Here is a 460,329-nt window from a genome sequence, read left to right as displayed (position 1 = left end):
GATGCGATGCCCGACGTCTTGGCCGCCATCGGCGCCACGGGCGGACTGGAATACAGCCGCGAGCGGGCGAACCAGTATGCGGCAGCGGCCGAACAGGCGCTCGATGACCTGCCCGAATCCGATGCGCTGGCGGCCCTGCGCGGCCTGGCGCGTTACGCCGTGGAGCGCGGACACTGACCCGCGCGGCGCGTCACTTCGCGAATACCTCGGCGAAGAAGTCCGCCATCATCCGGTAGGCCCGCCTGGCCGAGCGCTCATGGTAGACACAGCCCGGCGGATTCCGGGCATCGGCTTCGGCGAAGCAGTGCACCGCGCCGCTGAAGTTCACGAACTGCCAATCGGCGCCGGCCTTGCGCATCTCGTCCTGGAACGCGGTGATCTCCGCGGCCGACACGTAGGTATCGTCGCCGCCGTTGAGCACCAGCACCGGCGACTTCACCGGCCCGGCCGCCGGCAGGTCGGTCGCCAGCCCACCATGCAAGCTGACGACACCTGCCAGTGCATCGCCGGCACGTACCAGCTCCAGCACCGTGCTGCCACCGAAGCAGTAGCCGAACGCACCGATGCGTGCGCGGTCCACCAGCGTGGCCGGCTGCTGCCGCAGCACCTCGACCGCCTCCTGTATGCGGGCGCGAAGTTTCGGACGATCGGCGCGCATCGCGTTGGCGACGGGACCAGCCTCGGCATCCGTATCCGGGCGGATGCCCTTGCCGTAGACATCGGCAACCAGCACCACATAGTCATCGCCGGCGACCACGTGTGCCTTCTCGATCGCGGACGCGTTGACGCCCTTCCAGTTCGGCACCATCACCAGGCCCGGGCGTGGCTGCTTCACGCTGTCGTCGTAGACGAGGTAGCCCGAAAAAGTATCGCCACCGAGGGTCCAGTCGACCGGCGTGGCGACAGGGGCAGCCAGCAGTGAGGGCGACCACAGGAGGAACAGCAGGCACGGCAACAGCGGGATGCGGCGCATCGTCGACTCCTCGTCGGGGTTCAGACGCAGTGTACGCCGCCGCTGCGCACCGGGCTTGACGGCGCGTGCGCGGTGGCGCTCAGGCAATGCCGAGACCGGGAATGGCCGTGATGTCGTCGGGATCGAAGCCCGCCAGTTCCGCGAAATGGCGTCCGCGTGCCACGTAATCCCGATACTGGCCGAAGCTCGGCGCGCCGGGCGACAGCAGGACGACGCCGTCGCCGTCCAGCGCCGCGCGTGCGGCGGCGACGGCCTCCGGCAAGGTCTCCACACCTGCCAGGCTGAAACCACCCTCAGCCGCGACCGCCGCCAGCAGCGCATGGATACGCGGGCCATTCGCGCCCATCGTGATGATCGCGTGCGGCGCCTGCACACGCATGTGCGCTGCGAAATCCGACCAGTCCACGCCACGGTCGTGACCACCGACCAGCAACGCGATGCGCCGGCCGGCAAAGCACTCCAGCGCCGCCAGCGTGGCATGCGGCGTGGTGCTGATGGAATCGTTGACCCAGGTGACGCCTGCGCGGGTGCCCATCGTCTGGAGGCGATTGGGTAGAGGGCGGAATGAACTTGCATGCGCCGCCAGCGGCAGCGCCTCGATACCCGCCGCCTCAAGCGCTGTCAGCACAGCGCAGAGGTTGCTGCGGTTGTGGCGCCCGGGCAACGGCAGCGGCCGGGTGTCCATCACGAATGCGTCGCCCCGGTACAGCGCATCTTCGCGCAGGTGCCAGCCGTCGGCATGGTTGAACCAGCGCACGTCGCTTCGCGGCAGCGACAGGGCCGCCAGGCGGGGATCGGCGGCGTTCAGCACTGCGACGCGGGGATGCGCGTCGGTGACGAGCTTCAGCTTGTCCTCGATGTAGCGCGCCTCGCTGCCATGCCAATCCAAGTGCTCAGGGAACAGGTTCAGCACGATGGCGATGTCGGGGCGGGCATCGCTGGCGAGGACATCACCTGTCTGGTAACTGGACAACTCGATCGCCCAGTAGTCCGGCGCGGGCTGTGGTTCCAGGACTTCCAGCAACGGCAGGCCGATATTGCCCGCGAGCGCGGTCCGATGCCCGGCTGCACGCAGCAGGTGCGCGAGCAGCGACGTCGTGGTGCTCTTGCCCTTGGTGCCGGTGACGCACATCGAGTGCGTGACGATGCCGTCGGCTTGCGCATGCTCGGCGAACCAGAGGCTGGTGCCGCCCACGAAGCGCGTTCCCGCTTCCATCGCCGAACACGCGACGGGTGTATACGGGCTGATGCCCGGCGACTTGATGACGATGTCGAACGTCGAAAGCCGCTCGCCCGTCGCGTGCGTTTCCACGGATAACTGGTGATCGCCCAGCGCGGCCGCTTCGGCCGCTTCCGCGTCGCTGCAGAACAGCGTCAACGGCAGCGACGGCAACCGCGATCGCACGGCATGATGGGCAGCGCGACCCTCGCGCCCCCATCCCCACAGAGCGACACGTCGACCCTCAAACTGCGAAATTCGCACGCAGGCACTCCCACAGCGCGGCCGGAATGCGGTGCTCGCCGCCGATCTCCAGCAACGGGGCCACCGCCAGCGCTGCGACATCCAGCTGCGGACGGATCTCATGATTGAAGCGCGCCACGATCACGTCCTCGCGCCACTCCGGCCGATCGCCCAGCACGGCCATCGCCGCGCGCGATTCCTGGCCTTCGCCGACACATTCGAACGGCTTGTGGTCCTGGTACTCCAGCAAGGCATCGAAGCCACCCGTCTGGTTCGCGTCATCGAGCAGGTTGCGTCCGAAGATGCCGACAAGCCGCGGCTTGGGCATGAAGGGCGCCAGCGCGAGGAACACGAAATGGCATTTCGGGCAGACACCGCACCAGCGATTGGTCGGGCGCTCGCCCAGCAGGTGGAAGTTGCGGTTGCAGCTGGAAAAATGGGCGTCATAGTGATCGGTACGCGCGAACTGCCGCGCCACAGCCAGCTCCGACAGCGGGCGCAACAACGAGTAGTAATGCAGGTCGGCGGCGACATGCGATTGCAAGAAATCGCCGAACGCCTGCTCGAACGCCCACCCCTTCGACCATTGGTGGTTCACTTCGCCCGTGCCGGGGATCATGCTGCCGTAGCTGGCCGAGCGCTCGTTGGAGAACACCACCTGGTCCACGCCCTGCAGCAGCGCGGCCAGCACCATGATGGCCGAGTTGATCGCCGTGACCGGGATATGCCCGTTCCACGCCCCTTGGCGGTTGTAATCGAACAACTCCGGCGCCAGCGCACGGCCGATGTTGAGCGTCGGCAGGCCGGTACGCGACGCGCAGGCTGCGATCAGCTGCGAGCCACCGATCCAGGTCACCGTCTGATCGATGCCGGCACCCCGCAGCGCCTCGATGCTGACCAGCGAATCCTTGCCGCCGCCGATGGCGACCAGCGCATGCTCGCGCAGGCCCGTGGCGGCAGCGGGAGCCGGCGTCTGTGCGCCGACGGGGAAGCGCACGCGGCCGTGCAGGCTCAGCCCGTTGCGGTACGCGAATTCGCCCAGCCCGTGTACGTACACCTGCTCCAGCAGCACCGCCGTGGCTGCGTCGATGGCATAGCCGTCGATCCGGATTTCATTGGGCACCGCTGCCTTGTAGTAGCTGACGCCGGTGATCAGGTGCAGCAGGCGGACAGCCTGCTCGACGGCGCGCGAGCGGGTCGCGTCCAGGGTGAAGGGTGCGCCGGGAACGGTAACGGTCTCGGTCAGCTCAGGACCTTCGTCGAAGGCATAGACCAGGCGCGCGACGCCCGTCTCCGCATCGAAGGAACAGCGGACAAAGCGGAAGACGCGGATGCTGGATTTGTCGAAAGTCGTCATGCGTGACCCGTGGAAAGCACCGCCTGCCGGCGCAGGAAGCGGCGACAGGCAAAATATTCAAGGATGAAAGCGGGCACGGCACCGAACAGCAGCGCGGCCAGCGAACCGTAAAACACGATGACCGGCAACCAGCCCATGGCATCGCCCATGGCGCCAGGCGCATCGGCCATGATCTGGTCGACGCCCAGGGCGACCATGGCCCAGGCCGCCAGCGAGACCGGGAACAGCAGGAACACCACCAGCAACGTGCGCAGCGTCATGCCACCGGGCTTCCAGTCGCGTCCCACCGACCTGGCGCGCGCGTGCCAGCGGGTGACGAACCATGTCCCCGCACCCGTCGCCAGCAAAGCGGCGGGCGCGAACCGCAGCGCGGACAGCACGTCGCGCACGCCGGGGGCGCGACGATCAGCGTTCATGAGCAGCAGCACGCCGACCAGCACCGCCGCCGCCATCAGCATGCTGAGCAGGGTGAACTCAGTGCGCGGCGTCATCGCCTGCCATTCCTTCGATCACGTCTTCAGCCGGCAACCCACGCAGGTTGTAATGGCTCGCCATCACGTAGCCGTATGCACCTGCGTCCGAGAACAGGAGTACGTCGCCTTCCGCCGTCGCCGAGGGCAGCCGGCGACGCTTGCCGAACACGTCGCTCGACTCGCAGATCGGGCCCACCACATCGAAGGGTTCCTGCGCTTCGTCGTCCAGCCGCGACAGGTTGCCTACATCGTGCCAGGCGTCGTACAGCGCCGGCCGGATCAGGGTGTGCATGCCGGCATCACTGCCCACGCGCCGGATGCCCAGCTTCTCCACCACCTGCGTCACATGCGCCAGCAGCACGCCGGATTCCGCCACCAGGTAGCGGCCCGGCTCGATCACCAACTGGTATGCCGGGTACGCCGCCTTGATCGCGGCAAGACCTTCACCCCATGCGGCGAGATCGAAAGGTTCGTCCGTCTCCGCGTACGGGATGGGCAGTCCGCCACCGATGTCGATGGTCTCGATGGTGCCGATCTGATCGGCCAGCCCGCCAAGCTCATCGGCGATCTGGTTCCAGTGCTGCGCGCTCTCCACGCCACTGCCCAGGTGCGCGTGCAGGCCAGTCACGCGCACATCGAGCGCACGGGCGGCGGCCAGGAACTCCTCGAGCTTCACCAGGGGCAGGCCGAACTTCGATGTCTTGCCGCCGGTCTTCACCTTGTCGTGATGGCCGTCGCCACGCCCCAGGTCCACGCGCAACCACACGCGACGCCCCCGGAAGACCTCCGGCCACTGTTGCAGCGCCTCGACATTGTCGAGGGTGACGTTGATGCCCTTGTCGAGCGCAAAGGCGTACTCCTCGCGTGGCGCGAAGCTCGGCGTGAACAGCACATCCTGCATGGCGAGCGTCGGTGCCACCTCGAACACATGCTCCAGTTCGCCGCGCGACACGCACTCCAGCCCGAACCCTTCCTCCACCAGCGCGCGCAGGATGGCCGGATGCGAGTTGGCCTTGATCGCGAAGAATCGCCGATCCACCGCACCGATGCCGGCCAGTGCGCGCGCACGGGCACGCACGACATCCAGGTTGTACGCATAGCGCGGCGTGCCCGCCTGCGCGAGCGACAGCAGTCGTTCACGCGCTGCGGCGGCGCTCCACCAGCGCACGCCACGATGACGCACGGCGCCGTTGATCTCGCGCCAGCTGGGGCCGAACACGCTGGCTTCGTCGGTCGGCATCGCGCCACTGTCGATCAGCGCCTCGTGCAGCACGGGCAACAGGCCCTCCGCGTCCGCTTCATCGATCACGAACGTCAGGTTCAGATCGTTCGACGACTGCGAGATCAGATGCACGCGTTCACGGCCGAACATTGCCCACACGTCCGACAGTTTGTGCAGCAGCGAGCGCATGCCACGACCGACCAGGGTGATCGCCGTGCACGGCGCGATCACCTTCACCCGGCAGATCTCGGCCAGGTCGGCGGAAAGCGCGGCCAGCACGTCGGTGTTGACCAGGTTCTCGCTGGGGTCCAGCGACACGGTGACGTTGGTCTCCGACGAACCGATCAGGTCCACCGACAGGCCGTGCTTCTTGAAGCGGGCGAACACGTCGGCCAGGAAGCCCACCTGCTGCCACATGCCGATGCCTTCCATCGACACCAGCACGATGCCGTTGCGACGACTGACGGCTTTCACGCCGGGCACTGTGATGGCGCTGCCGTCGATGGTGGTGCCGGGAAGATCGGGGCGCTCCGTATCCAGGATCGCCATCGCCACGCCAGCATCGCGGCACGGCTTGATCGAGCGCGGATGCAGCACCTTGGCACCGGTAGTCGCGATTTCCTGGGCCTCGTAATAGTCCAGCCGCGTCAGCAGGCGCGCATCGGGTACTTCGCGCGGATTGGCGCTGAACATGCCGGGCACGTCGGTCCAGATCTCCACGCGCTGCGCGCCGAGCAGCGCACCGAAGTACGCCGCCGACGTGTCAGAGCCTCCGCGACCGAGGATGGCGGTGCCGCCATCGGCATGCCGCGAGATGAAGCCCTGCGTCAGCAGCATGCGGCTGGACTGTCCCGCGAACGCGCGACGCCAGTCCTGATCGGGCGCGGTATTGCACGACACCGACAGTCGCTGCGCCCACGGGCTCTGGTTGGGCAGGAAGTTGGCCTGCAGCCAGTGCCGCGCATCGACCCAGCCGAAGTCCAGCCCCTGCGCGCGCAGGTACGCCACGCCCAGCGTGGAGGACAGCAGCTCACCCTGGCCCAGTACCTCGGCTTGCCAGTCCAGCGTGCGACTGGCCGCGCGCGGATCGGTCAGCAGGTTGCGCAACGCCGCAAGGCGCTCGCCCAGCACGGCGTCCACATCGAGTTCCAGTTCGGCGACGAATTCGCGATGGCGCTGTTCCAGCTTCGCCACGCGCTCCGCGCTGTCCGTCGCACCATCGGCAATCGCGGTCAATTCGTTGGTGACGCCGGACAGGGCCGACACCACCACCAGGATGCGGGCATCACCTTCTTCCGCGCGTTTTTTCGCCAGCGCGCCAATCGTGTTCCAACGGTGGCGACGCGACACCGAGGTGCCGCCAAACTTGAGAACAATCCAACGATCAGGCGCGGGGGAGGCAGAGGGCATGGGTAGAATGGCGAGGGATGCCCGAACCCTTCGGGCGTGAACCGTCGATTCTAGCCGAAGCCCCCGCGCAGGACCGGACCGTACCGCATGCAACAAACCTCCCACCGCTACCTGCAGGTCGACGTGTTCGCCGACCGTCCTGGTGGCGGCAACCCGCTGGGTGTGGTCCTGGATGCGGCCGAGTGGGCTACCTCCCGCATGCAGGCGTTCGCGGCCTGGACGAACCTGTCCGAGACCATTTTCTTCCTGCCGCCGACGACACCCGACGCCAGTTACCGCATCCGCATCTTCACGCCCCGGCAGGAACTCCCGTTCGCTGGTCACCCCAGTGTGGGCGCGGCATGGGTCGCGCTGCAGGCTGGCCTGGTCACCGCATCCGACCGCCCGGTGCAGGAATGCGCCGCGGGGTTGTTGCCCATCCGGATCGACGACAGCGGCCCTCAACCCACGATTCAACTGAGGACGCCGCAGGCGCATCTGGTCGAGACGCCGCCGCTCCCTGCCCTGGATGCCGTCCTTTCATCACTCCCGATTGCGGGCCTCCGCCCCGGGCTGTGGAACAACGGACCTTCCTGGTGGCTCGTGGAGCTGGAGGACGCTGCAGCCGTGCGACACCTGGTGCCCGATCTCGCCGCCATCGCTGCATTGACCACGGCCACGGGCGCGGTGGGCCTGTCCGTGTTCGGGCGGACGCCACCCGGCAGCGACCACCACCTCGCCGTGCGCGCCTTCTGCCCTGCCGACAACATTCCGGAAGACCCGGTGACCGGCAGTGTCAACGCCTGCATCGCCGCCGCGCTGCACGCCGCAGGCGCGTTGCCCGGCGACTCGGGGCGCTATCTGGCCAGCCAGGGCCGCGAACTGGGGCGAGACGGCCGCGTCCACGTACAAATGGATGACGAGAGCCAGGTCTGGATCGGCGGTCAGGTGCAGTTGGTCATCGATGGCCGGGTGACTTGGTAAGCTGCGCGGCCCCCACGCGAAACCCCGACATGACTTCTCGCCGTTACGTCCAGCTGGACGTGTTCGCCGACCGCCCTGGCGCCGGCAATCCCCTGGCCGTCGTGCTCGATGCCGCCGGACTGGACGATGCGGCCATGCAGGCCATTGCCCGCTGGACACGCTTGCCGGAAACAACCTTCGTGTTCGCGCCCACGCAACCGGGTGCGAGCTACGCCGTACGCATGTTCAGCCCGCGCCGCGAGGTGCCATTCGCCGGCCATCCGAGCGTGGGCACGGCGCATGTCGTGCTTGATGCCGGCCTGGCGACGCCCATCGATGGCCTGCTGGTGCAGGAGGGCGTGGCCGGCCTGCTGCCGTTGCGTGTCGAAGACGATGCTGCCGGCCGCACCATCGCAGTGCGCACGCCCCGTGCCCACGTGGTGAAAACAGGGGACACGCACAGCGACGAAATACTGCGCGCGGCCATTGCGAACCTGCCTGCGGGCCGGTTGCCTCCCGCCCTGATGAATGGTGGACGCCGCTGGTGGCTGGTCGAAGTCCGTGACGAGGCGGCTCTGCGTGCCGCCGCGCCGGACTGGGCCGCGATCAGCGCGCTGGCAACCGCCACCGACAGCATGGGTGTGTGCGCCTACGCGCGCGCGCATGACCAAGGCTATGACCTCGCCGTGCGCGCCTTCGTGGGCGCGCCCGCCGCGTTCGAGGATGCAGCCTCGGGCGCCGCCAACGCGACCCTGGCCGCCTGGCTGACATCACGCGACGCATTGCCAGGTCGCAACGGACGATACATCGTCAGTCAGGGCCGCGAAGTCGGCTACGACGCCCGCCTGCAATTGCGCGTGGACGAGGCCGGTGACGTCTGGTCCGGCGGCCACGTGCGCACCATCGTGACGGGTCGCATCGACTGGTAGCGATCACGGCCTCCTGCAGGAGCGACGTCCGTCGCGACCGCATGGCCTGAGGCATGCAGGAAATCGCGGGAATGGAACAACGCGCCCGACCCGCGCATCTGTAACCACGATGGCCGTGCGGTCGCGACGGACGTCGCTCCTACAGGAAAGCCGGTCTACTCCCCTTCGTAGACCGGTTTGCCATCGACCCACGTCGAACGCACATGCAGGTCATCCAGCTGCTCACCCGGCACCGCGAGCGGATCCTCGTCCAGCACCACGAAGTCCGCGCGGAACCCCGGCGCGAGCCGCCCGACGTCGCGCTCGTCATGCGCGGCCCAGGCGGCATCGGCGGTGAAACCCCGCAACGCCTCCGCAGCACTCAGGCGTTCGGCCGCCCTCCAGCCGCCCGCGGGATGACCGTGCGCATCCTGCCGTGTCACCGCCGCGTGCAGACCCCGCCGCGGGTCAACCGATTCCACCGGAAAATCCGAACCCAGCGCCAGCTTCACGCCGTTGGCCTGCATGCGCTGCCACGCATAGGCGCCCCCGATGCGTACCGGACCCAGCCGGTCCTGCGCCCATGGCATGTCGGAGGTGGCGTGCGTGGGCTGCATCGAAGCGATCACGCCAAGCTCGGCGAAGCGCGGGAACTCCTCCGGCGCAACGACCTGCGCATGCTCGATGCGCCAGCGATGGTCCGTCTTCGCCGTGCCACCCAACACGCGCTGGTAGGCATCCAGCACCAGGCGATTGCCACGATCACCGATCGCATGCGTGGCCACCTGCACGCCACAGCCGTGCGCCTTGCGCATCGCGGCTTCCAGCGCGCCGGGTTCGGTCACCAGCAGGCCCCGATTGCCGGGATCGTCACTGTAGTCCTCCAGCAACGCAGCGCCGCGGCTGCCCAGCGCGCCATCGGCATACAGTTTCACGCCGCGCATCTGCAGTCGGCCACCCGCATGGCCGTACAGGCCGCGCGCGCACAGGTCCGCAAGTGCGGCGCCATCCCCATCCGCATACGCGTCGATGCGCAGCGGCAGGTGCTGTTCATCGGCGAACTGCACCATCAGCGCCAGGTCCTCGCGCGACACGCCCATGTCGTGCACACCGGTCAGGCCATTGCGCACTGCGGCCTGCAACGCCTTCTCCAATGCCTGGCGGCGGTAGGCGGTATCGGGCGCGGGAACGACGGCGTTGACCAGCGACATCGCGGCATCCACGAACACCCCGCTCGGCTTGCCCTCGATGCGCTCGATGCGCCCACCGTCCGGCTGCCAGTCGCCTTCCAGCGGACGCACCGCCTTGGCCGCCGCCGCGCGCAGCGCCGCGCCGTTCGCCCAGCCGGCATGGCCATCCACGCGCTCGAGCCAGACAGGACGCTCGGGGAAGGCCGCATCCAGGTCGGCGGCTGTCGGGAATGCCTTCTCCGGCCAGTCGTTCTGGTCCCAGCCGCTGCCAAGCAGCCATGCGTTGGGTGGAAGCTGCTTCTCGTACGCGCGCAGGCGCGCGATCACCTCGGCCTTGTCGCGCGCATCGACAAGATCGACACGCATCAGCGCATAGCCCAGCCCCATCACATGGCCGTGCGCGTCGATCAGGCCGGGAATGACGGTCTTGCCGGTCGCATCGATGCGCTTCGCATCGGGATACCGCGCGAGCAACGCCTTGGCATCGCCCACCGCCAGGACGCGGCCCGAGGCGTCCCATGCCAGCGCCTCAACAACAGGGCGGTCCGGATCGGAGGTATGCACGCGCGTCGCCGTCAGTACCTGCACCTGCGCCTGCGCGGCACCTGCCAGCCCCAGGGCACATCCGATTCCCAATGCCAGACGCCGCATGCCCCGCTCCCCGTTTGGTGACCGGCCGGACTATGCGGTCTCGCGCGCACTGCGGCAACCCGGATACGGAAGAGGGGCCTTGCGGCCCCTCCGGTTTTCGACTGATTTGCGTTGCCGGGCGAGGCATCCGCTGAGCGGACACGCCTGCACGCTCATTCGGGGCGGACATCCACGCGGATGCGGATGCGGTCGCCGGGATGATGGTCCGTGCGCGTCCGGTAGGTGCGGTTGGCGTACTCGTAGGTCACGTCGTAACCGTTGACGCGTCCGTCGCCGTAGTAATCGTCACCGTAGCGCCCGTCGCTCACCGGTACGGGATCGCAGACCCGTACCCGGCCGCGCTGCACCTGGCGATCGCGCTGGGCGCTGTCGTAGATGGAACGGCCCGCCATGCCACCGACCATCGAACCGACGGCGGTACCGACGTAGCGGCCACTGCCGTCCCCCACCTTGCTGCCGAGCACCGCGCCGGCAATGCCGCCGATCACCGTGGCCACGGTGCGGCCCGAGCCGTTGCCGCCGGCAGGGTAGCGACGGTCGTCGCCATAGCGGTCCTGTCCATAGACGTCACGGTAGTCACCGTTGTCGTATACATCGTCGCGACGGACATCGCGCGCATACACGTCGTCGGCGTCGCGGTAATAGCATCGCTCACCACCGCCGGTGCTTCGGTACCCGCTATCGATGACGGGATCCACCCGGACTACGCGGGCATAGTCGTAATAGGGCTGGTCGCCGTCACGGTCTTCGGTGCCGTAGTAGCGCGAGGATTGCGCGGACGCCATGCCCGTGGTCAGCAGGCCGATGGCCAGCACGGTGGCGGATAGACGCTTCATGTCGGGTACTCCCCACGCCGGGGTGGCGTGCCGGCATGCTCGGGCGCGACGGGTGAAACATGGCTGAACTCAGGCGGCGGGCGATGCCCGGTTTAGCCATTCGACAGCTTGCGCGGCGATGCCGGCGGCCTCACGCCCGAGCAGCGGCCCGACGTGCGAATCCGAAAGCGTTTGCAATGTTTCCATGCCCCAGGCATCAGCCATGGCGTGGGCTATCTCCGGCGATACGTCTTCGTCGTATCGCGACACCACGCACAACGTCGGGCACGCGGGACGCGCCCGTGCGACACCGCCCTGCGCCGCGCGCAGGACCGCGCCGGATTCGTCGCGCCAATGCCGGAAGGCGAACAACGCGGTGGCCTCATCCGTCCCGGGCAACGCCCTGCGCGTGCCGGCGAGCCGGGCATCGCGCCGCCACGGCACCACGTGGGGCCAGTCGCGCGCGGGCAATCCGGCGTGCCACGGCGCAGGCGGCAACGGATTGACCAGCACCACGGCATCCGCGTCCGCTGCAGCGCCCAGGGCCAGCAGGCCGCCGAGGCTCGCCCCGACCAGCGCGCGTGGCCGAGGCAGGCCTGCGAGCGCGGCGCAGACCTGGGCCTGGTAGTCCTCCAGGCGCGTCGCGGCCAGTCCGCCGTGCACCGGCTCAAGGTCGCGCGCCTCCACGCGGAGGCGCGCCGCCTCGAACACGCCACGCCATACGTTCCATTCCCAGCCACCGCCGCCGGCGCCATGCACCAGCAGCGCAGCCCGCACGGCCGTCAAAGCAGCGTGGCCTCCAGCGACACCGGCACCGACAGTGCGCGCGAGATCACGCAGCCCGCCTTCGCCTGCTGGGCGATCTCCTCGAACTGCGCCGCGCTGATCCCCGGCACGCTGGCCGATACGGTCAGCTTGATGCCGGTGACGGTCGGGCCCGGATCCATGCCCGGCTCCATCGTCGCCTCGGCACGGGTCTGGATCTTGTCCGGCGTGAAGCCCGCCTTCCCCAGCACCGCCGACAGCGCCATGCTGAAGCAGCCCGCATGCGCCACCGCCAGCAGCTCCTCCGGGTTGGTGCCCTTCTCGTCGCCGAAGCGCGTCTTGAAGGAGTAGTTCTGCGCCTCGAACAAGCCGCTCTGCGGCGTGCTCAGGCTGCCTTTGCCGGACTGCAGGTCACCGTTCCACACCGCATCCGCATAACGCTTCAAAGCCATGGTCGTGCTCCTCGGGTAAGGGACGCGCAGCGTACACCCGCTGATGTTCACGCCGCGTTCCGCAGTGCGACTTGACCCCTCCGGCAGCCGCACCGATGCTGACCGCCCGCCATGACCGCCCGCCGAGCGACACCGCTCACGGGATGCGCTCAGCCCGGACAGCCATGACGGCCCTTCGACCCCAACCCTCGGGAGGAACGGCCTCATGTCGTACAGCACACAACAGATCCGCAACGTGGCCCTGGCGGGCCACCCCGGCGCCGGCAAAACAACCTTGTTCGAAGCCCTGCTGCATGCCGGCGGCGCCCTCCAGGTGGCAGGCACCATCGAGCGCGGCACCACCGTGTCCGACCATGATCCGATCGAAAAGGCGCGCGGGCATTCCATCGACACCGCCATCGCCAGCACCGATCACGGCGGCATGCACGTCAACCTGATCGACACGCCTGGCTACCCGGAGTTCCGTGGGCCCGCCCTGTCGGCATTCTCCGCCGTGGAAACCGTGCTGGTCGTGGTGGATGCCGATACCGGCATCGCGCACGGCACGCGCCGGTTGATGGAGCGCGCACGCGAACGCAACCTCTGCCGCGCCATCGTCATCAACAAGATCGACCACGAAGGCGCCGACTGTGCCGGCGTGCTGACGGCGTTGCGCGAGGAATTCGGCCCCGAACTGCTGCCGCTCAACCTGCCGGCGGATGGCGGCAAAGCGGTGATCGACTGCTACGGCCAGGCCCAGGGCGACTCCGATCTCGGTCCCGTCGCCGACTGGCACCAGAAGATCATCGACCAGGTCGTGGAGATCAACGAGACGGTGATGGAGCACTACCTGGACCTGGGCGAAGGCGGACTGTCGGGCGAGGAACTGCACGATGCCTTCGAGCAGTGCCTGCGCGAAGGACATCTGGTGCCGGTGTGCTTCGCCTCCGCGCGCACCGGCGTGGGCGTGAAGGAACTGCTGGACGTGGCCGAGCGCCTGTTTCCGAATCCCGCCGAAGCCAATCCGCCCCCGTTCGTGAAGCTCAACGGCAGCGGCCCGCAACCCATCGAGGCCGTGCCCGATGCGCGCGCGCATGTCATCGCCGATGTCTTCAAGATCGTCAACGACCCCTTCGTCGGCAAGCTGGGCGTCTTCCGCGTCTACCAGGGCACGCTGAAGAAGGACACCCAGTTGTTCGTCGACGATGGCAAGAAGCCGTTCAAGGTCGGGCACCTGTTCAAGCTCAAGGGCAAGGACCACGTGGAAGTCGACCAGGCCATTCCCGGCGACATCGCGGCCGTGGCGAAGGTGGACGACCTGCATTTCGATGCCGTGCTGCACGACAGCCACGACGAGGACCACATCCACCTGGCGCCGATCGACTTCCCCAGGCCGATGTTCGGCCTGGCCATCGAGGCCGCCAGCAAGGGCCAGGAGCAGAAGCTGTCGGTGGCGCTGCAGAAACTGGCCGAGGAAGATCCTGCCTTCGTGGTCGAACACCAGCCGGAGTTGAACGAGACCGTCATCCGCGGCCTGTCCGACCTGCACCTGCGGGTGATGCTGGAACGCCTGAAGGAACGCCACGGCGTGGAAGTGAAGACGCGCCCACCCCGCATCGCCTACCGCGAGACGGTGAGCGCGAAAGCGGAAGGCCACCATCGCCACAAGAAGCAGACCGGCGGCGCCGGGCAGTTCGGCGAAGTCTTCCTGCGCATCGAACCCTTGCCGCGCGGCGGCGGCTTCGAGTTCGTCGACGAGGTCAAGGGCGGCACCATTCCCGGACAGTTCCTGCCGGCCGTGGAGAAAGGCGTGCGCCAGGTGCTGGGCAGCGGCGCGCTGGCCGGCTATCCGCTGCAGGACATCCGGGTGATCGTCCACGACGGCAAGCACCACGCGGTGGACAGCAAGGAAGTCGCCTTCGTGGCCGCCGGCAAGAAAGCCTTCCTCGACGCCATCGCCAAGGCGCGGCCACAGGTGCTCGAACCGGTCGTCGATCTGGAGGTCGCCGTGCCGGAAGCACAGGTGGGCGACATCACCGGCGGCCTGGCGGGCAAGCGGGCACGCATCAATGGAACGGATGCGCTGCGCGGCGAGATCGTGGTCAAGGCACAGGTGCCGCTGGCGGAGCTGGAGGGGTACGCGGCCGAACTCAAGTCGATGACCGCAGGCCAGGGCCGATACAGCCTGGATTTCAGCCACTACGAGCCCGTGCCGCCCAACGTGCAGCAGAAGCTGGTGGAGGCGTACCGGCCGAGGCACGAGGAAGAGTGAGTGTGCATTGTGGTGCGGCATCCGGTCGCGGCGGGACGCGATGGATGCCGCTTCCGGTGCGCGCAGGCGGTCCGGTTTGCTCGTCATATCCGGCCATTTCCGACGCGCGGCGAGCGCCAGACCAAAGAAAATCGAAAAAAACCGAAGAAAAAGGCGTTTTGGGGCCTTCCTGCCCTTGGCGGCGCGATTCCTTTGCCCTACATTTCGCTTGCCGATGCGATCGGCCCGATTACCCAACCACTCGACAGTAGAGACAGGACACATGGCAAAGAGCACCAAGAAGGCCGCGCCGAAGAAGGCCGCCAAGAAAGCTGCACCGAAGGCCACCGCCAAGCCGGCCGCGCCGAAGCCGATCAAGGAAGCGCTGAGCAAGTCGGGCCTCGTCGCCCACATCGCCGAAGCGACCGCGATCGCCGCCAAGGACGTCCGCGCCGTGCTGGCCTCGCTGGAAAGCGCCGTGCACGCTTCCGTCAACAAGAAGGGCGCCGGCTCCTTCACCCTGCCGGGCCTGCTGAAGATCAGCGCCGTCAACGTGCCGGCCAAGCCGAAGCGCAAGGGCATCAACCCGTTCACCAAGGAAGAGCAGTGGTTTGCTGCCAAGCCCGCCTCGGTGAAGGTCAAGGTCCGTCCGCTGAAGAAGCTGAAGGACGCCGCAGCCTGATCGCTGCGCACCTCGCGTCACCCGAACGGGACGGCATGGCCGTCCCGTTTTATTTTGCGGCACATCATCCAGCGCGCGACCACGGCGCGGCGTGCCATCGGTCACCCTTGTGATCGTCCGGCGCCGCCCGCAACTCTGTTGTTGTCCTTCCTCCAACCGGGTACGCAACGCATGAAGATCCAGGGCTTCCTCGACCATCTGCTGAAATCCTCCCACGGCGGCAGCCTGCTCAACGCCGACTTCGGCAAGGGTGCGGTCACCGGCGGCGCGCTGGGCCTGTTGCTGGGCAAGAACAAGACCACGCGCAAGCTGGCCACCTATGGCGGCCTGGCGGCGATCGGCATGATGGCGTATCGCGCCTACGGCGACTACAAGCAACAACAGGGTGGATTCGCCGCCGGTGCCGGTCCGCAGACCGTGGATCGCCTGCCGCCGCCGCAGGCCGAACTGCACAGCCAGGCCATCCTGAAGGCGCTGGTTGCCGCAGCAAAGGCGGATGGCCACATCGATGCGCGCGAACGCCAGGTGATCGAGGGCGAGTTCGCCCGCATCAACAGCGATGGCGAACTGCAGCAGTGGCTGCATGCGGAACTGGAGAAGCCACTGGACCCGGTCGAGGTGGCGCGTTCCGCCAGCACGCCGGAAATCGCCTCCGAAATGTATCTCGCCAGCCTGATGGTCGCGGACGAGCAGAGTTTCATGGAACGCGCCTACCTGGATGAGCTGGCGAAACAGCTGAAGCTCGACCCGTCACTGAAGGCACAGCTCGAACGCCAGCTCTCGCAGCCGCAGCCGCCCCCGCTGCCCTGACCGGCGCCGTGCGCCCCGCCGCGCGCCGTTTGCGACGCCTCGCATGGTCGCTGTTGTGGCTGGTGGCGCTCGCCGCGTTGCTCGCCTGGGCGTGGGGCCGGCCGTTCATGGCATCGGCACGCATGCTGTGGGACATCTCGCGTGCAGCATCGCCGAGCGAACTCCCGGTGCCCGTGCAGGGCGTGCGTGCACGGCAGATCGCGGACACGTTCGGCGCTGCGCGCGGCAGCGACCGTACCCACCAGGGCGTGGACATCTTCGCTAAGCGTGGCACGCCCGTCGTCAGCGCCACGCGCGGCGTGGTGGTGTCGGTGCGCGACGGCGGACTCGGCGGAAAGCAGGTGTGGGTGCTCGGCCCCGGCCGCGAACGCCACTACTACGCCCACCTTGACGGCTGGGCCGACGATCTGTCCACCGGGCAAGTCGTCCAGCCCGGCGATGTGCTGGGCTACGTCGGCACCACCGGCAACGCGCAGGGCACGCCGCCGCACTTGCACTATGGCATCTATGGCGAACAGGGGGCCTACGATCCGCTGCCGCTGTTCAAGGCCGTCGCGGACACGCACCCGCGCTGACTGAACGACGCCGTCCGGCAGAACAGTCCATCGCGACAGCAGCCCTCGTTCCACTGCGTACACGGGCCTATCTTGGCTTTGGTCCCCACTGCGCCCCCGCGCCTGCCGCCATGCCCAACAACACCCACCGCTACCGCATCACCGTCACGCCCATCGAAGACGATGGCCTGCAATGCAACGGCCGTTGCACCATCGAGTTCGAACACGCCTGTCATGACGACTGGATGCGTATCCTCGAGAAACTCCAGCGTCAGCGCGGCCTCAGCGGCGACGAGCGCGCCGCGCTGGTGGTCGGCACCAAGCTGCTGAGCGGCCTGATGCTGGACCACCGCAAGGACACGGACGACCTGTTCGCGCCACTGCGTCCGCACATGGGCGAGTTCATCGCATCGCTCAAGGAACGCGGCCGGGATGCGGGCTGACATGCCACCCATCCCGCGCTAGCCTGCGGCGATGAAAGCACGCCACGCCGATGACGCCCTGGTACTCGAGGATATCCCCAACATCGGGCCATCCATTGCCGGGGACCTGCGCGGCATCGGCATCACCCTGCCACAAGAGCTTGCCCACCAGGACCCGTACGCGCTCTACCGGCGCGTGAACGAAACCACCGGGCAGCGCCACGATCCGTGCCTGTGCGACTGCTTCATCGCTGCCGTGCACTTCATGCAGGGAAGCGCGCCGCTCCCGTGGTGGCACTACACCCCGGAACGCAAGCGCCAGTTCCAGCGGAACCCTGCGCTGGCCGGTTAGGCGTCGGACAGGCGGCCCCGGCTAAGGTGCGCCGACACGTCACGGAGCTTTCCATGCGTACACGCCGACGCTTCCTGGTCATGGCCCTCGCCGCGACCGCCACGCTCGCCCTCGCCGGCTGCGAGACCCTCAACACGGTCACCGGCCTGCTGGGCAACCAGATCAACTTCACCCAGCCGCAGTTGCAGCGCTACCTCAACCACAGCTTCCCGCGCGAGTTCGACAAGCTGGGCGGGCTGGTATCGGCCACGCTCACCAATCCGCGCCTCAGCATTCCGTCGGGCGACGATCGCCTGCGCCTGGACTTCGACATCGGGGTGAGCGCGCTGGGCGCACGCGATGTCAGCCGCGGCCATTTCGCACTGGCCAGTCGCCTGCGCTACGACCCCGCCACCCAGGGCCTGCATCTGGACAACCCCGAAATCCTGTCGGTCGACGTGCCCGGTTCCGGTTCACTGATGTCCGGCGGCACGCGCCAGCTGGTCAACACGGTGCTGGCCGAGTACGCCCGCTCCGAACCGGTCTACCGGATCGACAGCGACACCTTGCGGCGCCTGCCGGCCAGCAAGCGGATCGGCAGCACGTTGATCGAAGACGGCCGCGTGGTCATCCACCTGCAATAAGGGACTCCGATGAAGAACCTGCTCTCGCGCATCGCGCTGCTCGCCCTGCTCTCCCTGTCCGTGATCGCCATTGCCGATACCGGCAACGTGCTGCGCTTCAACGCCGCCCAGTTGCAAACGGCGGCGCGCGCCGGTTTCCCGATGGAACAGTCGTTGCTGGAGGGCTTCGCATCGCTCACCCTCAGCGATCCCGATGTCAGTATTCCCTCGCCCGGTGAGCGGTTGACGCTGCAGATGGACTACGACATCGCGCTGGCCACGGGCGAACGCCTGGAGAACGGCAACGTGGTGGTCAGCAGCGGACTGCGCTACGACCCCGGCACCCGCGGCCTGCACCTGGTGGATCCGCGGATCGAACACCTGGGCACCGGCGCCGCCGGTCGCGGCCTGCCCGGCGGATCGCGCGAGGTCCTGCAGGAGCTGATCGGCGAGTACGCCCGCACCCGGCCGCTCTACACGCTCACCGAAGAGGATCTGGCCCAGGCGCCTGGGCCGTTGGGCGCGGACTCGCTGCGAATCAATGACGGCCACGTGGAACTGCAGCTGGCACCGGCCGCGACGCCGTGACGCCCACCTGACGGAGGTCCGTGCGCAAGGTCCGGAGACGCGCCTGCAAGCCCTCGAGGCTTGCGCGCGACCTTCTGAGTCCCGTCCGCAAGCTGCGGACACTTGCGTGCAAGGCGCCGATACCGAGCCACGGGTCGCGCAGGCGCGCGCGCAAGACCCGGAAACTCGCGAGCGAGACTCGCGATACCGGTGCGCCAGACGCAGCATCTTGCGCGCAAGTTGCGGAAACCCAGCCGCGACGTTCCCGCCAGTGGCGTACGAGCCGTAGCGCCTCGCGCGCGAGCCCTGGAACCTTGCGCGCAAGGTTCCCGATACTCACGGGCCGGAATCCAGGCCTTGCGCGCCACCTGAAGAGGGCGACGCTCTCAGATCTCGAAGCGGTAACTCAGCTTCACCACCAACTGCTCGTCGTCGCGCAGGCTGAAGCTGTCCTGCAGCAGGTCCTCCACCCCTTCGGTGCCGGTGCGCTGCTCGTAGCCACCGCGGGCATAGACCACGTACAGGTACGACAGCGGCGCCAGCTCGTAGCGGTAGCGCACCTGGAACCCCAGGTTGCGCACGCTGAAATCCTCCACCGTGTCGGTCGCCGCCAGCGCGTAGCCCTGCGGATCGAAACGCCAGGCATCCTGCACGCGCGCGTCCAGCGCAATGGCCTGCATCTTCACCCGCAGTTCGTGGCGGTCATCGACCACCCAGTCCAGGCCGGCACTGAGGTCGAACTGCCGTCGCTTGAAGCCGCCCACCAGATCCTCGCGTTGCCATACCAGCCAGTCGGGGGTGTACAGCGCATAGCCGCCGGCGTAGATGCTGAAGGCATCACTGATGAAGTAGGTGGCGGTGTATCCGGCGCCCGCGCCCAGCTTGCGGTTGCCCGCCAGCCCCCCGGTGAAGGTTTCCAGCTCCGTCTCGTGCGCCCAGTCGCCCTTTCGCGGCCGCTCGAACTCGAAGTACGTATTGAAGTTCGCCGGCAGCCGCACCACCCCGTTGCCACGCAGCAGCAGGTCGCTCAGGCCCGCGCTGTTGACGTTGATCTGGGCATATTCGTAACTGCCGTTGCGCAGCTGGCCCTCGCGGCTCATCCGGAACTGGTCGTTGAGCTTGTCGCCGTGGTTGTTGTGGCTGCTGCTCACCCGCCAGCGCCAGTCCTTGGAGGAATAGCGCGAGGCATCGGGCAACCCGGTGAACCGCTTGCGGACTTCCCAATGCAGGTAGTTGGTGCTGTTGCGCGAGAGATAGCCGAAGTCGTTGATCTGCAGGTCGTTGCCGAAGTGCATGGCGATCCACTGCTGGCGCCAGCCGTCCTCCATTTCGTAGTCGGCCCACACCGTCGCACCCAGGTCCTGCGCGCGATCCCCGGCCTGGTCGATGCGGCTGCCCAGCAGGCGGCTGCGGATGTTCCAGCGCGCCGTCGGCCGCCAGTTGTGGTCCACGCCCAGCACGGTGGCCTCGCGGTCGGTGGCGTCCTGCTCCACACGGGTCAGCATCGCGCCGAGGTTCTGCTTTTCGAAATCGCGCACCACGCGCAGCGCATGGAAGCTCCTTCCGTACTCGCCATCCTCGTCGGCCGAGAACAGGCCGTAGTTCGCCTTGCCCAGGCTGCCGTTCAACTTCAGCGCCGCCGTGATGTCGCCCGTACTGCCCACGCGACGCGTATACAGCTGCTGGCTGTCGTCCGACGGCGTGGTCAGCTCGAAGATGCCCTGGTTCTCGGTGAAGAACGGCCGCTTGTCGCTGATGAAGGTCTCGGTGGCGCTGAAGTTCACCACCAGGTCGTCCGCCTCCACCTGGCCGAAGTCCGGGTTCACCGTGGCGGTGAGCTGGAAGCGACCATTGGGCTTCCAGAACACGTCCGCACCACCGTTGAAGTCGCTGCGCCGGCCCACGTTGTCGTACAGGCCCGACACATAGGGCGTCAACGCCAGCAGCGACTGGTCATAACGCGGCACGGTGACGGACGCGAAATCGGACATGAAGCGCGGGCGCTCGAAGCTGGCGCTCGGCCAGGCCATGCGCTCGCCGGTCACGCCGATTACGCGCGCCAGGAACACTTTCAGCGTGCGCTGTCCGTCGGTGCCATCGCGCATCGGCGCGGTATGCCACGGGATCAGCAGTTCGACGCTCCAGCCCTGCTCGTCTTCGCCCACGGCATGCCGCCACTGGCCGTCCCAGTCGCTGTTGAACTGGTTTTCGTTGGTGATGACCTCGTCGGCGATGCCACCGGTGGAGCTGACGGTGAACGCATAACCGGTGCGCCCATCCCCATCGAAATCGATGAACGCGTTGACGCGGTCGACCTGTTCGTCGAAATCGCGCTGCACCCTCTGCCGCGTGCGCGGCACGGCGGCAGGGTGCGTGTTGCGGAAGGCGATGGCCAGGCCGTCCGGCGTGGCCAGTATCCAGGCCTCGGTGGGCAACGAACCCGGCTCGCCGGTCAGCGGCTGGGTCTTGCGGAAGTCGGTGACGTGGTGCGCGCCCTGCCATTCGGCAGGATCGACGCGGCCGTCGATCTCGACGGCATGGACGGAGGCACAGGGCAGGGCCAGGGCAAGCAGGCCGATCAGTCGTGGCAGGGTCATGGAGGCTGGGTGGTGGTCCGGTGCGCGCACGTTAGCGGCGGGACGCGCGCGCGACACCTGCCTTCGGTCATTTCAACCGTTCGGCCTTCCGCGGCATCCGTGCCTGATGGGGATCAGCGACCCTTCTTGGGTTGCAGCATCGTGCCCGTGCACTTCTTGCTGCCGCAACGGCAGGCCCAGATCTTCTTCAGGCGCGCGGTGTGCGGTTCGGACAGGGTGATGCCGTAGTTGTAGGTCAGCTCCTCGCCGGGCTTGATCGCGCGGATCGCCTCGATGAAGACCTTGTCCTTCTTGCGGTTCTTGCCGTCGTGCTCTTCGATCACGGCTTCGCAGTTGGGGTCGCAACTGTGGTTGATCCAGCGCGCCTTGTTGCCCTTGTGGTTCGCGTCGATGACGTAATCGTCGTTGAGCGTGAACAGGAACGTATGGCCCGAATCCGCGTCGCCGGTGTCGTCGGCGTCCACTTCGTCATGCGTGCGGCGCTTGCCCTTGTATTCCACCACTCGCTCGCCCTTCTCGATCGGGGCGATGGCGAACACGCCGTTGCCATGGATGTCGGATTGGCGGGCTTCGATCTTGCGGGGCATGCGGTGTCCAGGGATGCAGTGGAGTGCGGAGGGGGGATTCTCGCCCAATGCCGCCGCGTTTCCCACCTTCCATGCCGCTGAACGGCATCGCACGGCACATGGCCGGTCCCCACGGGGCGGTGCGTTCCTTGCCCGGTTCCCTTCAATTTGTCCTCGCCATGCGCCCTGTCCGTGCCCTGCTGATGCCCGCCTCGCTGTTGTTCCTGGCCGCGTGCCAGCCCGCCGGGCCACGCGCCGTCGCGAGCCTGCCGCCGGCGTCAACGTCAGCGACGGGAGGCGATCTGCTCGCGCGCGGCGAATACCTGGTCCGCATCGCCGGCTGCAACGATTGCCACACCCCGGGCTACGCCGAATCGGGCGGCAAGGTCGACAAGGCGGGATGGCTGGTGGGTTCGCCGATGGGTTTCCACGGCCCCTGGGGCACGACCTACGCCAGCAACCTGCGCCTGCGCATGCAGCAGCTGACCGAGGCGCAATGGCTGGAATACAGCGCCAACCTGCGTACCCGCCCGATCATGCCGGACTTCGCCGTGCGCGACATGAGTGAAGAGGACCGCCGCGCGATCTACCGTTTCGTGCACGCGCTCGGCGCCGCAGGACAGCCGGCGCCGGAGGCGTTGCCGCCGGGCAGGACGCCGCCGCCGCCCTACTTCGGCATGGTGCTGCCGGCACCGCCCTCGCCGCCCGCCGCCGCCCAGTGAGCGGTGCTGGCGGGCTCCACTATGAAAACCTCCACCATGGACACATTCACCAGGGAAACACGCGGCCACTGACCATCCAGAACAGACCGAAGGCCAATCCGAACAGCGTCCAGAACAACTGGCCCAGCCCGCGGAACAGCTTCACCGCCAGATAGACGCCGCCGATGGCCAGCAGCACGCGCCACAGGAAGCCCTGATCCAGGCCGTGACGGGAGGAAGCGGATTCGGGGTGACCGTGGATCGTGTTCATGGCGACTGTCCTTGAAGAGAGACTGTCCGGGAGTGGACGCCGCCCATCTTCCTGACCGGAGGCCCCCGGCATCAGTCGCAGCCGTCAGCCATCGCGGGTGACATTCGTCAGCCCGCGCAGGCGCGCCTGAACGGGGGAATTCCTCCAGGTTTGAGCCGCGGGGGACGAAAGCGTACAATTTCGGTACGTTTTAAGGATCCCCTTCCCCATGCTCCGCGTCACCAAGCTCACCGACTACGCCACCGTGGTCCTGACCGTGCTCGCCGCACGACCGGGCGAGGTGCTCAGCGCGTCCGACCTGGCCGAGCATTCCGGCCTGGAGACGCCCACGGTCAGCAAGGTGCTGAAGCCACTGGCGCAGGCCGGGCTGGTGGAAGGCCTGCGCGGCGTCCACGGCGGTTACCGCCTGAGCCGCGATGCGGCGGACATCACCCTGGTCGAGATCGTCGAGGCCATGGAAGGTCCGTTGGCCATGACCGAATGCAGCCAGAGCGAAAGCCAGTGCGGCATCGCCCACCAGTGCGGCGCGCGCGCCAACTGGCGCCTGATCAACGACGTGGTGGCCGACGCGCTGCGCGGCTTCACCCTGGCCCAGATGATCACCCCTCCCCCTTCTTCCGACGACGTGCGCAGGCGACCCATCGCCGTGCAAGTCGCGACCCGCTGAACCGTAGGCAGCCCGATGGCCACCGAGAACGCTGAAATCCTGGAACAGCTGGGACGTCGCTACGACGCCGGCTTCATCACCGACATCGAATCCGATTCGCTGCCGCCCGGCCTCGGCGAGGACGTGGTACGCGCCCTCTCCGCGAAGAAGGAAGAGCCCGAGTGGATGACCGAGTGGCGCCTGGCGGCCTACCGCCACTGGCTGACCATGCCGGTGCCGCACTGGGCCAAGCTGAAGATCGCGCCGATCGATTTCCAGGCCATCAGCTACTACTCCGCGCCGAAGGCCAAGTACGCCTCGCTGGATGAGGTGCCGCAGGAGCTGCTGGATACCTACGACAAGCTCGGCGTGCCGCTGCACGAGCGCGCCAAGCTGGCCGGCGTGGCGGTGGACGCGGTGTTCGACTCCGTGTCCGTCGGCACCACCTTCCGCAAGGAACTGGCCGAGAAGGGCGTGATCTTCTGCTCGATGAGCGAAGCCATCAAGGAACACCCGGCGCTGGTCAAACAGTACCTGGGCAGCGTGGTGCCGGTGGGCGACAACTACTTCGCCGCCCTGAACTCGGCGGTGTTCTCCGATGGCAGCTTCGTGTTCATCCCCAAGGGCGTGCGCTGCCCGATGGAACTGAGCACCTACTTCCGCATCAATGCAGGCCATACCGGCCAGTTCGAGCGCACGCTGATCATCTGCGAGGACAAGGCCTACGTCTCGTATCTGGAAGGCTGCACCGCGCCGATGCGCGACGAGAACCAGCTGCACGCCGCAGTGGTCGAGCTGGTCGCGCTGGAAGATGCCGAGATCAAGTACAGCACCGTGCAGAACTGGTACCCGGGCGACGAGGAAGGCCGTGGCGGCATCTACAACTTCGTCACCAAGCGCGCCGAATGCCGGGGCGACCGCAGCAAGGTGACCTGGACGCAGGTGGAAACCGGTTCGGCGATCACCTGGAAGTACCCGTCCTGCGTGCTGCTGGGCGACGACTCGACCGGCGAATTCCACTCGGTTGCGCTCACCCACCATCGCCAGCAGGCCGACACCGGCACCAAGATGATCCACGTGGGCAAGCGCACCAAGAGCAAGATCGTCAGCAAGGGCATCAGCGCCGGCCGCGGCCAGAACACCTACCGTGGCCTGGTGAAAGTGGACCGCAACGCCGATGGCGCGCGCAATCACACCCAGTGCGACAGCCTGCTGATCGGCAAGAAGTGCGGCGCCCACACCTTCCCCTACATCGAGGTGAAAAACCCGACGGCGACGCTGGAACACGAGGCCACCACCTCCAAGATCAGCGACGACCAGATGTTCTATTGCCGCGCGCGTGGCATCAGCCAGGAGGACGCGGTGTCGATGATCGTCGACGGCTTCTGCAAGCAGGTCTTCCGCGAGTTGCCGATGGAGTTCGCGGTGGAAGCGAAGAAACTGCTGGAAGTGTCGCTGGAAGGCAGCGTGGGCTGACGGCTTTTCCCTTCTCCCTGCGGGAGAAGGTGCCCGTAGGGCGGATGAGGGGCAACGAAGTCCGGTGGCATCAAACATATGGACTCCATCGCCCCTCACCCCAACCCTCTCCCGGTGGGAGAGGGGCTCGAAAGAATCAAACGGAAACGAACATGCTCAAGATCGACAACCTCCACGCCAGCGTCGCCGGCAAGGAAATCCTGAAAGGCCTCTCGCTCGACGTGAAGCCGGGCCAGGTGCACGCCATCATGGGCCCCAATGGCGCGGGCAAGTCCACGCTGGGCAACATTCTTGCCGGCCGCGAGGGGTATGAGGTCACCGCCGGCACGGTGGAATTCGAAGGCAAGCCGCTGCTGGAACTGGAACCGGAAGAGCGCGCCGCTGCCGGCGTGTTCCTCGCCTTCCAGTACCCGGTGGAAATCCCCGGCGTCAACAACACTTATTTCCTGCGCGCCGCACTCAACGCCCAGCGCAAGGCGCGTGGAGAAGCCGAACTGGATTCCATGCAGTTCCTCAAGCTGGTGCGCGAGAAACTGGCCGTGCTGCACCTGAAGGACGAACTGCTGCACCGGGGTGTCAACGAAGGCTTCAGCGGTGGCGAGAAGAAGCGCAACGAGATATTCCAGCTGGCCGTGCTCGAACCCAAGCTCGCGATCCTCGACGAGACCGACAGCGGCCTGGACATCGACGCGCTGAAGAGCGTCGCCGAGGGCGTCAATGCGTTGCGTTCGCCCGACCGCGCCTTCCTGGTGATCACCCACTACCAGCGCCTGCTCGATTACATCAAGCCCGATGTCGTGCATGTGCTCGCCAATGGGCGCATCGTCGAATCCGGCGGCCCGGAACTGGCACTGGAACTCGAAGAGCACGGTTACGCGTGGATCAAGGACCGCGTGGCACCGGAGAAGGTCGCCTGATGAGCGCGCTGCTGGATTCCCTGTCGGCCGGCTTCAATGGCGACGCATCGCGTCGCGCGGTACTGGACGAAGCCCTGCGCGACGGCCTGCCCGGCCCGCGCACGGAAGCGTGGAAGTACACCTCGTTGCGCCAGTTGGAGCGTCGCAGCTTCGCCAGCGTGGACGCCGTGCCCGCCGTGGACCCGATGGTGCTGGCCGACATCCCCGCACCGCGTGCGGTATTCGTCAACGGTCGCTACTCCGTCGCACTGTCGCTGACCACCGACCTGCCCGACGGCGTCAGCCTGCAGCTGCTGTCCGAAGCCCTCGCCGAGGGCGGTGACGCCGCGCGTTTCCTGCAGCGCCGCTTCGAGCGTGGCGACGAAGTGTTCGCCCGTCTCAACGCCGCGCTCGCCACCGAAGGCGTTCTGCTGCGCGCGGAAGAAGGTACGCGCAGCGAGCAGCCCTTGCACCTGGTCTTCATCGGCGCCGAGGATGGCGCTGAGCGAGCCTGGCATCTGCGCAACCTGATCGAGCTGCGTGCCGGCGCTGCCCTGACCGTGGTCGAGCACCATGTCGCCATCGGCACGCACGCGCACCTGATCAACGCCCTGAGCCACGTGCACCTGGCGCAGGGCGCACGCCTCACCCATGCACGCGTCGAAGCCGACAGCGCACGCGCCACCACGCTGCTGCGCACCGACGCGGTACTGGCCCGTGACGCCGAATACCGTCGCGTGGATCTGGAATTGGATGGCGGCCTGTCGCGCCATGAACTGAATGTCCGCCTCGAAGGCGACAGCGCACGCCTGATCGCCAACGGCGTGCTGCTGGCGCACGGTCGCCGCCACGTGGATACCCGCCTGGGCATCGACCACATTGCCCGCGACACCGCTTGCGAGCTGACGTGGCGCGGACTGGGTGCCGGCCGCGGCCGCGCGGTTTTCCACGGCGGCATCCTGATCCGCGAGGGCGCGGACGGTACCGATGCGGCGCTGTCGAACAAGAACCTGCTGCTCTCCGACAACGCGGAGATCGACACCCAGCCGGTGCTCGAGATCCATGCGGACGAAGTGAAGGCGGCACATGGCGCCACTGTCGGCCAACTGGAAGCCAATGCGCTGTTCTACCTTCGCTCCCGCGGCCTCTCCGCGCCGGAAGCGCAGCAGCTGCTGACGGCCGCGTTCTGCCGCGAACCGCTGTCGGTCATCGAGGATGCGGGCCTGCGTGACCTGTTGGTGGCGCGCGTCGATGCGGCACTGGCAACCTTGGGCGCGGCATGAACCGCGAGACCGTCCAGGCGCCTGCAGCGGAAACCGGCGTCGACTGGGATCAGGTCCGCGCCGATTTCCCCTTGCTGACGCGCCAGATCAACGGCAAGCCGCTGATTTACTTGGACAGCGCCAACACCGGCCAGAAGCCGTCATCTGTCATCGAGACCGTCGACGCGTTCTACCGCCAGCACAACGCCAACGTCAGCCGCGCCGTGCACACGCTCGGCACCGAGGCGACCGAGGCCTATGAAGGCGCGCGCAAGAAACTTGCGCGCTTCCTCAACGTGCGCCCGGACGAACTGGTGCTGTGCAGCGGCACCACGTTCGCGATCAATCTGGTCGCGTACTCGTGGGCATTGCCGCGCCTGAAGGCCGGCGACACGATCCTGGTCTCGCGCATGGAGCACCACGCCAACATCGTGCCATGGCAACTCGTCGCCGAGCGCACCGGGGCGACGGTGAAGGTCGCGGAAATCCGCGAGGACGGCACCCTGGACCTGGATGCGCTGCACGCCGCCATGACCGGCGACGTGAAGCTGCTGGCCATCGCCCACACCTCCAACGTGCTGGGTACGGTGAATCCCGTCCGCGAGATCTGCCGCGAGGCCCGCAAGCGCGGCATCGTCACCGTCGTCGACGGCTCGCAGGCCGTGCCACATCGTGCGGTGGATATCGCGGCCATTGGGTGCGACTTCTACGCCTTGACCGGCCACAAGATGTGCGGCCCCACCGGCACCGGTGCACTGTGGGCACGCAAGGAACACCTGCAGGCCATGCCGCCCTTCATCGGCGGCGGCGAGATGATCAAGGAAGTCAGCTTCGACGGCACCGTCTTCAACGACGCGCCGCACAAGTTCGAGGCGGGTACGCCCAACATCGCCGGCTTCATCGGCCTGGGTGCGGCCGTGGACTACCTCGATGCATTGGGCATGGCGAGCGTCGAAGCACGCGAAGCAGACTTGCTGGCGCACGCCAGCGAGGAACTGGACAGGATCGACGGCCTGCGCATCTTCGGCCGCGCGCCGGACAAGGCGGCAGTGATCTCGTTCCTGATCGAAGGCGCGCACGCACACGACCTGGCCACGCTGCTGGACCTGGAGGGCGTCGCCGTCCGTTCCGGTCAGCACTGCGCCCATCCGCTGCTGCAGTTCTACGGCGTGGCGGCCACGCTGCGGGCGTCGTTCGCGTTCTACAACACGCACGAGGAAGTGGAGCGCTTCATTGCCGCCCTGAAGAAGGCGCGTAGCCTGCTGGCGTAACGACTGCGTTCTTCAGGGGCGATGCCGGTCGCGACCGCGCATTCTCCTGCTACAGAACCTGTCGGGGCATGGCGGGATAGCGGTCGCGAATGACGTCGCTCCTACAGGTTGCCGGATTTCCGTAAAATCCGGCCATGGATACCCTGACATTCCGCACGGCCACCGAGGCCGACATCCCCGAACTCGTCGCCCTGGTGACGTCCGCCTACCGGGGCGACGTCAGCAGGCAGGGCTGGACCACCGAAGCCGACCTTCTGGACGGCCAGCGCATCGACGCCGACGCGCTTCGCCGCGACATCGAACGGCCGCGCAGCCGGATCATCATCGCCGAACGAGACGGGGACCCGCTCGCCTGCGCACACGTAGCGGACGACGACGGTGCCGGTTACTTCGGCATGTTCTCGGTGCGTCCCGACCTGCAGGGCGCAGGCGTGGGGAAGGCCATGCTGGCCGAGGCGGAGCGCGTTGCGTCCGTCGAGTGGCAACTGCGTGCGATGCGGATGACCGTGATCGACCTGCGCGATGAACTAATCGCTTTCTATGAGCGGCGCGGCTATGCGCGTACCGGGATCAAGAAACCGTTCCCCTATGGCGATGCGCGCTACGGCATTCCCAAGCGTGACGACCTGCGTTTCGAGGTCCTGGAGAAACCGCTGCCGGGGGACGCGGCATGAGCGGGACATGGACCTTCGTCTGTCCTACCGGCGAGTTGCTGCCGGGCGAGATGAAGATGGTCTTCGACGAGGTCACGGGCACGCCCATCGTCATCTTCAACCATGATGGCGATCTGTACGCGCTGGAAGACAAATGCAGCCACGAGGACTTCGAACTGTCCTCCGGCAGTTTCAATGCCGGGGAAGCCAGCATCGAATGCGTGCTGCACGGCGCACGTTTCGACATCCGCGATGGCCGCGCCCTGTGCGCGCCGGCCTACTCGCCCGTGGTGAAATTCCCGACGAAGACGGAGCACGGTGGCGTCTGGACACGCGACGACCGGGACTAAGTCGGGAATGTGAACATTCTGTTGTAATCGCAAATCATTCTCATTATCCTGTCGCACCCCTGCGGCGGATTGCCGCAGCCTGACCCGCCCGAGGCCCCGGTGCTGCGTGATGCCAGCTCAATCATGACCGCGTTCGCCCGCCTGGTGCTGGCGTGCCTGCTCGTGATCATGGGCGGCGCCGCGCTGGCTTCCACGGGAATCTTCCCGCCAGCAGGTTCTTCGGACACGTCGTTGCATCGCGATGCCGGGATCCACTCCCGGGATGAGCTCCGCTACGCCTCGGCGTCGCTGGCGGAGCAGGCGATTGAAGGTCTGTCCACGCCGGCCGAGTCGGAAGGCGATGACGCGGGCGCCCGTGCCCACTCCGTGCGGGCAGGGTCGCGGGCGCATGATGCAGCCGCCGGCCATTCCAACAGCGCCCCCTCGCGCCATATCCGCCATCCCGGTCGCGGGCCGCCGGCCGCCTGAGCCGCCTGCGTGCACCGCACCTACCGGTGATACCGCTGCTTGCCGGATCCAACTCCCGCAAAGGCGCAGATCCGCCGCCCCCAGTCTTCACTTCACTCCCGCCAGCCTTCCGCCACCGGGTGTTTCTTCTCCGCACCTGAGGATTCTCATGAACCTGCGTCCATCCCCGCTTGCCGCCGCCCTGTTGCTCGCCATCACTGCCCCCGCGCTCGCCGCACCGACCGGGGACGTGCCCGCCGATGCCGCAGGCCAGGCCAAGGAACTCGACGCCGTCGAAGTGCACGGCGAACGTGTGCAGAAGGCAAGCTCACCGAAGTACACGGAAGCGCTGGTCGACACGCCGCAGACCATCACCGTGGTGACCAGCGAAGTGATGGCACAACAGAACCTTCTCGGACTGAGGGACGTGCTCAGCACGCTGCCCGGCATCACCTTCGGCGCCGGTGAAGGCGGCGGCGGCTACGGCGACAGCATCAACCTGCGTGGCTTCAACGCCACCACCGACATTACCGTGGACGGCGTGCGCGACAGTGCCCAGTACACCCGCACGGACAACTTCAATCTCGAATCGATCGAATTGATCAACGGTGCCAATTCGGCCATGTCGGGCGCGGGCTCGGTGGGCGGCAACATCAACCTGGTCAGCAAGATGGCAAGGGAGGGCAGCTTCAATACCTTCACGCTGGGTGCCGGCACGGACAGCTTCGGTCGGGCAACCGTGGACAGCAATACCGACCTGGGCAAGGGCCAGGCGCTACGCGTGAATGCGATGGTCCATCGCAACGACGTGCCCGATCGCGATGTCGAGGAATACAAGCGCTGGGGCATAGCGCCTTCGTTCGCGATCGGTCTTGGTTCGGATACCCGCTTCACACTCAGCTACGTGCACCAGCATGACGAGAACGTTCCGGAGTACGGACTGCCCTACTTCGCGGCCTATGGCGGATTGCTGCCCGGCGTCAGCCGTGAAGCCTACTTCGGCTACCGCAACATGGACACGCAGGAGATCGATGTGGACGTGCTCACGGGCGTGTTCGAACATGATTTCAGCGAAACGACGTCCCTGCGCAGCTTGGCCCGTTACCAGAAAGTCGATCAATACGTGCTGGTGAACCCGACCCAGGGCACGTGGTGCCTCGACAGCGGCATCAATCCCGCCAACGGTCAGCCCTGTGGTGCACCGGGAACCTACCAGCCCAGTGGCCCGCGTGGAACCACCCGCGACACGACGAACGGCCTGGCACTCAGCCAGACCGATCTGACCACGCGATTCAGCACCGGCAGCGTTGAGCATGCACTGGTCGCCGGTGTCTCATTCATGCACGAAACCTACGAACTGGACAACGGCAATACCCAGCGCAACGCCGACGGCACGGCTCCTGTCTATCCTGTGATGGACATCCACAACCCGAACAACGTGTACACGGGGCCGGTCAATTACATCCGCGCAGGGCACACGGACGGCACGCTGGACAACCAGGCGTTCTATGCATTCGACACCCTGAAGTTCAGTCCAAGATGGGAACTCGCACTGGGCGCGCGATACGAACACAACGAGGGCGACACGCGCACACTGACCTATGCCACGCCCGCCGCAGGCGGCGCCATCACCGTTGGTCCCACCCTCGGGAATGAGGATGACCTGTTCTCCTATCGCGCAGGCTTGCTTTTCAAGCCGGCGGACAATGGCAGCATCTATCTGTCATACGCAAACTCGAAAACACCATCGAAGGCATCGGTGAACGGGGCCTGCACTGCGCAGACTTGCGAAGTCGATCCGGAGACCGCAGTCAATATCGAACTGGGTACCAAGTGGAATCTGCTGGAAGATAGACTGGCAGTGACGGCAGCCGTGTTCCGTAACGAGCGCCAGAACTACAAGGTGGCCGATCCCAACAACCCGGATAATCCGTCCGGCACGCAACAGTTGGATGGCAAGGCACGCGTGGATGGCATCGCGCTGGGCGTGGCCGGCAACATCACTCGTGCGTGGTCGATCTTCGCCAACTACACCTACCTGGACAGCGAAGTCCTGCAGAGCGTGTCTGACCATGTGCGCGAGACCACCGGCATCGATGCCCAGGCAGGCAATCCGCTGCCGAATACGCCGGAGCATTCGGCCAGCGCTTGGACCACCTATGCGCTCCAGGGCTGGACGTTCGGTTACGGCGTCACCTACCAGGGCGACTTCTATACCGCGAGCACGGCGAATGCCCCGCGCGTGAAGAGCTACACCATGCACCGGGCGATGGCGGGTTACCAGTTCAATGCGCGCTTCGGACTGCAGCTGAACATCGACAACCTGTTCGACAAGGCGTATTTCACCCGCGTGCGCAACAACGGCTGGGCGACGCCGGGTGCGGCCCGCTCCGCGGTGCTGACAGCCACCTTCAAGTTCTGATCCGCAGGATGCGCTAGGCCCCACTTGCCCCGCCCATGCAGAATGGGCGGGGTTTTCCGTTCAAAGGCGACTGACGATGCTGCTACCCATTGCCGACGTACTGACACCGACCCAGGTCGCGCAGGCCCGTGCGATGCTCGACGCCGCCGACTGGGCCGACGGCCGCATCACCGCCGGCTACCAGTCGGCCAAGGCCAAGGACAACGCGCAGCTGCCGGAGGATTCGCCGGCCGCACGCGAGGTCGGCGTGCTGATCCTTGACGCCCTTTCCCGCAACAGCACCTTCTTTTCCGCAGCGCTGCCGAAGCGCATTTATCCGCCCCTGTTCAACCGCTATGCCGGCGGCCAGTCGTTCGGCTACCACGTCGACAACGCGATCCGCTACGACCGCAGCCGCGGCGGCGTGGATCCCGTACGGACCGACGTATCGGCCACGCTCTTCCTCAGCGCGCCGGACGAATACGACGGCGGCGAACTGATCATCGAAGACACCTTCGGCACGCAGAGCGTGAAGCTGCCGGCCGGGCACATGGTGCTGTATCCCGGCACCAGCCTGCACAAGGTCACCCCGGTGACGCGGGGCGCGCGCGTGGCGTCGTTCTTCTGGATGCAGAGCATGGTGCGCGACGATGGCCACCGGCGACTGATGTTCGAACTGGACGTCTCGATCCGCCGCCTGACCGCCGACGTCCCCGACCATCCCGCACTGCTCCAGTTGACCGGCGTGTATCACAACCTGCTCAGGCAGTGGGCCGAGACCTGATCCCGCCGCCCGCGACACGGCCAAGATCCGTTCTTGTTTGCACTTGATAAGTATTCTCATTTAAAATGACCCCTGCTCGACGCGCCGCTGTTGGCACGTCGCCGGGGAACCGCTTGATCCGCATCCGTCTCACCGCTGCCAGCCCAGTCCGCGTGTCCTGTCGACACGCGTCGTCCTGGCATGCGGGCACGGTGGCCGCCGTGTTGTGGGGCGTTCTGATCCTGTTGGGCCTCGCCGCTGCCGATCTGCCGCACCCCGATGCCTTCAGCGTCCATGCCGTCTCCTACACCGGGCATGTGTCGGCCCATGTCCATGATGGCGACCCGCCGGACGAGGTTCGACACCGCGCGCATCACCTGAAGAAACCGCGCCTCAGCGCACTGCAGGTCTTCACTCTCGCGTCGCCGGTCACTACGCCGGCCGTGTTTGCTTCCCGCGATTCTGACGCCCCCGGAAGTTGCGATCTGCACTCGCAGCGCCGTGCGTCCCACGACGCGGTGCCCCCTGGCCGTGCCTGTCCGTCCCTCCGCCTGCATCCCGGCCAAGCGCCGCCGCACACGGCCTGACGGCTTTTTCGCCCGCACCGCGCGGGCCTGCATGACCGCACGCCACCCGACGCAACCGCGGTCAGGCGCGTGCCTCCCTACCCTGTCCCCACTTCGATGAACCTCATGAAGAACTCTTGCAGCTCCCTGCAGGCGCCGCTGCGCCGCACCCGTCTTGCCATCGCCCTTATCGCCGTCGTGTCCGCGCCTGCACTCGCCCAGCCGGTGCCCGATGGCGCCACCGATGCCACCGACCTCGACACCGTCGTGGTCACCGCCGCCGGCTTCGAGCAGAAGATCACCGATGCGCCGGCCAGCATTAGCGTGATCACGGCGGAAGAACTGCGCCAGCGCCCCTACATCACGCTGATCGACGCCGTGCGCGACCTGGAAGGCGTGGACGTCGGCGAGACGTCGGACAAGACCGGCCAGAAGACCATCAGCATCCGGGGCATGGGGCCGGACTACACGTTGATCCTCATCGACGGCAAGCGCCAGAACAACCACGGCGACATCTATCCGAACGCGTTCGGCGGCAACCAGTTCAACCACATTCCGCCGCTGGACATGATCCAGCGCATCGAAGTAATCCGCGGCCCGGCCTCCACGCTGTACGGTGCGGATGCGTTGGGCGGCGTCATCAACATCATCACCCGCAAGGTTTCGGACCGCTGGCAGGGCTCGGCCACGCTGGGCCACGGTATCCAGGAGAACAGCGACTTCGGCAGCGACAGCACCTTCGACTTCATGCTGATGGGGCCGCTGATGAAGGACCGCCTGGGCCTGGGCGTACGCGGCTCCTGGTACGAGCGCAATGCATCCACGCCGGAATATGAAGCCATCACGGCGCCTGACGGCAGCGTGTTCGAGCGGGCACTGGGCTTCGGAGGCGGCGGCAAGACGGTGGACAACACCAACAAGAGCGCAGGCGTCACGCTGAGCTGGACACCGACGGACAACCAGAGCGTCGTCTTCGACTACGACACGTCGAAGCAGGTGTACGACAACACGCCGTACATCAACAATCTCGGCTCCGAAACCTATCCGTTGGGCACGGTGGACGGGCTGGCCGGCATCTGGCGCGCGGCGCCGCAGGTGGGATACGCCGCCGACCAGGAATTCACCCGGGACCAGTGGTCGGTCACGCACAACGGCCAGTGGGCTTTCGGCAACAGTTTCATCTCGCTGGCCCACATCGATACCGGCAACCACGGCCGCACGCTTCCCTTCACGGTCGCCGAGCGACTGCTGCATCGGGACATCTATTGCAACAACGCGGCGACCTGCGCCACGGGCCCCTACGCCGGACAGACCCGCGCGCAGCGCCAGCAGCTGGCCGTCGACACCTTCCTGCCGCGCCCCAAGCGCACCATGGAGAGCAGCCAGTACACACTCGATGCGAAGCTCGACTTCGCGATCGGCCAGGCCCACCACGTCGTGGTCGGCGGACAGCTCATCGATGGCGAGCTGGAAGACGGCGTGTTCGGCATGGAAGGCGGCGGCGATGGCGGCGGCACCGTGCAGGAACACAAGATGTGGTCGCTGTTCGCGGAGGACAACTGGAATCCGGTCGAGGCGCTGACCATCACGTTGGGCCTGCGGCACGACGACCACAATGTTTTCGGCAGTCAGCTCAGTCCGCGTGCCTATGCGGTCTGGGATGTCAGCGAAGCCTGGACGCTGAAGGGCGGCGTCAGCACGGGCTTCAAGACACCCAAGACCACCGACCTGTACGACGGCGTCACCGGTTTCGGTGGCCAGGGCACCACGCCGTTCGTCGGCAACCCGGACCTGCAGCCCGAGACCAGCGTCAACAGCGAGATCGCGCTGTACTGGACGTCACCGGACGACGCGCACAACTTCAACCTTACGGTGTTCCGCAACGACTTCGACGACAAGATCGCGCGCGGCGAGACCAGCCTGAGCTGTGAGCAGACGGGTGGCGTACGCCCGTGCGCCAATCTGGGCGACTACGCGCTGCTGGGTTACACGACCTACGCGCAGAACATCAACATCGACGAAGTCCGCATCCAGGGTGCAGAGATCGCGGGCCGTTGGGGCATCACCGAAACCCTCTCACTGCGCGCCAACTACACCTTCACCGACAGCGAGCAGCTGAGTGGTGCGCAGAAGGGCCTTCCGCTGACCAATACAGCCCGGCACATGGCGAACACCAGCCTCAACTGGCAGGCCACCGAGAATTTCAGCCTGCAGCTGTTGGCGGAAGCCCGTTCCAAGCGCTATCGCGACACCATCAATGGCGTGCGCCGCGATTACCAGGACTACACCGTGCTGCATCTGGGCGCGCAGTACCGCTTCAACGAGCATGTCTCGGTATCGGGCCGCATCAACAACCTGCTGGACGAAGACTTCACCACCTTCCAGACGGTCTTCACCGACCTCAACAACGATGGCACCTACACCTCCAACGAGGTGGCGTACCTGGACGACTACAACAACAAGGACAAGTCGCGGAACCTGTGGCTGAGCCTCAACGTCAACTTCTGACGCGAACGCGCGCTCCCCTCTCCACGCGGGAGGGGAGCGCGCTCCTTAATTGAGAGCCATTCTCATCTGTGATGTAATGGCGTCCCGCTCCATCCTGCGTCGAGACTGCCGTTGTCCTCTTCCGCGTCCCCCGCCCTCCAGCAACAACGCCGCGGCTTCTGGCTGCGCACGTTGCACCAGTGGCACTGGATCAGTTCGGCGGTCTGCCTGATCGGCATGCTGCTGTTCTCCATCACGGGGATCACGCTGAACCACGCATCCAGGATCGAGGCCTCGCCCGAGGTCACCAACCTCACCGCCACGCTTCCCGCCCCCTTGCTCGCCACGCTGGGTGACCGGCAGGAAGGCAATGCACCGCTGCCTGCCAGCGTTTCCGATTGGCTGGACAAGGAACTGTCGGTATCCGTCGGCCAGCGGCCAGCGGAATGGTCCGACCTGGAGCTTTACCTCTCGATGCCGGGCCCCGGTACGGATGCATGGCTGAGCATCGACCGGGAAACCGGCGCGGTGGAATACGAACGCACGCACCGTGGCTGGATCTCCTACTTCAATGACCTGCACAAGGGTCGCAATGCCGGGCCGGCATGGGGCTGGTTCCTCGACATCTTCGCCGTGGCCTGCCTGGTGTTCTGCATCACCGGCCTGTTCCTGCTCTACCTGCACGGTCGGCAGCGCCGCATGACCTGGCCGATGGTCGGCCTGGGCCTGCTGGTGCCGCTGCTGATCGCCCTGCTCTTCATCCACTGATTCCCTTCCACGAACCCACGAGTGACCGCATGTCGAAGATCGCCGTCCACACCACGCTGACCATCGCGCTCAGCGGCCTGCTGGCCACGCCGGCGTATGCCGCCACGTTGGACATCAACGTCGAGATCCCCAAGCTCAACGTAGCCGAGTACCACCGCCCCTACGTGGCCATCTGGATCGAAGGCGCGGACCAGAAGGTCGCCGCCAATCTCTCGGTCTGGTACCAGCAGACGAGCAACGCCGAAGGCCATGGCACCAAATGGTTACCCGACATGCGCCAGTGGTGGCGCAAGTCCGGACGCAGCCTGAAGGTGCCCGTGGACGGCGTGACCGGCCCGACCAAGCCGGTGGGCAAGCATGCGCTGAGTTTCACCGACAAGCAGCCCCAACTGGCCAGGCTGGCGCCGGGCGAGTACACGCTGGTGGTCGAAGCTGCGCGCGAAGTCGGTGGTCGCGAACTGCTGAAGATCCCCTTCAGCTGGCCGGCGAAGAAGCCTGCGCAGACCGGCAAGGCGCAGGGCAGTACCGAACTCGGTGCCGTGACCCTGTCCGTGAAGCCCTGATCGCCCTTCCCTTTTACTTGCTGGAGACTTCCATGAAGCGTTCCCTTGCCGTCGCCATCGCCCTGGCCGCCACCATTCCCGCCACCGCCCTGGCGCACAAGGCCTGGATGATGCCGTCGCAGACGGTCATTGCCGGCACCAATCCGTGGATCACGGTCGACGCCGCCGTGTCGAACGACCTGTTCTACTTCAACCACGTACCGCTGCGCACCGAAGGTTTGGCCATCACTGCGCCGGATGGCAGCACGGTGGAAGCGCAGAATCTGGCTACCGGCAAGTACCGCACCGTGTTCGATGTCGAACTGAAACAGCAGGGCACGTACCGCATCGCGACCGTCAACAAGGGGTTGATGGTCCGCTGGGAAGGTGCTGACGGCAAGCCGGGCGGACTGCGTGGCGCCAAGCCGGAAGACCTCGCCACCAAGGTGCCGAAGGATGTGAAGAACCTGCAGGTATCGCAGTCCATCGGCCGCATCGAGACGTTCGTGACCAACGGCTCGCCCAACGACACGGCGTTGAAGAGCTCGGGCGAAGGCCTGGAACTGGTGCCGATGACGCACCCGAATGACCTGTTCGCAGGTGAAGTGGCGAAGTTCCGGATGCTGGTCGACGGCAAGCCCGCTGCCGGCCTGGAATTCGAGATCACGCGCGGCGGCACGCGCTATCGCAACGCGCAGGAAGAGATCAAGGTCACCACCGACGCGAGCGGCGAGTTCAGCGTGACCTGGCCGGAAGCCGGCATGTACTGGCTTGAAACCGGTACGCAGGATGACAAGACGTCGGTACCGCAGGCCAAGCAGCGTCGCCTGAGCTACGTGGCGACGCTCGAAGTGCTGCCGCAGTAATCCCGCATGGCGCCGTCGGACAGGCATCCGGCGGCGCGCAATCGAATGAACGTCTCCCTCTCCCCGCTCTCCGCTCCTCCATCGCCCGTACAGGCCGTGCACGGGCAGACCATGGGCACCACCTGGTCGGTGCAATGCTCGAGCACGACGCGCCTCGATCTCCACACGCTGCATGACGCGGTGCAGGCGCGCCTGGACCAGGTCGTGGCACAGATGAGCACCTGGCATGCGGACACGGACATCATGCGCTTCAACCGTGGCAGGTCGGGGGAATGGTTCGCGCTGCAGGACGACTTCCTGCACGTGCTGACGGCAGCACTCGAGATCGCGGCCGCCAGCGAAGGAACCTTCGACCCGACCGTGTCGCCCCTGGTGGCCGCGTGGGGTTTCGGCGCGCATGCCGGCGCCCGTGGACGTCCGACGCCAGCCGATCTCGTCGACGCGCGCGCGCGCGTGGGCTGGCAGCACCTGCGCTTCGAGGCCGACCAACGCCGCGTCAGGCAACCGGGCGGCCTCATGCTCGATCTCTCGGCCATCGCCAAGGGCTACGGCGTGGATGTCGTCGCGGCGCTGCTGCGCCGTCGCGGCATCGACAGTGCGCTGGTGGAAGTAGGGGGCGAACTGTACGGCTACGGCCGCAAGCCCGACGGCCAGCCTTGGCGCGTGCTGGTCGAATCGTCGCCGGACGAGGAAGTGGACGACGAGGGGCTGGAGCCGCGCGTGCTGACGCTCGATGGCGTGGCGGTCGCGACCTCCGGCGACCGTTGGCATGCCTACGCACACGAGGGCCGGCGCTATTCGCACACGATCGATCCGCGCAGCGGTGAGCCGGTGACCGATGCCGCAGCGGCCGTCACCGTGGTCGCGGCCGATGCCATGCAGGCCGATGCGTGGGCGACTGCGTTGACCGTGATGGGGGCAGCCGATGGCCAGGCATTCGCAGCGCGCCACGGATTGGCCGCGCGCTTCCTCCAACGCTCCGCACAGGGCCTGCAGGAAACCATGACGCCCGCCTTCGAGCGACACCTCGCGGCATGAGCACGTCCCCGACGCCCTCGCGCGGAATCGCCCCGCTGCTCGGCAACACGCTGGTGATCCTGCTGCTGGTCGCATGCGCGTGGCTGTTCGCTCGCCTGCACGAAGGCGCCTGGTGGATGGCCGCGCCCTCGGCGGCACGCGGCTACGCCGCTGCGGCAGCGGTGCTCGCGTACGCAGGCTTGACGGGTTGGTTCCTGCACCGTGCACGCGTGCGCGAACGCGCCGCCCAGCCCAGTGCGCATGCCTCACAGGATGCAGTGTGGGTCGTGCATGCCAGCCAGACAGGCTTCGCGCTGGAACTGGCTGACCTGACAGCCACCTCACTGCGCCACAGCGGCGTGGTCGTGCAGCGCGCGGGGCTGGAGCATCTGGATGCGGTCCGGCTCAAGGGCATGACCCGCGCGGTCTTCGTGGTCAGTACGACCGGCGAGGGTGATCCACCCGATCCCGCCCTGGGCTTCGTGCGTCAGGTGATGCCGCAATCGCTTTCGCTGGCAGGCTTGCAGTACGCGGTGCTTGCGCTGGGCGACCGTGAGTACGCGCACTTCTGCGCTTTCGGCCATCAACTGGACGACTGGCTGCGTCGCCACGGTGCGCAACCGCTGTTCGACCTGGTCGAGGTCGACAACGCCGACGACAGCGCGCTGCGCCACTGGCAGCACCACATCGGCCAACTCGGCAATGGCACGGACATGCCCGACTGGTCGGCGCCACGCTACGAATCCTGGCGATTGCGCGAGCGCATCGAACTGAATCCAGGAAGTCTCGGCGGACCCGCGTTTCACCTGGTGCTGGAACCCACCGCGGGAATACTGCCGGCATGGACGGCGGGCGACATCGCGGAGATTGGCCCACGACACGCCATTGCCGATGTCGAAGCCTTCCTGCGTGCCAGCGGCCTGCAGGGCGATGCGGTGGTGGACTGGCAGGGCGAACGGATGACATTGACTGACGCGCTCGCACGCAGCCAGTGGCCTTCCTCTGCCGGCGCGCCCCTGTTTTCGACTCCGCAGGCACTCGTTGACGCCTGCGCGCCACTGCCCCATCGGGAGTACTCCGTTGCGTCGATACCGGAAGATGGCGCGCTGCACCTGCTGGTCCGCTTGATGCAGCGCGCGGACGGTGCGCCCGGACTCGGTAGCGGATGGTTGTGCCGTCACGCCCGGCCTGGAGAAACGATTGCCTTGCGCATCCGGAGCAATCCGAACTTCCACCCGCCTGCTGCCCACGTACCGATGGTGCTGATTGGCAATGGCACCGGGTTGGCGGGATTGCGGGCCCACGTGAAGGCCCGGATGCATGCCGGAGTGACGCGGAACTGGCTGCTGTTCGGCGAACGCCAGCGTTCCCGCGACTTCTTCCATGCCGACGAATTGATGACATGGCACTCACAGGGTGTACTCGAGCACCTTGACCTGGCGTTCTCTCGCGATGACGGCGAGCACCGGTATGTCCAGCACGCCTTGCTGGCGCAGGCCGAGCGTCTTCGCAAGTGGGTAGACGAAGGGGCCGTCCTGTACGTCTGCGGCAGCCTGGCGGGCATGGCGCCGGACGTGGACGCCACGCTGCGCCAGATACTCGGAGATGACAGGGTCGAGCTACTGCGTGGCGACGGGCGCTACCGCCGCGACGTGTACTGACGTCATCTGCTCAGGCATTCCTGTCAGCGCCCTCATCCTCGATGCGGATGGCCAACAGTTCGCCACCACCCTGAAGCGCGTAGCGGTTACGCGCCGGCCCGGCGGCCAGGATGGCAGTGTCACCGCTCCAGAGATTCCCGAGCCCGCAATCGGCATCGAACGCCGCCTGCCCTGCGAGCAGGTGAACCACCCAATGCATACCAGACTCGGTGAAGAACAGCATCGGTCCAACCAAGGGGCGATGCAGCAGTTCGGTGCGGACGACGCCACGTCGCCACATCAGATTGAAGTCATGCGTGGGGCCATCGACCAGTTCGCCGGTCACCGCGTCTTCGCCCGCGAAACGATGGCGACCGTGCGGTGGGGCAAGCTCCACCACGCGCCCTCCGTTGAAACGGAGGCGCAGGCCGTTGCCGCGCAGCAGGACCAGTTCGCGATCAATGCCGGGAAATTCGGAGAAAGCGGCATCTTGTTCGATCTCGGCGATCGAGAGGCGCCAGTTCCATGCCCCGGCATCAGGCACCCGCACGATCTCGCGCGTCCAGCCCAGGCCATTCCTCCAACGCTCCCGTCGGTACTCATTGGCGGGAATGATGCGCGACACGTCCGGCATGGTGGTCCCCTGTCTGGATGCGGCGCGATTCTAGCCCCTCCACGTTATTGAGGCAGCTACGCGACAACCCCAAAACGACATCGCCCGGATGCGCTTCCTGCGCGTCCGGGCGATGTCCACCTCCGTGTCGGCATCCTGCCAGTGGCAGGCCAATGCCTGTTCCTGACCCATGCGCGTCCTGCGCGTTGTAGGTACGTCCTTGTCGGCCTCCTGCCTGTTTCCCCCTGGCATCCAGCCCCTGTGTCCGGCGTTCCACATCCTGTGGAACCGCCGGGCACGGGAATCGATCAGCGCCGTGCTACCGGCTTGGCGGGCGTCGCGGCGGCGGCCGGCTTGCGTACCGGGGCGGCACCGGCCCGCAGTTCGATACGGTCGCGGTTCTGCTCCACGGTGCTCAGGCCGATGCCCTTCACCATCGCCAGTTCCTCGGCGCTCTTGAATGGTCCGTTGGCCTTGCGGTACTCGACGATGGCGGCGGCCTTCGCCGGACCCACGCCAGTCAGCACACGGTCCAGTGCGGCCGCATCCGCCGTGTTGATGTTGACCTTCTCCGCCGCCATGGCCTGCACGGCGATCAACAGCGAAAGTGCAGTGGCGAATACGATGTGGATGAACGACTTCATGACGACTCTCCTTGTGACGTTGGACTCTCCATGGATGGCGAATGCGTCGACGCATCCGTCATGTCCGTCGGTCGCCTCAGGCCCGCGACGGTAGGGAGAGTGTCCAGCGCCCATGGGTGCCAAGGTATCGCCACTGCGCGTGCGAATCTGCCCGTAAACACCCCGGCCATGCGTAGGAAAAGTCCTACCCCAGGCAAGAGCGTAGAATGACGCACTACGTCTCAAGTACTCCGGAGTTGCCATGGATACCGCCAAAGTCGACCGCTACGTAGCCGAGAAGTGGGATGACGACATCGTCCCGCAGCTGGTCGAGTACATCCGCATCCCCAACAAGTCGCCGATGTTCGACAAGGACTGGGTAGCCAACGGGTACATGGAACAGGCGGTCCAGCTGATGGAGCGCTGGGCGAAGGCGCAGTCGGTTCCGGGCATGCAGGTCGAAGTCGTGCGTCTGGAAGGCCGCACCCCGCTGATCTTCATCGAGATTCCTGCGACCGGACCCGAGACAGCAGCGGATACGGTCCTGCTGTACGGCCACCTGGACAAGCAGCCGGAAATGACCGGCTGGGACGACGACCTGGGCCCGTGGGTGCCGGTGATCAAGGGCGACAAGCTGTACGGCCGCGGCGGGGCCGATGATGGCTACGCGATCTTCGGCTCGCTGGCGGCCATCCAGGCGCTGCAGCAGCAGGGCGTGCCGCACGCGCGCTGCGTCATCCTGATCGAAGCCTGCGAGGAGTCCGGCAGCTACGACCTGCCGGCCTACGTCGATCACCTCGCCGGCCGCATCGGCAAACCGTCGCTGGTCGTCTGCCTGGATTCGGGCTGCGGCAACTATGAGCAGCTGTGGTGCACTACGTCGCTGCGCGGCTTGGCCGGCGGCAACTTCACGGTCAAGGTGCTGGAGGAAGGCGTGCACTCGGGCGATGCATCGGGCGTGGTGCCCTCCAGCTTCCGCCTGCTGCGCCAGCTCCTGTCGCGACTGGAGGACGAGCAGACCGGTCGCATCCTGCCGGACGGCCTGCAGGTCGAGATCCCGGCAGACCGCCTTGCACAGGCGCAGGAAGCCGCGCGCGTGCTGGATACGGCGGTGTTCGACAAATTTCCGTTCCTTCCCGGCATGACCCCGATGGCGGACGATCTGGCCCAGCTCGTGCTCAACCGCACCTGGCGCCCGGCACTTTCGGTGACCGGCGTGGACGGCATGCCGCCGCTGTCGTCAGCCGGCAACGTGCTGCGACCACATACCTCGGTGAAGCTGTCGCTGCGCCTGCCGCCCACGCTGGATGGCAAGCAGGCCGGCCAGTTGCTGAAGGAACTACTGGAAAAGGATGCGCCCAACGGTGCGCAGGTCAGCCTGGATCTGGAGAAGGCCAGCACCGGATGGAACGCGCCCGCCATGTCACCGTGGCTGGAGAAGGCAATCGATGCATCCAGCCGCGAGTTCTTCGGCGCCCCGGCGATGTACATGGGCGAAGGCGGCACCATTCCCTTCATGGGCATGCTGGGTGAGAAGTTCCCCGGTGCGCAGTTCATGATCACCGGCGTACTGGGCCCGCATTCCAACGCGCACGGTCCGAACGAATTCCTGCACATCCCGATGGGCAAGAAGGTCACCGCCTGCGTGGCGCGCGTGATCGCCGAGCACCATGCGGCCAGCGTGCGTGGCGAAACCACGGGCGTGGGCGTGGCGGCCGGTGGCGAGCAGCACGGCGACCACGGCTGCTGCTGACCCGGATGGTTCGCGGGGGGAGTCCTGGGTTACGCTCCGGACACCCCCGCATTCCCAACTGGAGCGACTCGATGGAACAGATCTTTGGCGGCGGCATCCTCTGGACGTTGTTGATCGGCTTCCTTGCCGGCTTGCTGGCACGGGCCCTCAAGCCCGGCAACGACAAGCTCGGCTTCTTCATGACCATCGTGCTGGGCATCCTGGGCGCCCTGCTGGCGCGCTTCATCGGGGGTGCGCTGGGCTGGTACTCCCCCGGCGAACCGGCGGGCTTCATCGCCTCGGTGGTCGGCGCCATCGTGCTGCTCTTCATCTACGCCATGGTGAAGAAGAAGGCCTGAGCCGCCAGGGACAACCGGTCGGCCCAGTGCCACGAAAAGCCCCGCCACGCGGGGCTTTTTCTTGTCCCCGTGCGGCGCGCACGACCGCTTTCATAATTCTTCATTCGGCTGTCAGGTCCTTCATCGAGACCCGCGATGCAATGACGCTCCCTACCAAGGAGTCATGCCATGCGTCGTTTCCTGCTTGTGTTGTCCCTCGTCATGTCGACCGTCGCACACGCGGCGGAACCGGCCGCCCGCGCCCCTGCCCTGACCGACACCTATCGCCCACCCATGCCGATGCAGGATGGCTGGCAGACCGCCGACGCCCGTCGCGACGGCTGGCAGGTGGATCGCCTGCATGCGCTGGAGGCCGCCATCGCCCAGGGGGATTTCCCCGGCGTTACCAGCATCGTCATCGCCCATCAGGGCAAGCTGGTCTACGAGCGCTACTTCAATGGCGGCGGCCCTGACGTGCTCAACGACACGCGTTCGGCCACCAAGAGCGTCACCGCCCTACTGCTGGGAGCGGCGATTGATCGCGGGCACATTCCCGGCGCGCAGGCGCCCGTCTATGCCTACTTCGCCGACAGGCAACCGTGGCAGCACCCCAGTCCGCGCAAGCAGCGGATGACGCTGGAAGACCTGCTGACGATGAGCTCGGCCTGGGAATGCGACGACGAAAACCAGTTCTCTGCCGGCAACGAGGAGCGCATGTACCTGAGCGAGGACTGGACCCGGTTCGCGCTGGACCTGCCGATGCGCGGCTTCGCGCCGTGGATGACGCGCCCGGAGGACAGCCCGCACGGCCGGGCCTTTTCGTACTGCACGGCGGGCAGCTTCCTGCTGGGCGCGGTGATTGAACGGGCAACAGGCAAGCCGCTGGCGACGTTCGCTGCCGAAGCACTGGAACACCCACTCGGCATCCGGCAGGTGCAGTGGAACAGGTCGTCGGAGGGTGTGGGCATGGGCGGCGGGGGCACGCGCTACCGCAGTCGCGACCTGGCCAAGCTCGGGCAACTGGTGGCCGATGGCGGCCGCTGGCAGGGCCGGCAGATCATCTCCACGTCCTGGATCAACGCCGCACTGACGATGCATGCGCAGGCGCGCGAGGATGCGGACTACGGCTACCAGTTCTGGCGGTTCCGTTTCCCGCGCCCGGAAGGAGAGCAGGCAGCGTGGGCGATGTCGGGCAACGGCGGCAACTACGTCTTCATCGCGCCCGACCGGCAGCTGGTGGCGGTGATCACGCGGACCTCGTTCAACCAGCGTAACGTACACCCGCAGTCGCAACAGATGTTTGGCGACTACGTGCTCAAGGCGATGCCGTAAGGCTTTCCAGCAACGCGCCGGGCACCTTGCGGTGCTCGAGCGCGACGCGCCGGTTGAGCGCATCCTCGCTGCGGGCGAAGGCGGGCTCCGCCGCCATCGTCCTGAACAATGGCGACACCCGCAGGTACGCCGCATCGCTGTAACCCGCATCCACCGCGTGTTGCAGCGATGCGAGCGCACCCGCACGATCGCCGGCAGCCTCGCGCAGCACCACGACTTCAAGCCAGTCGGAGGGATAGCCCGCACCGCCCTCCAACTCGCGGGCAAGGCCGTCGGCACGCGCACTGGCCCACGCCGGGTCGACGGCGCCGGCATGGAGGCGGGCCAGCGTCGTCGGCAGGCTGGCACCGGGACGCAAGGCTTGAGCCTGCCGGTAAGCGGTCAGGGCAGCGGCGGGATCACCCCGCAGTTGCGCCAGTTCGGCCGCCAGTTGGAACAGGTCGGCATGCTCCGTGCCGCGCCGCATGGCCTGGTCCAGCGCGGCCTGCGCTTCCGTCGTGCGGCCGTGGCGGAACAGGAAACGCGGCCACGCGATGTTGGAGAACACGTTGTCGGGATACAGCGCGAAGCTCTGGCGATAACGCGCTTCCGCCGCCTGCGGATAGCCCAGCAGATCCAGGATGCCGGCGATCTGCACCTGCAGATAGCGCACGCGCGCGGGATCGCCGTGCAGGGATGTATTCGCGAGCAGCGCCTGCGCGAGCAACCCTTTGCGGTCATAGAGGTAGGCGGCGGACGCGCGGCTGTTGTCGGCGGCAGGGTCCAGTGCGACCGCACGTTCGTACCCCGCAAGCGCATCATCGATACGGCCGCGACAGTCATGCGAATAGCCCAGCGCGGCGTGGGCAGCCGCGCGCCTGGGCTCGGCGCGGATGGCCTGCTCGGCCAGCATCTGCGCGCGTTCCGCCCATTCCGGCGGGAAATTGAACAGGCAGACACGGGCACTGTAGGCGCGGCTCAATCCGACCAGCGCATCCACGTTGCCGGGCTTTTCTTCAAGGGCCTGGCCGAAGAGTTCGACCGCGCGTTCGTTGTCATCGCGCTGGCCGATGCTGGCGTAGTAGGCGGCACGCTGCAGCAACGAGGGCGGGGCGGTCGCCGTGGCCAGCGTACGGGCGTCCTCGCCATCGACATGCTGCTTCCACGCCCACAATCCCGCGCACGCTGCGAACACCACGACGCTTGCCATGGCCATGACCACCCGGCGTGATCGATGCGATCCGGGTTCCGGCATGTTTGCGGGCTCGATGGCAGGCACCGGTTCCGGGCGCGCGCACAACTGGTAGCCCTGCCCACGCACTGACCGCAGGTAGCGCGGACTGCGTCCGTCATCCCCCAGGGCCTGGCGCAGCAGTTTGACCCGTTGGGTGACGGTCTCCTCGTTGACTAGCGCCGGTGCCCACACGCGCTGGATGAGTTCGTCGAAACCCACGACGCGGTCGCCCTGTTCCAGCAGGTGGCGCAGCAGCTGGAAGCTGAGACCCGCCACGTTGAGGAGTTCGCCATTGCGTTCGACGCGCTGCCGCTCCAGATCGATCACCAGATCGTCCAGGCGGTAGCGCACGGAGCTCACGCCATTACTCACTGCGACCGTAGACATCCTCGAAGCGGACGATGTCGTCTTCACCCAGGTAGCTGCCGGACTGCACTTCGATCAACTCGAGTGGAACTTTGCCGGGATTCTCCAGGCGATGCTTCACGCCCAGGGGGATATAGGTGCTCTCGTTCTCCGACAGCAGCAGGGTCTCGTCGCCGCGCGTCACCTTGGCCGTGCCGCTGACCACGATCCAGTGCTCGGCGCGGTGGTGATGCATCTGCAGGCTGAGCGCGGCGCCCGGCTTGACCTTGATCCGCTTCACCTGGTGGCGGCCGCCGTTGTCCACGGAATCGTAGCTGCCCCACGGACGATGCACCTCGCGATGCAGGACGGCCTGGCTGCGCTGCTCTTCCTTCAGCCGCGCCACCACCAGCTTCACGTCCTGCACGCGGTCCTTGCGCGCCACCAGCACCGCGTCGTCGGTCTCGACCACGACGATGTCGTCCACGCCCACCAGGGCCACCAGTCGTTGCGCGTAGGCGTAGCTGTTGCGACTGTCGATGGCGATCACGTCGCCGTGGTGGGCGTTGCCATCGGCATCGCGCTCCGCCACATCCCACAGCGCAGACCAGCTGCCGACGTCATTCCAGCCGATGTCCACCGGAAGCACCATCGCGTGATCCGTCTTCTCGAAGACCGCGTAGTCGATCGAGTCCGACGGACACGCAGTGAAGGCCTCCTTGTCGAGGCGGACAAAGTCGCCGTCGTGGCGCGCGGCTGCATGCGCCGCGCGCACGGCTTCGACGATGTCGGGGCGGAAACGCGCGAGTTCTTCCAGATAGCGGCTGGCGCGGAACAGGAACATGCCGCTGTTCCAGTAGTAGCCGCCCGCATCGAGGTAAGACCGAGCCGTGGCGGCATCGGGCTTCTCGACGAAGCGCGACACCTTCCGCAGGCCGTCGCCGGCTTCGGCCTGGATGTAGCCGAATCCGGTTTCCGGCGCATCCGGCACGATCCCGAACGTCACCAACGCGCCGGCGTCGGCTGCAGGCAACGCTTCGCGCACGGCACGCTGGAAGCCGGCCTCGTCGCGCACCACATGATCCGACGGCAGCACCAGCAGCAGCGGATCGGCGCCGCCGGCCATCGCCTGCATCGCGGCCGCCGCGATCGCGGGAGCCGTGTTGCGACCAACCGGCTCAAGCAGGATCGCCGGTGTTGGCGCGCCGATCTGCCGGAGCTGTTCCGCGACCAGGAACCGGTGTTCCTCGTTCGCCACCACGATGGGGCCCAGATCCGCGATGGCTTCGACACGACGCCAGGTCGCCTGCACCATCGTGTCGTCGCCCGCCAGTGGCAGGAACTGCTTGGGATACGCCTCGCGCGAGAGCGGCCACAGGCGCGTGCCGGAGCCGCCGGAAAGCAGCACAGGTTGGAGTTTGGCCATGCAAGCCTCGCAAGTCGGTAGGGCGCCAGTTTACCCTGTAGGCCTTTATCGCCTGTGCCCGGTCGCGACCGCATGAACCCAACGATTCAGGACCCCTCGGGGCGGGAAGCCCAGCGACTGGAGTGGGCGCGTGGCGCGCTCGGCGACCCGTTCGCGCAGTTGGAACGCGCATCGATGGATGCCGGGTTCCGCAGCTACTGGCGCAGCCTGGGCGACGGGCCTGGGCGCATCGTGATGGATTCGCCTCCCGGCCTGGAGGACGTGCGTCCGTGGCTGGCCATGCGCGAACTGCTGGCGAGCGGCGACGTGCGCGTGCCCGACGTGCTGGCCATCGACACCGAGCACGGCTTCCTGCTGCTGGAAGACCTGGGTGGCCCGACCCTCGCGCACGTCATCAGCGACGACAATGCGGATACCTGGTTCGACGCCGCCATTGAACAGTTGCTGCGCCTGCAGGCAATCACGCCACCGGAGGGCATGGGCGAATTCGGCGAAGCCCTGCTGCAACGTGATGCGGGACTGTTCGACGAGTGGTTCCTGCAGCGCCACCTGGGCCTGACGCTGGACTGCGGTGAAGCCGAGGGGCTGGAACTGGCACAGCGGCGCCTGATGGACAACGCGCTGAAGCAGGCGCGCGTGCTGACCCATCGCGACTTCATGCCGCGCAACCTGATGCCGGTGACACCGGGGCCGGCGGTGATCGATTTCCAGGACTGCGTCCGCGGCCCCATCGCGTACGACGCGATGAGCCTGTTCAAGGATGCCTTCCTGAGTTGGCCGGTGGAGCGCGTGGACGGCTGGCTGGCGCGCTACCACGCCCGCGCCACCCGTGCCGGGCTGCCGGTGCCGGAGCTGAAGGTGTTCCTGCGCGATGCGGACTGGATGGGCATCCAGCGGCACCTGAAGATCCTCGGCATCTTCTCGCGCCTGCATTACCGCGACGGCAAGACACGCTACCTGCCCGACGTGCCACGCTTCGTCCGCTATCTGGACGAGGTGTTGCCACGCTATCCGGAACTGGCAGGCCTGCACACCCTGCTCGATGCACGCATCAAGCCCGTACTGCATGCGCGCGGTGAGATCGCATGAAGGCATTGGTCTTTGCGGCGGGACTCGGCGAGCGCATGCGCCCGCTGACCGACCACACGCCCAAGCCGCTGATAGAAGCCGGAGGCAAGCCGCTGATCGTCTGGCACCTGGAGAAACTGGCGGCAATGGGCGTGGACGAGGTGGTGGTCAACACCAGCTGGCTGGCTGGCCGCTTCCCGGCTGTGCTCGGCGATGGCGCTCGCTGGGGCCTGCGGCTGCACTACCTGCATGAAGGCGACACGCCGCTGGAAACCGGTGGCGGCATGCTCAACGCACGACCCTTGCTCGGCGAAGCGCCGTTCCTGCTGGTCAATGGCGACATCTGGACCGATTTCGATTTCGCGCGGCTGCCGCGTGAGCCGCAGGGCTTGGCGCACCTGGTGATGATTGATCCACCCGGCTACGCCACCCACGGCGATTTCGCGCTGGATCCTGCCGGACACGTGCGGCGTGACGGCGAACGGCGCCTCACCTACGCCGGCATCGGCGTCTACCGCGCCGCACTGCTGGACGACTGGCCGAGGCACGTAGACGACCAGGCAGGCGTGACTGTAGACGGCAAGCCCCGCTTCCGTTTGGCGCCGATCCTCCGCGCGCACATGGACGCCGACGGAATCCTTGGCGAATACCATCGCGGCCGCTGGACGGACGTAGGCACACCGCAACGGTTGGCCGAACTGGAAACCACTCTGCGCGCGTAGCCAGTCTCCTTCCTTGCACTACGCGGACAGCACCGCAGGCAGAGCGCGCTCCTACAGCACGCTGCGCAGGAACGGTACCGTGATACGCCGCTGCGCCGCGAGCGATGCGCGATCGAGGCGGTCCAGCAATGCCACCAGCGCGCCCAGGTCACGATCGGTCCGCGTGAGGAGCCACTCCAGCGCAGCGTCTTCCAGCACCAGGCCGCGCCGCTGCGCACGTTCGCGCAGCACATCCCGACGCCCCGCCTCGTCGAGCGGATCGAGCATCACGCGCAAGCACTGCTGCAAGCGTGAACGCAGGTCAGGGAGATCAAGGCCGATGTCGTCGGGGATACCGCGCGCGGTGTACAGCACGTTCAATCCGGAGGCGCGCGCGCGGTTGTGGAAATCGAACAGCGCCACTTCATCCTCGCGCGCACCTGCGATCACTTCGATGCCGTCCAGCGCGACCACATCGTTGCCCTCCAGTGCGTCGAGTGCATCGCGCAACCGGCCGGCGGCAGCGGCCATCGGCAGGTAGGCCGCGCGACGATGCTGCTGCTCGGTGGCGGCGCACAGCGCCAGCGCGAGATGGGTCTTGCCCGTCCTTGACGGGCCAGCCAGATAGACCCAGTCCGCGCCCGGCCTGGTTGCCAGTGCACCCAGCGCCGCCAACGCGCCCTGCGGCGCACCGATGAAGCTCTCGAAGCGCTGATCCGGTGGATAGCGCAGCGCCAACGGCAATTGCGGACCGAGGTCGGTACCCTGCATGCCCCTGCTCACGGCGTATCGGTGTCGCGCGCCGGCGCCTGCTCCACGCTGCCCTTGTCGATGTACGAGTCCAGCACGATGGAGGGGCGGTCACCGGCGTACAGCCGGCTCTGCGTGTAGCGTTCGTGGGCAAAGCGCAGCAGTACGTTGGCGATCGCCGCCACCGGCAACGCCAGCAGCATGCCAAGGAAGCCGAACAACTGGCCGCCGGCCATGATGGCGAAGATCACCGCGACCGGGTGCAGCCCGATGCGATCACCCACGATGCGCGGCGTCAGCACGTAGCCTTCCAGCATCTGGCCGACCACGAACACGCCCAGCACCATCGCCACCAGCGACCAGTCGCCGCCGGACTGCACCAGCGCGGCGATCACGCCCAGCACGATGCCGGTGGCGGTACCGAGGTAAGGCACGAAGCTGATCAGGCCGGCGATGATGCCGATCAGAAGGCCGACCTTCAGCCCCACCACCGACAGGCCGGCCGCGTAGATCGCGCCCAATGCCAGCATCACCAGGAACTGGCCGCGCAGGAAGGCGCCGAGCACTTCATTCGATTCCAGCGCCAGCCGCGTGACCGTGGCGATATGGTCGCGCGGCACCAGCGCCGCGACGCGTTCGACCAGGATGTCCCAGTCGCGCAGGAAGTAGAACGTCAGGATGGGCAGCAGCACCAGGTTGGCGACCCACGCCATCACCGCGAAACCGGAGCGCGAGAAATAGCCGAACATCGTGGCCGCCACGCCACCGGCCTGTTGCCAGTGGCCACGCACCCATTCGGTCAGCCGGTCCGGGTCCAGCCACGCGACCAGTTCCAGCCCGGTGCGGCGCTCCACCCACGGCAACGCGGTCTGCACGAACCAGTCCCGGTAAGCCGGCAGCGATTCGATCACCGTGACCACCTGACGTTCGATCATCGGCACCAGGATCACAAGCGCCAGCACCAGCAGCAGCAACATCAGCGTGAACACCAGCACCACCGCCACGGTGCGCGAGCGCCCCGAGCGTTCCAGCCGGTCGACCCAGGGGTCGCCAAGCCAGCCCAGCAGTGCCGCGCAGACAAACGGCGTCAGCACCGGCGCCAGCAGCCAGACCAGCCAGCCGACGATCACCGCGACCAGCAGCCATTGCCAACGGCGGGCCAGCGTTCCGACCGGCGTGGGAGAGAGATCCATGGGCATCCTTGTGGGTCAGCGCATCTGGTAGGCCGGCGGCTCGCCTTCGCCACCGGTGAAGGGGGCTTCGTCGCCCATCGTGCGACGGAACCCGGCCAGGCCCGACACGAGCTCCAGGTCGAACTCGACGACATCGCCGTTGGCACGCACCGGGGTGATGCGACGGACCACTGCCATCTTCTGCAGATGCCCGGTCAGGCGCAGGTAATCGTCCGTGCTGCGGATGCCCGTGAAGAGCACGCGATAGGTACCCGCGGGGCCCGCACTGCCACGCTTGCCGTAGCGCTTCACCAGCGCATCGGCGGTGCCGTCGGCACCGGAGGCCATCGCGCGGCGCGCATCGGCGTCGGTCACCGACCACTTCGCCAGCACCTTGCCGGCATCGACGAACACCCAGTCGGCGGTCCAGCCACCCTTGGCACTGCGGTAGAGCTTGCCGATCAGCTGCATCGGCGGGCTGTAGCGGGCCGACGCGCGCGCGACGGCGGCGGTGTCCTGGCGCCAGATGGCGCCGACCAGCGCCTGTTCCGCCGCACCGCCGGCCGGCAGGCCGAGGCCGTAGCCACGCTCGATGGCGCGGTTGAGCAGCGGGCGCGCGGCATTGGACTGAGGCAAGCCGACCAGGCGCGGACCGCTGCCGTCGTTGATCGCCAGCCAGACCACCGGCTTCGGGCGTGGCTGCGGCCACACCGGCAGGCCGAGCGCGCCCGCCAGTCCATTGACCTGGTCTTCATCGAACCGCACCACCAGCGTGGTTCGGAAGGTGGGCGCGCCGGTAGGCGACGTGCCCTGGTCCTGCCGGTAGTCGTAGCCGTCCACGTAGTCCTTGGCGTTGCGCAACTCGGCGCCGACGCCGGGGCGCGACATCGCCGACCGGTCGCCCGACAGTTTGCCCAGCACCGTTCCCAGCGCGCGCGCGAAACCGCCCTGCCGCTCTTCCTCGCCCTGCCCGTTGACCGGCACCTCGGCCTGATACAGCCCGCGCGCGGAGACCGCGTCGCCTTCAGTGCGCAAGCCCGATTGGGCGTATGCGACGGGCGTCGTGGTCATGGCCGCCAACAGCACGGCGGTGGCGAGGGCGAAACCTGGGATCCAGCGCATCGAGCGTCCTTGGGCTCTGCAGACCCTGTGAATTGTTGCCCGAATGGCATGCCATCGCCAACGGCACCCGTTCAGGACGGCCGCGAGGCCTGCCGATTCCATTAAAATCACGCCTCTTGCCCCATCGACGACCGCCCGTGACCCAGCCGACGCCTTCCGCCCCCACCCCGATGACCTATCGCGACGCGGGTGTCGACATCGACGCCGGCAACGAGCTGGTCGAGCGCATCAAGCCGCTGGTCAAGCGCAGCTTCCGGCCGGAAGTGATGGGCGGACTGGGCGGTTTCGGCGCGCTGTTCGACTTGTCCGGCAAATACCGTGAACCGGTGTTGGTCTCCGGCACCGACGGCGTGGGCACGAAGCTGAAGCTCGCGCAGCAACTGGGCCGCCACGACACCATCGGCATCGACCTGGTCGCCATGTGCGTGAACGACGTGCTGGTGCAGGGCGCCGAGCCGCTGTTCTTCCTGGATTACTTCGCGACCGGCAAGCTGGACGTGGACACCACGGTGTCGGTGGTCGGTGGCATCGCCCGGGGATGCGAGCTTTCCGGCTGTGCACTGATCGGCGGCGAGACCGCCGAGATGCCCGACATGTACGGCCCCGGCGAATACGACCTCGCCGGTTTCTGCGTGGCGGCGGTGGAGAAGTCGAAACTGCTCGACGGCGCCAAGGTACGCGCGGGCGACGTGTTGATAGGCGTCGCCTCCAGCGGCCCGCATTCCAACGGTTACTCGCTGGTGCGGCGCATCTACGACCGCGCCGGCCGTCCTGCCGACATCGATGTGGGCGGCGTGAAGCTGGCCGATGCCCTGATGGCACCGACCACGCTGTACGTGAAGCCCGTGCTGGAGCTGCTGCAGGCGCACGACCTGCATGCGATGGCGCACATCACCGGCGGCGGCCTGACCGAGAACATCATCCGCGTGATCCCGGACGGCCTGGGCTTGGACATCGACGCCAGTGCGTGGACGCTGCCGCCCGTGTTCGACTGGCTGCAACGGGAAGGCGCGGTGGAGAACGCCGAGATGTGGCGCACCTTCAACTGCGGCATCGGCTTCGTGCTGGTGGTTGCGCCGGACCAGCTTGCCGCCGTGCAGGCGGATCTCATCCGCCTGCAACTGGCGCACTGGCAGATCGGTGAAGTCGTCACCGCCCACGGCGGCGAACGCGTCCGCATCGGCTGAGCGCGGCATGCCGCGCAGCAAGGGGATTGTCTTCGGACTGACGCTGGCGGTGTTCGCCGCCAGCTGGATCGCGCCGCGGTGGCCGGTCGAACAGGCCATGCACAGCAGCCTGACCGTGCTCGGACTGGCCTGGCTGTGGTGGCATGACCGCCGCTGGCCGCTGCGGCCGGTGCATTTCGCCCTGATCTGCGTGTTCATCATCGCGCACTGCATCGGCGCCCGTTGGCTGTATTCGTACGTGCCGTATGACGCCTGGCTGCAATCCGCGACGGGATGGTCGCCGGCGGTGGCCTTCGGCTGGCAGCGCAACCACTTCGACCGCTTCATCCATCTGATGTACGGCATCTGCTTCACGCCCGCCGCATGGCACTGGCTGCGCCAGCGCTGGCCGACGTTGTCGGTCGGGCAGGCCTTCACGCTGGCGGTGATGCTGATCATGTGCACGAGCCTGGTGTACGAATGGCTGGAGTGGGGCATTGCGCTGACCATGTCGCCCGAGGCGGCCGAGTCCTACAACGGCCAGCAAGGTGATGGGTGGGACGCGCACGCCGACATGCTGCTGGCCACCGTGGGTGCCTTGCTGGCGTGGCCGCTGGCACGCGCCGAGCGTCGCGGAGCCGTGGCATGACCGCGCGCATCGCGGTGCTGGCGTCCGGTCGCGGCAGCAACCTGCAGGCCATCCTGCAGGCCATTGCCGACGGCACCCTCGATGCCGACGTGGTGGGCGTGTTCTCCGACAAGCCGACCGCCCCTGCCCTGCGTCTGGTCCCGGCAGCGCGGCGCTGGAGCGCGCGACCCGCGGCATTCCCGGATCGTGGCGCATACGAGGCCGCCCTGGCGGACGCCGTCGCCGCCACCGGTCCGGACTGGGTGGTCTGCGCAGGCTACATGCGCATCCTGGGCGATGCCTTCATCGCCCGCTTCCGCGGCCGGCTGCTGAACATCCATCCGTCGCTGCTGCCCAAATACCGCGGCTTGCACACGCACGCGCGCGCGCTTGAGGCCGGCGACACCGAGCATGGCGCGAGTGTCCACTTCGTCATTCCTGAACTGGATGCCGGCGCTGTGATCGCCCAGGCGCGGGTACCGGTCCTGCCCGGCGACACGCCGGAAGCACTGGCCGCACGCCTGCTCCCGCGCGAGCACGCCCTGTTGCTGGCCGTGCTGCGCCTGGCCGCCAGCGGCAGCTTGGCTGAACAGGGCGACATCACGTTCTGTCACGGTCAGCCGCTATTAAATGCGCTGTCCCTAGATTCAGCCGACCGTCTGCTCTCCTGACCTGCTTGCCCCGATGCTTTGCCCACTCCGCTCCCTGCTGCTCGGCCTGTCCCTGGCCGGCGCCACCGCGCCCGCGCTGGCGCTGGAGCCGTTCGTGGCCAGCTACCAGGCCTACAACGAGGGCAAGCTGGCCGGCAGCGCAAGCATGAAGGTCGCGCCCAGGACCGGCAGCCAGTGGCAGATCGATCTGGATGTGAAAGGTACGCGTGGTTTTGCGCGATTGGCCGGGTTGAACATCGAGCAGAGCACCGTATTCGATGCCAGCGACAACCAGTTTCGTCCGCTCAGCCAGGCCACGGCCCGCCGCGCCCTGCTGATGGGCAAGAGCATGGTCGGCACCTATGACTGGACCAACCGCACCGCCCAATGGCGGGGCGACATCAAGAAAGAACGCCGTGCACCGTTGTCGCTGCAGACAGGCGACATGAGCGCCCTGCTGATGAACCTGGCCGTGATCCGCGACGCCGCACCGGGGCGCGAGCTCAACTACCGCGTGGTGGACAACGGCCGCATCCGCGACTATCAGTACGTCGTGTCGTCCGAGCCCGAGATCGTGAGTGTCGAGGACCTGAGCTACAGTGCCCTGCGTGTCAGCCGGGCGAACGGCGGCAACGACGAAACCATTTTCTGGGTCGCCGACGGCGTGCCCACCCCCGTGCGCATCCTGCAGCGGGAGAACGGTCAGGACGGCGTCGATCTGCGCCTGGTCGAATACCAGGGAGTACCTTGAACATGATGAAGACCACGCTCCACTCTCCGCGCACGCTGCTGGCTGCCGCGATCCTCGCCAGCGCCAGCGCACCCGCGTTCGCCGTCGAGGCCTTCATCGCGCAGTACAACGCCAGCGCCCTGGGCATGGTCGGCGAAGGCCAGATGGCGGTCGCGCCGCAGCCCGGCAACCGCTGGCAGTACACGCTGACCGTGCGCAACCAGGCCGTGGACCTGAGCCAGAAGACCGTGTTCGACGTGCAGGATGGCCGCATGCGGCCGCTGAGCAGCAGCGACAGCTCTCGCCTGCTGATCAAGAAGAAGAACGTCAACACGGTGTATGACTGGTCCAAGGCGCAGGCCACCTGGAGTGGCGATGTGAAGCCCGACCGCGCCGGCCCGGTGAAGCTGGCCGCCGGCGACATGGACGCCCTGCTGGTCAACCTGGCCATCGTGCGTGACGTGGCGGCGGGCAAGCCATTGACCTATCGCATGGTGGAGAACGGCCGTGCGAAGCCGATGACCTACCAGGTTGCCGGCAAGGAGCGCATCACGATTGGCGGCAAGCCGCAGGACGCCACCAAGGTGGTTCGCACCGACGGCGACAAGCAGACCATCGTCTGGGTGGTGGCCGACGCGCCGGTGCCGGCGCGCATCCTGCAGCGTGAAAACGGACAGGACACCATCGACCTGACGCTCAAGTCCTGGCGCTGAGCCACACGCTTCCGCATTTCCGAGACCCCCATGACACGGATGTCCGTCCTCCTCTTCACGGCCGCGCTGGCCACGGTGGCCTTCCCCGCCCATGCGCTCAAGCCGTTTACGGCGCAATACGAGGCGTCCTTCAAGGGCATCTCGGCTGGCGGCGCGATGTCGCTCAGCCAGCAGGGCAACCGCTGGACCTACTCGATGGGCATCCGCAACACGATGGCGAACCTGAGCCAGGCTACGGTGTTCGAGGACGCGGCCGGCCGCTACCGGCCACTGGGTGGCAGCGATCGTGCCACGTACCTGATGAAGACCCGCTCGGTCATCACCGTCTACAACTGGAAAGGCATGCAGGCGCGCTGGACCGGCGACGTGAAACCGCAACGCGCGGGCCCCGTGGCCATGCAGCCGGGTGACATGGATGCATTGCTGGTCAATCTCGCGCTGGTGCGCGACGTCGGCTTCGGTCGCACGGTCATGACCTATCGCCTGCTGGAGAACGGCAAGGCCAAGCCGATGACCTACCGCGTGGCCGGACGCGAGAAGATCACCGTGGGTGGTCGCGCGTTGGACACGACCAAGGTGGTGCAGAGCGCGGGCGGCAAGCAGACCACCGCGTGGATCGCCACTGGCGTTCCCGCGCCGGTCCGCATCGTGCAGCGGGAAGGCGGCAGCGACGTGTTCCGCCTGCAACTTACATCCTGGCGTTGAATCCTCCAGGTACCCATGAAAAAGCCCGGCCAGGCCGGGCTTTTTCATTTGGCCGCTGCGTCCGCGGCCTGGAATACCGTCTTGCAGTCCATGCGGATCGTCCCACTGCCGTTGCGCCACGCGTAAGCGTTGCACTGCCGCTTTCCGTCCTGCGTCTGCTCGACCACCACCGAGAACACCGCTTGCGCGATTTCGCCCTGGGTCACGGTGCCGTCGCCATTCCAGTCCATGTCCCGGGTGGTGATGCCATGCGTGGCGGCCGAACCGGTGTAATGCAGCCACGCCACCAGCGCGAGCAGCCCCACCACGATGCCCAACAGGATCTTGCGGCGAAGGGGGAACCGCGAGCGGTTCCCAGACAGCTTGGGGTCGCGCCGGCTCACGATACGCGCCTGATCTGCGCGCCAAGGCCGCCAAGCTTCTCTTCGATGTTCTCGTAACCACGATCAAGGTGGTAGATGCGGTCGATGGTGGTTTCGCCCTCGGCCACCAGGCCCGCCAGGATCAGCGAAGCGGAAGCGCGCAGGTCGGTTGCCATCACGGGAGCCCCACCCAGCCTTTCGACGCCGCGCACGATGGCCGTATGTCCTTCGACGCGGATGTCCGCGCCCAGGCGCAGCAATTCGTTGACGTGCATGAAGCGGTTTTCGAAGATCGTCTCGTTGATCACGCCCACGCCGTCGGCCACGCAGTTCAACGCCATGAACTGCGCCTGCATGTCGGTCGGGAACGCCGGGTACGGTGCGGTGGTCAGACTGACGGCTTTCGGGCGCTTGCCCTGCATGTCCAGCGTAATGCTGTCGGCCGTGGTCTCGATCTTCGCACCGGCTTCGGTAAGCTTGTCCAGCACGGCTTCCAGCGTGTCGGGCCGTGCATTGCGAGCGGTGACCCTGCCGCCGGTCATTGCCGCCGCGACGAGGAAGGTGCCCGTTTCAATGCGGTCCGGCACCACCGAGTGGCGGCCGCCGCCCAGGCGCTCGACGCCATGGATGACGATGCGCGACGTGCCGGCGCCTTCGATCTTCGCGCCCAGCGCATTGAGGCATTCGGCCAGGTCGGTGACTTCCGGCTCCATCGCCGCGTTTTCCAGCACCGTGGTGCCTTCGGCCAGCGTCGCCGCCGCCATCACATTCTCGGTGCCGGTCACGGTGACCATGTCGAACACGAAGCGTGCGCCCTTCAATCGTGCGGCGCGCGCCTTGATGTAGCCGTTCTCGACGGTGATCTCCGCGCCCAGCGCCTGCAGGCCCTTGATGTGCTGATCGACCGGACGCGAACCGATCGCACAGCCACCCGGCAGCGATACCACCGCGGCGCCATGTCGCGCGACCAGCGGGCCGAGCACGAGGATCGACGCGCGCATGGTTTTCACCAGTTCATAGGGCGCGACGAAGCGGCTGACGGTGGTGGGATCGACGGTGATGCCGCGGCCCTTGGCCAGCGTGCCCTCGTCGATGGTGATGCCCGCGCCCAGCTCGCCCAGCAGCTTCACGGTGGTCACCACGTCGTGCAGATGCGGCACGTTGGTGATCTCCACCGGCGCATCCGCCAGCAGCGTCGCACACAGGATGGGGAGCACGGCGTTCTTGGCGCCCGAGATGGTGACTTCGCCGTTGAGCGTGTTGCCACCGGTGACGATGATCTTCTGCATGGAAATCCGGAAGGGAGAATTCGGGTGGAGGACGGAATCGACGCGGATCGCTGGCCGCCACGCTTCAGCGGGCGGCGCCAGCCTCGTCGGGAGTCACGGTCTTGAGCTGCAACGCATGGATCGCGCCGCCCATCAGGTCGCCCAGCGTGGCGTAGACCATGCGGTGGCGGGCCAGGGGCAGCTTGCCGCGGAACGCATCGGACACGACGGTCGCCTCGAAATGGACGCCATCGTCGCCCTGGACATCGGCGCGTGCGCCCGGCAGGCCGGTTTCGATCAGTTTACGGATGGTTTCGGCGTCCAACGGGCTTTCCTAATAAAATACCCGGCCATTCTACCCGCCGGCGCCCCGTCCGCATGTCCCAGCCGTCCCCCCTGACACCCCCCGTCTCGCCTGCCAGCCTGGCGGCCAGCGGCCGTCGGGTCATCGAGATCGAGGCGCGTGCACTGGATGCCCTGGCCGCCCGTATCGACGGCACGTTCTCGGCGGCCTGCCAGGCGATCCTCGCCGGCCAGGGCCGCGTGGTGTGCACCGGCATGGGCAAGTCCGGGCACGTGGCGCGCAAGATCGCGGCGACGCTGGCCTCCACCGGGACGCCGGCGTTCTACGTGCACCCGGGCGAAGCCGGGCATGGCGACCTGGGCATGATCACCGATGCCGACATCGTGCTGGCGCTGTCGTACTCGGGCGAGTCGGACGAGGTGCTGATGTTGCTGCCGGTGCTGAAGCGCCAGGGCAACCTCGTCATCGGCATGACCGGTCGGCCGCAGTCCACGCTGGCGCGCGAGAGCGACCTCCACCTGGACGTCAGCGTTCCCGCAGAAGCCTGCCCGCTGGACCTCGCTCCGACCAGCAGCACCACCGCCTCGCTGGCGATGGGCGATGCGCTGGCCGTGGCCTTGCTGGACGCGCGTGGCTTCACCGCCGACGACTTTGCCCGTTCGCACCCGGCCGGGAGCCTCGGCCGCCGTCTGCTGCTGCACATCACCGACGTGATGCACGCAGGCGATGACGTGCCGCGCGTAAGCGCGGATGCCACCCTCAGCGAGGCGCTGATGGAAATGAGCCGCAAGCGTCTCGGCATGACGGCGGTGGTCGATGCCGACGGCCGACTGGCCGGACTGTTCACCGACGGCGATCTGCGCCGCATGCTCGACGATCCGGCAATGGATGTACGTACCGCCAGGATCGCCGACGTGATGACACGCCACCCGAGGACCATCGGTGCGGACCAACTCGCGGTGGAAGCCGCGCGCCTGATGGAAACCCACAAGATCAGCGGCCTGATCGTGGTGGACGATGAACAGCGCCCGCTTGGCGCCCTGAACATTCACGACCTGTTGCGTGCCCGCGTGGTGTAAACCGCAGGGTCGTCCTTGCCCCAACCCTTGCGTTGCCCCCATCCCCACCCGATCCTGTCCCCATGCCCCTTCGCCATCTCCATGACCTGACCGATGACGTGCTGGCCCGCGCCGCGCGCATTCGCCTGGCGTGTTTCGACGTGGACGGGACGTTGACCGATGGCCGCCTGTACCTGGACGGCGAAGGTCGCGAACAGAAGGCTTTCCATGTGCAGGACGGCCAGGGGCTGGTGCTGCTGAAGCGCGCCGGCATCGAGGTGGCCTTCATCACGGCCCGCGGTGGCACGGTCGCCGTCGCCCGCGGCCGCGAACTGGGCGTGCAGGTCTTCACCGGCATCAAGGACAAACTGGCCAAGGTGCGCGAGTTGTGCCATTCGGCAGGGATCGGCCTGGAGCAGGTCGCCTTCATGGGGGACGACCTTCCCGACGTGCCGCCGTTCTCCGCCGTAGGTCTCGCCATCGCGCCTGCGGACGCGCACCCGTGGACGGCCCGGCACGCGCACTGGCGCACCCGCCGGGCGGGAGGCCAGGGTGCGGCGCGCGAGGCCTGCGATCTGCTGCTGGGCGTGCAGGGCCATGCACCCACCTTCGAAGGGGGCACCGCATGAGCTGGCGCACTACGCTGGGCCTGGTCCTGCTGCTGGCGGCCATCGTGAGTGGCTGGTCGGCCTGGAAGAACCGCGACATTCCTGCAGCCAACCGCGTGGTGGTCGATCGATCGGACTACGTGATGCGCGACTTCGAAATGATCGCACTGAACGGAGAGGGGCAAGAGGCCGTGGCGGTGCGTGCCCCCGAGATGGCGCGCAATCCGCACGACCAGACCTTCACCATCACCACCCCGCTGTTCCTGCTGCCGGAAGAAGAAGGCCGGTCGTGGGAGTTACGCTCGAAGACGGGCTGGCTCAGCGCGAAGGGCGAGGAATTGCGCCTGAAGGGCGATGTGCATGGCACGTCACCGAAGGGCGGCACCCGCCAGGCGGAATTCCGCACGGACACGTTGAACGTGTTCCCCGACCGGGACGTGGCGCAGACCGATGACGTGGTGACGGTTACCCAGCCCGGCTCTAGACTGAGCGGGCGCGGTTTTGAGACCAACCTCAAGACCAAGGACTACACATTCAAATCCGAGGTGAGATCCATCTATGAACCGCGCTCTGCTCGCTAGTGCCGCACTGTTGCTCCTGCTGCCCGTCGCAGGTGCCATGGCCAAGTCCACGGACCGCAACCAGGCCATGACGATCGATTCCGGCAGCCAGTCCGGCAACATGGAAGGCAATGGCAAGACCTTGCTGGGCGGTGGCGTGGTCGTCACCCAGGGGTCGCTGGAAATCCGCTCCACTGCCGCCGAGATCCACATGGCCGACGGCGAGATCTCGCGTTCCATCTTCACCGGCAAGCAGGTGAAGATGAAGCAGCAGATGGACGACGGCAGCTGGATGGATGCCCAGGCCGACCGCGTCGAATACGACATGAAGTCGGAGACCATCACCTTCATCGGCAACTACACCGTGAAATCCGACCGCGGCTCCAACAGCGGGCAGCGCATGGTCTACAACACCAAGTCGGGCAACATGGAAAGCGGCGGCGACGGCACCCGCGTGCGCACCGTGATCCAGCCCAAGGCGGCGGCACCCGCGCAGGGCAAGAACTGATGCTCACCGCGAAGGGACTGCGCAAGCGCTACAAGCAGCGCGAGGTCGTCGCCGATTTCGGGCTGACCCTGCAGCCGGGCGAAGTGGTGGGCCTGCTGGGCCCGAACGGCGCCGGCAAGACCACCTGCTTCTACATGATCGTCGGCCTGGTGGCCGCGGACGCAGGCACCATCGAACTGGACGGCAAGGACATCACCGCGCAGCCGATGTACCAGCGCGCCAAGCTGGGCGTGGGCTACCTGCCGCAGGAACCTTCGGTCTTCCGCAAGCTCAGCGTGGCCGACAACATCCGCCTGGTACTGGAACTGCGCGAGGATCTGGACAGCGCGGGCATCGAACGCGAACTGGCCTCGCTGCTGGACGAACTGCAGATCACCCATGTCTCCGACCAGCTGGGCGCCAGCCTGTCCGGTGGTGAGCGCCGGCGCGTGGAAATCGCCCGCGCGCTGGCTGCACGACCGCGCCTGATGCTCCTGGACGAACCGTTCGCCGGCGTGGACCCCATCTCGGTCGGCGAGATCCAGCGCATCGTGAAGCACCTCAAGGATCGCGGCATCGGCGTCCTCATCACCGACCACAACGTGCGCGAAACCTTGGGAATCTGCGACCGGGCGTATATCCTCAATGCCGGTAGCGTTCTGGCGCAGGGGGCCCCGGACGCACTGCTGGCCAATCCGGACGTACGCCGGGTCTATCTGGGCGAAACCTTCCGCCTGTGATCCCGTCGGCGGCTCTTGGCCGCCTTTCGGGTTCCAGGGTCGGACATGAAGCCACGCCTGCAGACATCGCTGGGACAACATCTGGTCATGACGCCACAGCTGCGTCAGGCCATCCGGCTGTTGCAGATGTCCACCGCCGAACTCGAGATCGAGTTGACCGAGGCGGTGGAGACCAATCCCCTGCTCGACTGGACCGAGGCCGACGAAGAGCCCGTACCCACGCACGGCGCGGAAGATGACCGTCCGCCGGAAGAAAGCCCCAGGGAAGCCGAGCGCGATGCGCCCGACGATCGCGACGACTGGTCGCCGGACGAGGGGCCATGGACGTCCTCGAGCGGCGGCTCGTTCGACGACGAAGACGGCGGCAGCCCGGCCGAGCGCGTGGCCGAAGCCGATACGCTGCACGGGCACCTGCTGTGGCAACTCCACCTGTCCCACCTCTCCCCGCGCGACCGCCGCATCGGCGCCACGCTGATCGATGCGCTGGAAGAAGACGGTTACCTGCGCGAGCCACTGTCCGGCATCGTGCAGGCGCTGCGTCCGGATATCGAGGCGGACGAAGAGGACGTCCTCGTCGTCCTGCACCAGGTGCAACGTTTCGACCCGGTGGGCGTGGCGGCGCGGACGCTCGGGGAATGCCTGCACCTGCAATTGGCGGTACTCAGCGACGACACGCCGGGCAAGGCGCTGGCCCTGCAGATCGCCGACACCGCCCTGGAGCGCCTGCCGCGCAGCGGCGTGGCCGGCATCGCCCAGGAGTTGAAACGGCCCGTCGCCGAGGTGGACGAGGCCGTGCATCTGCTGCGCACGCTCGATCCCAAGCCCGGGGCGCAGATCGGCGACCTCTCGCACGACACCTATGTGGTGCCCGACTGCGTGGTCTGGCGCCAGCGGGGCGTGTGGCGTGCCGCGCTCGCAGGCAGCACGCTGCCGCGGATCGCGATCCATCGCGGCTACGAACAGATGATCCGGCAATGCGGCGACAGCGATGCCGGTTACCTCAAGGCGCAACTGCAGGAGGCCCGCTGGCTGCTGAAAAGCGTCGAAGCGCGCGGCGAGACCCTGCTCAAGGTCATGCGCTGCCTGCTGCACCAGCAAGCCGGCTTCCTGGAATTCGGCGAGCAGGCGCTGCGCCCGCTGACGCTGCGCGACGTGGCCGAAGAAGTGGGCCTGCACGAATCCACCGTGTCGCGCGCCATCGCCCGCAAGTATGTCCGTACGCCGCGCGGCACCCTTCCCATGCGCGCCTTCTTCGCCTCCGGCATCGACACCGAGGGCGGCGGTGAAGCATCCAGCACCGCCATCCAGGCGATGATCCGCCGGCTGGTCGATGCCGAGAACCCCCGCAAGCCGCTGTCCGACGCGAAGCTCGCTGATCTTCTCAAGGCGTCCGGCATTCCGGTGGCACGACGCACCGTGGCCAAGTACCGCGAAGCACTGAACATCCTCTCTTCGCACGAACGCGTGCGCATCGCCTGAATCCTGCTAGGCGTGCATCGGTTCCGTGACCGCGTTCCGGGGCGGCGCAACGCATTTTTCACACCAGCTCACACTGCGCGAAAAAGAACGCGCCAGAGGTTGATAGTTGCCGCCGACGGGTCCATCTTTGAACCTGGAAGCACCGCTTCCCATCGCAACTGACAGAGGAGGATTGCCGGAACCCAGACCCTGTCCGCGTTGTCATTCCATGACACGCCATCCGCGCCCCGCGCGCGGTTCTACCGACCCGAAGGAGGCAACATGCGTATCGAGACTTACGGCCATGAAATCGAAGTCACTCCCGCCCTGCGCGAATACGTCGAAACCAAACTGAAGCGGCTCGAACGCCACTTCGAGCAACCCTTCGAGGTCCGTACGCAGCTGGGAACCCGCAAGCCCGATTACCTGGCCGAGGCCACGATCATCGTGGCGGGTCGCACCCTGCACGCCGACGCCGGCGCGCAGACCATGTACGCCGCCATCGACATCCTGGCCGACAAGCTCGACCGCCTGCTGGTCAAGCACAAGGAAAAGCGCAACGATGTCCATCGCACCGCTGCGCGCGGAGAGCTGATCGGCTGACGCCGGCCGCACGTGACACCACGCAAGGTCGCTCCGCCCTGCGGAGCGGCCTTCAGTGATCCCGGCGCGTACCACACGCACGCAGCGCGCCGCCAAGCGCCCACGCGGTCGCGAACCCGCGGATGGGCCATTACACTGGCAGACGCCGCTCCCGGCATGCGAACGCGACGACGATGTCGATGCGCGTCTTGCTGCCCCGGGCCCGGCACCCCCTCCTGCCGGCCGCCTCCGCATGATGAATACCAGCATCACCGCCCGTGAACTGTTCGATCAGCAGAAGGACAAGCTGGCCCTGCGCTGGCTGGCTGGCCAGAAGGGCGAGAAGCGGATACTCGAATCCGGCGACACCGTGTCGCGGCGCCCCTCACTCGCCGGTTATCTCAACGCGGTGTATCCCAACAAGGTGCAGATCCTGGGCACCGAGGAGCTGACCTGGCTGGATTCGCTGGATTCCCGCCAACGCTGGGAGACCATCGAGAAGATCGTGCAGGCCAAGCCGCTGGCGCTGGTGATCAGTAAAAACCAGTCCTGCCCCGAGGACCTGCGAGAGGCGGCGAACGAGAATGACACGCCGCTGTGGCTCTCCCCCAAGCGCGGACATGAGCTGCTCAATCATCTTTCCTACCACCTGGCACGCACGCTGGCGCCGCGAGTCACGCTGCATGGCGTGTTCATGGAAATCTATTCCATTGGCGTGCTGATCACCGGCGAAGCCGGGTCCGGCAAGAGCGAACTCGCCCTGGAACTGCTGAGCCGCGGCCACCGCCTGGTCGCCGACGACGCCCCCGAGTTCACCCAGATCGCGCCGGACGTGCTGGATGGCACCTGTCCCGAGCTGCTGCAGGACCTGCTGGAAGTGCGTGGCCTGGGGGTGCTCAACGTCCGCGAGATGTTCGGCGACACGGCGGTGAAGAAGAACAAGTACCTGCGCCTGATCGTGCACCTGACCCGGCCGATGACCGAGCCCAACCCGCACGGCTACGAGCGCCTGACCGGCGACTCCGGCACCCGCCACGTGCTGGACCTGGACGTGCCGCTGATCACCCTGCCCGTCATGCCCGGCCGCAACCTGGCTGTGCTGACCGAGGCCGCTACCCGCCTGCACATCCTGCGCACCAAGGGCATCGACCCTGCCGCGATGTTCATCGCGCGCCACAGCAACCTGCTGGAGCGCAGCACGCCATGACGCAGGCCGGTGACAACCCCGTGGACGCACACGAAGAGAACGGCACCACGCCTCCACTTCCACCGACCGTGGTGATCGTCAGCGGCCTGTCCGGCTCGGGCAAGTCGGTGGCGCTGAAGACCTTCGAGGACCTCGACTACTACTGCATCGACAATCTGCCGGTGGACCTGTTGCCATCCTTCGTCCGCAGCCTGATGCGCGAGGACGAACTGCCACCCAGGATCGCCATCGGCATCGATGTGCGCAGCCGCCAGAGCGACCTGTCCAAACTCGCCCAGTGGCGCGCCGCACTGGCCCAGTTGGGGCTGGAAGGCAGGCTGATCTTCTTCGATGCCGATGACGAGGTGCTCCTTCGCCGTTACTCGGACACCCGCCGCCGCCACCCGCTGGGCCACGGTGGACTGTCCCTGCAGGAAGCCATCCACCAGGAACGGGCGATCATCCAGCCCCTGCGGGACGAGGCCGATGTCGTCATCGACACCAGCCAGCTCAACGTCCACCAGCTGCGCCGCCGGATCATCGCCGAGTTCGCCTTCAACAAGGGCACGCAGCTCTCGCTGCTGTTCGAGTCCTTCGCCTACAAGCGGGGCGTGCCCGCCGATGCCGACTTCGTGTTCGACGCACGGGTGCTGCCCAATCCGCACTGGAACCCCGAACTGCGCCCGTACGCCGGCCGGGATCCCAAGGTGCGGGCATTCCTCGACGCCCAACCGGAGGTCGCCGAGTACGTCGGCCAGGTCAGCGGTTTCCTGGATACCTGGCTGCCCCGCCTGCGCGGCGAGACCCGCAGCTACGTGACCATCGCCTTCGGTTGCACCGGCGGCAAGCACCGTTCGGTCTACCTGGCCGAAACCATGGCGCGGCATGCGCGCGAGCAGGGCTGGGAAGAAGTCGCCACCTTCCACCGCGAACTGGATTGACCCAGTTGCAGGATTGCTTGGTGTAGGAGGGGCTTCAGCCCCGATGCTTTTCGGTCGGCATTCAGGGGGCTTTGGTTTCCGGTCGGGGCTGTAGCCCCTCCTGCTGAGCAATTGTCCGCAGTCGCGAACCGGACGGCACCGAACGCGAGCCGGCATCCGGCACCGGACAGCAAGGCGGCGCGGCCCGTCCCGTGTACGGATGGCATGCGACCCGTTCCCTCACCATTCCAGCCGCACCGCTTCCAGCCCGTCATGCCCGTCTGTTAACGTTCCTGCATGGCCTGTGGCATTCTTCTTGTAACTCATCCTGGCGTGGGCGCGGCGATCCTGGCGGTCGCCACCGCGCTGCTGCGGCAACTTCCCTTGAAGGCGGAGGCCTTCGAGGTGGCGTTCGACGCCGACCTGGACGCGCTGCTTCCGCAGGCATCCGCGGCGCTGCGGCGCGTGGACAGCGGCGATGGCGTGCTGGTGCTCACCGATCTGTACGGTGCCAGCCCCAGCAACCTGGCCGGCAAGCTCGCGCGCCTGGGCACGCCCGTGCGCCGCGTCTCGGCGCTCAGCCTGCCCATGTTGTTGCGCGTGATGAATTATTCGGAACAGGGACTGGACGAACTGCCGGCCACCGCTGCGGCCGGCGCACGCAATGGAGTCATTCACGACGATGCTTGAACGCGAACTCACAATATCCAACCGCCTCGGGCTGCACGCGCGCGCCACTGCGAAGCTGGTGCAGACGCTGGCCGGCTTCCGCTGCAACGCCACGTTGGCCGCCAAGGGACGCGAGGTGAATGCCAAGAGCATCATGGGCGTCATGCTGCTGGCTGCCGGCCAGGGCACGCCGGTCACCGTCCGCATCGAGGGCGAGGACGAGGCCGCCGCCATGCACGAAGTCGTGTCGCTGTTCGAACGACGATTCGACGAGGACGCCTGATGCGGGCGCTGCTGCCGGGCCACGGGGCATCGCGCGGCAGCGCGCTGGGACGCGCCCGGGTCCGGCTGCCGCATGTGCTGGATGTGGCCGAGCAGCACATCCGCCAGGACCAGCTCGACGACGAACTGGTCCGCCTGCATGACGCCGTCGACGCCACCCGCCGCGAGATGCACAGCCTGCGCACGCGTCTGCACGGCGCGCTGGCGAAGGAGGTCGGCGAATTCCTCGACCTGCATGCCCTGCTCCTGGACGACCCCGAACTGCTGCATGGCCTGGACGAACTGATCCGCACCGGCCGGTATTCGGCCGACTACGCGCTGCGCCTGCAACGCGACCGGCTGGCCGCCGTGTTCGATGGCATGGACGATGCCTACCTCAAGAGCCGCATGGACGACCTCGACCATGTGATCGGCCGCATCCACGCGCACCTGCACCAACGCGCCGATGACACGCCGGGCGCGGCAGGCGAGATCCTGGTCAGCAACAACGTGGCCCCTTCGGAACTGGCGGAACTGCAGACACAAGGGGTGGTGGGGGTGGTCACCGCCGCCGGCAGCACGCTGTCGCACAGCGCGATCCTGGCCCGCAGCCTGCACCTGCCGCTGGTCGTCGGCAATGCGCTGGCCCTGCAGAAGATCAACGACGGCGACGTACTGCTGGTGGACGGCAGCACGGGCGAGGTTGTGGTCAATCCCGACCCCGAAGACCTGCGCCGCTATCGTGAACGCCTGCGTGATGCGGCGCGTGAAGCGCGCGAACTGGGCCGGCTGCGCTCCAAGCCCAGCCGCACCCGCGACGGGGTCGACATCGCGCTGTGGGCCAATGCCGAATCGCTGGAGGACGTGGCGAATGCCCATGCCCTGGGTGCGTCCGGCGTGGGCCTGTACCGCACCGAATTCCTGTTCCTGCAGCGACGCGAGCTGCCGGGCGAAGACGAGCAGTTCCAGGTCTACCGCGATCTCGTGCTCGGCATGAGCGGACGCCCGGTGACCATCCGCACGCTCGACCTGGGGGCGGACAAGGCCGATCGCACCGGACTCGTCGTCAGCGACGAGGACAATCCCGCGCTCGGTCTGCGCGGCGTGCGTCTCTCGCTGGCGCACACCGGCGTCTTCGACACCCAGCTCCGCGCCATCCTGCGTGCCTCCGCCTACGGCCCGGTCCGCATCCTGGTGCCCATGGTCAGCAGCCGCGAGGAAATCCTCGAGGTACGCCGTCGCCTGCGGCGCGCGGCGCTGCAGCTGCGCAAGCAAGGGCTCGAGATCGCCGAACAGGTCGACGTGGGCGCGATGATCGAAGTGCCGGCCGCGGCGATCGCGTTGCACGCGTTCGTCGACGTGGTCGACTTCGTCTCCATCGGCACCAACGACCTTGTGCAGTACCTGCTGGCCGCCGACCGCAACAACGAAGCACTGGGCGAACTCTATTCGCCGCTTCACCCGGGTGTGGTGCGCCTGCTCCGCCACGTGATCAGCGTGGGCGCGGAGCACAAGGTTCCCGTGGCGATGTGCGGCGAGATCGCTGGCGACGCCACGCTAGCGCCCATGCTGCTGGCACTCGGCCTGCGGGAGTTCAGCCTGCATCCGGCCACGCTGCTGGAACTGCGCAAGGCCATCCGCGATGTCGACCTGGGTGCGTTGCAGGCGCGTGCGGCCAAACTGCTGCAGGCACGCGACCGCGCCGGCATCGAGCGCTGGCTGAAGGCAGCGGGCGAAGCCTGACCCTTGAAGGCGGTTGTGGGAGCGACGCCAGTCGCGATGGGCCACCATGCGAGCGTCATCGCGACTGACGTCGCTCCCACATCCCACACCCGCGACCTCGACCTCGACCTCGACCTCGACCTCAGTGCAGGGTGTCCATAAGTCGCAGCCCGGGCGATAATGGCGCAATGAACGCCTGATGCCCCGGTCGCATCCGCCTGACGGATCGGCCCCATTCCGGAGTACCGAATGGTCGAGACCATCCGCCACGACAAGACCGCACGCCAGTTGCGCCTGCTCTCCGACGCGCTCGACAGCGGTCGGCTGGGGCCCGTGCGCCGGCTGGTCAACACATTGTCGCCTGCGGAGATCGGCAACCTGCTGGAATCGCTGCCGCCCGGCAAGCGCGAAGTCGTCTGGGGCCTGGTCGATCCGGAGGACGACGGCGAGGTGCTGGTGCACGTCGGCGACGAAGTGCGCGAAAGCCTGCTGGCGGACATGGACACCGACGAAATCGTCGCCGCGGTCGAGGACCTCGACATCGACGATCTCGCGGACCTGGTCGAAGACCTGCCCGACACCGTCATCGACGAAGTCCTCAAGTCGATGGACCGCGAGAACCGCGAGCGCCTGGAACAGGTGCTGTCGTACGCGGAGGACACCGCCGGCCGCCTGATGAACCCGGACGTGGTCACCGTGCGCGCCGACGTCAACGTCGACGTGGTGCTGCGTTACCTGCGCCTGCGCGGCGAACTGCCCGACCACACCGATCACCTGTACGTGGTCAGCCGCCGCCACCAGTACCTGGGCCGCGTGCCGCTGGCCGCGCTGGTCACGCACGAGGACACCACCCCCATCAACCGGCTGATCGACGACGAGCAGCCGGCCATCGACGTGGGCGAGAGCGCGCAGGAAGTCGCGCGCCAGTTCTCCGACCATGACTGGGTGTCGGCACCGGTCGTGGACGACAACAACATCCTGCTTGGCCGCATCACCATCGACGACGTGGTCGACATCATCCGCGAGCAGGCCGAGCATCAGGCGCTGGGCGCCGCCGGCCTGGACGAGGACGAGGACCTGTTCTCGCCGGTCAAGCGCGCCGTGCGCGGCCGCGTGGTGTGGCTCGGCATCAACCTGTTCACTGCGTTCATGGCGGCGAGCGTGATCGGCCAGTTCGAGGCGACACTGGAGAAGATCGTCGCGCTGGCCGTTCTGATGCCGATTGTCGCGGGCATCGGTGGCAACGCCGCCGTACAGGTGCTGACGCTGATGGTACGCGGCCTGGCGCTGGGCCAGGTGGGTTCCAGCAATGCGCGGATCCTGTTGTGGAAGGAAATCCGAGTCGCCCTCATCAACGGGCTGCTGATCGGCAGCATCGTCGGTGTGATCGCCTTCGTGTGGTTCCGCAGTCCGCTGCTGTCGCTGGTCATCGCATTGGCACTGATCATCAATTTCTGCGCCGCCGCCACTGCGGGTGTGCTACTGCCGCTGTTGCTGAAGCGCATGAACATCGACCCGGCCGTCGCCGGCACGGTGGTGGTCACCGCCGTGACCGACGTGATGGGCTTCTTCTGCTTCCTGGGCCTGGCCACGCTGATTCTGCTGCACTGAGACCCCGCCCCCGATGGAACGGCTCGGCAAAGTCAGCGAATGGAACGACGACCGGGGCTTCGGCTTCATCGCGCCCCTCGATGGCGAACCGGCACGCGTGTTCTTCCACGTACGCGACTACCGGCTCGACGGCCGCCGTCCCGAGATCGGCGAACTCGTGAAGTTCACCGCGCAGCGACAACCCGATGGCAAGTGGCGCGCCCAAACGATCCGTCGGACGGTATCCGCCACGCGACCTGCAAAACCCCCGGCACCCGCACGCACGGCCTCGCCGCGACCCGAGCCGTGGCTAACCGGCGCAGTCGCCACCGCGGCCTATGCCTTGCTGGTGGCCTGGGCCATCGGCAACGACCGCCTTCCGTTCGAGGCAGTGTTCATACCGCTGGCGATGTCCGCCATCACCTTCGTCGCATACGCCCTCGACAAGCACGCGGCGCAGACCGGCCGCTGGCGCACACCCGAATCGACCCTGCATCTGCTGGAACTCGCCGGTGGCTGGCCGGGCGCGTGGATCGCGCAGCAGATGCTGCGACACAAGTCGCGCAAGCCGGGCTATCGCGTCGCCTTCTGGACGATGGTGGCCCTGCACGGCGGCGCGCTGGTCGCGTGGTGTTGGATGAGGCCGTGATCGCGAAGCGATGTACCGCCTCCGTCTACACAGCCTGGTCAGACTGAGTCTGTCGTCCTGGGCGCCCCCTGCGCGTGGGGCTTTCCTACACGCCGCCGCGATGTGCACCGATGCCCACCTTCGTGCGGGCAGGTGACACTGTCGCTCTCCGTCCTGTTGGCCGCACCATGCGCCTGATCCTTACCGCCTTGCTGTGTTTGCTGATCTGGCCGGTCCTGTCGGCACCACCCCCCGACCCGATGCTGGCGACGCCATACCGCGATGGCGTGCCGGTCGCCGCCTTCCTCGTCAGCGAGAAGCTGGACGGCGTGCGTGCGCGCTGGGACGGACGGGCACTGTGGACGCGTGGCGGCGCGCGGATTGCGGCACCGGCCACGTTCACTCGCGGCTGGTCTGCCGAACCCATGGACGGCGAGCTGTGGATCGCACGCGGCCGCTTTGACGACATCAGCGCCCTCGTCCGCCGCGTGGGAACCGATGCGCAGGCATGGCGCGATGTGCGCTTCATGGTCTTCGACCTACCCACCCATCCTGGGCCGTTCGCGGAACGCGTCGTTCGCATGCGCAGTGTGGTGTCGACGGCACGCAACGCGCATCTGGTGATGATCCCGCAGCAACGCGTCGACACCCGGGCCGAACTGGACGCGGAACTGGCCCGCGTGGTCGCCGCCGGCGGCGAGGGTCTGATGCTGCACCGACGCGACGCGCGCTATCGCGCCGGACGCAGTGAAGACCTGCTCAAGTACAAACCCCATGAGGACGCCGAGGCGCAAGTCGTCGCGCATCTGCCGGGCAAAGGCAAATACGCCGGGATGATGGGCGCGCTGCAGGTGCGCACGCCCGACGGGCGCCACTTCCGCATCGGCACCGGCTTCACCGATGCCCAGCGGGCCAAGCCACCGCCGGTGGGCGCGTGGCTGACCTATCGCTACAACGGCCTGACATCGACCGGACTGCCGCGCTTCGCCCGCTTCATGCGGATGCGCGACGACATGCCACCAGCCGATCCGAAACGGTGACGTAGTCCGGTCGATCGGACGCCCCGTTTCCCCATCGGGTTATGCTGCCGCCCGGTCCCCTTCGATTGTGACTGCCATGCGCTCTCTTGCCACCGCCTGCCTGGGCTTGCTGCTGATCCTCATGACGTCCTGTACCACGACACCCCCCATGAACCCGACCGGCGAATTCGTCTCGCGCGAGGTCGCACTCGAAGGAAAGACCTACCGCTACCAGGTGTTCGTACCTGCGGCGCGCTTCCGCCGCAGCAAGCCGCCCGTGGTGCTGTTCCTCAACGGCTCCGGCGAGCGCGGCAGCGATGGCGTGAAGCAGACGATGGCGGGGCTGGGCCCTTACCTGCGCCAGCATGCCGACACGTTCCCGGGCGTGGTGGTCTTCCCGCAGGCGCCGGATGACACGGAGTGGACCGAGGCAGCCGGCCCCCTTGCGTTCGCGACGCTGGACGCGGCCGTGCGCGAGTTCAATGGCGATCCTGATCGCGTGTACCTGACGGGCATGTCGATGGGGGGCTACGGTACGTGGGAACTGGCATTGCAGCAGCCGGCCCGGTTCGCCGCCCTGATCCCGATCTGCGGAGGAATCACCGTCGACTGGACCGATGCGCGGCCGGGCCTGCGCGCGCACAGCGTTGCCAACGCGGCAGACCCGTTCGCCGCCGCCGCACAGCGCCTGAAAGACATCCCTGTGTGGATTTTCCACGGCGGCAAGGACGACGTGGTGCCCCCGTCGCAATCGCGCCGCATGGACGCCGCGCTGAAGGCCGCCGGCGCACGCGACGCGCGCTACACCGAATTCCCGGACGCCAACCACAACAGCTGGGACGCCACCTACGCGTACACCCCGATGTGGGAATGGCTGTTTGAACAACGCCGCGGACGTTGAGCCGTGGCCGAGCTCGTTCCCGACTACTTCACCGCGGGTTGGCGTGAGCGTGAACTGCCGTGTCCGTGCGGCTGGCAAGGCGACAGCCGTGCGATGGCCATGGAGTTGCACGATGCGGTCACCGACTACGCCTGCGCGCAATGCGGCAACCTGCTGCTGATCGTCTCGCATCCCAGCCTGGAGCAGGTCCGCACCGCCGCCGAGGCCGGCCATGCCGAGGCCGTCGCCCAGTTGGCCATCATCGAAGAAGCCCTCACCCGCTTTCCCCCGGACGCCGGCTGACCGGCGCGCCTGCGCGCGCAGGTCACGGCTCCCGCCTCCACGTGCCCGTTCTGGTCGACCCGCCCTCAATCAACGCCCTCCGCGGCCGATAACCCGGCATCCCCTGATGCCTGACGGGTGCCTGCCCGTGGCCGTGCGAGTGACCTGCGATGACTGACATGGCCGACGACAACTCCGGTTTTCCTGGCGGCCTGCGCCGGCTCTGGTCGCGGCGGCGGGACGCGGCGCCGTCGTCGTCGCGGGAACTGGCCACGGCGACCAGCGCCGGGCCCCGCACCAGCATCAGCGCGGAACAATTGCAGGCCCTGTTCGCACATGCCGAAGAGCCGGCCGCCCTGTTGTCGGCCTTCGCCGACGGCGTCGCCGGCCTGCCGGGGGAACTGCATGGCATGGGTGAGCGCCTGCAGTCCGCGCACGCCGATGCCGACTGGCCCCGCTACGGCCGCGCACTGCGGCAACTGGTCGACAAGTACATCCGCACCATCCAGGACGAGCCGCTGGCCGGCGAAGCCGAGCAACTGCGCGACCTGCTGCAGCACCTGCTCGTCGCCGGCATGGAGCACCTGCTGCGCGACGACGCGTTGCTGCTGCCGCAAGCGCACGCGCTGGCCGACCGCGTCCGCCAGTGGCAACCCGCCCAGCCGCTGGATGGGCTGGGCAGTGACCTGCGGGAACTTTGCCGGCAGGTCGGCCTGCGCACGCACGAGGTCAACGACGCACAGGAATTGATGCGCAGCCTGTTCGACCTGCTGCTGGAGAACGTCGGCGAACTGATCGAAGACGGCAGTTGGCTGCAGGACCAGATCGGTGCGGTGCGCCAGTTGCTGTCCGGCCCGCTGGACCGCACCGCACTGGAGCAGACCCGCGCCGGGCTGCGCGAAGTGATCTACAAGCAGGGCCTGCTGAAGCAGGGGCTGGCCGAGTCCAAGGCGTCGATGAAGGAGATGATGGTGACCTTCGTCGAGCGGCTGGACGGCATGGCGTGCAGCACCGGCGAATACCACGACCGCATCAGTTTCCACGCGCAGGCCATCCGCGACAGCCGCAGCATCGCCGAACTGGGCAAGCGGATGGAGGACATCCTGGCGGACACCGCACAGGTGCAGGCACAGGCACTGCGCGCGCGCGACAGCCTGCTGGAGGCGCGGCGCGACGTGGAGGATGCCGAGCGTCGCGCGGCGGAACTCGAACAGGAACTGCAATCGGTCTCGGCGCTGGTGCGCGTGGACCAGCTGACCGAAGCACTGAACCGGCGCGGCTTCGACGAACTGTTCAAACGCGAATCCGTGCGCGCGCTGCGCAGCGGGCAGACGCTGAGCCTGGCACTGCTGGACCTGGACGATTTCCGCCACATCAATGCCGCGCACGGCCACCTGGGTGGCGATGCCGCCTTGTGCCACGTGGTCACCCTGGCGCGCGCCACCCTGCGTGCCAGCGATGCCGTCGCACGTTTCGGTGGCGAAGAGTTCGTGCTGCTGCTGCCCGACACCAGCTTCCTGGAAGCGATGGGCACGCTGGAGCGCCTGCGTGCCCGCCTCGCGCACAAGCCGCTGATCTACGAGGGCCGCGGCATCATGCCGACATTCAGTGCCGGCGTGGCGCGCTGGGTGCCGGGCGAATCGCAGGACGAACTGCTCGCACGCGCGGACCGCGCCATGTACCAGGCCAAGCAGGCGGGCAAGAACCAGGTGGTCGCGGCACCGGAGTAAGCCGCCCTGCGTAGGAGGCGCTTCAGGGCCGACCGGAACCCGTCGGCCCTGAAGGGCCTCCTGCGGGCGAGGGTGCCGCCCTCACCCCAGCAACATCTCCAGCACCGCCATGCGGATGGCGACACCGTTGCTGACCTGGCGCAGCACCAGCGACTGCGGGCCGTCGGCGACCTCGTCGGTGATTTCCACGCCGCGGTTGATCGGGCCCGGATGCAGCACCACGGCATCCTTCGCGGCACGCGCCAGGCGCGCGGTGGTCAGCCCGTACTCGCGGTGGTAATCCTCCAGCGATGCGACAAGACCTTCTTCCATGCGCTCGCGTTGCAGGCGCAGCATCATCACCACGTCCACGCCTTCGAGCATGGCGTCGAAATCCTGCCCCGTCCGGCACCCCGCCAGGGTGCCATCGTCGGGCAGCAGCGATTGCGGTCCGCAGACGCGGATCTCGCCCGCGCCGAGCGTATGCAGTGCATGCAGGTCGGAACGCGCCACGCGCGAATGCTTCACGTCGCCGACCATCAGCACCTTCAGGCGCGAGAAATCGGCACCCTTGGCCTGGCGGATCGTCAGCACGTCCAGCAACCCCTGGGTAGGGTGCGCGCTGCGGCCGTCGCCAGCGTTGATCAACGCAGTGCCCTCGCCCGCCTCGGCGGCCAGCGCCGCGACCGCGCCGTCGTCGGCGTGGCGGACGATGAATCCGCGCACGCCCATTGCCTCTAGGTTGCGCAAGGTATCGCGCGCGGTCTCGCCCTTGCGCGTGGACGAGGTGGAGGCATCGAAGTTCAGTACGTCCGCACCCAGCCGCTGCGCGGCGATGTGGAATGAACTGCGCGTGCGCGTGGACGGTTCGAAGAACAGCGTGCAGACCGTCGTGCCATCCAGGACCTTTCGCCGCGGCGTGCGACCGAGCGCAGCATCGCGGATCTGGCCGGCACGGTCGATCAGGCGGCAGAGGGTCTCGCGGGGCAGGCCCTCGAGGGTCAGCAGGTGACGCAGGCATCCATCCGGATCAAGTTGGGAAGTCATGAAGTTTCGTCAGGGAAGAATCAGGTCAACTGGGTCGCATCCTGGGGAGCGGCCAGCCAGCGTTCGATGATCACGGCCGCCGCGACGGCATCCAGCGCCACCGCGTCGCGGCGGCGCTTGCGGCCCTCGGCACGGTCCAGTGCAAAGCGTTGCGAGGCCTCGACGGAGCTGGTGCGCTCGTCCACCAGCACCACCGGCAGGTTGTAGCGCGCGCGCAGCTCGCGGGCGAAGGCGTGCGCGCGCTTGCGGATGGGCTGGTCGCCGCCGTCCAGCGTCATCGGGTCGCCGACCACCAGGCCGTCGGGCTTCCACTCCGCATGCAGCTTGTCGATCGCCGGCCAGTCCGGCCCGTGGCCATGCACGTCGATCACCGCCAGCGCACGCGCGCCGGTGCCGAACGCGCTGCCGACCGCCACGCCGATGCGGCGGGCGCCCACGTCGAATCCCAGTACGGTGCCATCCAGCTTCATGCGATCTGCCTCCGTTCGATCACGCGTGCGCCATCCTGCACCGGCGGTTGTGGAGACGACGTCTGCGGGCGCAGGCAGAGGCTCATGCGTGGCCGCTGTAGTCCGTCAGGCGCGTCATGTCCACGCCGATCCGCTGGCCTGCCGCCTGCCAACGCCGCTCCAGCGGCAGCGCGAACAGCAGTTCGGCATCGGCGGGCGCCGTCAGCCAGCTGTTCTCGCCCAGTTCGTATTCCAGCTGGCCTGCTCCCCAGCCCGCACAGCCCAGCGCCATGACGGCGTTTGCCGGACCCTCGCCCACCGCCATCGCTTCCAGGATGTCGCGCGAGGTGGTCAGGTACAGGCCGTCCGCGACTTCCAGCGTGGACTCCCACGCGCGCGCATCGTCATGCAGCACGAAGCCGCGCTCCGGATGCACCGGCCCGCCCGCCAGCACCACCTGGTCGTCCAGGCGCGGATTGTGGGAAGCGAGGTTCATCTGCCGCAGCACTTCGCCCAGCGTGTACTCCGACGGGCGATTGACGACCACGCCCATGGCGCCTTCGTCGTCGTGCTGGCAGATCAGCGTGACGCTGCGCGCGAAATTGGGATCGGCCAGCGCCGGCAAGGCGATCAGCAGCTGGTTGGCCAGGGGCGTGGCGGCATCGTGCATGGGCGTCATTCTAGCCCGGACCCGCGCGGGCGGTTCCTGTCCGCAACACGGCCTAGAATCGGGAATCCCCTTCCTGGCCGATCTTCCATGTCCGGTTACTGCGATATTGCCCCCGGCCACCCGCTGCACGGGCCCTACCACGACAGCGAGTACGGGTTCCCGCAGCGCGAGGAAGCGGTCCTGTTCGAGCGCCTGCTGCTGGAAATCAACCAGGCCGGCCTCAGTTGGGAAACCATGCTGCGCAAGCGCGAGGGTTTCCGCGCTGCCTACAGCGGCTTCAGCGTCGACCAGGTCGCCAAGTACGGCGAACGCGACCGCGCGCGGCTGATGGCCGACGCCGGCATCATCCGCAACCGCCTGAAAATCGAAGCGGCCATCCACAACGCCCAGGTCATCCAGGGCCTGCGCCGCAGCCACGGCGGGTTCGCCGAATGGCTGGATGCCCACCACCCGCTGGGCAAGGCCGAGTGGATCAAGCTGTTCAAGAAGACCTTCCGCTTCACCGGCGGCGAGATCACCAATGAATTCCTGATGAGCCTGGGTTACCTGCCCGGCGCGCACCGCGAGGATTGTCCGGCCTATCGGCGTGCCGCGAAGCAGCGGCCGCCGTGGATGGCCGCCGCCGGGCATTGATTCCGCGCAACACGTGCGTTCCACGAAGGTCGTATCCTGCGACGCACTGCCTCACGGCGATAATCAGCGTTTCGCTCCTTCGATGCCTAATCCGATGCAGGAAGACCGTATCCGCCACGCCGGCCTGCGCGACCGCGTGGTCAGTGCCGAACAAGCGGCCGCCCTGATAAAGCCCGGCGAGACGGTCGCCATGAGCGGCTTCACCGGCTCCGGCTACCCCAAGGCGGTGCCGCTCGCACTTGCAGCGCAGATCGAACAGGCCCATGCGGACGGACTGCCGTTCCAGATCAAGCTGATGACGGGCGCCTCGACCGCGCCCGAACTCGACGGGGCCCTCGCCAAGGCCGACGCTATCGCCCTGCGCATGCCGTTCCAGAGCGACCCGGACGCACGCAAGCGGATCAACGACGGCACGCTGGACTACATCGACATCCACCTGAGCCATGTCGCCCAGCATGTGTGGTTCGGCTTCTACGGTCCCATCGACACGGCGGTGATCGAGGTCTCGGCGATCCGCGAGGACGGCACGCTGGTGCCGTCGACCTCGGTGGGCAACAACAAGACCTGGCTGGACCTGGCCAAGAAGGTGATCATCGAGGTCAACGACTGGCAGCCTGCCGATGTCGACGGCATGCACGACATCTACTACGGCACGGCCCTGCCGCCGCACCGCAAGCCGATCCCGCTGGAACACGTGCAGGACCGCATCGGCGATACCGCCCTGCGCTGCGACCCGGACAGGATCGTTGCCGTCGTGCGTACGCACGGACCCGACCGCAACAGTCCGTTCACACCCATCGACGCCACCAGCGAGCGCATCGCCGGACACCTGATCGACTTCCTCAAGCACGAGGTCGCGCTCGGCCGCCTGCCGCCGAACCTGCTGCCGCTGCAGTCCGGCGTGGGCAACATTCCCAATGCCGTGCTGGCGGGACTGGCGAAGAGCGGCTTCCGCGGCCTGACCGCATTCACCGAGGTGATCCAGGACGGCATGCTCGACCTGTTGCGCGAAGGCGTGCTGGACGTCGCGTCATGCACCGGCTTCGCGCTGAGCCCGGAAGCCAACGAAGCGTTCAAGCGCGACATCGCGTTCTACCGCGAGCGCATCATCATGCGCACGCAGGAGATGTCCAACCATCCCGAGCTGGTACGGCGGCTGGGCTGCATCGGCATGAACGGCATGATCGAAGCCGACCTGTACGGCAACGTCAACTCCACCCACGTGATGGGCAGCCGCATCCAGAACGGCATCGGCGGCTCGGGCGACTTCGCCCGCAACGGCTTCATGTCGGTGTTCCTCAGCCCGAGCACCGCCAAGGGCGGCAGCATCTCCGCGCTGGTGCCGATGGTCAGCCACGTGGACCACACCGAGCACGACGTTTCGGTGATCGTCACCGAACAGGGCCTCGCCGACCTGCGCGGCCTTACGCCCAAGCAACGCGCCCGCCTGCTGATCGCCAACTGCGCACACCCCGACTACCGCGACGCGCTGCAGGACTACTTCGACCGCGCCCTGCACCACAGCTACGGCAAGCACACCCCGCACCTGCTGCCGGAAGCGCTGTCGTGGCACCAGCGGTGGTTGGATACGGGCAGCATGAAGGGCTGAAGTCCTCTGTAGGATGGGTATCGCCTTCGGCTCAACCCATCCTACGCATTGCCTTCACCATTGCGCGCTCCGGTACTTGGCCAGCCGCTCGACGACGGCCGAATCGATCCGCGAGGTCCAGACACCATTCAACAGCATTCGGAACGACGGACTGCGTCGCGCCAGAACATCGATCTCGTCGATCATGGCCTGGCCGTGATGCACCAGCAGGTCTTCCAGCGGGCCGGCGGCCAGGACTTGGAAATGCCTGTCCGCAGAATCAGAAGGGATGCGGGGCAGGACGAGCAGGATAGCGTCCAGGCAAAGTCTCGGATGTTGGAACGGGAGTTCAACGTCCAGATCGTAGCCGTCAGATTCCCCCGTGTGCTCACGCACATCGACGTTCCACTTCTCGATCCAGCGCGACGCAACGTCTTCGGGTGAAGGTACTTCCATCTGGACGACACCTGCATGGATCATGCGTGGCGCGAGCCTGGTGCTCGCATGAGGGGTGAGCGAAGGGCCGCCCACCCCATCCTACCCGTTCGCCGTCAGGTGTTCCGCTCCACCAGGCGCAGCTGCTTCATCACCCCCAACACACGCAGCGCTCGCGCCATGAACAGGCCACTGAAGAGTCCGTACGTACCGGCCACCACGATGACGGCCGTCGTCGCCTCCATGATGCCCGGCTTCATGGCATTGACCACGGCCACCGCGTACTTGAAGAAGAAGATGCCCATCATCAGCGCCAGCGGCACCCAGCTGCCGGGCACCGTGAACTGCTTCGTCGATGCGTCGTAGGACGCACGGCGCGACGGTGCCCGCACCAGGGCGATGGCCACCACGGCGCCCCAGCCGCAGGTCCATGCAGGCAGCGCCGTGACGTGGGCATCGAAGGTTGACCACACCGAGTACAGCGACCAGGCCAGCATGGCGATAGGCAGCAAGATCAGCCGGTTGCGGGAGACCTGGCGCGCCCTGCTCTGGACATAGCCCAAATAGACCAGACTGAAGAACAGGCCGAAAACCCAAAGGGGGGTGTGCGAGAGGATCTGCGTCATGGGGCAAGGGTCCTGGAGAGGCCGACATCGCGTCGGTTCCCGCACATCATCGGATCCAGCCGTCGTGCAATGAGGTGCCGGAAGTCAACATTTGCGGGTGCCGGAGGTCCTTGAAGGCAGGCAACCGCCCACGAAAAAGGGGCGGTCGCCCGCCCCTTCCGTTTGACGTGTATTGCGCGGAATCAGCGGACTTCCGCAATCTCCACGCCGTCCAGCCCCTGCGCCAGCGTGCGGGCATCGCCGCCCTGGGCCAGCTTGATGCGCAGGCGCACCTCGTTCTGCGAATCGGCGAAGCGAAGTGCGTCCTCGTAGCTGATCTCGCCGGCCTGGTACAGCTCGAACAGGGCCTGGTCGAAGGTCTTCATGCCGAGGTTGGTGGATTCCTTCATCACTTCCTTCAGCTTGTGCACCTCGCCTTCACGGATGTAGTCCTGCACCAGCGGCGTGCCGAGCAGGATCTCCATCGCCACGCGGCGCGCCTTGCCGTCGGGGGTGGGAATCAGCTGCTGCGCCACCACGCCCTTGAGGTTCAGCGACAGGTCCATCAGCAGCTGGGTGCGGCGGTCTTCCGGGAAGAAGTTGATGATGCGGTCCATCGCCTGGTTGGCGTTGTTGGCGTGCAGCGTGCACAGCACCAGGTGGCCGGTTTCGGCGAAGGCGATGGCGTGGTCCATGCCTTCGCGCGTGCGCACCTCGCCGATCATGATCACGTCGGGTGCCTGGCGCAGGGTGTTCTTCAGCGCCGCGTCCCAGCTGTCGGTGTCGATGCCCACTTCACGCTGCGTGATGATGCAGCCCTCGTGCTTGTGCACGAACTCGATGGGGTCTTCGATGGTGATGATGTGGCCGGTGGAATTCTGGTTGCGGTAGCCGATCATCGCCGCCAGCGAGGTGGACTTGCCGGTACCGGTGGCGCCGACGAAGATGATGATGCCGCGCTTGGTCATGGCCAGCGTCTTGATGACCGGCGGCAGGTTCAGCTCTTCGATGGTCGGGATGCGCGTCTCGATGCGGCGCAGCACCATGCCCACCTGGTTGCGCTGGTAGAAGCAGCTGACACGGAAGCGGCCCACGCCAGCCACGCCGATGGCGAAGTTGCACTCGTGGGTCTTTTCGAACTCCTCGCGCTGCGACGGCGTCATCACGTTCAGCACCAGGTCGCGCGACTGCTGCGATGTCAGCGGCGTCTGCGTGATCGGCGAGATCTTGCCGTTCACCTTGATGGATGGCGGCATGCCGGACGTGATGAACAGGTCCGACGCCTTCTGGTGCGCCATCAGCTTGAGGAACGAGGTGAAATCGATGGTGCTCATGGCGGAACTCCGGGATTCGGGGATCGGGATTGGGGATTCGTCAGAGCAAGGACCGCGAGCTTTTTGCGAATCCCCAATCCCGAATCCCTAATCTCGGCTACTCAAACAGACGCTTGTCCTTCGCGTATTCCTTGGCCTGCTGCCGGGTGATGAGGCTGCGCTTCACCAGATCCTGCAGATGCTGGTCCAGGGTCATCATTCCGTAGTTCTGGCCGGTCTGGATGGACGAGTACATCTGCGCCACCTTGTCCTCGCGGATCAGGTTGCGGATGGCCGGCGTGCCCACCATGATTTCCCAGGCTGCGGTACGGCCACCGCCGATCTTCTTCAGCAGCGCCTGCGAAATGACCGCACGCAACGATTCGGACAGCATCGAGCGCACCATCGGCTTCTCGCCGGCGGGGAACACGTCGATGATGCGGTCGATGGTCTTGGCCGCCGAACTGGTATGCAGGGTGGCGAACACCAGGTGACCCGTTTCCGCGGCGGTCAGCGCCAGGCGGATGGTTTCCAGATCGCGCAACTCGCCGACCAGGATGTAGTCGGGGTCTTCGCGCAACGCCGAACGCAGCGCCTCGTTGAAACCATGCGTGTCGCGATGCACTTCGCGCTGGTTGATCAGGCACTTCTGCGAGGTGTGCACGAACTCGATCGGATCCTCGACGCTGAGGATGTGGCCGTATTCGTTCTTGTTGATGTGGTCGATCATCGCCGCCAGCGTGGTCGACTTGCCCGAGCCGGTCGGGCCGGTGACCAGGATCAGGCCCTGCGGCTGCTGGATCAGCTCGCGGAACAGCGGCGGGCAACCCAGGTCTTCCAGGGTCAGCACTTCCGAGGGAATGGTACGGAATACCGCACCCGCACCGCGGTTCTGGTTGAACGCATTGACGCGGAAGCGCGCCAGCGACGGAATCTCGAACGAGAAGTCGACTTCCAGGAATTCCTCGAAGTCGCGCCGCTGCTTGTCCGACATGATGTCGTAGACCAGCGCGTGCACCTGCTTGTGGTCGAGTGCCGGGATGTTGATGCGGCGCACGTCGCCGTCCACGCGGATCATCGGCGGCAGGCCGGCTGACAGGTGGAGGTCCGATGCCTTGTTCTTTACCGAGAACGCCAAGAGTTCGGCGATATCCATGACGCTGCTTCCCCAAGTTGCTGCGAACTGGAACGTTACTTCCCCGAAGGGCAGTATAGCGCCCTTGCCGTTTCCGCCAATGGTTGGATGAACATGCTCGCCGACGCTCTCAGCGAGACCCTGCAACGTCTTGAAAACGCAGCGGATGCCGCCCATCGGCCAGTACCCGATCTGCTGGCCGTGTCCAAGCTGCACCCCGCCGCCGCCGTGGCCGCACTGGCCCGTGCCGGGCAGCGCGCCTTCGGCGAGAACTACGTGCAGGAGGCGCAGGCGAAGATCGGCGAACTGGCCGGCATGGGGCTGGAATGGCATCTCATCGGCCACCTGCAATCGAACAAGGCCGAGATCGCCGCTCGCATCTTCGACTGGGTGCAAACGGTAGACCGTCACACATTGATCGGCGCCCTGTCACGCTATCGGCCTGCGGATCGCCCGCCGCTGAACGTGCTCATCCAGGTGAACATCGACGATGAGGCGAGCAAGCACGGCTGCCATCCCGACGAGGTGATGACCCTGGCCGATGCCATCGCCGCCGCACCGGGCCTGCGACTGCGCGGACTGATGGCGATTCCGGCCCCGCATCCGGACCCGGCCTCACGCGCGGCGGCATTCAGCCGCATGAAGTCGCTGCAGGATGCGCTGGCGTCGCGGCACCCTGGCATCGACACCCTGTCGATGGGCATGAGCGATGACTTCGCACAGGCCATCGCGCATGGCGCCACGATGGTCCGTATCGGCACCGCACTGTTCGGCGCGCGGCCGGCGCGAACCGCTTGATGCCGCCTTCCACCCCGTCGCTTCCACGAGGCTCCACCTCATGACCCGCTCGAACACTTCCCCTCTGTTGACGCATCCGCTTGCCTTCATCGGCGGCGGCAACATGGCGCGCAGCCTGATCGGCGGCCTGGTCAAGCGCGGCGCGGATCCCTCACGCATCCGCGTGGCGGAACCCGCGGAACCCCTGCGTGCCGCGCTGGCGGCGGATTTCGGCGTGCAGGTCTTCGGCGAAGCAGGCGAAGCCGCTTACGGTGCCGATACCTGGTTGTTCGCTGTGAAGCCGCAGGTGATGCGCGCGGTATGCGAAGGCCTCGCACCGCTGGCGCAGTCGCAGCGCCCGCTCGCCGTGTCCATCGCGGCCGGCATCACGACCACGCAGATGCAGCGCTGGCTGGGTGGCGGCGTGCCCGTGGTCCGCAGCATGCCCAACACGCCCGCCCTGCTGGGTGCCGGCGTCACCGGGCTGCACGCCAGCAGCGAAGTCGATGCGGCGGGCCGGCAGCGCGCCGAGTTGCTGCTGTCCGCAGCAGGGCCGACGGTGTGGATCGAGGCGGAGGCCACGATGGATGCGGTCACCGGCGTATCGGGAAGCGGGCCGGCCTATGTCTTCCTGCTTGCCGAAGCGATGGAAACGGCGGCGAAGGCGGAAGGCCTGTGCGATGAGGCGGCACGTACGCTGGTACTGCAGACCGTACTGGGCGCGGCGCGCATGCTGACCGAGAGCGGTGAAACCCCGGCCGAGCTGCGCCGCCGCGTCACTTCGCCCAATGGCACCACGCAGGCGGCCATCGAGACCTTCCAGGCGGGCGGCTTCGAAGCGCTGGTGGCGCAGGCCGTGCACGCCGCCACCGTGCGTGGTGGCGAGTTGTCGGCGGCGAACGACTGAGCCTGCATCCGCCTCTTTCCCGACGTCGTACGCTACCCAGGCCCACATTCCCCATGCCCATGAAACGATTCGCCGCCCCGCTCGCCCTGGTCCTGCTGTCCGCCTGCTCCGGCGGCGAGGCCCCGCGCACCGCGGAGTTCGTGCAAGCCACGCCGGCCGAGGCCGATTTCGGCAACCTGCGCGTGCGTTACAACGCCCTGCCGACCCTGGCGTTGAGCGAACCCGTGGCGAAGCAGTACGGCGTCGCGCGCGACGCGGGCGCTGCACTGGTGCTGGTCGCCCTGCGCGAGGTCAAGGGCAATGAAGAGAGCGATGCCGATGGCGACGTGAGTGTCACTGCGCACGACCTGTCCGGCGCACGCCAGGCCATCACCCTGCGCAAAGTGGAGGCCGGCGGCTACACCGACTACATCGGCACCGCCCGCGTCTCGCCGCGCAATTCCTACCGTTTCGAGATCGTGGTGGCGACCGGCGGCCGCCGCGAGACGGTGAAGTTCCAGCGGAATTTCTGACGGCCAGCTCGTCCCATGCAGGAGCGACGTAAGTCGCGACCGCACGCCATCCGTGACATCGACCCATGGCGAACGTGAGGATCGCGAACGTCCCATTCCGTCTCGCGACGTCCAGTCCGCGGTCGCGACTTACGTCGCTCCTACAACGGACACCAGCCTCACGCCCGCCGCGCCGCCCACCCCTGCACGATCGCCGCGATCGCACGCACGCCATCCGTCAGCGCCGCCGGACCCGGCTGCAGGATCAACGGCGACTTGATCTCGTGGAGTTCGCCGTTGCGCACGGCGGGAATGGCATCCCAACCCGGCCGTTGCGCGACCTTGTCGGGGCGGAACTTCTTGCCGCACCACGAGCCGAGGATGATATCCGGCGCACGCCGCACGACCTCGCTGCCGTCGGCGAGGATGCGCTGCTTCGCCAGCGGCTCGCGCGCCATCTCGGGAAACACGTCATCGCCACCCGCGATGCCGATCAGTTCCGACACCCAGCGGATGCCGGTGATCTGCGGTTCGTCCCACTCCTCGAAGTAGACCGCCGGCCGGCGCGGCAGGCGCGCCGCCTGTGCACGCACGTCATCCAGTCCGCGCTGCAGCGCATCGGCGTACTCGTTGGCGCGAGCGGCGGCACCGACCAGTGCGCCGAGCCGCCTGACGTAGTCGACGATGCCGTCCACGCTGCGGTGATTGCTGATCCAGACCTCCACACCATGGCGCACGAGTTCGGCGGCGATATCGGCCTGGATGTCGGAGAAACCGATCGCGAGATCCGGCTGCAGCTTCAGGATCTCGCCGACCTTCGCGCTGGTGAACGCGCTGACCTTCGGCTTCTCCCCGCGCGCCTGCGGCGGCCGCACGGTGAACCCGCTGATGCCGACGATGCGGTCCTGCTCGCCCAGCGCATACAGTGTCTCGGTGGGCTCCTCGGTGAGGCAGACGATGCGTTGCGGGCCCATGGTTCAGTCGACCAGCCGCTTGCGGAAATACACCACGCGCTCGGTCTCCTCGAAGCCGCAGGCCGCATGCGCCGCATGGCTGGCGGTGTTGTCGAGCAACGCATCCGACGCCAACTCGACGCAGCCGCGTGCACGCGTCCAGGCTTCCACCTGCGCAATCAGCGCACGCCCCACGCCACGTCCGCGCCAGGCTGGGTCGACATACCAGCCCTCCAGGAAACCGACCGGTGAGCCGTCGGTACCGTTGACGTAGTCGTGCCGCAGACTGGCTTCGGCCAGACCGATGGCATGGCCTTCCCCGTCGAAGGCCAGCAATGCAATGCCGCGCGTGGCGTCCCAGACCCTGGCCTCTTCATGCAGTTCCGCAGCATCGGCATCCGGCCACAGTCCGGCGCGCAATGCGACCCAGGCCGTGACGTCCGACGGCGCGGCCTCTGCGATACGTACCTCGCTCAAGGAAACAGCATCCGCTTGCTCCATACGCCGGCAGCATCGCATTCGTAGCGCCAGCGCTCGTGCAGCCGGAACTGCGCGCCGTACCAGAACTCGATCGCCTCCGGTGCCACGCGGTAACCACTCCATCCGTCCGGGCGCGGCACGTCGGCACCGGCGAAGCGTGCCTCCATCTCCGCCATGCGCGTCTCGAAGGCTTCGCGCGAATCCAGCGTCTCGGACTGGATCGAAGCCCACGCGCCCAGCTGGCTCTGGCGCGGGCGGGAGGCGAAGTAGGCATCGGCTTCGGCATCGCTGACCGCCGTCACCGTGCCTTCCACGCGCACCTGGATGCCGGCCTCGCGCAGGCTGCGCCACAGGAACAGCAGCGCGGCCCACGGGTTGTCGTGCAGCTCGCGCCCCTTCTGGCTGTGGGTGTGGGTGTAGAAGACGAAGCCCAGTTCGTCGAACGCCTTCAGCAACACGGTGCGTGCGGAGGGACGGCCGTCCGGCGTGGCGGTGGCGAGCGTCATCGCGTTGGGTTCGACTTCGGTGCCCGACGACTTGGCCTCGCCGTAGAGTATGGCGAACGTGGACAGGGCTTCGGCGTACAGATCGGTCATGGCGTGGTCAGGGCAGCGCCCGCGTCCCGGGCATGCGCTATTGTCGCGCGATGAGGCAGGCGACGCATCCCGAGGGCTTTCCCGACGTTCTCGTCCGCGACGCGCTGGCCGCTGCGCGCGCATTGCCTGCGCGCACGCCGGTCTTCGCCATCACCGGCCTGCAGGGAAGTGGCAAATCGACGCTGGCCCGCCAGATCGCCACGCAGGCAGAAGCCGCCCACCTGCGCGTCGCCGTGCTGTCGCTGGACGACCTGTACCTGACCCGTGCGGATCGCGTGCGTCTTGCCGGAGATGTGCACCCCTTGCTCGCGACGCGCGGGCCACCGGGGACCCATGACGTGGCGCTCGGCTGCCGCGTACTGGATGCGTTGCGTGCCGGCGAGGACATCGCACTGCCCCGGTTCGACAAGCTGGCCGATGACCGTCTGCCAGAGACCGGATGGCCCCGCATCGCGGAACGGGTGGACCTGGTGCTGTTCGAAGGCTGGTGCCTGAACGCCGTGCCCGAGGACGACGCGGCCCTGCACGCGCCACTCAATGCGCTGGAACGCGACGAAGACCCTGGCGGCGTGTGGCGCCGGTACTGCAACGACGCCCTGCGCCGCGACTATCCCGCGCTGTGGTCGCGCATCGACGCGCTGTGGTTCCTGCAGCCGCCGGGCTTCGACATCGTGCGGACCTGGCGCTGGCAGCAGGAACGGGCGATGGTGGCGCAGGACCCTGCACGCACCGGCATGGATCGCGCGCAGCTGGACCGCTTCATCCAGCACTACGAGCGGACCAGCCGGCACCTGCTGGCGACGCTGCCGGGAGTGGCGGACAGGACGATAGCGCTGGATGAGGCGCGCACCCCGCGTCCGTAGGGGTAGGAGCGACGTAAGTCGCGACCGCACGCCCGCAGGTTCAGCGGCGCTTGAGGCCCGGAATTGTCATCCCGCCCAGACAGTTTCCGTTCGTGCCCGATCCGCGGTCGCGACTCACGTCGCTCCTACAGGAGGTACGCTGATGGCGTCACGCCACCACGAAACTGATCCGCAGGTTCACGCGCCACTCGGTGACGTTGCCGCCATCGTCGGTGACGACCTTGATCTCGTTGACCCAGGCCCCCTTGATGTTCTTCACGGTCTCGGACGTCTTTTTCAGGCCCACCTTCACGGCGTCTTCCATGCTGGTCTTGGATGACGCATTGACCTCGATGATCTTGGCGACGGACATGGTGCTTCCCTCTTCGGTTGCCCCGGCACGACGCCGGACGGCCACCGTAGACCCGCTGGTGTTAAGGCCACGCCACGCGTGGGCAGTGCTAGCATCTGGAGCATCATGAATCCGGCCCCCAACCTGATCCTGGTCGGCCCCACCGGGGCCGGCAAGACATCCATCGGCAAGCGCGTGGCCGAGCGCTTCGGGCTGGTGTTCGTGGACGCGGACCAGGCCATCGTCGATCGCACCGGCGCCAGCATCACCACCCTGTTCGAGCACCTCGGCGAAGCCGGCTTCCGCGAGCGCGAGAAGGCGACCCTGGGCGAACTGCTGGCCGGCCATGGCCAACTGGTCTCCACGGGCGGCGGCGCGGTCCTGGATGCGGACAACCGCGTCCTGATGAAACAGCGCGGCTATGTGGTCTACCTGCAGGTCAGCGTGGAGGCGCAGTTGCGCCGGCTCGGCCGCTGCACCAATCGCCCGTTGCTGCAACGCCCGGACCGCGAGCAGGTGTTGCAGGACATGGCCACCCTGCGCGAGCCGTTTTACCGTGACGTGGCGGACCTGACCCTGGACACCGACGGCCTGACGCCGCCCGAGGCGACCGCCCGCCTGACCCAGCTGCTGGCCCATCGCTGGCAGCCCATCGAAGAGAACGCATGAGCAACGCACGCACCGTCGACGTCGGCGGCGAGACGCCCTACACCATCGCCATCGGCCCCGGACTGCTGTCCGATGGCACCGCGCTCGCCGGACACGTGCGCGGCCGGCACGTGCTGCTGGTCAGCGACTCCATCGTCGCGCCGCTGTACGCGGGCATGGTGCGCGAAGCCCTGCATGCCGCGCGCCCCGACCTCGCCATCGGCACCTTCATCCTGCCTGCGGGCGAAGAGTCGAAGACGCTGGCGCATTTCGGCCATGCCATCGAGGCACTGGCCACACTCGGCGCCACCCGCGACGCCTGCGTGATCGCGCTGGGCGGCGGCGTGGTCGGCGACCTGGCCGGCTTCGCGGCGGCTTGCTGGATGCGCGGCGTGGACTGCGTGCAGGTGCCCACGACGCTGCTGTCGATGGTGGATTCGTCGGTGGGCGGCAAGACCGCCGTCGACATCCCGCAGGGCAAGAACCTGGTGGGCGCGTTCCATCCGCCGCGCGCGGTGTTCGCCGACACGGAGGTATTGGCGACACTGCCACCGCGCGAACTGCGCGCCGGCCTGGCCGAAGTGATCAAGTACGGCGCCATCCGCGATGCGCGCTTCTTCCAGTGGCTGGAACAGGAACGTGAAGCGCTGCTGGCGATGGACGGCGAGGCGCTGGCACTGGCCATCGCTGCCAGCTGCGAGCACAAGGCCGAGACCGTGGCGCGCGACCCGCTGGAAAAGGGCGAGCGAGCGCTGCTGAACTTCGGCCACACCTTCGGCCACGCGATCGAGACCGAGCAGGGCTACGGCGGCCTGGGCAACAACAACCTCAACCATGGCGAGGCCGTGGCGGTGGGCATGGTGCTGGCCGCACGGCTTTCCTCCGGGCTCGGCATGGCCCCGGCGACCGACACCGACCGCCTGGAAACCCTGCTGGCCGGCTACGGCCTGCCGACGCGCATTCCGGCCGGGCTGGCACCGCAGGCCCTGCTCGCCCGCATGCGCCTGGACAAGAAGAACCTGGCCGGCCGCCTGCGGCTGGTGCTGTGGCGGGGCCTGGGCCAGGCCGACGTGGTGCCGGACGTGGACGAAAGCCGCGTGCTGGCACTGCTGTCCGGCTAAAATGCCGGCATGCGCGTCTTCCTCCAGCAACGCCCCGACGCGGGCGAAGCGCCCCGCTACGTCCAGCTGACCCTGCAGCCCGATCTGTTCGGCGGCTGGGAGCTGTTGCGCGAAACCGGCCAGATCGGCGGTCGCGCCACGCTCAAACGCGAGCAGTACCTGCTGCAGGACGAGGCCAACGCGGCCTTCGAGAAAGCCCGCGACAGCCACCTCAAGCGTGGCTTCCAGCTGATGTTCGCCCGCGGCGCCGACGCGCCCAAGTAACCCTTTCCCCCGGATTCCCGATGACTGCCCTCAAGAACGATCGTTTCCTGCGCGCTCTGCGCCGCGAACCCGTGGACCGCACGCCCGTCTGGCTGATGCGCCAGGCCGGCCGCTACCTGCCGGAGTACCGAGCCACCCGCAAGGAGGCCGGCAGCTTCCTCGGCATGGCGAAGAACCCCGACATCGCCTGCGAAGTCACCCTGCAGCCGCTGCGCCGCTTCGACCTGGACGCGGCGATCCTGTTCTCCGACATCCTGACCATTCCGGATGCGATGGGCCTGGGCCTGTACTTCGTCGAAGGCGAAGGCCCGAAGTTCGAGCGCACCGTGCGCAGCGCCGCCGACGCGGCCAAGCTCGGCGTGCCGGACATGGAAACCGAGCTGCGCTACGTGATGGATGCGGTGCGCGTGATCCGGCGCGAACTGGACGGCAAGGTCCCGCTGATCGGGTTCTCCGGCAGCCCGTGGACGCTGGCCTGCTACATGGTGGAAGGCGGCGGCAGCAAGGACTTCGCGCGCATCAAGGCGATGGCCCTGAACGACCCCGACACGCTGCATCGGCTGCTCTCGGTCAACACCGACGCGGTGATTGCCTACCTCGCCGCGCAGCGCTCCGCTGGCGCGCAGGCACTGCAGGTGTTCGACACCTGGGGCGGCGTGCTGAGCCCGGCGATGTATCGTGAATTCTCCCTCCCCTACCTGCAACGCATCGCGCAGGAACTCGACCGTGGCGAGGGCGCCGAGCGTGCTCCGCTGATCCTGTTCGGCAAGGGCACCGCCGCCTACCTCGAAGACCTGGCCGACACCGGCGCCGATGGCGTCGGCGTGGACTGGCTGGTGGAGTTGTCCGAGGCCGCACGTCGCACGCAGGGCAAGGTCGCGCTGCAGGGCAACCTGGATCCGGCCACGCTGTACGGCTCGCCCGACGCCATCCGCCGCGAAGCGCGCCGCGCGCTGGACAGCTATCGCGACGGCAATGGCGGTTCGCGCGAGGGCCACGTCTTCAACCTTGGCCACGGCATGTCGCCGGACATGAACCCGGACCACGTCGCGGTGCTGGTGGACGAAGTGCACGCCTACAGCGCGCGCTGATCCACGCCCTTTTCCGCCGGAGTGACGCAATGGAATGCCGCCCCCTGCTCGCCCCCGCTGCCGCCAGCCTGTTGCTGATGGCAGGGGCACATGCCCGCGCCGAAGACAACCGCGCGCCGCACGTCCTGCATGTCGCCGGAGGTGACTTCCCGGCGCTGGTGATGGTGGTGCCGGATGACCACGCATCGCACGCACTGGATGCCGCGCCGGGCTGCGAGCGCATCCGCGCACGCCGCCTGGATGAACTCGCGCCCGGATGGCGGCAACACGTGGTCCGCGTAGAACTGGACTGCGATGACGCCATGGCCGATGACGAAAGCGAAGCGCTCACGGCCGTGAATGCCCGTGCGCAGCTGCATCCTGAGCGCGTGCGGTTGGCGGGCCAGCCGGTGACGGAAGTGCGCCTGATGGATTCCCAGCGCTGGGGCGATCATCAATACGTGCTGGCGACGCCTTACGTCACGGCCGCGCCCGCGCTGCGGCGGTTCGTCGAAGACACCTGCCGCGAACAGGCCATCGCGCGGGAAGCAGTGGACATGGCCTGCACGATGCTGAAAGCCGACGATGGCCTTTACCTCCCGGCCGGCGATACCGGCGGGATCTGGATCCACGCCGATCCGGACGACGCCACCCGTACGCTGTACGTCGAAGCCTGGGCGGACTGAGGCCATGCGCTGCCTTGCCCTGCTCCTCCTGGCCTGCATAGCGCCTTCATTCGCTGAAGCAGGCGGACAACCGGCCTTCGTCGGCACGTATAGCCACGGCGCGACCGCACTCCCCGATGACGTGATGTGGATCGTGCAGCAGGCAGGCGACCACTGGCGCGTCGTGCAGGTAGCCGATGGCGCGGCGTCCGACGCGCATCGATTGCAGCGGCGTGGCCGCGACGCATTCTGGGCCCGCATGGATTGGCCCGAGGGCACCAATGCCGAAGCGGACTGCCTCAGCTGGGGCGAAAAGCCCGGATCGCTCGAAGACCTGCTGTCGGATGTTCCGCGCGTGCCTTCCGCCCCCGGCGAAGACTACGGCCATGCCCTGCTCTGCCACGTGCCGCAGCCGTCACGCGCGCGGATCGCGTGGCTGGCGGACAACACCAGCGACTGGTTCTACTACGACCCTGTGTTCGGCGTGATCGAAGTGCGCGCGTTGCGCTGAGGACGCAGGGTCACCCCACGCCCGTGCGGCGTCCGCGCAGCCGTGGCGTGGTGCCGTCCGAGCGCTCCGGCGGCAGGCGGTACTCGAAGCGGATCTCGCGCATGCCGTCCGGCACGGCGATCTCCATCATCTCGGGCGACACGCACCGGCCCCGCAGCACGTCGCGGATCGACTGGGCCTCGCTGCGCAGCCGCGCCATGTCCTGCTCGCGTGCGATCACCGCCGGGCGAAGATAGACCGTATCGTCGGCGATCCACATTTCGTCTTCGCGCCCGTCGTTCGTACTGGCCATCACCGCCTCCGGCCTCACGCCGCCCACCGGCAGCGGACTGACCTGCAGGATCTGCCGGCAGCGTCCGGTGTTCAGCACGCGCACCTCCTTGGCGAAGCCGGCGAGCAAGGCCTCGGCCTGCCCCTGCACATCCTCGTCGGAAGCAGTATCGGCCTCCACGCTGTAGCGGATCTTGATGAAGTACAGGTCGCGCACGGTCATCGCGAGCACGGACCGGTACCGCTTCTCGCGCATCGGGATCTCCATCGCGAACGAACGCGCCTTGACGGCCAAATCGCCCAGCATGCCCTCGCCCGCCACCGGCTGCGTGGGGAGCGTCCGCGCGTCGCCCAGGCGCACGTCGCCGGCGCCGCGTTCGCGCGCGATCTGCACGATTTCGTCGACGCTCTGGTCGAACACGCGCTCGAATGCCGGATCGAACATCACGCCGGCCGGGTACAGGTACAGGTCCATCCAGCGATCCGGCTTGCGGGTGTCCTGGTAACGCACCGACACGCCCAGTTCCTGCTGTTCGTAGCGCTTTTCGCCGACGGCCTCCCAGTCGCCCACGCGCAGCGGGTACAGCGCGCGACTGTCGGTGATGTAGTCGCCCAGCAACGGAGGCTGCTGCGTTTCGGCAGCCGCAGTGCCGGCCAGCGCCAGCATCAGCACCAGGAGCACGCCGAGCCCGGGTTTCGCGACCTTCAAGAGGCTTCTCCCTTCTCCGGCCCGTCGCTGCGTTCGAGGAGCAATGCGATTGCCATGGCCAGCATGTCGCCGGTCACCGGCTTGCGGATGAAGTCGTCGAAGCCGGCCTGCCGTGCGAGCGGCTCTGCCTCCGCATCGGTGCGCGCGGTCAGCGCGATCAATGGCATGGTCACGCCCCGCAACCGCAACTGCTGCGCCAGCGCCATGCCATCCAGCCCGGGCAGGTCCAGGTCGAGGAACGCCAGGTCGAAGGCAGTGCCCGCGACCTCGGTCAACGCCGCCAGTCCGTGGGGAGCGTGCAGCACGCGATGGCCGCGCGCGCGCAGCAGCCCCGCCACCACGTCCGCCACCGTCGCATCGTCCTCGACCAGCAGGATGTCCAGCGGCCTCACCTGCGCCAGCGCACCCACGGGCGGCGCGGGCGCCTGCACCGGTTCGCCAGCACTCGCGTGCAAGGCCGGCAGGTCGACGGAGAAGCGCGTGCCCTTGCCCGGTGCGCTCTCCACCTCGATCCGCCCTCCCATCGCCACCGCCAGTTCCTGGCAGATCGCCAGGCCCAGCCCGCTGCCGCCATAGCGCGAAGTGGTCTGCGCACCCTCGGCCTGCTCGAAACGACGGAAGAGCCGCATCTGCTGCTCGGCGTTGATGCCCGGCCCGGTATCGCTCACCGTCAGGCGCACGCCCTGCGGCGCCAGCGGCAGCGCGTGCAGCGAGACATGGCCCGCCTCGGTGAACTTGATGGCGTTGCCCAGCAGGTTCAGCAGGATCTGCCGCAATCGCAGCGGGTCACCGCGCACCACGCGCGGCACGCCCGCCGCGATACCGTCATGGAAAGCGAGCCCGCGCTTGCCCGCGACCGGGCCCATCAGCGCGACCACGTCGCCGATCAGCGCATGCAGGTCGAACTCGATCTGCTGCAGTTCCAGCTTGCCTGCCTCGATCTTCGCCAGGTCCAGCGCATCGTTGACCAGCCGCAGGAGGTGCGTGCCCGCACGCTGGATCGCATTCGTGTAGCCCTGCTGGCGCTCGTCCAGCGGCGTGGCCTGCAGCAGTTCGGTCATGCCCAGCACGCCGGTCATGGGCGTGCGGATCTCGTGGCCCAGCGTGGCCAGGAAGCGCGTCTTCGCCAGCGAAGCCTGCTCCGCCACCTCGCGCTTGTGCTCGGCCAGCTGCCATGCGCTCCGGCGACGCACCCGCCTGCGATACGCCGCGCCGGCCGCCAGCAGCATCAGCAGGCCAAGGACGGCGAACAGCGCCAGGCCCCAGGTGCTGCGCCACCATGGCGGCAGCACATGGACCTGCAGTATCAGTTCCTTCGATGCGTTGCCGGCGGCATCGAAGGCCTGCACCCGAAGGCGGTAACGGCCCGGCGTCAGCGTGGAGAACACGCGCTCGCCGCTGGAACCCTGGTCCATCCAGCCGCTGTCGAATCCCTCCAGCAGGGAGCGATAACGATTGCCCAGCGGATTCTCGTAGCTCAGCAGGCGGGTGCCCACCAGCAGTTCGTGATCCTCCGGACGCAGTTCCAGCGCCGCCATCGGTGGCAGGTGCAGCACCGTGTCGCCTCGACTCACCTGCAGGCTGTCCAGCACCAGGTTGGGCGTGATCGGTCGGGGATCGGGCAGGTGCGTGTCGAGCAGCGCCACCGAACCGTCCGCGGCCGTCGTGGCGAGCAGCCCGTCGGCGGTCATCAATATGCCGCGATCATTCAGCTCCTGGCTCAGCAGGCCTTCGCGCACACCGAAGTTGCGCAGCAATGCGCGCGAGCCACGCAGGTTGGGATCGATGCGGAACAGGCCGCGACGCGTTCCCAGCCACACGCGCCGCTGCGGGTCCACGGCCAAGCCCGTGGACTCGACGGCCGGCAGCCCTTCCGCCGCGCCGATCCGGCGCTCGCGCACCCAGCCATCCGCCTCGCGGCGCCATGCCTCCACCCCCGACATGCGGTGCAGCCAAAGACGGTCGCCATGTTCGAAAGCGAAGGCATACACGCGCTCACTGCCCAGCGCGGGCACGGCGACGAAACGGCCGGCATCGGGGTCCCAGTGCAGCATGCCCTCCGCGCCTCCCAGCCACACGCGACCACTGGGCGAAACCGCGATGCCCTCGATATCGGGAAGACTGCCGCTTCCGCCCTCTTCCTTGCGGATCGTCCTGAGTACGCGCCCGCTGATGGCATCGCGCTGCTGCACGCTGCCCATCTGCGTGACCAGCCACAGCGTGTCGTCCCTGGCCTCGACCAGCCAGTCGATGGATGTGTTGTCGGGCGCTGCATCGTTCCCTTCATGCGCCCACTGCAGCATCGCGCCGGTTCGCGGATCCGTGCGGATCAAGCCATTGCGGTGGCCGATCCACACCTGTCCACGACGGTCCTCCAGCACGGAGGTGAGGCGCAGTTCCGACAGCAGGGCGGCATGGTGCGACAGCGGCGTGACGTGGCCGCGGCGCGTATCCAGGCGTTCCACCTTGCCGGTACTGCTGGCGATCCAGACGCCGTCGGCACCCGCCTGCGACAGGCCGCGATACAGCCCGCCACCGAGCCCTTGTGCCGGCGAGAACGCGGCGATGCGCCGCCAATCCGAGTGGAGATAGGCCAGGCCACGCGTCGGCACGGGCACCCACAGGCCACCGTCCGGCAGCGCGATCACCGCCTGCAGCACGCGACCGATGCCCACGCTCTGCGCGTCGTAGTTCACCGGTGCAGGCGCGCGGTCATCCTCGGTCCGCCACAGTCCACCCTGGCTGGCCAGCCAGTACTCGCCCTGGCCGTCGCTGGCCATCGCGATCAACGCATTGGGGCGCGCGAACATCGGCGACCAGGGCGGCGACACCCAGTGGCCCTCGGGGGACCAGCGATACACGCCATCGGACGCACCCACCCATACCGAGCCCCCGTCGGCGGTCACCGAGTAGATGATCAGCGCATCGCCGCCCGGCAACGCCAGCCGTTGCACACGCTGGCCGTCATAGCGCGCCAGGCCGCCCATGGTGCCGATCCACAGCGCGCCCTTGGCGTCGAACGCCAGCGACAGCACGCTGTCCGACGGCAGGCCTCCGGCATCCCCAGCATCCGCCGCGAACCGCGTGATGCCGCCCTCGGCCGACAACCGGTGCAATCCGCCGCCGAACGTGCCGAACCAGATGTCGTTGCCGCGACTGGTGATCGCGAACACATCGTCGCTGCCCATCTGCGGATGGGTGGCCTGGCGGTAGTGCCGGAAACCCTTGCGGTCGTTCCCCATCACGCTCAGGCCGCCGTTCTCGGTCGCCACCCAGACCCGGTCCGCGGCATCGACATGCAGCGCCTGCACCACGTTGCCGGGCAGCGATGCCGGATCGGCAGGATCGTGTCGCCACACCTTGAACCCGACGCCGTCGTAACGGGCCAGGCCATCCCAGGTGGCCACCCACAGATAGCCGGCGCGATCACGCGCAAGCGCGGGAATGGTGGTGGACGGCAGCCCGTCACCCGCGCCGAGCAGGCGGAAGCGCGGAATCTCGGGCACGGTCGCCGGCGCGGACGCGCACAGCAGACACAGCAGCAACAGCCACCACGCACGCATCACCATTCCTGCCCGCCTTCATTCCCTGGTTGCCCCTCGGGCATCGTCGCAACGGACCGTTGCACGCGCAAGCGGGGTATCTTCATGGGCCGGCCCCTAGAATCCGTCCCCATGCCCGGATCGTCCTCCCGCCGCCTGTTGTTGCGCGCCCTCTGCCTCGCGGCCTTGCTGCCGGCGGCCGCGTCCGCGCGCGAGGCACTGGCCGAGTACCGGCTGGACCCGGTGCATACACGGGTGATGTTCGCCATCAGCCACGCCGGCTTCTCGCACGCCATCGGCACTGTCTCCGGCAGCACCGGTACCCTCGTTTTCGATCCCGGCGACTGGACGCGAGCGCGCGTCGATGTGCGCGTGCCGCTGACGCGCGTGGACCTGGGCGACGCGGACTGGAACAAGGCCACGCTGGCGAAATCCCTGCTGGATGCCGAAGACCATCCCGAAGCGCATTTCGTGTCCACGCGCGTGGAGCCCATCGACGCGACACATGCGCGAGCGCACGGGGAACTGACCTTGCGCGGCGTCACGCGCGACATCGTCCTCGATGTCGTGCTGAACGCCGTCAAGCGTCATCCGATGCCACCGTTCCGCCGCACGGTGGGATTTTCCGCCACCACGACGATCAGCCGCGCCGATTTCGGCATCACGGCCTGGAAGTCGGTGATCGGCGACCAGGTGGAACTGCGCATCGAAGCCGAAGCCACGCACGACGGCAAGGCCGACGATCGCAACACCGACATCCTGCCTTCCCCGCCACCGCCGGAGCCGACGCCATGACCCTCAAGAACACCGACCAGCGCTGGGGTGCGATCAGCCAACTGTTCCACTGGCTCATCGTGGTGCTGATCCTGGTGATGGCCTACCTCGGCCTGACCATGGGCGACCTGCCCAACGGGCCGCGCAAGATCGACATCTACGCGCTGCACAAATCCATCGGACTGACCATCCTGGCCCTGGTCGCACTGCGTGTGCTGTGGCGGCTCTACGCGGGCGCCCCTGCGCCGGCACCCGGCACGCCCACATGGCAGCAGCGCATCGCCTCCATCACCCACGTCCTGCTGTATGCGCTGCTGTTCGCGATTCCCCTGTCGGGCTGGGTGCTGAACTCGTCCGCCGGCTATCCGCTGCAGTGGTTCAAGCTGTTCAACCTGCCGGCCATCACCGGCCGCGATGATGGCGTGCACGAGGCTGCCGAAGGCGCGCACGAGCTGCTGTTCTGGGTGCTGGTGGTGCTGGTGCTCGCCCATGCCGCCGCCGCGCTCTACCACCATCTGTTCCAGGGCGATGCCACACTGACGCGCATGCTGCCGGGACGCCGCAAGGCCATTGCTTCCGCTCCCCTTTCCCCCACACCGCAGGATTCTCCCGATGAAACCGTCTGACCGCGCGCGCCTGGCGCTCGCTTCCCTGTTGCTGGCCAGCGCGCCGGCCATGGCCGCCGACTACGTGCAGGCCCCCGGCTCCACGCTGGTCTTTGCCAGCAACTACCAGGGCGAAACCTTCACCGGCAAGTTCGGCGGCTTCACCACCACGATGAGTTTCGATCCCGCGCAGCTCGCGGCCAGCAAGCTCGATGTCGCCATCCAGCTTGCAGGCACGCAGACCGGCAACAAGGATCGCGACGACACGCTGGTGTCACCCGACTTCTTCAACGTGGGCAAGTTCGCGCAGGCGCGCTACACGGCGACCAGGTTCCGTTCGCTCGGCGGCAACCAGTACGCAGCCGACGGCACGCTGTCGCTGCGTGGCGCCAGCAAGCCCGTGACGCTGACGTTCACCTGGACGCCCGGCGCTCAGCCGGTACTGACGGGCAAGGCCACCGTGAAGCGCCTGGACTTCGGCATCGGCGGCGGTGACTGGGCCGATACCTCGACCATCCCGAATGACGTGGCCATCAGCACGAAGGTGGTGCTGAAACCCAGGCCCTGAGGCCCGGCATCTTCAGCCGGCCGGCACCGCAGGAATGCCGAAACACCCGCGCCTGCCCGCTTCGTCCGTGAGGCAGGCGCGATGTGCACCCTCCCCCGCCGCCGCAGCGTCGGGACGGATGACGAGACCGAACACGTCGCCTGCCCGCGTCAGCAGGACGGCTTCCCAGATCGTGTCGTTGCTGCCCAGTTGCAGAAACCCCTGCCCATCGTGATCCGCCGTCCGCAAGGGAGCGCCGGCGGCATCGCGCAGCATGCGGCGCAGGTTGCGCAAATCGAGATCGGCGGGCGCGCTGGTCACCGCTTTAAGCAGCACGATGCGTTCGATGGCGTCCACCGGCAGCACCTGCGAGAGCGTCCGGCCTTGCCACGCGAAAGCCTCGGCACGGCCCGGGCCCGTCTTCGCCAGGTCCACATCCGTTGCCGAGGCACTGCCGGACGCGATGCCCAGCAAGGCAAGCCAACGCGACCAGGCGCGCATGTTCATGGCAGCCACGCCTTCACACGGTCCGCACTGAACGGCCAATCCAGCTCCGCCCCCGTCGCGTCGTCGCGCAGCACCGGCACCCGCGCGCCGTAACGCGCCTCCAGCACGTCGTCATGGTCGATGAAGACGCTTTCGAACGCCGGTGCCCGTGAAGCGGCCAGCACGTCCAGCGCCAGATCGCACAGGTGGCAATCGTCACGCTGGTAAAGGATCAGGGGCATCGAGGTCCTCGTTCCGGCAATCTGCTGCGACGCGGGAAGGGTTGTCCGCGCCGGCGGCATAGAATACGCGGCATGGCAGTCAGCACGTTCGACCTCTTCAAGATCGGCATCGGTCCCAGTTCGTCCCACACGGTCGGCCCCATGCGGGCCGCCGCGCGTTTTGTCGCCCGCTGGCTGGAAGAACCCGGCCGCCTGCACGACGTGGTGCGGATACGTGCGGAAGTGTTCGGTTCACTGGCCCTGACCGGCCGCGGCCACGGCACCGACAAGGCCGTGCTGATGGGGCTGGAAGGCCATTACCCGAACGAGATCGACCCGGACATCATCCCGCCGGCGCTGGAGCGCATCCGCAAGGACAAGCGGCTGCTGCTGGGCGGCACCCACGCGGTCGCCTTCGACGAGAAACGCGACCTGCTGATGAACAAGCGGCAGAAGCTGCCCTACCACACCAACGGCATGCGCTTCACCGCCTACGACGCGCAGGACGAGGTGATCGCCACGCGCGACTACTACTCCGTCGGTGGCGGGTTCGTCGTCAATCAGGATGACGCCGCCGTGGATCGCATCGTCGCTGACGAGACCCCGCTGCCGTATCCGTTCAAGAGCGGCGACGAGTTGCTGGCCCAGTGCCAGCGCAGCGGACTGAGCATCGCCCAGCTGATGTTCGAGAACGAGAAGGCCTGGCGCAGCGAGGACGAGATCCGCGACGGACTCCGCGCGATCTGGAACGCCATGCAATCGTGCATGGCGCGCGGCATCCGCGAGGAAGGCACCCTGCCCGGTGGCCTGCACGTCTCGCGGCGCGCACCCGCGCTGCACCGCGAACTGTCCAGCAAGCCCGAAGCCGCCATGCGAGATCCACTGACCGTGCTGGACTGGGTGAACCTGTATGCGCTGGCGGTGAACGAGGAGAACGCCGCCGGTGGCCGCGTGGTCACCGCGCCCACCAACGGCGCGGCCGGCATCATCCCGGCGGTACTGCACTATTACGACCGTTTCTGTCCCGGCAACAGCGAGCAGCGCGTGTTCGATTTCATGCTCACTGCCGCGGCCATCGGCATCCTCTACAAGGAAAACGCCAGCATCAGCGGCGCCGAAGTGGGCTGCCAGGGCGAGGTGGGCGTGGCGTGCTCGATGGCCGCCGGCGGGCTGGTCGCCGCACTCGGCGGCACGCCGAGCCAGATCGAGAATGCGGCCGAGATCGGCATGGAGCACAACCTGGGCCTGACCTGCGATCCGATCGGCGGGCTGGTGCAGATTCCGTGCATCGAACGCAACGCGATGGGCGCAGTGAAAGCCATCAACGCCAGCCGCATGGCCATGCGCGGCGACGGCAAGCACAAGGTCAGCCTGGACAAGGTCATCAAGACCATGCGCGACACCGGCCGCGACATGCAGGACAAGTACAAGGAAACCAGCCGCGGTGGGTTGGCGGTCAACGTGATCGAGTGTTAGGCGGCATGACGTGAATCTTCACGACCTTGAAAAGCTGGCATTGCGTCTGAACGAGCTTTACGAGCAGCTTGAGATCAAACGTTATGGCCGCGTCTGGACCACTGAGGAACTGGCACTCGGGTTCGTCGGAGACGTTGGTGACCTGGCAAAGCTGATCCAGGCCAATGCCGGCGTCAGGCATATCGATGACTGCAAAGCCAAGCTTGGCCATGAACTGTCTGACTGCCTGTGGTCAATCATTGTTCTGGCGCACAAGTGCGGCATCGACTTGCAGGCCGAGTTCGTCAGGAACACCACCGGACTAATTGAGCATGTCTCCTGCGAGTTGGGCGCAAATGCAGGTGCCACCTGACAGGTTCGCCCAAACCTGATCTTCTTTTTCGGCAGGCTTGATGCTGTCCCCCGGATACGGCCTCCGGCCTCATGCAGGCCACGCGGCAACGACAGCCTGTTGAGCGGCACCCAGACATCCCGTTCGCGGTGAACCTGTCGAACCACGAACGGGTGTGGTCAGGGTAGCCCAGGTAGAGCGCAGCCAAACCAGCGCTCCGTGAGCCCAGCCTGGGGCACTACCGGGCTACGCGGCTAACGTAACAAGGACCGGTCCGATCACTCCGCTCCTCGAGACAGCGTCATCGAGCGCCAGCATCGCGGCGTGACGGCTCACACGCCGCGCTGTCCCGATCGCAGTCAGCTGTCGCCCGGTTGTCGCGCTCGGCCATGCCTTTGCCGATGGAATACCCAAACCAGACAAGCAAGCACACAAGCAGCACGGCGGGCATGAGCCATGAAGACGCGGCGCTCGCCGGCTTGGGCAGCGAAGGCCCCGTAGAGATGTCGGTTGGCAGCTGAGTCCCGGCGATCAGACGCACTGGTACGTCCAGAGCCGCAGCCAATGCCATGCACGTTTCTTGGGATGCTGCCGAGCCTGCCTCGATCCGCTGCAGCGTCCGCGTGCTCAGCCCGGCGACCGTCGCCAGATGCTCCTGCGACCATGCGCGCTGTTCCCTAAGAGTTCGGATCCGTTCCGCGTTCAGTTTCATGTCCATGATGGTTTCAGGGTCCATGCCAGTGTAGGTGAGCCGTAAGCGTCGGAGGAGGACCGTCCCGGTACCACGACAAGAACCCGACACCAGGCCGACACCGCCCGCGGCGATGCTGCGCTTTCCCTTTAGGCACGCGGGTCCGCGCCGATACCCTTTTTGGTAAACCTACTTACCGGAGACGCGCTCTGTCCGACCACACGGACACGACCCGCCGCGCCCGCCCGTCCTGGCGGCGCCGACTGGCGGTTTGGTGCCTGCCCCTGCTGGGCGGGATGGCGGGGCTTTGTCCGCCGGCACAGGCGCTCGACCCCTCCAAGTCGTTCCACCACTACGTGCGCAATCACTGGGCGCTGGAACAGGGCCTGCCCCAGCTGAGCGTCCTGGCCATCGCCCAGGACCGGCCGGGCTACCTCTGGTTAGGCACCCAGGCCGGACTCAGCCGCTTCGACGGGGTGCGTTTCACCAACTTCGACCTGGACAACACGCCCGGCCTGCCCAGCACGTGGATCGAGGCGTTGCACACCGACGACGAAGGACGCCTGTGGATCGGCACGCCACAGGGGTTGGCGGTGCGCGAAGGCAACCAGGTCACGCCGCTGGCCCTGGCCGACGGCGAAGCACCGGGCGTGGTGGACGTGAACGCGCTGGCGCGCGATGCCCGCGGAAGGCTGCTGGTGGCCTCCAACCGGGGCGTGATGGTGGTCGTTGGTCACCGCCTGCAGACCCTCCACCGGATCGAGGACGGCGGCGCGCTGGCCCTTCATGTCGACGCTGACGGGACGCTGTGGGTCGGTAGCCGCGGACGGGTGCACGTCTTCGATGGCTCAGGCGAACGCACGCTGACACTGCCCGGCAACGTCTCCGCGGACGCGATCACCTCGCTGGCACGCCACGATGGACGGCTCTGGGCCGGGTGCGGTACCGGATTGTTCGTGTTCGATGGCCGCCACTGGCAGCGGCATGGCGAAGTCGCGCCGGTGAGCGGCGGCGTGCAGGCACTGCACGAGGACCGCGACGGCATCCTGTGGGCGAGCACGCGCGACACGCTCTACCGCTTTCGCCAAGGCCGACTGCTGGAACGGATCCGCGCCGAAGGTCCGCTGGCGGAGATCCGCGCGCTCTACGAAGACCGCGAATCGAACCTGTGGCTGGGCAGCAACAACGAAGGCGTCAGCCGTGCCTGGAACGGCTGGACACGCCGATACAGCCGCGCTGAAGGGCTCGTCCAGCCACTGCTGTGGTCGGCCGCACGTGCACCTGATGGCCGAACATGGGTCGGCAGCGACGATGGCGTGAGCGTGCTGGAAAGCGGCCGTTTCCGCACGCTGATACCGGGACGTGCACTGCCGCACCCCGCCGCCTACAGCCTGTTGCCCGAGAACGGGCAGACGTGGATCGGAACGCGCAACGGCGCCGCGCTCTACCGCGACGGACGCGTGCAGCGCCCGCGCGTGCTGGCGGCGATGGACACCGCGCAGGTCAACGGCATCGTGCGGGACCGGAGCGGACGGCTCTGGTTCGCCACCAGCACCGGGCTGTACCGCTGGGATGGCGGAGACCGGCTGCACCGCTACGCCGAACAGGCGGGCCTGCGCGACATCCGCGTGCGCGTACTGCTGGAAACCCGTGACGGCCGCCTGCTGGTCGGCACGCAGAGCGGCCTGTACGAGTTCGTCGACGAGCAGTTGCTCGCAATCCCGTTTGGCGGCACCGGCCTGGACGCGCCGCACATCGTCGCATTGCATGAACTCGCCGGTGGGCAATGGGTGGCAGGCACGCTGTCGGAGGAAATGCTGCTCCTGTTCGACGGCCAGCGCTGGACGCGCCTGGACAAGCAGCGCGGCATTCCCGCGAACGCCGCGTTCTTCTTTGGCGAGGACGGTAGCGGATTCCTCTGGGTCGGTGGCCTGCGCGGGATCTACCGGGTCGCCGTCGCGGACCTGCTGGCCGCCACCGAAGATCCCGGCGTGCGCGTCAACGCCAGGACGCTGCTCAACGAACGTGGCGACCGCCACGGAGGCCAGAAGGGGGACTGCTGCAATGGCGCCGGCAACAGCCGCGGATTCCTGGTCGACAACGCACTATGGCTGCCCACGCGCGACGGCGTGGTGGTGATGGCGACGGACCAGGACCTGGCCAACGCCTACGTGCCCGAATCGGTGGTCGAACGCGTGCAGGTCCAGGGCAAGTGGCGCCCGGCGGATCCCGCCGCCGACTGGTCGCTGCCCAGTGCGGCGCGCGACCTGCGCTTCGAGTTCACCACCCTCAGTTTCCAGGCCTCGGACCACATCGACATCCGCTATCGCCTGAAGGGTTACGACGAAGACTGGCGGTTGCTGGAAGACCCCCACCAGCGCAGCGCGACCTATACCAACCTGCCCGCCGGACGTTACGTGTTCGAGGTCATCGGCACCAACAACAGTGGCGTATCCGGCCGTGCCGCCGCCACGCAGTCGTTCTCCATCGCTCCGTACTTCTACGAGAGCGCATGGTTCTACCTGCTGGTGGCGGTCAGCCTGGCAATCCTGGTGGTGCTTTCCAACCGCTGGGTGCTGCGACGCCACCACAACCGGCGCATCGCACTGGAACGGCTCGTGCAGCAGCGCACGCGGGACCTGCAGCAGGCCAACCGGCAACTGGAAGCCATCAGCCTCACCGACCCGCTGACCGGCCTGCACAACCGTCGCTATCTGACCCGGCAGCTCCCCGCCGATATCGCGTACTACCAGCGCATGCCCGGCTTCGCGGCCGGAGTCGACGTGCTGGCCTTCGCGCTGCTGGACATCGACCACTTCAAGTCGATCAATGATGGCCATGGCCACCAGGCGGGTGACCACGTGCTGCAGACCGTCGCGCATCGGCTGCGCACGCTGTCGCGCGACGGCGACTACGTGATCCGTTGGGGTGGGGAAGAATTCCTGATGGTGTTCAGGCCGATGCCGCGGCACGAGCTGCACGCGCTGGGCCGGCGCATCTGCACCGCCATCGCCGCACACCCGATCGAAGTGGCCGGCGCGCACCTGCAGGTGACCGCCTCCCTGGGCCTGATCGGCTATCCCCCCTTCGCGACCGCGCCCGACCTGCTGGGCTGGGAACAGCTGGTCTCGCTGGCGGATCGCGCGCTGTACGAGGTGAAGGCGAACGGTCGCAATGGCTGGGCGCTCTACGAAGCCACGACGTTGCCATTGCCTCCGCTCGATCCCGACCTGCTGCGCCGCGACCCCGGCGAGCTGGTCCGTCGCGGCAACCTCGCGTTGCGCGGCCCACATCATCCGCTCGCCACGCCACCCGCATCTCTGCCGCAGGATTGACGTCATCCGAAGGGCATCCGCGATACGCTGGCACGCCACGTTGCGGGACCGTTGCATGAAGACTGTTCGCTGGAAGCTGGCCACGTTGGCGATGACCCTCGCCACCCTCCCGCCCGCACATGCCGAGGCACTGCCCCGCCACGGCGCACGGCTCGAGGGATTCGACTACCCGCACCCGGTGCGGACCTTCGCATTCGCATCACAGGCCCAATCGCTGGAGATGGCCTATCTCGATGTCGCGCCTGCAGCGCCCAACGGCCGTACCGTCGTGCTGCTGCACGGCAAGAACTTCTGCGCCGCCACATGGGAGTCGGCGATCACCGCATTGACGGAAGCCGGCTACCGCGTGATAGCGCCGGACCAGATCGGCTTCTGCAAGTCGGCCAAGCCGCAGCGCTACCAGTATTCCTTCGACCAATTGGCCGCCAACACGCATGCCCTGCTGGCGGACCTCGGCATTCAGCGCGCGGTGGTCGTGGGTCATTCGATGGGCGGCATGCTGGCCACGCGCTATGCGCTGCAGTATCCGCAGGCCACGCAGCAGCTGGTGCTGGTCAATCCGATCGGGCTGGAGGACTGGAAGGCCGACGGCGTGCCGTGGCGGAGCATCGATGCCTGGTACGCGCGCGAGCTGAAAACCTCGTTCGACAGCATCCGCGATTACCAGCGCACGGTGTACTACGGCGGTGAGTGGAAGCCGGAGTACGAACGCTGGGTACGGATGCTGGGTGGCATGTACGCGGGTGAAGGCAAGGCGGCCGTCGCCTGGAGCCAGGCGCTGACGTCCGACATGGTGTTCAACCAGCCCGTCGCCCACGAGTTCCCGCGCATCGCGGTGCCGACGACCCTCTTCATCGGCCAGAAGGACCGCACCGCCATCGGAAAGGATCTGGCATCCCCCGAACTGGCGAAACGGCTGGGCGACTATCCTGCGCTGGGCAAGCGGGCAGCCGCTGCGATCCCCGGCGCGACGCTGGTCGAGTTCGACGATCTGGGGCATTCGCCGCAGGTGGAAGCCCCGGCGCGCTTCAACGCGGCGTTGCTGGACGCCCTGACGCCGTGACGCGCCCGGAATGGACTACGCCGCCTGCGAGATCGCCAGCACGTCGTCCAGCAACGCCGCTGCGGTGACGTCCGCACCGGCGCCCGGGCCCTGCACCACCAGCGGCTGTTCGGGATAACGATCGCTGTAGATCGCCACGCGATTGTCGGTGCCGCCACCGCCGCACAGAGGATGATCGACCGGCAGTGCCTGCAGCCCGACGCTGGCGCGTTCGGCATCGAAGCGACCGAGGAAACGCAGGCGTGCGCCATTCCGGTAGGCGTCCTTGAAACGCGTCGCCAGCGGCGCATCCAGTTGGACGAGCGCACCATCCAGTTCCGCCAGCGGCAACGCCGCGAGCTCTGCCGGCACCAGCGAATCCACGCGAACGTCTTCGGCCTGCAACGGGAAGCCCGCCGCACGCGCCAGGATCAGCAGCTTGCGGCGCACGTCTTCGCCGGACAGATCCAGGCGCGGGTCGGGCTCGGTGAAACCGGCCTGTCGCGCCTGGCGGACGAAGCCGGAGAACGCGCGCATGCCGTCGTACTGGTTGAACAGCCACGCCAGCGAACCGGACAGCACGCCTTCGACGCGATGGATGCGGTCGCCGCCAGCCACCAGCGCGCGCAGGCTGCGCAGCAGCGGCAGTCCCGCGCCGACGGTGGCGGCATCGCCGTACTGCGCGCCGGAATCCGCTCTTGCACGCGCGATGGCCTGTGCGCGCGGTAGCGAGCTGCCGCTTCCCAGCTTGTTGGCCGTCACCACATGCACGCCCCGCGACAGCCATTCCGCATGCCAGTCCGCCACGGTCTCGCTTGCCGTGGCATCCACCACGATGTCGCCGGCACGCAGAGCTTCGCCCTCCGCCCACGGTGGCAGGTCGTCAGCGCGGGCGACGGCCTGGTTGGCATCGTCCAGTGCCTGTCGCACGGACACGTCGCAAGGCTGCAGAGCGCGTGAATTGGCCAACCACGCCAGCGTCGGCACATGCAACGCGCGCTCCTGCAGGCGCTGGTAGCGCGCGACGAACGCACTGCCCACCACGCCCGTGCCCAGCAGCGCCAGTTTCGGTGCGGCACGCGGCGCGGTCGCCAGCCGGACGACGGTGCTCATGCGTCGGCGAGCCTGCGTTTGGAATCGGCCACCACGGCTTCCGCGCGTGCCAGGGCGCCACCGATGTCGGCCAGCAGGTCGTCGGTGGATTCGATGCCCACCGACAGGCGCAGCAGGCCGTCGGAGATGCCTGCCTTGGCGCGCGCTTCCGGCGTCATCGCCGCGTGCGTCATCGTTGCCGGGTGCGCGACCAGGCTTTCCACGCCGCCCAGCGATTCGGCCAGCGTGAAGTAGCGCAGGCCTTCGACGAACGCGCGCACGGCTTCTTCGCCGCCCTTGAGCTCGACACTCAGCATGGCGCCGAAACCCTTCTGCTGCCGCGCGGCGACCGCATGCCCCGGATGCGCCGCCAAGCCCGGGAAGTACACCTTCGACACCACCGGATGCCCATCCAGCAGGGCGGCGATGGCATCGGCATTCTCCTGGTGAACGCGCAGTCGGGCATCCAGCGTGCGCAGGCCACGCAGGGTCAGGAAGCTGTCGAACGGCGAGCCGGTCAGGCCCAGCGCATTCGCCCACCACACCAGTTGCTGGTGGGTCTCGGCATCGCGCGCCACCACCGCGCCACCGACCACGTCGCTGTGGCCGTTGATGTACTTGGTGGTGGAATGCAGCACGACATCGGCGCCGAACGCGATCGGTGTCTGCAGCGCCGGCGACAGGAAGGTGTTGTCCACCACCGTGCGCGCGCCGGCCTTGTGCGCGGCGTCGATGACGAAACGCAGGTCGGTGATGCGCAGCAGCGGGTTGGACGGGGTTTCGATCAGCACCAGCTTCGGCGACTGCGCCAGCGCATCGGCCAGCGAGCGCGGATCGGTCAGGTCGGCGGTGATCAGCTCGAAGTGGCCCTTCTTCGCCAGCGCGTTGAACAGGCGCCAGCTGCCGCCGTACGCGTCGTGCGGCACGACGAGGCGGTCGCCCGGCTCCAGCAGTGCATTCAGCACCAGCGTGATGGCGCCCATGCCGGTGGCGGTGATGACCGCGCCCGCACCGCCTTCCAGTTCGGCCAGCGCCTCGGCCAGCAAATCACGCGTGGGATTGCCGCTGCGGGTGTAGTCGTACTCGCGCTTCTGCGCGAAGCCGGCGAAGCTGAAGTTGGACGACAGCACGATGGGCGGCGTGACGGCGCCGTAGGCGGTATCGCGGTCGATGCCGGCGCGCACGGCGGCGGTGGCGGGACGACAGGCGGTGTCGGCGTCGGTGGGGATGAAGCTGCTCATGCGAGGTCTCCGGCGGCGCGCAGGGCCGAGGTGAGGATGGAATCGATGCGATCGGTTTCTTTCAGGAAGGCGTCGTGGCCGTAGGGCGAGCGCAGCACGCGCAGCTGGCCCAGCGTGCCGAGGCCTTCCACCAGCGCCACGGAATCGGACAGCGGCACCAGGCGGTCGCCTTCCACCGCGACCACCAGCGTGGGAACACGGACGTCGGCGGGATCGACGCGGTGCAGGTCGATGGATTCGGACAGGCGCACGTACGCGGTCACCGGCGTGCGCGCGACGTACTGCGCGCCGGCGGCATCCAGGTAGTCCTCGGCGGCCACGCGCACGCGGCCGTTGACGATCTCGGGCGCGCTGTCGAAGCGCTCGCCGAATTCCTCCGGCGTGCGGTAGCTGAGCATGGCGAACTGGCGAGCCAGCGACAGGCCCTGGGCGTCCGCGCATTGCAGCTGGCCCAGCGTCACCGCGCGGCGCTGCAAGGCGCGCCAGGCGGCCGCATACGGATGCGCGCGATGGGCACCGCTGACGGCGACCAGCTTCTTCAAACGGTCCGGATGGCGGGCGGCGAACTGCAGGCCGACCAGCGCGCCGTACGAATAACCGACGAAGGCCTCCAGACGCGCGATGCCCAGTGCGCCCAGCAGCTTGGCGATGGCATCGGCCTGGTCGGCGGAATCGATCGGGGCATCGAGGCGGCCGTCGGCGCCGACGAAGTCGAATGCGAGCAGTTGCCGCTGCGCCGGATCCAGCGCGCGGCCGGCGCCGACCAGGTCGTTCAACCAGCCGCTTTCGGGGAATACGTGGCTGGAGGTCAGGTGACGATGCGCGGAGATGCCGCCGGCGATGAAGACGACCGGTGCGCCCACCGGCCCCTGCAGCTCGTAGCGCAGCGTCACCGCACGCGTGCCGGCATGGCGCATGGCCAATTCCACCACCACTTCGCCGCGCAGGGCGCGGGGTGCGTCGTCCTGCGTGGAAGACAGCGGGAGGCCCTCAAGCGGCGAAGGCTCGGCAAGGCGATGGAGCGAAGGACTGACGAAACTCATGGCGGCATCCGGTGGGCGTGATCCCTTGCGGGACGGGACTGCACCACCGAGCTTCGCGGAGCTCGCGTTCGCCGTGCTGAGGACACGGTACGAACCATCTTCCGGCAGACGCTGAGGTCCCCGCAGGATTTGGCACCTACACGGCGCTTGCGCGTCGCTGGCTGCCCCGGCTTCTTCGGGCCTGTCCCTCTGCCGGTCTCGATGGTGAGGCTACTCTGCCGCCGGTTTCCGCCTGTGTCAATCGCTTTATTCGGATGAAGCGATGAAATTTGACGCCGGTCTCCCTGCCGGCCGCCACAGCGATAACGCATAATTCACAACATGACCCGGAATTGCCTCCTGGGCGGTCTCTGCGCGGCGCTGCTGGCCGCCTGCTCCACCGCCCCCCTGCACACCTCCACCCCGCCCGCGCCTCCGCCCAGGACCGCAGCCGACGCCACCATTGCGGAAGCCTGGGTCTCCGACCCGGTCGCCGGCGACGAACTCGATTCGCTGGTGGCATGGCCCGCGGAGGACGGCCAGGTCTGGCTGATCGCCACGGCCAAGGCCACCCACCACCTCGCCATCTACGACGCGGACACCGGCCAGCGCCTGCGCACGGTCGGTACGTCCGGCAGTGCAGTGGGCCAGTTCAACCGCCCCAACGGCATCGCGGTGTTCGGCGACCTGCTGTTCGTGGCCGAACGCGACAACCACCGGGTGCAGGCGTTCCGGCTGCCGGAGTTCGCGCCGCTGGGCGCGTTCGGGGCTGACGCGCTGCGCGCGCCGTACGGTCTGTGGGTGCACGAAACCGCGCCGGGCGAACTGGAATTGTTCGTCACCGACAGCTTCATGGCCGATTTCCGCACCATGAAGCTGCCCCCGATGGAAGCACTGTCCGGGCGCGTGAAGCGGTTCCAGGTACGCGTGGAAGACGGTGGCAAGCTGGAGGCCAGCCTGGTGGGCGAGTTCGGCGACACCGGTGCGGCGGGTGCACTGCGCATGGTGGAGTCGATCGCCGGCGATCCGGTGCACCAGCGCCTGCTGGTGGCCGAAGAGGACCGCCGCGTGGGCTCCACGCTGCGCGACTACACCCTGTCCGGGCACTACAACGGCCACAGTCTGCCGGTGTTCGACGCCGATGCCGAAGGCATCGCGCTGTGGGCATGCAGCGCCGAGGACGGGTACTGGGTGGCAGTGGACCAGCTGACCCCGACCCGCTTCCGCGTGTTCGACCGCACCACGCTGGCACCCCGCGGCGTGTTTTCCGGGCAGGTGACGGCCAACACCGACGGCGAGACGGTCTACGCGATGCCGACCAGGCGTTTCCCGGCCGGTGCGCTGTTCGCGCTCCACAACGACGTATCGCTGGCCGCCTTCGACCTGCGCGATATCGCCCGCGCACTCGACCTCCAGGGCGATTGCCCACGGTGAGCGCACGCGTACTGGCCCTGGCCTGCGGCATCGCCGTGCTGGTTGCCAGCATCGGCGACGTCCACGCGGCCCGTCTGTACCGCTGGAAGGACAAGCAGGGCTACACGCAGTACGGCGACCAGCCCCCGCCGCCCGACCAGTTGGCGGACAGCAGCCTGGACGTCATGCGGTTCCGGAATCCGCCCAGTGCGCTGGTGCGCCTGCGATTGGAGAAGCAGGGCCTGCGCTACCAGGCCTGGGCCGACAACCTGATGCATGGGCCGGTGGAAGTGCAGCTCGGCTTCCGTCGCCAGCGCGACGTACGCAGCGTGCCGGCCTTGCCCGCGCGCGCCGTGGTCCCGGCGCGCAGCAGCGTGCTGGTGGCCGACATCGGGGTGACGGACCCGCTGCGGGGCGGCGACTTCGAACTGACCCTCGACGGCATGCCCGGCGATCCGGACAGCCGCCCGCAGGACTACGAGTACCGCCTGCCGTTCGACTACGGACGCGTGCGCGTGGACCAGGGGCCCGGTGGCCGGTTCAGCCACAGCGACGCGCAGAACCTGCACGCGGTCGATTTTGCCGTTCCCGAGGGCACCCGGATCGTGGCGGCCCGCGAAGGGCTGGTGATGCAGGTGGAATCGGATTTCGACAAGGCAGGGCTGAACCGCGAGAAGTACGGCGGGCGCGCCAATTTCATCCGTATCCTGCATTCCGACGGCAGCATGGCGCTGTACGCACACCTCAAGGCGGAGGGCGCACAGGTGCGCGTGGGCCAGTACGTGCGCAAGGGCCAGTACATCGGACTGTCGGGCAATACGGGATTCTCCACCGCACCGCACCTGCATTTCGTGGTGCAGGCCAACCGCGGCATGCGGCTGGAATCGGTGCCGTTCCGCATGTTCGGCCCCCTGGGACGACTGCAGTTCCCGGCCAGCCGTTGAGCCGGCGCCGACGATCCATTCCCCGCGCCCCGCTATAATCGCGCCCCTCCCCGCTTCCTCTGCGCCCGTCCGGGCGCCCGCCCCATGTCCGATCCGAAAAGCGCAGTGGCCTCCGAAGCGGCGCGCCGCCGCACCTTCGCCATCATTTCCCACCCCGACGCCGGCAAGACCACGCTGACCGAAAAGCTGCTGCTGTTCGGCGGCGCGATCCAGATGGCCGGCTCGGTCAAGGGCCGCAAGGCCGCGCGCCACGCGACCTCGGACTGGATGGCGCTGGAAAAAGAGCGCGGCATCTCGGTCACCTCATCGGTGATGCAGTTCCCGTACGAGGGCAAGATCGTCAACCTGCTGGATACGCCGGGCCACGCCGACTTCGGCGAGGACACCTACCGCGTGCTCACCGCGGTCGACAGCGCGTTGATGGTGATCGACGTGGCCAAGGGCGTGGAGGAACGCACGATCAAGCTGATGGAAGTCTGCCGCCTGCGCGACACGCCCATCATGACCTTCATCAACAAGCTGGACCGCGAAGGCAAGGACCCCATCGACCTGCTGGACGAGGTGGAAAGCGTGCTCGGTATCCGGTGCGCGCCCGTCACCTGGCCGATCGGCATGGGACAGCGCCTGAAGGGGGTGGTGCACCTGATCACCGGCGAAGTGCACCTGTACGAGCCCGGCCGCAACTTCACCCGCCAGGATTCGACAATTTTCCCCTCGCTGGATGCGCCCGGTCTGGCGGAGAAGATCGGCGAAGAAATGCTGGCGCAACTGCGCGACGAACTGGAACTGGTGCAGGGCGCCAGCCACCCCTTCGACAAGCAGGCCTACCTGGACGGCAAGCAGACGCCGGTGTTCTTCGGCTCGGGCGTCAACAACTTCGGCGTGCAGCCGCTGCTGGACTTCTTCATCGAACACGCGCCGTCGCCGCAGCCGCGCGAGACCACCGGCCGCGAGGTGCAACCGGAGGAGAACAAGCTCACCGGCTTCGTCTTCAAGATCCAGGCCAACATGGACCCGCAGCACCGCGACCGCGTGGCGTTCATGCGTGTGTGCTCGGGCCGCTTCGAGGCCGGCATGAAGACCTTCCACGTGCGTACCGGCAAGGAAATGAAGCTGGCCAACGCATTGACCTTCATGGCCAGCGACCGCGAGATCGCCGCCGAGGCCTACCCCGGCGACGTGATCGGCATCCACAACCACGGCACCATCTCCATCGGCGATACGTTCAGCGAAGGCGAAGCGATCAGCTTCACCGGCATTCCCAACTTCGCACCGGAACTGTTCCGCCGCGCGCGCCTGCGCGACCCGCTCAAGCTCAAGCAGTTGCAGAAGGGCCTGGCGCAGTTGAGCGAAGAAGGCGCCACCCAGTTCTTCCGCCCACTGATGAGCAACGACCTCATCCTGGGCGCGGTGGGTGTGCTGCAGTTCGATGTGGTCGCGTACCGCCTGAAGGACGAATACGGCGTGGATGCGTCGTTCGAGAACGTCAGCGTGGCCACGGCGCGCTGGATCCGCTGCGACAACGCGAAGAAGCTCGAAGAGTTCCGCGACAAGAACGCCATGAATCTGGCCCTGGACGCGGCGGGCCAGCTGGTCTACCTGGCGCCGACGCGGGTCAACCTGCAACTGGCGCAGGAACGCGCGCCCGACGTGGCGTTCCTGGCGACGCGCGAGCACGCCCACAGCGTGGACCTGGGCTGACCAGCGGCGGGAAGCCGGTGCGGCATGCCGTTGAGGGCTCCAGGCCAAACTGGAGCCCCTTCATCCACCGACCATGAGCGCCCTACCCATGCATCAGGTGCTGCATTGCGGTAACGTTGCCGCATGTCGGATTCCTCCCCTCTCGAGACCCTGCGCGCCAGCAAGCGGGCGGATCACCTGATCGATATCCGCGACGAGATCGCGAGCGCCCTGACGCACGGACTGGGTGCCGTCGCCGCACTTGCGGGCGGCGCAGTGCTGATCACGCTGGCGGCCATCCACGGCGACGGCTGGCAGCTGGGTGCCTCCATCGTGTTCGGCGTGACGCTGCTCCTGCTCTACACGGCCTCCACGCTGTATCACGCCATCCAGCACCCGGTGGCGAAGGGACGGCTGAAGGTCTTCGACCACTGCGCAATCTACCTGCTCATCGCAGGCACCTACACCCCGTTCACCCTGATCGGGTTGCGCGGCCCATGGGGTTGGGGACTGTTCACGGCCATCTGGACGCTCGCCCTCGCCGGGGTGATCTTCAAGCTCTTCTATACCGGCCGCTTCAAGCTGCTCTCCACGATCATCTACATCGCGATGGGATGGCTGGTGGTCGTGGCGGTCAAGCCGCTGCTGACCTCCGTCGACCCATGGACGCTGGGATGGATGCTGGCTGGCGGCCTGTTCTATACCTTGGGCACCTTCTTCTATCACCGCGAATCGATCCGCTATTCGCATGCCATCTGGCATCTTTTCGTCATCGCGGGCAGCGTCTGCCACTTCGTGGCGGTCACCCAGCAGGTGCTGACGCCGCGCCTGGCGCCCTGAACCGGCCCTCGACGTTCGTGTCCCGCACATGAACCGGCGGGCACGCACTTCGCAATGCATGAACACGCGGCACGGGACGATGGGGCCATGGACGAAGCGCCCTCCCCACGCAGCCGTTTCGCTCTACGCACGTTGACGCGCACCCGCGCGCTGGTGCTGGGCGCGCTGGGCGCGTGCCTGGTGGTGCTGGTGCTGCTATTTCAATGGAACTGGCTTCGCGGCCCCATCGAACGCATCGTCACTTGGCAGACCGGACGCAGCTTCGAGATCGCAGGCGATCTGGACGTGGACCTCGGGCGCGTGACGACATTCCGTGCGGACACCCTGAGCGTCGGCAATGCGCCCTGGTCGAAGGTCCCTGTAATGGCCGCCGCAGACCGCGTCGAACTCAGCGTGGAAATCTGGCCGCTCCTGTTCAAACGGGAAACACGCATCACGGACATCAGGCTGACGAAGCCGCACCTCCGGCTTGAAACCGGGCCCGACCGCAAGGGCAACTGGGTGTTCGGCGACCGCGATGGCGAAAGCCGCATCGTCTACCGGGCGCTCTGGATCGACGACGGACGCCTGCTGTTTCTCGACCCGGCACGCAGGACGGACGTGGACGTCCGGCTGGCAAGCACGCCGGGCGCGACGCCTGCGGATTCGCCCCCGGTCGACATCGAAGGCAAGGGCCGGTGGTCCGGAAACCGGTTCACCCTCGCCGGCCAGGTGGCCTCGCCTCTGGCACTGCGGGAGACCGACAAGCCTTATCGTATCGATCTCCGCGCGACTGCAGGCGCTACCCGGGCGCACGCACGCGGGACACTGCTGGATCCGTTCCGCCTGCGCGACTTCGACCTCAAGCTCATGCTCGCGGGGCAGAACCTGGAAGACCTGTTCCCGCTGATCGGCGTGGCGACGCCACCCACACCGCCCTATCGCCTCGATGGCCGCTTCACCCGCGACGGCAACACCTGGAACTACGATGGATTCACCGGCGTCGTCGGCGACAGCGACCTGGGTGGCTCCGCCAGCGTGACGGTCGGCCGCGATCGCCCTCTCCTGAAGGCAAACCTCGCATCGAAACGGCTCGACTTCGACGATCTCGCGGGTTTCGTGGGTGCCCCGCCACAGACCGGTGGCAGCGAAGCCGCCAACGCCCAACAACGTGCCGAGGCCGCCGCACTGGCCGCCGACGCCCGGATGCTGCCCGACACGCCCTACAACCTGGCGAAGCTGCGCGCGATGGATGCCGACGTGCGATGGAAGGCCCACCGCATCAATGCCCCCGGCCTGCCCCTCGATGACATGGATGCCCACCTGCTGCTCGAAGGCGGCCTGTTGCGCCTGGAGCCGCTGAACTTCGGTGTCGCGCAGGGCGACATCCGTTCGCAGATCCGCATGGATGCGCGCAGCAGCCCGATCCGCACCCAGGCCCGCATCGCGGCGCGCGGACTCGACCTGGGAGAACTTTTCCCGCGGGCGGAACTGACGAAGTCCGCCATCGGGCGCATCGGCGGCGATATCTCGCTGACAGGCACCGGCAATTCGATCGCCGCCATCCTCGGCAGCTCCAGCGGCGACGTCGGCATCGGCATGGGACGTGGCCAGATCAGCAACCTGCTGATGGAACTGGCCGGCCTTGATATCGCCGAGGCGTTGAAGTTCCTGGTGACGAAAGACCGCACCGTGCCCGTCCGCTGCGCATTCGGCGACTTCACCGTCAAGGGCGGCGTGATGCAGGCACGCGCGCTCGCGTTCGACACCACCGATACGCTCATCGTCGGCAAGGGCCAGATCAGCCTGAAGGACGAGACGCTGGACCTGGAACTGCGTCCAAGGCCGAAGGACCGCAGCATCCTGGCGTTGCGCTCGCCGCTGGTGGTGGGTGGCACGTTCAAGGACCCGTCGTTCCGTCCCGACTTCAAGCGACTCGGCCTGCGCGGCGCCACCGCGCTCGCGCTGGGCAGCATTGCGCCGCCGGCCGCCCTGCTGGCGACGATCGAAGTGGGTCCCGGTGAAGACAGCGGCTGCGGCGGGCAGTACGCGAAGTAGCGGCGTCGGCCTCAGCTGGCGATGTAGCGCTGCAACTGGTCCAGTTCGACCTGCTGGTCCTCGATCACGGCCTTGACCAGGTCACCGATGGAAATCACGCCGACGATCGCCTCACCCTCCACCACCGGCAGATGACGGATGCGATGCTCGGTGACGATCTGCATGCAGTGGTCGACACTGTCGTCGGGACGCACCGTCACCACCCTGGCCGTCATGATGTCGCGCACCGGCGTGTTGGATGAAGACCGTCCCTGCAGCACCACCTTGCGCGCATAGTCGCGCTCGGACACGATGCCGCAGAGTCGCGCGCCCTGCATGGCGAGCACCGCGCCCACGCCCTTCTCCGCCATCAGCTTGATCGCATCGAGGACGGAGGCATCGGGAGAAACCGAAAAGACTTCAGGGGTCTTGGACCCCAGCAACTGACGAACCGTGCGCATGGCGATCTCCGGAATGGGGAGCGGGTCGATCTGGCACGGGCAAGGATACTCCTGCCGCCGCCGGTTGCCACGCGTCGACCAGGTACAGCGGACGCTGCTTGGATTCCTCGTACAGACGGCCCAGGTATTCGCCGATCAGTCCCAGCGCCACCAGCTGCGTGCCGCCGAGGAACAGGATGACCACCATCATGGTCGGCCAGCCCGCGACCGGATCCCCGAACAGGAACGCCTTGGTCACGATGTAGATGGCGAACGCGAACGCCATCAGTGCCGTGAGCACGCCGATGTACGTCGCAACCCTCAACGGCGCGGTGGTGAAACTGGTGATGCCCTCCAGCGCGAAGTTCCACAGCTTCCAGAAACCGAAGCTGCTGCTGCCGGCCACCCGAGCTTCGCGATGGTAGGGCACTGCCACCTGGTTGAATCCGACCCAGCCGAACAACCCCTTCATGAAACGGTGCCGCTCCCGCAGTTCGCGCAATGCGGCAAGCGCACGCGGCGAGAGCAGGCGGAAGTCGCCGGTGTCGGCGGGGATGGGTGTCTTCGACAAACGGCCGATCACGCGGTAGAACGCATGCGCCGTGGCGCGCTTCAGCCAACCCTCGCCGTCGCGCGCGATCCGCGTGCCGTGCACGTTGTCGTAACCGGCCTGCCACTGGCGCACGAATTCGCCAATCAGCTCCGGAGGGTCCTGACCATCGGCATCCAGGATCAGGGCCGCACCGATCTCTACCCGATCCAGTCCCGCCGTCAGCGCCGCCTCCTTGCCGAAGTTGCGTGAAAGCCGCAAAGCGGAAACGCGCGAATCCGATGCCGCCAACGCGCGCAGCACCGCCCAAGTGTCATCCCGGCTGCCATCATCCACGTACAGGACGCGACCTTGCACCTCCGGGATCGCATCCAGTGCCGCCATGATGCGCGGATGCAGCAGCGGCAGCGATAGCGCTTCGTTGTAGGCAGCCACCACCACGGTGACTTGCCACGTGCCCACAGCGCTCATCGCAACGTCTCCAGATAGGCCGTCCCGCCAATCTGGCCGACCTGCCTTTGGATGCGTCGTGCCTGGCGCTGCACGTAGGGGCCGGGTTTCTGCGCGCTGTAGCGGCGCGGCGCCGGGAGCACCGCGGCCAGGCGGGCGCTTTCGGCGGGTGTCAGGCGTGCCGCATCCTTGCCCCAGTAACTTCGTGCCGCAGCCTGGCCGCCGTACACGCCATCACCGAATTCCGCAACGTTCGCGTAGACCTCAAGGATGCGATGCTTCGGCCACAGGATTTCGATCAACACCGTGTACCAGGCCTCCAGCCCCTTCCGCGCCCAACGGGTGACGGCATGACGGCCTTGCCACAGGAACAGGTTCTTGGCGACCTGCTGGCTGATGGTGCTGGCGCCACGCAGTCGCGTCACCGGCCGGCCGCGCTTTTCGGCACGCTCGACCATCTTGCGGTTGTGTGCGCGGGCCTTCTCGATGGCGGCCAGGTCGAACCCCCGATGGACGGCGAAGTTCTGGTCTTCCGCCGCCACCATCGACACCGGCAGGCTGGGGGCGATGCGCTCCATGTCACGCCAGTCGTAGGCAATGCGGAAGCCCCATTCCCCCTGTCCCCAGGCTTCGAACATCCGGGCCGCCATGAACGCGGTGAACGGCGGATCGACGAACCTCAGCACCGCGACCTGCAGGATGCTGGCGGCCGCGAACAGGAACGGCAGCGCGAGCAGCCAGCGGAACCAGCGACGCGGTCGCCGCGCCTTGGCGGCCGTCGGCACATTCATCGGGCCATCCCGAGCTTGAGGATGGTCATGGTTGCCCCCATCGTGGCGTTTCCCTTGGCGGATTCGTACGGCGCATTATGCCGAGACGCTCCGCCCGACCGCACTTCCCCTGTATGGATCTCCCGTGACCGCCGACGCCACCGCCGATACCCTGACCCGATTCCTGCTTCCCGCTGCCGGCGTCCGTGGCGTGGCCGTGCGCCTGGACGATGCATGGCAGGCCGTGGCCGGACAGGATGCATATCCGCCGGCCGCCCGCGAACTGCTGGGTGAAGCCAGCGCTGCGGCAGTGCTGTTCACCGGCCACACCAAGGTGGATGGGCGTTTGTCCATCCAACTCCGCAGCAGCGGCGCCCTGCGTACCCTGTTCGCAGAGTGCACGGCGGCTGGCACCGTACGCGGCATCGTTCAGATGCCGGAAGAACAGGATGCCCCGCGCGATCTGCGCGACCTGGGCGACGACGCCCTGCTTGCCATCACCATCGAGAATCCCGGACTGGATCCCCGCGAACCCCAGCGCTACCAAAGCCTGGTCGGGCTTCAGGCCAGCCGCCTGGCAGAAGCCTTCGAGGACTACTTCCGCCAGTCCGAACAACTGCCTACGCGACTGTTGCTGTCCGCTGACGGCGAGCGCGCCTGCGGTCTGATGCTGCAGAAGCTGCCGGGTGACGAGGGCGACGTCGACGGCTGGAACCGGGCGGGCGCCCTCTTCGATACCCTCGGCGAAGCCGAACTGCTGGCGGTCCCCACCCGGGACCTGCTGCACCGCCTGTTCCACGAGGAAGCCCCGCAAATACTGACCGAACGCCCAGTTCGGTTCGGATGCTCTTGTTCACGCGAACGGGTTGAGAGCATGCTGCAGTCGTTGGGGGAGGAGGAGGCGACGGCCGCACTGGCCGACGGGGTGGCTGAAGTCCGTTGCGAGTTCTGTGGGCAACAGTATCGATTCACGCCCTCGGACATCGCGGAACTTTTCAGTCCGCACCCGGTCGAAGTCGAGGCGCCGCACCGCCTGCAGTAGTCCGGTCAACAACCGGACGCCCCGGGGACTTGTTAAAGAAACATAAACGGCATAGCATCGGTTCCCCTTCGGGAGGGGAACTCCAGGTCGTCCTAGGAGTCTGAAGCGAGCCATGAATCTGCGTAGCCTGTCACTGTCGCTTGCCCTGCTGCTCGCCTCCGGCGTGGCAGTGGACGCGCATGCGCAGAAGAACACGCGCAAGCCGGCCGCCGATGCCCAAGCCACTGCCCTGCCCATCTGGAACAACGATGGCAAGGTCGAGGCCGTCCTGTTGCTCGAACCCACGGGCCAGGCGGAGGCCGGTGCCCGCTGGCGCATGGGCCGCAATTCACTCACCACGGCATTCGGGCTTGAAAGCGGCGATGCGCTTGGGCTGGTCTGCAATCGCAAGGCCGGGGTGGTTGGCAACATCGGCAACCTGGCGAGCCACTGCATGCTGGCGACCCTGGACGACGAGGACGAAGCAACGTCCAGCCAGCGCATCAGCGCGTCTGCAGTCCTCAGCCGCCCGGGCGGCAAGCTCGGTCTTTCGGCCGGCACCGGCCGCGACACGCTGCCGGCATGGCTGTCGTCCGGCCGCGGCACGGGTCGGGTCGAACAGAACGATCTGGCCGTGTTCGGGCAGAAGAACATCGGCCGTGAGGGCTTCGTCTCCATCGGTGGAGCGGTCGCCAAAGCCACCTTGGTACCGGCTTCCGACCTGCCGGCATTCGCGGAACGGTGGAACAGCCGCAGCCTCACCGTTGGCGGCGGCTACGGCCCGTTCAGTGCAAACATCATTGGTCGCGTCATCGACGTGCCTGGCCAGCCTGGCAAGTTCGAGGGCCTGGGCCTGGGCCTGACCTGGCGTACCCCGTGGAGCGGACAGCTCACCGTGGGTGCCGAGAACGTCATCACCCGCGGCAAGAATCCGTTCTCGTTGACCAACGACAACGCCGACGAAGGCACCGTGCCTTACGTCCGGTACGAGCAGGACCTCTAGTCCGCCACTACCTCCTGCGGCTCGCCCCAGCCGGAGGCGCACGGCCCTGTGCCTGCGTATGGACAACCCCGATTCGCCCCCTCCAGCACCATACGGGCACGCGTGGCGGCTGAATTGTGTGCGCCATCTCACAAAAACGTAACAAAACTTACGTCTCTCCCCTCTCAATCTTCACGCGGGTTTAATTCCCGTTAAAAGCCGACTAGTATCCGGTCACCCCCTCGTTTCGTGGTCACCCTTTTGACCGCCTCGAGGGACACCTTGGGATACCCCTTACGGGAGAGAGAGAGAAATGAACTGCAAAACCACGAAGCTTCGTGACGCGATTTCGTTCGCGCTCGCGGTCGGTGCTGTATCGGCCACGGGCGTGGGCGCTGCCTTCGCTCAGGAAGCCAGCAGCGATCAAACCACGACCCTCAATCGCATCGAGGTGACGGGTTCGCGCATCAAGCGCACCGATATCGAAACAGCAGCGCCGATCACCACGATCACCCGTGCGGACATCGAAGCGGCAGGCGAACTGTCGGTCTCCGACTTCCTGCGCAACAACGTCTACAACTCGTTCGGCTCCACGCGCGAATCTTCGGGCTCGGCCACGGGTTCGCAGGCCACCATCAACCTGCGCGGCCTGGGCTCGGCATACACGCTGGTCCTGATCGACGGCCGTCGCATGACCAACTCCGGCGCCCTGTCCGGCGGCGCGGCCAACATCAACATGATCCCGACCTCCGCGGTCGAGCGCATCGAGATCCTGCGCGAAGGCGCCGGCGCCGTGTACGGTTCCGACGCAATCGGTGGCGTGGTCAACATCATCCTGCGCAAGGATTATGAGGGCATGAACGTTACCGCCAGCTACGAGACTTCGTCCGAAGCCGGCCCTGATGGCAACACCCTCAGCGTCTCGGGTGGCATCTCGTCCGACCGCGGCAACGTCACCTTCGTGCTGGACCACCAGCAGCGCGACATGATGTTCAACCGTGACATCCGCGACAAGATTCCCGCTGCGCTGTGGACCGCGGGCCTTAGCCCGTACAACTCCTCGGCCACCTTCCTGGGCAGCGCCGGCCTGCAGAGCGTTGCCAACTGCGACCAGTTCGAGAACAGCATCCGCATCAGCCCGACCCGCTGCGCATTCGACCACGGTGCCACCTCGGCCAACGAATCGTCGCTGCGTCGCAATGCCCTGTTCGTCAATGGCAACTACAACCTGACCGAGTCCACGCAGTTCTTCTTCCGCGCATTGAACTCGGAAACCCGCAGCCTCGGCGTCTATGCCTCGGCGCCGGTCGACAACGGCGGCCGCGGTCCCGGCCTGCTGCCGACCATCTCGGCCACCAATCCGTTCAACCCCTTCGGCCAATCGGGCACGATCTACTATCGTTTCACCCCACTGGGTACGCGCGACTCGATCCGCCAGGACAAGCAGCGCGAGTACATGGTCGGCCTGAATGGCAGCAATGAATGGTTCGGCGGCGCCGACTGGGAAGTCAGCCTGGGCCACGGCCTCAACTCGCAGAACAGCATCAACTACAACTACGGCATCGGCAGCACGCTGCAGCAGTTGATCGACTCGGGTTCGTTCAACCCCTTCGATCCGACCCATGCAAGCGTGGCCGCCAACGCCGGCCGTATCGGCCACACCGTGTTCGTGGAATCGCAGATGCGCTCGGTCACGGGCGATGGCCATATCAGCTTCGACCTGTTCGAGATGCCGGCCGGCGCTGTGGGCTTCGTGACGGGCTTCGAGTACCGCGATGACCGCTTCACCCAGACCTACGATGCTCAGAGTGCGGCACGCAATGTGTTCGGCTCCGCGGGTGCGGGCGGCGAAGGTGAGCGGGCCTACTATGCAGCGTATTTTGAAGCGTTGTTCCCGATCTTCGAGTCCCTGGACGTGACCCTGGCAGGCCGTTACGACAGTTACAACGATCTGGGCAGCAAGTTCTCCCCGCGCGTGTCGCTGGAATTCCGTCCGCTGGACGAACTGCTGTTCCGTGGCAGCTGGGGCAAGGGCTTCCGTGCACCGACCCTGGTCGACATGTACGGTGACAGCTCCAGCACCAACCTGAATAGTCCGCCTGTCAACACGCTCAGCCCGCCGCATGCCGGTGGTGACGAACTGGCGTGCGCAGCGCTGACGGCCGTCCGTACCGCGACCGGCAATGCTGCGTACCAGCCCTACCCGGTGAATCCCTGCACCTCGTCGGGTCAGTACACCTGGCTGGTTTCGTCCAACCCGAACCTCACCCCGGAAGAGTCCACCAACTGGGGTCTGGGCGTGGTGTGGAGCCCGACTGCCGACCTGTCGTTCGCGCTGGACTACTACGACGTTGAACTGGAGAACGTGATCGGCACCGTGCCGCGCGCACTGGCCTTCCGCAACGGCGATGCCGGTGTGCCGGGCTACGGCGTCACCCGTGGCGCTTCGATCATTGCACCCAATGGCACCGTACTGCCGGGCGCTCCGAACCTGATCCTGCTGCCGACCGACAACGGCGCACTGCAGACGGCACGGGGCCTGGACTTCGAGGGCAGCTGGCGCTTCCAGACTGACAGCTTCGGTACGTTCCACACCAAGTTGGCCTGGTCGCATCAGCTCGAGTATGACTTCACCCCGATCGCGGCAGGCACCATCGAACGCGCCGGCACGGCAACGTTCCCGGAAGATCGTGGACAACTGGCCCTCAACTGGACCGGCGGCATCTACAACTTCGGCGTGATCACCAACTACATCGGATCGAGCTCCAACGGCACCGCAGCAACCACGCTGCCGTCGTGGACCACGTTCGATGTGCAGGCCGGCGTGAGCCTGCCGTGGAAGGCGAAGATCTCGGTCGGCGCGCGTAACGTCACCAACAAGGACGCGCCCATCAACAACGCGCTGTTCGGCTTCCCGTTCTACAGCAACACCCTGTACAACATGTACGGCCGCATGATGTACATGAAGTACGAGCAGAACTTCTGATCTGATCAGAGGCTGTGAACCGGACCCAATCCATCGGGTCCACGCGATGCCCCCTAACGGGGGCATCGTGCTTTCAGGGCCATGCCTTCCGACATGATGGTGGCGTGGCATCATTCGCGGACCGCACGATGGGACGCCCGCATGGCAAGCAACGAGATTCAGGCGCAGGTCTTCCCGCTTTACGCGGTGCCGATGCTGCAATGCCAGATCGCCGACGCTTCACGGCTCAATGCTGAACTGGCGTCGTTGTTCCTTCGCCTGGAAAGCCAGGGCGACAAGCATCGAGACCCCATACGCCGGGACACCCAGTACGGCATCTTCGAGAGCCACTTTTTCCTGCACCAGCGCCCGGAGAGACCGATCCAGGAACTTTTCGGTTTCCTGCGCGCGTCGTTGCAGACCTTCATCCAGGGCATCAACCAGCTGTCCGACGAAGACATGGCCAACATCCACCTGGACATGCATTCCTGGTTCCATGTCACGAGGAAGGGCGGGTTCCAGAGCCTGCACAACCATCCCAACGCGAGTTGGTCCGCCATCTACTGCGTCGATCCTGGCGATGCGAGTGCACCGGAAAGCGGTGCCGTGCGATTCCACGATCCCCGGACCGGTTGCGACATGTACCGCGACCCATCCATCGAACGCATGCAGACCCCCTATCGTATTGGCCCGTGGCAGTTGAACCACAAGCCCGGCCAGATGATCGCCTTCCCTTCCTACCTGCTGCACGAAGTGTTTCCCTACACCGGTGAGCGCCCCCGGATCGTCGTTGCACTGAATTCCTGGTGCCGCTGGAAGAACGTGCCTGCGCCGTGAGCCACGAACACACCATGCCGACTGGACCCGCGCCCCTCGAAAGCGATGCCTGGAGCAGGCTCTGGCGCGCCGGCGTGCTGCACTCCTGTTCCACCGCCATCGAAGGGAACTACGACGGCGAGATCGCGGCATTCTGGAATGCCCGCTTCAACGGTCTCCAAGCACGGCAGCGGGTGGTGGACGTCGGCACCGGCAACGGCGCATTGGCCCTGCTCGCCAAGCGGCATGCCGCGCAGCGTGGCATCGACTTCGATATCCATGGTGTGGATGCGGCGGATATCGACCCTCCGCGCTGGGCATCCGGCGCGACGTCATTCGACGGGATCACCTTCCATGCCCGCACGCGTATGGAGGACCTGCCTTTCGAAGCGGGCAGTGTCGCGCTCGTCACGTCCCAATACGCCTTTGAATATTCACGCACGCGGGAACCTGCGCTGCAGGAGATTTTCCGGATCATCGGGCACGCGGGCACGGCGGCGTTCCTGCTGCACAGCTCGGATTCGCTGATTTCCATGACGCTGCGCCAGCAACATGAAGCGTGCGCCCTCTTGTTCGACGAAACCCGGATCCTCGACCTGGCGCACCAGTGGGTTTCGAGCCTGGCTGTGTCGCCGGCTTCGAGCCAAGGCACCGCGCAGATCCAGCAGGCCTTCCAGTCGGCGTCCACCCGGCTTGTCGCCGCCGCCTCGGCGCTTCCCGAGGCAGCGATCCTGCGCAAGGCATTCCACTACCTGCACGCCACGCTGGAACAGGCGCAAGGTTCGCCATGGCACGCGCTGCAATATCTTGCGAATGCACGCGATGACCTGGAAAACGAACGTACGCGACTGCAACACCTGGCCAGCGCCATCATGGACCTGCGGGAACTCGAGGGCCTGCATCAACAGTGCATTGAGGCAGGTTACGCATCATCCATCCTGCGCCCCCTCGACCAGGCCGCTGGCAGCCGCATGGGCTGGACCCTCGTCGTCTCGCCATGACGGACGCCGAGCAAGCGCGCCGTTCGCATGCGGCCGGGGATACCGTCACCGCAGGCATCCATTACGAACGCGCCCTCGCGGCGGATCCTGCGAATGCCGCACTCCTGTTCGACTACGCGCTCCTGCTCATGCAGACAGCGCGAGCCCAGGATGCGGCGAAGATACTGACGGAGGTCAGGCGCCTCGCGCCCGACGACCCCCAGGTGCTGCTCGCGCTGGCCGCGTGCCTGCGCGAGGGCGGCACCGTCGAAGACGCGATGCAGGCGGCGGACGAAGCCACCCGGCGTTTGCCGCATGACGCGATGGCCTGGATGCTGAAGGGAAGCATCGACGTCCGGGCGGGCGAGTATCCGCGCGCGGAGATCTCGCTGCGGCGCGCCCTTTCGCTAGCGCCAGGATTTGGCGAAGCCTGGCATTACCTTGGGGAGAGCCTTCATCAGCAGCAACGCTGGGAAGAGGCCATCCACGCCTACACGAGAGCCTCGGCCGAGCAGCCGGGAGAGATCTACAACATCGCGATGTGCGCCGAGCAGTCGGGGAACCTGGAACTCGCACGCAGTGGCTACCAGCAGGCGTGCCGCATCTATCCCGATCGTCCGGACATCCTTCTTCGCCTGGCGCAGACCGAAGCACGACTCTGCGAGTTCTCGAGCGAACATGAAACGCTTGAGCGGTTCCGGCGCCTGGTCGCCGATGGCATTCCACGCGAGCCCGTTCTCGAGGCGTTCCCGCTCACGTATCTCCCGTTGGAGAGCGCGTTGGTCCAGTCCGCCCTGAACCACTACATGGAGGCTGTTTCCGCGCGCACGGCTGCCCTTGTCCGACTCGCGCCTGCAGCCCCGGAACCCATTCCCGCCGGCGGCAGGATCCGGATCGGCTATCTCTCCGCGGACCTGGGCATGCACGCCGTGGGGCAACTGGTGGACGATGTGTTCCGCCTCCATGCGCGGGAACGATTCGAGGTCTTCGTCTATTCCCTCCGCCGGCACGATGATGCGGTGGCGTCGCGGATCCGCGAGAGCAGCGATGTGTACGTGGAGTGCGGGGATATGGGCGTCGCTGGCGTCGTCGAGCGTATCCGGCAGGACGGCATCCACGTCCTGATCGATCTGAACGGACCTACCACGGGCGCACGCCTGGAAATCCTGGCGTCCCGTCCCGCAGCCCTGCAACTCGGCTGGCTTGGCTTCCTTCATGCCCAGCAGGCGCGCTGGCTGGACGCCATCCTGCTCGATGAACACGTACAACCGTCAACGCACGCCTGGCCCTTCGACGACCGTGTCGTCCGCCTTCCGGTAAGCGTCTTCCCTCCTCCCCCGCGGGTTGGCGGTCGCAGACAGCGCGAACGTTTCGGCCTGCCGGCGGAGGGAAGCGCGGTCCTTGCCAGCTTCAACAACAGCTACAAGCTGGACGCAGCGCTGGTGGCGGCATGGCTCGAGATCATGAGGCTGGCGCCGCAGGCCACGCTGATGGTGTATCTGCCTCCTGTAGCCCGGCCGGGCTTTCTCAGGCATTGGAGCGCCATCGGCGGCGACCCTTCCAGGCTCATGGTGGTCGACGCCCTTGCACCGGAAGATCAGGCCGACCGGGCGGCGAGCTGCGACCTGATGCTCGACGCCTTCCGCTATCAAGGTGGCGCCACCACACTCGATGCGGTCGCCAGCGGACTGCCGGTACTCTGCCGCGCGGGGCAGACCCCACCCTCACGCCTGGGTGTCAGTGTCAACCGGGCCCTCGGGCTGGAAGAACTCGTGGTGGCGGATACCACCGAATATGTGGAGCGGGCCGCCTGGCTCGCGAACCATCCCGACGAACTGGAAGCGCTGCGCCATCGCGTCGCGACGGCCGTGCGGGAAGGCGTCCTGTTCGATGCAAGACGCTCGGCAGCGGGAATAGAAGCGACCTGCGAGCGGATGCTCCGGGAGAAAGGCATCCTTGCCTGACGGACCATTCCCTCCGTTCGGCAGGGTCCAACCGGTATCCACGAGATGACGAACGAACATTCCTCCATCGAAGAACTGATTTCCCGGGCGCGCGCGGCGTTGCAACAGGGCCAGATCGGTGAAGCGATCCGGCTTTACCGCCTGTGCCTGGAAGCGGGGGCTCCCGTCGCCAGCGAACTGGCCGGCGTGCACTACCAGGCGGGCAACCTTGCCGCCGCGCGGGAGGTGCTGGATCGCGCCATCGCGCAGGCACCGGGACTCGATGACTGGTACTTCCAGCGCGGCCTGGTCCTGATGGGATTGAGCGAGCCGGCACAGGCCTGCGCGGATTTCGACCACTTCATTTCGGTGTCGCCCAGCTTCGCACCGGCCTACTTCCAGCGTGCGCTGGCCCACCTCGGCCTGCACCGGCTCGGCGAGGCCCTGGACGATTTCCGGCACGCCACGCAGCTACAACCCGACATGGTGGATGCCTGGGTCAACATGGGCATCCTGCTGCTGCGGAAGGGCGATGCGGCCGACGCCATCCACGCACTGCGCGCCGCGGAACTGCGTTCGCCCGGACAACCAGCGATCCTGCACGCGCTGGCCAGCGCCTACGATGGCGCGGGAGATGTTCCGTCTGCGCTGCAGCTCTATTCGCGGCTCGAACCCGCAACGTCGTCCAATCCCGAGTTCCTGACCAACCACGCCCTGTGTCTTCTGCGGGGACATCAGCCCGACGCGGCCTACCGGCGATTCGAGCGCGCACTCGCGCTGGCACCGGGAGACCAGACCGCCCTGGCAGGCCTGTACATCGCAGCCAACGAGCTTGGCCGCCACGACGAGGTGGATGCGCTGATGGACTTCGCCGCATTGCTCGGCGTGACGACACTCGACACCCTTCCCAAGACCGCACGGGACGGATTGCGCGTGGCCGTCGAATCCCATCCCGAGCTCAACTGGGAGCCGGCCGGCCGTTCAACGGTGCGCGGCCAGCAGAGCATCATGCTCGACCTGACGGAAGGGTCCCCCTTCCATGCGCTTGGCGAGGCGGTGTCCGAAGGGGTTACCCGCCAGATGGCGGCACTGGCCGCCAATCCCGGGCTGGCAACGCATCCCTGGCGGCTTGCCATGCCCCGGCGCTGGCGCTTGCAGATGTGGGCCACCGTTCTGCACGAAGGAGGCCACCAGACGCCCCATATCCATCCGGCCGGCTGGATGAGTGGCGTCTTCTATCTGGATGCGGGCCAGCCCACGGCGACGGACAGTGGTGCCATCGTGTTCGGGCATCCGCAGCCCGAGTTTGCCCGGAGCGCGCCTCCCCGCAGCCTCCAGCACGTTCCCCGCACAGGTGAAGTGCTGCTTTTCCCTTCGTACTTCTTCCACCACACCGTCCCCTACAGCGGCCCCACCGCGCGCATCAGCCTGGCGTTCGACGTCATCCCCACCTGATCCCCGCCGAATCTGGGGCTTTCACCCGTTCATCACGCGCATGAATAGAGGGAAATGGAAATTTCTCCCGCCCGGGCCTGCCAAAGCGCCTTAACGACTCTTTAATTCTCCCGGCCGCGCGTCTATGATCGGGTCACCCCAGCATTTTGGTAGCCGTATTTGGCTTGCCAGCCGGGTATCCCTAGGGCGTAACAGACCTCATCTGGAGAGAGAATGAACTTCAAGACCACCAAGCTGCGCGAAGCCATCGGCTTCGTCCTCGCAGTGGGTGCGACCAGCGCTGCCGGCACCGGCCTCGCGTTCGCACAGGAATCCACCACCGAAGGCGCCAAGACCCTGGACGCCATCCAGGTCACCGGTTCGCGCGTTGCCCGCGTTGAAACCGAGACCGCCAGCCCGGTCGTGATCATCGACCGCGCCGCCATCGAACAGACCGGCAAGCTGACGCTGGGCGATCTGATCCAGGAACTGCCCGCCGTTTCCGGCGCCGCCACCAACCCGCAGGTCAACAATGGCGGTGGCGACGGCTCGTCCACCGTGGAACTGCGCGGCCTGGGTTCCGAGCGCACCCTGCTGCTGGTCAACGGCCGCCGCATCGTCAACAACGACCTCAACTCCATTCCGTCCTCGGCCGTCGAGCGCATCGAAGTGCTGATGAGCGGTGCCTCGGCCGTGTACGGCTCCGATGCCGTCGCAGGCGTGGTCAACTTCATCCTGCGCCGCGATTTCGAAGGCCTGACCGCATCGGTCGACTTCGGCATGACCCCCAGCCACCAGGACGGCCAGCGCAGCGGCGGTTCGGTGACCTTCGGCCAGGTGGGCGAGAAGGGCAACATCATTGCCGGCCTGAACTACAACAAGTTCGATGGCATCTCTTCGGCTGACCGTGATTTCTCGAAGGACGCGACCTACCTGTACAGCGGTGCGGTCTCTGTCGCTGGTTCGAGCCGCGCTCCGCGTGGTCGCATCTTCTTCCCGGAAGGCAGCCCGCTGATCGCACAGTACGGCTGCGACAACGTCACCCGCATCCCCGGTGCTGCCGGCGACACCACCGACGATTATCGCTGCTACACGGGTTCGACCGACTCGTACAACTACCAGGCCACCAACCTGATCATGACGCCGCAGGAGCGCACCAATGCGTTCTTCCTGGCGAACTACCAGATCACGGACAACCTGAACGCATTTGCCGAGGTCTACCACAACAAGACTTCGTCGAACTTCGCGATCGCCGCGCTGCCGTTCGACACCTCGTCCGACGGCGTCGTCATCTCCGCCGACAACTACTACAACCCGTTCGGTGTGAACTTCGGGCCGGTCAGCGCCACCGATGACAACCTGTTCCTGACGCGCTTCACTTCGCTGGGCCAGCGTCGCTCCTATTACGACACCACCACCTCGCAGGTCGTCGCAGGCCTGGAAGGCTTCGTCGGCGAAACCTGGAAGTGGGACGCTGCGTTCAACTATGGCCACTACCTGAGCGAGAACACGAGCTACGGCTACGTGTACTACGCGGGCCTGGCCGATGCACTGGGTCCGTCGTTCCTGGACACCGACGGCGTGGTCAAGTGCGGCGCCCCGGGTGCCATCATCGCCGGCTGCACGCCGCTGAACATCTTCAACATCGATGACCCGCAGACCATCGCGACGCTGAGCCAGTACGAAGCACGTCCGTACTACTCGACCATGCGCCAGAACCGCAGCTTCGAAGCCAACGCGAGTGGCGAGTTGTTCAACCTGCCGGCCGGCGCCGTGCAGCTGGCCTTCGGTGCTTCGTGGCGCGAGGAGTACCAGCGCAGCGAAGTCGACTACATCGCCATCGCCAACGAGGAAGGCCGCTGCTTCATCTCGCAGGAAGCCTGTAGCTCGGCGCTGTCCGGCAAGTTCGATGTTTCCGAGGTGTACGGCGAACTGTACGTCCCGATCCTTTCGGAGATGCCGTTCGCGCACCTGCTGTCGGTCAGCATCGGCAGCCGCTACTCCGACTACAGCACCTTCGGCGACACCACCAACAGCAAGCTGCAGGTGGAATGGCGTCCGATCGAGAACCTGCTGTTCCGCGGCACGGTGGCCGAAGTCTTCCGTGCGCCGCGCATCCAGGATCTGTACGCCGGTCCGCAGGGCGACTCTCCGCAGCTGGACGACCCCTGCCAGGGCTACGGCGCCACCGGCGCACCGCGCAACCACGAGAACGCGTGTGGTGCGGGTGCCGGTGCGACCAACATCCCCACCACCGGTATCGGTGCTGCCCCGACGTCCCAGACCAACGGCGTGTGGTCCGGCTCCGTGGCCGCCGGCTTCGACCTGCAGCCGGAAGAAGGCAAGTCGTTCTCCTGGGGCGCGGTCTACGATCCGGAGTTCCTGCCGGGCTTCTCGGTCAGCCTGGACTACTGGCGCCTCTACCTCAACGAGACCATCACCCGCGCTGACGCGCAGACTGTGGTGAACACCTGCTTCAGCAACGACAGCCACCCGTTCTGCGACTTCATCAATCGCCGTTCCAATGGCCAGGTCGACTTCATCCGCGAGCCGATCGTGAACCTTGGCCGCCTGGACACGAAGGGCTGGGACCTGGCGCTGCGCTACCGCCTGCCCGACACCGCGTGGGGCAGCTGGGTGCTCGGCATGGACGCGACGTACATCGCGCAGTACGACAATGACGTGAACCCGCTGGATGACACCGATACGGTCGTGAGCCTCGCCGGTACGTACAACAAGTCGTACGGCAACTACTCGCGCGTCCGCGCCCGTACCTTCGTCAACTGGCAGAAGGGTGACTTCGGCGTTTCCTGGCGCACGCGTTACGTCAGCGGCTTCGAGATCGCCAGTGCGGACGGCGGTTGCAGCGCCGACAGCCCCGAGTACTGCTACTCGGTGGACTTCGACGACTACCTGACCCACGCCATCAGCGCCAGCTACAACCTGCCGTGGTGGAACTCCAAGGTCGAGGTCGGCCTCGACAACGTGTTCGACAAGCAGCCGCAGATGATGTACCAGAACAACGTGCTCAATGCGAACACCGACGTCAACACGTTCGATACGGTCGGCCGCTACCTGTGGGCCCGCTATACGATGAACTTCTGAGTCTAGATTGCACTTTCGTGTACTTGAGCCGCGCGGTGTCCCCGCGCGGCTTTTTCTTTACCGGTTTGCGATACTTCCGGGATGAATCGCAGCTCCATCGCCAGCATCGTTGACGCCTACGAGTCCGGACGCTACGCGGCCGCGCTGACGCTGTGCCGGTCCGCCCTGGAGGAGCAGCCGGAGGATCCGTCGCTGTGGACGCTCATGGGCATGGTCCTGCAGGCACAGGGGGAGTTCTCCGGCGCGGTTGCGGCATACGAACGCATGGCGGCCAGGCATCCGGGGGTGCTCGCGCATTGGGCCAACCTCGGCGCTGCCGCACGCATGGCGGGTGACTACCAGAAGGCGGATCACGCGTACCGGCGTGCAGTGGCGATCGACCCGGGCCGCGTGTCCTTGCTCATCGATCACGGCCTGTTGCTGTTGGAGATGGGGCGACTGGGGGAGGCAAGGCATCGTTTCCTCGACGCGGTGGACTTGGCGCCCGAGTCGGCGGAAGCCCGCATCAACGCCGCACTTGCCTGCTTCGAATGCGGCGATGCGCAGCGTGCAGCGGCGTTGATCCCATGCGAAAGCGAATGGCTAGCCTTACCGCCGGATCTCAAACACGAACTTGCCACGGTCCTTATGCAGGTCGGACGGACCGACGATGCCGAACGGCTGCTGTTGTCCGCCGACTCCGACAGCGTCGGCACGATCGTGCGGCTCGCCCAGTTGCTCGAACGCACCAACCGCATCGCTCGCGCCAGGGAATTGGTCTCGCAGCTCGAACATCGTGTTGAATCGCTGAACCTGCATGAACGCATCGACCTGCTGCAACTGCAGGCGGCCATCGCCATGCGCGACAAGAACTACGCGCAGGCACTGGCTGCATCGAATGCAATCCTGGACCGCACGCCGCACGTGCAGGCCGAGACCACGGCCTTGTTCACGCTCGCCAGCATCGCGGACAAACAGGGGCGACCAGCCGATGCGATGTCCTGCCTCGAGAAGGTCCACGCCATCCAGTTCCGGCTTGCGGCTGACGTCGTGCCGGAGATCGCGCATTCCGGTGCTGAGCCGCTGAAGGTGTCCAGCAAATGGCTGACTGCGGACGAAGGCGCGTTCCGCCACGACCCGCGCGCGCCGTCAGCGGCTGACTCCCCCGTCTTCATCGTCGGCTTTCCGCGCTCCGGCACCACCATGCTGGAACAGATGCTGGACGCCCACCCGCATTACGCCTCGATGGACGAACGCGCCACGCTGCAGCGCTGCATCGAGCGGATGGAAGCGCGTGGCGTCGAGTATCCGCATGGCCTGGACATGCTCGATGGCGCGGCCACCGACGAGCTGCGCGCCGTGTACTGGTCCGAAGTCGCCAAGGTCATCACCCTGCAGCCCGGGCAGCAGCTGGTCGACAAGAACCCGCTCAACATGCTGCGCCTGCCGATGATCCTGCGCCTGTTCCCCAACGCAAAGATCATCCTGGCACTGCGCCACCCCTGCGACGTGCTGCTCAGCTGCTACATGCAGAATTTCCGCTCACCCGCCTTCATGGTCCTGTGCTCCAGCCTGGAGCGGCTGGCGAAAAGCTACGTCAATGCGATGAAGTTCTGGATCCATCACCAGGCATTGCTGGCGCCCGACACGCTGGTGCTGCGCTACGAGGACACCGTCGGCGATTTCCCCGCACAGGTGGAACGCATCGGCAGCTTCCTGGGCATCCAGGACCGCGACTTCCTCGCGCAGTTCAGCCAGCACGCCGCGCGCAAGGGTTACATCAGCACGCCCAGCTATTCGCAGGTGGTGGAGCCGGTCAATGCGCGCGCCGTCGGCCGCTGGCAACCCTATTCGCGCTGGCTGGTCCCCGCGCTGCCCATCCTGCAACCCGTGGCCGACCACTGGGGCTACGACCTCACCGTACGATGACCCCATGAAAGCGCTGGCCGACTACATCCGCATCTACGACGACGCACTGCCGGCAGCGTTCTGCCAGCAGCTGATCGACGGCTTCGAGTCTTCCACGCAATTCCAGGCGCCCAACGGGCGTGGCTACCGGCCGGCGCTGGACGACAGCCGCTGGACCGAGTTGAATCTCACCCGCCTGGCCGATCCCGCCTTCGTCGGGTTCTTCATGACCCGCATCGAGGAAGCCCTGGCACGCTACAACGCAGACCTGTCGCTGACCCTGCCCGTACCGTTGCGCCCGCGCATCGACCGGCTGACGATGAAGAAGTACCGCGCCAATGCTGGCGACGGCTTCCAGCCGCATTTCGATTCCGTCGACGAGGTCGCGGGGCGCTACATGGTGTTCCTGTGGTACCTCAACGACGTACAGGAAGGCGGCAGCACCCGCTTCATGGACCTGGAGGTCGACGTGCAGCCACGCGCGGGGCGGCTGCTGATGTTCCCGCCGTACTGGATGTTCCAGCACGTGGGCAACGCACCGGTTTCGAACGACAAGTACATCCTTTCGACTTACCTGCTGTTCGACAAGCCCGGCAGCCCCGAGCACACGCACGAGTAAGGCAGCGATCAGTCCAGGCCCGCCTGCCTGTTGAATCCGCCGATGGCCTCCACCAGCTGTTTCAGCGCCTGGGTTTCCTCGGGTCTGAGGCGCGGATGCCACGTATCCAGGATCATCACCACGCGCAACTGGCTGCTGTGGTTCCAGGCCTGGTGCAGGTAGGAGTCGTCGAAGGTCACGCAGCGTCCTTCCTGCCAGTCGTGCTGCACCCCGCCCACTTCCAGCGCGCAGTCCGCGGGCACGATCAGCGGCAGGTGGGTGACCACGCGGCTGTTGGTCACTCCATGGTGCGGCTTGATCAGGGTGCCCGGTGACAACAGCGAGAACAGCACCTCCGGCGCGTGCGCGTCGATGCGCGTCAGCGGCACCTGCGCCAGCGCCCGGGCGGTGGCCGGACACGCAGCCAGGTGTTCGGGATAGGCCTGCCCGTGGCGGTGGAAGAAGTACGCATCCCACGCGGCCGCGTCGATGTCCTGCCGGCTCGCCAGGAAATCGTCCTTGCGCGCAGGGCCACTGAAGTCGAGGAAGGGCTGCAATCCGTCGCGCACCTGCAGCACCTGCTGCAGTTCGGCACGGATCGCATCCGTTGCCTGCTCCAGCGCTTCGTACCACGGGAACAATGCACGCTCGAAATAGGGCTCGGGCTGCAGGTCGGGGATGTACAGGAACGTGGGGCGTTGGCGCGGGTCCGGGCTGCCGCCCGGCGCGATGCCCAGATAGGCTTCCAGCGCGCGCGTGACCCGCGACAGCGCCTGTGCGCCGTGCTGTTGCTCCAGTGGCGCGATGGCCGAGAAGAACAGGCGGTGCCGGCCTTCATCGATCAGCCGCATGGCGGTCTTCACCCGCTCCCGCAGCTCGGGCGCGGTGGTCGCATCATTGAGCCATCGCCCCTGCGCCTGCGCCGTGGTCACGGCCCGGAAGTACTCCACCAGCGCCGCATCCGGGTCTCCCGGCTGCAGGCATTCGGCCAGCTGCAGCCGCGCCGGCGCCGCCTCCGGCATGAGCGCCAGGCCCCGCCGCAGCGCTGCAGCGGCGGCCACCGGATCGTCCAGCCGTTTCAGGCAGGCTCCCAGCTTCAGCCAGGCATCGCCATGGTCGGGTTGGGCGTGCACCAGCGCTTCAAGTTGGCGGGCTGCGGCGGCAGGTTGCTGCAGTGCCACCAGGCTGAGCGCGGCCACCCATTGCAGGTCCGGGTCATGCGGATGTACTTCCAGCCCCTGCCCGGCCGCGGACAGCGCGTGTGCGGCATTGCCGGTTGCCAGGTGGCGTCGCGCCTGCTGGACGTGGAATGCCGCACTCGTCATGCCTGCCTCTGTATCACCGGAAACCCGTCCCGATGATACGGGAGATGCGGCGCCCGCCCGTGCGGCCGACTTACTCCACGCGCACTTCCGCGCTGCCCGAGAACGTCTCCACCGTGACGCGGGCACTGCCGCTGCCGTAGCGGGTGGAGAAACTGGCACCCGGGCCGCGGCGCTTCTCGATGTCCACGCCCGTGGCCTTGAGGCTGCCGCTGAAGCTCTCGCCACTGACCTGCGCGGACACATCCTTCGGCAGGCGCAGCAGCAGGTCGCCGCTGACCGATTCCATGCTGATCTCGCCACCGGGCGCCAGCGCCGTACTGACATGCGCCGTGCCGCTGACGGTGCTCGCGCTGAGATCGCGGATCTCTTCACCGGTAACGGCGACTTCGATGCGGCCGGACACCGTCTCGGTGCTGATGTCGCCATTCAGCCGTCCCCGCAGCACGATGTTGCCGCTGACGGTCTGCACGTCCACGTCCGCGCTGTTGAGGGTCAGGTGGGCGCTGCCGCTGACGGTTTCGATGTCCGCTTTCTGCGGTGCGGCGGCGGCGGCCACGCTGCCACTGACACTGCTGATGGAAAGTTCGCCCGAGGCAACGCCGGTCACGTGCACGTCGGCCGCGACCGACTCGATGTCCAGGTCGGCGCGCAACGGCACCATCAGCACCAGGTCGGTCGGTCCGGTCTGGTTGCCACCCCAGCCGCTGCTCTTCGGGTAGCGGACTTCCACGCTCAGGTGCGGGCCGCCGCCGTCCACCTCCAGGCGCTCCACGCCCTTGCCCAGGGTGCCGGTGATCTTCACCTCGTCGCGCTCCCAGCCGCGCACTTCGATGCGGCCCTTGAGGTTGCTGATGTCCACCCGGCCACGGGCGTCCAGCGGCCGGGTTTCATTGATGGCGGTCTGCGCCAGCGCCGCGGGCGCCAACAGTGCGCTGCCCAGCAGCAGCGAGAAAGCGATGGTGGTACGCATGGGTAACTCCTCAGGTCATGGCCGCGCGCTGGGTCAGCGCGAGGCGTCGTGCGTAGGTGCGGCGCAACTGGTTCAACAGGAAGTGCGCATTGGGTTCGGTGGCGATGGCGTGGCGGATCTGCGCGGCGCTCTCGTCCAGCGCATGCAGCGCGGGGGCGATCTCGGGTACGGTCTGCACCTGCGTGTCCAGTTGCGCCAGCGCACCGGTGTAATCACGGGTCAGCGCGGCGGCTTCGCGCTGGATCAGCGCGTCGCCTTCCGGCGCTTTCTGCAGTTGCCAGGTCACCGTGACCGCCAGCAGCACCGACGCGGCCAGGGCAAAGGGCGCCATGCGGCGGCGTGGCGGTACCACGGCCTGCTGCGGCGTGGCGGCCAGGCGCGCGGCCAGGTCCGGCCACAGATCGCGCGAGGGCGGCGTGTCCTGCCGCAGTGCGCGCAGCTGCCAGCGCAGCGCGTCGTCTGAAAGCGGGGTTGGATCGTGGGGGGTCATGCGTGTCCTCCTAAACGCTCGCGCAGCAGGTGCCGCGCCCGGTGCAACTGTGCTTTTGAACTTCCGACCGCCATGCCCAGCTCGTTGGCGATCTCCTCGTGCTTCCAGCCTTCCACGTCGTACAGCACCAGCACGGCGCGCGCCCGTGGCGGCAAGGTGGCGACGGCGCGCTCCAGGTCCAGCGACAACGCCGTGCCATGGCCCGCGCTGTCCGCCATGCCCAGGTCGTCCAGCGCGTCCTCGTCATCATCGAAGCGGGGACCGCTGCGGCGGCTGCGCAGTTCCATCAGCGCGGTGGTCACCGCCAGGCGATGCAGCCAGGTGGAGAAAGCACTCTCGAAGCGGAACGCCGGCAATGCCTGCCACGCCCGCACGAACGCTTCCTGCGTCAGGTCTTCCGCCCGCACGCCCTGCCCGCCCACCAGCCGCTGGATGACGCCATGCACCCGACCCGCATGGCGGCGGTAAAGCGCCTCGAACGCCCGCATGTCGCCACCCGCAGCAGAACGGGCCAGTGCGGTGTCCTGGGCGGCAGTGGCCTCCGGGGCGAGGCTGTCAGCGAAAGGTTCGATCACGGCATTCAGCATACTGACTGGGATGCAGCCAGGAACGCAGGGGTTTAGAGCTGGGCGGCATTTTTCACCGGCGATTGTTCAGCCGGGAACTCATGGCCCTCTCCCCGTGCGCAGATTCCCTCTCCCCGTGGAACGGGGCGAGGGTGACGAAGGCGAGTGAGGGGCGAGCGGAGTCCGGGGGCATGCGTGCTGAAGGATGTCCGCATCCGGAACACTCGATAGCCGTGAACGATACCCACGCTACCGGCGCCGTCAGCCCCTCATCCGCCCTCCGGGCACCTTCTCCCCGCAAGCGGGGAGAAGGCAATTCGACGCAAGAAAAAGCCCCGCGGCGTCCGGGGTGGACGCACACGGGGCGTGCGCAGGAAACAGGATGCGCGAGGCGGGGAATCAGTGCGCCAGGCGGGCCGCGATGCGCTGCTGCTCGTCCTTCAGCGCCTGCGGGGTGCGGTCGCCGAATTCCTGCAGGTACTCGCCGATGCTGGTGAACTCGGCCTGCCAGCCGGCGCGGTCGAAACCGAACAGCAGCTCGTGCGCTTCATCGCTCAGTGCCACACCGTCCAGATTCAGGTCCTCGGCGCGCGGCAGGTGGCCGATCGGCGTTTCCACCGCGTCCGCCTTGCCCTCGACACGCTGGATCATCCACTCCAGCACGCGCAGGTTTTCGCCGAAACCGGGCCACAGGAATTTGCCGGCGCCGCCCTTGCGGAACCAGTTGACGTGGAAGATCTTCGGAAGCTTCGCGCCGGCCTGGTCGAACGACAGCCAGTGCGCGAAGTAGTCGGCGAAGTTGTAGCCGCAGAACGGCTTCATCGCCATCGGGTCGCGGCGCATCACGCCCACCGCGCCGGTCGCGGCGGCGGTGGTCTCAGAACCCATCGCTGCGCCGACCAGCACGCCGTGCGTCCAGTCGCGCGCTTCGAACACCAGCGGCACCAGCGAGGCGCGGCGTCCGCCGAAGACGATGGCGCTGATCGGCACGCCCTGCGGATCCTCCGCCTTGGCCGAATAGCTCGGGCACTGGCGCGCGGAGACGGTGAAACGCGAGTTGGGGTGCGCGGCCGGACCGTTGGCCGGGTCGTACTTGCGCCCCTGCCAGTCCAATGCCGGCGTGCGCGTGTCCAGCCCTTCCCACCACGGCTCCTGCTCGTCGGTGACGGCGACGTTGGTGAAGATGGTGTGGTGGCTGATGGTGGCCAGCGCATTCGGGTTGGAACTGTCCGAGGTGCCCGGCGCCACGCCGAAGAAGCCGGCTTCCGGATTGATCGCGTACAGGCGGCCGTCGGCGCCGGGGCGCATCCAGCAGATGTCGTCGCCGACCGTCCACACCTTCCAGCCAGCCTGGCGATAGCCCTCCGGCGGAATCAGCATGGCCAGGTTGGTCTTGCCGCACGCGGACGGGAATGCGGCGGCGATGTAATGCGTCTCACCCTGCGGATTCTCGATGCCGACGATCAGCATGTGCTCGGCCAGCCAACCTTCACTGCGCGCCTGGTGAGAGGCGATGCGCAGCGCGTGGCACTTCTTGCCCAGCAGCGCGTTGCCGCCGTAACCGGAGCCGAAGCTCTTGATGGTCAGCTCGTCGGGGAAATGCATGATGAAGCGGCGGTCCGGGTCCAGCTCGCCGGTGGAATGCAGGCCCTTCACGAACGTGCCTTCGCGCTCGATGCGCGCCAGCGCGGCCGCGCCCATGCGGGTCATGATGCGCATGTTGGCCACCACGTACGGCGAATCGGTGATCTCCACGCCGCAGCGCGACAGCGGCGAATCGATCGGGCCCATGCAGTAGGGGATCACGTACAGCGTGCGCCCACGCATGCAGCCGGCGAACAGCGCATCCATCTTCGCGTGCGCCTCGGCCGGGGCCATCCAGTGATTGTTGGGGCCGGCGTCTTCCTGCTGCGGCGTGCAGACGAAGGTCAGGTGCTCCACGCGTGCCACGTCGCTCGGGCTGGAGCGGTGCAGCCAGCTGTGCGGATGGGTTTCGGGGTTCAGCGGCAGCAGGGTGCCGTCGGCCAGCATCTGCTTGGTCAGCAGCGCATTCTCGGCATCGCTGCCGTCGCACCAGTGGATGTGGTCGGGTTGGGTGAGCGCGGCAACCTCGGCAACCCAGGCATTCAACGCGGCAAGCGAACTGCCCGGAAAATCGTTGCGTTTGAAAACATCGACCGCTGCGTTCATGCCACGCCCTCGAAAAGTGAGACCAAAATGATACCAATGTCCTGTCCCCGTGACGAGGAGAACGCGTCCAGGGTCGGCAGGCGGTCAGCCCGAGGGTGGATGCGGGGCGCACCCTGTCGCAGGCACGAGGTTGCGTCTCACGGCCGTGCGAGAAATCGCGGAGTGCGAGGCTTGGAGCCCGGTCGATGCGGCTCCGAGGGCCGGGGATGGAGATTGGAAGGCCGTTGATGGGGCTCGGAAGCCGATCGATGAGGCTCCGGGAGCCATCGGTCGCGCCCGCAATGTTGTCGATGGGGCCATGCACTCCCATCGATGGCTTTCAGAAGGCCATCGATGGCACTCGCAGAGCCATCGACCGGGCACCGAGCCTCATCGATCAGGCTCGGACAACCAGCGATGGGGCTCGTAGACCCATCGACGGAGCTCCGAGAGCCATGTCGATGGAGCTCAACGGGTCATCGATGCAGCTCGAGGGGCGATCGATGGAGCTCTGAAGGCCATCGATGGGATTCCGGGCCCCATCGATGGCACTCCGTGCTCGATCTCCGCCACAGCGCTTACGCCTCGCGCGAGCGCCGGTAGGGATTGAACAGCTGCAGCAGCCAGGGCTTCTGCGCCAGCACCAGGCTGACGCCGACGCGGTCCTCCGCCGGCAGCGTGGCATCGCGGGCCAGCAGCGCATCGAACTCGCGCGCGACTTCCTCCAGCCGCTGCCTCACCTGCTTCACCCCGTCGATGCTCAGGCTGCCGCTGAGCAGCAGCAGCGCGTCCTGTTCGCCATCGAACGGATCGGCGAAGTAGTCGGTCAGCAGGGTCAGCCGGAAGTAGCGTTCCATCGGGCCGTCGGCACGCCAGCGGAAATTGCGTGCGGTCAGCGCGCGGCCACGGTTGCCGGGCATCAGTTCGATGATGCCCAGCCGGTCCAGCTTCACCAGCAGGCCAGTCCACTGCGCAGGCGTGAAGCCGAAGTGCCCCATCACGTCGTCCTCGCGCCAGCGGTTGAGGGTGAGGAACAGCGCCATCAGCAACGGCGGATCGTCCACCAGCGCCTGCTCCTGCGCTTCGCTCAACTGCGCCATCGCCTTGCGCCCGCGCGAGGCTTCGGCGCTGAGCTCGGCCAGGCCCACGTCCAGCACGTCGCAGACCTGCTCCAGCCGCTGCAGGCTCATCGCGCGGCGGGAGAACATGCGCTTCACCGCCGCCTCGCTCATGCGGATGCGCGCGGCCAGGTCGCGGTAGGTCATGTCCTGCGCGCGCAGGCAACGCTTCAGTGCATCAATCAGGTCCACCGAGACGGCCATGGGTAGCGGATTCCTATACCTGTCGTTCCGCCAGAGCTTACCTTGTCGATGATCCTTGAATCCCTGCGAAGCCTGCGCCCACCCTCCGGCGTCCCTGGAGGAACCCGCATGCGCCGCCTGATCGCCCGCTCACTGACCCTGGCCCTGGTTACCGCGCTCACCGGCGGCATCACGCTGCCCACCCGGGCCGCGCCGCAATCCGATGGCGCCAGCCGGATGTCGCAGGCCAGCCTGGAGGCGTCCATCGAGGTGCCGGTGGCGGTGATCCACGCACTGGGACATGGCGCGTCCGCGGTGGTCACCGGCGTGGCGGTGGTCGCCGGCAGCGTGGCGGTGACGGTCTCCGTCGCCGCGGCGGGCGTGGTGGCGGGCGCGTCGTTCGTGGTCTACCTGAGCGTGGAGGCGATCCGGCGGCTGGGCATCGCGGTGGGCACCGCGATCAGCGTCACCGTGGTGGCGACGGGATGGATCCTCAGCGCCGCCGGCGAAGGGTTGTGCTTCATCGCCAACGACGCCGCGCGCCCGCACATCCACAGCCATCGCTACGGTGGGTGATCACGTGATGCGCGCGCTCGCGACTCTGGGTTTCGTTTTCGCCCTCGCGCTGCCAGGGACGGCACGCGCGGGCGATGCCTGCAGGCACTTGGAGATGCCGCCGCACAAGGTGGCCGACGCCGCACGCACGGCCCTGCTGGCCGCGGAGCAACTCGACGAAGTGGATGCGCCGGTGGCGCTGCTGGCACGCGTCGGCACCGACCTGTCGAAGCAGGGCCTGGTCTACAGCCACGCGGGCTTTGCCGTGCGCGACCACGCGCACGGACGCTGGACGGTGGTGCACCTGCTCAACGAATGCGGCAGCGACCGCTCCGGCCTGTACGCGCAGGGACTGGTGAACTTCTTCGCCGACGACCTGGTGAACCAGGACCTGCGCATCGTCTGGTTCGCCCCGGACGTGGCGGACCGGCTCGCCGCGCGCCTGCAACAGATGCCGCGCCACAGCCTGCACCACCCGCGCTACAACCTGATCGCACGCCCCGGCAGCGAGGACTACCAGAACTCCACCGCGTGGATCGTGGAGGTGATGGCCGCCGCGCTGGCCGACCGTGGCATTTACGACCGCCGCAGCGCGTACGCGTTCGCGCGGGGCGACGGCTTCGTGCCGGACACGGTGCACGTCGCCTATTCCAAGCGCGTGCTGGGCGGGCTGTTCTCCGCCAATACCGACTTCACCGACCACCCCGTCGGCACGCGTCTGTCGGGCGACTACCCGGTCGTCACCGTGCGTTCGATCTTCCAGTGGCTGGAGCGCAGCGGGTATGTGCGCGAGCAGCGGGAATGGCGGGGTGGTGTGCGGCGGACGGCGATGGGGCCGGCGTGACCGCTACTTTCGAAGAATCGAACAGGGAGGACTATTCGTGGTGAGTCGATGCGTCGCCATGGCGGCAACGCTTTTTCTGGCGGGTTGCTACATGGTGAGCTATGAAGATGTCAGTCGCGAACCGAAGTATTCGAAGTATGTGGGAATCGATTACGTCACCACATCAGACATGCACATCTACCGTGTCAGCATAGATCAGAACTACGGCCCGTCTCCGAGCGTGTACATGATCGTCCAGCCCCCCGGATTCGATGGCCCGGAGGTCATCTCCAGCGCACGCTTCCCGGAGGGATCAACGATGAAGGTCTTGACGATCCGGCGATGCACGGATTGTTTCTTGGACTTCTCGCCGAGAGTTCACGCGACAGTACGTGTCACGTCGAGTGCCGAGTTCGATGATCTGGACGTGGAAGTCGATCTGGACCTGTTGTCTTCGCACATGCAGACCATCAGCAAACCCGTCTCGGACAGCTGACTCTGGGAGATACGCGACCCGCCATCCACATGGCGACCGACGCGGTGGGCCAAGGCCCACCCTCCAAGACTCAGTTCGGAATCAACGTCGAGATGACGTGTTCGAGGTAGGTCTCGAACTCTTCCGAGGTCATGCGCGGCTGCTGCAGCTGCAGCGACAGCTGCAGGAAGCCCACGTAGGCCGCATAGGTCAGGCGCGCGCGATGCGTGGCATCGGTACGCTGCAGGCCGGCCTGGCGGAACATGGCGACCAGATAATCCAGGCGACGCTGGGAGATGCGGTCGATCACGGGCTGCACGGACGGGTGGTCCAGCGCCTTCAGCAACTCGCTGTAGATGATGTGCGGCTTCACTTCGTGGCCGACGAGCTGGAACAGCGTCCGCAGGCGCTCGCGCGGATCGGCGACCTTTTCCAGACTGCCGAAGATGTTCTCCTGCTCGCCGGCCTCCCAACGTTCCAGCGCCGCCTGCAGCAGCGCGTCACGTGAAGGAAAGTGCCAGTAGAAGCTGCCCTTCGTCACGCCAAGACGCCGCGCCAAAGGCTCCACCGCGACCGCCGAGACACCCTGCTCCGCGATCAGGTCGAGGGCGGCCTGCGCCCAGTCATCTGCGCTGAGGCGCGCGGTGCGGGCGGGGGGAGAAGAGGGGCTTTCCGGACTGGGTGTGCTCATGTTCCGCATTTAACCATACGCCGGGGTGTGTAGCGGTACGTTTGCTGCGGCGCGTCATAAATAAAGGCAAATCAATCGGTTGCATTTGAAACGCTTGCGCGGGATCGATTGACTGCTCTAAATGCGAGAGCCCATACTAGCCCGTATGGTCACAGCCACCTCCCCTGCCTCTTTCCGCTTCGACGGTGACACCGCTGCCGCATCGGATCGCATGCTGCCGGGACAGGGGGATGTCGTCCTGGCGATCCGTCGCTTTGCATCGCCACGCGCGCTCCAGGGCCATCCTGCATTGATCTATGCACACGGTTTCGGGCAGACGCGCGGTGCGTGGAACCGCACCGGCGAAGCCATGGCGGCCCATGGCTATGCGGGACTCGCCTACGACGCGCGCGGCCACGGCGAATCGTCACGCAACGCGGCCGACGTGCCCTACACCGGTGACCAGTTCGCCGACGATCTGATCGTGGTGGCCGGGGAACAATCCGAACCGCCGGTGCTGGTGGGTGCCTCGATGGGCGGGCTGTTCGGCCTGATCGCCGAGTCGCGCTGGCCCGGCCTGTTCCGCGCGATGGTGCTGGTCGACATCACCCCGCGCTGGGAGCACGCCGGCCTGCAGCGCATCCTCGCCTTCATGACGGCGTTCCCCGACGGTTTCGCATCGCTCGAGCACGCGGCCGACATCATCGCCGCCTACCAGCCGCAGCGTCGTACGCGCAAATCGGCAGACGACCTGCGCGAGCTGCTGCGCGAAGGCGACGACGGCCGCTGGCGCTGGCACTGGGATCCGCGCCTGGTCGACGAACTGGCGCGCGACAGCGCCCGGCACCAGGACGCCATCGCCGAGGCTGCGCGCCAGGTACAGTGCCCCGTGCTGCTGATCAGCGGTGGCCGCAGCGACCTGGTCTCGGAGAAGACCGTCGACGAGTTCAAGGCCCTGGTGCCGCATGCGCGCCACGCCCACCTGCCGCAGGCCACGCACATGGTGGCCGGCGACGACAACGACGCATTTACCAGCACCGTGCTGGAATACCTGGCGAGCCTGTCGGCCGCGCCGGGTAATGCCGAATCCGATGTAACCGAATCCGTGTCCGGAGCAACCCCATGAGCATCGTCATTCCCTTCCTCGCCTTCCTGCTGGCGGGTGCGTTCGCCGCCTATCACCGGATCCGGCTCGCGTACTGGGCCGCCATCACCGCCAGCCTGCTGGTCGCGTGCTGGCTTCTGGGCGCCAATCCCACCGCCACCCTTGTCGCGGCGATTGTCGTGGTGGCAATCGCGGTGCCGCTGCTGATCCCGGCCATCCGCAAGCCGCTGATCACCGCGCCGGCGCTGGGCTTCCTGCGCCGCGCACTGCCCCCGCTGTCGCAGACCGAACGCATCGCGCTGGAAACCGGCTCGGTCGGCTTCGAGGGCGACCTGTTCACCGGCGACCCCGACTGGAACAAGCTGCTGGCCTATCCCAAGCCGCAGCTCACCGCCGAAGAGCAGGCCTTCCTCGACGGCCCGGTGGAAGAGCTGTGCCGGATGACCAACGACTGGGAAATCACCCACGTCCACGCCGACCTGCCGCCGGAGCTGTGGGACTACATCAAGAAGAACAAGTTCTTCGGCATGATCATTCCCAAGCAGTACGGCGGCCTGGGCTTCTCGGCGCTGGCGCACCACAAGGTGATCCAGAAGATCGCCTCGGTCAGCAGCGTGGTCAGCTCCACCGTCGGCGTGCCGAACTCGCTCGGCCCGGGTGAATTGCTCAACCACTACGGCACGCAGGACCAGAAGGACTACTACCTGCCCCGTCTGGCGATCGGCCAGGAAGTGCCCTGCTTCGGCCTGACCGGACCGTTCGCCGGCTCCGACGCGACCTCGATCCCCGACTACGGCATCGTCTGTAAGGGCGAGTGGAACGGCGCCAATGTGCTGGGCATCCGCCTGACGTTCGACAAGCGCTACATCACGCTGGCGCCGGTGGCGACGATCATCGGCCTGGCGTTCCGCATGTACGACCCGGACGGCCTGATCGGCGACACGCGCGACATCGGCATCACGCTGGCGCTGCTGCCGCGCGATACCGACGGTGTCGAAGTCGGTCCGCGCCACTTCCCGCTCAACTCCCCGTTCCAGAACGGCCCGGTGCGCGGCAAGGACGTGTTCATCCCGCTCAGCCAGCTGATCGGCGGCGTGGAGATGGCCGGCAAGGGCTGGAACATGCTCAACGAGTGCCTCGCCGTGGGCCGCTCGATCACCCTGCCCTCCACCGCCAGCGGCGGTGCCAAGGCCGGCGCGCGCGTGACCGGTGCGTATGCGCGCATCCGCAAGCAGTTCGGCCTGTCGGTCGGCCGCTTCGAGGGCGTGGAAGAGGCGCTGGCCCGCATCGGCGGCAAGGCCTATGCGATCAGTGCGCTGTCGCAGGCCACCGCCGCCGCCGTGGACCGCGGCGACGTGCCGTCGGTGCCGTCCGCCATCGCCAAGTACCACTGCACGAACATGGGCCGCGACGTGGCCAAGGACGTGATGGACATCGTGGGCGGCAAGGGCATCATCCTGGGCCCGCGCAACTTCGCCGGCCGCGCGTGGCAGGCCTCGCCCATCGCGATCACGGTGGAAGGCGCGAACATCATGACGCGCAGCCTGCTGATCTTCGGCCAGGGCTCGATCCTGTGCCATCCCTACATCATCAAGGAGATGCGCGCGGCGCAGGATCCGGACACCCGCGCCGGCATCCAACAGCTGGACGCCGTGCTGTACCCGCATATCGGCGGCGCGATCTCCAACGCGGTGCGCTCGTTCTGGTTCGGCATCACCGGCTCGAAGATCGGCGCCGTGCCGGGCGATGCCTACACGAAGAAGTTCTTCCGCAAGCTGGACCGCTACGCGGCCAACCTGGCGCTGCTTACCGACATCTCGCTCGGCGCGCTGGGCGGCAAGCTGAAGTTCAAGGAATCGCTGTCCGGCCGCCTGGGCGACGTGCTCAGCCACCTGTACATGATGGGCGCGGTGCTGAAACGCCATCATGACGAAGGCACGCCGGAAGCCGACAAGCCGCTGCTGGCCTGGGCCTTCCACAACAGCGCGTACGAGATCGAACTGGCGCTGTCGCAGGCGTTGCGCAACTTCCCGATCAAGCCGCTCGGCTGGCTGCTGTGGCCGGTGGTGTTCCCGTTCGGCCGGCGTGCCGTGTCGCCGGGCGACCGCCTGAGCCATCGCGTGGCGATGCTGCTGATGGCGCCGAACGAAGCACGCGACCGCCTGGGCCAGGGCGTGTTCCTGACCCCGTGCGAGAACAACCCCGGCGGCCGTATCGACAGCTACCTGGCTGCGGCCGTCGCTGCCGAGCCGGTGGAGCGCAAGTTCCTGAAGGCGCTGAAGACCAAGGACATCGAAGCGCTGGACTACAGCGCGCAGCTGGACGAGGGCGTGCGCGAGGGCTGGATCACCGTGGAAGAGCGCAAGCAGCTGGAAGAACTGCGTGCGATCACGCTGGACACGATCACCGTGGACGAATTCGAGACCCACGAGTTGCGTGCGGCCAGCTACTACGACCTGCCACAGAACAAGCGCCAGCCGCGCGAAGCGGCCTGACGCGCCACCACGTCAACGATCACGACGGCGGGCATGTCCCGCCGTCGTCGCGACAGGAGTTCCGATGAGCGCCGATGTCCTGAGCATCTACCGCAACCTGAGCCGCAGGCCGTTCGGCGCTTGGCTGTTCTCACGCCTGATCTGCTTCAAGGCGCCCTACTTCGGCAGCATCGGCCCGCGCATGGTGCGGCTCGAACCCGGTCGCGGCGAGGCGACGATCCGCCACCGGCGCTCGGTCACCAACCATCTGGGCACGGTGCATGCGATCGCGCTCTGCAACCTGGCGGAATTCGTCGGCGGGCTGACCACCGACGTCAGCATCCCGCGCTCGATGCGCTGGATTCCCAAGGGCATGACGGTGGAATACCTGAAGAAGGCGGTCGGCACGATGCACGCTGTCGCCACACCGGCGTTCGAGCCGCGCGAATCCACCGAGGGTTACGAGCTGCCGATGGAGGTGGTGGTCAGCAACCCGCAGGGCGAACCGGTGTTCCGCGCCCGCATCAGCATGTGGGTCTCGCCGAGGCCTGAGCGGTGAGGTGCTGACGTCGCAGGAGCGACGTCAGTCGCGACCGCCCGGCACCCGTTCGCGCGAACAAGCGGCGATGGCGATTCGAAACGTGCGGTCGCGGCTCACGTCGCTCCTGCAACCGCGTCTACGACAGCCAGACCGCGCCCAGCGCCGCGATCGCCGGCAGTCCCTGCACGAAGAAGATGCGCTTGTTGACGCTCCAGGCGCCGTAGAGTGCCGCCACAATGACGCACAGCAGGAAGAAGACGACCACGTTCCATTGCGAGGTCAGCAGGCCCCATAGCAGGCCGGCGGCCAGGAACCCGTTGTAGAGCCCCTGGTTGGCGGCCAGCACGCGCGTGGCCTCGGCCTTCTCGGGCGTGTTGCGGAAGGTCTTAAGGCCCAGTGGCTTGGTCCAGAGGAACATCTCCAGGACCAGGAAGTACCCATGCAGCAGTGCCACCAGCACCACCAGTATCGTCGCGATCACGTCCATTCGCACCTCCCGTCATGTGGCAGGCAGCATAGCGTCAACACACACGTGCATCAGGCGCTCGCCGTGGTCGATGTCTTCTCGGGGAGGGCGCGCTCGGATGGCAGCTTCGACTCCTCGCGCAACAGGCGCCACGCGCTGAAGGTCATCGCGCTGGCGACCAGCAGGCCGGCGCCGAACACCACGTTCGAGCCGAACGCGGACAGGAACTTGTGCAGCCAGACGAAGCTGAGATCGCCGCCGCGGTAGATCACGGTATCGATGGCCGCGCCCGCCTTGTAGCGCCATTCGCGGCCGACGCGGGTGTAGATGGTCTCGCGCGCCGGCTTGGCCAGCGAGAACTCGCTGGCGCGCGTCACCACCTGCACGATGGCCACCATCATCGGCAGCGGCGAGGCGGTCAGGAAGGAGTAACCGAGGATGATGGCGCAGCCGGGGATCAGCAGCGCCGGCCCGATGCCGAAGCTGCGCAGCAGCCAGCGCGTGACCAGCAACTGGATGAGCAGCGTCAGCACGTTGACCGCCATGTCGATGCCGGCGTAGTACGCCGTGCTGGCGGCGGGATCGGTGTAGTACTGGCGCACGATCGCGGCCTGTTCGTTGTAGAGCAGCGTGCCGACGCCCACGCCCATCACCACCAGCGATGCCAGCCAGCGCAGCAGCGGCTCGCGCGCGATGAGCTTCAGGCCGGCCAGGATCTCGCCGCCCATCGGCTGTTCGCCACTGACCGCCTTGCGCTCCTGCTCGCGCGCCACGGCCCACAGGCGCAGGCGAAGCTGGCATACCACGCAGACGGACAGGAACGCCGCCGACACCAGCATCAGGTTGGCGATGCCGATGCGCTCCACGAAAGTCCGCGTCAGTACGGGCCCCAGGATCGCGCCGACGGTGCCGGCTGCCCCGATGTAGCCGTAGAACTTACGTGCTTCGGCATTGCTGAACACGTCGGCCATGAAACTCCAGAACACGGCGACCGCGAACAGGTTGAACACCGCGATCCACAGGAAGAAGGCCATTCCGCGCCCGGGCATGCCGCTGTCGAACAGCAGGTAGAACAGCAACAGCGTGCCGATGAAGAAGCCGTAGACCGCCGGCAGGAAGACACGGCGCGGATACCGGCTTACCAGCCAGCCATACACCGGCTGCAGCAGCAGCATGATGATGAAGGTGCAGGTGAACAGGACCTGCAACGTGAAGTCCTTCAGCGCCATGCCGCGCGCGGCGAAGAACTCGATCATGGCAGGCGGGAACACGGCCTGTACGTCGTTGGACGCTCCCATCGCCTCGCGCACCGGGCGCAGCACGTAATAGCCGCTCAACAGGCAGAAGAAATAGACGAAGGCCCACAGCAGCGGAGGCGATTCGGCCATCGCGGCGCGGAACCGGCCGAACCGGGTGGTCGCTGGGGAAGACGGGTCCATGGTGTGCGGCCTGCCAATCGCATCATCGGGAGCGGACGAGGCCCGCCTGTGGCGCGCAAGGTATCCGATGCACTGCAACATCGCCAGCCTCTTGCGCCGCGTACCGCGCCGGAACACCGGCGATGCGGGCGCCGATGCGTTCCCCCGCGCCAGCCCGAGCATTTGCTCTACCCCTCGCCGCTAGGTTCGGCCGTACTTCGCAACAGGGCAGCATGTGTACGACTACATCATCGTGGGCGCCGGTTCGGCCGGCTGTGTCCTGGCCCACCGCCTGAGCGAAGACCCCGCCTGTCGCGTGCTGCTGCTGGAAGCCGGCCCGCGCGACTGGCATCCCTTCATCCACATGCCGGCCGGCCTGGCCAAGCTGGTCGGACAGAAGGGCGTGAACTGGAACTACGACACCGCGCCGGAGCCGCAGCTCGATGGGCGCCGCCTGTGGTGGCCGCGCGGCAAGGTGCTCGGCGGTTCCAGTTCGATCAACGCCATGTGCTACACCCGCGGCGTGCCGGAGGACTACGACGAGTGGGCCGAAGCGGGCGCGGAGGGTTGGGACTGGGCCGGTGTACTGCCCTACTTCCGCCGTTCCGAACGCAATGCGCGCGGTGCGGATGCGCTGCATGGCGACGAAGGTCCGCTGTACGTATCGGACCTGCGCCACACCAATCCACTGTCCGCGGTCTTCATCGAGGCCGGCACCCAGGCCGGCTTCGCGCGCAACGGGGACTTCAACGGGCCGGCCCAGGCCGGTTTCGGGCTGTACCAGGTGACCCAGAAGGAGGGCGCGCGCTGCTCGTCGGCGGTGGCGTACCTGGATCCCGCACGCGACCGCCAGAACCTCGACATCGTCACCGGCGCCCTGGTCCGTCGCGTGCTGCTGGAGAAGGGCCGCGCGATCGGTGTGGCGTACGCACGTGGCGGGCAGGAAATCGTTGTCCGCTGCGACCGGGAAGTGCTGCTGAGTGGCGGCGCGATCAACTCGCCGCAATTGCTGATGCTGTCCGGCATCGGACCGGCGGAGCATCTGCAGGAACAGGGCATCACCGTCCGCCATGCGCTGCCGGGCGTCGGCCGCAACCTGCAGGACCATCTGGACATCTGCACGCTGCAGCACTGCACCCAACGCGTCACCTACGACCGCACCAGCGAGCTCAGGACCGCCTTCGACTACTTCCTGCGCGGCCATCGTGGCCCGGGCAGCAGCAATATCGCCGAGGCCGGCGCCTTCGTGCGTTCAGCGCTCGCACCCGACGAGCGCCCCGATATCCAGTTCCATTTCGTCCCGGCCATGCTGGACGATCACGGCCGCAACCGCCTGCCCGGGGACGGCTACACCGCCCATGCGTGCTTCCTGCGCCCGCGCAGCCGCGGCCAGATCCTGCTGGCCAGCGCCGACCCACGCGTGGATGCGCGCATCGAGGCGAACTACCTGAGCGACCCGGAAGGCTTCGACCTCAGGATGATGGTCGAATGCGCCAGGATCTCGCGCGAGTTGTTCGCGCAGCCCGCCTTCGACGCCTACCGTGGCGCCCCCATCCACCCGGCGCGCAACGACCTGTCGGATGCCGAGCTGATCGCCTTCATCCGCGCCAAGGCCGAAACCGTCTACCACCCCGTCGGCACCTGCCGAATGGGCGAAGACGAAGACGCCGTGGTCGATTCCGGGTTGCGCGTGCATGGCATCGCGGGACTCCGCGTGATCGATGCCTCGGTGATGCCCACGCTGATCGGCGGCAACACCAACGCACCGACCATCATGATCGCCGAGCGCGCCTCGGACCTGATCCGCGGACTGCCGGTGCTGTCGGGCCACCCTGCGCGTGCGGCGGCCACGGCATCTCCCGCGTTTGCCGCCGCCGACTAGGACGGGCAACGCGCCACTCGCGCGTCACGCATCTCCGGGCTGCGACTTGCCACGGTTGCGGCCCGGCCCCGCATTCAGCTTGTCCGACTCCCGCCGCAGCGCATCGCGCGTGGCGCATGCTGAATGCGGCGCCGCGATGTTCCTCAATCATCGGCATTCGATCGCCCACGACGCTCCGCACCTACAGCGCTGCGGCGAATCAGGCCGAAGCGGCGCGGAAATTGCATGCGATGGATAGCAGGCATTCCTGAACGTGTCGCATGCGTTCAGCCGCCTGTTGGAAGCGTCCGCGCCTTACTGAACTGGGACGACCGCCACACCTGTAATCAGCAGCAGGATGAACAACATGGACATGGAATCTCTCCCTGTTTGTGCAATCGAAAAAAGCGGCGTTATGATCCGAACAGGCAAGGGTCTTACGCAGGCGTCACGCACGATGAAACACAAGACAAGCCGGCGCTCGCTGCACGTCTTCCGGATCGGCCTGGTCGGGCTGCTGCTTCCGCTGACGCTGTCGTCCACGGCACAGACACCATTGCGCTGGACGTCCGCCAGTCACGGCGCTGAAACCGCCCCGGTCTCCGCCAACGCGGCTGCGAGCGCGGCTGCCTACGTCTCGCCGACGCAGCCGCGCCCGTACCGCACGGCGCTGACGGGGCAGAACATCCAGCCGCTCGCGGCGGGGTTCGATGTGCGGGCCTTCGAGACCATGGCCGAACACCTGACGGTGGGCCAGCGGGTCCCCGGCCTCGCCATGGCCATCGTCCACAACGGCCGCGTGATGAGTGCGCGCGGCTACGGCGTTACCGACGTGGTCAATCCGCAGCAGGTCGACGCGCATACGGTGTTCCGGCTGGCGTCCTTGTCCAAGGCCTTCGCCAGCACGCTGACCGGCCTGATGGTGCAGGACGGTTCGCTGCGCTGGGACAGCAAGGTCAACCAGTACGTGCCGGGCTTCCAGTTGAGCGATGCGAACGCGACCTCCCACGTGACCGTCGCGGACGTGCTGAGCCACAGCGTCGGCCTGCAGGCTCACAACGCCTTCGACCGCGACATCGAAGCCAATGCGGAGTACTACGACGTGGCCCGCAAGCTGGCGTACGCGCCGCTGAAGTGCGCACCCGGCGAATGCTATGCCTACCAGAACGTCGCCTTCAGCCTGATCGGCGACGTGGTGTTCGCCGCCACCGGCACCTTCTATGACCAGGCGGTGGACCGTCGCATCTTCAAGCCGCTGGGCATGAACGATGCGAGCATGGGCCTGGCCGGCATCCAGGGCAGCACGCGCTGGGCGCGACCGCATGTGCGCAGCCGCAACGGCTGGGTCTCGTTGACGCCCAAGCCGACTTATTACCGGTTGCCGCCGGCCGCCGGCGTCAATGCCAGCGCCAGCGATCTGGCGCAATGGCTGATTGCCCAGACAGGCCACCGCCCCGACGTACTGCCGGCGCCGCTGCTGGCGACGCTGCATGCGCCCGTGGTCACCACGCCCGGCGAAATGCGCGGTGGCTGGCGACGCGAACGCATCCATTCGGCCAGCTATGCGCTCGGCTGGCGCGTATTCGACTACGCAGGCCAGCAGGTCGTCTTCCACGCGGGTGCCGTCCAGGGATATCGCGGCCTGGTCGCACTGGTTCCCGGACAGGATCTGGGCGTGGCGATGGTGTGGAACAGCGACAGCTCGCTTCCCTCGGGGCTGTTGCCGACCATCCTCGATCGCGCAATGGGCCTGCCCGGTGAACCCTGGGTCGAGACACCGGCGGACTACGACCTGCTGCTCGCCGAGTCGCCCGAGGCGACGCCTACTGATGGAAAGAAGGACAGCGGTACGTCTTCGCACCGCAGCACCGCGTCTCCGCGTTGAGATGCCTGGGCACGGCAGCGCTGCCGTGCCCCCCATCGGGTCAGGCCTGCGTGCCTTCCAGCAATGACTTGAGCTTGCGCAGTCCCTTCTCGTAGTCGGCACCGATCATCCGGTCGAACAACAGGCCCAGCCAGCGCTTGAACGGATTCATGCCGTGCTGGGTATCGAACGCCCACGTCAGGCGCGTGCCATTTCCTTCCGGGTCCAGCAGGTAGGCTGCCTGCGCCTGGCTGCCGTCGAAGTCGAGCGCCACCACGACGCGCCGGTGCGGCTCGCTGGTGGTGATCTCCTGGCTACCGCTGCCTACGGAACGATTGCCGGACCATCGCATGCGCGCACCGACGCCGCTGGCCGGACCCTCGAACGTGTACTTCGCCTGCGGGTCGTACTCTGCCCATGGCGACCAGGCGCTGAAGCGTTCGAACGAGTTGAGCGTCGCGAAGACCTGCTCCGGGCTGCGTTCGATCACCACGCTGCGCTCCACGTGCGTCGTTGCCGGCAGCAGCAGGCCGCCCAGCCCCAACAGCAACCCGATGGCCGCGATGGCCGCCAGCGCCCACTTGAAGAACCTCATGCCTACCCTCCTCGCATCTCCAGATGAGGCAGCCTAGCCGTTCGCCCATAAAAAAACTCTCCCCCCGCTGGGCACAGGGAGAGAGTCCATGGTGTTACGGCTAATCGGGGTTGGCTTAGATCAGCGGAGCCGGGGTTGCCGGCAGCGCGACCGGGGCCGCTTTCTTCTTGGACTTCTTGGCAGGCTTCTTGGCGGCCTTCTTCGCGGCCTTCTTGGCCGGCTTCTTGGCTACTTTCTTGGCAGCCTTCTTCGCGGTCTTCTTGGCAGCCTTCTTCGCCGTCTTCTTGGCGGGCTTCTTGGCTACTTTCTTGGCCGACTTCTTGGTGGCCTTCTTCGCGGTCTTCTTGGCAGCCTTCTTCGCCGGCTTCTTGGCTACCTTCTTCGCAGCCTTCTTGGCGACCTTCTTCACTGCCTTCTTGGCCTTGGCGACCTTCTTGGCGACCTTCTTGGCAGCCTTCTTCACTGCCTTCTTCACGGTCTTCTTAGCAGCCGCCTTCTTGGTGGCCTTCTTGGCAGCCTTCTTGGCGGCCGGTTTCTTTTTCGCAGCTTTCTTCGTTGCCATGTGATGGCTCCTCGTCAATGAACTATGGATTTTTACGTCTGGTTACAGCACATCTGCCCGGAGGCAGGCCCAGCTGCAAGAAACGCCGCGGGAGTCGGACCCGTCGGCAGCCGTCGTCGCGACACGCGCGGCGATGCGGATTCCCCAGGGGGCCAGGCGTGCGAAACCCGGCTCCCTACAAATACGAAAACACCCGTGTCGCCAGGCGACACGGGTGCGATGAAAGAGGTGTTTTGCGTTTTTCCGGGGGAAGCGAGTCCTGCGTCCACCGTGATCCCGGTGCGGACGATGGGCTGTGTTGTCTTTCGCGCTGTCGTGTTGATTCGACTCACTCGCTTCCGCAGGACGCTCTGCTTGGGGCGAAACCTAATCACGGTTTTTCAAGGTGTCAACACCTTCGCTCAACTTTTTTTCTCTGGTCGTCATGGCCGGACGGTGCCGACAAGCGTGGATGGCGGCGACGCCATGCCGCCGACGGGCGAACCCGATTCGACTGACGGACATGCGCCTGAAAAAAAACATCGGTAAAACGCGCTTTTTTTTCTCCGAGGTCCTGCGCGCCACCGGTTGAAGCGACGATGCAGTGCGTCCTCGACGGCTGCGCGCTGCCGCCCTGACGGGTTGAACAGCGGCTAAAAAAAACTTTCGCCGAGGGTGTCCGATTTCGCGTCGCACAAGTCGGATTGCGCCGATTTGCGCAAACATTTTTCCTTCCACCGGCGACTTCGTCGCCATCGCCGGCGCCGGAAAGTCGACGCGACGGGCATCGCATCGCGGACTCGGCACGCCATTGCGCGCGCTCGCATCAGGCAGGCGTACCTGGCATTCCGCTTCGCCGTTCGTCGGCTACGACCCTTCGCGCGTGTCGCCCTCCGCGCAACGCACGGCGGACGTGGCGCGCACGGCAGCCGGTGATCCGCCCTGGGTGGTGGCGGGGAATCCGTGGCGCCGTACAGCTGCAGGAAACGAAACGGGGAACCGGCAACGGGGAACACCAGGTTCCATCGTTGCCGGTTCCCCGCCGGGGGACAGCCTGTACGGATGCCTCAGTTGTCGTCGTCTTCGATCAGTTCGGCATAGTCGTCGGGCGACAGCAGTTCGTTGAGCTGCTCGGGTTCCTCGGCTTCGATCACGAAGATCCAGCCCTCGCCGTAGGCGTCCTCGTTGATGGTCTCGGGCTTGTCGGACAGCGCCGCGTTGACCTCCACGATCTTGCCGGTGACCGGGCTGTAGACATCGGACGCCGCCTTCACCGATTCGACCACCGCGCTGGCGTTGCCCGCTTCGATGCGGTCGCCGACGTTGGGCAGCTCGACGTAGACCAGGTCGCCGAGCAGGCCTTGCGCGTGGTCGGAGATGCCGACGGTGATGCGACCGTCACCTTCGAGGCGGGCCCATTCATGGGACTTGAGGAATTTCAGATCGCCAGGAATTTCACTCATTGGGGGCTCCGGATTGCTGCTGGGGTCGGGTAGGGAAAGATAGTTTAGCGGAGGAATGCGCGGGTGAAGAATGCCGGGGTGCGATCATTCAAGCACGCCGGGCTGGGCTTGGCCGTCGCGCACGAACGGGAACTTCACCACGCGCACTGGCACCTCCTTGCCACGGATGTCCACGCGCACGCCGCCCTCGGCACCGAGCGGGATATCGCCGGCCGGCACCCGCGCGAAGGCGATGGCCTTGCCCAGCGTCGGCGAGAACGTGCCGGACAGGATCTCGCCGTCGCCATGCGCGGTGAGCACTTTCTGGCCGTGGCGCAGCACACCCTTCTCATCCATGACCAGGCCGATCATCTGCCGCGGCGCGCCGCCGGCCTTCTGTGCTTCCAGCGTGGCGCGGCCGGTGAAGGCGCGACCTTCGTCCAGCGCGACCGTCCAGGCCAGCGCGGCTTCGTACGGCGAGACGGTGTCGTCCATGTCCTGCCCGTACAGATTCATGCCCGCCTCCAGCCGCAACGTGTCGCGCGCTCCCAGGCCGGCCGGCTTGACGCCGGCATCGAGCAGCGCGTTCCAGAACGCCACGGCCTGCGCCTGCGGCAGCACGATCTCGTAGCCGTCCTCGCCGGTGTAGCCGGTGCGGGCGACGAACAACGGCACGCCGTCGGTGCTGGTGGTGTCGGTGGCGGCGAACCGGGTCAGCTTGCCGACCTTCGCACGGTCCTCCTCGCGCAGCAGGCCGTGCACGCGCTCGCGCGCCGTCGGACCCTGCACGGCGACCATCGCGAAGTCGGGGCGCTCGGTGACCTGCACATCGAACACGACCGCCTGCGCGGTGATCCACGCCAGGTCCTTCTCGCGGGTGGCGGCATTGACCACCAGGCGGAAGAACGCCTCGTCCAGGAAATAGATGATCAGGTCGTCGATCACCCCGCCCTGTTCGTTGAGCATTGCCGTGTACAGCGCCTTGCCCGGCTTCTGCAGCTTGTCCACCGAATTGGCGACCAGCTGGCGCAGGAACTCCCGTGTGCGCGTGCCGCGCAGGTCGACCACGGTCATGTGGCTGACGTCGAACATGCCCGCGTCGCGGCGCACCTGGTGGTGCTCTTCGATCTGGGAACCATAGTGGATCGGCATGTCCCAGCCGCCGAAGTCGACCATCTTGGCGCCAAGCGCGCGATGGGTGTCGTTGAGGATGGTCTTCTGGGTCATGGCAGCGTCCGGGCGGGCAAAGAAGCGCATTATCCCAGAACGCACCAGCAGGGTGCGCCGTCGCTACAACCCGTAGTACGCCTCGTTGATGCAGTCGACGGTGCGCGCATCCAGCACCTCGAAACGGGCATCGGGCAGGCGCAGGCGGCCCGCCCAGGCGACATCCTTCAACCATTCCGTCGCCGTGTCGTGCTGGCGCACGATGGCCGCGACGCGGGCATCGTCCTGCCCCTTCACGCGACAGGTACCGAACTGCAGATAGTAGCCCGGCAGGTCGCCCACGTATGGCACGGCATCGGTGATGCGCCATTGCGCGCGAGGCCCGTCGCGTCCCGCCAACTCACCGGCCACCACGAAGCGCGGCACCGGCTCACCGCTCTCGTCGGCGGCGGGTGAGGCCAGCACGCCGACCGAGTACTCGCACACAGGGTCAGGATCCCGGGACAGGGAAACGCAACTCCCGCCCAGTTCGTCGAGCCCGTCGGGATACGGCGGCATCACCCGGCCGACGAGGTCCGCTGCCGTAACGGACAGCGTCGCCAGCACGGACATCGATCGCGCCAGCCCCGTCGCGCCCATCTAGGCCTCCTGCACCTTCAACGTCATGCCATTCACCGCGATCACCCTCACACGCGTGCCGACCGGCAGGTCGGGGCCTTCCACTGCCCAGAACGCGTCGTCGATCCTGATCCGGCCGCGTTCTCCCACGATGGCTTGGTCCAGCACGGTCACCGTGCCGACCAGTTGCTCCGCGCGGCGGTTGAGCAGTGGCTTGTCGCTCTGGCGACCCTTGCCACGGAACCACGTGCGGTAGATCTGGATGGACACGAAACTCAGCACGACGAAGGCTGCCACCTGGGCCAGCAGCGGGATGCCCGGCACCACCAACACGCCGATGAACACCACCACGGCGGCGAAGCCCATCCATAGCATGAAGGCGCCTGGCGCCATGGTCTCGGCGGCGAACAGCAGCAGTGCCACCGCCGCCCAACCCGCAACGTCCCAGCGCATGGCTCAGCCCCCCACCCGCGGCGGCACGCGCGGCGGCGCGGCCTGCTGCTTGCCCAGGGCCTCCTTGGCCAGTTCGGCGATGCCGGCGATGGAGCCGATGATGCCGCTGCTCTCCATCGGCATCAGCACGAACTTCTGGTTGGGCGCCGTGGCCAGCTCCTTGAAGGCTTCCACGTACTTCTGCGCGATGAAATAGTTGATCGCCTGCACGTCACCCTTCGCGATGGCGTCGCTGACCATCTGGGTGGCCTTGGCTTCCGCTTCGGCCAGGCGCTCGCGCGCCTCGGCGTCGCGGAACGCGGCTTCCTTGCGGCCCTCGGCCTCCAGCACGGCGGCCTGCTTCTCGCCCTCGGCACGCAGGATCTCGGACTGGCGCGAACCCTCCGCCTCGAGGATCTGCGCGCGCTTCTCGCGTTCGGCCTTCATCTGGCGCGCCATCGAGTCGATGAGGTCGCGCGGCGGCTGGATGTCGCGGATCTCGATGCGGTTGACCTTGATGCCCCACGGATTGGTGGCCTGGTCGACCACGCTGAGCAACTGCGCGTTGATGGTTTCACGCTGGCTCAGCGATTCGTCCAGGTCCATCGAACCGATCACGGTACGGATGTTGGTCTGCACCAGGGCGATGGTTGCGACCTCGAGGTTGGACACCTCATACGCCGCCTTGGCTGCGTCCAGCACCTGGAAGAACACCACGCCGTCCACCTTGACCACGGCATTGTCCTTGGTGATCACGTCCTGGCTGGGCACGTCCAGCACCTGCTCCATGACGTTCACCTTGCGGCCCACGCCATAGATGATCGGCACCAGGAAGTGCAGGCCCGGATCCAGCGTATGGGTGTACTTGCCGAAGCGTTCCACCGTCCACTCGTAACCCTGCGGCACCATCCGCACGGTCTTGAACAGGATGATGACGCCGGCCACCAGCAGGATGATGGCCACGAAACTGGTCTCGAACATCGATGTTCCCCTCTTGGTCCCTGATGCGACCCAGTATAGACCCGTGCGCACGGCCATCCGGAGCTGCGGCATGCCGGCGATCGATGAACTTTCCGCACGCTGCGACGGTATTGCCCTCTGCCGCATCCCTGTATGGGACGACCCGACGAATCCCCCCGCTTGAGCCGATCCCAGTTCGCCATCGACGTCCCCGACAGCCTGGTCGCCCGCGCGCGCGCAGGATGCAGGGAGGCGTTCGAACAGATCTATCGACGGTTCGAGCGCCCGGTGTTCACGCTGGCGCTGCGCATCTGCGGCGACCGGGAGCAGGCGGGCGATGTGTTGCAGGACACCATGCTGAAACTGTTCCACCACCTGCCCGACTATCGCGCCGACTGCCCATTCTGGGGTTGGCTGCGCCAGATCGCGGTGAACGAAGCGCTGCTCCGTCTGCGCCGGCAGAAGCGGCTGGTGGCCGAGATCGCGGTCGATGAAGACGACCTGCCCGAAGACCAGGGCCTGCCACCCACTGCGGCAGCCGATGCCTTCCTGTTGCAGCGCGCACTCGATGCCTTGCCGGCCGCCACCCGCAGCGTGCTGTGGCTGTACCACGCCGAGGGCTATACCCACGACGAGATCGCTGCACTGATGCAGCGCACGCCCAGCTTCTCCAAATCGCAACTTTCGCGCGGCACCCGACGCCTGCGCGCGTTGCTGCAGATCGAGGAACCCGTCCATGCCTGATGTCCGCACCCGCGATGCCGTGCCGCGTGACTGGGGAGACGCCTTTGCAGGCCTGCCGCTGGAAGCAGCACCCGCTGACAGCTGGGCGATGCTGGCTGCCCGCCTGCCTCCGCCCGTGGTGGTACAGCCTCATCGCTGGCCGCAGCGCGCGGCCTTGGCCGCCGCGCTTGTGCTCGCCGTGGTGCTGCCCCTGCGATGGACGAACCCAACCACGCCTTCACCCGCACCCCCGACCACCGCGACACATCAACAACCCGCCCCGCCGGCGGACACGGATTCGCCACCTTTATATGCGGAGGCCGCGAAAGGCCTGCCCACCCCGATCGGCACGCGCGCCACGGACGCCGCAACCACGTCGTCCAAGCTCAAGCGCGGCACCCTTCCGGTCGCCCGGCAACGCGCGGCACGTCCCACCGGTGACATCGAGCCTGCAAAAGTCGCCGCGCCCCCCGCCACTGATCCGCTGGATGCGCTGTATGCCGAATCGGCACAACTGGAAGCCGTGCTGGCACGGCTGCCCGAATCGCGCATGGCCAACGCCGCCACGGAAGCGCTGTCCGCCGGACTGCAGGAGCGGGTGGCCAGCATCGACATGGCGCTGTCGCAGACCGCCTTGTCCCACGACACGCAGGCGCAACTGTGGCAGGCGCGCGTGGACACGCTCCGGCAGTTGACCGGCGTGGAAACGACCCAGCGCTGGCAGGTGGCACGCGGCGAACCCTATCCGCACCCCGACACTGCGATTTACTGACCCGACACCGACCCATGCCGGAGGCACGCATGAAACCCGCCCTGCTCACCGCTTCGTTGCTGATCATCGCAGCGGCATCACCCCTCGACAGCCTCGCCCGCCAGGACGCGGGCTCCATGCAACAGAAGGAGCTGGAAGCGGCGCGTGCCGACCTGCAACGGGCGGCCCGCCGCGTGGCCGAACTGTCGCAGGGTTCCGTCGTACCTCCACACGCCATCCCCATGCACAGCCCGCTCCAGCGCAAGCCACGCCTGGGTGTCCTGCTGACCGGCGATGACGACACCGGCGTGCGTATCACCGGCATCACGCCCGACAGCGGCGCGGCGAAGGCTGGCCTGAGGGCCGGCGATCGGCTGGTCGGCATCGGCGGCAAGCCGATTGCCGGCACCAGTGCCGACGAGCGTCTGGCCAACGCACGCGCGGCCCTCGCGGACTTGAAGATCGACGTGCCCGTTTCGGTTTCCTATCAGCGTGATGGTCGGGACCACGAGACCGAAGCCACTCCCATCCCCATCCGTCCCCAGTTCGCCTTCTCCACCTATCGGATGGCCGGGGCGGACACACTCAATGGTCTGGATGAAGACATCACCATCACGCTCGACGATCTTCCGGTGGGCATTGCACCGGAGGTGCAGCGCGAGCTCCGGCAACTCGGCAGACTCGGGGATTGCAAGGAGCAGGAATGCAGACTGCCGGTCCTGGCCGAAGCGTTCCGCTGGAGCAACCTGAATCTCGCCCGCGTCGATCCATCGCTGGGGCGCTACTTCGGAACCGATATCGGCGTGCTGGTGCTCTCGGTGGGGGAAGAGCTGAAGGGCCTGCAGGCAGGCGATGTCATTCGCAGGATCGAAGGCAAGCCGGTGACCACGCCGCGCGAAGTGATGCAAGCACTGCGTGGCAGGCCCGAAGAAGCCAAGGTGTCGATCGACTACCTGCGCGACCGCCGGACGCAAACCACGACGCTGACGATCCCCGAAGCCACGTCGTTCCATTTCCCCGCCATGTCGCGGATGGAAGCAGGGCCGCGCGTTGGCGCGACGCCCGGCACGGCGCCGAAGGTCCTCGAAAGCCGGCGCGTGATGATCATCGACCAGGACGGCAACCTGCGTACGTTCGAAGACGGGAAAGCCGCCCCGTTGCCGCCGCCCGCACCCCCTGTTCCACCCGCCGGCAAAACCGGCACTCTGCTCTGACCCGCACTACAACAAGAGACACGTTGAATCCCCTGCCCCCGCATCTGCGGGGGTCTTTTTCCAGGAAGAACGGCACGTCCCTGTGCCGGAGAGAACGTCAGCGGACTGTGTCCGCGGTGCCGGCGTGTTCGGGCGGCGCGGACTCCACCCAATCGGTGAACACCTTGGCGATGTCCGCGTCCGGCACCGGCTTGCCGGCTTGCACATCGCCGGCCTGGGTGAACAGCGGGATGATCATGGCCATGCCATCGACCTTGGTTTTCAGGTGCAGGCCCGGCGCCTTCGACAGGAAACCGTTCCAGTGCGCCCGCACCTTGGCCCAATACCCTGCCGTGGCCTGCCAGTAGTCGCGCGCGGGCCTGAAGTCAACTTCGGTGGTCTTCACGTAGTCGTTGAAGCCGAACTCGCGCGCCAACTCCACCTGCGTGCCATCCGGCTTGCGCAGCACCTTGGTATTGAATTGTTCGTGCGTCCAGCCATTCGGTGTCAACGTGTGGCGGTTGACGACCGACAGCGCGTTGTAATCGCTGCGCTTGGTGTACTCGCGTCGCGGCAGCGGGCGCCAGCTGAGATCGCTCGTCCAGGTGACCACGCCGTGAGCGTAGTCCCAGCGGCCGGTGCCGCAGTACCGCGGCGCATCGCTGACTTCGTAGACGCACTGGGTCCAGGCACCGCGGGTCGCCTCGGCCGGGACCGGACGCACGCTCCAGGTCTGGTCGGCACTGAACTCGAAGCGTGTCGGCGCCTGGTAGACCCAGTCCTGGCGCCAGTGCTTGGTGACATGGCCGCTCTTGGCGTCGACCAGGATGTGCTGCAGGACGATCTTGGTCGGCGTGTCCTCGACGACGATCACCGTCTCGTCGCCGCCACTGCGCATGGCCGCCTGGCGTTCGTAGCCGGGTTGCAGCAGCACGGTTTCGTCGAAAGCGAAATCAACGATGTAGTCACCCTGCATCGCCAGGATGGACTGGCGGTCACGGGCGGGATCGGCCGCGGCAGAGGCGGCGTGGCACAGGGCGGCAATCGACAGGATGACGGCGACCGGCTTCTTCATGGTGGCTTCTCTCATTTAAACCTGACCAGCGGAACGACGTTGTCGTCCGCCTCCTTTTCATTCCGCGGATATGCGCTCACGGGGCGCACGGATGGCGCGTAGCAGCCATCGTGCAGTCCGCTTTCAAGCTCGGCGCCTTCGGCATGCGCGATGCGGCGCGCGGTGGCCACGCCGAGGGCGGACATCAGCGACAGGCTCGCCGCCAGCACCGGCAGCGAGGCAGGCTGCGGCACCGCGTGCAGCTGCAGGGCGCAGGCGCGCCACTGGCCTCCCAGAAGGCGGCCGGCCAGGCGCTGCCACAGGCGATCGGCCAGTCCGGCCGCGCCCTCGTCGCACCCCTTCGGCAACGAGGCCACCAGGCGGTCCCAGGCGACGAAATCGCTGTCCGGCAGCAGGCAAAGACGCCAGCAGCAACGTCCCTGCGCATCGAAGAACAGCAACCGCTCATCGAGGCCATCGCTGTCGAGTCCGGCATGCGCCTGCACATGCACCGCCTGCTGCCAACCCGCGAGTTCGCTGCCCTGCTGCGTGCGGTACAGACACAGCACCGGACCCAGCGCCGCCACCTGGGAGGCGGTGGGGAACGCATCCCGTGACCTGCCGGTGACAGAGCCCTGCAGCGCGCGCAGTGTCGCCATGGCGGCTACCAACTCACCGCCACGCTGACCGACAGCGAGCGGCCGGACGCGGTGTAGCGGTCCAGCGTGGTGCTGTCGGCTGCGACCAGTGCGATGTCGCCCGCCTCGATGTAGGTGCGATCAGCAAGATTGAAAACGCCGACATTGAACTTGGCACCGGGCGCGAAGTCCCAGTGCGCGTACAGGTCCAGCACGCCGTAGCCCGGCTGTCGGTAGTAGCGGTCATCGGACACGCGCTGCTTGCGTTCGACGAACCGGCCCGCCAGCTCCAGGCCCCAGGCATCGGCGTCGTACGCCAAGCCGAGCGTCGCCGTGAGGGGATCCACGCTGTCCAGATCACGGGTGACGACCTGTTCGACGGTGTTGCCGTTGCCCAGATCCACAGACTCCGGCCCCCTGCCCTTGCCCCGCGACCACGCCATCGCGCCACGCAGCGACCATCCCTGCCAGCGCTCGGACAGGGCGCCGAAATCCACGCCCGCCTTCATCTCGACGCCATGGATGCGCGCCTCGGCGATGTTCTGCGACTGGTACACGGACAATCCTGCCGGCCCCAATGTCGGGTCGAACCCGATATTGCGCATGGAGGCGATGAAATCTTCATACTCGTTGTAGTACCCGCTCAGTTCGGCATACATCGCATCACCCGAGTAACGCACGCCAAGCTCGAGCCCATCGCTGGTTTCCGGCTTCAGATCCGGGTTGGCGATGGCCGTGTAGCCGAACTGCACGTTGGTGAAGCCGATGTTGACGTCGTTGTAGGGCGGCGAACGGAAGCCGTGCGCGTATCCGCCGAACAGCGACCAGGCCGGCGCGAATTTCCACACCATGCCCAGCTTGGGCGAAACGCTGCTCTCGCGGATGTCGGCCAGCGCCACGCCGGGATTGTCGGCATCGAAGATCGCGTCATGCCTCGGATCCAGCCGGTAGTGGTCCACGCGCAGGCCCGGCACCAGGCGGAACGCGCCCCCGGCGAAGCCGATTTCGTCCTGCACGTACAGCGCTGCCGTGGTGGTCCTGCTGACCGGAAAATCGCGCACGGGAAACACGTCCGGCGACATCACCGGCGTGCTGGCACCTGTCAGCGGGAACGTCCTCAGGCCGTCGCGCTTCTGCCGTGTCTCGCCACGCGCCAGGTCCACGCCATAGACAAGGTCATGCCGCACCGCCTGACCGAACGCCTTGCGGAAGTTCGCCTGCAGGCCATACGTCCGCTGATCGAAATTGAACTCGCGCTCGCGGATGTCGCGCAGCGGCGGCGCCGCCAGCGTGCGCTCCTCGCGCGTGTACTGGGTGGTCTCACTGTCCTGGCGATACACCTGCCAGTCCAGGCTGTCGGCGAAGGCCGCCGACAGGTCGTCCCATTCGTGCGAGAACGCCACCCGTGCGCGGGTCTGGTGATCGCGCGCGATGACGCGATCGTTGATGGCGCGCGTCAGCGACTGGTATCCCTGCTGGTTCAGCAGGTCGGTGTCGGCGCTGTCTTCATTGCCTTCCACCGTCAGCTTGAAACGCTGGCCTTCACCAGATGCGAACACCAGTTTGGCCAGCAGGCTGCGGCCGTCACGCTCCTGCGGGTTCGGCAACGTGCGTGCCGCCCCCGTGCCACCGGCATTGGCCTGGTTCTCGGTCTCCTGGCCCTGGCGATGGCTGACGTTCACCAGACCGCTCCAGCGCTCTCCGCCGAACGCGGCAGTGGCATTGCCGAACAGGCCATTCCAGCTGCTGTCATGACCGAGGCGGAAGCCGAAGTAGGCGTCCTTGCCTTCATCCAGGTAGTCGGACGGATCCTTGGTGATGAAGGACACCACGCCGCCGAGTGCATCCGAGCCGTACAGCGAGCTGGACGGGCCGCGCACGATCTCGACCTGCTTCAGCGTATCGAGATCCACGAAATCGCGATTGGCATTCGAGAAGCTGCCGATGGAAAACGCATCGGACACGGCGATGCCATCGGTCTGGATACGCACACGATTGCCTTCCAGCCCGCGGATGCGGAAACCCCCCAGGCCGAAGCGGCCGAAGCTGGAAGTGACGGTCACGCCGGGTTCGTAGCGCACCAGATCCTTGATGTCGCGGACCAGGTGATCGTCCAGTTCCTCGCGATCGATCACACTGACGATGTTCGGCACGTCGACGACCGCGCGTTCGCTGCGCGTAGCGGTGACCTGGATGCGCTCCAGTTCGTGCGTGCCGGCATCGGCGGAAGCGGGCGAAGCCATCGTGGCTTCGGGTGCAGCGTAGGCGGGCCCGGCAAAGGCCAGCCACACGGCCGCGGTAAGCAGCGTGGGGCGCATCATGGCGTACAGCTTTCCTGTGGGTGATGGAGAACCCGGAAGGCTGGCGGCCGGAAAATCCTTGGCTGGCGCCCGGTGGAGAGAGGGAGTGACCGCAGGACGACGGCCTGCGACGGACACCGCCTTGAAGGGCGATGCCGGACTGCGTGGCTATTTGGTGAGGATCAGCTTGTCGTTGCTGGTGTGACGCAGGCGATAGACGCGATCGCCATGGCGGATCAGCACTTCGCGCTGCCCCTTGAGCAGTGCATCGCTGTCCAGCGCTTCCTCGGCGCGAGGTGCAGCCTGCGGCAGGGACAGGCGCTCGCGCAGCGCCGGCGTGTCGATGGTGGGCAAGGCAGTGACATTCGAGATCATCGGGAAGCTCCGTGGCGGAACGGAACTTGATGATAATGATTCTTATTACGGAGTCAACGGGTCCGTGCCGGCTTTCATGCGGTTCAATCGGCCGCCGCGGTCAGCCGGGCCCACACGGCATCGTCGTAGCGCGCTGCCAGCTCGAGCGCCGTGAGGTTTTCGCGCAGTTGCTCCGGGCGGCTGGCGCCCAGGATGACGCTGGAGACGTGAGGGTTGCGCAGGCACCAGGCGATGGCCAGCGGCGCGGGCTTTTCGCCCAGTTCGCCGGCGACCTGGGCGTACCGCCGGGCGCGCTCCCGCCTGCGTGCGCCCGCGGCGCCGAAGACCATGCGCTGAAGTTCCTCGTGTCCGGGCTGGCCGAGTCGCGTGTCCGCGGCCACGCCAGCGTCGTACTTGCCGGTCAGCAGACCGGACGCGAGGGGCGACCAGGTGGTGGTTCCCAGCCCGAGTTCCGCGTACAGCGGCGCATATTCCAGTTCCACCCGCTGCCGGTGCAGCAGGTTGTACTGGGGCTGTTCCATGGTCGGCCCGTGCAGATGATGCCGGCGCGCGATCGTGGCGGCCTCGCGGATGCGCGCGGCTGGCCATTCCGACGTACCCCAATACAACACCTTCCCCTGCCGCACCAGCGTATCCATCGCCCATACCGTTTCCTCGACCGGCGTGTCCGGGTCGGGACGGTGGCAGTAGTACAGGTCCAGGTAATCAACCTGCAGCCGCCGCAGCGCCGCATGACAGCCTTCGACCACATGCTTGCGCGACAGTCCGCGCTGGGTCGGGCGCGGATTCTCCACGGCACCGAAGCAGACCTTGCTCGATACGCAGTAACCGTCGCGTGGCAGGTCCAAGTCATGCAACACCTCGCCCATTACGCGCTCGGCTTCGCCATGACCGTACACCTCGGCGTTGTCGAAGAAGTTGATCCCCTGGTCCCAGGCCAGCGCGATCAGTTCGCGCGCCTCTGCGCGTCCGACCTGTTGCCCGAAGGTCAACCAGGCACCAAAGGACAGTGCGGAGATCTGCAGGCCAGAATTGCCCAGGCGTCGGTAGTGCATAGCGTGCTCCGGTGACAACGCCCCATCCTAGCGCCGTTCGACCGGGCGACCACGCGATGCCCGCACAAATGAGAATGACTCCGCCGCGGCGGGCGGTGCCTCCGTACAATGCGCGCACTTTCCTCCTCCGGGGAGTAGCCCACCCGTCCTGACGGGGTCCGCGCGTCAACACACTTGGTCGCCGACCATGGTGCGCGGGACGAAGCGATCCGCTTCGCCGGGCAAGACCGAAGGCAGGCGTCGCGCTTACCCGGGCCGGGCAGTGCGTCGTTTGCCTTCGCGTTCGACGCGAATGCCTGGCCCCGGAGTTGCTGATGCTGTCCCTGCATGCCCTGCTGGTTTCCACCGGCACCGTCACCCTGGCCGAAATCGGCGACAAGACGCAGTTGCTTGCTCTGTTGCTGGCGGCGCGTTACCGCAAGCCATGGCCGATAGCGCTGGGTATCCTCGTCGCCACGCTGGTCAACCATGCGATCTCGGCGTGGCTGGGCGCGGAGCTGACCGAATGGCTGTCGCCCGAGGTGCTGCGCTGGGTCGTGGCGGCGAGCTTCCTGGCCGTGGCCGTGTGGACGCTGAAGCCGGACACTTTGGAGGACGAGGCCGACAACCTGCCCGCGCATGGTGCGTTCCTGGCAACGACGGTGGCCTTCTTCCTGGCCGAGATCGGCGACAAGACCCAGGTGGCCACCGTCCTGCTGGCCACCCGGTACGACCCGCTGTGGCAGGTCATTGCCGGCACCACGATCGGCATGCTGCTGGCCAACCTGCCGGTGGTCTGGCTGGGCCACCGCTTTGCTGACAGGCTGCCGCTGAAGCTGGCCCGCAGCCTGGCGGCGGCGGTATTCCTCGCCCTGGCCGTGTGGGTCGCCGTGCGAGGTGTTGGCTGAACAACCGGGGCCGGGCCGGGCGCTGCTAGACTCCGCGGTCAGAACAATATGCAAGGTCTGGGGGAATACATGCTGGAAGTCTTGGGGCGGATCGGCTTTGGCCTGTTCGGCCTGGCGGTGCTGATCGGCATCGTCTGGCTGTTTTCCAACAATCGGAAGGCCATCGACTGGAAGCTGGTCGCCACCGGCATCACCCTGCAGATCGCCTTCGCCGCCCTGGTGCTGCTGGTGCCGGGCGGGCGCGAAGTGTTCGACGCGCTGGGCCACGGCTTCGTGAAGATCCTCAGTTTCGTCAATGCCGGTTCCAGCTTCATCTTCGGCAGCCTGATGAACACCGAAACCTACGGTTTCATCTTCGCCTTCCAGGTGCTGCCCACCATCATCTTCTTCGCGGCACTGATGGGCGTGCTGTACCACCTCGGCGTGATGCAGTTCATCGTGCGGATCATGGCACTGGCCATCACCAAGGTGATGAAGGTGTCGGGCGCGGAAACCACCAGCGTCTGCGCCAGCGTCTTCATCGGCCAGACCGAGGCGCCGCTGACGGTGCGCCCGTATATCCCGAAGATGACCGAGTCCGAGCTGATCACCATGATGATCGGCGGCATGGCGCACATCGCCGGCGGCGTGCTGGCGGCCTACGTGGGCATGCTGGGTGGGGGCGATGCCGAGCAGCAGGCTTTCTACGCCAAGCACCTGCTCGCCGCCAGCATCATGGCGGCCCCGGCCACGTTGGTGGTCGCCAAGTTGCTGATCCCGGAAACCGGCACGCCGCTGACGCGCGGCACGGTGAAGATGGAAGTGGAGAAGACCTCCAGCAACATCATCGATGCCGCCGCCGCCGGTGCAGGCGATGGCCTGAGGCTGGCGCTGAACATCGGCGCGATGCTGCTCGCCTTCATCGCCCTCATCGCCCTGCTCAACTGGCCGCTGACATGGTTCGGTGAAGCCACCGGCCTGGCGGCGGCGATCGGCAAGCCGACCGACCTGGCCACGATCTTCGGCTACCTGCTGGCCCCTATCGCGTGGGTGATCGGCGTGCCGTGGCAGGACGCGACCACGGTCGCCTCGCTGATCGGCCAGAAGGTCGTCATCAACGAGTTCGTCGCGTATCTGCAGCTTGCCGACATCGTCAACGGCAAGGTCCCGGGCGTGACGCTGTCGGAAGAAGGCAAGCTGATCGCCACCTATGCGCTGTGCGGCTTCGCCAACTTCAGCTCGATCGCCATCCAGATCGGCGGCATCGGCGGGCTTGCGCCCGAGCGGCGCTCGGACCTGGCGCGCTTCGGCCTGCGCGCCGTGCTGGGCGGCACCATCGCCACGCTGATGACGGCCACCATCGCCGGCGTGCTCTCGAACTTCGGCTGATCCGGGCCGGGCGGCCGACGGCCGCCCCGCTCCTTCCGTTTACGTTTCCCTCCCGTGACCGTGGCGCTGCTGCGGTCCGGACTGCAGGTACCGCACCATGAACACGCCATCATCCTCCGCCTTCCACGTCGTCGTCGTGGGCTCCTTCAATGTCGACCACGTATGGCGCTGCGATACCCTGCCGAATGCCGGCGCAACCATCGCCGGACGCTATGCCAGCGGTCCGGGCGGAAAAGGCTTCAATCAGGCCATGGCGGCAGCCCGCGCGGGCACCTCCACCACCTTCGTCTGTGCCCTGGGCAACGATGCCGGCGGCACGCTCGCGCGTGAACTGGCGGCACACAACGGTATGGACCTGCGCGCGCAGGCCACCGACGAGCCCACCGGTACGGCCGGCATCTATGTGGATGGGCACGGCCGCAACATGATCGTCATCGGTGCCGGCGCCAACGCGGCGCTCGATACCGCGTTCGTATGGCAACAGGACGCAGCGTTCGCGAACTCCGCCGTCGTGCTCGTGCAGCTGGAATCACCCACGGACGCCGTGCTGTCAGCCCTGCAGGCCGCACGTCAACATGGTGCGATGACGGTACTGAATCCCGCGCCCGCGAATGCCGCCACCACGACCGATCTGCTGTCCCACGCGGACATCATTACGCCCAACGAAACCGAATTCGCCGCCCTGTTGGCGCGCCATCTGGGCGAGCGCATCAGTGCCGACGATGTCGCCACGCTGGACGGCGTGACCCTGCACCAGCATTGCCGCCTGCTGTTGCCGCACGGCATCGTCGTTGTCACGCTGGGCGCCACCGGCGTCTACGTATCGCACCCCGACGAGCAGTTGCGCGGCGATACGCGCGCGCACTACCGGGTGGCCGCGGAGAGCGTCAATGCCATCGACACCACCGGTGCCGGTGATGCCTTCAACGGCGCACTGGCCGCCTCGCTGGCGGCGGGCGGCTCGCCGGTATTCGCTGATCACGTTCGCTTCGCAAACCGTTACGCGGCCCTTTCGACTGAAAGGAACGGAGCGGCGCTGGCCATGCCGTTGTTGAGCGAGATGCAGGCACGCTTCGACACGGTGTCCGGCTGAACAAGGGTTCCGGTCGGGAGTTGAGCCGGATGGCCGCCGCCGACACCCCTGGCTACTGATAACCATTCTCATTTAAAATGGACGGGTCCGATATCCCAGACCTGTCCCCCATGACCCTTCCGCTTCGTCTGAGCCTGCTTTCGCTCGCCCTCTCGTCTGTCCTGAGCCCCATCGCCGTTGCGCAGTCGAATGACGCTGTCAAACTCGACCGCGTGACGGTCTCGGCAAGCACCAGCCGCATTCCGGATTCGGCCGCGGCACTGCCGAATACCATCACCATCATCGATCGCCAGCAGTTGGATCAGCAGCTGGCGCTGACACAGGACCTGTCCCAAGTCCTCGCCAACCTGATTCCCGCATTCACGCCTTCACGCCAGAAGCTGACCAACGCCGGTGAGAACCTGCGCGGCCGCAAGCCGCTGTATCTGGTCGACGGCGTACCGCAGTCGACGCCATTGCGCGAAGGCGGGCGCGACGGCCACACCATCGACCCGGCGATGATCGAGCGCATCGAGGTGATCCATGGTGCCAATGCGCTGCAGGGGCTGGGCGCCTCCGGCGGCATCATCAACATCATCACCAAGCGCGCCCCCCGGAAAGACGGCGAGACGTTCCACGACGTCAGCGTCAGCGGAAGTGTCGCGGCCCCCAGGGGAGACGACAGCGCGGGCTACAAGGCGTCCTACGTCTTCGGCACGCGCCGCGGCGACGTCGACTTCGTCGGGGGCGCGTCCCTTGCCAGCGAGGGGCTCTACTACGACGGCGATGGCCGGGCCATCGCCGTCAACGATGTCCAGGGCGATCTGATGGACGCGCGCAGCCACAACCTGTTCGCCAAGGTCGGCTGGAATCTCGACGACCAGCGCCGGCTGCAGGTCAGCGCCAACCGCTACGAACTGCAGGGCAACAACGATTACCACACCGTGCTGGGCAACATCGCCACCGGCCAGCTGGCCACGTCCGCGCCCGGCGGCAGCGAAGGCGAAGGCACCCGCAATCGCTCGACCTCGGTGGTGCTGGATTACACCGATCACGATTTCGCCGGCGGCTTCCTGCAGACGCAGCTGTACTGGGTGGATTTCAAGGCCCTCTACGGCGGCAGCTACTGGGGCGATTTCTGGGGCGACGGACGCGACCCGGACTGGTACGACCAGTCGCAGAACGCATCCGAAAAACTGGGCGGCAAGTTCAGCTGGTCGCGCGGCGACCTGTTCGGACTGAACCTGCGCGGCACGTTCGGACTCGACCTTGCCCGCGACAGCACCTACCAGGAACTGGTCTACGCAGGGATCGACTGGGTGCCGGAAACGACCTACGAATCGGTGTCGCCTTTCGTGCAGGCGGAATGGCGGTTCGCCGACGCCTGGCTGCTGACGGGCGGCCTTCGCCACGAGCGCGGCGAACTGCAGGTGGACGACTACCTCACCATCCCCGACCAGCGCACCGTACCGGCCGGCGTGAAGGGAACGCGCTACCTGGTCACCGGCGGCACCACTAGGACCAGCGAGACGCTGCCGAACCTGGGCCTGGTGTGGGAAGCCACCGATGCACTGAAGCTGTACGCGTCCTATGCCGAAGGCTACACCGTGGCCGATATCGGTCGCGTGCTGCGCGGCATCACCGCGGCCGGCCAGCGGGTGGACAGCCTGGTCGACCTGCAGCCCGTGATCGCCGACAACCAGGAGATCGGCCTGGACTACGACGACGGCCGCTGGCTGCTGCACTTGGCCCTGTATCGCTCCGACTCCGACCTGGGCTCGCGCCTGGCCTTCGATACCGCGACGCAGACGTACGCGGTGGTCCGCGAACGGACCGAAATCAAGGGCTTCGATGGCAGCCTGTCGTTCCGCTTCAGCGACGGCATGCGCGCGGGCCTGGCCTACGCGCGCAGCGAAGGGCGCTACGACAGCAATGCCGATGGCCGCGTCGACAGCGATCTGCCGGGCATCAATATCAGCCCCGATCGGGTCACCGGGTTCTGGGAAGCGTCGTTCACGCCATCGGTGGACGTGCGCCTGCAGGCGAGCAAGGCACTGGACCGCGACTTCGACCTGCGCGGCAACCAGGTCGCCGGCTTCGACGGGTACACCACCGTGGATCTTCTGGCACGCGTCAGGCTGCCCGTCGGTACGCTGAGCGTGGGCGTCGAGAACGTCTTCTCCGAGCAGTACGTCACCTACTACTCGCAGAGCACGCCCCGCAACGACACCTACACCGCCGGACGTGGGCGAGTGCTGACGGTGGGCTGGTCGCACCGCTTCTGATCCACGCCGACAACGCCCCGCATGTTCCCTCGCCAGGCCATATCGACCCCCTCCGCATGGCGTGTCCGCGCCATGCTGAAGTGGTTGCACCTGTGGCTGGGACTGTCCGCCGGTCTGGTGTTCGCGGCAGTGTCGCTGACCGGCACGGTGTTGGCATTCCAATCCGAACTGCTGTTGGCTGCTCATCCCGAACTGGCACGCGAACGGCTGCCGCCGCTCGCGCTGCAGGGCCATGCGCTGGCGCGGGTCGTGGCAGGTGCGGAAGACAGGGGCATCCGTTCCATCGACCTGCCCTCTCCGCGCCTGCCCGCCTGGCAAGCGTTCGCCAGCGAGGGCGAACGCCATTACTTCGATGCCGCCAGTGGCGAGCCGTTGCTGGTGCGCAACACCGGCAACGACGCGGTGATGTGGCTGCGCGACCTGCACACGCACCTGCTGGCCGGTGAGGCCGGCGAGGATGTGCTGGGCGCATTCGGAATCGTGGCGCTGTTCATGCTGTTGTCCGGACTTTACCTGTGGTGGCCGCGCCTGGCGTCGTTGGCCTCAAGCCTGCGCTGGCATGCGCGCCCGCCACCCCGGCGCTGGCTCAGCTGGCACCGCAGCCTGGGGGTTTTCCTGCTGCCATTGCTGCTGGTGGTGACCTTCACCGGCGTGGCGATGGTGTACAGCCAGCCGTTGCGAAGTGCGCTTCGCTGGACGTTCGGCGACGGGCCCGAGGTCGTGCCGCCCTTGCCGATCGAACGGGAGACCACCTCCATCGATTGGCGGGCCGTGCTGCTCACCGCAGCGGATGCGGCCCCGCGTGGCAGCGAACTCCGCCGCATCAGCCTGCCCAAGGGCGATGACGCCATGGTGTCGATCCGTTTCCGCGCTCCCGGTGAGTGGCACCCCAACGGCCGCAGCGTTGTCTGGATGGATCCATACCGCGCAAGCGCGGTGCAGGTGCACGATGCGACAGCGCAGGATGCCGGCGCCCGCATCAGCGAGGCGATGTATCCGTTGCATGGCGGCTTCGTGGGTGGGCGTGCATGGCAATGGACCATCGCCGCCGCAGGTCTGTTGCCCGCTTTCCTTCTGGTGACCGGCTTCCTGTTCTGGCGCGCGCGACGCCGCCGGCACTGACCCTGGGGGGCCGGCGGTACAATGCCGCCATGCAGATCGGCCCCTACCGCATCGAACCGGCGGTGATGCTGGCCCCCATGGCCGGCGTCACCGACAAGCCATTCCGCCTGCTGTGCAAGCGGCTTGGCGCGGGCATGGCGGTGTCGGAAATGACCATCAGCGACCCGCGTTTCTGGAACACCTCCAAGTCGCTGCACCGCATGGACCACGAGGGCGAACCAAGCCCGGTCAGCGTGCAGATCGCCGGCACCGAACCGGAGCAGTTGGCGAATGCCGCGCGCTACAACGCCGACCACGGCGCACAGATCATCGACATCAACATGGGCTGTCCGGCGAAGAAGGTGTGCAACACCTGGGCGGGTTCCGCGCTGATGCGCGACGAGTCGCTGGTGGGCCGCATCCTGGAAGCGGTGGTGAAGGCCGTCGATGTGCCGGTGACGCTGAAGATCCGCACCGGCTGGGATTGCGACCACCGCAACGGCCCGGTGATCGCGCGCATCGCGCAGGAAAGCGGCATCGCATCGCTGGCGGTGCATGGTCGCACCCGCGACCAGCACTACACCGGCAGCGCCGAGTACGAAACCATCGCCGCGATCAAGGCCGCGCTGCGCATTCCCGTGGTGGCCAACGGCGACATCGATTCCCCGGACAAGGCGGCGCACGTACTGGCGCAGACCGGTGCCGACGCCGTGATGATCGGCCGCGCCGCGCAGGGGCGCCCGTGGATCTTCCGCGAGGTCGCCCACTTCCTCGCCACGGGCGAATCTCTACCGGCGCCATCCCTGCATGAAGTCCGCGACATCCTGATGGGCCACCTGCAGGCGTTGCACGACTTCTATGGCGAACCGCAGGGCGTGCGCATCGCGCGCAAGCACCTGGGCTGGTACGCCAGGGACCGCCCCGAGAACCTCGCATTCCGCGCGGTGGTCAATCGCGCCGAGAGCGCTGACGAGCAGGTGCGGCTGACACGCGACTACTTCGATGCCCTGATCGCCGGCGTCGCGCCGGTACTGCCCGCTGCCGCCTGAGGAGAGAGCCCATGTCCGAGAACGATGAACGCCCTGCCTACCTTCATGGATTCTCGTCGGTTGAACAGGCGCGCCTGATGAAGCAGGCGCGCCTGCTCGAAAGCACGCTGTTCAACCATGTCGACTACACCGGGGCACGCCGGTTGCTGGAGGTGGGCAGCGGCGTGGGGGCTCAGACCGAGATCCTCTTGCGTCGCTTCCCCGACGTGCACGTGACCTGCGTCGACCTCAACGACGTGCAACTGCAGGCCGCGCGGCAGAACCTGGCCACCATGCCCTGGTGCCGCGACCGCTACACCCTGCAGCAGGCGGATGCCAGCCGGCTGCCTTACGGCGCGCGCGAGTTCGACGCTGCCTTCCTGTGCTGGATCCTGGAGCATGTGCCGAACCCGGCACGCGTGCTGAGCGAAGTGCGCCGCGTGCTGGCACCCGGTTCGCCGATCTACATCACCGAAGTGATGAACTCTTCGTTCCTGCTGCATCCCTATTCGCCGAATACATGGCGCTACTGGATGGCATTCAACGACTTCCAGTACGACAGCGGCGGCGACCCGTTCATCGGCGCGAAGCTGGGCAACCTGCTGCTCGCCGGCGGCTACCGCGACGTCGCGACCGAGATCAAGACGGTGCACTTCGACAACCGCGAGCCGGCGCGGCGCAAGGACATGATCGCGTTCTGGGAAGAACTTCTGCTGTCGGCGGCCGACTCGCTGGTCGAAGCCGGCCGCGTGACGCAGGACGTCGTGGATGGCATGCGCCGGGAAATGCGCGATGTGCAGAACGACCCGGATGCGGTGTTCTTCTATGCGTTCGTGCAGGCGCGCGCAACGGTTTACTGATGAAGGTATACGCGCGCTAAACATGACCTGAGTCACCGTGCTTTCCGGCACTGGGGCGCACGGCCCTGCAGCATGAGGATGGGCAGGCCGGTTCCCCCGCCGGCCTGCGGAGTACCGCAGCCAACAAGCGGTAATCACCTCCCCTGGAGGCTGTCATGAATGCAAGAACCCCGCTCTTCGTCGCCTTGTTCGCCCTGCCCTTCTCCGTGCAGGCCGGCGACAGCATCAAACAACTTGCCGAGTACACTGGCATGAGCGAACGCAAGGTACAGATGGTGATCGGTCCGCGCACCGCTTTCCCGGAATATCGCGCTTCCTACCAACGCGCTGCCACCCAGTTCCGTGCCGCGGTGGGTGAAGACAATTTCCGGCGTGCGTTGAACGGCGAGTCGTTCGTCCTGGAACGCCGCACCGATTCCAGCCCGCAGCAACGTGTTGCGGTGGACGCGGTGCCGGCAGCGCAACCCGCGGACTCCGTCCGCAAGGAACGGCTCACTGGCTCCTGACGCCTCGCCTGTCCCACGGGGCTGACGCGCCGGCTTCCATGACGCGTCAGCCGATGGCGGACCGCAATGGCTCCGTTGATGGATGACGGATGCGATGCCACATGGCGGCAACCAATTGCAGCAGCCCTTCCGTGCCCGACACCGGTGCGGCCCAGGGCTGTTGCACCGGCGTCACCGGAGTCCACGCTCCGTCGCGTCGTTCGGCCACTTCGAAGCTGAAGCTGTAGTCCGGCTCCAACCCCATCCGCAGATCCGACAGCACCAGGCGATCCTGCTGCACTCGCGCGCGCATGAAGCCGCGGTTGAACCAGGTCAGCCGCTGGACCGCCGGAACAGCGTGTGCCTCCGCCAGTGCCTGCACGTTGGACGAATAGCCGCGGAACCGCAGCGGACCGTCATCGGCCAGGACGGATCGCTCCGCTTCCACGTATCCGGACGGCGTCATCGCCACCACGCGCCACAGCAGCGTATTGAACGGCATCGGCACGGAGAAGCGAGGCGCACCGTCCAGCCCCATCGAGGCAAGCGTCCGCTCCGCCTCGCGATCGACCATGGCCTTGGCCAGCAGCGACCACCCCAGGTATGCGCTGCTCAACACCAGGCCGACCGCGAGAGCGCGTTGCGCCGCGGCGCGTTCGCGCAGGAACCACGCCACGATGCAGGCCACCAGCAACCACACCGTGTACAGCGGGTCGATGATGAAGACGCTGGACCACATGACCGGCGGTGGCGTCAGCGGCCACCACAGCTGCGTGCCGTAGACAGTAAAGGCGTCCAGCAGCGGATGCGTGACCAGGGCCAACTGGATGGCCCAGAACCACCGCGTCGGCGATGCGGCGACCCGCCCATTGCCGAACCGCTTGAACAGGCACCAGACCAGCCAGCCGACCAGGGGCAACACGAATAGCGAATGGCTGAAACTGCGGTGCACGGTCATCAGCGTGACCGGGTTGTCCGAGAACAATGCGATGGGCAGGCTGTCGAGGTCCGGCAGCGTGCCGAGGGCCGCGCCGGCGAGCAGCGCGGCACGGCGATGCGCGGCGGGGGCGATGGCGGCGGTGATGGCACCGCCGAGGACGATCTGGCTGAGGGAATCCATGCGGCGATCCTAGCAGCCGCCGAAGGGATTCCTCACGCCGCGCGCGACACGTCCTGCGGGACCAGGCGCAGGCGCGGCGCAACCTCGGCCAGCACCTTGCCGCTATGCGAGAGCAGGCACAGCGTGCCGTCGGCCTCCTCGCTGAGCGCGGTGAGGCTTTCGACCCAGTCGCCGTCATTCGCGTACAGCAGACCATCGCGCTGGAGCAGCGACGCGCGATGGATGTGTCCGCAGACGATGCCGTCCAGCCCGCGGCACTTCGCATCGTCCAGGCCCGCCTGCACGAAGCGGGCGATGTAGCGCTCGGCCGCATCGCTCTGCCGCTTCAGGTATTCCGCCAGCGACCAGTAGCGCAGGCCGAGCCGGCGACGCAGCTGGTTGGTCAGCCGGTTGCCGGTGAGGATGCGGTAGTAGAGCCAGTCGCCGAACTTCTCCTGCAGCCCGCCGAAGTGGGTGATGCCATCGTAGTCGTCGCCATGCGTCACCAGCAGCCTGCGCCCGTCCAGTGTGGTGTGGATCGCGCGGCGCCTGACCTGCATGGCGGGCAGCATCAGGCCGCAGAACCGCCGGATGGGCCGGTCGTGATTGCCGGGGACATAGATGAGTTCGGTGCCGTTGCGTGCCAGCGCGTGCAGCGCCTCGACGACCCGATTGTGGGCCGCATCCCACGACGCGCGGCGCTGCGCCATCCACCACAGGTCGACGATATCGCCCACCAGATACAGGCGCCTGCAGCGCAGGCCGGCGAGGAAGTCGGCGAACTCTGCTGCATGGCAGTGCTTGGAACCGAGGTGGACGTCGGAGACGAAGACCGCGCGCCGCATCGGGGGTGGCGCGGCCAGCGGGCTCATGCCGCCGTCTCCATCGGACGCCACGTGTCGCCGAGGTAGCGTTCCCGCTTCCTCGGCCGGATCCGGTGCAGGTCCACTTCGATCAGGCCATCGATGGAGTCGCTGAAATCAGGATCGACGCCGAACGCCAGGAAGCGCGCACCACCGGGTTCGCACAGGTCGGTGTACTGCTTGTAGAGCATCGGCACGGTCGCCCCCACCGTGTCCAGGTTGGTCTTCAGCACGCGGAACGCGGTGTCGGCATCCAGCGCATCGAAGCGGGGGGGCGTGGCGGTGTAGCGGAACGGATGGCGCGAGCGTGCTTCGCCGTTCGGGTCGCCGTAGTAGTGGGCGTAGTACGCGACGATCTGCTCGCGCGCATCCAGCGGCAGCGCCGCACTCATCGACACTGCGCCGAACAGGTAGCGCACCCGCGGATGGCGGCGCAGGTACGCGCCGATGCCCTGCCACAGGTAGTCGATGCTGCGGCTGCCCCAGTAGTCGGGCACCACGAAACTGCGCCCCAGTTCCATGCCGGCGACCAGGCGAGGCAGCGCGTCGTCGGCGTAGTCGAACAGCGAGGCCGTGTAGAGGCCCTTCAGGCCCTGCGCCGCCAGCACCGGCGCGCCGCGCGCGATCCGATAGGCGCCGGCGATCTTCCGCTGCGCGGCATCCCACAGCACGATGTGCTCGTACCACGCATCGAAGGCATCCACGTCCATCCGCTTGCCGGTGCCCTCGCCCACGGCTCGGAATGTCAACTCGCGCAGACGCCCGATCTCGCGCAGCAGCGCCGAGCCTCCGGCCAGGCGCCCCACGCAGATGCGCTTTCCATCGCTGGTTTCGCCCAGCACGTCGAGCGAAGCGATGCAGGCTTCGAGCGCTTCCGGCGCCAGCGCATCGACCAGGGGCTCCAGTGGCTCGCCAGCGTCCGGCACGGGCAGTTCCACCCCGCCCCCCAACGCATACAGCGCCTTGCGCACGCGCAGGATCTGCGCAGCGGCATCCTCCTGCGCATCCATGCGCAGGCACTGCCCCACATGCAACCGCAAGCGCCGCTGATGGCGACGGAACATTTCGCGCGCAAGCAACGCCGTGCCGGCCGGCTTGAACAGCGCCGATGCACCGTAGAACAGCGCCGAATTGCGCGCTTCCACCCGGATGGGCAGTACCGGTGCGGCTGTCGTTTGGGCGAAGCGGAGGAAGCCCCGGCGCCAACGGGTATCGCGCACGCCCCGCGGGCCAAGCCGGGACACCTCGCCGGCGGGGAACACGATCACGCACTGCTCGGCTTCCAGCGCCTGTTCGACCGCGCGCACGCTGTCTGCGCCCGGCTTGCCACCAAGGATGCGGACGGGCAGCAACAGGCTGGCCAGCGGCGCGATCCCCGTCAGGAAGTCATTGGCGACGATCTTCACGTCACGCCGCACACGACCGACCAGTTGCAGCAGCGCCAGGGCGTCCAGCGCACCGGAAGGATGGTTGGCCACGATCAGCAACCGGCCCTGCGCCGGGATGCGCCGCTCCGCGGCGGGGTCGACCGTCGGCCGCAGGTTGAGGTGGTCGATGGCGGCATCGACGAAGTCGAGTCCGTGCAGGTGGCCGTGATCGGCCAGGAAGGCATAGGCCTGGTCCAAGCGGGACCAGCGGCCCAGGGTGCGCAGCAGTGGCCGGGTCAGCCCGGCGCGACGGCCGCGGAACCAGTGCGGATAGCGTTCGACGATCTGCTGTTCCAGGGGGCGCATGGTCGTGGCAAAGCCTGGCGGCGGGGTTTCGCCGCGCAGCCTGCGCCTGGCCGGCGACAGCCCGGTTTCCGTTTTCTGGCAGTCAGGTGACAGCGAAGCCGTGATCCCCGCTTAACCCGCGGCAACCCTGAACGACGCAGAATGCACGCACCGCCTCCGGCGTGTATCATGCGCGCCCATCTTTTCATCCGAATCAAAGGATATAAGCCTGATGTCCAGCTACCTGTTCACCTCCGAATCGGTCTCCGAAGGCCATCCGGACAAGATCGCCGACCAGATCTCCGACGCCGTGCTGGACGCCATCCTGGCCCAGGACAAGCGCGCACGCGTGGCCTGCGAGACCCTGGTGAAGACGGGCGCCGCCATCGTGGCCGGCGAAGTCACCACCACCGCCTGGGTGGACATCGAGTCGCTGGCCCGCAAGGTCATCAACGACATCGGCTACGACAATTCGGACGTCGGCTTCGACGGCCACACCTGCGCCATCATCAACATGCTGGGCAAGCAGTCCCCCGACATCAACCAGGGCGTGGATCGCAAGAAGCCGGAAGAACAGGGCGCGGGCGACCAGGGCCTGATGTTCGGCTACGCCTGCAACGAGGCGCCGGAATTCATGCCGGCCCCGCTGTACTACAGCCACCGCCTGGTGGAACAGCAGGCCAAGGTGCGCAAGAAGGGCAAGCTGAAGTGGCTGCGCCCCGATGCCAAGTCGCAGGTCACCCTGCGCTACGACGGCAATACCGTGCTGGGCCTGGATGCCGTGGTGCTGTCGACCCAGCATGATCCGGACATCAAGCAGAAGGACCTGATCGAAGCCGTGCGCGCCGAGATCCTGGTGCCGGTGCTGCCGAAGAAGTGGCTGGACGCGCTGCCGAAGAACAAGGTGCACATCAACCCGACCGGCAAGTTCGTCATCGGCGGCCCGGTGGGCGACTGCGGCCTGACCGGCCGCAAGATCATCGTCGACAGCTACGGCGGCATGGCCCGCCATGGCGGCGGCGCGTTCTCGGGCAAGGATCCGTCGAAGGTGGACCGTTCGGCCGCCTACGCCGCACGCTACGTGGCCAAGAACATCGTGGCCGCCGGCCTGGCCGACAAGTGCGAAGTGCAAGTCTCCTACGCGATCGGCGTGGCCGAGCCGACCTCGATCTCGGTGACCACCTTCGGCACCGGCAAGGTCGGTGACGACGTGATCGAGAAGCTGATCCGCAAGCACTTCGACCTGCGTCCGTACGGCATCACCAAGATGCTGGACCTGGAGCACCCGATCTACCAGCCGACCGCCAGCTACGGCCACTTCGGCCGCAAGCCGCGCGAGATCAGCTACGTGGACGGCGCCGGCAAGAAGCAGACCGCGACCGCCTTCTCCTGGGAGAAGACCGACCGCGCCGAGGCCCTGCGCAAGGACGCCAAGCTGAAATAACCGCCGCAGGCATCGCGACGACGGGAACGGGCCGCTCACGCGGCCCGTTTTCTTTTCCGGCGACGGGTCGCACGCCCCACGCCGGGATCGGTTAGCCTGCGCGCCTCACCTTGCGGAGGCGTGCCATGGAATCGCTGAAGAGCCACCAGCTCACCATGACGGTGCTCATGACGCCGGACATGGCCAACTTCTCCGGCAAGGTGCACGGCGGCGCGATCCTCAAGCTGCTCGACCAGGTCGCCTACGCCTGCGGCAGCCGCTACGCCGGCAAGTACGTGGTCACCCTGTCGGTCGACCAGGTGATGTTCCGCCAGGCCATCAACGTGGGCGAGCTGGTGACCTTCCTCGCTTCGGTCAACCACACCGGCACCTCGTCGATGGAAATCGGCATCAAGGTGGTCGCCGAAGACATCCGCAAGCAGAGCGTGCGCCACGCCAACAGCTGCTTCTTCACCATGGTGGCGGTGGACGACGAGGGCCGCACCACGCCGGTGCCGCCGCTGGAGCCGGCCACGCCGGACGAGATCCGACGCTTCGCTGCCGCGCGCCTGCGCCGCCAGCTGCGCGAGGAAATGGAACGGCGGCACGCCGAGCTGGGCAGCCGGGCGGCGGAAAACGCCTGAACCGCCGTTTCGGCCGGCGCGCGCCGGCTACAATACGCACATGTCCTTGATGCAATTCCAGCGGGTCGACTTCAGTGTCGGCGGGCCGCTTCTCCTCGAACACGTAGACCTTTCCATCGAACCCGGCGAGCGCGTCTGCATCGTCGGCCGCAACGGCATGGGCAAATCCACGCTGATGCGGCTGATGGCAGGCGAACTGAAGCCCGACGACGGCGAAATCCGCGTGCAGAACGGTGTTGTCGTCGCGCGTATGGCGCAGGAAGTCCCGCAGGACACGCAGGGCACGGTGTTCGATGTGGTGGCCGAAGGGCTGGGCGACCTGGGCCAGTTGCTGGCGCGCTACCACCATGCACTGCACGACGGCGACATGGACGCGATGGGCGAGGCGCAGGCACAGATCGAGGCGCAGCATGGCTGGGACCTGGATCTGCGCGTGCAGCAGGTGCTGACGCGCCTGGAACTGCCCGAGGAGACCGACTTCGCCGCCCTGTCCGGCGGCATGAAGCGGCGCGTACTGCTGGCGCAGGCCCTGGTCCGCAAGCCCGACATCCTGCTGCTGGACGAACCCACCAATCACCTCGACATCGAAGCGATCGCCTGGCTGGAGGGCTTCCTCAAGCAGTTCGACGGCAGCATCGTCTTCGTCACCCACGACCGCAGTTTCCTGCGTTCGCTGGCCACGCGCATCGTCGAGATCGATCGCGGCCAGCTGACCAGCTGGCCCGGCGACTACGACAACTACCTGCGCCGCCGTGAAGAAAGGCTGCATGCCGAGGCGCAGGAGAACGCGCGCTTCGACAAGCTGCTGGCGCAGGAAGAAGTGTGGATCCGCCAGGGCATCAAGGCGCGTCGCACCCGCAACGAAGGCCGCGTCACCGCACTGAAGGCGATGCGCCGCGAGCGCGCGCAACGGCGCGATTTGTCCGGCAACGTCAGGATGGAAGCCGCGGCGGCGCAGTCGTCGGGCAAGAAGGTCATCGAGGCGAAGGGCATCACCCAGGCCTACGACGGACGCGTGCTGCTGGACGACGTGTCGGCGACGATCATGCGCGGCGACCGTGTCGGCATCGTCGGTCCCAATGGCGCCGGCAAGTCGACGCTGTTGAAGATCCTGCTCGGCGAACTCGCCCCGCAGCACGGCGAAGTGAAGCTGGGCACCGGGCTGCAGATCGCCTACTTCGACCAGCACCGCAGCCAGTTGGATGAATCGCGCACCGCGCTGGAGAACGTGGCCGAAGGCAGCGACTTCGTTGAACTCAATGGCAGCCGCAAGCACATCATCGGCTACCTGCAGGACTTCCTGTTCTCGCCCGAGCGCGCCCGCGCGCCGATCACCCGCCTGTCCGGCGGCGAGCGCAACCGCCTGCTACTGGCCAAGCTGTTCGCGCAGCCCTCCAACCTGCTGGTGATGGACGAACCGACCAACGATCTGGACGTCGAGACGCTGGAGCTGCTGGAAGAACTGCTGCTCGACTACAAGGGCACGCTGCTGCTGGTCAGCCACGACCGCGACTTCCTCGACAACGTGGTCACCAGCACGCTGGTGCTGGAGGGCGAAGGCCGACTGGGCGACTATGTCGGCGGTTATTCGGACTGGCTGCGGCAGCGGCGCACTCCTGGCACGTCGTCACCTGCAACGTCCAAGCCCGCGCTGTCGAAGCAGCCGGAGCCAATGGCCGCCAAACGCAAGCTGGGTTTCAAGGAAGCGCGCGAACTGGAGCAGTTGCCGGCACTGATCGAAACGCTGGAAGCCGAGGTAGCCAAGCGCACCCGGGCCATGAACGACCCGGCCTACTATCAGCAGTCGCCCGCCGACTTGCAGCGCGCGAACGATGACCTCGCAGCGAAGCAGGCCGAACTGGACCACGCCTACCAGCGCTGGTCGGAGCTGGATGGCTGAGTAACGGGCTTTTCTGTAGGAGCGACGTGAGTCGCGACCGCAGGCGTTGACTGCCGGCGACCGTCGCTGCATCCGCCGACCCATCGATCACGTCTTCTCTCTGTTTCGATCCACCGCGACCGGATAGCGTGCGGTCGCGACTCACGTCGCTCCTACAACGGCAGGTTCGCTCACCCGGTGTTCTGCACGCCCTGTGACACGCCGTTGATGCTCGCCACCAGTGCGTGCAGCAATGCCTCGTCCTCGCGCCCGGTGGCGCGCCAGCGCTTCAGCAGGTCGGCCTGCATGACGCTGATGGGATCGATGTAGGGGTTGCGCAAGCGGATGGACAGCGCGAGGCGCTGGTCGTGCTGCAGCAGCCATTCGTTGCCGTTCAGCGCCAGCACCCAGCGCAGTACCGAAGCATGTTCGCGCTGCACCTGCGGGAAGAACACGTCGTGCAGGTCACCCGCCATGCGCGAATACATCTCGGCAATGCTCAGGTCGCCCTTGGCCAGCACCATCGATACGTCATCGAGGAAGGTCTTGAAGAACGGCCAGTCGCGCGCCATCTCGCGCAGCGCGTCTTCGCCGTAGGCGTCCGCAGCTGCCTGCAGGCCGGCGCCCACGCCGTACCAGCCGGGGATCACCGCGCGTGCCTGGCTCCAGGCGAACACCCACGGAATCGCGCGCAGGTTGCCGAGTGCCGCGTCCTGCCCCAGGCGTCGCGAGGGACGCGAGCCCAGCGTCATCCGCTCGATCACGTCGATCGGCGTGGCGCTGCGGAAATAGTCCATGAAGCGCGGCGACTGCACGAAGGCGCGGTAGGCCTGCGTGCTCTCGCTCGCAACCAGCGCCATGATCTCGCGCCAGCGTGCTTCGCGCGGCTCCGGTGGACGCGGGCGCACGCTGGACAGCAACACGGCGCCGACGGACTGTTCAAGCGAGCGCAATGCCAGCGCACGGATGCCGTACTTGCGATGGATCACTTCGCCCTGCTCGGTCACGCGCAGGCGGCCGTCGACGCTGCCGCGCGGTGCCGCTTCCAGCGCGCGCGAGGTCTTGCCGCCCCCGCGGATGATCGACCCGCCACGGCCATGGAAGAACGTCAGCTTGATGCCGAGTTCCTGCGCGGCATCGACGAGATCCACCTGTGCCCGCTGCAGGCCCCAGCGCGAAGCGGCGATGCCGCCGTCCTTGCCGCTGTCGGAGTAGCCCAGCATCACCATCTGCACATTGTCGCGCGCGGCCAGGTGGGCCCGGTAGACGGGGTCGGCCAGCAGGTCGCGCAGCACCTCGGTGCCATGCCCGAGGTCGTCGATGGTTTCGAACAGCGGCGCGATGTCGAGCGGCACCTGCCCTGCATCGTCGACCAGCCCGCCCCGCCGCGCCAGCGCCAGCACGGTCAGCACGTCGGCGCGACTGTGCGCCATGCTGATGATGTAGGTGCCCAGCGCGTCGGTGCCATGGCGCGTGCGCGCATCGGCCAATGCACGGAACACGGCGTCGAGGCGTTCGTTGCCTTCCTGGTCCGACGGGGGCAACGCCTTGTCGCCGTGCGCGTAAGGGCCCAGCAGCACCGCACGTTCCACGGCGTCACGGTTTTCCCACCCGCCGTCGCCGAGTGCGGCCGCCACGGCGCGCGCGTGCACGCTGGATTCCTGACGCACATCCAGCCGCGCAAGATGGAAGCCGAAGGTCCGCACGCGCCACGCCAGCCGGCGCACGGCGAACCAGCCGGCATGGATGCCGCGGTTGGCTTCCAGGCTGTGCAGGATCAGATCGATGTCGTGCGCCAGTTCCTCCGGCGAGGCATAGCCTTCGGCGCGGTCTTCAAGCGTGGCCTGCAGGCGCGCACGCATCAGGTCGTTGAGCAGGCGGTACGGCATGTCGCCATGGCGTGGGCGCGACTTCTTCACGGCCTCCGGCATCAGCGCGCGATAGGCCTCCACACGCGCGGTCACGTCGGACGACACCCCGATGATGGAACTGGACTGGCTGAGCAGCGTGGTGAGCTGGCGCAGTTCCTTCAGGTAGCGCGTCAGGATGGCGCGCCGTTGCGCATCCAGCGTGGCGGTGACGGTGCCGGCGTCGACGTTGGGATTACCGTCCATGTCGCCGCCGACCCAGGTGCCGAAACGCAGCACGCGCGGCAGGTGCGCGGTGACCTGCGGCGCAGCGCCGTAGACCTCGGTAATCGCGTTCTCCAGCGTTTCATACAGCACCGGAATGACCCGGTAGAGCACTTCGATCAGATAGAAGCCGACATGCTCGCGCTCGTCTTCAACGCCCGGGCGTACGGGTGACGAGTCGGCCGTCTGCCAGGCCGAAGTCAGCGCCATGCGGAAGCGTGCCGTGTCGGTCGCCAGCTCGCCCGGCGTGCGCGTGCCATCCAGCCCGTTGATCAGGCTGGCCACCATCAGTTGCTCCTTCTCCAGCAGCGCCCGGCGCACGGCTTCGGTCGGATGGGCGGTGAACACCGGCTCCACATCGATGCGCGGCAGCCACTGCGCCAGCTCGTCCAGCGTCACGCCCTGCGCCTTGAGCTTGGACAGGGTGTCGTGCAGGCCGTCGGGCTGCGGCCGGGCGCTGCCGGCCCGCTGGTAGTCGCGGCGGCGGCGGATGCGGTGGACGCGCTCGGCGATGTTCACCACCTGGAAGTACGTGCTGAAGGCGCGGATCAACGATTCCGCCTGTTCGGGCGGTTGGCCATCCAGCAGCCCGGCCAATGATTGCGGCGGATCGCCGGTCTGCCGGCGCGCGATGGCCGTGGTGCGTACGCGCTCCACGCCCGCCAGGAAGTCCGGCGACACCTGTTCGGCCAGCATGTCGCCGACCAGGGCGCCCAGCCGGCGCACGTCTTCACGCAGAGGGACGTCGGGCGGAGCGAATTCGAGACTGCGGGGGCTGTTCATGCGCGGCGCGTGGATCCCGTCGTTCGTTTGGCTTGTATTGGTATTGCCCGGAAGGACAATTGGTCTGCTGCAGGGCAACAATCCAAGCCTACCCGATCAGGCAAACCCGTGCGCCATCGTTTCATCCGGAACAAGCGATATAATGGCCGCCCTTCGCCGAGGGGCGCTGCGACCGTGACCATGGAGTCCGGCCAGGCTCGGTGGAATGAACCTGCAACGGCGCCCGGATAACCTGCGACCCTGATCGCACAGACCGGAGCAAGAGCCATGAACGCAGTACGCACGTTTTCGACCGAGGGCGACTACAAGGTCGCCGACATTTCCCTGGCCGACTGGGGCCGCAAGGAACTCGACATCGCCGAGCACGAGATGCCCGGCCTGATGTCGATCCGCCGCAAGCACGCCGCCACCAAACCGCTGAAGGGCGTTCGCGTGACGGGCTCGCTGCACATGACGATCCAGACCGCTGTGCTGATCGAGACGCTGAAGGACATCGGCGCGGACGTGCGCTGGGCGTCCTGCAACATCTTCTCCACCCAGGACCACGCCGCCGCCGCGATCGCTGCCACCGGCACGCCGGTGTTCGCCTGGAAGGGCGAGACGCTGGAGGAATACTGGGACTGCACGCTCGACGCGCTGACCTTCACCCTGCCCGACGGCACCCAGACCGGTCCGGAACTGGTGGTGGACGACGGTGGCGACGTCACCCTGCTGATCCACAAGGGCTATGAGCTCGAGAACGGCAGCGACTGGGTCAACACCGCCTCGGGCAACCACGAGGAGCAGGTGATCAAGGACCTGCTGAAGCGCGTCGCCAAGGAGCGTCCGGGCTACTGGACCCGGGTGGTCAAGGACTGGAAGGGCGTGTCCGAAGAGACCACCACCGGCGTGCACCGCCTCTACCAGATCGCCGAACAGGGCAAGCTGCTGGTGCCGGCGATCAACGTCAATGACTCGGTCACCAAGTCCAAGTTCGACAACCTGTACGGCTGCCGCGAGTCGCTGGCAGACGGCCTGAAGCGCGCGATGGACGTGATGCTGGCCGGCAAGCTCGCCGTGGTCTGCGGCTATGGCGACGTGGGCAAGGGCTCGGCGCACTCGCTGCGCGCGTACGGCGCCCGCGTCATCGTCACCGAGATCGACCCGATCTGCGCGCTGCAGGCGGCGATGGAAGGCTTCGAGGTCAATACCGTCGAAGACAGCCTGGGTCTGGCCGACATCTATGTCACCACGACCGGCAACAAGGACATCATCACCCTCGAGCACATGAAGGCGATGAAGGACCAGGCCATCGTCTGCAACATCGGCCACTTCGACAACGAGATCCAGGTGGACGCGCTGTACGCCTCGGAAGCCAAGCGCATCAACATCAAGCCGCAGGTCGACAAGTTCGTGTTCCCGAACGGCAACGCGATCTTCCTGCTGGCCGAAGGCCGCCTGGTGAACCTGGGCTGCGCCACCGGCCACCCGAGCTTCGTCATGTCGAACTCCTTCGCCAACCAGACGCTGGCGCAGATCGACCTGTGGGCGAACAAGGACGTGTACGAGAAGACCGTGTACCGCCTGCCGAAGCAGCTCGACGAGGAAGTCGCGCGCCTGCACCTGGAGAAGATCGGCGTGAAGCTGACCACGCTCACCAAGGACCAGGCCGACTACCTCGGCGTGGCGGTCGAAGGCCCGTACAAGCCGGACCACTACCGCTACTGATCGCGGCGGCGGTTTCGCTGCACTACCGGAACGGGCGCCCCAGGGCGCCCGTTCTGCATTGCGTGACGGAATGCGCTTTACCGTTACCGTCGGCACACCCCGGCGCTTGCCTCCCCGGCGCGATCATCGCAAGCTTGGCCGCCGTTTCGGTTTGCGCCGGGCACTGTCCTTCGTGATCCGCCGCGCAACGACGTCAATCCGGGAGTGGACATGCAACGCGACCAGGGGAGCGGCGGCACCGCGCACCCCGCAAGCAAGGCAACACCAGCAACGGAACCCCGCCTGGGCGAAAAACTCGGCTACGGCGTCGGCGATTTCGGCTTCAATCTGTATTGGGCCAACATCTCGGCGTTCCTGCTCATCTTCTATACCGACGTGATGGGGCTGGCGGCTGCTGCGGTCGGCACGATGATGCTCGTCACCAAGGTAGTGGACGCCATCACCGATCCGCTGATGGGCGCCCTGGCCGATCGCACGCGCAGCCGGTTCGGCCGCTTCCGGCCCTACCTGCTCTATGGCGCATTGCCGATGGCATGCGCGGGCGTGCTGACCTGGACCGTGCCCGACCTGGGCGACGGGGGAAGACTGGTGTGGGCGTACGCGACCTTCACCCTGATGATGCTCGCCTATACGGTGCTGAGCATTCCGTACTCCGCGCTCTCCGGCGTGATCACCGCCGACAGCCAGCAGCGCACGCAACTGATCAGTTTCCGCTTCATCGCCGCCTTCGCCGGCACGATGGCGGTGAACTGGCTCACCCTGGACCTGGTGCGGTGGCTCGGACGCGGCGATGAGGCGCTGGGCTGGCAGTTGACGCTGTCGCTGTACGGCGTGATCGCCACGGCGGCATTCGTCACCGTGTTCCTGACCACGCGCGAGCGCGTCGCGCCTCCACCGCAGCAGCGCAGCGCGATCCGGCAGGACATCGCGGACCTGCTGCACAACCGGCCGTGGATGGTGCTGTTCGCGCTGGCACTGATCATCATGGTGACCATCGTGATGCGTGGCGGCTCGCTGGCGTATTACCTCAAGTACTACCTCGAGCGGCCGGAGCTGACCGGTCTTTTCCTTGGCACCTATGCGCTGGCCCTGGCCGTGGGCGCCGGACTGACGCCACTGATGACCCGCTACGTGGACAAGCGGCGATTGATGGCATGGCTGATGGCGGGCGTCGGCGTGGTGAGCTGTGCGATGTTCTTCATCCCCCCTGACGCGGTCTGGCTCATGTTCGCGCTGAACCTTCTGGTCGGACTGATGCTGGGGCCCAAGTCACCCCTGGCCTTTTCGATGTACGCCGACTGCGCCGACTACACCGAATGGAAGACCGGTCGGCGCGCCACCGCGATGACCTTCGCCGCGGCGACGTTCTCGCAGAAGCTCGGCGGCGCGCTGGCATCGGCGACGATCGCATGGATCCTGGCCGGGATGGGCTACGTGGCCAACGCAGCGCAGTCGGACGCCTCGCGGCTCGGCATCGTGCTGCTGCTGACCGTGATTCCCGGCGCCGTCGCCCTGCTGGCGGCGTGGGTCATGCGGTTCTACCCGCTGGATGGCGCCACGTTGTCGCGGGTCCAGGCCGAGCTGCAGTCCCGTCGGGAGGCATCGGCATGACGGACGTGCCTTGCGGCTTCGAGGAGCAGGGCCGCCGCTTCGTCCTGACCAGCCCCACGGCGATGTCCGCCGCCTCCACGTTCCTGTGGAACCGGAGGATGCTGCTGCAGCTCAACTGCCGCGGGTTCGCCACGGCGCAGTTCATGCAGCCGGAGCCCGCCAAATACGCGCATGCGCCGACGCTGGAGGCCAAGACCTTCATGCAGCCGGAGCAGCCGTACTACGCGCATCACCCTGGGCGCTTCTGCTACGTCAAGGACGAAGAAGACAACGGGCTCTTCTCGGTACCGCACGAGCCAGTGCGACGGAACCCCGATGGGTTCGCGTTTTCGGTCGGCCTGACCGATGTCGCGTGGCGGGTCCGCTGCGACGGCATCGAGGTGGAGATGGCCGTGGTGCTGCCGGTCGACGAGGTAGCGGAGTTGTGGACGGTGCGCGTGCGCAACCGGTCGGGCCGTCGACGACGCCTCAGCCTGTATCCCTACTTTCCGGTCGGCTACATGTCGTGGATGAACCAGTCGGGCAGCCATCGCGCCGATCTCGGCGGCATCGTCTGCGCCAGCGTCACGCCTTACCAGAAGGTCGAGGATTACTTCCGCAACCGCGACTTCAAGGATCGCACCGTCCTGCTCTACGAGCGGACGCCGGATGCATGGGAAGCCCACCAGGCGAACTTCGAGGGCGAAGGCGGATTGCATGCGCCGCAGGCCATCGTCGGCCAGGATCTGCTGGGCGGCGGCGATGCGGCCTATGAAATGCCCACCGCCGTGCTGCAGTACCGGGTGGACCTCGCGGAGGATGAGGTACAGGAGTACCGCTTCCTGTTCGCGCCGGCGCGCGATGACGACGAGATCCTGCGCCTTCGGGTGCGGCACCTGTCACCCGAGGGCTTCGCCGAAGCCGGCGCCGCCAGCGCGGCCCATGTCGACGACGGCGCGGGCTGTCTGCGCATTGAAACGCCCGATCCGTGGCTGGACGCGTTCGCCAACCACTGGCTGCCTCGACAGGTCTTCTACCACGGCGACGTCAACCGCCTCACCACCGATCCGCAGACACGCAACTACCTGCAGGACCACATGGGGATGGGCTTCCTCCGCCCCGAGGTCGCGCGCGCGGCCTTCCTGCACGCGCTGTCGCAGCAGGAGCCCTCCGGCGCGATGCCGGACGGCATCCTGCTGGTGGAAGGTGCCGAGCTGAAGTACATCAACCAGATCCCGCACACCGACCACTGCGTGTGGCTGCCGATCTGCCTGCGCGCGTACCTGGACGAGACCGGCGACGACGCCATCCTCGACGCCATGGTGACCGACCGTCATGGAGAAACGGCCAGCGTGGCCGAGCGCATCACGCGCGCCATGCGCTGGCTGCTGCAGGCACGCGATGCGCGCGGCCTGAGCTACATCGCGCAGGGCGACTGGTGCGATCCGATGAACATGGTCGGCTGGCGCGGACGCGGTGTGTCCGGCTGGCTGACGCTGGCCAGCGCCTATGCATTGAAGCAGTGGGCGGAGATCTGCGCGCGCCGCGGCGACGACATGCTCGCCGACGAGTTCCGCGTGGGCACGCAGGCGTGCAACGCCGCCATGAACGCACACCTGTGGGACGGCGACTGGTACGGGCGTGGCATCACCGACGATGGTGTCGCGTTCGGCGTCAGCGGGGATGGCGAAGGCCGCATCTTCCTCAACCCGCAGAGCTGGGCCATCCTCAGTGGCGCGGCCGACGCCGACAAGCGCGCGCGCATGCTGGCCGCCGTCGACACGCACCTGGTGTCGCCCTACGGCGTGACCATGTATGACCCGCCGTACACCGGCATGCGCGAGGATGTCGGACGGGTGACGCAGAAATTCCCCGGCACGGCCGAGAATGGCGCGGTCTACAACCATGCGGCGGCGTTCTATCTGTACAGCCTGTACCAGGCCGGCGACGCCGACCGTGCATGGCAGGTACTGCGCGCGATGCTGCCGACGCCGGACGCCGCCGATTGCCTGCAGCGTGGCCAGTTGCCGGTGTTCGTGCCCAACTACTACCGCGGCGCATGGCGCCTGCACCCGCGCACCGCCGGCCGCTCCAGCCAGCTCTTCAATACCGGCACGGCCGCCTGGCTGTACCGCTGCCTGGTGGAGGAACTGTTCGGTCTGCGGGGCGATGGCGATGTGCTGCGGATCGCGCCGCAGCTGCCTTCCCATTGGCCATCGGCACGCGCAACGCGCCGCTTCCGGGGCGCCGTGTTCGAGACGCACATCGAACGGGTTCCAGGGCTCGCGCGGATGCGCATCGCACTGGACGGGCAATGGCAGGACGACCATGCGATCCGTGGTATCGAAGCCGGACACACGTACCAGGTGCGGGTGGAACTGCCGGCATGAGCGGCATTCAGGTCGCGGTGGTGATGGGTGTATCCGGCAGTGGCAAGACCACGCTGGCGCACGCACTGGCCGGTGCCTGGCCCGCGACGTTCCTGGATGCCGACGATTTCCACAGCATCGCCGCGAAGGCACGCATGGCCGGCGGGCTTCCCCTCACCGACCGCATGCGGGCACCCTGGGTGCGCCGCATCGCCTTGGAGCTGCAGCGCCGCACGGCGGCAGGCGAACGCGTGGTGCTGGCGTTCTCCGGCCTGCGCCGGCGCCACCGCGACAGGCTGCGTGCGACCGGGTTGCCGTTGCGCTTCCTGTTCCTGCACGGCGACAAGCGGCTCATCGCCGCACGGATGCACGCGCGCAGCGGCCACTACATGCCCGCGTCGCTGCTGGACAGCCAGTTTGCCGCGCTGGAAGAACCCACTGCGGAGACCGATGTAGTCCGGCTCGGCATTGAACAGTCACCGGCAGTGCAGCTGGACCAGGCGTTGGCAGAGCTGGAATGACGTTCTGCGTGCAGTAGATGGCCACCGCGTGAATGCACGGCTTCCCGCATCGCGCATCAGGGGCGCCAGTTGGCGTTGCGATCCCAGAACGCCACGCTCCGCCGGTAGGCCTCGGCATCCAGCGGCACGCCCGAGCCACCCTCCTCCACGCCCAGCGCATTGCGCATCATCGTGATGGGCGCCATGGGGATCTCGTGCGGCGTGGCGGTGTAGAGGCAACCCACCACGCCCCAGCCCCCGTCGATCGGCGCTTTCTCCTTCGCCAGCTGCGCGGCGCTGTACAGGATGACGATCAGGTAGTCGGCCACCGGCGGTTCGACCCCTTCGAACCAGCGCACCAGCACGGGCAGTTCCGACGACGAACGCGCCTCGTAGGCCGACCGCAGCAGATGCCGGTTGTCTTCGGTGATGGGCACGGTCAGGCAGCGGGTCGCCGTCCAGTTCCGGTGCACATGCAGGCGACAGAACGGCGCATAGCCGGCGAGTACTTCGAACGGCTTCTCATCGTTCAGGCGTTGCTCGAATGCCTCTGGGGTGCAGTCCTGGATGGCATTGCGGCGCCTGTCGGCCGGGAACAGGCGGGTACGGGCGAAAGGGGTCAGGACGATGGTCATGCGGCAGGCGAAGGTGGGAGGGCGACAGGGTAGCTGCGCCGGCCCACTGCGGGATACGGCCCGGCGCCACAAAGATGCATCATTCATCCGGATGAAGAGATATAATGCCCCCACGATCCGACGGGCGCCCTCCATGCCATCCATCAGCTTCGAGTTCTATCCCCCCAAGACCGACGAGCAGCGCACGCAGCTCGATCGCACCGCGGACAAGCTGAAGACGCATGCGCCCGACTACGTGTCCTGCACGTTCGGCGCCGGCGGCTCCACGCTCAGCTACACATCGGAAACAGTCCGGCACCTCAACCAGCACCACGGCTTCGACGCCGCGCCGCACCTGTCGTGCGTGGGCGGCAGCCGCGAAGAGATCCGCGAACTGCTGCGCCTGTACCGCGCGCTCGGCTGCAAGCGCATCGTCGCCCTGCGCGGCGACCTGCCTTCCGGCATGGGGCATCCGGGTGACCTGCGCTACGCGTCCGAGCTGATCGAATTCATCCGCACCGAACACGGCGATGCCTTCCATATCGAAGTCGGCGCATATCCCGAGACGCACCCACAGGCGGAGGACGCGCTGACGGACCTGCACCACTTCAAGGCCAAGGTCGATGCCGGTGCCGACGGCGCGATCACGCAGTACTTCTACAACCCGGATGCGTACTTCCACTTCGTGGATGCGGTGCGCAAGCTCGGGGTGGAGATCCCGATCATTCCGGGCATCATGCCGATCTCCAACTTCACCCAGCTGCGTCGCTTCTCCGAAGCATGCGGCGCGGAGATCCCGCGCTGGATCGGCAAGCGCATGCAGGCACTGGGCGACGATGCGGACGCCATCCGCGACTTCGGTGCCGACGTGGTCGCCAGCCTGTGCGAACGCCTCGTCGCCGGCGGCGCACCCTCGCTGCACTTCTACACGCTCAACCTGGCCAAGCCCACCCAGACCGTGCTGGCGCGATTGGGCTGGGCCCGTTGAGCGTAGGCCACCGGGTCCGTCCTTCCGGCAGGTGAACGACCTCCCATTCCGTGCGCTTGCGCCATGACCTGGACGCAGCCGCGGATTAGGCTGGCCTCATGCGTTCCCTGCCCTGTCTTGCCCTGCTTTGCCTGGCCCCGTGGACCTGCCTGAAGGTGCATGACGCGCGTGCGCAGCAGCAGGGCGTGCAGCGCTGCAGCACGATGTCCGGCCAGACCGTCTACACCGACAAGCGTTGCGAGGACATCGGCGCGATGGACCGGTTGCCGTCGGGCGACACGCCCACCGCCGCGACGGGCGCCCTCTACCGTGGAGGTTGCTCCCGCACGCTCAGCGACCTGGTGATGCAGGTCTCGTCCGCCATCCAGGCGAAGGACGTGAACCGCCTGGCCGGCGTTTACCACTGGACCGGCACATCAGACGCCACCGCACTGCGCATCCTCGACCGGCTCGATGCGGTCACCCAGCGTCCGCTGGTCGACATCGTCCCGGTCCGGCCTGCACCCGCACCGGTGCTGGATGCCGCCGGACAGGTGGTCGACCCCAACCAGGATGGCTATTACCCGCACACCGCGCAGCGGCAACGTCCCATCGGCTTGCGCGTGGTGCAGACGCTGAAGAACAGCGCCACACCCGCCGACACCACGTTCGGCCTGCGCAGGGCCTACAACTGTTTCTGGATAACGCTGTAAGGAAACCCGGGGCCTCACGCGCCCTGCGGCGCAGCGCCCGGCGACTCCGGCGACGTGTCCCGCCCTGGCGAGAAACGCAACGAGGCCACGACGCCTTTCGAGTCCCCCGGACGGACGCCGACCTGCCAGCCATAGAGCGTGCACAGGCGACTGACGATGGACAGGCCGATGCCGCCGCCTTGTGAATGGCCGGCATGCGTGCCGCGATAGCCGCGCTCGAACAGCCGCGCGGCGTCTTCCTTGCTCAGGCCGGGCCCGGAATCGACGACTTCGACGGCATCCGGCAACAGGCGGACGACCACTTCGCCATCCTTGGTGTACTTGACCGCGTTGCCGATCAGGTTGCCCAACGCCACCGACAGTGCGGCCTCGGGCGAGTCCACGGTGATACCACCTTCGCCTTCGACCCTGAGGATCAGCGGCTTTCCTCCCAGCGTGGCGCGATGGGCATCGAGCAACTGGTCGACCACGCGTGCGACGTCGGTGTTGCCATGGCCACGCTCGTTGCGCGACAACAGCAGCAACGCACTGATCAGGTCCGTGCATTGCTGCTCGGCGCGCTGGATGCGCTGGATGCGGGTGCGCGTCTTCTCGTCCATGTCAGGGCGCGACAACATCAGCTCGACCGAGCCGCGGATGATGGCGAGTGGCGTGCGCAGTTCGTGGCTGACGTCGGCGTTGAACTCGCGGTCGCGCTGGACCACTTCGGTCAGGCGACCGGAATAGTCGTCCAGCGCCTTGGCGAGTTCACCGACCTCATCCTCGGGAAAGTGGGATGCCAGCGCGCGAGGGTTGCTGCTGCCGCGATAGGAACGGAGACGTGCGGCGAGTTCGGATACGGGGCTCATCACGCGCGAAGCGGACCACCAGCCGATCAACAACGATATGCCAGTGAACACCACCACCACGCCGATCAATGCACGATTGAACTTGTCCTTGCCCTTGGCGGACTCTGTCATGTCGTAAGCAAGGAAAAACCACGCGTCCGGCGTCTTCTGCACGGCGAGCCAATAGGAAAACGGGGACCCGTCCTCGTCCGTGCCGGACAACGCATGTATGCCGTTCGCCAGTTCGTACCAGTCGGGTTGCTCGTTCTTGAGCTGATCGAACTTGTCCGGCGCAAACGCGTAGGCACGCATCGTCTGGACACGCAGATCGCGCTGGCGTCCTCCGCTCTCGACATAGCGCCGCTGGTACTCGCTGATGTTCTGGCTCATCGCATCGACCACGAGGTCTTCCTCGACGCGATTCCGCACCCAGTTCGCCGAGAACGCGAGGAGCAGCGTCAGGCAGAAACCCAACAGCACGAACGACAGGATGATGCGGGTGCGCAGCCGCCGCCGGAAGCGGCGGTGGCGACGGGGTTTCGGCGACTCAGCTGCTGGCATCGGGCGCGGCGATGCGGTATCCGATGCCGTGGCGGGTCTGGATGTACGGGCTGTCGAACGGCTTGTCCACTACCGCACGCAAGCCATGGATGTGCACGCGCAGGGAATCGGAGTCGGGCAGCTCCTCGCCCCAGACGCGCGTTTCCAGCTCTTGGCGCGTCACAACGGCGGGAGACGCCTCCATCAAGGCCTGCAGGATCTTCAACGCAGTGGGATTCAACTGTAGCAGCTTGCCCTGGCGGCGCACTTCCAGCGTATCCAGGTTGTACTCCAGCTCGCCGACCTCCAGCACCCGCGTCTGCACGCCCTTGCCACGCCGGGACAGCGCATTCAGGCGCACCTCGACTTCCTGCAGCGCGAACGGCTTGATCAGGTAGTCGTCGGCACCGGAATCGAAGCCGGCCAGCTTGTTGTCCAGCGAATCCCGCGCCGTCAGCATCAGCACCGGCGTCTGCTTGCGGGCTTCGTTGCGCAGCTTGCGGCAGACCTCCAGCCCGTCCATGCCGGGCAGGTTGAGGTCGAGCACGATCGCATCGAACTCATGCACGACCGCCAGGTGCAGTCCGGTCACACCGTCGGCCGCGAAGTCCACCGTATGACCCCGCTCCTCAAGGTAATCACCAAGGTTGGCGGCGATGTCGCTGTTGTCTTCGATAACCAGGATTCGCATGTCAGGCTTCAGTCAATAATGGGGGAGCGGAAATTCTTGTCCATCTCGTTCCGCGCTTCTTCACGATGACGTCGACGCTCCGCGACCGTGATGCAATGGGTGGTGGCGCGCCTGGTTCCGACAGGCTTCTCCCTCGTGCACACGAGGCGACTCTCTTCGCCTGCATGAGTAAGGATGGCGTTGATCAACTCCTGGTCATTCAATACTGCCACCCGTTGCTCGGCGGACAGTCCGTCTACTGAGCCATTGGCTCTGTCCAGTTGACTGGACATGCGGCTCAACGCTTCCTTCACCTTGGCCGAATCCTGGGGGCTGATCTCGCCATATTTCTCGCCTCCGGCCAGATCATTCAGGATCCGCTGCTGCTGGGCTTCAAAGGGCGACTGGATATCCAGTGCATTGCGGGAGCCCTCGCGTGTAGACAGGGAATCAATCTTGGCATGCGCTACCGAGGATGTGACCAGCAATACGCCCAGAACAATCGCCTTGTGCATGCTTTGAATCTCCTGATGGGTGGCTTGGAAGCACGGTCGAACGCGTCGCAAAAACTATCTTGGGATGGCCCGGCTGCAGGGTCGCTTGAACGACCGGCACTGGACCTTCGCCCCTCAACTGCCCTTGTTGTAGGTACCCGAGGGGTTGCGGCGCATCACTTCCTGCGCGTCCTGGGCATCGCGACGACGTTCCGCAACAGTCTTGCACTGGGTCGTCGTCCGCAGCGACCCGATCTGCGCCTCGCGGCGGCAGACAAGACGGCTGTCGGCGGCGGCCTGGGACAGGATCTGGTTGATTTCGTTCTGCTCGTTGACCAGCTGGGTTTTCTGCTCGGGGTTCAAGGACCCGCCACTCTCGTTGATGATCGCGGCAAACCGGGCAAGGGATTCCTTGACCTTGGCACGGTCGGCGGTCGCGATCTCGACATAGGTTTCGCCGTCGTCCAATTGCTTCTGGATCAGCTCGACCTGTTCGGGCAGCGGCTTGTCGAGATCCAGCGCTTGCGGTTTGGTGGACTTGTCGCGGGGGGCGCCGTGGGCGGTCGCTGCCAACAGCAGCAGCATCAATGCCATGAAGGGAGGGCGACGCATGCTGCTTCCTTACGTGATGGGGATTACCGAATTTAGCCAACGGGACCCATGCCAGCAAGTATCGGAAGGGCTGGCTGAGAAAAACAAAGGCCCAAGCGGGCTTCCACCCGCTTGGGCCAAACTAATGCCCCGATTACCGTAAACCTGTGCTTTCCAGATGCAAACACCGGGAGGAACGCAGAGCTGCGGTCCGGACAAGGCTACGCGGGTTTCGATTAAACCACCGTTAAAGAGCGCGTTAATTTCGCGTGAAAATGGGACGTTGGGGCTGCAAAACGCCACGTCAGCCTATTCAGCGCGTGCGGCGAGGTGTTCCACGATCCGCCCCGCGACGTCCACACCACACACCGCCTCGATGCCTTCCAGTCCCGGGGTCGAGTTGACCTCCAGGACCAAGGGGCCACGCTTCGCGCGGATCAGGTCCACGCCCGCCACGCCCAGACCCAGAACCCGTGCCGCCCGTATGGCGACGGCGCATTCCTCTTCCGTGGCCACCGCGTGCTGGGCCGTGCCGCCCCGATGCAGGTTGGATCGGAAGTCGCCCTCCGGGGCCTGACGGCGCATCGACGCCACCACCTCGTCACCGACCACGAAGCAGCGCAGGTCGGCACCCTCGGCCTCCGCGATGAACTCCTGCACCACGAAGCTGGCATACAGGCCACGCAGGGCCTCGACGACGCTGCGGGACGCGGATGGCTTCTCCGTCAGCATCACGCCGGCCCCCTGGGCGCCTTCGTTCAACTTGATGACGTGCGGAGGGGGACCCAGCATCGAGAGCAGGTCGTGGGTATCGTCCGGGTTGTCGCCGAAGACGGTCACCGGCAGATCGATCCCCTGCGCCGCCAGCAACTGGTGCGTGCGCAGCTTGTCGCGTGCACGCAGGATGGCATCCGACGGGTTGGGACTGTACGTCCCCATGAGCTCGAACTGCCGCAGCACGGCCGTGCCATAGCGCGTGATGGAGGCGCCGATGCGCGGGATGACCGCATCGTAGTCCGCCAGCGACCTGCCCTTGTAGTGCAGTTGGAAGCCGGTGGACGCGATACGCATGTAGCAGCGCAGCGGGTCCAGCACACGCGCTGTGTGGCCACGCTGGCGCGCAGCCTCGACGAGACGTCGCGTGGAATACAGCTTGCCGTTGCGTGACAGGATGGCGAGCTTCATGGGTGGGCAATCACGGGGGCCGGGCACAGCATGCCACGCACGGGATACCGGGCGATGACAGGACGCGGGAAAGGGGATGCGGAGATGGAGCGGGTGATGGGAATCGAACCCACGCTAGCAGCTTGGGAAGCTGCAGTTCTACCATTGAACTACACCCGCACGATGCGGCGAGTCTATGCCGCAGGACGCGGCAAGGCAATGCGGCGCCGTCATCCGGCGCCGCATCGCGGGTCGTGCATCAGAAGTTGCCGCTCAAGGTCATGAACGCCGTGGTGTTGGTCCCGCCGCCCTGGTTGACCGTCGTGTTCACGCCCAGGTTGGCGTCGAAGCCGAACAGCCGCGTGCGCGCACCCAGCAGCAACGTCCCGTAGCTGTCATCGGTGTCCAGGCCAGGTACCGCATAGGGCGCGGTGCCCGGCAACGACAGGGCCTGCGCGAAGACTTCTTCCGCCGGGTCCTCGAATTCCCTGTCCACCGTCAGCCGGGCATAGGGCGCCAGGTGATCGTTGATCGCATAGCTGACCTGCCAGCCCGCGCTGCCGATCAATGAATCGAAATCCTGGTCCGGATACGCCAACGCCGTCGAATTGACGTTGCTTTCGGTGTAGCCATCCATCTCGATGGTCTGGGACACGACACTCACCACGGGACCATGGCGGAACGCACCCTCGCCGAATTCGTAGCCGGCGCTTGCACCCACCGTCAGGTTGGTGCCGTCCGGCGAGCCGCTGTGCCGGCGGGTCACGCCACCCAGCTGCACTTCGCGGTCCACGTCGTACGAGATCCAGCTGTAGCTGACCTGCGCGTTGGCCCACAGGTGGTCGCCGTACCAGCCGGCAAAACCGCCCAGCGTGGCATCGGATTCGTCGAAGCTGCCGCGGCGCAGGCCGAAGTCGTACTTCGCGCGACCGTAGCCGGCGAAGGCGCCATAGACCCACGAGCCCTTCGACCAGTCGACACCGAAGGTTCCCATCGGGCCCGCGCCGTCGTACAGGTCGCCATCACCGTAGCGCAGGAAGTCGCCCCGCACGTCACCCCACCAACGCATGCCATCGGCGTCCGGCTTGCCGGCCACGTGTGACGCCACGCGGTCTGCACGCGCGCGCCCATGCACGGAGGCGGTGTACGGCAGCAGCGCGATCTGGCGCGGGCCTTCCAGCATCGCCACCGCGTATTGCGACAGGATGGCGTGGGCCTTCGACGACGGATGCACGCCATCGGCGAAGGCATACACGTCCGGTGCGTTCGGGGTGGCGTAGTTGAGCGGACTGCAGGTGACCGAGGATGCGGTGATCTGCGGATTGCAGGCGGTCCCGGTGACATTGCCGAAGCCGTATTCCGCCGGACTGGCGACGATCTCGCGCAGCAGCGTGAAGGTGTCCAGCGGGATCACCCGCAGGCCGGCCGTGTTGATGGCCCCGAAGAGCGCATTGTTGTAGGTCGTGGCCAGCTGCGTGCCGGCGGCCGCGTTCGCAGGTCCCTGTGCGCGGAACGACGGCGTGACGCCCAGGTCGGGTACGGTCGGCACCAGGATGTAGCGCGCACCCGCATTCTGCAGCGTACCGATGATGCCGACCTGCGCCGTGACCGCGCCTCCGATGGTGGTGGTCGGGTTGGCGCCGGCGACCACGGCGAACAGGTCGTTCGCCCCGCCCCAGACGGTGTACAGCGCGTTCGGATCGGCGCGGCCGCCGTTGGCGGACAGGTAGCTGGTCAGCTGCGCCGTCATCGACGGAATGGGACCGAGCGCACCTGCGGTGTTGGTGCCGACCCGCGCACCACCGACGGCGTAGTTGGTACCGCCCTGGTTGGCGCTGCCAGCGCCCGTGCCGTAGTACTCGGCCAGGTACTCGGACCACACCAGGCCCGGGTTGGTGGTGAAGCGGCCGAGCAAGGCACCGTTCGGCCCCACCGCCTGGACCAGCGCCGGGCGGAAGTGGCCGGAATCGGTGAGGCTGTCACCAAAGAAGACGGTCTGGGAGTACGGGCTGTCGCCTGCCAGGGCAGGGGCGGCCGCCACCGCCAGCGCAACGGCCAGCAGCGAGCGGACGGGCGAAAAGGAACGCTTCATGGAATCTCCGGGGCAAGGGATGGTCGACTGCGCGCCGGCTCTGCCGTACGGCTGCGCATGGCGCGCATCGTTCCACCAAGCCCGCCGGCGCACACGCTGCAATGCGGCAAGCGCCCGGGCCATCGGCGACAATGGCGGCATGGACATCCAGTTGAACGGGCAGCCGCTGGCGCTGCCGGACCACAGTACCGTCGCCACCCTCCTCCACCTGCAAGGCCTGGCCGAGCGCCGCGTGGCGATCGAGGTCAATGGCGAGATCATCCCGCGCGGACAGCACGCACAGTGCGTGCTGCAGGCGGATGACCGTGTCGAAATCGTGCACGCACTGGGCGGCGGCTGAAACCGCGGATCGATCCGGATCGGCGGGACGCACCGGCATGACATGGGCGATAATCGCCGCATGTCCAACACCGCCCCCCATGACCCGCTGGTGATCGCGGGCAAGACCTATCGCTCCCGCCTGCTCACCGGCACCGGCAAGTTCAAGGATTTCGAGGAAACCCGCCTGGCCACCGAGGCCGCGGGCGCCGAAATCGTCACCGTCGCCATCCGCCGCACCAACCTGGGCCAGTCGCCCAACGAGCCCAACCTGCTCGACGTGCTGCCGCCGGACCGCTACACCATCCTGCCCAATACCGCCGGCTGCTATACGGCCGACGATGCCGTACGCACCTGCCGGCTGGCGCGCGAACTGCTCGACGGCCACACGCTGGTGAAACTGGAAGTGCTGGGCGACCAGAAGACTCTCTACCCGGATGTCGTGCAGACCCTGGCCGCGGCTGAAAAGCTGGTGGCCGACGGCTTCGACGTGATGGTCTACACCAGCGACGACCCGATCCTGGCCCGTCGCCTGGAGGAGATCGGCTGCGTCGCGGTGATGCCCCTGGCCGCCCCCATCGGCTCCGGCCTGGGCGTGCAGAACAAGTACAACCTGCTGGAAATCATCGAGAACGCCAAGGTGCCCGTGCTGGTCGATGCCGGGGTCGGCACCGCCTCCGACGCCGCCATCGCGATGGAACTCGGCTGCGACGGCGTGCTGATGAACACCGCCATCGCCGGCGCGAAGTACCCGGTGCTGATGGCCAGCGCCATGAAGAAGGCCGTGGAAGCAGGACGCGAAGCCTTCCTGGCCGGACGCATCCCGCGCAAGCGCAACGCTTCGGCCTCCAGCCCGATCGACGGCCTGATCGGCTGAACCGATGACGGACCCGTTCTCCAGTTCCGGCGCCAAGGCCCCGCCCAAGCCCTTCACGATCAGCGAAGGCCGACGCGAAATCCGCAGTTTCGTGCTGCGGCAGGGCCGCTTCACCGACGCCCAGCAGCGCGCATTCGACACGCAGTGGCCGCGCTTCGGGTTGGACTACACGGGCGCGCCACGCGACTACGACGCCGTGTTCGGCCGCACCGCACCGCGCGTGCTCGAGATCGGCTTCGGCAACGGCGAAGCGCTGCGCTTCGCGGCGGCCCGCGACAAGGACCGCGACTACCTCGGCCTGGAAGTGCACGCGCCCGGCGTGGGCCGCCTGTTGAACGCACTGGCCGAAGACGGCAGCGACCACGTCCGTGTCTACCACCACGATGCCGTCGAAGTGCTGCAGCACGAGGTCGCCGACGGCTCTCTCGACGAAGTACGCATCTACTTCCCCGACCCGTGGCACAAGAAGCGCCACAACAAGCGCCGCCTGGTGCAGTCCGACTTCGCAGCGCTCATCGCGCGCAAGCTGTGCCCGGGCGGCCGCCTGCATTGCGCCACCGACTGGGAAGCCTATGCCGAGCACATGTGGGACGTGCTGGACGCCACCCCGGGCCTGACCAACCGCGCCGGCCCGCGCGGCAGCGTGCCGCGCCCCGACTGGCGCCCGCAGACCCATTTCGAGACCCGCGGCCAGAAGCTCGGCCACGGGGTGTGGGACCTTCTGTACGACCGCGAGTAATACCGCAGCACGCACCAGGAAACCGACCGCGACATGGAAAACGCGCTGACGCTGACCAACGACATGAAGCTCGTCCTCGGGCTGGTCGGCTTCACGATGGCGATGTTCCTGTTCGAACGCATCCGCGCGGATCTGGTCGCCCTGGTCGTGCTGGTGGTCCTGGGCATCACCGGGCTGATCGCGCCGGAGGAGATCTTCGGCGGCTTCTCGGGCAACGCGGTGATGAGCATCATCGCCACCATGATCCTCGGCGCGGGACTGGACCGCACGGGCGCGCTCAACCGCCTTGCCTCCTGGCTGCTGCGGCGTGGGCATGGCATCGAGCAGCGGCTGCTGCTGATGACCACCGCCATCGCCAGCCTCAACTCCTCCTTCATGCAGAACCCATCGGTGATGGCGCTGTTCATGCCGGTCGCCTCGCGGCTGTCGTCGCGCACCGGACTGTCACTGCAGCGCCTGTTGCTGCCCATTGCCGCCGCCATCGTCATGGGCGGCGCGTTCACCATGGTCGGCAATTCGCCGCTGATCCTGCTCAACGACCTGCTGGTCTCCGCCAACAACAACCTGCCCTCGGGCATGGCCACGCTGGAGCCGCTGCGCATGTTCGCGCCGTTGCCGATCGGACTGGCGCTGGTCGCGGCGTCGCTGCTGTACTTCCGCTTCCATGGCGACCGGAAGTTGAAGGAGGAAACCCCTGACGCTGACGGTGCCGTCACCCCCGCACGCACCGAGAGCTACTTCGCCAACACCTACGGCATCGAAGGCGACGTGTTCGAACTGGTGGTCACCGCGGAGAGCCCGCTGGTGGGCATGTCGCTGGGCGAGGCCGAAGCGCTGCACGATGCGCCGTTGATGCTGGCCCTGCAGACGGGCAACGATACGCGGCTCGCACCGCCGGCCGACATGCGGATCTGGGTAGGCAGCGTGCTGGGCGTGATGGGCACGCGGCAGGACGTGGGCGATTTCGCCCAGAACCAGTTCCTGCGCATGTCCTCGCGCCTGCGCCACTTCGGCGACCTGTTCAACCCGAGCCGCGCCGGCATCTCCGAGGCCGTGGTGCCGCCGACATCCAGGTTCATCGGCAAGACCGCGCGCGAGCTGCGCCTGCGCAAGCAGAACGGTATCAGCCTGCTGGCGATCAACCGCGACAAGAAGGTCATCCGCGACAACGTGCGCGAGGAGAAGCTGCGCGCCGGCGACATGCTGGTGTTCCACAGCATCTGGCAGGACCTGGGACTGGCCGCCGAGAGCCGCGATTTCGTGGTGGTGACGGACTATCCGAAGGGCGAACAGCGTCCGCACAAGTTCAAGATCGCGATGACCATCTTCGCCATCACCATCATCATCGCGTTGACGTCCAAGCTGCCGGTCGCGCTGACCCTGATGACCGGCGTGGCCGGCATGCTGCTGACCGGCGTCCTGCGCATGGACGAAGCCTACGGCGCGATCAACTGGAAGACCGTGTTCCTGATGGCCGGCCTGATCCCGCTGGGCTGGGCGATGGACAGCAGCGGCGCTGCCGCCTGGGTGGCCGGGCACACGGTCGAACGACTGCCCGAGGGCATCCCCGTGTGGGCGCTGGAGATCGCCATCGCGCTGCTGACCACCGCCTTCTCGCTGGTCATCAGCCATGTCGGGGCCACCATCGTGATGGTGCCGATGGCGATCAACCTGGCGTTGGCGGCGGGTGGAAATCCCACCGCGTTCGCGTTGATCGTGGCGCTGTCGGCGTCCAACAATCTGATGACGGCCTCGAATCCGGTGATCTCGATGATCGTCGGTCCGGCCAACTACACCTCGCGCCAGCTGTGGCGCGTCGGCGGCCCCCTGTCGCTGATCTACACCATGGTCGTCGTACTCGCGGTCAACGCCCTGTTCTGGTGGAACGGACGCGCAGGATGACATCGCTGGCGCTGTCCCTGCTGCCGGGTCGCTACGCAGTCGCGCAACTGCCTGCGGGTTCCGCACTGCCCGAGTGGTGGCCCAACACCGGCATGCGACACGCCGGCTGGACCGACGACGAACTGTCGTTGGTCTGCGAGGAAGCGCATGTTCCCCAGGACGTGCGCTGCCAGCGTGACTGGCGCATGTTCAAGCTGCAGGGGCCCTTCGATTTCGCTCTGACCGGCATCCTGAAGGCGGTGCTGGACCCGCTGGCGGCAGCGGGCGTCGGGATCTTCGCACTGTCGACCTACGACACGGATTACGTGCTGGTGCAGGCACCTCGGCTGGACGACGCGCTGTCGGCATTGCGCGACGCGGGTCACCGCATCGGCGCTTGAAAGATTGCGGCTACGTTACCGACGCCGCAGCAGGATGCGCGCGGCCACGGCGCCGAAGTGCAGCCAGATCGCACCAAACACGCCCGTGCGGGTGACCACCCCGCATCGTGCGGCTTCGAACTTGCGGAAGTAGCGCCACAGGCCACGGTGCTTGTGCCACTCCACGAACATCGGCCGCGCGCGGCTCGATACGCCACGGATATGCAGCACCCGGATGTCGTTGGCGACGGCGACCTTTGCCCCTGCCGCGCGTGCACGACGGCAGAGGTCCATGTCCTCGGCATGCAGGCGATAGCCTTCGTCGAACCCGTCGATTCTGTCGAACAGCGCGCGCGGCATCTGCATCAACGCGCCCGACACGATGTCCACCGGCTGCAGCACTTGCCCGTCATCGACCGGCACCGCCAGCCTGGACGCCGCGCCCGGCGAACGCAGCATCGCGGCGAACAGAGGATCGCGACGACGCGCTGCCGCATCGCGCACGCCGCCCTCGTCCACCAGGTCCACGCCCAGCAACACCTCGCCCGTCGCATGGCGGGCGTGCGCGCGCAACCGCGATAGCGTGTCGGCCTCCACCATCAGATCGGGATTCACGAACGCCAACCAAGGCGCATGCGTATCGCGTGCACCCTGGTTGCAGCCGACCGCGAAGCCGGGATTGTCGGGATTGGCGATGAAGCGCAAGCGCGCATCCTGCAGCGCGTGGCGCTGCACGATCTCCATCGTGTCGTCGGTGGAGGCATTGTCCACCACGCGGATCTCGTCCACGCCATGCGCCGTGCGCAGCCGCATCAGGCAGTCGTCGATGCTGGTGGCGCTCTCATGCGTGACCACCACCACGGCGATGCCGGCTGCCTCAACCGAAGAGGTCACGCTGGCGCTCCGGTGATCCCGCTTCGGCGTACAGCGCACCCAACCGTTCGCGCGGTTCGTGCAGCGGATCCTCCATCAGGAACGTTGCCAGCCGCGGCGTGAAGGCGGGCCAGCGTGCGTTCAATGCGTCCATGTCGCCATCGGCAGGACCGCCCTCGCCTCCGCGCGCCACGAAGGCGGTCTCGCACAGGGCGTTGCGCCACCCCAGCCCGGCCAGGCGCAGCGACAGGTCGACCAGCGCGGCGTACCACGAGCCGTAGCTCGCGGCATCCAGGCCACCGACGCGCTTGCGGGCGCTGCCACGCAACGCCACCGCGTGCGCGACAGCCGCCGGAAGCTCCGGATGCAGCGGCGCCATCGCCGCGCAGGCATGCGCCGTGCGTTCGAAATCCGTGGGGGGCGGGCTCACTTCGCCGAGCCGTGGCCAGGCGGCGGCTTCGCCCGCATTGCACCAGGGCGTGGCGGTGGCGATGGCGGCATCGCGGGCGAAACAGGCGGCCAGTTGCTGCAGCCAACCCGGCAAGGGCTGCGCATCCGGTGCCAGCACCACCACGTCGACATCGCCGCAGGCCGCGAGCATCTGGTCCACATGCGCGACTTCGCCCAGCATGCGCGGCCGTCGCGTGTAGTCGGCCTGCAGGCGCGTACGCGTCAGCCAGCGCTCGATGATGGCCAGGCCGCGAGGACCGGCCTGCGCGTCATCGGCCAGCCACAGGCGCGTCCCGGCCGGTGTCCCGGCCTCCAGTGCACCCAGGCAGGCGTCGAGTGCATCGTCATCGGTGCCGATGGGCAGCAGGACGATGGGCAGGGACGATGCGGCGGATGGTGTCACTTGTCGCGCGGCGTGTTCAGGGGTTCCAGCGCGCGGAAGCGCTTGCCGTACTCGTCGGTCAGGTCGTTCGCTTCCTGCGGGTTGCTGACGATGGTCGGCGTCAGCAGCACGATCACTTCGCTGCGCTCGGTGCCGGTGGTCTTCCTGCCGAACAACCCGCCGATGATGGGCAGGCGGCTCAGGCCCGGAATGCCGGACGATCCCTGGGTCGCTGTGTCGCTGATCAGGCCCGCCAGCATCACCGTGTTGCCGGCCTGCACGGCGCCCTCGGTCTTGAAGCGACGCGTGTTGATCCGCACGTTGCCGTTGGCATCCGGCTCGCTGCCGGGCGAGCTGACTTCCTGCACGATATCGAGGAACACCATGCCGTCCCGGGTCACGCGCGGGCGCACCTTGAGGATCACACCCGTATCCAGGTACTGCACCTGACTGTAGGTGTTGTCGGTGCCCAATCCCGGATTGACGGTGACGGACGATATCGGAATGCGGCTGCCGACATTGAGCGTGGCTTCGGCGTTGTTGCGCACGAAGATGGAGGGCGTCTGCAGCAGGCGCACGTCGGACACTTCGTCCAGCGCGGTGATGACGGCCGCCGCGTCGTTCTTGACCAGCGTCCACACGGCCCCCGCGCCACCTACGCCCCCGATGCTGCCGGCGAGCGTGCTCCACTTGCTGGGCCCACCCGCGCCGGGCGCAGCGAAGGGACCGAGGCCGTTGTCGGTCATCGCGCGTTCCAGGTACCAGTTCACGCCGTAGCTCAGGTCGCCGGTCAGCGACACTTCCGCGATCTGCGCTTCGATGTGGACCTGCAACGGCATCACGTCGAGCTTCTCGACCACCTCGCGGATCGATTGCCAGGCGCTGGCGCTGGCACGCACCAGCAGGGTGTTGGTCTCCTCCACGGCGGCCACGCCCACGCGACTGCCGTCGACATCCAGCGTCACCGCGCCGTTGCCGCTGTCACGCTGATTGAGCGAGAGCGACCCGCCACCCAGTCCGCCACCGCCGGAACCGCTGCTGCCCGAGCCGCCGAAATCGACCGAGCCGCCCGTACCGCCCATGCCGCCGTCGTTGATCTGCACGGGATCGGTGCCCGGCATCAGCGACACATTGCCTGGCCCGCCGGTGGAACGGTCATCGCCGCCGGAACCGCTGCCCGACGCGCCGAACACTTCCGCCAGCCGCTGCGCGAGTTCGCGCGCCTTGACGTACTTCAGCTCGTACGAAAACAACCGGCTGCCTTCGCCCGCACCGTCGATGCGCTCCAGCCACTGCTGGATCTGGTCGAGATAGGCCGGCTGCGGGGTGATCACCAGCACCGCATTCGCGCCTTCCAGCGGCATGAAGCGGAACATGCCGGCGCTGGGCGTCTTGCTGTCGTTACCGAACACCTTCTCCAGGTCGGCGACCACGCGCGTGGCGCGGCCGGACTGGAGCGGGAACACGCCCACCGACATGCCCGACAGCCAGTCCACGTCGAAGATCTCGACGGTGCGGAGATAGTTCTCCAGTTCCGAGCGGGTGCCGGCGAGCGTGATGACGTTGCGGGTGGCATCGGTGTTGACGATGGCGTTGGGCCGCGCGTAGGGTTCCAGCACCTTCTTCATCTCGCTGGCGGAGATGAAACGCAGCGGCACCACGCGCACCTCGAAACCACGCGCATTGGCGGGGCTGCCGGTACCGGGCGCCACGCTGCCGGCCAGGGCCTGGTCGGCGGGCACGATGTTGTAGCGGCCACCGCTGTAGACCAGCCGGGCGTTGTTCCAGCCCAGCACCATTTCCAGCAGGTTCAACGCCTCGGCGGGCGACACCGGCTTGGGTGTGCCCAGCGTGACCGTGCCCTGCACGCCCGGGGCGATCACGTAGTTCTGCCCCAGCATGTCGCCAAGGATCGCCTTGACCACGGCGTGCACGGATTCGCCTTCGAAATTGAAGGTGGCCGATCCGCTGCTTGCGCTGCCCAGCGACGGCATCGGGGCGGCCGCTGCGCTGCGGTTGATCATCTGGCCGCTGCCACGACGGATCTGCGCCTGCGGACCACCGACCGGCGCCTCGGCTTCCGCCAAGGGTGCGGTCTGCGCGCTGCCGGGCACGACCTCGCCCGGCGGGGTGGTCGCAGAGCGGCGCACATCCGGCACCGGCGCGCTGGCACAGCCGGCCAGCAGGCCGAGGCAAAGGGAAAACAGGATCACACGTGGCGTCATGCCGGCACTCTACTGTGTCTTGCCGGGCGTTGCCGGCGGCGTGGTGGGTTGCGCCTGCTGCTGGCGCAGCTGCGCACGGCGCTGCTCGATGCGCTGGCGGATGGCTTCCATCTGCTGGTCGGTGGTCGTGGCCGGTGCGGCCGTCGCGTCGTTGGCGCGTGGCGGCGAGGGTGCAGGCACTGGCACCGGCCCCTGTGCAGCCGGCGACGGCACGGTCGGCATGACGGCGGGGGCATTGTTGCCGCCGGTCGTGCGGCTGCCCGGCATGGGCGCGGGCATGGGCACACCGGCCGGCGGGACGGCCGTCAGTGGGGGTCCGCCTGGCGCCCCGCCCACGAAGGGGGTGGGCGGCTGGCCGCCGGCGCCGTCGAAGACACGCAGTTCCAGCTCGCGCCGACCTTCGGGGCCATCGAACACGGCCCGACGCGGTGCCAGTTCGCTCAATCGCCAGCCCGGGAAGCCTGCAGGGGATTCGCCCACCTTCACCCGCAAGCCCTCGCCGCCCTGCGCAGGCTGGACGATGGCCAACTCCAGCGATGGCGTGATCAGCACGCTGCTCAGCACCAGGTCGAAGGCCGGTGCAGCGGCTTCCTCGCCGGACAGGAAGAACGGCTTGGGCCGGCGGTCCTCCGAGAACAGCGGCCGTTCGCCGACCTCCGCGTAGCGGGTCAACGCACCCAGGCGTTCCGGCGGACCGGGAGGCAGGCGTGGCAACGCCTGGACGAGCGCGGGATCGGCGGGCAACGGTGTGATGTGGCCACCCAGCCCGAACAGCGCCAGCAGCGCGACCAACACCGCCCATCCCGCCGTGACGGCGAGGATCCAGGTGCGCGCGGTCCAGGCCTCAAGGCGCACGGGGCGGCTCCTGCACGGCGGCGGGCGCGGGCTTGAGATAACCGTACAGGTCGAAGTTCACGTCCAGCCCGCCTGCACCGCTTTCGCTGGCCTGGAACGCATACCGCTGCGCGAGGATGTTGAGATTCTCGACGAACAACCGCGGGCTGCCGGACTCGATCTGGTGCAGCACCGACGCCAGTTCGGGCGCACCGCAGCGCAGGCGCACCTGCACCACCACGCGCGGATAGACCTCGCGGCCGGCGATCGCCAGCGGCGACTGGTTGGCGATGGCGCAACTGCGGTTGCCGGGACTGGCCTGCCTGACGACGGTTTCCAGTCGCTGCACCAGTCCGGCGGTGGCGAGTTCCACCGTCGCCTCGGGCAGGAACCCCGGACGCTGCGCCTGCTGCGCGAGCGCCGCAGCCAGTTCGCGCTGCACCTGCGGCGCCTGCTGGAGCTGGGTGCGGATGCGCAGTTCACGGTCGCGCAGTTCCGCCACGCGCACGTTCACTTCCTGCATCGGCACCGTCCACCACGGATGCACCAGCACCAGATAGCCGAGCAGCATCGCCACCAGCAGCAACGCCAGGGCCAGCCAGCGATCACGTTCAGTCACGGCCAGCGGCATCGGCGCCTCCCTGCGTACCCGCGGTGGCGGGTTCCTGCTTGCCCAGCAACTCGGCGGTGAGGGTGAAGCGGTCCATGCGCGTGCGCGGGTCGGGCTGCAGCGCCCCGCTCAAGGCGGGATTGCGCCACAGCGGCGATTCCTGCAGCCGTGCGACCAGCCCCGATGCCTCCGGACTGAAGCCGATCAGTGTCAGTCGATCTCCCTCGATGGCCAGTTTCTCGAGATAGGTGTTGTCCGGCAGTCGCCGGGTCACGTCGTCCATCACTTCCAGCGCGGTGGGACGTCGTGCGCTGGTCTGGTTCAACGTGGCCGTACCGGCGACGAGATCGACCAGCTGCTGGCGGCGCGATGCCACCTGGCGCGCCTCGTCGGCGCGGCTGTCCACCTGCGCGGCAAAGGCCTCCGCCGCCGCACGCCGGTTGTCGAGTACCGCCCAGGCACCGAACACCAGGGCGATCAGCGCGACCGCCGCCAGCGCCAGGTGCACACCGCGCTGCGGGGCCTGGCGGGCCACGCGGGCCTCCTCGGGCAACAGGTTCACGCCCAGCGGCCCGCCATCGGCATCTTCAACATCGGCGCCCGCCAGCTCGCCCGCCAACGCACCCAGCCGGGCCAGGCCGCCGGTGAATGCGGATTTCGGCACCGCCGCCAGTTCGACATCGAGTTGACCGTCGTCGCGGACGCTCAGCACGCGCGCATCGAAACAGGCCTCGTTCGCGGTGAAAGGCGTCTGCCGGTCGAGTTCGAACCGCAGCACGTCGCGCAGGCGATCCGCCGCCGCCGCCGGCAACAGCACGCGGCGACGCAGCACCATGCCCGCCGGCACCAACCACCAGCGCGGAAGATTCGCAAGGCGGCTGCCGAGCAGCATGCGCAGTTCGTCGGGCGTGGTCGTGGCAGGCAGGCGCGCCAGCACGTGGCGCTGCGTACCCTCCACCCAGGCCATCTCGAGTTCGTCGTCCTGCTGCCGGAAGAACAGCCGGTCGCGGGTCAGGCCAAGCAGCACGCGCCAGCGCGCCGGCAACCAGGTCGCCAGCGCCTGTCCCCACCACGCCAGGAAACTGCGTGGTCCGGGCCCCAGACGTGCCCGGAACTGCTGCAAGGTGTCGCGTACGCCGCTCATTGTGGTGCCGCTCCCTCCTCCCAGCGCAACAAGGTATAGGCCGAACCCGGTACCGGGCTGGCTCCCGCGCGCACCACTGTCCATAACGACGCCTCGCGGCCATCGGCCAGCCGCGCACGGCTCTCGATACTATACGTGCCGCTGCCGGTACCGACGAGTTCGTTGCTGCCCGTGACACCGGTCGCGTTGCGCTGCGCCAGCCATGCCGTCGCGTCCATCCCCATCGCCGCCAGTACCGGCCCCTGCGCATAGGTGGCATCGGGTTGCCCACGTCCCGAATACAGGGTGAGGAAGGGCGCCAGCTGCGCGTACAGCGTCGGTGTCATGCCCAGGACCTGTTCGACTTCCGCGATGGTTTCGAACGGCGCGTCCTTGGCACCGTAGTCGCGCCCCGCCGCTGCATAGTCGCCATCCTCCGCGCCCCCGACGGGCTGGCTCAGGTTGTCGGCATCCCGCCAGTCCACGATCGCGGCGGCGATCAGGTCGCTCGCGTCGGACGGTTGCCCGAGCACCTGCATCAGGCGCGACAGCAGGGACACATCCGCCTGGTTGAGGTCCACCTTGCCGGTCTCGTCGATGATGCGTACCTGCACGTCATGGCCATCGAACTTCCAGGCATACGCACGGCCATTGGGTTGCCAGTGCGTTTCCGGATTGCGGTCCGCCACGCGCACCAGCGCATATTCCATGCCGGAGCGCGCGATCTCCTGCGCCACCGCGCCGCGGCTCCCCACCCGTCCCTGCAATGCTTCCATCCTTGCGGTCAACGCGAACGCCCCCACCAGCGCGGTGAGCAGTGCCACCAACCACAGCACGATCAACAGGGCCGCTCCATGTTGCCGTTTCATGGCAGCACCGGATTCACGCCACCGGGAAGCAGTCCGCCACCCGCACCACCTTCGCTGCGCGCCAGCGTGACCACCAGGTCGGGCCAGCGCCCTCCACGCACCGCGTCCATTTCGATCTTCACCTGCAGCGGCAGCATCTCCGATGTTTCCCAGCGGTCCTGCCATGGGCCAAGCCGGTTGTCCGCATCCAGCCCGCGGTAGCGGAAACGCACCGCACGCAGGCCGTCGGCCAGGCGCTCGGCGCGCAGTCCACGCGCCCACAGGTCCACATCTTCCAGTGAGGCATCCGGTTGCGCGACGGCGAACGCGACCTGCAGGCGCCCTTCTCCGTCGAATGCCACGTCGTGCAGATACGGCCCACCGTATCCCAGGTAGTCCGGCAGGTCGGCCACGAAACGCATGCGCTGCGGCGTGCCGATGAAACGCGCCTCGCGGAGGCTGCCACGATCGGTCGCGAACACGATGGGTTGCGCCGATGCCAGCCGTGCGCGCAGGTAACCATGCACGGCACGCATGCGTTCGCTGGCCTGCGCCATGTCCTCGCCGCGCGTGACGACCGCAGTGGACGAACGCAGGGTGGCGAACGCCAGTGCCAGGCCGGCGGCCAGCAATACCAGCGCCACCAGCACTTCGATCAGGGTGAAGCCGCGCTGCGGTGATCTCATGGCAGCGTCGCCTGGTTGATGTCGCGCGGCGCCAGCCGCAACGTCCGCCACTGCAGGGACTGGTCGCGCGCATCGCCCCAGCTCACCACCAGGCGCACATCCAGCAATTGCGGTGCGCCTGCGTCGCGTTGCGCCCGCGCGGCCAATGGGTCGGCGAACGGCGACACGTCCAGGTGCCAGCGGTAGCGGTCGCCATCGAAGCTGCCTTCCTGCCGACCGGGCTGCAGGACTTCGCCGGTACCCAGCTGGGCGAGCAGCGACTGCGCATGCAGCGTGGCGCGACTGCTGTCGGCCGATGTCCGCACCTGCCGGCTCGCGCCCGAGAGCGCGCCGAGCAGCAACGTCAACGCCAGCGCCAGCAGCGCGAACGCGACGATGACTTCGAGCAGGGTGAAGCCGCGTTGCTGCCGTCGCGCGCCAATGCTCATCGCGCAGCGACCACATCGCGCACCAGGCGCACTTCACCGGTCAGCCATGCCACGTCGGCACTCCACGCCGCCTGTCCGGCCGCGAGGGTCACGCGTCCGCCGGTCGAGCCACCGTCGGGAAAGAAGAGGATCGCGCCTTCGCCCGCGCGTTCCTGCGCCTGCCGTGCACCCGTGAAGCGCACCGACAACGAAGCATCGATGTCGCCATGGCGATCACCGGCGGCCTCCCATCGGTGCGCGCGCGGATCCACGAGAAAACGCTGCGGCTGTCCCGTGGCGATGGCACGCGCACGCGTGTAGCGCAGCTGCGCCGCGATCTCCTTGGATTCCGAGCGCAGGCGCATGCCCTCCATCCCGCCGGTGAACATCATCGCCGCCAGCAAGGTAGCGGCCGCCATCAAGGTCATGACGAGCAATGTTTCCAGCAGGGTGAAGCCGCCCATGCGCGCCCTGGGGCCCACGGGCCTGGTGGCGGTCACCGGTGAAGTGGCGCGGCGGAATGCCACGGTCGCGGGCGCAGGCGCTTATTCGTTCTTGATGTCCGCATTGACGCTGTCGCCGCCAGCCTTGCCATCGGCACCGAGGCTGATCAGGTCGAAGCGCTGCGCTTCGCCGGGGATGCGGTATTCGATGGGATTCTTCCACGGATCCTGCAGTTCGCTTTCCTTCGCGTACGGTCCCAGCCAGCCGGCCGCGTTGCCCGGCTGCGTCACCAGGTCCGAGAGCTGCGTGGGGTAATGGCCGGTATCCAGCTGGTAGGTCTCGACCTTGCCGGACAGCGTCTGCAGCTGCGATTGCGCAAGCTTCACCTTGCCGCTGTCGGCACCGCCCATCACGCGGCTGCCCACCAGCACCAGGATGCCGCCGATCAGCACCAGCACGATGATGATTTCCAGCAGGCTGAAGCCCTGCTGCGACCTGGGGGAATGGAACGCGTTCATGGGGCGCATGCGGGACATGGTGGCGGACTCTCCAGTGTTCTCAATTGATGGCGCCGGTCAGATCGTACAGCGGGACCAGCACGGCGACGATGACGATGCCCACGACGCCCGCCAGGACCAGCGTGATGGCAGGCACCAGGGCGGCCAGCATACGGTCCAGCACCTGAGCGGTTTCCTGCTCGAAGGTTTCGGCCGTCTTCAGCAGCATGCTGTCCAGGGCACCGGACTCCTCGCCCACCTGGATCATCTGCAGGGCCAGCCGCGGAAAGCGCTTGCCCTTGGCCAGCGACGCGGACAGGCCATGCCCGTTCTTCACGTCCTCGGCGGCGGCATCGACGTCGGACGCCAGCGCCCGGTTGCCCAGCACGTTGCGGGCGATGCCCAACGCGGTCAGCAGCGGCACCCCGTTCTTCAGCAGCGTGCCCAGCGTGCGCGCCAGGCGCGCGGTTTCCAGCCGGGCCAGCAACGGCCCAGCCAGCGGCCTGTCCAGCAACCACGCATCCAGCCGGCCACGGAACACGGGATCGCGGCGACGACGATCGAACCAGAGCACCGCCAGCAGCGGCAGCGCGACCAGCACGAACCAGAAATCGCGCACGAAGCTGCCCACCCACAGCACGCCGCGCGTGAACCACGGCAGCGCGACATCCAGGCTTTCGTACATCACCGCGAACTGCGGGACCACGTAGCCCAGCAGGAACAACAGCGCCAGGCCGACCACTACCAGCAGGATGGCCGGATACACCAGCGCATTGACCACGCGCCCCTTCAGCGCGCGGCTGCGCTCCAGGTAATCGCCCAGCCGCTGCAGCGTGTCGTGCAGGCTGCCACCCGCTTCGCCCGCGCGCACCATGTTGATGTACAGGCGGGAGAAGAGACCGTGCTGACGGTCCAGCGCGGTGGAGAGCGGCGCACCGCCACGCACGGCATCGCGGATGTCGCTGATGACCCGTCGCGCCTTCTCGTCCTCGGGCAGGTCCAGCAGGATGCCCAGCGCACGGTCCAGCGGCTGGCCTGCGCCCAGCAGCGTCGCCAGTTGCTGGGTGAACTGCACCAGCCGGCCACCCGCGAATGCATTCGGTCGCCACAACTGGCCCCAGCTGCGCCCACCTCCTGCAACGGCCAGCGCGGCCTCGACCGGCAGGTGGCCCTGCTCCTGCAGGCGAGCCACCACTTCGGCGTCGCTGGCGGCCTCCATCTGGCCTTCCAGCATCTCGCCGTGTGCATCAAGTGCCTTGTAGCGGAAAAGCGGCATGCGGGACGTTGGCCGGGGAATGCGCAAAGTTACCGCATTCCGCCGGGCAACGTCATGCAGGGATACGCGACTGCGACATGAAACGGCCCCGGCATGCCGGGGCCGTCGCATCGCGCCCGCACTTGCCTCACGGCGCGGTGAAGCTCCCCCTCAGGCTGACGTTGGCGAACTTCGTCTTGCCCACCAGCGACACGTAGTACGTGCCCGCCTGCGGCGCGGCGATGTTGACCACTTCGTTGTTGCCGGGACGCGCCGACCGCAGGTCGTAGTTCGTCGCCGTGGCCGCACTGCCGAACTTCACGTAGACATCGGCATTACCGCTGCCGCCAAAGCTGATGAACGACAGACTGGTGGCGCCGGCCGGCACGACGAGGGCGTACTGGATGACGGCGTCCTTCGCGCCCGTATTGCCGCCGACGGCCACGTTGTTGGTCAGCAAGGTCGCTGTCGGGGGTTGCCCACCGTCGATGACGGCCTGTACCGCCGCGGCCGCATTGACAATGCCCGCACCGATCGGCCGGTTGGCGGGCGGTGCGACCGGGAAAGGACGCGCCGTCGACTTCAAGGTAGCCAGGATCTGCGCAGGCGTCAGCGGTGTTTCGGCGACGCTCTGCATCAACGCGACGACCGCCGCCACGTGCGGCGCCGACATCGACGTGCCGCCCATGCCGAAATACGTCTCGGTGGTGGGCACGGTGGTACCCGCGTTGCCCGTGGACCAGACGTAGCCGCCCGGATTGCCGTCCACGCTGCCACCGCCACCCGGCGCGGAGATGTCGATGCGCGTGCCGTAGTTCGAATACGACGCGATGCCGCCGGTGATGCGCGTCGCGGCCACGGTGATCACGCCGGCGCAGTTGCCGGGCGAATATCCGCTCACGTTGCCGGCATCGTTGCCGGCTGCCACGACGACCGTGCTGCCGTTCGCGATGGCCTGGTTGAAGGCATTCTGTTCGACGGCGCTGCAGGCACCGGATCCACCCAGGCTCAGGTTGATCACTTCCGCGGGATTCGCGTTGGCGGGCACGCCGGCGACGGTGCCGCCGGAGGCCCAGATCACCGCATCGGAAATGTCGGAGGTGTAACCACCGCAGCGACCCAGCACGCGTGCGGGCACCACCTTCGCATTGAATGCACCGCCCGCCATGCCCTTGGCGTTGTTGGTCACTTCGGCGACCGTGCCCGCCACGTGGGTGCCGTGCCAGCTGCTGTCCTGCACCGGCGACCCGGCATAGCATTCGCCTGCCACCGGATTCCAGTCGCCCTCGTCGAGCGGATTCGCGTCGCGCGCATCGCCATCGCGGGACACGAAGGTGTCGCTGATGAAATCGTAGCCGGGCAGAATGTTCGCATCAAGATCGCTGTGGGGCGTGATGCCCGTGTCCAGCACGGCCACCACGACGCCTGCGCCCGTCGCGTTGTCCCATGCAGCCGGCAGGTTGATGCCGCCGACGGGATCCTTGAAGTGCCACTGATACTGGTTGTAGTAGGTATCGTTCGGCACGAGGCGCGCGTAGCGGCGCGCATCGACTTCGACGAAGTCCACCTCCGGATCCATTGCCAGCTGTCGCAGCAGGCTCTCCGCCTCCACGCGATCCAGCTTGCGCGACGTCTTCACCAGTTCCGCGCCGATCCCCAGGCGACGGAGTTTCGAAGCGCTCACCGCCTTCCCGTTCGCGGATCCCAGGGCCGCCCGGGATACCGCACCGAGCAACGAACGTTGCAGCGTGGTGGCGTTGGTACGCGCGACGCTGCCGTCCCGGTACTTCACGATGAACCGATCATAGGTTTCGCCGTCGCGCAGCCCGGCAGTGCTGACATCGCCCGCCGATGCCGATGTAGCGAACGCCCCGAACGCGATGATTGCGGTGAGCGACGCCGCCAAGGGGCGGCGACGCGAATTGCGGAAAGAGGAATGTGGATTCACTTGACCTGCTCCATGTCTGCAAGGAAGAACGAACTGGGTAACGCGTTTACAACGTGCCTACTCAACGACTTGCGATTTCCATTTCAAGCGGATCGTCCAGGTACCCCTGTTTACCTGCCACGACACTCTTCACGCAGGGAACACGCCGCGTACACATGGCATTAACACCTTGTTTTCAGCTGTTTTCCCGCGTTGCGTCGAACGTAGCAAATCTCTCGCAAATTGCACAACGCGCATGTAGTGTTCTGACACACGGAGCTGTTTTGCATCATCTCGGATCAGGGGATGGGGAATGCGGGAAGCCTTTATCGATGCGATGTTCTTCTTCGCATCTTCACGTCACCACGTCTCGGCCCACGCGTCATTCGCGATGCACGGCGCACGCGAAACTTGGCATGGCGACGCCCGGCCACTGCATCCGGATCTCCTTCTCCCGCTTCCGCAGAACATCTCGTGCAATCCGGCGTCGCGCCTCCCCTGTCGCGCGCCGCGCTGTCTGTTCCCCTGACGTAGTCCACCGTAGAACGCCCGTCGCCGTGGCGTCGGGTGCTGTCGCATTCCCCCGAAAACACAGAATGAAGGACGTGATCCATGAACAGGATTTACAGCAAGGTGTGGAACCCTTCCCTCGGCATGCTGGTGGTGGCATCGGAGTTCGCCCGACGCGCGCATGGCGTCATGTCGTCCGGCGCCCGCGTGCGTGCGCGTCTTGGCGTGACGCTGCTCGCTTCGGCACTGCTCGCGGGTGCGCCGTTCGGCGCGGCATTGGCCCATGACAAGCAGAAGGGCCAACCGCGGAACGACAAGCCGCAGATCGGAACGGGACCTGCCTACTGTGTGGATGCACGTGGCAATCCGATCAAGGACGGGCGCCCCGGCGAGAATGCGGTGTCGTGCGGCGACGGCGTCGATGCGTCCGGGCGCCACGCGGTTGCGGTCGGCTACAAGAGCATTGCCAACAAGGCAGGAGCGACCGCCGTAGGCGGTTACGCCGAAGCCACGGGCGTGAATGCCACCGCCGTCGGGTACGACAGCAGCGCGACCGCGCAAGGCGCGACGGCGCTGGGCAGCCAGAGCAACGCCGCCGGCGGGAATGCGACCGCCGTCGGCACGCAGGCGAACGCGACGGGCGCCGGCGCCAGCGCGGTGGGCACGGGAAGCCAGGCCACCGGTGCCTATGCCGGCGCCTTCGGCAGTTCCTCCACCGCATCGGGCACGCAGGCCCTGGCGGCCGGCCACACCAGCACCGCCACCGGCATTGCGACCGTTGCGCTCGGCGGCTTCTCCAGTGCCTCGGGCGATTTCGACACGGCTGTCGGTTACGGCGCCGATGCCAGCGGCGGCGACAGCACGGCACTGGGCTCGGGCTCCATCGCAACGGGCTACAACAGCGTCGCAGTCGGCGGTTCGCTGCTGGGCTTCCTGCCGACCGAAGCGTCGGGCGATTTCTCCACGGCGGTCGGTGGCGGCGCGTGGGCTCCGGGCACCAATGCGACCGCCATCGGCAACCTCGCCTCTGCAACCGCAGACAACAGCGTGGCGCTGGGTGGCGACTCGGTTGCCGATCGCGAAGACACGGTCTCGGTCGGAAGCGCTGGTAGCGAACGGCAAATCACCAACGTCGCCGCCGGTACCGAGGGCACCGATGCGGTCAATCTGGATCAATTGAACGCGGTCGCCGAGGCATCGGAAAACGCCACGCGCTACTTCAAGGCGAACGGCGCCAACGATGGCACGGACGACGCCACCGCCAACGGCGACCATGCGACAGCGTCCGGCTCGGCGGCACTGGCCGACGGCGTCGGTGCGACCGCGACGGGCTCAGGCGCGTTCGCACTGGCCAACGGAGCGACGGCCACCGGCTTCAACGCGACCGCGACCGGCGAGAACAGCATCGCCAGCGGTGCGGGCGCGCAGGCATCGGGATCCGGCGCGGTCGCGCTCGGCGGACAGCGTCAGTTGTTCGACGAGAACGGCGATCCGCTGCTCGATGAAGAGGGCAATCCGGTCTACGCCAGCACGGAGGCGACGGCGGACGATGCGACGGCCCTGGGTGCCGGCGCGGTCGCCAGCGACATCGGGGCGACGGCGACGGGCGCAGGCGCGAATGCGTCCGGTGCGTATTCCTCCGCGCTCGGTACCGAGGCTACTGCATCGGGCATCCAGGCGACGGCCGTCGGCTTCCGCAGCGATGCTTCGGACGATGCCGCCTCTGCCATCGGCAGCTACAGCAGTGCCTCCAACTTCGGCGCCTCCGCGTTCGGCTACGGTGCCGAGGCCAGCGGCGACAGCGCTACCGCGCTCGGTTTCGGTGCCGTGGCGAGCAACTGGGATGCGACGGCGCTCGGATCGAATTCCATCGCCAGTGGCGACAACAGCGTGGCAGTCGGTGGTGCATTCTTCGGCCTCATTCCGACCGAAGCCTCGGGCGACTACTCCGTCGCGGTCGGCGGCGGCGCGTATACCCCGGGCTTCAATGCCGTCGCGCTGGGCAACCTGGCCACCGCCGAAGCCGACAACAGCGTGGCCATCGGTGGCGACTCCGTGGCCGACCGCGAGGACACGGTCTCCGTCGGCAGTGCCGGCAGCGAACGGCAGATCACCAACGTCGCCGCCGGTACCGAAGGCACCGATGCGGTCAATCTGGATCAGTTGAACGCCGTCGCCGAGGCATCGGAGGACGCCACCCGCTACTTCAAGGCCAATGGCGAAGGCGATGGCAGCGACGATGCGACCGCCAATGGCGACTACGCGACGGCATCGGGCTCGGCGGCCTTCGCCGACGGTGCCGGTGCGACGGCGACGGGTTCCGGCGCGTTCGCCCTGGCCGACGGTGCGACGGCGACCGGCTTCAACGCCACCGCCACCGGCAGCAACAGCCTCGCCAACGGCAGCGGCGCCGAAGCCAGTGGCGAATCCAGCATTGCCGTCGGCGGACAGGTGGATGCGTTCGATGCCGACGGCAACCCGATCACCGTCAACACCGTGGCGTCCGGCCTCGGCGCAACGGCGGTGGGCTCCGGCAGCCTGGCGTCCGCCCTCGGCAGTTCGTCGTTCGGCGTACTCAGCGAAGCGAGTGGCGAAGCCAGTTCCGCGTTCGGCTACGGCAGCACGGCCACGGGTTCATACGCTTCCAGCTTCGGCCATGCGAGCGGTGCGACCGGGGACTACAGCGTGGCCGTCGGTGGGCCGGCCGACCTGATTCCCGGGTTCGGTTTCCTCGTCTATACGCAGGCGAGCGGCTTCAGCGCAGCGGCGTTCGGTTCCGGTGCGATCGCGGCAGGCGACTACAGCCTGGCCGCCGGCAGCCTGTCGGAAGCCTCCGGCCTGGAGAGCACCGCAGCCGGCTTCTTCTCGTACGCGCCCGGCGATTACGCCACGGCGCTGGGCGCGGAATCGTGGGCCAGCGGCGACAACAGCACGGCGGTCGGCTTCTACAGCACCGCGCTGGGCGACAACAGCGTGGCGCTCGGCGCCAACTCGGTGGCGGATCGCGACAACACGGTGTCGGTGGGTGACGCGGGCAGCGAACGCCAGATCACCAACGTGGCGGCCGGTACCGAAGGCACCGACGCTGTCAATGTCGATCAGTTGACCGCAGTTGCCGAGGCCTCCGAAGAGGCCACACGCTATTTCAAGGCAAACGGCGCCAATGACGGCACCGACGATGCCACCGCCAACGGCGACTACGCGACCGCCTCCGGTTCTGCCGCGCTGGCGGACGGCGTGGGTGCAACCGCTACCGGCTCCGGTGCGTTCGCGCTCGCCGATGGCGCCACTGCCACTGGCTTCAACGCCACCGCCGCCGGCGCGAACAGCGTTGCCAACGGTGCCGGCGCACAGGCGGCAGGTGCTGGGTCGGTTGCGATCGGCGGACAACGCCAGCTGTTCGACGAGAACGGCGACCCGCTGCTCGATGAAGAGGGCAATCCTGTCTACGCCAGCACGGAAGCGACGGCGGACGACGCCACCGCGCTCGGCGCCGGCGCCATCGCCAGCGAAGCCGGCGCAACGGCTACCGGTGCAGGTGCGAACGCATCCGGGGCCTATTCCACCGCCTCGGGCACGGAAGCCAGCGCATCCAACACGCAGGCCACCGCGGTGGGCTTCCGCAGCGATGCGTCCGGTCTCGCTTCCACCACCATGGGCGGCTACAGCAGCGCAGGCGGCGATTTCGCCTCGGCATTCGGCTACGGCGCCGACGCGGCGGGCAGCGGCGCGACGGCGGTGGGCGAAGGCGCGAGTGCCGGCGGCGAGGAAAGCACGGCCGTCGGCGGCACCACGTTCTTCGGGTTGATCAACACGCGCGCGAGCGGCACCGGCGGTTCCGCCTTCGGCAACGGGGCGTGGGCCACGGGCGAGTACAGCACCGCGATCGGCCACAACAGTTACGCCGATGGTGACGACAGTGTGGCGCTGGGCGTGAACTCGGTGGCGGGCGCGACCAACAGCGTGGCGATCGGCGCCAATTCGTGGAACGACCGCGACGACACGGTGTCGGTGGGCGATGTCGGGGCGGAACGCCAGATCACCAACGTGGCGGCCGGCACCGAAGGCACCGATGCGGTGAACCTGGACCAGCTCAACGCCCTCGCCGATGCATCGGAAAATGCCACGCGCTACTTCAAGGCCAATGGCGCAGGCGACGGCAGCGATGACGCCACCGCCACCGGCGACTACGCAACGGCCTCCGGTTCGGCCGCGCTGGCTGACGGTGTCGGTGCGACTGCCACGGGTTCGGGCGCCTTCGCGCTCGCGAACGGCGCAACGGCCAGCGGCTTCAATGCCACCGCCACCGGCGAGAACAGCGTCGCCAACGGCGCGGGTGCGCAGGCGACGGGCGCCGGTGCGGTCGCATTGGGCGGACAGCGCCAGCTGTTCGACGACAACGGCGATCCACTGCTCGATGAAGACGGCAATCCTGTCTACGCGAGCACCGAGGCGACGGCGGATGACGCCACGGCGGTGGGTGTAGGCGCGGCGGCCGGCGACACCGGCGCGACCGCGACCGGCGCGGGCGCCACGGCGTCGGGCGCCTACGCCACCGCAACCGGCACGGAAAGCGCCGCGTCGGGCCTGCAGGCCACCGCGACCGGTTTCCGCAGCGATGCGTCGGGTGACGCCGCCACCGCCGTCGGTGGATACAGCAGCGCGTCCGATTTCGGTGCATCCGCGTTCGGGTATGGCGCCGAGGCCGGCAGCGACAGCGCCACCGCGCTGGGCTTCGCCGCCACCGCCAGCAACTTCGACGCGACAGCAGTAGGCTCTCGCGCCATCGCCAGCGGCGACAACAGCGTGGCGGTGGGTGGCGCGTTCTTCGGCGCGCTGGCGACGGAAGCCTCGGGTGATTACTCCGTTGCCGTCGGCGGCGGTGCGTACACGCCGGGATTCAACGCCGTCGCGCTGGGCAACCTGGCAACGGCGGAAGCCGACAACAGCGTCGCCATCGGCGGCGATTCGGTGGCCGACCGCGAGGATACGGTCTCCGTCGGCAGCGCCGGCAGCGAGCGGCAGATTGCCAACGTCGCGGCCGGCACCCAGGCCACCGATGCCGTGAACCTGTCGCAGCTGAGTTTCGTCGCCAGTGCATTGGGCGGCGGCGCCGGCTTCTCCGGCGGCGTGTTCATCGCGCCGAGCTACACGATCCAGGGCACGTCGTACAACAACGTGGGCGCGGCATTCACGGCCGTCGACGCTAAGCTCAACGAGTTGTACGGGATGTACAGCGGATCGAGCAGCGGCACAACGGCATCCACCGGTGCGGCGCCGCCGACGCAGGCCAGCCAGGGCCAGGTCGCCGGCGAAACGGCGTCCGCGCCGAGCACCGGCGGGACCGCGTCGACGCCGACACGCGGCACGGCGACGACCACGGATGCCGCCGGCAGCGGCGCCGTGGCCAGTGGCCAACCGGCGGTCGCGGCACCGACCGACGCCACCGCGGCAGCGGACGTGCCGGCAGCGGCCGCGTCCTACGCCGATGCGGGCGACGCCAACACGCTCAGCAGCGCACAGTCCTATACGGATCAATCCTCGGCGAGCACGTTGGCCAGCGCGAAGGCCTATGCTGACTTCCAGGTCAAGGCGCTGGAGGACGACTTCAATGCCTTCCGTGGTGACGTGGACCGCCGCTTCTCCGAGCAGGATCGCAGGCTCGACAGGATGGGTGCGATGAGCTCGGCGATGTTGAACATGGCGATCAACGCAGCGGGCAGTCGCAGCCCGCGCGGCCGCGTGGCCGTGGGTGCGGGCTGGCAGAACGGCGAGAACGCGTTGTCGGTGGGCTATTCCAAACCCATCGGCGAGCGTGCGTCCTTCAGCATCGGCGGTGCGTTCAGTGGTGACGAGAAGTCGGCCGGCGTGGGTTTCGGTATCGACCTGTAAGTTCCGTTTGCGCAACAGACAAGGGCCCGGCATTGCCGGGCCCTTGTTCCCTGCCGGAAGCCCGGACTCAGTCGCAGGCCATGCGGCCGGCCGGCAGGACGCGGGGATTGCCCAGCGCGAAATGCTTCACCGGCTGTTCCCACATCTCGAAGGAAGAAATGCCCGGGGTGACGCCGCAGCTGCTGGCGTAGGTGAACTGCTCTCCGTCCATCGAGACGTAAAGATCGAACTTGATCGCCACCGGCAACGTGCTGCTGACCATCAGGGTGGTCTGTGCAGCGTCGCCACTGCGCGCGGCGCGCAGGTTGCCCGGTTCACCGCCGGCCGGCGCGGACGCCGTGACCTTGCCGTCGACGATCTCGACCTGCAGCGCCAGCGACGGCGATGCCGTGCCGACCGCGAAGCCGGCCGGGAGCTCGCCACGCGCCAGCGTCTTCGACGCGGCCTTGCCGGCCGACGCGACGGCCGGTATCGCGCACATCGCCACGACCAGGCAGCCCGCACGCATCCTGTTCATCGCCTCAGCCCTCCTCGGTCACGCGCAGCACTTCCTCGATGGTCGTCTCGCCGGCAAGCGCCTTGACGATGCCGTCCTCGTACATGGTACGCATGCCCGAGTCGCGCGCGAGCTGTTCCAGTTCGCCCATCCCGGCGTGGCGCATGATGGCGCGGCGGATTTCGTCGTTCATCACCAGGAACTCGACGATGGTGGTGCGTCCCAGGTAACCGGTCGGCGCGATGGCCGAACCACGCGGGCGATACAGGTAGATCTCGCCATGCGGCTGGAAGCGGCGCAGGGCGAATTTCTCGATTTCCTCGGGCGATGCGGGGTACCGCTCCGCATGCGTGGGCTCCAGCCGCCGCACCAGCCGCTGGGCCAGGATGCCGTTGACCGTGGAGGTCATCAGATAATCCTCCACGCCCATGTCCAGCATGCGGGTGATGCCGCCGGCCGCATTGTTGGTGTGCAGCGTACTGAGCACCAGGTGGCCGGTCAGCGCCGACTGGATGGCGATGCGCGCGGTTTCAAGATCGCGCATTTCGCCGATCATGATGATGTCCGGGTCCTGGCGCACGATGCTGCGCAGCGCGTGCGCGAAGTCCAGCCCGATCTGCGGCTTGGCCTGGATCTGGTTGATGCCTTCGATCTGGTACTCGACCGGGTCCTCGACCGTGATGATCTTGACGTCCGGCGTGTTGAGCCTGCTCAGCGCGGTGTACAGCGTGGTGGTCTTGCCCGAGCCGGTCGGGCCGGTGACCAGCAGGATGCCGTGGGGTTGTTCCAGCACCTTCTGGAACTGCGGCAGGAACGCATCGGTGAAGCCCAGCTTCTTGAAGTCGAACACCACCGTCTCGCGGTCCAGCAGGCGCATCACCACGCTTTCGCCGTGCGCGGTGGGCATGGTGCTGACGCGGAGGTCCAGTTCCTTGCCCTGCACGCGCAGCATGATGCGCCCGTCCTGCGGCAGGCGGCGCTCGGCGATGTTGAGCTTGGCCATGATCTTGACGCGGCTGATGACCGCCGCAGTCAGGTTGGCGGGCGGGCTTTCGCCTTCCTCCAGCACGCCGTCGATGCGGTAGCGCACCTTCAGGCGGTTCTCGAACGGTTCGATGTGGATGTCCGACGCGCGCAGCTCGACCGCACGCTGGATGACCAGGTTGACCAGGCGGATGACCGGCGCCTCCGAGGCAAGGTCACGCAGGTGTTCGACATCATCCAGGTCTGCGGTGGCCTCGCCGTCCGCATTTTCGACGATGGCACCCATCGCGCTGCGGCCCTGCCCGTAGTAGCGCTCGATCAGGTCGCTGATCTCCGAGCGCAGCGCCACGCGGGGCCGCACTGCGCGGCCGGTCGCCAGGCGTACCGCTTCCAGCGCGTAGCGGTCCTGCGGATCGGCCATCAGCAGATCGACGTGGGCCTCGTCCTCGCCCACCGGGCAGACATGGAACTGCTTGAGGAAACGCTGCGAGAGCACCACCGATTCCGGCGGCGCGTCCGGCGCATCCTTCGCCGCGACCAGGGGAAGCTCCAGCACCTCGGCGGCGGTCTCGGCATGGTCGCGCTCGGAGACCAGTCCCAGCCGCGACAGCAGCGCCAGCAGATCGCCACCGGTCTCGTCCTGCAGCCGGCGGGCACGCGCCAGGTCGGCCTCCTTCAGGCGTCCGCGCGCCAGCAGGGCCGCGACGATGCGCTCGTCGTCGGAAAGCGGATTGTCGAGCGCGGCAGCGTTCACGGAAGCCTCCTTGAAGGCCCGGACTTTATCAGGTGCCGCGTTGCCCGGGCGTGGCCCGCCGTCGCCGGCGGGCACGCACGATCATCCCACCCACACCCGCGCATTGCGGAACATGCGCAGCCACGGCGAATCTTCCGGCCAGTCGGCCGGATGCCAGCTGTGGTTGGCGCTGCGCGGAGTGCGTTCCGGGTGCGGCATCAGGATGGTGGCGCGACCGTCGTCGCTGGTCAGGCCGGTGATGCCATCGGGCGAACCGTTCGGATTCTGCGGATACGACGCCGCCACCTGGCCATCGCCGTCGATGAAACGCAATGCGACGCGGACCGCGCCCTGGTCGGCCGGACTGGCGAAGTCCGCGCGCCCTTCGCCATGCGCGACCGCGACGGGGATGCGCGAGCCGGCCATGCCACGGAAGAACACCGACGGCGACTCCACTACTTCGAGCAACGACACCCGCGCCTCGAACTGTTCGCTGCGGTTGCGCAGGAAGCGGGGCCAGTGCGTCGCACCGGGGATGATGTCCTTCAACTGGCTCATCATCTGGCAACCATTGCAGACGCCCAGCGAGAACGTGTTGTCGCGCGCGAAGAACGCCGCGAACGCATCACGCAGCGCGCTGCGCTCGAGGATCGAGGTCGCCCAGCCGCGTCCGGCGCCCAGTACGTCGCCATAGCTGAAACCGCCGCACGCCGCGATGCCGCTGAAATCATCCAGCGCCACGCGGCCGCTGATCAGGTCGCTCATGTGCACGTCGAACGCATCGAAACCGGCGCGGGTGAAGGCCGACGCCATTTCGATCTGGCCATTGACGCCCTGCTCGCGCAGGATCGCGACCTTCGGGCGTTTGCCCGTGGCGATGAACGGCGCAGCGACATCGTCACCCGCATCGAACGACAGCTTCGGTTTCAGCCCGGTGCGGCCGAACTGGCGCGTGGTCTCGCGCTCCTCATCGGCCGTCTCCGGGTTATCGCGCAGCTTCTGCATCGCATGCGTCACCGACCACCAGGCATCGAACAGCTCTTCCCAGCGCCACTCGGCCAGCACGTCACCCTCCTGCTGCACGCGCACCACGGCGGCGGTCGTCGGGCGCGCGATGCGCTGCGCGCACTCCGTCAGCGCATGGTGTTCGATCAGGTCGGCGAAGGCGGCACGATCCTCGTCGGCCACCTGCACCACCGCGCCCAGTTCCTCGGCGAACAGCGTGCGGAAGGCATCGTCGCCCCAGCCGTCCAGGTTGATGTCCAGGCCCCGATGCGAGGCGAACGCCATCTCGCACAACGCGGCGAACGCGCCGCCGTCGCTGCGGTCGTGGTAGGCCAGCAGCAGGCCGGCCTCGCGCGCATCCGCGATCAGGTGGAAGAAATCGCGAAGGCGCTGCGAATCGTCGAGATCCGGCACGCTTTCGTCACGACCGTCACCGGCGAACGCCGGCCACGCGCCCTCGCCGCCCGACTGCGGATACACCTGCGCCAGCACGGAACCGCCGAGACGCTTCTTGCCCGCACCCAGGCCGATCAGCCACAGCTCGCTGTCGTCTTCGCGCGACAGCAGCGGCGTCAGTTGCTGGCGCACGTCGGTCACCGGCGCGAAGGCGCTGATGATCAGGGAGACGGGCGAAACGGATTTCTGCGCTTGGCCATCGCTGTGCCACTGCGCCTGCATCGACAGCGAGTCCTTGCCTACCGGGATGCTGATGTCCAGGTCCGGGCACAGCTCCATGCCCACGGCCTTCACCGCATCGAACAGCAGCGCGTCCTCGCCGGGATGGCCGGCGGCGGCCATCCAGTTGGCGGACAGCTTCACGCGATGCAGCGATTCCACCGGCGCGGCGCACAGGTTGGTGATGGCCTCGCCCACCGCCATGCGGGCGGCGGCAGCGGCATCGAGCAGGGCCAGCGGCGTGCGTTCGCCGATGGCCATCGCTTCGCCGACGAAGCCTTCATAGCCGCTCAGCGTGATGGCGCAATCGGCCACCGGCATCTGCCACGGGCCGACCAGCTGGTCGCGTGCGGTCAGGCCGCCGACGCTGCGGTCGCCGATGGTGATCAGGAACTGCTTGGAGGCGACCGTGGGATGCGCGAGTACGCGCAGGCCGGCGTCACGCAGATCCAGGCTTGCCGTCTGCAGGGCGGGCCACTTCGGCGCATCGGGATATCCGGTATCGCGGTGCATCTTCGGCGCCTTGCCGAACAGCACGTCCATCGGCAGGTCGATGGGGGCATCGGCAGGAATGTTGCCCGGGGTCGCTCCGTAGGCCACGACGAGATGTTCTTCCTTCGTCGCCACGCCCACGGCGGCAAACGGACAACGCTCGCGTTCGCAGATCGCCGCGAATTCGGCCAGCCGCGCCTGCGGCACGCCGAGCACGTAACGCTCCTGCGATTCGTTGCACCACAACTGCATCGGCGACAGCGAGGGATCGTCGCTGGGCACCTTGCCCAGGTCGATCACGCCGCCCACGCCGGAATCGTGCAGCAGTTCGGGGATCGCGTTGGACAGGCCGCCCGCGCCCACGTCGTGGAACCACAGGATCGGATTGTCTCCGCCCATCGCCACACAGCGGTCGATGACTTCCTGGCAGCGGCGCTCCATCTCCGGGTTGTCGCGTTGCACGCTGGCGAAATCGAGTTCCTCTGCGCTCTCGCCCGAGGCCACCGAACTCGCGGCGCCGCCGCCCAGGCCGATCAGCATGGCCGGTCCGCCGAGCACGATGACGGCGTCACCGGCCGACAGCGTCTTCTTCTCCACCTGGATGCGGTCGATCGCGCCGAGGCCGCCGGCCAGCATGATCGGCTTGTCGTATGCCCGGGTCAGGCCGGCGCCTTCGGGCAGCTCGAAACTGCGGAAGTAACCCAGCAGGTTCGGCCGGCCGAATTCGTTGTTGAACGCGGCACCGCCCAACGGGCCGTCGAGCATGATGTCCAGCGCTGGCGCCATGCGTGGATTCAGCGCGCGCGTCGCTTCCCACGGCTGAGGCAGCGTGGGGATGCGCAGGTGCGACACCGAGAAGCCGGTCAGGCCGGCCTTGGGCTTGCCACCGCGGCCGGTCGCGCCTTCGTCACGGATCTCACCGCCGGCACCGGTGCTGGCACCGGGGAACGGCGCGATCGCGGTCGGGTGGTTGTGCGTTTCCACCTTGATGCAGAAGGCCGAATCCAGCGTCGCCTCGAGGCGGTACTGGCCGCTTCCGTCCGGACGGAAGCGCGCCGCCGGGTAGCCTTCGACCACCGCGGCGTTGTCGCTGTAGGCGCTGAGCGTGTGCTCCGGCGTCTGCGCATGGGTGTGCTTGATCATCCGGAACAGCGAGCGGTCCTGCTCCTTGCCGTCGATGGTCCAGCTGGCGTTGAAGATCTTGTGCCGGCAGTGCTCGGAGTTCGCCTGCGCGAACATCATCAGTTCGACGTCCGAGGGGTCGCGGCCGAGTTCGGTGTAGCGCGTGCGCAGGTAGTCGATCTCGTCGTCCGCCAGCGCCAGGCCCAAGCGGGTGTTGGCCGCTTCCAGCTGCGCCAGCGGGATGCGCTCCAGTTCGCCGCGCGCGGGCGCGGTGAACAACGCCTGCGCCTGGTCGCGGGTGGTCAGCAGGGACTGCGTCATCGGGTCGTGCAGCGCCTTGGCCAGCGCCGGCTGGCCGTCGTCCCAGCCCTCGAGGTCGATGCGCAGGCCGCGCTCGACGCGCTTCACCGGCTGGCCGGCGCCGCGCAGCAGTTCGGTGGCCTTGCTGGCCCACGGCGACAGCGTGCCCAGGCGCGGGGTGACGAAGCGCGATACCGCGCCATCGGCCAGCGCCGCCGCCTCGTCACCCGCCTGCAGGATGCGGCGCAACGTGGCCAGGTCCGGCGTAGCGCCGGCCTCTGGTTCGATGAAGTAGACATGCCAGGCACCGCAGATGCGGACACCGGAGGCCATCGACTGGAGCTTGGATTCGAGCCGCGCGCGGCGGAAGTGCGACAAGGCCGGTTGGCCTTCGAGGACGATCATGTCCGGAACCGTGGGGGCGTAGCCGTCAGGACGGGGCCCGCTATTGTAGCGAAGCCGGCGCAAGGCCGGCTTCGGGATGTCACAGGGCGCCGGCAGCGGCGGCTGGCGCCGCCTTGGCGGCCAACTCGTCCAGCCTGGCCTTCAAGGCGGCCGGCGGCAGGTAGCCGCCCAGTTGGACGCCTTCGGCCGAATAGATCGCCGGGGTGCCACTGACGCCGATGCGCTGGCCGACGTCGAATTCCATCGTCACAGGATTCTTGCAGTCGCGCGAGGGGATCGACTTGCCGGCCTTGGCGTCGGTGAGCGCGCGCTTGCGATCGGGCGCGCACCAGACCGAGATCATGTCCTTGTGGTCCTGGCTGCCCAGGCCCATGCGCGGGAACGCCAGGTATTCCACCGCGATGCCGAGACGGTTGAGCTCGCCCACTTCGCCGTGCAGCTTGCGGCAATAGCCGCATTCGATGTCGGTGAACACGGTGACCGTGTACTTGGCGTTCGGCGGTGCGAACACGATGCGTTCGGCGTGCGGGATGGTCGCGATCAGCTTGCTGCGGTAGCCGGCGAGCGCCGGGCTGGTCTGCATCAGGTCCTGCTGCTGGTCCAGGTCCAGAACGGTGCCCTGCATCAGGTAGCGTCCGTCGTCACTGATGTAGAGCAACTGGCCGCCCGCGATCACCTCGCGGAAACCCGGCAACGGTGCGGCGCCGACGTATTCCACTTTCGCCTGCGGGTTGAGCTGGGCGATCGCGGAACGGGCACGTGCGTCGGGGGTGGCGCCCACGCCTGCCTTGATCTGGCGCACGGCCGCCTGCGGGGCGGCGGGCGCGGCCGCGGCACCGTCCTGCACGGGCGGCTGGGGGGCCTGCGCACAGGCGGTCAGGCTCAGGGCACCCAGAAGGGCGGCGGTCATCAGGCGAGGCATCAAGGGCATCCGGGTATGCCGCAGTGCGGCTGGGTGGCAGGAACAGACGGGGATTCTGGCACACGGCGCCGCGCAGGCGGCTTAACCGCCCGCCAGCGTGACCCGCGTCATGCCCGCGGATGATGCCGGCCGTGCAGTTGCTTGAGGTGTTCGCGAGCGACCAGGGTGTAGATCTGCGTGGTCGACAGCGAACTGTGGCCCAGCAGCATCTGCAGCGCGCGCAGGTCGGCGCCCCGGTTGAGCAGGTGGGTCGCGAAGCTGTGCCGCAGCCCGTGAGGACTGATCCGGACCGGATCGATGCCGGCCAGCGCCGCGTAACGCTTCACCAGCCCCCAGAACTGCTGCCGGGTCGGCGGTTCAGCGCCCGCGCCCACGAACAGGAAGGGCGTGCTGCGCTTGCCGGCCAAGACGGCGCGCGCCTGTGCCAGGTAGGTTTCCAGCCAGTGCTGCGACTCCTCGCCCAAGGGCACCAGCCGGTCCTTGCTGCCCTTGCCGGTGACCCTCAATACGCCCTGCCGCAGGTTCACCGCCGTCGCAGGCAGCGTGACGAGTTCGCTGACCCGCAGGCCTGCGGCGTACATCAGTTCGAGCATCGCGCGGTCGCGCAGGCCCAGCGGCGTGGCGGTGTCGGGCGCGGCCAGCAGCGCGTCGATCTCGGTTTCGGCCAGGGCCTTGGGCAACGAGCGCGGCAGGCGCGGCGGATCGAGCAGCGCAGTGGGGTCGTCCGCACGTTCGCCCCGGCGCAACCGCTGCGCGTAGAACGCGCGCAGGGCCGACAGCAGCCGCGCGTTGCTGTGTGGCGAATAGCCTTCGCGCGTACGCCACGCCAGGTAATCAAACAGCGCCGCGCGATCCGCGGCGGCCAGTCCGCCTGCACGTCCGTTCCGCCAGCGCGCGAAGCCTTCCAGGTCGCGCCGATAGCTGTCCAGCGAAGGCTTCGCCAAGCCGTTCTCGGCCCAGATCACGTCGAGGAATGCCGCGATGGCGTCGGCGTCGGCGTCGGGGACGGGCGGCAGGGCGTTCGCCTGCTGGCGGCGTTCGGCGGGCGTGCGGGCAGTCATGCGGCAAGCTTAGGCGATGCATATCCCTCTTGTGGGAGCGACGTCAGTCGCCAGAGGCCCGCGATTACAGGAATGAACGCAGACAGCCTTTCCCGGCGTAGCCATGGAGGTCTGGATCACTCCGTTAACAGGTGCCCCCGGATATCGTTCGTGGCGAGCCTGTCGAACCGCGCTTTCCACGGGAGAGCAGGCTGTCGTGACCTGTCGATGCGGCGCAAAGTGCATGGTTCGACAGGCTCACCACGAGCGGGATCATTTGTCCGGAGTTGTCTGAGGGAACGTCGCTCCCCCAATGGGCGGCTGGGCCTTAGCCGGTATCCTGTCGCGATGACGCATCCCGCCCCCCTCCCCGGAAAACCCCGCGCCCTGATCGGCTGGCGCCTGCTCGCGCTGCTCTACGACTTCTGGCCCGTGCTGGCGCTGTGGATCGCCGTCGCGGTCCCGTTCGTACTGATCGACGTGGTGGCCAGCGGCAATGTCCGCCACAACATCCCGCCCTTCAGCCCGTTGTGGTGGCTGCTCTGGATCTGCTGCTGGGTTGTTACCGGCGTGTACGCCACGTGGAGCTGGCAACGCGGCGGGCAGACGCTCGGCATGCGGCCCTGGCGGCTGAAAGTGGTCACCCCCGCAGGGGATGCGCCGACACGCGCGGCATTGTGGCGTCGTTACACGCTGGCGACGGTCTCGACGCTGGCGGCGGGATTGGGGTTCTGGTGGGCGTGGCTGGATCGCGAACGCCTGACCTTCCACGACCGCTACAGCGGCACGCGGATGGTGCGATTGCCGAAGCGCGCCTGACGGCGCGTCAGCGGCTTCTCTGCCGGAACATCAGCCAGGAGATGCCGAGCAGGGCGAAGGGTGGAACCGCGTAGGCGATGCGGTAGTCCAGCCGGAACGCACCGGCCAGGCGCACGAACATGGTCTGCAGCACCCAGAAGCCGACCGCGAACACGATGCCGAGGAACAGCCGCTTGCCCATGCCGCCGCTGCGCAGGCTGCCGAAGGCGAACGGGATGGCGGCAAGGCACAGCGCCAGCACGTTGAGCGGATAGAACCAGCGGGCCCAGTACTGGTCTTCGTAATCGCGCGCGTCCAGCCCGTTGCGCTTGCGGTAGTCGATGTTCTGGCTCAGCTCATGGCTGGGCATGTTGCGTGCACGCACCAGGCTGGACGACAGCACCGAGGCGTCCAGTTCCGACTCCCAGCGCTCGCCCAGCACGGTGACCTGGGTGGCGGAGCGTTCGTTGAAGGTGGTGCGGCGCACGTTCTTCAGCAGCCAGTAGCCGTCCAGGTGTTCGGCGATGGCGGCATGTGCGATGGAGGCGAGTCGGCCGTCGTCCGCCAGTTCGTACATGCGCACGTCGCGCAGCTGCAGCGACACCTTGCCGCCGCCCTGGTCCTTCTCTTCGCCGCTCTGCGCGTACAGGAAGGTGTTGCCTTCGCGCGCCCACAGGCCGGAGTAGCGGTCCATCGCAACGTTGCCTGTACGCGCGCTCATCTTCAGCACGTCGGCCTGGCGCTGGCCCCACGGGCCCAGCGTCTCGCCGCTGAACACCATCAGGGCGGTCAGGATGGCCAGCGCCGCTGCCACCGAAATGCTCAGGCGGCGCCGCGACAGGCCCAGCGCACGCAGCGCGGTCAGTTCGGAGCTGGCCGCCAGCTGGCCCAGGCCCATCAGCGAACCGATCACGGCCGCCGTGGGAAACATCGTGTAGGCCCGGCGTGGCACGGTGTACAGCACCCAGGCCACGGCATGGCCGAAGGTGTAGTTGCCCGTCCCCAGGTCGCCGATTTCGCCGGACAGCGCCATCACCACGTCCAGTCCCACCAGCACCGCCCAGGTCAGCAGTACGGTGACCAGCACGACCTGGCCCACGTAGGTGTCATGCAGACGGGGGATCAGCCTCATGCCACCCTCCGCTTGCGCGACAGTTGGCCGTCACGCAGGTAGAACCAGATGGCCGCCGCGAGCAGCGGCAGCGTCAACCACCACAGGCCGGCCATGCCCGGCAACTTGCCGTCGGCCAGCAACTGGGTGCCATTGAACATCAGGCTGATGCCCACGAGGTAGGCAAGGAACCCCAGCATCACGCGCCCATATCTCGCCTGTCGCGGCGAACTCCTGGACAGCGGCAGGGTCAGCAGGGCGAACGCCAGCGCCAGCAGCGGCGGGGTGAGACGGGCATGGACCTGCGCATTCGCATCCGGGCGCGGATCGGACAGCAGCTGCGGCGTCGGCAGGAGTTCCGGATCGTCCTTGTCCATCGTGTCGGCCCGGTCCGGCAGCGCGACCTCGTTCGCCTTGTAGCGGATCAGGCGGTAATCCAGCCCCGGGCCATCCGGCCCTTCGACGCGGAAACCGTCGTCCAGGCGCAGGTAACGGTTGCGCTCGCCTTCGAAGAACATCTGCCCGGATTTCGCCGTCACCACGTCGATACGGCCCTCGTCCGAGCGGTGCATGAACACCTTGCTCAGGCCCGTGCCGTCCGGGGACAACGCGCTCACGTAAACCACGGCGCCACTGGACATGACAGTGAACTTGCCCGCATCCAGCCCCGAGACGACCAGGCTGCGGTTGGCGTGGTCCAGCATGTCCTGCGCGGTGCGCAGCGCCCATGGCCCCAGCCACAGCGAACACAGGCCCACCACCGCCACCACCGGTATCACCAGCATCAGCAGCGGGCGCAACAGGCGGCGCGGGCCGATGCCGGCCGCGGTCAGGACCGCCATTTCCGAGTCCCGGTACAGGCGCGAGAACGCCAGCAGCAGGCCCAGCATCAACGCCAGCGGGATGATGTAGGGCATGTAGTTGAGGAATTGCAGCCCCAGCTGGGACAGCAGCAACCGCGCCGGCACCTTGCCGTCCGCCACATCGCCCAGCAGATCGGCCATCACGCCGCCCACGCTGACCATCAGCAGGATGATGAGGGTGGCCAGGAAGCTCTGGGTGAATTCCCGGAAGAGGTAGCGGTCCAGCTTCGGCATCAGGGGGGCTTGATTTACAATCTCGGGCTTGTGCGCCGCATCGATGGCGGCAGTCTCTGCGGTCCGGGATGGCGTCAGCCACCTTCATCCGGCCTGCGATTGTACGTAACTGAACCGGGAATCTGATCAATGACGCTGGAATTCACCCTGAACCACGAAGCCCCCGCCCAGGCCGGCGTCGATTGCATCGTGGTAGGCGCCTACGCCGACAAGAGCCTGACCGCCGCCGCGCAGGCCGTGGACGCGGCCAGCGGCGGCAAGCTGTCGGCGCTGGTGCAGCGGGGGGACATCGGCGGCAAGACCGGCAAGACCACGCTGCTGCACGACCTGCCCGGCGTGACCGCACCGCGCGTGCTGGTCGTCGGCCTGGGCGAGGCCGCCAAGTTCGGCGTACCGCAGTACCTCAAGGCCGCCGGCGATGCCGCCCGCGCCCTGAAGGTCGGACCGGTGCGCAGCGCGCTGTTCACCCTGTCCGACGTGGACGTGAAGGACCGCGACGCCGCGTGGAAGATCCGCCAGGCCGTCATCGCCCTCGACCACGCCTGCTACCGCTATACCGCCACGCTCGGCAAGAAGAAGGCCGACGACGCCGGCCTGGCCCAGCTCGCCATCCGTGGCGACGACGCCCAGGCGCTCGCGCAGGGCGTGGCGATCGCCGCCGGCGTGCAGTTCACCCGCGAGCTGGGCAACCTGCCGCCGAACATCTGCACTCCCGCGTATCTGGCCGAGCAGTCGCAGACGTTCGCCGCCGACAACGGCGCCGAATGCGAAGTGCTGGAGGAGGCGCAGATGGACGCGCTGGGCATGGGCTCGCTGCTGGCCGTCGCCCGCGGCTCGGTCAACCGCCCCCGCCTGATCGTGCTCAAGTGGAATGGCGCGGCCGCCGACGCCAAGCCCTACGTGCTGGTCGGCAAGGGCATCACCTTCGACACCGGCGGCGTCAACCTGAAGACCCAGGGCGGCATCGAGGAAATGAAGTACGACATGCTGGGCGCGGGCAGCGTGCTGGGCACCTTCGTCGCCACGGTGAAGATGAAGCTGCCGGTGAACCTGGTGGTGGTGGTGCCGGCGGTGGAGAACGCCATCGACGGCAATGCGTACCGTCCCTCCGACGTCATCACCAGCATGTCCGGCAAGACGATCGAAGTGGGCAACACCGACGCCGAAGGCCGCCTGATCCTGTGCGACGCGCTGACCTACGCCGAACGCTTCAAGCCCGAAGCCCTGGTCGACGTGGCCACGCTGACCGGCGCCTGCATCGTGGCGCTGGGCCGCTACGCCAGCGGCCTGATGAGCAAGCACGACGACCTCAGCAACGAACTGCTGGGCGCCGGCGAGACCGTGTTCGACCGTGCCTGGCGCCTGCCGTTGTGGGACGAGTACCAGACGCAGCTGGAATCCAGCTTCGCAGACGTCTACAACATCGGCGGCCGCTGGGCCGGCGCGATCACCGCCGGCTGCTTCCTGGCCCGCTTCACCGAAGGCCAGCGCTGGGCGCACCTGGACATCGCCGGCGTGGCCAACGACGAAGGCAAGCGCGGCATGGCTACCGGTCGCCCGGTCGGCCTGCTGAGCCAGTGGCTGCTGGACCGCGTCGCCTGACCGGCGACGCTGCCCCTACGCCATGGCCCGTGCCGACTTCTATCTGATCGCCAAGCCGCGCTTTCTCGAGGAACCCCTCAAGCTGGTGTGCGAGCTGGTGCGCAAGGCCTACGACAGCAACCAGTGGACCCTGATCCTCGCGCGCGACGCCGCGCAGGCGGAGGAGCTGGACGAGCTGTTGTGGGAGTTCGATCCCGATGCGTACATCCCGCACCAGATCGCCGGGGACGAAGAGGACGAGCTGACGCCCGTGCTGATCGCCACGCCCGACATCGACGTGCCGGCGCGCGCGCTGGTCATCAACCTGCGCGACGACGCGTTCGCCGGCGCCTGCGAACGCGTACTGGAAGTCGTACCGGCCGACCCGTCCGCGCGCGAGCCGTTGCGCGAGCGCTGGAAGCAGTACAAGGCGCGCGGCTTTGAAGTGAACAAGCACGACATGTAACCACGCTCCCTTCCCCCGCCTGCGGGGGAAGGTGCCCGAAGGGCGGATGGGGGCGACGCCGCGCGCTCCCCCACCCCAACCCTCCCCCGCATGCGGGGGAGGGGGCTCATCTCCGACACCGACACCATGACCGACCTCGCCTCCAGCTACGACCCGAAATCCTTCGAATCCCGCCTGTACGCGCAGTGGGAAGCCGCCGGCTACTTCAAGCCCAGCGGCGAAGGCAAGCCGTACACGGTGCTGCTGCCACCACCGAACGTCACCGGCACGCTGCACATGGGCCACGCGTTCCAGCACACGCTGATGGACGCGCTGGTGCGCTACCACCGCATGCGCGGCTACGACACGTTGTGGCAGATGGGTACCGACCATGCCGGCATCGCGACGGAAATGGTGGTCAGCCGCAACCTGGCACTGGAAGGCAAGGGCGAAACGCGCGATTCGCTGGGCCGCGACGGTTTCATCGCCAAGGTGTGGGAGTGGAAGGCGCAGTCCGGCGACACCATCGAGCGGCAGATGCGCCGCATGGGCGCGTCGGGCGACTGGTCGCGCAGCACGTTCACCATGGACGAGGATGCATCGAAGGCGGTCATCGAGGCCTTCGTGCGCTGGCACGAGCAGGGCCTTATCTACCGCGGCCAGCGCCTGGTCAACTGGGATCCGGTGCTGAAGACCGCGATCTCCGACTTGGAAGTGGAGAACGTCGAGGAAGACGGTTTCCTGTGGTCGATCGAATACCCGCTTGCCGACGGCAGCGGTTCGCTGACCGTGGCCACGACACGCCCGGAAACCATGCTCGGCGACACCGCAGTGATGGTGCATCCGGAAGACGAGCGCTACGCGCACCTGATCGGCAAGACGGTGAAGCTGCCGCTGACCGACCGCGAGATTCCCGTCATCGCCGACGACTACGTCGACCGCGAGTTCGGCACGGGCGTGGTGAAGGTCACGCCGGCGCACGACTTCAACGATTATCAGGTCTGGCAACGGCATGTCGAAAGCGGCGTTTTTGACGAGCTTCCGAGTCGCGGATTGATCAACATTCTTACTCCGACTGCGCGCATTGTCGGCACCGCTGCGGATGATGTGGATAGCGCATCGGCGCTCGCGAAAACAGCAGTCGATGCAGTCGAGAAATCGCTGGCTAACCTGCCTATCGCCGACACGATTCCAGCCAAGTATCGCGGCCTGGACCGCTACGAAGCACGCAAGGTCGTGCTCGCAGACCTCGAAGACCTGGGACTGCTGGTCGAGACCAAGCCGCACAAGCTGCAGGTGCCGCGCGGCGACCGCACCAACCAGGTGATCGAGCCCTACCTGACCGACCAGTGGTTCGTGAAGATGGACGGGCTGGCGAAGCGCGGTCTCGAACTCGTGGAGTCGGGCGAAGTGAAGTTCGTCCCGCCGAACTGGATCAACACCTACCGCCACTGGATGGAAAACATCCAGGACTGGTGCATCAGCCGCCAGCTCTGGTGGGGCCACCGCATCCCGGCGTGGTTCGATGGCGCCGGCAACTGCTATGTCGGCCGTGATGAAGCCGAGGCGCGCGCGAAGGCCGGCCTGTCCGCCGACATCGCACTCACGCAGGACAGCGACGTGCTGGAGACCTGGTTCTCCTCGCAGCTGTGGCCGTTCAGCACGATGGGCTGGCCGGATGCGGACGCGATGAAGGCGCGCGGTTTCGACCGCTACCTGCCGTCGTCGGTGCTGATCACCGGTTTCGACATCATCTTCTTCTGGGTGGCGCGCATGATCATGGCCACCGACAGCTTCGTCGGCCAGGTGCCGTTCCGCGATGTCTACATGACCGGCCTGATCCGCGACAAGGACGGCCAGAAGATGTCCAAGTCGAAGGGCAACGTGCTCGATCCGCTCGACATCATCGACGGCATCTCCATCGAGGACCTGGTCCTGAAGCGCACAACGGGCCTGATGAAGCCCAAGGATGCACCGAAGATCGAGAAGGCCACGCGCAAGGAGTTCCCCGACGGCATCGTGCCGCACGGCGCCGATGCACTGCGCTTCACCATTGCCGCGCTGGCAACGCATGGCCGCGACATCAAGTTCGACATGGGACGCGCCGAGGGCTACAAGAATTTCTGCAACAAGCTGTGGAACGCCACGCGCTTCGTGCTGATGAATACCGAGGGCTTTGTTGTAGGAGGAGCTTCAGCTCCGACCGCATCGGCCTCGGACACAGTCGGGGCTGAAGCCCCTCCTACACTCGCGCCAGTCACTGATGCCGAGAAGTGGATCCTGTCGCGCCTGGCCAGGGTCACCGCCGAGGTCGAAACCCAGTTCGCCGCCTACCGCTTCGACCTGCTGGCGCAAGCGCTGTACGAGTTCGCATGGAACGAGTTCTGCGACTGGTTCGTCGAACTGGCCAAGCCAGCCCTCAATGGCAATGACAAGGAAGCGGCCGACAGCACGCGCCACACGCTGCTGTACGTGCTGGAATCGCTGCTGCGCCTGTTGCACCCGCTGACCCCGTTCGTCACCGAGGAGCTGTGGCAGCAGGTCGCGCCGAAGCTGGGCATCGACGGTGGCACGGTCTCGCTGCGGCCCTACCCGGCCGCCGCCGACTTCGCCGGCCAGGACTATGCGCAGGCCGATGCGGACGTGGAATGGCTGAAGACGATGGTGTCCACGCTGCGCCGCGTGCGCAGCGAACTCAACGTCTCGCCCGCGAAGACCATCCGCCTGCTCTTGCAGGATGGTGGCGACAACGACCGCACGCGCATCACGCGCTTCGCCTCGTCGCTGTCGTTCCTGCTGAAGCTGGACGACATCGCCTGGCTCGACGTCGGCGCCGATGCGCCCGCCTCCGCTGCCGCGATGGTGGGTGAACTGAAACTGCTGGTGCCGCTGGATGGCCTGGTCGACCTTGACGCCGAGCGTACCCGCCTGGACAAGGAAATCGCCCGCGTCGCGGGCGAGAAGGACAAGAGCGAAGCCAAGCTGGCCAAGTTCACCGACAAGGTGCCACCAGCGGTGGTCGAGCAGGAGCGTCAGCGCCTGGTCGACTGGAGCAACCAGCTCGCTGCCCTGCACGGCCAGCGCGCGAAGCTCTGAGCCGGCTGGAGACCCGCGTTCCGCCCCCGGTGGTGATGGTGCTGAGTGGCGCCATCGCCTGGGGGATCGCGTACGCGGTGCCTGCGGGGATCATTGCCCTGCCGTCATCGCTGCGCCTGATGCTGGTCGCGTCGCTCGCAGGACTCGGTCTGCTGTTCAACCTGTGGCCGAAGCTCGCTTTCGGCCGGGCCGGCACGACGGTGAACCCACTTCGCCCGGCATCGTCACGGGTACTGGTAATCACCGGACTGCATCGCCTCTCGCGCAATCCGATGTACCTGGGACACGCGCTGCTGCTGATCGCCTGGGCCTGCTGGCTGCGACAACCCGCCGCGTCGGTGGGTGCACCGTTGTACATGGCGTATGTCACCCGATACCAGATCCTGCCGGAGGAGCGTGCGCTTTCAGCGACGTTCGGGACCGCGTACGAGGCGTATCGGGCCCGTGTGCGGCGCTGGCTTTAGCGCCCAACTTTAGCGCCCAGGGAACTGCGCACTGGGTCCGATCGTCGCCGTCATCCCAGCGAACGCCGGGATCCACGTTGACGTTGCCGTTGTCTCTTCAGCACAGCCAGAAGCGAGATGGATTCCCGTGTTCGCGGGAATGACGGACACAGACTGCGTCCACTGCATTTCATCATCCCGCCGACTTTCGCCGGGATGACGGTTGGGTTGTCTTGCGGTGGCGGCACGGCGGCGGGCCGGGGCCCGCCCTACAACGGCGGCATCGTGGTGATGTCGTCCGCCACCAGCTCGATCGCCATCACCAGCGCATCCTCGCGGCCGTCGCGGGCCGGGTAGTAGCGCGGGCGGCGGCCGATCTCGTTGAAGCCTTCGCTGTGGTAGAGCGTGATGGCACCGGGGTTGGATGGACGGACTTCCAGGAACACGCGCTGCACGCGCAGGTCGCGGGCGATTTTCACCAGCGCGCGCAGCAGATGGCGGCCCAGTCCGCGGCCCTGGCGCTCGGGGGCGATGCAGATGTTCAGCACGTGCGCCTCATCGGCGGCGATGCTGAGCAATCCGTAGCCGATCACCATGCCGTGCTCCGTCATCACCCAGGAGGGGTAGCCCGCCTTCAGGCAGTCGCGGAAGATGCCGCGTGTCCACGGGAAGGGATAGGCGCGCTGTTCGATCGCCATCACGGCGTCAAGGTCGCCCTCGCGCATCGGGCGCAGGCTGGAGGCGGACGCCGGTGACGCTTCGGCGCCCCGCGCGCTCACGCGGAGGCTCCGCGCCGCAGCCGCCTCAGGGCGGGCCACAACGCGCGCTTGGCGGCCGGATTGCCACGCAGCTCCGCAGAACTGGGCCACTGGGCGAACAGTTCCGCAGCACCGGGCGCATTGGGATTGCAGCCCGAGGCGCGGATCAGCGCGAAGTGCAGGCGGTCCGGCAGCCGCGATCCGGGCGCTCGCGGCGCTGGTGCCTGGCGCACGGGCGGGGGGGCGTCGACGGCCTCACGCGCAGGCGGACGCGCACGCACGGCAGCGGGCGGAGGAGCATCGGGCGCGATACGGGCAGGCGGCGTTTCCACGGCCTGCGCGACAGCAGCACCGGCTTCCGTCGGCCAATCCGCTGGCAGGTACACCGTATGGCCCAACGCGCGCAGCCAACCCTGCTGCTCGGCCGACCACAACCGGTCCGCCGCGAGCGTCATGCAGCGGCATCCTTCTGCCGGCGCACGCGCTGCCACAGCCAGTAGCCCGGACCGGACAAGGCATACACCACGCCCACCGCCAACAGTGTGCGCGGCAGGTCGATGAACAGGATCGCCAACGCCAGCGGCACCAGCGCCAGCACGACGAACGGGATGCGGTCGGCCTTCGCCCCGCCTTCGCCCGTTCCCTTGAAACTCCAGAACCGGATGCGGCTGACCATCAACAGCGCCGCCACCAGGGTCACGCCGAGGGCCACATAGCGCAGCTCCTCGCCCGTCCAGCCCAGTTCGCCATCGGCGAAGGCCCAGACGAAGGACATCATCAGTCCCGCCGCCGCCGGACTGGCCAGGCCGACGAACCAGCGCTTGTCGACCGTGCCGACCTGCGTGTTGAAACGGGCCAGCCGCAGCGCCGCGCAAGCCGCATAGAGGAACGCGACCACCCAGCCCACGCGCCCCATCACGCCGCCGTCGAACTTCAGCGCCGCCAACGACCAGTGGTACATCACCAGCGACGGCGCCAGGCCGAAGCTGACCAGGTCGGCCAGCGAGTCGTACTGCACGCCGAATTCGCTGCTGGTGCCGGTCAACCGCGCCACGCGGCCGTCGATGCCGTCCATCAGGCCCGCCACGAATACCGCGATGGCGGCGTTCACGAACTGACCGTTGGCCGCGGCGATGATCGCGAAGAAGCCGGCAAACAGGCCCGCCGTGGTGAACAGGTTGGGCAACAGGTAAATCCCGCGGGAGCGCGGGGGCGGCTTGATTTCGTTCATGGGTCGCAGTTTAGCCCAGCGGTCCGCCACCCGGCTTGCCTGCGCGGCCCCGGGGTGCTGCAATCGCGGTTCCCGTGATCCCGGAGCCTCCCATGCGCCTCCTGCCCTGCCTGTCCGTGCTGGCGCTCTGCCTAGCGACCGCCTCCACTGCGCAGGCCCAGCAGGTCTACCAGTGGAAGGACAAGAACGGCGTGACCCACTATTCGGACAGCCCGCCGCCGAACCAGACCGTGCAGAACCGGCGCATCAACCAATACGGTGCTCCGGCGCCCGATGCGCAGCCCGCCGGCAAGCCGGTCGAGAATCCGCAGTGCACCACCGCGCGCATGAACCTGCAGGTCCTGGCGACCAGCAAGGGCCCCGTGCAGCAGGACACCGATGGCGACGGCAAGGCGGATACCACGCTTGACGACACCGGGCGCGCCAACCAGCAGAGCCTGGCCGAAGCCGCCGTGAAGGCCTACTGCAAGCCTGCCGCCGGAGCCTGATTCGTTCCATGCGCGCCTGGCTGGCCATCGTGGCGGGCGTAGGGCTGGGCGTGGGCGTCGCCTGGTGGCTGGCCCGCGAATCACCGGATGCCGGATCACGCAAGCAGGCCCGCGCGGACCAGGCGGCCGCTGCCCAGGCCCGCGACGCCCGCCCCTCGCTGTATCGCTGGCGCGACGACGCCGGCGTGCTGCAGATCACCGAGCAGCCGCCGAAGGACCGCCGCTTCGAGCGCATCGATCGCGAAGTCCCGACCGGCATCCACGTAAGCGGGGACGCGGCGACCGACGCGGATTGACCCGCCGCCGCCCCGGGTGCGGCCAACGCTGGCAAAATAGGCGGTTCGTCCCTCCCGGATCCCCATGCCGATGCGCCTGTCGCAGTTCCACCTCCGCACCACCAAGGAAACCCCGGCCGACGCCGAACTGGTCAGCCACCAGCTTATGCTGCGCGCGGGCATGATCCGCAAGCTTGCCGCCGGCCTGTACACATGGTCGCCGTTGGGCCTGCGCGTGCTGCGCAAGGTGGAAACCGTGGTGCGCGAGGAAATGAACCACGCCGGCGCGATCGAGATGATCATGCCGACCATCCAGCCGCGCGAACTGTGGGAAGAGACGGGCCGGTGGGAGAAGTTCGGCGGCCAGCTACTGAAGATCACCGACCGCAAGGAACAGGCGTTCTGCTACAGCCCCACGGCGGAAGAAGCCGTCACCGACTTCGCGCGCCAGGAGCTGTCCAGCTACAAGCAGCTGCCGGTCAACTTCTACCAGATCCAGACCAAGTTCCGCGACGAGATCCGCCCGCGCTTCGGCGTGATGCGTGCGCGCGAGTTCGTGATGAAGGATGCCTACTCCTTCCACATCACCGATGAAGACCTGGTCCGCGAGTACCGCAACATGCATGCGGCCTACACGCGCATCTTCACCCGCCTGGGGCTGGACTTCCGCGCGGTGCAGGCGGACAGCGGCGCCATCGGCGGCGATGCCTCGCAGGAATTCCACGTGCTGGCCGATTCGGGCGAGGACTCCATCGCGTTCTCCACCGGTTCGGACTACGCCGCCAATGTGGAAAAGGCGCAGGCCGCGGCGCCGGGCCCGCGCCCCACTGCGTCGGAGACGATGAACAAGGTGACCACGCCTACGCAGAAAACCTGCGAGGACGTCGCCGCGCTGCTGGGCATCCCGCTGCAGCGGACGGTGAAGTCGGTGGCCGTCATGACCGACGCCGGTTTTGTGCTGGCGCTGGTGCGCGGCGACCACACCGTCAACGAGATCAAGCTGGGCAAGGTCGCCGGGCTGGCCGATTACCGGCTGGCGACGGAGGCCGAGATCCTCGCCCACCTGGGCAGCGAGCCGGGCTTCCTCGGCCCGATCGGCGCGAAGCAGGCGATCCGCGTGGTCGCCGATCGCGACGTGGCGGCGATGTCCGACTTCGTCGTGGGCGCCAACGAGGCCGGCTTCCACATTGCCGGTGTCAACTGGGGCCGCGACCTGCCTGAACCTGAAACCGTGGCGGACATCCGCAACGTGGTGGAAGGCGACAGGGCCGCCGACGGCGGCGAGATCCGCATCGTCCGCGGCATCGAGGTGGGACATGTGTTCCAGCTCGGCCGCAAGTACAGCGAAGCGATGAAGTTCACCGTGCTGGATGAAACCGGCAAGGCTGCCGCACCGGCGATGGGCTGCTACGGCATCGGCGTATCGCGCATCGTGGCGGCGGCGATCGAACAGAACCACGACGCCAACGGCATCATCTGGCCCGTGCCGATGGCCCCGTGGGCCGTTGCCGTATGCATGATCAACCCGAAGAACGATGCCGCTGTGAACGCTGCGGCCGAGCAGTTGCTCGCAGACCTGCAGGCGGGCGGCATCGAGGCCGTGCTGGACGATCGTGGACTGCGTCCCGGCGCGATGTTCGCCGACATCGAACTGATCGGCATCCCGCACCGCGTGGTGGTGTCCGAGCGCGGACTGGCGGCAGGCACGTTCGAGTATCGCGCACGTCGCGCCGAAGACGCCGAGAACATCGGCCGGGACGAATTGCTCGCGCGCCTGCGCGGCTGATCGTGCGTACGCATGCGTGGGCGCCATCGCGCGTCCACGCATCACCGTGGTTTGTGCCGCGATTAACTCGTCGATTAAGATGATTATTCGGCCAAGGATGGGCTTCCCTTCCTGACTGGAGATACTGATGTCGATCGACCTGCGTAACCTGTCCGCCAAGGAACTTGGCGCCCTGATCGCCAAGGCCAAGGAACAGCAGACCAAGCTGGCCAAACGAACCCCCATTGCCACCGTCCGTGGCAAGATCACCAAGTTCGCCAAGGCCGAGGGCTATACGCTGGAGGAACTGTTCGGCATGCCGGGCACGCGCCCCGCCAAGGCGGCGGCGAGGCCCGGTCCGCGGGCCGGCAAGAAGCTCGGCAAGGTCGCGCCGAAGTACCGCAACCCGGCTAACCCGAAGGAAACCTGGACCGGTCGCGGCAAGCATCCGCGCTGGATGGCCGCGCTGATCGCGAAGGGCAAGAAGGCCGACGACTTCCTGATCAAGAAGAAGTAATCGCGACGATGCGGCAGGGAAACGGGAGGCTTGGCCTCCCGTTTTTCATGGGTGTCCGCCCTGCCGGGCGTGCACTCTCGCGCATCTCCAACGGTATCGTCAGAGATTCTTGCGCGACGAAATCAGCAGGTTGCCGAACAGAAGACCTGCCACCAGCGCCATCACCACGTTGGTGACGGCCAGCAGCGCCGACTGTCCCACGCCCACATCCTGCTGCTGCACCAAGGTCAGCAGGCCGCGCAGGCTGGTGCTGCCGGGTACGAGCATCAGGATGCCGGGCACGCGGATCAATGCGCCGGGACGGTTGGCCCAGCGCGCGAACGCATTGCCTGCTGCGGTCAGCGTCAGCGCCGACAGGAAGATGCCTACCGGACTGCCCCATGCCTGGCCGGCGTAGCGCGAGATGCTGTAGCCGGCGATGGCCGCTGCCATCACCCAGAAATAGTCGCGGCGGTGCGCCTTGAACAGCACGGCGAAGGCATACGCCGCCACGATCATCGCGCCCCACTCCACCCACTCCGGCTGTGGCCGCGATGCGCGCACCTCCGGATACAGGCCCAGCAGCTGCGCCAGCGTCACCGCGATCATGCTGCCCACCGTCAGCTTCAGCACCGTGGCCATCGCGCCAGCGAAACGGGCCACGCCGGAGACAAGGTGCTGGCTGGTCAGTTCGTTCACTGCATTGGTCAGCGCCATGCCGGGCAGCAGCACGATCAGCGAGGCGATGATCACCGTGTTGAGGTTCAGGGGCGCGATGAAGTTGGCCACCAGGATCGCCACGAAACCGGCCACCAGCGCCGAGATCGCATCGCTGGCCTCCTTCATCTGCGGGCGACGGGCGATCAGTTCACCGAGCACCCCGATGATCACGCCGATCAGGCCGGCGGTGGCCATGTCCAGCCACGGCAGCCTCCACAGCCCTGCCACGGCCGCTGCCGCCAGCCCCGAGGCGAAGATCTGCATGGCCCGCCAGCGCAGGCTGGGCGTGCGGTCCAGCGCGCGCAGCGCGGTGTGGCCTTGGGCGATGCTCATCTGTCCGGACGACACCGCATCCGCGATGCGGTCCGCCTCGCTCAGCTTGTGCAGGTCGGTCTCGCCCGGCGCCAAACGGATGACCCGGGTGCTGTCGCTCGCCCCGAGCGGGCGAGCGGGATCGCTGAAACTCAGGATCAGCCCGGTGGGATTCGACCACGGTTCGCAGTCCAGGCCGAGGCGTTGGGACAGGCCTACTACCGTTCCCTCCAGCCGCTGTGCGGTGGTGCCGTAGCTGTGCAGGCGCCCGGCGATCTCGCACACGAATGCGATGCGCTGGGCGTAGGTGGCGGAAAGCAGCATGTCGTCGGCCATCGGCACAGTATCGCCCAAGTGCCATCGCGTGGCTTCACGCATGCCTGCTTACACTACGCATCGGCGATGGGGTCAGGGGGCACGGTGGGAATCGGCGAAGCGATGGCGCTCGGCAGTGCCGCCGCGTGGGCGGTGGGCGTGATCCTTGCGCGGCAACTGGGCGTGCATCTGCCTCCGCTCACCCTCAACCTGCTCAAGAACGGACTGGTGCTGTGCGTGCTGGCGCCGGTGGCGTTGCTGCTGTACGCCGGTGCGTGGCCCGTGATGCCGGTGCGCGACATGCTCATCGTGCTGGCCAGCGGCGTGATCGGCATCGCCTTGGCGGACACGCTGTATTTCCGCGCGCTCAACGAACTCGGCGCCGGGCGCATGGGCGTCATCGGCAACCTCTACAGTCCGCTCGTAATGCTGCTGGGCTTCGTGTTCCTGGACGAACGCCTCGGCGGCATGCAATGGCTGGGCTTCGCCCTGGTGGCCGGCGGCGTGCTGCTGGTCAGCCTGCCCGCGCGCGGGCAGGCAGCCCGTCCGCAGCACACGCTGCGCGGCATCCTGTTGGGCCTGCTGGCGATCGCATTGATGGCGGTCGCCATCGTGATGGTGAAGCGCACGCTGGAGACGCAACCCCTGCTGTGGGTGACGCTGCTGCGCCTGTGCGGCGCGATGGCGGGCCTGCTGTTCCTTGCGTCGCTGCCCTCCATGCGCCAGCGCATGCGCTTCGTGCCGCGCGATGTCGCCTGGCATCGGCTCGTGCTGGCGGCGCTCGTGGGCCAGGGCTTGTCGATGGTGCTGTGGCTGGGCGGCTACAAGTTCACCTCGGCCTCCGTGGCGGCCATCCTCAACGAGTCCGCCTCGGTCTTCCTGGTGGTGCTTGCCGCCCTGTGGCTGCGCGAACCCATGGGCCGTCGTGCGTTTGTAGGCGTGCTGCTCACGTTCAGCGGGATAGCCTGTATGCTCCTTGGCCGAGCGACGCCATGACCCCCGCCCTTGCCCGCCCGCAGTACGAATCCGATCCCGGCGACCCCCAGCGCGCAAAGCTGGCGGGCGACTGGACGCTTGCCAGCGCGCTGACGGTGGCCGAGCAGCTGGGCACGCTGCCGGACGCGGTCAACCGGCTCGATGCCACCGCCATCGGCCGGATCGACTCGGCCGGCGTGCTGCAACTGCTGAGGTTTGCCAAGCGGCGCGGGATGGAACTGTCGGACATCGAGTTCCGCGCCGACCATCGCGCGCTGGTCAGCACCATTGAAGATGTCGCCGACGACCGGCCGCCACGCAAGCGCGACTACGGCGTGCTGGCCGCACTCTCGCGCCTGGGTTACCGCGTGCACGAGAACGGCCAGGAAATCGTCGCACTGCTGAGCTTCACGGGCGAGAACCTGGTCAAGCTGGTCCGCATGATGAAGGAGCCCCGCCGCTTCCGTCCCACCGCTACCGTGGCGCATATGGAAGCCGTGGGCCTGGATGCCGTCCCGCTGGTGATCCTGTTGTCGTACATGGTCGGCGCGGTGATCGCCTTTCTCGGCTCCACCGTGCTGCGCGATTTCGGCGCGGAAATCTACGTGGTGGAACTGGTCAGCATCGCGTTCCTGCGTGAATTCGCCGTGCTGATGACCGCCATCGTGCTCGCCGGGCGCACCGCCTCGGCCTTCACCGCGCAGATCGGTGCGATGAAGAGCCGCGAGGAAATCGACGCGATCCGCACGCTGGGCCTGGATCCGATCGACCTGCTGGTGATCCCGCGCCTGATCGCACTGCTGGTGATGCTGCCGCTGCTGACCTTCATTTCGATGATGGCGGGCCTGGCCGGCGGCGTCACCGTCGGCGCGTTCGACCTCGGCATCCCGCCGCAGATGTACATCGCGCGGATGCACGACACCATCGAGGTGAAGCATTTCCTGGTGGGCCTGTCGAAGGCGCCGGTATTCGCCCTGGTGATCGGCCTGATCGGCTGCCTGGAGGGGCTGCAGGTGGAGGGAACCGCACAGTCCGTCGGCGAACGCACCACGTCCAGCGTGGTGCAGACCATTTCGTTGGTGATCATCCTCGACGCGCTGGCCGCGTTGTGGTTCATGCACATGGGCTGGTGACGACACATGGCCGATGAATCCCCCATCATCCAGGTGCGTGGCCTGGTCAACCGCTTCGGCGAGCAGACCGTGCACGAAGGCCTGGACCTGGACGTCCGACGCGGCGAGATCCTCGGCGTGGTCGGCGGCTCCGGTACCGGCAAATCGGTGCTGATGCGTTCGATCCTCGGGCTGCGCGAGCCCAACGAGGGCGAAATTTCCGTGCTGGGCGTGAACGCGCGCTCGGGCGACCCGGCCGAACGCCAGCACATCGAACGCAACACCGGTGTGCTGTTCCAGGATGGCGCGTTGTTCTCCTCGCTGACGGTGGGTGAGAACGTGCAGGTGCCGCTGAAGGAACACCACCCGGAGCTGCCTGACAGCTGGCGCTACGAACTGGCATTGCTGAAGGTGAAGCTGGCAGGCCTGCCCGCCGATGCCATCAACAAGCTGCCATCGCAGCTGTCGGGCGGCATGCGCAAGCGTGCCGGCCTGGCGCGTGCGTTGGCGCTGGACCCGCCGCTGCTGTTCCTGGACGAGCCCACGGCCGGCCTGGACCCGATCGGTGCGGCGGCGTTCGACCGCCTGATCAAGACACTGCAGGAAGCCCTGGGCTTGACGGTCTTCCTGATCACCCACGACCTCGACACGCTGTACGCCATCTGCGACCGCGTCGCGGTACTGGCGGACCAGCGGGTCATCACGATAGCGCCCCTGCACGAAGTGGAGCGCTTCGATCATCCCTGGGTGCAGGAGTACTTCCACGGTCCCCGCGCGCGCGCCGCGCGCGATGGACAGCAGGCCCCCGGGGCCCTCAACACGCAAACGGCGGTCTGATCCATGGAAACACGCGCCAACTACGTCCTCATCGGGGCCTTCACCCTCATCATTGCCAGCGCACTGCTGCTGTTCGGCCTGTGGGCGGCGAAGTACTCCTCCGAACGGACCTGGCAGGAATACCAGGTGGTCTTCCGCGAAGCGGTGACCGGCCTGACCGTCGGCAGCCCGGTGCAGTACAACGGCATCGCGGTGGGGTCGATCACCAAGCTCTCGCTGGCACCCAACGATCCGCGCCAGGTGATCGCGCGCATCCGGGTGGAGTCCTACACACCGGTCAAGACCGACACCCGCGCGAAACTGGCCATCACCAGCCTCACCGGCCCCACCATCATCCAGCTCAGCGGCGGCACGCCGCAGGCTCCCTCGCTGACCAGCGTCGACACACGCGAGGCGCCGGTGATCCAGACCGCGCCGTCGGCGCTGCAGAACATCACCGACACCGCCAACCGCATCGTCGAACGCCTCGACCAGGCGCTCAGCGACAAGAATGTCGCCAGCATTACGGCCACGCTGGAGAACCTGGAGTCGATGAGCAATTCGCTGGCCAGCCGCGAAGATGGCCTGGAATCACTGATCGTCAGTGCCCGCGATGCCGCCCAGAACCTGGACAAGACCCTCACCACCACCAACGGCACCATCGAGCGCCTGGACAAGAACCTGGTGCGCGAATTGCCGGGGATCCTCGACAAGCTGGAAAGAACGCTCGCGAAACTGGATTCCGCCGCCGGCAACGCCGATGCGATCCTGGGAGAGAACCGCGCCGCGATCAACAGCTTCGCCAACGATGGCCTGGGCCAGCTCGGTCCCACGCTGACCGAACTGCGCGGCCTGGTACGCGACCTGCGCCGCGTCAGCGACCGCCTCGAAGGCAATCCCGCGCGCTACCTGCTCGGCCGCGACGCACCCAAGGAGTTCGACCCGAAATGAAGCCGCAGCGATTCCTCCTCGCCCTGCCCTTTGCACTTGCGCTGGCTGGCTGCTCCATCCTGGGCAGCGAACAGCGAGACCCCGTGACCATCTACGCGCCCGATGTCCGCGTGCCCGCGCGGGCGGACTGGCCCAACGTTGCGTGGTCGCTCGTCATCGCCAAGCCCACGGCTGCGCGCGTGATCGACAGCCCGCGCATCAGCGTGCGGCCGATGCCTGGCGAACTGCAGGTCTATCGCGGTGTGTCATGGGCGCTGCCGGCGACCGACATGTTGCAGGATGCGGTGCAGCGCACGCTGGAGGATTCGGGTCGGATTCCCGCCGTCGCCAGTGCCGACGCCGGCATCCTGGGCGACTACCGGCTGGTCATGGACCTGCGCCGTTTCGAGGCCGATTACGCGGGTGGCTCCCAGCCGGAGGCCGTCGTCGAAGTGAACGCCAAGCTGGTCAACAACCGCGACCAGCGCGTCGTCGCGTCGCGCACCTTCCTGCAGCAGCGTCCTGCGGGCGGGATCGACGTCGCCCAGGTAGCGACAGCCTTCGAGCAGGCGCTGGAAGCGGCGACCGCCGACATCGTCGGCTGGGTGCTCGTGTCCGGCAACGGCGACCCCAAGGCTGCCCGCTGATCCACGCAGCGCGCAGAGCCGGCATCAGCGGCGACGCGCGGGTTCGATCCAGCGGAACGTCAGGTTGATGCGCGGCGCCACCTCGCGCGCCGTGCGCGGGAGTGCATGCCGGTACAGATGCTGTGTATCGCCCGCCATCACCAGCAGGCTCCCGTGCGGCAGTTCGAACGTGCGGCGCAAGGTGGCATCCTGGCGATGCTTCAACGCAAAGCGGCGCACGCCGCCCAGGCTGACCGACGCGATGGCCGGCTGTGGTCCAAGTTCCGGCTCGTCGTCGCTGTGCCACCCCATCGCATCGCGCCCGGTGCGGTACAGATTCGCCAGCACGCTGTTGAAGGGCACCTCGAGCTCTCTCTCGAGACGCTCCCGCAGCGCCGACAATGCCTCCGTCCAGGGATGCGGCGCGAAGTCGGTCCCCGAGTACCGGTAGGTTGCGCCCGGGTCGCCGATCCACGCGCTGAGCCGTGGGGAGTCGACCGTACGTCCGAACATCCGGAGGCGGTGCACGCTCCAGGGCAAGGTGTCGCGCAATTCGTCGAAGAGCCGGGCAGCCCGCTCGCGCTCTAGCCAGTCAGGCAGGAGTGTCAGCGACGCGCCAGGCAGGGCCACATCGATTCCATTCGCAGGCAGCGGCAGCGGTATGGTCATGGGGAGGATGCTGGCGGATTTGCCCCGCCCGGTGCAAACCCCGAAAATACCGCCAGCCTAATGCCACGCTGGAGCTGAACCCGATGTCCGATGTCGAACGCGATGTGATGGAGTACGACGTCGTGACGGTCGGCGCGGGCCCTGCGGGTCTCGCGTTCGCCATCCGGCTGAAGCAGCTCAACCCGGATGTCTCGGTCTGCGTGATCGAGAAGGCCAGCACGATCGGCGCGCACATCCTGTCCGGCGCGGTGATCGAACCCGGCCCGCTGGACGCGCTGCTCCCGGGCTGGCGCGACAATCCGCCGCCGGTGTGCGTGCCGGCCACGGACGATGAGTTCTGGTACTTCAGCAAGGACGGTGGCCGCAAGTTCCCGATCGTGCCGCCCGGGATGCGCAACCATGGCAACTTCATCGTATCGCTCGGCGCCATGTGCGCCTGGTTGGCGCCGCAGGCCGAAGCGCTGGGCGTCGAGATCTATCCGGGCTTCGCTGCCGCCGAAACATTGCATGACGACGACGGCAAGGTCGTCGGCGTGCGTATCGGCGACATGGGCATCGCAAAGGACGGCACGCAAAAATCCGGTTACACGCAGGGCATCGACATCCGCGCCAAGGTCACCGTGCTGGCCGAAGGCGCGCGCGGCCACCTGACCAAGCGACTGGTGAAGCGCTTCACACTGGACCAGGACAGCGACCCGCAGGCGTACTCGATCGGCATCAAGGAACTGTGGCAGGTGCCCGAAGGCCGCGTCACCCCGGGCAAGATCGTGCACACGCTCGGCTGGCCGGCCAGCAACGACATCTACGGGGGCAGCTTCCTCTACCATTTGGAGAACAACCAGATCGCGCTCGGTTACGTCAGCGGCCTGGACTACAAGGACCCCGAGTACAAACCATGGGAGGCCTTCCAGCAGTGGAAGAACCACCCGCTGATCAAGCCGATCCTTGAAGGCGGCAGCATTCTTTCCGCCGGCGCGCGCGCCATCGTCACCGGCGGCTGGCAGTCGCTGCCGAAGGTGGAGATGCCCGGCGCCCTGCTGATCGGCGACACCGCCGGCCTGCTCAACGTGCCCAAGATCAAGGGCACGCACCAGGCAATCCGCAGCGGCATGCTGGCGGCCGAGCACCTGGTGTCGTCGCAGCTGGCGCCCCAGGGTTTCGACGCGAAACTGCGCGCATCCGATGCGGTGGCCGAATTGAAGTCCGTCCGCAACATCAAGCCCGGCTTCAAGAAAGGCCTGTGGTTCGGCATGGCCAACGCCGCCTGGGAAACCGCCGTCGGTGGTCGTTCGCCGTGGACACTGAAAGTCACGCCTGACTGGTCCTCGCTCGACAAGATCGGCGAGTACGAAGAACCCAAGCGCGATTACGTGGATCGTACGCTCGCCCCGCGCGACCGCCTGCAGGGCGTCTACTACGCCGCCACCGAACACGACGAGGACCAGCCCGTGCACCTGCGCGTGCACGACACCTCTGTCTGCATCACCCGCTGCGCCGCCGAATACGACAACCCCTGCACACGCTTCTGCCCGGCAGGCGTGTACGAAATCGTCGACGACGGCACCGGCAAGCGCCTGCAGATCAACGCCGCCAACTGCGTGCACTGCAAGACCTGCGACATCAAGGACCCATACCAGATCATCGACTGGGTGACGCCGGAAGGCGGCTCGGGGCCGAATTACCAGAATCTATGATTGCAGCTACCGCCGCGATACGTTCGCGGCGGTAGCTGACTCGTCGGATGGAGCAGCGTCAGAGCGTGGGATCAAATGGCTGCCAGGTTCCCGAGTAAGCTTCAACGGTCACGACATAACCGGACGTGCCGTTCGAGATCCATTTGCTGAGATAGTTGCCCCACGGCTTACGCAGATCGAAGATGAAGTCGACCCTGCCGTCGGCATTGAAATCGCCCTTGGCGGCAGCGACAAATTCGGCATCGCTCAAAGTCCCCATATGGGTGCTCGAAACGAAAGTCGGACCGTTCATCGTCCAGTACGCCAAATCCCTACCCGAACGCCACAGCAACTCTGCCTTGCCGTCTCCAGTAACGTCCGCCATGGTGAAGGGCACCCAAGCACCGGCGTAAGCTTCAGTGCTTACGTTGAAGCCGCCTTGGCCATTGCTGACCCACTTGCGCAAGTAGTTTCCCCACGGCTTGCGCAAGTCGAAGATCAGGTCCGCGCGACCATCGCTGTTCAGATCACCGCTTCCGACAAGGGCAAAGTCCGCTTCGCCGAGATTGCCGGCGTACACGCTCGACTCCATGGTCGCGCCGTTCATGATCCAGTACACGACATCAGCTCCGGAGCGCCAGAGCAGCTCACTCTTGCCGTCGCCGTTCACGTCCGCAGCGCCGAACGGAACCCAGCTACCGCCATAGGGCATGCCACGCGTAGTGTACGAAGTTCCGCTGCTGATCCAGAAAAGCAGGTAGTTTCCGGACGGCTTGCGCGCATCAAACACCAGATCCGCCTTGCCATCGCCATTCAGATCGCCGGTCGCGATGGGAGAGAGCGCAGCGTCACCCGTGTTCCCCCAATATTTGGTGGAAGCGGCATTGGCGCCATTCATTTCCCAATACACCACATCGTTACCGGACTTCCACAGCAGCTCGCTCTTGCCATCACCAGTCAAGTCATTGCTAATGTCCTTGCCGATGAAGGGCACAACGGTCGCCCTGAACTGCGCCACTACCGGAATCGTCTGATTCAAGCTTCGCGCATTGTCCTCACTGTTTGCCACGCCGCAGGCCAAGTTGCCTGAACCACCGCAGGTGCTCTTGAGCGGCGTCGAGAAGATGCGATGTGCAATCTGCCCGGTATCGCCATAAGCCATCACCGTATAGAAATTGCCGGCGGCAGCCGACGTCTTGTAGCCAAAAGAATATGGGTAACGGCCATACTGAAGAACCGTGGTGCCATTGGGCCCCGGGGCTGTGGAGTTGGCACGATCATGTGCCGAACCCATCAGATGCGCGGCTTCGTGCACCAACGTCTCGTCGGCGCAGTAGTACGTCTTGCCATCGGTGCCGGTGTCGTAACCATCGCTGATCACGGCATAGCCCCAAGCCGCGTCCGCCGACGTGATGTCCCTCTGGTCTGCACCGTTCAACCACGCGATGCCGCAACCTTCGTTTTCCGGCGTGTTGAACTTGCGCACCAGAATCGCGATGTCGGCACCGTATTGGTCACGCGCCGTCCGCAGGGGTGCCAAGCTGGCCGGTATGGTGACGGGTGAGTTGCCCGTGCTACCGGTCAATTCCCGCAGCGCTGTCTGATTGGTGTTGGTATCGGTGTAGTTGACCTGCAAGGCGTTCACGATTCGCAGGTAGCCATTGACGTCGCTGTTGGCGAAGGCCTGGTTGCCTACCTGGACAAGGAACACCAGACGCGTCGCAGCACCGGAAGCTCCGCCGTTGGCCGTCGCAAACTCAGGGGTGTAGCCGACCGCGACGTCGATCGTATTGGCTGCCGTAGGCGGCGCTGCCTGCGCCACTGCGGTGGCGCTCTGGCTGACCTGCGCCGACTGGCCGACGGCCGCCGCCATGGACGAGCGCAGCGAAGCTGCCTCAGGCACCATGATGTCGACATGACCCTTGGTTGCGGACACAACCTTCGACGGATCGGTCTGCACCGCGAACACCTTGCCATTGCGGGTCTGCAGGCTCAGGGCCGGCTTGCCGCTGGCTTGCGGAATCGAGCCGAACACGGCCTTCTCACCGAACGTGATGATGGCTTCCTGCATCGGATCGCCGCCAACCACCCGGCCGATCCACGTCCAGTTGCCGTCGATCTCTTCAACGTGGCGCTCGTAGCGCAGCTTGACTTGGCTGCCATCCGGCGAGGGCACGGTCATTTCGCCGGTGGCGATGCCCTTGAAGGCGTGGGCTTCGCTGATGGCCGTCGGGTACCATGTGTAGGCACCTTCCTGCTTGGTTGGCGCCGCTTTATTGGGGTAGGACAACAGCGAACCGCGGTCAGGCGCGTTGGCGATGGACGCCCCGATCGCACGGGCCAAGGGGAGCGACGTCGGCAGGCTGCCGGTCGCCTTGCTTGCGGCAACACCACGCATCCCTGCCACGCCCGATTCAGGGCTTTCCCCACTGCACCCGGCCAAAACCAACATCAAGGCGCAAGCGCCGACCCGGAGTTTCATACGTACGCCTCTGAAAAAAAACGGATAGAGCCCCTGAGCTAACACTATAGCCCAGCCGCCGGGCCACAAATAGCCAACAGGTTCGCCTCTCCGCGTTATCGGCCAGAAAGCGTACAGCTGGAAGTCAGACGTGCACCATCGCGCATTGCAACCGGACCTGCATCACGGCAGAGCGCGCTTCAGAGACCAGACCGGAAAGGCACGCCGGTTTTCGCGGCGAGCTCGGCTGCGGTCACGCCATCGGCCATCTCCATAAGCGCCAAGCCGTCGGGGGTGACATCGAAAACGGCCAGGTCCGTGATGATCCTGTCAACGACCCCCACCCCCGTCAACGGCAGGTCGCACTGGGGCAGGATCTTGTGACTCCCGTCCTTGGCCACGTGCTCCATCAGCACCACGATGCGCTTGACGCCGGCCACCAGGTCCATGGCGCCGCCCATGCCCTTGACCATCTTGCCCGGGACCATCCAGTTGGCCAGGTCACCCTTGTCGGTCACCTGCATGGCGCCCAGTACGGCCAGATCGATGTGACCGCCGCGGATCATGGCGAACGAGTCGTGGCTGCCGAAGTAGCTGGCTCCCGCACGGGCGGTGACGGTTTGCTTGCCGGCGTTGATCAGGTCGGCATCGACCTCGTCCTCGGCCGGGAACGGGCCGATGCCCAGCAGACCGTTCTCGGACTGCAGCCACACGTCCATCCCGGCCGGGATATGGTTGGCGACCAAGGTCGGCAGGCCGATGCCCAGGTTCACGTAGGCGCCATCGGTCAGCTCGCGGGCGGCGCGCTGCGCCATTTCATCGCGGGTCCAGGGCATCACTTGTCTCCTTGACGGACGGTGCGCTGCTCGATGCGCTTCTCGGGGGACGGGTTGTGGACAATGCGGTCCACGTAGATGCCGGGCAGGTGCACGTGGTCGGGATCGATGGCGCCGATTTCCACCACTTCCTCGACCTCCGCGATGCAGACCTTGCCGGCCATGGCGCAAGCCGGGTTGAAGTTGCGCGCTGTCTTGCGGAAGACCAGGTTGCCGGCCTTGTCGGCCTTCCATGCCTTGACCAGCGATACGTCGGCGGCCAGCGCGGTTTCCATCACATACCAATGCTCGCCGAACTGACGGGTTTCCTTGCCTTCGGCAACAACGGTGCCGTAACCGGTGCGGGTGAAGAACGCCGGGATCCCTGCGCCGCCTGCGCGCAGGCGCTCGGCCAGCGTGCCCTGCGGGTTGAATTCCAGTTCCAGTTCGCCCGAAAGGAATTGGCGCTCGAATTCCTTGTTTTCGCCCACGTAGGACGAAATCATCTTCTTGATCTGTCGGGTTTCCAGCAGCAGGCCCAGGCCGAAGCCGTCCACGCCCGCGTTGTTGGAGATCGCCGTCAACCCCTTCGCGCCGCTGTCCCGCAGCGCGCCGATCAGCGCCTCGGGGATGCCGCACAGGCCGAAGCCGCCGACCGCCAGCGTCTGGCCATCGGCCACCACGCCCTGCAGTGCGGCCGCGGCACTGGGATATAGCTTCTGCTTGCCTCCGGAGGCCGGGTTACCCGCCATGGCGTGATCCATTCGTTGAGGAAGCCTGCATTCTACCCACGCCCCCAAGGGCCACACAGGTACTTTCGGTCAATGGGAATCCGGCACCGGACGTGCGCGTACACTTGCCCGCATGAAGACCCTAGCGCTTGTCACCGCTGTCGCCGCGACCGGCCACGACGATGATCTCGTCCCGCTGCTCGAAGCCTGCGCCGATGCAGGTCTCCACCCGCGCGCCGTGGCCTGGGACGACCCAACCGTGAACTGGGCGCGCTTCGACGCGGTCCTGCTGCGTTCGCCTTGGGACTATACCGAGCGACTGCCCGGGTTCCTGGCCTGGTGCGAGCACGTGGACCGGGTCACGCACCTGATGAATCCGTTGAATGTCGTGCGCTGGAACACAGACAAGCATTACCTCGCGGACCTGGCGACCGTCGGCATCCCGACCGTCCCCACCCACTTCGTCGAACCCGATGCCGAACCCATGGAAGCGCTCTCAGCCTTCCTGGAGGCATTCGGCTGCGCGGAGTTCGTCGTCAAACCGGCCGTCAGTGCCGGCGCCCGGGATACCCATCGCTACGCGCGCGACCAGCAGTTCGCGGCCGGCAACCATGTCGCGCGCCTGCTCGACCAGGAGCGGAGCGTGATGTTGCAGCCCTACATCGCCTCGGTGGATGAGCAGGGTGAAACCGCGCTGCTCTACTTCGGCGGGCGTTTCAGTCACGCTGCCCGCAAGGGCGCCCAGTTGGCAGCCGGCGAAGGCGCGCGCCAGGCGCCGATGGCGTTGGGCGACATCCTGCCAGGCAAGGCCACCCAGGCCGAGGAAGCGCTGGCCGAACGGGTGCTCGCCGCCACGGCGCGCCTGCGCCAACTGGACACACCGCTGTCTTATGCACGCATCGACCTGCTGATCGACGCCGAAGGCCAGCCCCGCCTGCTTGAGCTGGAACTGACCGAACCCTCGCTGTTCTTCGCCCAGGCGCCTGGCAGCGCGGCACGTTTTGCCGGTGTTCTGGCGGAACAGCTGGCGGACGGTACCGTACGGGCTCGCATGGCCCCCGCCTGACGGCTAAAATCTTAAGTCTGCCCTCGGCCAGCCGCCGCGGCCGGGCCTCACCGTCGCATACAGGAATTCCCGCAGGATGAAGATTCTCGTCGCCTACAAGCGCGTGGTGGACTACAACGTCCGCATCCAGGTCAAGCCGGACGGCTCCGGCGTGGTCACCGACGGCGTCAAGCTGTCCCCCAATCCCTTCGACGAGATCGCGCTGGAAGAGGCCCTGCGCCTGCGCGACAAGGGCATCGCCACCGAGGTCGTGGTCGCCACCATCGCCCCCGCCGACGCCCAGGCCCATCTGCGCAACGGCCTGGCCATGGGTGCCAACCGCGCCATCCACGTGGTCACCGACCAGGCCATCCAGCCGCTGACCGCCGCCCGTACCCTGCTGAAGCTGGTCGAGAAGGAATCGCCGGACCTGGTGATCCTCGGCAAGCAGGCTATCGACGACGACGCCAACCAGACCGGACAGATGCTGGCCACGCTGTGGGGCCGTCCGCAGGCGACGTTCGCCGGCAAGCTCGATATCGCCGACGGCAAGGCGACGGTGGTCCGCGAGGTCGATGCCGGCCTGGAAACGCTCGAGGTCGACCTTCCCGCGGTCGTCACCACCGACCTGCGCCTCAACGAACCGCGCTTCATCAAGCTGCCCGACATCATGAAGGCCAAGAGCAAGCCGCTGGAAACGCTGCAGCTGGCCGACCTCGGCGTCGAATCCGCCGATACGCACAAGACCACGCACTACGCTCCGCCTGCCAAGCGCAGCAAGGGCGTCATGGTGAAGGACGCGGCCGAACTGGTCGCCGCACTCAAGCAGAAGGGGTTGCTGTAATGACCAAAGTTCTCGTCATCGCCGAACACCTGGACGGCAAGCTCAACGCCTCCACCGCCAAGACCGTCAGCGCAGCCGCCGCTGTGAACGCCGACGCCATCGACGTGGTCGTGCTGGCGGCCGACCCGATGGCCGTCGCCGCCGACGCCGCGCAGATCGCCGGCGTCGCCAAGGTGCTCGCTGTCGCCAATGCCGGCAACGCCAACGCCATCGCGCAGGTGCTGGCACCCCAGATCGCCGCGCTTGCGGCCGGCTACACGCATGTGTTCGCCCCGTCGACCACGTTTGGCAAAGACCTGCTCCCCTGCGTCGCCGCCCTGCTCGGCGTCAACCAGGTCTCCGACCTGATGGCCGTGGAAGGCCCGCACACCTTCAAGCGCCCGATCTACGCCGGCAACGCGATCATCACCGTCGAAACGCCGGCCGACCAGATCGTCGTCGCCACCGTGCGTACCGCATCATGGCCTGAAGCCGCCAAGGGCGGCAGCGCGACGGTCGAAGCCATCAGCGTCGAAGCCGCCCTGCCGACGCATACGCGTTACCTGGGCCTCGCCGCCGGCAAGTCCGACCGCCCCGACCTGCAGAGCGCCAAGCGCGTCGTTTCCGGTGGCCGCGGCGTGGGTTCGGCTGAGAACTTCAAGGTCATCTACGCCCTCGCCGACAAACTGGGCGCCGCCGTCGGCGCCTCGCGTGCCGCGGTGGACGCCGGCTACGTGCCGAACGAACTGCAGGTCGGCCAGACCGGCAAGATCATCGCCCCCGAACTGTACGTGGCCGTCGGCATCTCCGGCGCCATCCAGCACCTGACCGGCATCAAGGATGCCGGTACCATCGTGGCGATCAACAAGGACGGCGAAGCGCCGATCTTCGAGATTGCCGACATTGGACTCGTTGGCGATCTGTTCCAGTTGCTGCCCGATCTGGAAAGCGCCCTCGGCTAGATGGACCGGGGCTGCTCGAATCTCTACCCTTCGCCTCAATGGCTTTCAAGGACCTACTGACATGAAGCTCCAACTCTCGCTAGTTCTGGTCGCGACACTGGCCGTTTCCGCATGCAGCAAGCCGGCGGAAGCCCCTTCTGCGGACCCGCAGTCCGCCGTGTCACCAGCGGAGACGCCGGCAACGGACCCCAGTGCGACGGGACCTGCGCCGCTCGCTCTCGATCCTACTTTCTCGATCGATCCGCCCAGCATGGCAGACTGCAACAACGTCGTCGGAACCGTACGGTGGGATGTACGTTCCAAGCATCCGACAACGAGCGACGTCGAGATCATGGTCGGGCCCGAGGACGCGACTGCGACACTCTTCGCCGCTGGCGGCGCCTTCGGCGAGGCCCAGACCGGTCAGTGGACGGCGCCTGGCGCGATCTTCAGGCTGCGCGACAAAGCGTCGGGCGCCGAGTTGGCGCGCACGACGGTCGCCGGACCCGATTGCCCCGCCAATTGACGGCTGAGCCGCGAGCGCACCGTCAACGGTCGCATCGTCGGCTCTTTCCGCCCAACAGAGTTTGGTACCTTGGCTGCAGAAGCCATCGACGCACCTTGACGGGCGCGTTGATGCCACATGGTCGCTGCACCGGCGGGCGCACCCTCAGCCCAATCGGGAGCGCAAGGCGTTGTGCAGCCGCCATGGGATGCACGCACACCTCCGATGGAGTTCATAGTTTGATGTCCGCAACCGTGCCGCTGTCGCCATGATCGTAGGAAGGGGACTGCTGGCGCGCAGTTTCGCGGAGCGCTATGCCAACAAGGATCACTTGCTGATCTTCGCCTCCGGCGTGTCCAACTCTGCGGAGTCCGATCCGAGCGAGTTCGGACGCGAGCGGAGAGCGCTTGAGGCCGAACTCGCCAAGGGCTATCGCCGCAGCGTCTACTTCGGGAGCTGCGGGGTGGCCGATCGCGTCGGCAACGACACGCCGTACATGAATCACAAGCGTGCGATGGAGTCGATAGTGCAATCGACCCGCGGCGGCCTGGTACTTCGCCTGCCCCAAGTCGTAGGACGCACCGACAATCCCAACACGCTTACCAACTTTCTGCGTGACAGGATCCTATCGGGCGAATCCTTTCAAGTCTGGTCGCGGGCCGAGCGCAACCTCATCGACATTGACGATGTCGTAGCGATAGCGTCCGCGATGATCGAATGCGAGGAGCAGATCCCGGCGGTAGTCAACATCGCCGCGGAGAGGTCCGTCCCCATGCCCGCGATCGTAGCGATATTTGAGGAAGCGCTCGGCCGGAAGGCGAATTTCGACCTGAAAGACCAGGGCACTCCTTTCCCCATCGAATCGGCCTACGCGAACAGGGTGGGACGCGAGCTCGGCATCGACTTGGGCTCAAACTACGCCGAGCGGGTGATCAGGAAGTACTATGGACAAGAGTAAGCAGATTGACGTTTCAGTGGTCATTCCGGTCTACGGCAGCGCGAGCATACTGCCCCAACTGGTGGCGCGCCTCCAGGAGGTCCTGGAACCTGCGTTCGGTCACAGCTGCTACGAAGCGGTGCTCGTGCACGACTGCGGCCCCGACAACAGCTGGCACGTCATAGAAGGATTGGCCAAGGAACGGCCATGGCTCGTCGGCATCGATCTGCGCAAGAACGCCGGACAGCACAACGCGATCATGGCCGGACTGGGCGTCGCGCGCGGACGGCACATCGTCACCATGGACGACGACCTGCAACATGATCCGGCGGATGTTTCCCGCATCGTCGACAAGCTTCGGGAAGGTTTCGATCTGTGCTACGTGCAATTCGAGCGGCGCCAGCACGTGCTTTGGAAGCGCGCGGGCAGTTGGTTCAACGATTTCGTCGCCAGGCGCCTATTGAAGAAACCCAAGGGACTGTATCTGTCGCCCTTCCGTGGCATGCTCGACGAAGTTCGCGACGAAGTCCTGCGCTACGAAGGACCATTCGTCTATGTGGATGGGCTTCTCTTGCAGAGCACTTCCAGTATCGCAACCATTTCGGCACGCCACCATTCGCGCAGCGATGGGCAGTCGGGATACAGCCTGAAGAAGTCCGTTTCGCTTTGGATGCAGATGGCGACGAGCTTCTCCGTCGTTCCTCTGAGATTCGTTTCGATCGCTGGAATTTGTGCGTCTTTCATCGGATTCCTGCTTGCGATCGTGGTCATAGTCAAGAAGCTTTCGACTCCAGACTTGGCTGTGGGCTGGGCGTCGCTGATTGTTGCGGTCCTGATGATGGGGGGGCTGCAGCTGCTGGGCCTCGGCGTGATCGGAGAGTACACAGGGCGCGTGCTGCTCAGTCTCAACCGGCGACCGCAATACCTCATCCGCCGTTCCGTGAACGTGGACGCACGCGTGTCGGATGATCAGGTCGTTAGCTAGACTGCTGGCCGACGACGGGCTGATGGGGAGGGCGATTCGTTTCGTACTCGTCGGTGGCGTCAGCACGCTTGCGCATGCGCTCCTCACGCACTTGGCGGTTAGCCGGTGGCAGATGGCACCTGCGATGGCGACCGTAATCGGCTACCTGCTGGCTATTCCACTCAACTTCCTGTTGCAGCGGACTTTCACCTTCCGGTCCGGCCAGTCGCTGCGTCACGAACTGCCGAAGTATCTTCTGGTGCATGGCCTCAACATCGGCGGGTCTTTCCTGATCATGTACCTGATCGCCGACGTCGCTGGTGCCGACTACAGGTGGGGAATCCTGGCGAACATGGTGGTGGTGCCCGCCATGGTTTTCACGGCCATGAACGTTTGGGTCTTTCGACGCGCACGAAGTTAGGATCTCGGCCTGTCCAGGTCAATCGCAGGACGGTTCCGTGCGTAATCTCGCGAGGATCGCGCCCCCCCGGCCGCGGCGGAAGATGAATTCGCCTCCGGCAGGCATCCAGGCACCTGTCGTCATCGATCCTGAGCCGCCAGCTTCCGCCCACAGTTTTGCGGACTCTCCTGGCCCTTTCACTTCGATCGCCAGAGGCCCTGGGCTGCCGCTCCAGGTGACGGTGGCCACGCCGTTTGCACGCTGCGCACAGAACGTCTTTGCATCCAATATCAACCGAACCGTGCCCCCGCCGTCGAGCGATGTCATCGTGCCTTGAGTCGGCGCCAGCTTCCAGACCACGTAACGATCGTCTTCATACGCGATAGATGCACTTCCATCGGCGGAGCGTTGCTCCATGGCGACTCGCACCAAGTCAGGCGCGTATCCCGGAGCGACGTTCTTCGGCATGAGCAGGTACTGGATGCCGGCTTGGTCGAGATAGGCACCAAAGCTTTGAGATGAGGCCAGAATCGAAGGATTCTGCCATCCGAATCCTTCGATGGGCTCGTACTGCACCGGCAACCACCAGCCTACGGGCATGCTGGTATCGACCCCTGCCGGCTCCACACCGACCACGCGGGTGCCTGGCGACATTCCCGTGAAGAATCGGTCCACGCCTCGCAATCGCGCTGCAGCCACATTCGCCTCGCGCCTCTGCGCCAGCTCGAATGGCAGCCGCTTTATATCCAGATCGAAAGGGCGTGTACCAGGCCCCCAAGAACCCGTGACGAATGAAATCGCCGCACCCGCGACGGCAAGCCATGCAAGCAGCAACACCAGCAAGCAGCGACGCGCCCCGTCCGTCATTCCCTCCGCGACAGCGAGCCCCCAGAGTCCTAGCGCCATCAGAGGAACAATGAAGTAGTTACCGTCTCCTGCTGGCACCAGGAATTTGTAGCCGAACATCATCGCGAAAAAGCTCAGCCCGAGTGAAAGCAACATGAGCATCGCGCCACTACGGCCGCGCAGGAACGGCTGGCGTCCTCCCAGTAACAGGACAGCGATGGGTACGAACAACCAGAAGTTGGCTGTCCAGGTGATCAACAAATGTGGGTACTGCGCAGGCTGGAACAGGATGCCCCACAATCCGTCCAGTAGCGGGAGGCGCCCCCCCTCGCTGGGCGGCAGCAGACCGGCGGGTTCGTGCAACTGCATGCCAGCCATCAACTGCAGCTTGACCACTGGATCCGGCGCGATGAGCATCAACCCGGAAATCAGCACATTGCGTGCGAACACGGCTGAGGTGAGCGCAACCATTCCCGCAGCCAGGACGACTCCCGGAACGTGCATAAGTCCCACACCCTGACGTTGAATGACGCTCCAGGTCAGCATCAATGCCAGCAGCGCAGCGTAAGGCAGGTTGGCCAACCGCGATAAGACGCCTAACGCGATGCTGGTGACCCCGACCCAAAACCAGAGGCCACCGTGCCCGTTTCTGTAGCGAAGGATCGAAAGGATGCAGACCATCAGCATCCATGCCGAAAACGCGTCGCCCTTCGCGGTGATGGCGATGTTGGCCAGGGCGGGCAAGGTCGCGAGCAAGACGCCGCCCCACAGCCGTAGCGTGCGGCCGACGCCAAGGCTTCGCAGCACCTCCACGACCGTAAGGACGAGTAAACCCCAGCTCGCAACTCCCAACCCGAACACCAGCGAAGTACTGCCCAGGCCAGAGAAGGGCAGCCCAAGCGACTCATAAAGCTTGGGATAGTGATGGACTACGGCGACCAGCCCTTGGGACTGGAAAAGACTGCCGCCGCCAACAAGTACCTCATCGGCCTGCAAGCCGTACCACATGGAATCGTAGTCGATCGCCACGGACGCTTTCGCGAACATTGCGAGGCAGAACGCCGCCAGCAGGCCGACGGCCGCCCGATCCAACCAGTTTCGCGGTTGCAGCGCCGTCGCGGCAATGGTCGCCAAGCGTTTGCCGCGATAGACGGCCAGCGCCACCCCCAGTATCGCGACCGTAAGCAAGCGGATACCCGGCAGCGAGGACATGCCTATCGCAGCGGCCGCCCACAGGATCAGCGCCCAGCAGACCACGCCCAGCATGCCTGCAACCACCGGATCATCGGATGCCGTCGACTGAGGGAACATCCGCTCCAGTGCGGCTTGCGCTAGCCGACCCAGGGCAAATATCCCTTCCAGGTACAAGTAGACGGCCAGAATAGCCAAGTCTATGCCATGCCTGCGCGCGTAGAACTCGGCCGCCAGGGCGGCCAACAACCAACCTAGCGGCGCGCGGCGCAAACCCAGGGCAAGAGTGAATAGGAGCGAGAGCACAACGACTTCGGCCCCGCCCTGCCAAGCGGCCGGCTGCGTGACGTGCCACATGAAGGGACCATCCACCAGGAGCGAACGGATGGGCAGCCAAACACAAACCGCCGCACAAACAATTGCCAATGCGAAACGACCGACAATCAATGTCTTCATGTGGAAGTGCGTCGATTACTTGAACGCTACGAGCGTCCAAAGGTGATCCATCATGCCCATGCCCGGATGCCAAGGAAGCGTCATGCCGGCATGGAAGAAGCCGCATTCTCTCACGACTTCCAGCAAATCCCAGCCGAAATGGTAGAAGCAAAGGATGCCAGCCCCATCCACCGGATCGCCGTGATACTCGGGCGTCACAAAATGATGTATCTCACCAGAACCGTCCACGCGAGCGCGGACGAGCGTGGTGGCATAGGAGAATACGAAAGGCACGGTAACAACCAGCATGCCCCCTGGACGCAGCACCCGAGCAAACTCCGCCAGAGCTGCACGATAATCCGGCACATGTTCAAGTACATCAAAGCTCGCAACACAGTCCAGCGATTCATTCCCGAAGGTCAGTCCGGTCACGTCTTCCACCCGGATATCACCCTCGCCGCCAAGGTCGCGAAAGTACTGCTGCAACTTCCGCTCGGAATCTTGATCCCTTACGTACTCACTTCCGATCGCGGAGCGCGCGTTGCGCTGCAGCCAAACGAACGGTCGCGATGCCTGCTCGGTGAGATACACGCTGGAGGTCTGCAGGTCCATCCGGTTTCTTATCAGCTCCAAGGCCCCGCGCGCGCGTGCGTTGATGCCGCAACGGGCGCACACCAGGTCTTCCCTCAGGCTGATCGAAGCCGGCTCGTCTTGCCGGGCCACCGAGAATTCCGACGCTTCGCCGCAGAGTCCGCACCAACCAACCCAGCATTGGGTACGTACCAGCGCCCTGAACTCCTGCTCCATCCTCCAGCGGGCATCGTATACGGATCGTTCGCATTCCAATCGGCGCTCCCAGTCTGCCTGGGACGTAAAGACCGGGACGCGCACTCCACCAGCGACTTGCGAAATCATCAGATCCGGAAAAGCCGACATGCACGCCCCCTTTATGACATGGTCAATGAAAACTCGATGGTCTTTCAGTAAGCGCGCGCACTCTCTCGTCCGAGGATCTGCATGACCGTCCCCATGCGACTGTCGGCGAGCAGGGCGAGGTTCGCCGACGGAGCCGACCAGATCCTGTCGCCGATCGCAATCTCCTGACCCACCTCGCCAAGCGGCCGCTCGATGACAAACGCCCACGACTTGCCGGGCACCGGGTGCACTACGAAGCCCTCGGCAGCGAAAATTCGCTGGGCAGCCTTCACCGACCAACAAGTGATATGGCCACGCCCGTAAGGATCCAGGTAACCCGGATCTTCGCATCGCACGTAGTCGGTCAGCCCGGTGTTGAACATGAACAGCGAACCTGGAACAGACGCTACCCGCATCGCGGCAGCGAGACCGCGGGCCATCTGCGGCGTAAGGTGCTCCAGCACCTCGATGCAGACACCGCACTCGAACGTGAGCCCGAGATCCTTCAGGTCCGCACAGTGGTAGTTCGGGTGCTTTGACCGTTCCTCTTCCCGAGGCGGGAATTTCTCTACGCCGAATAGCTTGTCGGCATGATCTGGCAAGTACAGCGACAGTGCCTCCAGCAGAATCCCCGGACCAGTGCCAACGTCGATGAATCGCTGTATTGGCACCCGACAGTACAGGATCGCCTCGGCGCAGCGCGCCAGGGATGACCCGTAGGAGCGATCGCGCGCGGAGGCGAGTTCGTTCTGCCAATACTCTTCATCGTAACGGCGCAACGGCTCGCCGCGGTCGACCCTTTCGAGCAGAGAGGGGTCGGCGAAGATGAAGTCGCAGACCCTGCACTCGAAATAGGGGACGTGATCCACGATGGTGAAGTCACTCGCCTCATCCTGGCATAGCGGACAGGCTCGACGAGTTGCCATTGGGAACATATGGTGCTTCTCCTAACGATCGTTCTAAGGACAATGACTCTTGAGATCGCCCAATACATCACTCAGTCGCCACACCGGTAGTACTGGAGCCAACGAGGGCTCCGCGGCGCTGACGACCTTATACAGGTGTCGAAGTCCTGCCGCTCGACCAGCCGCGATATCGCTTCCTTTATCCCCCACCAATGCCGATGCCGCCAAGTCTGACGCGAATCTCCGCTGCGCTTCAATCAACATGCCCGGCGCCGGCTTTCGGCAGGGACACTCGACCCTGAGAGGACCCAGGCCAGCCTCGGGATGGTGCGGGCAATATATCGTTGCGGTAAGCCGTATCCCGTGCTGGCGAAAGGCCTGATGCACCCACGAGGTGTAGTCGAGGAACTGCGCTTCGGAGTAGTACCCGCGTGCGATACCCGCTTGGTTGGTTACCACAAGCAGTCGATAGCCCAATTGCTGAGCGCCGCGACACAGGTCGAATATGCCGTCCACCCACTCGGTGTCGCTCGGTGTGGAGACGTAACCGTGATCCACGTTTATGACTCCGTCTCGGTCGAGAAACAAAGCAGGGCTCTGCTCGAACAAGACAGGCTCCTCGGGATCAACGAACACACCCGGATGCGGGGCGGCGATCATGGCTCCGCCCCGAACAGCGACTGTGAGCGCAGGTAGTCCTCAGGGACGCCGATATCGATGAAGCCGTCGGTGTCGGTCATCCCGACCACCAGGCCCGCCTCGGCGCGCGGCGCCAGGACGTCCGATTCGAACGAAAAGCTACCAGCGGGCAGGGCGCGCAGCGTCTCATCCGGCAGGTAATAACAGCCGGCGTTGATCCAGCCAGGCCCCATGGCGCCCTTCTCGTGGAAGCGGCGCACATGTGCGCCTTCCAGCCCAACCGCGCCATACCGGCACACGTCGTCTACCCGCGCCAGCGCCATGCCGATGCTCCCATGCTCGCGGGCAAGCGCTTCCAGCTCAGTCAGCGTGTAGTCCAGATAGGTATCACCGTTAATCACGTGGACACCGAAGTCGCCCACGTGCTCCGCGGCCAGTGCAATGGCCCCCCCGGTACCCAAGGGTTGCGTTTCGACCGAGTGCACCAACTCGAGATCGCCGAACCTGCCGCCGAACACTTGCTCGATCTTCTCCGCCATGTAGCCGGTCGCTAGAACGACGCGACGCATCCCTTCACGCTCGAGGCGGCGCAGGATCCACTCCAGAAAGGGGCGCCCGGCGACCGGCGCCATCGGCTTGGGCACCTCGCTTACCAGTGTGCGCAGCCGGGTCCCGAACCCTCCCGCCAGCACGATAGCCTCGTCACTGCGCATTTTTCGGGAACATTTCCTGTTCAATCAGGGCGCAAACGATGTGGCCGATGAACTCATGACCCTCCTGGATGCGCGGTGTTTCCATCGAAGGAATGCGGAAGCAGATGTCGCTCAGGCCTGCGAGCTTGCCGCCCCCCTCGCCGGTCAACCCGATGGTACGCACCCCCTTCTCCCGCGCGGCCTGGCACGCCCTCAGGATGTTGGGTGAGTTCCCCGAAGTGGAGATTGCGAAGAACACATCGCCATCCCGGCCCAGCGCCTCCAACTGTCGGGCGAACGTGTAGTCATAACCATAGTCGTTGCCGATCGCGGTCAACGCACTCGTATCGGTGGTCAGGGCGATGGCAGGCAGGCCCGGGCGATCATAGTAGAAGCGACTCACCAGCTCCCCCGCCCAATGCTGCGCATCTGCGGCGCTTCCACCATTTCCGGCGAACAGGATTTTCCCGCCACTACGGAGGGAAGCAACACAGAGCGCGACGGCATCGATGATCTGCCGCTCAATGATGGCGCTTTCCGCCATGCGCCGGAAATTCTCCTGGACCTTGCCGAACTCCGCTTGGATGTATCCGTTCAATTGACCTTCCACGAACATGCTCCTGAACTTGAGAAATGCGCATCGAGAACCTGCCCGCCTGCGTCCGCCAAAGCGCGAACGAGATTGACCCGTTCGACCGGATCACAGACGAACATCATGAATCCACCCCCGCCCGCACCGGACACCTTAGCCGCATGCGCGCCGTTGCGAAATGCCAGCGCTTCCAGCTCATCGATCATGGGATTGGAGATGCTGTTGGCCATGCGCTTCTTGGCCTCCCAACCGGCCTGCATGACGCGGGCGAATCGTTTGATATCGCCCAACAGTACGGCCTCTTTCATCTGAACCGCCTCATCCTTCAACTGGAACATCGCCTGAAGAGAATCGCTCCGTCCCTCGCGTGCGTTCTTGGCTTGCTCGTCGATGATGGCCGCCGATGAGCGAGATACGCCGGTGAAGTAAAGCACCAGACTGCTTTCAAGCTCCGTCCAAACCCAATCCTTGATCCTCAACGGATTGACGATCACGCGGTCGGCGGCATAGAACTCCATGAAGTTGAATCCGCCGAACGCAGCTGCGTACTGATCCTGCTTTCCACCGGTCAGAGCCAGATCCTGCCGCTCGATGACGAAAGCCAGGTGTGCCACCTCGTACTCGCCGAGCGGCAGGCCGAAATACTCCGCAAAAGCCGTGACCAGCGCTACGACCATCGTGGAGGACGATCCCAGGCCAGAACCCGGTGGGGCATCCGAGGACGTGCGCACACGAAGGCCGGGGTATCTGTCTCCCAGATAGTCGCGACAGATCCGGTTATAGACGCCTGCCATCAGCTGGGTGGCTCCCGCGCTACCTTCGACGGCGGCCCCAGCATCCCATTGTCCTGACTGCCCGGCGTCGACGGCATGAAACTCCACCCGACCCGAAGGCGACGCATCGATCGTGGCGTAGGCGTACTTGTCGATGGTCACATTCATGACGCAGCCGCCATGCTCGTCGCTGAACGGCGATACGTCGGTGCCTCCTCCGGCCAAGCCCAAGCGCAAGGGCGCGCGCGCACGAACGATCAACTGATCTCTCCTTCCATGAAACGGCCTACCTGAGCCTGTAGAGCGTGTCGCGAGAACAAACTCGCGGCGAACTCAGCGCCGGAGCGCGAGTAGGCGAGCCACCTTCGATCATCTTCCAGAAGGCCGGTGATGAAGCCGGCGATCGTGCGGGCATCATCCGCTACGTCGCAGACGCGGGCCACGCCATCAAGGCCTTGGGTGCCGGTCGTGGTCGTCACCAGCGGCAATCCTTGCTGCAAGGCTTCGACTACCTTGTTCTTTATGCCGGCGCCGTACCGCAGCGGTACGACCGCTACCCGTGATCGCCTGTAGTAGCTGCGCAGTGTCTCATCATCCACGTAACCCGTGACGCGGACATTATCACTTTGCAACGCCTGGACCTCTTGGGTCGGATTCGCGCCAACCAGGTGCACGACGACCTCACGATCCGTTCTCCAGACCAAAGGCATGATTTCGTTGACGAGCCAGTAAGCTGCATCGACGTTGGGCGGATGGCCGAATCCTGCCACGAACAGAATGTCCTTACGTGCTTCCGGCAAAGCGTCCCTGCTGAACGAATCGAACGCATAGGGACTGACCGTGCGCGCGCTTGCGGTAGGCTCCAAGCTCTTTACGTCATCGACCTCGTCCTGGGATGGATAGAGCACTAGGTCGACTTGCCGCCAGATCGCCCGCTCCTGCTCTTTCATGCGACGCGCGTCGTCGTCGGCGCCCACGCGGCCCTTGACCTCGTTCTCGCGAATCATGCGACGGAAGTGCAGGTCGTGCCCGTAGTAGGCAAGGCGCGCTTGGGAATGCTTGCGGATCGGCGCGATGTACGGGAGCGAGATATGCGGTCGCGACAGGAGGACGAGATCGATATCGCGGCCGAACTCAGCGACATACCGGTCAAAGGCGCCATACCAGCGCTCACCGTAGATGACCTCGACGCCGAGCGCCTGTAGCTTCGGCGCGTACTGGGAGTCGTACCACAGGTTGTCCGGCCAGAACTTCACGACCCAGCCTTGCGCCACCATCGCTTCCATGAACGCCACCATGGTGCGCGATCCTGCATCCCTGTCCGGCTGCGGGATGTAGTGGTCGACGACGAGCACGACTTTCCGCGCCCAGGCCCGGTCGCGGGCGCGCAATACGTTCTCCGCATTCGGGTAGTGCGCTTCCAGGGTCTCGCACCAGCGCTCCAGGAACTTGGCCTGGTTGATCACTTGGTACGCCTTGCCTCCACTGCCCGTGTCGGTTCCGTGCGAAATTCCCTCGTGATGGATGACGACGGAGAGAGGCGTGTAGTAGACCGGCTTGCCGGCGGCTCGGAGTCGGAAGGCGAGATCAGAATCCTCGCAATACGCCGGCACGTAGTGCTCATCGAACCCGCCCAGAGCCGAGAAATCTTCAGCACGCAACAGGATGCTGGCGCCTGAACAGTAGTCGACCTCACGCACGTAGTTGAACTCATGCGCCGCAGGATCCTGTAGCCGCCCGTAGTTCCAGGCCGAACCATCGCGCCAGATTATCCCGCCGGCTTCCTGGAGGCGGCCATCCGGGTACACGAGTTTGGAGCCGGCCATGCCTGCGCCAGGATACTGGCGGAATACGTCAAGCAAGGCATCCAGCCATCCAACCGTGACTTCGGTATCGTTGTTGAGGAAGTAGACGAACTGGCCGCGTGCGCGTTTGGCCGCCGCGTTGCACGAACGCAGGAACCCCAGATTCTCGGGATTGACGTAGTACACCAGTCCAGGAATGGACTCCAGCTCCTCCATCTCGGTGTCGCCGGACGCATCCTCGGCCACGATGATCTCCACCGGCACGGAGGGCATGTGGCTGGCGATCGAACGCAAGCAGGCGAGCGTGTACGGAAAATTCCCGTATGTCGGGATGATGATGGATACGATGGGCGCCACGACCTCGGGGAACGCCAATCCTCCCAGTGCGTCGACGCCCTCGCCGGCAATGGCATCGATCTGCAATGTGGCAGGCAGGGGAACGACAGCGCTGTCCGGCTTCTGGCGCATCAACCAACGCTTTGCGGGCGCCCGCAGGAACGACAGCCAGCGCAAGCGCGACAGGTGCGTTCCTCGCAGGGACGTGAGGATGGTCGCCCACTCTCCGCGAAGAACTCGCCCCATCAGGCGCAATGGCTTGGTCATGCGCCACGACTTCGAGGCAATGAGCTGCTGCAACTGCGACCTCAGTTCGACCACTTCCCGCATATGGGCGTCGTGCTGCGCACGAGCGCTTGCCTCATGCATCTGGGTGCTCGCGATCAGCGCGGCCTCCATTCGCTGCTCGGCCTCCCGCTTCAGCTCCGCCGCACGCCCCGCCATGTCCTGCTCCTGCATCTTCAACGTCACCCTCAGCTCATCGCACTGGTCATGCAGCGCCAGCAACGCCTTCACCTGGTCTTCCAATCGTTCGCGCATCGCTTCCAGCTCGGCCTGGAGTTGACCGACCTGCGCCCGCTCTATCCCGAGCTCATCCCGGGCAACGGACAACTCTTGGGAAAGCACTTTTTCACGAGAGTTCAACGAAGCCAGCTCGGCATCGGCGCTCTCCAGCGCCAACGCCTGCTGCTCCCGCTCGGTGACTAGCGCTGCGATCCGTTGTTGGTGTTCCTCGACCTCACCGCCCAAGCGGCGGACATGCTCGCCGGCCGAGGTCAGCTCCGCATCGAGGCGTTGTGCCCATATCGTCCGTTCGGCTACGGTCGCATCGAGCTCGTGCAGCACGCCTCTCGCCCGCTCCATCTCCAGATGGAGCGATTGACCCCATTTCTGGGATGCCTCGAAATCGTCGATCTTCGAGCGCAGCAGACCCCCAAGTCGCACCACTTCCTTATCCTGATCCTGCGCCCAGCGGGTGCGCTCATCGACCATGGCCCGCAGTTCCGTCGCGATCTCCCGGAGCTGGCTCACTTCCGTATCGAGCGACTGCGCCCATTCCTGACTTGCCGCGTGCTCTTCCAGCTTCAGCCTGACCATCTCACCGAGTCGCTGGATCTCCTGATCCTGACCTTGGGCCCATGTTGCGATCTGGCGATGGCGTTCGTACAAATCCTCGTGCTCGGAAAAGAGCACGGAAGCAGGCCGCTGGGCTGAAGCAAGGTCTGCATTGCTCGCCAGCGCGATGAAGTAGACCGGATTGGTCATCTTCATCACCCGCGGCGAAACTTCGGTCTCTTCATCCGTCAGGGCTTCATACAGGAGCCCATCGCCCGCGCGGGTCACCGGAACGATGGCCGACCCCACTGCGAGCCTATGGCCAAAATACTCGACGTGCGCAAACTGCCGACGAAGCAGTGCGTCCAGCTCATTCCATTGCAGTTCCTTCACATGGAATTCGTTGTGCAGGCCTGAAAGCTCGGAGTACACCTCTTTGTTGGGCGAAGAGATCACGAGCACTCCATCCGGCCGAAGGACGCGACCGATCTCGGCCAGCATCTGCTCCTGATCGAGCAGGTGCTCGATGGTCTCGAACGACACCACGACATCAAAACTCGCGTCAGCCAAGGGCAACTCGGATGCCGAGCCTTCCATGAAGGAAAGATTGGACTGCGGGTAGGCGGCTCTGGCGTGCTCGATTGCCTCGGGCGAAATATCTACACCGACCACCGAAGCAGCAGTCTTCGCAAGCATGGCGCTGCCGTAGCCGGCGCCACTGGCCACATCCAAGACGGCCTTGCCGGCGACCAGGGGCGCCACCCAGGCGTAGCGATGGAAATGCTCATGACGGATCTCACCTCCTTCGGTGGGAACATACCGCTCGCCCGTGAATTCCATCAGGCACCCGCCTTGGAGACATCGATCCGCAGCATGGGGATGCCGACCAGTCCATTTCGCATGGTGTTGTCGGTGGTCTTGATCTGCAATGCGTCATGCACCCAATGATGTTGCGTATGGTCTTCTTGCGTTCCCGACGCCACCGCGACATCGAACATGTAGGTCCCGGCCGGCAGGGTCGGCATGCGAAACTGGAACGTGGCGTCGAGAGCTTCACCCGGCGCACCTCCAACGGGAGCATTCATGGTCGTCAGGTGGGTGTTGTCGCCGAACAGTCGTTGCCCCAAGCGATCCTTCAGGTAGAACCCCACGATCAGGTCGTCCAGCGACCTGATGAGCTCCGTCGAGATCCGCAAACTCACCAGTTCACCTCCATGCAGAACGTGCAGCGGCGCGCCCAGTTCGTCGCGCAACTCCACATTGCGGATCAGCGCATCACCCGCACCGAACTCCATCCCAGTCGCTTCGGGGTCGAACTCGAACAGCTCGAATCGCGTCTTCAAACCGAGCTCGCGCATCAGCTCATGACGCACGTCCTGCTCCCGCATCGGCGTTGCGACCTTTCGCTCGATGTTCACGACTTCGCCCTGCAGCGCGTGCCGCGAACTGGCGTGCTGCTGCGCCAAATACGATTCCACCACCTCCCGCGATGCGCCCTCCATTTGCAAACGGCCGCCATCCAACCAGATGGCGCGATCACACAAATTGGTTACCGCCGCCGAGTCGTGACTGACGAAAAGCAGCGTTCCCCTCTTCTGGAATTCGCGAAGGAAGCGCATGCACTTCTGCGAGAAGAACGCATCACCCACGGAGAGCGCCTCGTCCACGATAAGGATGTCGGCATCCACATGGGCGATGACGGAGAACGCGAGGCGAACAGCCATCCCGCTCGAGTAGCTTCGGACGGGTTGATCGATGAACTCGCCGATATCGGCGAACGCGAGAATACTTTGCAGGCGCTCTTCGACTTGCTCCCGGGAAAGACCGAGGATCGCGGCATTCAGAAAGACATTCTCCCTGCCGGTGAAATCAGGATTGAACCCGCTTCCCAGCTCCAACAGGGCGGCCACCTTGCCATTCACCACGACCTCGCCTTCGGTTGGCGTCAGCGTCCCCGCAATCATCTGGAGCAACGTGGATTTGCCCGAGCCGTTGCGACCTATGATGCCGAAGGTCTCACCCCTCTTGATCTCCATGTCCAGGCCACGCAAGGCCCAGAAATCCCGCGCGTATCGGCGGGTCCTCAGAAGGCCCTGCATCAGACGATGCACCGGCTTCTCGTACATCTGGTAGCACTTGCCCAACCCGCGGACAGTGATGGCCGCCTCCGGCGGTAGCTCAGAGGACATCGGCAAACCCCTTACGCAGCTTCTGGAACAACGTGAACGACAGCAACGAGAACGCCGACGCGCAGACCATGTAGATCGTCCATACGGTCCAATCGGGCCCTTTGCCCCAGATGACCACATTGCGTGCTTGGTCGATGATGAACGTGAGGGGGTTGGCGTAGAACACCCACCGGAAGCTTTCCGGGAGACTCTCGACCGGCACGATGGCAGAAGAAAGGAAGAGCATCGCAGTCGCAAGCACGCCTACAACCTGTCCAATGTCCCTGAGGTAAACGCCCAGTGCGGCGATCATCCAACTGGTGCCGATCGTCAGCACGAACAAGGGGAGGAGTACGACCGGAAGCAGGAGCGTGGTCGCGTGCATCTGCTGATGCAAGAAAAATTTCATCAACAGCAGAACCACTACGTTCATCGCCAGGTGGAACAAAGCCGCCAATGCCATGCTCCAGGGAAGGATCTGCAGTGGGAAGAGCACTCGCTTGACGTAATTCGTATTGGAAAGAACGAGCTGAGGTGAACGCGTCAGACATTCGGCAAAGAATCCGTGGACGATAAGCCCGACGAACAATATGAGAGTGAAATCCAGCGTACTTCCGGAAGTGCCCGGCCATCGACCCTTGAGGATGTACCCGAATGCCAGCGTGTATACCATCAGCATCAGGAATGGGCTTATGAGAGACCAGAGCAAGCCGAAGGTGGCGCCTCGGTAACGACCGAGGATTTCGCGTTTGACCAGCTCTTTGGTCAGCACGCGGTATCGGAAAAGAGCGTCGAGCGGCCTCCCGTCGTGCCACACGTGCATGCCGTCAGTTCTCACAGCGCGCCCGACAGGTCGTGCTGAAGGTCTTCAAGAGACTCAACCCCCACGCTCAACCGCACCAGCCCATCGCTGATCCCGAGCGTCTCGCGCCGTTCCACCGGCACCGACGCGTGCGTCATGACCGCGGGGTGGTTGACCAGGCTCTCCACGCCGCCGAGGGATTCGGCGAGGGTGAACAGCTTCGTGTTCTCGCAGAACTTGCGTGCTACGTCGAAACCGCCCTTGATCACGATGGAGATGATGCCGCCATAGCCCTGCATCTGCCGGGTGGCGAGCGCGTGCTGCGGATGGGATGGCAGGCCGGGGTAGATGACCCTCTCGATGGCGGGGTGCGTTTCCAGCCACTGCGCCAGCGCGAGGGCGTTGTCGCAGTGCGCCTTCATGCGCAGGTGCAGCGTCTTCAGGCCGCGCAGCGCGAGGAAGCTGTCGAAGGGGCCTTGCACGCCGCCGATAGAGTTCTGCAGGAAGGTCATCTGTTCGGCCAGTTCCGCGTCCTCGCCCACCACCACCATGCCGCCCACCATGTCGGAATGGCCATTGAGGTACTTGGTGGCGGAGTGCATGACGATGTCGGCACCCAGGGCCAACGGGCGCTGGAGCATCGGTGAGGCGAAGGTGTTGTCGACCGCCACACGTACGCCATGCTTGTGCGCGATTTCGCAGATGGCGGCGATGTCGACGATCTTCAGCATCGGGTTGGTGGGGGTTTCCACCCACACCAGTCGCGTTTCCGGCCGGATCGAGGACTCGAACGCCGCCAGGTCGGTCATGTCGACGAAGCTGAAATCCAGCCCCGCCGTGCGCCGGCGCACGCGCTCGAACAGGCGGAAGCTGCCGCCGTACAGATCGTCCATCGCGACGACATGGCTGCCGCTGTCCAGCAATTCCAGAATCGTCGAGGTCGCCGCCATGCCCGAGGCGAAGGCGAAGCCGCGGCTTCCGCCTTCAAGCGCGGCCACGCAGCGCTCGTAGGCGAAACGCGTGGGGTTGTGCGTGCGGGAATATTCGAAGCCTTGATGGACGCCCGGACTGGACTGCGCGTACGTCGAGGTCGCGTAGATCGGCGGCATGACCGCACCCGTGGTCGGGTCGGGGGACTGGCCGCCGTGGATGACCAGCGTGCCCAGTGCGAGATCGCAAGGGGTCCCGTTTGAAAGGGAGGAATGGTGCGCCATGTTCGGGTTCCTTGAGTCAGCTCGCCATTTTACCAGCGGGTCCTTAACGTATCGTCCGTGCCCGGCCGCCCTCCCCTGTGGACGGCCGGCGCCGCCGCTACTGCTCGCGGCGTCTCAGATAGTTCAACAGGTCGATGCGGGTGATCAGACCAAGGAAGGCATCGCCATCCGTGATGATGGCCACCTGGCCCCGGTCGAACACCGGCAGCAGGGCCTCGATCGGGGAATGCACGTCCAGCCGGTCCAGCTTGCTGACCATGGCGGTGGAGACCGGGTCGCGGAAACGGGCTTCGTCGCCATACACGTGCAGCAACACGTCGCTCTCGTCGACGATGCCGGCCAACCTGTCGCCCTCCATCACCGGCAGCTGCGACACGTCGTACAGCTTCATGCGCTGGTAGGCCGTCGTCAGCAGGTCGGTCGGACTGACCACCACGGTGTCGCGCTGACTGTAGGGGCGCAGGATGAGGTCGCGCAGGTCGCCGTACTGGGGCCGGTCGATGAACCCGTTGTCCAGCATCCAGTAGTCGTTGTACATCTTGGACAGGTACTTGTTGCCGGTATCGCAGACGAATACCAGCACCTTCTTCGGCGTGGTCTGTTCGCGGCAATACTTCAGCGCGGCCGCCAGCAGGGTGCCGGTGGACGAACCACCCAGGATGCCTTCCTTCGCCAGCAGCTCGCGGGCGGTGTGGAAACTCTCGCCGTCGCTGATCGCATAGGCCTTCTTGACCCGACTGAAATCCGAGATCTGCGGCAGGAAGTCCTCGCCGATGCCTTCCACCAGCCAGCTGCCGGACTTGGTGCTCAACGTGCCTTCGTTGATGTACTGGGTGAGGATGGAGCCCACCGGGTCGGCCAGCACCATCTCCGTCTGCGGCGAATGCTCGGCGAAGCAGCGCGACAGGCCGGTCATCGTGCCGGAGCTGCCGCAGCCGAAGACGATGGCGTCCAGCTGGCCTTCCATCTGGCGCAGGATTTCCGGGCCGGTGCCGAACTCGTGCGCCGCCGGGTTGTCGGGGTTGCCGAACTGGTTGATGAAGTAGGCCCCAGGGGTCTCGCGCGCAATGCGCTCGGCCAGGTCCTGGTAGTACTCCGGGTGCCCCTTGGCTACGTCGGAACGGGTCAGGATGACCTCGGCGCCCATGGCCTTCAGGTTGAAGATTTTCTCCCGACTCATCTTGTCCGGGACCACGAGCATCAAGTTGTAGCCCTTCTGCTGGGCTACCAGAGCCAGGCCGATACCGGTGTTGCCGGCCGTGCCTTCCACCAGGGTCGCGCCGGGCTTCAGGTCGCCACGCTTTTCGGCGGCCTCGATCATCGACATGCCGATGCGGTCCTTGATGGACCCGCCGGGGTTGGCGCTTTCGAGCTTCAGGTAGAGGGTGCAGAGCCCGGTGTCCAGGCGCCTGGCCTGGACGATCGGCGTGTCGCCGATCAGCTCGAGTACGGAGGAGTGGATCGCCATGCGGCCGTGCATCCGGTGCGGAACGTGGCCCGGATTATCGCACTAGGGTGACGCGGACGGCGACGGCCGACGAGGAGGCCGCCGCCGCCCGCGACAAGAAAGTGGCGGGGCAGGCGTCAGTGCGGCTTGGCGTCGTAGATCCGGAGCAATCGCTCCTTGGCGTGCAGCTTCTCGCGCTTCATCTGCCCGAGGCGGTTGTCGTCGATGGGCAGTACACCCAGCTCGGCGTCGGTGACCTTCTTGTCCAGCTCGCGATGGCGCTGGTACAGCTGCTTGAACTCCGGATCGGCCTTGATGAGTGCATCGATTTCGGCCTGCGGTTGACCTTCGAACATGATCGTTACCTCCTTCAGCGGAAATACGAACGCCCCGGCCTCTGCAGGCACGGGGCGTTGGCTTGGGAGCGGAGCATCTGGCCGGCAGCGCGGGCACTTCCCACCGGAATGCCCGCTGCGGCCTGGCTGCCGGCGGCGGTCTCCTGCGGGATCGGTACGGGCGTCATCGGGTCGATTCTCCGGTGAGCCAAGCGACAGGGATCGCTTGGGTATACGACCCTACTCCTCACTGCCGGGCCCGACAAGGCCCGTTGCAAGTGGTTGATCCGACAGGATTCAGCCCATAAGAACAGGATTCAGCCCAGCCACGCCGAAGCCTTGCAACCTCTTATAACCCCATGATTTACATGGGATTATCAATGCGTGATGACGACTTCCAGCGCGCGGGCCTTGCTGCCAGTGCCCTTGCCTGCGCTCTGCAGGCGTGATTTCGCTACACCGGCCGCCATCAGCGCATCTCGCAGCACATCAGCCCGGCGCTGTCCGGGCGTCTGCTTGTCCCCGTAACCGTCGATGCGGGCCCGGGCTTTCGGGTTGGCCTGCAGGTAGGCGGCGAGCGCGGCAGCACTCGACGCGCCCCCGGCGGACAGCTTCGCCGAATTGGCAGCGAAGACGTCGGCGCCCAGGGTGAAGATCTCACCGCGGGTTTCGAACTTCGAGGGCGGCAGCTTGGCACCGGATACCAGTTCCGCCTCCTCGCGCGCCAGTTTCAGTTCGCGCTGACGGGCCGCACTCAGCCGGTTCGCCTGCTGGCCCGCGACGGTATCCAGCGTGATCTCCGCTTCCTGGCGCGCCAGTGCCTCGGCCTCGGCAGCCATGCGGAGGCGTTCGGTTTCCTCGGCCTGGATCTGCGCCTGCACGCGCAGGCGCTCTGCTTCCCGGCGCGCGCGCTCCGCTTCGCGGCGACTCGCTTCCACCAGCAACTCGCTGCGGGTCCGGTCCAACCGGTCCACTTCACGACGGGCCGCCTGGGTGCGTGCGGCGATCTCCGCGATCTCCACCCGGCGTTCCGCCACGTACTGGGCAGTCTCGCGCTGACTGCGACGCGCCTTGTCGAAGGCGGTGATGGCGTGTTGTGCCTGCAACTTCTCGTAGGCCGCCAGTTCCCCAAGCGCCGGATCGGCATGCAGCGCAGACAACCGCTGGTTGAGCTGCATGACCACGGGATTGTCAGCCGCTGACGCGGTGTTGGAGCCCAGCATCAGCATCAGCATCAGCATCAGCCCCAGCATGCCGGCACGGATCACCTTGCGAGACGCCTTCATCGCCCACCCTCCGCGCCGATCTGGCGCTGGAGGTCGGCGATCTCCGCCTTCCGCTGCGCGACTTCGGCCGTCGCCACGGCTTCCAGACTGCGCGCGCGCGCAAGGTCGGCATCCACCGTGGCCCGCAGGGCCAGATCCAGTGCGTCCTTCTTGTCCCGCGCAGCGTGTGCGGCCTGTGCCTGCGCCAACGCCTGCCGCGCTGCCTCCAGCGGTTGCGGGGCATACTGGTCGGCATCCGCCTGGTCCGCGCGCTGCACCGCCTGCACGGCGGCTTCCAGTTCCGGGGGCAATGCGCTCTGGGCGCGTGCCGGTTCGCCGGCCAAGGCCAGTGTTGCTACTGCGGCCGCCATCACATGCAGGGGCCAGCGGAAGTGTGAGAAGCTAACTGTCATTGGGGTGCCGTGACGTTGAGGGGTGCGCGCGGCCATTGTCGGAAGCCTTTGGCGCCGTTGCAACGTCGCGCCGCGCATCTTGGGAGCTTTGCACATGGACATCGGCTATTTCCTGAAGCTGATGACCGAGAAGAACGCCTCGGACATGTTTCTCACCACCGGGGCGCCGGTGTACATCAAGATCGAGGGCAAGCTCTATCCATTGGGCAATACCGGCCTGCCGCCGGGCATGGTGAAGAAGATCGCCTATTCGCTGATGGACGAGGGCCAGGTGCCCGTGTTCGAGCGCGAACTGGAGCTCAACATGGCCATCGCCCTGCAGGATGCGGGGCGCTTCCGCGTCAACGTGTTCAAGCAGCGCGGCGAGGTGGGCATGGTGATCCGCGCGATCCGCAGCGTGATCCCGACCATCGAAGAGCTGAACCTGCCTCCGGTGCTGAAGGACATCATCATGACCCCGCGCGGGCTGGTGCTGATCGTCGGCTCCACCGGTTCGGGCAAGTCGACGTCGCTGGCATCGATGATCGACTACCGCAACACCACCAGCACCGGCCACATCCTCACCATCGAGGATCCGATCGAGTACCTGCACAAGCACAAGCAGTCGATCGTCAACCAGCGCGAAGTGGGCCTGGACACACACGCCTTCCACAACGCGCTGAAGAACGCGATGCGCGAGGCGCCGGACGTCATTCTGATCGGCGAAATCCTCGACGCCACCACCATGGAGGCCGCGATCGCCTTCGCCGAGACCGGCCACCTGTGCCTGGCGACGCTGCACTCGAACAACGCCGACCAGACCATCGAGCGCATCCTGAACTTCTTCCCGGAAAGCGCGCACAAGAACGTGCTGATGAACCTGGCGCTTAACCTGCGCGCCGTGGTGTCGCAGCGCCTGGTGAAGGGTACCGACGGTCGCCGCATGCCGGCCGCCGAAGTGCTGATCAACACGCCGATGATCCGCGACCTGCTGCGCCGCGGCCAGGTGCATGAGATCAAGCAGGCCATGGAGGAGTCGCTGGAGGAAGGCATGGAAACCTTCGACCAGTGCCTGTTCCGCATGGTCAAGGAAGGCCAGATCGAGCAGGAAGAGGCACTGCGCGCCGCCGACTCGCGTGATGGCCTGGCGCTGAAGTTCCGTCTGTCCGAAGGCAGCAAGGGCGAGCATGACCCCTACGCCGACTACGACACGTCGGGAAGCTCGCCGCGCATCACCCACGGCTTCGGCTGACGGCACCATAGCCTGCGAAGAAGCATCCCAAAGGGCGGAGTTCTCCGCCCTTTTTCATTCAGGCATTTGCGTCAGGCTGGCTTTCGGGACGCGCCTGGTCGAATGCGGGCAACGCCAGGCAAGCCTGTTCGATACGGACGATGGTCGGGAACGCTGCCATGTCCACGCCGAAGCGACGCGCATTGAACACCTGCGGCACCAGGCAGCAATCCGCCAGTCCCGGTGTCTGCCCATGGCAGTAGGCGCCGGTCGCGGAGTCCTCGGCGAGTAGCGATTCGACCGCCGCAAACCCTTCGATGATCCAGTGTTTGACCCACTCGTCCCGTTCGGACTGCGGCACGTTCCAGGTGCCGTCGAAATACTGCAGCACGCGCAGGTTGTTGAGCGGATGGATGTCGCAGGCGACCATCTGCGCCAATGCACGCACGCGGGCGCGGTCGCGCGCCGTCATGGGCAGCAGCCGCGGTGAAGGCCAGGCTTCGTCGAGATACTCGAGGATCGCCAGCGACTGGCGGATAACGCGCTCCCCGTGCTGCAGGGTGGGCACCATGTGCTGGGGGTTCTTGGCCACGTAATCCGGCTTGTGCTGCTGCCCGCCCTCACGGACCAGGTGCACGGGCACCGTTTCGTACGCCAGCCCCTTGAGGTTCAGGCCGATGCGCACGCGGTAGGCGGCACTGGAGCGCCAATAGGAATAAAGCCGCAGTTGTTCAGCCATGCAAGCCGCCTCCCGCGGTTTGCCCCTTCGATTGCCTGTAATACGCGTCCATGTCCACCTCGAGCCTTCCTGTATTCACACTGGGCCCGCGCGCGCCTTCAAGGCAAGGGCTGCGGCTCGATCCTCTGCTCGATCACACCGAAAATGGAATGACCGTCACGATCCTTCATCTCGATGTGGACCAGATCGCCGAACTTCATGAAAGGCGTCGAGGGCTTGCCGTCCCGCAGGGTCTCCACGGTGCGCTGCTCGGCAAAGCACGAGGCGCCCCTGGACGTGTCCTCGTTGGCGATGGTGCCGGAACCGACAATCGTGCCCGCCGACAGCGGCCGGGTCTTGGCCGCGTGCGCGACCAGCTGGGCGAAATCGAACTGCATGTCCACGCCGGCCTCGGGTGCGCCGAACCAGTTGCCATTGATGTGCGTCACCAGCGGCAGGTGCACCTTGTTGTCGCGCCAGGCATCGTCCAGTTCGTCCGGGGTCACGAATACCGGTGACAGCGCCGAGCGCGGCTTGGATTGCAGGAAGCCGAAACCCTTCGCCAGTTCGCCCGGGATCAGGTTGCGCAAGGACACATCGTTCACCAGACCGATCAACTGGATGTGGCCGGCTGCCTGAGCGGGCGTGACCGCCATCGGCACGTCGTCGGTGATGACCACGATCTCCGCTTCCAGATCGATGCCATAGTCTTCGCTGACCACTTTCACCGGATCACGCGGGCCGTGAAAGGCGGCACTGGTGGCCTGGTACATCAGCGGATCCGTGTAGAAGCTCGCCGGCACCTCGGCATTGCGCGCGCGACGGACACGTTCGACGTGCGGCAAATAGGCGCTGCCATCGACGAACTCGTAGGCCCGCGGCAACGGGGCCGCCAGCGCGTGGAAGTCCACGTCGAACATGCCATCGACGTTGCCGGCATTCAGTGCTTCGTAGACTGCATTGAGGCGCGGCGCGATGTTGCTCCAGTCCTCAAGTGCCTGCTGCAACGTCAACGCGATGCCCGTCGCGCGCACGGCACGCGCCAGATCGCGGGACACCACCACCAGCGTGCCGTCACGACCGCCTTCCTTCAGGGAACCCAGCTTCATCGGAACTCCAGGATGCCGGCGCCCACGCGCCATGGTTTCAATTGTAACGAAATACGCGCCGCGATCAGCCTGCGCCCGCTTCACCCTGGAAGCCGTCCCGGCGGAACGTCAGCACCAGCGTATCGCGATGGCCCTGCGCGTCCAGCGGCTGGATCGGCGTGGACTCGTGGATCACTCGCTCGTCGTCGAGGAACAGCAATGACCACGGCGCCTCCAGGGTAAAACGCTGGCCGTCCGGTCCGGCGGCGGCGAACACGCGGGTCTCGCCGCCCTTGATGCCCTCGCGGTCCAGCAGCAGCACTGCGACGAAGTCCACGCCATCGCGATGCGCGCCCTCCGGCGTGGGCCGCCCGATGCCATCGGTCGTGTCGATGCGGAACTGGTGTGCCTCGACGAACCAGGTCCGTTCGCCCCTCAGCGTAGAGCACCATCGCGCCAGGCCCGACAGCAGCTGCCGCCAGGCGATGGCACCGCTGACGGCAGGCTCAATCGGCTGGAACCAGCGTTGCATGCCGCCGTGGAGGGCGTTGTAGTCCAGCGACTGCCAGTGCGCGCGATGCGGCACCTGGCGCACCCCGTCCGCGTCGACGATGAAGCAGGAATGCCGGCGGCGCCGGTAACGGCCGCCGTCCTTCAGGTACTCGTCCACTTCCAGCCGCCCCCAACTCGGAAGCAGTTCGTCGAGGGCATCGAGACCGGTGCCGGTCGCCTCCGCCATGGCGCGTGGCTCCAGCACCACGTAGCCGCGCTCCTGCATGCGGCGCAGGGCCTCATCAGGCGGACAGAACGGGGGTTGGAACATGGCAACCATAGACGGGATCCCTCAACGCAAAAACCCGCCAGAGGCGGGCTTTTGCGGATGTCCAGTGGACTTCGAGTTGGCAGCCCCGGATGGATTCGAACCACCGAATGCCTGAGTCAGAGTCAGGTGCCTTACCGCTTGGCGACGGGGCTGTATAACCAGTGACGCGTAGTGTAGCGCGTCTGTTAGCGCTTGGAGAACTGCGTGGCGCGACGCGCCTTGTGCAGGCCGACCTTCTTGCGCTCGACTTCGCGCGCATCACGGGTCATGAAGCCCGCCTTGCGCAGCTCGTTCTTGAGGGTTTCGTCGTACTCCACCAGCGCGCGGGCGATGCCCAGGCGGATGGCGCCGGCCTGGCCGGTGGTGCCGCCGCCGGTCGTGGTGACCTTGATGTCGAAGCTTTCGGTGTTCTTGGTCAGCTCCAGCGGCTGGCGCACGATCATGCGCGCGGTCTCACGACCGAAGAACTCGTCCAGCGGACGGTCGTTGACGGTGATGTTGCCGGTGCCCTTGCGCAGGAACACGCGGGCGGTGGAGGACTTGCGACGGCCGGTGCCGTAGTTCTGAGTGATAGCCATGATTAGATGTCCAGGACCTGCGGCTGCTGGGCGGCGTGCGGATGATTCGGGCCGGCGTAGACCTTGAGCTTGCGATACATGTCGCGGCCCAGCGGGCCCTTCGGCAGCATGCCCTTGACGGCGGTTTCGATGACGCGCTCCGGATGGCGCTCCAGCGCCTGCGCCAGAGTCTCGGTCTTCAGGTTGCCGATGTAGCCGGTGAAGCGGTGGTACTTCTTGTCGGCCAGCTTGTTGCCGGTGACATGGATCTTCTCGGCATTGATGACGACCAGATAGTCGCCGGTATCAACGTGAGGGGTATAGACGGGCTTGTGCTTGCCGCGAAGGCGGCGGGCCAGCTCGGTGGACAGGCGACCAAGGGTCTTGCCTGCTGCGTCGACGACGTACCAGTCACGCTGGACGGTCTCGGACTTGGCGGTAAAGGTGCTCATGTGGATCTCATGTGTCTGGTCGGGCGGATTCCGCGGTTACCCCGGCGGAACTTTGCCACGCGTTGTGAAGGGTGAAACAGAAGAGGCAGGATTGTACGGGGCGAGGCCGCCACGCGCAAGTCGCCGGAGCGTCCCTGCCGGCACACGCTGGATCGGCAGACGCCCGTGCGGCGAGCCGGCACAATGACGGCATGAACACACGGACCTTCTCTCTCCTGGACCACTGGCTGGTGGAAGCCCAGCGCGGCCTGGACACGGTCTTCGGCAATCCGCCGGCCCATCGCCCCAACCCGGCCGGCGACACCCCCGAGGTTGCGCTCGATGCCGCCGAGCAGCGTCATGCCGCCGGCCTGATGCGCATCAACCATGTCGGCGAGGTGTGCGCGCAGGGCCTGTACTTCGGACAGGCCGCCGTCGCCCGCGACCCCGCGACGCGCACCCACCTGATGGAGGCCGCCCAGGAAGAAACCGACCATCTGGCCTGGTGCGCCGACCGGCTGCGGGAGCTGGACAGCCGCCCCAGCCTGTTCAACCCGCTGTGGTATGCCAGCAGCTATGCCCTGGGAGCCTTGGCAGGCCTGCGCGGTGACGGCTGGAGCCTGGGCTTCGTCGTCGAAACCGAGCGCCAGGTGGAAGCCCACCTGGACGAACACCTGGAAACCCTCCCCCCTGCTGACCTGCGCAGCCGCGAGATCCTGACCGTCATGAAGGCCGACGAGGCCCGCCACGCCGAACATGCCGAAGAGGCCGGCGCGACCGCCCTGCCCGCCCCCATCCCGACCCTGATGGCGGGCGCCTCGAAGCTGATGAAGGCAGTGGCTTACCGGCTGTAGGGTGGGCCCAGGCGCACCGTCGCCACGTCCACGCGTCCGACGATCCTCACTGACGTCGCTTCTCCGGGCCGTAGTATCGTCGGCAAGGCCAGGAAGGCGGGCTTGAGCCCGCCCTGCGCCGCTACGACGGCGTGGCCAGTTTCAGGCCGATGATGCCGGCCACGATCAGCCCCACGCAGACCAGCCGCGCCGCGGTTGCCGGCTCCTTGAACAGCCACATGCCGACGAAGGCCGTGCCCACGGCACCAATGCCCACCCAGACCGCATAGCCCGTTCCCAACGGGATGTGCTTCAGCGCTGCGGCCAGCAGCCAGAAACTGGCCGCCATCGCCACGCCCGTCACCACGCTGGGCCACAGCCGGCTGAAACCCTCTGAGTACTTCAGTCCCACGGCCCAGACCACTTCCAGCACGCCCGCCAACACCAGATAGAACCACGCCATACGCCACCTCCTCAGGTCATGCCCGGGCCATAACGCAGGACGGCCCGGAACTTGCGCTCCGGACCGCCGTCGGTCCTGATGCGCGGCTCGCGCCGCGGGCGGGTCGTCCCGCCTTGTTTTCAGGGCAAAGCTACTGCAGGCCACCCCAACCGGGTGTAACCCGCGGCAGCACGCAACCCGTCATTCCGGCAGGTTGCGGCCGTGATACAGCTCTTCGATCTCCCGCTTCAGACGCGCTTCGATCTTCATGCGCTCCTTGAACGACAGGTTCTTGGCCTTCTCCTCGAACAGGTAGTTGTCGAGGTCGAACTCCTTCAGGTGCATCTTCGTGTGGAAGATGTTCTCCTGGTAGACATTCACGTCGAGCATCTCGTAGCGCGACTTGATGTTCTTGGCCAGGAAATCCTGGATCGAATTGATCTTGTGGTCGATGTAGTGCTTCTTGCCCTTCACGTCGCGGGTGAAGCCGCGCACGCGGTAATCCATGATGACGATGTCGGATTCCAGGCTTTCGATCAGGTAGTTCAGGGCCTTCAGCGGCGAGATCACGCCGCACGTGGCCACGTCGATGTCCGCACGGAACGTCGCGATGCCGTTGTCCGGATGGGTTTCCGGATACGTGTGCACAGTGATGTGCGACTTGTCCATGTGCGCGACCACCGCATCGGAGATAATCTCCCTGCCTGCATCCTTCTTGTCGATCACCGGCTCCTCGGAGATGAGGATCGTCACCGACGCACCCTGCGGATCGTAGTCCTGGCGGGCCACGTTCAGGATGTTGGCGCCGATGATCTCCGCCACATCCGTCAGGATCTGGGTCAGGCGATCGGCGTTGTACTCCTCGTCGATGTACTCGATGTACCGGCGGCGCTCGTCCTCGGACGAGGCATAGCACACGTCGTAGATGTTGAAGCTCAGCGCCTTGGTGAGGTTGTTGAAGCCTTGCAGCCGCAGGCGAGGCAGGGGTTTTACCACGGCGGTGATCCCTCTCTGGGGGGGTCGGATGAGGGGGCGGATTATGCGCCATATGGGGTGACAGCGAAATGTCCGCCACCACCCGTCGGCCGGCCGGCGCGGGACTGGCCCAGCCCTTGCATGGCCTGCGTTTGCCGTCGGCTACGTATTCGGACTAAGCTTCCGGAATTACAAGCCGCGACCATCATGAGCCCAGGCATCCCCCTTTCAGCCCCCGCTCGCCCCGCCGCCAGCCCCCTGACGCCGGACAACGCCACGCTTGAGCGCTTTCTGGCCCACAGCCACCGCCGGCGCTACCCCGCCCGCGCCGACGTCTTCCGCCCCGGCGACCCGGCAGGAACGCTGTACTACGTGGTCAGCGGCTCGGTCAGCATCATCACCGAGGAAGACGACGACCGGGAGCTGGTGCTCGGCTACTTCGGTTCCGGCGAGTTCGTCGGCGAGATGGGACTGTTCATCGAGTCGGACCGCCGGGAAGTGATCCTGCGCACCCGCACCCAGTGCGAACTGGCCGAAATCAGCTACGAACGCCTGCACCAGCTGTTCATGGGCACGCTGTCGGCCGATGCCCCCAAGCTGCTGTACGCGATCGGCGCGCAGCTCTCGCGGCGCCTGCTGGACACCAGCCGCAAGGCCAGCCGCCTCGCGTTCCTCGATGTGACCGACCGGATCGTACGCACCCTGCATGACCTTGCTCGCGAGCCGGAAGCGATGAGTCACCCCCAAGGCACCCAGCTGCGCGTCTCTCGCCAGGAGCTGGCACGCCTGGTGGGCTGCTCGCGCGAGATGGCGGGACGCGTGCTGAAGAAGCTGCAGGCCGATGGCTCCCTGCATGCGCGCGGCAAGACCGTCGTGCTCTACGGTACCCGCTGACCCCGCCAGGTTTGCGGCCGGCCCGACGAGGCCTGCCGCCCTCGGGACTGCAACCGCAGATCTGCTCGATATCCGCAATGCACAGCCTGGCGACGCCGATGATGTCGCCGGGCTGATGACTCGTCGGGGCTATTCCTGCCCCTCGTTCGAAGCCAGTCTGCGCGTCCACGCCATCGCGGCGGATGCCTCCCAGGTCCTGCTGCTGGTCCGTCGACATGACGGTGCCCGTGGTCTGCCGGGACTGCGCTTCGCCTCCCCCGGCGCTCGGCGCATCCATCTGCTGGATCACCGCGCTGGTGATGGACCCGAACTGCCAACGCTGCGATATGGGCTGGCGCCCGCGACGCTAAGCCACGCACCGCACACGCCACGCTGGATGCGTGCGGCGTCAACCGACCATCACCTTGCACCGCTCCGAAGTCCACGCGCTCGACCGTACCTTCCGGCTTGGCTGGCACCCCGCTGCGTTTCAGCGAAGCGCGGGGCGCGGGTGACCCGGGCGCCGGCCGCCAGATGGGCCGCGTTCGGACGCCCTGAGCCGCCCACGGTGCCGGTGCGTTCCACGAGAGGGCGGACCGGGCACGCGACCCGATCCGCCATCCTGCCTCGCTGTCAGCGGGAAGGGCCCGCCTGCTCGCGTGACTGCGCCGCCTGCTGGTCGGTCACGACCTGTTCCTTCTGCCATCCCTGGCCAGCGGGCGTCTTCAGGTAGTCGTCCAGGGCTTGGCGCATGGCGCGGTCGTCTCCGCCGTGCATGGCGGAGAACATGCGGTCGACGAACGAGCGTTGCGCATCTTCACTGCGCCCCCCCTGGGGCGAGGCACCCGCGTCCGCCGGACTGCGAGCCACATCACGCGTCGCGGCAGCGATGGCCTCGCGGGAACGGTCACCGTAAACGCCATCCACCTTCAATCCCTGATCGGCCTGGAACGTGCGCAGTGCATGCTCGGTCTGGGGACCGAATTTGCCGGACATGGTCTCCAGTGGCTTGCCATCGGCACCCCGATAGCCGAGCTCATTGAGCTGCTGCTGCAGTTCGCGCACCGATGCGCCCGATGCTCCATCGCGCAACACCTCGGGCGCGGCCGGACGTGCGGGTACCGCCGTATCGCGCTCGGCGCCACGCAGGTGCGGCATCGGATCGACCTGCCGACCGTCCCGCCACATCTCGAAGTGCAGGTGTGTATCGCCCTGGGCAGGCGTATTGCCGGTCCTGCCCATGGTGCCGATCTGCTGCCCGGCTTCCACGCGCTGACCGTTGCGCACGCTGAACTCATCCAGATGGAAGTACTTGGTCAGCGTGCCGTCTTCATGCCGCACGTGCACGGTATTACCCGCCGCACCGTTGTTCGGGCGCACCACTACCGTTCCGCTCGCGACGGCCATCACGGGGTCACCGACATCGCCTTGGATGTCGATGCCGCCATGGCGCCGGCCACCGCTGCGTGGCGTGCCGAACTCGCCGCGCCCCTCGCGCGCCTTGTCGGCTTCGTTGATGTGGCGATTGCCGGGCGTCGGCCAAGCCAGCCCGCCCTCGCGCTCTTGCGTTTCCCCCGACTGGGCGCGGTTGCGCGCCTGTTCTGGCAACGCAAGTTGCTGCGCGATCGCCTCGCGCGTTCGCGCGTCGGCCGTACCGGTGGCTTCAAGCTGGTTAGCCGCCTGGAAGGCACGGACCGCTTCCTGTGTCTTGCCGCCGTAGATGCCCGACTGCGTTTCCAGTTGCGCGCCCTGTCCGTCGCGGAACCCGAGCTGGTTCAGCGACGTCTGCAAGGCACGCACGTCGTCGCCGCGTTCGCCGTTCTGCAAGACGCCATCGGCCAACGGTGACGTCCGCTCGCGGGCACCGGGACCCGGTTGGCTGGCGTGGATGCCGCGCTCCGGAATGTCGATGGCAGCGTACTTGCCGTTCCAGTACTGCGAGAACGTGGTCGCGAGCTCGCGATCGTCGAGCCCGCGCAGCTCGGCGGCCGAGTGGCCGGTCAGACGCTCCACATCGCGCGCACTGATGTTGTTGAGGATGTTGCGTCGCGTGTCGTCGCGCGTGAACTCGCCGTTCGCGATGGCGCTCTGGATGGAGGCGTAGCCCGCGGCACCCTGCTGGTGAGCGAGATACAGGTCCAGCCCGCTGGGAGTTTCGCGCCCGGAAAGGAAATCGTGCCCGCTGCGCGACTGCCTGCGGGTGATGTCCGCCAGATTGTCGCCATAGAGTTCGGCCGCAGCACGCGTGCTTGCCGCCGGGTCGAACTCGCGCCCCGCGATGCCGTACTGCTCCGCGGTCCTTGGCATGAACTGGAAGAGTCCCTTCGCGCCGCTGGGATTGCTGGCATCGGGATTGAAGCGTCCACCGGTCTCGATGTAGGCGAACCGCAGGAAATCCTCGCGGGGAATCCCGCTTGCCTGCGCTTGTCGTTCGATGATGTCGAGGATCTGTTCACGCGTGTGTTCACTGGCCATCGTTGGCTCCTTTGCTGATGTACGCGACCCGTGGGTCGCAGGACGTCAACCGGGCCCCTCCATGGGCCTGATGCAAGTCGGTCAACTGGAAATCGACTTACTGCTTGTAGCTTCCGCTTGTTTCGTCGAAGGTGTAGATCACGCTGTCTGCCTCCGTCATCTCGCGAACCTTGCCGGGAGACGCGATGGTGGTTCCCTTGGACGACACCTTCAGCTTTGGCAGACCATCGCCTGCCTGCTCGAACGCCAGCGTCCCGGTGGCGGCAGCACACGGCATCACCTGCCCGCCATCGCACGCGGCGCTGTTGTCGTCACTGACCGGGATGCCGCCCACATATCCCCATTGCCTGAAACCCAGCTTGTCGACGCTGCCGGGGTCGAACAGGAACAGGCTGAACATGCGCACGTCAGTGCCGTCCGTGAAATCGCGGGTCGGCACCGCGAGCAGGTAGCGCCCATCGCGGGTTTCATACGAGAGCGCCTTTCTCGAATCGTCGATCTCCTCGGGCCGCCCCATCCTGCCGAACTCCCCGACATAGCCATCGGTATCAGGCTTCGACCATGCCTGCTTGCCATCCTTCTCGACGCGCGTGAAGGTCGCCTGCGAAATGGCAACGTGCTCCGGATCCATCATGCCGTCGTCGCCGTCCGGGCCCTCACCCTGGGTCTTGGCACCGAAGCCGGTGAAGTAATGCTTGCCATCGAGATCGAACTCGTGGCCGTACCAGTAGCTGACGGTGGCGCCGCCATCGATCTTGTAACTGACCGCACCGTCGCCGTCGCGCTGGTAGATGAAATACAACACGCTGTCCGCGGAGGGCGGCTTCAGCTCTGACATGTCCTGATCCTTCTTCGGGGGGGCTGCTTCCTGGGTCGCGGCATCCGCAGTTCGCGGCGCCTGCGCATCGCAGCCGCCGGCAGTCGCTGCCATCAAGACCAGGAACAGGGAGGGGAGCTGTTTCATGCGTTGCAATCTCATGTGTGCGGCTTCGGTAGAGGAGGGCCGGCAGCCCGGGGCGAGCCTCCGGGCCTCAGTGGCTGATGGGCGTGTGCTCGGGCCGTCCGCGGCCTTCCCAGCGTCCGGAGGTGATTGCCTGCGGACACACGCTCAGGTATTGCCGGAAGGACAACGTGTCGTCCTGCGTCCAGTTCTTGCCGTAGGGATTCGGTGGCCGGCAGTAGGGCATCAGCATGTAGGCGCCCGTGAACGGAGGCATCGGCTTCCAGCACGGTGCCGGGTTGCGCCTGACGTCCTGGCCCTGCGTGCAGAACACGAAAGGATCGTCCATGCGGTAGTACAGGCGCTGGTAGTAGCCGCTGGACTGGGCGCTGAGATCGAACAACACCAGCAAGCCCAGCAGGATGAGTAGTTTGATGCCTGGTTTCATGGCTACGCTCCTCGTAGTACATGGATACACGTGTCTCGCCTGGTTGTTCCAAGATCAGCGCGCGACGTCCATCTGCGCCGGCGTCCGCTGCTCCGTTTGCTGGAGGTTCGGCGTACGCTCCTGGGCCGCAAAATCCCGCTGGTGAGCTTCGACCCGCTCACGCCACACCTGGCCCGCAGCCGAGGCCTGCAATTCGTTCTGTGCCAGTTGCAGGGCCGCTGGATCACGTCCACCGGCCGCCGCCAACAATCGCTCCACTTCGGGGTTCGATCGCCATGCCTGGCGTGTCGCCTCGCCCACACCCTCGACGCGCAGCGGTGTGTCGGCCTGTGACGTACGATCCGTGTGTCGACGCTCTTCACGGGCCGCAGGCTCGCCCGCCGGCAACGGTCCACGAATGCGATCAATGCCATCCAGCACCAGGCCAAAGGGTCCGCGGGATGCGGCAGTGACCCCGCGACGCAGGTCGCCGACGTCGTCACGGTAGTCGGAAATGATCCTGCGGTGCTCATCCGCGAGTCGGCGTGCATTCGGATCTTCCAACGCGGACCGGTCGGGCCTCCCGTCGCCATCCACCGGAAGGAAGTTGTGCATGCTGTGCGAGCCGCCCGACATGACGGATGCAGTCAACGGCATGTCACGCTGCAGCAGGTCGCGTACGACATTGTCGTGGTAGCCCGTCCGGTGCAGCGTCTCGATCTCCCGCGGCGTGGCGTACCTGTGCACCTGGCCGTAATGGGGGCTGGCGGAACTGACGGCGTCGACCGCCATCACGTGGTTGGTGACGCGGTCCCCTCCTTCCGGGATGCGCCGGTCCAGGCTGGCGGCCCCGTAAGCGTTGAACGTCTCGCCATGCAGATCGAAGTGGTGTGCCGACACCTGCGCGAGAGTTCCTCCCAGCGAGTGTCCCGTGACGGTTACCTCGGGCGCGGTCCTGCCGGGCTCTCGTCCTTGGTGCTCCGCGTACTCGACCGCGCGACGGGTCAGCTCGACCGCGTCGACCGCCTGGCTGTTGGTGCGGGTGAATACCATGCCGGCGTCGGCGATCACGCCGTCGCGGAACGCCTCCCGTCCGAACTCGGTGCCGCGATGGGCAGCCACGACGGCGCCACTGGCCTCGTGCTGGTAGATCGTGCCTTGGTAACCTGTCCGCGGATTGTCGACGTAGTCGATCACGCGATAACGATCGCCGCCGATCACGACGTCCTTGTTGACCAGGTCGCGCATCTGGCCGCCACGGTCGTAGCTATGGTCCGCCAGATGGGCGTATTGCTGCGGGGTGAGTCCCATTGTCAGGCCTCCTTCGCAGTCAACACGATCCCGAAGAAATCATCGCGCTGTTCCGCCGGCACCTTCTGCAAATCCGGTTGGCCGAAATCCCGATAGCCTTCCGATCCCGTTTCCTTCGGATAGCGCGCTTTCCAGTAATGGAACGCCTTGGGCATGCCTTGCGGCAGCTCATCGCCTGCGATCTTCGCTACGAAGCGGGTATCACCCTCCTCGCCCGGTGCCCGGAGCTGCACCTGGGCCTGAATCAGCTCCCACCTGCACACGCCGCGCCCGTGATACTCGGCATCGACCATGCCGTCCGTGTAGAAGACGCCTGCGTATTCGCTGTCGGACACGCGCTCGAGGCGGAACGGGATGTCGTGCGTGGGCACCGACGAGGTATGTCCCCCAGGATTCTCTTTGGGTGGCGGCAGGCATTCGTGGTTGACCACGTCGTACTGGGCCGCGCTGGACACGACCTCCAGCGGACCAGGCGCGCCTTCGATGCGCAGCGTCAGCCGATAGGCCTGGCGCGGAGAGGGGTTTTCAGCGAACTGGGGACTGGTTTGATTGTTCATGGCACCACTACAGGCTGTCTGAGAAAGGAGAACGAGAATGACGGCCACCTTCGTTGGTCGACTTCGTCCCATGGGTCTCTCATCCATCGCCAACTCCTCTGCTGATAAATACGGTGGCCGGAAATCTCAAATCCCATGCCCATCGCAACCACCCGCCATCGCCGGACCAACGCCTGTCATAGGCTTCGGGCGAGCATCCACGACCTTGCCATCCTCACTTGCAAATGTCAGATCGCAAGCAAACTTGACTCGCCTTGCACCCTGCGTTGCATACAGCGTCCGGCACCTACCCGCGTCCCTGCCGGGGACGTTCCCGGTCGGGACAACCTCGTCCACGTAACGTTAGAAACACCATACGATCGCCTCCCGCACGCCTCCCTGCTGCCGAACCTCGCGGGGTTGGCCAAAAGACGTGAAAGCTCAGCTCGTCGGCCGTCCAACCCGCTTGCTGATCGCCATGTGGGCAGAGCTGGATGCGCATCCAGCCGACAACAGGAGACAACAAACAAGATCCTTCTGCCTTTCATTCAATATCCTTCTGACGATATCGCCAAGCCACTACTGCGGGTTGTCGTGACCACTTCTCCATGGGCTCACTACTTAACAAGTACAGGTGCCGTGCAGTTCGTGTACATCAATTCGCACTGGCGACCTCCGTTCTGCGCAGCACACTGAGGAAACGCGATCTGACCCGCGCGCTCGATCGTAGGGCCGCTCTGGTAAATCACCTGCATGGGGCCACCATAGCCGGCAGGTACTGCAATGACCGCGCACTGGTTCTCGTACGCAAGCATGACTTCGCAGGACCGACCTCCTTTCGCCTTGCACTTGTCGACGGCCTCCTTCGCAGCCGCGCGACGACTGATATGCCCTGTCGAAGAGCCAATCCAGGCCGAATCTGGATCGGCCGCCAGCGCACCCCACGTCTTGCGCCAGGAAGCTCGCACCGGCTCGCTCGATTGATTCGCGTTCGAAGGAAGATTGGGATGGTTGGGCGGCACGCAGCCCGGCGCGCCCTGCGGAATGCCTTGGGGGCAAGGCTGCGCGATCGCCGTTCCGGCGACGGCTGCGACCATCAGCATCAGAAAAACTCTGGGCAGGATCATATCGTTCACCTCACTTGGCTGGGCTGGGCGTCATGACACCATCGGCCGTGTCGCGCGGCCAGCTATCGCCGTCTGCGTGGCTATGCTCGCATCGGGTGCCTGCGGCACCACCACCGGCCGACCGCTGCCGTCTGTCGCGGCACGGTTGCCGCCGCTGTTGGCACCCGCCACGCCGAACTGCGTGTAGGCACTGAAGTGGCCCAGGGTGCCCTGGAAGAACGCGGCCGCCATTGGCGGAACCGTCACGAGGAACAGCGTCATCAGGACACCCAACCCACCTTGTTGCAGCGCCATGCTGCTGACGCCCTGAGGTGTGGCGCCCGCCGCTGTGGCGGCGACGTACTGGGCCACGAAGGATATTGCAACGGCACCCAGCAGCTTGGAGATCATCGAGACGGTGAAGCTGAGAACGGCCAAGGAGAACATCGTACCGATGCCATACCAGAGCCACTTCTGGAACATGTTCTTGGTCTGGTCGAATCCCAGGCAGAGAATGAAGAATGGGCCGAGACCCACGAACAGCGCCATCGCCATCTTGTACATCAGCAGGATCGCACCGCCGATCAGGGACGGTCCGGCAACGCCTACGCCGGTGAACCACATCGATCGGCTCTTAGCCTCCTGAAGGGTCTCGTCGAAGCTCGTGTAGAGTGCATCGATGGCCACCATGGCCAGTTCCATCTGCTGCAGGTTGTCATCGATGGAATCCTCCGGACCCTCGTCGTCCCCGGTCACCAACTGGTTGATGGTCCGCGGCATATCGTCGGTCAACAACCGATGGATGTTGCTGCTGCCCATCGCAAAGGTGGTCGCCACGGTGATGATCAATACCCACTTCAACGACTTCACCACGAGTTCCATCATGAACTGCCGCGACTGGCCGGTGACGATGCGATAGCCCTGGAGCAGTACCCAGAGCGTGAGGAGGACGAAGGCCATGCCGCCCACCCACTCGGCCATCTCGCCAAGCAAGTTGTCCCGGAAGATGTTGATCTCCTCATCGACCCAGTCGAAGACCAGCCGGAAGAACGCCCAACGCTCCACGGCCTCCAGTTGCGCGCCTATGCCGCGCAACAGGACCGCCAGACCGTTATCAAGTGAATCTGTACCCACCATGCTCGTTCCTTCGCGTCCTGATGACGCCCCCCTTCATCACGCCTTTTCCGCGCGGAATCAATTACGCCGGCGCGACTGGGCAGCATCCAGTGCGAGCTTCAGCGCGCCCGCGCCGGCGACGCCGCCTATGATGCTGCCCAGCCCGCCACCGATTCCGCCGGTCGAACTACGCGTCCCTTCAAGCGCCTGCTGCGCAATCGTCTTGCTGGCTTCCTGAAGGTAGGCAATACGTGCGACATAGGCATCCATGTAGGTCTGCTGCTGCTGGCGATCGATTTCCATCTGAGACATCAGCAAGAGAATACGATTCGTGTTGTCCTGCAGCTTGCCCACTTCATGACTACGTATGCCGGAACGCTGGCGCTTGAGCTCGTCCAGGTAGCGCTGGCGCTGGGTCGTCACCTCGTACATTTTCAGAGAGTAGTTGTACTTGGCCAGCTCCGTATTGACGATCTCCCGGCACAACTGCCACTGCTGCTGCGCGGCGCCACCCCCACTAGGCTGCGGGCATCGGGTGTCGGCATTCACGCTTGCACCGCTCAGTGTTGGCCGGGCGTGCTGGAGTTTCTCCTCGGGCTCCGGCGCCGCCTTGCTGTCCTCGTTGTTGCCATTGAACGACTCGAACACCTGCTGCTGGTAAAGCTCGCGCAGGTTGCCGTTCACCGTGCCGTTGCCGTTGCCCGTTGCACTGGTGGTTCCGATGCGACCGTTCATGTCCTGCAGCTTGGTATTGGCCGCATTGTCGATGACGCGCCATTGCGCCTGCGCGTTCTCCGCAGCGCCCAGCCCCACCGCAAGGAGGATCAGGGCGATATGGACGGCATAACCGTGTGATGTCGACTTGTTCATGATGGAGCCCTCTGCTTTTCGCTCAGCGTTGGAGGCTGGAGTGGGTGGGCCGCGTGGGGCGCGGGCTGTCGGGATGGCCTTCTCGGCCGGTAGAGGAAGCAGCGACCGGCGTTTCCCGGCGGCTTCGCGAGCCTTTCCGCTCCTGCTGGAACCGCGGCAACCACTGTTCCGGCAGTAAGTCGGCCTTGTCGATCTCCAGGCTCTGCGCTTCTTCGTCGACGATGCGGTGCATGATCTCGATGTTGTCGGTGCTGGCCGAGATCACTGCCAGTGCGTCATCCATTCCGCGCAGGTTGAGCTGGCAGACCGTTGATGCGTGCCCCTGCTTGACGAGGAAGCAGCGCGAGCGCTCGTCCAGGCTCTTGATCACCTGGAACTCGGCATCGGTCAGCTTCAGCCCCTCAATGTAGTCATCGCGGGAGGCATTCGGGTTCGGCAACAGGATCAGCGTGGCGGTCTGCTCGATCAGCGCGGCTGAAATGTCGCTCGCCAGCGCATCCTCCGGGCTCTGGGTGGCGAAGATGCCCAGGCCATTCTGCTTGCGGATCGTCTTCTGCTTGTTCTTGGCGAAGTCCTTGAGCGCGCCGCCGCCGTCGAGGATCTTCCAGAACTCATCCATCACGTAGATGAGCGGGCGCCCGTCGATCAGTTCCTCCAGGCGATGGAGCAGGTAGTTGATCACCGGTACGCGTATCTCGGCATTCTCGATGACATCGGTGTAATCGAAACCGATGATACTGGCCCGGCCAAGGTCGATGGTGTCCATGGGATTGTCGAAGACCCAGCCCAGCGCATTCCCGGCCGTCCATTTGCGCAGCCGCGCGTAGAGACCGTCGTCGCCCATGTTGGGCAGGCTCTTCTGGAAATTGGTCATCGAGCGCAGGTGGAACGGCATGTCGAGCATGGCCTCTACCGCGCGGAAGACATCCTCGTCCTCGCGGGCGGTGTAGTGCGTCTTGCCCGCCAGCACCTTGATCAATCCCGCCAGGAACTGCACGTTGGCATCCGTGCGTTCGCACTGGAACGGATTGAAGCCGGTCGGCTGGCCATTCTCCAGCGCCAGATAGTTGCCACCACAGGCGCGCACGAAGATCTCGGCGCCGCGGTCCTTGTCGAAGAAGAAGATGGTCGGCACCGGGTCGAACTTCTGCACCTGGCTGAGCAGGAAGTTGATCAGTGCCGTCTTGCCGGTACCCGACTTGCCGATGACCATGGTGTTGGCGATGGCCTTCTCGCCCAGCGAGTTCTCGGCGGGATGGGTGGCGTGGAAGTTGAAATAGTAGGGCTGGCCGTTGGTGGTCTGCAGTACGGTGACGCATTCGCCCCAGGGATTGTTGTCCCGCTTTCCGGTGGCGAAGTTGTGCAACGGCGACAGCCCCAGGAAGTTCAACGAACTGACGTTCGCCAACCGCGTCCGGTAGCGCCAGTTGCCAGGCAGCTGCGAGTAGAAGGACGAACACACCGCCAGGTCCTCTTTGGTGGAAACGAAACCGGCGTTGGACAGCTCCGCCCGGGCCACCGCGACGTTCTGCGAAAGGCGGGACTGGTCCTCCGCATACAAGGTCATGATGAAGTGGTATTCGCCCAACACGAAGTTGCCGGACGCGACCTGATCCATCGCGCCATCCAGTTCCGCGATCTGGCTGACCGCCTTGTCCCCGGACGAGATCATCATCCCCTTGGTGCGGTCCAAGACCTTCAATGCGTCCTGACGCCCCATGGGGCTGAACGAATGGGTGATGACGTACTCGAAGTCGAGATATTTCAGGCCGTTGAGGATGCCGGGCCAGGTGCCGTCGGTGTATTCCTTGATGTTCAGGATCGCGCCGAAATGGTTCTGTCCGTCCGGTGTGCTGACCACGAAGTCGCCGGTCTTGGACGAGAACATGTGCCGGCTGACGGCGAGGTAGTCGTAGAGTGGCGCCCGCAGCACCGGCACGGGCTCCGAGATGCGGTTGAGCAAGAAGCCGAAGAATTCCAGCGTCTCGGAGAACACGCCGCCCGCGTCGGACTCGTACATGCCCAGCCGCATTGGCGCGTAGTCCTTCAGGACAGCTTCCACGTTGCCGGCCAGCTCCATCAGCTTCGACACGGACTGCTCCTGCTCAGCCTGCAGGCGCGGGACGTTCGCGGACTTCTCGACGAATTTCTTGCCCATCACGATGGGCCGGTAGATCATCGTGAGGTACAGCTCGTTCTGCATGATCTTCTGCGAAGACAGCCCGTCGAAGTAGCCATCGGACAGCGCCTGGTTGAACGCCTGCCCAAAGCGCGCGCCCGAGCGGATCCGCCCGCGCCGTCGCAGGTCGTGCACCCAGAACGCAACATTGACGAAGTCCGGTGCGCGCAACGTCTGCAGCATTCGGTTGAACGTGTTGTGGCGATGCTCCAGTTCCCATTCCTCGCGCCCGACGAAGGGCAGCCCGTCCAGCCGCCAGGTCAGCAGGAAATCGCCCCCCGTGGTCTTGACCACGTGCGGCGACACGTGGGCGGACAGTGGGATGAACTCGGCGATGGACAGGTCGGGCGCGAGCATGAGTCAGTCCGGAATCGATTCGTCGAAACGCGTGCGGTACGCGTTGGGCGTGAACACCCACATGCCTTCGTGATGGCGTAGGTTCCGGACCTTGGTCCGGAACTGCCACCGCAGCCCCAGCAGCCGGAAGATCATCTCGTCGCGGCGCGCCATCTGCCGCATGATGAAGATGACCACCGGCAGCAGGGCCAGGAAGAACATGTTGAAGTAGAACGTGAGCAGCAGGCAGCCGCCCGCCCCGATCGTGAAGGGCACGTAGGGAACCCCCATGAACATGGGCGGGCGTGTGCAGCCCCTGAACAGCACGTTCTTATGCATACTGCGTCAGCATCTGACCGACGGCCATCGCCGTGGAGGTGACGTCGTCCGGCAGCAGCATTTTCGCGATCTGCGCAGCTGCACCGATCAGGAACCCGCCGATCAGCACCGGCGCCACATCACCGACGCGCTTGTGGTTGAACGCGATCTGATAGCCCGCGAAGATCACGGCGATGGTGACGATGGCGATGGACGCCACGTTCAACAGGGAGTTGATGTTGGTGAAGAAGCTGGTGACGCGCCCCTGCGCGCCCGTAACGTCCTGGGCAAGCGCGAGTTCGGGATATGCCAGCGCGATGGCCGCGACGATCATCACGATCAAGGCGGTGGATGCCTGCTTGGCTTGAGTGGCGTGCATGTTGTTCATAGTCGACCCCAAATGGTGGTTGCAATGGTGGGTGGCACTTTCGAGTGCCGTTAAGCCATCCTTGGCGGGTACTGCTAGAAGACGAAAGCGTCGTCCCTCCCGGATGTCTGCACGACCTGCGGCGCCGATGGCGTCGCGGCTGTGTTCTGGTGATAGGCCTGCACCAGCACGGGTGCGTCGGCCATCGGCTGCGCGACCGCGGGCGCAACGTGGGTGGTGGATGCGGGCGCGGCTGCGGGCAGTGGCATGGGCGCGCTCGCCACGGACATGGCGGGAGCGGGCATGGCGCTCCGATCGGATCGTGCCTCCTCGATGCGGCGCGCCACGCGGGACGACGGCACGCTCGCTGCGCGCGCACGCGGGGCAGTGCTGCGCTGCGCCGTGGTCCCGCGGTCTATCACCGGGATGGCGGGCGCGGCATCGTCGCCAGCCTGGCGTTGCCAGGACGCGAACACTTTCTGTACGTATCCGTGCCGATAGCCGGTGGTGAAGTTGCCGGAGTAGTAGCAGCTGAACGCCTTGCCCCAGTCCTTCCTGGAACGGGAGTAGCACTCCGCCAGGATGCGCGAGCCCGCCTGCAGGTTGGGACAGACGTCGAACGCTTTTTCGTAGCTGTCCAGGCCCTGCCGCGCCAGGTTGTAGCGGTTGACCTGTGCCAGCCCGAGGGAGAAGTTGTAGCCCCGGTCCTCCAGCATGCGGGCAGTCGACAACGCTTCCGGGAGATTGCGTGGCTGCCGCGCCAGCCGCCCGCCCACTACGCCGATGGCGTAGCGATTGAAGGAAGATTCGACCTTCACCACATGCTGCATGACCGTGGCGGGGACCGCCAGGTCGGTGCATCCCATCAGCTCCATGCCAGGCAACATCGCCTCACCCTCCATCCTGTATGCAGACATGGCCACCGCATCGCCGGACACAGCCCGCGCCTCCTTGCGACGACGCTTGCCATTTTCCTCGCATGGGCGGCTCCAATACGGACATCAGCGGGTTCAGGCACCTAGGCTTCATGCAGGGCTCCAGTCAGGACAGCGCGCGGGCGGGATCAAAATCGATGCCGGTGATGTAGCGGCGCCCGGCGTGGGCCTTGATGTGCACGACGATGTCGATCGTCATCTTCAGCAGGCGCTTGATCACGTCGAACTCCAGGCCGGCACCTTCGGAAGACGCTTTCACCATCAGCGCCAGCTGGTCCCACGTCTGCGCCGTGCTGCCCGCGTGGCAGCTGGTGATGGAACCGGGGTGGCCCGAGGCGCAATTGCGGATGAAGTAGAACGACTCGTCGCCGCGTAACTCCGCCAGGATGATGCGATCCGGCTTCATGCGCAGGCAGGCTTCCATGCAGTTCTTGGCGGTGACATTGCTGGCGCTCTGGCCGCCCTTGGAATAGAGGAGATGCACCACGTTCGGCTGGCGGATGAACAGCTCGCGCGCATCTTCGATCGTCACCAGCCGTTCCTGGTCGGGGATGTGGTTCACCAGCGACTTCATGAAGGTCGTCTTGCCGCTGCCGGTCGCGCCGGCCACCACGATGTTCTTGTGGTAGTGCACCGCTTTCCGGAAGAACTCCGCGTAGTTCCGGCTGCGGCGCAGTTCCAGCAGTTCCTGGTCATGGTCACCGAGCGCCTGCTGCTGCTCGAGGATCTCGTCGAAGAAACCATCCTGCTCGTACTGCTCCAGGGTCTTGCTGAACTTCGCCGGCAAGCGGATGGTGATCGACACCTTGCCGGCATCACAGGCGGGCGGAATCACGAACTGGGCGCGCTGGCCGGTCGGGAAGGTCAGCGACACCATCGGATCGATGTCCGTGATGCGCTGGCCCGTGTTGCTCTCGTTGACCACAGACGTACAGAACTGTCGCGCCCGCTCGAACGTCAACGTCGGCACGTCGGCCTTCAGCCAGCCCGCACGCGCCGTTTCGAGGTAGAGCTCCCCCGGGCGATTGATGCAGATCTCGGTGACATCCGAGGAATGCATGTGCTCGCCGATCCCGAGCACCTGGTACTGGTAGTCCAGGAACTCGTTCGAAACGCGGGCGAGAGGTTCGTTCTGCGTGTCCATCGTGCCGCCTGTCAGCGCATCACCGCAGAGAAGTCGACATCGCGGGCGACGTAGACATTGACGATGGTGCCCTGGTTGATCGTCACCGTCGGCGGGCGCGCCATGTTGCGGTCCAGCGCCATGTTGGCCAGTCGCTCCATGGTCCTGGCGGTATTGCTCTCGTAGGGATTCTGGACGACGGCGCCGTTGACGATCGAGGTTTCCTGGGGACCATGCTTGGCGCCGGCGTACTTGAAGGCATCGCTCAGCATGCTGATCAGCAGCGCGGAAGAGATGCGCTGCGCCCAGTGCGCGGAATAGTGGCCGGGATTTCCGGCCGCGCCCAGCATGTCGGTACCCGGGCTGCGCATGTTGACGTCCATGCCCGTGGGCGTGGTAATGCGGTCCCACACGATCGCCGCGCGCTCGCCGATGATGGCATCGGAGTTGTAACTGCCCATCACCTTCGAGCCACGCGGCAGCAGCAGGCGCTTGCCGTTGACGGAGTACACCGGCTCGGTCACCACGCAGGATGTGTAGCCCGGGACGTCGGTGATGACGCGCGATTCGAGCACGCAGCGGATGTACGTGCCGCGGATCAGCAGGGTGTTGGGGTTGTAGAGCGGCTTGGCGCTGGTCATGCCGTCGGGCGGCTCGCGCGGCGCGGCAGGCGCCTGACCCATCAGCGCCGCGTACTGCGCCATGCCAGCATCCTGCTCGCCGGCACCCGCGACAGCGTCGGGGTTGCCGCCGCCTCCGAACGTGCTGGCCATGTCGAGCATGCGGCGTTCGCGCAACGACGGCTCCTGGCTCCCGGGCATGCCGGACGGCATGGCCATCATCGGCCCCGTCGAAGACGTCGTATCCTCCACCACCGGCAGCGGTGGCAGGTCAGGCTCGACCGGCACCGGCGCAGCCTCGGGTGGCAACTCGGGCAGGTCGCGTGGCGCGGCGGGAATCACCACCTGCTCACCCTTGGGTTGCAGCGCTTCACTCTCCTTCGAGGACAGCCCGCCACTGAAAATCCAGAACACCACGAGCAGCAGCAGCACGATGATGCCGGCCAGGAACAGCAACGCCTTGCGGTTGAGCCGCTGCACGTCAGCGGAGCGCAGGTAGGGTGCGTTTGCATCCAGGTCGGGGTCTGCTGCAGGACGCGCGGTCTGATAGGGATTCTGCGGCGCCGCGCGTTCAGGGCCCGTGTCCGGATGGTCGTGCGGTGTCTGGTTCATCGTTCCGGGCTCCTGCGCAGGCCCACCACGTTGTCGCCGTGGCGGATGACCAAGTAGGGGTACGTGCCATGCACGACGATGGTGTCTTCCTGCACCGTGGAGTTGACGACGAACTCTTCGCCCTCCTCGCTGTCCCGCGCGAACACCACCGGGAAATTGCCGCTGGGGAAACGCGTCCGGTCCCCCATCCTGATGTAGGTGAAACGGCGATCGTCATAGACCGTCGTCGGCACGAGCCATGTGGGCCCGCGCTTGCGCTGGGCGTAGTCGTAGTTGAAGTGATAGGCGCGACCCGGCTCGACATCGGTGTTGAGCTCGGATGCGACGTCCTGAGGCTTGTTGACCGTACCGGCAAAGCTGGTGTCGCCGGGATAGGCGAACTTGATGCGGTACTGCACGCCCGCCGCCCGTGCCTGGTCCAGCACGCGCCAATCGGTGGCCACCACCCTGAGTTCGAAGATGTAGGCGTGGGCCGCCGTACGCACCAGCAGGTTGGTATCCACGTCGACATTCTTCGGCTTCAGGTAGAACACGTTGCCGCGCCGGCTGATGTCCCAGCCCCCGCTGAAACCGGTGCTGAAGTCCAGGATCTCCTCATGCGGAGAGAGTTCGATCTGGGTCGTGATGCCGAGACCCGTGCGCACCGGATACACCTTGTCCGGCGCGTAGATGTACTCCTCGATCACCTGCGCCATCGCCGGCCATGTCGTGAGCAGCAGGCCAATGACAGCCAAACGCAGCGCGTCCTTCCACCTCATCGTTGGGGCACTCCGGGTCCAGTCTGGGTTTCCGACTGCTCCGCGGGCTGCGGCGCCGTCGATACGTCGTTCTCGTTGGCGGGGGCAACGGCTCCGTCGAGCGCGGCGGCGGCAGGCTCCGCGGCCGGTGATGCCACTGGCTGCGCGGGTGGAACCGGCACGGCAGGCGGTGCTGGGAACTCCCGCTCCGGCACGTTGGCGGCAGCGAAATCGTCATCCACGCGATAGTTGGTGACGCGGAATCCCAGTGGATTCAGCAGGCGGTCCTCTTCGCTCAAACGGAGATCGGGGTTGTAGGTGAACTCCAGCGTCGCAATCCGGCTGTCCAGCGGCTGTACCTGGCCGCGCCCCTTGTCGTACAGGCTGCGCTGGAAGCGCACCGTCGCACCGGTGGGCCGAGTGCCTGCGCCGCCGCCGATCAGGACGATACTGAGGATCCGGGCGCGCACGGAACTGGACGCGCCATACAAGCGGAACGGCCGTTCGGGGTTGCTCTCCGAATGCAGCGCGATGTAGGCAGGCGAGACGGCAGGTCCCGCCATCGACAGGGTCGTGCGCCAGTTGCGCTGGCCGATCAGGCCGGAATCGTAGGATTCGCGGGCGAGGACGAACTGCGCCACGTTGCTCTTGTTGATCGCTTCCTCGGTGGTGACATCACGATCCTGGAAATTGCCCGACAGCCGCGCCACGCTGGCGGTACCGGTGTACGGGTCGGCCATCACCAGGTACGGCACCTTCTCCTTGAGCGGCAGGAACAGGAAGTAACCGCCCGCCAGGATCAGCGACATCACGATGGCCGACCACGCCACGAGCCATGCGCGACGCTCGCTCTTGCGTGCACGCTCCGCGAGGGTCAGCTCGAAACTGACGCCCTGCGCCACAGCGCGGTCGATGTCAGGGGACGATGTTTTCTTTCTTGAGAACATGCGCGGCCCGATACCCCTACTCGCCCATCGCCGCGGCGGGCGCGGAATCGGTGTCGGCCTGCGAGGCCTGGCTGACGATGATCCGCGGGCGCTCGACCACCACCCGGACGCCCTGCGACGCGTAGGCTGCCGATAACTGGGCCGCCGCATCCTCGAGACTGCCCGTGCTGATCTGCGCCACCGGCGCATGCAGGGTGTAGTCGTTCGGATGCAAGTACGCCAGCGACAGGCGTGCATCCTTCGCCCAGCGACCGAGCATGTTCTTCAGTGTGCCGTCGACAGGCGACGCCTGGTAAACGTAACCCTGCTGCAGTGGAATGGCCTGCGGCGCTTCTGCGAACCGATTGACGGGCCTCCACCGGCCACCGACATCTGCGGCCCTGGGCGCGGCGCATCCGGCCACCGCCAGCGGCACCATCACCATCAACGACAACATCACACCGCGAATAACGACGTTCCGGCTCACGCATCCACCATCCTGCAATCGTCGGCAACACACACCCGATGCGCGCTCCCACGGGAGTGCGTCACGGCACTGATGATTGTTTCCGGGTGGCAAAGCGCGCCACAACGCGCCCGGGGCCGCAGATATTCCGCGGTCGCCGCCGTGCACGGAACATGCGCCCGTGCATTACCCCCTGTAATGGCATCCATGCTTTCCCGCTCCTTTGGTCTTCATGCAAGCGTTAATACGCGTTGCACATCAGATCCGGTACTGCATCACGACAGTCGAGCCGAACATATCCACGCGGTTTTGTGTCGTCAACCCACATTGGAAGTAAATCTGTTTACAGCATTCGCCAAGTGCCGCCTGTCGAAATGCGGAAACCTCATAAAACAAGCTGTTTATTGCCGGAAAATGAAGCAGGAAAGATTTCTTCAATCATGAATGTGAAGATCAACGTTAAAGACGAAACCACGTCACATACTCACGTGAAATGGTTCTTCACCGCGATGAACGAATGCGACTTTCACATTTACAACCACGCCCTGCATGGACATCTACCGCAAGAAGGGAAGCACCAGCACCCCGCTTGAAACACGGGTGCGTATCGCGTAATTCTTGCGCAGCGCGATATACGACGCGGATGCAGGGAGCGATATGGAACCGTCGAAGATGGAAGAGTTCGTTGTTAACTCGGCACTGCTGGCCGCGCACCTCACGCAACAATGCGAAAAGGCCGCCGCCGCGCAGCAAGCCTCCGCGCAGGAGCTGCAGGGTTCCGCCATCGTCGTGAGGAAGACCATCGAGGAAGGCAAGCGCGAGATGTCGGAGCAGGCGCGCATCGCGGTCCGCGACGCCTTGGCGCAGGAGATTCCACGCGCCACGCAGGATATCGGCGACACCGCCACCCGCCTGAAACAGGTCGCCGACCATCTCCAGCGTGAGCAGATGGCATTGTCACAGCGCGCGCGATTCCTGGGATGGAAATCGTTGGGCGTCCTGTCGACTGGCTGCCTTCTTCTGGTAGCCGGTACCGGCTATGCCGCCTGGCACAACATCGAGCGGGCCAAGCGCGCACATGTGGATGCCGAGGTCCTTGAAGCGCTGCAGCAGGTGACCATCACGTCGTGCGGCGGCACGCCCTGTCTGAAGCTTCAGGAAGGGCTGCCACGCTGGGGGAAGAACGATCAGTACGTACTGATCGACACTGCGGCACGCCGCGAGGACGACAACCGTACAGGCGCCGGCCACTGAGGCTCGCCGAGAAAACATGTGATTGCGTCCGACTGTTCTGACGCGCTTCAAAAGGGGGATGTTTGGGCAACGTTCGCGTTCTGACCGCACTGGTCCTGGCGTTACTGGCCACCACGGCGGCGATCTATCTTTCCGGCTACCTGGCGCTGCTGTTCCTCGGCATGGACGGTGACCTGCTCCGCTTCGGCACCTATTTCGATTATCTGAAGCATCTCGAACACCCGCGCGTGCAGCCTTATGCATGGCGAATCAAGGCAGCGGGCGGCATCGCCGGTGGATTGATGCTGCTGGCATGGGCAGCGCTGGTGGTGATGCTGTTCAAGCTGCGCAGCCATCGCAACCTGCATGGCCGCGCACGCTTCGCCGGCATGGTCGACGTGGCGAGAAAAGGATTCCTGGGGAGCCGGGATGATGGCATCGTCGTCGGCCAGTTGAACGGCAAGCTGCTGAGGCTTCCGGGACAGCAGTTTGTGATCCTCGCGGCCCCCACGCGTTCGGGCAAGGGTGTCGGCGTGGTGATCCCCAACCTGCTGGACTACCGCGAATCGGCAGTGGTGCTGGACATCAAGCAGGAGAACTTCGACCTCACTTCCGGCTGGCGAAAGTCGATTGGTCATGAGGTGTATCTGTTCAATCCGTTCGCGGAGGACAGGCGCACGCATCGCTGGAATCCGATGACCTATGTCTCGCCGGATCCCGCGTTCCGGGTGTCGGACCTGCAGAGCATCGCGGCGATGCTCTATCCCGATGCCGACGACAAGGACAAGTTCTGGGTCAGCCAGGCGCGCAACGCATTCCTTGCCTTCTCGCTGTACCTGTTCGAGCGATACGAGCAGGATCGCAGCGCGGAGAAGCCGACGCTGGGCGCGGTGCTGCGCGTCGCGTCGGGTGACGGCGGCGAACTCAAGCCCTACCTGCAGAAACTGGTGCAGGCGCCCTTCCTCAGCAGTCACGCCCAGACCGCGTTCGCAGGCCTGCTGTCCCAGGCCGACGTCACCTTCGCGTCCATCATCGGCTCGTTCCGCGAGCCACTGAATCCTTGGCTGAACCCGGTGCTAGATGCCGCCACCAGCGCCGATGATTTCCGTCTCGACGACGTGCGCAGGCGCCGGATGACGATCTATGTCGGCATCCAGCCCAACAAGCTGGCGGAGAGCCGGCTCATCGTGAACCTGTTCTTCAGCCAGCTGATCAACGTCAACACGAAGGTGCTGCCGCAGAACGATGCATCGCTCAAGCATCAGTGTCTGCTGCTGATGGATGAGTTCACCGCGATCGGGCGGGTCGACATCATCGCCAAGGCCGTCGCGTACATGGCGGGCTACAACCTGCGCCTGCTGCCGATCATCCAGTCGATGGCGCAGCTGGATGCCGTCTACGGCAAAGAGGTCTCACGCACCATCATCACCAATCACGCGCTGCAGATCATCTATGCGCCGCGCGAACAGCAGGACGCGAACGACTACTCGGAGATGCTCGGCTATACCACCATCCGGCGGCGCGCTCGCACGCGCTCGCATGGCCAGGGGCGCAACGTATCCGACAACGAAGTGCTGGAGAAACGTGCGCTGATGCTGCCGCAGGAGCTCAAGGCGATGGGACCGGAGAAGGAGATCGTGCTCTACGAAGGCCTTGCCCACCCGATCCTGTGCCGCAAGGTCCGCTACTACCAGGACAGCTATTTCACCAAGCGGCTGATGCCGAAGGTCGACGTCGAGCCCCTACGGCTCTAGGGCCTCCCATCGCTGGCAACGGCGGGCGTCCGCGGTAGAATCCGGCGACCCGGCCCTCACGAGACCCCGCCATGCAATGCCCCAAATGCCAAGGCACGATGGAACTCATCGTCGAACCCGAAGCCAGCGCGCACCGCTGCACCCGCTGCAGGGGACTCTGGTTCGAAATGATGGCGCACGAGACGCTCAAGCACCGCGCCGAGGAGATCGACACAGGCGACCCCGTGCAGGGTGAGGAATGCAACAAGGTCGACCGCATCAAGTGCCCAGTCTGTATCGGCAACCGCGACCTGATCCGGATGGTGGATCCGCAGCAACCGCATATCTGGTTCGAGAGTTGCAAGAACTGCTACGGCCGCTTCTACGATGCGGGCGAATACCAGGATTTCGCCGAGATCGAGTTCGCTGACCTGATCAAGGACTGGAAGGCACCCGAACGGATCTGACCCGGCAAGTGCCGGTCAGGTCGCGCCGGCGCCGCCGCGGTCCTTGCAACCCCAGTTGAGGATGGGTGTCCCTGGCGGCAACACGCGGCGGAACATCTCCACGCGCGCAGGCTTCGGATTGACTACCACGGGTGCGCGCGCCGCCTTCAGCAAGGGCAGGTCGGCGCTGCTGTCCGAATACGCGACGGCAACTTCGCCATACCCGCGCTCGCGCAACATGCGCATCTTCTCTTCATTGTGGCAGTGGCGCGTGGCCACTACCGCCCCGAAGCGCGGACCAACGGCCGTGCCGATGACGGGCACGTCCTCGTGTGCGACGAAGCTCAGGATGGCGCGTGCTAGTTCGGGCGGCGCACCGGTGGCGACGACGACGCTGTCGCCACTGGCGCGGTGTTCGCGGAACACCTCGAGCGCAATCGGCAACAGGCGCTGCTGGACCTCCTGCTGATGGGTGGCGACGTATTTGTCTATCAATGCGTCGAAGCTGCGGCGACCGTGCAGACCGAACGTGCCGATCCAGATGTAGCCGGAAATCCCGCGCCGCCGCGTGGGCAGGAACGCCACCATCGGGCCCAGCACCACGGTGGCCGCCAATGCCACCAGCACGCGCAGCGGATTACGCTGGATCAGCCACCTGACCAGGTGTCCGCCAGAGTCGCCGTCGTACAGCGTGTGATCGAAATCGAAAACGACGACCGGAGCGTCCGGGCGTGGCGTCGGATAGGACGTGTCGCTCATGCGGCGAAGAATAGCTGACGCAGCGCCTCGCCCGGCTCCTCGGCGCGCATGAAGGTCTCGCCGACCAGGAACGCGTTAACGCCGGCGGCGCGCATGGTCGCCACATCGTCCGGCACCAGGATGCCGCTCTCGGTCACCAGCAGGCGGTCCCTGGGCACTGCGTCCTTCATCGCCAGCGTGGTCTCCAGCGACACGTCGAAGGTTCGCAGGTTGCGGTTGTTGATGCCGACCAGTGGCACCGGCACCTGCAGGGCGCGCTCGAGTTCGTCGATGTCGTGCACTTCCACCAGCACGTCCATGCCCAGCTGCATCGCCAGCCCGGACAGCTCGACCAGTTGTGCGTCGTCGAGCGCTGCGACGATCAGCAGGATGCAGTCAGCGCCCAGTACGCGCGCTTCGTACACCTGGTAGGGGTCGACAGTGAAGTCCTTGCGCAGCACGGGCAGCGTGCACGCCTCGCGCGCCTGCTTCAGGTAGTCGTCGGCGCCCTGGAAGAAATCCACGTCCGTCAACACCGACAGGCAGGCCGCACCGCCGAACTCGTAACTGACCGCAATGTCGGCCGGGCGGAAGTCCGGTCGGATCACGCCCTTGGACGGGCTGGCTTTCTTCACCTCGGCGATCACCGCCGGATCGCCCTGCGCGATCATCGCGTTCAGCGCGTCGGCGAAGCCGCGCGTCGGCGGTGCATCGCCCGCGCGCGCGCGCAGGTCCGCCAGCGGCACGCGGGCGCTGCGCTCGGCGATCTCGTCCGCCTTGCGGGCGAGGATGGTGGTGAGGATGTCGCTCATTGATTTTCTGGTCCGGTCCCGTGCCAGCGCACGGCAAGCTGCATTGTCGCATCCATGCCGCGTCCTGTAGGAGGGGCTTCAGCTCCTACCGGATTCACTACGACGACAGCCGCACGGCAGCCGACCGCTCCCCATACGGTCGCGCTGCGGCGCGTTCGGCATCTAGGGGGAGGAAAGGCTGTCGCGGCGCGGGCTGAAGCCCCTCCTACACCCCTTCTGCCCGATCCCACCCATACGCTCGCTCAACCTTGGCCACGCGCAGCTCGAAGTGGTCGTACCAGTCGCGCCGTCCCTGCTCGCGCGCTGCCGTGTGCTCGGCGTGCTGCCGCCAGGCGCGGATGGCGGCTTCGCTTTCCCAGTAGGCCACCGTGATGCCGAAGCCATCGGCTCCGCGCGTGGACTCCATGCCGAGGAAGCCTGGCTGCTGCTGCGCCAACTCGACCATGCGCTCGGCCATGGCACCGTAGCCGGCATCATCCTGACCGTTGCGCAGCGAAGAAAAGATCACCGCGTAATACGGCGGTTTGGGCAGGCTGGCGAATCCGCTGGCGGCCATCTCATGCCTCCCTGTGGGGCAGGCCCAGGGCCTGCGTGGTCGCGACGAACTGCTGCAGGCGCTCCAGTGCCTTGCCGCTGGCGATCGCATCGCGTGAACGGGCGATGCCGTCCTCGATGCTCGCCGCTACACCAGCCACGTACAGGGCCGCACCGGCATTCAGCACCACGATCTCGCGGGCGGGACCAGGCTTGTTGTCCAGCACGCCCAGCAGCATCGCCTTCGATTCCGCGGCGTCGGCCACGCGCAGGTTGCGGCTGGCCGCCATCGCGATGCCGAAGTCTTCAGGGTGCAGTTCGTATTCGCGCACTTCGCCGTCGCGCAGCTCGCCGACCAGCGTGCCTGCGCCCAGCGAGAGTTCATCCATGCCGTCGCGACCCCAGACCACCAGTGCACGTTCGGCCCCCAGTTCCTGCAGCACGCGCGCCTGGATGCCAACCAGGTCGGGATGGAACACCCCCATCAGGATGCTGGGTGCACCGGCAGGATTGGTCAGCGGGCCGAGGATGTTGAAGATGGTGCGCACGCCCATTTCGCGGCGCACCGGCGCAACGACTTTCATCGCGGGATGATGGACAGGCGCGAACATGAAGCCGATGCCGGCCTGCGCGATGGACTGCGCTACCTGCTCCGGCTGCAGTTCAATGTTGACGCCCAGGGCTTCCAGTACGTCGGCACTGCCCGACTTCGACGACACGCTGCGGTTGCCGTGCTTGGCGATGCGCGCACCGGCCGCAGCCGCGACGAACATCGAGCAGGTTGAGATGTTGAAGGTGTGGGAACCGTCGCCGCCGGTACCGACGATGTCGACAAGATGCGTCCGGTCAGCGACATCCACGGTACGCGAGAACTCGCGCATCACGGTGGCCGCACCGGCGATCTCGCCGACGGTTTCCTTCTTCACGCGCAGGCCGGTCAGGATGGCAGCGGTCATGGTCGGCGAGACATCACCGCGCATGATCTGCCGCATCAGGTCGACCATCTCGTCATGGAATATCTCGCGATGCTCGATGGTGCGTTGAAGGGCTTCTTGAGGTGTCAGTGGCATGTCGGCTCCGTAGGGTGGGCCCTGGCCCACCGGCATGGCGATGGCGGGCCGAGGCCCGCCCTACGTCATCGTTCGAGGAAGTTCTTCAGCAGGGCGTGGCCGTGCTCGGTCAGGATCGACTCGGGGTGGAACTGCACACCCTCCACGGGGTACTCGCGGTGGCGCAGGCCCATGATCTCCTCGATGCTGCCATCCTCGTTCTCGGTCCAGGCGGTGACTTCCAGCGCAGCGGGCAGGCTGGAGCGCTCCACCACCAGCGAGTGATAGCGCGTGGCCTCGTAGGCATCCGGCAGGCCGGCGAACACGCCCTTGCCTTCGTGGCGGATGCGCGAGGTCTTGCCGTGCATGATGCGGCCCGCGCGGATGACGTTGCCGCCATAGGCTTGGCCGATGCTCTGGTGACCCAGGCAGACGCCGAGAATCGGCGTGGTCGCACCCAGCCGCTCGATGATCTCCAGCGAGACCCCGGCTTCGTTCGGCGTGCAGGGACCGGGCGAAATGACGATGCGCTCGGGCGCGAGTTTCGCGATCTCGCCCACCGTCATCGCATCGTTGCGCACCACCTTCACCTCGGCACCCAGCGACTGCAGGTACTGCACGAGGTTGTAGGTGAAGCTGTCGTAGTTGTCGATCATCAACAGCATGGGTCAGTCCGCCAGCAGGAACACGGTGTAGATCTTGTCGGTATAGGTGACGTAACCGGATTGCAACGAAGTGTCGACGCCGGCACGTTCGAGCCTGCTTCCGGTGACCTCGATGCGGTCCAGCCCACCACTCCTCCATTCATAGCGGACGGGCCACTCGCCCTCGCGGATGCCGTACTCGAACTGCGGCGCCACGTCCGACACGCTGTATACCGGACCGAGGCGTGCGCCATAGGCGCGCGCCATGTCGTCGGCCTTCGTTTTCGCCGACGCAATGGTCTTGTCCCGAAGCGCCCTGCGTAGTTCTGCCTCGCTGCTCAGCTCAGTGGTGACGTCGGAGATGCGCAAGCTCTGGGAGGTTTCCACAGTCGCCAGGAAACGCTCCAGGTCGGCCTGCCGGGAGAACCGGGCCGTCAATGAGCGCGACACCTGCGTACCCACGAACACCTGCTCCTGGAGCTTCTGGTCGTAGCGGTGCCGGGGTCCGATCTGCAAGGACGTCGCCACGATCTCGTCCGAAGGAACATGGGCGTCCTTGAGTTTTGCCAGCGTGCTGGTCACGTGGTGCTCCACCGCGCGCCGGGCCGTATCGGGGTTGATGTCCGTTGCTTCGAACTGGATGGCGATCTTGAAGCGGTCCGGAATCGCACGCGCCTGCGCATCGCCGTAGACCAGGATGTGTCGGGTCGGTGGGAGTGCGTTGACCTGCGCCTGCACATGGCCCGATGCCAATGCGACGACAGCAAGCAGCACGCGATGGATGGCTTTCATGGATGGCCTGCCTTCATGGGGTGGTAGTAGGGGTGTCGGGATGCGACGCTTCCTACAACGCGCTGAGGATGCGGATGGGGTTTCCGGCGTCACGGTCACAACCCCTTCGCCGCTTCCGCCACCGCGCGGAACAGCGCGCGACCCTTGTTCATCGTCTCGTCCCACTCTTTCTCGGGGTCGGAGTCGTAGACGATGCCGGCACCCGCCTGCACGTGCAGGCGGCCGTCCTTGATGACGGCGGTGCGGATGGCGATGGCGGTGTCGGCATCGCCGTGCCAGCCGATGTAACCGATGCTGCCCGCGTAGACGTTGCGCTTGATCGGCTCCAGCTCGCGGATCACTTCCAGCGCGCGGATCTTCGGCGCGCCGCTGACCGTGCCGGCCGGGAACGTCGCGCGCAGCACGTCGGCGTAGCTGAGGCCCGGCAACAACCTGCCGGTCACCTCGCTGACGATGTGCATGACGTGGCTGTAGCGTTCGATGACGAACTGCTCGCCTACCTGCACCGTTCCGGCTTCCGACACGCGACCGGTGTCGTTGCGGCCCAGGTCGATCAGCATCAGGTGCTCGGCGCGCTCCTTCGGATCGGCCAGCAGTTCGGCTTCCAGCGCGAGGTCCTCGTCGTGCGTTTTCCCGCGCGGGCGCGTGCCGGCGATGGGGCGCACGGTGACTTCGCCCTGTTCCAGCCGCACCAGTATTTCCGGCGAGGAACCCACCACCTGCACGTCGCCGACATCGAGGAAGTACATGTACGGCGACGGATTCAGCGCGCGCAAGGCGCGGTAGACATCCACCGGGCGTGCGTTGAACGGCACGCTGAGGCGCTGGCTCAGCACCACCTGGAAGATGTCGCCGGCGCGGATGTATTCCTTGGATTTCTCCACCGCGGCGATGAAGCCGTCATGGGTGAAGCCGGAAACGAAGTGGCTTTCATCCAGCACGTCGCGGGTGATCGGCGTGGGATACGAACCCGGCTGGCGCAGCTTGGCCACCAGTTCGTCGAGGCGCGCCTGCGCCTTGTCCCACGCACCCTCCACGCGTGGATCTGCATGCACGATCAGGTACAGGCGGCCCTTGAGGTTGTCGAAGACGGCGACTTCTTCGGACTGCATCAGCAGGATGTCGGGCGTGTCGAGTTCGTCGGGCTTCCCGCCGTTCGCCAGGCGCGGTTCGATGTAGCCGATGCACTCGAAACCGAACCAGCCGACCAGCCCCCCGGTGAAGCCCGGCAGACCTTCCAGTCGCGGTACGGAATAGGCCGCTCGCAGCGCTTCGACTTCAGCGAAAGGATCCTGCACGACACGCGTTTCGATCAGGCGGCCGTGGTCATGGATCTGCAGCGTATGGCCTCGGAACGTTGCCACGCGCCGCACCGGCAGGCCGATGATGGAATAGCGACCGAAACGTTCGCCGCCTTCCACCGACTCGAAGAGATAGGTGTGCGGCGCGTCTGCGAGTTTCAGGTAGACCGAAAGCGGCGTGTCCAAGTCGGACAGCACTTCACGGACAACGGGGATGTGGTTGAAACCTTCAGCAGCGAACTGCTGGAACTGGTCGTGCGAGATCAAGCGGGCTTTCCTTCCGGGACGCGGTGGCGATACGGGCGACGGCTACGGGCCACCATCGCCAGCCAGGGCGTGCGGAATCTTTGGAAAGCGGGAGCGCGGGATGGGACACCGCCCTACTTTACCCGACGCGCGGACCCGCGGGCCACTATGCGGGTGGTTGCATGCGCAACGGACAGTCCGCCGGCAGGTGCATGCGGACTCGGCCGGGTACGCATTCGATCCGGAACCGTCGCGAAAGGACGGGCTCGCCATCGAGATTGAGGGTCAGGGGCTGGTCGGCCTCCAGTTCGACCCATGGCAGCCGTGCGCGGGTCGCGACGCGGTCCAGCGCGGCGTGCTTCCCGTCCTTCAACAGGGCGCCGACGGTCGCGGCGACTTCGCCCGACAGCTCGGGGACGATGGTCAGGTCCAGTGCGCCGTCATCGATCAGCGCATCGGGGCAGAGCGCTTGCCCGCCGCCTGCCTGTCGCCCATTGCCGACACCAAGGGCGATGAAGTCGCCGCGCCAGTCGAAGTCCGGACCGCGCACGCGTGCGCGCACCGGCTCGATGCGACCCAGCCTGGCGATGCCGGTGATCAGGTAGGCCAGGCCGCCGAGCATTTTTTTGAGGCCTTCGTCGGTCTCCACGGTGACCTCGGTGCCGAAGCCACCGCTGGCGAGATTGGCGCACCAGTGGCCGCCGTCTTCCGCTTCGATGCGCAGCAGGTCCATGGAAACCGGCCTGGCGCCCTGCACGAGACGCAATGCTTCCAGGGGCGCATCGGGAATGCCGGCGGCGGTGGCGAAATCATTGGCCGTTCCCAGCGGCACCAGCCCCAGCGAGGGCAGCACTCCAGCCGTTTCATCGCGACAGGCCAGCGCGGTGGACACTTCGCTCAGCGTGCCATCGCCGCCCGCAGCGATGACCGTGTCCACGCCATCGGCGATGGCCTCGTCGACGTAGCGCTCGGCATCGCCGTCTTCCCAGGTCACCCGCACGTCGAGCGCGATGCCTTCTTCGCGCATCGAACGCACGGCCTCGCGCAGGTCGTCATCACCAGCGGATTTCCCGTTGAGGATCAGGCGCCAGCGGGGTGCGGTCATGGGGAGTTCCTTGGGGGAAGCGCCGAGCATAGCGCCTCACCCTGTAGGAGCGACGTGAGTCGCGACCGCATGCTGTGGCGGCCAGTGAACCTGTCGACCCGAGAGCCCTGGAACTGATGATCTGCGGTCGCGACTCACGTCGCTCCTACAACAGCCCAGCCATCGTCATCTGCCCGTCACAGATCATGCGTAGCGTGGAAGGCCATAGCAGGGACGACGGGCGGAGGCAGGATCAGCCTCCAATTCTTCCGGGGCGGTGGCGAAGGCCATCGCCCTTCTGCTTTTCAGGCGCCGCGCGCGTCGGCGACCGCGGCGCGCATGCGGCCGATCACGTCCTTGTAGTCCGGTGCATTGAAGATCGCCGAACCGGCCACGAAGGCATCCGCACCCGCCGCCGCGATCTGGCCGATGTTGTCGGCCTTCACGCCACCGTCGATCTCCAGGCGGATGTCCTTGCCGGTCTTGTCGATCATCGCGCGCACCGCGCGCAGCTTGTCCAGCGCCGACGGGATGAAAGCCTGGCCGCCGAAGCCCGGGTTCACCGACATCAGCAGCACCAGGTCCAGTTCCGGCAGCACCCAGTCCAGCACCTCTACCGGCGTGCCGGGGTTGAGCACGAGACCGGCCTTGCAGCCCAGCGACTTGATCAGCTGGATCGTGCGGTGCACGTGCTTCGAGGCTTCCGGATGGAAGCTGATGATGCTGGCGCCGGCCTCGGCGAAGTCGGGGATGATGCGATCCACCGGCTCCACCATCAGGTGCACGTCGATAGGCGCGGTGACGCCATGCTTGCGCAGCGCGCTGCACACCATCGGCCCGATGGTCAGGTTGGGTACGTAGTGGTTGTCCATCACGTCGAAGTGCACCCAGTCGGCGCCGGCCTTCAGCACGTTGTCGACTTCCTCGCCCAGGCGGGCGAAGTTCGCGGACAGGATGGACGGGGCGATGATGCAGTTCGACATGGAGGGGCTCACTTGCGCTTGCGCAGGGTCTTGATGCGGTCGTAGGCGGCGTTGATCTCGCCAGCCTTCTGTTCGGCCTGGCGGCGCAGGTCTTCCGCGGCGCCGGCCATCTTGTCGGGGTGGTACTGGGAGATGAGTCGCCGGTAGGCCTGGTCGATCTCTGCATCGTCCGCGTCGCTGGTCAGGCCGAGCACGCGGTACGGGTTGTCGCGGCTGAGCTTGAACCAGTCCTCGTCGAACGCATGGCCGATGATCAAGCCCACCAGGCCGCCCAACGGATGGCGCATCAGCAGCCAACCCGCCACGAATCCCAGCAGTTTTCCGTACCAGCGCTTCATTCGGCCCGCCTTCTCCGGCAATCGCGCCATTTTACGGCACACACGGCCCCCAAGCGCCGTACACTACGCGGCCCGGTCCGGTACCTGGCCCCGCAGCAGCGGGTGAAGGGCCACCCCGGGGCACGGGCGCACGGCCTGCCGCACGCCCCCACGACGCTGTACGCCTCGCTGGTTTCCGGAACTCCCCAAGGAGTGTTTGTGCCCACGACGTTGCTTCAATCCGATCTGCCCGGCCTCACCCTGCGCCATCGCGGCAAGGTCCGCGACGTGTTCGACCTGCCCCGCGACCGCCTGCCTGCCGATGCGCCCGCCGGCGACTGTCTGTTGATGGTCGCCACCGACCGCCTCTCCGCGTTCGACGTGGTGCTGCCCGACCCCATTCCCGGCAAGGGCGAGATGCTCTGCCAGATCTCCAACTTCTGGTTCGCCAAGACCGCGCACCTGATGCCGAACCACCTGACCGGCATCGATGTCGCCTCGGTGCTCCCGGCCGGCGTGGATGCGGCGCTGTACGCCAAACGCGCGGTGGTGACCAAGAAGCTCAAGCCGGTGCCGGTGGAAGCCATCGCGCGCGGCTACCTGATCGGCAGCGGCTGGAAGGATTACCAGCGCACCGGCAAGGTCAGCGGCATCGAACTGCCCGACGGCCTGCGCCAGGCCGAGAAGCTGGCCGAACCCATCTTCACCCCGTCGACCAAGGCTGCCGTCGGCGACCATGACGAGAACATCGACTTCGACGCCATGGTGAAGACCGTGGGCGCGGAGCTGGCCGAGCGCGTCCGCGATGCCACCCTGCGCATCTACCGCTTCGCGGCCGATTTCGCGGCCGAGCGCGGCATCCTGCTGGCCGATACCAAGTTCGAGTTCGGCACCGACGAAGATGGCCGCCTGTACATCATGGACGAGATGCTGACGCCGGACTCCTCGCGGTACTGGCCCGCCGACCAGTACTCGGTCGGCACCAGCCCGCCCAGCTACGACAAGCAGTTCGTGCGCGACTATCTGGAAACGCTGGACTGGAACAAGACCGCGCCCGGCCCGTCGCTGCCGGCGGAGGTCATCGAGCGCACGCGTGCCAAGTACGCCGAGGCGCTGCAGAAGCTGGCCGGCATCCTCGTCGACTGACCGGCTTCCCCGCCCTGCATCCAGGCGATGCAGGGCAAGCCGGGGTTCAGCGCCCCGTGCAGTAGGCTTGCCACCCGCCTCCCTGGGTGCACGCACATGAATGCCTACGTCTACCTCGCCCTCGCCATCGCCGCCGAGGTCATCGCCACCAGTGCACTGAAAGCCTCCGAAGGCTTTACCCGGCCCGGTCCCTCACTGCTGGTCGCCGCGGGTTACGGCATCGCGTTCTACTTCCTGTCGCTCACGCTGAAGACGGTGCCGGTAGGCGTGGCCTACGCGATCTGGTCCGGCGCGGGCATCGTGCTGATCGCGTTGATCGGATGGGTGGTGCTCAAGCAGCCGCTGGACCTGCCCGCCGTGCTGGGCATGGGCCTGATCGTGGCCGGCGTGGCGGTGATCCAGCTGTTTTCGAAGGCCGCCGCGCACTGACCGCCCGGGACCTGACCACCGGCCCGGCAACCCCGGCCGGGCTGGGGTATGCTCCATACCCTGCCGCATTGCCATCTTCGGGAGGGATGAATGAACGCGACCGCGCAACGTCCAGTGGACCGCTGGTTCGCCAGCTATTCCGGCGACCACGTCAACGAGACCAACCAGCTGATCCATGTGTTCGCCGTGCCGGCGATCCTGTGGACCGTGGTGGCGCTGCTGTGGTGCATCCCTGTATTCGGCACCTGGATCAAGTCCGGCGCGTGGGCCGCGTTGGCAATGTTCGGTGCGTGGATGTACTACTACAAACTCTCGCGCCCGCTGGGCTTCGGCATGCTGGCCATCTTCATCGCCATGGCCTGGCTGACGCGCTGGCTGGAAAGCCTGCTGGGCCTGCAGAACCTGTTCTTCCTCGCGCTCGGCGTGTTCGTGGTCGCGTGGATCGCGCAGTTCGTCGGCCACAAGATCGAAGGCAAGAAGCCCAGCTTCCTCACCGACCTCACCTACCTGCTGATCGGGCCGGTGTGGGTGCTCAGCAAGTTCTACCGGAAGATGGGCTGGAAATACTGAAGCGTCGCGCCGGGCTTGCCCGGCCGATGCCCAGGCGGGCACCTCAGCGACGTCTCCAGGAGCAGCGGAGCAAGCTCCGCGCTACGACCCAACAGCACGCGCGTCCACGATGAAAGCACGCGGCGCATAGCCGAAATCGCGCTGTGCCGGCGAGGCATCGAACACCAGGTCATCGCGCATGCGCGAGACCGCATCGTCGGTAAGTGCTCGCATCATTCCGGCCATGCGTGCCAGCGACAGCGCCACCTTGAACATCGGCACCGGCACTTCCCACAGTTTCGCCGGCGGACTCAGCGCCGCCAGCGTGCGCGCCATCATCTCGCGGTACGCCAGCGCCTCGCCCCCCGGCAAGGCATACGCCCGCCCATGCGTGGCAGAAGCATCCACGACCGCAAGCGCCGCAGCCGCGAGGTCGCCGACATGCACAGGCTGGCGCTTCCCGGTGGCGCCCCGCGGCAACACGAAGAACCGCATGCGCCGCGCCATCGCCGCGATCCGCGCGAGCGTCTGGTCGCGGCCTGCGCCGTAGACCAGGGTTGGACGCAGCAGGGTCGCCGCCGCGCCGGTCGCTTCGGCCGTATCGAAGACGAGCCGTTCCGCCGCCTGCAGACGCGCGACGATGTCCCGCTCGTAGGCATCGCCCGAGGCCTGCTTCGTATCCAGGCTGGTGGAGCCGAACGCGACCACGCGCGGGGCTGCGACGAGGCCGCGTGCATACCATTGCGCGAATCCGTCCAGCGGGCCGGTACTGAAGATCACGTCGACCGCCGCCGGCAATCCCTCGACGCCCGCGAATTCACCCGCCAACCAGCGGATGCTCGATGAAGCCACTCTTGGCGTCCGTGATACCGCGAACACCTGCCACGCTGCGCCATCGAGGCGCGCCAGCAGCGCTTCGCCGATCTGCCCGCTGGCGCCGAAGACCAGGGCGGTGCGCACGGGCATGTCAGGCATCCGCGCCGGCGTCTTCATTGATCGCGTCGGTGGTGGACGGCGGTTCACCGCCCGGCATCGGCGGACGTTCCGCCATGTGCAGCGACAGCGCCGCTTTCGCCATCAGGTGCGCGCTGATCGGCGCAGTGATGAACAGGAACGCGGTGATCAGCAGTTCGCGCGGCTGCGGATCGGTCCCACCCAGCGCGTGGTAGCCGACCGATGCGATCAGCACGCAGCCGACGCCCAGCGTGCTGGCCTTGGTCGGTCCGTGCAGGCGCTTGAAGAAGTCCGACAGCTTCACCAGGCTGAAGGAGCCGACGAGGATGAAGAAGCTCCCGACGGCCAGCAACAGCACCAGCAGGATGGCGAAGACCCAGCTCATTCGACGACATCCCGGCGCAGCACGTACTTGCTCAGCACCACGGTGCCGACGAAGCCGAGCATGGCGATGATCAGCGCGGCCTCGAAATAGACCGCGGTACCCAGGTGCATGCCGAACAGCATGAGCTGCGCGATCGCGCAGACATACAGGGTATCGAGCGCGAGTATGCGATCCGGCACGCTCGGGCCGCGCACCAGCCGATACAGCGCCAGCAGCATGGCGATACCGACGACATGCATCGAGCCGATCACCGCGTACATCACCAGTGCCTGCGGCGTCATGGGAATATCTCCATCAGCGGCGCCTCGTAGCGCGTCTTGATCTGCCGGATCACCTCGTCGGCATCTTCCAGATTCAGCACGTGCACCAGCAGGTGGCGGCGATCATCCGACAGCGCCGACGATACCGTGCCCGGCGTCAGCGTGATGATGCTCGTCAACGCCGCGATGCCGTGGATGTTGTCGATATCCAGCGGCACCCAGATGAAGCCGGGATGGATCTTCCGCTCCGGACCCAGCACCTGCAATGCCACGGTGATGTTGGCCTGCACGATATCCAGCAACAGCACACCGAGCATGCGCGGCACGCTGCGCAGCCGGCCGATGCGCGCGAACTCGCGGTCCAAACGTGCCGCGAACGGCGGGATCAGCAGCGCCAGCACCAACGCCAGCACCACTTGGCCCGCGCTGATTTCGTCGTTCATCAGCAGCCAGAAGCAGAATACCGTCACGCTCAGCGGCAACGACGGCAACCAGCGCTTGCGCCACGTCGCAACCATGCTCAGGGCTCCCTCAGGGTTGGCGTGGCGGCGCGCATGTGTTCGACGTAATCGGCCGGCGCCTGCAGTTGGGTCGCCGTGGCGCGTGTGTACTCCAGCACCGGTGCGGCTGACAGCATCAGGGCCACGCCGTAAGCCAGCAGCAGCACGACGGCGGCCGTTTCCAGGGGCCGCGAGGGGGCATGCACCACCTCCTGTTCGGGCGTGTATGCCTCCAGCGTGTGGTGTCCCGCATCGGGCCAGGGTTCGACGCGCCAGAACAACCGCGTGCCCGCCCGTGCCAGTCCGACCAGCATCATGAAGCTGGTGCCCAGCACCAGCAGCCAGATCCAGAACGTACGCGGCCCCGACGGTACGGCGTCCAGCAGCAGCAGCTTGCCGATGAAGCCCGACAACGGCGGCAGGCCGGCCAGCGACACTGCCGCCACCAGGAACAGCAGGCCCGGCACGGTCTTGTCCGGCAGCGCGGCGATCACGTCCTTGCGGTCGCTGGCGCGGCCGCGGCGGCGGCGGATCAGGTCTGCCAGCAGGAACAAGGCGGCGCCCGCGAAACTGCTGTGCACCAGGTAGTAGAGACCGGCCCCTGTCGTACCGGTGGTGCCCAGCGAGAAGGCGACGAACAATGTCGCCGCGGAGCCCAGCACCAGATACGCCGCCAACGCGCGAAGACGCTGCGCTGCCAGCACGCCCAGCGACGCCAGCACCAGCGTGGCCGCCCCCAGCGCCAGCAGCGCAGGCCATGCGAACCCGTCCAGCGGCCCCGCTGCGCCGAAGCTCAGCGTGCCCAGCCGCAGCACTGCGTAAAGCCCCACCTTGGTCATGATGGCGAACAGGCCGGCGACCGCGGCGGGTGCATGCGTGTAGGTATCGGGCAGCCAGAAGTACATCGGCAACAGTGCCGCCTTCGCGCAGAACACCACGAACAACAGGCCTGCCGCGGCCTGCACCAGCGCCAGGTCCCCTGGCGGCAACTGTGCGATGCGCACCGCTATCTCGGCCATGTTCAACGAACCCAGCATGCCGTACAGCAGGCCTAGCGCGATCAGGAACAGCGTCGAGGCCGCGATGTTGAAGGTGACGTAGTGCAGGCCCGCGCGCATCCGTTCGCCGCGTCCGCCGCTGAGCATCAGGCCATAGGACGAGATCAACAGCACTTCGAAGAAGACGAACAGGTTGAAGATGTCGCCGGTCAGGAACGCACCATTCAACCCCATCAACTGGAACTGGAAGAACGCATGGAAGTGGGGCGCGCGGCGGTCCCAGCCGGCACAGGCATGCAGGAGGCAGCCGGCGCCCAGCAGCAATCCGACCAGCAGCATCAATGCCGACAGCCGGTCCACCATCAACACGATGCCCAGTCGCGCCGGCCAGTCGCCGAGCAGATAGACCGAGACGTCGCCGGACGCCGCCGAACCCACCAGCAGACACGCCACGACCAGCATCGCGGCGACCGACATCCACGCGACGATGCGCTGCGGCACCATGCCGAAGCGACGGTGCTCGAAGAACAGCGCGATCGAGGCGGCGAACAGCGGGATCAGGATCGGCAGCACGGGCAGATGGTTCATGCCTTGCCCCCGGCGTCGTCCGCCTTCGCGGCGTCGCGCGCCTCTTCCAGACGGCGCAGTTCGCTGGACAGGAAATCACGCTCCGCACGGGGGCCATCCACGTGGTCGCTGTCGTTGTCGCCGCGACTGCGGATCGCCAGGACCACCGTGACCGCCGTCATCGCGAACGCGATCACGATGGCAGTGAGTACCAGCGCCTGCGGCAGCGGGTCGGTGTAGTTCGCCAGGGTCGGGGCCACGCCGTCGCGCAGCACCGCCGGCTTGCCGGGGACCAGCCGGCCACCGGCGAAGATCAGCAGGTTGGTCGCATACGACAGCAGCGTGAGTCCGAGGATCACGTCGAAGCTGCGCGCACGCAGCAGCAGGTACACGCCCGCGGCCGTGAGGATGCCGATCGCGCTTGCCAGGGCCAGCTCCATCAGAGTGCACCTCCCATCAGCGCAGCTCCCCGGTGCGGGTGGAGCGCTCACCCGGTTCCATCACGCCCAGGTGCGAGACGCGTGTGCGCGATGGGCGGATGGTGCCCATCATCGACAGGATCAGCATGGCGCCACCGAACACCACCAGGTACACCCCGGTATCGAAGCCGATGGCACTGGCCAACGGCACCGTGCCGACCAACGGCAGTTCCAGGTCGAGGTGCCCGCTGGTCAGGAAGGGCACGCCGAAGCCCATCGAAGCCACGCCGCTGAGACCGGCGATGATCAGGCCCACGCCGATGCACCGCACGTAGTCGAAGCCGAAGCGCGATTCCACCGAAGCCGCACCCTGGATCACGTACTGCACCAGCAGCGGCACCGCCAGCACCAGGCCGGCGATGAAGCCGCCACCCGGCGCGTTGTGCCCGCGCAGGAACAGGAACACGGACACGGTCAGGGTCAGCGGGAACATGATCTGCGCCAGGTCGGCAGGCACCGGCAACTTGATCGGCGGACCCGACATCACCTTCTCCGGTGCCATCCGCGCGCGGCGCAGCAGGGCATGCACGATCAGCGCGGCGATACCGAACACGGTGATCTCGCCGAAGGTATCGAAGCCGCGGAAGTCCACCAGGATCACGTTCACCACGTTGCTGCCATAAGCCTCCGGCAGCGAGCGCGCCAGCAGTTCACCACTGATCGTGTCGCCGGGCCGTGTCATCACCTGGTAGGCCAGCAGGCCGGTACCCGTGCCCGCCACCAGAGCGACCACGATATCGCGCAGGCGGCGGCGCGGCGTGCGCTCCGGCGGCGAGCGCGGCGGCAGGTAGTGCAGGCCCAGCAACAGCAGGACCAGGCTGACCATTTCCACCATCAGCTGGGTCAACGCCAGATCTGGCGCGGACAGGAACACGAACGCCAGGCTGACCATCAAGCCCGCGCCGCCCAGCACGACGACCGCCAGCAGCCGTTGCCGGTAAAGCCGGATCGTCCACACCGCGCAGGCCACCAGCACCAGCCACAACAGCCAGCCCAGCAGCGGCATGGGCTGTGAACCGCGCCATTGCAGGGGCGCCGCGTCGCCACCCACGAACGGCGCCGCGCCCGCCGCAATGGCGGCCAGCAGCAGAAACAACAGGCTGCGCTGCAGGCTGCCGTTGGCGATCCGGTCGGTGAAGCGACCGGCCAGGCCGTACAGGGCTTCCATGTTCCAGCGGAACACGCTGCGCCCCAGTGACCGCCGCACGATGGCGTGCAGGTCGAACAGGCGGCGCAGTCCGAAGTACAGGGCGACGCCGCCCGCGATGCCGGCCAGGCTCATCAGCAACGGCTTGTTGATGCCATGCCAGACCGCCAGGCTGTACTCGGGCATCGCATCGCCGAGGATGGCGCCGGCACCGGCATGCAGCACGGGCGCGATGGTCCAGGCCGGGACCACGCCCACCGCCACGCACAGCACCACCAGCACTTCCACCGGAATCTTCATCCAGCGTGGCGGCTCGTGCGGAGTGACATCGAGCGCGCGCGGACCTTCCCCGAAGAACGTCTCATAGACGAAGCGCAGGCTGTAGGCCACACCGAACACGCCATACAGCAGCGCCGCCACGGTGATGAAGTCGCGCATCGCGCGATGGCCGCCGATATCCAGCGCTTCGGCGAAGAACATCTCCTTGGACAGGAATCCGTTGAGCAACGGGATGCCCGCCATGGCCAGCGAGGCGATGATCGCCAAGGCACTGGTCCACGGCAGGTAGCGCCGCAGGTTGCCCAGCCGGCGCATGTCGCGCGTGCCGGTTTCGTGATCGATGATGCCCGCCGCCATGAACAGCGAGGCCTTGAACGTGGCGTGGTTGAGGATGTGGAACACGCCGGCCACCACGGCCATCGGCGTGGAGATGCCGAACAGCAGCGTGATCAGGCCGAGGTGCGAAATCGTGGAGTACGCCAGCAGGCCTTTCAGATCGTGCTGGAAGATGGCGTACCACGCGCCGATCAGCAGCGTCAGCGCGCCGACGCTGGTCACCACGTAGAAGAACAGGTCGGTGCCCGCAAGCGCGGGATGCAGGCGCGCCAGCAGGAACACGCCGGCCTTCACCATCGTCGCCGAATGCAGGTAGGCCGACACCGGCGTGGGCGCCGCCATCGCGTGCGGCAGCCAGAAATGCAGGGGGAACTGCGCGCTCTTGGTGAAAACGCCCGCCAGGACCAGCGCCAGCGCCCACGGATACAGCGCGCTGCCGCGGATCAGGTCGCCCGAGGCCAGCACCACGTCCAGATCGTAGCTGCCGACGATGCGCCCGATCAGCAGCACGCCGCCGAGCAGCGCGAGTCCGCCGGCACCGGTGATCGCCAGCGCCATGCGCGCGCCTTCCCGCGCATCCTGGCGATGCGACCAGAACCCGATCAGCAGGAACGAACTGATGCTGGTCAGCTCCCAGAACACCACCAGCAGCAGCAGATTGCCTGCCAGCACCACGCCCAGCATCGAGCCCATGAACAGCAGCAGGCACGCGAAGAAGCGCGGCGCGCTGTCCTTCGCGCCGAAGTAGTAGTGCGCGTACATCACCACCAGCGCACCGATCGCCAGCACCAGGCCCGCGAACATCCACGCCAGCCCATCCAGCCGCAAGGTGAAGGACAGGCCGATCTGCGGGATCCATGCGTAGTCGGCACGCACGTTCCAACCCTGCAGCACGCTCGGCGTCATCCACGCCAGCACTACCAGGCCCAACAGCGGCGCCAGCCCGGCCAGCCATGCCGTCGCGCCGCGCGGAAGGTCGCGCGCCAGCGCCACCACCAGCGCCAGCAGGAACGGCAGCGCCAGCAGGATTTCGAGGAAAGGGATCATCAACCGCCTTGCGTTGCAGGGAATGCGTCATTCGCGAGCAATCGCCCGAGTTTAACAAACCCGTTCACGTCTGCCTGAGCCTGCGTTCAGATCAGGCGAGCAGCGCAACCTCCAGCACGACCCAGCCCACGAATGCGGCGAGCAGCAGCCCGCCCTCCACGCGGCTGATGCGCAGGTCCCCGCGCAACATCGGGTACAGCACCAGCACGAACGCGATGGCCGCCGGCAGTTCGAGCCGCACGAACGACGCCGGCAGCGCCATCGGACGGAACGCCGCCATGCCGCCGACGACGACCAGAAGATTGAACAGGCTGGAGCCGATGACGTGGCCGGCCACCATGTCACCCTGCCCGCGCCTGGCGGCCATCACGGCGGCGGCGATTTCCGGCAGCGCCGTGCCGATCGCCACGGGCAACAGACCCGTCAGCAACGGCGAAAGACCCCACTGCGCACCGATCATCGGTGCTCCCTGCAGCACGAAGCGGGCCCCGTAATACAGCAGCGCGGCGGCCACCGCGAAACGCAGCAGATTCATCCACAGCACGGTGTGCGTGACGGAGAACGTCTCTACATCGATACGCACTCGCGCATCCTCGCGCGATGCACGCGCCAGCAGGAACGCCAGTACGGCGACGAAGCCCAGCAGCAGCACCAAGCCCTCCACCCGGCTGACCACGCCATCCAGGCCGAACACGATCAGCGCCAGCGAGGCCAGCCCCAGCAGCACCAGCAGCGACGAGAGCACGCGCATCCGGATCACGACCGGCGCCACCAGTGCTGCCATGCCCAGCGTCAGGCCCAGGTTGACGATGTTGCTGCCCACCGCGTTGCCGAGCGCGAGTTCCTGCGCACCCACCCACACGGCACGCGCATTGACGGCCAGCTCCGGCAGCGACGTACCGAACGCTATCAGCAGCAGGCCGGCGACGAAGGGGGACGCGCCGAAGCGCTGCGCCAGGCCCGAAGCGCCCTTGACGATCGAGTCGCCGCCGAGCGCCAGCAACACCAGGCCCAGCGCGAAGTATCCCCAGGCTTCCATCATCGCCGTCCCCTTCCCGTGTGGTGTCCGGCGATTCTAAGCCTGCGCGCGACGGCAGGGCCAGCGACGGCCTGCCGCCGTTGGACGCGCTGACTCAGGAGCAGCCTTCCACGTAATCGACCTGCGGCGACAGGCCCACGCGCCAGGCGGTGACCTTGCCTGCGGCATCCGCCTCGAACACCAGCCGGGTCGGCGCCACGTCACCGGCGTCCATCGCCAGGTACTGGCCGCCCTGCGTGTACTTGTGCGGCGACGCCTTCAGCGCACCGCCGTACAGCTTCTGCAGCTCGTCGACGCCCATGCCGACCTTGCCACCACCAGGCGCAGTTTCCTTGTCGGTGCCAACGTCGTATCGCACGAATTTGCCTTCTTCCATCATGAAGGCGAAGTCGGCGGGCCGCGTGATCCACTTCGGCCACAAGTAGTGGCAGGTCGTGCCCTCCATCGGTGCGCCGTTGAGCTCGCCGCCCCACGCGGTGCGTGCTTCATCGACCGTGCTGCCGAGCTTCATGTCGCCGTAGCCGAGAAAGCTGGCCTGGCTGACGGGACCGGCGGGGGCTGCCGTGTCGTCCACGGCGGGAGCGGGTGCCGGCGCATCGGCCATCGGCGTGCTGGTCGCCGTCGTGGTCGGCTCCGCCTCCGCCGTCGGCGCCTCCTGGCGCTGGCACGCGGACAACAAGGTGACCACCATCACGATCGGCAACATCGACTTCATCGGCTCTCTCCAGTGCGCAAACCTGCAGACTAGCGTCATCGCGTTAAGTCGCCGCGAACACGCAGCTGTCATCGGCACTTCATCGCACGCGGCTAGCCTGCGCGCGGCTTCCCCCTCCGCTCGCCATGCGCCCGTCCAAGACCGACCTCGCCCGCCAGACGTTGCAGGCCCACACGGGTACGCTCGGCATGCGCGAGCGGCGTGCGCTGATCCTCTGCGATGGACAGCGCGACCTGGGCGAACTCGTGCGCCTGCTGGGCCAGGATGCGCCGCTGCTGGTACAGCGCCTCGTGCAGGCGGGCTACCTCACAGCCGGGGACATGCCAACGACGCCATTGCCCGCGGCCAGTACGAACCGCGTGCCAACCACCAACGCGCCGGCAGGGCCGCGACGATCGCTGGTCGCGGCCAAGGTCTACCTGTCCGGCATGCTGGAGCTGCAGCGCGACGACGATGCACGCCGTCATCGCGAACGCCTGCAGTCGCGCCTGGACGACGACGCCATGCTGGAGGCACTTGCCAGTGCACTGGGGTTCCTCGAGGGCCGGGTGGCCACCACGCTGTCCCAGCGCATCCGCGAACGACTGGTCGAAGCACTGCCCAGCGAAGACCTGCCCCGCCTGCAGGCGCTGCTCACTGCCCAGGACGAAGCCGCGCTGTCCTGAGCGCGCGGTCCCTCCCTACGGGACGAAATGCCTGCGCAGGCCGGCCCAGCACGCCTGGTAGTCGCGCTGTCGATGGGGCGCCTCGATCGCCTGCCGCGTCGGCCGGATCACGGCACGCGTCTCGAACATGAAGGCCATCGTGCCGGTGATGACATCCGGCTTCGACAGGTCCGCGTTCGACGCTTTCTCGAACGTGGCCGCATCCGGCCCGTGGCCCGTCATGCAGTTGTGCAGCGACGCACCCCCCGGCGCGAAGCCTTCGGCCTTGGCGTCGTAGACGCCATGGATCAACCCCATGAACTCGCTGGCAATGTTGCGGTGGAACCACGGCGGACGGAACGTGTCCTGCGCCACCAGCCAGCGCGGCGGGAAGATCACGAAATCCATGTTGCCCACGCCCGGCGTGTCGCTGGGCGAGGTCAGCACCAGGAAGATGGACGGATCGGGATGGTCGAAACTGATCGAGCCGATGGTGTTGAAGCGGCGCAGGTCGTAGCGGTACGGCGCGTAGTTGCCATGCCAGCCCACCACGTCGAGCGGCGAGTGGCCGATGCCGGCGCGCCACAGGTGGCCCTGGAATTTGGCGATCAGTTCGAACTCGCCCTCGACATCTTCGTACGCCGCCACCGGCGTCTCGAAATCGCGCGGATTGGCCAGCCCGTTGGAGCCGATCGGGCCCAGGTCGGGCAAGCGCAGGGCCGCACCGAAGTTCTCGCAGACATAGCCGCGCGCTTCGCCATCGGGCAATTCAACGAGAAAGCGCACGCCGCGCGGGATCACCGCGATCTGCTGCGGTTCGACCTCGATCACGCCGAACTCGGTGGCGATGCGCAGGCTGCCCTGCTGCGGGACGATCAGCAACTCCCCGTCCGCATCGTAGAAATAGCGGCCCTGCATCGACCGGTTGGCCGCATACAGGTGGATGCCCACGCCATGCATGGCCTCCGGCGACCCATTGCCGGCCATCGTGTACAGGCCATCGACGAAATCCGTGGGCGTCTCCGGCATCGGCAGCGGCGACCAGCGCATCTGGTCGGGCGACACCGGGCCGGCACTGAAGTCGCTGTGCAAACGGTGCTGCGCATACGGTGCGAACGGACCGTGCATCGCCGCCGGGCGGATGCGATACAGCCAGCTGCGCCGGTTCTCCGCGCGCGGCGCGGTGAACGCCGTACCGCTCAACTGTTCCGCATACAGACCGTGCGCCACCTGCTGCGGCGAGTTGCGGCCTTCCGGCAGCGTGCCGGGCATCGCCTCGGTGGCGAAGTGGTTGCCGAAGCCGGTCATGTAGTCGCAGTCAGTGCACGTCTTCATTTTCGATGCCTTCAAAGCCCCTCTCCCGACGGGAGAGGGGTTGGGGTGAGGGGCGATGGTGAGACGGTACGGCAGATCGCCTCGACCACCGCGTCAATCTGCATCAGTACGTCGTTGTCCCAGAAACGCAGGACCGTGAAACCCTTCGACTCCAGAAACCTAGTCCGCGCGCGGTCGGATTCCTCCGAGTGCTGCGATCCATCAACTTCAACCACCAGATCGGCCGACAAGCAGCAGAAGTCGACCGTGTAGGGCGGGATGGGATGCTGTCGGCGGAATTTCAGCCCGTCGATGTTGCCTCCACGCAGGACAGACCACAGTTTGCGCTCCGCATCCGTCGAACCGCCACGCAGTTCCTGCGCACGCTCGAGGGATCGGGTCGCCATGGGAGGTCTGCGGTGGTTCGTCATCCTCGTCCTCCTGCCCCTCACCCCAACCCCTCTCCCGCAGGGAGAGGGGCTTCAGGCACGAGCCTACAGCACCCCGCGCTTCATCTGGTCGCGCTCGATGCTCTCGAACAGCGCCTGGAAGTTGCCTTCGCCGAAACCCTCGTTGCCCTTGCGCTGGATGATCTCGAAGAAGATCGGGCCCAGCGCGTTCTGGGTGAAGATCTGCAGCAGCTTGCGCTGCTTGGTCTCCACGTCGGCGTCGATCAGGATGCCGTTCTTCGCCAACCGCGCGACGTCCTCGCCATGGTCCGGGATGCGCTGGTCGATCACCTCGAAGTAAGTCTCGGGCGTATCCAGGAACGCAACGCCGGCTTCGCGCATCTTTTCCACGGTCGTGTAGATATCGTCGGTGAAGCAGGCGATGTGCTGGATGCCCTCGCCCTTGTAGGCGTCAAGGTACTCGTTGATCTGCGACTTCGGGTCGCTGGACTCGTTCAACGGGATGCGCACCATGCCGTCCGGCGCTGTCATCGCCTTCGACAGCAGGCCGGTCTTCGCGCCCTTGATGTCGAAGTAGCGGATCTCGCGGAAGTTGAACAAACGCTCGTAGTAGTCCGCCCACTTGGCCATGTTGCCGTGGTACAGGTTGTGGGTCAGGTGATCGATGAAGGTCAGGCCGAAACCCTCGGGCAGCAGGTCCACCCCGGGCAGGTATTCGTAGTCCGGATCGTGGATGGTGCCCTTGTCGTCGTAGCGGTCGACGATGTAAAGCATGCAGTCGCCGATGCCCTTGATGACCGGCGCGGCGACCGCCTTGGTGAGTTCGTCGGCCGCATCGAACGATTCGGCCCCGTTCTTCAGCGCCTGCACGCGCGCCCACTCGGCCAGCTTCCTGACCCGGATCGCGAAGCCGCAGGCGCTGGGCCCGTGCTCGGCGGCGAAGCGCGCGGCGAAGGAATCCGGGTCTTCGTTGATCAGGAAGGTGCAGTCGCCCTGGCGATACGTGCTGATGGCGCGGGTCTTGTGGCGCGCGACCTGGACGAAGCCGAGCTTGCGGAAGTAGTCGTGCAGGTGGTGGGCCTGGCCCTGCGGTGCGGCGAACTCGACGAACTCGAAGCCATCGATGCCCATCGGGTTGTCGAACGTCGTGGGCTGGATGCCCAGATTGGGTTGTGCGTTCATGGGGCGCCTCGCTAGGCTTGCCGGGTCAGACCCCATTTTATAGTTTCAGCTGAAACCAACCACAAGTAGCAGCGCAACATGAGCCAGCCAGCCAGCCCCGTCGTCCACGCCGATTTCGACCTCGACCGCCTGTTTTCCTACCGGTTGAGCGTGCTGTCCAACCGGATCAGCAGCGCGATTTCCCGGGAATACCACCGTCGCTTCGGCCTGGCGATCACCGAATGGCGGGTGATGGCGGTGCTGGGGCGCTTCCCCGGCCTGTCAGCGGGTGAGGTAGCCACGCGCACCGCGATGGACAAGGTCGCGGTCAGCCGGGCGGTGGCCCGCCTGCTGGAACGGGCCCTGATCCAGCGCGAGATCCACGGCGACGACCGCCGCCGCTCGGTGCTGGCGCTGACCGACGAGGGTTTCCGGGTCTACGACGAAGTCGCACCGATGGTCATCGAGTACCACCAGCGCATGCTGGAGCCGTTGAGCGACGAGGAGCGCGCGATGCTGGACCAGTTGATCGACAAGCTGGCCGGGGAAGGCGTCCGACGCATCGAAGGCTGAGGCCTTTCCTTGCTGGAAGAAAAAACGGCGGCCAATGGCCGCCGTTTTTCGTTGGCGCCCGGCGAGCGCCGGGGTGCCGGGGAGTTACTTCACGCCGTGCATCAGCTTCTGGATCAGCGGCGCGATCAGGAACAGCAGCACGCCGGCACCCATCAGGATCCAGAACCCCATCGTATATCCGGCATGGGCCGACTCGACGGTCATGCCGGTCTCGCCACTGACATGGCTGGCGAAGATGCCCGACAGGTTGTTGCCGATTGCAGTGGACAGGAACCAGCCGCCCATGCCGAAACCGACCAGTCGTACCGGCGCCAGCTTGGTCACCATCGACAGGCCGATCGGCGACAGGCAGAGCTCGCCGACGGACTGGATCACATACACCATGAACAGCGTCCAGAACGGGATCTTCAGCGTCTGCGGGTCCACCAGACTGGACAGCGCGACCATCAGCAGCAGGAAGGCCAGGCCATTGAAGATCAGGCCCAAGCCGAACTTGCGGGGGATCGACGGGTTCTTGCTGCCCATCTTCACCCACAACCAGGCCAGGACAGGCGCCAAGGTAATGATCGCCAGCGAATTGACCGACTGGAACCAGCCCACCGGGAACACCCAGCCGCCGAAGTCGCGATTGACGATGTTCTGCGCGAGGAAGTTGAACGAACTGCCCGCCTGCTCGAAGAAGCACCAGAACAGCACGTTGAACACGAAGATGATCAGCATCGCGATGGCCATGTCGCGTCGCACGGCGCCATCCTTGAAACCTTCCTTCAGGATCAGCGCGCACAGACCGATGAACAGCGCGGTCAGGATCCACTGCAGTGCGCCTGCCCCGATCGACAGCAGGAAGTAGATCACCGGAATGGCGATGATGGCGCAGATCGCCGTGACCAGTACGCGGCCAGTGCCCTCCGCACCTTCATGGGGCCGTCCGATGCCTTGCAGCTGCGCGCGGCCGAACCAGAACCACACCAGGCTGATCAACATGCCGATGCCCGAGACCAGGAACACCACCTTGTAAGCCGGCATTTCAGGCGTGCCGCCCATGACCCGTTCGGCCAGCAGTCCGGTCAGCCACGGCGCGATCATCGCGCCCAGGTTGATGCCCATGTAGAACAGTGTGAAACCCGAATCGCGGCGCCCGTCGCCGGTCGTATACAGCTTGCCGACCATGGTCGAAATGTTCGGTTTGAACAGGCCGTTGCCGGCGATCACCGTGGCCAGGCCCAGCCGGAACAACTGCTCATTGGGCAGCATGATCAGGAACAGGCCGGCGGCCATGATGACGGCACCCAGCAGGATCGAACGCTGGTAACCGATCACCCGGTCCGCCACATAGCCACCGAACAGCGCCGCCGCGTAAACCAGCGCCAGGTACGCACCGTAGAGCCGACTGGCCGGCGCCTCACCCGCGCTGTCGCCAGCGTAGAACTGCGCGACGATGTACAGGGCCAGCGCCCAGCGCATGCCGTAGAACGCGAAACGTTCCCAGAACTCGGTCATGAACAGCATCCACAAGGGGCGCGGATGCCCCAGCAGTTGCTTGAATTCCGGTATCCGTTCCGGCGTTGAAGTGTCGACGGCTCCGCTCATGCGGGCTCCCCCTAGAAAAAAGTGGTTCAGGATTTCGGTTTCCCGTGCAACAGACACGGGACGGGCGAGGATTACCGACGTGGCCGGGCGCCGTCAAATCGCTGAAACACAGCCCTTGCAACGGCCGTTTAGCCTGTTCAGCCTTTCAATTCGCTGATTTCCAAGGGATTTCGGAGGAAATCGCGCCGATCCCGGCCTCAGCGGCCGGGGCCGATCGAGGTCCGCACGTCGAACAGTTCCGGGAAGAACGTCAGCTCCAGCGCCTGCCGCAGAAAGCCCACGCCGCTGGAGCCGCCCGTGCCGCGCTTGAAGCCGATGATGCGCATCACCGTACGCATGTGGCGGAAGCGCCATAGCTGGAACTGGCTTTCCAGGTCCACCAGGTCCTCGCACAGCGAGTACTCGCGCCAGTAGCGGTCGGTGTCCTCGTAGATCGCTTCGAACACCGGCAGCAGCGCGGCGTCGGCGGCATGCGACTGGCGCCAGTCGCGTTGCAGGTGCTGCGCGGGGATCGCATGGCCCCAGCGCGCGAGGTACATCAGGAATTCGTCGTACAGGCTGGGCGCGTCCAGCACGGCCTCAAGCCCGGCGTGACCCTCAGGATCATGCGCGAATACCTTCAGCATCGCCGCATTCTTGTTGCCCAGCAGGAATTCGATGGTGCGGTACTGCAGCGACTGGAAGCCCGACGACGGGCCCAGCAAGTCGCGGAAGCCCATGTACTCGGACGGCGTCAGCGTCTCCAGCACCGACCATTGCTCGGTCAGCTGCCGCAGTACCTGTTTGGCGCGCGCCATCACCTTGCGGGCCTGCCAGACCTGGTCGCGCTGGAGGAAACCGATCGCCGCGCGCAGCTCGTGGATCATCAACTTCATCCACAGCTCGGAGACCTGGTGCTGCACGATGAAGAGCATTTCGTCGTGGTGCGGCGGGTCCGACACCGGGTGCTGCGCGGACAACAGGCGGTCCAGCTGCAGGTAACCGCCGTAGCTCATGCGGCCCGACAGGTCGGTGTGGATGCCCGCTTCCAGCGGGCGCTCGTTCTTTTCTACGGCCATCCGTCGATCAACCGGGGCGCCACCCGGGCGGCGGCAGGGGCGCCAGCGTAACCGATGACGGCAGGCAGCCCGGGCAAGGTGATGGAAAACCGGCACTTATGTCATGCCCATGCAATGCGCGTACCACAGGCTTCGGCTACATTGCGTCGGCCGGGGGCCGATCCGCCTCCGACGGGGGCGGCGTCCAATCCACTGAGGGAGATTCCGTAACATGGAAATGCCACGGGGCCGCCTTGCGGCCGTGTTCGCGTCTTTCGCCTTGCTGTTCGCCGCGTCGTCGGTGCAGGCACAGGTGGTCATCAGCCAGGTCTACGGCGGCGGCGGCAACAGCGGCGCCACGCTGAAGAACGACTTCATCGAGCTGCGCAACAACGGCCCCACCGCGGTCGACCTGACCGGCTGGAGCGTGCAGTACACCTCCTCCGCCGGCACCACCTGGAGCGGTCGCACCAACCTGACGGGCACGATCCCGGCCGGCGGCTTCTACCTGGTCCAGCAGGCGCAGGGCGCCGGCGGCACAGTGGACCTGCCCACGCCCGACGCGACCGGCACCATCGCGATGAGCGGCACCGCCGGCAAGGTGGCGCTGAGCCGCAGCATCACGGCGCTGACAGGCGCCTGCCCGACCGCTGATGCGAACGTGGCCGACTTCGTCGGCTTCGGCAGCGCCGCCAACTGTTTCGAAGGCAGCGCGCCGACCGCCACGCTCAGCAACACCACCGCTGCGCTGCGTGGCGGCGACGGCAGCATCGACACCAACAACAACGGCGCCGACTTCGCGGTCGGTGCGCCGAATCCGCGCAACAGCGGCGCCGCGCCGCCGGACCCGCCCGATCCGCCGGTCGCGCTGACCATCGCGCAGATCCAGGGCAACGGCCTGCTGTCCCCGCACAACGGCAAGCGCGTGGTGACCGAAGGCATCGTCACCGCGGTCAAGTTCAACAACGGCTTCTTCCTGCAGGCCGCCAACGACGATGGCGACCCGGCCACCTCGGATGCCGTGTTCGTCTTCACCAGCAGCGCGCCGCCCGCCACCGCCGCGGTCGGCACCCGCGTGCGCGTGACTGGTACGGTGGAGGAATTCACGCCGTCGTCCAACCCGCATCAATTGGCGATCACCGAGATCGTCACCCCGACGGTCGAAGTGCTGGAAACCGGCGTCGCGCTACCCGCGGCGATCGAACTGACCGCCGCCGAACTGGGCCCCGACGCCCTTCCCGGCACGCTGGAGCGGTTCGAAGGCATGCGCGTCAGCGTGGCGCAGGCGGTGGTGATCGCCCCGTCCGGCGGCAGCCTGGACGAGAACGACGCGCTGTCCTTCAGCGACGGCGTGTTCCACGTCGCCCTGCCCGGCGTGGCGCGTCCGTTCCGTGAACCCGGCATCGCCGTGATGGATGCCATCACCCTGCCCGCCGGCAAGAACCCGCCGCGCTTCGACACCAACCAGGAACGCCTGATGGTGCGCAGCCGCGGCCAGGTCGGCGCGCTGCCGCTCTCGGCCGACACCGGTGCGGACGTCACCGGCCTGCTGGGCGTGCTCGACTACTTCGCCGGCACCTGGGCGCTGCTGCCCGACGTGGCTACGCCGCCGACGGTCACGGGCGGCATGTCGCCGGAAGCCGTCAACGACGCGAGCTACGATGAAGTCACCGTCGGCAGCTTCAACCTGCTGCGCCTGTTCGACGAGGTCAACGACAGCAACGGCGCGGTGACACTGACGCCGGAAGCGCTGGACAAGCGACTGGCCAAAGCCGCGCTGGCGATCTGCGACTACCTGAAGACCCCGGACATCCTGGGCACGGTGGAGGTGGAAAACCTGCGCGTGCTGCAGTTGCTGTCCGAGCGTATCGACGCGACCTGCGCGGCGCGCCCGGGTTACGTGCCCTACCTGCAGCCGGGCAACGACGTGGGCGGCATCAACGTCGGCTTCCTGGTCAGTTCGCGCCTGACCGCTGGCGGCATCGCCCGCGTCGAGGTGCTCGACGTGGCGCAGTTCGGCAAGGAGACCACGATCGCCAACCCGAACGGCACCACCAGCCTGCTCAACGACCGCCCGCCGCTGCGCCTGCGCGCCCGCGTGCACCAGGACGGCGCGTCGAGCTACCCGCTGACGGTCGTCGTCAACCATCTGCGCTCGCTCAACGACATCAACGACACCCTGCCCGGCAGCAGCGGCTGGGCCACCGGCGGTGAACGCGTGCGGGTGAAGCGCGGCGCGCAGGCGGTCTACCTGGCCCAGCTGGTGCAGGAGATGCAGCAGGCGAACCCGGACGAGAAGATCGTGCTGGTCGGCGATTTCAACGCGTTCGAGTTCAACGACGGCTACGTCGACGTGATGGGCATCATCAAGGGCGAGGCGGCGGCGGAAGACCAGGTGCTGACGTACATGCCCAGCCCGCTGGCCACGCCGCTGGTGGACGGTTCGCAGCTGATCGCCGATCCCGCGCAGCGCTACTCGTACTCGTTCGAGGGCAATGCGCAGACGCTTGACCACGTGCTGGTCAACGAGTCGCTGGTGATGGACGCTGCGCTGCGCGTGGACCACGCGCGCATCAACGCGGACTTCGGCGTGGACAACTTCGGTGATGCGACACTGGCGGTGCGCTCCTCCGACCACGATCCGGTCCGTCTGAGCATCCGCGTGCCGTCCTTCGCCCGCGCCGACCTGTCGGCCACGGTGTCGGCCGACCGTGCCACCGCCAACGTGGGCGAGACCGTGCGTTACACCGCGACGGTACGCAACGCCGGCCCGGGTGCCGCATCGCCGGCAGCGTTCGCCTTCGTGTTCTCGGCCGAACTGTCGCCTTCGCTGGCCACGCTGCCCGCCGGTTGGAGCTGCGGCGCGGCGGAAGTGACCGCCGGCACCACCCGCGTGGCCTGCACCACGCCGTCGCTGGCCGTGGGCGGTGACGCGACGTTCGCGATCGACGCCATCGTCCCGGCCAGCGCCGCAGGCACCACGCTGGGCCTGGGCGTGTCGGCCAACTCGACCGTCCTCGACCCCGCCAACGGCGACAACACCGCCGCCGTCTCGGTGGCCGTGGCCGCGCTGCCGCAGACCCGCGCCGACCTGTCGGTGCAGCTGCTCGGTGCCGCCCTGCCGTTGCGTCGCGGCACCATCGCCACGCTGCTGGTGCCGGTGCGCAATGCCGGTCCCGATGTGGCCGAGCAGGTGACGGTACGGCTGACCAGCAACGTCGATGCCCGCTACGCCGCGGTCGCCGCACCGAGTGGTTGGAACTGCACGCGAGTGCAGGACACCACCGACGGCGCTGCCGCGGACTGCACCCGTCGTGGCGCCATGCCGCGCGGTGTGCAGACGCTGGCCTTCGCCCTGGTGGTCCCGGGCAAGCCGAAGCGCGGCACCGAACTGGAGTTCGAAGCCACCGTCAGCAGCACGACGACGGACCCGAACCCCGCCAACAACCACGACCGGCTGGTCCAGCGCATCCGCTGAACTTTCCGGCCATCGTGGGGTCGACAGGGGCGCGGGCAACCGCGCCCCTTGTCGTTTGCGCAGCACGCGACGCGCATCACGTCCGACCCACGCCGACCGCAGGCGGACTGACACCGAACGACAGTCGGGCAAGCCCCTGTTTCCGCACCGGTTTATTCGAAGAGGCGCGCGCCATTCACCCCCGTCTTGCTGCATTGCACGACAGCCGCCCGGCACACAGCTCCTAAAATTACATTTGAAACCAATTCCGCCGGCCGACGAGAACACCGTCCAGATGACCATCGCCGCAAGCTTCGAAATCGAATACCTCCAGTACCTGGGTCCCGACGGGACCCTGGTACGCAACGACCTGCCCGAGGCCGGCCGCGACATCGCCCGCCTGCGCGAGTTGTTCAAGCAGATGCTGTTCGTGCGTACCTTCGACACCAAGGCCATCGCCCTGCAGCGCACCGGCAAGCTGGGTACCTATGCCAGCTGCCTGGGCCACGAGGCCACCCACGTCGGCATCGGCGCGTCGATGCGCACCGGCGACGTCTATGCACCCAGCTACCGCGAGTACGGCGCCATGTTCATGCGCGGGGTGAAGCCGCGCGACGTGCTGATGTACTGGGGCGGCGACGAGCGCGGCAGCGACTACGACCGCGACAGCGACGCACGCAACGACTTCCCCTTCTGCGTGCCGATCTCCACGCAGTGCCTGCACGCAGCCGGCGCGGCGCTGTCGTTCAAGCTGCGCAAGCAGCCGCATATCGCGGTGAGCACGTGCGGTGATGGTGGTTCGTCGAAAACCGACTTCTACGCCGCACTGAACTCCGCGGGTGCCTACGAACTGCCGCTGGTACTGGGCGTGATCAACAACGGCTGGGCGATCTCGGTGCCGCGCAGCGCGCAGACCGGCGCGCAGACGCTGGCGCAGAAGGGCCTGGCCGGCGGCCTGCACTGCCTGCAGGTGGACGGCAATGACCTGATCGCCGTGCTGGAAGGCATGCGCCGCGCCAGCGAGCGCGCCCGCAAGGGCCAGGGCGGCACGGTGATCGAATTCGTCACCTACCGCCTGTCCGACCACACCACCGCCGACGACGCGCGCCGCTACCGCGACGACGCCGAAGTGAAGGCCGGCTGGGAGCGCGAGCCGATCACCCGCCTGCGCACGTGGCTGACCGCGCAGGGCGTCTGGAGCGAAGCGGACGAGGCCGCGTGGAAGGAGGAATGCGGCGTGCGCGTGGACGAAGAGGTCAACGCCTATCTCAACACGCCGGTGCAGCCGGTCGAGGCGATGTTCGACTACCTGTATGCCGATCCGCCGCCGGAACTGCTGCAGCAACGTGCCGCCGCGATTGCCGCGGAGAACCGCCCGTGAGCACCGTGATGAAACCTGAAAACAAGACTGTGGGAGCGACGTCAGTCGCGAAACCGGATGCCGTGGCGACCCCGACGGCGATCACGCTGATCGAAGCGATCACCCAGGCGCTGGCCTGGGAGATCGCGCACGACGAATCCGTGCTGGTGCTGGGCGAGGACGTGGGCGTGAACGGCGGCGTGTTCCGCGCCACCGCCGGCCTGCAGCAGAAGTTCGGCCCCGAGCGCGTGCTCGATACGCCGCTAGACGAAACCACCATCGCCGGCCTGACCGTCGGCCTGGCGGCGCAGGGCATGAAGCCCGTGGCCGAAGCGCAGTTCGACGGCTTCGTCTACCCGATGGTCGACCACATCATCTGCCACGCCGCCCGCCTGCGTACCCGCACGCGCGGCCGCCTGCACTGTCCGATGGTGCTGCGCGTGCCGTGGGGCGGCGGCATCCGTGCGCCGGAGCACCACAGCGAAGCCAACGAGGCCATCTTCACCAACGTGCCCGGCCTGCGCGTGGTGATGCCGTCCTCGCCGCAGCGCGCCTACGGCCTGCTGCTGGCCGCAATCCGCGATCCGGATCCGGTCATCTACATGGAACCCAAGCGCATCTACCGCCAGTACAAGGAAGTGGTCGCCGACGACGGCGAGGCGCTGCCGCTGGACGTGTGCTTCGTGCTGCGCGACGGCACCGACGTGACCTTGGTGACCTGGGGCGCGCAGGTGAAGGAAGCGCTGGAAGCGGCCGACAAACTGGCCGGCGAAGGCATCAGCGCCGAGGTCATCGACGTGGCGACGCTGCGTCCGCTCGACTTCGACACCATCGCCGAATCGGTTGCCAAGACCGGCCGCTGCGTGATCGTGCACGAAGCGCCGCGCACCGCCGGCTTCGGCGCGGAGATCGGCGCGCGCCTGGCCGAGCAGTCGATGTACGACCTGCTGGCCCCGGTCGAGCGCGTCACCGGCTACGACACCCACATCCCGCTGTTCCGCCTGGAAATGAAGTACCTGCCCAGCGTCGAGAAGATCGTCGCGGCGGCGAAGCGGGCGATGGCGAACGGCTGATGCACGCCCGCGCCGTCCGCGACTACCGCACGCAGTACGCGAACCCGATCCGGTTCGCGCGCGGCGACGTGGTCGCGCTCGGCGCACGCGACACCGAGTGGCCGGCCTTCGCCTGGACCACCACCGCCGACGGCAATGCCGGCTGGGCGCCAGTGGACTGGCTGCAGCCGCGCGACGACGGTCACGCCGTCGCATTGCACGACTATTCCGCGCAGGAACTCGACGTGCGGGCCGGCGACACCGTCGCCCTGCTGCACGAGCTGGGCGACTGGTGGTGGTGCACGCACACGGACGGCCGCAGCGGCTGGGTGCCGGCGCGCGATCTGCAATCGATCAACGAAACGACTTCCAACGAGATATCCGCATGAGCGAGAGCAAGACCTTCCACCTTCCCGACCTGGGCGAAGGCCTTCCGGACGCCACCATCGTCGAATGGTTCGTCAAGGAAGGCGACGTGATCCGGCTGGACGAACCGCTGGTGTCGATGGAGACCGCGAAAGCCGTGGTCGAGGTGCCTTCGCCCGTGTCCGGCAAGGTGATGAAGCTGGCCGGCGCGGCGGGCGATGTCGTCATCACGGGCAGCATGCTCGCCGTGTTCGAACCCGATGCCAGCCTGCCGCAGCGCGCGGAGGGCCAGGACACCGGCCATCACCATGGCCCGCCGACGTCCGCTGTCGTGGGAGCGACATCAGTCGCGAACGCTGCCACCGCCACATCGCCCGTCGCGACTGACGTCGCTCCCACGGAGACCGACGCCGGCACCGTGGTGGGTGCCATGCAATCGTCCAACACGATCCATACCGAACAGGCGATCGCCGTCGGCGGCGTCAAGGCCATGCCCGCCGTGCGCGCGATGGCGAAGAAGCTCGGCGTGGACCTGGCGCGCGTGCGCGCCACAGGTGGCGACGGCGCGGTGACGATGCAGGACGTGAAGCAGGCGGCCGCCGATAGCACCGCCGCTGTAGGAGGGGCTTCAGCCCCGACGCTTTCCCACCGTGCGGTCAGGGCTGAAGCCCCTCCTACAGCGGCGCCTACCGTGCAGCGCACCATGCTGTCCGCCAGCGGCAAGCCGATGCGCACGCAGCCGCCGGGCGTGTCCGTCAGCGGCCAGCCCGAACAGCTGAAGGGCGTGCGCCGCAACATGGCACGCGTGATGGCCGATGCCCATGCCAAAGTCGTGCCGACCACGCTGAGCGACGACGCCGACGTGCACGCCTGGACGCCCGGCAACGACATGACCGGCCGCCTCGTCCGCGCCATCGTGCGCGCCTGCAAAGCAGTGCCGGCGATGAATGCGTGGTTCGACGGCGAGAAACTCACCCGCACGCTGCATCCACACGTCGACATCGGCATTGCCGTGGACACCGATGACGGCCTGTTCGTGCCAGCGCTGCGCAACGCCGACCTGCTGGAAGCCGGCGGCGTGCGCGAGAGCATCAACCGCCTGCGCGCGCAGGTGGAAGACCGCAGCATCCCGCCGTCGGAACTGACTGGCTACACGATCTCGCTGAGCAACTTCGGCATGTTCGCCGGCCGCTACGCCACGCCCGTGGTGGTGCCGCCGTGCGTGGCCATCGTCGCCGCCGGCCGTGCCCGCCACCAGGTCACGCCGGTGATGGGCGGCTTCGAATCGCACAAGGTCATCCCCTTGTCGGTGACGTTCGACCACCGCGCCTGCACCGGCGGTGAGGCGGCACGCTTCCTCAAGGCATTGATCGACGACCTGGCCTTGCCGGCGTGACCTTCCGTCGGCTCACGCCGATGCTGCGCACGCCGGACCTGCCCGGCACGCTCGCGTTCTACCGCGACGTGCTGGGCTTCGGACTCGCGTCCGGCGCGCTGGAGCAGGGCTGGCTGGCATTGCGCCGCGACGGTGCCGAGCTGATGCTGTCCGGCATGAACGACCACGAGGGCGATACGGTCCCGGGATTCACCGGCTCGCTGTACCTGGAAGTCGCCGACGTCGACGCGCTGTGGGACGCCGTGCGCGACCATGCCCGCATCTGCCACACGCCCGAGACGTTCGCCTACGGCATGCGCGAATTCGCCGTCTACGACAACAACGGCTACCTGCTGCAGTTCGGTACCCCGGTCGCGGACGACACCTGACCGCGAACGGTGGCAGGATGTCGCGCACATCCACCCGGAAATCCGCCATGGCACACCGCAGCCGTCTCGCCGGTTTCATCATCGACAGCCAGGTCGACGACCTGCCCGCCGCATCCGCATTCTGGAGCTCGGCACTGGGACTCGAAGTCACCCATCCCGATGATGGCGACCTGGGCATCTACGACAAGTTCGAACCCGGTCCCGGTGGCCTGCACATCGAAGTGCAGAAGGTGAAGCACGAAGCCCGCGTGCACCTGGACATCGAGACCGACGACATCGACGCCGAAGTCGCGCGACTGGAAGCGCTTGGCGCCAAGCGCGTGCAGCACGTGCGCAACCGTTGGTGGGTGATGGAAGCGCCCACCGGCCACCGCTTCTGCGTGGTGCCGATGGACGAAGGCAGCACGCGCAGCGCGCCGAACCGCTGGCCCTGAGGGCAGCAGCTCAACGCATCGCGACAGCGTGGTCGTTCCAGAAGGACAACAGGTGTTTCAGACCGGGAGACGATGCAGTCTCGTCCTCCAGCCACGGCAGGTCGCGCTGCCATTGCGCCTGGCTGAGCTGCTGGACCAGGCTCTGCGGTGCTTCCGCGAATCCCATGTGCCAGCGCTGCAGGCGACGCGCATCAAGGCTGCCCTGCTCGAGGATCTCCAGTTCGCGATGCTGCCGCGCGCGGGCGATCCGTGCGTAGACATGCTCGACATCGGCGCGGGCGCCTTCCAGGTACTGCACGAAGCGTTGCCCGCCGTAGATCAGGGTGCCGGTGACGTTGGCCAACTGGTTGTTGACGCGCGCATCGAGCAGCAGGGCATCGAGGTCGGCGGTCTCCAGCGGGCGCGTGGCCTGGCTCTGGTAGACCAGCGCATGCAGTGAGGCCATCGGATACTCGGGGCGGCGCGGAAAGGACACGGAGCATACCGCGCCACCCGCCCCGCCCGACGTGCGCAGGCGCCGCTATTTGCGTTCAGTCTCCGAACGTTCGCGCGTGGCCTTGAACTCGGAACCCTCCCGCCAGTGGGGCCACGCGTCGCCGTCGGCGATCCCGCGCCCCATCGCGTACAGCAGTTCGACATCCTGCGCCTGCCCCACTGCATTCCAGTTCGACGTCCATGCATCGCAGGGCTGGTGGTAGCACTTCGCGAAATACGCATCGCGCAGCGCCTTGCCACGGGAAACACCACCATCCACGCGATCCAGTCCGGCGCCGATCGTGATCGCCGGCACGCCCGCGCGGGCGAACGCGAAGTGGTCAGCGCGGTAGAAGAAGCCCGCTTCGAGGTTCGGGTCCGGCGAGTAGGTACGCCCGTGCGATTCGGCCACGCGTTTCAGATAGTCTTCCAGCGAAACGCGCCCGTTGCCCCAGGAGGCGATGTCGCGATTCGGACCGTCCGGGCTGAGCATTTCGATGTTGAGCACAGCGGCGGTCTTCTCCAGCGGCGCCACCGGGTTGGCCGCATAGAACATCGCGCCTTGCAGGCCCTTTTCCTCCGCCGTCAACGCCATGAACAGCAGACTGCGCTGCGGACGTGGGCCGGCGGCGAACACGCGCGCCAGTTCGATCACGGCCGCCACCCCCGTGGCATTGTCGACGGCACCATGCCGGATCGCATCACCGTCGGCGTCGGGCTCACCGATGCCGTAGGCGTCCCAGTGCGCCGAATAGACCACGGTTTCGTCGGGGCGCTCGGCGCCCTCCAGCCGGCCGATGACGTTGCGCGTGGTCACCTGATCACGCGCCACCTTGAACTCGGCCGACAGCGTGGCCCCGCCCAGCGGCACCGGCATGAAGCCGGCCGTCTGCGCGCGCCGCTTCTCCACGGAGAAATCCAGGCCCGCACGCTGGAACAGCGACACCGCCAGGTCGCGCTGCATCCAGCCGCGGAACAGCGTGTGGTACCGCGCCGCATCCGCACGCGGAATGTCGAACACCGGCGAGAGGCCCGAAGCACGGACCGTGCTCCAGCCGTAGGCCGCCGGCGCGGTCTCATGGACGATCAGTACGCCCACGGCGCCCTGCCGCGCGAGCTCTTCGTACTTGTAGGTCCAGCGTCCGTAGTAGGTGACCGCCTTTCCGTCGAACGCGCCGGGCTGCGCCGTCTCGTAGTCCGGATCGTTGATCAGCACCACCGCGATCTTCCCGCGCAGGTCCGCGCCCTTGTAGTCATCCCAGTTCCGCTCGGGCGCGCTCACGCCGTAGCCGACGAACACCAGGGGCGCATCGACGACATGCACGCGTTCAACGGGACTCAGGCTCTGCACGACGACATCGTCGCCATTGACGAGGGCCTGCGTGACGCCACCGATCTTCAACCCCGCGTCCACCGCCCCGTCCACCCGTGCGCGTACCAGCGGCACGTCCTGGGTCCAGCCACCATGCTCACCTCCCGGCTGCACACCCGCCTTCCGGAGCTCATCGACGATGTAGGCAATCGTCTTCGTTTCGCCCTGCGTCGCAGGTGCACGACCTTCGAACTCGTCCGATGCGAGGACGCGGACATGGCGCGAGAGGTTGTCGGCGCTGATGCCGCCGCCGGGAACATCGGCGGCGAGCGCAGGCATCGTGCCAAGCGACAACAGCAGCACGGGGAGGAAGTGCTTCATGGGAACCGCCGGAAATGGACACATCGGCAGTCTAGTCCATCCATGTTTGCCGTAGGAGCGACGTCAGTCGCGACCGCATGCCATGCGGACCCGCGCATCCCCGGAGCATGTGCGACACGCCCGTCCATCGTCGGAGATCACGTGGACTTCAGGCTTGCGGTCTCGACTGACGTCGCTCCTACAGGAAACGGCGGCTCGTCATGGGCGTCCACGATCCAGCCAGACGCCCAGGCCCTGCGCATTCAACTCGATATCCATCGCAAGGACGCGTTCGACCTCCTCGTCGGCCAGCGGCACCCGCAATGCGTGCGCGCGCTCCAGATACCGCGCTGAAAGACCGGCCACGAGGCAACGATGACGGTCGGCGCGCCCATCGCAGGCGTTGGCGATGGCGACCATCGCGTCGACCTGCTCGTACAGCGCCTGCGCCAGGCGCGGCACATCATCGATGCGGCCGTAATGGGTCAGGTACATCGCATCCGGTGCATAGGCCACCATCCGCGCGATGCTCGCCTTCAACGCCGCGGGTTCGAACTGGACCGGTGTGGTCGTCGGCAGGATGAAGGCGCCGTGCGGGCCGTCCAGTTCGCGATACGACAGTCCGAACGTATCGCCGGTGAACCAACTGCGGCTGCGCGCGTCCCAGATGCAATGATGGTGGCGTGCATGGCCAGGCGTGTCGATGGACTGCAATGGGCGTCCCGACAGCGTCACCGTCTCGCCATCCTCCACCACGCGTACCCGCGCTTCGGGCACCGGCACGAGGGTGCCGTAGCTGCGCTGCATTTCTTCCTCTCCATAGACCGCCGTCGCACCCGCGATCAGCTTCGCCGGATCGATCAGATGCGGCGCTGCGCGGGGATGCGCGACAAGCGTGGCGTTCGGCAGTTGTTGCATCAGCAACCCCGCGCCGCCGGCGTGATCCAGGTGCACGTGGGTGACGATGAGGAAGTCCACTTCGTCGGGTTCCAGTCCGGCGGATTGCAGCGCGTACAGCAGGCGCGGCACGGAATGGTTGGTGCCGCAGTCGATGAAGGCCCCCCGGCCGGCCTCCACGATCAGGTAGGCGGCGTCGAAGTGGTCGCGCTGGAACGCGGTGTCGATGGTGTGGATGCCGTGGAGGCTCATCCGCGGACCTGTGTGGGAACGGATGACCGGATTCTAGTCCCCGCCGCGTGAGCGCACGACCCGCCTTTGGTGGAACAACCCGCTCCTGCGGGCGATCACCCGCGCGACAACCACCAGCCACGCACGGGCACCGCCACGGTCAGCACGAACAGGAAAGCGCCGTAGGCCACCAGGGTAGCCAGTACCTGTTTCCAGATCGCCCCCGTACCCACGTCGGCCGCGCCCAGCGCATAGCCCCACTGCATGCCGATGAAACTCAGCACGAAGGCGACGGCCAGCACCGCCAGATCGAAGCCCTTGCGACGCGCATTGCGTGGCTGGCGCGGGAACAGCCAGAACAGCGAACCCAGCAGCAGGAACCACGGAAGGAACAGGATCACCGCCAGATACGGCATGTCTCAGGCCTCCGCTTCGCGCAGTGCGGCCAGTGCGGCCAGCACGTCCGCCGCCGGCACCTGCAGCACGATTTCCGGCGTCTCCATCGCGTCCGCCTGCTCGGCCCGCTTCAGCACGCCGATCAGCTTGCCGGCATCCTTCGGCGAATCGAACCCGTTGCTCTGCACCAGCACGTTGCCTTCGGCATCGACCAGCTTGAAGTAGAAGCGGCTGTCGGTGTCACGGTACTGCTTGAATACCGGCAATGCGGCCTTCGCGGCGGCCCTGGTTTCCGCCACCGGCTGCTGCGACAGATCACGCAGGCCCACGGCATGGCGAAGCTCCGCCAGCAGCGGCGTGGCATAGCGTTCGCGCAGGCGCCGCGCGCCGTCGCGCAGGATCGCCTCGATATCGGCCGGACGCGCCATCAGCGCTTCGTACTTCTCGCGCAACGGGGCGATCTCGGCATCGATGCGCTCGAACAGTTGCTGCTTCGCATCGCCCCAGCCGATGCCATCGGCGAATTGCTGCGCGAAGGCCCGCGTCTCTTCCGCGCTGGCGAAGGCCTGGTACAGCTGGAAAAGCGCCGAGCCTTCGGTGTCCTTCGGCTCACCGGGGCCGCGCGAGTCGGTCAGGATGGAGAACACCAGCTTCTTCAGTTCATCGCGCGGCGCGAACAGCGGGATGGTGTTGTTGTAGCTCTTGCTCATCTTGCGGCCATCGAGCCCGGGCAGCGTGGCCACGTTGTCGTCGATCAACGCCTCCGGCAGGGTGAAGTACTCCCTGCCGTACACGTGGTTGAAGCGCTGGCCGAAATCGCGCGCCATCTCGATATGCTGGATCTGGTCGCGACCCACCGGCACCTGATGCGCGTTGAAAATCAGGATGTCGGCCGCCATCAGCACCGGATACATGAAGAGGCCCGCGCTGATGCCCGCATCCGGGTCTTCGCCGTCGGCATTGTTCTTGTCCACCGCGGCCTTGTAGGCGTGCGCGCGGTTGAGGATGCCCTTGCCCGCCACGCAGGTCAGGAACCAGGTCAGCTCGGTGATCTCCGGCACGTCGCTCTGGCGGTAGAACCACACCTTGTCCGGCTCCAGACCACAGGCCAGCCATGTCGCCGCGATCTCCAGCGTGGAGCGCTGGGTGCGGGCGGGATCCTGCGCCTTGATCAGGCTGTGCAGGTCGGCCAGGAAATAGAAACTCTCCGTATCTCCGGCACGGCTGGCGGCCACGGCAGGGCGCACGGCACCGACGTAGTTGCCCAGATGCGGGGTGCCGGAGGTGGTGATGCCGGTAAGGACGCGGGTGGTCATGTGCGAGGCGGGGGAATGCGGGAAAGCGGCCAGTTTACCGGCTGGGACCGGGTACTGCGGCCGGCCGGCCTGCGACACGGCGTCGCAGGCCAGACCCGCTGGCGGCTTAACCGGCAACGGCATCGCCTCGTCGGACAACCCCACTCCTTCCGGCGACCCGTTCCCAGCATCGTCCCCACCTGGAGAACGGACATGTTGCACCGCATCCTCGCGTTCCTCACCACGCTCGCGCTGTTCGCCGCGTGCGCTCCCGTCCACGCCCGCCCCCTGGTCGATGTCAGCCTCGTCGACCGCGATACCGGTGAATCGCTCGCGAGGTACCCGCATCGCGGCGATCTCTGGGTCGCCGGCACCCCCGGCCACCGTTACAGCGTGCGCCTGGCCAACACGACGAGCGAGCGCGTGCTGGTCGTGCTGTCGGTGGACGGCGTCAACGCCATCACCGGCCAGACAGCAGATCCGTCACAGGCAGGTTACGTGCTGGAACCGTGGCAGGCCACCGAGATCAGCGGCTGGCGCAAGTCGATGGACGACGTGGCGCAGTTCGTGTTCACCGACCTCGGCGACAGCTATGCCGCCCGTACCGGCCGGCCGCGCAACGTGGGCGTGATCGGCATCGCCGCCTTCCGCGAAGCGCGCGCCTACCGCTATCCGCAGTACACGCCGCCGCCGATCGCCCGTGGCGCGAGGGAGAAGCGCACGGAAGCGGAAGCATCCGCGCCCACCGCGTCGGCACGCGCCATCGTGGCCGACGAAGCAGTCCACGGGCAGAGCATCGGTACCGGCCACGGTGGACGCGAATGGGCGCCGACCTCGCGCACCGGCTTCGAGCGCGCGACCCGCCAGCCGGAACAGGTCAGCGAACTGCGTTACGACGAGCGTCGCCGACTGGTCGCCTTGGGCATCGTCCCCCGGCCGTCACGTCCGCTCTGGCGAGACGAGTCGCCGCGCGCGTTCCCCAACCGCTTCGTCGCGGATCCACCCTACCCGCGCTGAACCTCACACGAGAAACGGGCCGCATAGGCGGCCCGTTTCCTGCTCGACATTGGCGCGGATTTCAGAAGGTCAGTGCCGCATCGACTTGTCGTTGCGCAGGCTGCGGCTGAAGTCCTCGACTTCGGTATGGGCCCGATCCCGATCGTAGCCATAGCGCTCCTGCAGCCTGCCTTCGAGGTACTCCGCATTACCCTGCGCGACCTTGAAATCGTCATCGGTCAGATCGCCCCATTTCGCCTGGATCTTGCCTTTCAGCTGCTTCCAGTTGCCGGCGATGATGTCCTGATTCATGGTGTTTCCTCGCTTGATTGAGCGGCAGGGGGCGCCGCGGAAACAGCATCGCAGACCGCGTGTTCCCATCCGATCAACTGCGCGTCAACGCGCCATTAGGATTGACTGAACAGTTCAGTCGCATGAGGACGCATTCGCGCGGATGAACGCATGCAGCCACGCGCATTCCCGATCTTAGTGGCCCATCGTCGCGGCTGACTCACCGCAGATACCGGCAAAAAAAACGGGCCGCGATACGCGGCCCGCTTCCGAGTCTCCAGAATCCACGGGCTTATTTGCCCGAGGAATCCTCGACCTTCTCGCCCACCTTCTGCACGTCCTTGCCGAACCCCTTGACGGTGTTGCAGCCGGACAGCACGGCGATGGAGAACAGGGACAACAGCAACAACGCGACGATACGCTTCATAAGCGACTCCTGTGGACGGTATTCACGGCCTGGGGCGCGCATCGTCCGGCACACGCCGGCCATGCCGCCCCACCCGTGCAGTCTGATTTAAGCACGCTGGCTGGCGGCTGACCAAACCCTGGCCGGCAACGCGGAAGGGCCGGTTTCCCGGCCCTTCCTTCGGTTCGCATCCCGCGGATGCGGTCAGCCGACAGCGCGCATCAGCACTTGCCGTCCTTGCAGTCCTGGGCCTTGTCCTCGACCTTCTCGCCGACCTTCTGCACGTCCTTGCCGGCGCCGGCCATGGTGTTGCAGCCGGACAGTACCGCCATCGAGAACATGGCCATCATCAGCAGGGTCATCGCACGCTTCATGTGTCTTCTCCTGGGTGGATTGGGTGCTGCCGCAGGTGCGTCCCACGTTGCGGCGGCGTGTGCGGACACCTTCGAGGTCGCGACGTATAGGGCGCGTGAAACAGCACCCGTTCCGTTCAGTCCCAGTTTCCCCTCATCCCCCGCCAGCCTAGTCCCGCATCAAGGTCGACTTGCCGAACAGGCTCTCTACCAGGTCCACCGTGAGCTTTGCCGTGCGATTGCGACGGTCCAGCACGGGATTGAGCTCGACGATGTCCAGCGAACCCATCAGCCGGGTGTCAGCGATCATCTCCATCACCAGCTGCGCTTCGCGATAGTTGGGACCGCCGGGCACCGTGGTGCCCACACCGGGCGCGATGCTCGGGTCCAGGAAATCCACGTCGAAGCTGACATGCAGGTGGGTGTCGGCATCCAGGCCTTCCAGCGCAGCCTCCATCGTGCGCTTCATGCCCACCTCGTCGATGTAGCGCATGTCGTACACGTCGACCTTGTGGTCCTTGATCAGTTTCTTCTCTTCGGGATCGACCGAACGGATGCCTATCTGCCGGACCATCGACGGCGTGATCGCGGGTGCCTCGCCCCCGAGCCTGGTCAGCGCGTCCGGACCGATGCCGCACAGGCACGCCACCGGCATGCCGTGGATGTTGCCGGAAGGCGTGACCTCGCTGGTGTTGAAATCCGAGTGCGCGTCCAGCCACAGCACCCGGAGCTTCTTGCCGACCCGACGACAATGCTGCGCGACGGCGGTGATGGAACCCATGGCGAGGCAGTGGTCGCCGCCAAGCATGATGGGCAGCCGTTGCTGCGCCAGTTCGGCAGCGGTGGCGTCCATCACCGCGCGGTTCCATGCGACCACTTCATCGAGATGCCGGTAACCCTGGACGGGACCGGTCCAGGGATTGGCAGGACCCTGCACGTTGCCGGTGTCGATCACGTCCACGCCCCGTGCCGCGAGTGCTTCGGCAAGGCCGGCGATGCGCAGCGCATCAGGCCCCATGCGCGCGCCACGATGGCCTGCGCCGACATCGGTGGGCACGCCGATCAGGGAAACGGGAGGGAAAGTTCGACTCATGGGTACGTCCTGCGAAAAACAGACGCACAGTCTATGCCGTCGGCGATGACGGGCCTGTGGCATCGCAGCACGCGAGTGGGCAATGCGCCGACGGGAAATGGTGCCGCTTATCCGAATCGAACGGATGACCTACCGCTTACAAGGCGGTTGCTCTACCAGCTGAGCTAAAGCGGCGTGGGCGGCAATTCTAGCGCAGCGCCGTGCATTCGAGGGATTGCGGCGTACCGCTGGACGCGGCACGGGCAAGCACAACGGGGTCGACACCCTCCGCGACGCCGGCATCCAGCCACCACAGGCTTGGGCCCGCGCGGCCGACGGGCTGCATCTGTGCGGTGAACCCGGCAGCCTGCAACTGCGATACCCGGCGTTCGGCGGCCTCCCGGCTGCGATACCGGCCCAGTGCGATCCCGTTGGCTTGTTCGCCCTGGCGCACAACGAGGAAGTCGTTGAATCCCGCCGCCCCGATGCGGCCGGCGATCGCCTGCGCCTCTTCCAGCGACGGCGCGGGCGGCATGACCACCTGGTAACCACTGGCGCTGAGCCCGGGCACTTCCCGCAGATGTGCCCGCAGGAGCTGGCCCTTGACGGCATCCTGCGCCAGGGTCGCGGCAGCCTGACTGGTGAAGGGCCCTAGGCTGAAGCAGGCCGCCGGGATTTCCGGCGTCGCACGGGCGTCCGCGGCCGACGGACCTGTGGTGGCCGCAGGCAACTCGTCGACGAGTTGCAGGCGCGCCACGCCGGCTGGCAATGGAGGCGGTGGCGGCGGCTCGACGGCGGGACGGGTGAGCCACCACGCGGCAGCGCCCAGATTCAGGACGATCAACAGGACGATCAGGGCACGGATCAGCATGCAGGGATTCTAGCGGTGCTCAGGCGGCGGTACCGAGCCGCGCCCACACAGCCAGTCCTTCGAGCACCAGCGCTGGCGCCAGTTCGCCATCGCGAAGCGCGGGCGCCAGCTCGGCCGCACCCCCGCCATGCAGCAGCAAGGCGGGTCGCTCGCCCAGGAGATCATGGGCGTGTTGCAGGCTGCGCTCGATCAATCCCAGGGCGGCGCCGCCACAACCGGATGCCAGCGCATCGAGTGTGTCGGTGGCGAACTCGACGTACCCGCCGCCTTGCGACGGCAACTGCGCGGCCGCTTGCTGGAGTGCTTCACGCATCAGGCGGGGCGAGGGCGCTATGCGTCCGCCGCGATGCCGCCCGTCCGCATCCAGCAGATCGACGGTCACCGCCGTGCCTATGCCCACCAGCAGCCACGGCCGCGCGGCGCGCGCGCGGGCCGCCAGCAAGGCCAGGAAGCGATCCACGCCAAGCCGTCCGGGGTCGGCATAGGCAATGTGCACACCGGCCAACGCCGGCTGCGTACGCGCGATCGAGATGCACCCGAAACGGGTGGTCAACCAGTCCACCACCGCAGCGGTACGTGCAGGTGATGCAACGCTGGCGAGCACGGCGGACGATCCCTGCATGTCGATCGCCGGAACGGCAGCCTCCAGCGCGGCGATGAACTCACCGTCGTATCCGGTCGCCAGCACCTCGCCCAGTGTCCCGTCCGCCCTCAACGGTGCGCCTTTCACGCGCGAGTTCCCGAGATCGAATACCCACTGCGTCATGTCGCCCTCACGCTGACGTCCCCGGCATGCACCTGTCGCTGCACCTCGCCCACGCGTACCCGCAACGCACCGTCATCGCCGATGCCTTCGGCCACGCCATGCTCGTCACCCTGCGGACCATGCACGATGACCTCGCGACCCATCAGCACATCCAGCGCAGCGTATCTCGCAAGGAACGGCGACAAGCCTTCGCGATCGAACTGTTCGAGCGCGGGCAACAAGGTATCCAGCAGGTGGGACGCGATCGTGTTCCGCGAAGGTTGATCGCCGCCCAGCGTGGCCAGGTCCGTCCACGCCTGGCTGATCGCCGTCGCAGCAGTCGCCGGCATGTGCACGTTCACACCGATCCCGATCACCGCGCGCACCGGGCCGCCATGCTCGCCGCCGCCCTCCACCAGGATGCCGCCCAGCTTGCGCCCATGCGCCAGCAGATCGTTGGGCCACTTCACGCCGACCGGGGCATAACCGGCCTGCCGCAGCGCTTCCGCGGCGGCCACGCCGACCACCAGGCTTAGGCCGCCGAGGCGCGCTAGCCCGCCGGAGAACTGACGCGACAGCGACACATACAGATTCGCCGCAATCGGGGACGCCCACTGCCGTCCGCGCCGGCCACGCCCGCCGGTCTGCTGTTCCGCCAGCAACACCGCAGCCCCATGCTCGGGCGCCTTGCGGCGGAGCAACTCGCTGTTCGTCGAATCCAGCGACCATGCCACCTCCAGCGACGCCAGCTGCGCGGCGGCCGCGCCCCGCAACGGGGCGCGAATCAGGTCCACGTCCAGCAACTCGACCGGCGCTTCCAGCGAATACCCGCGGCCCGGCTGTGCATCGATCCGCAGGCCGCCCGCACGCAGTGCTTCGATCCGCTTCCACATGGCGGCGCGGGTGACCTTGGCGTCGCGGGCGAGCAGGTCGCCGGAAGCGGGGCCTTCGATCAGGCGCTGCAGCAGTTCGCGTTCGCCGGTCATGCGCGGCGGCGCCAGACGCGCACGCGTTCGAAGCGCGACTCGGTGCCGGCGCGCAATCGCTGCACGTTGGCGCGATGGGTGAAAAGCACCAACACCGCGGCGGCCGCGGCGAACATCTGCGCGGGACGGTCCGCGTGCATCCACCATGCCAGTGGCACGAGGCACGCGGTGGCGATGATCGACGCCAGCCCCACGTAACCGGTCGCGACCAGGACGCCCAGCCAGACCAGGAACAGCGGCAGCAACGCCAACGGCCAGAGCACCGTGACGCCGCCCAGCAGAGTGCCCACGCCCTTGCCGCCGCGGAACCCGTGCCAGATCGGCCACACGTGTCCCGCTGTCGCTGCCAGCGTCGCCAGGAAACCCAGCGCGCGTGGCGACAGCGGGCCCTCCATCGGCGCGAACCGCAGTGCCAGCCATGCGGCCAGCGCACCCTTGCCGATGTCCACCAGCACTACACCGAGTGCGAACTTCGCCCCCTGCGTGCGGAAGGCGTTGGTGCCGCCCGCGTTTCCGCTGCCCTGCGTGCGGATGTCCACGCCCCGCAACCGGCCCAGCGTGAGGCTGCCCGACACGGAACCGAGCAGGTAGGCCAGCAGCAACAAGGTGCAGACGATCAGCATGGCGCCATTATGGGCCACGCCCCTCCCCGCTCAGGCATCAGGTGCCGGCTGTACGGCCACGATCAGGGCGCCCTGGCCGGCATGCGCGCCGATGGCCGCCCCGGTTTCGACCAGCCGGTCCTCGCTGATCGTCAGCCGCGCGCGCAGCGCGGCGAGCAATCGCTCGCCCTGCGGACGCGCATCGCAGTGGCCCACGATCACCCGCCAGCGCGGCCCGGATTCCAGCTGACGTGCGACCCGCCGCGCGAAGGCTTCCGGCGCATGTGCGCGCGTCAGCAGGAGGCCGGCGACCGTCATGCGGCCATCCGCGCTCATCTTCGCCATCGGGGTCAACGCGCTCAGCCGCGCGATGGGCGCGGCCCAGCGCGGTATGCGACCGCCGCGCACGGCATGGGAGATGTCGGGCGCGATGGCCCACATCCGCGTCAGCGGGCGCAGGCGCTCCAGCTCGGCCACCACGTCCGCTTCACTGCGTCCTTCCGCCGCGAGTTCGGCGGCACGCCACACAAGCAGCGCCTGGCCGCAGGCGGCATTGACCGTATCGAACACCCTTACGCGTCCGGAGGGATCACGCGCGGCGGCATGCTCGCCCGACTGCAGCGTGCCCGACAGCGCGCGCGACAGGCCGACATAAAGCACCCGCGCATGGTGGGCCAGCGACAGCTCGAACTGCCGGCGGAAGTCGCCCGGCGGCGGCTGGCTGGTGCGCGGCAACTGGCGCGAGACCGCCATGCGCCGGTAGAACTCGCCCGTCGACAGGCCCACCTTGTCCAGGTAGTCGCGGCCATCCAGGTCCACCCGCGCGGGCACCACGCCGATGGCATGGCGCTCGGCAATGTCGTCCGGCAGGTCGGCGGCACTGTCGGTGACCACCACCAGCGATTGCGTGGCGGCAGCCACCGCCTGCTGGCGGACCATGTCGTCCGCCTTCATGCCTTCGACGTGGCCCTGCGTCGCGCACGCATCGAAAAGCGCCTGCGGCGATCCGGTGTGTGCGTGCACGCGCAGGCGGGACGCGCCACCGGCGATGACGATGGAATCCGCACCGCCGGCCTCCAGCGCGGCACGCAGGCGATCGCGGTCCAGCGCCTCGCCCAGCAGCAGGCATTCGGTGCACCAGCGGCGCGTCGGATCGATGGCATGGTCGTGGACCGTCGGACCGGCGGCATCGTTGGCCGCGCCCGGCGCGCTGGCACGCACGCGCACCGCACGTGGTCCGCCCTCGACGAACTCGGCGATGCCTTCCAGCAGGTCGACAAACCCCTGCGCGCCGGCATCGACCACGCCGGCACGCTGCAGCAAGGCCATCTGGCGCGGCGTGTCGGCGAGCGCGCGACGCGCACGGACGAGCGCGCGGACGAAGCCACTGCGTGCGTCGGCCTGGTTGCCCTCCCCCGCTGCGGCATCCAGTTCTTCGGCGAATGCGGCAATCACGCTCAGGATCGTCCCTTCCACCGGCTGCGCCAGGGCCTGGCGTGCGCTCTGCGCGCCCTGACGGACGGCGGCGGCCAGCGAACGGGCATCCAGTTCCGGCAGGTTGCGCACGCGCTCGGCCACGCCATGCAGGAACTGCGCGAGGATGGCGCCGGAATTGCCGCGCGCGCCATCGATCGCGTCGTTGCCTACGCGGCTCAGCAGATCGCCGACATGCTGGCTGGGCTGACTGAGCGCACCATGCAGCACGCTGCCGAGCGTCGATGCGAGATTGTTGCCGGTATCGCCGTCGGCAACCGGGAACACATTGATGCGGTTCAATCCATCCCGCGCGGCGATGACCCGGCGTGCTCCGGCAATCAGTGCCAGGCGCAGGGCGGGGGCGGTCAGCGGGCGGGCGTCGGACACGGGCATCGCGGCAGTCTGACGCAAGCCCCCCACTACCCCTGCTGCGACGCAACAGGCCGCGGCCGGTTTTCCTCGATCCATCGCCGCGCAGGGGCGTTTCGTCGCAAGGCCCGCCGCATTCATGCCGCGCCGGGCCATTCCCGCTATAGTCGGCGGCGTCATCTGGCCGCTGTACCCCGACCGACAGGAGTCTCTCCGATGTTACGCGCCAGCCTTGCCCTGCTGCTTCTCGGCGCCTCTGCGGCGGTACTCGCCCAGAACGGGCGCAGCATCGCCAATGGCAATGCCACCACCTGCCAGGACGTCGCGGACCGCGCCGTCGCCGACCGCCCGGGTGATGCCGTGCCGACCACTCCGGACGCACGCCGCGCGCGCGCCACCGCCGTGCGCAGCAAGTACGCTGCGCCCGCCGCGTTGACGCCCTCCACTTCGCGGGGTGGCGGCGACGACGACGACACCCCGTTGCCACGCAGCCGCGGCTCCAAGTGGCACAGTTTCCTGCCGGGCATGTTCCGCTGACGCGGACGGCATCACCCGGTGATTGGACTGTTGCGCCGCCTGCGGCGCCCCTCCCCGTCCATCCAGGACGAACTCTGGCGGACCGTAACCACGGACACCCCTTGGGTGTCGGCTCTGGATGACGTGCGTTCGGACAGGCTGCGCGGGTTGGCGGCTCGCTTCCTGCACCAGAAGACCATCACGCCGCTCGCCGGCCTGAGCCTGGACGATGCGCAACGCGTGCAACTGGCAGCGCTGTGCTGCCTGCCACTCCTGGAGTTCGGCGAAAGCGGCTTGCGCGGCTGGTCGCAGCTGATCGTCTACCCGGACGCGTTCCGCGTGCAACGCACGCATACCGATGCGGCCGGCGTATTGCACGAGTGGGAAGACGACCTGGCCGGCGAAGCCTGGGACCAGGGTCCGCTGATCCTGTCATGGGCCGACGTGCAAGCCGACCTGGCCGAGCCCGATGCCGGCTTCTGCGTCGCCGTGCACGAGATGGCGCACAAGCTGGATGCGCTGGATGGCGAACTGGACGGCACACCGCCTCTGCCGGGCGAGTGGCATGGCCGCTGGGCGCGCGACTTCCAGCGCGCGTACGACGACTTCTGCATGCAGGTCGACCTGGGCCGCGAGACCGTGATCGACCCGTATGCCGCCGAGGCACCGGAAGAGTTTTTCGCCGTCGTCACCGAATACCACTTCTCCGCGCCGGACGTGCTGGCCGACGCGATGCCGGAGGTGGGCGGGCACTTGCGGCGATTCTACGGTCCATCGCCGTTCGCGGCGACGTAACGGTTACAGGCCCGGCGGCAACCGCACCTCGAAGCGCGCGCCGCCCAGTTCCTCCGAGCGCAGCACCTGCAGTTCGCCGCGATAGTCGCGGATCAGGTCCTGCACGATCGACAGCCCGATACCGTGCCCCTGCACGCGCTCATCGCCGCGCACGCCCCGCTGCAGCACCTTGGACACGTCCTCCTCGGCAATGCCCGGGCCATCGTCATCCACGGCCAGGAACAGTCCGGGCCTGCGCTGCGGTGCGGTCGCTCCCACCTTCACCGTCAGCAGCACGCGCGAACGCGCCCACTTGAACGCGTTCTCCAGCAGGTTGCCCATCAATTCCTGCAGGTCGCCCGTCTCGCCATGAAAGCGCGCGCGCGGATCGATCTCGAATTCGCAGATGACGCCCTTCGATGCGTAGACCTTTTCCAGTCCCCGCACGATCTCTTCGGCGTTCGGCTCGATGGCGATGGCGGCCGAGAACAGCTTGTGGCCGCTCGAAGCCGCACGCGCAAGCTGGTAGGACACGAGGTTGTTCATGCGCTTGAGCTGCACGTCCAGTTCCTCGCGCAGCGACTGCGGATCGCCGTTGTCGTCCAGCTGCGTGCGCAATACCGCGATGGGCGTTTTCAGGCTGTGCGCCAGATCGGCCAGCGTGTTGCGCTGACGCTCCAGGTTCTCGCGCTCGCTCTCGATGAAGGCATTGATGCTGTCGGTCAGCGGCTCGAGTTCGCGCGGATGGCTCTCCGTCATGCCCGACAGCTCACCGCGCTGCACGCGGCTGAGTTCGAAGATCACCCGCCGCAACGGACGCAGGCTCCAGCGCAGCACCAGCATCTGCAGCAGCAGCAGGATCACGCCGGCACCGCCCAGATAGACCCACAGCGAGCCCCGGAACACGCGGATCTGCGTGCTCAGCGCCTGCGCGTCCTCCAGGATGTAGATGCTGTAGGGAATCTCCGCATGCTGGTGGGTTGCCGGCCAGGCATAGCCAACGCCGTAGCGATAAGCCTCGCCCTCACTGCCGTCCGCGCGGCGTATCGGCAGCGGACCCTCGAACGTCTCTTCCAGCGCGCCCAGTCGCCTGGGCACCGGCAGTTCCGGGCCCAGCGTCGAGTTGGAGCCCCAGGGCGGCACGTTCTGCAGCACCACCTGCGCATACATGCCGCTGTCGGGCATGTCGAAGCGGGGATCGGGCGTGTTGTAAGGCGGAATCAACGTGCCGTTGCGACCGAACTCGACCTTGTCGGTGTAGTACAGGGCATAACTCTTCAGCCGCTGGCGCAGGTTGTCCTCGGCGGTGTCGACGAACGCGCGGTCCAGCGCGTAACCGGCGAGCGCGAGGAAGGCGAGCAGCGCGAGACTGGCCGCGAGCAGCTGGCGCGCGCGCAACGAGCGCGGACGCCAGCCGTCGAACCGGTCGCGACCGACGTGGGCGGGCGGCACGGCGCCGGAAGGTGGCGCAGGCATCAAATGCTGGCGATGCCGGCGCGGTCCATCAGCCTTCGCCGGTGCGCGGGATGGCGAAGCGGTAGCCGCGGCCGCGCACGGTCTCGATCGGCTTCAGCTCGCCTTCGGGGTCCAGCTTCTTGCGCAGGCGACCGATGAAGACTTCCAGTACGTTGGAGTCGCGGTCGAAATCCTGCTGGTAGATGTGCTCGGTCAGGTCGGCCTTCGAGACCAGTTCGCCCGCGTGCATCATCAGGTACTCGAGCACCTTGTACTCGTAACTGGTGAGGTCGACGTTGCTGCCATTGACGCTGACCGTCTGCGCGGCCAGATCAAGTGCGACCGGACCACATTCCAGCGTGGGCTTGCTCCAGCCGGCAGCGCGGCGCAGCAGCGCATTGACGCGGGCCAGCAGCTCTTCCACGTGGAAAGGCTTGACCAGGTAGTCGTCGGCGCCCTGCTTCAGGCCTTCCACCTTGTCCTGCCAGCTGGAACGCGCGGTCAGGATCAGCACCGGGAATTTCTTGCCTTCGTCGCGCAGCGCCTTGATCAGTTCCATGCCGGACATCTTGGGCAGGCCGAGATCGATGATGCCCACGTCGAACGGCACCTCGCGACCCATGTACAGGCCTTCCTCGCCGTCCTGGGCCGCGTCCACCGCAAAGCCTTCGCGCTTCAGGCGCGCGGCGAGGGTTTCACGCAGGGGGGCTTCGTCTTCGACCAGCAGGATACGCATGGACTCTCCTTGGGAATGCGGCGCGGCTTCAGTGACCGCGCGGGCGTGCTCGTGATGAGCTTTGATTCTACGTAAGACTACGGGCGCGGGGGGTTATCGCCGCGTGGAGGCTGCGTCATCTCACGCCGGGGCCGCACCGGTGCGTCCATGCCGCGACGGGACGGGCCCGCATCATCCATCGTGCGCACCCGGCCGCGGTCGTCGACATACTTCACGCGATTGATCTCGCGTCCCTCGTACTGCATGCGCTCCACGCTCAGTACCTGTCCACCGGTTTCGTTGCGCACGCGGCGTACCGAATCGGACATCGACGAGCGATGCCCCATGTTTTCCGCCCGCAATGCGCCGCGCTCGCGCGCAGGCGGCGGATCGTCACGGCCGCGTTCGTCCTGCGCGCGCACCCCGTGGGTGCCCGTTAGGGCGACGAATACCGCCAGGGTGATGGCAGCCAGAGTGGGGGTACGAAAGCGCATAACGGAATCGTAACGGAACTGGGGTCGCGAAACTGAACGGAACCCGAAACCGCCTCTTTTGATTGGAAGCGAAGTCTTGGCCCGCAGCGGTGAATCCGTTCTGAATTTATCCACAGGGTCGTGCCCCGCATTCAGACAGCTGAAGGATCAGAAAACCTCGGCCACACAACACCTTAGCGAGCCGCCACCTGCCTCGATGGCATCCAGCTCCACGCTCCGGACCGCGAAACCCGCACCGGTTTCGAGCTGCCTGCGGCTGGCGCCGCTGAGCGACGCGCTCGCCCGCCGGCTCATCCAGACTGCGTTATCGGCCAGTGCGATCGCGTTGCCGGCGAACGCCGCCTGTTCGGCGGCGGACAGCACCACCACGTGCGGCCCGTAGATCGCCCTCAGCGCATCCACCAGGCCCGGCGCCAGCAACCGGTCGGGACAGACCACGGCGGCACGGCCGGCCAGTACCGCCAGCAGCACGTTGGTGTGGTACTCGCCAGCGGCGAGGTCGAACATCAACGTCGCGCGCAGGCCGAACGCCTCGTGCATGCGCGCCGCGCCGGTCTCGTCACAGCGCTCGGACAGCCCACAGAAGCCGATGCCGCGGGCGCGGTCGATGACCAGTGCCCCCGTGAGTTCGCAGGGATGCGGCTGGGTCGACAGATCGACTTCCGCATATCCCAGCGTGTCGCGGAAGAAACCCCGGATGTCGGGCCGTTCCGCTTCACGCTGCCGCACCGGGTGGCGCATGCGGCCGATGACCAGTCGCGGCTCCCTACCCACCCGCGCGGTGGCGAACACATTGTTGGGAAACACCGCATCCGGCGTCGCCTCGCGGCCGGGGAAGCAGAACACCGGCACGTCCTCCGACAGCGCACGATGCAGCGCATGGTGTTCGCGCAGTGCGGCGCCGGCATCGAACGCCTCGGCGCCGGCCATGTAGCGATTGTCCTGCGCGGACTGTTCCGCACGCATGAATCCGTCCGGCGACACCAGGAACGCCGCGCGTGCCGTGGCCGGCCCGACATCCGGCGCCAGCGTTCGCACGTGCGCGGCAAAGGCGGCGATGTCGCGCGTGATCATGCGCTCACGCCGCCGGACGCAATTCGCGCGTGGTCGCCGCCATCGCCTGCTCCACCAGCGACCAGTCCGCACCCGGCCGGTGCGCACCTTCGCTGAGGATCTGGCGGAACGCCCTTCCACCGGTCTGTGCATGGAACAGCCCCAGCACGTGGCGGGTCAGGTGCTTCAGGGCCACGCCCTTCGCCAGCTGCTGCTCCACATACGGCCGCCATGCGCGCAGCAGCTCGATGCGCGACATCGTCCCGCCGCCGGACAGCGCCGCCTGCATCTCGTGCAGCACGTAGGGCTCGTGGTACGCCGCGCGGCCGATCATCACGCCGTCGCTGTGCTGCAGATGCTCATGCACCTGCGCCGTGGTGGTGATGCCGCCGTTGATCGCTACCGTCAGTTCGGGGCGCTCGCGCTTGAGCCGGTATGCCCAGTCGTAGCGCAGCGGCGGGATCTCGCGGTTTTCCTTCGGCGAAAGCCCCTGCAGCCACGCCTTGCGCGCATGCACGAAGAACACCCGGCAACCGGTGTCCGCCACCGTGTCGATGAAGGCACGGAACAGGTCGTAGTCCTCCTGTTCGTCCACGCCCAGACGGCATTTCACCGTCACGGGAATGTCCACCGCCGCGATCATCGCCGCCACGCAATCGGCGACCAGGGTGGGCTCCTTCATCAGGCACGCACCGAAGCGGCCCGCCTGCACGCGGTCGGACGGGCAGCCGACGTTGAGGTTCACCTCGTCATAGCCCCAGTCCTGCGCGATGCGCGCGGCCTGGGCCAGGTGCGCCGGCTCGCTGCCGCCCAGCTGCACCGCCACCGGATGCTCGACGGCATCGAATCCCAGCAAGCGATCGCGGTCGCCATGGATCACCGCCTGCGCGTGCACCATTTCGGTATACAGGCGCGCGTCGGGCGCAAGCAGGCGATGGAACACGCGGCAATGCGTATCCGTCCAGTCCATCATCGGCGCGACGGACAGGCGCAGGGCGGCATGCGGAATGGGGGGCGACGTCATGCCGCCATTGTACCGTGCGGTCCCGGGTGGCTCAGCGCGCAGGAACGAATCGCAGGCCCACGCCGGGCTCGGTGGCGATGTAGCGCGGCGCGGTAGCGTCGTCGTGCAGCTTCTGGCGCAGCTTGCCCACCAGGATGCGCAAGTAATGGGTATCGTCCTGGTGATTGGGACCCCACAGTTCGCGCAGCAGCTGCGGTTGCGTGACGACGCGGCCTGGATGTTGCAGCAGCAGCGCAAGCAGGGCGAATTCCTTGCGGCTCAGCGCGACGGCTTCGCCGTCCAGCGTCACCTCGCGGCGACCGAGGTCCACGTGCAGGTGGCCGTCGTCGAACAGAGGCATTGCCGTATCGCTGGCGGCGGCACGGGTGCGCAGCAGGCTGCGGATGCGGGCCATCAGTTCCTGCACGCCGAACGGTTTGGTGACGTAGTCGTTCGCCCCCCCATCCAGCGCGGCGACCTTCTCACCCTCCCCGCTGCGCACGGTCAACATGATCACCGGCACCTGCGACCATTGCCGCAGTTCGCGCAATACCTCGTGGCCATCCAGGTCCGGCAAGCCGATGTCCAGCACCACCAGGTCCGCGCCATGCGCGGCCAGGGCGGCCAGTCCGGCATGCCCGCTCTCGGCCAGCGCCACCACGTAACCCTGCGCGCGCAGGCTGATGTCGAGGAACCGGCGGATCTGCGGCTCGTCATCGATGACCAGCACGCGTGCCGGCGGCGCGGAAACGGTCACGGGGGATTCGGTGGAGGTCACGGGTCGGCCTGCGGCGCGGGGGTCAGCAGGGGCAGGGTAATCCGCAGCGTGGTGCCGCGCCCATCCCGGCCCGGCAGCGCTTCCACGCTGCCACCATGCGCGCCGACCATGCCCTGGCAGATCGCCAGGCCCAGGCCGGTGCCCTGGCGACCGCGGTCGCCGCGCTCCACGCTGTAGAACATGTCGAAGATGCGCGCACGCTCGTCTTCGGGAATACCGGGGCCATGGTCGCGCACATCGATCCGCAGCGCAGCGTCGACCAGGCGTGCATCCACCTCCACGGCCTCGTGCGGTGGCGAGAACTTCGCCGCGTTTTCCAGCACGTTGAACAGGGCCTGTTCCACCAGCGCGGGATGCACCCAGATCGGCGGCACGTCGGCCGCCACCGTGGTGACGACACGGACTTCCGGTTGATAGCGCTGCAGCCGTCCCACCGCCGAACCGATCAGTTCGTCCACACCGATCCAGTCGCGGTTGAGGGTCAGTCCGGTGTGGCCCAGCCGGGTCATGTCCAGCAGGTTCTGGATGTAACGGTCCAGGCGCTCGCCTTCATGCTGGATGGTATCCAGCAGGCTGCGCCGATCCTCCTCGCCCATCGCACCCCAGTAGCTGGCCAGGCTGCTGGCGGAGCCGATCATCGATGCCAGCGGCGAGCGCAGGTCGTGCGACACCGAGGAAAGCAGTGCGGAGCGCAACCGCTCGGTCTCGCTGCCGACGCGCGCGCTTTCCAGGTCGGCGACCAGCCGCGTGCGCAACGCCGCCTGGCCGATGTCATCCACCATGGCTTCGGCCAGGCGCCGCTGCTCGACGTTCAAGCGCGGCGTGTCCTGCGGGACGCGCAGGCCCGCCACCCCCAACGTGCCGCGGTCGTTGCGCAGCGGCAGGAACCACCAGTGCGCACCGGCCAGCGTGTCGGTGAAGCGGCCGGTGGGCTGCCCATGCTTCTGCGCCCAGTCCGCCGCGCTGCGATCGATCTCCGCGTCCGGCGCGGCGCCTGCGTCGGTCACGGTGGTGTCAACGCGCAACCACGCCGCCACGCCCAGCGCGTCCTCCAGCGCCTTGCGCCCCGCCACCAGTACCTGCCCCAGGTCGGCAGCGCCCGCCAGGTGCCGTCCCAGTGCCTGCAGGGCAGTGGCGTGTGCATTGGCCGCGCGCAGTGCCAGCACCTGCATGCGCAGCCGCGATGCCAGCCTGCCGGCCACCAGCGCCGCGATCAGGAACAGGAACACCGTGGTCACGCCCTGGCGCGCGCCGATATGGAAGGTGAAACGGGGTTCGATGAAGAAGAAGTTGTACGCGAGGAAGCCCAGCAGCGCCGCCACCACCGCAGCGGCCATGCGCGTGCGCGAAGCCACCAGCACCACCGCCACGATGAACACCATCGACAGGTCGTCGATGCCGATCCAGCGCTCGGCCAGCCAACCCACCGCCACCGCGAGCATCGAGGCCACGACGGCGAACGCCAGGTCATGGCGTGCCAGCAGTCCGCCCGCCGGCCGGCCGCTGCGCCGTGCACGCGCGCGCGCCTCGGGCGTGTTGACGATGACGAGCTCGTAGTGGGCCGCACGTTGCAGCAGCTGTTGCGTCAGGGTGCGGTTGAACATGCGCGCCACCGGCCGCTCGCGCGTGCGTCCCAGTACCAGGGTGGAGACGCCGCTCTGCGAGGCGTGGTCCAGCAGCGTATCGGCGATGCTCGCACCGTGCAGCAGTACGGTGTCGGCTCCCAGCTTGCGGGCCAGCGCGAATGCGTGATCGATCTCCGATTGCCTGGCTTCATCCAGCGCTTGCCGCGCCTGTACCGTCACCACGGTCCACGGCGCATCACGCCGCTCGGCCAACCGTCGCGCCACCCGCACCAGGTAGTCGGACTGGCCCATGCCGTCGATGGCCACCAGCACGCGGCGCCGCACCGGCATGCCGGGCAGGCCGCGCGCGGTCTGTTCCTCGCGCAGGTCGCTGTCCACGCGGTCGGCCGCCGTCTGCATGGCCAGTTCGCGCAGGGCGATCAGGTTGGACGGCGAGAAGAACGCCTGCAGCGCCTGCGACGCCTGTTCCGGCAGGTACACCTTGCCCTGGTGCAGGCGTTCGATCAGCTCGCGCGGCGGCAGGTCCACCAGCACGATGTCGCGCAGGCGATCGAACACGGCATCCGGCACCGTCTCGCTGACGCGCACGCCGGTGATCCGGTGGACGACATCGTTGAGGCTTTCCAGGTGCTGGATGTTGATCGTGGTGTGCACGTCGATGCCTGCGTCCAGCAGTTCGATCACATCCTGCCAGCGCCGTTCGTGGCGACTGCCGGGCGCATTGCGGTGGGCCAGTTCGTCCACCAGCGCGATCTGCGGACGCCGTGCCAGCAGCGCATCCAGATCCATTTCCTCCAGCCACCGGCCCTGGTAGGCCACGCGCCTGCGCGGCAGGATCTCCAGCCCCTCGGTCAGCGCAGCGGTCTCCGCACGCCCGTGCGTCTCCACGATGCCCACCACCACGTCCCGGCCCTGGCGGCGCAGTTCGCTGGCGCGGGACAGCATGGTGTACGTCTTGCCCACACCGGGCGCCGCGCCCAGGAAGATCGTCAGCCGCCCGCCCCGCTCGCGCTGCAGGTGGTCGATCAGGGCGTCAGCCTGGCGGTGGCGGGGGTCGGTCATGGACATAGTGTGCTCTCAACTGTTGCGTGACGCCGGAATCGCAGGTGGAGGAGCGACGTCCGTCGCGGCGTACGAGCCGCCCTCGACATCAGGACCCTCGCGCCTTGGCCCCGGGAAATCGCCCTCAAGGAAATGTTCCTCGACATCAAGGCAATTTTCCTTGGCCGCAAGGCTTTTCTGTTCCATGTAGAACATGCGTGGTGTGTCGTCTCAGCTATCTGCCTCGGCGTCGCACCTTTCTGGTTCGGGTGCGGGATTCTTTTTTCCTCGTCAGCTCACCCGAAAGCGTTGCGCGGGCAGACATGTTCCTCGTCGTCTCACTTATCCGCCTCGATGCCGCACCTTTCTGGTTCGTGAGCGAGGAAATTTTCCTTGTCACCGACCCTTTGAGCGTTGGCGCCGAGGAAATCTGCTTCGTCACCTCACCTGTCTGGCTTGATGCCTCACTTTTCTGGTTCGCATGCGAGGGTTCTCCCTTTGTCGTCTCACCAGAGAAGCTCGCAAGCGGGGAGATTCTCCTCGTCGCATCACCCTTGCGCATGGCAAGCACACCCATGCCTTCTCCCCGTCTGCGGGGAGCCGCGTAGCCCAGGCAGGCGCAGCGCACCCGGGACCTCGGGACATGTCGGCACCCCGTGCTCCCGGATGCGACCGCTGGCCTTATCCGGGCTACGCCGGCTTCGAAGGCGTTGTGCAGCCGTGACACGCAGCGGCTTCGTCGCCCCTCACCCGCCTTCGGCACCCTCTCCCCGCAGGCGGGGAGAGGGGAACTGCTGTTCCACATCACCAGGAAATACCCTTCTCCCCGTTTACGGGGAGAAGGTGCCCAGCGGGCGGATGAGGGGCGAGCGGAGGCTGGGCACTGTCCGACCACGGAACATCTCCCCGTGCGTGCGCGTTGTTTCGCGACACTCGATCCGCCTTGCAATGCCAGCGACCGCGGCTCCGTCGGCCCCTCACCCGCCTTCGGCACCCTCTCCCCGCACGCGGGGAGAAGGGAACTGCCGATCCACATCGCTTGCCTACCTCCATCTCTGCGCGCGGGGCGAGGAGGAGTTACCTCTCCGCATCCAGCGCCAGGTTCAGCTCCAGCACGTTGATCCGCGGCGCGCCGAGGACGCCGAACTGCGGGGCCTCGGTATGCGCGGCGACGAGGCGTTCGACTTCCGCCGCCTCGATGCCGCGCGCACGCGCAACGCGGGCGATCTGGATGCGCACCGCAGCCGGCGACAGGTGCGGGTCGATGCCGCCGCCGGACTGGGTGACCAGGTCACTGGGCACGTCGGCTGGCGCCACGCCTTCGCGCGCGGCGACGGCGGCGCGCGCCTCGTCGATGCGCGTGCGCAGGTCCGGGTTGGTACGCGCCTGGTTGCTGCCGGCCAACGCCATCACGTCATATCCGGCCGCGGAAGGACGCGACTGGAAATAGCGGTCGTCGGCGAACGGTTGCGCGACAAGCGCCGAACCGATCACGCGACCGTCGCGTTCGACCAGGCTGCCGGTGGCCTGGTGCGGGAACAGCACGCGTCCCAGGCCGGTGCCCGCCAGCGAGTACAACAGGCCGAAGCCGAGCAGCGAAACGGCGGCCAGCATGAGCGACGGGCGCAGCGCGCTGCGGGCAGGGGCAGGAGTGGAAGCAGCATTCATGGCAATTCCTCAGGCGCCGGTGACGGCGGCCAGCAACAGGTCGATGAGCTTGATGGCGGCGAACGGCAGCAGCACGCCGCCCACGCCGTAGACCAGCATGTTCCGGCGCAGCAGTGCGGTGGCGCCGGCCGGACGGAAGCGCACGCCGCGCAGCGCCAGCGGGATCAGCAGCGGGATGATGATGGCGTTGAAGATCAGCGCAGCCAGCACGGCGTTGGTGGGGCTGGACAGATGCATCACGTCGAGTGCGGCCATCGAGGGGATGGCAGCGGCGAACAGCGCCGGCAGGATGGCGAAATACTTCGACACGTCGTTGGCCAGCGAGAACGTGGTCAGCGCGCCGCGCGTGATCAGCTGCTGCTTGCCGACTTCCACGACCTCCAGCAGCTTGGCCGGGTCGGAGTCCAGGTCGACCATGTTGCCCGCCTCCTTCGCCGCCTGCGTGCCGGAGTTCATCGCCAGGCCCACGTCGGCCTGTGCCAGCGCGGGCGCATCGTTGGTGCCGTCGCCGACCATCGCGACCAGTCGGCCGCCGGCCTGTTCCTGGCGGATGCGCGCCAGCTTGTCCTCCGGGCGCGCCTCGGCGATGTAGTCGTCCACGCCTGCTTCGGCGGCGATGGCGGCGGCGGTCAGGGGGTTGTCGCCGGTGATCATCACCGTGCGGATGCCCATCGCCCGCATGTGGGCGAACTTCTCCTTGATGCCGTGCTTGACCACGTCGGAGAGTTCCACCACGCCGAGCACGTGCTGGCCATCACTGACCACCAGCGGGGTGGCGCCATTGCGCGCGACCTGTTCGACGCGGGCGGTGAGTTCGGCCGGCGCACTGCCGCCCAATGCCTGCACGTGCTGCAGGATGGCGTCGGCGGCGCCCTTGCGGATACGGCGTGCGCGGCCGGGGCCGTCACCGGCCAGGTCCACGCCGGACATGCGTGTCTGCGCGGTGAACGCGATGAACTGCGCCTGCTCAGGTTCCACCAGCGTGGCGCCCTGCTCGCGCGCCAGGCGCACGATGGATTTGCCTTCCGGCGTCGGGTCGGCGAGCGAAGACAGCATGGCGGCATCGCGCAGCTGTTCGTGATCGATACCGGCCAGCGGATGGAACAGCGTGGCCTGGCGGTCGCCATGGGTGATCGTGCCGGTCTTGTCGAGCAACAGCACGTCGACGTCGCCCGCGACTTCCACCGCCTTGCCCGACTTGGCCAGCACGTTGGCGGCCAGCGCGCGGTTCATGCCAGCAATGCCGATGGCTGGCAGCAGGCCGCCGATCGTGGTGGGAATCAGGCAGACCAGCAGCGCGACGAGCAGCAGCGGGTCGAGCTTCGCGCCGACGAAGCCGGCGATGAAGGGCAGCGTGACCACGACGATGAGGAAGGTCAGCGTCATCGTCATGAGCAGCAGGCCGAGCGCGATCTCGTTCGGCGTCTTCTGCCGGTTGGCGCCTTCGACCAGCGCGATCATGCGGTCGAGGAAGCTGTGCCCGGGCTCGGCGGTGATCTTCACCACGATCTCGTCGGACAGCACCTTGGTGCCGCCGATGACGCCGCTGCGGTCGGTGCCGGCTTCGCGCAGCACGGGCGCGGATTCGCCGGTGACGGCGGACTCGTTGATCGTCGCCAGCCCTTTGACGATCTCGCCGTCGGCGGGGATCTGCTCGCCCGCGGATACGATGACGTAGTCGCCGGGCTTCAGGTCGGCCGCCGGCATGCGCCGCTCGGTGCCGCCCAATGGCGTGTCCACGCGCCGCGCGACGAGATCCTTGCGGGCACGCCGCAGCGAGGCAGCCTGGCCGCGACCGCGTGCTTCGGCGACGGCTTCGGCGAAGTTGGCGAACAGCACGGTGACGAACAGCAGCGCGGTCACCGCCCAGCCGATGCCGGGCGTGGTGGTGCCGGCCAGCGTCAGGCCGGCCGTCAGCAGCGTGCCCAGCCAGACCACGGCCATGACCGGGTTCTTGAAGGCGTGCTGCGGCGCGAGCTTGGTGAAGGCGCCGACCACGGCGGCACGGAACCCCGCGCGATCGAGCAGGACCGGCGCGCGGCCGGCGTTGCGGGTGGAAACAGGGGAGTGGGTCATGTCGGTGTTCTCAGAGCGCGCTCAAGGCCAGGTGGTCGGCGATCGGGCCGAGGACCAGCACGGGCATGAACTGCAGCAGGGTCAGGATGACGACCACGGCGATCAGGGTGAGCGCGAAGGTCGGGGTTTCCACCTGGAGGGTGCCGGGGCCCTCGGGCGCGGCACGCTTGCGGGCGAGCGAGGCGGCGATGGCCAGCGGAATGATCAGCGCCGGATAGCGGCCGAGCAGCAGCATCAGCGTGGTGCTGAGGTTCCACCAGTACGTCGCATCGCCCAGGCCCTCGAAACCGGAACCGTTGTTGGCGAAGGCCGAGGTGTACTCGTAGAACACCTGGCTGATGCCGTGGAACGACGGATTGGAGTTGCCGGTGATCGACGGCACGGCCAGCGTGATGGCGGTGAAGGCCAGCAACGCCAGCGGCTGCAGCAGCACCAGCACGGCGAGCAACCTCACCTCATGCGCCTCGATCTTGCGGCCGAACAGTTCCGGCGTGCGGCCTGTCATCAGCCCGGCCAGGAACACGCTGAGCAGCAGGTAGACGAGGAACTGCTGCAGCCCGCAGCCGACACCACCCCAGACCGCGTTGATCAGCATGTTGCCGGTAGCCACCAGGCCGGTCAGCGGCGCGGCGGAGTCGAGCATCATGTTGACCGAGCCGTTGTTGACGCCGGTGGTGGTGGCAGCCCACAACGCCGAGGCATCGGCACCGATGCGGACTTCCTTGCCTTCCATCAGCGCGATGTCCTGAGTGGTGGACGAATGCCCTTCAGACCAGATCGCCAGCGCTGATGTCGCCATCCACATCGTCATCATCGTGCCGACCACCAACGCGGTGAACTTGCGCCGTCCGGTGAACGCGCTGACCATGAAAGCCACGCCGACCGGGATCAGCAGGATGGCCAGCGTCTCCAGGAAGTTGGCGAACGGGGTCGGGTTCTCCAGCGGCACGGTGCTGTTCGGGCCATACCAGCCGCCGCCGTTGCTGCCCAACTGCTTGGCCGCAACCATCGGCGCGACCGGGCCGACCGCGATCTTCTGCTCGGCCATCTGCGCGGCCGCATCGACGGGCGTCGCCATCGGACCGCCCTGCAGCGTGGACGGCACGCCCTGCCAGGTCAGCAGTACCGACCACAGCAGGCACAGCGGCAGCATCACGCGCACGGCCGGGCGGATGACATCGGCCCAGTAGTTGCCGACATCGGCGTCACCATTGCCATGCGCCTCCGCGGTGTCGTTACCTCGCCCACCGAAGAGACCGCGCAGCGTCGCCACGACCAGCGCCAGGCCCATCATCGGCGTGACCACCTGCAACCCGACGATGCCGGTCATCTGCGCCAGGTGCGAGAGCTGTGCCTGGCCGGAGTAGTGCTGCTGGTTGGTGTTGGTGAGGAACGACACCATCGTGTGCAGCGCCAGGTCCCAGCGCATGTTCGGGGCGTCGTTGGGATTGAGCGGCAGCCAGGCCTGGGTCATGAAGACACCCCAGGTCAGCACGCCCAGCACCAGGTTGCTCAGCAGGAAGGCCTTCGCATACGCCTTCCAGTCCATGCCCTGCGCCGGATCGACGCCGAGCAGCCGGTACAACGGACGCTCGATCCAACCGAACAGCGCATCGCCGCGCATCGGCGCACCGCGCATCACCGCGGCCAGGTACCGGCCCAACGGCCAGCCCAGTGCGATGGCAAGTGCGAAGACAAGGAGGAATTCAGTCATGGGTATCGTCCATCGGCATGCGCGCACGCCGCGTGATCAGCAGGAACAGGAGGCCGGCGCCGGCGAGCACGCCCGCGAGCGCCAACAACAGGTGGAGGAAGTCGGTGACCATGGCGGTAGTCAGAATGAGGCTTGCAGCGCTGCTTCCACGCGCGAACCGGCCAGGCCCGGGAACAGGGTCTTGGCGCTGCTGTCGGTGGCGTGCGCCGTCACGCGCAGTTCGAACGGCGCCTTGAATGCCCACACCGCGCCGAGCTGCGCATGCGCGTAACTGTCGTCGTAGGCATCATCCAGCCAGTAGTAACCGGCGGCGCCTTCAAGGCGGACCTGCTCGTTCAACGGCAACTTCGCGCCGACTTGTGCATAGATGCCGGCTTCGTCGGTGGCCAGCGCCTCCGTGGAGTAACCCAGCTGCACCCAGTAGTTCTGCTTCCAGGTCAGCGTGCCGATGGCCTCGGTCCAGTTGAGGTCGACGGTGGTGGACGGATAGCGGTAGTGGGTCAGGTTGACGTCGAGCGCCCAATCGTCGGACAGCGCGCCGCCCCAGCCAACGGTGACATCGATTTCACTGCTGGCCTTGGTCTCCGGCGCGAACTCGACGTTCGAGCCCCACACGGCGCCGTAGAGGCCGTTGTCGGCCGACGCCTTGAAGCCGGCCTGCACCGCAGGATCGCCTTGTGTCTGGGTGGTGCCGCGCCACACGTAGTCGGTAGTCAGCGCTGCCGAGCCGCCGACGGTGGCCGCGTATGCCGGCGCGGTGATGACGAGTGCGAGGGAGAGCGCTGCGGCAGCGCGCAAGGCAGGCGAGCGCCTGCCGGTACGGGGAAGTGCGGGTGACATGTTCGGGTTCCAGGCGGAGGGTGGTCCGCCGACCCGGAAAGTCTGTTCTCCGCGTGCGTAAAGGCGCTATTTACGCTGTTCGCTGCGCCGTAAAGTCTGCGTAAACCCTTCCGGCCAACCGTGGTCAGCCCGACGCGCGCGTCCTGCCGCTGCGGCCGAGCACATGATCCGCATCCTGGTCGAAGGTGGGCGCTGCGAACGGATCGGGCCCCACGGTGCGGCCGAACGCGATCGGGCGGGTGACGCCGCGATAGCTGCCGATCACCGGATGCGCGATCTCCGCCACCATGTCCTCGGCCAGCACCTGCGGATGCTCGAACATGTCCTCCACCCGCCGCGCCGCCGCACAGGGCACTTCGTCGCCGAAGTGTGCTTCCCATTCCAGCGCATCGCGGTTGCGCAGGGCCTCGTGCAGGCGCGGCACGATGTCGGCGGCGTGCTGGGCCCGCTTGCGCACGGTGTCGTAGCGCGGATCGTCCGCCAGCGCATCCAGCCCGGTCAGCCGGCACAGCGCCTTCCAGAAACGCTGCGTGTTCGCGGACAGGTACAGGTAGCCCTCGCGCGCGGGATGGATGCCGGTGACGCCGCCCGACCGCATGTCGCGGCCGATGTCCAGCGCCTCGCCTTCGGCCCAGATCATGCGCGCGGATTGCATGGTCAACGCACTGCGCAGCAGCGACACGCCGACGAACTGGCCAAGCCCGCTGCGTTCACGCTCATACAGCGCCGATGAGACGCCGGCCGCGAGCAGCGCCGCCGCGTAGTAGTCCACCACCGAGCCGTAGATGATCTCGGGTGCACCGCCGCGCTTGCCCTGCAGCGTGCACATGCCGGTCATGGTCTGCAGCACCTGGTCGTAGCCGGCCTTGTCCTTCATCGGCCCATGCTCGCCATAGCCGGTGACGGCGCAGTAGATCAAGCGCGGATTGATCACCGACAGGCTGTCGAAGTCGATGCCGAGACGCTTCGGCACGCTGGGGCGGAAGTTGTGCACCAGCACGTCGGCCTCGCGCACCAGCCGCAGCAGCGAGGCGTGGTCGGCCGGCTGCTTCAGGTCCAGCACCACGCCCTGCTTGCTGCGGTTCACTCCGAGGAACGCGCGGCTCTCCTTTTCCAGCGTGGACGGATACTGGCGAAGGTTGTCGCCGTCCGGCGGCTCGACCTTGATGACGTCCGCGCCCTGGTCGGCCAGCAGCGTGCAGCCGTAGGGGCCGGCGATATAGGCGCTCAGGTCGAGCACCTTCACGCCGCTGAGCGGGCCCGCAGCGCCTTGGCGCAGGCGCGAACGGAAGGGAGACGCGTTGTCCATGGGAGAAGCCTCCTTCAGCCGCCGCCACGACGGCGATGGCAAGTCTGTGCCACGCGGCGGACCGGATACAGCCAGCCGCCGTACTTTCTTCTGCCACAAATTCTTGCGAGCGCCGATGCCTTCATGCCGGCGGCAACGACAGCCAGGTGAGGCGCCAGGCGCCATCCACGCGGCCACCCGCGCGGTAGTACGGCCAGAACAGCAGGGGCGCGCGATAGCCCAGTTGCATGGCGATGCCCGCGCCTTCTTCGCCGTCGCTGACGGGCAGCACCTGCAGCCAATCGTCCTGCGGGCCCTCCGGCAGCCGGATGGTCTCTTCGGTCTTGAAGCCATCGATCAGTTCGGTGGCGTAGACCAAGGGGCCGCGGGTCAGGCCGACGTAGCGCAGGTCCAGCACCTGTTGCCTGACGTCGCCGCCGTCGGGCGCGCGCGACTCCTGCACATTGCGCAGCGCGTGGTGGTGCAGGACGGGCCGTAGCGGGAACACGATGGTCAGCAGGTCGCCCGCGCTCCAGCGTCGCGTCACGCGGGCGAAGGTGCCGGGCACCACGTCCGCGTCCACCGCCTCGCCATTCACGCTGACGGTGGCACCGTGCGCCCATGAGGGCACACGCAGGCGTACTTCGAAGCTGGCATCGTGCTCCGGCTCGACCTGCAGCGACACGGTACCGTCGAACGGATACGTGGTGTGCTGGCGCAACCGCAATGCGCCCGCGCGGGGATGCACCAGGCGTGCTTCACCGGGTCCGTACACATTGATGGCCACGGCGTTGCCGGCCTGCGCGTACGCAATGGAGGGCAGTTCCTCCAGCGCCATCGCGCCGCTGGACTTGCAGCAACGCCAATACGTGGTGTGCACGCGACGGCCGTTTGGGAACGAGTAGTAGCACCAGTCCTCGCCATTGGGCGCGTGGGCACCGAGCAGATCGTTGTAGGCCGTGCGCTCTATTTCCTCTGCGTAGCGCGCTTCGCCGGTCAGGCGCAGCAGTTCGCGGTTGAGCTGGATCCAGGCCAGCAGCGAACAGGTTTCCACGTACGCGTTGGGGCTGAAGCTGCCGGGCGCATTGAACACTTCGCGCGAGCGATGCGCCACGCCCCCCCACGGGCCACCGCCGAGGGTGAGATGGCGCTCGCGGATGCTCTGCCACACGCGATCCACGGCCTCGTGATAGCGCGCCTCGCCCGTGGCGCGCGCCAGCTTGGCCAGTCCCACCAGGTTCCAGGCCAGCTGATAGGCCTTGCCGGTGGCGATCTCCGCCGCATCCGCACCGGCCAGCGCGCGCGTCAGCAGCGCCAGCGGTGCGTGGGCGTCGGCCTGCGCCAGCACGTGTTCGGCCAGCTGCAGGTAGCGCGCTTCGCCCGTGGCGAAGTACAGCTCCATCGCCGGATCCATCAACACGGTCGCCGACATGCCGTGATGGTTGCCCAGCGTGGTGATGTCGATGCCGCCTTCCGTCAGCACCCGCCAGCACAGGTCGCCGATCCGGCGTGCGGCCTCCAGGTAGGCCGCGTCCGGGAAGTGGCGATGCACTTCCAGCAGGCCGAGGATCAGGTAGCTGTGCGTCCAGATGTCCCAGGTGCGCAGCGCGGGCGCGCCATCCCACGTCAGCGGCTTCGGGGGCTGCGGGTGCATGAAACGGCGCGCAGGCGCGTAGTTGCCCAGGTAGCCGTCGGGCTGCTGCCGCGAGACCAGGTAATCGGCGACACGGCGCACGTTCGCCTGCAGGCCGGCATCACCGTCACGCGCGGCGGCACGCGCGGCGGCGACCAGCCATTTGCCGGCGTGTTCGCCGTACCAGTCGCCCTCTTCGTTGTGGTCGACATGCTGCGGCGCGAACAGGGCGATCGCGGGACTGTGCTCATCCACGATGAAATGGTGGAGGCGCCCGGCGCGGTTCGCGTCCAGCGCCGCGCCAAGCACGCCACCCAGCGTGACCTGCGCAGGTGACGGCAGCTGCAGCCCCTCGTCGGGCGTTGTCGCGGTCATCCTGCGTCCACCACGCAACGGAAGCCGATGCGGCCGGAGCGGTCCTTGCCCGGTGCCATCAGCAGGAGTTTTCCGTGCTGGTCCAGCCGTCTGGCTTGCGGGAAGTACCAGTGCGAGGTGCGCGGCTCGTAGTCGCTGCCACCGCGCACGATGGCGCCGCGCGTGTGCTCGTCGTGGAACTCGTCGGTCCACTGCCAGACATGACCCACCAGATCCATCACGCCGTACGGACTGGCGCCAGCAGGATACGCACCGACATCGGCCGGCGGCGGCAACGTGCGGCCGCGGAACACCGGCGGTGCGGCATCGTCACGCCAGGCATCGCCCCACGGATACAGGCGGCCGTCCGTGCCCTGCGCGGCGTACTGCCACTCCCATCCGTGCGGCAGACGCTTGCCCGCCCAGGCGGCATAGGCGCGCGCATCCTCCAGCGACACCCAGGTGACAGGCTTGTTCTCCCACCCGGGCTGCGGCGCACCCTCGCGCCAGTCGCGCAGGAAGTGCTGCGCGTCCTGCGGCGCGTAGCCGGTCGCGTCCATGAAGGCTTTGTACTGCGCGTTGGTCACCGGGTGGCGGTCGATGTGGAAAGCCTTCATCTGCATGCGGCGGCGGTGGTGCCTGCGCGCGGTCGGCTCCCACGGAAACTGCACGTCCACGCCTTCCCACACCTGCCCTTCGATCTCGATACCCTGCACGGCGAACAGGAACTCGCTTGCCGGGATGGTCACCATGCCGTCCGGCGCCGCGGCGTGCGGTGCGGTCGGCGCGATCGGCTGCAGCACCTGCGGCAACGCGGTCCACTGCGCGGACAGCGATGCCAGCGGCGTAGCGGCGCGTTCGGCCATCCGGGCCAGGAACGTGTCGAGGCCTTCCTCCTGCACGCCGTCGCGCAGCGCCAGCAGCGCGCCGAAACCCCGGCCTTCCAGCGTCGTCTCCAGGATCGCCTGGCCGTCGATGATGCGCGGCGACAGCGCGGTACCGTTCCACAGGTCGAAATAACGCGTGCCGTCCACATGCGGCACGGCAAGCTGTTCGCCTTCAATCGGATATTCGTGGCGGTTGACCAGGGTCCACAACGTGCGGCCCTCGCCCGGGAAGCGGCTGGCGAAGATGCCGGCCTGCAGCGTGCGCTCGTACGGGCGCCAGTCCAGGCTGACCAGCAGCGGCGCGAAACGGCGGTAGAGGCTGGCGATGCGGCGCAGCGATTCGGCATCGCGCGGGGTCAGCTGGTTCCACAGGCCCCATACGTTTTCCCACGCGTTGTAGCCCACGCCGTTGAAGAAGATGTACTGCAGGTCGTGGTTGCGGTCGCGGCCCCAGCGGTTCTCGTAGTTGATCATGTGGCGCGGTTCCAGCCACTTGAACTTCGCCACCGGCGGCACGACTTCGTTCGGCGCCTTCTTGCCCCAGCTCTGCACGTTCCAGATCAGGTGCTCCTCGGCGCTGATCGTGGATTCCGGCTGCACCACCACCGGATGGCCCAGCGCATCGCAGGCGTCGAAGAACGCACGCGGCACGCCGTTGTAGGTGTCGCCGTTGATGCCGTCCGCACCCACCGCCTTGACGATCTTCGCGATGGCCTGCCAGTCCGGCTCGCCTTCGTCGCGGGTGCCGTTGTCCCACGGCATGGTGGTGAGGAACACGCGCACGCCACGGCGGTGGAAATCGTCGACCGCGCCGCGCAACGCCTCAAGACCGCCCGGCAGGCTGCGCGCGAAATCGAACTGGTTGCGGTCGTCCACGCCGATGTTGGGGTACACGCACCACAGCAGCACGCTGTCCAGGCCGCCGTAGCGCGCGTCCAGGTCATCGAGGTAGCGATCGACGGTGTAGCGGCCGGCGACGGGGTCGTAGAGGTAGCGGTCCTCGACCATCACCTGCGCATGCACGAAGTTGCGCTGCGCCCACTGCAGTTCGGGCCGGCGGTAGTTGGCATCGTCGTAGCCGATGCGGGTGAGGTGTTCGCGTCGCCAGTCCTTCAGCTCGGCGACCCAGTCGTCGGCCGACGCGTTGGCGTCGATCTTCCATTGGCCGATGTCGGCGAACGGCCAGCCCGGCGCCTTGCCCGGCGTGGGCAGGTAGCGCTGGGTGGTGACGTGGGAGAACTTGTATTCGGTCTTCACCGGCGATGGCAGCGCGTCGGTGGCGTCCGGTGTGTCGGAAGGATCGGGGAGCGTGGGGGAATTCATGGGATGGGTCTTTCAATCGGAACCGGGAATACCGCAGTACGCGGCGAGGGCAGCCTTGTGATCGGGCGCATCGACCTGCGCGGCCAGCCATGCATCGACCTCGTCGCGCGCCGGGATGCTGGCCTGCGCACCCAGGCGCGTGCATGCCAGGGCCGATGCCGCACTGGCGAAGCGTAACGCGTCCGCCAGCGGTGCATGCTGCGCCAGCCGGGCGGCGAGCGCACCGCAGAATGTATCGCCCGCAGCCGTGGTATCCACGGCATCGATGCGGAACGCCGGCTGCAGGAACAGTTCGCCCCCGCGCCTGGCGACACAGCCGCGGGCGCCCAGCGTGGCGACCACGCACGGCACCGGCAGGCGCGACATTTGCGCGACCAGCGTGCCAGGACCGGCGAGCGCGGCAAGTTCGCCTTCGTTGACCACCAGCAGGTCGACATCCTCCAGCAACAAGGGCGGAAGCGCGGCGGCGGGCGCGGCGTTCAGCAGCACGTGCACGCCGGCGGCGTGCGCCACGTGTGCGAAGCTCGCCACGGCATCCAGTGGCGTTTCAAGTTGTAGCAGCAAGTGGGTGACGCCGAAGAGGGAAGGCAGGTGGTGCGGGCGCAGGGCAGCATTTGCGCCCGGCGCCACGGTGATCGCATTTTCCGCGTCGTCGGACAGGCAGATGAAGGCGGTACCGCTGGCGACATCGGGCGCGCGGACGATGTGCGTCGCCACGCCGGCATCCGCCAGTGCGGCTTCCAGCACCGTGGCGTAGGGGTCATCGCCCAGGGCCAGCAGCATGCGCGTCGCCACGCCACCCGCGCGCGCACAGGCCACGGCCTGGTTTGCGCCCTTGCCGCCGGGAAAGGTGGCGAAGTCGCGGCCGAGCACGGTTTCGCCCGGCGCGGGCACATGCGGCGCGCGGACAACGAAATCCAGGTTGGCCGAACCGGCCACCAGTACCGGCGCCTTCATGGCGACACCGTTGAATAGACCTGCCGGTAGAACGGCGCCGCGATCTTCGGCAGCGCGGGGGCGCCGTCCGTCGGCAGGTGCTGCGACATGAGCACGATCACCAGCCTGCGGCTACGGTCGATGGTGAACCACGTGGACGCTGCGCCGGACCAACCGAACTGCCCCTGCGAGCCAGGTCGCGTGGTCTTCGCGGTATCGGTGACCACGTAGCCACCCAGGCCAAAACCTTCGCCCGCCTCCGGGTAGGCGACCGGCGGATCGAAACGCACGAGCTGGTCCTGCATCATCTGGTCGACGGTCGATGGCTGGAGCAGGCGGATACCATCCAGTTCCCCGCCGTTGGCAAGCATGCGCGCAAAACGCAGGTAATCGGCGGCAGTCGAGTACAGGCCGCCCGCGCCGCTGCGGTAGGCACGCAGCGGAATGCCCGGTTCGCGCGCGGAAGGCGTGTCCGCCAGCACGCGATGGCCCCCGGCGTTGCGCGTGGTCAGCGCCATGATCCGCCCGCGCTGCGATGCCGGCACCTGGAAGCCGGTGTCGCGCATGCCGAGGGGCGCGAAGATCCGCGACTGCAGGAACACATCGAACGGCGTTCCACTGGCGACCTCGATGACCCGCGCCAGTACCTCGCTGTTGACGCCGTCGTACCGGAACCGGGTACCGGGTTCATCGGCCAACGGCGCGCGTGCGACACGGCGTGCGTAGTCCGCCAGATCTTCCGCGTCTTCCGGCGCCTGTTGCTGAAGCAATGCCGACGCCACCCGGATATCGTCGCCGCCAGTGGCGAAGCCCGCCGTGTGGGTCAACAGATGGCGCACGGTGAGGGGACGATGCACCGCCATGAGCTGCGGCTCCGCCTTGTCGCCGCCCGCCACGCGCTGCAACCCGGCGAACCCGGGCAGATAACGCGCGACCGGATCATCCAGCCGCAACCTGCCCTCCTCCACCAACATCAACGCCGCCACCGAGGTGATGGGCTTGGTCATGGAATAGATGCGGAAGATCGCGTCTTCGCGCAGCGGCGCGCCTTCCAGGTCGGCTTCGCCCATGGCCTGGTGATAGACCCGCGCGTCCTTCTGCCAGACGTCGGCGACCACGCCCAGGTATCCCGCTTCGCCCGTCGCCCGCTGGAGGTATTCGTCCAGGCGATCGAGGGACGCCGCCGGCTGCGCCGCGGCGAACCACGGCAGCGTGAGCAGCACAAGACCCCACCACGGTCGCCGACGGCCACCTGCGTGTGCAGGTGGCGCGGAGGCGACACGGTTGGCCAGCATCTGCCGTGGGGACAGCGAAGGGTCCAAGATCAGAACGTGATGGTGTGGGTGATGGACACCATCCTGCCACGGCCCGCCCAGTAGTTCTGGAAGCCTTCCAACTGCGACCAGCTGAGGATGTACTGCTTGTCGGTCAGGTTCTCGATGCCAAGCGAGAACTTGCCGAAACGTTCGGTCTCGTAGTTCACGCCGAGGTCGAACAGGGTGTAGCCGTAGGTGTTCTCTTCATACTCGAATTCCCGCCCGTCGAAATCCCGAACGTCGCTTCCCGAAAGATGACGGTCCGCCAGTCGCGTCGCGCCCAGCGTCACGTTGCCGTTGGGCAGGAAATTCCATGTCACCGACGCCGAGATCTTGTCCGGATTGATGTCCAGCACGCCCATCGGCTTGTTCAGCCCGCCGGCACCGTAGTCGCCGTTTGGCGCTGCAGCCCAGAACGCGGTCTTGCCGCGGATCCGCGAGTACAGCGCACTGACCTTCCATTGCTCGTTGAAACGCCAGTCGCCACTTACCTCGATGCCTTTGATGCGGGTGGGGGCACGGGTGAGGATGAAATCGTTGTTGTTGGGATCGATGGCGAGCGATGTGCCGAACGGCGTCTCCGAGTCATAGTGCGACGCGCTGAACGAGCCGTGCTGCCCGCGCCAGTTGACGCCGAACTCCGTGTTTTCCACCACGATGGCCGCGATGTCCGCGATACGGTCAACCGACTGTCCCGGCACGCTGATGTTGCGCAGCGGAATGCCGATGTTCGGCAGGCCGAACCCCTCGCCATACGAGCCGAACACCGACCACTCGTCGGTGATGCGCCAGATCGCGCCGTAGTTGACCAGGTTCTCCTTGTACTGCACGCCGCCGCCCTGCACGTCCACACTGTTGCGGTAGGCGGTGGTGGTGTAGCTGTCCACGTGCAGGTCGCCATCTTCGCGACGGTAGCCGCCACTCAACGTCACCGGCCCGATGTCCCAGGTCAACTGTGCGTACGGCGCCTTGCTTTCGTATTCCATCGGCGGCACCCACAGGCGGTTGGTCAGCGCAAGGCGCTGCTCCGCGGTGTCCTTCACCAGGTCGATGCCGGTCCGCAGTTCCAGCCCGGATACGTTGAACAGTTCCGGACGCGTCCAGCCGATGCGGAAGCCCTTCTTCTCGGTGACGATCTCGGACTGGTCGAAGATGCGGTCGGCTTCGTCGAAGTCGTCGTCCACCTTCACGAGCTGCTTGTCGTCGCCGTTCTCGGGAAGGTAGCGCATCGCCTGATCGGCGTAGTAGGCATCCACGCCCAGCGTGCCGCCGAGGAAGTTGCCATGCGTGTACTTCAATGCGTACTGCTTGAAGTCGTTGAACTCGGCCTTCTGGCCGAAGATCTGCCCGCGTTCGGACGTATTGGTGACCGGCACCGGGCAGTCTTCGTCGACATAGCGGCAACCCTCAACCTGGATGTAGTTGCCCTTGCCCTCGATCTTGAAGTGGCTCAGGGTCGCCTGCAGGCGCTGCTCGCCGCTTTCGCCGAAGTTGATGCCTCCCTTCAGGAACAGGTTCTTGGCCTCGGAATCGGACACCGAACCGCTGGTGTTCATGCCGATGCGGCGACCGTTTCCGTCGTACGAAATACCGCGGTCGATGACCGACGCGCCGCCCAGGAAATCCACGTTGTCCTGCTTGTAGGCGTGATTGACGCCCAGCTTCCAGCCGGCGCTGTCGTCGCCGAACTGGCTGGAGTATCGCGACGCCACCGTGGTCTCGTGGCCTTCCTTCTCCGGCACCTTGGAGAGGTAGTTGATGATGCCGCCAGCGGCGCCGATGCCTTCGGACGCCGACGGCCCGTTGATGACCTCGATGCGGCCGACCATGCCCATGTCGGTGAACGTCGCGTTGCGTCCACCCTCGCGCAGCGGCGAACCCTGCGGCACGCCATCGAACAGGCGCAGCGCGATGCGGCCACGCAACGTCTCGCCGGTATTGCTCATCGCCTGCGACGATTCCGCGTATCCGGGTACCGTGCGCGCGAGCACGGCGGTGGCGTCCTCGGTGACCAGCAGGGTGTGCTGGATCTCTTCGCGCGACACGAGGGTGATGGCACCCGGAATCTTGTCCACGGCCTTCGGGGTACGCACACCCGTCACGATCACCTGGTCCAGGTCGACGGCATCCTTCGCCCGCTCTTCTTCGGCTGCCGCGTCCTGCGGCAGCGGGGTGTTCTGTTGGGCCTGGACGCTGGCGCTGACGGCGGCAGCCAGCAGGAAAACGCCGAACGCGGCGGGTACCTGTTTCATGGTCAGTTCTCGGAATGCTTCGGTGGACGGCACGGCGGCACAGCAGGCGACCGTTCCGTGACAGGGATGTGCGTGCAAGAAAGGCCGCAAGGGACGGCCGGCGTGCCCAGCGTTCCTCCCAGACGCTTGAACCCGACGATGCTCAAAGCCTAGGTGGACGGCCGTCACGGAAGAATCGTCCGCGGATATGTTCACAGGCTAGTTTTTGTAGCGTGCACTGCAACATCGCACGGCGATCAGGCCTGCCCGGTGGCGACACGGCTCTCCTGCAGCAGCACGGTGACCAGGCGGATACGCACCGTGGAACGCGACCACACCATGCCGATCCGCCTGGGTTCGCTGGCCAGCGGCAGGGGGATGCGAAGCAGGTCCAGGCCCTCCGGCCACGGACGTGCCCAGTCTGGCACCAGCGATACGCCCAGGCCGCGGTCCACCATCACGGCGATGGCATTCAGGCCGTTCAGTTCGAAGCGCTCGCGCGGCACGATGCCTGCGCGGCGCAGGTAGTCGTCGGCAACCCGCCCACCCCACTGGTTGCGGTCGTAGCGGATCAACGGTTCTTCGCGCAGCAGGTCGTGCGGATCCCGGCCGGCCATGCGCGCAGGCGCGATCATCACCAGCGGCTCTTCGCGCAACAGCTGCCAGTCGCAGGTCTTGGGCAGGTTGTACGGCGCCTGCAGCACCAGCGCCGCATCGAGCTCGCCGGTTTCCACCGCGCGGTACAGCTCGGCCGAATAGCCCGGGCGGATGTAGACGTTGATCTGCGGGAACTTGTCGACCATCCGCGCCAGGATGTCCGGCAGCATGCCCGCGAGCGCGGTGGGGCATGCGCCCAGGCGCAATTCGCCGGAGACTTCGCTGTCGTTGGCGACGCTGCGCATGTCGGCCACGTCACGCAGCAGGTCGCGCGCCCGCTGCAGGATGCGCGAACCCTCTTCGGTCAGGCTGACGGTACGGCCGGCACGCGCGATGAGCGGCGCGCCGAGTTCGCGTTCGAGGGTGCGGATCTGCTGCGCCACGGCCGCCGGCGTGATGTTGAGCACGCGTGCTGCCGCGGCCATCGAGCCGCGGTCGGCCACCACCACGAACGTATTCAGGAACTGGGTGTCCACGCGCCTCCCCTTGTCGCCCTCAGGCTACACGAGGGCAGACCGCACAACGATGGGACATATGGCCCATGCGCTCAGCCCGTCGCTTCCGGGGCGTCCTGGCGGTGGATGGTCAGGCCATGCAGCGAGCGGGTCGGCGCGGGAAAGAACAGGCTGGCCAGGTAGCCGACCACGACACAGACCAGGATCGAGATGGCCAGATAGAAGTACGGATGCACCAGGTCGTACCACCACGCGACGAACGTCAGCACGATGGCCGAGACGATGCCGATCGCCACACCCTGCGAATTCGCGCGCCGTGTGAACATCCCCAGCGTGTAGGCGCCGGCGAAACCGCCGCCCAGCAGGCCGGCCAGTTCGATCGACACGTCGAACAACGAGCCGATGTCGAAGCGCGACAGCACCAGTGCCGCGCCGATGCCGACCAGGCCCACGACCACGGTCATGATCTCGGCGAAGAACACGCCCTTCTTCTGCGACTTGTCCTTGGCGAAACGCTCGTAGAAGTCCACGGTGATCAGCGTGGCCACCGAGTTCATGATGCCGGACAGGGTCGCCATCGCAGCCGCGAAGATGCCGGCGATGATCAGGCCGGTGACGCCCATCGGCAGTTCCGCCGCGATGAAGAGCGGGAACGTGGCGTCGACGGGGAGCAGCGGATTCATCCGTTCCGGGTTGTTCTTGTAGTAGACGAACAGCGCGGTACCGATGCCGTAGAACACGAAGCCGCCGGGGATCATGATCGCGGCGAAAGCCCAGATCGACCGCCCGGCCTCCTTGTCCGACTTGGTCGACAGCACGCGCTGCATCAGCACCTGGTCCTTCGGGAACGTCAGCACCACTTCGAACAGGACCAGGAAGATGAAGCCCCATACGGTGGCCTTGGTCAGGTCGAAGCTGAAGTCGAACAACTTGGTCTTCTCTTCGGCCATCGCGATCTGGGTGAACTCGCCGAAGCCTCCGCGCAGCGTCCAGATGATGAAGAGGATCGCGAAGATCGCGCCCCCCATCTTCACGATCACCTGCACCACGTCGGTCCAGATGACCGCTTTCATGCCGCCCATCGCGGTGTAGATGATGGTGAAGCCGCCCATCAGCAATACGCTCCAGATCACGTCGATGCCGGTGATGGTGGAGATGGCGAGCGCGGGCAGGAACAGGATCACGCTCATGCGGCTGCCGATCTGCATGAAGATGGCGAGCGCGCTGGCGAGCATGCGGATGGAGGGATGGAAACGCGTCTCCAGGTAGGAGAACGTGGACATCAGGTCCAGCCGGCGCAGCAGCGGCACGATCCATACGGCCACGAACATGAGACCCAGGACCGCAATCAGGTTGTTGGTCAGATACTGCCAGTTGGTCTCGAATGCCTTGGCCGGGATCGCGATGAAGCTGATCGAGCTGGTGTTGACCGCGTACAGGCTGAGGCCCGCCGCCCAGAACGGGATGGTGCGACTGCCGACGAAGAAGTTCTCGGTCGAGTTGCGCTTCTCGCGCAGGTAGAAGTACAGGCCTATGCCGATCATCGCCGCCAGGTACACGACGATCACCAACCAGTCGAGCCACGTCAGCAGGTGCTTGCCGGATTGCAGCTGCACGCTGTGGAGCGTACCTGCGGTGTTGCGCCATGCCAGCCCGTCTGCCCAGCCGGTGACATCGCCGATGTCCGCCGGAAGATCGGCGGGCAGCGTTGCCCACGCCTTGGTGATGGTGTGGAAGGTGAGCATGCGGGGTGTCGCCTTGCCTGCGCGCTCGGCGGCGGACACCAGATACAGCAGGTGCGCCTGCCCGAGTGCGCGCGCGCCATCTCCCACCAGCGACCCGGGTGCCGGAGGCATGCTCGACCAGCCGGTTTCGCGGTGCCACCGCCACAGCATGGTTCCGTCGGACGATGGCACGGTGGCGTACAGATCGCCCCGCTGCGCCAGCAGGCTGGATGCTGCGCCCTTGCCCGGCCATGCCGGCATTGCGGTCCAGCGCGCCGACGCGGTATCCAGCGCCAGCCTGAAAAGGCGGGGTACCCCTTCGGCATCCAGGCCCGTGGCATGCAGGGCACCACCACCCTCGGCCAGCTTCACCTCGCGCAGCGGCACCGGCCATGTCGGCAAGGCGCGCAGCGCCATCCGGTCCCGCTCAAGTGCGACTGCGGACAGTCCAACGGGCGAAGCAGCGTCGTGCGCCGGCCGCACGAGGTAGAGCGTGCCCTTCGCAGCGGTGATCCAGGCTGCATCGGCCGGGATACCGGAGGGCAGGGCCAGTGACGTCCATGCCTTGGCGCCGGCCGGGAGCTGCCATGCCTTGCCCGCCTGCAACGCCACCAGCGACGTACCCACGGCATGCAGGCTGTCCACCTTGTCGCCGGGGACAGCGGGCAGCGCCTCCTGGCGGATCGTCGTGAGGCTCTCGGCCCGCGCCATCGACGGCCATGACACGCCAAACACGACGATGGCAACCAGGACACAGCGGACAACGCGTCGGACCCGGGCCGCCGTGGATGGCGTCGCCTGCTGCGTCATGGTGTTCCCTCTTCCCGGCCTGCCAGTGCCAATACGTTTCTTGCCCTTTCCAGGAACGGCGCATCCACCATCCGGCCATCGATCGCGAAAGCGCCATCGCCTGCCCGTGCTGCGGCATCGACGGTGCGACGTGCCGCTTCGATCTCGTCCATCGACGGCGTGAATACCCGATTGGCCCACGCCACCTGGCGTGGATGCACGCAACTCTTGCCCAGATAACCAAGCGCCCGCGCCGACTCCGCCTCGGCACGGAAGCCCGCCTCGTCGTCCAATCCCGGGAAAGCGGCGTCGTAGGCGAACACGCCCGCCTCTGCGGCGGCGAGGCGCAGCGCGTACTGGGTGGCGTGCACGTTGCGCAAATCATCACGGCGGACGCCGTGGGGCTCGAACAGGTCGCCCAGCCCCAGTTGCAGGCCGCGCACGCGAGGATGCGCCTTCGCGATGGCGACCGCATGCCGGAGCGCGCGCGGCGTCTCGATATTGACCAGCAGCCCGATCGCCCTGCGCGAAGGCAGGCGCACCTCGATCGCTTCGATCTCGGCGACCGCTTGCCTGAGCTGCTCCGCCGACTCGATTTTCGGAAGATTGAGCAGATCGATGTCCAGCGGCAGGATCGCGCGCAGGTCGGCTTCCCACGCCGCCGTGCTCCACGCATTCACGCGGACCACCATCTGCTTGCCCGCCGCACGATGCGGTGCACCGCTGAGCAGCGTTACAACCTGCGCACGCGCTGTCTGCTTGTCGGCCTCGGCCACCGCATCTTCGAGGTCGAGCGACAGCATGTCGGCATCGCTCGCCAACGCCTTGGCGAACAGGGCGGGACGGCTTCCTGGGACGAACAGTTTGCTACGCATGGATGGCGCTCATCATGGCGCGCAGTCTGCGGGAAACAGGCGAGAGGCAAAGCCCGCACCGGCATCTTCAAACGATAGATTTTCCTGCGTCCGGAAATGTCGCAACGCAACATTCCCTGTCGCTGTCAGATGCTCAACGCTTTACGTCGAGACTGTTCTCGCCAAGGAACGCCTGTACATCGGCGGCGCCCACAAGATTGAAGTCGCCCGGCAACGAGTGTTTCAGACAGGCCGCCGCCACGCCGAAATGCAACGCATCGCCGCTCGACATGCCGGCCAGACTGCCATGGAGCACCCCGGCAGCGAATGCATCGCCGGTCCCGATGCGATCCACGATCGGCGAGACCTCGTAGGCCGGCGTGGTATGCAACGCGCCATCGCGCAACGCGGTGATGGCCGACAGCGCGTGGTTGTCGACACTGCGCTGCACGCGGACCGTCGCGGCCATCTGGCCCAGATGGGGGAACGCCTTGAATGCGGCGGCGGCGCCGGCCGCGAAGCGTTCCTGCGGTGTCGCCTGCGGGAAATCCAGGCCCAGCACGACCTGCAGGTCGCGGTGGCTGGCGAACAGGATGTCCGCTTCGGCCATCAGTCCACGCAGGATCGTCGGCGCATCACCGCCCCACGCTTCCCACAGCTTCGGCCTGAAGTTGCCGTCGAACGAGACCTTCACGCCCGCCGCGCGTGCTGCCTTCACTGCCTCGAGGACGCCATCGGCGGCCTGCTGGCCGAGGGCCGGTGTCACGCCCGACACATGCAGCCAGTCCGCTCCATCGAGCAGTGTCGTCCAGTCGTGCCGGCCACCGCCGACGCGCGCGAACGCCGAGTCGGCCCTGTCATAGAGCACCTCGCTCGGCCGATGGATGGCGCCGGAGGTTAGGAAGTACAGGCCCATCCGGCCCGGTGCCCGCTGCACGGCGGAGGTATCGACGCGATGCCTGCGCAGTTCGCCCAGTGCGGCTTCGCCGAGCGCATTGTCGGCAACCAGCCCCACCATCGCCGCCTCATGGCCGAACCTCGACAGCGACACGGCCACGTTCGCCTCCGCGCCACCGACATGCACGTCGAGCACAGGCGATTGCAGCAATACCTGGCGACCCGGTGCGCCCAGCCGCAACAGCAATTCTCCGAAACAGACGATCTTCCCCATCACCCTTTCTCCCGTTGCGACGACATGCGCCACCTCATCGACAACCTGTTCCGGCTTGTCCTCGGGACAAGATAATCCGGGTCGGTCGCCAGTTGTTGTTGCAGCGCACACTCTGTTAGCGTTCGTTTTGACCAGCGGTGTCATTTTATCAGCTGGCAGGATCTGTAAGGGAATAAACCGCTTTATTTTCGATCAAAACAGTCGCTACACGCGGCCATGGTCCCTTGAGGAGGGGAGAACATGCCAGTCAGTCACAACAGCCGGAAGACACCGGTTACCTTGCTTGCTGTCTCGATCGGCCTGGCGCTGCAGATGAGTGCAGCCGCACACGCCCAGGAAGCAGCGCAATCCACCGAATCGAGTGAGGCCGCGCCGGCGCAGGCTGATGTCTCCACCCTGGATACCGTCAGTGTCACCGGCTACCGCGCCAGCGTGGAAAAGGCGCTCGACATCAAGCGCGGCGAAGCCGGCGTGGTCGATGCCATCGTGGCCGAGGACATCGGCAAGTTCCCGGACCTCAACCTGGCCGAATCCCTGCAACGCATCCCGGGCGTGGTGATCACGCGCGATGCCGGCGAAGGCCGCAACATCTCGGTGCGCGGCCTGGGCCCGGATTTCACCCGCGTGCGCATCAACGGCATGGAGGCACTGACCACGGTGGGCGCCACCGACCAGTCCGGCGGCTCCAACCGTGGCCGTGGCTTCGACTTCAACGTGTTCGCGTCGGATCTGTTCTCGCAGCTGATCGTGCGCAAGACCGCGCAGGCTGACGTGGAAGAAGGCTCGCTGGGCGCGACCGTCGATCTGCGCACGGCACGCCCGTTCGATTACGACGGCTTTACCTTCGTCGCCAGCGGCCAGCTCAGCCACAACGACATGGCCAGCGAAACCGATCCACGCGTGGCCGCGTTGATCGCCAACACCTGGGCCGATGGCACGTTCGGCGCCCTGCTGTCCGTCGCCTACTCCGAGCGCCAGTTGCTCGAGGAAGGTAGCGGCAGCGGACGTTGGGCGAACGGCCCCAGCAATGGCGGATTCAGCGCAACGTCGCCGTTCGCGGCAGCGCGCGCCGCCGACGTCTACCATCCGCGCTTCCCGCGCTACACACTGATGGAGCACGACCAGAAGCGCACCGGCGTGACCGCGTCGTTCCAGTTCAAGCCCAGCGACCGCACCCAGTTCGCGCTGGACGCGCTGTATTCGAAGATCGATGCGGTCCGCGACGAGAAGTACATCGAGGCGATTTCGTTCAGTCGAAACGTCGCCAATCCGAATCCGACGACCAATCCCCTGTCGGGCAAACCGCATACGATCGTGCGCGATGGCGTGATCCAGGACGGCGCCCTTGTCTATGGCCTGTTCGACGATGTGGATATCCGCTCGGAGAGCCGTCACGACGAATGGAACACGGTCTACACCCAGCTGAACTTCGAGGGTGAGCACGAGTTCACCGACAACTTCAAGATCAGCGGCAAGATCGGCACGTCCAAGTCGGAGCATGAGAATCCGATCCAGACGACGATCATCATGGACAAGTACAACGTCGACAACTACAGCTACGACTATCGTGGCGACTGGTACAAGCCGGTGCTGAACTACGGCATCGACCCGACGGACCCCAATGGCTGGACGCTGGCCGAGATCCGCATCCGCCCGCAGTACGTGACCAACAAGTTCGACAACGCACAGCTTGATTTCAACTGGAACATCAGCCCGGGCTTCCGCCTGAAGGGCGGCGTGCAGGCGAAGGACTACTCGTTCGATACGCGTGAACTGCGTCGCGGCAACGAGCTTTCGGTACCGACCTTCACGGGTGGAACACGCATCGTGCCGGCCGACCTGACCGAACTGGCCCGTCTGAGTGGCGTGAGCGGGTCGCCGGGCACCTGGGTCATCCCCGACTACCAGGCCGTGGCCGACCTGTTCGACATCTACAGCAACAGCGGCACCTTCGCGGTGACCGAGCGTGCGGTCAACACGCGCAGCGTGGAAGAGGAAGACCGTGGCGTCTACCTGATGGGCGAGTTCTCCACGGACCTCGGCCCGATCCCGCTGTCGGGCAACGTCGGCGTGCGCTATGTACGGACCAAGCAGACGTCGACCGGCATTGCCACCACCAGTGGCACGCCGGTCGCGGCGACCGTAACGCGCGAGTACAGCGACACCCTGCCGTCGATGAACCTGGTGGCGGAACTCAGCCCCGACCTGCTGCTGCGCCTCGGCGCCGCCAAGGTGATGTCGCGCCCGGGCCTGGGTTCACTGACGCCCGGCGTTACCGTCGCCGTCGCTGGTGGCGCGCGCACGGTGTCGGGGGGTAACCCCAACCTCGACCCCATTCGCGCCAAGACCGTCGACCTGGGCCTGGAGTGGTACTTCAACGAAGGCGCGATGCTCGGCGTTGGCCTGTTCTACAAGGACATCGACAGCTTCGTGCAGACCACGCGCGAGATCCGCAGCTACGAGTCAAGCGGACTCCCGGCCAGCCTGCTGGAAGGCACGGGCGCTTCGGTCACCGATGACTTCACCTTCACCATTCCGCTCAATACGCCGGGTGGTGAGCTGACGGGCTTCGAGGCGAACTACGTCCAGCCGTTCACCTTCCTGCCGGGCAAGTGGGCCAACCTCGGCGTGCAGTTGAACTACACGTATGTCGATTCGAAGATCCAGTACGTCAACAGCGGCGGCACCAATGTGCTGAAGACCGACCTGCTTGGCCTGTCCAAGACCGCCTGGAACGCCACGCTGTTCTATGAAGGCGAGCGCTTCTCCGGCCGCGTCTCGGCCACCAACCGCGACGACTACCTCATCCAGGCACCGGGTGCGGAACAAGGGTTCAACCTGGACGGCGTGCATGGCCAGACCGGCACCACGACGGTCGATGCCTCGGTGCGCTGGAAGATCAACGACAAGCTTGAGCTGAGCCTGGAAGGTATCAACCTCACCGACGAACCGCAGGAATCCTGGGTGTCGAACCCCAGCGTCACCCTGCCGCTGGACTACAGCGAGACTGGCCGTCAGTACCTGCTGGGCCTGCGCTACAAGTTCTGATGCGTTGACCGTCCCGCACCTCCCTGGTGGAGGTGCACCCGAAGCCCGGCCGCCTCTCTCGGCCGGGCTTTTTTATCGTCCGGGACCAACGTCCCGGCCGGGAAAGCGATTACATCGCCCCTCGCTGTCCACGGGACATTTTCTGTTTCGAATCAATCAGTTGTTGTTGCACCGCACACTCTGATAGCGTCTTTGACCAGCGGTGTCATCACAACTGCATCGCAATCGATCCACTGGGGAAATCACGTCGTCGTCGGCGCTCGCTGACACACAAAAACGGTTGGCCGCCCTTGGGAGGGGGATGTCATGAAGCGCACTCTGAAGCATCGGAAGACACCGGTTACCGCACTCGCATTCTCGATCGCCGTTGCACTGCACGTGCCAGCTTTCGCGCAATCGCAGGAGACTTCACCAACGCCGCCCGTCGCCACGGATCTTGATCGCGTCGAGGTGGTCGGCACGTTCCGTGCAAGCCTCGAGAAAGCGCTGGAAGAGAAACGCTACAGCGCCGAACAGATCGACGCTGTCGTTGCCGAGGACATCGGCAAGTTCCCTGATCTCAATCTTGCCGAAGCGCTCCAGCGCATTCCTGGCGTGGCGATCGATCGCGATGCCGGCGAAGGCCGCTCGATCACCGTCCGCGGCCTGGGGCAGGACTTCACTCGCGTACGCATCAACGGACTGGAGGCGCTGGCCACGACGGGCGGCACGGACAGCTCGGGCGGTGCGAACCGGGGACGTGGCTTCGACTTCAACGTCTTCGCCGCAGAGCTCTTCAGCAAGCTGACGGTGCGCAAGACGCAATCGGCCCAGATCGACGAAGGCTCGCTCGGTGCCACCGTCGATCTGCGCGCAGCGCGTCCTTTCGACTACGACGGCTTCACCAGCACGGTGACCAGCCAGATGGGCTACAACGACCTGTCGAAGCAATGGGATCCGCGCTTTTCCGCGCTGATCAGCAATACCTGGGCGGACGGCAAGTTCGGGGCATTGCTGTCGGCGGCCTACAGTGAGCGGAACCTGCTGGAGGAAGGCTACAGCGCGGTGCGCTGGGACAACGGCCCCTCCTCCAACGGCTTCTGCAGTCCGGTCGGCTACACACCGCAGAACAACGCCAACAACGGCGGGCGCGGTACGACGGCCTTGAACTGCTCCACCGGCAATCCGCGCCCGGCCAACACGCAGGCCAACAACGATGCGTACCGCCTGGCATCGGCTACGACCACCTTCCATCCGCGCCTGCCGCGCTACGGCCGCCTGACCCACGAACAGGAACGGCTGGGCGTGACTGCCGCGCTGCAGTTCAAGCCCAGCGACCGCACGCTGCTGAGCTTCGATGCGATGTACTCGAAGCTGGATGCGACCCGCCAGGAGGATTTCCTGGAGACGATCTCCTTCAGCCGCTCGAACACGCAGGGTGGCAAGTACGAGACGCATGTGCTCCAGGCTGAAGTGGATGATCGCGGCAACCTGGTCTACGGCGTGTTCGACAATGTCGACGTGCGTTCGGAATCCCGTTTCGACGAGCTGTCCACGGAGTTCAGCCAGTACAGCCTGAGCCTGGAGCAGGACATCACCGATCGCCTGAAGCTCAACGCGATGGTCGGCACGTCCACGTCGGAGTTCAAAAATCCCGTGCAGACCACGGTGACGTTCGACATCCAGAACCTCGACGGCTACAGCTGGGACTATCGCGGCAACAGCCGCCTGCCGGTGATCACCTACGGCAGCCTCGATGTGAACAGCCCGTCGTCCTGGCGCTGGATCAGCAGCCCGGCGGCGAACACCACCGGCTCCGAGATTCGCATCCGCCCGCAGGGCGTCGACAACACCTTCGACACCGGCAAGCTGGACCTGGATTTCGTCATCAACGAGACATTCACGCTGCGCGGGGGGATGTCGTACAAGAAGTTCGGCATGGACACGTGGGAGTTCCGCCGCAGCAGCGAAACGTCGGTCCCCGCCCTGCCCACCGGCACGACGCTCGGCGACCTGTCCTCGCTGGTCACCGGCTTCGGCCGCGGCCTGGACGGGCGGGCGCCCGGCTCATGGCTGATCCCGGACCTCGATGCGATCGCCAGCCTCTTCAACATCTACTGCAATTGCAACACCGGCGTGCCAGGAGGCGACTTCACCTTGAGCAGCATCACCAACGGCAATGCGCGCGGCAACAACCGCAGCATCAGCGAAGAGGATTGGGGAGGCTACCTGCAACTGGATTTCAACGCGGATCTGGCGGGCCGCCCGATGCGCGGCAACGTGGGCGTCCGCTACGCGACCACCGATGTCGATGCCAGCGGCTATACGTCGGTCGGTGGCGGCAGCCCGGTCACGGTCAGCAACGACTACAAGGACTGGCTGCCGTCGTTGAACCTCGCATGGGACGTCACCGACGACCTGGTGCTGCGCTTCGGTGCCGCCAAGGTCATGGCAAGGCCGCAACTGGGCAACCTGTCGCCCGGTGCCGGCATCACCACCACCGGGTCGCCCAACATCCGCGTGGGCAACCCGTATCTCGATCCGTTCCGTGCCAAGACCTATGATTTCAGTGCGGAATGGTACTTCGCCGAAGACTCGGTGCTGTCGCTGGCGCTGTTCTACAAGGACATCGAGACCTACATCCAGGAACTGCGCGAGAACATCGCCTACCGCGACACCGGCCTTCCGCTGGAATGGGTGCCGTCCACGTTCTGGGACGTGCCGTTCGATGTCCGCACGCCCATCAACACTCCTGGCGGTCCGCTGAAGGGTTTCGAGCTGAACTACCAGCAGCCGTTCTCGTTCCTGCCGGGTGGTTTCCGTCATTTCGGCGTGCTGCTCAACTACACGCACGTGAAATCGGATATCGACTATGCGGTGCCGGGCAGCTTCCCCGTGACCTACATCGCCGATGAGCTGGTCAATCTGTCGCCGAAGTCGTACAACGCCACGCTCTACTACGACAACAACAAGTTCAGCGCACGCATCTCCACGTCGTTCCGCGACGACTACCTGCAGCGCGTCCCGGGACAGAACAACAACGACGTGGAAGGAAAGCGCAGTGCACGCAGCGTGGACTTCTCCATGTCGTACAAGTGGGACAAGCACTTCACCCTCACCTTCGAGGGGATCAACCTGACAGACGAGTTCAACGACCAGTACGTGGATTCGGTCGGCGATCGCGCCTCCGTGTACCACCATACGGGACGCCAGTACTACGTCGGCGCGCGGTTCAACTTCTGAGCGCTGCGGGCGGGCGCGCCTGCACGGGCGCCCGCCTTCCCCTCCGCTGCTGCAACGTCACGGGCGCCGGCATGATCCGCACGGCATTGATGCCCCGTGACCGACGGGTGTTCGGTTGATGCTTGAAGGCACAGGAAATCCACGTCTTGAAATCCCGGCGCGCATGATCCGGATCGCACGCACGCGTCGTAAGCTGGGCACATGGAAGACCCGCCTTTCGGCGGGTCGTCTTCGTCACCTTGCGCGCGCGGTACGGCAGCGGCGTTGCTCTTCAGCGCAACGGTTCGCCCTTCGGGTAACCACTGATGGGCTCCATCACGTCGAGATTCCATTCGCTTTCGATGAACGGCTTGCGGGCTTCCTTGTACTGCGGGTAGCCACCCACCTGCTCCTGGCTGTCGATGATTTCGCCACGGCCTTCGATGACGTCGGCGACGATGCGGCGGTCGACCAGATCGCGGTTCCAGGGCGTTGCGCCCGCAGTTTCTATGACGGCATCCTGGACTTCACCGGAGCCCCGGAGGGTGACGCCGAAGGGCAACGCGGGCGCCTGCTTGACGCGGTTGAGCTTCACCGGCGCGGTCGTGTAGCTGCCGGTCTCCTGGATGCTCTTGTTGCCCACGCGATCGACGATGAGGTTGTCCTGCGCGTACAGGTCGAGATCCCCGGAGCCACCGATCATCAGGAACGCCAGCGGCTCGGTGGACCGGCCCGCACGCATGACGTTGCCACGCACGATCATCTCGCCACGCGAGTACGGATGGCCCATCCACTCTTCTGCGATCAGGTTGTAGTGGATGGCGCGCTGGCCGGGGTTGTAGATCAGGTTATTGATCACCTGCCCGCGCGCGCCGCCCTTGAACAGCGGGCTGCGCTCGTAGTTGTGCGCGTACAGGTTGCCGATGATCAGGACCTCGTTGACGTGGTCGTGGATCAGCGAGCCCTTGGAGTGTTCGCCCTTGGCATGGATCGAATTCGCCAGTCCCTCACCGACGATGTTGTTGCTGTAGGTGATGCGGCGCGACGCGTTGGCCATCCACTCGGCTTCATTTTCGCCATGGAAGCGCGTGCTGGATGCGCTGAGGTTCTCATCCGTGGCCCACGTGAGCGAGCAGTGGTCGACGATGACGTCATGCGCGCCGCGCACGGTGGTGATGGCATCGATGTCGCCCGAACGCTTGGGCAACCCGCCATCGCCGGGCCGGATGCGGATGTGGCGGATGACCACATCGTGGGTGGCGATGGTCAGGCCGCCCTTGATGATGGTCACGCCAGGGTGCGGTGCAGTCTGGCCGGCGATGGTCAGGAACGGCTCGGTGATGCGCAGCTCCTTCATGCCGAGGTCGATCACGCCACCGACTTCGAACACCACGATGCGCGGGCCCTTGCCCGTCACCGCTTCCTTGAACGAGCCGGGACCGTCAGCGGCCAGGCTGGTGACGCGGATGATCTTGCCGCCACGCCCGCCGGGCGTGTGCGCGGCCGCGCCCTGCGCGCCGGGGAATGCAAGCACGGGCGCCTCGGCGGCGAGGACCGGCGTCATCGCCAGCGCCATCAGCAGGGCGGCCAGGCCGCAGGTCAGTCCGCGGGCCCGCGCGGGAAAACGGATATGAAACATTGGCTCCCTCCCAGGAGTGGATCGACGCATCGTGGCATCGGGATGGGTTTTGCGGCAGTGCACATTGTCAATGACACCGGTTTACCATATACAGGCCATCAACCTGCACTGTCACTCGGCAGTGCAACAAAACGCAGCGGGGAGAACCCTCTTGAGTACTGACCACAGCGCGCCGTCCAACGGTCGCACGGAAGCCCCAGAACTGGCCGCCATCGCGGACAGCTTCGTCAGCGCACGGCGTCAGGGACGCGCATTGCCCGGCTTCCCCGGGAATATCCCGGATGATCTGGTCACGGCATACCGCGTGCAGGATCTTGCGATCGCGCAGTGGCCGGATCGGGTCGTCGGGTGGAAGGTCGGCTTCATCGCGCCCGAGCGGCGCGACGTGTCCGGCGATGAGCGCCTGCTGGGACCGATCTTCACCCGTCAGCTCAAGTTGACCACCGGTGGCCAAGAGAGCTTCGAAGTGTTCGCTGGCGGCTTCGGCGCGGTGGAAGCGGAGTACGTGTTGCGCCTGGACGCGGATGCCCCGGCCGACAAGACCCACTGGACACCGGAAGAGGTCGCTACCGTCGCCTCCACGCTGTTCATCGGCATGGAAGTGGCCAGCAGCCCGTTGGCCACGATCAACCAGTTGGGTCCCCGCGTCGTCGTATCCGACTTCGGCAACAACAACGGACTCGTGATGGGTGCCGAGATTCCCGGCTGGGCCGACCGCAGCGATGCGTCGCTGACGTGCACGACCTGGATCGAGGGTCAGCAGGTTGGTCAGGGGGGCGCGACAACGCTGCCTGGTGGCCTGCGCGCGGCCTTCGCCTTCGCGCTCGCACGCTCGGCCCGGCGTGGCCGGCCGCTCAAGGCCGGCGACCTGATCGCCACGGGTAACGCCACCGGCATCCACGACATCCTGCCGGGCCAGCGGGCACGCATCGACTTCGATGGCCATGGCAGCATCGCGTGTGTCGCGACTGCCGCAACACCGAAGGACGAAGGGGATTGGCGCGCATGATGAACCGTCGTCGTTTCCTGGGTGTCGGCCTCGGCGCCGCCGTCGTCGCGCCGCTCGCCGGCAGCCGCGCGCTCGCCGATGAAGGCCGGCGCGTGCTGACCGCGAGCGATGTGCACGTGAAGGACTATCCCACCGTCGAAGCCGTGCGCTGGATAGGCGACGCGATGGCGCGCGAGACGGGCGGGCGCCTCACCCTGCGCCAGTACCACTCCGGTCAATTGGGTCGCGAGGCGGAAGCCATCGACATGGCACGCTTCGGTGTGATCGACATCACCCGTGTGTTCTCCGGTGCGCTCAACAATGCACTGCCGCTGACGCAGGCGCTGTGCCTGCCGTACGTGTTCGACTCGGTGGCGCACCTGCGCCGCGTGATCGACGGCGGGGTTGGCCAAGCTGTCCTGGACAGCTTCGGGGCCCGTGATCTTGTGGGGCTGGCGATCTACGACTCCGGCGCTCGCTGTTTCTACAACAACAAGCATCCGATCACCTCGCCTGCGGATCTGCACGGCATGAAGATGCGCGTGGCGGCGTCGGACATCTTCATCCGGCTGATCCGCCTGCTGGGCGCGAATCCCACCCCGATGTCGCTGGGCGAGACCTTCTCGGCGATGGAGACGCACATGATCGACGGCGCAGAGAACAACATGCGCAGCTTCCACTCCAGCCGCCACTTCGAGGCAGCCAAGTACTGGTCCGAGACGCGCCATTCTTATGCCCCCGATGTGCTGGTGATGTCACGCGCCAGCTTCGAGTCCCTGCAGGCCAAGGACCGTGAATTGCTGGTCAAGCTGGCGCGCGAATCGGTGCCGGTGATGCGCGCCAAGTGGGACGCCTCCGAGGACGCAGCGCGCAAGGCGGTGCTGGAGCACGGCATCAGGAGCAATGAGGTTGACCTCGACGCCTTCCGCGCGGCCGCGCAGCCGCTGCTGGACGCCTACCACCGCCAGCCCGAGATCGAAGCCCTGTACCGTCGCATCCGCGACCTGGCCTGACGAGAACAACCCGATGACCGAGACCGCTTCTCCCGTTCCCGCCGGCTCGTTCCAGCGCGCACTTGACCGTCTTTCCGATGTCGCCATCGCGATCGCCGCAACCGCCCTGATCGGCCTGGTGGTGGTGCAGGGCTGGCAGGTGTTCACGCGCTACGTGCTCAACGACTCGCCCAGCTGGACCGAGCCGGTGACCCTGCTGCTGCTGAGCACCGCCATGAGCCTGGGCGCCGCCGCAGGCGTGCACACGAACCGTCATTTCAGCTTCCACCTGCTGGCCGAGAATCTCCCGCCCGCTGCGCGCCTCGTGCTGTCGATCGTGCGACCGCTGCTGATCGCCGCCGTGGGCGCGATGATCGCCGGCTGGGGCGGCGTACTCCTGATGGATGGCCTGGACATCAAGCTCGCGGGTGCCTCGATGCCGCAGAGCATCAACTACCTGCCCCTGTCGGTCAGCGGCGCGCTGATCTGCGTGTTCGGGCTGAACAAGGCGTGGCAGGCCGTACGCCCCGCTCGCGAAGAAGGAGTCTGACCCGTGGCCATCGCAATCCTGTTGGGCGCGTTCGTCGTGCTGCTGTTGCTGGGTGTCCCGGTGGCGTTCGCGCTGGCGGTCGCCGCGCTCGCCACCCTGCTCTACCTCGATGTGCCGTCGATCGTGCTGGTGCAGCAGATCTCGGCGGGCTCCGGCTCGGTCTCGCTGATCGCCATCCCTCTCTTCATCTTCGCCGGCGAACTGATGCTGCGCGGCGGCATCTCCGAACGATTGATTGCCTTGGCGTCGTCGCTGGTCGGCCGCATGCGCGGCGGCCTGGGCCAGGTCAGCGTGCTGTCGTCGCTGTTCTTCGGCGGCGTATCAGGCTCGGCGCTGGCCGATGTGTCCGCCGTCGGCGGCACGATGATCCCGCAGATGGTCAAGCGCGGTTATGACGTCGACTACGCGGTGAACGTCTGCATGACGGCGGCGCTGGTCGCCTTGCTGGTGCCGCCCTCGCACAACCTGATCCTGTTCTCAGCGGCGGCCGGCGGCGGCATCTCGATCGCCGACCTGTTCGCCGCGGGCATCGTGCCGGCCCTGCTGATGACAGCCGCCATGATGATCACCGGCTACGTGGTGGCGCGTCACCGCGGCTATGGCACCGAGCCGTTCCCGGGCTGGCGCGCGGTGGCGATGCGCCTCGTCGGGGCGCTGCCCGGGCTGGGTCTGGTCACGCTGATCTTCGTCGGCATCCGCGCCGGCATCTTCACGGCGGTGGAATCGGCCGCCATCGCCGTGGTCTACGCACTGCTGGTCACCGCACTGCTGTACCGCCAGTTGCACTGGGCCGAATTCCGCGGCGCCGTGGTGCATGCGGCGCGCACGACCGGCGTGATCCTGTTCGTGATCGCCACCGCCGCCGTGTTCGGTTGGCTGCTGGCCTACCTGCAGGTTCCTGCGGCCGCCGTGGAGTTCCTGCAATCGATCGCCGACAGCCAGCGCACCGTGCTGCTGATGATCGTGGTGATCCTGCTGGTGCTGGGCATGTTCATGGACCTCGCACCGAAGATCCTGATCTGCACGCCGATCTTCCTGCCGGTCGTGAAGGCCTACGGCATCGACCCGATCCACTTCGGCCTGGTGATGGTGCTGGCCGGCGGCATCGGCCTGGTCACGCCACCGGTGGGCTCGGTGCTGTTCATCGGAACCTCGATCGGCAAGATCACCGTGGCACAGAGCATGCGCACGATCTGGCCGTTCTGGCTGGCGGCGCTGGCGGTGTTGTTGATCGTGGCGTTCTTCCCCGAGCTGTCGCTGTGGCTGCCGCGGGCGCTGAGGGGATGATGTCCGCGCGCGCCCTGGCCATCGCGCTACTGCTTGCGCCGCCATCGGTGGCCGCCGCGCCATCGACACCACTACCCTCGCTGGCCGGCTTCGAGGACGCGATCCACCACTGGCGCAACGTGCACGGGGACAAGTACCCGCGCCATGCACCGGACGAAGTCGCGAAGATCGCCGACAACATCCTGCGCTACCAGCGCATGGACGGCGGCTGGGTGGAGAACCAGGACCCTGCGCGGATCCTGGACGACGCGGAGAAGGTGCGCTTCGACCAGGAGGCACGCACGTCCGGCGGCAGCTTCGACAATCGCAACATCTACACACAGCTGGACTACCTGGCCACGGCCTACGCCATCACGGGCGATGCGCGCTACCGCGACGGCAGCCTGAAGGGCCTCGCATTCACGCTAGAACAACAGATTCCCGGATGCGGCGGCTGGCCGCACACGGTGCCGGCCACGCAGCCCTACCATCCGCACATCACCATCGCCGACGATGTCACCGCAGGCGTGCTGGGCACGTTGCGCAAGGTCGTCTCGGACACGCGCCGTTATGCCTTCGTCGATGCCGCGTTGCGCGCACGCGTGCAGTCCGCCATCGACAAGGGCGACGCCTGCCTGCTGACGTTGCAGGTACGGCAGGGCGGTACGCTGGCCGGCTGGGCAGGCCAGTACGACGCGCGGACGTTGCTGCCCGCACAGGGGCGCAAGTTCGAACTGCCGTCCATCGCGGGACAGGAAACCGTCGGCGTGGTCCGCTACCTGATGTCGATCCCCGACCCGTCGCCCGCCGTCGTGGCGGCCGTGGACGGTGCGGTGGACTGGCTACGCAAGGTGGAGATCACCGGTTGGCGCATCGAGACCTTCGAGGCGCCGGCCGAGCAGTTCCAGTACCACAGCAGTGCCAAGGATCGCCGCCTGGTCGCCGATCCATCGGCCACCGGGCTGTGGGCGCGCTTCTACGACGTGAAGGACAGCAGCGTGGTGCTCGCGACACGCGACAGCCAGCGGGTCGCGCGCTACGAAGACATTCCGCGCGAGCGCCGCACGGGCTACGAGTGGTACGGCAGCTGGCCGAAGCGGCTGCTGTCGAAGGAATACCCGCAGTGGAAATCGCAGCACACGTCGTCGAAGTAGAGGACTCCTGATGGCAATGAAGTCGTGGATGATCGCCCTGTGCCTGTTCGCACCGCTGGCAGCGCTGGCGGGTGATGGCCACCGCGAACCAGCGTGGAAGCGCGGCATCGAACACCAGCGCCAGGCGGACCTGGGCGACGGCACGTTTCTCAATCCCGTGCTCGCAGGCGACCGCCCCGACCCGTCGGTACTGAAGGATGGCGAGGACTACTACCTCACCCTGTCATCCTTCACCGCCTATCCCGGTCTGCCACTGTGGCATTCGCGCGACCTGATCAACTGGCAGCCGGTCGGCCATGCGATCACGAAGAACGTCGGCTCGATCTGGGCACCGGACCTGATCAAGCACAAGGGCCGCTATTACATCTATTTCCCCGCACGCGTCGGCGGTACCGAGTCGCCGCGACGGAGCAACTTCGTCGTGTGGGCCGACGACATCCGCGGCCCCTGGAGCGAGCCCATCGACATCGGGCTGCCGGGCCACATCGACCCCGGCCATGCCGTGGGCGAAGACGGCAAGCGCTACCTGTTCCTCAGTGCGGGCGACTACGTTCAGCTCGCCGACGACGGCCTGAGCACCGTGGGCGAGGTGAAGCACGTCTACGACGGCTGGCGCTATCCGGAATCGTGGGACGTGGAGGGCTACGCGCAGGAAGGCCCGAAGATCACCTTCCGCAATGACTGGTACTACATGATCACCGCCGTCGGCGGCACCGCCGGCCCGCCGACCGGGCACATGGTGATCGTCGCGCGCTCGCGCTCCATTCATGGACCGTGGCAGAACGCGCCCAACAATCCGGTGGTACGCACCACCTCGCGCGAGCAGTACTGGTGGTCGCGCGGCCACGCCACGCTGGTGGAGGATGCCGGCGGGCAGTGGTGGATGATCTACCACGGTTACGAGCGCGACTTCTGGACGCTGGGGCGGCAGGCGCTGCTGGACCCGATCGAATGGACCGATGACGGCTGGTTCGTCGCCAAGGGCGGCGACTTGAGCACGCCGTTGCGCAAGCCGGCGGGCACGGCGCTGGCATCACATGGGATGGCGCTGTCGGATGATTTCCGCAGCGGGAAGCTGGGGCCGCAATGGGCGTTCTACGACCCCGCGCCTGGCGAATTCGCCCGCCTCGGTTTCGGCGACGGGGTGATGACGCTGCAGGGCAAGGGCACTTCGCCGCGGGACAGCTCGCCCCTGGGCATCATCGCCGGCGACCTGGCCTACCAGTTCGAGGTCGAAATGGAGGTGGAACCCGGCGCCCAGGGCGGTGCGGTACTGTTCTACAACGACCGCCTGTATGCCGGCGTGGGCAGCAACGGCGAGCAGTTCGTCATGCACCGCTACGGTCTGGAGCGCCCAGGCAGGCTGGCGCCCAGCGCCAAAGGGGGAAAGCTCTGGCTGCGGGTCACGCACAACCGCCACATCGTCACGATCCATACCAGCACCGACGGCAAGACCTGGATCAAGTATCCGGTGCAGATGGAAGTCTCGGGCTACCACCACAACGTGGCGGGCGGCTTCCTGGCGCTGAAGCCCTCGCTGTACGCCGCGGGCCAGGGCAAGGTGCACTTCCGTAATTTCCGCTACCGCGCGCTGGACTGACCCCCAACCGCTAGAATCCCTCAGACAGACGAACGGACCCGTACCCACTCCATGCCCGCGCGCAAGAAGCCCGAAAGCCCCGCCTCCCTGCCCATCGGCGGCAAGGCCGCGACCATCAACGACATCGCGCGGCTTTCCGGCGTCTCGAAGAAGACCGTCTCGCGCATCATCAACCACTCTCCCCTGGTCCGTAAGGACACCCGCGAGAAAGTGGAGACCTTGATGCGGGAAGTCGGTTACGTGCCCGATCCGATGGCGCGCGGCCTGGCGTTCCGCCGGTCGTTCCTGATCGGCATGGTCTACGACAACCCGACCGCGCAGTACATCGTGAACATGCAATACGGCGCGCTGGACGCGTTGCGCGATTCGGGCTTCGAACTGGTGGTGCATCCGTGCGACAGCCGCAGCCCGGGCTACATCGACGGCGTGCGCCGCTTCGTTCAGCAGCAGAAACTGCACGGCGTGATGCTGGTACCGCGCGCCTCGGAAGACCAGGCCCTGGCCGACATGCTGGCCGAAATCGGCTGTCGCTACTCGCGCATCGCGTCGGTATCGATGGATGAGCCTTCGCGCATGGTGGTCACGCACGACCGCGACGGTGCCGCCGAAGCCGCCGAATACCTGCTTTCGCTCGGCCACACCGATATCGCGTTGATCACCGGCCCTGCGGCGTACCGGTCGTCGATCGAGCGCACCGACGGTTTCCTGCAGGCGTTGGCCAAACGCGGGCTGGAACTCCCGAAGTCGCGCATCATCGAAGCCGGCTACACCTTCGAGTCCGGCGTGGTCGCGGCCGAGAAGCTGCTGTCCGGCAAGAACCGGCCCACCGCCATCTTCACCGGCAACGACGAAATGGCGGCGGGCGTCTACAAGGTCGCCATGCGCGCCGGCATCAACATCCCGCGCCAACTGTCGGTAGTCGGGTTCGACGACAGTCCGCTTGCCTCGCGCCTGTGGCCCTCGCTGACCTCCGTTCGCCGCAACACCCGCGACACCGGACGCACGGCGGCCGCCATGCTGATCCAGCCGGAAGGCACGCCGGTGCTGGCCGCGGCCAGCATCCGCCCGCACCTGATCATCCGCGACTCCTCGCAGCCCCCCGAGTAACACGTGACGACACCAGGCGCAGCACGTCCGTCCGGTGCCGCACCGCAAAATGACACCGGTTACCAAAGCCCGTAGAATCGCCCCACGACCTAACCCGACGCCCCGCTCCACGGGCGTCCGCATCCACGGAGCCCCGCCCATGTTCTGCAAGACCTACCACGCCACCCATCCGGACATGATGGACGGGGCCAGCAACGACCAGCTGCGCGACCGTTACCTGATCGGCACCCTGTTCGCTGCGGACACGGTGCAACTGAACTACTCGCACAACGAGCGCTTCGTGATCGGCGGTGCCGCCCCGGTGTCGAAGAAGGTCGACCTGCCCCGCCAGACCGAACCCGCCTCGGCCGCCGGCAAGCCGTTCCTGGAGCGCCGCGAACTGGGCGTCATCAACGTGGGCGGTGGCGCCGGCAAGGTCACGGTGGATGGCACGACGTATGCGCTTGGCCCGAAGGACGGCCTGTACGTGGCGATGGGCAGCGCCGACGTGGCGTTCGAATCCGATGACGCGTCGAACCCCGCCAAGTTCTACCTCACCTCCACGCCGGCGCACGCGCGCTTCGAAACCAAGCAGCTCTCGATCAAGGATGCCGTCGCGCTGGAGCGCGGCGCGCTGGAAACCAGCAACGAGCGCACGATCTACCAGTTCATCGTGCCGGCGACCTGCCAGTCCTCGCAGCTGCTGCTGGGCCTGACGGTGCTGAAGACCGGCAGCGTGTGGAACACCATGCCGCCGCACCTGCACGACCGCCGCAGCGAGGTGTACTTCTACTTCGACCTGGCCGAGAACGATCGCGTCTACCACTTCATGGGCGAACCGGAAGCGCAGCGCCATATCGTCGTGCAGAACGACGAAGCCGTGGTGTCGCCGCCGTGGTCGATCCACATGGGCTCCGGCACCAGCAACTACGCCTTCATCTGGGCGATGGGCGGCGAAAACCTGGACTACACCGACATGCACGTGCTGGACATCTGCCAGCTGAAATGACCCTTCGCACGTAGCACCGGGCTTGCTCGGCTGCACGACGGACCGAAGCACGCGATCAAGAACGCAGCGGAGCAAGCTCCGCTCCATCCAACCTGCAGCAACACATACCGAGGGGCATCCCGATGGCAAGCAATCCATTCAGTCTCGAAGGCAAGGTCGCGCTGGTGACCGGCGCCAACACCGGCCTGGGCCAGGGCGTCGCGCTGGCGCTCGCCGAAGCCGGTGCCGACATCGCAGCCGCCGGCATCGTCGAAGCCACCGAAACAGGAGAGAAGGTGCGCGCCCTGGGCCGCCGCTTTCTCAACCTGGACGCGAACCTGATCAGCATCGAGCCGGTCGAGCGCCTGGTGAAAGAGACCGTCGAGGGTCTCGGCGGGCTGGACATCCTGGTCAACAACGCCGGCCTGATCCGTCGCGCCGACGCGGTGGATTTCAGCGAGAAGGACTGGGACGATGTGATGAACGTCAACATCAAGTCGGCGTTCTTCATGTCGCAGGCGGCTGGACGCCATTTCATCGCGCAGGGCAGCGGCAAGATCATCAACATCGCGTCGATGCTGTCGTTCCAGGGCGGCATCCGCGTGCCGTCGTATACCGCCAGCAAGTCCGGCATCGCCGGCATCACCCGCCTGCTGGCCAACGAGTGGGGCAACAAGGGCGTCAACATCAACGCCATCGCGCCCGGTTACATGGCCACCGACAACACCGCGCAACTGCGCGCCGATGAAGACCGCAACAAGGCCATCCTGGACCGCATCCCGGCCGGTCGCTGGGGCGAGCCGTCGGACTTGGGCGGAGCCGCCGTGTTCCTGTCCTCGCGCGCGTCGGACTACATCAACGGCGCCATCATCCCCGTCGACGGCGGCTGGCTGGCGCGCTGACGCGTGCAGTTGCTGTGCCTCTCTGTAGGAGCGACGTAAGTCGCGACCACAGAACCAGGAAAGCAGTGGACACGGATCTATACGGAAAAAGTGGATGGCGCCTTCGCCTGGAGCGGCTTCGATCCTTGCCGGAACGTCTTCTGGCTTGGCGGTCGCGACTTACGTCGCTCCTACAGGGGCTTCTGCACGCGTGCTGGCGAATACCGGAGACTGGCAATGCTTCGCTCTTTTCTGATGATCGCGCTCTGTGCCTGCGCTGCACAGGCCAGCGCGCAGGTGCAGCCCCCCCGCCAGGTCTTCATCGCCGGCGACTCCACCGCCAGCCACTACGGGCCGGAACGCGCACCGCGCGAAGGATGGGGGCAGCAGCTGCAGGGGTTCCTCGATGACACCTACGTGGTCCGCAACCACGCGCAGAGCGGGCGGAGTTCGCGCAGCTTCATCGCCGAAGGCTGGTTCGATGGCATGGCGAAGGAGATGCGTGCCGGCGACGTGCTGCTGATCCAGTTCGGCCACAACGACGAGAAGATCGAAGACCCCACGCGCTACAACGAACCCCGGCAGGCATTCCCCGAATGGCTGGGGCGCTACCTGGCGTTGGCGCGACAGAAGGGTGCCACGCCGATCCTGGTGACGCCGGTCGCGCGCCGCAAGTTCGACCATGGGCAACTGCTCGACACGCACGGACTGTACGCGCAGGCGGTGCGCGATCTTGCGTCGCGGGAGAACGTGGCCCTGATCGACCTGTCCGCTGCCAGCATGGACTGGTTGCGCGCAGCCGGCGACGAGGCCAGCAAGGCCTACTACATGCACGTGCCGGAACAGGACCAGCGGGACGACACCCATTTCCAGCAGCGTGGCGCGGTGATGGTGGCCTGCCTGGTGGTGGCGGGCTGGAAACAGCTCGACCCCTCGTTTGCGGCCCACGTGAAACGCGACACGGACTGCGGCGCACCCGCGACTGCACTCGCGGATCGGAAGGCCCAGGCGAATCCGTCCCTGATCGTGCACGAACGCGACATCGCAGTGGAGCAGCCGGGGCCGCACGGTGGCGCCGGCGTCACCGTTGCCCATCCGTTCTTCCGCGACGCACCCGCGCTCGGCTTCGAGTTCCGCAAGCGCGTGTTGCGCCGGGGCGCCGGCATCGGCCTGCACCAGCACCACAAGGACGAGGTCTACTACGTGCTGGGTGGAAGCGGCATCTACGAACTGGACGGCGTTGCGCGCGAGGTCCACGCCGGCGACGCGATGCTGACACGCCCCGGCAGCACGCATGCGATCCGCCAGCACGGCGACGCGGACCTGGTGCTGCTGATCATGTACGGGAAGAAACAGGAGTGAGCGGAGAGAAGTGAGGAGTGAGTGAAAGCATCCTTTGCTCACTCCCCACTTCTCTTCCCTCACTTCTCGCCAGCAGGCGGCGGCCGGTCCCAGCGACGGTAGGTCGCCTGGAGCGCACTGCGCAGACGCCGGTACTGCGCGGTGCCGGGTTCGGCCTGCAGGCGACCGGCGACCGCCTTCCACCCGCCTTCATGGTCGCGCGACCACTCGCGCACGACGGCGCGGCACGGCTGTCCCACGATCTGCGCCAGCGCACACGCCATGAAGATGTCACCCGCGGTCCAGTCCGGTTGCTGCTGCATCGCTTCCACGTAGGCACGTGGCACGGTGTAGTAGCGCGCCATCTCGTCGGCAAAGGACGCGGGGTAGCGGCTTGCGTAGTCGTTGATGTCCGCCAGGTGGCGATCCACCGAAGCGTCGCCGGTGGCGGGCGCATACGCCGCCGTCGCGTCCTGCGCGGCGACGGGCGCGCACAGCGCGACCGACAGGCAGGCCAGCAAGGCAAAGGTGGGCAGCGCGCGCTTCACGGCGCCATTGTGCCCCACGGCCATCGCCTTCGCTGGGTGCATTCAGGCATCCGGTACGGATTCGATCGTCGCAAGCGCATCCGACAGCTGCCCTGCGTTCTCCACCACCCGCAGGCGCGGCGCATCGTGGGCCACGCCATGCTCGGCCTCGAGCGCCCACGTCACGTGGTATGGCATGTGGATGCCCCAGCCGCCGAGACCCAGGACGGGTTCGATGTCCGACCGCAGCGAGTTGCCGACCATCGCGAACCGTGACGGCTCGACCTCGAGTTCGCGCAGCACACGCGCATAGGTGGGCTCGTCCTTCTCGGACACCACCTCGATGCGGTGGAAGAGATCCGCCAGGCCCGATTGCGCGATCTTGGCCTCCTGGTGGAACAGGTCGCCCTTGGTGATCAGCACGATCTCGTGGTCGGCGGCGATGCGCTCGACGGCCTCGCGGATGCCCGGCAGCAGATCCACCGGATGCAGCAGCGTGTTGCGCCCGATCTCGATCACGCGGTGCAGGTCGCGCGCGCTGATGCGTTCGTCGGTCAGCTGGATGGCGGTCTCCAGCATCGACAGCGTCATGCCCTTCACGCCGTAGCCGAAGATCTTCAGGTTGCGGCGCTCGACGTCCAGCAGGTGCTGGTGCGTGCGTGCGTCGGCGAGGTCCACGTAGGTGCCGAGGATGGCCTCGAAGTCGGCCTCGGCCTGGCGGTAGTAATCCTCGCTCTTCCAGAGCGTGTCGTCACCGTCGAAGCCGACCCATCGGATGCGCGCCATCTGATCCCTGCCCTGCATTCTTCACGAAGGCCGCGAAGGATAGCAGCCAGCCTCGCCATCAATGAATACGGCCGCCATGCAACATGGCGGCCGTGGTGACATTGCGGGATGCCTCTGCGTCGTGCGCTAGCCCCCGCTGCTGGGCGGCGGTGTGCTGCCGTCGGTGGCCGGCGGCGTGGTTTCCGGCGCGTTGGGATTGGCCGGCGGCGGGAGGTTCGGATCGGTCGGCGGTACGGCCGGATCGGTCGGGGTGGGTGATGGCGGCACCACGTTGTCGGTGGGCGGCGTGGTTTCCACCGGCTCCGGCGCACTCGGCGGCGGGGTGTCTTCCGGCTTGGGACCGCACGCCGTCATCAAGCCCGCGCTGAGCAGCGCAAGGCCGAGGCCCAGCGTCAAGGTACGGGTGGGATTCTTCATCGGTTCCTCCATGCAGCATGGTTCATTGGGAATGGATGTGCAGTGACTTCAGGGGTTGTCCTGCCGCGCATGCACCGCGTACTCCTCCGGTGTCAGGCGACCGTCGGCGTCCTTGTCGAGCGTGCCGAATACCTGCGCCAGCGGCGGGTCAACAGCCGCTTCGTCCTTGCTGATCGCGCCATCTGCATTCTGGTCCAGGTCCTGGAACGGGCGCGGTACGGGGGTCGTGGGAGGTGTCGGGCTCGCCTGCGGCGACGCTCGTTCCTCACCGCGCTGCGGCACCTGCTGCGCATGTGCCAGCGGCGCAGTGGTGAGAGCGATGACAGTGGCCAGCGCACTCAGGCAGGACAGCATCCTCGTGTTCATGGATCCCTCCTCGTCATCGAGTTCTCTCCGGAAGAGAAAGGGCGGCACGACAGGCCGCCCTTTCCGGCGGGTCACGCGCTGGCGTCATGGCGCCGCGATCGACCCGGTGCGACGGGCCGGATTACTTCTGCTGGTCACCGTAGTTCTTGCTCACGAAGGCCTTGTATTCGTCGGCGGTGAGCTTGCCATCGGTGTCGGCGTCGGCCTGGTCGAAGACCTGGCTGAGGCCGGCGTTGGCGGAGGCTTCCTGCTTGCTGATGGCGCCATCGCCATCGGTATCCACGTCAGCCCACCCCTGCTTGGCCTGCGTCGCGGACTGTGTGCTCTGGGTGGGATCCTGAGTCGCCGCGCCGGTCGCCTGTTCGGCCGTCGGCTCGGTCTGGCTCTGCTGCGTCGCCGCGTCTTCTGTCTTTTCCTGTGCGAACGCCAGCGGCATGGCCAGCGCGGCGCTCAGGGCGACCAGGGCGATCAGCGGCTTGCGGTTGTTCTTCGTCATGTTAGTGCTCCGTTCTGTGGGAGTGCGTCCGATTGCGCACGGCCCCACCTTGCAACGTCGCTTCTGAACGAAACTGGCGCGCTGAAATGAACGTGCACGCACGCTTAACCACAAGCGGATTCGCATCGGCTAGCCCCGTGTTAGGGCGTCGTGAGCGTGTCGTCAGGTGCGCGTGGAATGCGTGATGCCGCGCATCGTTTGCCGTTAGGTATTCGTTTCTTGCGCGCTTTTCGACGGCATTCAATCCGGCGTTTTCTTGCTGAACCATTGCCAACCAAGGGCGACACCGCTCAACGCGCCGGCGATTTCCAGCACCACGCGCGAGCCGAGCGAATCGGGATCGTGGATACCCTGCAATGCCAGCCGCGCATACAACGGAGACTCCAGTTTCGAAATGCCCAGGTAGAACATGTTCCAGGTGTCCACCCCGGCACCGATGATCACGGCCGAGACACAGGCCCAACCGACGGCATGCCCCATCGACCAGCGCATCCTGGCGCTCACCCAGTTCCAGAACAGGAAGCAGAGCACGCCCAGCACGAAAGCGATCAGGCCCGCTTCGATGGCACCGAGCACGCCGTAGTGCAGGGGCAGGTTCATCGCGCGCACCCTTCCAAGACGCACGCTGCGCTGTGTGGATTCGTGTAGCCGTGCATGGACAGGCATTCCCCGGCGCGGGACCGCGCGTGATGCCACAGGTTAACCGATGCGCTCCCGCCCCCGTGCAGGGCTGGCATGATGGCGCCATTGCCGCAAGGGGAGCATCGCATGAGTCGTCTTTTGCTGGCCGGTGCGACCGGCCTGGTAGGACAGGCGACGCTGCGGCGCGCACTGGCATCCGCACGGGTGCGCCAGGTGGTCGCGCCCACGCGCAAACCCCTCGCCCCCCATCCCAAACTGCTGAACCCGGTCGTGAATTTCGAGGCGCTGCCCCCCGATGCGGAGTGGTGGCGAGTGGATGCCGTGGCCTGCGCACTGGGCACGACAATCCGCGATGCAGGTTCGCAGGACGCATTCCGGCGCGTGGACCACGACTATCCGCTTGCGATCGCACGCCACGCCCATGCACACGGCACGCAGGCCTTCGCGCTGGTGTCGGCGATGGGCGCCGATGCAGGTTCGCGGATCTTCTATTCGCGCACGAAGGGCGAGGTCGAAGACGCACTCGCCGCGATCGGCTTCACATCGCTCACCTTGCTGCGCCCGGGCCTGCTGGGCGGCGAACGCGTGCAGCACCGGGGCGGCGAACGTTGGGCGCTGCGCGTGCTGGGTGCGCTGGATCCGGTCCTGCCGAAGCGCTACAGGATCGTGCCCGCGGAACGCGTGGCGCAGGCGTTGCTGGATGCGGCCATGGATGCGGTGCCGGGGCGGCACGTCATTCCATCGGAGTATTTGCTGGGCTGATGCCCTTGGGTCATGCGTCGGGCTCGTCCACGCGTACCTGTACGCCGTCGGCGACGATGCGGTACTCGACCTCGGCTACCGCAGCTCCCGTACTGGTTTCTTCAGCGGTGTGGTCGCGCGCCGCCGGCGACAATGTCACCCGCGACAGCACACCGTGCACCTGCGCATCGCCCCGCACGTCCTTGGGCACGTAGAAATCATGATCGCCCAGCAGCACGCGCGCGCCCTGCCCGTCGTCCTCGAGCATCACCCAGCAGCCCTTCTTCTGGCAGACGTCGACGACGCGTCCGCTGAAGACGCGCGCTTGGCCTTCATGCGCTGACGGCTGCGCGAGCGCCTGTGCCAACGGCACCACCGCCCCGACGGGAATGTCGGCACCGTACTTGTCCCAGGCAGTGTCGGACGCCATCACGGGCGCTGCGACCACCACAGAACAGATCATCGCCAACCAACGTTGCATGGCCTTGCCTCCGGGGGAATGGAGGCATCTTACCTGCGCCCCGGTCCACAGTTCAGTGCAGGAGGCCGTGGTGCACGAGCTGCAGGCGTTGTGTACCCGTCGCGGTGATGGCCTGGCTGGCGCGTTCGAGCAGGCGTTCGTCCTCCTCATCGATCACCACCAGCACCTTGCCTGCGGCGATCTCGGTGCGATAGTCGCGGCGCACTTCGCTGGGCACGGAGGAACCTGCCAGCGCCGCCGCCCAGCCGCCGACCGTCGCGCCAACCACCGTGCAAAGCAGCACCGCCGCCCACGGGATGCCCACCGCAGGGATGGCCATCGCGAGCAAGCCGATGACCAGGCCCACGACACCGCCGCCCACCAACCCGCGCGCCGCCGCCGGCATGAAGTCGGTGGGGGAGCCTTCCTTGTCGGCATCGGGCATCTGCGTCATCTCGATGTCCGGACGCCCGACCAGGGACGCATGATCGGGACGGATGCCCAGATGCAGGGCCACATGCAGGGCCGCCTCGGCGGTGTCGATGTCGGGGGCGCTGAACACGCGTCGCGTCTTCATGGCGATCTCCTGGCCGGCGCGGGAGGGTCGGCCGTGAGGACCACGCTAGACCGCGATGGGGAAGCGGCGAGTGAAAAAATCCAACCGTGGCTGACGCGCCGACACACGGCGGGCACGCGGCGGATTCAGAGCGCGGGACGCTCCGGTGCCTGCTTGCGTCCCAGCGCGCGCAGATAAAGCTCGTACAACGCGGTGACCTTAGATACGTATTCCTGCGTTTCCGCGTAGGGTGGCACGCCGCCGTAGCGCGACACGGTACCGATGCCGGCGTTGTAGGCGGCCGCGACCAGCGTCAGGTCGCCTTTGTAACGGCGCATCAGCCCACGCAGGTGGCGCGCTCCTGCGTTGATCGATTCGGTGGAGGAATACGGGTCGGCGACGCCGTACTCCTTCGCCACGTCCGGCATCAGCTGCATCACGCCCATCGCGCCCTTCGGCGACAGCGCCTTCGCGTCGAAGTCGCTCTCGGCATGCGCGACGGCACGCAGCCAGGCGTCGTCGACGCCGGTCTGGCGCGCCGCCGCCTTGAACTCGGCGGGATAGCGGTCCAGTCGAGGTTTACCCACCCTGCCCAAGCCCGGGTGGGCGGGCTCACCCGGCGGGGTCTGCACGGTGAACTTCAGGTAGGGCGTGGAGCCCGGCAGGTTGCGGGTGGAATACACCTTCTGCCCGTCCTGCTCGCGCTCGTACAGCGTGCCGCTGAATACGCCCATGGAGCCCCACAGGTTCGGCGTGCTGACGGCGTTGTCGTCGATCTCCCTGGCCGCGCACTTGGATCCGGGTTCCGGCGCCGTGGCCAGGCTGACGGTGCCGGCCTGCACGCACCGGTACACCGTACGCGCGCCCGCTTCGGTGCTGGCCAGGGCCAGCACCGTCAGCAGGAAGCCGGCGGCGCGTCGGAGAGGGTGCATGGGCGGCGGATTCTAGGCCCGGCAAGCTGAAGGGCACCCTGAATCACGCTTCCCGCGCCGACGGCCGGCCAGTCTGGCCCGGTCCCTGCTGCGCCGCAGCAGCCAAGCGCGTAAAATGCCGGCCTCTTTCACCGCACCCCCTCGGAGCACGCAATGGGCCTGGATCTGGTCAGCGCCGGCAAGAACCCGCCGGACGAAATCAACGTCATCATCGAGATCCCCAAGGACGCCGAGCCGGTGAAGTACGAGGTGGACAAGGCCAGCGGCGCGATCTTCGTCGACCGCATCCTCTCCACGCCCATGCGCTACCCCTGCAACTACGGCTACGTGCCGCACACCCTGTGCGGCGACGGCGACCCGGCCGACGTGCTGGTGGTCCTGCCGCTGCCGCTGATCCCCGGCTCGGTGATCCGTTGCCGCCCGGTCGGCGTGCTGCGCATGAGCGACGAAGCCGGCAGCGACGAGAAGCTGCTGGCCGTGCCGGTGGACAAGGTGTTCGCCGGTTACAGCCACATCAACGACATCGACCAGGTCAGCCCGCACTGGCTGGAGCGCATCGGCCACTTCTTCGAGCACTACAAGGATCTGGAGAAGGGCAAGTGGGTCAAGCTGGATGGCTGGGGCAATGCCGCCGAAGCCAAGGCCGTGCTGGTGGACGCCATCGCCCGCCAGGCCGCGCAGCCGGAAGACGAGAAACACAAGTTCTGATTGCGCCCGCGCGCATCAACAAGAAAGGCCGCCCCCAGGGCGGCCTTTTTTCTTCCTGCGATCAGAGACCAGCGGCGCGTGCCGCGCGTTCGATCGTGGCCTTCCACTGCACGAGACGCGGCTCGATGTCGGCCGCATGCCGCCGCCACTTGTCGGGATCGGGCTTCGACAGCGTGTAGCGCGACAGGGGAAGCTGCCCACTGAGTTCGCGGTCCCAGGACCACCCTGCCCATTCGCTCAGGCGCCGTGCCTCCCCTTGAGGGTCCTGCACGAAGCGTCCGTAGTCGACCGACGCTCGGTCAGCAGGCGACAACGCATCCAGATCGTCCAGCATGAGGCGCGTGGCGGTTTCCCACTGGCTCGCCACGATCTCCCCGAGGTCCTTCCCGTTCAAAGCCTGCCAACCCGGTGTCAGCAGGAACGACCACGCCGGTCCCTGCCAGCCAGGCAGGTTGTACATGCGGAACCGGCCGGACTGCCACCCGTCGATCATGCTGCCCCAGACCTGACGGGGATCGCGATGCAGGTAGATGAACTTCGCGTCGGGGAACACCGCCTTCAGGAACGGAATGCGCAACGCGTTCTTTGGCGTCTTCTCCAGCATCCGGAGCGTCGCATCCGCGTCGGGCATATTGCCCTCGCGATCACGCAGCGCATCGAAGAACCGGGAGCGCAGCGCCTGCACGACAGCCGGCGTGGCATCGGCAAGCCCCAACTGATTGGAGTGGAACGCGCGCTGGGCCGGAGCAAGGCCCTCGACGCCCTCGATCAGCTGATGGCTTTCATCGCCGATCGTGTGCACGCCAGGCGCACCGGACAGCGTCTCGAACAACAGCGTGGAGCCCGAACGCGGCGGACTGACGATGAAGACGGGTTGCCTCCAAACGGGGACTTTCGCTGGGGCACTCTTGCGCGCCTGCCCCCCGGCGATGGCCGGCCTGGCGCCATGCGGATCGCGACGCGCGGACTCATCCACGTCGGCGGCCAGGGCCATGCTGAAGATATGCGCCTTCAATGCTGCCAGCAGGCCGAGCCCGTTCTGCAGACGGACTTGCGCGACACCCGCCTGCGCGAGTTTTTCCTGGGTGTCCTTCAGCAGCGTCCTGAAATGCGGCAGTCCCGATGCCTGGTTGCCATGGCAGGCCCACACGCCGTGCCAGTGGCGCGCAAAACGCGTCAGCAACGCATGGATCGCGGGCAGCTGCGGGGTCCGTTCGGCGTCGTTGACCAGGAAGCCGATGCACTCGCGCAGCTCCCACGGTGTCATCACGTCGGACGCGTTGAACGATTCGTAGTCCAGCGTCGCCCGGTGGCCCTGCATCGGTGCGATCCGTCGTGGCGCCCAACCCGGCTCGCGCCGCTCCGGGGTCCTGCCCTGCTCCAGCAGGTCCCAGAACGCGACGCCGCCCACCGTATCGGCCACCAGGTGGATGCGCGTTTCGCTGCCTTCGTTCAGGACCCGGTGGTGGCGCCAGGTGTCGAAGATCCAGCACTCGCCCGCCGCCATGTTCACTTCGCTGTCGCCGCACTGGAAGCGCACCGAGGGCGTGGTGATGATCGGGACGTGAACCCGCATGTGGTCACGCCAGTAGTAATTGATGTCGACGTGCCCGGTGACCTCGGACTGTCCCGAAAGACGCATCAGGCGGGAACGCCCCCACGTGGCGCCAAGGGATTCCAGCACCTGCATGAGGTATGGCAGCCGCTCCAGCGAAGGCGTAGGCCGCATCCGTCCCGTGACCTGGTCGCTGTCGGGATCGCCTTCCGTGGTGATCAGCGCGAGCGCGCTGTTGCCGGGGATCCCGCCCGGATGGGACCGCCAGCATGCCTCGTCGATCGTCCGCACTTCGCGCGCCAACGCCTCGGCGTCGAAGGCAACGGGCAGCTGGATGAAGGGGGCGGGCAGCTTCATGGGGTCGTGCGGATCTCGGCAAGGCCCCGGGGACGGGACGGTACATCGGCCGGATGATACCAACCGCCGCAATGCCGCCGTGCCCACAAAGAACGACGGCCCCTTGCGGGGCCGTCGTGGTGCAGCAGACGCGTCGATCCGGAGATCAGAAGCGCTGGGTGTACTTGACGTACAGGTAACGATCGAAGTCGAAGCCACCGTAGTACGCGAAGTCGCTGTGGCGGTACTCGGAGTTCGAGAACATCAGCGGACCCTTGTGGTCGAACACGTTGTTGGCGCCAATGGCGATCGTGGCATCCCACGGCGCCTTGTAGCTGACCTGCAGGTCATGGAACGTGTTGGAACCGACGCGGCGGATCGCATCCTCTTCACCATTGGCGATGTGGTCCGGCTCGGTGCAGGGACGGTTCGGCACGCAGCTTTCCTTCATGCCCGAGTAGTAACGGGCCGTCCAGTTGACCGCGAACGCACCCAGCGACCAGTCCACGCCCAGGTTCGAGCGCACGCGGAAGATGCCGGAGTTGCCCACGTTGCCCACGATGATCTTCTCGCCGGCCGAGTTCTCGGCTTCTTCGTCGTAGACGCTGGTGTAGGACGAGGTCCAGTCGAACGCTATCTTGCCGAACGACTGCTCCGGCAGGGCGTACTTCACACCCAGGTCGAAGCCCTCGGTCTCCATTGCGCCGAGGTTGGCCAGGCCGTAGAACAGATCGGTGATGTGGCCGTCGCTGGCACGCACGATACCTTCGCAGCGGGCACTGTTGCCGAGCACATAGCAGTCACGCAGGATGCGGTCCACGCTATCCTCGATGATCATGTTCTTCAGCTCGTAGCGGTACCAGTCCAGCGAGATGTCCAGACCTTCCACCCAGCGCGGCGACCACACCAGGCCCATGGTCTTGCTCTTGGACGTTTCCGGGACCAGCGTGGGGTTGGAGCCGGTGATGAACTGGTCCGGGGTGGCGCACGGATAGGTCGTGCAGGGCACCAGGCCCTGGCCCAGCTGCACGTAGCCGAGCGGAACGCCCGCGCCGGTGCAGGCCGCGTTGCCGTTGACGCTGTTCACAGCGCCGACGCCGCAGGGGTCGGTGTAGTTCTCGAAGCTGGTGCCGATGCCGCCGTACAGGTTGTCGATCGTCGGGGCGCGGAAGCCCTCGGCGTAGGTGCCGCGGACCAGCAGCTCGTCGATCGGACGCCAGGTGAAGCCGAACTTGCTGTTGATCGTGTCGCCGAAGTTGCTGTAGTCGGAGTAGCGGCTGGCGACGTTGAAGGTCAGTTCCTTCGCGAACGCCATGTCGGCCAACACCGGGATGTTCAGCTCGACGTAGAACTCGTCGACCGAATAGTCACCCTCGGTGGTGGTTGCGCCCAGGCCGGTGCTCTGGCCCGACTGCGCGAACGCGTCCGGCACGAAGCGACCCTGCTCCTTGCGGTGCTCCACGCCCACCGCGATGCCCAGATCGCCGGCCGGCAATTCAAACAGCGTGCCCGCCAGGTTGGCGGTGTAGCTGGTGGTACGGGTCAGGCCGGTATCGGTGAACCACGGGAACAGGAACTTCTGCAGCTCAGGATCGGACAGCGAGCCCGGGCCGGCGACGCCGTAAGGCAGCAGCGGGTTCCACGGACGGCAATCGGACAGCGGGGTCGGATCGGCCGCGCTGCCGCACTGGGCGACACCGTCGGCGTTGATGAACGACGGACCCAGCGCCTGGCGCGAGGCGATCAGGCTCATGTCGCCGCGCGCACGCTTGGTCGACTGGTTGCGGTTGATCAGCGCACCGACATCCCAGTCCCAGGTCTTGCCGCCCAGGTCGAAGAAGCCGGCGAAGCCGCCCGCGAAGCGGTAGGTTTCCAGCTCGCTGTCGGTGGTGCGCGGCATTTCCCACAGGCGACGACGGAACGTGGTGTCGCCCGGCATCGGGTTGAACGCACTGTCGGCGGACAGCGGCGTGCCGAACGCGGCCGACTGGTACGGATAGCCGGCGATCTGCGACTGGGTGGAGCGATGGTTGTACAGCACGTCGGCGTTGAACGTGACGTTGTCGGTCAGGTCGTAGTTCGCATTGACGAACACCGAACGGCGCTCGATGCCCGTGGACAGGAACATCTGCTGGTTGGCATTGGCATTGTCTGCTGCCGTGTGCAGCACATAGTCGCCACGCACTCCAGGAGTACCGCCGTCACGCAGCGTATACCAGAGCTCGTCCGCCGGAGCGACGTAGCCGGGCTGACCCGGTCGCAGGCCGGGCGTCTGGCACGGATCGCAGAACGAGCCGTTCTGGCTGATCGGGCTCCAGCCCGAACCCGGATAGTTCGGACCGGCGTTGCCGTCCTTGGAGAACCAGCGGTCGGCGGCGGAGATCGGGTCTTCCTTCGAGTACTCGACCGACAGGGTGACGCCGCCACGGTCGCTGGCCGAGCCCACGGTGAAGGAGTACTGCTTGGTGTCGCCGTCGCCTTCACCGGTCTGGCCGATGTACGCCGAAGCCTCGGCGCCTTCGAAGCGCTTGCGCGTGATGACGTTGACCACGCCGGCGATCGCGTCGGAACCGTAGATGGCGGACGCGCCGTCCTTCAGTACTTCGATGCGGTCGATGGCCGACATCGGGATCTGGCTCAGATCCTGGTAACCACCGGTGGTGGCGCCCAGGCGACGGCCGTTGACCAGCACCAGGGTACGGGTCGCGCCCAGGTTGCGGATGTCGACGTAGTAACCACCCACGTTCTCGCCCGAGGCCAGCGCTTCGGAACGCGCGATCGCGGGGGAACCGGCGGAGGTCAGGTTCTGCAGCACGTCGGCCACCGAGGTGAAGCCCTGCTTCTCGATGTCCTCACGCGCGATGGTGATGATCGGCTGCTGCGTTTCCATGTCGGCGCCGCGGATGCGGGAGCCGGTGACTTCGAGGCGATCGAGCGTGGTGGTGCTCGAGGGCGCATCGGTGGTTTCCTGCGCCATGGCGAACGCCGGGACCAGTGCGATGGCAATGCCGGCCGGCAGCAAGCCGACCCGCATCGCGCGACGCGGACTACGATGGTTCATTGAATCTCTCCTCAGGGGAACGTGTTGCGTTATGGGCGTGTTAAAACGCCTTGCAAACTTACGTTCCAGTCTTCACGGCCGCTTTGCGCACGAGGGCCGATGACTTTGCCGAGTCTGTCCTCGACGCGGTCGATGCCATGCGATAGCGACTGGCCGAGGTTCCGAAGCGCGCACGGAAAGCACGCGCGAAGCTGCAGCAATTGTCGAAACCCGATGCCGCGGCGACTTCGCCCACCATCATCGAGGTGTTGCGCAGCAGTTCGGCCGCATGCTCCAGCCGCATCCGTGCCGCGGCCGCCTGCGGACTTTCGTCATACAGACTGTAGAAGGTGCGCGAGAAGTACCAGCTGGAGAAACTGGTCAGTTCGGCCAGTTCACTGATCCGCACCACGCGGTCGCAATTGCCCTCCAGATAGAGGCGCGCGCGCTGCAGGCGGCCGAACACCTGGCGCTTGCGGCTGCGTGAACGCCCCGGGCAACGCTGGATGTAGTCGGAGAACTCCTGCTGGACGGCCACCATATGCAGCAGCAAGGGGCGCAGTGCGAGGAAATCCGGGCCTTGCGGGGCGTGCCGGGAGACCGCGCGCCACAGGCGCAGCAGCGTCAGCGCATCGCGTCGGGACAAACGCCCACGACCGGCATACAGGGGGCTGTCGGCGAATCGCGCCATCGCGCGCAGGGCATCCGCGCTCAGCGCCACCCCCAGGCACAGGCCGTAGCGGTCGCTCTGCACCAGCGGCTTGGAGTCGCGCTCCAGTGCGATCCAGTGCCCCCGGCGCAGCCGGAAGCGTCCTTCCTTGGCCTCCACCCACGAGGTACCGCGCAGTTGCACCCACACGGTGAACACGTCGGCACCCGCCTGCACGGCACCCAACCGCGAGACCGCGATGCAACCGTTCGGATCCTGGCCGTCGGCCGCATCGGCGCGGACCACTTGTCCGCGGTCCCCCCACAAGGTTTGCTCCATCGGTCATTCCACTTTGCGCAACAGGAGCAGTGGATGTGCCGGAACATGGCGGGCGGCGCAGGAAATTGCGCGGAAAACCCGCCGAAATCTCCACGAATCCACTTCCGAAGAACTTGCGAAAGTGTTTTCTTTTTCTGGATCAGTGACTTACCAGAATCGCACCGGCGGCGTCGCCGCCGTTCGCCGCAACGACAGCAGGCCGATGTCGGACCCGTCGTTGATCGCCATTGAGACGTACGCCACACGCGTGCGCGCATGTGCGCTGAAGCCATTGATCGTGGAGAGATGGTTCGGCTCAAGGCATCGGGGAGGCGGATGCGAGCGTCCCGCCCCGATGTGGCGCAGGCTGACATAGCACCCGGCCCGCTGTTCGAGGTACTCGACCTGGCCGTCCTCGGTGACCGTCCAGGTGCGGTATCGCTGGCTCACAGGGTGATTGCCGTCGATCTGGCGAATGCTGCCGGGAGACAGGGACAGGTCTGCCTGCCACAGCCCGTCGTGGCCCAGCCGGGTGAACAACACCCGTCCCTGTGCGCCGTCAGGGCGCGCGAACGACACACCCTCGATGGTGGCGACCTGCCGCCACGGCGTGCTGTTCCGGTCGAACAGCACCAGTTGCTGGCTGTCCCCGCGCCCCGCAACCACGAAGATCCGCGCCGGGTCCGGCGAATAGGCCGCGAACAGCAGGTCCTCCAGCGCCACCGGCACCGCCAGCGACTGCAACTGGCCGCTGGCGGGGACCAGTTCGTGCAGGCCATAGCGCCCGGTGCCGTCCGTCCCGACGACGAGCACCCGCTTGCCGTCCGGCGACCACACAGGCAGGTGGCGGGACTCGGGATGGATGCCCTCGATCAGGCGCAACGACGCGGGGCGTTCCATGTCGGCCCACCACAGGGCGTAGTCGCCGGAGCGGTCGGAGGTGAACACGATCTGGCGGCCATCCGGCGCCACCGACGGCAGCGTGTCACGCCCGGTGGAAGGGAACAGCCGTTCCGGTACGGGCAACTTTCCGTCCATCGCCGGCGCACTGCTGATGCGGTACACGCCGAACTGCGGCTTGCGCTGCACGAACGCCAGCTGGTCGGCACGCGCTGCAATGGCCGGCGTCTGTGCATCCTCGATGCCGAGATCCTCGATGCGCCCATCCTGCAAGGTCAGGCGATACAGACGCGTGTGACTGTCGACGCGGCGCCCGAACACGATGGCCTTGCCGTCCGGGGTCCAGTCCCAGCCGCGCAGTTCCGCACGCTGATGGGTGAGGCGTTCCGCACGCCCCCCTTCTGCGGGAATGCGCCATAGATCGCCCAGCGGCGTGTTGCGGACAAAGGCGATCCATTTGCCGTCCGGCGAATAGCGCGGCGCGGTATCGACATCTTCGTCGCTCGCGCCGTAGTCCAGCGCACGCCAGCGCCCCGTGGCGAGATCCAGCAGGCGCAGGCCCGGTTCGCCCGCACCCGTCAGCGGACTGCTGAACACCAGTCCATCGCCGCCGGGCATCCAGTCGAAACTGGGCCGGTTGTTCGGATCGCAGATCCCGAGCGTGCGCGGTTCCCCGCCACTGGCCTGGACCGCCATGATCCGGCAGTCCTTGCCCGGGAAGCGGCGCAGGAACGCGATTTCACGGCCACTGGGCGACCACTCCGGATTGCTGTCCCATGCGCCCTCCGGGGGCACGGTCAGGGTGCGCGGCTGGGCCGGCTCGGTGGTCTGCACCATGACCGCGGTACCCGCCAGTTCTTCCGTCAGGCTGGACAGATAGGCGACCTGCGAACCGTCCGGCGACAGCGTCGGTGACAGCTCGAATCCGGGTGCCGAGGTGATCAGGCGATACGGACGCGGTGCAGGTACCAGCGTCTGCACGCCGGACCCGGCTGGAACGGGACCGCTGCGCGCGCCCATCATCCAAAGTCCCCACGCTGCGATACCCAACGCCAGTACGCCCAGGCCGATGCCCCAGGCCCAGCGACGGAACAAGCGGGGGTCTGGCGCCTGCCCTGCGCCGACCATCACCGGAACCGGCGCCGCCGGGTGTCGGGATGCATCGTCGACCGGCACGACGACGGGGGCGGCAGCTGGCGTGGACGAAGCAGAAACAGGTTCATCGGCGGCAAGCGGCGAAGCATCGTCGCCTGCCGCCGGCAACCACTCCACCGACGCCAGCAGGCGATACCCGCTCTTGGCGATGGTCTCGATATAGCGCGGACCATCGCCACGCTCACCGAATGCCTTGCGCAACTGGGTGATGGCCTGGGTGACCACATCGTTGGTCGGTAGCGTGTCGGGCCAGACCACGGCCAGCAGCGTGTCGCGTGTGACGACCCTTCCAGGCGCGTCGGCCAGCGCCAGCAGCACGCCCATCGACTTGGGCGTGATGCGCGCAGGCTTGCGGGCACCCGGCGCGCGGATCTCGCGCAGGGAGATGTCGACGAAGCACTCGCCCACCTTCAGGTGTTCGGCAGGGGGCACGATGGGGGGCTCGGCAGGTCGGGGCATGTGGGGGCGGATGCTGCGCCGGTGCCCTTGTCCCGTCATGTGCCTGAATACCTGTCACCGGCCGGATCGTTCAATCCGGCAGATTCGGCAAAGTGCAGGAACAGCATGGGGAAAGCGCACCGTCGCGGTGCATTTTACAGTGACCGCCGTGTTCCCCCTGAACGGGAACATCACAGGCAACCTCTCTCTCGCCGACGTCCTATTACAACCTGCTCCAGTATTCGCGCCCCCGGGCGCGAATTTTTTGCCTGCCTGAAACGCTCAGCCTTCCTTGCGCACCGGGTGCTTGAGGATCGTCAGGCCGATCAGCCGCGATACGACCACGGCGATGTACATCACGCCCGCGAACTGCTCCAGCATCACCAGCGCGCGTGCCTGGGGCTGGATGGGGACGACATCGCTCAGGCCCACGCCCGACAGCAGGCTGAAGCTCAGGAACAGCAGTTCCATCCAGCTGCGCGGCGACTGCGGATCCACCGCAGCGGTGAAGCTGCCCGGATACCACTGCTGGCAGACCGAGAACGAAAAGGCGAAGGCCCATGCGAGCAGCGTGAACGTGGCGCCTGCGGCGAACAGTTCGTCGCTGGTGACCGAGTGGTCCTGCAGCATGTAGGCGATCAGGCTGCCCGCCGTGTAGAAGTACAGTCCGCTCTCCAGCAGGTGGGCGTAGATGCCCAGCGCAGGCTGGTCGAAGATGGCCGACGACACCGACAGCAGCACGGCGGGCACCGCGAGCGACCATGCGATCCAGTTCACCGCCGCGCTGCGGTTGACCACCCACAGCGCAAGCGCGAGCACCAGGATGCCGAACGCGCCGAACAGGGCCCGGCCTGCCTGGGTGTCTTCCATCACCGGATACAGCAGGATGCCCGCCAGTTGGACGATCAGCAGGAAGGCGCAGGGATGCCGTCGCGCCGTCACCAGCCAGCGCAACCAGAGCAAGGGCTTCGTCACGCGGCGAGACTCATTTGAAGTGGTACACCAGGGCGTAATACACCACGTAGATCCATGACAGCACGCCATGGATCACGGCCCACAACAGCGATTTGTTGGCGCTCCACGAGATGGTGATGGCCAGCGCGGTGCCGAAACCTATGCCCGCCCTTGCGATGCCCGCACCATTCCCCTTCACGGCGACACCGCAGGCGTGCCGCTGCCCGCGCGGTAGGGGTAGCGCAGGAAGATGTCGGCCACGGCGGCATCGATCTTCGCGGCCCGCTCTTCCGGCGTGGCACGGCCCACGCGGCCGACCGCCACGCCCGTCCACACCAGCCGGTTCTGCGCCGCGTCCACCAGATCCACGTTCATCGTGCCCTCGGTGTACTGGTAGACCTCGGTGCGGTCGCGCCAATAGGGCACCGATACATAACGACGGGCGCGGTAGCTGTAGTAGTAGTCGTAGTCGACTTCCGGCATCGACACGACATCGGTCTTTTCCTGCATGTAGGCATTGAGGTTCACCCGCAGGTCGGGCGAAGTCTCATCGTAGACGTAGCCGCGCGCTTCCATCTGTGCCCGCGCCGCATTCTTGATACGCCCGCTGGTCAGGGTCGCGTAGCCTTGCGCCTCGATCGCCAGCGGCGAATAGAAGGCGAAGCTGCGGTACTGCGCGAAGTTCGCGGACGGGTCCACGTCACTGGTGACGCGCGGGCCGGTGGCGCAGGCCGCAAGCAGCAGGACGCACGCTGCCATCATCCAGCGGCCGGCATTACGGGCGAAACGGGCCATGATCGTTCTCCTGTCGGGACGCCGCCAGGATGGCGGACGCCCGGTGAACATTACGCATGAGTACGCCGGATGGATGCCTGGCACCCGGACCGGTCAGCCCTGACGATACACCTGCGCGCCCTGCGCCAGGAACTCCGCCGACTTCTCCGCCATGCCGGCCTCCAGCGCCGCTCGCTCCTCGACGCCATGCTCGGCCGCGTAGTCGCGTACGTCCTGGGTGATCTTCATCGAACAGAAGTGCGGGCCGCACATGGAACAGAAGTGCGCCAGTTTGTGCGCGTCCTTGGGCAGCGTCTCGTCATGGAACTCCTTGGCCTTCTCCGGATCCAGGCCCAGGTGGAACTGGTCTTCCCAGCGGAATTCGAAGCGCGCCTTGCTAAGCGCGTTGTCGCGCACCTGCGCACCCGGATGGCCCTTGGCCAGGTCCGCAGCATGGGCAGCGATCTTGTACGCCATGATGCCGTCGCGCACGTCCTGCCGGTTCGGTAAGCCCAGGTGCTCCTTCGGCGTGACGTAGCAGAGCATCGCCGTGCCGAACCAGCCGATCATCGCCGCACCGATGGCGGAGGTGATGTGGTCGTAGCCGGGCGCGATATCCGTGGTCAGCGGGCCGAGCGTGTAGAACGGCGCTTCGCCGCACTCGCGCAGCTGCTTGTCCATGTTCTCCTTGATCAGCTGCATCGGCACGTGGCCCGGGCCTTCGATCATGCATTGCACGTCGTGCTTCCACGCGATCTTGGTCAGCTCGCCCAGCGCTTCCAGCTCACCGAACTGCGCGGCGTCGTTGGCATCGGCGATGCAGCCCGGACGCAGGCCGTCGCCCAGCGAAAAGGCCACGTCGTAGGCCTTCATGATCTCGCAGATGTCCTCGAAGTGCGTGTAGAGAAAGTTCTCCTTGTGGTGCGCCAGGCACCACTTGGCCATGATCGAGCCACCACGCGAGACGATGCCGGTCACACGCTTCGCCGTCAGCGGCACATGGCGCAACAGCACGCCGGCATGGATGGTGAAGTAGTCCACGCCCTGCTCGGCCTGTTCGATCAACGTGTCGCGGAAGATTTCCCACGTCAGCGCCTCGGCGCGGCCATCGACCTTCTCCAGCGCCTGGTAGATCGGCACGGTGCCGATCGGCACCGGCGAGTTGCGGATGATCCACTCGCGCGTCTCGTGGATGTGCTTGCCGGTGGACAGGTCCATCACCGTGTCGCCACCCCAGCGGATCGACCACACCAGCTTCTCCACTTCCTCGGCGATACCGGACGAGACGGCGCTGTTGCCGATGTTGGCGTTGATCTTGGTCAGGAAGTTGCGGCCGATGATCATCGGCTCGCTTTCGGGGTGGTTGATGTTGTTGGGCAGGATGGCACGGCCGCGCGCGATCTCGTCGCGCACGAACTCCGGGGTGATGAACGTCTGGATGCTGGCCCCGAAGGATTCACCGGGGTGCTGCTTCAGCAGCATCGCATCGCGCACCGCATCCAGCCGCTGGTTCTCGCGGATGGCGACGTATTCCATCTCCGGCGTGATGATGCCGCGCCTGGCGTAATGCATCTGGCTGACGTTGGCGCCCGCCTTCGCACGGCGCGGCAGGATGCGGCCGGGGAAGCGCACGCTGTCCAGCTTCGCATTGGTTTCGCGCGAACGACCGAACTCCGAGCTGAGGGCCGGCAACTGTTCCGTGTCCCCGCGTTCCTCGATCCACTTTGCGCGCAGCGCAGGCAGGCCAGCGGCCAGGTCGATGGTCGCATCGGGGTCGGTGTAGGGACCGGAAGTGTCGTAGACGGTAACCGGCGGATTGTCTTCGCCGCCGAAGATGGTCGGCGTCTGCGTCAGCCCGATCTCGCGCATCGGCACCTGGATGTCCGGGCGGGAGCCTTCGATGAAGATCTTCCGCGAACCGGGGATCGGGCGCGTCACGGACTCGGAGAGCTGTCCGGTCTGTTGCAGCAGATCGGCGGCGGGCTTGGGAATGGCATTCATCGGCATCGTCCTTTTGAATCCCCGCACATGGATGTGCGGGCTCTTGCGAGGGATTCGCATAATGCGACGCGAGGGAATCGCATCACGGACGAAGCGGCGGCGCGGCGGCGGACGGATTGCGGGCCCGCGAGGGGCGACACGGCAACACGGCGCATCCTGCGAAGCTTCCCTACGCCGGTCTCAACCGGATCAGGTTCGAAGGGTCTGTCTCAATCACCGGCCAGGCCGGCGATACCCCCGCTTCGGGGCGAATTAGAACACATCGGCCAGGTGGCCGTGTTCAGCCCAGCGTGTAGCCGATGCGGAAGCCTCCCCAGTGACGGCCATGGACGTGGATCGGCACCGACAGGTCGAACATGATCTGTCCGGTGTCGCGGCGATACACCTGCAACCGGTATGGATCGGTATGCGCGCCGACACTGCGGCCGACGCGATCGGTGAACAGGCGCTTGGTCCGGTTGCCGACCAGGTCTTTCTCGCGATCGCCGGTGAGCGGCTGGCTGAAACGCAGGTTGTGGGTGGGCACGTAGCCGTCGGGATTGGCGCTGATGGCGAACACGATCCATGGATGCCGGGTGGCGAGGGGCTCCTGGAGCGGTGGCAGTAGCTCATCGCACAGGGTGTCGAAGGCCGTGGTGAACTTGGCCGGCTCGATGCCGGGTATCGGTGTGTAGTCGCGCGCGAACAGGTCGTCTTCCCCCAACCGTCCGGTGGACAGCGCGTGCTCGAACGCCGCTCCGATCCTCGCCGCGCCCGCGCAGGCGAGGTCGTGCACGCGTGCGTGCCGTCGCACGCGCAGCGGATCGGGTGGCAGCCGGAACAGACCCACGCAGTCGTGCAGCGTGTCCGCGCCCTGTGCCAGTGCCGCGCCCCGCGCCGCGACCTGGCCGGCATGCTCCAGGTTGCTGCGACTCAGGTCGACCACCTGTTCCACGGCACGGTCGATCGCAGCGATCTCGTCACCCTGGGCGGCCACCCGGCCGCCTGCGGACTCCATCGCCCGGCTCGCACGGCCCAGCAGATCGCCGATGCTGCCCAATACCTGCTCGGTGGCCTGCGCGGAGAGCGCGCTTTCCGCCAACGCCTGGCCGCTCTCTTCCAGCATGGTGCGCACGTCGCGCGCGGCAGCGGAGGCCTGTCCGGCGAGTCGCCGTATTTCGCTGGCGACCACGCCGAAGCCGCGCCCGGCTTCGCCCGCGCGCGCGGCTTCGATGCCGGCGTTGATCGACAGGATGTTGGTCTGGAACGCGACCGCGTCGATCACCGCGATGACATCGCCCGCCCGGGCCGAACGCCGTTCCACTTCACGCATTGCTTCGCCCAGCTGGCGCGCGGCAGATACACCCTCGCGTGCGCTGGCATCGGCCTGTGCCGCGATGCTGACCACTGCCCGCAGTTCCTCGCCGGCACCCTGCAGCCCCTGCAACAGGCGGCGCGTCGCGACCAGCACCTCCTCCAGTGCGGACACCTGGGACTGGGATTGCCGCAGCAGGTCTTCGTTCTCGTGCACGAGGTGCGGCACGTCGCCGGCCACCTGATGCGACAGCGCCACTGCCTGCCGGATCGCTTCGGCCAGGTTGCCGAAACCCGCTGCGATCTGCCGGAACAGGGGATCGGCGGCCTGTCCCTCGGCGGGAACCAGGTCCAGGTCGCAGGCACCGAGCAGCAGGCCGATGCGTTCGAGCAGAGCACGATCCGCCTGCGCTTCACACAGGCGCTGCGCCAGCGGCTGCAAGGCCGGCGATGCCGCCACCGCGGCAGATTCTGCTGACAGACCCGCCGCTTCGCGCAGCAGCGTGGCCGTTTCGGGGTGCGGCAGGGAGAGCATCCAGCCATCACCGTCGCGGTCGCGCTGGTACCGGACGCGCCGCGCCGGGTCGCCGCCCGGTGCCTGCCAGACGCCCTCCTCGCCGGTCAGTGCGTCCGGTGACAGGCCCCACACATGCGCACCGTCCTGCCCCAGCAGGTGTTCGGCCGACACATCCAGCAGGTCCAGCGCCGCGCGGTTGGCGTCCAGCACGCGCGCATCGGCCGCCAGCCTCAGCAGGCCGACGGGGGCGTCCGGCAAACGATGGCGGGTATCGACGCCGGCTGTTGCCGCGTCCGCTGTGACTGACATGGACACACCTCCCCTGATCATTCCTTCTAGCGGCAGGGGAGGCGCCGAATTAAGGGTGCCGTCCGGCGGCAGGCACGGTCCGCGCCGCGCGCCGGTCAATCAATGCGCGTCGCCTGCGACGACAGTCGGGCGATATCGGCAGGCACCAGGCGCTCCGCATCGCCGAATTCCGGCCAGCCTGCGCGAAGGGCCGCCATCACGGCCGGGTCCCTCAGGTGCACTTCCAGCAGCCACGCCGTGATCGCCTGGCAAGGCACGCCGGGGCCGGGGCGGCACAGCAGCGGTCCCGGCGGGATGGGATCGGAGCGCCACAGTTCCATGATGGCCGGCTGCTTCGGCGATGCGTCATAGACGTCGGCCGCAAGCGCGGCAACGTCCGCCTCGCCTTCAACCACGGCCTGCAGCGCAGCCGCATGCGAACCCGCGTAGCGCAAGGATGCGAACGCCGCCTCCGCCTCCAGTCCCAGCGCGCGAAGATGGTGTACCGGCACGAATCCGCCGGAGGCCGAATCGCGCCCGACCAGGACCAGCCGCAGACGGGCCGCATCGCGCTCCAGCGCATCGAGTGAGGACACGCCGCGCGCAACCAGCACCGCGCGGTAACGATCCGCCTGCGCCAGGGGCACTTGCGGCACCGGCAGGGTGGTCACGTGCTGATGCCAGCGGCGCGTCTGCAGATAGGCGTGCAGGTTGGGCACCGCGACATCCACCTGACCGTCGCGCAGGGCTTCGACCAATGCCGTCGGCGACGGGAACAGTCTCACCTGTACCGGATGGCCGCCACGCTTGGCGAGGTAGTCGGCCAAGGGCTGGATCGCGGCGATGCGGTCGCGCTGGGGATACGCATAGGTGGCGACGACCCAGGGTTTCCTCTCTTCGTCATGCGCCATAGCGGGCAGGACAAAGAAGGCGAGCAAGAGGACAAGAAGGCAGCGCAGGACCATCGGTGTATCAGAACGCATCCAGCAGCGCCTTGTCGCGCACCGCACCCTTGTCGGCACTGGTCGCCAGCAAGGCATAGGCCTTCAGCGCGGTGGTCACCTTGCGCGTGCGCGGCAACGCGGGCTTCCATCCGCGCGCATCCTGCGCCGCGCGCCGCAACGCCAATTCGTCGTCCGCGACGAGCAGCGCGATCGAGCGCTGCGGAATGTCGATGCGGATGCGGTCGCCGTCGCGCACCAGACCGATGGTCCCGCCGGCCGCCGCTTCCGGCGACGCATGGCCGATCGACAGGCCGGAGGTGCCGCCGGAGAAACGCCCGTCGGTCAGCAGCGCGCACTGCTTCCCGAGTCCTTTCGATTTCAGGTAGCTGGTCGGGTACAGCATTTCCTGCATGCCAGGCCCGCCCTTGGGGCCTTCATAGCGGATCACGACGACGTCGCCGGACTTCACCTCATCGCCGAGGATGCCGGCCACCGCCGCATCCTGGCTCTCGAACACCCGCGCCGTCCCTTCGAACACGTGGATCGATTCGTCCACGCCCGCTGTCTTCACCACGCAGCCATCCACCGCGATGTTGCCGTACAGCACCGCCAATCCACCTTCTTGCGAGAACGCGTGCTCAACGCTGCGGATGCAGCCTTCCGCGCGATCGGTGTCCAGCGACGGCCAACGGGTGTCCTGGCTGAAGGCGACCTGCGTCGGGATGCCCGCCGGCCCGGCCTTGTAGAAGGTGGTCACGGCGTCGTCATCATTGGTCGCGACATCCCACTTCGCGATCGCCTCGCCCAGTGTCTTCGCATGCACGGTGGCGACCTCCGTGTGCAGCAGGCCGCCGCGCGCCAGCTCGCCGAGGATCGCCATGATGCCGCCGGCGCGGTGCACGTCCTCGATGTGGTACTTCTGCGTGTTCGGCGCCACCTTGCACAACTGCGGCACGCGTCGCGACAGGCGGTCGATGTCGCGCATGTCGAACGGCACCTCCCCTTCCTGCGCCGCCGCGAGCAGGTGCAGGATGGTGTTGGTGGAACCGCCCATCGCGATGTCCAACGTCATCGCGTTCTCGAAGGCCTTGAACGTCGCGATGCCGCGCGGGAGCGCCGTTTCGTCTTCACCGCCGTACCAGCGGTGGCACAGTTCCACCGCCACCACGCCGGCACGCTTGAACAGCTTTTCGCGATCGGCATGGGTCGCGACCACGGTGCCGTTGCCCGGCAGCGACAGGCCCAGCGCTTCGGTCAGGCAGTTCATCGAGTTCGCGGTGAACATGCCGCTGCACGAGCCGCAGGTCGGGCAGGCGCTGCGCTCCACGGCCGCGACTTCTTCGTCGGACACGTTGGGGTCCGCCGCCATCACCATCGCGTCGACCAGGTCCAGCTTGTGATCGGCCAGCTTGGTCTTGCCGGCTTCCATCGGCCCACCCGACACGAATACGGTGGGGATGTTGAGCCGCAACGCCGCCATCAGCATGCCCGGCGTGATCTTGTCGCAGTTGGAGATGCACACCAGCGCATCGGCGCAATGCGCGTTGACCATGTACTCGACCGAGTCGGCAATGACTTCGCGGCTGGGCAATGAATACAGCATGCCGTCGTGGCCCATCGCGATGCCGTCGTCGACGGCGATGGTGTCGAACTCCTTCGCCACGCCGCCGACCCGCTCGATCTCGCGCGCCACCAGCTGGCCGAGGTCCTTGAGGTGCACGTGACCCGGGACGAACTGGGTGAAGGAATTGGCGACCGCGATGATGGGCTTGTGGAAGTCGGCGTCCTTCATGCCGGTGGCGCGCCACAGCGCACGGGCACCGGCCATGTTGCGGCCGTGGGTGGAGGTCTTGGAGCGGTACTCGGGCATGAAAACCAGCAGTGCGGCGATGACGTGGGAAGCCCTGATTCTGCTGCGTTTCCACGGTTTCAGTTGCAACCATATCGAGTGAAATCATCCGATCGTCGCAAAGGCGGGAAAACTGCTTGACACGCTTCGGAGCGGCATGTTTCCCTTGCCGCATGTTGCAACGCCACACGCCCACGATGACCGACCCGACCGCACCCGCTGCGGCCTCCGTCCTCGTACTCGTCCTTATTACCTCGCCCACAACTGCGGGACGGACCGGCGCGTAAGCAACAAGCAACGCCAGATTCGCAAAACCCCGCACTGAGAAGTGCGGGGTTTTTTGTTTAAGAGCCTTTCCCTTCACCTCAACCTCCAGGAATCCAGCTCCATGACCACCGCCAACGCTCTCCCGCATCCCAAGATCGCCGTCGTCGGCTACGGCAGCCAGGGCCGCGCACATGCGCTGAACCTTCGCGATTCCGGCTTCGACGTCGTCGTCGGCCTGCGCCCGGGCGGCCCGACCGAAGCGAAGGCGGAGGCCGATGGCTTCGTGGTGAAGGCGCCGGCCGACGCGGTGAAGGACGCCGACCTGGTCGCCGTGCTGACCCCGGACATGGTGCAGAAGAAGCTTTACGCCGACGTGCTGGCGCCGAACATGAAGCAAGGCGCCGTGCTGCTGTTCGCGCACGGCCTGAATGTCCACTTCGGCATGATCGAACCGCGCGCCGACCTGGACGTGGTACTGGTCGCGCCGAAGGGCCCGGGTGCGCTGGTGCGCCGCGAGTACGAGATCGGCCGTGGCGTGCCGTGCATCTACGCCGTGCACCAGGACAAGAGCGGCAAGGCCGAGCAGTTCGCGCTGGCCTACGCAGGCGGCCTGGGCGGTGCGCGCGCCAACATCATCAAGACCACCTTCAAGGAAGAGACCGAGACCGACCTGTTCGGCGAGCAGGCCGTGCTGTGCGGCGGCGCCTCGTCGCTGGTGCAGGCCGGCTTCGAGACGCTGGTGGAAGCCGGCTACCAGCCGGAGATCGCCTATTACGAAGTACTGCACGAGCTGAAGCTGATCGTCGACCTCTTCTACGAAGGCGGCATCACCCGCATGCTGGAGTTCATCTCCGAGACCGCGCAGTACGGCGATTTCGTCAGCGGCCCGCGCGTCATCGACGCCTCGGTCAAGGCGCGCATGAAGGACGTGCTGACCGACATCCAGAACGGCACCTTCACCCGCAACTGGCAGGCCGAGTACGACGCGGGCCTGCCGAACTACAAGAAGTTCCAGCAGGCGGACAAGGACCACCCGATCGAGAAGGTCGGCAAGGAACTGCGCGCGAAGATGGTGTGGCTGCAGGCCAACGCCTCGCAACCCGATACAGACGAGCAGGCCGCCGCATGAACGCCGCCGCGGCCACTGCCCCACGCAATGGCGCCCGCTGGCTGGCCCACGCCCTGGAAGCCGAGGGCGTGGATACGCTGTTCGGCTATCCCGGCGGCACCATCATGCCGTTCTACGACGCGCTGGTGGATTCCAACCTCAAGCACATCCTGGTGCGCCACGAGCAGGGCGCGGCGCTGGCCGCGAACGGGTACGCCCGCGCCAGCGGCAAGGTGGGCGTGTGCGTGGCCACCTCCGGCCCCGGTGCATCCAACCTGGTCACCGGCATCGCCGATGCGATGCTGGATTCGGTGCCGATGGTGTGCCTGACCGGCCAGGTCGCCACCACGCTGATGGGCACCGATGCGTTCCAGGAACTGGACGTGTTCGGACTGACGCTGCCGATCGTGAAGCACAGCTTCATCGCCCGGCGCGTGGACGACCTGCCGGAGATGGTGCGCGAAGCCTTCCGCATCGCGCGCGAAGGGCGTCCGGGCCCGGTCCTGATCGACCTGCCCAAGGACGTGCAGATGTCCGATGCATCGCACCTGCCCGACCATGTGCCGGCCAGCGTCGATCCACTGCCGGCTCCCGAGGACGCGAAGCTGGCCGAAGCCCTGGCCGCGATCGCCAGCGCTGAAAAGCCGGTCATCTACGGCGGCGGCGGCATCGGCATTGCCGATGCGGTGGACGTATTCCGCCAGTTCGTCGATGCGACGAAGATCCCCACCGTGCTGACCCTGCGCGGCCTGGGCGCCCTGCCCGCCGGCCATCCGCATTACCTGGGCATGCTGGGCATGCACGGCACGCGCGCCGCCAACATGGCGGTGCAGGAGTGCGACCTGCTGATCGTGGTCGGCGCGCGCTTCGACGACCGCGCCACTGGCAAGCTGGCCGAGTTCGCTCCGTTCGCCCGCGTGCTGCACGTGGACGCCGACGCTTACGAGATCGGCAAGCTGCGCACGGCCGACATCGCCGTTCCCGGCGACGTGGCTACCAGTCTGAAGACGCTGACGGCGGCACGCAGCACGTGCGACGAATGGCGCAAACGCTGCGCGGGCAACCGCGAGCGTTTCGGCTTCCGCTACGACGCGCCGGGCACCGACATCTATGCGCCCGGCCTGTTGAAGCGGCTGAGCGAAGTGGCGCCGGCGGACGCGATCATCGCGTGCGACGTGGGGCAGCACCAGATGTGGGTGGCGCAGCATTGCGGGTTCACCCATCCGCGCAACCATCTGACCAGCGGCGCACTGGGCACGATGGGCTTCGGCCTGCCGGCGGCGATGGGCGCGCAGTTCGCCTGTCCCGACCGCACCGTGATCCTGGTCAATGGCGACGGCGGCTTCATGATGAACGTGCAGGAGCTGGCGACCATCGCCCGCTGCAAGCTGCCGGTGAAGATCGTGCTGATCGACAACAGTGCATTGGGCATGGTGCGGCAATGGCAGGAGCTGTTCTTCGCCGAGCGCTACAGCGAGATCGACCTGTCCGACAACCCGGATTTCGCCGCCTTGGCGCGCGTGTTCGGCATCCCGGCACGCCACATCAGCCTGCGCGACGAAGTCGAGGACGGCCTGACCGACCTGCTGGCCCAGCCCGGACCCGCGTTGCTGCACGTCACCATCGACATCAAGGCCAACGTCTGGCCGCTGGTGCCGCCGAACCACGCCAACAGCTCGATGCTGGATGCCAATCCCGCCAAACAATCCGCCGAGCCTGCCGTCACGGCCGACGGCCCGGAGAAGAAGAATGCGTTACCGGCTTGAACTCAAGCTCAAACCTGCCGAGGGCGCCTTGCTGCGCGTCCTGGGCATGATCGAGCGCCGTGGCTTTCCGCCGCATGCGGTGCATGCCACCCACGACGGCGAAGGCTATTGGGCACTGGCGCTGGTGATCGACAGTACCCGCGCGCCGGAGACCCTGCGCCAGCAACTGCTGAAGATCTACGATGTCGAGGAATTGTCCTTCAGTGCCGTGCAGGAACTGAGCAGGGATCGTCGCCACCAGGATCGCGCCGCATGAACGCCACACCCGCCAACGCGGAAGTAGTGGTCCGGAGGCGTCTTCTTCAACATCAGCCGCACACGTGCCGCGATGCCTGATGCCGGCCGCGCCTCCGCCAGCAACGAACCGGACGTAGGCGACGTCGTCGTCACCGTGGCCGACGTGCTGGCGGCGCAGGCGCGACTGCGGCGGTACCTGCCGCCCACGCCGCTGCACCACGCCGAGCGCTTCGGCGTGATGCTGAAGCTGGAGAACCTGCAACGCACCGGTTCCTACAAAGTACGCGGCGCCTTGAATGCCCTGTTGGCGGCGCGCGAGCGGGGCGACCACCGCCCGGTGATCGCCGCCTCCGCCGGCAATCACGCGCAAGGCTTGGCGTGGGCGGCCTACCGCCTGGGCGTGCAGGCCATCACAGTGATGCCGCACGGGGCACCGGCGACCAAGATCGCCGGCGTCGCCCACTGGGGCGCCACCGTGCGCCAGCACGGCAACAGCTACGACGAGGCCTTCGCCTTCGCCCGTGACCTGGCCGAGCAGAACGGCTACCGCTTCCTGTCCGCGTTCGACGATCCCGACGTGATCGCGGGCCAGGGCACGGTGGGCATCGAGATCGCACCGTACGCACCGGACGTGGTGATCGTGCCGATCGGCGGCGGTGGCCTGGCCTCCGGCGTCGCGCTCGCGCTGAAGTCGCAGGGCGTCCGCGTGGTCGGCGCCCAGGTCGAAGGCGTGGATTCGATGATCCGCGCCATGAAGGGCGATGTGTCGCCCGTCGATCCCGTCGCGTCGCTGGCCGACGGCGTGCGCGTGAAGGTGCCAGGCTTCATCACCCGCCGCCTGTGCACGCAGCTGCTGGATGACGTGGTCATCGTGCGCGAAGCCGAGCTGCGCGAAACGCTGGTGCGGTTGGCGCTGGAAGAGAACCTGATCGCCGAGGGCGCCGGCGCGCTGGCGCTGGCCGCGGGCCGACGCGTAGCGGGCAGGCGCAAGTGCGCTGTCGTGTCCGGCGGCAATATCGACGCCACCGTGCTGGCCCAGTTACTGTCCGACGTGCGCCCACGGCCGCCGCGCAAGCCGCGCCGCCGCACCGTGGAGGGCGAGCCTGCGCTTGCCGAAGGCCGCGCCACCGCGCGCGCGGCCACCCCGAAATCTCCCGCCAAAACCGGCGTGCGCCGCATTCCGGCCGCCGCCCTGGAAACAGAAGTACACGAGGAAACCATCTGGTGAATACGCCAACCACGTCCCCCTCCGCGCAGATCCGCATTTTCGACACCACGCTGCGTGACGGCGAACAGTCGCCCGGATGCAGCATGACGCCGCAGCAGAAGGTGGTGATGGCCCGCGGCCTCGCCGATCTGGGCGTGGATGCCATCGAAACCGGCTTCCCCGCCAGTTCCCAGTCCGACCGCGAGGCGCATGCGCTGATCGCGCGCGAACTGCGCGAGACCACGCTGGCGGTGCTGTCGCGCTGCCTGCCCGCCGACATCGAAACCTCGCTGCGCACGCTCTCGGCCTCGGCGAAACCACGCCTGCACCTGTTCCTGTCCACCAGCCCCCTGCATCGCGAACACAAGCTGCGCATGACCCGCGAACAGGTGCTGGAATCGATCCGCAAGCACGTCAGCCTCGCCCGCGGCCACGTCGACGAGATCGAATTCTCGGCCGAAGACGCCACCCGCACCGAGCAGGATTTCCTGCACGAGGCCATCGCCGCCGCCATCGCCGCTGGTGCCACCACCATCAATCTGCCCGACACGGTGGGCTTCACCACGCCGGAAGAGATCCGCGGCATGTTCGAGCGCGCGATCGCCAACGTACCCGGCGCCGACAGGGTGATCTTCAGTACCCACTGCCACAACGACCTCGGCCTGGCCGTAGCCAACTCGCTGGCCGCCATCGAGGGCGGCGCGCGTCAGGTGGAAGGCTCGATCAACGGCATCGGCGAACGCGCGGGCAACTGTGCGATCGAGGAACTTGTGATGGCGCTGAAGGTGCGCAATGCCTTCTACAACCTGGACACGCGCATCGACACGCGGCGCATCGTGCCGACGTCGCAGCTGCTGTCGCGCCTGGTCGGCATGCCGGTCCAGCGCAACAAGGCCATCGTCGGCGCCAACGCGTTCGCGCACGAATCCGGCATCCACCAGCACGGCATGCTGCGCCATCGCGGCACCTACGAGATCATGCAGCCGCAGGACGTGGGCTGGCCGTCGTCGCAGATGGTGCTGGGCCGTCACAGCGGCCGCGCTGCCGTCGAGCAGCGCCTGCGCGCACTGGGCTACTGGCTGGAGGAAGACGAACTGAAGCTGGTATTCGAACAGTTCAAGGCGCTGTGCGAGAAGCAGCGCGTGGTCGGCGATGTCGACCTGCAGGCGCTGATGCAGGATGCCGCCGTCAGCGACGGCTACCGGTTGGCCTCGATGACGATCAGCGATGTCGGAAGCCGCGCCAACGCGCTGGTCGAACTGTCGGATCCGGATGGCAACCGCGTATCCGAAACCGCGCAGGGCAACGGACCGGTCGATGCGCTGTTCAGCGCGCTGGCCGCCGCTACCGGCGTGCAGCTGCAGTTGGAGAGCTACCAGGTGCACAGCGTCGGCATCGGTGCCGATGCGCGGGGTGAGGCCAGCCTGTCGGTGCGTTGCAATGGCGAAGAGTACGAGGGTACCGGCACCAGCAAGGACATCATCGAAGCCAGCGCGCTGGCTTGGCTGGACGTGGCCAACCGGTTGCTGCGCCAGCGCCGCATCGAGAAGCAGGAAGCAGCGGCCGCCTAGGAACCTCCCACCGTCATTCCGGCGAATGCCGGAATCCAGTGCGCTGTTGGTTCTTGCTCGGCGAGTCGGACAACAGCAACGGCAACATGGATCCCGGCTTCCGCCGGGATGACGACGGGAAACGGGTTGGATCGCCTTGTTCGACACACCATGAAAAGCATGACGGGAACCTCTGCATGACCGCGCCACGCACCCTGTTCGACAAACTGTGGGACGCCCACGTCGTCGTCCCCGAGACCGACGCGGCGCCCGCCGTGCTGTACATCGACCTGCACCTGATTCACGAAGTCACCTCGCCGCAGGCTTTCACCGAGCTCGCGGCGCGTGGCCTGTCGCCGCGCCGCCCGGACCGCACCAAGGCGACGATGGACCACTCCACGCCGACCCTGCCGGCCGGCCCGGACGGGAAGCTGCCTTACTACACGCAGGCCGCCGAAACGCAGGTGGACACACTGGCACGCAACTGCGCGCAGCACGGTATCGAGCTGTTCGACATGGCGTCGCCGAACCGTGGCATCGTCCACGTCATCGCGCCCGAACAGGGCTTCACCCTGCCCGGCATGACCATCGTCTGCGGCGACAGCCACACCAGCACGCATGGCGCGTTCGGCGCGCTGGCCTTCGGCATCGGCACCAGTGAAGTGGGCCATGTGCTGGCCACGCAGTGCCTGCTGCAGCGCAAGCCGAAGACCATGGCGATCACCGTGGACGGTGCGCTGGCACCGGGCGTGGGCGCCAAGGACATCGTGCTGCACGTGATCGGCGTGATCGGCGTCAATGGCGGCACCGGCCATGTGATCGAGTTCCGCGGCAGCGCGATCGAGGCACTGGACATGGAGCAGCGCATGACCCTGTGCAACATGTCGATCGAAGCCGGCGCGCGCGCGGGCATGGTGGCTCCCGACCAGACCACGTTCGACTGGGTGGCGCGCACGCCGCGCGGGCCGAAGGGCGAAGCCTTCGATGCGGCGGTCACCTATTGGAAGACGTTGCGCAGCGAGGACGGCGCCGCGTTCGATGCCGAGGTACGCATCGAGGCCGCCGATATCCGCCCGACCCTGACCTGGGGCACGCACCCCGGCACCGCGATTGCGGTGGACGCACCGATTCCCGCGCCCGCCGATGCGGCCGCGCAGAAGGGGCTGGACTACATGCACCTGAGCGCCGGCCAGCGTCTGGAAGGCACGCCGGTGGACGTGGTGTTCGTCGGTTCGTGCACGAACGGCCGCCTGCGCGACATGCGCGAAGTGGCGCAGGTACTGCGCGGCCGCCAGGTCGCCGCGGGCGTGCGCATGCTGGTCGTGCCGGGCTCGGAGATCGTCAAGCGCGAGGCCGAGGCCGAGGGCATCGATGTCATCGTGCGTGCTGCCGGTGCCGAATGGCGGGAGCCCGGCTGTTCGATGTGCATCGCGATGAACGGCGACCTCGTGGCGCCGGGCCAATTGGCCGTCAGCACCAGCAACCGCAATTTTGAGGGCCGCCAGGGGCCCGGCGCGCGCACGCTGTTGGCGTCGCCGCTGACGGCCGCATGGGCGGCAGTGAACGGACACGTCAGCGATCCACGCGACCTGTTCGCCGCACACAAGGAGGTGGCGTGATGCCCGGCTTCCGCGAACTGCGCTCCAAGAGCGTGGTGTTGGCGCAGACCAACATCGATACCGACCAGATCATCCCGGCACGCTTCCTGTCCACGACGGAACGTGCAGGCCTGGGCAAGAACGCCTTCAACGACTGGCGCTGGCAGGCCGATGGTTCGCCGAACCCGGCGTTCCCGTTCAACCAGGCGGAGAACGCCGGCAGGCAGATCCTGCTGGCCGGGCGGAACTTCGGCTGCGGCTCCTCGCGCGAGCATGCGCCGTGGGCCCTCACCGATCTCGGCCTGCGCGCCATCGTCAGCAGCGAGATCGCCGACATCTTCCGCAACAACAGCCTGAAGAACGGGCTGGTGCCGGTGGTGCTGCCGGAGGAGATCGTGCAGTCGCTGATGCAGCGGCCGGACGATGAGCTGGTCGTCGACATCGCGAGCCGGGAACTGCGCACGCCCGACGGCTCCGTCTTCGCGTTCCCGCTGGATGCCTTCGCGCAGACCTGCCTGCTGGAAGGCGTGGACGAACTGGGCTACCTGCTGGCCCGCCACAACGACATCGAACATTACGAGGCCACCCGCCATGCACGCTGATATTGCCCTCCTGCCCGGTGACGGGATCGGTCCCGAGGTCACCGCTGCCGCCGTCACCGTGCTGCGCTCACTGGCGCGGCGCCATGGCCATACCTTCGACTTCCACGAATACGACATCGGCGGCGTCGCCATCGACCGCCATGGCGAGCCGCTGCCGCAAGCCACGCTGCAGGGCTGCCAGCAGGCCGACGCCGTCCTGCTTGGCGCGGTCGGCGGCCCGAAGTGGTCGGACCCCAATGCGAAGGTCCGTCCCGAGCAGGGCCTGCTGGCGTTGCGCAAGGGCCTGGGCCTGTTCGCCAACCTGCGCCCGGTGCGTCCGCATCCGGCTGCATTGAATGCATCGCCGATCAAGCCGCACCTGCTGACCGGCGTGGACATCGTGGTGGTGCGCGAGCTGACCGGCGGCATCTACTTCGGCGAGAAGACCCGCGATGCACGCGGCGCCAGCGACCTGTGCAGCTACAGCGTTACCGAGATCGAGCGCGTGGTACGCAGCGCCTTCAGGCTGGCGCGCCAGCGCCGCAGCTACCTGGTGTCGGTGGACAAGGCGAACGTGCTGGAAACCTCGCGCCTGTGGCGCGACGTGGCCACGCGGATCGGTCGGGAGGAATTCCCGGACGTGAGGCTGGAGCACCAGCTGGTCGACTCGATGGCGATGCACCTGCTGGCCAAACCGCGCGAGTACGACGTGATCGTCACCGAGAACATGTTCGGCGACATCCTCACCGACGAGGCCTCGATGCTGGCCGGTTCACTGGGCCTGCTGCCGTCCGCCTCGCTGGGCGACGGCAAGATCGGCCTGTACGAACCGATCCACGGCTCCGCGCCCGACATCGCAGGCAAGGGCATCGCCAATCCCTACGCGACCATCCTGAGCTGTGCGCTGCTGTTGCGTCACTCGCTGGGCCTGCACGAAGAGGCCGACTGCATCGAGCGCGCCGTGGATGGCGCGCTCAACGCTCAGGTCTTCACCAACGACCTGGCCACCGGCGGTCGCGGCGTGTCCACGCAGGTCGCGGCGCAGGCAGTCATCGAACAGATGCAAGCGCATTGCTACGTGGCGGAACTGCGCGACTGAGCAATCCGATGCGCCGCGCCTGTCAGTTCGATACCAGCCGGTCGCGCCCCCGCTCCTTGGCACGATAGAGGCGTTCGTCGGCCTCGCGCAGCAGATCGCGCAGGTCCTGGCCCGGCTGCAGTTCGGCCATGCCGATGCTGACCGTGCAGCGCAGCGCGCTGCCGTCCGGCGCCTCGATGCTGGCCTGCGCGATGCCCTCGCGCAGCGTCTCCAGCCGCGCGCGCGCAACGGTCCACGGCAGTTGCTGGCACACCAGGAATTCCTCGCCACCGTAGCGCGCGATCAGCACGTCTTCCTGATCGCCTGCCAGCTGCCCGGCCAGCGCCGCCACCTGCGACAGCACCTCGTCACCGAATGCATGTCCATAGCGGTCGTTGACCGACTTGAAGTGGTCGATGTCCATCAAGGCGACGCAGAGCGGACGGCCTTCGCGACGGCTGGCTTCCAGCGCTTCGGCCAGGAACGCATCCCCCGCGCGCCGGTTGGCCAGGCGGGTCAGGGGATCATGCCCGGCCTGGTAGGCCAGTTGTTCCAGCAGGTGGGCATGGGCCTGGCTGGCCCGCTCGAGCTGCGCGTTCTTGTCGCTCAGCTCCGAGGTGCGTGCGTCCACCAGCGCTTCAAGCCTGCGCTGCCGGCGCCGCTGGCGCCGCATCGCTATCAGCAGGATGGCCCAGCCGGCCAGCGCCAGCAGCAGCGCGTAGGCCACTATCGCCCATGCGCGCTGCCACCACGGCGCCGCCTTGTCGAACGCCACTGCCTGCGTCACCACGGCGTCCTGCTTGCTCCAATCCGCGGGCGCATTCATCACCTGGACCTCGAAGCGCAGCTGTCCGGAGGGCAGGTTGGTATACACGGCGGCGTGGGCGATGCCGTCGTCGGTCTCGATCCAGTCGCGATCGAAGCCCACCATGCGGTAGCGATAACGCAGGCGCTCCGGTGCGCGCTGGTTGATGCCGGTGAAACGGATCACCACCCGTCGCGTGTCTGCGGCCAGATCATGGCGCGCCTGCATGGGCAACACGCTACCGTCGGCTTCCACGGCTTCCATCACCAGCGTGATGCCCTGGGCGCGCTGGCGCCTTGCGTCGTCGGGATCGATCACGCCAATGCCGTTTGCCGTCGCGAACCACAGCTTGCCGTCGCGCATGCGCCATCCCGCCGGAGCGCTCGCGCCGTTGGCCTGGCTGCTGGGCAGGCCGTCGGCGTGGGTGAATGCCTCCACCGGCAAGCGGGCCAGGTGATGGTTTTCCACCGCCGTCAGCGCCGGTCGGGAGATACGGAACACGCCCCGGTTGCTCGATGCCCAGAAATCGCCGTTGTCGTCCTCCAGCAACCGGAAGAGACGGTTGTTGGGCAGGCCCTGGCGATGATCGAACTGCACGAACCGCCCGTCCCGCCAGTGCAGCAGGCCGCGGTCGGTCGCGATCCACAGGCTGCCATCGGGATCGGCCAGGAAGTCGAACGCGGCCACGGCGGGGAAACCGGAACCCGGCGTCCATGTCCGCAGCGACCCATCACGGCGCATCATCGCCATGCCGTTGCTGGTGCCAATCCACATCCCGCCCTCGCCGGTTTCGTACAGGACGTAGACATTTCCTTCTGGCAGGCCGTCGGCGGCACTGTAGTGCCGCACGATGCGCCCCTCCCGGTACACGCTCAGGCCCTCGTTGCTGCCGATCCACAATGAGCCGTCCGCGCGCTCCAGCAGGGCGCGCACATGGTTGGACGGCAGGCCCCGTGCTTCGTCGATGCGCCAGGGCAGCGTCTGTTGGGTGTCAGCGGTGGCAGGCAGGTGGATCACGCCCTGGTCGTAGGTTCCCACCCAGAGCCCGCCGTCGCGCGCGTTGGCCATCGACAGCACGGAGGGGTCGGGCTTGCCATCGAATGCCAGCGACACCGCGCGGCTGCGCCCGTTCTCCCACGCGTCCACGCCCATCGGATGACCGATCCAGACGCCCTGGCCCGGCCGTTCGATGATCGCGCGCACGTAGATGTCGCGCAGGCCGTTGCTGCGTCCAAGTCCGAAGACGGGCCCGTCGGAGATGCGGAACAACCCGTTCGTGGTGCCCACCCACAGCAGGCCGTCGCGATCCTCGAACAGGGCCGGGGCCAGGCGGCCCATCAGGCCGTTGCGCTCTCCCAGCGTCTCATGGCGCCCATGCACATACCGGCGCAGGCCATCCAGGGTGGAGATCCACAGATTGCCGTTGCGGTCCTCCAGCATGGCCTCGGCGCGCGCACCGGTGATCTGTTGCGCGCGACCCCGTTCGATCCGCCATGCGCCCCCGCTTCCTCCCACCAGCATGCCGCCCCAGCGCGAAGGCTGGATGGCGAGCACAGAGGTCTCGGGCAGGCCCATCCTGCGCCCCCAGTCGCTGGCCTGGCCCTGGGCGATCCGGAACAGCCCGTGCCGGTTGCCCACCAGCGCCTGCCCGTCGGACAACGGCAGGATCGCCAGCACGCGCTCGTTGGCCAGGCGCGCGTGTGCGCTGCCGACGTCGTGCAGGCGACCATCGCCGTCGAGGCGGAACAGGGAATGATCGGTGCCGATCCACAGCACCCCGTCCGGGCCGAACCGCAGCACCGACACGTCCGGCAAGGTGCCTGCCCGTCCGGGCAGGCGCTGCCAGCGGCCCTGGTGGAACCGCAGCAAGCCGGGGCCGACACGCCCCAGGCTGAGCACCATGCCGCCCTCGGGATGGGGCGTGATGGCACGCACGCCCTCGATTTCCAGGCCCTGCACGGTGCCCGCGTCGTACTGGGTGAAGCGGCGACCATCGAACCGCGCGGCGCCTTCCCATGTCCCGGTCCACAGGTAGCCCTCGGCATCCTGGCTGAGGGCGTGCACCAGGTTGTGCGACAACCCGTCCTCCATGGTCCAGCGCGCAAGCGTGTACTCCTCTACCTTGCGTGCAGGGTCGAGCGCCCACGCGGGCGCGCCGACGAACAGGGCCAACAGGCAGAGGCCGGGGATCAGCAGGCAGCGCACGGCACCGGGTCCGGAGGTCTTCGACCTGTGCAGTATCGGCTGCGGCGGGGGTTTCTTTGAACCCCGCCGCGTGCGCGGCGTTACGGACCGGCGCCCTGCTCCGGCTTGACCTTGAACCATGCCGCATACAGCGCCGGCAGGAAGAACAGCGTCAGCACCGTGGCCACGGTAAGGCCGCCCATGATCGCCACCGCCATCGGGCCGAAGAAGGCACTGCGCGACAGCGGGATCATCGCGAGCACCGCCGCCAGCGCGGTCAGCACGATGGGACGGAAGCGGCGCACGGTGGCGTCGATGATCGCGTGCCAGCGGTCATGCCCTGCCTGGATGTCCTGGTCGATCTGGTCCACAAGGATCACCGAGTTGCGCATGATCATGCCGGCCAGCGCGATGGTGCCCAGCATGGCGACGAAACCGAACGGCACCCGGAACACCAGCAATGCCAGGGTCACGCCGATCAGGCCCAGCGGCGCGGTCAGCAGCACCAGCGCCACCCGCGAGAAGCTGCGCAGCTGCAGCATCAACAACGTGGTGACCGCCAGCAGGAACAACGGCATGCCGGCGGCAATGGACTTCTGCCCGCGCCCGGAATCCTCCACCGTACCGCCGGTCTCCAGCAGATAGCCCTGCGGCAACTGCGCGCGTATCCCGTCCAGCGTCGGCAGGATCTGCTGCACCACCGTGGGCGGCGTCACGTCGTCATTGCGGATGTCGGCCCGCACGGTGACCGTCGGCAGACGGTCGCGGTGCCAGATGATGCCGTCCTCGAACGCGTATTCAAGGTTGGCGATCTGCGACAGCGGCACACTGCCGCCGTTGCTGGTCGGCACGGCCAGGCTGCCCAGCAGATCCAGGCGGGCGCGCTCTTCGTCCGGTCCCCGCAACAGGATCTCGACCAGTTCGTTGCCTTCACGATAGGTGCTCACGCTCAGGCCCGACAGCGAACCCGACAGGAAGTGCGAGACCTGCGCCGTGCTGACACCCAGCGCGCGTGCGCGATCCTGGTCGATCTCCAGCCGCACGACCTTGCTGGGCTCGCTCCAGTCCAGGTTGACGTTGGTGACGTGCGGGTTCGCACGCACTTTTTCCGCCACCTGCCGCGCGATCGCCTGCGCGCGGTCGACGTGCTCGCCGGAGATGCGGAACTGCACCGGATAACCCACCGGCGGCCCGTTCTCCAGCCGCGTCACGCGGAACTGCAGCTCGGGGAACTGCGGGCCGACCTCGTCGATCAGCCAGCGGCGCACGTCCTCGCGGGCCCGAGCGTCATCCGTCAACACGACGAACTGCGAGAAATTCGCCTGCGGCAACTGTTGGTCCAGCGGCAGGTAGAAACGCGGCGAACCGGTGCCGATGTAGGCCACGTAGTTCTGGATGCCCTTGCGCGTGGCCAGCAGTTTCTCCAGCTTGCGCGCCTGCGCATCGGTGGACTTCAGCGAACTGCCCTCGGCCAGTTCCAGGTCCACCATCAGTTCCGGGCGTACCGAATCAGGGAAGAACTGCTGCGGTACGAAGCGGAACAGCGCGATCGACGCGACGAACGCAGCGACGGTGATACCGATCACCAGCCAGCGGCGACGCAGACAGAACGCCAGCCAGCCACGGAACCGCTGATAGAAGGGCGTGTGGTACGGATTGTGGTCGTGCGCGTCATGCGACTTCGGCGCCAGCATCGCGCCGTACTGCGGCCAGCGATCGGCCAGCTGTGCACGGAACCCGTGCCAGCGCGCCGCGAACGAACCCGGTTTCGGCGGCTGCGGATTGCCCAGGTCGGGCAGCATCTTGTCGCCCAGGTAAGGGATGAACAGCACCGCGGCGACCCACGACACCACCAACGCGATGGTCACCACCTGGAACAGCGAACGCGTGTATTCCCCCGTGCTGGACGCCGCCGTGGCGATCGGGAGGAAGCCGGCCGCCGTCACCAGCGTGCCCGTCAGCATCGGGAACGCCGTGGACTCGTAGGCGAAGCTGGCCGCCTTCAGGCGATCGAAGCCCTGCTCCATCTTGATGGCCATCATCTCCACCGCGATGATCGCGTCGTCGACGAGCAGCCCGAGCGCCAGTACCAGTGCGCCCAGCGAGATCTTGTGCAGGCCGATACCGAAGTAATGCATCACGGCGAACGTCATCGCCAGCACCAGCGGGATGGACACCGCCACCACCAGGCCGGTGCGCAGGCCCAGCGAGAAGAAGCTGACCAGCAGCACGATGATCACCGCTTCGGCGAGCACGCGCACGAATTCGCCCACGGATTCCTCCACGGCGGCCGGCTGGTCCGACACCTTGCGCAGTTCCATGCCCAGCGGCAGGGTCTTCTGCAGGCGCTGGAACTCGGTCTCCAGCGTCTCGCCGAGCTTGAGGATGTCGCCACCGTCCTTCATCGCCACCGCAATGCCGATGCCGGGCTGGCCCATGAAACGCATGCGCGGCGCGGCGGGATCGGCGAAGCCGCGCTTGATCTCGGCGATGTCGCCCAGCTTCACCGTGCGGCCACCGGCGCGGATCGGGAATTCCCGTATCTCGTCCACCGAACTGAATTCGCCGCTCACGCGCAACTGCACGCGATCGCTCGCCGTTTCGAAGAAGCCCGCCGGCGTCATCGCATTCTGTTCTTCCAGCGCCTGCTGGACCGCGCTCAATGGAATGCCGAGCGTGGCCAGCTTGGTGTTGGACAGTTCGATCCAGATCTTCTCGTCCTGCAGCCCGACGAGTTCGACCTTGCCGACGTCGTCCACCCGCTGCAGTTCCAGCTGGATCCGGTCGGCATAGTCCTTCATCACCGCGTAATCGAAGCCATCGCCGGTGAGCGCATAGATGTTGCCGAACGTGTCGCCGAATTCGTCGTTGAAGAACGGACCGATCACGCCGCTCGGCAGCGTGGCACGGACGTCGCCGACCTTCTTGCGCACCTGGTACCAGAGGTCCGGGATTTCCTTCGACTTCATGGAGTCGCGCGCCATGAAGATCACCTGCGATTCACCAGGACGCGAGTACGAGCGGATGAACTCGTAGTTGCCGGTGGTCATCAGCGCCTTCTCGATGCGCTCGGTCACCTGCTGCGAGACTTCCTCGGCGGTCGCGCCCGGCCATACCGTTCGCACGACCATCGCCTTGAAGGTGAACGGCGGATCCTCGGACTGGCCAAGGTGCTTGTACGACCACGCACCGATGATGCCCAGCAGGATCATCAGGAACAGCACCAGGCTGCGGTTGGTCAGTGCCCACTCGGAAAGATTGAAGCGGCGCATGCCGTTACTCCGGGCGCGATGCGATGTTGGCCGCATCGCCACCCGCGGCGACCCGGAGCGGACGGTTGTTGCGGTCCACCGGCACCACGGTCTGCCCTTCGCGCAGGAGATGTCCGCCGGCCGCGACAACCCAGTCGCTGGCCTTCACCCCACCCAGTACCGGCACCGAGGCTTCGCCATACCTCCCCAGCTGCACCGCCTGCGCCCGCACCTTGCCGGTCGCGGGATCGACGATCCACACCGTGGTCCTGCCCTCACCTCCACGCTGTATGGCCGACAGCGGCAGCTTCAATGCGGCCTTGCTGCCGTTTTCCTGCACATAGACGCGCGCGCTCTGGCCCAGTTCGACCTGCTGCTGCGCGTCGCCCACCAGGCTGACGCGCGCGGCATAGGTACGCGTCTGGGCGTCTGCAGCGGGCGCGATCTCACGAATGGTGCCGGGCAGGCGCTGGCCGGGCGCATTCCACAGCTCGACCATCACCGGCTGGCCCACGCTGAAATCACGGATGCGGTTTTCCGGCAGGCCGATGGCCACTTCGCGTCCGCCATCGGCGGCCAGGGTGAAGACGGTCTGCCCGGCCGCGACCACCTGGCCGGCTTCGGCCTGGCGACTGGCAATCACGCCGTCGCGCGGCGCACGCAGTTGCGAATAGCCTTCCTGGTTGCGCATCACGTCCATCTGCGCACGTGCGGCACGCGCCTGGCCTTCGGCCGCCTTGTACGCGGCAACCTGCGCGTCGTACGCCGACTGGCTGATCAACTTGTCGCCGACCAGCTTCGCGTAGCGGTCCCGGTCGCCACGCGCACGGACAAGGTCGGCGTCGGCCGCAGCAAGTTGCGCCTGCGCGGCCTGTGCCTGCAGTGCGAAGTCGCCCGGGTCCAGCAGCGCGAGCACCTCGCCCTTCTGCACGCGTGCACCGGCATCGACATTGCGACGCACCAGGTTGCCGCCGACACGGAACGACAGCGGACTCTCCTCGCGTGCGCGCACCTCGCCGGCGTACGCCGAAAGTGCGGCCTCGGCGCCACCGCCAGGGTGGGCCACCAGCGCCGGGCGCGGCGATTCCACAGGCTGCTCCGCACCACACGCGGCCAGGCCGAGCAGCACGATTCCGAACACTCCGTTCCAGCGCATATGGCGCATACACCGCTCCATGACGACTTCAATTAGTAGACTTGGCGGTATAGTATAAATATCGAACCGAGTAGTCTAGTATTAAGACATGGTCAGCCCGCCCACTTCCGCCAGCCGTCGCAAGCCCCCCGCCAAACCCGCCACCAGCGGTCCCGGCCGCCCGAAGGATCTCGGCAAGCGTGCCGCGATCCTGGAGGCCGCCAAGCAATTGTTCGCGCGCGAGGGTTTCAACGGCGTCAGCATGGACCAGATTGCCGCCGAGGCGGGCGTCTCCAAGCTGACGGTCTACAGCCACTTCGGCGACAAGGACGCCCTGTTCGCCGCCGCCGTGCAGGCCAAGTGCGAAGAAATGCTCCCCGACACGCTGTTCCAGATCGAGCTGAAGGGCTCGCTGCGCGAACAGCTGAAAGCCATCGCACAGGCTTTCTTCGCGCTGATCACCAGCGAGGAGGCCATCAGCACGCACCGCATGATGATGGTCCCGGGCAACATCGACGACAAACTCAAGCGAACCTTCTGGGAAGCCGGCCCGCAGCGCACCCATGAAGCGTTCGCGGCGCTGTTGCAGGCGCAGGTTGCCAAAGGAGAGCTGGACATCCCCGACGTGGCGACGGCTTCGATCCAGTTCTTCACCCTCATCAAGGGCGAATTGCATGCCCGCATGACATGCGGCCTGTGCAGCCAGCCCGGCCAGCTCGACACCCGGCGGCATATCGACGCCACCGTGGACATGTTCCTGAGGGCCTATGGCCGGCGCTGAAGCTGAAGGCCAGCCCCGCACGCCGGAGGTGGCGATGACTTCCGGCACTGCGCCCGCCATGGGGGCTGCCCCGATCCTTGCCCAGCGCGGACGGGGCCAGCCCGGTAAAATGCCCGGCCCAGCCCCCCGCGTCGGATGACCACCCCCATGACGATCAACTACACCCAGGCCCGCGAAAACATGGTCGAGCAGCAGGTACGTCCCTGGGACGTGCTGGATGCGCGCGTGCTGGAAGCGCTGGCCACGCTGCCGCGCGAGATCTTCGTGGCGGACGCGCACCGCGCGCTGGCGTACGCGGACCTGGAATTGCCGCTGGGCCACGGCCAGTCGATGATGAAGCCCGTCGTCGAGGGGCGCACCCTGCAGGCGTTGAAGCCGCAGGCCGATGAGGACGTGCTGGAGATCGGCACCGGCAGCGGCTACCTGACCGCCTGCCTGGGCCACCTGGCGCGCGAGGTGGTCAGCCTGGAAATCCACCCCGAATTCGCCGAGGCTGCGCGTGCGCGCCTCGATGCCGCTGGCCTGGGCAGCAACGTCCGCATCGACACCCTCGACGCGCTGACGTGGGACACCGACCGCCGCTTCGACGTGATCTGCGTGACCGGCGCCATGGCCAGCGTGCCTGCCCGCTTCCTGCAATGGCTGCGCCCGGGTGGTCGCCTGTTCGTGGTGCGTGGCACGTCGCCGGTGATGGAAGCCGTGCTGCACGTCAACGATGTCAACGGCCCACGCATCGAATCGTTGTTCGAAACCGACCTCCCCTACCTGGTCGGCGCCGCGCCGGCGCCCCAGTTCGTCTTCTGAAGATTAAAAAAAGGAACCCGCATGAGCCGTCGCCCCCTCGCACTAGCGCTCGCCCTGGCCCTGCCGTCCGCGGCCGGCGCCACCGACCTGATGCAGACCTATGAGCTGGCGCGCACAGGCGACCCTCAGCTGTCCATCGCCGAATCCACTCGCTTGTTCGACAAGGAAGGCGCGGTGCAGGCGCGTGCAGCGCTGCTGCCGCAGATCAGTGGCAGCGCGGGCTATACGCTGACGCACGACAGCCGGCCGGGCGATCCGCTGGGTGACGGCAAGAGCCGCAGCTACGGTGCCTCGGTCAGCCAGACGATCTTCGACTGGAGCCGCATCGCCAACCTGCGTGGCCAGCGCGCCATCAGCCAGGCCGCCGACTACGACCTGGCCTCGGCGAACAACGAGCTGATCACCCGCACCTCGGCCGCATATTTCAACGTGCTGATCGGCATCGAGTCGCTGGCGGCCGCCGAAACCAACGAGGCCGCGTCGAAGAAACAGTTCGACTATGCGCAGAAGCGCCTGGACGTTGGCTTGGCTCCGATCACCGACGTACACGAAGCCCGCGCCCAGTACGACAGCGCGCGCGCCAACACCATCCTGGCCCGCAATTCCCTGGACGACAGCTACCGCGCACTGGCCGAGATCACCGGCCAGCCGATCAGCGGATTGAAAGGTCTGCCGGACGACTTTCGCCCGGAACTGCCGGCGGAACAGAACGCCCAGTCCTGGGTCGATCGCGCGCTGGAACAGAATCCCGACCTCAAGTCGGCGGAATATTCACTGGAATCCGCACAGCATGGCGTCTCCAGCGCACGTGCCGGCCATTACCCCACCCTCAACTTCAGTGGCCGCTACACCAACGGCACCGCCTGGGACAGCGTGCCGGGCACGTTGTCGCAGGACGGCGAAGGCTACAACTGGGGCGTGACCCTGACCGTGCCGATCTTCTCCGGTGGTGCCACCCAGTCCGGCGTGCGCCAGGCGCTGGCCCAGCGTGACCGCGCGTCGGACGGCCTGGAGCAGACCCGCCGCGCGCTGATCCGCAACACCAGCAATGCCTATCAGGCACTGGTCGCGGGCGTCAGCGAAGTGGAAGCCCGCCGCCTGGCGGTGGTCTCCGCGCAGAGCGCGCTGGATGCCTCGCAGGTCGGCCTGGAAGTCGGCACCCGCACCGTGCTGGACGTGCTGCAGAACCAGCGCACGCTGTTCCAGGCGCAGGTGGAGTATGCGCAGGCACGCTATCGTTTCCTGCAGAACCGCCTGCTGCTGGAGCAGGCCGCCGGCACGCTGGACGGCGCCGACGTGCAGGACGTCAACCGCCTCCTGACCGCGGATGCCGAAGCACGCCTGTCGTCGCAGCCCGTTTCGCAGTAATCCCTCGCGCCCCTGGCGTTAAGACAACGGCGGGCTTCGGCCCGCCGTTGTCGTTTCAGGCTTCGGGTTTCCTGTAGGAGCGACGTAAGTCGCGACCGGGAAACCTTCCGTCTCCAGCCAAGTATCCGATGTCGTTCGGGCGTGTGGTCGCGACTTGCGTCGCTCCTGCAGTCAGGACTCAGATCGCGCCGCGCGTCCGCAGCGCCGCGACCTCATCGTCGCTGTAGCCCGCCTCACGCAACACGTTGTCGGTATGCTGCCCCAGCAGTGGCGGTGCACGCGGCGACTCGACCGGCGTTGCCGACAGCGTGATCGGACTGCCCACCAGCGGCAATGTGCCGGCATGCGGATGCGGCACCTCGACGACCATGCCACGCGCCCGAACCTGCGGATCGGCGAACACATCGGCAAGGTCGTTGACCGGGCCGCAGGGAATGCCCGCGGCTTCGAGCAACGACAGCCATGCGCGCCGGTCGCGTTGCAGGAAGTGCGCCTGGAGCATCGGCACGAGTACGTCGCGGCATCGCACGCGCTCCGCGTTCGTGGTGAACCGCGCGTCGGCGGCGAGTGTCTGCTCATCCAGCAGGTCGCACAGGCGCGCGAACTGCCGGTCGTTGCCGACCGCCACGATGATGTGGCCGTCGGCCACCGCGAACACCTGGTACGGCACGATGTTGGCGTGTGCATTGCCCTGCCGTGGCGGCACCTCGCCACCGACCAGATAGTGGCTGCCCAGATTGGCCAGCATCGCGACCTGTGCATCCAGCAAGGCCATGTCGATCACCTGCCCTTCGCCCGTGGCATCGCGATGGCGAAGCGCGGCGAGGATGGCGACGGTGGCGTACAGGCCGGTGAACAGGTCCGCCACCGCCACGCCGACCTTCTGGGGCTCGCCCTCCGCGGCGCCGGTGACACTCATCAGGCCACCGAGCCCCTGCACGGCAAAGTCGTAACCCGCGCGCTGCGCATAGGGCCCGTCCTGGCCGAAGCCGGTGATCGAGCAGTACACCAGGCGCGGATTGGCGGCGCGCAGCGTCGCGGCGTCCAGCCCGTGGCGCGCCATGTCGCCGACCTTGAAGTTCTCCACCAGCACATCGCTTTGCATCGCAAGCCGCCGGATGATGGCTTGGCCATCGTCGGTGGAGATGTCCACTGTCAGCGAGCGCTTGTTGCGGTTCGCGCACAGGAAATACGCGGACTCTGCGGTTTCGTTTCCCGCTGCGTCGCGCAGGAAGGGCGGCCCCCATCCACGCGTATCGTCACCACTGCCTGGCCGTTCAACCTTGATGACATCGGCACCGAGGTCCGCGAGCACCTGCGTGCTCCATGGCCCGGCAAGCACGCGCGTCAGATCCAGTACGCGCACGCCGGCCAGCGCGCGCGGCGCAGCGCCGTTCATGCCACCGGGGCCGGCAGATGTGGCGCGATCATCGCCAGCGTGCGTGCCAGCGCGCCGCGACCGTGCTCGACCAGGGCGCGACCACGTCCCGCCATGTCGTGGCGCCGTGCGTCATCGGCGAGCAGGTCTTCGATGGCGACGGCTACCCCTGTCGCGTCCGGCGCGATCACCAGGGCTTCGGCTTCCTTCAGGCGGCGGGAGATCTCGCTGAAGTTGTGCAGGTGCGGGCCGGTGACGGCAGGCGTGCCGACGGCAGCCGGCTCCAGCATGTTGTGTCCCCCGATGGCTTGCAGGCTGCCGCCGACGAAGGCCACGTCGGCGCAGGCGTAGAACGCCATCAGCTCGCCCAGCGTGTCGAGCACGAAGACATCGTCGCCGGCGGACGGCCAGCGGTCTCCGCGCCGCGTTCCCACCTTCCAGCCGGCGTCGCGCGCAGCCTCCACCACGCGCGGGAAGCGCTCCGGGTGGCGCGGTGCCCACAGCAGCAGCAGGTCGGGCCAGCGCTTGCGCAACCGCGCATGGATGGCGAGTACCGGCGCCTCTTCATCCTCGTGCGTGCTCGCGGCAATCCAGACGCGACGCTGCGCGGACAGGTGTCCGCGGAAACCGGCGACGATGTCGGCCACCGTGTCCGGCACGGGGATGTCGAACTTCAGATTGCCGACATCGCGTACCTGTTCGGGCGCGGCGCCCAGCTGCACGAAGCGTGCGGCATCGTCACCGGACTGCGCGGCCACGCGACGCACCGTGCGCAGCATGCGTGCGATCAGCGGACGCAGGACGCTGTAGCCGCGCAGGGAACGCGCTGAAAGACGCGCATTGAGGATGTACACCGGCACCTTCCGGTCATGGCAGCCGAACAACAGGCTGGGCCACAGCTCGGTCTCCATGACCAGCGCCAGCCGCGGCGGGAAATGGCGCAGGAACCGCGCGACCGCGCCGGGAAGATCGTAGGGCGAGTACACATGCAGCACGCGATCACCCCACAGCGCCTGCACGCGCTCCGAGCCGGTGGGCGTGATGGTGGTGATCAGCAGACGCAGGCCGCGATGGCGCCTGAGCAGTGCATTCACCACGGGTGCGGCGGCGTTCACTTCACCCACCGATACCGCATGCAGCCACACATCCACCGGACTGCCCGCCGTGTCGTAGCTGCCGTAGCGTTCGTTCCAGCGCTGGAAGTACTCGGGGTAGCGGAAGCCGCGCCAGATCAGGTGGTACAGGGTGACCGGCGTCAACACGTACAGCACCGCCGAATAGAGGGCGCGCAGCAGGCGTTCGGCGGTTCGGTTCGGCATCGCCGACAAGGATACCCGGGGCCGCCGTTACAATGGGCCATGGCCGAAACCGAGAAGCGATCCGCAGACGCCCGCGAGCGTCCACCCATGGGACCCGCACAGTGGCCGGCATGGCTCGGCATCGGGCTCGCATGGCTGGTGGCGCGCCTGCCGTGGGCGTTGCAGCGCGTGCTGGGCCGCCTCATCGGCACGCTGCTCTTTGCCGCGATGCGCGAGCGCAGGAACGTCGCCCGCCGCAACATCGCCCTGTGCTTCCCGGAGCTGGACGCGGGTGCCCGGGACGCGCTGGCGCGCGCCAGTTTCGGCGAGCTCGGCATCGGGCTGTTCGAGTTCGCGCGCGCCTGGTGGGGCAGCGTGGCACCGATGCGGCGCGGATTGCGGGTCGAGGGCCTGGAGCACCTGGCGGCGGCGCGTGCCGGCGGCCGCGGAGTGATCGTGGTGTCCGGACACTTCACCACGCTGGAGATCTCGGCACGACTGATGTGCGACCACGCACCGCTGGCCGGCATGTATCGCCCGCACAACCAGGGCGCGATGGAGTGGGCAGTCAAGCGCGGCCGCCTGCGTTATGCCACCGCAATGTTCACCCGCGAAGAGTTGCGCCCTGCACTGAAGCACCTCAAGCAGGGCGGGCTGCTCTGGTTCGCGCCCGACCAGGACACGCGGCGCGGCGAGAGCGTGTTCGTTCCGTTCTTCGGCCACCCCGCCTACAGCCTCACCTCCACCCATCAGTTGGCGCGGCTGTCGGGCGCGGCGGTGATCGCGTTCTCGCACGTCCGCCGCGAAGACGGTGGGTACACGCTGACGTTGTCGCCCTCGCTGGAGGATTTCCCGTCATCGGACGCCACGGCGGACACTGCGCGCGTGATCGCCGCGATCGAGTCCATGGTGCGCGAAGCCCCCACGCAATACCTGTGGATCCATCGCCGCTTCAAGCGTCAGCCCGAAGGCCGCGGGGAACTCTACCGGTAGAGACCGGGTTCGCCCTCGGGCCGCGTCTTGAAACGCCGGTGCACCCACAGGTACTGCTCGGGATGCCGGCGCACGACGGCTTCCAGTTCCGCCATGTAGCGTGCCGCATCCTGCACCGGGTCGCCGGTCGGCCATCCTTCCCACGTCGGCTCGACGCGCAGCTGGTAGCGTCCCGTCGCGTCACGATGGAACCAGAACGGCAGCACGACGGCATTGCTCCGGCGTGCGAGATCGGGCGTGGCGGTCAGGGTCGCGGCCTGCACGCCGAAGAACGGCACGAAGGCATTCTGGTAGTTGAAATCCTGGTCTGCGGAATAAGCGACGATGCCGCCGCGCGACAGCGTGCGCAGCAGGCCGCGCACGTCCTTCTTGCCGATGACATCGGCGAAGACACGGCGACGGGCAGTGTCGAGCAGATGCTCGATGCACGGGTCGTTGTTGCGCCGCGCGACGATGCTCACCCGTTCGCCCAGCGCGTCGCCCAGCAGGCGCGCGCACAGTTCAGAATGCGGAATGTGGCCGCCGAACAGCAGGATGCCGCGCCCCTGCGCGCGCGCGGCGTGCATGTGTTCCAGCCCCTGCACGTCGGCCAGCCCGCGTAGCGCCTGCGCAGGTGCGTACCAGCCGCGCACGAGTTCGAACATGCCGGTCACCGTGGCGCGCAGGGTGTCGCGCAGCAGGCGGGCGCGGGCACGGTCATCCAGTGCGGGGAAACACAGCGCGATGTTGGTCGCCGCGTGACGGCGCCGCTTGCCGAGCAGCGGCCACAGCAACCACGTCGTGAGGTTCCCGAGCCGCAGCAGCACCCGCTGCGGCAATCGCGCGACCACCGATGCGATCAGGTTGGCGGGCGCCACGAACCAGCAGCGCGCGCCCGCCGCGTGCTCAATCGTCATCGCGCGCCAGCAGGCTGCCGGCGTACAAGGCTGCCAGCATCAGCGTCAGGCCGCCCCAGAACGTGGAATAGAACGCAAGGTGCGTGTTGAACGGGAAGACCGTCACCGCCAGCGCCAGCATCGCCGGCCGCGCGCGGTCCTTCGCCTGCGGTGGGGCATAACGCCAGGCACGCCATGCCAGCGCTGCGCCCGCCAGCCACAGCAACAGGCCGATGACGCCGGTTTCGCTGAGTACTTCCAGCACGATCTGGTGGGCGTGGAACGCCGGACCCTGGCCCCATGCAGGCCGCTCGCCGGACCTTGTATCGCACCCAGGGAACGCTTCGCGGAAGCCCCGCGCACCCACGCCGTTGATGGGGTGCTCGACGAGCATGCAGCCGGCGGCGGACCAGATCTGCCCACGGCCCGACAACGCCGTATCCACGCCGGATTCGTTGGCGGTCAATGCATGCGTGGTGAGCCGGATGCGTTCCCGAAACTGCGTGGAAGACATGGCAAGCAGCGTCAGTATCAGCAGTCCCGCCGCCAGCACACCGAACAGCCTGCGCAGGCCAAGCAACCGCCACCCGGATGCCACCAGGACCAATGCGTAGGTAATCCATGACGCGCGGGCGCCCGCAAGCAGGATGACCAGACCGATGGCCCCGGCAGCCAAGATCCATCCGAGCGAATCCATGCGCCGCGCCGCTGCGAACAGCAGGAACGGCGACAGGCTCGCCATCACCACGCCCAGCTTCCGGTTGCAGGGGCCGAGGAAGCCGCTGAGCCTGTCGATGCCGGCCATCTGTTCCGCAGTGCACATCGGGCGTCCGCTGACCAGTTGCTTGAGCTGGTCCAGGCCCCAGAACAACGGACTGGTGCCGAACACGACCTGCGCCAGCGCGTCCAGCGTCCACACCGCGACGATGATGGCGAGACCGTTGAAGGTGGTGCGCCGCGCTTCCCTGTTCGCCACGGCGGCGGCCACCAGCCACAGGAACGGCAGGTAGCGAAGGTCCACCGCGGCCTCGCGAAATGCCCGCGGCGCGTCGACGGCATCCACCGCCGAGATGACTTCGGGCAGCCAATAGGCCGCGAACAGGGCGCTGGTCAGCGCCCATGCCGCGCCGCTCAGCAGGCGCGTGCCGCCACGGAACCTGTCGAGCAGCAACCGGATGACGGCCGCCAGTGCGCCCAGCACCATCACGGCCTCGGCATAGCCCGGTGCCGGCCAGAGGGCGACGAACGTCAGCACCCACGCAGGTGCCCAGCGCCAGCCGTGGGTACGGCCACGGACAGGCATGTCAGGGATCGATGGCGAGTCGGCGGTCATCGGCAAGGTCGTGGTAAAGGGCAAGCGTGGCGTCCTGCATCGCGCGCAGGGTGTAGGCGTCCATCGTAGCCAATGGCGGCGGCGGATGGGCGAGCATCGAACGCGCCGCGTCGAACAGGCGGTCTCCATCGAATGCCGGCACCGCGCCCGCGGGCTGCAGTTCGCGCAGCAACTCGCCGACACCGCCATGCACCCAGCCGGCGACGGGACGTCCCACGGACAGCGCTTCGACCACCGTCCGGCCGAACGCTTCGGGCTTGCGCGACAGCTGCAACACCAGGTCGCTGGCGGCGTAGGCGCGTGCGATGGCGGTTGTCGGTGGCGTGATCGCGAGCGCATCGGCGCATCCGCCACGTCGCGCTTCTGCTTCCAGGTCGAGGACGTAGTGCTTGCGCCCCGCCTCGCGCGTGCCCGGCATCCAGAGGCGCGCATCCATGCCGCTCCCACGCAGGCGGGCCAGCAGCGCGATGGCATCCTGGTGGCCCTTGAGGCGAGTGCCGCGCCCCGGCAGCAGCAGCAGCGGGCCTTCGCCGACCAGCGCAGGATGCTGGGCGGCAGCCCACGCACGCGCGTCAGGATCGCGCGAGGGGGCGCGCGGGAACTGCGCCGGATCGATGCCGCGCGGAATCACGA

At 66.8% G+C, this 460,329-nt stretch carries 426 protein-coding genes, 3 tRNA genes, 2 pseudogenes and 3 riboswitches (2 of these 434 only partly in view); of the genes and pseudogenes, 197 read left to right on the top strand and 234 right to left on the bottom strand.

All coding sequences use genetic code 11. From position 1 onward, the window contains the following. Window positions 1-177: the end of a polyprenyl synthetase family protein gene (locus tag IB223_RS04390; protein ID WP_192200426.1), read on the top strand. It extends 822 nt beyond the left edge of the window; the window shows 177 of its 999 coding nt (coding positions 823-999); its start codon lies off the left edge, out of view; its stop codon occupies window positions 175-177. A gap of 13 nt (window positions 178-190) precedes the next feature. Here IB223_RS04390 and IB223_RS04385 read toward each other — a convergent pair whose 3' ends face one another. From IB223_RS04385 to IB223_RS04365, 5 genes are all read right to left on the bottom strand, one after another. Further along, window positions 191-973 (bottom strand): dienelactone hydrolase family protein, encoded by a 783-nt coding sequence (locus IB223_RS04385; RefSeq protein ID WP_192200425.1) that lies wholly within the window; start codon window positions 971-973, stop codon window positions 191-193. A gap of 79 nt (window positions 974-1,052) precedes the next feature. Further along, the gene (murD, locus tag IB223_RS04380; RefSeq protein WP_192200424.1) at window positions 1,053-2,456 is read right to left on the bottom strand and encodes a UDP-N-acetylmuramoyl-L-alanine--D-glutamate ligase; all 1,404 of its coding nucleotides are present in this window, start codon (window positions 2,454-2,456) and stop codon (window positions 1,053-1,055) included. Next, a complete protein-coding gene (murL, locus tag IB223_RS04375) occupies window positions 2,437-3,792 on the bottom strand; it encodes a UDP-N-acetyl-alpha-D-muramoyl-L-alanyl-L-glutamate epimerase (RefSeq protein ID WP_192200423.1) in 1,356 nt (451 codons plus the stop codon). The genes murD and murL overlap by 20 nt, the downstream gene beginning before the upstream one ends. Further along, entirely contained in the window at window positions 3,789-4,283 is a 495-nt protein-coding gene (locus IB223_RS04370; RefSeq protein WP_192200422.1) for a hypothetical protein, read from the bottom strand. Before IB223_RS04370 ends, murL begins: the two co-directional genes overlap by 4 nt. Further along, window positions 4,267-6,897: a bifunctional aspartate kinase/diaminopimelate decarboxylase gene (locus IB223_RS04365; protein ID WP_192200421.1), complete on the bottom strand. Its 2,631-nt coding sequence runs from the start codon at window positions 6,895-6,897 to the stop codon at window positions 4,267-4,269. The genes IB223_RS04370 and IB223_RS04365 overlap by 17 nt, the downstream gene beginning before the upstream one ends. A gap of 87 nt (window positions 6,898-6,984) precedes the next feature. Here IB223_RS04365 and IB223_RS04360 point away from each other — a divergent pair, with 87 nt between their 5' ends. Both IB223_RS04360 and IB223_RS04355 read left to right on the top strand, forming a co-directional pair. Next, window positions 6,985-7,860: a PhzF family phenazine biosynthesis protein gene (locus IB223_RS04360; protein ID WP_192200420.1), complete on the top strand. Its 876-nt coding sequence runs from the start codon at window positions 6,985-6,987 to the stop codon at window positions 7,858-7,860. A 29-nt stretch (window positions 7,861-7,889) separates the two neighbouring features. Then, entirely contained in the window at window positions 7,890-8,768 is an 879-nt protein-coding gene (locus tag IB223_RS04355) for a PhzF family phenazine biosynthesis protein (RefSeq protein ID WP_192200419.1), read from the top strand. Window positions 8,769-8,923: 155 nt separating this feature from the next. Here the strand turns inward: IB223_RS04355 and IB223_RS04350 are convergent, their stop codons facing one another. The 4 genes from IB223_RS04350 to IB223_RS04335 form a co-directional block, all read right to left on the bottom strand. Beyond that, window positions 8,924-10,588: an amidohydrolase gene (locus IB223_RS04350; protein ID WP_192200418.1), complete on the bottom strand. Its 1,665-nt coding sequence runs from the start codon at window positions 10,586-10,588 to the stop codon at window positions 8,924-8,926. 152 nt (window positions 10,589-10,740) lie between these two features. Continuing rightward, window positions 10,741-11,424 carry a glycine zipper 2TM domain-containing protein gene (locus IB223_RS04345; RefSeq protein ID WP_192200417.1) on the bottom strand — a complete coding sequence of 228 codons (684 nt, stop codon included), beginning with the start codon at window positions 11,422-11,424 and terminating at the stop codon, window positions 10,741-10,743. 69 nt (window positions 11,425-11,493) lie between these two features. After that, complete coding sequence (locus IB223_RS04340; protein ID WP_343227164.1) at window positions 11,494-12,180, bottom strand: alpha/beta fold hydrolase; 687 nt, start codon at window positions 12,178-12,180, stop codon at window positions 11,494-11,496. A 5-nt stretch (window positions 12,181-12,185) separates the two neighbouring features. Next, window positions 12,186-12,620 (bottom strand): OsmC family protein, encoded by a 435-nt coding sequence (locus IB223_RS04335; RefSeq protein ID WP_185741982.1) that lies wholly within the window; start codon window positions 12,618-12,620, stop codon window positions 12,186-12,188. Window positions 12,621-12,825: 205 nt separating this feature from the next. Here IB223_RS04335 and fusA point away from each other — a divergent pair, with 205 nt between their 5' ends. From fusA to IB223_RS04295, 8 genes are all read left to right on the top strand, one after another. Beyond that, on the top strand, window positions 12,826-14,871 hold the full coding sequence (gene fusA / locus IB223_RS04330) for an elongation factor G (RefSeq protein WP_192200415.1): 2,046 nt from the start codon (window positions 12,826-12,828) through the stop codon (window positions 14,869-14,871). A gap of 262 nt (window positions 14,872-15,133) precedes the next feature. Next, on the top strand, window positions 15,134-15,532 hold the full coding sequence (locus IB223_RS04325) for an HU family DNA-binding protein (protein ID WP_192200414.1): 399 nt from the start codon (window positions 15,134-15,136) through the stop codon (window positions 15,530-15,532). 171 nt (window positions 15,533-15,703) lie between these two features. Further along, window positions 15,704-16,342, top strand: a complete 639-nt coding sequence (locus IB223_RS04320; RefSeq protein WP_192200413.1) for a tellurite resistance TerB family protein — start codon at window positions 15,704-15,706, stop codon at window positions 16,340-16,342. Continuing rightward, window positions 16,339-16,917 (top strand): M23 family metallopeptidase, encoded by a 579-nt coding sequence (locus tag IB223_RS04315; protein WP_192201246.1) that lies wholly within the window; start codon window positions 16,339-16,341, stop codon window positions 16,915-16,917. Before IB223_RS04320 ends, IB223_RS04315 begins: the two co-directional genes overlap by 4 nt. A 110-nt stretch (window positions 16,918-17,027) precedes the next feature. Continuing rightward, window positions 17,028-17,339 carry a DUF3861 domain-containing protein gene (locus IB223_RS04310; RefSeq protein ID WP_192200412.1) on the top strand — a complete coding sequence of 104 codons (312 nt, stop codon included), beginning with the start codon at window positions 17,028-17,030 and terminating at the stop codon, window positions 17,337-17,339. Window positions 17,340-17,370: 31 nt separating this feature from the next. Next, window positions 17,371-17,670 carry a helix-hairpin-helix domain-containing protein gene (locus tag IB223_RS04305; protein WP_192200411.1) on the top strand — a complete coding sequence of 100 codons (300 nt, stop codon included), beginning with the start codon at window positions 17,371-17,373 and terminating at the stop codon, window positions 17,668-17,670. 53 nt (window positions 17,671-17,723) lie between these two features. After that, a complete protein-coding gene (locus IB223_RS04300) occupies window positions 17,724-18,293 on the top strand; it encodes a DUF1439 domain-containing protein (protein WP_192200410.1) in 570 nt (189 codons plus the stop codon). Between the two features lie 9 nt (window positions 18,294-18,302). Further along, a complete protein-coding gene (locus tag IB223_RS04295; protein WP_192200409.1) occupies window positions 18,303-18,860 on the top strand; it encodes a DUF1439 domain-containing protein in 558 nt (185 codons plus the stop codon). Between the two features lie 365 nt (window positions 18,861-19,225). Here the strand turns inward: IB223_RS04295 and IB223_RS04290 are convergent, their stop codons facing one another. Further along, window positions 19,226-21,436, bottom strand: coding sequence for a DUF5916 domain-containing protein (locus IB223_RS04290; RefSeq protein ID WP_192200408.1), 2,211 nt, complete (start codon window positions 21,434-21,436; stop codon window positions 19,226-19,228). 113 nt (window positions 21,437-21,549) lie between these two features. After that, window positions 21,550-22,023, bottom strand: a complete 474-nt coding sequence (locus IB223_RS04285; RefSeq protein WP_192200407.1) for an SET domain-containing protein-lysine N-methyltransferase — start codon at window positions 22,021-22,023, stop codon at window positions 21,550-21,552. A gap of 158 nt (window positions 22,024-22,181) precedes the next feature. On the opposite strand from IB223_RS04285, the gene IB223_RS04280 reads away from it, so the two are divergent. Then, window positions 22,182-22,724 (top strand): cytochrome C, encoded by a 543-nt coding sequence (locus tag IB223_RS04280; protein ID WP_192200406.1) that lies wholly within the window; start codon window positions 22,182-22,184, stop codon window positions 22,722-22,724. A gap of 46 nt (window positions 22,725-22,770) precedes the next feature. On the opposite strand, the gene IB223_RS04275 is transcribed toward IB223_RS04280, so the two are convergent. After that, window positions 22,771-22,974: a hypothetical protein gene (locus IB223_RS04275; RefSeq protein WP_192200405.1), complete on the bottom strand. Its 204-nt coding sequence runs from the start codon at window positions 22,972-22,974 to the stop codon at window positions 22,771-22,773. 208 nt (window positions 22,975-23,182) lie between these two features. On the opposite strand from IB223_RS04275, the gene IB223_RS04270 reads away from it, so the two are divergent. The 17 genes from IB223_RS04270 (at window position 23,183) to IB223_RS04190 (ending at window position 41,046) form a co-directional block, all read left to right on the top strand. Beyond that, window positions 23,183-23,641, top strand: a complete 459-nt coding sequence (locus IB223_RS04270; protein ID WP_192200404.1) for an SUF system Fe-S cluster assembly regulator — start codon at window positions 23,183-23,185, stop codon at window positions 23,639-23,641. 15 nt (window positions 23,642-23,656) lie between these two features. Next, window positions 23,657-25,096, top strand: a complete 1,440-nt coding sequence (gene sufB, locus IB223_RS04265; protein ID WP_192200403.1) for a Fe-S cluster assembly protein SufB — start codon at window positions 23,657-23,659, stop codon at window positions 25,094-25,096. Window positions 25,097-25,248: 152 nt separating this feature from the next. Beyond that, window positions 25,249-26,013 (top strand): Fe-S cluster assembly ATPase SufC, encoded by a 765-nt coding sequence (sufC, locus tag IB223_RS04260; protein WP_192200402.1) that lies wholly within the window; start codon window positions 25,249-25,251, stop codon window positions 26,011-26,013. Continuing rightward, window positions 26,013-27,275: a Fe-S cluster assembly protein SufD gene (gene sufD / locus IB223_RS04255; protein WP_192200401.1), complete on the top strand. Its 1,263-nt coding sequence runs from the start codon at window positions 26,013-26,015 to the stop codon at window positions 27,273-27,275. Before sufC ends, sufD begins: the two co-directional genes overlap by 1 nt. Next, on the top strand, window positions 27,272-28,525 hold the full coding sequence (locus tag IB223_RS04250; RefSeq protein WP_192200400.1) for a cysteine desulfurase: 1,254 nt from the start codon (window positions 27,272-27,274) through the stop codon (window positions 28,523-28,525). The genes sufD and IB223_RS04250 overlap by 4 nt, the downstream gene beginning before the upstream one ends. A gap of 134 nt (window positions 28,526-28,659) precedes the next feature. Further along, window positions 28,660-29,199, top strand: coding sequence for a GNAT family N-acetyltransferase (locus IB223_RS04245; RefSeq protein WP_192200399.1), 540 nt, complete (start codon window positions 28,660-28,662; stop codon window positions 29,197-29,199). Next, on the top strand, window positions 29,196-29,528 hold the full coding sequence (locus IB223_RS04240; protein ID WP_192200398.1) for a non-heme iron oxygenase ferredoxin subunit: 333 nt from the start codon (window positions 29,196-29,198) through the stop codon (window positions 29,526-29,528). Before IB223_RS04245 ends, IB223_RS04240 begins: the two co-directional genes overlap by 4 nt. Window positions 29,529-29,627: 99 nt before the next feature. Then, window positions 29,628-29,996, top strand: coding sequence for a hypothetical protein (locus IB223_RS04235; protein WP_192200397.1), 369 nt, complete (start codon window positions 29,628-29,630; stop codon window positions 29,994-29,996). 148 nt (window positions 29,997-30,144) lie between these two features. Next, on the top strand, window positions 30,145-32,397 hold the full coding sequence (locus tag IB223_RS04230) for a TonB-dependent siderophore receptor (RefSeq protein ID WP_192200396.1): 2,253 nt from the start codon (window positions 30,145-30,147) through the stop codon (window positions 32,395-32,397). Between the two features lie 76 nt (window positions 32,398-32,473). Then, window positions 32,474-33,160 carry a Fe2+-dependent dioxygenase gene (locus IB223_RS04225; RefSeq protein ID WP_192200395.1) on the top strand — a complete coding sequence of 229 codons (687 nt, stop codon included), beginning with the start codon at window positions 32,474-32,476 and terminating at the stop codon, window positions 33,158-33,160. Between the two features lie 113 nt (window positions 33,161-33,273). Continuing rightward, on the top strand, window positions 33,274-33,726 hold the full coding sequence (locus IB223_RS04220; protein ID WP_192200394.1) for a hypothetical protein: 453 nt from the start codon (window positions 33,274-33,276) through the stop codon (window positions 33,724-33,726). 105 nt (window positions 33,727-33,831) lie between these two features. Then, window positions 33,832-36,213 (top strand): TonB-dependent receptor, encoded by a 2,382-nt coding sequence (locus tag IB223_RS04215; RefSeq protein ID WP_192200393.1) that lies wholly within the window; start codon window positions 33,832-33,834, stop codon window positions 36,211-36,213. A 111-nt stretch (window positions 36,214-36,324) separates the two neighbouring features. After that, window positions 36,325-36,960: a PepSY-associated TM helix domain-containing protein gene (locus tag IB223_RS04210; RefSeq protein WP_192200392.1), complete on the top strand. Its 636-nt coding sequence runs from the start codon at window positions 36,325-36,327 to the stop codon at window positions 36,958-36,960. 29 nt (window positions 36,961-36,989) lie between these two features. Then, entirely contained in the window at window positions 36,990-37,523 is a 534-nt protein-coding gene (locus IB223_RS04205) for a DUF2271 domain-containing protein (protein ID WP_192200391.1), read from the top strand. A gap of 32 nt (window positions 37,524-37,555) precedes the next feature. Next, window positions 37,556-38,368, top strand: a complete 813-nt coding sequence (locus tag IB223_RS04200; RefSeq protein ID WP_192200390.1) for a DUF4198 domain-containing protein — start codon at window positions 37,556-37,558, stop codon at window positions 38,366-38,368. A gap of 45 nt (window positions 38,369-38,413) precedes the next feature. Continuing rightward, a complete protein-coding gene (locus IB223_RS04195) occupies window positions 38,414-39,406 on the top strand; it encodes an FAD:protein FMN transferase (RefSeq protein ID WP_192200389.1) in 993 nt (330 codons plus the stop codon). Next, window positions 39,403-41,046: a sulfite reductase flavoprotein subunit alpha gene (locus IB223_RS04190; protein WP_192200388.1), complete on the top strand. Its 1,644-nt coding sequence runs from the start codon at window positions 39,403-39,405 to the stop codon at window positions 41,044-41,046. Before IB223_RS04195 ends, IB223_RS04190 begins: the two co-directional genes overlap by 4 nt. Before the next feature lie 10 nt (window positions 41,047-41,056). Here the strand turns inward: IB223_RS04190 and IB223_RS04185 are convergent, their stop codons facing one another. Beyond that, entirely contained in the window at window positions 41,057-41,659 is a 603-nt protein-coding gene (locus tag IB223_RS04185; RefSeq protein ID WP_192200387.1) for a HutD family protein, read from the bottom strand. Between the two features lie 287 nt (window positions 41,660-41,946). Beyond that, window positions 41,947-42,282 (bottom strand): helix-hairpin-helix domain-containing protein, encoded by a 336-nt coding sequence (locus IB223_RS04180; protein WP_192200386.1) that lies wholly within the window; start codon window positions 42,280-42,282, stop codon window positions 41,947-41,949. 241 nt (window positions 42,283-42,523) lie between these two features. Between IB223_RS04180 and IB223_RS04175 the strand changes: the two genes are divergently transcribed. The 3 genes from IB223_RS04175 (at window position 42,524) to IB223_RS04165 (ending at window position 45,663) form a co-directional block, all read left to right on the top strand. Beyond that, entirely contained in the window at window positions 42,524-44,014 is a 1,491-nt protein-coding gene (locus IB223_RS04175) for a M20 family metallopeptidase (RefSeq protein ID WP_192200385.1), read from the top strand. A gap of 71 nt (window positions 44,015-44,085) precedes the next feature. Further along, window positions 44,086-44,352 (top strand): GlsB/YeaQ/YmgE family stress response membrane protein, encoded by a 267-nt coding sequence (locus IB223_RS04170; RefSeq protein WP_192200384.1) that lies wholly within the window; start codon window positions 44,086-44,088, stop codon window positions 44,350-44,352. A gap of 273 nt (window positions 44,353-44,625) precedes the next feature. Continuing rightward, window positions 44,626-45,663 carry a serine hydrolase gene (locus tag IB223_RS04165; RefSeq protein WP_192201245.1) on the top strand — a complete coding sequence of 346 codons (1,038 nt, stop codon included), beginning with the start codon at window positions 44,626-44,628 and terminating at the stop codon, window positions 45,661-45,663. Here IB223_RS04165 and IB223_RS04160 read toward each other — a convergent pair. Together IB223_RS04160 and IB223_RS04155 are read right to left on the bottom strand one after the other, a co-directional pair. Further along, window positions 45,647-47,236, bottom strand: a complete 1,590-nt coding sequence (locus IB223_RS04160) for a winged helix-turn-helix domain-containing protein (protein ID WP_343227137.1) — start codon at window positions 47,234-47,236, stop codon at window positions 45,647-45,649. The genes IB223_RS04165 and IB223_RS04160 overlap by 17 nt on opposite strands. Window positions 47,237-47,240: 4 nt before the next feature. Further along, complete coding sequence (locus tag IB223_RS04155) at window positions 47,241-48,647, bottom strand: mannose-1-phosphate guanylyltransferase/mannose-6-phosphate isomerase (RefSeq protein WP_192200382.1); 1,407 nt, start codon at window positions 48,645-48,647, stop codon at window positions 47,241-47,243. Between the two features lie 72 nt (window positions 48,648-48,719). On the opposite strand from IB223_RS04155, the gene IB223_RS04150 reads away from it, so the two are divergent. Continuing rightward, complete coding sequence (locus IB223_RS04150; protein ID WP_192200381.1) at window positions 48,720-49,736, top strand: phosphotransferase; 1,017 nt, start codon at window positions 48,720-48,722, stop codon at window positions 49,734-49,736. After that, window positions 49,733-50,437 (top strand): N-acetylmuramate alpha-1-phosphate uridylyltransferase MurU, encoded by a 705-nt coding sequence (gene murU / locus IB223_RS04145; RefSeq protein ID WP_192200380.1) that lies wholly within the window; start codon window positions 49,733-49,735, stop codon window positions 50,435-50,437. The genes IB223_RS04150 and murU overlap by 4 nt, the downstream gene beginning before the upstream one ends. 51 nt (window positions 50,438-50,488) lie before the next feature. On the opposite strand, the gene hda is transcribed toward murU, so the two are convergent. From hda to IB223_RS04130, 3 genes are read right to left on the bottom strand one after another with little or no spacing between them, the layout of a single operon-like run. Then, entirely contained in the window at window positions 50,489-51,187 is a 699-nt protein-coding gene (gene hda, locus IB223_RS04140) for a DnaA regulatory inactivator Hda (protein ID WP_192200379.1), read from the bottom strand. Window positions 51,188-51,195: 8 nt separating this feature from the next. Beyond that, entirely contained in the window at window positions 51,196-52,359 is a 1,164-nt protein-coding gene (locus IB223_RS04135; RefSeq protein ID WP_192200378.1) for an AI-2E family transporter, read from the bottom strand. Between the two features lie 15 nt (window positions 52,360-52,374). Then, window positions 52,375-53,460: a DUF2066 domain-containing protein gene (locus IB223_RS04130; RefSeq protein ID WP_192200377.1), complete on the bottom strand. Its 1,086-nt coding sequence runs from the start codon at window positions 53,458-53,460 to the stop codon at window positions 52,375-52,377. 137 nt (window positions 53,461-53,597) lie between these two features. Here IB223_RS04130 and purM point away from each other — a divergent pair, with 137 nt between their 5' ends. The 6 genes from purM to IB223_RS04100 are packed head-to-tail and all read left to right on the top strand — an operon-like array spanning window position 53,598 to window position 58,052. Then, complete coding sequence (gene purM, locus IB223_RS04125; protein ID WP_343227136.1) at window positions 53,598-54,647, top strand: phosphoribosylformylglycinamidine cyclo-ligase; 1,050 nt, start codon at window positions 53,598-53,600, stop codon at window positions 54,645-54,647. A 7-nt stretch (window positions 54,648-54,654) separates the two neighbouring features. After that, window positions 54,655-55,275 carry a DUF2238 domain-containing protein gene (locus tag IB223_RS04120; protein ID WP_192200376.1) on the top strand — a complete coding sequence of 207 codons (621 nt, stop codon included), beginning with the start codon at window positions 54,655-54,657 and terminating at the stop codon, window positions 55,273-55,275. After that, window positions 55,272-55,925: a phosphoribosylglycinamide formyltransferase gene (purN, locus tag IB223_RS04115; RefSeq protein ID WP_192200375.1), complete on the top strand. Its 654-nt coding sequence runs from the start codon at window positions 55,272-55,274 to the stop codon at window positions 55,923-55,925. Before IB223_RS04120 ends, purN begins: the two co-directional genes overlap by 4 nt. A gap of 13 nt (window positions 55,926-55,938) precedes the next feature. After that, a complete protein-coding gene (locus IB223_RS04110) occupies window positions 55,939-56,655 on the top strand; it encodes a DUF3108 domain-containing protein (protein ID WP_192200374.1) in 717 nt (238 codons plus the stop codon). 5 nt (window positions 56,656-56,660) lie between these two features. Beyond that, window positions 56,661-57,347: a DUF3108 domain-containing protein gene (locus tag IB223_RS04105; protein ID WP_192201243.1), complete on the top strand. Its 687-nt coding sequence runs from the start codon at window positions 56,661-56,663 to the stop codon at window positions 57,345-57,347. Window positions 57,348-57,377: 30 nt separating this feature from the next. Next, window positions 57,378-58,052 carry a DUF3108 domain-containing protein gene (locus IB223_RS04100; protein WP_192200373.1) on the top strand — a complete coding sequence of 225 codons (675 nt, stop codon included), beginning with the start codon at window positions 57,378-57,380 and terminating at the stop codon, window positions 58,050-58,052. 44 nt (window positions 58,053-58,096) lie between these two features. Here IB223_RS04100 and IB223_RS04095 read toward each other — a convergent pair whose 3' ends face one another. The 3 genes from IB223_RS04095 to IB223_RS04085 form a co-directional block, all read right to left on the bottom strand. Further along, entirely contained in the window at window positions 58,097-58,435 is a 339-nt protein-coding gene (locus IB223_RS04095) for an EF-hand domain-containing protein (protein WP_343227135.1), read from the bottom strand. Continuing rightward, window positions 58,432-59,703 carry a UDP-N-acetylglucosamine 1-carboxyvinyltransferase gene (murA, locus tag IB223_RS04090; RefSeq protein WP_192200372.1) on the bottom strand — a complete coding sequence of 424 codons (1,272 nt, stop codon included), beginning with the start codon at window positions 59,701-59,703 and terminating at the stop codon, window positions 58,432-58,434. The genes IB223_RS04095 and murA overlap by 4 nt, the downstream gene beginning before the upstream one ends. A gap of 64 nt (window positions 59,704-59,767) precedes the next feature. Continuing rightward, entirely contained in the window at window positions 59,768-60,007 is a 240-nt protein-coding gene (locus tag IB223_RS04085) for a BolA family protein (protein ID WP_192200371.1), read from the bottom strand. Window positions 60,008-60,060: 53 nt separating this feature from the next. Here IB223_RS04085 and IB223_RS04080 point away from each other — a divergent pair, with 53 nt between their 5' ends. The 18 genes from IB223_RS04080 (at window position 60,061) to IB223_RS03995 (ending at window position 76,366) form a co-directional block, all read left to right on the top strand. Next, on the top strand, window positions 60,061-61,065 hold the full coding sequence (locus IB223_RS04080) for a KpsF/GutQ family sugar-phosphate isomerase (RefSeq protein ID WP_192200370.1): 1,005 nt from the start codon (window positions 60,061-60,063) through the stop codon (window positions 61,063-61,065). Window positions 61,066-61,127: 62 nt separating this feature from the next. Next, window positions 61,128-61,673, top strand: coding sequence for an HAD hydrolase family protein (locus tag IB223_RS04075; RefSeq protein ID WP_192200369.1), 546 nt, complete (start codon window positions 61,128-61,130; stop codon window positions 61,671-61,673). After that, window positions 61,670-62,233, top strand: a complete 564-nt coding sequence (gene lptC, locus IB223_RS04070) for an LPS export ABC transporter periplasmic protein LptC (protein WP_192200368.1) — start codon at window positions 61,670-61,672, stop codon at window positions 62,231-62,233. The genes IB223_RS04075 and lptC overlap by 4 nt, the downstream gene beginning before the upstream one ends. Further along, the gene (gene lptA, locus IB223_RS04065) at window positions 62,211-62,720 is read left to right on the top strand and encodes a lipopolysaccharide transport periplasmic protein LptA (protein ID WP_192200367.1); all 510 of its coding nucleotides are present in this window, start codon (window positions 62,211-62,213) and stop codon (window positions 62,718-62,720) included. Before lptC ends, lptA begins: the two co-directional genes overlap by 23 nt. Next, entirely contained in the window at window positions 62,720-63,439 is a 720-nt protein-coding gene (gene lptB / locus IB223_RS04060) for an LPS export ABC transporter ATP-binding protein (RefSeq protein ID WP_142123602.1), read from the top strand. The genes lptA and lptB overlap by 1 nt, the downstream gene beginning before the upstream one ends. 45 nt (window positions 63,440-63,484) lie before the next feature. Beyond that, on the top strand, window positions 63,485-64,918 hold the full coding sequence (locus IB223_RS04055; protein WP_192200366.1) for an RNA polymerase factor sigma-54: 1,434 nt from the start codon (window positions 63,485-63,487) through the stop codon (window positions 64,916-64,918). A 261-nt stretch (window positions 64,919-65,179) separates the two neighbouring features. Next, window positions 65,180-65,500: a ribosome-associated translation inhibitor RaiA gene (gene raiA / locus IB223_RS04050; protein ID WP_142123600.1), complete on the top strand. Its 321-nt coding sequence runs from the start codon at window positions 65,180-65,182 to the stop codon at window positions 65,498-65,500. Between the two features lie 235 nt (window positions 65,501-65,735). Continuing rightward, window positions 65,736-66,686 carry an HPr(Ser) kinase/phosphatase gene (gene hprK, locus IB223_RS04045; protein ID WP_142123599.1) on the top strand — a complete coding sequence of 317 codons (951 nt, stop codon included), beginning with the start codon at window positions 65,736-65,738 and terminating at the stop codon, window positions 66,684-66,686. Beyond that, window positions 66,683-67,606 carry an RNase adapter RapZ gene (gene rapZ, locus IB223_RS04040; RefSeq protein ID WP_192200365.1) on the top strand — a complete coding sequence of 308 codons (924 nt, stop codon included), beginning with the start codon at window positions 66,683-66,685 and terminating at the stop codon, window positions 67,604-67,606. The genes hprK and rapZ overlap by 4 nt, the downstream gene beginning before the upstream one ends. A gap of 276 nt (window positions 67,607-67,882) precedes the next feature. Then, a complete protein-coding gene (locus IB223_RS04035; protein ID WP_142123597.1) occupies window positions 67,883-68,275 on the top strand; it encodes a PTS fructose IIA subunit family protein in 393 nt (130 codons plus the stop codon). After that, window positions 68,268-68,537, top strand: coding sequence for an HPr family phosphocarrier protein (locus IB223_RS04030; protein WP_192200364.1), 270 nt, complete (start codon window positions 68,268-68,270; stop codon window positions 68,535-68,537). The genes IB223_RS04035 and IB223_RS04030 overlap by 8 nt, the downstream gene beginning before the upstream one ends. Continuing rightward, window positions 68,537-70,258 (top strand): phosphoenolpyruvate--protein phosphotransferase, encoded by a 1,722-nt coding sequence (gene ptsP, locus IB223_RS04025; protein WP_192200363.1) that lies wholly within the window; start codon window positions 68,537-68,539, stop codon window positions 70,256-70,258. Before IB223_RS04030 ends, ptsP begins: the two co-directional genes overlap by 1 nt. Before the next feature lie 228 nt (window positions 70,259-70,486). Continuing rightward, a complete protein-coding gene (gene mgtE / locus IB223_RS04020) occupies window positions 70,487-71,848 on the top strand; it encodes a magnesium transporter (RefSeq protein WP_192200362.1) in 1,362 nt (453 codons plus the stop codon). A gap of 13 nt (window positions 71,849-71,861) precedes the next feature. Continuing rightward, window positions 71,862-72,476 carry a DUF1294 domain-containing protein gene (locus tag IB223_RS04015; RefSeq protein ID WP_192200361.1) on the top strand — a complete coding sequence of 205 codons (615 nt, stop codon included), beginning with the start codon at window positions 71,862-71,864 and terminating at the stop codon, window positions 72,474-72,476. Window positions 72,477-72,643: 167 nt separating this feature from the next. Further along, window positions 72,644-73,495, top strand: coding sequence for a DNA ligase (locus tag IB223_RS04010; RefSeq protein WP_192200360.1), 852 nt, complete (start codon window positions 72,644-72,646; stop codon window positions 73,493-73,495). 76 nt (window positions 73,496-73,571) lie between these two features. Continuing rightward, entirely contained in the window at window positions 73,572-74,375 is an 804-nt protein-coding gene (locus tag IB223_RS04005; RefSeq protein WP_225590805.1) for a prolyl oligopeptidase family serine peptidase, read from the top strand. 3 nt (window positions 74,376-74,378) lie between these two features. Continuing rightward, window positions 74,379-74,657: a hypothetical protein gene (locus IB223_RS04000; protein ID WP_192200359.1), complete on the top strand. Its 279-nt coding sequence runs from the start codon at window positions 74,379-74,381 to the stop codon at window positions 74,655-74,657. 158 nt (window positions 74,658-74,815) lie between these two features. Continuing rightward, complete coding sequence (locus tag IB223_RS03995) at window positions 74,816-76,366, top strand: GGDEF domain-containing protein (protein ID WP_225590804.1); 1,551 nt, start codon at window positions 74,816-74,818, stop codon at window positions 76,364-76,366. An 81-nt stretch (window positions 76,367-76,447) separates the two neighbouring features. Here the strand turns inward: IB223_RS03995 and IB223_RS03990 are convergent, their stop codons facing one another. From IB223_RS03990 to IB223_RS03980, 3 genes are all read right to left on the bottom strand, one after another. Continuing rightward, window positions 76,448-77,392: an aspartate carbamoyltransferase catalytic subunit gene (locus tag IB223_RS03990; RefSeq protein ID WP_192200357.1), complete on the bottom strand. Its 945-nt coding sequence runs from the start codon at window positions 77,390-77,392 to the stop codon at window positions 76,448-76,450. Between the two features lie 20 nt (window positions 77,393-77,412). Next, a complete protein-coding gene (gene ruvX, locus IB223_RS03985) occupies window positions 77,413-77,862 on the bottom strand; it encodes a Holliday junction resolvase RuvX (RefSeq protein ID WP_142123588.1) in 450 nt (149 codons plus the stop codon). An 82-nt stretch (window positions 77,863-77,944) separates the two neighbouring features. Further along, complete coding sequence (locus IB223_RS03980) at window positions 77,945-78,511, bottom strand: YqgE/AlgH family protein (protein ID WP_192200356.1); 567 nt, start codon at window positions 78,509-78,511, stop codon at window positions 77,945-77,947. Between the two features lie 87 nt (window positions 78,512-78,598). Here IB223_RS03980 and IB223_RS03975 point away from each other — a divergent pair, with 87 nt between their 5' ends. Together IB223_RS03975 and IB223_RS03970 are read left to right on the top strand one after the other, a co-directional pair. Further along, window positions 78,599-79,144, top strand: a complete 546-nt coding sequence (locus tag IB223_RS03975) for a DNA-3-methyladenine glycosylase I (protein WP_192200355.1) — start codon at window positions 78,599-78,601, stop codon at window positions 79,142-79,144. Between the two features lie 94 nt (window positions 79,145-79,238). Beyond that, on the top strand, window positions 79,239-80,753 hold the full coding sequence (locus IB223_RS03970) for an acetyl-CoA hydrolase/transferase family protein (protein ID WP_192200354.1): 1,515 nt from the start codon (window positions 79,239-79,241) through the stop codon (window positions 80,751-80,753). Between the two features lie 54 nt (window positions 80,754-80,807). On the opposite strand, the gene IB223_RS03965 is transcribed toward IB223_RS03970, so the two are convergent. The 4 genes from IB223_RS03965 to IB223_RS03950 all read right to left on the bottom strand — a co-directional run bounded on the left by IB223_RS03965 (window position 80,808) and on the right by IB223_RS03950 (window position 84,241). Continuing rightward, window positions 80,808-81,212 (bottom strand): DUF6869 domain-containing protein, encoded by a 405-nt coding sequence (locus tag IB223_RS03965; protein WP_192200353.1) that lies wholly within the window; start codon window positions 81,210-81,212, stop codon window positions 80,808-80,810. Between the two features lie 71 nt (window positions 81,213-81,283). Beyond that, window positions 81,284-81,838 (bottom strand): DUF6622 family protein, encoded by a 555-nt coding sequence (locus IB223_RS03960; protein ID WP_343227134.1) that lies wholly within the window; start codon window positions 81,836-81,838, stop codon window positions 81,284-81,286. Between the two features lie 137 nt (window positions 81,839-81,975). After that, window positions 81,976-83,106 carry a PilT/PilU family type 4a pilus ATPase gene (locus IB223_RS03955; RefSeq protein ID WP_142123584.1) on the bottom strand — a complete coding sequence of 377 codons (1,131 nt, stop codon included), beginning with the start codon at window positions 83,104-83,106 and terminating at the stop codon, window positions 81,976-81,978. A gap of 97 nt (window positions 83,107-83,203) precedes the next feature. Next, on the bottom strand, window positions 83,204-84,241 hold the full coding sequence (locus IB223_RS03950) for a type IV pilus twitching motility protein PilT (RefSeq protein WP_192200351.1): 1,038 nt from the start codon (window positions 84,239-84,241) through the stop codon (window positions 83,204-83,206). 93 nt (window positions 84,242-84,334) lie between these two features. Here IB223_RS03950 and IB223_RS03945 point away from each other — a divergent pair, with 93 nt between their 5' ends. The 3 genes from IB223_RS03945 to IB223_RS03935 are packed head-to-tail and all read left to right on the top strand — an operon-like array spanning window position 84,335 to window position 86,416. Continuing rightward, window positions 84,335-85,018: a YggS family pyridoxal phosphate-dependent enzyme gene (locus tag IB223_RS03945; RefSeq protein WP_192200350.1), complete on the top strand. Its 684-nt coding sequence runs from the start codon at window positions 84,335-84,337 to the stop codon at window positions 85,016-85,018. 40 nt (window positions 85,019-85,058) lie between these two features. After that, window positions 85,059-85,904, top strand: a complete 846-nt coding sequence (gene proC, locus IB223_RS03940) for a pyrroline-5-carboxylate reductase (RefSeq protein ID WP_192200349.1) — start codon at window positions 85,059-85,061, stop codon at window positions 85,902-85,904. A 53-nt stretch (window positions 85,905-85,957) separates the two neighbouring features. Next, window positions 85,958-86,416, top strand: coding sequence for a DUF4426 domain-containing protein (locus tag IB223_RS03935; protein WP_225590803.1), 459 nt, complete (start codon window positions 85,958-85,960; stop codon window positions 86,414-86,416). 158 nt (window positions 86,417-86,574) lie between these two features. Here IB223_RS03935 and IB223_RS03930 read toward each other — a convergent pair whose 3' ends face one another. From IB223_RS03930 to pdxH, 3 genes are read right to left on the bottom strand one after another with little or no spacing between them, the layout of a single operon-like run. Beyond that, a complete protein-coding gene (locus tag IB223_RS03930; RefSeq protein WP_192200348.1) occupies window positions 86,575-87,369 on the bottom strand; it encodes a cobalamin-binding protein in 795 nt (264 codons plus the stop codon). A 3-nt stretch (window positions 87,370-87,372) separates the two neighbouring features. Then, window positions 87,373-87,849: an aminoglycoside 6'-N-acetyltransferase gene (gene aac(6'), locus IB223_RS03925; RefSeq protein WP_192200347.1), complete on the bottom strand. Its 477-nt coding sequence runs from the start codon at window positions 87,847-87,849 to the stop codon at window positions 87,373-87,375. Further along, the gene (gene pdxH, locus IB223_RS03920) at window positions 87,822-88,424 is read right to left on the bottom strand and encodes a pyridoxamine 5'-phosphate oxidase (protein WP_192200346.1); all 603 of its coding nucleotides are present in this window, start codon (window positions 88,422-88,424) and stop codon (window positions 87,822-87,824) included. The genes aac(6') and pdxH overlap by 28 nt, the downstream gene beginning before the upstream one ends. Window positions 88,425-88,456: 32 nt before the next feature. Between pdxH and IB223_RS03915 the strand changes: the two genes are divergently transcribed. Continuing rightward, a complete protein-coding gene (locus tag IB223_RS03915) occupies window positions 88,457-89,287 on the top strand; it encodes a kinase (protein ID WP_225590801.1) in 831 nt (276 codons plus the stop codon). Between the two features lie 148 nt (window positions 89,288-89,435). Here the strand turns inward: IB223_RS03915 and IB223_RS03910 are convergent, their stop codons facing one another. Then, complete coding sequence (locus IB223_RS03910) at window positions 89,436-89,639, bottom strand: dodecin family protein (RefSeq protein WP_142123577.1); 204 nt, start codon at window positions 89,637-89,639, stop codon at window positions 89,436-89,438. Between the two features lie 105 nt (window positions 89,640-89,744). Here IB223_RS03910 and IB223_RS03905 point away from each other — a divergent pair, with 105 nt between their 5' ends. Genes IB223_RS03905 through IB223_RS03880 form a run of 6 tightly spaced genes read left to right on the top strand, consistent with a single transcriptional unit; the run spans window position 89,745 to window position 93,897 of the window. Further along, window positions 89,745-90,287 (top strand): shikimate kinase, encoded by a 543-nt coding sequence (locus IB223_RS03905; RefSeq protein ID WP_192200345.1) that lies wholly within the window; start codon window positions 89,745-89,747, stop codon window positions 90,285-90,287. Continuing rightward, window positions 90,284-91,387, top strand: a complete 1,104-nt coding sequence (gene aroB, locus IB223_RS03900) for a 3-dehydroquinate synthase (protein ID WP_192200344.1) — start codon at window positions 90,284-90,286, stop codon at window positions 91,385-91,387. Before IB223_RS03905 ends, aroB begins: the two co-directional genes overlap by 4 nt. Before the next feature lie 9 nt (window positions 91,388-91,396). Next, entirely contained in the window at window positions 91,397-91,651 is a 255-nt protein-coding gene (locus IB223_RS03895) for a WGR domain-containing protein (RefSeq protein ID WP_093300856.1), read from the top strand. Between the two features lie 20 nt (window positions 91,652-91,671). After that, window positions 91,672-92,742, top strand: a complete 1,071-nt coding sequence (gene hemE, locus IB223_RS03890) for a uroporphyrinogen decarboxylase (protein ID WP_192200343.1) — start codon at window positions 91,672-91,674, stop codon at window positions 92,740-92,742. Window positions 92,743-92,771: 29 nt separating this feature from the next. Continuing rightward, window positions 92,772-93,407, top strand: coding sequence for a hypothetical protein (locus tag IB223_RS03885; protein ID WP_192200342.1), 636 nt, complete (start codon window positions 92,772-92,774; stop codon window positions 93,405-93,407). A 4-nt stretch (window positions 93,408-93,411) separates the two neighbouring features. Then, window positions 93,412-93,897 (top strand): hypothetical protein, encoded by a 486-nt coding sequence (locus IB223_RS03880; RefSeq protein ID WP_192200341.1) that lies wholly within the window; start codon window positions 93,412-93,414, stop codon window positions 93,895-93,897. A gap of 10 nt (window positions 93,898-93,907) precedes the next feature. Here IB223_RS03880 and IB223_RS03875 read toward each other — a convergent pair whose 3' ends face one another. Together IB223_RS03875 and IB223_RS03870 are read right to left on the bottom strand one after the other, a co-directional pair. Further along, the gene (locus tag IB223_RS03875) at window positions 93,908-94,876 is read right to left on the bottom strand and encodes a hypothetical protein (RefSeq protein WP_192200340.1); all 969 of its coding nucleotides are present in this window, start codon (window positions 94,874-94,876) and stop codon (window positions 93,908-93,910) included. Then, entirely contained in the window at window positions 94,873-98,439 is a 3,567-nt protein-coding gene (locus IB223_RS03870; RefSeq protein ID WP_192200339.1) for a hybrid sensor histidine kinase/response regulator, read from the bottom strand. Before IB223_RS03870 ends, IB223_RS03875 begins: the two co-directional genes overlap by 4 nt. 111 nt (window positions 98,440-98,550) lie before the next feature. Here IB223_RS03870 and IB223_RS03865 point away from each other — a divergent pair, with 111 nt between their 5' ends. From IB223_RS03865 to IB223_RS03855, 3 genes are read left to right on the top strand one after another with little or no spacing between them, the layout of a single operon-like run. Then, on the top strand, window positions 98,551-99,213 hold the full coding sequence (locus IB223_RS03865) for a YceI family protein (protein WP_192200338.1): 663 nt from the start codon (window positions 98,551-98,553) through the stop codon (window positions 99,211-99,213). Continuing rightward, on the top strand, window positions 99,210-99,818 hold the full coding sequence (locus IB223_RS03860) for a cytochrome b (protein ID WP_192200337.1): 609 nt from the start codon (window positions 99,210-99,212) through the stop codon (window positions 99,816-99,818). Before IB223_RS03865 ends, IB223_RS03860 begins: the two co-directional genes overlap by 4 nt. Next, window positions 99,805-100,365, top strand: a complete 561-nt coding sequence (locus tag IB223_RS03855; RefSeq protein WP_192200336.1) for a YceI family protein — start codon at window positions 99,805-99,807, stop codon at window positions 100,363-100,365. The genes IB223_RS03860 and IB223_RS03855 overlap by 14 nt, the downstream gene beginning before the upstream one ends. A gap of 12 nt (window positions 100,366-100,377) precedes the next feature. On the opposite strand, the gene IB223_RS03850 is transcribed toward IB223_RS03855, so the two are convergent. Both IB223_RS03850 and IB223_RS03845 read right to left on the bottom strand, forming a co-directional pair. Continuing rightward, complete coding sequence (locus IB223_RS03850; RefSeq protein ID WP_192200335.1) at window positions 100,378-100,851, bottom strand: hypothetical protein; 474 nt, start codon at window positions 100,849-100,851, stop codon at window positions 100,378-100,380. Continuing rightward, entirely contained in the window at window positions 100,848-101,072 is a 225-nt protein-coding gene (locus tag IB223_RS03845) for a glutaredoxin family protein (RefSeq protein WP_192200334.1), read from the bottom strand. The genes IB223_RS03850 and IB223_RS03845 overlap by 4 nt, the downstream gene beginning before the upstream one ends. Before the next feature lie 72 nt (window positions 101,073-101,144). On the opposite strand from IB223_RS03845, the gene IB223_RS03840 reads away from it, so the two are divergent. Both IB223_RS03840 and IB223_RS03835 read left to right on the top strand, forming a co-directional pair. Further along, window positions 101,145-102,527, top strand: a complete 1,383-nt coding sequence (locus IB223_RS03840) for an L-serine ammonia-lyase (protein WP_192200333.1) — start codon at window positions 101,145-101,147, stop codon at window positions 102,525-102,527. Between the two features lie 10 nt (window positions 102,528-102,537). Then, a complete protein-coding gene (locus tag IB223_RS03835; protein WP_192200332.1) occupies window positions 102,538-102,879 on the top strand; it encodes a nucleotide pyrophosphohydrolase in 342 nt (113 codons plus the stop codon). A 280-nt stretch (window positions 102,880-103,159) separates the two neighbouring features. Here IB223_RS03835 and IB223_RS03830 read toward each other — a convergent pair whose 3' ends face one another. Next, on the bottom strand, window positions 103,160-103,594 hold the full coding sequence (locus tag IB223_RS03830; RefSeq protein ID WP_225590800.1) for a helix-turn-helix transcriptional regulator: 435 nt from the start codon (window positions 103,592-103,594) through the stop codon (window positions 103,160-103,162). Between the two features lie 251 nt (window positions 103,595-103,845). Here IB223_RS03830 and IB223_RS03825 point away from each other — a divergent pair, with 251 nt between their 5' ends. Next, entirely contained in the window at window positions 103,846-106,884 is a 3,039-nt protein-coding gene (locus IB223_RS03825) for a ligand-binding sensor domain-containing diguanylate cyclase (RefSeq protein ID WP_192200331.1), read from the top strand. A 55-nt stretch (window positions 106,885-106,939) separates the two neighbouring features. Further along, complete coding sequence (locus IB223_RS03820; RefSeq protein WP_192200330.1) at window positions 106,940-107,947, top strand: alpha/beta hydrolase; 1,008 nt, start codon at window positions 106,940-106,942, stop codon at window positions 107,945-107,947. Between the two features lie 15 nt (window positions 107,948-107,962). Here IB223_RS03820 and IB223_RS03815 read toward each other — a convergent pair whose 3' ends face one another. The 3 genes from IB223_RS03815 to IB223_RS03805 are packed head-to-tail and all read right to left on the bottom strand — an operon-like array spanning window position 107,963 to window position 111,302. Continuing rightward, window positions 107,963-109,039, bottom strand: coding sequence for a homoserine dehydrogenase (locus IB223_RS03815; protein ID WP_192200329.1), 1,077 nt, complete (start codon window positions 109,037-109,039; stop codon window positions 107,963-107,965). Further along, the gene (locus IB223_RS03810; RefSeq protein WP_192200328.1) at window positions 109,036-110,259 is read right to left on the bottom strand and encodes an O-succinylhomoserine (thiol)-lyase; all 1,224 of its coding nucleotides are present in this window, start codon (window positions 110,257-110,259) and stop codon (window positions 109,036-109,038) included. The genes IB223_RS03815 and IB223_RS03810 overlap by 4 nt, the downstream gene beginning before the upstream one ends. Continuing rightward, window positions 110,256-111,302, bottom strand: coding sequence for a homoserine O-succinyltransferase (locus tag IB223_RS03805; protein ID WP_192200327.1), 1,047 nt, complete (start codon window positions 111,300-111,302; stop codon window positions 110,256-110,258). The genes IB223_RS03810 and IB223_RS03805 overlap by 4 nt, the downstream gene beginning before the upstream one ends. A gap of 91 nt (window positions 111,303-111,393) precedes the next feature. Then, a riboswitch (SAM riboswitch) is annotated at window positions 111,394-111,510 on the bottom strand. Between the two features lie 113 nt (window positions 111,511-111,623). On the opposite strand from IB223_RS03805, the gene IB223_RS18805 reads away from it, so the two are divergent. From IB223_RS18805 to IB223_RS03785, 5 genes are all read left to right on the top strand, one after another. After that, window positions 111,624-112,715 carry a phytase gene (locus tag IB223_RS18805; RefSeq protein ID WP_225590798.1) on the top strand — a complete coding sequence of 364 codons (1,092 nt, stop codon included), beginning with the start codon at window positions 111,624-111,626 and terminating at the stop codon, window positions 112,713-112,715. Beyond that, on the top strand, window positions 112,712-113,638 hold the full coding sequence (locus tag IB223_RS03800; RefSeq protein ID WP_343227133.1) for a M23 family metallopeptidase: 927 nt from the start codon (window positions 112,712-112,714) through the stop codon (window positions 113,636-113,638). Before IB223_RS18805 ends, IB223_RS03800 begins: the two co-directional genes overlap by 4 nt. Window positions 113,639-113,722: 84 nt before the next feature. After that, window positions 113,723-115,339, top strand: coding sequence for a peptide chain release factor 3 (locus IB223_RS03795; RefSeq protein WP_192200325.1), 1,617 nt, complete (start codon window positions 113,723-113,725; stop codon window positions 115,337-115,339). A gap of 123 nt (window positions 115,340-115,462) precedes the next feature. Continuing rightward, window positions 115,463-116,158 (top strand): hemolysin III family protein, encoded by a 696-nt coding sequence (locus IB223_RS03790; RefSeq protein ID WP_192200324.1) that lies wholly within the window; start codon window positions 115,463-115,465, stop codon window positions 116,156-116,158. 87 nt (window positions 116,159-116,245) lie between these two features. Further along, the gene (locus IB223_RS03785) at window positions 116,246-118,195 is read left to right on the top strand and encodes an AsmA family protein (protein ID WP_192200323.1); all 1,950 of its coding nucleotides are present in this window, start codon (window positions 116,246-116,248) and stop codon (window positions 118,193-118,195) included. A gap of 11 nt (window positions 118,196-118,206) precedes the next feature. Here IB223_RS03785 and IB223_RS03780 read toward each other — a convergent pair whose 3' ends face one another. The 3 genes from IB223_RS03780 to mtgA are packed head-to-tail and all read right to left on the bottom strand — an operon-like array spanning window position 118,207 to window position 120,405. Further along, complete coding sequence (locus tag IB223_RS03780) at window positions 118,207-118,635, bottom strand: CBS domain-containing protein (RefSeq protein WP_192200322.1); 429 nt, start codon at window positions 118,633-118,635, stop codon at window positions 118,207-118,209. Beyond that, a complete protein-coding gene (locus IB223_RS03775; protein ID WP_192201237.1) occupies window positions 118,595-119,626 on the bottom strand; it encodes a glycosyltransferase family 2 protein in 1,032 nt (343 codons plus the stop codon). Before IB223_RS03775 ends, IB223_RS03780 begins: the two co-directional genes overlap by 41 nt. A gap of 5 nt (window positions 119,627-119,631) precedes the next feature. Then, window positions 119,632-120,405 (bottom strand): monofunctional biosynthetic peptidoglycan transglycosylase, encoded by a 774-nt coding sequence (mtgA, locus tag IB223_RS03770; RefSeq protein ID WP_192200321.1) that lies wholly within the window; start codon window positions 120,403-120,405, stop codon window positions 119,632-119,634. A gap of 124 nt (window positions 120,406-120,529) precedes the next feature. Here mtgA and IB223_RS03765 point away from each other — a divergent pair, with 124 nt between their 5' ends. From IB223_RS03765 to IB223_RS03720, 10 genes are all read left to right on the top strand, one after another. Then, window positions 120,530-121,426 (top strand): Hsp33 family molecular chaperone HslO, encoded by an 897-nt coding sequence (locus IB223_RS03765; RefSeq protein ID WP_192200320.1) that lies wholly within the window; start codon window positions 120,530-120,532, stop codon window positions 121,424-121,426. Window positions 121,427-121,544: 118 nt separating this feature from the next. Continuing rightward, on the top strand, window positions 121,545-122,408 hold the full coding sequence (locus IB223_RS03760; RefSeq protein ID WP_225590920.1) for a hypothetical protein: 864 nt from the start codon (window positions 121,545-121,547) through the stop codon (window positions 122,406-122,408). A gap of 292 nt (window positions 122,409-122,700) precedes the next feature. Then, entirely contained in the window at window positions 122,701-125,373 is a 2,673-nt protein-coding gene (locus IB223_RS03755; protein ID WP_192200319.1) for a TonB-dependent receptor, read from the top strand. Between the two features lie 141 nt (window positions 125,374-125,514). Beyond that, window positions 125,515-126,189 carry a TIGR02466 family protein gene (locus tag IB223_RS03750; RefSeq protein WP_192200318.1) on the top strand — a complete coding sequence of 225 codons (675 nt, stop codon included), beginning with the start codon at window positions 125,515-125,517 and terminating at the stop codon, window positions 126,187-126,189. After that, the gene (locus tag IB223_RS03745; RefSeq protein WP_192200317.1) at window positions 126,159-127,169 is read left to right on the top strand and encodes a class I SAM-dependent methyltransferase; all 1,011 of its coding nucleotides are present in this window, start codon (window positions 126,159-126,161) and stop codon (window positions 127,167-127,169) included. The genes IB223_RS03750 and IB223_RS03745 overlap by 31 nt, the downstream gene beginning before the upstream one ends. Continuing rightward, window positions 127,166-129,112 (top strand): tetratricopeptide repeat protein, encoded by a 1,947-nt coding sequence (locus IB223_RS03740; RefSeq protein ID WP_192200316.1) that lies wholly within the window; start codon window positions 127,166-127,168, stop codon window positions 129,110-129,112. Before IB223_RS03745 ends, IB223_RS03740 begins: the two co-directional genes overlap by 4 nt. A 45-nt stretch (window positions 129,113-129,157) precedes the next feature. Continuing rightward, window positions 129,158-130,546, top strand: a complete 1,389-nt coding sequence (locus IB223_RS03735) for a putative 2OG-Fe(II) oxygenase (protein ID WP_192200315.1) — start codon at window positions 129,158-129,160, stop codon at window positions 130,544-130,546. A gap of 213 nt (window positions 130,547-130,759) precedes the next feature. Beyond that, window positions 130,760-133,630, top strand: a complete 2,871-nt coding sequence (locus IB223_RS03730; protein ID WP_192200314.1) for a TonB-dependent receptor — start codon at window positions 130,760-130,762, stop codon at window positions 133,628-133,630. A gap of 81 nt (window positions 133,631-133,711) precedes the next feature. Then, window positions 133,712-135,538, top strand: a complete 1,827-nt coding sequence (locus IB223_RS03725) for a tetratricopeptide repeat-containing sulfotransferase family protein (RefSeq protein ID WP_192200313.1) — start codon at window positions 133,712-133,714, stop codon at window positions 135,536-135,538. A 4-nt stretch (window positions 135,539-135,542) separates the two neighbouring features. Then, window positions 135,543-136,136: a 2OG-Fe(II) oxygenase gene (locus IB223_RS03720; protein ID WP_192200312.1), complete on the top strand. Its 594-nt coding sequence runs from the start codon at window positions 135,543-135,545 to the stop codon at window positions 136,134-136,136. Between the two features lie 8 nt (window positions 136,137-136,144). Here IB223_RS03720 and IB223_RS03715 read toward each other — a convergent pair whose 3' ends face one another. From IB223_RS03715 to IB223_RS03690, 6 genes are all read right to left on the bottom strand, one after another. Next, the gene (locus IB223_RS03715; RefSeq protein ID WP_192200311.1) at window positions 136,145-137,440 is read right to left on the bottom strand and encodes an aspartyl/asparaginyl beta-hydroxylase domain-containing protein; all 1,296 of its coding nucleotides are present in this window, start codon (window positions 137,438-137,440) and stop codon (window positions 136,145-136,147) included. Between the two features lie 70 nt (window positions 137,441-137,510). After that, window positions 137,511-138,410, bottom strand: coding sequence for a DUF4097 family beta strand repeat-containing protein (locus IB223_RS03710; RefSeq protein WP_192200310.1), 900 nt, complete (start codon window positions 138,408-138,410; stop codon window positions 137,511-137,513). A gap of 10 nt (window positions 138,411-138,420) precedes the next feature. Continuing rightward, entirely contained in the window at window positions 138,421-138,900 is a 480-nt protein-coding gene (locus IB223_RS03705) for a hypothetical protein (protein WP_192200309.1), read from the bottom strand. Next, window positions 138,897-139,487: a sigma-70 family RNA polymerase sigma factor gene (locus IB223_RS03700; protein ID WP_192200308.1), complete on the bottom strand. Its 591-nt coding sequence runs from the start codon at window positions 139,485-139,487 to the stop codon at window positions 138,897-138,899. Before IB223_RS03700 ends, IB223_RS03705 begins: the two co-directional genes overlap by 4 nt. A 378-nt stretch (window positions 139,488-139,865) precedes the next feature. Continuing rightward, window positions 139,866-141,656 (bottom strand): phosphoenolpyruvate carboxykinase (GTP), encoded by a 1,791-nt coding sequence (locus tag IB223_RS03695; protein WP_192200307.1) that lies wholly within the window; start codon window positions 141,654-141,656, stop codon window positions 139,866-139,868. A 557-nt stretch (window positions 141,657-142,213) separates the two neighbouring features. Continuing rightward, entirely contained in the window at window positions 142,214-142,957 is a 744-nt protein-coding gene (locus tag IB223_RS03690; protein WP_192200306.1) for a helix-turn-helix transcriptional regulator, read from the bottom strand. A 108-nt stretch (window positions 142,958-143,065) separates the two neighbouring features. Between IB223_RS03690 and IB223_RS03685 the strand changes: the two genes are divergently transcribed. The 3 genes from IB223_RS03685 (at window position 143,066) to IB223_RS03675 (ending at window position 144,810) form a co-directional block, all read left to right on the top strand. Then, window positions 143,066-143,512: a hypothetical protein gene (locus IB223_RS03685; protein WP_192200305.1), complete on the top strand. Its 447-nt coding sequence runs from the start codon at window positions 143,066-143,068 to the stop codon at window positions 143,510-143,512. Window positions 143,513-143,606: 94 nt separating this feature from the next. Next, complete coding sequence (locus tag IB223_RS03680) at window positions 143,607-144,335, top strand: DUF2145 domain-containing protein (RefSeq protein ID WP_192200304.1); 729 nt, start codon at window positions 143,607-143,609, stop codon at window positions 144,333-144,335. Window positions 144,336-144,393: 58 nt separating this feature from the next. After that, window positions 144,394-144,810 (top strand): hypothetical protein, encoded by a 417-nt coding sequence (locus tag IB223_RS03675; RefSeq protein ID WP_192200303.1) that lies wholly within the window; start codon window positions 144,394-144,396, stop codon window positions 144,808-144,810. Between the two features lie 70 nt (window positions 144,811-144,880). Here the strand turns inward: IB223_RS03675 and IB223_RS03670 are convergent, their stop codons facing one another. Beyond that, window positions 144,881-145,480 carry a TetR/AcrR family transcriptional regulator gene (locus tag IB223_RS03670; protein ID WP_192200302.1) on the bottom strand — a complete coding sequence of 200 codons (600 nt, stop codon included), beginning with the start codon at window positions 145,478-145,480 and terminating at the stop codon, window positions 144,881-144,883. A 211-nt stretch (window positions 145,481-145,691) separates the two neighbouring features. Between IB223_RS03670 and IB223_RS03665 the strand changes: the two genes are divergently transcribed. The 3 genes from IB223_RS03665 (at window position 145,692) to IB223_RS03655 (ending at window position 149,597) form a co-directional block, all read left to right on the top strand. After that, the gene (locus IB223_RS03665; RefSeq protein WP_192200301.1) at window positions 145,692-146,585 is read left to right on the top strand and encodes an alpha/beta hydrolase; all 894 of its coding nucleotides are present in this window, start codon (window positions 145,692-145,694) and stop codon (window positions 146,583-146,585) included. Beyond that, entirely contained in the window at window positions 146,582-149,059 is a 2,478-nt protein-coding gene (locus IB223_RS03660) for an acyl-CoA dehydrogenase (protein WP_192200300.1), read from the top strand. The genes IB223_RS03665 and IB223_RS03660 overlap by 4 nt, the downstream gene beginning before the upstream one ends. A 64-nt stretch (window positions 149,060-149,123) precedes the next feature. After that, window positions 149,124-149,597 carry a hotdog fold domain-containing protein gene (locus IB223_RS03655; protein ID WP_192200299.1) on the top strand — a complete coding sequence of 158 codons (474 nt, stop codon included), beginning with the start codon at window positions 149,124-149,126 and terminating at the stop codon, window positions 149,595-149,597. 118 nt (window positions 149,598-149,715) lie between these two features. On the opposite strand, the gene IB223_RS03650 is transcribed toward IB223_RS03655, so the two are convergent. Together IB223_RS03650 and IB223_RS03645 are read right to left on the bottom strand one after the other, a co-directional pair. Continuing rightward, window positions 149,716-150,066 carry a DUF1304 domain-containing protein gene (locus IB223_RS03650; RefSeq protein ID WP_192200298.1) on the bottom strand — a complete coding sequence of 117 codons (351 nt, stop codon included), beginning with the start codon at window positions 150,064-150,066 and terminating at the stop codon, window positions 149,716-149,718. Window positions 150,067-150,116: 50 nt separating this feature from the next. Further along, window positions 150,117-151,484 (bottom strand): MFS transporter, encoded by a 1,368-nt coding sequence (locus IB223_RS03645; protein ID WP_192200297.1) that lies wholly within the window; start codon window positions 151,482-151,484, stop codon window positions 150,117-150,119. Window positions 151,485-151,698: 214 nt separating this feature from the next. Here IB223_RS03645 and IB223_RS03640 point away from each other — a divergent pair, with 214 nt between their 5' ends. Then, window positions 151,699-153,345: a choline dehydrogenase gene (locus IB223_RS03640; RefSeq protein WP_192200296.1), complete on the top strand. Its 1,647-nt coding sequence runs from the start codon at window positions 151,699-151,701 to the stop codon at window positions 153,343-153,345. Window positions 153,346-153,781: 436 nt separating this feature from the next. After that, window positions 153,782-155,209 carry a serine hydrolase domain-containing protein gene (locus IB223_RS03635; RefSeq protein WP_192200295.1) on the top strand — a complete coding sequence of 476 codons (1,428 nt, stop codon included), beginning with the start codon at window positions 153,782-153,784 and terminating at the stop codon, window positions 155,207-155,209. A 40-nt stretch (window positions 155,210-155,249) separates the two neighbouring features. Here the strand turns inward: IB223_RS03635 and IB223_RS03630 are convergent, their stop codons facing one another. The 7 genes from IB223_RS03630 to IB223_RS03600 form a co-directional block, all read right to left on the bottom strand. After that, on the bottom strand, window positions 155,250-155,783 hold the full coding sequence (locus IB223_RS03630) for an SRPBCC family protein (protein WP_192200294.1): 534 nt from the start codon (window positions 155,781-155,783) through the stop codon (window positions 155,250-155,252). A 115-nt stretch (window positions 155,784-155,898) separates the two neighbouring features. Continuing rightward, window positions 155,899-156,345 carry a histone gene (locus tag IB223_RS03625; RefSeq protein WP_142123522.1) on the bottom strand — a complete coding sequence of 149 codons (447 nt, stop codon included), beginning with the start codon at window positions 156,343-156,345 and terminating at the stop codon, window positions 155,899-155,901. Window positions 156,346-157,391: 1,046 nt separating this feature from the next. Then, the gene (gene gcvH, locus IB223_RS03620; RefSeq protein ID WP_192200293.1) at window positions 157,392-157,787 is read right to left on the bottom strand and encodes a glycine cleavage system protein GcvH; all 396 of its coding nucleotides are present in this window, start codon (window positions 157,785-157,787) and stop codon (window positions 157,392-157,394) included. 84 nt (window positions 157,788-157,871) lie between these two features. After that, on the bottom strand, window positions 157,872-158,993 hold the full coding sequence (gcvT, locus tag IB223_RS03615) for a glycine cleavage system aminomethyltransferase GcvT (protein WP_192200292.1): 1,122 nt from the start codon (window positions 158,991-158,993) through the stop codon (window positions 157,872-157,874). 63 nt (window positions 158,994-159,056) lie between these two features. Further along, the gene (locus tag IB223_RS03610; protein ID WP_192200291.1) at window positions 159,057-159,572 is read right to left on the bottom strand and encodes a hypothetical protein; all 516 of its coding nucleotides are present in this window, start codon (window positions 159,570-159,572) and stop codon (window positions 159,057-159,059) included. After that, window positions 159,573-160,004: an NfeD family protein gene (locus IB223_RS03605; protein WP_192200290.1), complete on the bottom strand. Its 432-nt coding sequence runs from the start codon at window positions 160,002-160,004 to the stop codon at window positions 159,573-159,575. A gap of 3 nt (window positions 160,005-160,007) precedes the next feature. Further along, window positions 160,008-160,964, bottom strand: a complete 957-nt coding sequence (locus IB223_RS03600) for an SPFH domain-containing protein (RefSeq protein ID WP_192200289.1) — start codon at window positions 160,962-160,964, stop codon at window positions 160,008-160,010. Window positions 160,965-161,123: 159 nt separating this feature from the next. On the opposite strand from IB223_RS03600, the gene IB223_RS03595 reads away from it, so the two are divergent. From IB223_RS03595 to IB223_RS03585, 3 genes are read left to right on the top strand one after another with little or no spacing between them, the layout of a single operon-like run. Then, window positions 161,124-161,687: a sigma-70 family RNA polymerase sigma factor gene (locus IB223_RS03595; protein ID WP_225590794.1), complete on the top strand. Its 564-nt coding sequence runs from the start codon at window positions 161,124-161,126 to the stop codon at window positions 161,685-161,687. Beyond that, window positions 161,680-162,438, top strand: coding sequence for a hypothetical protein (locus tag IB223_RS03590; RefSeq protein WP_192200287.1), 759 nt, complete (start codon window positions 161,680-161,682; stop codon window positions 162,436-162,438). The genes IB223_RS03595 and IB223_RS03590 overlap by 8 nt, the downstream gene beginning before the upstream one ends. Window positions 162,439-162,467: 29 nt before the next feature. Next, window positions 162,468-163,631, top strand: coding sequence for a PDZ domain-containing protein (locus IB223_RS03585; RefSeq protein WP_192200286.1), 1,164 nt, complete (start codon window positions 162,468-162,470; stop codon window positions 163,629-163,631). A gap of 97 nt (window positions 163,632-163,728) precedes the next feature. Here IB223_RS03585 and IB223_RS03580 read toward each other — a convergent pair whose 3' ends face one another. The 5 genes from IB223_RS03580 to IB223_RS03560 all read right to left on the bottom strand — a co-directional run bounded on the left by IB223_RS03580 (window position 163,729) and on the right by IB223_RS03560 (window position 169,032). Then, window positions 163,729-164,685 (bottom strand): DUF6607 family protein, encoded by a 957-nt coding sequence (locus IB223_RS03580; RefSeq protein WP_192200285.1) that lies wholly within the window; start codon window positions 164,683-164,685, stop codon window positions 163,729-163,731. 11 nt (window positions 164,686-164,696) lie between these two features. After that, on the bottom strand, window positions 164,697-165,323 hold the full coding sequence (locus IB223_RS03575; protein ID WP_192200284.1) for a Hemin transport protein: 627 nt from the start codon (window positions 165,321-165,323) through the stop codon (window positions 164,697-164,699). 5 nt (window positions 165,324-165,328) lie between these two features. After that, window positions 165,329-167,545 (bottom strand): TonB-dependent hemoglobin/transferrin/lactoferrin family receptor, encoded by a 2,217-nt coding sequence (locus IB223_RS03570; RefSeq protein ID WP_225590917.1) that lies wholly within the window; start codon window positions 167,543-167,545, stop codon window positions 165,329-165,331. A 225-nt stretch (window positions 167,546-167,770) separates the two neighbouring features. Then, window positions 167,771-167,977, bottom strand: coding sequence for a hemin uptake protein HemP (locus IB223_RS03565; RefSeq protein WP_192200282.1), 207 nt, complete (start codon window positions 167,975-167,977; stop codon window positions 167,771-167,773). An 83-nt stretch (window positions 167,978-168,060) separates the two neighbouring features. Further along, window positions 168,061-169,032: an aldo/keto reductase gene (locus tag IB223_RS03560; protein WP_192200281.1), complete on the bottom strand. Its 972-nt coding sequence runs from the start codon at window positions 169,030-169,032 to the stop codon at window positions 168,061-168,063. A 314-nt stretch (window positions 169,033-169,346) separates the two neighbouring features. Here IB223_RS03560 and IB223_RS03555 point away from each other — a divergent pair, with 314 nt between their 5' ends. From IB223_RS03555 to IB223_RS03520, 8 genes are all read left to right on the top strand, one after another. Continuing rightward, complete coding sequence (locus IB223_RS03555) at window positions 169,347-169,919, top strand: TMEM165/GDT1 family protein (protein ID WP_225590793.1); 573 nt, start codon at window positions 169,347-169,349, stop codon at window positions 169,917-169,919. A 69-nt stretch (window positions 169,920-169,988) separates the two neighbouring features. Continuing rightward, entirely contained in the window at window positions 169,989-171,287 is a 1,299-nt protein-coding gene (locus IB223_RS03550; RefSeq protein WP_192200280.1) for a nucleoside transporter C-terminal domain-containing protein, read from the top strand. Between the two features lie 97 nt (window positions 171,288-171,384). Then, the gene (locus IB223_RS03545) at window positions 171,385-172,380 is read left to right on the top strand and encodes a ribokinase (RefSeq protein ID WP_192200279.1); all 996 of its coding nucleotides are present in this window, start codon (window positions 171,385-171,387) and stop codon (window positions 172,378-172,380) included. Between the two features lie 110 nt (window positions 172,381-172,490). Further along, window positions 172,491-174,644, top strand: coding sequence for a TonB-dependent receptor (locus tag IB223_RS03540; protein ID WP_192200278.1), 2,154 nt, complete (start codon window positions 172,491-172,493; stop codon window positions 174,642-174,644). 72 nt (window positions 174,645-174,716) lie between these two features. Further along, window positions 174,717-175,766, top strand: a complete 1,050-nt coding sequence (locus tag IB223_RS03535; RefSeq protein ID WP_225590792.1) for a PepSY-associated TM helix domain-containing protein — start codon at window positions 174,717-174,719, stop codon at window positions 175,764-175,766. Window positions 175,767-175,795: 29 nt separating this feature from the next. Further along, entirely contained in the window at window positions 175,796-176,794 is a 999-nt protein-coding gene (gene dusB, locus IB223_RS03530; protein ID WP_192200276.1) for a tRNA dihydrouridine synthase DusB, read from the top strand. A gap of 11 nt (window positions 176,795-176,805) precedes the next feature. Then, window positions 176,806-177,633 (top strand): class I SAM-dependent methyltransferase, encoded by an 828-nt coding sequence (locus IB223_RS03525; RefSeq protein ID WP_192200275.1) that lies wholly within the window; start codon window positions 176,806-176,808, stop codon window positions 177,631-177,633. A 155-nt stretch (window positions 177,634-177,788) separates the two neighbouring features. Next, window positions 177,789-178,139 carry a hypothetical protein gene (locus IB223_RS03520; RefSeq protein ID WP_192200274.1) on the top strand — a complete coding sequence of 117 codons (351 nt, stop codon included), beginning with the start codon at window positions 177,789-177,791 and terminating at the stop codon, window positions 178,137-178,139. A gap of 46 nt (window positions 178,140-178,185) precedes the next feature. On the opposite strand, the gene IB223_RS03515 is transcribed toward IB223_RS03520, so the two are convergent. The 3 genes from IB223_RS03515 to IB223_RS03505 are packed head-to-tail and all read right to left on the bottom strand — an operon-like array spanning window position 178,186 to window position 181,813. Continuing rightward, window positions 178,186-179,238 carry a metal-dependent hydrolase gene (locus tag IB223_RS03515; RefSeq protein ID WP_192200273.1) on the bottom strand — a complete coding sequence of 351 codons (1,053 nt, stop codon included), beginning with the start codon at window positions 179,236-179,238 and terminating at the stop codon, window positions 178,186-178,188. Window positions 179,239-179,270: 32 nt separating this feature from the next. Next, on the bottom strand, window positions 179,271-180,089 hold the full coding sequence (locus IB223_RS03510; RefSeq protein ID WP_192200272.1) for a UDP-2,3-diacylglucosamine diphosphatase: 819 nt from the start codon (window positions 180,087-180,089) through the stop codon (window positions 179,271-179,273). Further along, window positions 180,086-181,813: a lysophospholipid acyltransferase family protein gene (locus IB223_RS03505; RefSeq protein ID WP_192200271.1), complete on the bottom strand. Its 1,728-nt coding sequence runs from the start codon at window positions 181,811-181,813 to the stop codon at window positions 180,086-180,088. The genes IB223_RS03510 and IB223_RS03505 overlap by 4 nt, the downstream gene beginning before the upstream one ends. Before the next feature lie 211 nt (window positions 181,814-182,024). Here IB223_RS03505 and metK point away from each other — a divergent pair, with 211 nt between their 5' ends. From metK to IB223_RS03490, 3 genes are all read left to right on the top strand, one after another. Then, window positions 182,025-183,236 carry a methionine adenosyltransferase gene (gene metK, locus IB223_RS03500; RefSeq protein ID WP_192200270.1) on the top strand — a complete coding sequence of 404 codons (1,212 nt, stop codon included), beginning with the start codon at window positions 182,025-182,027 and terminating at the stop codon, window positions 183,234-183,236. Window positions 183,237-183,361: 125 nt separating this feature from the next. Continuing rightward, a complete protein-coding gene (locus IB223_RS03495; protein WP_192200269.1) occupies window positions 183,362-183,859 on the top strand; it encodes an acyl-CoA thioesterase in 498 nt (165 codons plus the stop codon). A gap of 40 nt (window positions 183,860-183,899) precedes the next feature. Then, window positions 183,900-185,759, top strand: coding sequence for an ATP-binding cassette domain-containing protein (locus IB223_RS03490; RefSeq protein WP_192200268.1), 1,860 nt, complete (start codon window positions 183,900-183,902; stop codon window positions 185,757-185,759). A gap of 170 nt (window positions 185,760-185,929) precedes the next feature. Here IB223_RS03490 and ppc read toward each other — a convergent pair whose 3' ends face one another. After that, complete coding sequence (gene ppc, locus IB223_RS03485; RefSeq protein ID WP_192200267.1) at window positions 185,930-188,653, bottom strand: phosphoenolpyruvate carboxylase; 2,724 nt, start codon at window positions 188,651-188,653, stop codon at window positions 185,930-185,932. Between the two features lie 152 nt (window positions 188,654-188,805). Continuing rightward, window positions 188,806-188,885, top strand: a riboswitch (S-adenosyl-L-homocysteine riboswitch). Window positions 188,886-188,920: 35 nt separating this feature from the next. Here ppc and ahcY point away from each other — a divergent pair. The 4 genes from ahcY to IB223_RS03465 all read left to right on the top strand — a co-directional run bounded on the left by ahcY (window position 188,921) and on the right by IB223_RS03465 (window position 194,840). Continuing rightward, entirely contained in the window at window positions 188,921-190,360 is a 1,440-nt protein-coding gene (gene ahcY / locus IB223_RS03480; RefSeq protein ID WP_192200266.1) for an adenosylhomocysteinase, read from the top strand. A gap of 210 nt (window positions 190,361-190,570) precedes the next feature. After that, window positions 190,571-191,971: an MFS transporter gene (locus IB223_RS03475; RefSeq protein ID WP_192200265.1), complete on the top strand. Its 1,401-nt coding sequence runs from the start codon at window positions 190,571-190,573 to the stop codon at window positions 191,969-191,971. Next, window positions 191,968-194,340 carry an NdvB protein gene (locus IB223_RS03470; protein ID WP_192200264.1) on the top strand — a complete coding sequence of 791 codons (2,373 nt, stop codon included), beginning with the start codon at window positions 191,968-191,970 and terminating at the stop codon, window positions 194,338-194,340. Before IB223_RS03475 ends, IB223_RS03470 begins: the two co-directional genes overlap by 4 nt. Beyond that, the gene (locus IB223_RS03465; RefSeq protein ID WP_192200263.1) at window positions 194,337-194,840 is read left to right on the top strand and encodes a gluconokinase, GntK/IdnK-type; all 504 of its coding nucleotides are present in this window, start codon (window positions 194,337-194,339) and stop codon (window positions 194,838-194,840) included. The genes IB223_RS03470 and IB223_RS03465 overlap by 4 nt, the downstream gene beginning before the upstream one ends. Before the next feature lie 56 nt (window positions 194,841-194,896). Here the strand turns inward: IB223_RS03465 and IB223_RS03460 are convergent, their stop codons facing one another. Then, window positions 194,897-195,454, bottom strand: a complete 558-nt coding sequence (locus tag IB223_RS03460; protein ID WP_192200262.1) for a DUF3228 family protein — start codon at window positions 195,452-195,454, stop codon at window positions 194,897-194,899. A gap of 133 nt (window positions 195,455-195,587) precedes the next feature. Here IB223_RS03460 and metF point away from each other — a divergent pair, with 133 nt between their 5' ends. Both metF and IB223_RS03450 read left to right on the top strand, forming a co-directional pair. Continuing rightward, a complete protein-coding gene (metF, locus tag IB223_RS03455) occupies window positions 195,588-196,421 on the top strand; it encodes a methylenetetrahydrofolate reductase [NAD(P)H] (protein WP_192200261.1) in 834 nt (277 codons plus the stop codon). 98 nt (window positions 196,422-196,519) lie between these two features. After that, window positions 196,520-197,113, top strand: a complete 594-nt coding sequence (locus IB223_RS03450) for a hypothetical protein (protein WP_225590791.1) — start codon at window positions 196,520-196,522, stop codon at window positions 197,111-197,113. A 14-nt stretch (window positions 197,114-197,127) separates the two neighbouring features. On the opposite strand, the gene IB223_RS03445 is transcribed toward IB223_RS03450, so the two are convergent. From IB223_RS03445 to IB223_RS03415, 7 genes are all read right to left on the bottom strand, one after another. After that, the gene (locus tag IB223_RS03445) at window positions 197,128-198,501 is read right to left on the bottom strand and encodes a HAMP domain-containing sensor histidine kinase (RefSeq protein WP_192200260.1); all 1,374 of its coding nucleotides are present in this window, start codon (window positions 198,499-198,501) and stop codon (window positions 197,128-197,130) included. Then, the gene (locus IB223_RS03440) at window positions 198,488-199,171 is read right to left on the bottom strand and encodes a response regulator transcription factor (RefSeq protein WP_055936695.1); all 684 of its coding nucleotides are present in this window, start codon (window positions 199,169-199,171) and stop codon (window positions 198,488-198,490) included. The genes IB223_RS03445 and IB223_RS03440 overlap by 14 nt, the downstream gene beginning before the upstream one ends. Before the next feature lie 8 nt (window positions 199,172-199,179). Further along, window positions 199,180-199,665 (bottom strand): hypothetical protein, encoded by a 486-nt coding sequence (locus IB223_RS03435; RefSeq protein ID WP_192200259.1) that lies wholly within the window; start codon window positions 199,663-199,665, stop codon window positions 199,180-199,182. A gap of 114 nt (window positions 199,666-199,779) precedes the next feature. Further along, window positions 199,780-200,229 carry a hypothetical protein gene (locus tag IB223_RS03430; RefSeq protein ID WP_225590789.1) on the bottom strand — a complete coding sequence of 150 codons (450 nt, stop codon included), beginning with the start codon at window positions 200,227-200,229 and terminating at the stop codon, window positions 199,780-199,782. 315 nt (window positions 200,230-200,544) lie between these two features. Next, window positions 200,545-201,420, bottom strand: coding sequence for a 30S ribosomal protein S6--L-glutamate ligase (gene rimK, locus IB223_RS03425; protein WP_192200258.1), 876 nt, complete (start codon window positions 201,418-201,420; stop codon window positions 200,545-200,547). A gap of 85 nt (window positions 201,421-201,505) precedes the next feature. Further along, window positions 201,506-201,579, bottom strand: a tRNA-Gly gene (locus IB223_RS03420). Between the two features lie 79 nt (window positions 201,580-201,658). Further along, complete coding sequence (locus IB223_RS03415) at window positions 201,659-203,458, bottom strand: autotransporter domain-containing protein (protein ID WP_192201232.1); 1,800 nt, start codon at window positions 203,456-203,458, stop codon at window positions 201,659-201,661. A 172-nt stretch (window positions 203,459-203,630) separates the two neighbouring features. Between IB223_RS03415 and thiS the strand changes: the two genes are divergently transcribed. The 5 genes from thiS to IB223_RS03390 are packed head-to-tail and all read left to right on the top strand — an operon-like array spanning window position 203,631 to window position 207,707. Then, a complete protein-coding gene (gene thiS, locus IB223_RS03410) occupies window positions 203,631-203,831 on the top strand; it encodes a sulfur carrier protein ThiS (protein WP_192200257.1) in 201 nt (66 codons plus the stop codon). A gap of 60 nt (window positions 203,832-203,891) precedes the next feature. After that, window positions 203,892-204,686, top strand: coding sequence for a thiazole synthase (locus IB223_RS03405; protein WP_192200256.1), 795 nt, complete (start codon window positions 203,892-203,894; stop codon window positions 204,684-204,686). Window positions 204,687-204,690: 4 nt separating this feature from the next. Next, window positions 204,691-205,425 carry a tRNA (guanosine(46)-N7)-methyltransferase TrmB gene (gene trmB / locus IB223_RS03400; RefSeq protein WP_192200255.1) on the top strand — a complete coding sequence of 245 codons (735 nt, stop codon included), beginning with the start codon at window positions 204,691-204,693 and terminating at the stop codon, window positions 205,423-205,425. A 33-nt stretch (window positions 205,426-205,458) separates the two neighbouring features. After that, window positions 205,459-207,327: an SLC13 family permease gene (locus tag IB223_RS03395; RefSeq protein ID WP_192200254.1), complete on the top strand. Its 1,869-nt coding sequence runs from the start codon at window positions 205,459-205,461 to the stop codon at window positions 207,325-207,327. Continuing rightward, entirely contained in the window at window positions 207,324-207,707 is a 384-nt protein-coding gene (locus IB223_RS03390) for an ACT domain-containing protein (protein ID WP_192200253.1), read from the top strand. The genes IB223_RS03395 and IB223_RS03390 overlap by 4 nt, the downstream gene beginning before the upstream one ends. 15 nt (window positions 207,708-207,722) lie before the next feature. Here IB223_RS03390 and IB223_RS03385 read toward each other — a convergent pair whose 3' ends face one another. From IB223_RS03385 to IB223_RS03325, 13 genes are all read right to left on the bottom strand, one after another. After that, window positions 207,723-208,580: a glycosyltransferase family 2 protein gene (locus tag IB223_RS03385; RefSeq protein ID WP_343227132.1), complete on the bottom strand. Its 858-nt coding sequence runs from the start codon at window positions 208,578-208,580 to the stop codon at window positions 207,723-207,725. After that, window positions 208,564-209,412, bottom strand: coding sequence for a glycosyltransferase (locus IB223_RS03380; RefSeq protein WP_192200252.1), 849 nt, complete (start codon window positions 209,410-209,412; stop codon window positions 208,564-208,566). The genes IB223_RS03385 and IB223_RS03380 overlap by 17 nt, the downstream gene beginning before the upstream one ends. Continuing rightward, window positions 209,409-211,616 carry a type II secretion system secretin GspD gene (gene gspD, locus IB223_RS03375; RefSeq protein ID WP_192200251.1) on the bottom strand — a complete coding sequence of 736 codons (2,208 nt, stop codon included), beginning with the start codon at window positions 211,614-211,616 and terminating at the stop codon, window positions 209,409-209,411. The genes IB223_RS03380 and gspD overlap by 4 nt, the downstream gene beginning before the upstream one ends. Window positions 211,617-211,625: 9 nt before the next feature. Next, window positions 211,626-212,471 carry a general secretion pathway protein GspN gene (locus tag IB223_RS03370; RefSeq protein ID WP_192200250.1) on the bottom strand — a complete coding sequence of 282 codons (846 nt, stop codon included), beginning with the start codon at window positions 212,469-212,471 and terminating at the stop codon, window positions 211,626-211,628. Then, on the bottom strand, window positions 212,461-213,069 hold the full coding sequence (gene gspM / locus IB223_RS03365) for a type II secretion system protein GspM (protein WP_343227131.1): 609 nt from the start codon (window positions 213,067-213,069) through the stop codon (window positions 212,461-212,463). Before gspM ends, IB223_RS03370 begins: the two co-directional genes overlap by 11 nt. Continuing rightward, window positions 213,062-214,204 (bottom strand): PilN domain-containing protein, encoded by a 1,143-nt coding sequence (locus tag IB223_RS03360; protein ID WP_192200248.1) that lies wholly within the window; start codon window positions 214,202-214,204, stop codon window positions 213,062-213,064. Before IB223_RS03360 ends, gspM begins: the two co-directional genes overlap by 8 nt. Continuing rightward, window positions 214,201-215,052 (bottom strand): type II secretion system protein GspK, encoded by an 852-nt coding sequence (locus tag IB223_RS03355; protein WP_192200247.1) that lies wholly within the window; start codon window positions 215,050-215,052, stop codon window positions 214,201-214,203. Before IB223_RS03355 ends, IB223_RS03360 begins: the two co-directional genes overlap by 4 nt. Next, complete coding sequence (locus tag IB223_RS03350) at window positions 215,049-215,717, bottom strand: prepilin-type N-terminal cleavage/methylation domain-containing protein (RefSeq protein ID WP_192200246.1); 669 nt, start codon at window positions 215,715-215,717, stop codon at window positions 215,049-215,051. The genes IB223_RS03355 and IB223_RS03350 overlap by 4 nt, the downstream gene beginning before the upstream one ends. Next, window positions 215,714-216,145, bottom strand: a complete 432-nt coding sequence (locus IB223_RS03345) for a prepilin-type N-terminal cleavage/methylation domain-containing protein (RefSeq protein WP_192200245.1) — start codon at window positions 216,143-216,145, stop codon at window positions 215,714-215,716. The genes IB223_RS03350 and IB223_RS03345 overlap by 4 nt, the downstream gene beginning before the upstream one ends. Continuing rightward, window positions 216,142-216,588, bottom strand: coding sequence for a GspH/FimT family pseudopilin (locus IB223_RS03340; RefSeq protein WP_192200244.1), 447 nt, complete (start codon window positions 216,586-216,588; stop codon window positions 216,142-216,144). Before IB223_RS03340 ends, IB223_RS03345 begins: the two co-directional genes overlap by 4 nt. 81 nt (window positions 216,589-216,669) lie before the next feature. Further along, the gene (gene gspG / locus IB223_RS03335; protein ID WP_225590914.1) at window positions 216,670-217,095 is read right to left on the bottom strand and encodes a type II secretion system major pseudopilin GspG; all 426 of its coding nucleotides are present in this window, start codon (window positions 217,093-217,095) and stop codon (window positions 216,670-216,672) included. A gap of 31 nt (window positions 217,096-217,126) precedes the next feature. After that, window positions 217,127-218,341, bottom strand: coding sequence for a type II secretion system F family protein (locus tag IB223_RS03330; protein WP_192200242.1), 1,215 nt, complete (start codon window positions 218,339-218,341; stop codon window positions 217,127-217,129). Window positions 218,342-218,468: 127 nt separating this feature from the next. Continuing rightward, complete coding sequence (locus IB223_RS03325) at window positions 218,469-220,268, bottom strand: S8 family peptidase (RefSeq protein ID WP_192200241.1); 1,800 nt, start codon at window positions 220,266-220,268, stop codon at window positions 218,469-218,471. 591 nt (window positions 220,269-220,859) lie between these two features. On the opposite strand from IB223_RS03325, the gene IB223_RS03320 reads away from it, so the two are divergent. After that, window positions 220,860-226,649, top strand: coding sequence for an ESPR-type extended signal peptide-containing protein (locus IB223_RS03320; RefSeq protein ID WP_192200240.1), 5,790 nt, complete (start codon window positions 220,860-220,862; stop codon window positions 226,647-226,649). A gap of 67 nt (window positions 226,650-226,716) precedes the next feature. Here IB223_RS03320 and IB223_RS03315 read toward each other — a convergent pair whose 3' ends face one another. The 5 genes from IB223_RS03315 to xerD all read right to left on the bottom strand — a co-directional run bounded on the left by IB223_RS03315 (window position 226,717) and on the right by xerD (window position 234,844). Then, entirely contained in the window at window positions 226,717-227,166 is a 450-nt protein-coding gene (locus IB223_RS03315) for a hypothetical protein (protein WP_192200239.1), read from the bottom strand. Window positions 227,167-227,170: 4 nt separating this feature from the next. Beyond that, window positions 227,171-228,883: a type II secretion system ATPase GspE gene (gspE, locus tag IB223_RS03310; protein ID WP_192200238.1), complete on the bottom strand. Its 1,713-nt coding sequence runs from the start codon at window positions 228,881-228,883 to the stop codon at window positions 227,171-227,173. A gap of 81 nt (window positions 228,884-228,964) precedes the next feature. Then, a complete protein-coding gene (gene purL / locus IB223_RS03305; protein WP_192200237.1) occupies window positions 228,965-232,861 on the bottom strand; it encodes a phosphoribosylformylglycinamidine synthase in 3,897 nt (1,298 codons plus the stop codon). Window positions 232,862-232,940: 79 nt separating this feature from the next. Further along, on the bottom strand, window positions 232,941-233,783 hold the full coding sequence (locus IB223_RS03300; RefSeq protein WP_192200236.1) for a thioredoxin fold domain-containing protein: 843 nt from the start codon (window positions 233,781-233,783) through the stop codon (window positions 232,941-232,943). A gap of 107 nt (window positions 233,784-233,890) precedes the next feature. Next, entirely contained in the window at window positions 233,891-234,844 is a 954-nt protein-coding gene (gene xerD, locus IB223_RS03295) for a site-specific tyrosine recombinase XerD (protein WP_192200235.1), read from the bottom strand. A 327-nt stretch (window positions 234,845-235,171) separates the two neighbouring features. On the opposite strand from xerD, the gene IB223_RS03290 reads away from it, so the two are divergent. Continuing rightward, window positions 235,172-235,642 (top strand): RDD family protein, encoded by a 471-nt coding sequence (locus IB223_RS03290; protein ID WP_192200234.1) that lies wholly within the window; start codon window positions 235,172-235,174, stop codon window positions 235,640-235,642. Window positions 235,643-235,649: 7 nt separating this feature from the next. On the opposite strand, the gene lptG is transcribed toward IB223_RS03290, so the two are convergent. Together lptG and lptF are read right to left on the bottom strand one after the other, a co-directional pair. Beyond that, window positions 235,650-236,753: an LPS export ABC transporter permease LptG gene (gene lptG, locus IB223_RS03285; RefSeq protein ID WP_192200233.1), complete on the bottom strand. Its 1,104-nt coding sequence runs from the start codon at window positions 236,751-236,753 to the stop codon at window positions 235,650-235,652. Further along, a complete protein-coding gene (gene lptF, locus IB223_RS03280) occupies window positions 236,750-237,829 on the bottom strand; it encodes an LPS export ABC transporter permease LptF (RefSeq protein WP_192200232.1) in 1,080 nt (359 codons plus the stop codon). The genes lptG and lptF overlap by 4 nt, the downstream gene beginning before the upstream one ends. A 129-nt stretch (window positions 237,830-237,958) precedes the next feature. Between lptF and IB223_RS03275 the strand changes: the two genes are divergently transcribed. The 4 genes from IB223_RS03275 (at window position 237,959) to IB223_RS03260 (ending at window position 243,415) form a co-directional block, all read left to right on the top strand. Beyond that, window positions 237,959-239,431, top strand: a complete 1,473-nt coding sequence (locus tag IB223_RS03275; RefSeq protein ID WP_192200231.1) for a leucyl aminopeptidase — start codon at window positions 237,959-237,961, stop codon at window positions 239,429-239,431. Window positions 239,432-239,453: 22 nt separating this feature from the next. Next, window positions 239,454-239,876, top strand: a complete 423-nt coding sequence (locus tag IB223_RS03270; protein ID WP_192200230.1) for a DNA polymerase III subunit chi — start codon at window positions 239,454-239,456, stop codon at window positions 239,874-239,876. A 126-nt stretch (window positions 239,877-240,002) separates the two neighbouring features. After that, on the top strand, window positions 240,003-242,951 hold the full coding sequence (locus IB223_RS03265) for a valine--tRNA ligase (protein WP_192200229.1): 2,949 nt from the start codon (window positions 240,003-240,005) through the stop codon (window positions 242,949-242,951). A 35-nt stretch (window positions 242,952-242,986) separates the two neighbouring features. Next, on the top strand, window positions 242,987-243,415 hold the full coding sequence (locus IB223_RS03260) for an isoprenylcysteine carboxylmethyltransferase family protein (RefSeq protein WP_192201230.1): 429 nt from the start codon (window positions 242,987-242,989) through the stop codon (window positions 243,413-243,415). A gap of 248 nt (window positions 243,416-243,663) precedes the next feature. Here the strand turns inward: IB223_RS03260 and rimI are convergent, their stop codons facing one another. Genes rimI through pssA form a run of 3 tightly spaced genes read right to left on the bottom strand, consistent with a single transcriptional unit; the run spans window position 243,664 to window position 245,383 of the window. Beyond that, a complete protein-coding gene (rimI, locus tag IB223_RS03255) occupies window positions 243,664-244,119 on the bottom strand; it encodes a ribosomal protein S18-alanine N-acetyltransferase (protein ID WP_192201229.1) in 456 nt (151 codons plus the stop codon). Window positions 244,120-244,169: 50 nt separating this feature from the next. Continuing rightward, window positions 244,170-244,607 (bottom strand): alanine acetyltransferase, encoded by a 438-nt coding sequence (locus tag IB223_RS03250; RefSeq protein WP_192200228.1) that lies wholly within the window; start codon window positions 244,605-244,607, stop codon window positions 244,170-244,172. Continuing rightward, on the bottom strand, window positions 244,604-245,383 hold the full coding sequence (pssA, locus tag IB223_RS03245; RefSeq protein WP_192200227.1) for a CDP-diacylglycerol--serine O-phosphatidyltransferase: 780 nt from the start codon (window positions 245,381-245,383) through the stop codon (window positions 244,604-244,606). Before pssA ends, IB223_RS03250 begins: the two co-directional genes overlap by 4 nt. 92 nt (window positions 245,384-245,475) lie before the next feature. Between pssA and IB223_RS03240 the strand changes: the two genes are divergently transcribed. The 4 genes and pseudogenes from IB223_RS03240 to IB223_RS03225 all read left to right on the top strand — a co-directional run. Next, the gene (locus IB223_RS03240) at window positions 245,476-245,871 is read left to right on the top strand and encodes a DUF4124 domain-containing protein (RefSeq protein WP_192200226.1); all 396 of its coding nucleotides are present in this window, start codon (window positions 245,476-245,478) and stop codon (window positions 245,869-245,871) included. Window positions 245,872-245,879: 8 nt separating this feature from the next. After that, window positions 245,880-246,167, top strand: a complete 288-nt coding sequence (locus tag IB223_RS03235; RefSeq protein ID WP_192200225.1) for a DUF4124 domain-containing protein — start codon at window positions 245,880-245,882, stop codon at window positions 246,165-246,167. Between the two features lie 70 nt (window positions 246,168-246,237). Continuing rightward, complete coding sequence (locus IB223_RS03230; protein ID WP_192201228.1) at window positions 246,238-247,932, top strand: proline--tRNA ligase; 1,695 nt, start codon at window positions 246,238-246,240, stop codon at window positions 247,930-247,932. A 127-nt stretch (window positions 247,933-248,059) separates the two neighbouring features. Then, window positions 248,060-248,422 (top strand): annotated as a pseudogene (locus tag IB223_RS03225) (H-NS histone family protein); the annotation flags it as partial. Window positions 248,423-248,527: 105 nt separating this feature from the next. On the opposite strand, the gene IB223_RS03220 reads toward IB223_RS03225, so the two are convergent. Further along, window positions 248,528-249,775 carry a threonine/serine exporter family protein gene (locus IB223_RS03220; protein ID WP_192201227.1) on the bottom strand — a complete coding sequence of 416 codons (1,248 nt, stop codon included), beginning with the start codon at window positions 249,773-249,775 and terminating at the stop codon, window positions 248,528-248,530. 84 nt (window positions 249,776-249,859) lie between these two features. Here IB223_RS03220 and IB223_RS03215 point away from each other — a divergent pair, with 84 nt between their 5' ends. Genes IB223_RS03215 through IB223_RS03195 form a run of 5 tightly spaced genes read left to right on the top strand, consistent with a single transcriptional unit; the run spans window position 249,860 to window position 254,234 of the window. Next, on the top strand, window positions 249,860-250,750 hold the full coding sequence (locus IB223_RS03215) for a DMT family transporter (protein WP_192200223.1): 891 nt from the start codon (window positions 249,860-249,862) through the stop codon (window positions 250,748-250,750). After that, the gene (locus IB223_RS03210; RefSeq protein ID WP_192200222.1) at window positions 250,747-251,862 is read left to right on the top strand and encodes an ABC transporter permease; all 1,116 of its coding nucleotides are present in this window, start codon (window positions 250,747-250,749) and stop codon (window positions 251,860-251,862) included. Before IB223_RS03215 ends, IB223_RS03210 begins: the two co-directional genes overlap by 4 nt. A gap of 6 nt (window positions 251,863-251,868) precedes the next feature. After that, the gene (locus IB223_RS03205) at window positions 251,869-252,678 is read left to right on the top strand and encodes an ABC transporter ATP-binding protein (RefSeq protein WP_192200221.1); all 810 of its coding nucleotides are present in this window, start codon (window positions 251,869-251,871) and stop codon (window positions 252,676-252,678) included. A gap of 3 nt (window positions 252,679-252,681) precedes the next feature. After that, entirely contained in the window at window positions 252,682-253,608 is a 927-nt protein-coding gene (locus IB223_RS03200) for an MlaD family protein (RefSeq protein ID WP_192200220.1), read from the top strand. Continuing rightward, window positions 253,605-254,234, top strand: coding sequence for an ABC-type transport auxiliary lipoprotein family protein (locus tag IB223_RS03195; RefSeq protein WP_192200219.1), 630 nt, complete (start codon window positions 253,605-253,607; stop codon window positions 254,232-254,234). The genes IB223_RS03200 and IB223_RS03195 overlap by 4 nt, the downstream gene beginning before the upstream one ends. A 24-nt stretch (window positions 254,235-254,258) precedes the next feature. Here IB223_RS03195 and IB223_RS03190 read toward each other — a convergent pair whose 3' ends face one another. Continuing rightward, complete coding sequence (locus tag IB223_RS03190) at window positions 254,259-254,882, bottom strand: alpha-ketoglutarate-dependent dioxygenase AlkB (protein ID WP_192200218.1); 624 nt, start codon at window positions 254,880-254,882, stop codon at window positions 254,259-254,261. 83 nt (window positions 254,883-254,965) lie between these two features. Between IB223_RS03190 and IB223_RS03185 the strand changes: the two genes are divergently transcribed. Then, on the top strand, window positions 254,966-256,576 hold the full coding sequence (locus IB223_RS03185) for an electron transfer flavoprotein-ubiquinone oxidoreductase (protein WP_192200217.1): 1,611 nt from the start codon (window positions 254,966-254,968) through the stop codon (window positions 256,574-256,576). Window positions 256,577-256,634: 58 nt separating this feature from the next. Here the strand turns inward: IB223_RS03185 and IB223_RS03180 are convergent, their stop codons facing one another. From IB223_RS03180 to IB223_RS03170, 3 genes are all read right to left on the bottom strand, one after another. Further along, complete coding sequence (locus IB223_RS03180) at window positions 256,635-259,037, bottom strand: FG-GAP-like repeat-containing protein (protein WP_192200216.1); 2,403 nt, start codon at window positions 259,035-259,037, stop codon at window positions 256,635-256,637. 179 nt (window positions 259,038-259,216) lie between these two features. Beyond that, on the bottom strand, window positions 259,217-259,852 hold the full coding sequence (locus IB223_RS03175; protein ID WP_192200215.1) for a CoA transferase subunit B: 636 nt from the start codon (window positions 259,850-259,852) through the stop codon (window positions 259,217-259,219). After that, window positions 259,852-260,583: a CoA transferase subunit A gene (locus tag IB223_RS03170; protein WP_192200214.1), complete on the bottom strand. Its 732-nt coding sequence runs from the start codon at window positions 260,581-260,583 to the stop codon at window positions 259,852-259,854. The genes IB223_RS03175 and IB223_RS03170 overlap by 1 nt, the downstream gene beginning before the upstream one ends. 112 nt (window positions 260,584-260,695) lie before the next feature. Between IB223_RS03170 and IB223_RS03165 the strand changes: the two genes are divergently transcribed. From IB223_RS03165 to IB223_RS03135, 7 genes are all read left to right on the top strand, one after another. After that, window positions 260,696-261,628, top strand: coding sequence for a hypothetical protein (locus IB223_RS03165; RefSeq protein ID WP_192200213.1), 933 nt, complete (start codon window positions 260,696-260,698; stop codon window positions 261,626-261,628). Between the two features lie 76 nt (window positions 261,629-261,704). After that, on the top strand, window positions 261,705-262,451 hold the full coding sequence (locus tag IB223_RS03160) for an electron transfer flavoprotein subunit beta/FixA family protein (protein WP_187574335.1): 747 nt from the start codon (window positions 261,705-261,707) through the stop codon (window positions 262,449-262,451). Then, window positions 262,451-263,392, top strand: a complete 942-nt coding sequence (locus tag IB223_RS03155) for an electron transfer flavoprotein subunit alpha/FixB family protein (RefSeq protein WP_192200212.1) — start codon at window positions 262,451-262,453, stop codon at window positions 263,390-263,392. Before IB223_RS03160 ends, IB223_RS03155 begins: the two co-directional genes overlap by 1 nt. A 61-nt stretch (window positions 263,393-263,453) precedes the next feature. Further along, on the top strand, window positions 263,454-263,897 hold the full coding sequence (locus tag IB223_RS03150) for a hypothetical protein (RefSeq protein WP_192200211.1): 444 nt from the start codon (window positions 263,454-263,456) through the stop codon (window positions 263,895-263,897). Between the two features lie 247 nt (window positions 263,898-264,144). Then, entirely contained in the window at window positions 264,145-264,834 is a 690-nt protein-coding gene (locus tag IB223_RS03145) for an NAD-dependent epimerase/dehydratase family protein (protein WP_192200210.1), read from the top strand. Then, window positions 264,821-265,798, top strand: a complete 978-nt coding sequence (locus IB223_RS03140; RefSeq protein ID WP_192200209.1) for a glycosyltransferase family 2 protein — start codon at window positions 264,821-264,823, stop codon at window positions 265,796-265,798. Before IB223_RS03145 ends, IB223_RS03140 begins: the two co-directional genes overlap by 14 nt. Further along, window positions 265,779-266,198 carry a GtrA family protein gene (locus IB223_RS03135; protein ID WP_192200208.1) on the top strand — a complete coding sequence of 140 codons (420 nt, stop codon included), beginning with the start codon at window positions 265,779-265,781 and terminating at the stop codon, window positions 266,196-266,198. The genes IB223_RS03140 and IB223_RS03135 overlap by 20 nt, the downstream gene beginning before the upstream one ends. A gap of 18 nt (window positions 266,199-266,216) precedes the next feature. On the opposite strand, the gene IB223_RS03130 is transcribed toward IB223_RS03135, so the two are convergent. The 14 genes from IB223_RS03130 to IB223_RS03060 all read right to left on the bottom strand — a co-directional run bounded on the left by IB223_RS03130 (window position 266,217) and on the right by IB223_RS03060 (window position 284,006). Next, window positions 266,217-268,670, bottom strand: coding sequence for a hypothetical protein (locus IB223_RS03130; RefSeq protein WP_192200207.1), 2,454 nt, complete (start codon window positions 268,668-268,670; stop codon window positions 266,217-266,219). Window positions 268,671-268,685: 15 nt separating this feature from the next. Further along, the gene (locus IB223_RS03125; protein WP_192200206.1) at window positions 268,686-269,585 is read right to left on the bottom strand and encodes a class I SAM-dependent methyltransferase; all 900 of its coding nucleotides are present in this window, start codon (window positions 269,583-269,585) and stop codon (window positions 268,686-268,688) included. A gap of 44 nt (window positions 269,586-269,629) precedes the next feature. Then, window positions 269,630-270,499: a methyltransferase domain-containing protein gene (locus tag IB223_RS03120; protein ID WP_192200205.1), complete on the bottom strand. Its 870-nt coding sequence runs from the start codon at window positions 270,497-270,499 to the stop codon at window positions 269,630-269,632. 626 nt (window positions 270,500-271,125) lie between these two features. Next, entirely contained in the window at window positions 271,126-271,821 is a 696-nt protein-coding gene (locus IB223_RS03110) for a nucleotidyltransferase family protein (RefSeq protein ID WP_192200203.1), read from the bottom strand. Continuing rightward, a complete protein-coding gene (locus IB223_RS03105; RefSeq protein ID WP_343227130.1) occupies window positions 271,811-272,410 on the bottom strand; it encodes a D-sedoheptulose 7-phosphate isomerase in 600 nt (199 codons plus the stop codon). The genes IB223_RS03110 and IB223_RS03105 overlap by 11 nt, the downstream gene beginning before the upstream one ends. Then, the gene (locus IB223_RS03100; protein ID WP_192200201.1) at window positions 272,395-273,426 is read right to left on the bottom strand and encodes a dehydrogenase; all 1,032 of its coding nucleotides are present in this window, start codon (window positions 273,424-273,426) and stop codon (window positions 272,395-272,397) included. The genes IB223_RS03105 and IB223_RS03100 overlap by 16 nt, the downstream gene beginning before the upstream one ends. Then, complete coding sequence (locus IB223_RS03095) at window positions 273,423-277,202, bottom strand: methyltransferase domain-containing protein (RefSeq protein ID WP_192200200.1); 3,780 nt, start codon at window positions 277,200-277,202, stop codon at window positions 273,423-273,425. The genes IB223_RS03100 and IB223_RS03095 overlap by 4 nt, the downstream gene beginning before the upstream one ends. Continuing rightward, on the bottom strand, window positions 277,202-278,551 hold the full coding sequence (locus tag IB223_RS03090; RefSeq protein WP_192200199.1) for an ABC transporter ATP-binding protein: 1,350 nt from the start codon (window positions 278,549-278,551) through the stop codon (window positions 277,202-277,204). The genes IB223_RS03095 and IB223_RS03090 overlap by 1 nt, the downstream gene beginning before the upstream one ends. Continuing rightward, entirely contained in the window at window positions 278,541-279,302 is a 762-nt protein-coding gene (locus IB223_RS03085) for an ABC transporter permease (protein WP_343227129.1), read from the bottom strand. Before IB223_RS03085 ends, IB223_RS03090 begins: the two co-directional genes overlap by 11 nt. Before the next feature lie 62 nt (window positions 279,303-279,364). Further along, window positions 279,365-280,546, bottom strand: coding sequence for a cystathionine gamma-synthase (locus IB223_RS03080; protein ID WP_192200197.1), 1,182 nt, complete (start codon window positions 280,544-280,546; stop codon window positions 279,365-279,367). A gap of 97 nt (window positions 280,547-280,643) precedes the next feature. Next, window positions 280,644-282,014 (bottom strand): pyridoxal-phosphate dependent enzyme, encoded by a 1,371-nt coding sequence (locus IB223_RS03075; protein ID WP_192200196.1) that lies wholly within the window; start codon window positions 282,012-282,014, stop codon window positions 280,644-280,646. A 116-nt stretch (window positions 282,015-282,130) separates the two neighbouring features. Then, window positions 282,131-282,349, bottom strand: coding sequence for a YdcH family protein (locus IB223_RS03070; RefSeq protein ID WP_142123411.1), 219 nt, complete (start codon window positions 282,347-282,349; stop codon window positions 282,131-282,133). Between the two features lie 356 nt (window positions 282,350-282,705). Continuing rightward, the gene (locus IB223_RS03065; protein ID WP_192200195.1) at window positions 282,706-283,614 is read right to left on the bottom strand and encodes a hypothetical protein; all 909 of its coding nucleotides are present in this window, start codon (window positions 283,612-283,614) and stop codon (window positions 282,706-282,708) included. Further along, complete coding sequence (locus IB223_RS03060) at window positions 283,611-284,006, bottom strand: DUF4398 domain-containing protein (protein WP_192200194.1); 396 nt, start codon at window positions 284,004-284,006, stop codon at window positions 283,611-283,613. Before IB223_RS03060 ends, IB223_RS03065 begins: the two co-directional genes overlap by 4 nt. A 94-nt stretch (window positions 284,007-284,100) precedes the next feature. Between IB223_RS03060 and IB223_RS03055 the strand changes: the two genes are divergently transcribed. Then, window positions 284,101-285,237, top strand: a complete 1,137-nt coding sequence (locus IB223_RS03055) for a PilT/PilU family type 4a pilus ATPase (protein ID WP_192200193.1) — start codon at window positions 284,101-284,103, stop codon at window positions 285,235-285,237. Window positions 285,238-285,295: 58 nt separating this feature from the next. Here the strand turns inward: IB223_RS03055 and maiA are convergent, their stop codons facing one another. From maiA to rplM, 6 genes are all read right to left on the bottom strand, one after another. Then, window positions 285,296-285,955 (bottom strand): maleylacetoacetate isomerase, encoded by a 660-nt coding sequence (gene maiA / locus IB223_RS03050; RefSeq protein WP_192200192.1) that lies wholly within the window; start codon window positions 285,953-285,955, stop codon window positions 285,296-285,298. 98 nt (window positions 285,956-286,053) lie between these two features. Continuing rightward, window positions 286,054-287,043, bottom strand: a complete 990-nt coding sequence (locus tag IB223_RS03045; protein ID WP_192200191.1) for a fumarylacetoacetate hydrolase family protein — start codon at window positions 287,041-287,043, stop codon at window positions 286,054-286,056. Between the two features lie 64 nt (window positions 287,044-287,107). Next, on the bottom strand, window positions 287,108-287,854 hold the full coding sequence (locus IB223_RS03040) for a 2OG-Fe dioxygenase family protein (RefSeq protein ID WP_225590785.1): 747 nt from the start codon (window positions 287,852-287,854) through the stop codon (window positions 287,108-287,110). Between the two features lie 68 nt (window positions 287,855-287,922). Then, window positions 287,923-287,997: transfer RNA gene (locus IB223_RS03035), tRNA-Gln, on the bottom strand. A gap of 33 nt (window positions 287,998-288,030) precedes the next feature. After that, window positions 288,031-288,423 carry a 30S ribosomal protein S9 gene (gene rpsI, locus IB223_RS03030; protein WP_192200190.1) on the bottom strand — a complete coding sequence of 131 codons (393 nt, stop codon included), beginning with the start codon at window positions 288,421-288,423 and terminating at the stop codon, window positions 288,031-288,033. A 2-nt stretch (window positions 288,424-288,425) separates the two neighbouring features. After that, a complete protein-coding gene (gene rplM / locus IB223_RS03025) occupies window positions 288,426-288,854 on the bottom strand; it encodes a 50S ribosomal protein L13 (RefSeq protein ID WP_055936916.1) in 429 nt (142 codons plus the stop codon). Between the two features lie 191 nt (window positions 288,855-289,045). On the opposite strand from rplM, the gene coq7 reads away from it, so the two are divergent. Continuing rightward, window positions 289,046-289,687, top strand: a complete 642-nt coding sequence (coq7, locus tag IB223_RS03020) for a 2-polyprenyl-3-methyl-6-methoxy-1,4-benzoquinone monooxygenase (protein WP_192200189.1) — start codon at window positions 289,046-289,048, stop codon at window positions 289,685-289,687. Between the two features lie 121 nt (window positions 289,688-289,808). On the opposite strand, the gene sugE is transcribed toward coq7, so the two are convergent. Together sugE and speD are read right to left on the bottom strand one after the other, a co-directional pair. Further along, the gene (gene sugE / locus IB223_RS03015) at window positions 289,809-290,129 is read right to left on the bottom strand and encodes a quaternary ammonium compound efflux SMR transporter SugE (RefSeq protein ID WP_192200188.1); all 321 of its coding nucleotides are present in this window, start codon (window positions 290,127-290,129) and stop codon (window positions 289,809-289,811) included. 180 nt (window positions 290,130-290,309) lie between these two features. Beyond that, window positions 290,310-291,104: an adenosylmethionine decarboxylase gene (speD, locus tag IB223_RS03010; protein ID WP_192200187.1), complete on the bottom strand. Its 795-nt coding sequence runs from the start codon at window positions 291,102-291,104 to the stop codon at window positions 290,310-290,312. Window positions 291,105-291,290: 186 nt separating this feature from the next. Here speD and crp point away from each other — a divergent pair, with 186 nt between their 5' ends. Next, window positions 291,291-291,977 (top strand): cAMP-activated global transcriptional regulator CRP, encoded by a 687-nt coding sequence (gene crp / locus IB223_RS03005; RefSeq protein WP_225590783.1) that lies wholly within the window; start codon window positions 291,291-291,293, stop codon window positions 291,975-291,977. Window positions 291,978-292,589: 612 nt separating this feature from the next. Here the strand turns inward: crp and IB223_RS03000 are convergent. From IB223_RS03000 to IB223_RS02920, 17 genes are all read right to left on the bottom strand, one after another. Further along, window positions 292,590-294,431, bottom strand: a complete 1,842-nt coding sequence (locus IB223_RS03000; RefSeq protein ID WP_192200186.1) for a peptidoglycan-binding protein — start codon at window positions 294,429-294,431, stop codon at window positions 292,590-292,592. A gap of 97 nt (window positions 294,432-294,528) precedes the next feature. Next, window positions 294,529-295,269 (bottom strand): hypothetical protein, encoded by a 741-nt coding sequence (locus IB223_RS02995; protein WP_225590781.1) that lies wholly within the window; start codon window positions 295,267-295,269, stop codon window positions 294,529-294,531. A gap of 193 nt (window positions 295,270-295,462) precedes the next feature. Next, complete coding sequence (locus IB223_RS02990) at window positions 295,463-295,819, bottom strand: hypothetical protein (RefSeq protein WP_192200184.1); 357 nt, start codon at window positions 295,817-295,819, stop codon at window positions 295,463-295,465. A gap of 54 nt (window positions 295,820-295,873) precedes the next feature. After that, a complete protein-coding gene (locus IB223_RS02985) occupies window positions 295,874-297,046 on the bottom strand; it encodes a lipase (RefSeq protein WP_192200183.1) in 1,173 nt (390 codons plus the stop codon). A gap of 65 nt (window positions 297,047-297,111) precedes the next feature. Continuing rightward, window positions 297,112-297,753 (bottom strand): hypothetical protein, encoded by a 642-nt coding sequence (locus IB223_RS02980; protein WP_192200182.1) that lies wholly within the window; start codon window positions 297,751-297,753, stop codon window positions 297,112-297,114. Window positions 297,754-298,262: 509 nt separating this feature from the next. Further along, complete coding sequence (locus IB223_RS02975) at window positions 298,263-298,772, bottom strand: DUF4189 domain-containing protein (RefSeq protein WP_192200181.1); 510 nt, start codon at window positions 298,770-298,772, stop codon at window positions 298,263-298,265. Window positions 298,773-298,802: 30 nt separating this feature from the next. Further along, entirely contained in the window at window positions 298,803-299,888 is a 1,086-nt protein-coding gene (locus IB223_RS02970; protein ID WP_192200180.1) for a type IV secretion system protein, read from the bottom strand. 57 nt (window positions 299,889-299,945) lie between these two features. Next, window positions 299,946-300,737, bottom strand: coding sequence for a hypothetical protein (locus IB223_RS02965; protein WP_192200179.1), 792 nt, complete (start codon window positions 300,735-300,737; stop codon window positions 299,946-299,948). Between the two features lie 22 nt (window positions 300,738-300,759). Beyond that, window positions 300,760-303,273 (bottom strand): VirB4 family type IV secretion/conjugal transfer ATPase, encoded by a 2,514-nt coding sequence (locus tag IB223_RS02960; RefSeq protein WP_192200178.1) that lies wholly within the window; start codon window positions 303,271-303,273, stop codon window positions 300,760-300,762. Between the two features lie 3 nt (window positions 303,274-303,276). Continuing rightward, window positions 303,277-303,591: a VirB3 family type IV secretion system protein gene (locus IB223_RS02955; protein ID WP_142123391.1), complete on the bottom strand. Its 315-nt coding sequence runs from the start codon at window positions 303,589-303,591 to the stop codon at window positions 303,277-303,279. Further along, on the bottom strand, window positions 303,584-303,949 hold the full coding sequence (locus IB223_RS02950; protein WP_225590780.1) for a TrbC/VirB2 family protein: 366 nt from the start codon (window positions 303,947-303,949) through the stop codon (window positions 303,584-303,586). Before IB223_RS02950 ends, IB223_RS02955 begins: the two co-directional genes overlap by 8 nt. 83 nt (window positions 303,950-304,032) lie before the next feature. Further along, complete coding sequence (locus IB223_RS02945) at window positions 304,033-304,812, bottom strand: lytic transglycosylase domain-containing protein (protein WP_192201225.1); 780 nt, start codon at window positions 304,810-304,812, stop codon at window positions 304,033-304,035. A 166-nt stretch (window positions 304,813-304,978) separates the two neighbouring features. Next, window positions 304,979-306,031, bottom strand: coding sequence for a P-type DNA transfer ATPase VirB11 (gene virB11 / locus IB223_RS02940; protein ID WP_192201224.1), 1,053 nt, complete (start codon window positions 306,029-306,031; stop codon window positions 304,979-304,981). After that, window positions 306,028-307,227, bottom strand: a complete 1,200-nt coding sequence (locus IB223_RS02935; RefSeq protein WP_192200176.1) for a TrbI/VirB10 family protein — start codon at window positions 307,225-307,227, stop codon at window positions 306,028-306,030. Before IB223_RS02935 ends, virB11 begins: the two co-directional genes overlap by 4 nt. Next, a complete protein-coding gene (locus IB223_RS02930) occupies window positions 307,224-307,985 on the bottom strand; it encodes a TrbG/VirB9 family P-type conjugative transfer protein (RefSeq protein WP_192200175.1) in 762 nt (253 codons plus the stop codon). Before IB223_RS02930 ends, IB223_RS02935 begins: the two co-directional genes overlap by 4 nt. Further along, window positions 307,982-308,911: a type IV secretion system protein gene (locus IB223_RS02925; RefSeq protein ID WP_192200174.1), complete on the bottom strand. Its 930-nt coding sequence runs from the start codon at window positions 308,909-308,911 to the stop codon at window positions 307,982-307,984. The genes IB223_RS02930 and IB223_RS02925 overlap by 4 nt, the downstream gene beginning before the upstream one ends. Before the next feature lie 16 nt (window positions 308,912-308,927). Then, window positions 308,928-309,347, bottom strand: coding sequence for a TcpQ domain-containing protein (locus tag IB223_RS02920; protein WP_192201223.1), 420 nt, complete (start codon window positions 309,345-309,347; stop codon window positions 308,928-308,930). Window positions 309,348-309,715: 368 nt separating this feature from the next. Between IB223_RS02920 and IB223_RS02915 the strand changes: the two genes are divergently transcribed. From IB223_RS02915 to IB223_RS02900, 4 genes are all read left to right on the top strand, one after another. Beyond that, window positions 309,716-309,949, top strand: a complete 234-nt coding sequence (locus tag IB223_RS02915) for a hypothetical protein (RefSeq protein ID WP_192200173.1) — start codon at window positions 309,716-309,718, stop codon at window positions 309,947-309,949. Window positions 309,950-310,013: 64 nt separating this feature from the next. Then, window positions 310,014-310,610 (top strand): hypothetical protein, encoded by a 597-nt coding sequence (locus tag IB223_RS02910; protein WP_192200172.1) that lies wholly within the window; start codon window positions 310,014-310,016, stop codon window positions 310,608-310,610. 80 nt (window positions 310,611-310,690) lie between these two features. Further along, window positions 310,691-312,343, top strand: coding sequence for a type IV secretory system conjugative DNA transfer family protein (locus IB223_RS02905; RefSeq protein ID WP_225590909.1), 1,653 nt, complete (start codon window positions 310,691-310,693; stop codon window positions 312,341-312,343). A gap of 71 nt (window positions 312,344-312,414) precedes the next feature. Then, entirely contained in the window at window positions 312,415-312,789 is a 375-nt protein-coding gene (locus tag IB223_RS02900) for a zf-TFIIB domain-containing protein (protein ID WP_192200171.1), read from the top strand. A gap of 15 nt (window positions 312,790-312,804) precedes the next feature. Here IB223_RS02900 and IB223_RS02895 read toward each other — a convergent pair whose 3' ends face one another. The 10 genes from IB223_RS02895 to IB223_RS02850 form a co-directional block, all read right to left on the bottom strand. After that, window positions 312,805-313,527 carry a haloacid dehalogenase-like hydrolase gene (locus IB223_RS02895; RefSeq protein ID WP_192200170.1) on the bottom strand — a complete coding sequence of 241 codons (723 nt, stop codon included), beginning with the start codon at window positions 313,525-313,527 and terminating at the stop codon, window positions 312,805-312,807. Further along, the gene (gene trpC / locus IB223_RS02890; RefSeq protein ID WP_192200169.1) at window positions 313,524-314,318 is read right to left on the bottom strand and encodes an indole-3-glycerol phosphate synthase TrpC; all 795 of its coding nucleotides are present in this window, start codon (window positions 314,316-314,318) and stop codon (window positions 313,524-313,526) included. The genes IB223_RS02895 and trpC overlap by 4 nt, the downstream gene beginning before the upstream one ends. Window positions 314,319-314,523: 205 nt before the next feature. Beyond that, entirely contained in the window at window positions 314,524-314,874 is a 351-nt protein-coding gene (locus tag IB223_RS02885) for an antibiotic biosynthesis monooxygenase (protein WP_192200168.1), read from the bottom strand. Between the two features lies 1 nt (window position 314,875). After that, entirely contained in the window at window positions 314,876-315,922 is a 1,047-nt protein-coding gene (gene trpD / locus IB223_RS02880) for an anthranilate phosphoribosyltransferase (RefSeq protein WP_192200167.1), read from the bottom strand. 65 nt (window positions 315,923-315,987) lie between these two features. Beyond that, window positions 315,988-316,566, bottom strand: a complete 579-nt coding sequence (locus IB223_RS02875) for an aminodeoxychorismate/anthranilate synthase component II (RefSeq protein WP_192200166.1) — start codon at window positions 316,564-316,566, stop codon at window positions 315,988-315,990. A gap of 3 nt (window positions 316,567-316,569) precedes the next feature. Further along, on the bottom strand, window positions 316,570-317,337 hold the full coding sequence (locus IB223_RS02870) for an SIMPL domain-containing protein (protein ID WP_192200165.1): 768 nt from the start codon (window positions 317,335-317,337) through the stop codon (window positions 316,570-316,572). A gap of 95 nt (window positions 317,338-317,432) precedes the next feature. Next, window positions 317,433-318,905: an anthranilate synthase component I gene (trpE, locus tag IB223_RS02865; protein WP_192200164.1), complete on the bottom strand. Its 1,473-nt coding sequence runs from the start codon at window positions 318,903-318,905 to the stop codon at window positions 317,433-317,435. Window positions 318,906-319,050: 145 nt separating this feature from the next. Then, a complete protein-coding gene (gene yegS, locus IB223_RS02860; protein WP_192200163.1) occupies window positions 319,051-319,989 on the bottom strand; it encodes a lipid kinase YegS in 939 nt (312 codons plus the stop codon). Between the two features lie 284 nt (window positions 319,990-320,273). Beyond that, entirely contained in the window at window positions 320,274-320,951 is a 678-nt protein-coding gene (gene rpe / locus IB223_RS02855) for a ribulose-phosphate 3-epimerase (RefSeq protein ID WP_192200162.1), read from the bottom strand. Between the two features lie 8 nt (window positions 320,952-320,959). Beyond that, window positions 320,960-321,289, bottom strand: coding sequence for a DnaJ domain-containing protein (locus IB223_RS02850; protein ID WP_142124091.1), 330 nt, complete (start codon window positions 321,287-321,289; stop codon window positions 320,960-320,962). A gap of 198 nt (window positions 321,290-321,487) precedes the next feature. Here IB223_RS02850 and IB223_RS02845 point away from each other — a divergent pair, with 198 nt between their 5' ends. From IB223_RS02845 to IB223_RS02835, 3 genes are all read left to right on the top strand, one after another. Next, entirely contained in the window at window positions 321,488-322,414 is a 927-nt protein-coding gene (locus IB223_RS02845) for a phosphoribosylaminoimidazolesuccinocarboxamide synthase (protein WP_192200161.1), read from the top strand. Between the two features lie 27 nt (window positions 322,415-322,441). Then, window positions 322,442-322,843, top strand: a complete 402-nt coding sequence (locus IB223_RS02840) for a multidrug efflux SMR transporter (protein ID WP_192200160.1) — start codon at window positions 322,442-322,444, stop codon at window positions 322,841-322,843. Between the two features lie 90 nt (window positions 322,844-322,933). After that, the gene (locus IB223_RS02835; protein ID WP_192200159.1) at window positions 322,934-323,413 is read left to right on the top strand and encodes an Mpo1-like protein; all 480 of its coding nucleotides are present in this window, start codon (window positions 322,934-322,936) and stop codon (window positions 323,411-323,413) included. Window positions 323,414-323,494: 81 nt separating this feature from the next. Here IB223_RS02835 and IB223_RS02830 read toward each other — a convergent pair whose 3' ends face one another. From IB223_RS02830 to IB223_RS02790, 9 genes are all read right to left on the bottom strand, one after another. Further along, the gene (locus tag IB223_RS02830) at window positions 323,495-324,358 is read right to left on the bottom strand and encodes an NAD-dependent epimerase/dehydratase family protein (protein ID WP_225590779.1); all 864 of its coding nucleotides are present in this window, start codon (window positions 324,356-324,358) and stop codon (window positions 323,495-323,497) included. Window position 324,359: 1 nt separating this feature from the next. Then, a complete protein-coding gene (locus IB223_RS02825; RefSeq protein WP_192200157.1) occupies window positions 324,360-324,731 on the bottom strand; it encodes a Na+/H+ antiporter subunit G in 372 nt (123 codons plus the stop codon). Next, window positions 324,728-325,012: a K+/H+ antiporter subunit F gene (locus IB223_RS02820; RefSeq protein WP_192200156.1), complete on the bottom strand. Its 285-nt coding sequence runs from the start codon at window positions 325,010-325,012 to the stop codon at window positions 324,728-324,730. Before IB223_RS02820 ends, IB223_RS02825 begins: the two co-directional genes overlap by 4 nt. Then, complete coding sequence (locus IB223_RS02815) at window positions 325,009-325,509, bottom strand: Na+/H+ antiporter subunit E (RefSeq protein WP_192200155.1); 501 nt, start codon at window positions 325,507-325,509, stop codon at window positions 325,009-325,011. The genes IB223_RS02820 and IB223_RS02815 overlap by 4 nt, the downstream gene beginning before the upstream one ends. Window positions 325,510-325,511: 2 nt before the next feature. Continuing rightward, window positions 325,512-327,077 (bottom strand): monovalent cation/H+ antiporter subunit D, encoded by a 1,566-nt coding sequence (locus IB223_RS02810; protein WP_192200154.1) that lies wholly within the window; start codon window positions 327,075-327,077, stop codon window positions 325,512-325,514. After that, complete coding sequence (locus tag IB223_RS02805) at window positions 327,074-327,496, bottom strand: Na+/H+ antiporter subunit C (RefSeq protein ID WP_192200153.1); 423 nt, start codon at window positions 327,494-327,496, stop codon at window positions 327,074-327,076. The genes IB223_RS02810 and IB223_RS02805 overlap by 4 nt, the downstream gene beginning before the upstream one ends. Window positions 327,497-327,512: 16 nt before the next feature. Beyond that, the gene (locus tag IB223_RS02800) at window positions 327,513-330,344 is read right to left on the bottom strand and encodes a monovalent cation/H+ antiporter subunit A (protein WP_192200152.1); all 2,832 of its coding nucleotides are present in this window, start codon (window positions 330,342-330,344) and stop codon (window positions 327,513-327,515) included. A gap of 91 nt (window positions 330,345-330,435) precedes the next feature. Continuing rightward, a complete protein-coding gene (locus tag IB223_RS02795; protein ID WP_192200151.1) occupies window positions 330,436-331,386 on the bottom strand; it encodes a calcium/sodium antiporter in 951 nt (316 codons plus the stop codon). Between the two features lie 91 nt (window positions 331,387-331,477). Beyond that, a complete protein-coding gene (locus IB223_RS02790) occupies window positions 331,478-332,098 on the bottom strand; it encodes a lectin (protein ID WP_225590778.1) in 621 nt (206 codons plus the stop codon). Between the two features lie 125 nt (window positions 332,099-332,223). On the opposite strand from IB223_RS02790, the gene IB223_RS02785 reads away from it, so the two are divergent. Continuing rightward, the gene (locus IB223_RS02785; protein WP_192200150.1) at window positions 332,224-332,763 is read left to right on the top strand and encodes a hypothetical protein; all 540 of its coding nucleotides are present in this window, start codon (window positions 332,224-332,226) and stop codon (window positions 332,761-332,763) included. A gap of 15 nt (window positions 332,764-332,778) precedes the next feature. Here IB223_RS02785 and hmgA read toward each other — a convergent pair whose 3' ends face one another. From hmgA to hppD, 3 genes are all read right to left on the bottom strand, one after another. Further along, window positions 332,779-334,077, bottom strand: a complete 1,299-nt coding sequence (gene hmgA, locus IB223_RS02780) for a homogentisate 1,2-dioxygenase (RefSeq protein ID WP_192200149.1) — start codon at window positions 334,075-334,077, stop codon at window positions 332,779-332,781. A gap of 11 nt (window positions 334,078-334,088) precedes the next feature. After that, window positions 334,089-334,463, bottom strand: a complete 375-nt coding sequence (locus IB223_RS02775) for a DUF559 domain-containing protein (protein WP_192200148.1) — start codon at window positions 334,461-334,463, stop codon at window positions 334,089-334,091. Between the two features lie 87 nt (window positions 334,464-334,550). After that, entirely contained in the window at window positions 334,551-335,648 is a 1,098-nt protein-coding gene (hppD, locus tag IB223_RS02770; protein WP_192200147.1) for a 4-hydroxyphenylpyruvate dioxygenase, read from the bottom strand. A gap of 78 nt (window positions 335,649-335,726) precedes the next feature. On the opposite strand from hppD, the gene IB223_RS02765 reads away from it, so the two are divergent. Beyond that, window positions 335,727-336,200, top strand: a complete 474-nt coding sequence (locus IB223_RS02765) for a MarR family transcriptional regulator (RefSeq protein WP_192200146.1) — start codon at window positions 335,727-335,729, stop codon at window positions 336,198-336,200. Between the two features lie 84 nt (window positions 336,201-336,284). Here the strand turns inward: IB223_RS02765 and IB223_RS02760 are convergent, their stop codons facing one another. Then, window positions 336,285-337,790 carry an oligopeptide:H+ symporter gene (locus IB223_RS02760; protein ID WP_192200145.1) on the bottom strand — a complete coding sequence of 502 codons (1,506 nt, stop codon included), beginning with the start codon at window positions 337,788-337,790 and terminating at the stop codon, window positions 336,285-336,287. A gap of 197 nt (window positions 337,791-337,987) precedes the next feature. Next, complete coding sequence (locus tag IB223_RS02755) at window positions 337,988-338,848, bottom strand: tryptophan 2,3-dioxygenase family protein (RefSeq protein WP_192200144.1); 861 nt, start codon at window positions 338,846-338,848, stop codon at window positions 337,988-337,990. A 211-nt stretch (window positions 338,849-339,059) separates the two neighbouring features. Between IB223_RS02755 and IB223_RS02750 the strand changes: the two genes are divergently transcribed. The 7 genes from IB223_RS02750 (at window position 339,060) to IB223_RS02720 (ending at window position 347,260) form a co-directional block, all read left to right on the top strand. Beyond that, entirely contained in the window at window positions 339,060-342,305 is a 3,246-nt protein-coding gene (locus tag IB223_RS02750; RefSeq protein ID WP_192200143.1) for a lamin tail domain-containing protein, read from the top strand. 274 nt (window positions 342,306-342,579) lie between these two features. Continuing rightward, entirely contained in the window at window positions 342,580-343,665 is a 1,086-nt protein-coding gene (gene pdhA, locus IB223_RS02745; protein WP_192200142.1) for a pyruvate dehydrogenase (acetyl-transferring) E1 component subunit alpha, read from the top strand. An 8-nt stretch (window positions 343,666-343,673) separates the two neighbouring features. Beyond that, window positions 343,674-344,717, top strand: a complete 1,044-nt coding sequence (locus IB223_RS02740) for an alpha-ketoacid dehydrogenase subunit beta (protein ID WP_225590777.1) — start codon at window positions 343,674-343,676, stop codon at window positions 344,715-344,717. Then, a complete protein-coding gene (locus IB223_RS02735) occupies window positions 344,717-345,085 on the top strand; it encodes an SH3 domain-containing protein (protein WP_192200141.1) in 369 nt (122 codons plus the stop codon). Before IB223_RS02740 ends, IB223_RS02735 begins: the two co-directional genes overlap by 1 nt. Then, window positions 345,082-346,458: a dihydrolipoamide acetyltransferase family protein gene (locus IB223_RS02730; protein ID WP_192200140.1), complete on the top strand. Its 1,377-nt coding sequence runs from the start codon at window positions 345,082-345,084 to the stop codon at window positions 346,456-346,458. Before IB223_RS02735 ends, IB223_RS02730 begins: the two co-directional genes overlap by 4 nt. Window positions 346,459-346,478: 20 nt before the next feature. After that, a complete protein-coding gene (locus IB223_RS02725) occupies window positions 346,479-346,826 on the top strand; it encodes a VOC family protein (protein ID WP_192200139.1) in 348 nt (115 codons plus the stop codon). A gap of 47 nt (window positions 346,827-346,873) precedes the next feature. Continuing rightward, a complete protein-coding gene (locus IB223_RS02720; protein ID WP_192200138.1) occupies window positions 346,874-347,260 on the top strand; it encodes a VOC family protein in 387 nt (128 codons plus the stop codon). Between the two features lie 10 nt (window positions 347,261-347,270). Here the strand turns inward: IB223_RS02720 and IB223_RS02715 are convergent, their stop codons facing one another. From IB223_RS02715 to IB223_RS02695, 5 genes are all read right to left on the bottom strand, one after another. Next, on the bottom strand, window positions 347,271-347,705 hold the full coding sequence (locus tag IB223_RS02715) for a BLUF domain-containing protein (RefSeq protein WP_192200137.1): 435 nt from the start codon (window positions 347,703-347,705) through the stop codon (window positions 347,271-347,273). A gap of 75 nt (window positions 347,706-347,780) precedes the next feature. Next, window positions 347,781-349,427 carry a M28 family metallopeptidase gene (locus IB223_RS02710; protein WP_225590774.1) on the bottom strand — a complete coding sequence of 549 codons (1,647 nt, stop codon included), beginning with the start codon at window positions 349,425-349,427 and terminating at the stop codon, window positions 347,781-347,783. Between the two features lie 198 nt (window positions 349,428-349,625). Further along, the gene (locus tag IB223_RS02705; RefSeq protein ID WP_192200136.1) at window positions 349,626-350,555 is read right to left on the bottom strand and encodes an MBL fold metallo-hydrolase; all 930 of its coding nucleotides are present in this window, start codon (window positions 350,553-350,555) and stop codon (window positions 349,626-349,628) included. Window positions 350,556-350,650: 95 nt separating this feature from the next. Further along, window positions 350,651-350,950 (bottom strand): hypothetical protein, encoded by a 300-nt coding sequence (locus tag IB223_RS02700; RefSeq protein ID WP_192200135.1) that lies wholly within the window; start codon window positions 350,948-350,950, stop codon window positions 350,651-350,653. Between the two features lie 3 nt (window positions 350,951-350,953). After that, on the bottom strand, window positions 350,954-352,246 hold the full coding sequence (locus tag IB223_RS02695; protein ID WP_192200134.1) for a tryptophan--tRNA ligase: 1,293 nt from the start codon (window positions 352,244-352,246) through the stop codon (window positions 350,954-350,956). Between the two features lie 192 nt (window positions 352,247-352,438). On the opposite strand from IB223_RS02695, the gene IB223_RS02690 reads away from it, so the two are divergent. After that, window positions 352,439-353,242 (top strand): hypothetical protein, encoded by an 804-nt coding sequence (locus tag IB223_RS02690; RefSeq protein WP_192200133.1) that lies wholly within the window; start codon window positions 352,439-352,441, stop codon window positions 353,240-353,242. A 69-nt stretch (window positions 353,243-353,311) separates the two neighbouring features. Here IB223_RS02690 and IB223_RS02685 read toward each other — a convergent pair whose 3' ends face one another. From IB223_RS02685 to IB223_RS02640, 10 genes are all read right to left on the bottom strand, one after another. Continuing rightward, the gene (locus IB223_RS02685) at window positions 353,312-353,533 is read right to left on the bottom strand and encodes a CsbD family protein (protein WP_192200132.1); all 222 of its coding nucleotides are present in this window, start codon (window positions 353,531-353,533) and stop codon (window positions 353,312-353,314) included. A gap of 271 nt (window positions 353,534-353,804) precedes the next feature. Further along, complete coding sequence (locus tag IB223_RS02680) at window positions 353,805-353,939, bottom strand: entericidin A/B family lipoprotein (RefSeq protein WP_192200131.1); 135 nt, start codon at window positions 353,937-353,939, stop codon at window positions 353,805-353,807. 200 nt (window positions 353,940-354,139) lie between these two features. Continuing rightward, on the bottom strand, window positions 354,140-354,292 hold the full coding sequence (locus tag IB223_RS02675; RefSeq protein ID WP_192200130.1) for an entericidin A/B family lipoprotein: 153 nt from the start codon (window positions 354,290-354,292) through the stop codon (window positions 354,140-354,142). 148 nt (window positions 354,293-354,440) lie between these two features. Beyond that, entirely contained in the window at window positions 354,441-355,364 is a 924-nt protein-coding gene (gene rocF / locus IB223_RS02670; RefSeq protein WP_192200129.1) for an arginase, read from the bottom strand. A gap of 98 nt (window positions 355,365-355,462) precedes the next feature. Further along, a tRNA-Thr gene (locus IB223_RS02665) sits at window positions 355,463-355,538 on the bottom strand. A gap of 13 nt (window positions 355,539-355,551) precedes the next feature. Then, a complete protein-coding gene (locus tag IB223_RS02660) occupies window positions 355,552-356,214 on the bottom strand; it encodes an SPOR domain-containing protein (RefSeq protein WP_192200128.1) in 663 nt (220 codons plus the stop codon). Window positions 356,215-356,233: 19 nt separating this feature from the next. After that, window positions 356,234-356,980 (bottom strand): type III pantothenate kinase, encoded by a 747-nt coding sequence (locus tag IB223_RS02655; protein ID WP_192200127.1) that lies wholly within the window; start codon window positions 356,978-356,980, stop codon window positions 356,234-356,236. Then, complete coding sequence (gene birA / locus IB223_RS02650) at window positions 356,977-357,945, bottom strand: bifunctional biotin--[acetyl-CoA-carboxylase] ligase/biotin operon repressor BirA (RefSeq protein ID WP_192200126.1); 969 nt, start codon at window positions 357,943-357,945, stop codon at window positions 356,977-356,979. Before birA ends, IB223_RS02655 begins: the two co-directional genes overlap by 4 nt. Further along, window positions 357,942-358,568: a glycerol-3-phosphate 1-O-acyltransferase PlsY gene (plsY, locus tag IB223_RS02645; protein ID WP_192200125.1), complete on the bottom strand. Its 627-nt coding sequence runs from the start codon at window positions 358,566-358,568 to the stop codon at window positions 357,942-357,944. The genes birA and plsY overlap by 4 nt, the downstream gene beginning before the upstream one ends. Window positions 358,569-358,598: 30 nt before the next feature. Beyond that, window positions 358,599-360,410, bottom strand: a complete 1,812-nt coding sequence (locus IB223_RS02640; protein ID WP_192200124.1) for a DegV family protein — start codon at window positions 360,408-360,410, stop codon at window positions 358,599-358,601. Window positions 360,411-360,608: 198 nt separating this feature from the next. Here IB223_RS02640 and IB223_RS02635 point away from each other — a divergent pair, with 198 nt between their 5' ends. Continuing rightward, window positions 360,609-360,929, top strand: coding sequence for a hypothetical protein (locus IB223_RS02635; protein ID WP_192200123.1), 321 nt, complete (start codon window positions 360,609-360,611; stop codon window positions 360,927-360,929). Then, window positions 360,896-361,703, top strand: a pseudogene (locus tag IB223_RS02630) (M90 family metallopeptidase). The gene IB223_RS02635 and the pseudogene IB223_RS02630 overlap by 34 nt, the downstream one beginning before the upstream one ends. Before the next feature lie 3 nt (window positions 361,704-361,706). On the opposite strand, the gene IB223_RS02625 reads toward IB223_RS02630, so the two are convergent. The 8 genes from IB223_RS02625 to IB223_RS02590 form a co-directional block, all read right to left on the bottom strand. After that, window positions 361,707-363,158 carry a sensor histidine kinase gene (locus IB223_RS02625; protein WP_192200122.1) on the bottom strand — a complete coding sequence of 484 codons (1,452 nt, stop codon included), beginning with the start codon at window positions 363,156-363,158 and terminating at the stop codon, window positions 361,707-361,709. A gap of 28 nt (window positions 363,159-363,186) precedes the next feature. Further along, window positions 363,187-363,873: a response regulator transcription factor gene (locus tag IB223_RS02620; RefSeq protein WP_142123336.1), complete on the bottom strand. Its 687-nt coding sequence runs from the start codon at window positions 363,871-363,873 to the stop codon at window positions 363,187-363,189. A gap of 77 nt (window positions 363,874-363,950) precedes the next feature. After that, window positions 363,951-364,346, bottom strand: coding sequence for a hypothetical protein (locus IB223_RS02615; protein ID WP_192200121.1), 396 nt, complete (start codon window positions 364,344-364,346; stop codon window positions 363,951-363,953). A gap of 147 nt (window positions 364,347-364,493) precedes the next feature. After that, window positions 364,494-365,420 (bottom strand): arginine deiminase-related protein, encoded by a 927-nt coding sequence (locus IB223_RS02610; protein ID WP_192200120.1) that lies wholly within the window; start codon window positions 365,418-365,420, stop codon window positions 364,494-364,496. 4 nt (window positions 365,421-365,424) lie between these two features. Next, window positions 365,425-366,423, bottom strand: a complete 999-nt coding sequence (dusA, locus tag IB223_RS02605; protein WP_192200119.1) for a tRNA dihydrouridine(20/20a) synthase DusA — start codon at window positions 366,421-366,423, stop codon at window positions 365,425-365,427. A 31-nt stretch (window positions 366,424-366,454) separates the two neighbouring features. Next, window positions 366,455-367,159, bottom strand: coding sequence for a response regulator (locus tag IB223_RS02600; protein WP_192200118.1), 705 nt, complete (start codon window positions 367,157-367,159; stop codon window positions 366,455-366,457). Window positions 367,160-367,176: 17 nt separating this feature from the next. After that, window positions 367,177-369,828: a sensor histidine kinase KdpD gene (locus tag IB223_RS02595; RefSeq protein WP_192200117.1), complete on the bottom strand. Its 2,652-nt coding sequence runs from the start codon at window positions 369,826-369,828 to the stop codon at window positions 367,177-367,179. A 15-nt stretch (window positions 369,829-369,843) separates the two neighbouring features. Next, complete coding sequence (locus IB223_RS02590) at window positions 369,844-370,023, bottom strand: hypothetical protein (RefSeq protein ID WP_192200116.1); 180 nt, start codon at window positions 370,021-370,023, stop codon at window positions 369,844-369,846. A 107-nt stretch (window positions 370,024-370,130) separates the two neighbouring features. On the opposite strand from IB223_RS02590, the gene IB223_RS02585 reads away from it, so the two are divergent. Beyond that, complete coding sequence (locus IB223_RS02585; protein WP_192200115.1) at window positions 370,131-370,415, top strand: hypothetical protein; 285 nt, start codon at window positions 370,131-370,133, stop codon at window positions 370,413-370,415. A 469-nt stretch (window positions 370,416-370,884) separates the two neighbouring features. On the opposite strand, the gene kdpC is transcribed toward IB223_RS02585, so the two are convergent. The 14 genes from kdpC to IB223_RS02515 form a co-directional block, all read right to left on the bottom strand. After that, entirely contained in the window at window positions 370,885-371,475 is a 591-nt protein-coding gene (kdpC, locus tag IB223_RS02580) for a potassium-transporting ATPase subunit KdpC (RefSeq protein ID WP_192200114.1), read from the bottom strand. Window positions 371,476-371,484: 9 nt separating this feature from the next. Further along, a complete protein-coding gene (gene kdpB, locus IB223_RS02575) occupies window positions 371,485-373,551 on the bottom strand; it encodes a potassium-transporting ATPase subunit KdpB (RefSeq protein WP_192200113.1) in 2,067 nt (688 codons plus the stop codon). A 10-nt stretch (window positions 373,552-373,561) separates the two neighbouring features. After that, a complete protein-coding gene (gene kdpA, locus IB223_RS02570) occupies window positions 373,562-375,265 on the bottom strand; it encodes a potassium-transporting ATPase subunit KdpA (protein ID WP_192200112.1) in 1,704 nt (567 codons plus the stop codon). A 120-nt stretch (window positions 375,266-375,385) separates the two neighbouring features. After that, window positions 375,386-376,105: a TorF family putative porin gene (locus tag IB223_RS02565; RefSeq protein ID WP_225590772.1), complete on the bottom strand. Its 720-nt coding sequence runs from the start codon at window positions 376,103-376,105 to the stop codon at window positions 375,386-375,388. A gap of 124 nt (window positions 376,106-376,229) precedes the next feature. After that, entirely contained in the window at window positions 376,230-377,414 is a 1,185-nt protein-coding gene (locus IB223_RS02560; protein WP_192200111.1) for a CoA transferase, read from the bottom strand. Between the two features lie 121 nt (window positions 377,415-377,535). Next, window positions 377,536-379,401 carry a beta-L-arabinofuranosidase domain-containing protein gene (locus IB223_RS02555; protein WP_192200110.1) on the bottom strand — a complete coding sequence of 622 codons (1,866 nt, stop codon included), beginning with the start codon at window positions 379,399-379,401 and terminating at the stop codon, window positions 377,536-377,538. Then, window positions 379,398-381,590, bottom strand: coding sequence for an SUMF1/EgtB/PvdO family nonheme iron enzyme (locus tag IB223_RS02550; RefSeq protein WP_192200109.1), 2,193 nt, complete (start codon window positions 381,588-381,590; stop codon window positions 379,398-379,400). Before IB223_RS02550 ends, IB223_RS02555 begins: the two co-directional genes overlap by 4 nt. Window positions 381,591-381,602: 12 nt before the next feature. Further along, window positions 381,603-382,547: a ribokinase gene (locus IB223_RS02545; protein WP_192200108.1), complete on the bottom strand. Its 945-nt coding sequence runs from the start codon at window positions 382,545-382,547 to the stop codon at window positions 381,603-381,605. Beyond that, window positions 382,544-383,848: a serine hydrolase domain-containing protein gene (locus IB223_RS02540; protein WP_192200107.1), complete on the bottom strand. Its 1,305-nt coding sequence runs from the start codon at window positions 383,846-383,848 to the stop codon at window positions 382,544-382,546. Before IB223_RS02540 ends, IB223_RS02545 begins: the two co-directional genes overlap by 4 nt. Window positions 383,849-383,850: 2 nt before the next feature. Then, entirely contained in the window at window positions 383,851-386,094 is a 2,244-nt protein-coding gene (locus IB223_RS02535) for a TonB-dependent receptor (RefSeq protein WP_192200106.1), read from the bottom strand. A 236-nt stretch (window positions 386,095-386,330) separates the two neighbouring features. Next, the gene (locus tag IB223_RS02530) at window positions 386,331-387,206 is read right to left on the bottom strand and encodes a LysR family transcriptional regulator (protein WP_192200105.1); all 876 of its coding nucleotides are present in this window, start codon (window positions 387,204-387,206) and stop codon (window positions 386,331-386,333) included. Window positions 387,207-387,277: 71 nt separating this feature from the next. Continuing rightward, window positions 387,278-389,719 carry a sodium:solute symporter gene (locus IB223_RS02525; protein ID WP_192200104.1) on the bottom strand — a complete coding sequence of 814 codons (2,442 nt, stop codon included), beginning with the start codon at window positions 389,717-389,719 and terminating at the stop codon, window positions 387,278-387,280. Continuing rightward, a complete protein-coding gene (locus IB223_RS02520) occupies window positions 389,716-390,573 on the bottom strand; it encodes a CoA ester lyase (protein WP_192200103.1) in 858 nt (285 codons plus the stop codon). The genes IB223_RS02525 and IB223_RS02520 overlap by 4 nt, the downstream gene beginning before the upstream one ends. Window positions 390,574-390,706: 133 nt before the next feature. Next, a complete protein-coding gene (locus IB223_RS02515) occupies window positions 390,707-391,723 on the bottom strand; it encodes a sugar kinase (protein WP_192200102.1) in 1,017 nt (338 codons plus the stop codon). Between the two features lie 240 nt (window positions 391,724-391,963). On the opposite strand from IB223_RS02515, the gene IB223_RS02510 reads away from it, so the two are divergent. Together IB223_RS02510 and IB223_RS02505 are read left to right on the top strand one after the other, a co-directional pair. Then, window positions 391,964-394,771, top strand: a complete 2,808-nt coding sequence (locus tag IB223_RS02510; protein ID WP_192200101.1) for a TonB-dependent receptor — start codon at window positions 391,964-391,966, stop codon at window positions 394,769-394,771. 306 nt (window positions 394,772-395,077) lie between these two features. Continuing rightward, window positions 395,078-397,993 (top strand): TonB-dependent receptor, encoded by a 2,916-nt coding sequence (locus IB223_RS02505; protein ID WP_192200100.1) that lies wholly within the window; start codon window positions 395,078-395,080, stop codon window positions 397,991-397,993. Between the two features lie 271 nt (window positions 397,994-398,264). On the opposite strand, the gene IB223_RS02500 is transcribed toward IB223_RS02505, so the two are convergent. Further along, the gene (locus IB223_RS02500; protein ID WP_192200099.1) at window positions 398,265-399,611 is read right to left on the bottom strand and encodes a pectate lyase; all 1,347 of its coding nucleotides are present in this window, start codon (window positions 399,609-399,611) and stop codon (window positions 398,265-398,267) included. 151 nt (window positions 399,612-399,762) lie between these two features. Here IB223_RS02500 and IB223_RS02495 point away from each other — a divergent pair, with 151 nt between their 5' ends. The 10 genes from IB223_RS02495 to IB223_RS02450 all read left to right on the top strand — a co-directional run bounded on the left by IB223_RS02495 (window position 399,763) and on the right by IB223_RS02450 (window position 410,478). Continuing rightward, window positions 399,763-400,620: a 2-keto-4-pentenoate hydratase gene (locus IB223_RS02495; protein WP_192200098.1), complete on the top strand. Its 858-nt coding sequence runs from the start codon at window positions 399,763-399,765 to the stop codon at window positions 400,618-400,620. Further along, on the top strand, window positions 400,617-401,612 hold the full coding sequence (locus IB223_RS02490; protein ID WP_192200097.1) for a TRAP transporter substrate-binding protein: 996 nt from the start codon (window positions 400,617-400,619) through the stop codon (window positions 401,610-401,612). The genes IB223_RS02495 and IB223_RS02490 overlap by 4 nt, the downstream gene beginning before the upstream one ends. Window positions 401,613-401,625: 13 nt before the next feature. After that, window positions 401,626-402,141 carry a TRAP transporter small permease gene (locus IB223_RS02485; protein WP_192200096.1) on the top strand — a complete coding sequence of 172 codons (516 nt, stop codon included), beginning with the start codon at window positions 401,626-401,628 and terminating at the stop codon, window positions 402,139-402,141. 3 nt (window positions 402,142-402,144) lie between these two features. Next, window positions 402,145-403,428, top strand: a complete 1,284-nt coding sequence (locus IB223_RS02480) for a TRAP transporter large permease (RefSeq protein ID WP_192200095.1) — start codon at window positions 402,145-402,147, stop codon at window positions 403,426-403,428. Beyond that, a complete protein-coding gene (pelA, locus tag IB223_RS02475) occupies window positions 403,428-404,561 on the top strand; it encodes a pectate lyase (RefSeq protein ID WP_225590769.1) in 1,134 nt (377 codons plus the stop codon). Before IB223_RS02480 ends, pelA begins: the two co-directional genes overlap by 1 nt. A 10-nt stretch (window positions 404,562-404,571) precedes the next feature. Then, the gene (locus IB223_RS02470) at window positions 404,572-406,161 is read left to right on the top strand and encodes a family 43 glycosylhydrolase (RefSeq protein WP_192200093.1); all 1,590 of its coding nucleotides are present in this window, start codon (window positions 404,572-404,574) and stop codon (window positions 406,159-406,161) included. Between the two features lie 51 nt (window positions 406,162-406,212). Next, a complete protein-coding gene (locus tag IB223_RS02465; RefSeq protein WP_192200092.1) occupies window positions 406,213-407,268 on the top strand; it encodes a LacI family DNA-binding transcriptional regulator in 1,056 nt (351 codons plus the stop codon). Window positions 407,269-407,407: 139 nt separating this feature from the next. Further along, window positions 407,408-408,256, top strand: coding sequence for a 5-dehydro-4-deoxy-D-glucuronate isomerase (gene kduI / locus IB223_RS02460; RefSeq protein WP_192200091.1), 849 nt, complete (start codon window positions 407,408-407,410; stop codon window positions 408,254-408,256). A gap of 122 nt (window positions 408,257-408,378) precedes the next feature. Beyond that, window positions 408,379-409,137, top strand: a complete 759-nt coding sequence (gene kduD / locus IB223_RS02455) for a 2-dehydro-3-deoxy-D-gluconate 5-dehydrogenase KduD (protein WP_192200090.1) — start codon at window positions 408,379-408,381, stop codon at window positions 409,135-409,137. Window positions 409,138-409,371: 234 nt separating this feature from the next. Continuing rightward, a complete protein-coding gene (locus IB223_RS02450) occupies window positions 409,372-410,478 on the top strand; it encodes a GDSL-type esterase/lipase family protein (RefSeq protein WP_192201216.1) in 1,107 nt (368 codons plus the stop codon). Window positions 410,479-410,537: 59 nt separating this feature from the next. Here the strand turns inward: IB223_RS02450 and IB223_RS02445 are convergent, their stop codons facing one another. The 6 genes from IB223_RS02445 to IB223_RS02420 all read right to left on the bottom strand — a co-directional run bounded on the left by IB223_RS02445 (window position 410,538) and on the right by IB223_RS02420 (window position 413,649). Then, window positions 410,538-411,047: a hypothetical protein gene (locus tag IB223_RS02445; protein ID WP_192200089.1), complete on the bottom strand. Its 510-nt coding sequence runs from the start codon at window positions 411,045-411,047 to the stop codon at window positions 410,538-410,540. Then, window positions 411,048-411,788, bottom strand: coding sequence for an HAD family hydrolase (locus tag IB223_RS02440; protein ID WP_225590767.1), 741 nt, complete (start codon window positions 411,786-411,788; stop codon window positions 411,048-411,050). A gap of 108 nt (window positions 411,789-411,896) precedes the next feature. Then, window positions 411,897-412,187: a hypothetical protein gene (locus IB223_RS02435; RefSeq protein ID WP_192200087.1), complete on the bottom strand. Its 291-nt coding sequence runs from the start codon at window positions 412,185-412,187 to the stop codon at window positions 411,897-411,899. A gap of 48 nt (window positions 412,188-412,235) precedes the next feature. Beyond that, a complete protein-coding gene (locus IB223_RS02430) occupies window positions 412,236-412,553 on the bottom strand; it encodes a hypothetical protein (RefSeq protein WP_192201215.1) in 318 nt (105 codons plus the stop codon). A gap of 121 nt (window positions 412,554-412,674) precedes the next feature. Next, window positions 412,675-413,049: an EF-hand domain-containing protein gene (locus IB223_RS02425; protein WP_192200086.1), complete on the bottom strand. Its 375-nt coding sequence runs from the start codon at window positions 413,047-413,049 to the stop codon at window positions 412,675-412,677. Between the two features lie 240 nt (window positions 413,050-413,289). Further along, the gene (locus IB223_RS02420; protein ID WP_192200085.1) at window positions 413,290-413,649 is read right to left on the bottom strand and encodes a hypothetical protein; all 360 of its coding nucleotides are present in this window, start codon (window positions 413,647-413,649) and stop codon (window positions 413,290-413,292) included. Window positions 413,650-413,817: 168 nt separating this feature from the next. Between IB223_RS02420 and IB223_RS02415 the strand changes: the two genes are divergently transcribed. Then, window positions 413,818-414,453 (top strand): NAD-dependent dehydratase, encoded by a 636-nt coding sequence (locus IB223_RS02415; protein WP_192200084.1) that lies wholly within the window; start codon window positions 413,818-413,820, stop codon window positions 414,451-414,453. A gap of 10 nt (window positions 414,454-414,463) precedes the next feature. Here the strand turns inward: IB223_RS02415 and IB223_RS02410 are convergent, their stop codons facing one another. From IB223_RS02410 to IB223_RS02400, 3 genes are all read right to left on the bottom strand, one after another. After that, window positions 414,464-414,913, bottom strand: a complete 450-nt coding sequence (locus IB223_RS02410) for a DUF4920 domain-containing protein (RefSeq protein ID WP_192200083.1) — start codon at window positions 414,911-414,913, stop codon at window positions 414,464-414,466. A gap of 52 nt (window positions 414,914-414,965) precedes the next feature. Further along, window positions 414,966-415,469: a hypothetical protein gene (locus IB223_RS02405; protein WP_142123285.1), complete on the bottom strand. Its 504-nt coding sequence runs from the start codon at window positions 415,467-415,469 to the stop codon at window positions 414,966-414,968. A gap of 125 nt (window positions 415,470-415,594) precedes the next feature. After that, the gene (locus IB223_RS02400; protein WP_192200082.1) at window positions 415,595-416,380 is read right to left on the bottom strand and encodes a lytic transglycosylase domain-containing protein; all 786 of its coding nucleotides are present in this window, start codon (window positions 416,378-416,380) and stop codon (window positions 415,595-415,597) included. Window positions 416,381-416,533: 153 nt separating this feature from the next. Between IB223_RS02400 and ppa the strand changes: the two genes are divergently transcribed. Continuing rightward, window positions 416,534-417,088 carry an inorganic diphosphatase gene (gene ppa / locus IB223_RS02395; RefSeq protein ID WP_192200081.1) on the top strand — a complete coding sequence of 185 codons (555 nt, stop codon included), beginning with the start codon at window positions 416,534-416,536 and terminating at the stop codon, window positions 417,086-417,088. A 61-nt stretch (window positions 417,089-417,149) separates the two neighbouring features. Here the strand turns inward: ppa and IB223_RS02390 are convergent, their stop codons facing one another. The 11 genes from IB223_RS02390 to ilvD all read right to left on the bottom strand — a co-directional run bounded on the left by IB223_RS02390 (window position 417,150) and on the right by ilvD (window position 434,120). Then, the gene (locus tag IB223_RS02390) at window positions 417,150-419,000 is read right to left on the bottom strand and encodes a sulfotransferase (RefSeq protein WP_192200080.1); all 1,851 of its coding nucleotides are present in this window, start codon (window positions 418,998-419,000) and stop codon (window positions 417,150-417,152) included. Between the two features lie 145 nt (window positions 419,001-419,145). After that, a complete protein-coding gene (locus IB223_RS02385) occupies window positions 419,146-422,040 on the bottom strand; it encodes a TonB-dependent receptor (protein WP_192200079.1) in 2,895 nt (964 codons plus the stop codon). Between the two features lie 58 nt (window positions 422,041-422,098). Beyond that, window positions 422,099-423,007, bottom strand: coding sequence for a helix-turn-helix domain-containing protein (locus IB223_RS02380; protein WP_192200078.1), 909 nt, complete (start codon window positions 423,005-423,007; stop codon window positions 422,099-422,101). A gap of 147 nt (window positions 423,008-423,154) precedes the next feature. Further along, window positions 423,155-425,500, bottom strand: coding sequence for a winged helix-turn-helix domain-containing protein (locus IB223_RS02375; protein ID WP_192200077.1), 2,346 nt, complete (start codon window positions 425,498-425,500; stop codon window positions 423,155-423,157). 261 nt (window positions 425,501-425,761) lie between these two features. Then, window positions 425,762-426,454: an ion channel gene (locus IB223_RS02370; protein WP_337730725.1), complete on the bottom strand. Its 693-nt coding sequence runs from the start codon at window positions 426,452-426,454 to the stop codon at window positions 425,762-425,764. Window positions 426,455-426,464: 10 nt separating this feature from the next. Continuing rightward, window positions 426,465-426,632 (bottom strand): hypothetical protein, encoded by a 168-nt coding sequence (locus IB223_RS02365; protein ID WP_192200075.1) that lies wholly within the window; start codon window positions 426,630-426,632, stop codon window positions 426,465-426,467. Then, the gene (locus IB223_RS02360) at window positions 426,629-427,228 is read right to left on the bottom strand and encodes a DUF4136 domain-containing protein (protein ID WP_225590765.1); all 600 of its coding nucleotides are present in this window, start codon (window positions 427,226-427,228) and stop codon (window positions 426,629-426,631) included. The genes IB223_RS02365 and IB223_RS02360 overlap by 4 nt, the downstream gene beginning before the upstream one ends. 93 nt (window positions 427,229-427,321) lie before the next feature. After that, window positions 427,322-429,208, bottom strand: coding sequence for a phosphomethylpyrimidine synthase ThiC (gene thiC, locus IB223_RS02355; RefSeq protein WP_225590763.1), 1,887 nt, complete (start codon window positions 429,206-429,208; stop codon window positions 427,322-427,324). Between the two features lie 148 nt (window positions 429,209-429,356). Further along, window positions 429,357-429,457: riboswitch (TPP riboswitch) on the bottom strand. 31 nt (window positions 429,458-429,488) lie between these two features. Beyond that, the gene (locus IB223_RS02350) at window positions 429,489-431,327 is read right to left on the bottom strand and encodes a methyl-accepting chemotaxis protein (RefSeq protein WP_192200074.1); all 1,839 of its coding nucleotides are present in this window, start codon (window positions 431,325-431,327) and stop codon (window positions 429,489-429,491) included. Window positions 431,328-431,422: 95 nt separating this feature from the next. Beyond that, a complete protein-coding gene (locus IB223_RS02345) occupies window positions 431,423-432,289 on the bottom strand; it encodes a PhnD/SsuA/transferrin family substrate-binding protein (protein ID WP_192200073.1) in 867 nt (288 codons plus the stop codon). Continuing rightward, window positions 432,279-434,120 carry a dihydroxy-acid dehydratase gene (ilvD, locus tag IB223_RS02340; RefSeq protein ID WP_192201212.1) on the bottom strand — a complete coding sequence of 614 codons (1,842 nt, stop codon included), beginning with the start codon at window positions 434,118-434,120 and terminating at the stop codon, window positions 432,279-432,281. Before ilvD ends, IB223_RS02345 begins: the two co-directional genes overlap by 11 nt. Window positions 434,121-434,487: 367 nt before the next feature. Between ilvD and ilvC the strand changes: the two genes are divergently transcribed. From ilvC to leuB, 8 genes are all read left to right on the top strand, one after another. Next, complete coding sequence (ilvC, locus tag IB223_RS02335; RefSeq protein ID WP_192200072.1) at window positions 434,488-435,495, top strand: ketol-acid reductoisomerase; 1,008 nt, start codon at window positions 434,488-434,490, stop codon at window positions 435,493-435,495. Next, entirely contained in the window at window positions 435,492-437,240 is a 1,749-nt protein-coding gene (gene ilvG, locus IB223_RS02330; protein WP_192200071.1) for an acetolactate synthase 2 catalytic subunit, read from the top strand. Before ilvC ends, ilvG begins: the two co-directional genes overlap by 4 nt. Beyond that, entirely contained in the window at window positions 437,224-437,496 is a 273-nt protein-coding gene (locus IB223_RS02325; protein WP_056879290.1) for an ACT domain-containing protein, read from the top strand. Before ilvG ends, IB223_RS02325 begins: the two co-directional genes overlap by 17 nt. 72 nt (window positions 437,497-437,568) lie before the next feature. Beyond that, window positions 437,569-438,705 carry a threonine dehydratase gene (locus IB223_RS02320; protein WP_192200070.1) on the top strand — a complete coding sequence of 379 codons (1,137 nt, stop codon included), beginning with the start codon at window positions 437,569-437,571 and terminating at the stop codon, window positions 438,703-438,705. After that, window positions 438,702-440,255 carry a 2-isopropylmalate synthase gene (locus tag IB223_RS02315; protein WP_192200069.1) on the top strand — a complete coding sequence of 518 codons (1,554 nt, stop codon included), beginning with the start codon at window positions 438,702-438,704 and terminating at the stop codon, window positions 440,253-440,255. Before IB223_RS02320 ends, IB223_RS02315 begins: the two co-directional genes overlap by 4 nt. 176 nt (window positions 440,256-440,431) lie before the next feature. After that, on the top strand, window positions 440,432-441,853 hold the full coding sequence (leuC, locus tag IB223_RS02310; RefSeq protein ID WP_192200068.1) for a 3-isopropylmalate dehydratase large subunit: 1,422 nt from the start codon (window positions 440,432-440,434) through the stop codon (window positions 441,851-441,853). Then, entirely contained in the window at window positions 441,853-442,434 is a 582-nt protein-coding gene (gene leuD / locus IB223_RS02305; protein WP_192200067.1) for a 3-isopropylmalate dehydratase small subunit, read from the top strand. The genes leuC and leuD overlap by 1 nt, the downstream gene beginning before the upstream one ends. Then, window positions 442,424-443,512: a 3-isopropylmalate dehydrogenase gene (gene leuB / locus IB223_RS02300; RefSeq protein WP_192200066.1), complete on the top strand. Its 1,089-nt coding sequence runs from the start codon at window positions 442,424-442,426 to the stop codon at window positions 443,510-443,512. Before leuD ends, leuB begins: the two co-directional genes overlap by 11 nt. A 22-nt stretch (window positions 443,513-443,534) precedes the next feature. Here leuB and IB223_RS02295 read toward each other — a convergent pair whose 3' ends face one another. The 3 genes from IB223_RS02295 to IB223_RS02285 form a co-directional block, all read right to left on the bottom strand. Then, complete coding sequence (locus tag IB223_RS02295; protein ID WP_192200065.1) at window positions 443,535-446,501, bottom strand: ligand-binding sensor domain-containing diguanylate cyclase; 2,967 nt, start codon at window positions 446,499-446,501, stop codon at window positions 443,535-443,537. Window positions 446,502-446,581: 80 nt separating this feature from the next. Beyond that, complete coding sequence (locus IB223_RS02290; RefSeq protein ID WP_192200064.1) at window positions 446,582-449,752, bottom strand: efflux RND transporter permease subunit; 3,171 nt, start codon at window positions 449,750-449,752, stop codon at window positions 446,582-446,584. Between the two features lie 4 nt (window positions 449,753-449,756). Beyond that, a complete protein-coding gene (locus IB223_RS02285) occupies window positions 449,757-450,896 on the bottom strand; it encodes an efflux RND transporter periplasmic adaptor subunit (RefSeq protein ID WP_192200063.1) in 1,140 nt (379 codons plus the stop codon). 79 nt (window positions 450,897-450,975) lie between these two features. Between IB223_RS02285 and IB223_RS02280 the strand changes: the two genes are divergently transcribed. The 3 genes from IB223_RS02280 (at window position 450,976) to IB223_RS02270 (ending at window position 453,819) form a co-directional block, all read left to right on the top strand. Beyond that, window positions 450,976-451,647 (top strand): TetR/AcrR family transcriptional regulator, encoded by a 672-nt coding sequence (locus IB223_RS02280; RefSeq protein WP_192200062.1) that lies wholly within the window; start codon window positions 450,976-450,978, stop codon window positions 451,645-451,647. 147 nt (window positions 451,648-451,794) lie between these two features. After that, on the top strand, window positions 451,795-452,451 hold the full coding sequence (locus IB223_RS02275; RefSeq protein ID WP_192200061.1) for a protein-L-isoaspartate O-methyltransferase: 657 nt from the start codon (window positions 451,795-451,797) through the stop codon (window positions 452,449-452,451). Between the two features lie 21 nt (window positions 452,452-452,472). After that, entirely contained in the window at window positions 452,473-453,819 is a 1,347-nt protein-coding gene (locus IB223_RS02270) for a TolC family outer membrane protein (protein WP_192200060.1), read from the top strand. 178 nt (window positions 453,820-453,997) lie between these two features. Here the strand turns inward: IB223_RS02270 and IB223_RS02265 are convergent, their stop codons facing one another. Continuing rightward, window positions 453,998-455,218 (bottom strand): CaiB/BaiF CoA-transferase family protein, encoded by a 1,221-nt coding sequence (locus IB223_RS02265; RefSeq protein ID WP_192200059.1) that lies wholly within the window; start codon window positions 455,216-455,218, stop codon window positions 453,998-454,000. After that, on the bottom strand, window positions 455,215-456,516 hold the full coding sequence (waaA, locus tag IB223_RS02260) for a lipid IV(A) 3-deoxy-D-manno-octulosonic acid transferase (RefSeq protein ID WP_192200058.1): 1,302 nt from the start codon (window positions 456,514-456,516) through the stop codon (window positions 455,215-455,217). The genes IB223_RS02265 and waaA overlap by 4 nt, the downstream gene beginning before the upstream one ends. An 87-nt stretch (window positions 456,517-456,603) precedes the next feature. On the opposite strand from waaA, the gene lpxL reads away from it, so the two are divergent. Beyond that, a complete protein-coding gene (gene lpxL / locus IB223_RS02255) occupies window positions 456,604-457,488 on the top strand; it encodes an LpxL/LpxP family Kdo(2)-lipid IV(A) lauroyl/palmitoleoyl acyltransferase (RefSeq protein WP_192200057.1) in 885 nt (294 codons plus the stop codon). On the opposite strand, the gene IB223_RS02250 is transcribed toward lpxL, so the two are convergent. The 3 genes in view from IB223_RS02250 to IB223_RS02240 are tightly spaced (each overlapping or abutting the next) and all read right to left on the bottom strand, a layout consistent with a single transcriptional unit that may run on beyond the window. Then, window positions 457,479-458,384, bottom strand: coding sequence for a lipid A biosynthesis lauroyl acyltransferase (locus tag IB223_RS02250; protein ID WP_192200056.1), 906 nt, complete (start codon window positions 458,382-458,384; stop codon window positions 457,479-457,481). The genes lpxL and IB223_RS02250 overlap by 10 nt on opposite strands. Beyond that, window positions 458,374-459,696, bottom strand: a complete 1,323-nt coding sequence (locus tag IB223_RS02245; RefSeq protein WP_192200055.1) for an O-antigen ligase family protein — start codon at window positions 459,694-459,696, stop codon at window positions 458,374-458,376. The genes IB223_RS02250 and IB223_RS02245 overlap by 11 nt, the downstream gene beginning before the upstream one ends. After that, window positions 459,668-460,329, bottom strand: the 3' portion of a protein-coding gene (locus IB223_RS02240) for a glycosyltransferase (protein ID WP_192200054.1). The gene runs 478 nt beyond the window's last position; 662 of the gene's 1,140 nt are visible here — the last part of the coding sequence; its start codon lies beyond the right edge, outside the window — the gene reads right to left on this strand; its stop codon occupies window positions 459,668-459,670. The genes IB223_RS02245 and IB223_RS02240 overlap by 29 nt, the downstream gene beginning before the upstream one ends.

Origin of the sequence: Pseudoxanthomonas sp. PXM03 (assembly GCF_014852005.1) — a bacterium.
Classification (GTDB): domain Bacteria; phylum Pseudomonadota; class Gammaproteobacteria; order Xanthomonadales; family Xanthomonadaceae; genus Pseudoxanthomonas_A.
The sequence above is the reverse complement of the archived record's forward strand: the minus strand, read 5'-3'. Positions and strand labels throughout refer to the sequence as shown.

Coding starts and splice junctions, on each gene's coding strand:
- rimK (WP_192200258.1), bottom strand. CDS start 201,420: ATGAAGCTCGCCATCCTGTCACGCAACGGCAAGCTGTATTCCACGCGA.
- IB223_RS02590 (WP_192200116.1), bottom strand. CDS start 370,023: ATGTTCTACATGGAACAGAAAAGCCTTGCGGCCAAGGAAAATTGCCTT.
- IB223_RS03980 (WP_192200356.1), bottom strand. CDS start 78,511: ATGCACGATGCCGCCACGCCCCTGGCCAACCAGCTGCTGATCGCCTTG.
- murL (WP_192200423.1), bottom strand. CDS start 3,792: ATGACGACTTTCGACAAATCCAGCATCCGCGTCTTCCGCTTTGTCCGC.
- IB223_RS03110 (WP_192200203.1), bottom strand. CDS start 271,821: ATGCGCAGTGACGAGGCTATCGTGCTGGCGGGAGGGTTCGGGACCCGG.
- IB223_RS03780 (WP_192200322.1), bottom strand. CDS start 118,635: ATGCGCACGGTTCGTCAGTTGCTGGGGTCCAAGACCCCTGAAGTCTTT.
- IB223_RS03565 (WP_192200282.1), bottom strand. CDS start 167,977: ATGATCTCGAATGTCACTGCCTTGCCCACCATCGACACGCCGGCGCTG.
- proC (WP_192200349.1), top strand. CDS start 85,059: ATGACCCGCTCGAACACTTCCCCTCTGTTGACGCATCCGCTTGCCTTC.
- rpe (WP_192200162.1), bottom strand. CDS start 320,951: ATGTCGAACTGCATCATCGCCCCGTCCATCCTGTCCGCGAACTTCGCC.
- rpsI (WP_192200190.1), bottom strand. CDS start 288,423: ATGGCTATCACTCAGAACTACGGCACCGGCCGTCGCAAGTCCTCCACC.
- IB223_RS02805 (WP_192200153.1), bottom strand. CDS start 327,496: ATGGAGCTGGCCCTGGCAAGCGCGATCGGCATCCTCACGGCCGCGGGC.
- IB223_RS02290 (WP_192200064.1), bottom strand. CDS start 449,752: ATGCGCCGCTTCAATCTTTCCGAGTGGGCACTGACCAACCGCAGCCTG.
- IB223_RS02470 (WP_192200093.1), top strand. CDS start 404,572: ATGGCAATGAAGTCGTGGATGATCGCCCTGTGCCTGTTCGCACCGCTG.
- IB223_RS03240 (WP_192200226.1), top strand. CDS start 245,476: ATGCGCCTCCTGCCCTGCCTGTCCGTGCTGGCGCTCTGCCTAGCGACC.
- IB223_RS03460 (WP_192200262.1), bottom strand. CDS start 195,454: ATGACCATCGTCCTGACCCCTTTCGCCCGTACCCGCCTGTTCCCGGCC.
- IB223_RS03540 (WP_192200278.1), top strand. CDS start 172,491: ATGACCCTTCCGCTTCGTCTGAGCCTGCTTTCGCTCGCCCTCTCGTCT.
- waaA (WP_192200058.1), bottom strand. CDS start 456,516: ATGCCGAACCGAACCGCCGAACGCCTGCTGCGCGCCCTCTATTCGGCG.
- IB223_RS04310 (WP_192200412.1), top strand. CDS start 17,028: ATGCCCAACAACACCCACCGCTACCGCATCACCGTCACGCCCATCGAA.
- hmgA (WP_192200149.1), bottom strand. CDS start 334,077: ATGAAGACGTGCACTGACTGCGACTACATGACCGGCTTCGGCAACCAC.
- IB223_RS02990 (WP_192200184.1), bottom strand. CDS start 295,819: ATGAAACCAGGCATCAAACTACTCATCCTGCTGGGCTTGCTGGTGTTG.
- IB223_RS03435 (WP_192200259.1), bottom strand. CDS start 199,665: ATGCACAAGGCGATTGTTCTGGGCGTATTGCTGGTCACATCCTCGGTA.
- IB223_RS03125 (WP_192200206.1), bottom strand. CDS start 269,585: ATGTCGGCTTTTCCGGATCTGATGATTTCGCAAGTCGCTGGTGGAGTG.
- IB223_RS03535 (WP_225590792.1), top strand. CDS start 174,717: ATGCTGAAGTGGTTGCACCTGTGGCTGGGACTGTCCGCCGGTCTGGTG.
- IB223_RS02790 (WP_225590778.1), bottom strand. CDS start 332,098: ATGAAGTCGATGTTGCCGATCGTGATGGTGGTCACCTTGTTGTCCGCG.
- IB223_RS03235 (WP_192200225.1), top strand. CDS start 245,880: ATGCGCGCCTGGCTGGCCATCGTGGCGGGCGTAGGGCTGGGCGTGGGC.
- IB223_RS04150 (WP_192200381.1), top strand. CDS start 48,720: ATGAACCCAACGATTCAGGACCCCTCGGGGCGGGAAGCCCAGCGACTG.
- leuD (WP_192200067.1), top strand. CDS start 441,853: ATGCCCGGCTTCCGCGAACTGCGCTCCAAGAGCGTGGTGTTGGCGCAG.
- IB223_RS02810 (WP_192200154.1), bottom strand. CDS start 327,077: ATGAACCATCTGCCCGTGCTGCCGATCCTGATCCCGCTGTTCGCCGCC.
- IB223_RS03730 (WP_192200314.1), top strand. CDS start 130,760: ATGAACTTCAAGACCACCAAGCTGCGCGAAGCCATCGGCTTCGTCCTC.
- lptG (WP_192200233.1), bottom strand. CDS start 236,753: ATGAGGCTGATCCCCCGTCTGCATGACACCTACGTGGGCCAGGTCGTG.
- IB223_RS03060 (WP_192200194.1), bottom strand. CDS start 284,006: ATGACAGTTAGCTTCTCACACTTCCGCTGGCCCCTGCATGTGATGGCG.
- IB223_RS03045 (WP_192200191.1), bottom strand. CDS start 287,043: ATGAAGCTGGGTTCCCTGAAGGAAGGCGGTCGTGACGGCACGCTGGTG.
- ilvG (WP_192200071.1), top strand. CDS start 435,492: ATGAACGCCGCCGCGGCCACTGCCCCACGCAATGGCGCCCGCTGGCTG.
- IB223_RS03970 (WP_192200354.1), top strand. CDS start 79,239: ATGCAGGAAGACCGTATCCGCCACGCCGGCCTGCGCGACCGCGTGGTC.
- IB223_RS02760 (WP_192200145.1), bottom strand. CDS start 337,790: ATGAGCGGAGCCGTCGACACTTCAACGCCGGAACGGATACCGGAATTC.
- IB223_RS03735 (WP_192200315.1), top strand. CDS start 129,158: ATGACGAACGAACATTCCTCCATCGAAGAACTGATTTCCCGGGCGCGC.
- IB223_RS04055 (WP_192200366.1), top strand. CDS start 63,485: ATGAAGCCACGCCTGCAGACATCGCTGGGACAACATCTGGTCATGACG.
- sugE (WP_192200188.1), bottom strand. CDS start 290,129: ATGGCGTGGTTCTATCTGGTGTTGGCGGGCGTGCTGGAAGTGGTCTGG.
- pdhA (WP_192200142.1), top strand. CDS start 342,580: ATGACCATCGCCGCAAGCTTCGAAATCGAATACCTCCAGTACCTGGGT.
- IB223_RS02820 (WP_192200156.1), bottom strand. CDS start 325,012: ATGACGCCGCAGGCACTGGTGATGTACGCGGTGATCGGCTCGATGCAT.
- IB223_RS02265 (WP_192200059.1), bottom strand. CDS start 455,218: ATGAACGGCGCTGCGCCGCGCGCGCTGGCCGGCGTGCGCGTACTGGAT.
- IB223_RS03505 (WP_192200271.1), bottom strand. CDS start 181,813: ATGCGCCCCCTGGAACAGCAGATCGTCGAACGCTATCCGCACTGGTTC.
- IB223_RS03585 (WP_192200286.1), top strand. CDS start 162,468: ATGAAACCCGCCCTGCTCACCGCTTCGTTGCTGATCATCGCAGCGGCA.
- lptB (WP_142123602.1), top strand. CDS start 62,720: ATGCTCACCGCGAAGGGACTGCGCAAGCGCTACAAGCAGCGCGAGGTC.
- IB223_RS04300 (WP_192200410.1), top strand. CDS start 17,724: ATGCGTACACGCCGACGCTTCCTGGTCATGGCCCTCGCCGCGACCGCC.
- IB223_RS03820 (WP_192200330.1), top strand. CDS start 106,940: ATGAAGACTGTTCGCTGGAAGCTGGCCACGTTGGCGATGACCCTCGCC.
- IB223_RS03220 (WP_192201227.1), bottom strand. CDS start 249,775: ATGGCCGACGACATGCTGCTTTCCGCCACCTACGCCCAGCGCATCGCA.
- IB223_RS03895 (WP_093300856.1), top strand. CDS start 91,397: ATGCGCGTCTTCCTCCAGCAACGCCCCGACGCGGGCGAAGCGCCCCGC.
- metK (WP_192200270.1), top strand. CDS start 182,025: ATGTCCAGCTACCTGTTCACCTCCGAATCGGTCTCCGAAGGCCATCCG.
- leuC (WP_192200068.1), top strand. CDS start 440,432: ATGACCGCGCCACGCACCCTGTTCGACAAACTGTGGGACGCCCACGTC.
- mgtE (WP_192200362.1), top strand. CDS start 70,487: ATGGTCGAGACCATCCGCCACGACAAGACCGCACGCCAGTTGCGCCTG.
- IB223_RS02800 (WP_192200152.1), bottom strand. CDS start 330,344: ATGATCCCTTTCCTCGAAATCCTGCTGGCGCTGCCGTTCCTGCTGGCG.
- maiA (WP_192200192.1), bottom strand. CDS start 285,955: ATGGCTGAACAACTGCGGCTTTATTCCTATTGGCGCTCCAGTGCCGCC.
- lpxL (WP_192200057.1), top strand. CDS start 456,604: ATGGGACCCGCACAGTGGCCGGCATGGCTCGGCATCGGGCTCGCATGG.
- IB223_RS04180 (WP_192200386.1), bottom strand. CDS start 42,282: ATGAAGTCGTTCATCCACATCGTATTCGCCACTGCACTTTCGCTGTTG.
- IB223_RS04155 (WP_192200382.1), bottom strand. CDS start 48,647: ATGGCCAAACTCCAACCTGTGCTGCTTTCCGGCGGCTCCGGCACGCGC.
- IB223_RS03935 (WP_225590803.1), top strand. CDS start 85,958: ATGCCCATGAAACGATTCGCCGCCCCGCTCGCCCTGGTCCTGCTGTCC.
- lptF (WP_192200232.1), bottom strand. CDS start 237,829: ATGCCGAAGCTGGACCGCTACCTCTTCCGGGAATTCACCCAGAGCTTC.
- pelA (WP_225590769.1), top strand. CDS start 403,428: ATGTCCGCGCGCGCCCTGGCCATCGCGCTACTGCTTGCGCCGCCATCG.
- sufD (WP_192200401.1), top strand. CDS start 26,013: ATGAGCGCGCTGCTGGATTCCCTGTCGGCCGGCTTCAATGGCGACGCA.
- IB223_RS03755 (WP_192200319.1), top strand. CDS start 122,701: ATGAACTGCAAAACCACGAAGCTTCGTGACGCGATTTCGTTCGCGCTC.
- leuB (WP_192200066.1), top strand. CDS start 442,424: ATGCACGCTGATATTGCCCTCCTGCCCGGTGACGGGATCGGTCCCGAG.
- IB223_RS02435 (WP_192200087.1), bottom strand. CDS start 412,187: ATGAAGAATCCCACCCGTACCTTGACGCTGGGCCTCGGCCTTGCGCTG.
- IB223_RS04005 (WP_225590805.1), top strand. CDS start 73,572: ATGCGCTCTCTTGCCACCGCCTGCCTGGGCTTGCTGCTGATCCTCATG.
- IB223_RS03205 (WP_192200221.1), top strand. CDS start 251,869: ATGGCCGATGAATCCCCCATCATCCAGGTGCGTGGCCTGGTCAACCGC.
- IB223_RS04355 (WP_192200419.1), top strand. CDS start 7,890: ATGACTTCTCGCCGTTACGTCCAGCTGGACGTGTTCGCCGACCGCCCT.
- IB223_RS02445 (WP_192200089.1), bottom strand. CDS start 411,047: ATGCACCCAGCGAAGGCGATGGCCGTGGGGCACAATGGCGCCGTGAAG.
- IB223_RS03690 (WP_192200306.1), bottom strand. CDS start 142,957: ATGGCCGTCTCGGTGGACCTGATTGATGCACTGAAGCGTTGCCTGCGC.
- IB223_RS04350 (WP_192200418.1), bottom strand. CDS start 10,588: ATGCGGCGTCTGGCATTGGGAATCGGATGTGCCCTGGGGCTGGCAGGT.
- IB223_RS03440 (WP_055936695.1), bottom strand. CDS start 199,171: ATGCGAATCCTGGTTATCGAAGACAACAGCGACATCGCCGCCAACCTT.
- IB223_RS03200 (WP_192200220.1), top strand. CDS start 252,682: ATGGAAACACGCGCCAACTACGTCCTCATCGGGGCCTTCACCCTCATC.
- IB223_RS03630 (WP_192200294.1), bottom strand. CDS start 155,783: ATGAGGTTCTTCAAGTGGGCGCTGGCGGCCATCGCGGCCATCGGGTTG.
- IB223_RS03270 (WP_192200230.1), top strand. CDS start 239,454: ATGGCCCGTGCCGACTTCTATCTGATCGCCAAGCCGCGCTTTCTCGAG.
- IB223_RS03795 (WP_192200325.1), top strand. CDS start 113,723: ATGTCCGATCCGAAAAGCGCAGTGGCCTCCGAAGCGGCGCGCCGCCGC.
- IB223_RS02885 (WP_192200168.1), bottom strand. CDS start 314,874: ATGGCCGCCAGCGGATTCGCCAGCCTGCCCAAACCGCCGTATTACGCG.
- IB223_RS02910 (WP_192200172.1), top strand. CDS start 310,014: ATGGAACCGTCGAAGATGGAAGAGTTCGTTGTTAACTCGGCACTGCTG.
- aroB (WP_192200344.1), top strand. CDS start 90,284: ATGAGCAACGCACGCACCGTCGACGTCGGCGGCGAGACGCCCTACACC.
- ilvC (WP_192200072.1), top strand. CDS start 434,488: ATGACCACCGCCAACGCTCTCCCGCATCCCAAGATCGCCGTCGTCGGC.
- IB223_RS02710 (WP_225590774.1), bottom strand. CDS start 349,427: ATGAAGCACTTCCTCCCCGTGCTGCTGTTGTCGCTTGGCACGATGCCT.
- IB223_RS02835 (WP_192200159.1), top strand. CDS start 322,934: ATGAACGCGACCGCGCAACGTCCAGTGGACCGCTGGTTCGCCAGCTAT.
- IB223_RS02610 (WP_192200120.1), bottom strand. CDS start 365,420: ATGATCACGCGCGACATCGCCGCCTTTGCCGCGCACGTGCGAACGCTG.
- purN (WP_192200375.1), top strand. CDS start 55,272: ATGACCGCGCGCATCGCGGTGCTGGCGTCCGGTCGCGGCAGCAACCTG.
- IB223_RS03250 (WP_192200228.1), bottom strand. CDS start 244,607: ATGACGCTCGCGGCGGACCGGTTGTGGTCGGCCGAGCAGCAGGGTTGG.
- IB223_RS02985 (WP_192200183.1), bottom strand. CDS start 297,046: ATGCGCGACCTGGTCAACAAGGACGTCGTGATCGGCGGCGATCGTTAT.
- IB223_RS04030 (WP_192200364.1), top strand. CDS start 68,268: ATGCTTGAACGCGAACTCACAATATCCAACCGCCTCGGGCTGCACGCG.
- IB223_RS04360 (WP_192200420.1), top strand. CDS start 6,985: ATGCAACAAACCTCCCACCGCTACCTGCAGGTCGACGTGTTCGCCGAC.
- murU (WP_192200380.1), top strand. CDS start 49,733: ATGAAGGCATTGGTCTTTGCGGCGGGACTCGGCGAGCGCATGCGCCCG.
- IB223_RS03665 (WP_192200301.1), top strand. CDS start 145,692: ATGCTGCCGGGACAGGGGGATGTCGTCCTGGCGATCCGTCGCTTTGCA.
- IB223_RS02585 (WP_192200115.1), top strand. CDS start 370,131: ATGTTCCTCGTCGTCTCACTTATCCGCCTCGATGCCGCACCTTTCTGG.
- IB223_RS02345 (WP_192200073.1), bottom strand. CDS start 432,289: ATGCGTTCTGATACACCGATGGTCCTGCGCTGCCTTCTTGTCCTCTTG.
- IB223_RS03170 (WP_192200214.1), bottom strand. CDS start 260,583: ATGGCGGGTAACCCGGCCTCCGGAGGCAAGCAGAAGCTATATCCCAGT.
- IB223_RS02410 (WP_192200083.1), bottom strand. CDS start 414,913: ATGCAACGTTGGTTGGCGATGATCTGTTCTGTGGTGGTCGCAGCGCCC.
- dusB (WP_192200276.1), top strand. CDS start 175,796: ATGCAGATCGGCCCCTACCGCATCGAACCGGCGGTGATGCTGGCCCCC.
- IB223_RS02795 (WP_192200151.1), bottom strand. CDS start 331,386: ATGATGGAAGCCTGGGGATACTTCGCGCTGGGCCTGGTGTTGCTGGCG.
- IB223_RS02350 (WP_192200074.1), bottom strand. CDS start 431,327: ATGTCAGTCACAGCGGACGCGGCAACAGCCGGCGTCGATACCCGCCAT.
- sufB (WP_192200403.1), top strand. CDS start 23,657: ATGGCCACCGAGAACGCTGAAATCCTGGAACAGCTGGGACGTCGCTAC.
- kdpC (WP_192200114.1), bottom strand. CDS start 371,475: ATGAATGCTGCTTCCACTCCTGCCCCTGCCCGCAGCGCGCTGCGCCCG.
- IB223_RS03350 (WP_192200246.1), bottom strand. CDS start 215,717: ATGAGATCACCGCAGCGCGGCTTCACCCTGATCGAAGTGCTGGTGGCG.
- murA (WP_192200372.1), bottom strand. CDS start 59,703: ATGCAGAAGATCATCGTCACCGGTGGCAACACGCTCAACGGCGAAGTC.
- ruvX (WP_142123588.1), bottom strand. CDS start 77,862: ATGAAGCTGGATGGCACCGTACTGGGATTCGACGTGGGCGCCCGCCGC.
- ahcY (WP_192200266.1), top strand. CDS start 188,921: ATGAACGCAGTACGCACGTTTTCGACCGAGGGCGACTACAAGGTCGCC.
- IB223_RS03610 (WP_192200291.1), bottom strand. CDS start 159,572: ATGGGCGCGACGGGGCTGGCGCGATCGATGTCCGTGCTGGCGACGCTG.
- IB223_RS03360 (WP_192200248.1), bottom strand. CDS start 214,204: ATGAGCGGCGTACGCGACACCTTGCAGCAGTTCCGGGCACGTCTGGGG.
- IB223_RS02675 (WP_192200130.1), bottom strand. CDS start 354,292: ATGAAGCGTGCGATGACCCTGCTGATGATGGCCATGTTCTCGATGGCG.
- IB223_RS02275 (WP_192200061.1), top strand. CDS start 451,795: ATGACGATCAACTACACCCAGGCCCGCGAAAACATGGTCGAGCAGCAG.
- IB223_RS04370 (WP_192200422.1), bottom strand. CDS start 4,283: ATGACGCCGCGCACTGAGTTCACCCTGCTCAGCATGCTGATGGCGGCG.
- lptC (WP_192200368.1), top strand. CDS start 61,670: ATGAGCTGGCGCACTACGCTGGGCCTGGTCCTGCTGCTGGCGGCCATC.
- IB223_RS04035 (WP_142123597.1), top strand. CDS start 67,883: ATGGCCTGTGGCATTCTTCTTGTAACTCATCCTGGCGTGGGCGCGGCG.
- IB223_RS02510 (WP_192200101.1), top strand. CDS start 391,964: ATGCCAGTCAGTCACAACAGCCGGAAGACACCGGTTACCTTGCTTGCT.
- IB223_RS03150 (WP_192200211.1), top strand. CDS start 263,454: ATGAAGCTCCAACTCTCGCTAGTTCTGGTCGCGACACTGGCCGTTTCC.
- IB223_RS03140 (WP_192200209.1), top strand. CDS start 264,821: ATGGACAAGAGTAAGCAGATTGACGTTTCAGTGGTCATTCCGGTCTAC.
- IB223_RS03740 (WP_192200316.1), top strand. CDS start 127,166: ATGACGGACGCCGAGCAAGCGCGCCGTTCGCATGCGGCCGGGGATACC.
- IB223_RS03990 (WP_192200357.1), bottom strand. CDS start 77,392: ATGACTTCCCAACTTGATCCGGATGGATGCCTGCGTCACCTGCTGACC.
- hemE (WP_192200343.1), top strand. CDS start 91,672: ATGACTGCCCTCAAGAACGATCGTTTCCTGCGCGCTCTGCGCCGCGAA.
- pssA (WP_192200227.1), bottom strand. CDS start 245,383: ATGAACGAAATCAAGCCGCCCCCGCGCTCCCGCGGGATTTACCTGTTG.
- IB223_RS02620 (WP_142123336.1), bottom strand. CDS start 363,873: ATGCGTATCCTGCTGGTCGAAGACGAAGCCCCCCTGCGTGAAACCCTC.
- IB223_RS02420 (WP_192200085.1), bottom strand. CDS start 413,649: ATGAACCTGCCCCTGCACTACGGCGTGCTCGGTGCCATCGAAGCGGGC.
- IB223_RS02680 (WP_192200131.1), bottom strand. CDS start 353,939: ATGAAGCGTATCGTCGCGTTGTTGCTGTTGTCCCTGTTCTCCATCGCC.
- IB223_RS02875 (WP_192200166.1), bottom strand. CDS start 316,566: ATGCTGTTGATGATCGACAACTACGACAGCTTCACCTACAACCTCGTG.
- IB223_RS03230 (WP_192201228.1), top strand. CDS start 246,238: ATGCGCCTGTCGCAGTTCCACCTCCGCACCACCAAGGAAACCCCGGCC.
- IB223_RS02380 (WP_192200078.1), bottom strand. CDS start 423,007: ATGGAGCAAACCTTGTGGGGGGACCGCGGACAAGTGGTCCGCGCCGAT.
- IB223_RS03145 (WP_192200210.1), top strand. CDS start 264,145: ATGATCGTAGGAAGGGGACTGCTGGCGCGCAGTTTCGCGGAGCGCTAT.
- IB223_RS02685 (WP_192200132.1), bottom strand. CDS start 353,533: ATGAATCAGGACATCATCGCCGGCAACTGGAAGCAGCTGAAAGGCAAG.
- IB223_RS03675 (WP_192200303.1), top strand. CDS start 144,394: ATGGCGGCAACGCTTTTTCTGGCGGGTTGCTACATGGTGAGCTATGAA.
- hda (WP_192200379.1), bottom strand. CDS start 51,187: ATGCAGGGTACCGACCTCGGTCCGCAATTGCCGTTGGCGCTGCGCTAT.
- IB223_RS03885 (WP_192200342.1), top strand. CDS start 92,772: ATGGAATGCCGCCCCCTGCTCGCCCCCGCTGCCGCCAGCCTGTTGCTG.
- IB223_RS03705 (WP_192200309.1), bottom strand. CDS start 138,900: ATGACCCCCCACGATCCAACCCCGCTTTCAGACGACGCGCTGCGCTGG.
- IB223_RS02895 (WP_192200170.1), bottom strand. CDS start 313,527: ATGAGCGACACGTCCTATCCGACGCCACGCCCGGACGCTCCGGTCGTC.
- IB223_RS04290 (WP_192200408.1), bottom strand. CDS start 21,436: ATGACCCTGCCACGACTGATCGGCCTGCTTGCCCTGGCCCTGCCCTGT.
- IB223_RS02270 (WP_192200060.1), top strand. CDS start 452,473: ATGAGCCGTCGCCCCCTCGCACTAGCGCTCGCCCTGGCCCTGCCGTCC.
- IB223_RS02715 (WP_192200137.1), bottom strand. CDS start 347,705: ATGGCCTCACTGCATGCGCTGGTCTACCAGAGCCAGGCCACGCGCCCG.
- IB223_RS02325 (WP_056879290.1), top strand. CDS start 437,224: ATGCGTTACCGGCTTGAACTCAAGCTCAAACCTGCCGAGGGCGCCTTG.
- IB223_RS02525 (WP_192200104.1), bottom strand. CDS start 389,719: ATGACGCAGCAGGCGACGCCATCCACGGCGGCCCGGGTCCGACGCGTT.
- IB223_RS02635 (WP_192200123.1), top strand. CDS start 360,609: ATGTTACGCGCCAGCCTTGCCCTGCTGCTTCTCGGCGCCTCTGCGGCG.
- IB223_RS04075 (WP_192200369.1), top strand. CDS start 61,128: ATGCCCCTTCGCCATCTCCATGACCTGACCGATGACGTGCTGGCCCGC.
- IB223_RS03520 (WP_192200274.1), top strand. CDS start 177,789: ATGAATGCAAGAACCCCGCTCTTCGTCGCCTTGTTCGCCCTGCCCTTC.
- rimI (WP_192201229.1), bottom strand. CDS start 244,119: ATGCGCGAGGGCGACCTTGACGCCGTGATGGCGATCGAACAGCGCGCC.
- IB223_RS04200 (WP_192200390.1), top strand. CDS start 37,556: ATGAAGCGTTCCCTTGCCGTCGCCATCGCCCTGGCCGCCACCATTCCC.
- IB223_RS02515 (WP_192200102.1), bottom strand. CDS start 391,723: ATGGGGAAGATCGTCTGTTTCGGAGAATTGCTGTTGCGGCTGGGCGCA.
- gspD (WP_192200251.1), bottom strand. CDS start 211,616: ATGACGCCACGTGTGATCCTGTTTTCCCTTTGCCTCGGCCTGCTGGCC.
- thiC (WP_225590763.1), bottom strand. CDS start 429,208: ATGAATGCCATTCCCAAGCCCGCCGCCGATCTGCTGCAACAGACCGGA.
- ptsP (WP_192200363.1), top strand. CDS start 68,537: ATGCGGGCGCTGCTGCCGGGCCACGGGGCATCGCGCGGCAGCGCGCTG.
- IB223_RS02730 (WP_192200140.1), top strand. CDS start 345,082: ATGAGCGAGAGCAAGACCTTCCACCTTCCCGACCTGGGCGAAGGCCTT.
- IB223_RS02490 (WP_192200097.1), top strand. CDS start 400,617: ATGATGAACCGTCGTCGTTTCCTGGGTGTCGGCCTCGGCGCCGCCGTC.
- IB223_RS04280 (WP_192200406.1), top strand. CDS start 22,182: ATGCGCCCTGTCCGTGCCCTGCTGATGCCCGCCTCGCTGTTGTTCCTG.
- IB223_RS02385 (WP_192200079.1), bottom strand. CDS start 422,040: ATGAACCATCGTAGTCCGCGTCGCGCGATGCGGGTCGGCTTGCTGCCG.
- lptA (WP_192200367.1), top strand. CDS start 62,211: ATGAACCGCGCTCTGCTCGCTAGTGCCGCACTGTTGCTCCTGCTGCCC.
- IB223_RS02735 (WP_192200141.1), top strand. CDS start 344,717: ATGCACGCCCGCGCCGTCCGCGACTACCGCACGCAGTACGCGAACCCG.
- IB223_RS03930 (WP_192200348.1), bottom strand. CDS start 87,369: ATGGGCCCGCAACGCATCGTCTGCCTCACCGAGGAGCCCACCGAGACA.
- IB223_RS04120 (WP_192200376.1), top strand. CDS start 54,655: ATGCCGCGCAGCAAGGGGATTGTCTTCGGACTGACGCTGGCGGTGTTC.
- IB223_RS03130 (WP_192200207.1), bottom strand. CDS start 268,670: ATGAAGACATTGATTGTCGGTCGTTTCGCATTGGCAATTGTTTGTGCG.
- fusA (WP_192200415.1), top strand. CDS start 12,826: ATGTCGTACAGCACACAACAGATCCGCAACGTGGCCCTGGCGGGCCAC.
- IB223_RS02870 (WP_192200165.1), bottom strand. CDS start 317,337: ATGAAAGCCATCCATCGCGTGCTGCTTGCTGTCGTCGCATTGGCATCG.
- kduI (WP_192200091.1), top strand. CDS start 407,408: ATGTTCTGCAAGACCTACCACGCCACCCATCCGGACATGATGGACGGG.
- rplM (WP_055936916.1), bottom strand. CDS start 288,854: ATGAGCACCTTTACCGCCAAGTCCGAGACCGTCCAGCGTGACTGGTAC.
- IB223_RS04345 (WP_192200417.1), bottom strand. CDS start 11,424: ATGAAGCGTCTATCCGCCACCGTGCTGGCCATCGGCCTGCTGACCACG.
- IB223_RS04185 (WP_192200387.1), bottom strand. CDS start 41,659: ATGCCGGACGTGTCGCGCATCATTCCCGCCAATGAGTACCGACGGGAG.
- IB223_RS03190 (WP_192200218.1), bottom strand. CDS start 254,882: ATGACCATACCGCTGCCGCTGCCTGCGAATGGAATCGATGTGGCCCTG.
- IB223_RS03725 (WP_192200313.1), top strand. CDS start 133,712: ATGAATCGCAGCTCCATCGCCAGCATCGTTGACGCCTACGAGTCCGGA.
- IB223_RS03880 (WP_192200341.1), top strand. CDS start 93,412: ATGCGCTGCCTTGCCCTGCTCCTCCTGGCCTGCATAGCGCCTTCATTC.
- IB223_RS03390 (WP_192200253.1), top strand. CDS start 207,324: ATGACATCGCTGGCGCTGTCCCTGCTGCCGGGTCGCTACGCAGTCGCG.
- IB223_RS02705 (WP_192200136.1), bottom strand. CDS start 350,555: ATGAGCCTCCACGGCATCCACACCATCGACACCGCGTTCCAGCGCGAC.
- IB223_RS02555 (WP_192200110.1), bottom strand. CDS start 379,401: ATGACCGCGACAACGCCCGACGAGGGGCTGCAGCTGCCGTCACCTGCG.
- IB223_RS03825 (WP_192200331.1), top strand. CDS start 103,846: ATGGCGGGGCTTTGTCCGCCGGCACAGGCGCTCGACCCCTCCAAGTCG.
- IB223_RS02400 (WP_192200082.1), bottom strand. CDS start 416,380: ATGCACCCTCTCCGACGCGCCGCCGGCTTCCTGCTGACGGTGCTGGCC.
- IB223_RS02930 (WP_192200175.1), bottom strand. CDS start 307,985: ATGAGGTGGAAGGACGCGCTGCGTTTGGCTGTCATTGGCCTGCTGCTC.
- IB223_RS03515 (WP_192200273.1), bottom strand. CDS start 179,238: ATGGATTCCCTCAGCCAGATCGTCCTCGGCGGTGCCATCACCGCCGCC.
- IB223_RS02995 (WP_225590781.1), bottom strand. CDS start 295,269: ATGTCAGAGCTGAAGCCGCCCTCCGCGGACAGCGTGTTGTATTTCATC.
- IB223_RS02660 (WP_192200128.1), bottom strand. CDS start 356,214: ATGCTGATCCGTGCCCTGATCGTCCTGTTGATCGTCCTGAATCTGGGC.
- IB223_RS02500 (WP_192200099.1), bottom strand. CDS start 399,611: ATGTTTCATATCCGTTTTCCCGCGCGGGCCCGCGGACTGACCTGCGGC.
- IB223_RS02465 (WP_192200092.1), top strand. CDS start 406,213: ATGCCCGCGCGCAAGAAGCCCGAAAGCCCCGCCTCCCTGCCCATCGGC.
- IB223_RS03180 (WP_192200216.1), bottom strand. CDS start 259,037: ATGAAACTCCGGGTCGGCGCTTGCGCCTTGATGTTGGTTTTGGCCGGG.
- IB223_RS03680 (WP_192200304.1), top strand. CDS start 143,607: ATGCCGCCGCACAAGGTGGCCGACGCCGCACGCACGGCCCTGCTGGCC.
- IB223_RS04245 (WP_192200399.1), top strand. CDS start 28,660: ATGGATACCCTGACATTCCGCACGGCCACCGAGGCCGACATCCCCGAA.
- IB223_RS04015 (WP_192200361.1), top strand. CDS start 71,862: ATGGAACGGCTCGGCAAAGTCAGCGAATGGAACGACGACCGGGGCTTC.
- IB223_RS03560 (WP_192200281.1), bottom strand. CDS start 169,032: ATGCACTACCGACGCCTGGGCAATTCTGGCCTGCAGATCTCCGCACTG.
- IB223_RS04195 (WP_192200389.1), top strand. CDS start 38,414: ATGAACGTCTCCCTCTCCCCGCTCTCCGCTCCTCCATCGCCCGTACAG.
- IB223_RS02920 (WP_192201223.1), bottom strand. CDS start 309,347: ATGTTGTCGTTGATGGTGATGGTGCCGCTGGCGGTGGCCGGATGCGCC.
- IB223_RS03135 (WP_192200208.1), top strand. CDS start 265,779: ATGATCAGGTCGTTAGCTAGACTGCTGGCCGACGACGGGCTGATGGGG.
- IB223_RS02755 (WP_192200144.1), bottom strand. CDS start 338,848: ATGGCCGTAGAAAAGAACGAGCGCCCGCTGGAAGCGGGCATCCACACC.
- IB223_RS03490 (WP_192200268.1), top strand. CDS start 183,900: ATGTCCTTGATGCAATTCCAGCGGGTCGACTTCAGTGTCGGCGGGCCG.
- IB223_RS03945 (WP_192200350.1), top strand. CDS start 84,335: ATGCTCGCCGACGCTCTCAGCGAGACCCTGCAACGTCTTGAAAACGCA.
- IB223_RS04170 (WP_192200384.1), top strand. CDS start 44,086: ATGGAACAGATCTTTGGCGGCGGCATCCTCTGGACGTTGTTGATCGGC.
- IB223_RS04205 (WP_192200391.1), top strand. CDS start 36,990: ATGTCGAAGATCGCCGTCCACACCACGCTGACCATCGCGCTCAGCGGC.
- IB223_RS03555 (WP_225590793.1), top strand. CDS start 169,347: ATGCTGTCCCTGCATGCCCTGCTGGTTTCCACCGGCACCGTCACCCTG.
- IB223_RS03910 (WP_142123577.1), bottom strand. CDS start 89,639: ATGTCCGTCGCCAAGATCATCGAGGTCAATGCGTCATCCAAGACCAGC.
- xerD (WP_192200235.1), bottom strand. CDS start 234,844: ATGACTGCCCGCACGCCCGCCGAACGCCGCCAGCAGGCGAACGCCCTG.
- IB223_RS03525 (WP_192200275.1), top strand. CDS start 176,806: ATGTCCGAGAACGATGAACGCCCTGCCTACCTTCATGGATTCTCGTCG.
- IB223_RS02535 (WP_192200106.1), bottom strand. CDS start 386,094: ATGAAACAGGTACCCGCCGCGTTCGGCGTTTTCCTGCTGGCTGCCGCC.
- gspG (WP_225590914.1), bottom strand. CDS start 217,095: ATGCGCCCCATGAACGCGTTCCATTCCCCCAGGTCGCAGCAGGGCTTC.
- IB223_RS02975 (WP_192200181.1), bottom strand. CDS start 298,772: ATGATCCTGCCCAGAGTTTTTCTGATGCTGATGGTCGCAGCCGTCGCC.
- metF (WP_192200261.1), top strand. CDS start 195,588: ATGCCATCCATCAGCTTCGAGTTCTATCCCCCCAAGACCGACGAGCAG.
- sufC (WP_192200402.1), top strand. CDS start 25,249: ATGCTCAAGATCGACAACCTCCACGCCAGCGTCGCCGGCAAGGAAATC.
- IB223_RS02415 (WP_192200084.1), top strand. CDS start 413,818: ATGAGTCGTCTTTTGCTGGCCGGTGCGACCGGCCTGGTAGGACAGGCG.
- IB223_RS02375 (WP_192200077.1), bottom strand. CDS start 425,500: ATGCCCCGACCTGCCGAGCCCCCCATCGTGCCCCCTGCCGAACACCTG.
- IB223_RS02485 (WP_192200096.1), top strand. CDS start 401,626: ATGACCGAGACCGCTTCTCCCGTTCCCGCCGGCTCGTTCCAGCGCGCA.
- IB223_RS02450 (WP_192201216.1), top strand. CDS start 409,372: ATGATCGCGCTCTGTGCCTGCGCTGCACAGGCCAGCGCGCAGGTGCAG.
- IB223_RS03700 (WP_192200308.1), bottom strand. CDS start 139,487: ATGCTGAATGCCGTGATCGAACCTTTCGCTGACAGCCTCGCCCCGGAG.
- IB223_RS02815 (WP_192200155.1), bottom strand. CDS start 325,509: ATGGTTGCGACGTGGCGCAAGCGCTGGTTGCCGTCGTTGCCGCTGAGC.
- raiA (WP_142123600.1), top strand. CDS start 65,180: ATGCGTATCGAGACTTACGGCCATGAAATCGAAGTCACTCCCGCCCTG.
- IB223_RS03405 (WP_192200256.1), top strand. CDS start 203,892: ATGTCCAACACCGCCCCCCATGACCCGCTGGTGATCGCGGGCAAGACC.
- purL (WP_192200237.1), bottom strand. CDS start 232,861: ATGATCGTCCTCGAAGGCCAACCGGCCTTGTCGCACTTCCGCCGCGCG.
- IB223_RS03850 (WP_192200335.1), bottom strand. CDS start 100,851: ATGAACATGCGCGCCTGGTCGCGTTGGCTTGCCTTGCTGGGCATCGCG.
- IB223_RS04335 (WP_185741982.1), bottom strand. CDS start 12,620: ATGGCTTTGAAGCGTTATGCGGATGCGGTGTGGAACGGTGACCTGCAG.
- IB223_RS03865 (WP_192200338.1), top strand. CDS start 98,551: ATGCCCGGATCGTCCTCCCGCCGCCTGTTGTTGCGCGCCCTCTGCCTC.
- hprK (WP_142123599.1), top strand. CDS start 65,736: ATGAATACCAGCATCACCGCCCGTGAACTGTTCGATCAGCAGAAGGAC.
- IB223_RS03720 (WP_192200312.1), top strand. CDS start 135,543: ATGAAAGCGCTGGCCGACTACATCCGCATCTACGACGACGCACTGCCG.
- IB223_RS02775 (WP_192200148.1), bottom strand. CDS start 334,463: ATGGCGACCCGATCCCTCGAGCGTGCGCAGGAACTGCGTGGCGGTTCG.
- IB223_RS02720 (WP_192200138.1), top strand. CDS start 346,874: ATGGCACACCGCAGCCGTCTCGCCGGTTTCATCATCGACAGCCAGGTC.
- IB223_RS04305 (WP_192200411.1), top strand. CDS start 17,371: ATGAAAGCACGCCACGCCGATGACGCCCTGGTACTCGAGGATATCCCC.
- ppa (WP_192200081.1), top strand. CDS start 416,534: ATGGGCCTGGATCTGGTCAGCGCCGGCAAGAACCCGCCGGACGAAATC.
- pdxH (WP_192200346.1), bottom strand. CDS start 88,424: ATGACCGATCTGTACGCCGAAGCCCTGTCCACGTTCGCCATACTCTAC.
- IB223_RS03830 (WP_225590800.1), bottom strand. CDS start 103,594: ATGGACCCTGAAACCATCATGGACATGAAACTGAACGCGGAACGGATC.
- IB223_RS03275 (WP_192200231.1), top strand. CDS start 237,959: ATGACGCTGGAATTCACCCTGAACCACGAAGCCCCCGCCCAGGCCGGC.
- IB223_RS02960 (WP_192200178.1), bottom strand. CDS start 303,273: ATGCTCGCGCCCGACCTGTCCATCGCCGAGTTCATCCCACTGTCCGCC.
- IB223_RS03320 (WP_192200240.1), top strand. CDS start 220,860: ATGAACAGGATTTACAGCAAGGTGTGGAACCCTTCCCTCGGCATGCTG.
- rapZ (WP_192200365.1), top strand. CDS start 66,683: ATGACGCAGGCCGGTGACAACCCCGTGGACGCACACGAAGAGAACGGC.
- IB223_RS02285 (WP_192200063.1), bottom strand. CDS start 450,896: ATGCGCCATATGCGCTGGAACGGAGTGTTCGGAATCGTGCTGCTCGGC.
- IB223_RS03965 (WP_192200353.1), bottom strand. CDS start 81,212: ATGATCCATGCAGGTGTCGTCCAGATGGAAGTACCTTCACCCGAAGAC.
- IB223_RS03750 (WP_192200318.1), top strand. CDS start 125,515: ATGGCAAGCAACGAGATTCAGGCGCAGGTCTTCCCGCTTTACGCGGTG.
- IB223_RS02980 (WP_192200182.1), bottom strand. CDS start 297,753: ATGGATGAGAGACCCATGGGACGAAGTCGACCAACGAAGGTGGCCGTC.
- IB223_RS02840 (WP_192200160.1), top strand. CDS start 322,442: ATGCAGGGCAAGCCGGGGTTCAGCGCCCCGTGCAGTAGGCTTGCCACC.
- IB223_RS03510 (WP_192200272.1), bottom strand. CDS start 180,089: ATGAGCCCGCTGGCCGCGCCACCCCCGATGCGGCGCGCGGTCTTCGTC.
- IB223_RS03635 (WP_192200295.1), top strand. CDS start 153,782: ATGAAACACAAGACAAGCCGGCGCTCGCTGCACGTCTTCCGGATCGGC.
- IB223_RS03655 (WP_192200299.1), top strand. CDS start 149,124: ATGAGCGCCGATGTCCTGAGCATCTACCGCAACCTGAGCCGCAGGCCG.
- IB223_RS03345 (WP_192200245.1), bottom strand. CDS start 216,145: ATGAGCATTGGCGCGCGACGGCAGCAACGCGGCTTCACCCTGCTCGAA.
- IB223_RS02320 (WP_192200070.1), top strand. CDS start 437,569: ATGCCTGATGCCGGCCGCGCCTCCGCCAGCAACGAACCGGACGTAGGC.
- IB223_RS04225 (WP_192200395.1), top strand. CDS start 32,474: ATGCTGCTACCCATTGCCGACGTACTGACACCGACCCAGGTCGCGCAG.
- IB223_RS03790 (WP_192200324.1), top strand. CDS start 115,463: ATGTCGGATTCCTCCCCTCTCGAGACCCTGCGCGCCAGCAAGCGGGCG.
- IB223_RS03650 (WP_192200298.1), bottom strand. CDS start 150,066: ATGGACGTGATCGCGACGATACTGGTGGTGCTGGTGGCACTGCTGCAT.
- IB223_RS04325 (WP_192200414.1), top strand. CDS start 15,134: ATGGCAAAGAGCACCAAGAAGGCCGCGCCGAAGAAGGCCGCCAAGAAA.
- IB223_RS03055 (WP_192200193.1), top strand. CDS start 284,101: ATGGACATCGGCTATTTCCTGAAGCTGATGACCGAGAAGAACGCCTCG.
- IB223_RS03450 (WP_225590791.1), top strand. CDS start 196,520: ATGCGTTCCCTGCCCTGTCTTGCCCTGCTTTGCCTGGCCCCGTGGACC.
- IB223_RS18805 (WP_225590798.1), top strand. CDS start 111,624: ATGACCCGGAATTGCCTCCTGGGCGGTCTCTGCGCGGCGCTGCTGGCC.
- kdpA (WP_192200112.1), bottom strand. CDS start 375,265: ATGACTGAATTCCTCCTTGTCTTCGCACTTGCCATCGCACTGGGCTGG.
- IB223_RS02655 (WP_192200127.1), bottom strand. CDS start 356,980: ATGACGCAGTGGGTATTCGATCTCGGGAACTCGCGCGTGAAAGGCGCA.
- IB223_RS02440 (WP_225590767.1), bottom strand. CDS start 411,788: ATGCAGGGCAGGGATCAGATGGCGCGCATCCGATGGGTCGGCTTCGAC.
- coq7 (WP_192200189.1), top strand. CDS start 289,046: ATGAACACACGGACCTTCTCTCTCCTGGACCACTGGCTGGTGGAAGCC.
- IB223_RS03265 (WP_192200229.1), top strand. CDS start 240,003: ATGACCGACCTCGCCTCCAGCTACGACCCGAAATCCTTCGAATCCCGC.
- IB223_RS03670 (WP_192200302.1), bottom strand. CDS start 145,480: ATGAGCACACCCAGTCCGGAAAGCCCCTCTTCTCCCCCCGCCCGCACC.
- IB223_RS02925 (WP_192200174.1), bottom strand. CDS start 308,911: ATGTTCTCAAGAAAGAAAACATCGTCCCCTGACATCGACCGCGCTGTG.
- IB223_RS03840 (WP_192200333.1), top strand. CDS start 101,145: ATGGCAGTCAGCACGTTCGACCTCTTCAAGATCGGCATCGGTCCCAGT.
- IB223_RS03300 (WP_192200236.1), bottom strand. CDS start 233,783: ATGCCTCGCCTGATGACCGCCGCCCTTCTGGGTGCCCTGAGCCTGACC.
- IB223_RS04250 (WP_192200400.1), top strand. CDS start 27,272: ATGAACCGCGAGACCGTCCAGGCGCCTGCAGCGGAAACCGGCGTCGAC.
- IB223_RS03575 (WP_192200284.1), bottom strand. CDS start 165,323: ATGGCGACACTGCGCGCGCTGCAGGGCTCTGTCACCGGCAGGTCACGG.
- IB223_RS03590 (WP_192200287.1), top strand. CDS start 161,680: ATGCCTGATGTCCGCACCCGCGATGCCGTGCCGCGTGACTGGGGAGAC.
- IB223_RS04270 (WP_192200404.1), top strand. CDS start 23,183: ATGCTCCGCGTCACCAAGCTCACCGACTACGCCACCGTGGTCCTGACC.
- IB223_RS03465 (WP_192200263.1), top strand. CDS start 194,337: ATGAGCGGCATTCAGGTCGCGGTGGTGATGGGTGTATCCGGCAGTGGC.
- ilvD (WP_192201212.1), bottom strand. CDS start 434,120: ATGCCCGAGTACCGCTCCAAGACCTCCACCCACGGCCGCAACATGGCC.
- IB223_RS02695 (WP_192200134.1), bottom strand. CDS start 352,246: ATGACCACCCGCGTCCTTACCGGCATCACCACCTCCGGCACCCCGCAT.
- IB223_RS03155 (WP_192200212.1), top strand. CDS start 262,451: ATGACCAAAGTTCTCGTCATCGCCGAACACCTGGACGGCAAGCTCAAC.
- IB223_RS02965 (WP_192200179.1), bottom strand. CDS start 300,737: ATGAACAAGTCGACATCACACGGTTATGCCGTCCATATCGCCCTGATC.
- IB223_RS03065 (WP_192200195.1), bottom strand. CDS start 283,614: ATGAAGGCGTCTCGCAAGGTGATCCGTGCCGGCATGCTGGGGCTGATG.
- IB223_RS02725 (WP_192200139.1), top strand. CDS start 346,479: ATGCTGCGCACGCCGGACCTGCCCGGCACGCTCGCGTTCTACCGCGAC.
- IB223_RS02945 (WP_192201225.1), bottom strand. CDS start 304,812: ATGGAGCTGATGGGATGCACCGACCTGGCGGTCCCCGCCACGGTCATG.
- IB223_RS02935 (WP_192200176.1), bottom strand. CDS start 307,227: ATGAACCAGACACCGCACGACCATCCGGACACGGGCCCTGAACGCGCG.
- IB223_RS02750 (WP_192200143.1), top strand. CDS start 339,060: ATGGAAATGCCACGGGGCCGCCTTGCGGCCGTGTTCGCGTCTTTCGCC.
- IB223_RS03160 (WP_187574335.1), top strand. CDS start 261,705: ATGAAGATTCTCGTCGCCTACAAGCGCGTGGTGGACTACAACGTCCGC.
- IB223_RS02390 (WP_192200080.1), bottom strand. CDS start 419,000: ATGAAGCTGCCCGCCCCCTTCATCCAGCTGCCCGTTGCCTTCGACGCC.
- IB223_RS03070 (WP_142123411.1), bottom strand. CDS start 282,349: ATGTTCGAAGGTCAACCGCAGGCCGAAATCGATGCACTCATCAAGGCC.
- IB223_RS04320 (WP_192200413.1), top strand. CDS start 15,704: ATGAAGATCCAGGGCTTCCTCGACCATCTGCTGAAATCCTCCCACGGC.
- IB223_RS02245 (WP_192200055.1), bottom strand. CDS start 459,696: ATGACCGCCGACTCGCCATCGATCCCTGACATGCCTGTCCGTGGCCGT.
- IB223_RS02700 (WP_192200135.1), bottom strand. CDS start 350,950: ATGCCGTATCTGGCGGTGATCCTGTTCCTTCCGTGGTTCCTGCTGCTG.
- IB223_RS03260 (WP_192201230.1), top strand. CDS start 242,987: ATGGTGCTGAGTGGCGCCATCGCCTGGGGGATCGCGTACGCGGTGCCT.
- birA (WP_192200126.1), bottom strand. CDS start 357,945: ATGACCGGCGAACGCGAACTGCTGCAGCGCCTGATCGAAGGCCCCGCT.
- IB223_RS04010 (WP_192200360.1), top strand. CDS start 72,644: ATGCGCCTGATCCTTACCGCCTTGCTGTGTTTGCTGATCTGGCCGGTC.
- plsY (WP_192200125.1), bottom strand. CDS start 358,568: ATGCTGATCGTCTGCACCTTGTTGCTGCTGGCCTACCTGCTCGGTTCC.
- IB223_RS03545 (WP_192200279.1), top strand. CDS start 171,385: ATGAACACGCCATCATCCTCCGCCTTCCACGTCGTCGTCGTGGGCTCC.
- IB223_RS04215 (WP_192200393.1), top strand. CDS start 33,832: ATGAAGAACTCTTGCAGCTCCCTGCAGGCGCCGCTGCGCCGCACCCGT.
- IB223_RS02625 (WP_192200122.1), bottom strand. CDS start 363,158: ATGCCTGCGCCACCTTCCGGCGCCGTGCCGCCCGCCCACGTCGGTCGC.
- IB223_RS03195 (WP_192200219.1), top strand. CDS start 253,605: ATGAAGCCGCAGCGATTCCTCCTCGCCCTGCCCTTTGCACTTGCGCTG.
- IB223_RS02785 (WP_192200150.1), top strand. CDS start 332,224: ATGCGCCCGTCCAAGACCGACCTCGCCCGCCAGACGTTGCAGGCCCAC.
- thiS (WP_192200257.1), top strand. CDS start 203,631: ATGGACATCCAGTTGAACGGGCAGCCGCTGGCGCTGCCGGACCACAGT.
- IB223_RS03685 (WP_192200305.1), top strand. CDS start 143,066: ATGCGCCGCCTGATCGCCCGCTCACTGACCCTGGCCCTGGTTACCGCG.
- IB223_RS04130 (WP_192200377.1), bottom strand. CDS start 53,460: ATGCGCTGGATCCCAGGTTTCGCCCTCGCCACCGCCGTGCTGTTGGCG.
- IB223_RS03715 (WP_192200311.1), bottom strand. CDS start 137,440: ATGACGAGTGCGGCATTCCACGTCCAGCAGGCGCGACGCCACCTGGCA.
- IB223_RS03315 (WP_192200239.1), bottom strand. CDS start 227,166: ATGAACAGGATGCGTGCGGGCTGCCTGGTCGTGGCGATGTGCGCGATA.
- kdpB (WP_192200113.1), bottom strand. CDS start 373,551: ATGACCCACTCCCCTGTTTCCACCCGCAACGCCGGCCGCGCGCCGGTC.
- IB223_RS04135 (WP_192200378.1), bottom strand. CDS start 52,359: ATGGATCTCTCTCCCACGCCGGTCGGAACGCTGGCCCGCCGTTGGCAA.
- IB223_RS03845 (WP_192200334.1), bottom strand. CDS start 101,072: ATGCCCCTGATCCTTTACCAGCGTGACGATTGCCACCTGTGCGATCTG.
- IB223_RS02280 (WP_192200062.1), top strand. CDS start 450,976: ATGGTCAGCCCGCCCACTTCCGCCAGCCGTCGCAAGCCCCCCGCCAAA.
- yegS (WP_192200163.1), bottom strand. CDS start 319,989: ATGACCGCACCCCGCTGGCGCCTGATCCTCAACGGGAAATCCGCTGGT.
- IB223_RS03915 (WP_225590801.1), top strand. CDS start 88,457: ATGCGCTATTGTCGCGCGATGAGGCAGGCGACGCATCCCGAGGGCTTT.
- mtgA (WP_192200321.1), bottom strand. CDS start 120,405: ATGAATGTGCCGACGGCCGCCAAGGCGCGGCGACCGCGTCGCTGGTTC.
- IB223_RS03000 (WP_192200186.1), bottom strand. CDS start 294,431: ATGGCCAGTGAACACACGCGTGAACAGATCCTCGACATCATCGAACGA.
- trmB (WP_192200255.1), top strand. CDS start 204,691: ATGACGGACCCGTTCTCCAGTTCCGGCGCCAAGGCCCCGCCCAAGCCC.
- IB223_RS03605 (WP_192200290.1), bottom strand. CDS start 160,004: ATGCGCTGGGACGTTGCGGGTTGGGCGGCGGTGGCACTGCTGCTGTTC.
- IB223_RS02520 (WP_192200103.1), bottom strand. CDS start 390,573: ATGCGTAGCAAACTGTTCGTCCCAGGAAGCCGTCCCGCCCTGTTCGCC.
- IB223_RS02430 (WP_192201215.1), bottom strand. CDS start 412,553: ATGAACACGAGGATGCTGTCCTGCCTGAGTGCGCTGGCCACTGTCATC.
- IB223_RS02970 (WP_192200180.1), bottom strand. CDS start 299,888: ATGGTGGGTACAGATTCACTTGATAACGGTCTGGCGGTCCTGTTGCGC.
- IB223_RS02545 (WP_192200108.1), bottom strand. CDS start 382,547: ATGAAGGCGCCGGTACTGGTGGCCGGTTCGGCCAACCTGGATTTCGTT.
- IB223_RS02955 (WP_142123391.1), bottom strand. CDS start 303,591: ATGCATAAGAACGTGCTGTTCAGGGGCTGCACACGCCCGCCCATGTTC.
- IB223_RS03785 (WP_192200323.1), top strand. CDS start 116,246: ATGGACGAAGCGCCCTCCCCACGCAGCCGTTTCGCTCTACGCACGTTG.
- IB223_RS02690 (WP_192200133.1), top strand. CDS start 352,439: ATGTTGCACCGCATCCTCGCGTTCCTCACCACGCTCGCGCTGTTCGCC.
- IB223_RS04190 (WP_192200388.1), top strand. CDS start 39,403: ATGAGCACGTCCCCGACGCCCTCGCGCGGAATCGCCCCGCTGCTCGGC.
- IB223_RS02560 (WP_192200111.1), bottom strand. CDS start 377,414: ATGGACAACGCGTCTCCCTTCCGTTCGCGCCTGCGCCAAGGCGCTGCG.
- IB223_RS03860 (WP_192200337.1), top strand. CDS start 99,210: ATGACCCTCAAGAACACCGACCAGCGCTGGGGTGCGATCAGCCAACTG.
- IB223_RS02825 (WP_192200157.1), bottom strand. CDS start 324,731: ATGAGCTGGGTCTTCGCCATCCTGCTGGTGCTGTTGCTGGCCGTCGGG.
- IB223_RS03495 (WP_192200269.1), top strand. CDS start 183,362: ATGGAATCGCTGAAGAGCCACCAGCTCACCATGACGGTGCTCATGACG.
- IB223_RS04240 (WP_192200398.1), top strand. CDS start 29,196: ATGAGCGGGACATGGACCTTCGTCTGTCCTACCGGCGAGTTGCTGCCG.
- IB223_RS02360 (WP_225590765.1), bottom strand. CDS start 427,228: ATGGCCCGTTTCGCCCGTAATGCCGGCCGCTGGATGATGGCAGCGTGC.
- IB223_RS02425 (WP_192200086.1), bottom strand. CDS start 413,049: ATGACGAAGAACAACCGCAAGCCGCTGATCGCCCTGGTCGCCCTGAGC.
- IB223_RS02740 (WP_225590777.1), top strand. CDS start 343,674: ATGAAACCTGAAAACAAGACTGTGGGAGCGACGTCAGTCGCGAAACCG.
- IB223_RS03040 (WP_225590785.1), bottom strand. CDS start 287,854: ATGGTTGCCATGTTCCAACCCCCGTTCTGTCCGCCTGATGAGGCCCTG.
- IB223_RS03570 (WP_225590917.1), bottom strand. CDS start 167,545: ATGGCTTCGCCCGCTTCCGCCGATGCCGGCACGCACGAACTGGAGCGC.
- IB223_RS04295 (WP_192200409.1), top strand. CDS start 18,303: ATGAAGAACCTGCTCTCGCGCATCGCGCTGCTCGCCCTGCTCTCCCTG.
- IB223_RS03080 (WP_192200197.1), bottom strand. CDS start 280,546: ATGGCGCACCATTCCTCCCTTTCAAACGGGACCCCTTGCGATCTCGCA.
- IB223_RS03290 (WP_192200234.1), top strand. CDS start 235,172: ATGACGCATCCCGCCCCCCTCCCCGGAAAACCCCGCGCCCTGATCGGC.
- rocF (WP_192200129.1), bottom strand. CDS start 355,364: ATGAGTCGAACTTTCCCTCCCGTTTCCCTGATCGGCGTGCCCACCGAT.
- IB223_RS03470 (WP_192200264.1), top strand. CDS start 191,968: ATGACGGACGTGCCTTGCGGCTTCGAGGAGCAGGGCCGCCGCTTCGTC.
- gcvT (WP_192200292.1), bottom strand. CDS start 158,993: ATGACCCAGAAGACCATCCTCAACGACACCCATCGCGCGCTTGGCGCC.
- IB223_RS03805 (WP_192200327.1), bottom strand. CDS start 111,302: ATGAGTTTCGTCAGTCCTTCGCTCCATCGCCTTGCCGAGCCTTCGCCG.
- trpD (WP_192200167.1), bottom strand. CDS start 315,922: ATGCCACTGACACCTCAAGAAGCCCTTCAACGCACCATCGAGCATCGC.
- gcvH (WP_192200293.1), bottom strand. CDS start 157,787: ATGAGTGAAATTCCTGGCGATCTGAAATTCCTCAAGTCCCATGAATGG.
- IB223_RS03430 (WP_225590789.1), bottom strand. CDS start 200,229: ATGCTGCTGCTGTTGGCAGCGACCGCCCACGGCGCCCCCCGCGACAAG.
- IB223_RS04100 (WP_192200373.1), top strand. CDS start 57,378: ATGACACGGATGTCCGTCCTCCTCTTCACGGCCGCGCTGGCCACGGTG.
- IB223_RS03165 (WP_192200213.1), top strand. CDS start 260,696: ATGAAGACCCTAGCGCTTGTCACCGCTGTCGCCGCGACCGGCCACGAC.
- IB223_RS04285 (WP_192200407.1), bottom strand. CDS start 22,023: ATGCCCCGCAAGATCGAAGCCCGCCAATCCGACATCCATGGCAACGGC.
- IB223_RS04080 (WP_192200370.1), top strand. CDS start 60,061: ATGTCCCAGCCGTCCCCCCTGACACCCCCCGTCTCGCCTGCCAGCCTG.
- trpC (WP_192200169.1), bottom strand. CDS start 314,318: ATGAGCGACATCCTCACCACCATCCTCGCCCGCAAGGCGGACGAGATC.
- IB223_RS03955 (WP_142123584.1), bottom strand. CDS start 83,106: ATGAGCACCATCGATTTCACCTCGTTCCTCAAGCTGATGGCGCACCAG.
- IB223_RS02505 (WP_192200100.1), top strand. CDS start 395,078: ATGAAGCGCACTCTGAAGCATCGGAAGACACCGGTTACCGCACTCGCA.
- IB223_RS03340 (WP_192200244.1), bottom strand. CDS start 216,588: ATGGGCGGCTTCACCCTGCTGGAAACATTGCTCGTCATGACCTTGATG.
- IB223_RS03175 (WP_192200215.1), bottom strand. CDS start 259,852: ATGCCCTGGACCCGCGATGAAATGGCGCAGCGCGCCGCCCGCGAGCTG.
- IB223_RS03995 (WP_225590804.1), top strand. CDS start 74,816: ATGGCCGACGACAACTCCGGTTTTCCTGGCGGCCTGCGCCGGCTCTGG.
- IB223_RS03710 (WP_192200310.1), bottom strand. CDS start 138,410: ATGCGTACCACCATCGCTTTCTCGCTGCTGCTGGGCAGCGCACTGTTG.
- IB223_RS03355 (WP_192200247.1), bottom strand. CDS start 215,052: ATGAAACGGCAACATGGAGCGGCCCTGTTGATCGTGCTGTGGTTGGTG.
- IB223_RS03475 (WP_192200265.1), top strand. CDS start 190,571: ATGCAACGCGACCAGGGGAGCGGCGGCACCGCGCACCCCGCAAGCAAG.
- IB223_RS04365 (WP_192200421.1), bottom strand. CDS start 6,897: ATGCCCTCTGCCTCCCCCGCGCCTGATCGTTGGATTGTTCTCAAGTTT.
- IB223_RS03645 (WP_192200297.1), bottom strand. CDS start 151,484: ATGGACCCGTCTTCCCCAGCGACCACCCGGTTCGGCCGGTTCCGCGCC.
- dusA (WP_192200119.1), bottom strand. CDS start 366,423: ATGACGTCGCCCCCCATTCCGCATGCCGCCCTGCGCCTGTCCGTCGCG.
- IB223_RS03445 (WP_192200260.1), bottom strand. CDS start 198,501: ATGCCAGCAGCTGAGTCGCCGAAACCCCGTCGCCACCGCCGCTTCCGG.
- IB223_RS03815 (WP_192200329.1), bottom strand. CDS start 109,039: ATGAGCACCGTCGTCCGGCTGGCGACCGCGCCGCGTGCCGCACCGAAA.
- IB223_RS04105 (WP_192201243.1), top strand. CDS start 56,661: ATGAAGACCACGCTCCACTCTCCGCGCACGCTGCTGGCTGCCGCGATC.
- IB223_RS03600 (WP_192200289.1), bottom strand. CDS start 160,964: ATGTTCGAGACCAGTTTCGTGGCCATCATCCTGCTGGTGGCCGGCGTC.
- crp (WP_225590783.1), top strand. CDS start 291,291: ATGAGCCCAGGCATCCCCCTTTCAGCCCCCGCTCGCCCCGCCGCCAGC.
- IB223_RS03210 (WP_192200222.1), top strand. CDS start 250,747: ATGACCCCCGCCCTTGCCCGCCCGCAGTACGAATCCGATCCCGGCGAC.
- IB223_RS03975 (WP_192200355.1), top strand. CDS start 78,599: ATGTCCGGTTACTGCGATATTGCCCCCGGCCACCCGCTGCACGGGCCC.
- IB223_RS03330 (WP_192200242.1), bottom strand. CDS start 218,341: ATGCCGCTTTTCCGCTACAAGGCACTTGATGCACACGGCGAGATGCTG.
- IB223_RS02405 (WP_142123285.1), bottom strand. CDS start 415,469: ATGAAGACGCGACGCGTGTTCAGCGCCCCCGACATCGACACCGCCGAG.
- IB223_RS02765 (WP_192200146.1), top strand. CDS start 335,727: ATGAGCCAGCCAGCCAGCCCCGTCGTCCACGCCGATTTCGACCTCGAC.
- IB223_RS02615 (WP_192200121.1), bottom strand. CDS start 364,346: ATGCGCTTTCGTACCCCCACTCTGGCTGCCATCACCCTGGCGGTATTC.
- kduD (WP_192200090.1), top strand. CDS start 408,379: ATGGCAAGCAATCCATTCAGTCTCGAAGGCAAGGTCGCGCTGGTGACC.
- IB223_RS03625 (WP_142123522.1), bottom strand. CDS start 156,345: ATGGCAACGAAGAAAGCTGCGAAAAAGAAACCGGCCGCCAAGAAGGCT.
- IB223_RS03905 (WP_192200345.1), top strand. CDS start 89,745: ATGAATCCGGCCCCCAACCTGATCCTGGTCGGCCCCACCGGGGCCGGC.
- IB223_RS03185 (WP_192200217.1), top strand. CDS start 254,966: ATGTCCGATGTCGAACGCGATGTGATGGAGTACGACGTCGTGACGGTC.
- IB223_RS04385 (WP_192200425.1), bottom strand. CDS start 973: ATGCGCCGCATCCCGCTGTTGCCGTGCCTGCTGTTCCTCCTGTGGTCG.
- IB223_RS03810 (WP_192200328.1), bottom strand. CDS start 110,259: ATGAGCAGCTTCATCCCCACCGACGCCGACACCGCCTGTCGTCCCGCC.
- hppD (WP_192200147.1), bottom strand. CDS start 335,648: ATGAACGCACAACCCAATCTGGGCATCCAGCCCACGACGTTCGACAAC.
- IB223_RS03075 (WP_192200196.1), bottom strand. CDS start 282,014: ATGGCGATCCACTCCTCCGTACTCGAGCTGATCGGCGACACGCCGATC.
- IB223_RS02595 (WP_192200117.1), bottom strand. CDS start 369,828: ATGACCGACCCCCGCCACCGCCAGGCTGACGCCCTGATCGACCACCTG.
- IB223_RS03855 (WP_192200336.1), top strand. CDS start 99,805: ATGAAACCGTCTGACCGCGCGCGCCTGGCGCTCGCTTCCCTGTTGCTG.
- IB223_RS03870 (WP_192200339.1), bottom strand. CDS start 98,439: ATGCGTGCGTGGTGGCTGTTGCTGCTGTGTCTGCTGTGCGCGTCCGCG.
- IB223_RS03580 (WP_192200285.1), bottom strand. CDS start 164,685: ATGAAGAAGCCGGTCGCCGTCATCCTGTCGATTGCCGCCCTGTGCCAC.
- IB223_RS02830 (WP_225590779.1), bottom strand. CDS start 324,358: ATGCCCGTGCGCACCGCCCTGGTCTTCGGCGCCAGCGGGCAGATCGGC.
- IB223_RS03660 (WP_192200300.1), top strand. CDS start 146,582: ATGAGCATCGTCATTCCCTTCCTCGCCTTCCTGCTGGCGGGTGCGTTC.
- ppc (WP_192200267.1), bottom strand. CDS start 188,653: ATGAACAGCCCCCGCAGTCTCGAATTCGCTCCGCCCGACGTCCCTCTG.
- IB223_RS04165 (WP_192201245.1), top strand. CDS start 44,626: ATGCCGATGCAGGATGGCTGGCAGACCGCCGACGCCCGTCGCGACGGC.
- IB223_RS02565 (WP_225590772.1), bottom strand. CDS start 376,105: ATGTCACCCGCACTTCCCCGTACCGGCAGGCGCTCGCCTGCCTTGCGC.
- IB223_RS04275 (WP_192200405.1), bottom strand. CDS start 22,974: ATGAACACGATCCACGGTCACCCCGAATCCGCTTCCTCCCGTCACGGC.
- IB223_RS02550 (WP_192200109.1), bottom strand. CDS start 381,590: ATGAATTCCCCCACGCTCCCCGATCCTTCCGACACACCGGACGCCACC.
- IB223_RS02900 (WP_192200171.1), top strand. CDS start 312,415: ATGCAATGCCCCAAATGCCAAGGCACGATGGAACTCATCGTCGAACCC.
- IB223_RS03095 (WP_192200200.1), bottom strand. CDS start 277,202: ATGGAATTCACGGGCGAGCGGTATGTTCCCACCGAAGGAGGTGAGATC.
- IB223_RS03950 (WP_192200351.1), bottom strand. CDS start 84,241: ATGGATATCGCCGAACTCTTGGCGTTCTCGGTAAAGAACAAGGCATCG.
- IB223_RS03550 (WP_192200280.1), top strand. CDS start 169,989: ATGCTGGAAGTCTTGGGGCGGATCGGCTTTGGCCTGTTCGGCCTGGCG.
- IB223_RS03120 (WP_192200205.1), bottom strand. CDS start 270,499: ATGTTCCCAATGGCAACTCGTCGAGCCTGTCCGCTATGCCAGGATGAG.
- IB223_RS04110 (WP_192200374.1), top strand. CDS start 55,939: ATGCTTTGCCCACTCCGCTCCCTGCTGCTCGGCCTGTCCCTGGCCGGC.
- IB223_RS03090 (WP_192200199.1), bottom strand. CDS start 278,551: ATGTCCTCTGAGCTACCGCCGGAGGCGGCCATCACTGTCCGCGGGTTG.
- IB223_RS04230 (WP_192200396.1), top strand. CDS start 30,145: ATGAACCTGCGTCCATCCCCGCTTGCCGCCGCCCTGTTGCTCGCCATC.
- IB223_RS03395 (WP_192200254.1), top strand. CDS start 205,459: ATGGAAAACGCGCTGACGCTGACCAACGACATGAAGCTCGTCCTCGGG.
- IB223_RS03695 (WP_192200307.1), bottom strand. CDS start 141,656: ATGAACGCAGCGGTCGATGTTTTCAAACGCAACGATTTTCCGGGCAGT.
- IB223_RS02950 (WP_225590780.1), bottom strand. CDS start 303,949: ATGCACGCCACTCAAGCCAAGCAGGCATCCACCGCCTTGATCGTGATG.
- IB223_RS04175 (WP_192200385.1), top strand. CDS start 42,524: ATGGATACCGCCAAAGTCGACCGCTACGTAGCCGAGAAGTGGGATGAC.
- IB223_RS02250 (WP_192200056.1), bottom strand. CDS start 458,384: ATGACGATTGAGCACGCGGCGGGCGCGCGCTGCTGGTTCGTGGCGCCC.
- IB223_RS02850 (WP_142124091.1), bottom strand. CDS start 321,289: ATGAAGCGCTGGTACGGAAAACTGCTGGGATTCGTGGCGGGTTGGCTG.